Below are 461,373 nucleotides of genomic sequence, written 5' to 3' on the forward strand. Positions count from 1 at the left end.
TGCAGAATTTAAAAACCTAACCCTGATAAAGCTCCCACCTTATTCACCAGAGCTAAATCCAATAGAGCAAGTATGGAGTTGGATACGACAACATTGTTTATCAAATAGAGTGTTTTCAGGCTATGACGAAATTGTCGATGAAGTTTTGCAGAATTTAAAAACCTAACCCTGATAAAGCTCCCACCTTATTCACCAGAGCTAAATCCAATAGAGCAAGTATGGAGTTGGATACGACAACATTGTTTATCAAATAGAGTGTTTTCAGGCTATGACGAAATTGTCGATGAAGTTTCAAAGGCGTGGAATCACTTTATTTCAATCCCGGATCGAGTGAAGAAAATGTGCAATCGGGAATGGATTAAATTGATTTAATCTTTATGCGGAATGGTATTATTTGTTCCTTTTGAATAGACATAAAAAAACCCCAGACTATGCTGGGGTTTCTATCAACTCATTAAGCTAGCAATTACTGTTGGCGCTGTGCTTCTTTTTGCGCTTTTTTAGCTTCTTTACGCTTACGAAGAACTTCTTGCGCTTCATTACCGATGTGACCTTCGCCACGCGCCTGTGCTAATTCGATTTGCTTTTGACGCTCAGCAAAACGTGCACGTTGCTCTTCTGTTAGGCTGTCGTGACAGTGATGACACGAAACACCTTCCATGTATTCGGGCTTTTGCTTTTCTTCTTCAGTGATAGGCATACGACAAGCATGACATTGGTCGTAAGAACCTTTTTGTAAATCGTGATTTACCGCAACACGGTTATCAAATACAAAACACTCACCTTCCCACATGGTTTCTTCTTTTGGTACTTCTTCTAAGTACTTAAGAATACCGCCTTCAAGGTGGAATACTTCGTCAAAGCCTTGCTCTTTCATGTACGCAGTTGATTTTTCACAGCGAATACCACCGGTACAGAACATAGCAACTTTCTTGTGCTTTTCTGGGTCTAGGTTTTCTTTCGCCCATGCTGGGAATTCGCGGAATGTCTTCGTGTTTGGATCAACCGCATTTTGGAAAGTACCGATCTCGATTTCGTAATCGTTACGCGTATCGATAAGAATCACTTCAGGGTCTGAAATTAATGCATTCCAATCAGCTGGTTTTACGTATGTACCCACTACTTCACGTGGGTCGATACCTTCAACACCCATAGTTACGATTTCTTTTTTCAGTTTTACCTTAGTACGGTAGAACGGGCATTCGTCATCGTATGACTCTTTAGTCACAATGTTGTCTAGGTTTGGTTGTGCGTCTAACCATGCAAGTAGGTTATCGATACCTTCACGTTTAGCAGAAACAGTACCGTTGATACCCTCAGCCGCAAGTAACAAAGTACCGCGTACTTCATTGTCTTCCATTACTTTTAGTAGTGGTTGGCGAATCGCTTCAAAATCAGGAAGGGCTACAAATTTGTAAAGTGCGCAAACAACAAAGTGCTCGCTAGTTACATTGTCTTTATGAACAGCAGTCATGGTTTTACCTTTTGCTTTAAATGCCCATGTGGGGCGTTAACCGAATCGCAAATCCGGCGCATTGAGGGCGCGTATTTTACGCGAATTAGCGATAATTGCAAAAACTGATGCGAAATAGCTGTGTTTTTACTGTCTCCAAGTGAGGCAAGTGCGTTATAATGAACAGGATTTACAAATTTTGCTCATCGGAGATTACGCATTGCATTTTACTGAACTTGGGATTGATACACGCCTCGAAAAACAACTTGCGCATCAAGGCATCACCCAGCCCACTGACATTCAAGCGCACGCGGTACCTACAGCTATCGCAGGCCATGATATTTTTGCACAGTCAAAAACAGGATCGGGCAAAACGCTGGCGTTTTTATTACCTGCTGTACAGCGCGTAATGAAACAAAAAGCACTCAGTAAACGCGACCCGCGCGTTTTGATCGTTGCGCCTACCCGCGAATTAGCAACCCAAGTGTACAGCCAATTAAGGCTATTAATTGCCGGTACAAACATTAGTGCAGTAAAAGTACTGGGTGGTGAAAACTTTAACGATCAAATTAAAGCGCTTCGTAAAGACCCTCATTTTGTGGTGGGCACACCAGGGCGTTTAGCTGACCATTTGAGTCAACGCTCATTACAGCTTTCAGGGTTAGAACTGTTAATTTTTGATGAAGCTGACCGTATTTTAGATTTAGGCTTTACCGATCAAGTTAAAATGATTAACGAGCTTGCTGATCACCGTTTACGCCAAACGTTATTGTTTTCAGCAACTCTTGACCATGCACAAGTTGATGCCCTATCACGTAACCTTTTACGATCACCAAAACAAATATTATTAAGTGCCTCTAACGAACAACACAGTGATATTACTCAGCAGCTTTATTTAGCTGATCATCTAGATCACAAAGAAGCCCTACTAGAGCACTTTGTAAAACAAGACAATGTTGGCCAATGCATTATTTTCACTGCAACACGTGCAGATACTCAACGTTTAAGCCAGCTATTAAATGATAAAGGCTTTAAAGCGCAAGCACTTGCGGGTGACTTAACACAGGCTAAGCGTCTTGAAATTATGGATGCCTTTAGCCGTGAAAACTTTAAAATCTTAATCACCACCGATGTTGCATCACGTGGTCTTGATTTATTAAGCGTGACTCACGTTATTAACTTTGACCTACCAAAACATGCTGAAGAGTATGTGCACCGTATTGGTAGAACTGGTCGCGCAGGCTTTAAAGGAACTGCTATTTCGTTAGTAGGCCCGAAAGATTGGCCAAGCTACAAAGCAATTAAAGCATTTTTAAATGATGAATTAAGCTTTTTCACCGTTGACGGCCTTGTTGGTAAATTTAAAGGTCTGCGTGAGAAAAAACCAAACACAGTTTGGAAAAAAGCAGAGAAAAAAGTGGCTGCAAAACCTGCTAAACCAAAACGCAAAGCAGCCCCTAAAAAGCCTAAAGCCCCTATTCAAGCACCAATTGATGTAGATGGTTTTGCTCCAATGCGCCGTAAGAAAAAGCCAGAACAGGAATAACAATGAGTATTTTAGGAACCACACAAACCCTTTTCGTTAATGAAATGTCTAACGAAGGTGCTTATTTAGATGGCCGTGACTTAGGCGAAGTATTCTTACCAAGCAAAGAAATTGATTACGAACTAGAAGCTGGCGACAGCGTTCAAGTATTCATTTACTTAGATCACGCAGGTCACCCAACAGGCACCACAAAAAAACCTTTAGCTGAAGTGGGCGAATATGCCCTACTCCGTGTTAAAGCAATTAATAGCACTGGTGCGTTTATGGATTGGGGTCTCGAAAAAGACGTACTTGCGCCATACAACGAACAAAAGCCAAAAATGAAAGACGGCTTTTCGTATCTTGTACGCTTATACCTAGATAACGCCAGCCAACGTATTTGTGCATCAAGCAACTTTAATAAGTTTTTATCGAAAGATGAACCAACTTACTCTGTAATGGAAGAAGTTGACCTAATCGTTGCCGGTAAAACAGACCTAGGCTACAAAGTACTTGTAAACGAAGCCCACATTGGTGTGGTTTACTACAACACGGTATTTAAAAAGCTATTTGTTGGCCAGCGCTTAAAAGGCTTTATTCAAAAAGTACGTGAAGACGGTAAAATCGACGTACTCCTTGAAAAGCCAGGTATGGGTAAAGTAAACGACTTAGGCGAAAAAATCTTAGCTAAATTAAAAGCCGAAGGCGGCGTACTTCACTTAGGTGATAAGTCAGACCCTGAAGCAATTAAAAAGACTTTCTCAACCAGTAAAGCAAACTACAAAAAAGCCATTGGCGGTTTGTTTAAGCAAGGTTTAATCGAGATTGAAGCAACGTCGATTAGATTGAAATAAGTTGCGAGTTGCGAGTTGCGAGTTGCGAGTTGCGAGTTGCGAGTTGCGAGTTAGCAAGATAGTGAGTTATCTGAAAGAGTAAAGTGTAAGCTTTACTCTTTTTTATTCTTAGTGGTTTTGTTAGCTTTAAGGTGTGGGCGCCTTTAATTTTCTAACGCTATTATGAGTACTATTCATTTAAAAGTGAAAGTCGGTATTTTTCCATAAGCAGCCTTCCGGATTAACTCATTTCTGCCCCAAAATAAGTTAACGTAAATACTCTAATGGTGGCTTAGAGCGAAAAGCTGACAGTCACATTGCTCGATTCTCAACTAATTATACAGTTAGCCATCAATATCGCTTTCGCTAAATCGAAAACAATATTGATGGCTATGCAGCGCTTAAAAGTCAGTAACAATAGTTACACCAGGAACTGTTGATGTATCCATTGTGGTTAAGGAATCTATCGATTGCTCAAGATTAATGCGCTGACCAATTAGTTTTTCAGGTGCTAACTTTCCTGAAAGCATCATAGCCAGCATGTCTTGGTAGCGGAAAGCTTGCATACCATGACTGCCAATGATTTCTAGCTCTTGTGCTATGACTTTGCCCATCGGGATATTAGGAGCAGCTTGATCCCCCAGAAGTAACCCTACTTGGACGTGTTTACCTAAACTGCGTAGGCATTTGATTGAATTGACACAAGTTACACTGTGCCCAAGTGCATCTAGTGAAACATGTGCACCGCCTTGGGTAAGTGACATAATCGCTTCAGCGACATCGGCAACCTTGCTGGCGTTGATTACGGCAACGGCTCCTAAAGAGCGAGCAAGCTCGAGTTTATCTTCAGCAATATCAACAGCAATTACATGTGCACCAACAGCACTGGCTATCATGATAGCAGACAGTCCAATGCCCCCACAKCCATGAACAGCAACCCACTGCCCAGCTTTCACTTTACCTTGATCGACCACYGCTCTAAATGACGTTACAAAGCGACAGCCAAGGCTTGCTGCTGTAGCGAAATCCATATCACTAGGTAAATGAACTAGATTCGTGTCGGCATTATTAATCGCTACATATTCGGCAAAAGAGCCCCAATGTGTAAATCCTGGTTGCGTTTGGGTTGAACAAACTTGTTGGTTGCCAGAATGACAATCAGAGCAACTACCACAGCCATTTACAAACGGCACCGTAACGCGTTCACCCACCTTATAATGACGAACATTTTTGCCTACGGCTTCTATCACGCCAGCAAATTCATGCCCTGGTACATGGGGCAACTCGATATCTGCGTCGTGTCCTTTCCAGCCATGCCAATCACTGCGGCATACTCCAGTAGCTCGCACACTGACAATTACGCCATCATCCGACAAGTCTGGCTCCTTAACATTCATAACCTTTGGTATTTGACCAAACTTTTCATAAACAACAGCTTTCATAACCTAACCACCATTCAAATAAGTATTATCAACTCATCAATATGTTACTAATTACGACTGGAATTACCTTGCTAAATCAGCTTGAAATTCATCACTTAAAGAAATTATCTGTCTTTTAAAGGGAGAGGAGCGAAGGATTATGACAGTCATAGCATTGCAAATGTTGGAAACCTGTTTTTACTGCTATTGGTGAGTTTTGATATCCCTTTATTTGAGAAATAATTACGACTGGTTTAAGTCAGTTCTTTTCTATAAGAGACTTTTCAAAAGCTTCTGTTATCCGTTTAATAATTTCAGAGTTAGTGCCCTTCGAAATTGCAAAGCACAGTTTGATACCTGCTTCTGGCTCTAGCTTAAATACTGGAATCAACAAATTACTGGGGAGGCCCAAGCTTCTTAATCTGTTTTCAATGCTATTGATTGTTTCAACCATTAGGTCGACCTTTTGTTAAGCAATTGATTGAAACTAATGCCGTCATTGGGTGTTACGTAAAGGTTTACCGCTTCTCTAAGCCCTATGCTCTTCAGATAATTGTATTCAAACTCATCACGAGACACTGCAATAGTATATTTTTTTAAATCAGTTAAGCTTTTGATGTCAATGAGCTTATCTGCGAAGGCGAAAAAATAAAAGTTCTCAACCGGAGATAATGGGCAAAACCAGTGAAAAAGAGACTCCCTTTTTTCATTTCGAATGATTGAATAAATGAGCGTATTTTTTTCTTTAGCTGCTGTATCATAGGCTCTAGCCCAAGGCTGTAGTGTGATTTCGTAATGAATGTCGGCTTCCCTAAGAATACTTTTAACTCTCTTTGTAGCAATACCTACAATTTCTTCATTTTTATCTAGATAGTTATATGGCGGCCAATCCTCAGTAACAACATTGAGTTTGGGGATGTCGTTATTAATTGCACTGGCATGGCAGTTCAAAACTGTCATGAGCGCAAATAGAGCAAGCAGCAGCTTGATTCCATCTCCAGAAATTACGAGTTAGTCATTAATATTGTAGTTCTTCTTCTCCCAAAATCTAATAATAGTCTTTCGCATTGCTTCTTGTTATGTTTGACTTGAAAGTTGCCAATTAAAGAAATATTCTTTTCTTTGATCGTTAAAAATTGAAAGAATATAACAATGAACACGCTAACTAAGATAGATACTGATATTTTAAATTATATGCAGAGAGATGGACGCCTGACGAATGCAAAGTTAGCCAGCAAGTTAGCGATGAGTGAGTCCCCCTGTTGGCGTAGATTAAGGCGTTTAGAGGAGGAAGGTTATATCGAAAGTTACCAAGCCAATTTAGACAGACGTAAACTCGGCTTTGGTGTACTAGCTTTTGTACAATTAACTTTCATAGAACACGATAGTAAGACAACCGCTATTTTTGAAGGTGTTATCAAAAATTGCGATCAGGTACTTTCTTGCCACAATACAACAGGTGACGCTGATTTTTTATTACAGGTTGTCGCAAAAAACTTAGATGATTATAGCCAATTCATCGATAACACTTTGCGTAAATTACCTGGCGTTACAGCTATTCGCTCAAATTTATCACTACGAGAACTCAAAGCATCTTCTAGACTTCCTATTGGCTAAGAGTTGTTTTGGTTTATTGCCGTATGTTCCTAGCTTAATAGATAACCTAGAGTATTTTTTCAAATTGCCAAAAAAACAAAAAGAGCATTGTATATAGCGCGATATAAATCACGCTTACAATGCTCTTTAGAGACTATTTCAAAATAACGAGGGTTATTTTAGTGAGTCGTTAATTTCTCTTAATGTTGCAACTGGGTCTGCCGATTGGGTGATTGGGCGGCCTACAACTAAATAGTCGCTGCCATCTTCAACGGCTTGTTTTGGTGTCATGATGCGCTTTTGATCGCCTGCATCGCTGCCTGCTGGGCGAATACCCGGAGTAACCAGTTTAAAGTCTGTGCCAAGTTCTGCTTTTAGCTTTTTCGCTTCTTGTGCTGAGCACACTACCCCGTCAAGGCCTGACTCTTTGGCAAGTTTTGCTAGATAAATTACTTGCTCTTCTGGCGTTTTATCTACACCTAAACGAGTAAGTTCTGCGGCATCCATACTGGTTAGTACAGTTACTGCAATCAGTAATGGTGCGTCATCACCAAACTGCTCTAAAGCTTGTTTGGCTTTGGTCATCATTTCAACGCCACCAGAGGCATGCACGTTAACCATCCATACACCCATTTTTGCAGCTGCTGTTACAGCTTTAGCCACTGTATTTGGAATATCATGAAATTTTAGGTCTAAGAATACATCAAACCCTAAGTCGATTAGTTCCTTAACAAAGCTAGGGCCAAAATACGTGAACATTTCTTTGCCTACTTTAAGGCGACACGTATCAGGCGATAATTGCTTTACAAACGCAAGAGCTGTTTGCTGATCATCATAATCAAGGGCAATTAATACTTTTTTTGAATCTTCGACAGACATAACTTTCCTAAAAACTAATGGACTAATATGAATTAAAAACCGTCTATGCCACGGCTTGGAACAATTGTTTCCCAGTGCTTACAAGATGGACATACCCAATAAATGGTATGACTGGTAAAGCCACAGTGTTGGCACTGAAAATCAGGTTTGGTTGCGATATAAGACGTAACTAGCTTATCGATTTGATCGAGTACATCTTTAATATCGTTGTTTTGTTTAGCAAGTAGCTGTAATAAAAAGCTAAAGCCACGAATAGTCGGATGACGCTTTAAACTATCCGTTAAAAATTTAATTGCTTGCTCGATGTGGCCTTGCTCAAGTAAAGCTTGGCAGTGTTTTATTTTTATTAATACACCACCTTTATCGAGCAATTCATTGAGCAATTCGTAAAACTGATGCGTCAAATTAAGCTTTTGATAGCTCAGTGCTAATTCTTCAATAAACACTGGCGCAAAAAACGTGAACTGGCTAATCAGCTCACGCCAATAGTAAATTGCTTTTACATAATCTTCTTTAGTGAAAGCACTGTGGCCAAGCTCATACAACGGGCGAATAGCTTTGTAGTTTAAGCTAATGGCTTTACGCATAATCTGCGTATCATTATCTTGTAAGGCGGCTTCACAGTAAAAATTGGCAATGGCTTTTACATGCTGAGGTTTAGTGAACAACTCATTGTGGGCCTCGTACATGTTAATGCCCTTTTCCCATTCACGTGTTTGTGAATAAAGATTAATAATTGGCTCTAACGCTTCTTTATAGCCTGCCTTAACAAGCCAAACTAAATGCTCTTCTGCACCATCTAACAAGCCTGCCATTATGTAGTCTTCAGCGAGCTCTAAGCGGCTGGTTGCAGCTTGTTGCTCATCAAGACTTGGGTGTTTTAATAGCAGCTCATGAATTTTAATAGCGCGGTCAAGTTCGCCACGGCGGCGGAACATAGTGGCAAGCGTTGAATAGTGTTCAACTGAATCAGCGGCAACTTCGAGTAGATTAATAAGGTGTTCTAAGCCTTGGTCTTCTTCTCTGTCTAAGAGAAATTTAAGGCCTTTAGAATATTCAGAGGTAATTTGGCGATTAAGCTGATGAGCTTGGTTTTTAGCGCTGTTTTTACCCATTATCCAACCGTAACCGGCTGCAACGGGTAAAAGTAAAAACAGAAGCTCAATCATGATTAGGTGTCTTTATTAGCAACAAGCTTTTTATTGTTTTTTTCAGGCGCTAATTTTTTCTTTAAGCGATAATTTTGCCACTTTAACTGAGAAAACAGTGTAAAGCTTATAAAACAACCAATTGCGACACCTAAAATAAAGCAGATACTTATTACTACAGCTAAGGGCAAAGTATTACTGGCGATTAAATAATTGATTTGCACCAATTGTGGATTCTGTGAACCAAGTACAAACGCAATAAATAAACACAGCGCAATTAATACAATTTTTAATACCCTAAACAAGTAACTACTCCTGTATAAAACTAGGCAATACTCGCATTTACGCGGTCACGTAATTCTTTACCTGGTTTAAAATGTGGTACGTGCTTACCGTCTAACTCAACTGTTTCGCCAGTCTTTGGATTACGACCTGTGCGAGGAGAACGATAATGCAATGAGAAACTTCCAAAGCCACGGATCTCAATGCGATCTGAGCTAGATAATGAGCCGGCCATTTGTTCAAGAATTTCTTTAACGGCATTTTCAACATCTTTCACAGGGATGTGTGCGTGTTGCTCGGCAAGTTGTTCTATCAATTCTGACTTAGTCATAGCGTTTCCTTAAAGAGTGGTAAAGGAAGGGCAAAACTGCCCTTCCAATTTTAAAAGACTAGATATTAGTCTTTTTGAGCATTTTTGAATGCTGCAGCCATAGCGTTTTCGAACGCTGGCTCTTCTTTCTTAAGCTTCTCTAGTACTTCTTTCTCTTCTGCTTCGAAAAGAGCTTTAACAGATAAGCTTAAAGTGCGGTTCTTACGATCAACACCAACGTATTTCGCTTCGATTTCGTCGCCTGCAGAAACTACAGTAGTAGCATCTTCAACACGCTCTTGAGCGATATCAGCTACACGGATGTAACCTTCAACGCCTTCGATTAGCTCAACAGTTGCGCCTTTCGCATCAACTTCAGTCACTTTACCTTTAACAATAGCACCTTTTTTGTTTGCGTCCAGGTAGTTATTGAATGGGTCAGCTTCGATTTGTTTAACGCCTAGAGAGATACGCTCACGCTCTGGGTCAACTTGTAATACGATAGCAGTGATTTCGTCGCCTTTCTTGAATTCACGTACAGCTTCTTCGCCTGGTGTGTTCCAAGAAATGTCTGAAAGGTGAACAAGACCGTCAATACCGCCTTCAAGACCGATGAAGATACCGAAGTCAGTGATTGATTTGATCTTACCAGTAACTTGGTCGCCTTTGTTTTGTAGACGAGCAAATTCTTGCCATGGGTTAGCAATACATTGCTTAAGACCAAGAGAAATACGACGACGCTCTTCGTCGATTTCAAGAACCATAACTTCAACAGTGTCACCTAGTGAAACAACTTTTGAAGGGTGGATGTTCTTGTTAGTCCAATCCATTTCAGAAACGTGTACTAGACCTTCTACGCCTTCTTCGATTTCAACGAAACAACCGTAGTCTGTAAGGTTAGTTACACGACCAGAAAGCTTAGAACCTTCTGGGTAACGACCAGCGATAGCTGCCCATGGATCTTCGCCAAGCTGTTTAAGGCCTAGAGATACACGAGTCTTTTCTTTGTCGAATTTAAGAACTTTAACTGCGATTTCGTCGCCAACATTAACGATTTCTGAAGGGTGCTTAACACGCTTCCACGCCATGTCTGTGATGTGTAGTAGACCGTCAACACCACCAAGGTCAACGAACGCACCGTAGTCAGTAAGGTTCTTAACGATACCTTTAACTTCTTGACCTTCAACAAGGTTAGCAAGAAGTTCTTCACGCTCTTGTGAGTTCTCTGATTCGATAACTGCACGGCGAGAAACAACAACGTTGTTACGTTTTTGGTCAAGCTTGATTACTTTGAACTCAAGCTCTTTACCTTCAAGGTGAGTTGTGTCACGTACTGGACGAACATCAACAAGTGAACCAGGTAGGAAGGCACGGATTGAATCAACTTCAACAGTGAAACCGCCTTTAACTTTACCGTTGATAACACCAGTAACAGTCTCTTGCTCTTCACATGCTTTTTCTAAGCGGATCCACGCTTCGTGACGCTTCGCTTTCTCACGAGAAAGGATAGTTTCACCGAAACCGTCTTCGATTGCGTCTAAAGCAACATCTACTTCGTCGCCAACAGCAACTTCTAGTTCACCAGCAGCATTTTTGAATTGCTCAGCAGGGATTGCACTTTCAGATTTAAGACCAGCATCAACAAGTACGATGTTGTTCTCGATTGAGATAACAGTACCTTTAACGATAGAGCCTTGCTCTGCTTCAAAACCCTTAAGGCTTTCTTCAAATAACTGCGCAAAATTTTCTGACATTATACGTCTCTAAATAATTAAATAACCAATTAGCAACCATGCTGCATGGGGTTGTTAAAATAGCACTGGCTTCCTGCCGGCACCTTAATAAATTACTTTTAAGCTTTTGGAAGCTTTCCTGCAAGTACTGCTTCGTCGAGTAAAGTTAAAACTTTATCAAACACTTGCATTGCATTGAGCTCGCTAGTATCAAGCTCAATGGCGTCTTCTGCAGGAACAAGCGGCGCAACTTCACGCGTCATATCACGGTGATCGCGAGCTTTTATGTCCTCAAGTAGACCACTTAGTGTAACATCAAGACCGCGTTCGTTCAACTCAGCAAAGCGACGACGAGCGCGCTCTTCAGCTGATGCGGTTAAATAAATCTTCAATGGTGCATCTGGGAACACAACTGTGCCCATGTCACGACCATCGGCAATTAAGCCGCTCTCAGTACGAAACGCACGTTGACGACGTAATAATGCTTCTCTCACCCGTGGTAATGCAGCAATCTTTGATGCCGCAGCACCCACTTCTTCGTTACGAATTGTGGTTGTGACGTCTTCGCCTTCCAAGACAATTTTAGAAGTATGCGTTTGGCTATCGACCAAAAACTGTACATCTAAGTTTGCAGCTAGCGGAACTAGCGCATCTTCATTATCTAGTTCAATTTGATGATGAAGCGCTGCAAGTGACAGCACACGGTAAATCGCTCCACTGTCTAATACATCCCAACCTAATTTCTCGGCTAACAAGCGACAAACAGTTCCTTTACCTGAACCACTTGGGCCATCGATGGTGATTACGGGCATTGATAACGCCTGCATTTATAACCTCCTGCAATGCACACCAAAATAAAACCGCGATATTATACGCCAGTTCTTGAAATAGATCCGCATTTAGAATGTAACTTTTTATATTTTCTTCTGTTTTATTGACTTGAGACAGACTCTAGTACTTTGAAAAACGTTGGAAAAGTTTTGTATGTACACTTAGGATCGTTAATGGTTATTGGCTTTCCGCCAACGGCAACCATTGCAAAACACATGGCAATACGATGATCGTTATAGGTATCAATCGCTACATCGTTAAAAGTGTCTGGTGGTGTAATTTCGATGAAATCTTCACCTTCAACCACTTCTGCGCCAACTTTACGAAGCTCTGTCGCCATGGCATATAAGCGATCTGTTTCTTTGACACGCCAGTTATAGATATTACGAATTGCTGTTTTACCTTTTGCAAAAAGCGCAACAGTGGCGAGTGTCATTGCCGCATCAGGGATTGCATTGGCATCAATATCAACCGCGTTTAGCTCGCCTTTACGAACCACCAGCTTTTCATCGTACCAATCGATTTTGGCGCCTACTTGTTCCATCACTTTAGCAAAACCAATATCACCTTGAACAGATGCCGCACCTACCCCGTTAATTTCAATTTCGCCACCTGCTATTGCAGCCGCCGCAACAAAATAAGAGGCGCTTGATGCATCACCTTCAACCATAATGCGCTCAAGTGCTTGATACTGCTGACATCCATTAACGTAAAATGTTTCGTAATTGTCATGGCTTACAGTAACGCCAAAGCGCTTCATTACATCTAGGGTAATGTCAATGTAAGGCTTTGATACCAGAGTACCTTTAATGGTGATTTCTGTATCGCCATTAAATAATGGTGCTGCCATTAGTAACGCTGTTAAGAACTGGCTAGAAATGCTGCCATCAATTTCAACTTTACCACCGTTGATTTTGCCGCCTTTAATGGCCAGTGGTGGATAATCTTTATGCTTAAGGTATTCAACATCACCACCCAGTGCTTGCAGTGCATCTACCAAATGGCCGATTGGGCGCTCTTCCATACGAGGCTCACCCACCAGCTGGTACTCGCCTTCTACAGCAGCTAAAACCGCTGTCAGTGGACGATAAGCAGTACCGGCATTACCTAAAAATAAAGGCTCACTCGGAGTTTTAAATTTACCTGCAACACCCTCTACGGTAGCCACTGTTTTATCTTCATTAAGCGATACATTCACGCCTAGAAGATTTAATGCACCTAACATGTGACGAATGTCATCACTATCTAGTAGGTTTTCAACAACCGTTGTGCCCTCTGCAAGAGCAGCAAGCAGTAAGATACGGTTTGATAAGCTTTTTGAGCCTGGCAGTGTCACACTACCATTTACCTTTGTAATCGGTTCAAGACGAAGCTGTTCCATAATTAGCTGTTCTCCTTGGCGAATTTTTCCATAAAATTAACCAAGGCTTGAACACCTTCTAGTGGCATCGCATTATAAATGCTTGCGCGCATACCACCGACAATACGGTGACCTTCAAGGGCTAATAAGCCTGCTTCTTTTGACTCACTAATGAATTTATCATTCAGTGATTCGTCGTTTAGCCAAAACGGAACGTTCATACGCGAACGGCAATGCTTAGCAACTTTGTTGCTGTAAAAATCTGAGCTATCAATATAGTTGTAAAGAAGTTCTGCTTTTGCGATGTTTTGTTCTTCCATCGCTTTAACGCCGCCGTTTGCTTCAAGCCATTCAAATACTTCAGCAGCTAAGTACCACGCAAATGTCGGTGGCGTGTTATACATGCTGCCTTGTTTTGCTTCTAAGGCGTAATCAAGAATACCTGGCTTGGCAAGACCTTCACGCTCAAGAAGTGTTTTGCGAATAATAACAATCGATAAACCAGACGGGCCAATATTCTTTTGTGCCCCAGCGTAAATAAGATCAAACTGATTTACGTCAAACTCGCGCGATAAAATAGTCGATGACATATCAGCCACAATCGGTGCTGATGGGTGTGATGGTACGTCAAAAATTTCGATACCATCGACGGTTTCATTCGGACAATAGTGAATGTACGACGCATCAGCAGGTAATTCCCAGCTGCTTGCTGGTTTTATAGAGAACTGGCCATTTTGCTGCTCATCATCACGTACATTGATGCTTTCAACTGCAGTGAATTTTGCTGCTTCTGACGTGGCCCCTTTAGACCACACACCGTTTTCACAGTACACGGCTGGCTTATCATCAAGGTGAAGATTGAGTGGTACAGCACTGAATTGACCACGGCCACCGCCGTGCATAAATAACACTTCAAACTCATCGCTAATATTCATTAAACGACGCAGGCTTGCTTCACATTTAGTGGTAAGCGCTAAAAAGTCGCTGCTGCGATGGCTAATTTCCATCACAGAGACACCTAAACCTTGCCAATCTATAAATTCTTTTTGTGCTTTTTGCATAACTGCCGGCGGTAGCATTGCCGGTCCTGCACAAAAATTATACTTAGTCATTACTTTGCCTCATTCCAGTAATTATAGTGCGGATAAAAAAAGCGGCCGAAGCCGCTTTTTAAATCAATGTTATTCTGAAGGTGGGTTATCACCCGTTTCTTCAGTATTGGTATCGACTACTTCAACGGCCTCGCCTTCGATGGCTTCTAGCTCATCAACTTCGATTTCTTCGATACGTTGTAAACCAACTACTTGCTCTTCGTCAATAGTTCGTATCAAAATAACGCCTTGAGTATTACGACCAACCGTAGAAACCTCGTTTACACGGGTACGTACTAAGGTACCGCGATTCGAGATAATCATGATTTCGTCGTTATCGTCAACTTGTACTGCACCAACCACAGCGCCATTACGTTCGCTTACTTTGATTGATACAACACCTTGTGTTGCACGGCTCTTCGATGGGTAGTCTTCAAGTGCTGTACGCTTACCGTAACCGTTTTCTGTCACAGTTAGGATTGCGCCATCTGACTTAGGTACGATTAACGACACAACGCGTTGGTCGTCAGCCATCTTAATACCACGAACACCTGTTGCTGTACGACCCATTGGACGTACACCTTTGAAGCGGATTTCTGGGTTACCGTTTTCGTCTAGAACTGGGTTACCGTTTTCATCAACAACTGCTGACTCTTCTGCTTCTTTAAAGCGAACAACTTTACCAGCATCAGTGAATAGCATGATTTCATTCGTGCCATCAGTGATATCAACACCAATTAGGCTATCGCCTTCATTTAGGTTAACTGCGATGATACCGCTCGCACGTTGACGGCTGTATGCTGTAAGTGGTGTTTTCTTAACTGTACCAAACGCAGTTGCCATGAAGATGTATTTATCTTCTTCGTACTCACGTACTGGTAAGATAGCAGTAATACGCTCATCAGCTTCAAGAGGTAATAAGTTAACAATTGGCTTACCACGCGCTGCACGGCTTGCTAATGGTAACTGATATACTTTCAACCAGTATAAGCGACCTGCTGTTGAGAAACATAAGATTGTATCGTGGGTATTTGCAACTAATAGACGTTCGATGAAGTCTTCATCTTTCATCTTCGTTGCTGACTTACCTTTACCACCACGACGCTGTGCTTCGTAATCCGATAATGGTTGATACTTAACGTAACCTTCGTGAGAAAGCGTTACAACAACGTCTTCTTCATTGATTAGGTCTTCAAGGCTAATATCGTGAGCTGCTGCACTGATTTCAGTACGACGTTCGTCACCATATTGCTCTTTAATTTCTACTAGCTCGTCGCGGATAACTTCCATTAAACGCTCTGGGCTTGAAAGAATGTGTAAAAGCTCAGCAATTAGATCAAGAAGTGTTTGATACTCGTCTAAGATCTTCTCATGCTCAAGACCTGTTAGTTTGTGTAAACGTAAGTCTAGAATTGCTTGTGCTTGTTGCTCAGATAAATAGTACTGACCGTCACGGATACCTAAATCAGCCGCTAACCAATCAGGACGTGCTACGTTATCTTCACCTGCTTTTTCAAGCATTGCTTTAACAGTGCCTAATTCCCAAGAACGCGCTGTTAGTGCCGCTTTTGCTTCTGCTGGTGTTGGTGACTTACGAATAAGCTCGATAATTGGGTCGATATTCGCAAGTGCAATCGCTAAGCCTTCAAGCGTGTGAGCACGGTCACGGGCTTTACGTAAATCGAATACAGTACGACGTGTAACAACTTCACGACGGTGTACGATAAACGCTTCAAGCATTTCTTTTAAGTTGAAACACTTAGGTTGGTTGTTATCAAGTGCAACCATGTTCATACCAAACACAGTTTGTAACTGAGTTTGTGCATATAGGTTGTTTAAGATTACTTCACCAACATCACCACGTTTGATTTCGATAACGATACGCATACCGTCTTTATCTGATTCATCACGTAGTGCACTAATACCTTCGATCTTCTTATCTTTAACAAGCTCTGCGATCTTTTCGATTAGGCGTGCTTTGTTAACTTGATAAGGAATTTCGTGAACGATGATTGTTTCACGACCGGTTTTTTCGTCAACTTCGATTTCAGCACGAGCGCGGATATATACTTTACCACGACCGGTTAAGTACGCTTGCTCAATGCCTTTTTTACCATTGATAATCGCCGCAGTCGGGAAATCCGGACCTGGGATATATTCAATAAGGTCAGCAATTGACATATTAGGGTTTTGAATAAGCGCTAAACAACCATTGATAACTTCTGTTAAGTTATGAGGTGGAATGTTCGTCGCCATACCAACCGCGATACCCGAAGAACCATTTACTAATAAGTTAGGTACTTTTGTAGGTAATACATCAGGAATTTGCTCAGTACCATCATAGTTCGGTACGTAATCAACCGTTTCTTTTTCTAAATCAGCTAATAATTCATGTGACATTTTCGCCATACGGACTTCCGTATAACGCATTGCTGCCGCAGAGTCACCGTCAACAGAACCAAAGTTACCTTGGCCGTCAACAAGCATGTAGCGTAATGAGAAAGGCTGCGCCATACGAACGATGGTGTCATATACCGCGCTGTCGCCATGTGGGTGGTACTTACCGATTACATCACCAACAACACGTGCTGATTTCTTGTAAGGTTTATTCCAATCATTATTGAGTTCGTTCATTGCAAATAAAACGCGGCGGTGAACTGGCTTTAAGCCGTCACGTACGTCTGGCAATGCACGTCCTACGATTACACTCATCGCGTAATCAAGGTAGGAGTTTTTTAATTCATCTTCAATATTGACTGGCAGAATTTCATTGGCGAGATCAGTCATTTGATTTCACATTCCTTCAGTATTGACTCATTAAGAGGCAAACCGCCGTCTTAAGAGCTTTAGTTATTATTTCCAGACCATGCTAACACAATTTATTTAGATTTACAGGCGCTAAATCTTTGCGATTTATTAATTTCCCCCTATATAATGGCCTCAGATTAACGAGGAAGTTTTTTATGACCGAGCATCAAAATGTAGATAATGCAGAAATTGCAAAGTTTGAAGCCATCGCAGAACGTTGGTGGGACCGCGACGGGGAGTTCAAACCCCTTCATGAAATAAATCCTCTACGTTTGGATTTTGTCGCTGATAAAGTAGGCGGCTTATTTGATAAGGAAACCTTAGATGTTGGCTGTGGTGGCGGCATCTTAAGTGAAAGTATGGCACGTATGGGCGCTAAAGTAACCGGTATCGATATGGGCCAAGAGCCACTTACCGTTGCTAAGTTACATAGTTTAGAAACAGGCGTACCTGTTGATTATATAAAAGTACCTGCAGAGCAATTCGCTGCTGAGCACCCTGCTCGCTTTGATGTAGTGACTTGTATGGAAATGCTTGAGCATGTTCCAGACCCTGCTTCTATTATTCGTGCTGTAGCAGACCTTGCTAAACCGGGCGCTGATGTGTTCTTTTCAACATTAAATAAAACACCAAAAGCCTACTTGTTTGCTATTGTCGGTGCTGAAAAGCTTTTAAAAATGGTGCCTGAAGGTACGCATGACCATAAAAAGTTTATCAAACCTGCGCAGCTTATTGCATGGGCAGAAGAAGCAGGATTAAAAGTACGCGCCAGTACCGGCCTTCACTATAACCCGTTTTCTAAGCAGTACAGCTTAAATGATGATGTAAGTGTTAATTACATCCTGCACTTTGAGAAACTAGCCTAATGAGTGGTGTGCAAACACCCTCTATCGATTTTGATGCGTTTATCTTTGATTTAGATGGCACACTACTCGATACCGCGGATGACTTAGGTGGTGCATTAAACCGCGTGTTAGCAGACGCCAATGTGGCGCCTGTTGCTGAGCATGTTTATCGCCCTGTTGCGTCTAACGGTGCAAATGCATTATTAGAAGTAGGGTTTGGGGATAAATGGCCCGAACTTGAACAACTCGCCTTGCGCCAGCAGCTTCTTGACTATTACGCCGAAGATATTGCTGTGCACAGTAAATGCTTCAACGGCATCGAACAGCTTTTAATTGCACTTGAGCAAAACAATATTAAGTGGGGCATTATGACTAATAAGCCCGGCTTTTTAACTGAGCCCTTAGTGCAAGCTATTCCCTCTTTGCGTGATGCAAAGGCAGTTGTGAGTGGCGATACATTAGCTGTGTCAAAACCATCACCGGATCCACTATTACACACTGCTGAGATCTTAGATGTTGATCCAAGCCGTTGTTTATATATCGGTGATGCTGAACGTGATATTCAAGCAGCAAAAGCAGCCAACATGTATAGCGCAACAGCGTTATGGGGTTATATACCCAGTGTAGACGCTGCACTTAGCTGGCAAGCGGATTTCAATTGGCAAACGCCGATTGATGGTTTCAACCATATATAGTGTTATTTGATAACTGAAACACCATATGTTGTGATTTGATTTACTTTTGAGCATTCATTGATGATAAAAAAATCAGTCAAAATTTATTTTTCAAAACGGTAAATTTTCTGGATCTTTTGTTGATTTCTACAAATTTCGTCGTCTATGAATGTTCAAAGGTTAATGGTTACTAACACAATGCGCTTATCCAATAGTTATCCACAAATTGGGGCAATTCTATCCCTTGCAAAACAACTCAGACCACACTATCTTGTGATCTGCAATTTAAACAACACCAGATATTGTGGCTAAATGTTATTCAATTAGTTTATCTTGGTGTTGAATAATAATAATTACATTAAAGAATACCTTTGTCTTACAACTAAAATTTCCCAAGGAATACAGGCAAAACTATGAACCAACAGCTATCTGTAAGCAAACGTGACGGCCGTAAAGAGTCACTTGATCTAGATAAGATCCATCGCGTGATCGCTTGGGCCGCAGAAGGTCTAGAGAATGTGTCTGTCTCACAAGTTGAATTAAAATCACACATTCAATTTTATGACGGCATTCGTACCGATGACATTCATGAAACAATCATCAAAGCTGCAGCTGATCAGATCTCTAAAGATACGCCTGATTACCAATACCTAGCTGCTCGCTTAGCTGTATTCCATTTACGTAAAAAAGCGTACGGTCAATTTGAGCCGCCACGCTTATACGATCACATCACCAAATTAGTTGAAGACAAGCGTTATGATCAGCACCTACTTGTTGATTATACCGAGCAAGAAATTGACGAGTTAGACGCTTACATCGATCACAACCGTGACTTAAACTTCAGCTACGCTGCTGTAAAGCAACTTGAAGGTAAGTATTTAGTTCAAAACCGTGTTACTGGTGAAATCTACGAAAGTGCACAGTTTTTATATATCTTAGTGGCTGCAAGCTTATTCTCTGATTATCCAAAAGAGACACGCCTTGATTACATCAAGCGTTTTTATGATGCAGTATCTACATTCAAAATTTCATTACCGACACCTATCATGGCAGGTGTACGTACCCCTACACGTCAGTTCAGCTCATGTGTACTTATTGAATGTGGTGATAGCCTAGATTCTATTAATGCAACATCGTCTGCGATTGTTAAATATGTTTCGCAACGTGCAGGTATTGGTATTAATGCCGGTCGCATCCGTGCCCTTGGTAGCCCTATTCGTAACGGCGAAGCGTACCATACAGGTTGTATTCCGTTTTATAAGCACTTCCAAACAGCAGTTAAGAGCTGTTCACAAGGTGGTGTTCGTGGCGGCGCAGCAACGCTGTTCTACCCACTTTGGCACTTAGAAGTTGAAAACCTACTTGTTCTTAAGAACAACCGTGGTGTTGATGATAACCGTGTTCGTCACCTTGACTACGGTGTGCAGTTCAACAAATTAATGTATAGCCGTTTAATCAAAGACGATTACATCACATTATTTAGCCCATCAGATGTACCGGGTCTATACGATGCATTCTTTGAAGATCAAGCGAAGTTTGATGAGCTATACATCAAATACGAGCAAGACGAGTCAATTCGTAAAAAACGTATTAAGGCGATTGAGTTATTCTCAATGTTTGCACAAGAGCGTGCCAGCACAGGTCGTATCTACTTACAAAACGTTGACCACTGTAATACGCACAGCCCATTCATCTCGACTGTGGCACCAATTCGTCAATCTAACTTATGTTTAGAAATTGCATTACCAACTAAGCCACTTAGCAATGTAATGGATGAAGAAGGTGAAATTGCACTTTGTACGCTGTCGGCGTTTAACTTAGGTGCAATTGAGTCACTTGACGAATTAGAAGAGCTTGCTGAACTTGCAGTACGTGCTCTTGATAACTTACTTGATTTCCAAGACTACCCTGTTCCTGCAGCTAAAAACGCAACTATGGGTCGTCGTACGCTAGGTATTGGCGTTATTAACTACGCGTACTACTTAGCGAAAAATGGTAAGCGTTACTCAGATGGCAGCGCAAACGCACTAACTCACAAGACATTTGAAGCAATTCAATATTACCTAATGAAAGCATCAAATGAGTTAGCGAAAGAACGTGGTGCGTGTCCTAAATTTAACGAGACAACGTATTCTCAAGGCATTATGCCAACAGATACTTACAAACGTGACCTAGATCAGTTCTGTGATGAGCCTCTTCACTTAGATTGGGATTCATTACGCGAGAGCATTAAAGAGCACGGTATGCGTAACTCAACGCTATCTGCCCTTATGCCTTCAGAGACATCATCGCAAATCTCTAACGCGACAAATGGTATCGAGCCACCACGTGGTCATATCAGCGTTAAAGCAAGTAAAGATGGTATCTTAAAGCAAGTAGTGCCAGATTATGAGAATCTGAAAGATAACTACGAGCTACTGTGGGATATTCCTTCAAACGATGGTTACCTACAACTGGTTGGTATTATGCAAAAATTCGTTGACCAAACGATCTCTGCAAACACTAACTATGATCCATCTAAGTACGAAGGCGGTAAAGTACCTATGAAGGTGCTATTAAAAGACCTACTGACTGCGTATAAACTTGGTGTTAAAACCCTGTACTATCACAACACACGTGATGGTGCATCAGACTCTCAAGATGAGTTAACACCAGAGGTAGAAGATGACGGTTGTGCAGGCGGCGCTTGTAAAATCTAATTAAATTAATAACATAACAAAAGCGGGCTCATTAGCCCGCTTTGTCCTGACTGTTTTTTGAGAAATCACTATGTCATATACAACTTTTAGCCGAAATCATAATAACCAATTACAAGAACCGATGTTTTTCGGCCAAACGGTAAACGTGTCACGTTACGACCAACAAAAGTACCCTATCTTCGAAAAGCTAATCGAAAAGCAACTTTCGTTCTTTTGGCGTCCTGAAGAAGTTGATGTAAGTAAAGACCGTCTTGACTTCCAAGCGTTACCAGAACACGAAAAGCACATATTTTTAAGTAACTTAAAATATCAAACGCTTCTTGATAGTGTACAAGGCCGTTCACCTAACGTTGCGTTATTACCTATTGTGTCTATTCCTGAGTTAGAAACTTGGATTGAAACATGGGCGTTCAGTGAAACCATTCACAGCCGTTCATACACGCACATTATTCGTAACGTTACGCAATCTCCTGAACTTATCTTTGACGATATCGTAAGCAACGAGAAAATCAGTGAGCGTGCTGATGCGGTAACTAAGTACTACGATGATTTAATTAACATGATTTCTGTTTACAACCTATATGGTGAAGGTAAACATGTGATCAACGGTGAAGAAGTTAAAGTCAGTTTATTTGACCTTAAAAAGCAACTTTACCTAGCAATGATGTCGGTTAACATCTTAGAAGCGATTCGTTTCTATGTAAGCTTTGCTTGTTCATTTGCTTTCGCTGAGCGTGAATTAATGGAAGGTAACGCAAAAATCATCAAGCTAATCGCCCGTGATGAAGCGTTACACTTATCTGGCACACAGCACATCTTGAACATTATGCAAGAAGGTAAAGACGACCCAGAAATGGCAATCGTTGCAGCACAATGTCGTGAAGAAGCAATTCAGATGTTTGTTGAAGCAGCAGAACAAGAAAAAGATTGGGCAGAATACCTGTTCAAGGATGGTTCTATGATTGGTCTTAACAAAGATATCTTATGCCAATACGTTGAATACATAACTAATGCACGTATGACTGCGGTAGGCCTACCAGCACAGTTCGAAAGTAAGAGTAACCCTATTCCGTGGATCAACTCTTGGTTAGTATCTGACAACGTTCAAGTTGCTCCACAAGAAGCTGAAATCAGCTCTTACCTTGTTGGTCAAATTGACTCTCAAGTTGATGCATCTGACTTTGGTGATTTCGACCTGTAATGAGCTCAAACACCACTGCAGAGGTTATCCTTGCAGGAACAGACAGCCAGAATCTTGAATTTGATTCTGGCTGTTCATCTCTCCTTGAATGCCTAGAACAACACAAAATAGATGTCCCCTACCAATGCCGTGAAGGTTATTGTGGCGCATGCCGTGCAAAATTAGTCGAAGGTGATGTGAGCTACAATCAAGAGCCGCTTGCTTTTGTTAGAACTGGTGAAGTATTGCTGTGTTGTAGTAAACCCAATGGCAAGGTAAAAATTGAGCTTTAATGCCAAATAAGCTTACTCGTTTGGTAGAAATTTTCTTTATCTGACACACTCACCATTTGCTGATCAATCGTAACATCCCACTGCAGATTTTTAGTTAGATGACTCGCTAATTCCTCAATAAAGCTGTTATCAAACGCAATTAAATGACCATTATTAATAAGTTCCAACTGGTGTTCATTTTCTTTAAGCCAGTCGTTGTTTAAGGTTGTCACGACCCACAGTTCATCAACCCGCTTCGCGATTTTATTAAGCTGCACAATATCCGGTTGGTCAACAGCAAGCCATGTTTGATAGTGGTCATCAAGCGCTTTTATTGACACATCCGGTTCAGCATGACTGAACCTTGCATTCAATATGGCTGTTTCGTTGTGTGAAAATAAGCAATAACTTAAAAGCTTGAGTACAAAGTGTTGATAGCTTTCACGACGGTCACAAGCAGTGGTAAACACCTCTTTGTGATTACGATGCTCTCTTAAATCAGCAATAGTAAAATTTGCTTTGAATACCCTATTTTTATCAGACATAAGATTCAGCCATCTCAGTGTAACAGTCTAAGTATAGTGTATGGTGATAAAATCGCGACTTAGGGTTAAGGTATAGGTAAAGTTATAGTATAACGTTATTGCGATTAATATTTTCAGCGTTATAATATAACGCAACACTCAACAACAAACTTAGAAGTAGTAATGATGAAACAAGTTTCAATTCTTTCTAGTGCTGTTGCCGCTGCGCTGTTTTCTCAATCAACAATGGCTGCTGTGATCACAGGTCAAGTATTAGATAAAAACCAACAACCTATCAGCAATGCTGAAATACATGTACACGGCAAATCACAAAGCGTTGTGACTGACAAACAAGGTCAGTTTAAAATTGATGTAGACAATAAAGGTCAGCTTCACATCAGTAAAAACAATTTCATCGATAAGCGTATTGCTATTAATGGCGAAGACCAAAATGTTGTGGTTACGCTTACACCAACCTCAGTTGAAACGGTTGTTGTTTATGCATCAGCGCTTCATAAAAATAGTCTTGAAATGATTTCGCCTGTGAATGTTTTAGCCGGTGATGAGTTAAAAGACAAAGCAAAACCGACATTAGGCGAAACACTAAAAGGTTTACCGGGCGTTAATGCTAGCTACTTTGGCCCAGTTTCATCAAGCCCAATTATTCGTGGTTTAGATGGTCCGCGTGTGAAGATCACCCAAAATGGCCTTGATAGCAGTGATGCATCTCGTATAGGCCCTGACCACGCAACATCAAATGACAGCCTAGCAGCAGAGCAAATCGAAGTACTTCGCGGCCCTGCTACTCTACTTTATGGCTCTGGCGCTATCGGTGGTGTGGTGAACGTTGTTGATAACCGTATTCCTACCGATAACATCGAGTCTTTAACCGGTGCTGCTCAATATACACACGATACAGTATCTAATACCAACACCTATGCTGCAAAACTTGAAACCGGTAACGATGGTTTCAACTTCCATTTTGACGGTACTAAGCGCAAAGGTCACGATTACGACACACCGAACTTTGAGCTTCCTGAGGAACATGAAGAGCACGAGGAGCATGAAGGTGAAGAGCATGAAGAACACGAAACAGCTAACAGCGTAGAAAACACCTTTATCGATAGCCAAACAGTTAACTTTGGTACTAGTTACGTGGGCGATCACCTAACGCTAGGTGTGTCATTCGGCCGCATCGAAACAGATTACGGTATTCCTGCTCATGAGCATCATCATCATGAAGAAGAGGAAGATCATGACGAACATGAAGGTGAAGAAGAGCACGAAGAATCAGTATTTGCACAGCTAGAGCAAGACCGCTGGCAAGGCTACATGAGCTATGCACTTCATGATAACTGGATTGAAAATATCTCACTACGCGTTGGCTACACAGACTACAAACACGCTGAAATTGAAGATGGTGCAGTGGGCACCGTGTTTACAAACAAAACAACCGAAGCACGTGCAACCGTTGAGCACAAGTTAGGTCTTTGGCACGGTATGGCTGGTTATCACTACACTGAGTCTGACTATGATGCAGATGGTGAAGAAGCCTTTACGCCAGCAAGTGTCACTAAAACAAACGCGTTATTCGTTCTTGAAGAGCGCCAGTTTGGTGATGTGACCATTGAGCTAGGTGCACGCCTTGAAGATTATCAAATCGATTCTGCTGTAAGCATGGCTGAGCATCTTCATGATCACGATCATGAAGAGGAAGAAGAGCACCATGACGAAGAAAAAACTGAAATCATTAACTACAGTGAAGATTTCACAAACCTAAGCTTATCTGCAGGTGCAATTTGGCAATATCAAGAAGGCCAAAGTGTTGCTCTGAGTGTATCACGTTCAGAACGTGCGCCGCTAAGTGCTGAATTACTTTCAAACGGTATTCATATCGCAACAGGTACTTATGAGCTAGGCCTTGGTTATCATATTGAAGATGGCGAAATTCATTTTGAGCCAGAAGATATCAAGCAAGAAACTGCAACGAACTTTGATTTAAGTTTCCGTCGTTTTATTGGTGACTTTGGTTACACAGTTAACTTCTTCTATAACGACATTGAAAACTACTACTACCAGCAAAATACCGGTTTAGTTTTTGATGAAGAGCATGGCTTAGAATCAGCAGCTGATGCAGATGAAGATGCAATGGCGGTTTACCAATTCACAAGTAAAGATGCGAAATTATACGGTATTGAATTTGACGTACATTATCAAGTGACGCCAAGTGCGTTAGTTAAAGTGTTTGGTGATTCAACAACGGCTAAGCTAAAAGATGATGAAGGTTACTTACCTCGTATTCCGGCTAATAAACTGGGTTCTGAATTACAGTACACAGTGTCTGATTGGAAGTTTAGCCTAACCGGTACTCATTATTTTGAGCAGTCTGACATTACTGCTTACGAGACAAAAACTGACGGCTATACCCTATTTGATGCATCAGCTAACTACCAACTTGACTTAGGTCCTGTTGATACACAGCTTTACATCAATGTTGACAACTTAACCGATGAACTTGGTTTCGTACACAGCTCATTCATTAAAGAAAAAGCACCACTACCAGGTCGTAATTTCAGCTTAGGTATTCGCGGTTATTTCTAATCGCTTTTAATAGTTATAAAAAACCCTTTCACTTTAAAAGTGAAAGGGTTTTTTATTAAGCTTAGAAACTTAGTAGATTAGGTATTAGCCCTTTTGTTCAATCTTCGCCCATGAATCACGAAGACCCACAGTTTGATTGAATACTAAGGTTTCTGCTTTGCTATCACGACAGAAGTAACCTGTACGCTCAAACTGGAAGCCCTGCTCTGCTTGTGCATTTGCAAGTGACGGCTCAACTTTCGCATTTTCAAGAACCACAAGTGATTCAGGATTTAGTGTTGCGTTAAAGTCTTCTGCTGCCGCTGGGTTTGGCACGTTAAATAAACGGTCGTATAAACGAACTTCAGCTGTGATAGATTCACTCGCTGATACCCAGTGAATTACACCTTTAACTTTACGGCCATCACTTGGGTTTTTACCCAGAGTTTCAGGATCGTAAGAGCAGAAGATAGTTGTAATTTCGCCGTTTTCGTCTTTTTCAACGCGCTCAGCTTTAATTACATACGCACCACGTAAACGTACTTCTTTATCAAGAACTAAACGCTTAAACTTATTGTTTGCTTCTTCACGGAAGTCTTCACGCTCGATATAAAGTTCACGAGTGAAAGGTACGTCACGGCGACCCATCTCTTCTTTATTCGGGTGATTTGCTACAGACAATGTTTCTACTTTATCTGCGTCATAGTTTTCGATAACAATCTTCACCGGATCAAGAACAGCCATTGCACGAGGTGCATGTTCATTTAGGTCTTCACGGATACAAGCTTCTAGCATGCCCATTTCAACCATGTTTTCTTGTTTAGTGATACCGATACGAGAACAGAACTCACGCACTGATGCAGGTGTATAACCACGACGACGTAGACCAGCAATCGTTGGCATACGTGGGTCGTCCCAGCCTTCAACATGACCATTTACTACTAAGTCGTTTAATTTACGCTTAGACATAATGGTGTACTCAAGATTTAATCGTGAGAACTCGATTTGTTGCGGATGACACTCAAGGCTGATGTTATCTAATACCCAATCGTATAAGCGACGGTTATCTTGGAACTCAAGCGTACATAATGAATGTGTAATACCTTCTAGCGCATCTGAAATACAGTGCGTGAAGTCGTACATTGGGTAAATGCACCACTTGTCACCTGTTTGGTGGTGATGAGCAAAACGTACACGGTATAAAATTGGATCACGCAATACCATGAATGAGCTTGCCATATCGATTTTAGCACGCAGTACACATTCGCCCTCTTTGAACTCACCATTACGCATTTTTTCGAATAGCGCTAGGTTTTCTTCAACTGGCGTATCACGGTGTGGGCTATTTTTACCCGGCTCTTTTAAAGTACCACGGTATTCACGGGCTTGATCTGGCGATAAGAAACACACATACGCTAGGCCTTTTTCGATAAGCTCAACAGCATAGCCGTATAACGCATCGAAATAGTTAGATGAATATTTAATTTCACCATCCCACTGGAAACCTAACCACTGCACATCTTCTTTAATCGAATTTACGTAGTTGATGTCTTCTTTTTCTGGATTCGTATCATCAAAACGTAAGTTACAAAGACCTTGATAATCTTGGGCGATACCAAAATTCAAACAAATAGACTTTGCATGACCAATGTGTAAAAAACCGTTTGGTTCTGGTGGAAAACGCGTGTGTGTAGACGCATGCTTACCGCTTGCTAGATCTTCGTCGATACGCGTTCTAATAAAGTTACTTGGGCGATTCTCAATTTCCGCCATAGGAGCATAATCCTCTGAATATTGCATGGTGACAAAACTAATGCATTATTACAAAAACAAACCCTAACATACAGTGGTTGCATCATGTTTATTGAAGATATTACGTCGATTGTTGAATACATAGTTCACAGACTCGACAAAATCGGTAAAAAAATTGTTCTAACGCAATAAAATGATCATTGACTAGCGATATAGTGCCGTCAGTTTCACTACCAATAAGGAAAAAAGATGGCTTCGCTCAATCAACATCGAGTCTATATTCCAAGCTCAGCACGTGCAAACCAGTATGTGTTAGTTGAATTTAAACCTACTGATGAGTTTTTTGCCCAGTTCACCAATGTGAGCTGTGCTTATAAGCGTCTTGCAAGGGAGTTATTTGCACTATGTGATGAGTATGAATTACATAATGTACACCTAATCGCCAACGATAAACTGCCAGTGGTTCGTTACCATGATGAGGCATATAGCTTAGAAACCGCTAAGCAAATTTTGTTTTTCTACAACCCACAATACCATGAAGCACATAACGTATTTGCCGATGGTGAGCAAAAATGCAAAAAAATTCGTTTATTGTTCTTAGCGACCGGTGAAGATATTCGCGCTCATGCGGCTAGTTTTCATCATAATGTGCAAAGAGTGATCAACTCACTACAAGAAAAGCTACTAAGCGGCCAACCACCTCTTAAAATTCGTGACCACCAACACCTAACTTATGATTTATTTGCTAAAGCAAAAGGTCACAAAGAAAGCTATGGCTATAAATTACGTAGCTTATACCCACGTTACCAGTCTCGCCAATGTCATGTGCCAAATGAACACAGTGAGATGACATACGCTGGGTTTTCGATTCCAGTAACTCGCGCCATTAAAACGCAATTTCAGCATATGTTGAATGAAGAGAATTATACGCAGTTTTATCAATACATCTTTGATGCATTCAAACGAGCATGTGATAAACGCGGATTAACACTCGGCGCTTTCATCGCTAACGGTACCCGCCCTATTGTTCGTAATAGCAATATTGATAACGCACAAAGTAACAGCGAACTGCAAAAGCTGACCTTTGATTGCAGCTCTGAGCAGGTGCAACTACAACAGTATTGGGATGCAGCTCAACTTGTAGATTCACTACATTTTGTGATTGCCGCAGCCGATAAAGACAAGCATGACATTGGTTATGGTAAGTTTATGAATCAAGTGCAAAGTGCGATAAATGAAGTTACTGACGAGCTGGCATTTAATCCGACTCGCCAAGATTTACGTGTGCGTTTTTATCAGCACATTAACTATCAATATTAAGAGTATACCCAAGCCCCTCAATATGCTGAAACTCGCACCTTGGGGTGGTTTGGGTATATAAGAGGTGACACATGCGTCACCTCTTATTACCTAGCTTAGTTAAATCTAGACGCAATACTTTAGAGCGGCGTTCATGATTATATAGCGCTTTTTTCTTCGCAGGTAACTCATCAACTGTCACTATTTCAAAACTTTGCTCTAAAAACCAGTGAATGCTGCGTGTGGTGAGAGCAAATAAATGCGAATAACCTGCACGTTTAGCCTTATTAATAATAAACCTCAGTAGATAACTGCCGCGGTCGGCATCTCGGTACTGAGGGTGAACAGCCAAACTTGCAAACTCCCCTACTTGTTCATCAGCAAACGGATACAAAGCCGCACAGGCAATGATTAGCCCATCACGCTCAATAACTGTAAATTGTTCAATTTCGATTTCTAGCTGTTCACGAGAACGGCGCACTAAATAACCTTGTTGTTCAAGGGGTCTAATAAGGTTAATGATACCGGTAATATCAGCAATACTTGCACTTCGTAATTGCTCAGAGCTTTGTGGTGCGATTTGTGTACCAATACCATCTAAAGAGAACAACTCTTGTAATAATGCGCCATCCTCTTTGTAACTAACAAGATGGCAACGATGTACGCCACCTCGACAAGCATCAATTGCAGCTTGTAAGAATACAGTAGCACTTAAACATGAATCTGGTTGCTTGCGATAGTTTACTAGTAGCTGCTCAGCTTCATTTGGCATTAGCTCTGCAATCGCTTCACCATTTTCATCCAAAATACCGGCTTCTTGACAAAAGCCAAGCATTTTATCGGCGCGTAGTTTGAGCGCTACTTGCGTAGCAATCTCTTCAGCAGTTAAGTTAAAGCTTTCACCTGTTACAGACGCCGCTATTGGCCCAAGCAGAACAATTCCGTTGTTATCTAACTGGTGGCGAATACCCGCAACATCGATACGTCTCACTCTACCTGAATGATGATAGTCAACACCTTCATCAATACCTAAAGGCTGAGCAATAACAAAATTACCACTCACCACATTTAAAAATGAGCCAGACATAGGTGTACTACTTAAAGACGTAGATAAACGCGCGGTTATATCGAACTGCATTGCACCCGCAACTTTTTTAATTACATCAAATGTTGCGTTATCAGTTACCCGTATCTCATTATGAAACTGACTAGTTATGCCAACTTGTTCAAGCGCTGCGTTAAACTGTGGACGAGCACCAAACACTAAAACAATCTTGATACCAAGACTAGTTAATAACGCGACATCGTTGATGATGCTGCGACAACCAGACTGATCGATCGCCTCTCCGCCAAGCATAACAACGAATGTTTTACCGCGGTGAGCATTAACGTATGGAGTTGACTGGCGAAATCCATCTACCAATTCTGTGGTACGCACGTAATATTTACCTTATTAAAGTCGAATGTTTTAATAAAAACAGATATACAAGCCACAAGTGTAGAGAATTTATATTCACAAATAAAGCATTATTATTCTTAATTTGTAGGTGGAATTTTCGTGCGAGTTATAAGAAAGGGATAAATACAAAAAAGGCCCGCATTAGCGAGCCTTTTTTAAGAGATTAGAACTGATTACCAGCCTGTTTTCTCTTTAAGTGCATTACCGATATCAGCTAATGAACGTACAGTTTTTACGCCAGCAGCTTCTAATGCAGCAAATTTCTCATCAGCAGTACCTTTACCGCCTGCGATGATTGCACCAGCGTGACCCATACGCTTACCTGCAGGTGCAGTAACACCAGCAATGTAAGAAACAACAGGTTTAGTCACGTTGTGCTTGATGTATTCTGCAGCTTCTTCTTCTGCAGTACCACCGATTTCACCGATCATAACGATAGCTTCAGTTTGCTCGTCTTTTTCGAACATTTCTAAAACGTCGATGAAGTTAGTGCCAGGGATTGGGTCACCACCGATACCAACACATGTTGATTGGCCGAAACCAGCGTCAGTAGTTTGCTTAACCGCTTCATAAGTAAGAGTACCAGAACGTGATACGATACCTACTTTACCAGGCTTGTGGATGTGACCAGGCATGATACCGATCTTAGTTTCACCCGGAGTGATAACACCTGGGCAGTTAGGACCGATCATACGAACACCAGTTTCATCAAGCTTAACTTTAACGTCAACCATGTCTAGTGTTGGGATACCTTCAGTGATACAAACGATTAGCTCGATGCCAGCATCGATAGCTTCTAAGATTGCATCTTTACAGAAAGGTGCTGGTACGTAGATAACTGATGCAGTTGCGCCAGTTGCTTCAACAGCGTCACGTACTGTGTTGAATACTGGAAGACCAAGATGCGTTTGACCGCCTTTACCTGGGCTTACACCACCAACCATTTGTGTACCGTACTCAAGCGCTTGCTCAGAGTGGAAAGTACCTTGGCCACCTGTGAAACCTTGACAGATAACTTTTGTATCTTTATTGATTAATACAGACATTATTTGCCCTCCGCAGCAGCAACAACTTTTTCAGCTGCGTCTGTTAGTGATTCAGCAGCGATGATGTTAAGGTCAGAACTAGCTAGTACTTCACGACCAAGTTCAGCGTTAGTACCTTCTAAACGTACTACTACAGGAACATTTACACCTACTTCTTTAACTGCACCGATGATACCTTCTGCGATCATGTCACAACGAACGATACCACCAAAGATGTTAACTAAAACAGCTTTAACGTTGTCGTCAGATAAGATGATCTTGAATGCTTCAGATACACGCTCTTTAGTTGCGCCGCCACCAACATCTAGGAAGTTAGCTGGCTTGCCACCGTGTAGGTTTACGATGTCCATAGTACCCATCGCTAGGCCTGCACCGTTAACCATACAACCAACGTTACCATCTAGTGCAACGTAGTTAAGTTCGAAGCTTGCAGCGTGAGCTTCACGCGCGTCTTCTTGTGAAGGATCGTGCATTTCACGGATTTTAGGTTGACGGTAAAGCGCGTTACCATCTACACCGATTTTACCGTCTAGACAGTGAAGGTTACCTTCGTCTGTGATTACTAGCGGGTTGATTTCTAATAATGCGAAATCGAAATCGTTGAACATGTTTGCAAGACCCATGAAGATCTTAACGAACTGTTTCATTTGAGTAGGGTTTAAACCTAGTTTGAAACCTAATTCACGAGCTTGGTAAGCTTGAGGACCAACTAATGGATCGATCTCAGCTTTGTGAATTAATTCTGGAGTTTCTTCTGCAACTTGCTCGATTTCAACACCACCTTCAGTAGATGCCATGAAAACAACTTTACGAGAAGCACGATCTACTACAGCGCCAAGGTATAATTCGTTAGCGATGTCAGTGCAGCTTTCAACAAGGATTTTAGCTACTGGCTGACCATTTTCGTCTGTTTGGTAAGTAACTAAGTTTTTACCTAACCAGTTCGCAGCGAACTCTTTAACTTCGTCGATTGTTTTAACTAGCTTAACACCGCCAGCTTTACCACGGCCACCTGCGTGAACCTGTGTTTTAACAACCCACATATCACCGCCGATTTTCTCAGCAGCTGCTGCAGCTTCTTCAGGTGTATCGCAAGCGAAACCTTGAGAAACTGGTAAACCATATTCGGCAAAAAGTTGTTTTGCCTGATACTCATGCAAATTCATGATGCTTTATCCAATTTTTTATACTAAAAGAGCTGAATATTTATGCAAAATAAACAGCTATCCCAAATTGCGCACTTAGTATAAATCCCAAGGCTCCACATGAAAACCCCAGTTAGACCAAAGGCGCAAAAAAAAAGCTGTGAACGCGGTTCACAGCTTAGTTTTCATACAACCAGATTAAACATCTAGTAGTAAACGAGTCGGATCTTCAAGTAACTCTTTAATTGTTACTAAGAAACCTACTGATTCTTTACCATCGATTTGTCGGTGATCATAAGATAACGCTAAGTACATCATAGGTAAGATTTCAACTTTACCATTTACAGCCATAGGACGCTCTTGGATTTTGTGCATACCTAAGATTGAAGACTGTGGTAAGTTGATGATTGGTGTAGATAGTAATGAACCGAATACACCACCGTTAGTGATAGTGAAGTTACCACCTGTCATGTCATCAATTGATAATTTACCGTCACGACCTTTAAGCGCTAGCTCACGGATACCTTTTTCGATTTCAGCAACTGATAGCTTGTCACAGTCTTTAAGAACTGGAGTAACAAGACCACGTGGTGTAGAAACCGCGATGCTGATGTCGAAGTAGTTGTGATAAACAATATCATCACCGTCGATAGACGCATTTACTTCAGGGAAACGCTTAAGTGCTTCAGTAACTGCTTTCACGTAGAAAGACATGAAGCCTAAACGGATACCGTGACGCTTTTCGAAAACTTCTTGGTACTGCTTACGAAGGTCCATGATTGGCTTCATGTTAACTTCGTTGAAAGTCGTTAACATTGCAGTTGAGTTTTTCGCTTCAAGAAGACGATTAGCGATTGTTTTACGTAAACGAGTCATAGGAACACGTTTTTGTGTACGGTCACCCATAGGTGCTGCTGGCGCTGCTGCTTCTGCTTTAGGCGCTGCTGCCGGTGCTTTTAAGAATGTATCAACATCTTCTTTAGTTACACGGCCATTCTTGCCAGTACCTTTGATTTTTGATGCATCAAGACCTTTCTCAGCGATTAAACGACGAACTGACGGTGTTAATACGTCAGAGCTGTCATTTGATTCGCTTGCTGGTGCTGCTTCAGCTTTAGGAGCTGCTGATGCCGGTGCTGCACCCGCTTTAACTGTACCAATTACTTGCTCACCAAGTACTGTTTCGCCTTCAGCGTGAATGTGCTCACCCATGATACCGTCTTCTTGAGCAACAACTTCAAGAACAACTTTATCAGTTTCGATGTCAACAAGGTTTTGGTCGCGTGTTACCGCTTCACCTGGTTGAACGTGCCAAGTAGCAATTGTCGCGTCTGCGACTGATTCTGGAAGTACAGGTACTTTAATGTCCACTTCTTTACCTTCTGATGCTGGTGCTGATTGCGCCGCTGGCGCGTCTTCTGATTTAGCTGGTGCAGAGTCGTCACTTGCTGGTGCAGCATCTGCATCACCAAGTAATGCAATTACTTGTTCGCCAAGTACCGTTGCACCTTCTTCTTGTGAAATTTCAGTGATTACACCGTCATTTGGTGCAACAACTTCTAAAACAACTTTATCTGTTTCGATATCTACTAAGTTTTGGTCGCGGCTTACTTTGTCGCCAACACTTACGTGCCATGTTGCAACAGTAGCATCAGCAACCGACTCAGGAAGTACAGGAACTTTAATTTCTGTGCTCATTGCTTATCCTTTCTTTTCAATAGTAAGCGCATCTGCAACGAGCGCTTGTTGTTCTTTATTATGCACTGACATGTAACCACACGCTGGTGATGCTGATGCTTTACGACCTGCGTAAGTTAATTTAGCACCGGCTGGGATTGCATCAACAAAGTGGTGTTGAGAACAATACCATGCACCTTGGTTTTGTGGCTCTTCTTGACACCAAACAAAATCTTTAACGTGTTGGTAACGCTGCATGATTGTATCCATCTCAGCGTGTGGGAATGGATATAATTGTTCTACACGAACAATAGCAATGTTATTTAATTCTTGCTTACGACGCTCTTGTAGTAGCTCGTAGTAAACTTTACCGCTACAGAATACAACGCGTTCTACTTTATCTGCAGCAATATCATCGATTTCATCGATCATATTGTGGAACACACCTTCAGATAACTCTTCAAGTGAAGATGTTGCCAACGGGTGACGAAGTAGCGACTTAGGCGTCATAACAATCAATGGACGACGAAGTGGACGTACAGATTGACGACGAAGCATTGCATAAACTTGCGCAGGTGTTGAAGGAACACATACTTGCATGTTGTGATCAGCACACAACTGTAAGAAACGCTCTAAACGTGCCGAGCTATGCTCAGGACCTTGACCTTCATAACCGTGTGGAAGTAAACATGTAAGACCACATAAACGGCCCCACTTCTGCTCACCTGAACTTAAGAATTGGTCAAATACAACTTGTGCACCGTTAGCGAAGTCACCAAATTGTGCTTCCCACATTACAAGTGACGTAGGTTCAGCTGTTGCGTAACCATATTCAAATGCAAGTACCGCTTCTTCAGAAAGAACTGAGTCATACACTTCAAATGCACCTTGCTTTTCGCTGATATTTTGCAGCGGCAAGTATGTTGATGCATCTTTTTGGTTATGAACAACAGCATGACGGTGGAAGAATGTACCACGGCCTGAGTCTTGACCTGTTAAACGGATATCTGTACCCGCATCAACAAGGGTTGCATAAGCAAGTGTTTCAGCCATACCCCAATCAAGTCGTTTTTCACCTGTCGCCATTAGCTTACGGTCGTCATAGATTTTCTTAACGCGCGACTGTGCTTTGTGGCTTTCTGGGAAGCTTGCTACTTTTTCGCCAAGCTCTTTTAACTTTTCAACCGATACTGTTGCATCGTACTCAACATCCCAATCGTGACCAACAAACTTAGCCCAATCAGAAGAGTGTGAGGTTTCTAGTTGAATTTCTTCAACAACACAGTTGCCTTTGTCTAAACCGTTACGGTAATCATCAGCAAGTGCTTTTACTTCATTTTCTGAGAATGAACCTTCAGCAACTAATTGGTCTGCGTAAATTAGACGAGGTACTGGATGCTTTTTGATTTTTTGGTACATAAGTGGTTGAGTCGCGTTCGGCTCATCCGCTTCGTTATGACCATGACGGCGATAACATACTAAATCAATCACTACATCACGTTTAAACTGGTTTCTGAAATCAAGTGCGATTTGAGTAACAAATGCAACCGCTTCAGGATCGTCAGAGTTAACGTGGAAAATTGGTGCCTGAACCATTTTCGCAATATCAGTACAGTATGGTGTAGAACGTACATCAGACTGTTTAGACGTTGTGAAACCAACTTGGTTATTTACAACGATACGGATACTACCACCACAACTAAATGCATTAGTTTGCGATAAGTTAAATGTTTCTTGTACAACACCTTGACCTGCGATTGCAGAGTCACCGTGAATAGTAATTGGTAATGCTTTAATACCTGACTTATCACCTAGACGGTCTAAACGAGCACGTACCGAACCCATAACCACTGGGTTAACAATTTCTAAGTGAGACGGGTTAAATGCAAGTGCCATGTGCACATTGCCACCCTTAGTTGCAAAGTCAGATGAGTAACCCATGTGATATTTAACATCACCTGAGCCTAATGTGTCTTTGTGTTTACCAGCGAACTCATCGAATAATTCTGATGGGTTTTTACCTAAAACGTTCACTAGTACGTTCAAGCGACCGCGGTGAGCCATACCAATAACAGCTTCTTTTTGTCCGCTTTCACCTGCACGATGAATTAGTTCTTTAAGCATTGGTACTAACGCATCACCACCTTCAAGTGAGAAACGTTTTGCACCAGGGAACTTAGCCCCTAAGTATTTTTCAAGACCATCTGCAGCTGTTAATCCTTTAAGGATACGTAGCTTTTCTTCTTTAGAGAACGTTGGACGTGATTGCACTGATTCTAAACGTTGTTGTAACCAACGCTTTTCTTCAGTTGAAGTGATGTGCATATACTCAGCACCAACCGACCCACAATAAGTCGTTTTGAGCGCTTGATATAGCTCACCTAATGGCATGGTTTCGCGACCGACAGCAAACGAACCCACATTGAATTCACGGTCAAAATCAGCTTCAGATAAATCGTGGTACTCTAATTCTAGATCACGAACACGTTCGCGTTGCCAAATACCTAATGGATCTAGGTTGGCATTTTGGTGACCACGGAAACGGAAAGCATTAATAAGTTGTAGCACCTTGACCTGTTTAGGATCACCAGAGCCACCCTCTGCTACCACTACTTCTCTATGCTTGTTTTTAGCAAGCTGTGCAAATTGTGAACGAACTTCTGAATGTTTAACATCAACATCCACACCATCAACTTTTGGTAATTGTTCGAACACTTCTCGCCACTCTTCTGGCACAGAAGTCGCATCATCTAAGTACGCTTCATAAAGCTCTTCTACGTAAGCAACGTTACCGCCGTTTAAGTGAGAAGATTCTAGCCATGCCTTCATCACACCTTCGTGCATTTATAAGCCCTTTTCTTTAGCGCAGAAATTAATTGTTGTAAAAACAAGGTGGTTAATCACTTAACCACCTTACATATTCAAGCTTTAAACAGCGCGGTTTAAAAGCATTGATTTGATTTGTCCAATTGCTTTGGTCGGGTTAAGACCTTTTGGACACACGCTAACACAGTTCATGATACTGTGACAACGGAACACGCTGAACGCATCGTCAAGGTCAGCAAGACGCTCTTCAGTCGCTGTATCGCGGCTATCAGCCAAGAAACGATACGCATGAAGAAGGCCCGCAGGACCGATGAACTTGTCTGGATTCCACCAGAACGAAGGACACGATGTTGAACAACATGCACATAAGATACACTCATATAAGCCATCTAACTTATCACGTTCTTCGATTGACTGAAGACGCTCACCCGCCGCTGGCGTGTCGTTAATTAGGTAAGGCTTAACTTTTTCGTATTGAGTGTAGAACTGACTCATGTCAATAACAAGGTCACGTACCACAGGTAAACCTGGTAATGGGCGAATTACGATTTTACCTTTGCCACCTTTAAGTAGCGTTGATAAAGGCGTGATACACGCTAAACCATTTTTACCATTCATGTTGATACCGTCTGAACCACACACACCTTCACGGCATGAACGACGGAATGATAATGTTGGATCTTGCTCCTTCAATTGCATAAGCGCATCCAATACCATCATATCTTGGCCTTCTTGCGTTTCTAGCGAGAAGTCCTGCATACGTGGTGCATTATCAACATCTGGATTGTAACGATAAACCGAAAATTGTACTTGTGCCATCGTCTCGCTCCTAGTATGTACGTGCTTTAGGTGGGAAAGCTTCACGCAGTTTCGGCGCGTAGTTTACATCACGTTTGCTCATTTCTTCGCTCTTAGGATCGTAGATTGAGTGACATAACCAGTTTTCGTCATCACGATCTGGGAAGTCAAAACGAGAGTGTGCACCACGGCTTTCTGTACGGAAGTTTGCAGCTACTGCTGTTGAGTAAGCTGTTTCCATCAAGTTATCAAGCTCTAGACATTCGATACGTGCAGTGTTGAACTCAGTCGACTTGTCATCAAGACGAGCGTACTGAAGACGTTCACGAATTTCTTTAAGCTCTTTAAGACCTGTTGCCATTGCATCACCTTCACGGAATACCGAGAAGTTAAGTTGCATACACATTTGTAGGTCTTTCTTGATTTGTACTGGGTCTTCACCTTGGCCAGCTTTAGAGCTTTCCCAACGGTTAAAGCGTGCAAGTGATGCTTCAAGGTCTGAATCAGACGCATCTTTACCTGCTTCAACACCGTTAAGGTACTTACCTAAGAAGTTACCAGCTGCGCGGCCGAATACAACTAAGTCAAGTAGTGAGTTACCACCTAGGCGGTTAGCACCGTGTACAGATACACATGCAATCTCACCAACAGCGAATAAACCTTCAACTACTTTCTCTTGGCCGTTCGCATCAATTTGTAATGCTTGACCATTTACGTTAGTTGGAACACCACCCATCATGTAGTGACATGTTGGGATAACTGGAATTGGCTCTTTAGCTGGATCAACGTGTGCGAATGTTTTCGCAAGGTCACATACGCCTGGAAGACGTAAGTTAAGTGTTTCTTCACCTAAGTGGTCAAGCTTAAGCTTGATGTGTGGACCATAAGGACCATCGCAACCACGACCTTCACGGATCTCAGTCATCATTGAACGAGCAACAACGTCACGAGATGCTAAGTCTTTTGCATTTGGGGCGTAACGTTCCATGAAGCGTTCGCCGTCTTTATTTAGAAGGTAACCACCTTCACCACGACAACCTTCAGTTACAAGTACACCGGCACCGGCGATACCTGTTGGGTGGAACTGCCACATTTCCATATCTTGCATTGCAACGCCAGCACGTGTAGCCATACCAACACCGTCACCAGTGTTGATGTGTGCATTCGTTGTCGATGCATAGATACGGCCTGCACCACCTGTTGCTAAAACAACAGCTTTTGATTTGAAGTAAACAACTTCGCCAGACTCGATGTCGATTGCTGTACAACCAACAACGTGACCGTCGCTGTTTTTAACTAAATCTAGTGCGTACCACTCAGAGAATACGTTAGTTTTGTTTTTAACGTTCTGTTGGTATAAACAGTGTAATAGCGCGTGACCTGTACGGTCAGCTGCTGCTGCAGTACGTGCAGCCTGTTCACCACCAAAGTTTTTCGACTGGCCGCCGAAAGGACGTTGATAAACACGGCCATTTTCAAAACGAGAAAATGGTAAACCCATGTTTTCTAATTCAGTAATAGCTTCTGGGCCTGTTTTACACATATATTCGATAGCGTCTTGGTCACCGATAAAATCGGAACCTTTAACAGTATCGTACATGTGCCATTCCCAGTTATCTTCATGTGAGTTACCCAGCGCAACCGTAATACCACCCTGTGCAGACACAGTGTGAGAACGTGTAGGGAAAACTTTTGAGATAAGTGCACAGGTTTTGCCTGATTCAGTGATAGCTAGTGCTGCGCGCATACCCGCACCACCGGCACCAATCACTACAGCGTCAAATTCACGAACAGAATAATTCACTTAAACACCCCATAAAACGATTAGACCAATTGCTACGTAAGCAACAGCCATAAGGTTTAATACAAAGCCTAAAACAGCACGTAATTTAGCGCATTTAACATAGTCAGTAAGAACTTGCCAAAGGCCGATACGGGTGTGAACCATGATGCAAACTAGGGTAATTAAGGTAAACCCTTTCATTGCTAGGTTAGAGAATAGGCCTTGCCAGGCTTCGAAAGTGACTTCTGGCGTACATAAAAAATAGCCGATAATAAAAATCGCGTAAGCGCTGATTATTAATGCTGTTGCACGTAGTGATACGAAATCTTGTACACCATCACGTTTAAGAGTTGCTTGATTTAAAACCATATCCACACTCCTGCTAGAATTGCAGCTACAACACCTAAAGCTAATGCAACTTTAGCGCTGAAGTTACCTGATTCAAGTTCTTCCCAGTGACCCATGTCCATAATGATATGACGGATACCACCAATTAAGTGATACGCCAATACAGAAATGGTGCCCCATGCTATGAATTTGGCAATGAATCCGCTGAACAGACCCTTGACGAATTCAAAACCTTCTGCAGAAGAAAGAGACTCAGACCAAGCCCAAATGACAAACGTTAAAGCAAAAAATAATGCAACACCGGTGACGCGGTGTAAAATTGATGCTTTAGCCGTTGCCGGCATAGATATAGTTGTTAGATCTAGATTTACAGGTCTTTGCTTTTTCACAGTTACTTGCCCATCTTGCCCTTATCGGGCTCATCTACTTGTTTTTCTAAAACCCATCAAAATGAATTTCGATGGAACTATCTAAGTAAACCGTGTTGATACACAAAAAGTTCACACTTATGCAAAACTCAAATGTAAAAATAAAGTTTACCTACAGACAATACGGTATAAAACCTTGGATAGTATATATAGCCAAAGGTCTTTTTACAATTCTTGTTTAGTAAGAGACGTTTGCGAATTAGCCAATAGTATAATATTTAATCCTGACAGAATATTTATTATCCATTTGTGCATAATGTTTATAAAAATTGACTTTATACCCCTCTTTCACGTTAAAATGAAAAGAATGTGCTTAAACAGATTCAGAACATAACAATCAGAGTTGTTATCTTAATAGGAGATAAATAGATGGCGGATAAGAAAGCCACGGTCCATATTGATGGTCTTGATCCAATCGAACTTCCAATTTACCAAGGCACTGCTGGCCAAGACGTAATCGACGTACGTACGTTAGGTTCACACGGTCACTTCACTTACGACCCAGGTTTCATGTCGACCGGTTCTTGTGAATCTTCAATCACTTACATTGATGGCGGCAAAGGTGTTCTATTACACCGTGGTTACCCAATCGAGCAATTAGCTGATGAATCAAACTACATCGAGCTTTGCTACTTACTATTAAACGGCGAATTACCGACTAAAGAACAATACGAAGCGTTTGCTCAAGAAATCACGCACAATACAATGCTTGATACTAAAATCGCAAACTTCTTCCAAGGTTTCCGCTTTGACGCTCACCCAATGGCAATGCTGTGTGGTGTTGTAGGTGCTCTTTCTTCTTTCTACCACGAAGATTTAGACATTACTGACGCAACACAACGTAAAACAAGCGCAATCAAGCTAGTTGCTAAACTACCAACTATCGCTGCGATGGCTTACAAATACAATGTAGGTCAACCGTTTGTTTACCCACGTAACGACTTAAGCTTCGCTGAAAACTTCTTACACATGATGTTCTCAGTACCAGCTGAAGAATACAAAGTAAGCCCTGTTCTTGCTAAAGCAATGGACAAAATCTTCATGCTTCACGCTGACCATGAGCAAAACGCATCAACGTCAACTGTTCGTCTAGCTGGTTCTTCAGGTGCTAACCCTTACGCGTGTATCGCGGCTGGTATCGCATCTCTATGGGGCCCTGCGCACGGTGGTGCTAACGAAGCATGTCTTAACATGTTAGAAGAAATCGGCTCTGTTGACCGTATCGACGAGTACGTTGCTAAAGCGAAAGATAAGTCTGATCCTTTCCGTCTTATGGGCTTTGGTCACCGCGTATACAAAAACTTCGACCCACGTGCGACAGTAATGCGTCAAACATGTCACGAAGTACTTGCTGAGCTAAACATTCAAGATCCACTTCTTGATATCGCTATGAAGCTTGAGCAAATTGCACTTGAAGACCCATACTTCGTTGAGAAGAAACTTTACCCTAACGTAGATTTCTACTCAGGTATCATCTTAAAAGCAATCGGTATTCCAACAAGCATGTTCACTGTAATCTTTGCAATGTCACGTACTGTTGGTTGGATCTCTCACTGGGATGAGATGCTTTCTCAACCTGGTCACAAGATCAGCCGTCCTCGTCAGTTATACACTGGTGAAACTTCACGCGATTACGTACCAACAGACAAGCGTTAATACGAATTTGCGTTTAAAAAAGGCCGCTATGCGGCCTTTTTTGTTGCCCTGCACTTGTCTATTTGTGCAAAGTAATTAAAATCGTCGCATTCTTGTAGCTTAAGGCCTTTCATGTTCGATATCACAAAAATACGTGCTGACTTTCCAATACTGAATGAAACAGTCAATGAGCAGCCTTTGGTGTATTTAGACTCAGCGGCTACCTCGCAAAAGCCACAGGCAGTTATTAATGCCCTTAGCCGATTTTATAGCCATGAGAACGCCAATGTGCACCGCGGCCGCCATACCCTCAGTGAAAACGCGACACGCAACTATGAACAAACCCGAACGCTACTTGCAGATTATTTTTCTGTAAAAAGTAATGAGATAGTGTGGACCAAAGGCGCAACCGAATCGATTAATTTAATCGCAAATGGTCTGGCTTCGAGGCTTAATCCTGGCGATAAAATTGCCCTATCTGCTATTGAACACCACGCCAACATAGTCCCTTGGCAACAGCTAGCTCAGCGTACCGGTGCAGAAGTCATTATTTTGCCGATAGAAAATGATTTAACTATTAATAGCGTGCACTGTAGTGAATTTATCAAACAACAAGAGCCTAAAATTGTCGCTATTACCCATGCATCAAATACCCTTGGTAATATTACTGATTTAGCGCCGATCATTAACGCATGTAAGGCCATTAATGCTATATCTATTGTTGATGGTGCGCAGGCTGCGATGCATTTACGCCCTAATTTACAAGAAATTTCCTGTGATTTTTACGTGTTTTCTGCCCATAAAATGCTCGGGCCGACAGGTTTAGGAGGCCTATATGGCCGATTTGAGCTGTTAAATTCGCTCGATGTATATCAAACCGGTGGCGAAATGATCGAAACAGTGAACCTAACACACAGCACTTTTCGTGATGCGCCGGGTAAATTTGAAGCAGGAACACCCAATATTGCAGGTGTCATTGCCTTTAGTGAGGCAATAAATTATTTAATATCGTTAGATTTTCAGCAAATGCGTCAACATGAGCATACAGTTTTTGACTATGCGATAAAACAATTATCAGCTATTGATGGTATTAATATCTATTCAAACCAAACAGATAACATCGGTAACATTAGTTTTAATTATCGCGATGAACATCCGTTTGATTTAGCCACCCTACTTGATGGATTTGGCGTTGCCGTGCGTAGTGGCCATCATTGTACGCAACCTATAATGAGTCATTTAGGCATACCAGGGACTGTACGAGCAAGTTTTGCGTTATATAACACTAAAGCTGATGTCGATGCCTTTATCAGTGCTGTTAAAAGTAGTATTGAGTTATTAGATTAATTTTGGATAAGTTATGAATTCAGCGTTTGAAGCCGTTAGTAAAAACATTGAAACAGCTGCTGGGTGGCAGCAAAAATATCGCCAAATAATGCTCTTAGGTAAGCAATTACCTGTTATGCCTGAAGTACTCAAAGTAGATGATGCTCTAGTTAAAGGCTGTGAAAGTAAAGTTTGGCTATATATCGACTTTGATCATACTGAAAACAGCCTGGTTTTAGCGGGCGATTCAGATACTCGCATCGTTAAAGGACTATTGGCTTTAATTTTAGCCTTATACAATGGTCTAACACCGGAGCAAGCAGCGCAAATTAATGCCTATGATGAATTTGAACGACTCGGTCTAATTAGCCATTTGAGCCCTTCTCGTGGTAATGGTATTAAAGCCATGGTTGATAAAATTCAAACCATGGCTGAACAAAAACAATAAGTTTTATAAACTACGCTGTTTTTTATCAAGGTATTTTCTAATCGCTTTGGCTGCAACAAAAAAGCCAAAGCTGCCTGTTACCATGGTTGCAGATCCAAAACCATTATTACAGTCCATATTCATTGAACCATCTGCACTTTGTTTTGCTTGGCAAACCTCACCTTCAGAGGTTGGATATACAAGCTGCTCTGTAGAATAAACACAATCGACGTTAAATTTTCGCTTTGGATTGCTACTAAAGTTGTACTGTTTTCGCAAAATATAACGTACTTTTGCAAGCAATGGATCATGAGTTGTCTTTGCAACGTCACCAAAACTGATTTGACTAGGGTCGGTTTGCCCGCCTGCACCTCCGGTGGTAATAACCGGTAGTTTTATGCGTTTACAGTGAGCAATAAGCGCTGCTTTTTCTTTTACAGCATCAATACAATCAATTACATAGTCAAAACCTTTAATATGCTCACGAATGTTATCTAGCGTAATGAAATCGTCAATAACATTAATTTTGATATCTGGATTTATAAGCTCACAACGTGTTTTCATTGCTTTTACTTTTGCTTCGCCTACGGTGCCAGTTAAAGCATGAATTTGACGATTAACATTGGTTGCACAAATATCATCTAAATCAATGAGGGTTAGTTGCCCTACACCCGTTCGAGCCAATGCTTCAGCAGCCCAACTACCTACGCCACCAATACCAATGACACAAAAATGTGCTTGTTGTAACCAATCAAATTGTTGATGACCATATAAACGTTTAATGCCACCAAAACGGATGTCTTGTATTGTTTCTTTCATTTACCAATCCAACGTCCAAGGAGCTGTCCACTCTTTGAATTCGTCTGAGTTAAAAACTTCATTAAGATGAGCACCTAAAGTGTAATCGCATCGATATTCTTTAAGCTGCCCTTTATAGCTAAATTGTAGTGCATAGGCATGCAAGTTTGTGCGCTCGTCTTTACTACCCGCATAGGTACTATCACCTAGAATTGGAGCGCCTAAGCTTTTCATTGCGACTCTAAGCTGATGTGTCTTACCTGAAAATGGCTTTAACAAGTATGCACGAAGCCCTGGTCGAATACTTTTTGAATAAAAGCGTGTGATAGCAGGATTCGTTTGGCTCTTTAACAGCTTAAATGCGCCACGACGACTTTTTTGCATATCCCCTTTTATCCAACCTTGCTTTTTCTTAGGCTTAGCATCACTCACTGCGAGATAAAACTTATTTATTTTATGATCAGAAAATTGCGAAGTGAATTCGGCTGCAGCTTCTTTGTTACGGGCTAATATAATTAAACCTGATGTCACTTTATCTAGCCGATGAACCGGATAGAGCTTCTCATTAACAAGCTCTTCAGCAAGTACGACAAAACCAGCACATTGTTCACTATGAAAGCTCACTCCTGCTGGTTTATAAAAAACAAAGAAGTCATCTTCAATGGCATGAAGATGAACATTGTTTACATCATGCATTTTTTAGTTGCCAAGCACTGCAATAACGCGCGCTAAATCTTCAGGAGTATCTACGCCTGCTTGCGGTGCACACAGAGCTTTTGCGATTTTAATTTTGTGACCATGATAAAGTACACGAAGCTGCTCTAATGACTCTAAAAGCTCTAATCGAGATTCTGGTAATTCGATGTAGTCTTTAATGAAGCCAGCACGATAAGCATAAATACCAATATGGCGCGCAAAATCAGCAAGATTTAGCTTATCTCGGTCATCATTCATCATCGCATCACGATGATAAGGGATTGGCGAGCGCGAAAAATACAGTGCGTTGTTGTCTGCATCGTTAATGACTTTCACGCAATTGGGATTAAATATATCGTCAATCTCATCAATGCTGGTGCTCAAAGTCGCCATTGGCGCATCAGAATCAGCAATTAGCATGGCAACTTGAGATACATTTTCGCTTGCCAGTAAAGGCTCATCACCTTGCACATTGACAACAATAGTGTCACTTTCGAGTTTTAACTGTTCAACAACTTCAGCTAAACGCTCTGTGCCTGATTGGTGATCTTCACGTGTCATCAATACATTATCAGTAAACTTCTTTACTGCATCAAACACTGTTTGATGATCAGTCGCTACATAAACTTGTGATGCACCGGACGCAACTGCTTTTTCATAAACATGTTGGATCATTGGTTTACCACAAATATCGGCAAGTGGTTTACCTGGTAAACGCGTCGATGCGTAGCGAGCGGGGATAACGACTACGAATTCCACTTATCAACCTCTTCTTGGCTTAATTCACGGGCTTCATTTTCTAAAAGCACCGGGATATCGTCTTTGATTGGGTACGCTAGTTTCGCAGCGGTACTGATAAGCTCTTGATTTTCTTTATCAAGACGTAATTTACCTTTACACACTGGGCAAGCGATAATTTCAAGTAATTTTGTATCAAAGGCCATTGAGGATCCCTTTTTGTTTTAATAATAAATTAAGTTTTTCGATAACTGCTGCTGTTGGCTTTGCATCAACAGGTAAATAATACCAATTTGGTTTAGCAAAACTAAAGCATTTAACTGCATCTTTTTCTGTCATAAATACAGCGTCATCTGCAAAATCGCTAAAGTCATTTGCTTGGTAGGCATAATGATCACGAAAATGATGAGTCGATAGTAAGTTAATGCCTTGCTGCTCAAGACTTATTTCAAAGCGTTTGGGGTTACCAATAGCACTGACCGCATGGCCTTTATCTTGAACTGAATTGGCGAGTTCTGAATTACTCACGGTTCGAAATGGGCTTGATGCTAAATCATAGCGGCTTTGTGCGTTGCCACCATTTTCTATGACTAAATCAACCAATTTTAAGCGCGCTTTGGTTTCACGAAGTGGACCTGCAGGCATTAATAAACCGTTACCAAATTGGCGTTCACTATCAACAATACAACATTCGATATCACGCGCCATTTTATAATGCTGCATGCCATCATCAGAAATAATGACATCGATATCATGTTGCTCTAACTTTTTTATACTAGCTTGTCGGTCAGGGCCAACCATTACAACACAGCCTAGGCGGCGTTTAATAAGTACAGGTTCGTCACCTGCTTGCGTTGTCGTCGTTTGTTCTGTCACTAACAGTGGATACGAATCAGACTGACCACCGTAGCCACGGCTGATCACAGCCACTTTTAAACCTTGCTGCTGTAAGTACTCAGCAAGCCAAATAACAAAGGGCGTTTTGCCGTTTCCACCCACACTAATGTTACCAACAACAATGACAGGAACATGCGCTTTAAAAGCCTTAAGTATATTTAGCTTATAAAACAAAGCACGAAGCGTTGAGATAAGCCAAAAAAGCACACTCAAAGGCAAGAGTAAAATGCTTAATAAACCTGGCTTTTTATACCAGCTTTTTTCAATAACACTCACTACTGCTCACCAAACTGCATCTTACATAACGCACTATAGGTACCGTCTTTTTCAAGTAGCTCGCCATGCGTGCCCTTTTCGATAACTTGACCATGGTCGATGACATAAATGCAATCACTGTTTTCTATTGTTGATAAACGGTGTGCTATCACAATCGATGTTTTTTCTTTCATTAAGCTATCAAGTGCTTGCTGGATTAGTTTTTCAGATTCAGTATCAAGCGCAGATGTCGCCTCATCAAGAATCAAAATAGGTGCATCTTTTAATATTGCACGTGCTATGGCTATTCGCTGACGCTGACCGCCTGATAACATAACGCCATTTTCACCCACCATGGTATCTAAACCTTCTGGTAAGTCTTTAACAAACTCCCAAACATGGGCTTGCTTGGCAACCGCCATTAACTCCTCGTTTGTTAATTCGCGGTCAAGGCCATAGCAAATATTATTCGTGATGGTGTCGTTAAATAAAACCACTTGCTGTGAAACCAGTGCAAATTGCTTACGTAAGTCTGTCAGTTTGTAATCAGCGATGTTGACGCCATCAAGCAAAATTTCACTGTCACCTTCAAGCTCATAATAACGCGGCAATAAATTTGAGATGGTCGATTTACCTGAGCCAGAACGGCCAACCAATGCGATGCTTTCGCCGGCATTAATCGAAAGTGATAAATTCTTTAATACAGGTTCATCTTTCGTTGGGTATTTAAAGGTCACATTGTTCACTTCAATTTTCCCAGTTACTTTAGCAACGCTGTAGGTGCCTGTGTCTTTTTCTACTTCTTCATCAAGTACCAAAAAGATACTTTGCGCTGCAGAAATACCACGTTGTAAATCGCTATTAACGTTTGAAAGTTGCTTCAGTGGCCGTAATAACATCATCATTGATGAAATAAGTAATACGAAGTCGCCTGAACTGATGGTATCAATCATTGACGGCATAGACACAACCCACAAAATCACGGCCATCGCGCTTGCTGCCAAAATTTGGATAACAGAAACGCTTAGCGCTTTGGTTGCATCCATTTTAATGCGCTGTTGGCGATTATGATTATTAATAGCCGAAAACTGCGTTATCTCTTGTTGTTGACCACCAAAGCCATGTATCACTTTATGACCAGATAGCATTTGCTCTGAGCTACGAGTTACTTGGCCCATCGCTGATTGGATTTTTTTCGAAATCATACGAAAACGTTTCGATACAAAGGCCACGATCACGGCCACCAGCGGAATAATAACTAAAAATATCAGTGACAGCTTCCAGCTGGTATAAAACATATTGAAAAGTAAGAAAACAACAAACGCCCCTTCTCTAACAACAATTAACAGGGCTTTAGTAATGGCTTGTTGAACCTGCTCAGTATCAAAGGTGATTTTAGAGATTAAATCGCCATTTGAATTTTTATCATGAAAAGACACCGGCAGATGTAAAATATGTTCGAATAATTGTTGGCGCAACGTTCTTACAACTTGAGAGCCAACATAACTTAAACAGTACGACGACATATAGTTAAACATGCCACGACCTAATACCAATGCAATCACAACAAATGGTGCATAAGTTAAAACATCAGTGTTACGATCATTTAAACCTTCATCAATGAAGGGCTTCATTAAATTGATAAACAATGCATCCATGGCTGAATAGCCAATCATGCCTACAATAGCGAAAAACGCGATTAACTTATAATCACCCACATAACTGATTAATCGCTTATAGATTTGGGATGTAGTTTGATCCATAACACTCTCTTATTCATAGACTTCGACTATTGTAGCCTTTAGGGGGTAAAAACAAAACGTCAATCTTGTTCGAACCAATAACTTTCCTGCTCTCGCGCAAATTCTAAGCGATACGTATCTGAATAAAATTTTATGCGTATATGGCCATACTTTGCCGTCGATAACTGCTGTATATGGTGTTGGTTATAACGATTTACAACCTCTGGGTGAGGAAAGTGCCATTGTCCTTGGTAAGCAGATGAATGGATAACTACTTCAGGATTTACTGCATCTATAAATTCATAACTTGACGAGGTATTACTGCCATGATGGGGGCTTATTAAAATAGTCGCTCGTAAATCCACCTCCTCTTCAACAAGTTTAGCTTCTGCCGCTGCTGATATATCTCCAGTTAGTAAAAGTGAATAATTAAAACCTGTTACTTTTAATAAGCAAGATTGGTCATTGCGACTCGCTTTTTCTACCTTTGCTGTAAAACTTCTGATATTAAGCTCAGCAAGTTTGATGGTGGTTGTTTTGCACTTATTTAACAGCCCCTGAGGATGAAAAGTAGCTAAAGTGTGTTGATAGCCAGCCTCTTTCCAACTGGCTAAACCGCCAGAATGATCGTTATCTAAGTGGCTTATTATGGTGTCAATCACAGATAGCTGCTGTTTATTGATGTTGTTAAGTAATACGTGGTGTACATAATCATAACGGCCAAAATACTGTGGGCCTAAATCATAAATTATCGCTTTATTTTTGCTGCTTACCATCACCATTAAGCCATGCCCGACATCAAACACATCCAACTGAAACTTAGCTTCTGACTGTAATTTACTATCAACGGCATATATACAAACAGGAATTAAACACACATATTTATTAGGGCTAAAGTACAACAGCAGAAGTGTTATGTAACTGATGATCAATAAGGAGAAATTAAACTCATTGAACGACAACCAACGCCAGTCATTAGGGATAGAAAGCAATAGTTGATAACTAAAATACAGGGCAATGTCGATAAGTGATAACAGACCTGAAATATCCAGTAGGCTAGAAATCAGACTATAAAAAACCAACAAAGGCAATAACAGCACACCGACCAAGGGCACAGCAATAAGGTTAATCAATAAACCTATCACGCTAGTACCTGAGAAGTAATATAAGGATAGCGGTAGTAAACCAACAAATAAAGCGCATTGAACTTGCAGTAGCTGTACAAATCGCTTTAAAAAACTAAGTGACAAATTAATTGTTTTTTTAGTCAGTAGAAAGATGATCGTAACGGCCAAAAAACTGAAATATAGTCCAGGATTCAACAGCGTAAATGGGTCTATAAACAACACCACACTCAAGGCGTACAAAATTGAACGCCAACGCACTGGGTTTTTTCCTAAGTTATAGATTACAAGGTAGCAGCCTAACATTAGCAGCGCCCGGCTTGCAGAAACTATAAAATCACTTAAGTAAACATAAACGAGCGAGCAACTGAACCCTATTACAACAAATAGCTTATTTAATTGAATTGATTGGCTTACACGAAAGTGACTCACTCTTAGCAGCCACTTACTAGTATAAAAACCGACTGCGAAGATAAGTCCGATATGAAGACCCGAAATAGCAAGTAGATGAGACAATCCTAATTCACGCAAGTGCTTTCTATCTTCATAACCTATTTTACTTTTGTCACCGGTTAAAAGCGCATAATAAAGCCATTGTAATCGTGTGTTTGCCGTAATTTTATCAATATAAGTGCGATAACTCACACGCAGGGAGTCATATTGATGATGATTTAAATAGCTTACCTCTCCTACGCTTCGGCCTTTATAAAATACTCGCTCAAGTAATGCTTGTCGTTCTCTATTAAAACTGTAGAAATTTTTTACTGACCGATAAGGTTTAAGTTTGAGTACTGCGCTTAATTCATCTCCACTAGTAACAGGTTTATCTGAAGTAATGCTGAGCATTGCATTAGGAGCAGGTCGGATGCTTGTAGGGCAAGATTCAATATGTTTCAGACTTGCTTTAATGTAGTAAGGGCTTTGTTCACTGTATGTTTCAACTACCTCAAATCGAACTAATCGGCTTTGTTGATAATCTATTTTGCAGTCAGAGATTGAGTAAAAGATGAAGTAATGAAAAATCACTACCAAAATAGCGCAAATAAACCCTGACAATAGAGTTAAAAAAGGCTTAAAATAGGCACCTGCTAGCAATACAGCAAAACTCATTATATAAAACGCCGCAGTGCCAAATGTATATAGGGTGAAAAAACAGCCTATGACAAAGCCGCTGCATAACCAAATAGATGTAAATGGTTGCTTTAAATGGCTAAGAAAACGATCCAACGCTTTTTACCAGATCATAACAAGGTAAAAGAACACAAGTATTTAAGAATTTTTGGTCGTTTATTGCATGATGCCAATTTATGGCACTTAAATAGACGCTCAGCACGTGGTGCATTTGCGGTTGGTTTATTTTTTGCGTTCATCCCTGTTCCTTTTCAAATGGTTCTTGCAGCCGCCCTGGCTATTCCATTTCGAGTAAATTTACCGATTTCTGTTGCAACCGTGTGGATCACGAACCCACTAACCATGCCTCCTATTTTCTATTGTTCATATATTGTAGGCACGATTGCCCTTGCTCAGCCACAACAGCACTTCCAATTTGAACCAAGCTGGCAATGGTTTATAGATAGCCTTACAACAATTGGCCCAGCCTTTTTAGTTGGCTCACTTATTTGTGCTACTGCTGCTGCTATCATCGGTTATTTTGCTACCGACATGCTTTGGAAACGCTCAGTCCGAAAAGCATGGATACATCGCCATAAAAAATAACTGATTTCAGTATAGACAAAAAACCCAGCTTAAAGCTGGGTTTTTAATATTGATTAGTAAGTCTCGATTACGAAACGATTACTTTTTAAAGAAGCGACGTGCAGCTGCAAATGGTAATAGCAATAAAGCATACCATGGGAAGCTTGCTGATTGACGCTCGTATTGTTCAATCTCTTCTGCAGGACATTCTTCAACACTGCCATCAATTGGTGTTAACTTAACAGCAACAGCAATACTTTCATATTCGATATTGCCATCAACATCAACTACAACATTACCGAATGAATCTGTCTTTTCAACAGTTTTAGTCGCAACACCAAAGATTTCATTATTGTTGTTAATTGATTTCGCTTCAGCGACCGTGTATTTAAAATGAGTCTCACCATCTTCTTCATAACAAGGTAATAAGTCATTGAGATTAACTATAGAATCATCACCCACCGTATAAATAAAGCCTTCTCTACGACGAGTAGTGGTGTTATAGATATCTGTTTCACCTTCACCAACAATAATACCGTTATCATTAATATCGTTTGCAACTGAGCTAGAGCTAGAGAAATAATCAGATGGGAAAACTACACTATCGCTTTTTTTATCATAATAAAAAAACTTAGTGCGTGTTGCTGTGTCAATTCTTTTAGCAGCATAACCAACAATAATATCATTATTATTTACAGCTAAAGCTTGTCCCGAAGTCCAATCATCGTCTTGGTCTATAAACTGTTTTACTTCACCATTTTCAAAGATAACTGGCATTGTAATTCTAGTATCGGTGTCTTTGTAACGAACATCTGATGTACCCACAATTAAACCTGAGTCGTTCAGAGTTATTGCGTTGCTACGAAAAGCGAAATCTTCATCATCTTCTGGTGTTAAACCTAAACCATACAATTCTGTATTAGTGATGTTTAAAGAGCTATCTAACGTCCACTTAACAGCACGCTTGTTAAAAATACCCGCCGTATAGCTTCGATTGTATGTTTCGACACAGTCTGAGACTGGTTCATCTTCACCATCACAGTTATCAGTAATATCATCGAGAGGATCAACTGCGATATCAATTGAAACACTACCTACAACCTCATAGCCGTTAGTTGTTTTGATAATATCATTTGCTGTACTAATACCGCCGTACTCGTCGAACTCTGGTGCAAGTTCAACTTTTACACCGTCTTCTGTAATTACAATAGCACGACTAATAAAATCTCTTAAGAAATGTGTTTCCTCTTCATCTTCATCAGTTTGTGTAAACGATGTTTTTTCATATGGGGCACTCCCCCAACCAACCATAACACCATCATCACTAACTGCATTTAGGATGTTCGTAGTTGAACGCGTTAAGCCATCATAATCTAGTGATTCCTCATCGTATAATACCTGTTCCGAAACACCCTCGGAGCCGTATATCGTCGCAGCTGCACTTGATAGTTTCTGATACTCTGAATTAGTTAAACGGTTAGATTGCGTGTCTGTAATAAAATCAATCATAAACTGATGGGCATCAGCATTGGTATTCACTGCATCATTATTTTCAATATCATCTAATGTAAAAGTAATCTCTTTGTCTATTGATTCAAAATATGATTCACGAGCATCATAGGCATTTTTGATAGCAGAGTCTGTAAAATCAATATATGAGATATCAATTGGTAACCTATAAAGAGAATTGGCTATACCTATAATATGACCATTCTCACTGACATCTGTTACGTAATTATGTTTTGCTCCGTCTAGCCCACCTAATTCTTCTAATTTATAGGTTGCGCTCATCGCTGAGGTACTTAGGGTGGCTAAAATACTGGCAGCGAGTAATTTGTATTTCATTTTAATCCTTACTACTGATTCTTTAAATCTTCGAGTTCTTCCCAGCGCTCAAAAGCGACTTCAAGCTCAGACTCTAACTCGGCTAAATGGTTCAATGCTTCTGTTGTAATTGCAGCATCTTGCTTAAAAAAGTCAGGGTCATTAACCACAACTTGCTGAGCGTCTAACGCTTTTTCAAGTTGTTCCACTTTACTGGGTAATTCTTCTAATTCAAGTTTTAATTTGTAAGAGAGTTTATTACTTTTCTTTGGTGTTTTATCTTGGCTAACAACGGCCGGCTTTTCTTGCTTAATTTGTTGCTGTTGTTGTTTTTCTTGCTCAGCTAAATGAGCTGCATACGCTTCATAGTCGCTATAGCCTCCGACAATGTCAGTGATCTTGCCGTTACCTTCAAATGCCCATACAGAATTACAGGTATTATCAATAAATTCACGGTCATGGCTTACAATCAGCACAGTGCCCTGATATTGGTTGATGATCTCTTCTAAGAGCTCTAAGGTTTCAATATCAAGATCATTGGTTGGCTCATCGAGAACAATAATGTTAGATGGCTTTAAAAATAACTTTGCTAATAATAAGCGGTTTTTCTCACCACCTGAAAGTGCTTTTACTGGCGTACGCGATCTTGCCGGTGGAAATAAGAAGTCTTGCAAGTAACCAAGTACATGACGTGAGCGCCCGCCCATCATCACTTCTTGCTTACCTTCAGCTACGTTATCTTGTACTGTGGCTTCTTCATCAAGCTTTTGACGATACTGGTCAAAATAAGCAAACTCTAAATTAACACCTTGCTTAACACTGCCGCTATCTGGTGTTAAGTCACCAAATAAAATTTTAAGCAGTGTTGTTTTGCCAATACCATTGGGTCCGACAAGGCCAACACGATCGCCACGCATAACAAGGGTCGAGAAATCTTTCGCGATCACTTTATCTTTAAATGCATGACCGATGTTTTTCGCTTCGAATACTAATTTACCTGAACGATCCGCTGTTTCAATATTGAAATCGGTTTTACCGACCTGATCAACACGCTGCTTACGCTCTTTACGTAACTCTTTTAAAGCGCGCACACGGCCTTCATTACGCGTTCTACGTGCTTTAATACCTTGGCGGATCCACGCTTCTTCTTCTGCTAAGCGTTTATCAAATAGTGCGTTTTGTGTTTCTTCTACTTTTAAATCATGCGCTTTTTGCTCAAGGTACGTCGCGTAATCGCCAGGGTACGAAACCAGCTTACCACGGTCTAAGTCAAGAATACGGGTTGCAACTGCTCGAATGAATGCACGGTCGTGAGAAATAAAAACGATACCGCCTTTAAACTCTTTTAAAAACTGCTCAAGCCAAATAACACTACTCATATCTAAGTGGTTGGTAGGCTCATCAAGTAGCAGTAAATCGGGTTCACTAACCAAGGCTCTTGCAAGCGCAACTTTACGTAACCAACCACCTGATAATGATTCAAGCTTGGCTTCTGGGTCTAGCTCTAAACGAGATAAAACGAGCTGAATACGGGTATCAAAGCGCCAGCCATCAACAGTTTCTAATTGATTAGATAAACGCTCTAATTTGTTGAGCAATTTATCGTTATAGTCTGTTTGCATTTGATTACTAACTTGGTGATATTCTATCAGTAAGTTAGCGATGTCAGGCATACCCTGAGCTACATAATCAAATACTGAGCCTGCCGCCCCTTTTGGTGGATCTTGCTCTAAACGTGAAATGCGAATACCGCCTAATTGGTTGATTTCGCCATCATCCAAAGTCACTTGGCCATCAAGCACTTTTAGTAGTGTTGATTTACCTGCCCCGTTTCGACCAACGATACAAACACGCTCACCTGACTCAATAACGGCATCGGCATCATCTAGTAGCGGATGCGTACCATAAGCGAGTTGAGCTTTGGCTATTCTGATTAAATCCATCGTGATTACTACTCTTATTCTTTATTATCAGCAATAAATTGCGCTAATTGCTCAGCATCAAAAGGCCAAAATAATTTCTCGCCTTGATGAGATTCCACAACCGGAATACTGGTTTGGTAAAGTTCAATCAGCTGTTCACTGTCCATAATGTCTTTTGCTACAAACGAAGCGTTTGCAGCAATTAATAATTCATCGGCCATTTCACACAGATGACAGCCATCAGTGTGGTACAGGGTAAAATTAGCCATGAGTAATAAGCCAGCTATTATGAATTTGCTTATTACGTTTAAAATCTGGTGATAAAGTCTTGTCAGAAATGTTTTCTGCTTTTAAACCCAGACCCATTAGCCCTACTTCATCCATGCTAAAGCCACGCTTATTGTTTGAGAATATAAGCGTACCGTTCGGGCTTAAAATCTTCTTAACCCAAGTAAGAAGTTTGATGTGGTCGCGTTGTACATCAAATGCATCTTTCATACGTTTTGAGTTTGAGAACGTCGGTGGATCTAAGAAAATTAAATCATATTGGCCTTGTGCATACTCAAGCCACTTCAAGCAATCTGCTTGCTCAAAACGATAGCGTGTATTACTGATATCATTCAGGGCAAAGTTTTCTTGCGCCCACTTTAAGTAGGTTTTTGACATATCAACTGTGGTAATGGCTTTGGCACCACCCACAGCAGCATGGACAGATGCGCTGCCTGTATAAGCAAACAAGTTTAAGAAACGTTTGCCCTGTGCGTTTTGTTGGATATAACGACGAGCTAAACGGTGATCTAAAAATAAACCAGTATCTAAATAATCAAATAAGTTTACTTTGAATTTAGCACCAAACTCTTCAACAACTTGAGTACGATTTTGTTTTGCTACCTTGGTATATTGCTCTTCACCTTTTTGCTTTTTACGCACTTTAACCGCAATGTTTTCTGGTGCGATCTTTAACTGCTCAGCGGTCAAGCTGATCACATCTTGCAAACGTTTTTGAGCCGTATTGTCATCGATTTCTTTCGGTGCAGCATATTCAAAAATAACCGCTGAATCATCGTATACATCAACAGCTACGTTATATTCTGGAATATCCGCATCATAAACACGGTAGCAGCTTACTTCATTTTGCTTTAACCAGTTCTTTAAATTTTGCTTATTTTTCTTTAAACGGTTTGCAAAGGCGGTTGAACCTTCAAAATTAAGAGCTGGCTTATCTTCTTTGCTAAGTTCTACTTGTTTATCGTCTAGTTGGTATAGATTTAATACTACATCTAACGGGCCATTTTTAAACTTATAGCGCTTTTGCTTAACTAGCTTTAGTAATTTAAATAAGCTTTCGTCGGTGCCTAGTAAAGCAAGTTTCCAATGATTAAAGTGCTTTTTGAAGCCAACACCTAAGCTACGGTGTAAGTTAACAAGCTCAGCCATTGAGCCTAAACGTTCACCATAAGGTAAGTTTGAAATCACCACACCAGGAAGTTTCGCAACAGACGTTAGTTTAGTGGCATTGCTTTGTTTAAACTTAATCACATTACCAAGGTCAGCACGCTCTGCATTTTCTTGCGCTTTTGCAATCACACTTCCGTCAATATCATGGCCAATAAGCCAGAGTTTAGGATCTGTAATTTGTGCAGTTAGTTCTGCTTTTAATTCTTTGTATTTTTGAATTCGGAAACTAGGCAGGCGCTCAAAGGCAAAACCTTCACGGAATAAGCCCGGTGCTTCATTGCGTGCCATGCTTGCAGCTTCAATTAAAATGGTACCCGAGCCACAACATGGATCGAATAAAGGTTGCTGTACGTTTTCAAGCCAACCACTTCTTTTAACAAGGGCTGCAGCTAAATGCTCTTTAATCGGCGCTTTGCCTTGATCTTGACGATAACCACGCTCAGATAAACGCGGGCCAGAATAATCGATATAAAGCGCAACACCTTGACGGTTCAACCTTGCTACAACACGTACATTGGCATTGTATTTATCAACATCAGGGCGTTGCTCGAATAAATCCGCGAAGTAATCAACAATCGCATCTTTTACAACTAGACCTGAAAATTGCGTATTTTTTAAGTCGTTATTTGTACCACTAAAATCAACAGCAAAGGTTTGTTTAGGGCCAAACCACTCCTGCCAAGGCTGCAAGCGCGCAAATTGATAAAGGCTGTCTTTGTCTTTTACGCCTTCTTTTTCTTCTATCAGCATCATGATACGAGTCGCAAAACGGCTCGATAAACAAATCTTTTGTGCTAATAAGCTATCTGCTTCAAAACGTACAGAGCCCACGGTTTGTTTTGAGACTTCGGCACCAAGTGCTGTAAGCTCATCAACAAGTAAATTTTCTATTCCGATAGAAGTAAGTGCGATAAATTGCAAAGTAAAAACCCTTAAATGCTAATTGCGCAGGATTATAGCATAGCTTGGCGAACAAAAACGCCAACATTTGCAGGGATATTAGCTGGATTTTTACTTAGCTCACTAGGTTACAAATCTCGCGCCGCGATTAAATCGCCCCTACAGTGAACAAATTTTAATTCACAAAGGTCAACACGCCCTAGGCAGATTTAAACTGTTTTTGTTGAATATAAACAGGATGGATACGGTTATTTAAAACCTTAATAGCCTCAAACTGTTCAAGAGAAAGGTTTTCGTCTAGTTGAAAGTGTTGGCTTAAGTTAATACATACCGAGGCTTCGCTTGAGTGGTCAACAATTAAAAACTCACCTTCTTGTGCCTCCGAGCACAATTTAACCACTGCTTCAACACTTGGCTGGCTGCCATGATACTCATGAAAGAACCAACTTTTTGCAAGTACTGGCTTTAAATGAAATTTGACCGCAGTGGCATTTAGCGCGATTTGGCAAAGCTGTGCAGGGTTCCACAGTGAGAATGTTTCGAGGTATTGATAAACTTGTTGATAAAATGCAGCATCTTCAAGGCTAAAGTTTGGCTCTTGTAAAACAGCATCAGTAAGTTGGCGAAGTTTATAAGGCGTGCACAGTTGCATATCTTGGTCAAGGTCAACCAAAAGACGATTATTTTTCGCACAAGCAAGCCATTTCCATTGCTTAGATGCTTGTAACATGTCTCCTCCCTAACGAATAAATACTGTGCGCTTAATCATAAATTATAACTAAAGCAGACCATTAATAAAATGATTTCTTAGAACATTTTATTAATGATCAATTGCTTAGATAACTGATCCTTATAAGCTATTTAGGATCGTTTTTACCAATTCTGGGCCTTTATAAATGAATCCAGTGTAAACTTGTACAAGGTCTGCACCTGCTGCAAATTTCTCTTTTGCAGAATCCGCATCATCAATACCACCCACACCAATGATAGGTAGTTTACCTTCGGTTAAACGCTTAAGCTCACTAACCACGTTGGTTGAACGCTGACGTACTGGTTGGCCAGATAAACCACCCGCTTCGTTTGCGTATTGTTGACCTTGTACCATCGCGCGCTCAAGCGTGGTATTTGTAGCAATAACACCATCGATCTTATTGTTGATCAATGACTCACTAACTTGGCCAATTTGAACTTCATCAAGATCAGGGGCGATCTTAACTAGCATAGGCACTTGTTTGTTATGTTTAGCAGCTAGATCAAGTTGTTCATTCTTTAAGCTTTGCAATAAGTCATCAAGCGCTTCACCATATTGTAAGTCACGAAGACCTGGGGTATTCGGTGAAGAAATATTTACTGTGATATACGATGCATGCTCAAATACTTTACGCATACAGTGAATGTAATCATCTTTACCCTGCTCGTTAGGTGTATCTTTATTTTTACCAATATTAATACCTAGAATACCGTCGTATTTCGCTGCTTTAACATTGTTAACTAGGTTATCAACGCCCTTATTGTTAAAGCCCATGCGGTTAATAATCGCATTTGATTCAGGTAAGCGGAAAATACGTGGCTTGTCATTACCCGCTTGAGCACGTGGTGTAACAGTGCCTACTTCAACAAAACCAAAACCCATTTGCGAAAATGCATCAATACACTCGGCATTTTTATCTAAGCCTGCCGCTAAACCTACTGGGTTTTTAAACTCTAAACCTAAAAAGTTAACGGGTTTATTAGGGACAGATTGAGACCACGCAGCACTCAATGGCGTATGAGCAAATCGGCGTAAATTATTAAGTGCAAATTCATGAGCCCACTCCGCATCACGGGTAAACATAAAACGGCGAGCTAGATCATAAAACATGGTTTGTTCCTTAGGTAAAAATAAACAAGGTAGCCGTTTATAAACGGACCATTGCAAATTAAGGGCAAAAAAATACCCCAGCGAGCTGGGGTATGTATTTTAACGACTTTTCACTTATTTGGAAGTGTCACAGTTGTGGCTTAACAACATTAGTTCACGAAGTGCCACTGAGAATTTCGCAAAATCATGGCTTTGCGATGTTTTGAACTCAGATAGCATCTGCTTCCAACGTTGTAATAGTAGATCTTGGTTATCCATCCACTCATCAATTTGTGCATCAATGTCTTTGCTGTCTGCAGCAAAGCTATTAAGTACCACAGCTGATAATGTACGTTGTTGCCAATCCAGCTCTTCACGGTAAGAAGCACGAGCAAGTGCTTGCCAGTGGTTCGCAACTGGTTGGTTGGTGATTTGGTCAAGGAACCAATGTAAGCCCATACGCGCACCAAGCTTAAAGTAGGTATTAGAAACCATATCAATACTACGCTCTGAATTGTTAGCAATTTCAGCTAAGTCCATTACAGAGAATAAGCTTGATAGTGACACAATACGTGTTGCAAGTGCTTTTGGTACATTGCTCTCAATTAGCTTATCTGCCGCTTTAACTAGGCGCTCGCTTTCTTTTTCAACCATGTAGCTGTTTAAGTTTTCACTTAAATCAGCAAATGTTGGTGCAAAGAATTCAATTGCTTGCTCAATCGTTTGTGCTTTATTGCGATGACGTAAGAACCAGCGTGTTGCACGACGAACCGTACGACGTAATTGGTATAGCATTTCTGTTTGTACAGCTGCTGGGATCTTATTATCAAGTGCAACAATTGATGACCATGTTTCTGGCATCTGGAACACTTCTTTTGCAATTGAGTAGCAAAGTGCGATTTCAGCTTCGTTAGCACCTGTTTCTTCGTGCATACGAACCATAAAGTTAAGGCCCATATCGTTAACGATGTTGTTTGCAAGTTTCGTTGCGATAATCTCTTTACGAAGTGGGTGGTTATCCATTGCATCGTTAAACTTCTCACGAAGTGGCACTGGGAACGACTTAACTAATAACTGACGGTAGTAAGGGTTTTCAGTGATTTCATCAACCACTAGAGACTCTTTAAGAACCATCTTCGCGTAAGAAACAAGTACAGAAAGCTCTGGACGAGTTAAATCTTTACCCGCTGCTGCGCGCTCTGCAAGCTCTTCATCCGTTGGAATGAACTCGATTGCACGGTTAAGCTTGCCATCTTTTTCAAGGGCATGGATGAAACGTACTTTTTCTTTAAGCGTTGACGTACCTTTTGATTGAGTAATCGATAAGGTATGCGTTTGACGATAACAGTCTTTTAATACTAACTCAGACACTTCATCAGTCATTGAATAAAGTAACTCATCACGCTGTTTACGTGTTAAGTCACCTTCAGCAACTAGGCCATTAAGTAAGATTTTGATGTTTACTTCGTTATCTGAACACGCAACACCACCTACGTTATCGATGAAGTCAGTGTTAACGCGACCGCCTTTAGCCGCAAATTCGATACGACCTAATTGAGTCGCACCTAAGTTACCGCCCTCACCTAAGATCTTCGCACCAAGCTCAGAACCGTTAATACGAAGTGCATCATTCGCGCGGTCACCCACATCAGCATCAGTCTCTTTAGAGTTCTTGATGTAAGTACCGATACCTCCATTCCAAAGTAAATCAAACTCCATCATTAGAGCTGCTTTGATTAACTCGTTAGGTGTCATGCTCGCTTTCTTAGTGCCAAGCATTTTCTTCATTTCTGGGCTTAAGCTAATTGATTTAGCCGCACGAGAGAAAATACCACCACCTTGAGAAATGAGGTCTTTGTTGTAATCTTCCCAAGAAGAACGCGGTAGATTAAATAAACGCTCACGCTCTGGGTAAGATGTCGCTGCATCTGGGTTTGGATCAACAAAGATGTGCATGTGGTTAAACGCTACTTGTAAGCGAATGTGCTTAGAAAGCAACATACCGTTACCAAACACGTCACCCGCCATGTCACCGATTGCCACAACAGTGAAATCAGTTGTTTGACAGTCAATGTCCATTTCACGGAAATGACGCTTAACAGATTCCCACGCACCTTTTGCAGTGATACCCATTTTCTTGTGGTCGTAACCTACTGAGCCACCTGATGCGAATGCATCACCTAGCCAGAAGTTATATTCATTTGCGATGCCGTTAGCGATATCAGAGAAAGTCGCAGTACCCTTATCGGCAGCAACAACTAAATACGGGTCATCTTCATCATGACGAACAACATCAACTGGTGGAACAATCTCACCACGTTCAATGTTATCTGTGATATCTAATAAACCACGGATGAAAATCTTGTAGCACTCTTGGCCTTCTTTGAAGAATGCTTCACGGTCTGTCGGTAGCTGTTTACATACGAAGCCACCTTTCGAACCGACTGGCACGATAACCGTATTTTTAACTTGTTGCGCTTTAACAAGACCCAGTACTTCAGTACGGAAGTCTTCACGACGGTCAGACCAACGTAAACCACCACGAGCAACTTTACCACCACGTAAATGCACACCCTCAACGCGCGGCGAGTATACAAAGATCTCAAACGCAGGCAGTGGTAATGGCATTTCTGGGATCATAGAAGGCTGAACTTTGAATGATACGTATGACTTAAATTGGCCATCCGCTTCTTTTTGGAAGAAGTTCGTTCTAAGAGTTGCATTGATCATATCAACGTATAAACGGATGATACGGTCATCATCTAGGTTTGCTACGTTTTCGAGCTCAAGATTAATTTGTGCAACTAGCTTCTCAAGTGTCTTTTCACTACCTGGGTTCTTAACTGAGAACTTTTTAGTGAATAAGTTAACGATTTGCGATGCAATGTGTGGGTAATTTGCAAATGTGCTTTCGATGTAAGTTTGCGAGAAAGTTACACCAATTTGGCGCATGTATTTAGCGTAGGCACGTAGAATAGACGCTTCACGACCTGTTAAGCCACCCATTAATACTAAACGGTTGAAACCATCGTTTTCTAAACGGTTATTCCACACGTTCGTTAACGCTGCACGGAAACGCGCTGACACTTTATCAAAATCAGCAATGCCCTTGTTGTCAATTAGCATGGTGAAGTCCATGATCCAATTAACTTTACCGTCAGTCGTTTTTACTGAGTAAGGTGTTTCACCAACTACGCGTAAACCAAAGTTTTCTAACATCGGCATTACGTCAGATAAGTGAATTGGTACATCTTTATGGAATAAGCTTAGACGAACCACATTTGTGTTTGCTTCTTCTTGTGGACGGTAGAACAACATTTCTAGTTTGTTCTCGTCATTTAGAAGTTCTAGCTTTTCAATATCAACAACCGCTGCACTTGGTAGAACCTGGTCTTTATACGCACTTGCAAACGCTTGTGCATATTTACGGTTTAATTCTTTACCGCGTGCTTCACCTGCGCTTTCAAGTAGTGCAGATTGGAGTCTATCTTCCCAAGTACGGGCAGCTTCAATTAGGTTGTTTTCGATGTCTTTCACGTTATATTCAATATTATTGTCAGTCACACGCACCGTGTAATGTGTACGGGCTAATGTTGACTCAGAGAAGAAAGTAGTAAATTCGACTTTATCGTCAGAATTAAATGCATTGGCTAAGATACGTTGCGTTTCACGACGTAGTGCTGTGTTATAGCGTTCACGCGGTACATAAACCATGCAAGAGAAGAAACGGCCATATGCGTCTTTACGCACAAAAATACGGCACATATCACGCTCTTGTACTTGTAATACGCCCATGGCAACTTCAAGTAGTTCAGCTTCACGTGCTTGCACAAGTTCATCACGTGGATACGTTTCTAAAATATTTAATACCGCTTTGTATGCATGGGTGCCTTTTGCAAAGTCACACATTTCCATAATGCGGTTAATCTTACTTTTCAGTACAGGTACATCAGCGGCGCTGTTGTTGTAAAAGCTTGATGAGAATAAACCAAGGAAGCGGTCTTCACCAATTACATTGCCCTCATCATCAAAACGCTTAATACCTACATAATCGATATACGCTGGACGATGTACACGAGACACTGAGTTTGTTTTCGTTAAAATTAATAAGTTACTGCTACGCGCTTCTTGGCGCGCTACTTCAGGTAACTCAGAAAGTAAACGGCTATGCTCTTCGTCTGTGTTTTTCATCAGACCAAGGCTAGTACCTTTTTTACCTTTTAACTGGTAATCACCCTGCACTGGCGAAAGTTCATACTCACGGTAACCCATTAGCGTAAAGTTATCTTTAGCTAACCAATCTAAAAACTCTACCGTTTCTGCAACTTCGCTTTCGTTATTGTTATGGTGGCGTTTTGGTAAGTCTTTCGTTACCGCAATAAGCTTTTCACGAATTGGCTGCCAATCTTCTACAGCGATAGATACGTCAACTAACACAGACTCAAGTTCTTTTTTGAAAGACTCAATTACTTTTGCATCTGTTTGACGATCAATCTCGATAAAGAACACAGTTTTTGTCGACGTTGATTCTTGCTCTGCTTTTAAGCTTGAAATACCGGTGATTTTAGCATTTTTATCACGTTGGATTTTCAACGGAGAGTGAAGTAATAAGTGAGAAGCGATGTTTGCGCGGGTCATGGCCATACGCACAGAATCAACGAGGAAAGGCATGTCTTTCGCGATGATTTCAACAATGGTGTGCGATGACTGCCAGCCATCTTTTGCTACTTCAGGATTGAAAACACGGACAACCGCGTCATCAGAATTATTTTTTTCTAGCGAGTTCCATAGGCTTAGTGCAGCGCCATATAAGTCACTATCGTTGCGATGAGCCAAATCCTCTTTAGACATATTGCTGTACAAGGCTTTGGCGAATTTCTCAACGAGTAACACATTATCAGCGTGAACTTTTTTCTGGATCAGCTTACAGACATTATCTAAGATAACCGAGGCTTGCCCTTCATTTCGTGTCATTGTATGTTCCTTAATCTATACTACTTATCGATTAGTAGAATATTTGTACAGCCATTTATTAGCGTGGAGTCAGGTAAATTCTAACTCTTTTACAGCTAATAAACAGCCTTTTCGATGAAATCATTTTAAGCTTTTCAGCTATTTGGTCATCTATTCACAAAATATAGATATAAATGGCCATTACTGGCCATATTGGAGCACAATTATTCACATTATTTTTTCTGGTCAGTCCAGAGGAAGCTACCAATTGCAGGTAAAAGTAGTACTGCACCCAACATGTTAACCAAAAACATGAAGGTTAAAAGAATACCCATATCCACTTGGAACTTCAGATCAGAGAAAATCCATGTGCTAACACCAATGGCTAAGGTAATACCTGTGAACAGCACTGCACTACCTCGCTCTGCTAATGCATTACGATAAGCGACTTCCAGTGCCACACCTTGTTTTAGCTGCCCCATCATTGATGAAAGTATGTAAATCCCGTAATCGACACCAATACCAACACCTAAAGCGATAACTGGTAATGTCGACACTGTTAAACCTATTTCAAGTTGTACCATCAACGCTTGCGCTAAGGTTGATACGATGTACAGAGGTAATACAACCGCGACCGTTGCCTTCACACTTCTAAAGCTAATTAAGCATAGCAGGATTACGGCGCCGTAAACGTAAAGCATCATAGGTAGCTGTGCAGCTGATACCGATTCGTTCGTTGCGGCCATAACACCGACAGGGCCTGACGCTAGCTTAAACTTTAATTCATCGGTTTCTTCTGCCTTAGCAAACTCTTTAACTTTCGCTACCACATGGTCAATCGTTTCTGCTTTGTGGTCATTTAAGAAAATAATTACTGGCATTACTGAGCAGTTACCATCGAGTAAACCTGAGCTTGTTTCAACCCGTGAAGTAGCTTGCACTAAACTTGCCGTATTGCGAGGCAGGCTTTGCCATTTTAAGTTCCCTTCGTTAAAGCCGGCATTAACTGACTGTGCAACTGAGCTTAAGCTCACAGCCGATTGTACCCCTGCAACGTTTTCCATCTGCCATTGGAAACGACTAATACGCTCCATAACATCATGCTCCGTACACGCAGCAGGATACGCTTCTACAATCACTTTTAGGATATCTGATGAAATAGTGTATTTATCAGAAATCAAAAAGGTATCTTGGTTATAGCGGGCATCTTGATGCAAAGAAGGCGCACCAGCATGCAAGTCACCAATACGCATTTTGTCAGCTTGCCAGTAACCCACTGCAAATAACACAGCCGTAAAGACGATAATAAAACCCGCCGTTTTACGGTCTGTGGCTTTTACTAATAGCTCGCGTAACTTGTCTAGTAGATTTGGTTTGTCTGTGTGAGTACCGGCTTGAATATGCACAGAGCCTTCAAAGCGCATGTACGATGCCCAAACAGGTAATAAAATTAAATTAGTGAAAATAATTACCGCTACACCCAAACTTGCGGTGATAGCAAGTTCACGGATAATACCAATATCAATGGTGAGTAAGGTTAAAAAACCAATTGTGTCTGATAGCAGTGCAATACCACCCGGGATCAAAAGTGCTCTAAAGCTTGCCTGACAGCAAACCCGAGTTGAACTACCCGTAGACACTTTTTTGCCGATGTCATTGATCATTTGCACGCCATGGCTTACACCAATCGCAAACACTAAAAACGGCACTAAAATTGACATTGGGTCTAAACCAAAACCTAAGCTTGAAAGCAAGCCTAACTGCCAAACAACGGCAATGATTGAACAGGCAATCGGTAAAATTGTCAGTTTTAAAGAGTGGCAGAACAGCCAAACCATCACAAATGTGAAAGCAATGGCAATAGCAAAGAATAGCAGTACGCCCTTAGCGCCCTCTGCGACATCCCCTGCCATTTTGGCAAAACCGATAATATGAATACTTACCTTGTCAGTACTGAGCGGTTCACGAACTTGCGTTTCTAGCTTTTCTGCAAATGCTAAAGTGTCGAGTTTTTCTTGCGTTTGTGGATCAGTCTCGAGTAGCTGAGCGGTTACCATTGCACACGAATAGTCACTGGCAATCATGCGACCAACGACTTTTGCTTTTTCGATGTTTTCTTTTACAACCGCAAGACCACGTTTATCAGCAGTGAAGTTTGCCGGAATAATTGGACCGCCAGCAAAACCATCTTCAACTACTTCAACAAAACGTGCACTCGGTGCAAAGATTGAATTAACTAACGGACGATTTACACCTGGAATAAAGTAAAGCTGGTCGTGAACTGCTTTAAGTTGGGTGAAAAATTCCTCATTAAAAATATCACCATCTGCATCACAGACTGAAATCAAAATGCTGTTAGCGCCACCGAACTGTTTTTCATGTTTGGTGTAAACTTTCATGTAGTCATGATTAAGCGGAATATTTTTATTAAACGACGCGTCTAATTGAATTTGTGTTGCTTTGAATAATAAGAAACAAGTGATCAAAGCAAAGGAAATAATTGCGAATAAGCGATGACGAAACACCGCTCTTTCTAAAATATCTAAAAAACCACGCATTACGGATTCAACTCCTTCACTTTAATGCCATTTTCTGAAGCCATAACTAGTTTGTCTTGAAACACAACACCATCAAGTAACGATTTACCATCGGCCATTTGTTGTTCTGATAATTGGCCATCCTCAATTTGGAATACCACCCCGCTATTGGCAAATAATAACCACTGGTTGTTGTATTTAATCGCGCTATTTACGGTTGCATAATTGTCGTGTGGTATTTGTTGCCACTGTTCGCTGCCTGCTTGGCGAGTGAAAATGTTGCCTCGAAGGCCTGCAACTAGGTCTTCCCCACCTTGATCCGCAGTTGACGCAAACGTAAAGAAAGAGCCCATATATATCTCCTCAAGACGCTGCCAGGTTTGACCATTGTCGACACTTTGTGCCATTAAACCCATTTCACCGGCTAGAAATAGACTCTCATCGGTTTTAACGATGCGATTAAAGTGCGGCAGTATTGAAGCAGTTTCAATTTCATAGCCTTCTGGGTCACTGTCTTTTAAATCATTGAGGTATTCACGGTCTTCTTCAAATAACAGGCTATCTAAAAAACGTTTCTGCCAAGTTTGGCCACCATCGTTAGTTTCATAAAACATTCCATATGCACCGACTGCATACCCTTGTTTGTCTGTAGTAAATAAAATGTCTAAACATGGCTTATCCATGTTTGGTAATGATTGCTGTAATTGCCACGTTTTACCTGCATCTACGGTATTGATGATGGTAGCATCATGGCCGCATGCCCAACCTAAATCGCTATTATAAAAATCAACGGCTGTTAGCAGCACTTGAGTAGGCACACTGGCTTGTTGCCAGGTTTGAGCGTCTGTACTTGTGATAACCACACCGTGTTTGCCAACTGCAATGAGATTTGGGCCAGCTAGTTCAATGTCGGTGAGAAGAGTTTTGTTTGCGTTAACAGCGCTAATGGCTTGTTGTGGCATAGGCATGTCTTGAGCAAAACATGAAGCACTATAAGCAAGACAGGCATAAAGCAAATACTTCATAAAGATAAATCGCCTTCGAAAAAATAAAAAGAGAAGTCAAAAAAGTCACTGGGAAACCTAATGCGTGTACTGATGACTTACGCGAATTGCAAAAGGCACCTGGAGTCAGGTGCCTTAAATGGATTAACGACCTTCGCGGCGTAATGCGCTTGAAGTAAACTCGTTATCGTTGAATGATTGTGAGAAATCATACATTTTTTCTTGGTTGTCTAAACCAATTGCTAAATAACGACGAGAGTTAAGGTCATGATAAACTTCTAACGTACTCCAATGAGTTGGTACTTCATAGTAGTTAAGACCATGCGCCATCGCTACACGATACATTTGATCACGGTTATCATAGATATCCGCTACATGTACTTGCCAGCTATCCTCGTCAATATAAAAGACACGTTTCTTATAAATATGACGCGTGCCCTCTTTTAGGTTCGCTTCAACCACCCAAACACGGTGTTTTTCATAACGAACATGCTCAGGGTTGATATGACCTGCTTGTAGAATATCATCGTAGCTTAGTTTGTCGCTGTGAAGCTTGTAGCTGTTATAAGGAATATAAAGCTCTTGCTTACCTTTTAATGTCCAGTTGTAACGATTCGGAGAACCATTGAACATATCAAAGTCATCAGTCGTACGTAAGCTATCAGCGGCTGTTCCCGGTGCATCATAGGCAACATTAGGTGCACGACGAACACGACGCTGACCTGAGTTGTATGTCCATGCTTGGCGTGGCGTTAAGATTTGGTCCATTGTTTCATGAACTAATAACGCAGTACCGGCAAGACGCGCTGGCTCAGTTACTTTTTGCTTGAACTTAAACAAGATATTTGATTCTTGTAGCTTTTCAGGCGTTGCTTCAGGTGATGAATATTCAACTAATAGTTGCTCATCAAAACCTACATAGTTATATGAACCAGATGCAGTTGGTGCTGCTTGACCACCAGAACGCTCAATTGATAAACCACGGAAACGTAATAAGTGGTTCCAAATAGCTTCTAAGCCATCTTTAGGGATTGGGAACGGAACACCCACAGCAGTGTTTTTAATACCGTTACCACCTTCTACTAACTCAGCTGTCGTTGCATACTTTTTAGTTGCATCATATACAAACTGAGGATAAGACGCGCTACGACGTGTTTGATAGATGTTCATCTTAAACGTATCAGGATAAGTATTGAATAATTCAATTTGACCTGGGCTTAAGAAATCTTTGTACTCAGCTACATTCGATTTATCAATCGTGAATAAGATTTTATCATCAGCATATGGATCTGGATGGTGCATACCCGGTTTGTAACCTGCTGGCGGTGTTGTGATACCACCATCCCAAGCTGGAATAGAACCGTCTTTATTCGCTGCTTTTTCAGCGCCAATTGGCGTTAAATCACTGCCTAAACGTGCCGCTTCATCAGCGGTAATTTTTGCAAGTACACTTGAGCTTGCGAAAACGCCGCAAAACGCTGCAGCAATGAGGGTAGGTTTTCTAATAATCATAATTTACCCTTAGATTGAATATTTAATATTAAATGAAACATAATCGCGGTCAGAGAAAGTATTCGTTGCGCCACCACCCCAGAATGAGTTGTAGCTAAAGTCGAATGACCACGCATTTTGATAATTGAAGTTCATAGTAACACCGAGTGATTTACGGTCTTCAATAAATAAATACATTGGATCTGGTGTAATACCATTCACATCGTGTGAGAAAACAAAACGAGGTGAGAAGTTTACGCCACTAAAAATATTGTAGTAATCACCCTTAGCGATAAGGCGATAGCCCCATGCAGACGCTGTTGGGAATGGGTTTGTTTCAGGACCATTAGAAAGACCTAAGTGTAATGTTGAATAATCATCACTTAATGGGCCTTGCATAATGCCGCTTCGACCAGTACCGGAAACGTTTAAACGGAGCTCGTCATAATCCGGCATATCGTTAATTCTAACGCCACCAACTTCACCAACTACCGCCCAGCTATCAGCACCTAATGATGGACCAAATAAGTGTGTTGCAGTAAATTGTAATTGAGCAGTGTTACGAAGAATAAATCCTTGTGCTACTTCACCAGGACCTACAACACTAGTTGCATCACCCGGACTCATTTGCGAAATACCTGCAAAATCAGGGCGAATACCTGCAACAGCCAATTGCTCTGGCATACCCGCGTAAAGTAACTCTACGTCATCAATTTGCAGAGGCTCATCTTGACGGAAAGCAAATTCACCAGAAAAAGCCGTTTCACCAATTGATGTATTGAAGCTCAAGCCATAAAGCTTAATGTCTTCTGGGTATTCTAGCTGGCCTTTGGTAAATGCTTGTAAACTAGTTACATTATCTTCAGTGATATCTGTTGTTAATAACATACCGATATCAGCAGCGATTGCCGCATCAGTGAAGTTTGATACCTGGCCTGAAATCACAGGACGACGGCTATGGTAGTTAATGTGGTATAACGCTACTTCAGTATCGTTTAACTCAGGTAAAAACATACCCAAGCGTAAACCGTATTGACCACCATCATCAGGTTCATTTTTACCTGCACCGCCCTTACCTTTCAACGCAACTTTGGTTGGGTAAGCGAGATACATTTGCGACATCATCGCTATGCCTTGTGCTGATGTAGGGTCAACACCTTGCGAGCGAACAATATCATCTAAATTATTTAAGCTTTCTGTTAAGAATGCTAAATCGATATCTGGGTTAGACGTGAAGCCTAATTGAATATTCTGCTGATAGCCATTTTCTGACGCGAAATCGTTCGTCGAAAAATACGTACCAGCCGCTGGAAGGCGTGTTTCATGCCATTCATATTGGTAGAAACCTTCTAGCGTTAAGTTATCTGTGATGCCTAGTGATGCCCAAAGCATACCAACAGGTATGAAAGCTTCTTTTAACTCTGCACCTGGCGCTTTTAAACGATCGATATCAACAGGGTTAACGTTAATACCATGAGAAATCAAAGTACTCTCACCCCAGTTCACAACCTGTTGGCCTAAACGAATAGACAGTGGGTTACGGCCTTCATTTAAATCAAAATTTGCCCAAACATAGGCGTCAAGTAAACGTAAATCAGCACATACTTGTTCTTTAGTGTCGTCATCATCACAAGGGTCAACTTTTTTACCTGACGTTGGATTGGTATAAGCAAAGTCACCATCCATTAAGGCAAAATCATAAAAGTACATAAAGCGAGTGAAGAAACCAAAGTTATCTTTACTGATAGAAAGCTCATGAGTGCCTTTTAATAACTTTGAGAATGAATCTCCACTATCAAAGTTTAAGTTTCCGGCATCACCATTATTTGAATAAGCACCTGGTTGGTTCCAAACATCAGCTGAAGAATAAATAGGGTTTAGAGCTGAGTGATAACCCGTCCAATCAAATGATGGATTATTACTTTTACCTATGTGTTGAAAGTCTCGGTCTTCAACACGAATGCTTTGACCATAAGAAAAGTTAGAGTCAAAACGTATGTCAAAGTCACCTAACTCGAAATTAGCCGCGTGCAAAGATGTGCTTGAGAGACCTAGAGTTGCTGCTGCAAGCCCCAAAGCTATTTTGTTTTTAACAAAAAGCGATCGTTTTATCATTGTGTTCATCCCCCTGTAACGGGTTGTTTTGTGATCAAATTGTTGTTTTTAGTATCTTTCTAACGATAGAAGCGAAACAGTAAAATTACAATATAGAACGCGTCTAATCGGTTAATATTTATTTWAAAATGTGACGTTTACGTATTGGTAAGACGTCATACCAGATAATTTATACACGTAAATTAACAATAGAACAAATCGAATTAACAAAAATATAATAAATTTAGCGAATTGGGGATAGATAAAATTAGTGTTTTTTATGAAAAATCATCAAAAAAAGCAGCCGTGGCTGCTTTTTTAACTAATTTTCTCGAGTTTTAAAAACTGATTTTCAGACGTTAATGTCAGCCTAAAGCGCCCTCTTATTCCTAGCGAAGAAATAAAAGGACGCAAATGGTGAGCATCAAAGCGAACTGTCTTGCCACCATCCTCTGTGACTTGCACTGATTTATATTTACCATGGTAATAATCAAGACATTCCGAGTAACTCAGATACAAGGCAAAATAATATTCTGTCATTAACTTTCGAGTGCTTTCTCTACTTTTTCAAACAGATCATCACTAAGGCCATCTAAATCAGCTAAACGTTGCAATTGTGCTTTCATTGCCGCTGAACGATTTTCATCATAGCGTTTCCATGACATAAAAGGTGTCAGCATGCGCGATGCATTTTGCGGGTTAATATCATTTAGTTTCACTAATAAGTCACCTAATAGCTGGTACCCTTCACCATCAGCTCGGTGGAACTGAGTGATATTAAAGTGACTAAAGCTACCAACCAAAGCACGCACACGGTTAGGGTTACCAAAGTCAAAACTTGGATGATCATAAAGCGCTTTGATATCGCTGATACTCGTTGCTGAATCTTTCATCGCTTGCAGTGCAAACCATTTATCCATAACGAGTACATCATGACGCCATTTAGCATCAAACTCTGTTAAAAGCGTATCACATAGTGAGTGATTTGCTTTTACAACAGCACTTAATGCAGCAAGGGCATTGGTCATATTATTACTGTGGGCTGACTCTCTGATGAGGCTATTAACATCGCTGTGATTTGTTTTCGCTAAATAGTATAAACAAAGTTGCTTAAGAGCACGTACTGCAACGGCTGTAGCGGATGTTGAACCATCATCTTCAAGCACGTTATAACAATTAACCAATGATTCTGTTAGGAAGTTGGCAATTTGCGATTCAAATGCATTTTGTACAGCAATAATGTCATCAACAGGGATGACGGCATATTCTGCTGCAAGAGTATCGTAGCTAGGCAGTTTTAACAGCTCCGCAATCAATGCAAGGTCACCTTCACGATTATCAACTAGTAGCTTTAATGCCGACAAGATATCATCAGATAAGCAAGCTTCACCACTGGCAATCGCTGCTTTCATTTCATTAGTAAATAAACGCTGCTGAGCATCCCAACGTGAAAAGTCACTGCGAGCAAAACGCATAATATGTAACAGATCAGCGGCAGATGTATTTTGATTAACAATGCATGGCGCAGAGAAATCTTCGAGTAGCACTGCTACTGGGCGCTGTTTAATACCTTCGAAAACAAACTGCTGCGTTTTTTCAGTGACATTCAATACAGAATCTTGCGGCTGATTATCAATCACAAGAGGTAATGACTGCCCTTCACTATCTAAAAGCTCAATAGCAAAAGGAATGTGCAGTAAGGCATTGTTAGGCTGATTATCAGGTGCAAACTGCTCAATGCTTAATGTGAAAGTCTGGTTTTGTTCATCATACGCCTGCTCTACATTGAGCTTAGGTGTACCCGCTTGACTATACCAACGCTTAAATTGTGTTAAATCAATGCCAGACGCATCACTCATGGCTGCAACAAAATCATCACAAGTGACTGCTTGTCCGTCATGGCGCTCGAAATACAATGCCATACCTTGTTGGAACTTTTCTTCTCCAAGTAAGGTGTGCATCATACGAATAACTTCAGCCCCTTTGTCATACACTGTCACTGTATAAAAGTTATTCATTTCAATGACTTTTTCTGGGCGAATTGGGTGCGCCATCGGCCCTGCATCTTCACTAAATTGATGAGTACGCATGACTTTAACGGCATCAATACGATTAAGCGCACGTGAACCTAAGTCGCTACTAAACTCTTGGTCACGGAAAACCGTTAAGCCTTCTTTTAACGACAGTTGGAACCAGTCACGGCAAGTCACACGGTTGCCGGTCCAGTTATGAAAGTACTCGTGACCTACAATTGATTCAATCGTATGGTAATCTTTGTCTGTGGCTGTTTCTTGATTCGCCAGAACACATTTAGAGTTAAAGATATTCAGGCCTTTATTTTCCATAGCGCCCATATTGAAGAAATCAACGGCAACAATCATGTAAATATCTAAATCGTATTCAAGGTTAAAGCGCTCTTCATCCCATTGCATTGATTTCTTTAAAGATGTCATGGCATGAGGCGTTTTTGATAAATTACCTTTATCAACAAACAAAGCTAATTCAACTTTTCGTCCAGACTGCGTCGTGTAATGGTCACGTAATACGTCAAAATCACCGGCGACTAATGCAAATAAGTAGCTAGGCTTTTTAAATGGGTCTTGCCATTTTACAAAATGACGACCGTCATCTAAGTTACCTGATTCAACTTGGTTACCATTGGACAGCAAGTGAGTGTACTTTTTGTCGGCAATAATAGTGACATCAAAGCTGGCAAGTACGTCTGGGCGGTCAAGGTAATAGGTAATCTTTCTAAAACCTTCAGCCTCACATTGAGTACAATAAGCACCACCCGACAAGTACAAACCTTCTAGAGAGGTATTCGTTTGCGGATCAATATGGTTTTCAATTTTCAGAATAAAGCTTTCAGGCAGGTTATGAATTATCAGCTTTTCATCTTCAAGCGTGTAATCATCATACGCTTTGTCATCAACCATCAATGAAATTAGCGTTAAATCAACACCATCAAGCAAAAGATCTGCATTGCTTTCATCGGTACGATTGATTGTCATGGTTGACTGCACTGATGTTTTTAAAGGGGCTAATTCGAAGCGTAAATCGATGTGCTGGATTGAGAATTGTGGGGCTTGGTAATCTTTTAAATATTGAGCTTGAGGTTTACTCGTAGCAGACATTACTGACTCCAAATGGCCCTGCTTAGCAGGGCCTAAATAGTTTATTCGGCGTTAGCTTCTTGTTTAAGATGTTTTGGGGTAATACGTAAAATTTTAATACCAAAATAGGCATAAACAACCGCTAAGAATGGATTAATTAAATTAAAGAACGCGTACATTGCATAGTCAAATGGATTGATTAGTAAAACACTTTGCATGTAAGCACCACAGGTATTCCAAGGAATAAGTGGGCTAGTAATTGTGCCACCATCTTCTAATGTGCGAGATAAATTTACAGGCTTTAAACCACGTTTTTCATATTCGTCTTTAAACATACGTCCAGGAACAACAATCGCGATATATTGGTCAGCTGCAACCGCATTGGTACCAATACACGTTGCAATCGTTGCTGTGATAAGAGAGCCCGTGCTTTTAGCAATTTTTAAGATGCTCTTAACGAACATATCAAGTAAGCCAGTTTTTTCCATGATAGCGCCAAACATCAAGGCCGTCATAATCAGCCAAGTGGTTGTTAGCATGCCAGCCATACCACCACCGCTCAATAATGAATCCATTTTTTCATCGCCAGTGTCGATGCTGAAACCATCAAAGAACGTTGTCCAAACTAATTTGAAGTAACCAATTGCTTGGCCTTGTGATGCATCAATTTGGCTATTGATTAAATCAGATTGAAATAACATAGCCCAAATCGCGCCTAGCACCGCACCAATCGAAATAGCTGGGAAAGCTGGCATCTTACGAATTGCTAAAAACAACAACACCACCAGTGGCACTAGCATTTCAAAACCAATATTAAAGTTTTGCTCTAATAAATTAACGATTTCATCAATACGGCCCGCTTCTGTTGAACCACCGGCATTAAAGCCCATAAAGATAAAAATAATTAACGCAATAATGAAGCTTGGCACTGTAGTCCAAAGCATGTGATGAATGTGCTCAAATAAATCAGCCCCAGCCACTGCTGGCGCTAAGTTTGTTGTTTCAGAAAGCGGGCTTAATTTATCACCAAAGTAGGCACCAGAAATGACCGCGCCTGCTGTAACAACTTGTTCAAGACCAAGACCAGTTGCAACACCTAATAACGCCACACCGATAGTCGCAGCTGTGGTCCAAGAGCTACCAATACTCATAGCCACAATGCCACAAATCAAGCAGCTAGCGGCATAGAACCAGCTAGGATTGATAATTTGTAAGCCATAGTAAATTAGAGTGGGTACAGTTCCTGATAACAGCCAAGTACCGATTAAGGCACCCACCATTAACAGTATAATGATTGCTCCAAGGGATAAGGTGATCCCCTCAATCATGGCTTGTTCTAGTTTCTTCCAGGTGTAACCATTTTTTAAGCCAATTAATGCCGCGGTAAATGTAGCGAATAATAAAGCGATTTGGTTAGGACCAGATGATGAGTTATCACCGAATAAATAAACAGCAGCGCCTAGTAGGCACACGAGCACAGTAATTGGGATTAAGGCATCTAAAAAACTGGCCTGTTTAATTGGCTTCTCTTCAATTGAATTCAAAAGATAGTCTCCTACACGTCTTATGTGGCGTGTTTAATTATTATTGTAAGCTTTGACGCAAAACTTCAGTGGCCTCTTATGCAGCCAGATTTTGTGATTATACCAATCTAACCTGTTTTAGGTAGCAAAAAAGGCGCTTAAGCGCCTTTTTATTAATCAATATTGCTAATTAATTGCTAATTATTTCTTAGCGATACGACCATATTTTATATAATCTTGGGTGATTAATGCCGCTTCTTCTAAGAAAGGGTCTAGCTCGTCAAGGCTATCAGGTAAATCGTCAAGCTTCTCAACTGGCTTTTCACCAAGGCGAACAAGTCGTTCATTAGCACGTTCTAACGCGCGTTCTTCACCTTCGTCTTTCTCTTTTAGACGCGTCGCTTCAACCAATGAGATAGTCTTACGGTCTTTCTCTTCTTGATAGCGATTAATGTCAGCAAATACATAGCCAAACTCAGGCTCGTCTGCAATACGGGCATCATGAAGCTTATTAACGTAAGCAATCGCTGGTTTGAGGTTATCAACAGAGTTGTACTTAGCACGTATGATGCTATCCCAAGGTAGCGCGTTGTCTTGTTGACTCTCACCCCACTCTGATGGCTCAATTGCCGATGGGAATGACACATCTGGGATCACGCCTTTGTGCTGTGTGCTTCCGCCGTTAATTCGGTAGAATTTTGCAATGGTATACTGCACGCTACCTAATGGGTGGTCGTATAGGTCATAAGCACGGCCAAGTGGTTTATGCTGCTGTACAGTTCCCTTACCAAAGGTTTGCTCACCAATCACAATTGCACGGCCATAATCTTGCATTGCTGCTGCAAAAATTTCTGAGGCAGACGCACTGTAGCGATCAACTAACACTGTCAGTGGGCCATCGTAAAAAGTGACGCCATCACGGTCTTTTTGCTCTTCAATACGATTATTTAGCGTATGAATTTGTACAACTGGACCTTGATCGATAAATAAGCCAGAAAGTTGCGTCGCTTCGTAAAGTGACCCACCGCCGTTTTGACGTAAATCAATGATGATACCGTCAACTTTGGCTTCTTTTAATTTTGCAATTTCAACTTTTACGTCTTGCGATAAATTGTTATAGAAACCAGGGATTTCAATCACACCAATTTTGCTGGTTAAGTCTGAATATTTTGCTTCAAATACTTCAGATTTTGCAGCACGGTCTTCTAAGCGAATTTTATCACGCGTGATTTCAACCACTTTTGGTGTACCGTGAGCATCCGCCCCTTTTAAGTATTGCAGGCGAACTTTTGTCCCTTTCGGGCCTTTGATTAAATCAACAACGTCATCTAAACGCCAGCCAATCACATCAACAAACTCTTCACCTTCTTGTGCAACACCAATAATACGGTCATCTGCCTTTATTTGTTCAGACTTATCAGCCGGTCCGCCTGGGACTAAGCTACGGATTACCGTGTAATCTTCGTCATAGCTAAGCACCGCACCAATACCTTCTAACTCAAGATCCATGTCCATCTTGAATTGCTCAGCGCGACGAGGTGATAAATAAGAGGTATGCGCTTCAATGCTTCGTGCGAATGAGTTCATCACGATTTGAAAAGCATCTTCACTGTTCGTTTGTACTAAACGCTTTTGCGCGTTGTGGTAGCGTTTGGTCAAGACTTCTTTAATGCCTTGCCAATCTTTACCAGTCATTTTTAATCGTAAAGCATCGTATTTAACGCGCTGACGCCAAAGTTCATCAAGCTCAGCTTGGCTTGTTGCCCACTCAGCGTCTTCACGGTCAAACAGGTACTCATCTTCTTTATCGAACTTCATTTCGTTTTCAAGTAACGATAAAGAATAGTCATAGCGTTCAAAACGACGTTTTAAACTTAAATTAAAAATATCAAAAGCAAATCCCAATTTACCTGTCGACAATGCATTATCAAACTGGTCTTTATATTGCTCAAACGAGGCAATATCAGAGGCTAAAAACACATTTTTATTGTAGTCGAGAGATTCAATGTAACGATCAAAAACCTTCTCAGATAATTCATCGTTAAATTTAATTGGTTTGTAGTGTGCACGAGTAAATAAGTTTGTCACCCGTTTGCTTGCCGTACTATGTTGGCTTTCTTGCTTGAGTACTGGCAGGTCTTTTTCAGTCAAATTGTCTGAAGATGCCAATAATGAACCTGAAAACAGGGCAGCGACTAACGGAATGAGCGTAAACTTTTTACTCATACACAACTCCTTTATTTTTTACAGCTATTAAATGATATACAGGCTGTCTGCTTTGGTCTTAACTTGCATCCCTGTTACTAACTCAACGTGAACTTCATCTTTATTCACTTCAGTAATAACCGCGTTTACAAGTGCTTGGCCAAGTTTAACTTTAACTTTGCTATTAACCTTGACCTCTGAGGCAGGTAAAGGTTCAACTTTTCCTGAACGTTTTGCAGGAGCAGCTTTAGCAGGCTTATTATTTACTTTAGCGCCTTTTTCGCCAGATTTAGCGTGGTGGCCACTATTCTTTTTGTAAGATTTTGTGTCACCGTCTTTACGTGGACGTTGTGGCTTCTTACGCTTTGCCATTTTAGCGCGGCTTTCTTCTAACGCTTTTTGTGCGTGCTCAATGTGCTCTTGTTCTACTTTTTCATCTTGATTACCATCAAGATCGATACGGAACTCAGACTTAGTCACCGCTTCTAAATAGCGCCAGTTTGAGGTGTACTTTCTTAGTGCTTGACGAACCTGAGTTTTACTTACTTTCTCAGAACCTTCAATACGCTCAGCGATATCTTTAAAGATACCTACTTTAAGCGGCTGAATACCGTCTTTTTGTTTAAAACATTGTGGAAATTCTTGGTATAAGAAATCCAATACTTCATTAATATCTTTTAGCTTGTTTGTGGTTTCCATGTTAGAACCTTTTATTACATCTTTTCATCAAGTGATGAATCGACATAGTGTGTTACCCAGTCGGTCAACTCTTCGAAGTCCGCTTCAATAAGCGCTAAATCACCACGAAGGTGTTCCCAAATACCATTTATAATTTCATCAATTGATTCACAGTCAAGGTCATCTGGTAGACGCTCCCATGCCATGTGAATCAAGTCGTTGAGCCTTTCGGCAACAACTTCTTCTTCCCCTTCCCAATCACCAACATCATGGATCGCAAAGAGGTAATCTTGCACATTTAGCAGATCTTTCATTTTAGATTTGCCTCAAAGCATTTTACCAATGCTTCTAAACCAGCTTGATCATCAGCATCGAATCGCGCAATGCTTGGGCTGTCGATATCAAGTACAGCAAATACTTTACCGTCTTTGAAAATCGGCACAACTACTTCAGAGTTAGATGCAGCATCGCAGGCAATATGACCAGCAAATGCATGCACGTCTGCAATGAGTTGTGTTTGTTGTGTTTGCGCGGCAGTTCCACATACCCCTTTACCTACTGGAATACGGATACATGCAGGATTACCTTGAAACGGCCCTAGCACTAATTCTTCAGGTGAATCCATTAAATAAAAGCCCGCCCAATTGATATCCTCTAAAGAGGTAAATAACAGCGCACTAATATTTGCCATGTTGGCAATAACATTTGATTCACCAGTGATTAGCGACTCAGTTTGTTTAACTAATGACTGGTAAAAATCTTGCTTTTGCATACCAAACTACTTCTTATTAAACATACAGTAGCTAAAGGTACTCTTTGTAGACGACAAATGAAACCTTTTAAGGGCAAAAAAAAACATTTTGCCCTCAATTTCAGTCAGCTTGATTAAATATTCTGCTATTGATGAGAAGATTGTGTTGTAAGGCCCTGTCTTAAACCAAATAAAAACAGTCCAGCTGCCAGAGCAGACATCATAGCATTGACTACAAAAGCCATACCTGTTGTAGCGCTCAGTAAGTAGCTAAAAATAGCGCCACCAAGTAAGCCAAGTGTCAGAACACCTGAATAATTAACCTTTGCATATTTAAACATAAGTAAATAACCAGGCACTACAAATGCTGCCATAGTTAAGCCTACTATGTGGGCATTGGCAATTGCGCTAACAAGTAAGTTAAAGAAAATGCTAAAACCATTTCCTTCAAGTGTGAATGCATAATAAAGGCCTAAGATACAACCGATGATCACAGGCGATAATAAAGAAAGTCCTACACTCTTTGCTAAACGATGTTTCATAAATTCCCTAATGTCACAAAGATAATACGAGAAGTGTTAAGCATGGACTAACTAGTTAAAATGCGAAATATCGACAATAGTCGTAATTTGCAGAACAAATGAGAAGCTTAAGAAACAAAAAAGCCGCTGAATAAATTCAGCGGCTTCAATGATGGTGGAGAGATAGGGATTTGAACCCTAGAGGGGCTACAAACCCCTGCCGGTTTTCAAGACCGGTGCATTCGACCACTCTGCCATCTCTCCGAATGCGAAAACCTACCCGCTTACGCCAGTAGTAAAAATAATGGTGGAGAGATAGGGATTTGAACCCTAGAGGGGCTACAAACCCCTGCCGGTTTTCAAGACCGGTGCATTCGACCACTCTGCCATCTCTCCGACGGCGTGCATAATAGATAAGGCAGCCGTGTTTGTGAAGCTTTTTTTCAAAAAAACTGTTTAAGTGATTAAAAAACAATTAATTTGCTCAGCATTAGTACAATAATGTTTAGATTGTGCGCAACATTGAACTTTTCAATTATTTATCTTGTCTATTGATCCACAATAGTTTGCCCAAATATATAACTCTTGATAGGCTTAGTTCAGTTTAATAATTGGAACTAACGAACGTATAAGTTCATTTAAAGGAGCTCTAACAATGGCGTTTAATCAATCGTACAATACTGCAAGACCAGTAATGTCGACTATTGAAACCAATAAAGTTTTAAAGAATACCTATTTCTTACTGGCGATGACACTGGCATTTAGCGCAGTGACAGCAGGTATATCAATGGCAATGAATCTACCTTATTTTATGGGGATAGTATTTAGCTTGATTTCACTTGGTGTGCTTTTTGTTGTTCACAAAAAGGCTGACAGTGCTTCAGGTGTTGCTTGGGTATTTGTTTTCACAGGTTTAATGGGCGCAGGACTTGGTCCAATGCTTAACTACTACGCTGCAATGCCAAATGGTCCTATGCTTATTATGCAAGCGTTAGGCTCTACTGCGTTAATCTTCTTTGGTTTGTCGGCTTATGCGCTTACCACTAAAAAAGACTTCTCATTTATGGGTGGCTTTTTAACTGTGGGTTTAATCGTGGTTATTATTGCAAGCCTAGTTAACTTATTTATCGGCAGCTCGATTACCTTTATGGTTATTAATGCTGCAGTTGTGCTAATTATGTCTGGTTTAATCTTATTTGATACTAGCCGTATCATTAATGGCGGCGAGACTAATTACATCCGCGCAACAGTTGCTTTATACCTGAACGTATATAATTTATTTACGTCTCTTCTTCACCTACTTGGTGCAAGTGATGACTAATTAAATAGTTCTGCTAAAATAGCCCCTTTCTAGGGGCTTTTTTATTGGATGCGTTTTGGCACAATTTGTACTTTCTCTTCATACCGCGCCGACCGATCACGACACAACTCAACGGCTAATTAAATTTGCACAGGCCTGTCTTGACTCTGGTCACTCAATTGCAGCTATCTTTCTTTATCAAGCTGGTGTTTACCACGCAAGTAACCATTTAGAACTTGCCAGCGACGAGCTGCCAATTAATCGTTTGTGGCAGTCGTTAAGTGAGCAAGAGATCCCTCTACTGCTATGTGTCACTGCTGCTGAAAAGCGTGGCTTAGATATCGATAACACAGGCGTGTTTACCGTCGCTGGGCTTGCAGAATTTGCGATGCTTGTCAGTGAAGCGGATAAATGGGTGCAATTTAAATGAAAAACATTTTAGTAATAAGCCAACATAGCCCATTTGACGATCAACATATTCGTGAATCACTCGACACCACACTAATTTTTGCTGCTATTGAACAAAACATTAGTTGGCTACTCAGTGGTGAAGCTGTTTTAGCTTTGAAGAAAAACCAGCAGCCAGAGCAACTTGGCATTAAAAACTATTTTAAAACCATTAAAACGCTTGAATTATACGATGTTGAAAATATATATGTATGTGAAAAGTCGTTGATGGATTTTAACCTCACACAAGAAAGCTTAATTATTGATGTTAAAGTAGCTAACTTTGAGCAACAGCGTGAATTAATTAGCCAGCAACATCAGGTGGTGACACTATGAGTACCTTGCATATTTTTTCAAAACCTTTATCGCACTACTGCAATAATATGTTGGCCAATTTAATTTCTTCAGAAGATACAGTGCTACTTGTTAGTGATGCTTGTTATAACAACATGCAGTTTAAACAGTTCTCTTCAGCAATTCATTTACTTGAAGAAGATGCTGCAGCTCGTGATATTTCATTCAATCAAGGCGATATCGCAATAAACTATACACAGCTTGTAGAAATGACTTTAAACGCAAAAAACACAATTACTTGGTAAACCATGCTTGAATTTAATGACAAACAGATTGAAACCGACAAACAAGGCTATTTACTTGATTCAAATGATTGGTGTGAAGAGCTTGCACCCATTATTGCAGAGCAAGAGAACATTACCTTAAGTGAGCAGCACTGGGAAGTTGTGCATTTTGTGCGTGATTTTTACGTAGAGTACAACACCAGCCCTGCAATACGCATGCTGGTCAAAGCAATGGCCCAAAAGCTAGGTGAAGAAAAAGGAAATAGCATGTACTTGTATAAGCTATTCCCTAAAGGCCCCGCTAAGCAAGCGACTAAAATTGCAGGTTTACCTAAACCGGCTAGGTGTATTTAATGGTTAATAAAGCCAATAGCAAATCACGTCGCAGCAGCGGTCGAACTTATTCAAGGCCGACTCAAAAACGCCAAGTTAAAAAAGCAATTAGCCCCGAGCAGCGCAAAGTGGTGCTATTGAACAAACCATTTGATGTGCTTTGCCAATTTACCGATGACCAAAACCGCAAAACGCTTGCCGACTTTATTACTATTAAAGACGTGTATGCAGCAGGACGCCTAGACAGAGATAGCGAAGGACTGTTGCTCCTTACCAACTGCGGTAAATTACAACACACACTTACTGAACCCAATAAAAAAACAGCTAAAACTTATTGGGTGCAAGTAGAAGGCGATGTGACTGATGAGGCTATCTTTGCACTTAACAAAGGTGTAGAGCTTAAAGATGGCATGACCAAGCCTGCCAAAGTTAGGCGTATTGACGAGCCGTCAATTTGGCCGCGTACCCCGCCCGTTCGCGAGCGTAAAAACATTCCAACCAGCTGGTTAGAAATCTCTATCACTGAGGGGCGTAATCGCCAAGTTCGCCGTATGACAGCGCATGTTGGCTTCCCTACTTTGCGATTAATTCGTTACAGCATTGGTAACTATACCCTTGATGGCTTAGACAGTGGTCAATTTAAAGTAGTGAACAACCCAGATGCATAAACCCAATGTCACAGTGGCCGCCATCGTCACATACCAAGAAAAATTTTTACTTGTTAAAGAGCGCGATAAACACACAGGTGAGATTTGCTATAACCAGCCTGCCGGCCATTTGGAAGCCAATGAAACCTTAGCTAAAGCAGCTCATCGTGAACTTATTGAAGAAACAGGGATTAGTCTAAATGCTAGTCACCTGGTTGGTATCTATAATTTACACGCCACGAATGGCATTCACTATATGCGATTTAGCTTTGCTTTTAATAGCCCAGAGCTGTTTAAACCATCTCCCAAAGATGATGACATTCTCAGCGCAGATTGGTTTAGCCTTGAGCAAATTAAAAGCCTGCCGCTTAGAAGCCCTCTGGTTTTAAAATGCATTGAAGATCATTTAGCTGGTAAAGCCTACCCACTTAGTTTGATTTACCAATAAGCGCTGTGATTTTGGCTGGTTTGGGCGTCTAAAAGCATGCTATAATATCGGCCTTTCCATAGCAGTTAAAAAATGACAGCGAATATTATGAGCGAAAATAGTCACATTAAAGTCATCGTGGGTATGTCCGGCGGTGTTGATTCTTCTGTATCAGCGTATTTATTAAAGCAACAAGGCTATCAAGTTGAAGGCCTGTTTATGAAAAACTGGGAAGAAGACGATAATGATGAATATTGCGCTGCAGCTGAAGACCTAAAAGACGCACAAGCTGTGTGCGACAAGCTAGGTATTGAGCTTCACACTGTAAATTTTGCAGCCGAATACTGGGACAACGTGTTTGAGTACTTTTTAGCAGAGTACAAAGCAGGCCGTACGCCAAACCCAGACATCATGTGTAATAAAGAAATTAAATTCAAAGCATTTCTAGAATTTGCAGCACAAGCACTTGGGGCTGATTACATCGCGACTGGCCACTATGTTCGCCGCGAAAAACGTGGTGATAAATTTGTAATGTGTCGTGGCCTCGATGACAACAAAGATCAAAGCTATTTCTTATACACTTTAAGCCATGAGCATATTGCGCAAACACTTTTCCCTGTTGGCGATATTGCTAAGCCTGAAGTACGCCGCATCGCTGAAGAGCAAGATTTAATTACGCACGATAAAAAAGACAGTACTGGTATTTGTTTTATTGGTGAGCGTAAATTTAAAGACTTCTTACAAAAATTCTTACCAGCACAGCCAGGTAAAATTGAAGATACCGATGGCAACGAAGTGGGTGAGCACGAAGGCTTGATGTACCACACACTTGGTCAACGTAAAGGTCTATTAATTGGCGGCATGAAAGAAGGTTCGGGTGAACCTTGGTATGTAGTTGATAAAGACGTTGATCGTAACGTATTAGTGGTTGGTCAAGGTAAAGACCACCCTCGCCTATACAGCAATGGTTTAAATGCAAACCAGCTGCACTGGGTTGACCGCGAAGGCCCTAAAGGGACCACACGCTGTACTGTTAAAACCCGCTATCGCCAAGAAGATATCAGCTGTACTTTACTTGTTGGTGAAGATGGTATGGCACGCGTATTATTTGATGAGCCACAAAAAGCAGTGACACCGGGCCAATCAGCCGTATTCTACGCTGACGAAGTGTGTTTAGGTGGTGGTATTATTGATTCGGTGATCAAATAATGACAGAGCACCAAGTCATGGCTTTAGCTGCCATGTGCCAAGTTGCTAAACAAGTACAAAAAGTTGCGCAATATGGCCAAGGCAGTGATCACGAATTAGATAAGTTACTAAACTGTATTGTCGAAACATCACCAAATAGCCCTGAAGACGTGTATCAGGGTAAACATAATTTACGTGAAGGCTATCGCATTTTGATTGCACAGCTTTCTGCCGGCGCAGACAAAGACGTCGAAATCGTAAAATATGTGGGTGGTTTAATGCAATTAGAACGTGCATTAAGTTCAAAGCAAAACAGCTTAAATGAATTAGGTCGTCGCATTGATGATGTTAAACGTCGCCTCGACCACTTTGCTATCACAGATGATACTGTAGTAGCAGCGCTTGCTGATATTTACTCATCGGTGCTAAGCCCCCTCGGGCATCGTATTCAAGTGTATGGCAAGCCAGAGTTATTAAAACAGCAGCTCACGCAAAACAAAATTCGTGCCTTATTATTGGCCGGAATTCGTAGTGCCGTGTTATGGCGACAAATGGGCGGTAAACGCCGTCATTTTTTCTTTGCAAAAAGAAAAATCCTCGCCATTGCTAAACAATCAATTTAATTATCGTTCAAACTAGACAATTTAGGAGTCATTATGGAGCTTTCAGCGTTAACCGCTATCTCTCCGGTAGATGGTCGCTATGGCAGCAAGACCACGGAACTACGCAGCATTTTCAGCGAATTTGGTTTAATCAAATACCGTGTAACTGTTGAAGTTCGTTGGTTACAAGCTTTATCTGCAGCTAGCGCAATCAAAGAAGTACCGGCATTTAGCGACGAGGCTAATGCTTTACTTAATGCCATTGTTGATAACTTTAGCGAAGCTGATGCAGCACGCGTTAAAGAGATCGAGCGCACAACTAACCATGACGTAAAAGCCGTTGAATACCTACTTAAAGAAAAAGTAGCTGAAAACGCAGAGCTTAACGCAGTTAACGAATTCATTCACTTTGCCTGTACTTCAGAAGACATCAATAACCTGTCTCACGGTTTAATGCTTACCGAAGCCCGTGACAAAGTATTACTTCCATACTGTGACCAACTTCTAAATGCATTAAAAGAAAAAGCAGTTGAGTACAAGTCAGTTGCGATGATGACACGTACCCACGGTCAACCAGCTACCCCTTCTACAATGGGTAAAGAGTTTGCAAACGTCTACATGCGCTTAAAGCGTCAACGTGACCAAATCGCTAACGTAGAAATGTTAGGTAAAATCAACGGTGCTGTGGGTAACTACAACGCTCACCTAAGTGCATACCCAGAGTACGATTGGCACAGCCACGCTGAGCAGTTCGTAACGAGCCTAGGTTTAACATTCAACCCGTTCACAACACAAATCGAGCCACACGATTACATTGCTGAGTTATTCGATGCAGTTGCACGTTTCAACACTGTATTACTTGATTTTGACCGTGACGTTTGGGGCTACATTGCACTTAACCACTTCAAACAAAAAACAATCGCAGGTGAGATTGGATCATCAACTATGCCTCACAAAGTAAACCCGATTGATTTTGAAAACTCTGAAGGTAACTTAGGTATTGCTAACGCTATCTTTACTCACCTTGCGCAAAAACTACCTGTTTCTCGCTGGCAACGTGACTTAACTGACTCAACAGTGTTACGTAACCTAGGTGTTGGTATGGGCTACACACTTATCGCTTACCAAGCGACATTAAAAGGTGTTAGCAAGCTTGAAGTAAACGAAGAGCGTTTATTAGCAGAACTAGACCAAAACTGGGAATTACTAGCAGAGCCAATCCAAACGGTTATGCGTAAATATGGTATCGAAAAGCCATATGAAAAACTTAAAGACCTTACTCGTGGTAAGCGCGTAAACCAAGAAATCATGGCTGATTTCATTGATGGTCTTGAGTTACCTGAAGAAGCAAAAGTAGAAATGAAAAAATTAACTCCGGCTAATTACATTGGTCGTGCTGTTGAGTTCATCGACAACTTAGCTTAAATTCAAATTAAGACTTAAAAAAGCGAAAGGCCTTCCTTTCGCTTTTTTTATATCAATTCGCTTAGGTCATGTTATGTATCAATTAACCATTAATTCATTAACCCAAGAGCAATTTTTAGCTGAGTATTGGCAGAAAAAACCATTACTTATAAAGCAAGGCTTCAAGGATTTTGCAGATCCGATTGAGCCCGAAGAATTGGCCGGTCTTGCCATGGAAGAAAGCATTGAATCACGTATTGTGACCAATCACTCAGATGATTGGCAAGCATACCATGGTCCTTTTGAAGACTTTAGCTTGCTAACTGAAAAGCACTCAACATTACTGGTGCAAGCAGTTGACCATTGGCATAGCGATGCAGCGCAACTACTTGAGCCATTTCGCTTTATTCCAAACTGGCGTATCGATGATTTAATGATCAGCTACTCTACCCCGGGTGGTGGAGTGGGCCCGCATTTAGATCAATACGACGTGTTTATTATTCAAGGTGAAGGAAAGCGCCACTGGCGAGTTGGTTTACCTGATGCGAACTTAAAGCAATTTGCACAAAATAAGAGCCTGTTACAAGTTGAGCAATTTCCTGCCGTGATCGACTGTGTGTTAAAGCCGGGAGATGTTCTCTATATTCCACCAGGTTGCCCACATGAAGGTTACGCAGTTGAAAATGCACTTAATTACTCTGTAGGTTTTAGAGCGCCAAATCAACGCGATTTATTATCACAATTTGCCGATCACCTTATCGATACTGAGCTTGGTAATCAACGATACGGTGATGCAGAGCTTAAGTTGCGCTCATCTAAAGGTGAGCTTAACCAAACTGAAGCAGAAAAAGTAAAGCAACTTATGATTGCTGCAATTAATGATGATGCAGTATTCAAGACTTGGCTTGGTAACAGTATGAGTCAGCCAAAGCATGACATGGATTTAGCGCCTTTAGAAGAGCCATATACTTTAGATGACGTAAATGACTTACTCAATGATGAAGACGTTGTTTTTGAGCGTTTAGGTGGCACCCGCGCTATCTATCAAGTAATTGACGATAAAATACTTTTAAGTATTAATGGTGTTAATTACATGCATGATTTAACTGACCTTGAATTAATAACAAAGCTCACCGATCAGACATGGGTGACCGCTGCTGACATAAATAGTTCAAAAAATAATCACATTTTCTTGAAAACCTTTACTACACTTTTAAATGAGGGTATTTGGTTTTGTTAGGAGTGTGTGTTTATGGGCTATCAAATAGATGAAGTTGAATGGAGTATCGACAAGGAACTCTTACAACAAATCCGAGAGCGGGTATTTGTATATGAACTACATATCCCAAGACACATTGAGTTTGACCATCTAGATAAAATAGCACATCACGTGCTCGTTACAGATGAAGGTAAACGCCCAGTTGCTACTGGGCGTTTATGTAATGATGGCCTTATCGGCCGTATTGCAGTTTTACCAGAACACCGTAATCGTTCGGTTTATAAATCATTATTGAATTACTTAGTTAATTTGGCTGAAAAGCAAGGCTGTGATTGTGTCAGCATTAATTGCATATTGAATGAAGTAGATAGATTCAAACAAAATGGTTTTTCGGCTGATGGTTTAGTGTTCATGGAAGCTGGTATTCCAAGGCAACGAATGCTCTGCCCTATTAAGCATTTTGATACTCGGCCATTCACTTTAGTGCATTAAGGTACATGTAAAACAAAAAAGCTGAATAACATTATTCAGCTTTTTTGTTAGAAGGTATGTAGAGTTAGTTATGCTGGCTCATTTTGCCACATTTCTTCTTTTTCAAATAACTCATATAAGCCATGGGCACGGTTGATTAACAGATTAGCAAAATCAGCTTTGGTTTTATCTACCGCACCTGATTGCATTAGCTGATCAGCCTTCATTTGCCACTGCATTGAGAAATAACGTAATACTTCACGTGCATTGTTTGCTGCGCTTGCTTCAGCGTGATCGGTTGGTAAACGACCTGTGATCACCCAATAGCTCTTACCGTTTTGTGCTTTAAATTTCCAGATAGCTACTAATGGCGCAATAAAACGGCTTTCTTTTTCTACAACAGTTTGCGGAATAACGCCTTTTTCAGCTAAATGCTTTTGTGCATTTTCGAAACATTCTCTTTGCCAAATAACACTTTGTTTTTGCGCTTCAGCTTGTTCTTCTGGTGTTAATGGTCTTGCTTGTTTTTGTTCCATGGTGGTTACTCTTTTACAACATTTCTGACACTTTAAGGTTTAAAATGGCGCTGTGCAAGTGTTTACAGGCAATCAAAGAGCATTTAAATTTACTTGCGTACTATTCAATCAACCTAGAAAGAAGAGTTAGGCTCAGTTAAAAATTGCAGTTCTTCAGGAGTTGATTCGCGACCTAAAATCCTATTGCGATGTGGGTAGCGACCAAACCTATCAATAATCACTTTGTGCTTTAGTTCAAATTCATAATTACTCATGCCTTTAAACAATTGCTCAGCTTGCTGATGAATGATTTTAGATTCACTGTGCATAAACGGCATGTAAATAAACGCAGCTTGAGAGCTAGGTAATTTTTTATCAAAGCCAAGTTCAATTGCTCTTTGCGCTAAGCTTAGTGCTTGTGGATCTTGGCTAAAAGCCTGCGCCGTATTACGATAAATATTGCGTGAAAACTGATCTAACACGATAATTTCAGCTAAAGAGCCTAGGGCATCAACTCGCCAGTCAGCATGCTCGCCTGCGATAACCTGTAAAAGGCATTCTGAAAACTCAACCGTAATCAAAGCATCAACTTCATCAGATTGCTGATACCAAGCTTCTGGTCCTAATTCATTAAACCAGAAATCGATAATCCTTTGCTTATTCATAAACACTCCTTAATTACCAAGAACTTTTGCAGGATCGACACGGGTTGCTTGCCAAGCAGGATATAATGTTGCCAAAATAGCGAGGATAAAAGTCACAATCACCGTAATAACGATATCTTGCCAAACTAATTTACTGGGTAAAAACTCAATAAAATAAACCCCTTGTAACGGGTTATCGCCAAATAAATTACTTGCCCAAGTGAACAGTTCACTGATGTTTAACGCAAGCATCACACCGATAATCGTGCCTAGAATTACCCCGATTAAAGCTTGTGTAAAACCTTGCATCACAAAAGTTGCTAAAATGGTGCTATCTTGTGCGCCCATGGTTTTTAAAATTGCGATATTTGCCTGTTTTTCACGTACTTCCATCACTAATGACGAAACAATATTAAAACTCGCTACGGCAATTATTAAAAACACCACGATATACACAATAGTGCGAACCATTTGAATATCTTGATATAAGCTACCCTGGGTTCTAAACCAACTCGAGACATAGACATAATCAGGAATAACTTGCCCCACACGCATCGCCGTTTGATGGGCTGCGAACACATCAGCTACTTGTAATCGTAAGCCGGTTACTTGGTTTTGCTCAAAACTCAACACACTTTGCGCTTTATCAAGGCGAATGAAAGCCGCCGTTTCATCAATTGGGCCACCCATTTTTATAATACCCGCAAGATTCAAGCTAACACGCTTTGGCGCCAATAAAGTGTTACTTTGCTGGTTTATCTGTGGGATTAATAAGGTAACTGGGTCGCCAATTTTAAGGCTCAATCGGTTAACGATTTGTTGGCCTAAAAGCACATCTTCTTGTTGTAGCTGGCTAACTAAGCGCCCTTCTGTAAATTGATTTAACGCCGACACTTGGTTTTCAAATTCAGGGCTAACACCACGCACTTCAACTGCTTTTAACTCACTTTTATATTGCGCCATGCCGTTGACACTTATAAACGGCGCAGCACCTGTTACACCGGCTTGAGAGCGTAGTAGAGCAACTTTTGACTGCCAATTATTGATTGGTCTGTTAGGGGCAACATATTCAACCTGAGGTACAACCGATAAAAGCCGATGTACTAGCTGCTGCTCAAAACCATTAATAACTGATAAAGCAACAATTAGCACAGCGACACCTAAAAGTATGCCGATTGTCGATGCTTTAGCGATAAAACTAACAAAACCGTTTTGTCCGTCTTTTTGGCCACTATGGGCACGAAAGCGTTTTGAAATAAAGGCACTAAGCAACATGCTGAGACTCTTTTATTGCGAGCTTACCATCATCTAAATAGGCAATTTTGCCTAGTTTATCTGCAAGTTCTAAATCATGGGTTACCACAACAAAACTGGTTTTTAAGCTAGTATTTAATTCTTTAATTAAATCGTAAATCTTAATTGCGTTTTGTTTATCTAGGTTACCGGTTGGTTCATCGGCAAGCACCAAAGCAGGCTCGGTTACTAATGCACGTGCTATTGCAACCCGCTGCCTCTCACCACCTGATAACGCCGAAGGTTTATGTTCACTGCGATGAGATAACCCTACTTTATCTAGCATGTTACGGGCTTTTTCGGTTGCCGCTTTTGCGCTTAAGCCTTTAATTAATAATGGCATTGCAACATTTTCGATGGCAGTAAATTCCATTAATAGATGATGGAATTGATAAATAAAACCTAAATTTTCATTACGGAAACTGGCTTGTTGTTTACGGTTTAATTTAGAAACTTGCTGGCCTTTAATTTCAACCTTGCCTGAGCTTTCGTTATCTAAGGTACCTAATATATGCAATAAGGTACTTTTTCCTGAGCCTGAGCTCCCTACAACGGCTAACATTTCGCCTTGTTTAAGAGCTAAATCAACCCCTTTTAATACCGCAACCTCGTTATCGCCATCTTGATAGACTTTATTTAGCTGCTGACAATTGATAACTAAATCACTCATAACGTAATACCTCTGCTGGATTCACTTTTGCAGCTTTTCTGGCAGGATACAAGGTAGCTAAAAAGCTCATTGCAATACTCCCTGCGGCAATTAAACTCAAACTCATCACATCAAATTTAACGGGTAAACTCACGCCCGCTAGTAAATTGATGCCTAACATATTCAATAATTCATTAATGTTGCTACTCAATAGCACACCAAGTAACGCACCAATACTGGTACCGATAAGGCCATTATATAAGCCTTGGATCATAAACACGTGCTGCACTTGTAACGGAGTTAAACCCAGTGTTTGTAAAATAGCGACTTCACTTTGTTTTTCGCTCACCATCATGGTTAATGCTGAAATGATATTAAACACTGCCACGAGCACGATTAAGCCAAGTAACATCGACATAATACGCTTTTCCATTGCCACAGCGGCAAATAGTGTCCCTTGGCTAGCTCGCCAATCAGTCACTGTGTAATCTTTTAAAATAGCTAACTGAGATTGTAATACTTGCTCAACAGCAAATGGTTCATAAAGCGATATACTCAAGTTAGGTGCTGCTGATTTTGCCAGCTTCAAAACCCGCCCTAACGAATAGCCACTGGTAAATGCCAATGACATATCAATTTCTGACTGTGTTTCATAAAGTGCAGCAACGGTAAACAAGCGCTGACTAGGCACTCGACCAAGGGGGGTATATGAACTGGCATTAGGCATGATCACCCGTACTTTATCCCCAAGCGAAATACCCAATTTTCGACTCAAGTAGCGGCTAATCGCAATATGGTAGTTGCTGTCCATTACTTGTGACCAATTGCCGGCAACAATTTTATCTTTTACGTTATAGATGGAGCTTCCTTCATCATAGAGCCCTTGTAACAACACACCATGCAAATCTTGGTTAGTTTGTAAAATGGCTTCGCCATGGCGGTATAGGTTAACTTGTTTAACATCTTGAGAATTTGCTAGTTGCTGCTTTAACTGCAGCATGGTTTCTTTCGAATTATCTTCGGCTGATACTTCAATATGAGGAATTAAACCTAGCATGTTGGTTTTAAGGTTATTTTCAAAGCCATTCATTACTGAACTAACTGTAAACAAGGCCATTAAACCAATAGCAATGCCCGCGATAGAGAAAAATGAAATAAATGAGATAAAGGCATTGCCCTTTGAGGAGCGACTATATCTCAGCCCTATAAAAAGGCTAACAGGTTGAAACATAATAAATTATGGGTATTCCAAGGGCTAAATATGCGCTCATGTTAGCATAGATTTAGCTAGCATGGGATGCGCGAAATTGTAAAAAATAATTATAAATCTGATACTTGAACAGTAGCAACCAAATGGTCAAGTAATGCTTTTACATTGGTTGCAATAAACTGCCTTGGTGGATACACCCCCCACACCCCTTCAGGTTCAGGTGCAACATTCGAAAGAACAGCAGTCAACCTGCCATCGGCTAAGTGTTCATTGACATAGTAATCTGGTAATTGCACGATGCCTAACCCTTTGATAGCAGCGTCAACCAATGCCCAACCACTGTTACAGGCTAAACGCCCAGCCACTTTGATGTGCTTATCTTGGCCCTGCTCTTTTACCCGCCAGTAACTGTTATTACCGATAAGGCAATTGTGCTGATGTAATTCACTGACACTGTGTGGTTGGCCGAATTTATTGATATATTCAGGGCTACAACAAATAACAAGCCTGCGCTGACTAATGCGCCGTGCTTTTAAAGATGAATCTTTTAAATGACCGAGCCGAATAGCGAGATCATACCCATCTTCTAATAGATTAACTTGCTCATTACTTAAATGGCTGATCACTTCAATATCTGGGTGCTTTTGCATAAACGAATGTACCGCAGGCATGATAAAACTTTCACCGTACATAACAGGAGCTGTTAGTTTTATACTGCCTTTAGGTGTCAATTGCTGCTCTGCAAGTAATGCCGTAGCATCATCCATGGCATGTTGTAATTGTTTTGTTTGATGCGCAAATACCTGCCCCTCTTGCGTTAGCACCACTTTACGAGTGGTTCGGGTTAGCAATTGGGTGTTTAATCGCTCTTCTAATTGGCTCACATAGCGGCTTACATGAGCCACTGACATACCCAATAGCTTACTTGCTTTTGTAAAACTGCCTGTTTCTGCTACCGCTAAAAACTCATCAATTCCGTGCCAACGATTCATTATTACCATACTGTAAAAGTGTTTTAATAAAACGAAGATTATCATTCATTGAGAAACAAATAAAATAGACTAAGTTTAATACTTACTTCCAACAACTATAAGGGAACGTTATGACTGATTTTATCAAATCAAAAGCGGCTATTGCTTGGGGTCCAAATCAACCACTATCAATTGAAGAAGTGGATGTAATGATGCCTAAAAAAGGCGAAGTGCTTGTAAAGATTGTTGCTACAGGTGTTTGTCATACCGATGCATTTACTTTATCTGGTGAAGACCCTGAAGGTATTTTCCCAGCAATCCTTGGCCATGAAGGTGGCGGTATCGTTGAAGCCATCGGTGAAGGCGTAACACATGTTGAAGTAGGCGATCATGTTATTCCACTTTACACTGCTGAATGTGGCGAGTGTAAAATGTGTAAATCGGGCAAAACAAACTTATGCTCCGCGGTACGTGAAACGCAAGGTAAAGGGTTAATGCCTGATGGCACAACGCGTTTCTATAAAGATGGTCAACCAATTTATCACTACATGGGTTGCTCTACCTTCTCTGAGTACACTGTATTACCTGAAATTTCACTTGCTAAGGTAAGCAAAGAAGCGCCGCTTGAAGAAATTTGTTTACTTGGTTGTGGTGTAACAACCGGCATGGGTGCTGTTACTAAAACAGCAAAAGTTCAAAAAGGCGATACCGTCGCTATTTTTGGTCTAGGCGGTATCGGTTTATCGGCGATAATCGGTGCGAAAATGGCGGGCGCAAGCCGTATTATTGGTGTTGATATCAATACCAGTAAGTTTGATCTTGCGACTAAACTAGGTGCAACTGATTTAGTCAATCCAAATGACTTCGACAAACCAATCCAAGAAGTTATCGTTGAAATGACTGACGGCGGTGTTGATTTCTCATTTGAATGTATCGGTAATGTTAATGTAATGCGCTCTGCTCTTGAGTGTTGTCACAAAGGTTGGGGTGAATCAGTAATCATTGGTGTTGCAGGTGCAGGCCAAGAGATCTCAACACGTCCATTCCAACTAGTAACAGGTCGTGTATGGCGCGGTAGTGCATTTGGTGGCGTTAAAGGTCGCTCAGAACTACCTGAAATTGTTGAGCGTTATATGAACGGTGAGTTTGCTTTAAATGATTTCATCACACACACCATGAAACTTGAAGATATCAATGAAGCTTTCGACTTAATGCACGAAGGTAAGAGCATCCGCTCAGTTATTCATTATTAATCTTTTATTTGGCGCTAGGTTGATACCTAGCGCTTTTGTTTCAAGGATATGGTTATGCTAGAAAACATAAGCTCAACAAAAGTCAGCGGTGGCTGGCATAAACAATATACCCACCAAGCGAGCAGCACGCATTGTGCTATGCGCTTTGCGATTTTTTTACCGCCCGGTGCCAGCGAAACGAATAAAGTACCGGTGATGTATTGGTTGTCAGGCTTAACTTGTACTGATGAAAATTTTATGCAAAAAGCCGGAGCATTTAAAAAAGCGGCTGAACTAGGTATTGCGATTGTCGCTCCAGATACTAGCCCGCGCGGTGAAAATGTGCCTGACGATGACAATTACGATTTTGGTCAAGGTGCTGGTTTTTATGTCAATGCGACTCAAGCGCCTTACAATGTGCACTACAACATGTACGACTATGTTGTTTCTGAGTTACCTGCACTTATCGAAGCGCACTTCCCTGTGACGACCAAAAAAGCCATCGCCGGTCATTCTATGGGTGGTCACGGCGCATTGATGATTGCACTTAAAAACCCTCAACAATACGTCAGCGCCAGTGCTTTTAGCCCGATTGTGAACCCGATTAATTGCCCTTGGGGTGAAAAAGCGTTCAGTAATTACCTAGGTAGTGATAAAGCAAGTTGGCTTGAATACGACAGCTGTGAATTAATGAAAAATGCCGTCACTGATGATTATTTACCCATGCGTATTGATCAAGGTGAGGCCGATAACTTCTTAACTGAGCAACTCAAAACGGAGAACTTATTTGCTGTCGTGAACGAAAAAGATTACCCAGCCGAAATTAACATGCACGCGGGTTATGATCATAGTTACTTCTTTATCAGCAGCTTTATTGATGAACACCTAATGTTTCATAAAAAGTATCTATAATACTACCTATTTGTGTAGAGATTTTATCTCTGCACAAATAAGTTTTAATCACAAATATCGCGAATAAACTCTTTTAAAAACCCAACCAACTGCAATAGAAATATTAATAAGAAAGGTAAAGCGCCTAAAATTGCAACGCTACGATTTAACGGCTCATCTTGTAACATTAATAATGCAAAGCTGCATAGGAATAATGCTAAACACCATGCATAGAGGGTTACGCGGTTATTTTGCTCAGAGCTAACCAGTTCTCTTATGACTAATATTGCAGAGTCAGCGGATGTGGCAACAAATATCAACAGTAATAATAAGCTGGCCCAAATAAACACGGTTCCTTGCCAGTCTAGTTGATTAAAAAATACAAATAAGCCTTGGCTGTAATCTTGTTTTATTGCGACTAAAATACCTGCTTGATTGAGTCTATCCCATTCAATTGCTGCCCCCGAAAAGGTCGCAAACCAAATTATAGTGACTAAAGTTGGAATACACACAACCGCCAAAATAAATTGCCAAACCTTGCGCCCCTGACTAATTTTGGCTAGAAACACACCAACAAATGGCCCCCACGCTAACCACCAAAAGTAATAATTATATGTCCAATGAGTGGCCCAGTCAGGCGTTTTTAACTGGCTATCAAATTGCCAAGTGCCGGTTGCAAGCAACTGTAAATAGTAGCCAGTTCCATCAAATGCAATCTTTATAATAGGCTCAATTGGCACCACTATTAGCAACCAAACAAGCAGACTAAATGCTAGGAGTACGTTAAATATACTCAGTGACTGTACACCGCGACGTAATCCAAATTTAACCGACAGCGAATAAATAACGGCTAACAAACAAACGATTAATGAACCTACTAATAAAGTTGAAGTAACCCCCAACTCAATTTCTACGCCTTTACTAATCAATAAAGTTGAATTAGCTATGGTGCCGACGACCCCAAAAAAAATAGCAATTATCGCAATGAGTTTCACAACAAACGACACAGTAAATTTTGCAGATTTATCTATCTGATTACCAAGCGCCGTTAAAACAGGGGCACAAATATCACCTGACTTACCACTGTATTGCGTTAATCCACCAAGCACTAAGGCAAACACCGCATAAAGCGCCCAAGCATGAGCGCCCCAATTAACCAAGGTTAAAGCAAGGCTACTGGCCAGTCTATCTGGGTATAAGCTTTGTTTAAGTGGAGGGTCGAGAGAATGTAATGCAGGCTCTGCTACGCCCCAAAAAACCAAGCCAGAGCCCATTCCTGCTGCAAACAACATGGCAAACCAACCAAAGTTTGAATACTCAACAACAGCTTGCTCGCCTCCCACTTTACGGCTACCAAGTGGGCTAATAGCTAAAATTATGATGGCAAACAATAAAAAATTCACCAATAAGAAAAAACTACTACCAGTCCATTTTAAAATCATTTGTACAAACGGCTGAACTTGCTCAGTGATAACATCAGGCAAAATCACAGCAATCAGTGCACCAAACATACACAGTGCAAGCGCGGTTTTTTCAAGAGAGGAGATGGAATGTTTCAATGTGAAGCCTATTTTGTCAGCGTGTTTAGCATACTGTTAGCATGGCTGAAATTCAAACAGCCAAAAGGCTGAAAAAATGACATAGCACTGCGTAAAAATCGCAAATTATAGCAAGGCATGCTTTTAAAAACCCGGCTACATGTCCCTAGTTTCCTCATTTAATTCAATTTGTTGATCGGGTATTGAAATTGCAAAGCTATCATAATCTAGATAGCAAGGAACAAAGCATGGACTTTAATATTGATTGGCATGAAATTCTCGACAACCTAATTCATTTAGGAGTTGCCTACTTACTAGCCCTTCCTATGGCATTTGATCGAGAAAAAACCAGTAATGGTGCAGGTCTTCGAACATTTCCATTAGTCGCTGTTGCATCTTGTGGTTATGCATTAGTGGGTATGTCTGTTTTAACAAGTTCAGAGGCAGAATCAAAAGTACTCGAAGGGATCATCACGGGTATTGGTTTTATTGGCGGTGGTGCCATTTTGAAGAACAAGAATTCAACGTATGGAACAGCCACAGCAGCCAGTATTTGGAACATGGGACTCATCGGCATTGCTGTGGCATTTAGTCGTTACGAAATCGCCTTTTTAATGGCGTTGATTAATTTCGTAACGCTAAGGTATGTTAAGCGCTTAAAGTAAACAATTAACTAGCGTCATATTTTGAGTTAACGATGGCATAGCCAGTTTGTTTCACTTTAATCTCAGCAGGATTTGCAGATTTAACTAATAAACCGCATCGTCTGCTTTGCTCATCAATAACGTAGTTAACTGATTCACTCGCTTCAAGGTCAATGACTTGATCAGCACAGCGGATCTGTAATTTAGTGACATCGCTCGCGCCCTCTATTTTGATAGAACCACGAGATAAAGATAAATATGACAGCTTATCTTTTGAAACATTGATTTGTGAATTAATCTGCGGTGTGCGGGCTAATAAGTCATCAATTTGCTTAATGGTGGCAAGCTTGTTTTCTTCTGAAAACTCTTTCCCTTCGATATTATCTAACGCATAAATAGCATTATAAGCAAGGTTAAAATCGCCCTTAAAGCTGTACCATTGTAGAGCACTTTTAGCGACTAAATACTGTATATCAGTTGGCAGTTTTGCTCGCAGTAAATAGGCTACAGACAACTGTTCGTCAAAGCCAAACCATTGTTGTTGATGGTAATAATATTGGCTTTTCAACCAAGCAAACAATGCCTGCTCAGAGGTGTTTTTAGTATGGTCTTTGTATAACTCAGCCAATGCTTGCTCAGCTTTATTAAACTCTTTTGCTTGTAGCATTTTATTGATTTCATCATATTCATTAATGAAACCACGGCTCGCTTTATCATTTGAGTAACCATTAAAATACTTACCTACTTCAAATGAAAATAGGTAACCCCCTTCTACGGTTTTACCTTCTTTTGTAGCGGGTGCAAACTCTAAGTTGGTTAAGTATTTCTCTGCATTTTCTTCACTACCCCGAGTATCAGATGCCATAATCACTTCAATATCTTTTGCCTTACCTTGTGTATCAACCACATAAGACATTAATGCCCAGCCTTCTAGACGAGAGCCGTTATAACTACCTGGATAACGTTTATTTGAATTTTTAACAATGTAAGCTGATGTGGCGGCCTGTAAATCAACACCTAAGTCGTTGACATCTCGTGCTAAAGCCTGTGTTGGTAATGCGATAAGTGAACAAAGTGCTGCGAGTTTAGTGAATTTAATCATGACAATGGCTCCAATTCCCTTTGATAGGAACATTTATAGCACTAAAAAAGGCGCTTTAAAAGCGCCTTGCTGTCAAGAATGTGCTTAAACATGTCTTGAACTTAAAACATATCCTGATAAGGATTTGGTTTAGATAATAAAACTTTTTTATCAAAACCTGGGATTGTCATTGAATCTTCACTAATCTCAATGTCATTTTCATCAATTAAGCCATCACCAAAACGATAAATTAGCTCATATTGACCTAAATCTGCCTGTTGCTGATAGTCAGTTTGTGCTTGGACTACCTGAGTATGACGGTCATGATATTGCGCTATTACCGCATCACCGTGACGCCTTGCGAGCATTTTTAATGTAATTGCCGGTGATAAAACTGTCGCAGTAGCGTTATTGCCACCAAAGCCTTTTGAGTTAATGAAGGCAATATCCATTGCATCACATTGATAATGTTCAGTGCGAATATCTAAATGCTCGCTATAAACATCATCTGCCACTTTATCAATTGTGGTTATACCCGGCATAATATTGTGACTAAACACACCTAATGCCATAGCTAATTGGTCACCACTGGCAGGAGCTATAGTATGGCCAACATACGCTTTAGGTGCAGCAACCTTCCAATTATCAATTGCAAAAGTCTCTGCCACTTTATGATAGATCAGTGATTCTGTTACGCGGTTTTGTGGTGTACTTGAGCCGTGAGCTAAAATGAAACTACGCTTTTGTACTGCTTCTTGGCCAACAATACTGCTCGCTAGTGCAACAGATTTGGCCATCGTAATGTAGTTACCAGGGCCCGGTGCTGTAATTGATTTTTTAATGCCATCGGCATTTACAAACACATCTGCAACACTGCCTAAGACATCTGCACCTAACTCTAATGCCAATGCATCATCCATTAATATAGCAACTTGTGCGCCTTCACCAATTGTAAAACCACAGTTTTCACCAAATGGACGACTGGTACGACGGTGATCAACCACATCTGTATTATCAAGACGCTTAAGGCCCTCTTCATTAGCAAGTGCGCTCATATTGCCAAAACCTTCAACGATTTCAGGTGTAATAGCACACTCAACAGACGCCACAATAGCTACACGCGTACGTCCTGCTTGAATATCGTTTACTGCTGCACGTAGGTTATATAAAAACGTGGCACATGCCCCTGATGTAGTAAAAGTTGTGCCCACATTGCCAGTTACATAAGCATTGATAAAGTCAGTCGACATGGTGTTTAAGCCAAGTGCAAGCTGTTTTGTACTCACACGGTCGCCCTGCTGACGCGCACGAATAAGTCCACCAAATCCTTCATCATCAACTTGACCAGCCACAGAAGCTGAGTAAGTGCCAATTTGATCAGGCTCAACGCTATTCATTACCTGCTGCCACGCCAGACCTGTCGAACGAATTGCATCGGTTGCGGCAAAGATAGTCGCTTGCAAGCCTCTTGGTTGATAACGGCTGTTATACATAGCCGAAGGTTCAAAACCTGTTGGTAATTGACCGGCCGCTTTAATTGGATTATCGCGCGTACTGTCATGCTTAATAGCAAGATCAGCACTAATTGTAACTTTCACTTTTTTATCAGTTAATTCTTCAACCTGCCAAGCACTTGGTACCGGCGTTGGTAAATCACGGCGGCGCGTTTCAAAAACAATCTGCTGTTCATCAGACGCTGTTAACGTCATTTTTTGCTGCCATGGCGTTGCATCAACATCGAAGTGATTTTTTTCAATTTTACGAATAAGTGTACCAGCTAAAATTTGTTCACCGAACTTAGCTTCGATGTCTGATTCGGCAATGGTATTGCCGTCAGCATCTTTTAGTAAACCTTCAGTAAGGGTGACTAAGTTCATTAATGTCGCTAAGCCTAAGAATGTCTCCTGACGGGCTTTAGCGTCCAAGCTGTCTAACACGATACGACGATAACCTTGATGAAAAGAAGTGCGGCCAGCGGCATTAATACCACCCATACCGACAATAACGGGTAATGCTGTCATAAAAAACCTTGAGAAAACGTGTTATGAGAATTAAGCCAAGTTTAAATGGATTAATTAACACGCTTTATGCTTAAATAGCCAAATAACCTGCATAACAGGCCAAAAATAACTGGTCGGAGCAATTAGAGTGACGAAACTTCAACAAGTAAAAGCTATTGAAATTAGTATTTTGGTTTATCCCCATTTATTAATAACCAGTTTAACCCTGCCTATCGAAATGCTCAGAGCTGGCGAGGCCTTTGCTAAAAGCCATCATCAGCAAAACGAATTTAAACCCTTAAACATCAATTTAGTTGCAAGTAGTCTAAAAGCGATCCCCAATCGTACTGGGCTTTCGATTATGCCCGATTGTGAAACCGTCACAGCGCCTGTAAGTGACTTAATTATCGTTCCCGGGATTTGGCGAAACCCGCGTCCAGTAGTAAGCAAACAAAAGAGTTTGGTGAACTGGCTTGGTGATTCTTGGCAGCAAGGCAGCCATATCATTGGTGTTGGCACAGGTAATTGTTTAGTTGCCGAAGCGGGATTACTAGATGGCCACCCTGCTACCACTCACTGGCACTACGCAGAACAATTTAAACGTGACTACCCTAAAGTACAGCTTAAGCCTGACTTTTTCATCACACAATCTGAGCGCATGTACACCGTTGCGAGTTTAAATGCCCTTGCCGATGTTATTGTGCATATTATTAGTCAATATTACGGCCGAGAAGCGGCGCAACATGTTGAGCGTAATTTCTCCCATGAAATTCGTAAACCTTACGAAGATCAGCGCTACCTTGAAGGTGCCGTTGATAAACACCCAGATGAGCTCATTGCACAAATTCAATTTTGGCTGAAAAATAATTTAACCTCAGAATTAACCCTGCAAGAAATTGCAGCGCAATTTAGTTTAAGCTACCGCACCTTTACGCGCCGATTTCGTCAAGCCACCAGCCAAACTCCTGTTGAGTATTGGCAACAGCTTAGAGTACAAACTGCAAAAGAGTTATTAGCGTCTTCAAATTTATCTATTCAAGAAGTTGCCCTGGAAGTAGGTTATAACGACCAAGGTCACTTAACGCGAGTTTTTAAGAAAGTGCTTTCGCAAACGCCCAGTGAATATCGCACAGTTGTTAGACGAAAACTATTTGGCTAAAACTAAAGTATCTAAATATATTTCAGGCTAAGTCAGATTAATCATATTTAAGTTGCTGAATTCAAGATTATTACTATCCTTTGACTTGTTGTATTAGTAATTGAGTAAATTTGATAAATGTATCAGCCAAATTATGATGAGTTAGTACAAAGTTGGAATAAAACGCTCGCTGTTTTAGCCCTGATTGCTGAAGTGCCCGTCGCATTAGTAATGAAAATAGAAAACAATATTATTAGTGTGTTTTCAAAAAACGATAACCAAGCAAATCCTTATGAAATTGGTGACAGCGAAGAGTTAGAAGATTCAGGCCTCTATTGCGAGCATGTCGTAAAAACGCAGAACTTACTGAATATTCCAAACGCACTTATTGATGATGATTGGAAAGAAAACCCTGATATCAAGTTGAATATGATTTCTTATTTGGGTTTACCAATCTGTGCTGGAGATACTACCCCATTTGGTACTATTTGTATCCTTGATAGTAAACCCCATGAATATAATGAGCCAATAATAAAGCTACTCGAAACCATTAAACAAAGCTTCGAGACGCAACTAAAATTATTACATCAGCAAAAACAAGCGTTTGAGCAGCAACAGTTTACTGAGCTCGAGACCTTAATTCGAGGCATTGCTCATGAGATTAATACTCCTTTAGGTAACTGTATTACAACCGTTGATGTAACCAAACTTGCCTTAAATGACACTAAATCCCTACTAGTAAAAAAACAATTAAGCCAACAAGCACTACAAAACACATTAGATACATTAGAGAACACTAATGAACTGCTAGATAGAAATTTAACCGCATGTGCACATAAAATACGAATTTTACAAGATTTGCTGTATACCAAATCACAATCTAGTAAAACTATCATTACCTTAGCTCAGCTTTCAGAATCACTTCAAGAACACTTTAAAGAGCAAATAAAATATCGTGCAATTAAATTAGACATTAATTATCAAAACCCACATAGCCAATTTGAAGTTGAAATAGAGCTACTCAAGCAAGTACTCATTATTTTGCTACAAAACTCAATGGAGCATGCGTTCAACAATATTGCAGACCCTGCTATAGAAATTAATATTTTTAATTTTGATGAGGTGTTAAAAATTCACTATAAAGATAACGGCAACGGTATCAGCAGCAATGAACTAAGCTCAATTTTCACCCCTTTTTTTAAAGGTAGCAGCAATCAATCAGGTATAGGGCTAGGCCTGAGTATTGCAAAGAAAATAGTTAGCCAACAACTGCAAGGCGATATTTGTGTACAAGAAAGTGATGCAGGCGCCCATTTTTTAATTAGTTTGCCTAAGTAAGTTGATAAGTTTAAATGTCTTTCGTAAATAAAATCTTACTAGTTTGTAGGCTGCCTCTGTCTTCATAACCTACAATTGAATAGCCATTTTTGATAAGCAGACTCAGCATTGCAGGAAAACGGTTCATCGACTTAACCTTAATGGTTTGGTAATTGTTGGTTTTAACCCATGCTTCTTGCGCGTTTAATAGAGCCTGAGCAATACCGTGCCCTCTACATTTTGGTGCAACCGCACCAAGCCAACTATAAAAGGTATTTGAATCTAACGCATAACCCAGTTTGTAGGCCACAGGCTCATTATCGATATAAGCCACTAAAGCTAGGTGGTCAACATCTGCACACTGTGCTTGTAATTTACTGAGGGTATTTCGGCCATCAAACTCTGGTATTTGACTATCTATAAACAACAAATCTTCTAATCTAGCTGGCTTTATTACGTAAAGAGGCTCCATGAATAACTCTTATCTGATATCTTATGTCACTTTTCTTTTCGATAGTACAACTTTGAGTAGCGTTTTACACGGGCATGCACACCACGACCTAGGCTCTTAAATTTAGCTTCAAGAACATCTACGCCATATAAAATCCCCACCACTAGCACTGATAGCTTTATCGCAGCGAGTAAGTTGTCAGTGGCAATGACAACACCAATTGATGCTAATACCCAAATCGTTGCAGCGGATGTTACACCAACAACCGCACCATCTTTTGCAAGCATCACCCCGGCACCCAAAAAGCCGATACCAGTAATGATCTGGCCAACGACACGTGAATGATCAATATCTTCACCATGTAACATAAACGCTGTTGATAGAAACAAATAAGTACCCAACACAATGAGCGCTGAAGTACGAATGCCCACAGGTTTGCCGCGTAATTGACGCTCCATACCAATAATTGCGCCGCAAAATGCGGCGCTACCTATTGCTGACCAAGAATAAGGAGCAATATCAAATAAACTACTTAGTGTCACTGCACTTCCAAATCAAACTAACAATCAAAATTATAAATAAAAGGCCATCGCAGTACTGAGACGCGATGAACCAAAACTAGCCATTTTAGTAAAATCGGCTTTAGCTATTGGCACATGCTGACAATCAATCGCCAATTGCTTTTCGTTCTCACAAAACGGGTCATGCACGTACAAGCAATGCTCATCAATATGGGTTACACACACCCAATGCGGTGACTTTTTACCATCAAATCGATAAGTGCTGATCAATAACACCACCGCTTTACCCTCAGCAAGCCAATCTTCAATGGAGGCCAAGGTTAACTCTTGATACCTCACTGGCAGCTTTGCAGCTATTGCTTCGGCTACAAATTGATTGTGTACGGTATGCAAAATGGCTTTTTTCTTTTCGCTTCTGACACCATCAATAAACAAGGTATCACGGGTATTTAAAACTACATCAGCTTTAAAACCACGTTTCATTGCAGCAAGTGCTAACCCTAGAGGATGACAACCGCCATGCCCTGAAGTCATGAAGATAGTCGTGGCTTCACGCCAGATATCCAGCTCTTTTAGTTGGCTCATTGCGGTATCATTCAAGGATGACATTGCCATTAATAACGCCGCTGGGCCACAGGTAAATTCGGTAGTTTGCTGGTACCAAGGTGTGTGTTTATCGGCATTAAATTCGATATTACGACGAATGTTTTTTTGCATTCGATGGGCGTCACTGTGGTCATCATAGTAATCACTGTAATGACCAAAAACTTGGTAGCCCAGTTTTTCATATAAACGAATTGCTGATTGGTTGTTTACCGCAACTTCTAAGCGCATGTATAAACGGCCCCGTTTAGCCGTTTCACTTTCAAGCGCAAGCAGTAACTGCGCAGCAATACCTTTACCTTGCTGAGATTGCAAAACCGCCAGTGAATATAACCGAGCAAGGCGTGTCCCTTTGTGACACCACACTAAGCCATATCCAACTAGTTGATTATCTACCTCGGCCACCATCAGTAAGCCGTGAGTTGCGCTGATCCAGCGTTTTAAACTACGGCTACTTAATCTATCTTGGCTAAAGCTTTGCTCTTCAATGGCAACAAGAGCCGTCAAATCCGTGGCCTGTGCAAAGCGGATTTGACAAACAGATGCGTTCATTAACCGCGGCCTCTTGCTTCTAGGCGTTGTTTAAACTCATCCATAATGATCATATAAAGCTCATCACCTAAATAGGCATCTTCGACTTTATGGTCGATACTTGGGTTGTCATTCACTTCTAACACGTATGCTTTACCTTGATGCTCTTTAACATCAACACCATACAAACCTTTACCCACCGTTTTACAGGCTTTTAATGCTGCATCGAGGACCACTTTAGGTAGCTCAAAGGTAGGCAAGGTTTCAAAACCACCTGAGAAGAAGCGTTTTGCATCATGGTTGTATATTTGCCAGTGATTACGCGCCATTAAATAACGACACGCATAAATTGCACGACCATTTAACACCCCGACACGCCAGTCGTATTCGGTATACATGTACTCTTGCGCAAGCACAAGTGCACTGAACCCAAACAGCTCTGTTAACTTAGCAACTAACTCATCACGAGTAGCGACTTTAAATACGCCTTTCGAAAAAGAGCCTTCTGGCATTTTTAAAACCAGCGGATAGCTAAAGTTTGCTTCTAAATTATCAATTGTCTCTTCACTTGTATCAGCAACAACATGCGTTTTTAAACTTGGCACATTTTGATAATTAAAGGCATCGTGCAAATACACTTTATTACAACAGCGTAGTATTGACTCAGCATCATCAATGACCACTAACCCTAAGCTTTGTGCTTTACTCGCTAAGCGATAAGTTGGATGGTCGATAGCCGTTGTTTGACGGATAAATAACGCATCAAATTGTGCAATATTGGTTATTTCATCAAATGTCAGTGCTTGGGCATAAATACCGTGTTTAGCGGCTGCTTTAATGAATTTAGCAATGGCATCTTTATCACTTGGCGGCACTTTTTCTTGGTGATCAACCAAAATAGCCATATCCCAACGGTAACGACGTTTTTTATCGTGAATACGCCATACTGACTCTGTAAAACTACTGAGCTGTTTTACAAATTCTGTAAAGGCTGTGTCATCTAATGATGCAATCGTACCTTGCTTAACAACTCCTTGCTCATCACACACTAAAATAGGTGCGGGATATTGTGAGAATAGTGCTTTGGTTGCTTTACTATGCTGCTCTTGATCTGTATGGCCAAAAAATACAGTGCCACCAGCAAGTTCTTTATGACGCGAGCTGTGCTCATCGCTACGTAGCGCATTAATTGTTTTTACACTCGGTAATACCTGATGCTTTCTCGCTTCAGCAAGCAAAGAACAATAATAACCTTTACTTAAATACTGCCCTGTATCACACAAGTTTAAAATGCGCGTTTTTGGCTCATTATGTTTTGGATAATCACGTAAGTAGGTGTCAAAGGTAATGACATTTTCGAAATTTTGAGCAATACGTTGCTCATTGTTATCAACCACTATCAAGGTTTTAAACACGACTTTTCCTAAATTAAGTCTTATGAGAAAAATGAAAACACCCAACCAATTAAGTGAACGCATGAGGCTAAACTTCACTTAACTAGATGGGTGCTTGAAATACCAAAACACAATAATTGGTAATTAAGCATATTGGTATAAGCCTTAAGCTTGATGTGATTTATAGAGGTTTTTTTGCTTTGTGACCAACGAGATATTTTTTACTTGAAGATGAAATTTACTGATTAAAAATACCAATAATTAAATTAACTGATCTATGCTGTACAGTTGTTTATTGCCAGCTATTGAGAGTTCAACTTCATCATCAAGGCTCTTTCCAATCAATTGCTTACCTAACGGCGCTTCTCGGGTTACAACATAAATAGGCTGCTCTTTTACGGTAACCACTAAGCCACCTGCACTTGGGCCCATAAAAAACCACTTTGCGTTATCTTGCTCATCGATAAGACACACTAATGCACCTTCACGAACCTTATTAAACTCGCTTTCTTTAAACACCGCATTGAATGCCTGAATATCACGGTAGCATTCATTAACTCGCTCAGCTTGCCCTTGGGCTAAATAAGCGGCTTCTAAACCCAAGGTATCGTATTGAGTTTCAGCAACACTTTCTTCGTGAGTTGCTGCATCATGGGCCGCTTTTGCCGCTGCTTTGGCGTTTTGCAGTTGTGCCTCTAGCGCAAAGCGTAAATGTTCAATTACGTGTGTTTTATTCATATCAAAGTAGCTAAAACAGAAAAGCCGCTATTCTATGGAAAAATAGCGGCTGATGAAAGTAAGTTATAAAACTGGCTTACGGCATATCCATATAGGCTTTAGTTTTATCATCCAGTGTTTGGGTGTAATTTTCTGAACTTAACCCCAATAACTGCGGCAAGGTCGCGGCGATACAAATCGATGAGAAGGTCCCTACCACAATACCCACAAATAACGCGATAGCAAAACCCGTTAATGCAGCCCCTGCAAGCAGCCAAATACAAGCAATGGTCGCAAGTGTTGTGCCTGAGGTGATCAATGTACGTGTTAAGGTAGAACCAATTGCATCGTTAATCACAACATGGGTATTTATGCGTTGATTGTCTGGCTGAATACGTAAAAGCTCTCTAACTCTGTCGCCAACAATAATTGAGTCATTCAATGAATAACCAATAATAGCCAGTAAACTCGCCAGCACGGTTAAATTAAACTCAAGACCAAGTAAGGAAAATAAACCGAGCACTAAGATTAAATCATGTAACAGTGCAACCACTGAACCTACCGCGAGTCGCCATTCAAAGCGCACAGCAAGATAAACCATAATTGCAATCAGCGCTGCAAATAAAGCTAAACAGCCCTGTTCAAAAAGCTCATCACCCACTTGTGAGCCTAAAAATGAGCTAGATAAAACGGTATAGTCTACCCCTTGCTCATTCAGCTCTGCTTGCCAAGTACTGGCTTTACTAACCTCTGGTGCTTCTCTTAAAACAAAGTGATATTCACCCGCTTTACTTATAGTTAATTTACTCGCAACCTCAGGGCTTAACTTTGCCTTTAAATCTGTAATTGTTGTGACTGACGCTGTGTTAATTTCCGTGATGTAGCCACCTGTAAAATCAAGACCAAAGTTTAGCCCTTTTACAGATAAAACACCTAAGCTCGTAATGACTAAAACACAACTAAGCAATAATCCTAAAACGCGCGCTTTACTAGCTGCAGTTAATGTTGACCAACTCATGCTTTAGCCCCCGTTAAATTAGTTAGTTTAATGTAGAGTGTTTGGCTAAGCGCTTTCGAAATATAAACGCCAGTAAAGACACTAGTTAATAGCCCAAGCGCCAATGTGATTGCAAAGCCTTTCACCGGCCCATAACCAATGGCATATAAAATAATTGCCGTGATCATCGTAGTCACATTGGCATCAAAAATGGTCGAAAATGCTTGGTTATAACCTTGCTCTATCGCTTGATAAGTAGGCCGGCCTTTACGCTTCTCTTCTTTTATTCGCTCAAAGATAATCACATTGGTATCAACTGCCATCCCTATCGTCAGTACAAGCCCAGCAATACCCGGTAAGGTCAGCACAACCCCCGGTAATAACGACATTAAACCAACTAAAGCCGTTAGATTAAGCAATAAAGCAATATTGGCAATCAGCCCTAAGCGACGATACCAAAGCGCCATAAAGGCAAGGGTAATTCCGATACCCAGCATTAACGCTGCTAAACCGTGTTCAATGTTTTCACTGCCTAAGCTTGGGCCTATGGTTTGTTCTTGAACAATTGTCACTGGCGCTGTGAGCGACCCAGCGCGTAGTAAAAGCGCTAGATCATAGGCTGCTTGCGGGCTTTTCATATTAGTAATGCTAAAACGTGAACTTAAATGCTGGGCAATGTTTGCTACATTTATCACTTCGCTTTTTTTCACAACGTCGCCATTTGCATCCCGCGAGTATTCAGAATACACCGTGGCCATAGGCTTACCTATGTTGTGCTTAGAAAATGCAGACATGGCATCGCCACCTTGCGAATCTAAACTAAGCTGCACTAAAGGCTTGCCCCATTCATCTTTGCCAACACTGGCATTATTAATGTGATCACCTGAAAAAATCGCAACAGGATTTAAATTAACAACGCCACCACCTTGCACATTAAACGCTTTACCACCTACTTCGACGACTTGGTAAAAATCAAGAGTCGCAGTTGCACCAATAATACGTTTCGCTTCTGATGGGTCTTGCACACCGGGTAACTCAATGCGAATACGCTGCTTACCTTGTCTTTGCGTTACCGCTTCAGTGATACCAAGCTCTTCAATACGACCACGCAGTGTTGTTAAGCTTTGCGCCATAACTTGTTTATTAAATTCGCTTTGGCTTTGCTCATTAAAATGCAGTAATACCGTGGTTAGGTTATTCGTTGTTGATTTAGTTTGCATCAGGCCTTTAAATTGACCTTGTAACGTTGAAACAAGCCCTGCGAGTTGCTCCTCGCCGCTTGGTAAAATTTGTAGCTCAACCCCTTCTTTTACAACACTTGCCCGAATACCACGAATTTTGTCTTTACGAAGCGTTAATTTAGTTTGTTGATAGACACTGTTTAAGTGCTCTTGCATTGCTTTATCTAGGTCAACATCAAGCACAAATAACACCCCACCATTTAAGTCGAGTCCCAACTTAATCGGTGAAAGCCCAAGCTGCTGAAGCCATTGTGGGCTTGTCGCATGCTCAACAATTTTAGCCTCTAGCTGTGGGTATTGCGTTTTTATAAAGCTCAACGCATTGGCACTTTGAGTCGGTTCAGCTAATAAAATAGCCAGTTGTGCTTGGCTATCATTGGCTTCAGTCACTTCAAAACCATGTTGATTTAGTGCCGTTGTCACACTTTGCAGCGTCACAGTCTGATCTGGCAAGCTAATGTGCAACCAAGATTTGTTAGGGTAAAGGTTAGGTAGTGCGCTAACCGCTAATAAAATACACGCCGCTATCATAGCGACATAACTCATTTTTAGACGACGCCATAGCGCCGGCTTTGATTTATGTGACATACATGACTTCCTTCCGGCATTGTCAGCCGGTAAAAATTTAATTCCAAAAAATAAAAAGTAACGAAGGAAGCCGTTTAGCTATGGTAGGTGGTATTGGCTTTGTACAAGAGATTAGCGTCTTTCCAGCCACTAATGCGGGATTTACGTTGAGTGGCTAATGCAAACCATGGGATCACACGTACAGCACCTGGCGGCGCTAAAAAGTGCTCTTTCCCCCAATCTTCAGCAAAGAATTCAATTAATAGTTCGTAATCAGGATCAACCTGACTATGATAAAGAAATAATGATGAATTACTGGCAGTTAAACGCGGCATAAGGGTATCAAACCCCGATGGTTCATCCGGTTTAGGATGCTCAGCTGTATGAGTTTGGGAAATAACTGGTGTTTTAGTCAGCTCGACTTGGAACAATTTAGTTGCAGAAAAGTGTGACTGAGTGTCAGGCATAGCCATACTCTGTGCACTAAAGAACACAGTAAAGAGCAAGATAATGACTGAGAAAAACCGTAACAAGAACTGACCAATAAATTAAGCGGATGACAGGGATATAATGAGGGTAAAAAAATAAAACACAAGGTATTACTTAAATAAAAGTGACTAAAACAAAAAGCGGGCCTAATTAGGCCCGCTTAGTCATTTAACTTTGTTAAACTTCTAATGATGACATGTCGATAACAAAGCGTGAGGCCATATCACCTTGCTTTAATTTATCGAATGCGTCGTTAATTTGGTCCATTTTGATCATTTCAACTTCTGGCAGAATATTATGTAACGCACAGAAATCGAGGATCTCTTGGGTTTGCGCTATACCGCCAATTAATGAGCCAGCAACACGGCGACGCCCCATTAATAACGGCACTGAGTTAGACTCAGCAAGCTCACCTACTTGACCAACCAATACTTGCGTACCATCAATATCTAAAAGCGGAATATACGGCGTAAAGTCGTGTTTTACCGGAATGGTATTAATGATCACATCAAATTGATTAGCATGCGCTTGCATGGCATCTTCATCGCTCGATACCAATAAATCTTTTGCGCCATAAGATAAAACCTGCTGTTTTTTCTTATCACTGCGGCTAATAGCTGTAACATTTGCGCCCATTGCAGCTGCGATTTTAATTGCCATGTGGCCTAAACCACCTAAACCAATCACACCAACACGACTACCTGGGCCGACATTCCACGTGCGTAGTGGCGAATACGTTGTGATACCCGCACATAAAATTGGTGCACATTTAGCAAGGTCTAAGCCTTCTGGCACACTTAATACAAACTCTTCACGCACCACAATGTGCTTTGAATAGCCACCTTGAGTGAGTTCACCACTGATTCGGTCTTGTCCTGAGTAGGTCCCTACCATACCTTCGCGACAAAATTGCTCTTCACCGTGATGACACTGGTCACAGCTTAAACAGCTATCAACCATACAACCAACAGCAACATTATCGCCCACTTTGTATTTAGTAACGCCGCTACCTACTTCAAGCACGCGACCAACAATTTCATGGCCTGGTACCACTGGGTACTGAGTCCAGCCCCAATCGTTTTCTGCTGTATGTAAGTCTGAATGGCACACGCCACAATATAGAATTTCAATTGATACATCTTCATCACGAAGTGCACGGCGTTCAAAATGATACGGCTCTAATGGTTTTTCAGAATCATGTGCTGCATAACCGACGGTTTTCATGCTTACTCCTTAATTTTCTTCGTGTTTAACTCATGCAATTAACTAATTTGCTAATGCACTGGTGTATACTTCACTCAGTATAGAGGTAAATTTGCAAAGTTCACTTGCCTAAAACACGAAAGCTTTTGCCTATTTTTATCAAATTGATTCAAGAGAGCCCAATGCGTGGAATGAGCCGCAAAGAACAGGTAACGAAATCGCCTGATGCAATGAACCTTTCACAAAGCATCAAAACACTTTGGCCCTATTTAATGACCTTTAAAGGCCGCGTTATTTTAGCCGTCTTAGCGCTTATTGCTGCAAAAGGCGCCACATTGCTGATGCCTTGGGCACTAAAAGAAATAATTGACGCGGTTGATGCGAGTATCAACCCGCTATTAAGTGTTCCTATTGCCTTACTCATCGCTTATGGTTTGCTGCGCTTTGCCAGTGTATTTTTTGGTGAAGTACGCGATGCATTATTTGGCCGTGTTACAGAGCACGCTATGCGCCATATTGGCCTAAAAGTTTTTAAACACTTGCATAGTTTAGAACTTGCTTTTCACCTGGATAGGCAAACAGGTGGTATCAGCCGCGATATAGAGCGTGGTACAAGTGGCCTCAGCTTTTTAATGCGCTTTTTGATGTTTAACATCGTACCAACCCTATTTGAAATAATCACTGTAGCGATTATTTTTGCGACCTTGTTTTCACCGTGGTTTGCACTGGTCACATTAATTGCCGTCACTACTTACATTGCTTTTACTGTGATAGTAACTCAGTGGCGTAACCGATTTATTCGTGAAGCAAATGCTGCCGATAACAACTCAAACACCCGTGCAATCGACAGCTTACTAAATTACGAAACCGTTAAGTACTTCAACAATGAACAGTATGAAGCGAGCACCTACGACGGCTTTTTAGCTAAATGGGAGCAAGCGAGGCTTAAAAATCGTTTATCGTTACTGGCACTTAATTCAGGGCAAGCACTTATCATCGCCGCGGCTATAACAGCGCTAATGTGGCTCGGTGCCAGCTCAGTGGTCAATAAAGAGCTGACAATAGGTGAGCTTGTGATGATCAATGCTTATATGATCCAGTTATTTTTACCACTTAACTTTTTAGGTTTTGTTTATCGTGAGATACGCCGTGCGCTGACCGACCTTGAAAATATGCTGGGGCTGTTAAATCGCAAAGCCGCCATTTGTGATGTCAAAGATGCAAAACCATTAAAAGCAACTAAAGCAGCTATTCGATTTGAAAATGTGTCGTTTAGTTACGACAAACAAAGGCCAATTTTAAATAACTTAAGCTTTGAGGTTACTTCTGGCAGCAAAGTGGCGATTGTGGGTGCCAGTGGCGCAGGTAAAAGCACTCTAAGCCGCCTGCTCTACCGTTTTTATGATGTGGATGCGGGTAAAATTTATATCGATGAGCAAGCAATCAACACAGTGGCACTTGAAAGTTTGCGCCAAGCAATTGCCATCGTACCGCAAGATACCGTGCTATTTAACACCAGCATTCGCGAAAACATCGCTTACGGAAATCCAACGGCAAGCGAAGATGAAATTGATAAAGCCATAAGCCTTGCCCATTTAGATGGATTTATTGCCAGCCTAGATAAAGGCGATAAAACCCTTGTTGGTGAGCGCGGTTTAAAAGTGTCGGGCGGTGAAAAGCAGCGCATTGCAATTGCTAGAGCCATTTTAAAAGGTTCACCCATTTTATTATTTGATGAGGCAACATCGGCGCTAGATTCGCATTCAGAGCAAGCCATTCTCAGCGCGATGCGTGAAGTCGCACAAAGTCATACCAGCTTGGTTATTGCACATCGTTTATCAACAATTACTGACGCAGACAAAATTATTGTTATGAAACAAGGACAGGTTGTTGAGCAAGGTCAGCACCATCAACTGCTTGCAGCGAATGGTGAATACGCACGAATGTGGCAGTTACAGCAAAGCGAAGAATAAACACTGTTCACTAGTAGGTTAAATGATTAGAATAACCGCTTTATTTTTATCTATAACAAAAAGGCAACACGCAGATGGGCAGAGCTTATCAAAACAAAAAAGACTCAATGGCAAAAACTGCGGGTGCAAAAACCAAAGTTTATTCAAAGTACGGAAAAGAAATTTATATCTGCGCTAAGAATGGTGGTGTTGATCCCGATGGCAACTTAGCGCTTCGTCGCTTAATTGAGCGTGCAAAGAAAGACCAAGTACCTACGCATGTAATTGAGCGTGCAATCGATAAAGCCAAAGGCGGTGGCGGCGAAGATTATGTAGCAACTCGCTATGAAGGTTACGGCCCGGGTAACTGTATGATCATTGTTGACTGTTTAACCGACAACAACAAACGTACATTCGCTGACGTACGTGTTTGTTTTACTAAAGCAAATGCAAAAATTGGCGCGCAAAACTTAGTATCACACTTATTTGATCACCTCGCTATTTTTGTCTTTGATGGTGATGATGACGAAGCTGTTTTAGAAGCGCTAATGATGGCTGATGTAGATGTAACGGATGTAGAAGTTGAAGACGGTAAAGTGACGGTATTCGCGCCACACACTGAATACAACAACACCCGTACAGCACTTGAAGAAATGGGAGTTACTGATTTCCACGAAGATCTAATTGCTTTTGTGCCGCAAGTAGAAGCACCCATTGAAGGTGAAGACGTTGAAGTCATGGAACGCTTTTTAGCCATGCTAGAAGACTGTGACGACGTACAAAACGTTTACCATAACGCACAGTTTTAATTAAAAAGGCCAACCAAGTTGGCCTTTTACCTTTTAGCCCAAAGGAATCAACATTGAATACCCTCGAAGAGTTAAAAGCCGGTTCTCTACAAGGTTGTACACGGCTTCAGCTTGTTGCAAAACTAACCGAATTGCCAAAAGAAATTTATACTCTAGCCGATACGTTAGAAATCCTCGATTTATCTAATAACCAGCTAAGTGATTTACCTGACGATTTTTACAAATTAAAAAATCTCAAACGGCTGTTTTTATCATTTAATCAGTTTAAACATATTCCAGACGTGCTAAGAGAATGCCCTAACTTAATCATGGTGGCATTTAAAGGTAATCAAATTACTGAATTTAAAGCACACTGTTTGCCAACGCAGATTGAATGGCTGATCTTAACGGATAATCAAATCCCCGCTTTACCTGATTCATTTGGTGAGTACAGCAAGCTGAAAAAGCTCGCACTGGCAGGTAATCAGTTAACTCATTTGCCAGCTTCAATGGCTAATTGTAACGAGCTTGAGCTAATACGTTTAAGTGCCAATAAGCTTACAAAAGTTGAAGATTGGCTTTTCGCTTTACCGAAACTTGCTTGGCTTGCCTTCTCTGGTAACGATTTAAATCGCTCAACTAGCTTACACTGTGAGCAGTTTAGCAAAATCACACTGGATGAAATCGAAGTTAAAAAGCAGATTGGCCAAGGTGCGTCTGGGGTTATTCATTTGGCCAATTGGCATCAACGTCCTGTTGCCCTTAAGTTATTTAAAGGCGAGATCACCAGTGATGGCTATCCACTCGATGAGCTAAATTGTTGTTTAAAAGCCAGTGAGCATCCAAATCTCATTAAAGCATTGGGCTATGTCGATGAAGAGAAACAACTTGGTTTAGTGATGGAGCTTATCAGTAAAGAGTTTACGAATCTTGGTTTGCCACCCTCCCTTGCAAGCTGTACCCGTGATACCTTCGAAGACAACTGCCAGTACGCGGCAGAAATGGTGCTAAAAATCGTCAAGCAAATGGCAAGTACCCTCGCTCATTTGCATCAAAAGCAAGTAAGCCATGGTGACATTTATGCCCATAACAGCATGATCAATTCACAGGGCGAGTTATTATTTGGTGACTTTGGTGCAGCAACCGACTTATCCATGCTGACGCCTGATCAACAGCAGCGATTAGAAAGCATTGAAGTACGCGCCCTTGGTTATTTCATCGATGATTTACTGACTGTAGTCACTGAACAAAACGACATTACTAAGATGCTTTCTGACATCGCTCAAGAGTGCTTGGTACTAAACTCAGACAAACGCCCTCGCCTTTCTGAGCTAGTTTCGCGATTATGAGTGTAGTGTAATTATAAATAAAGCCTCTGTGAGGCTTTATTTTTGCTTTTTAAACGGGAACACCTGCTGCTTTAACATACCTTCGGGCATGTAATCGCCAACCACACCATAATTATCGGGCCACTCTGCTTGACCTTTGACAGCAGTGCCAAATAGATAATCTAAAAAAGAAAAATGCGCAGCATAGTTACGGTCAATGGCCGCTTTATCAGATGAATGATGCCAATGATGAAACTGAGGCGTAACGAGCACGTACTTTAACCATCCAAATTTTACCCGAACATTAGCGTGGTTAAACACAGCCTGAAAGCCAACAATAATGACATAGAGGCTAATGACATCCGATGGAAAGCCGAGCACAAAAATTGGCGTAAGCACTAAGCTGCGCGTCACGAGTATTTCTAAAATATGTTGACGAGAGCCAGCAAGCCAATCCATCTCTTTTGCACTGTGATGCACGGCATGAAAACGCCAAAGCAGGGGCACTTCGTGATAAGCCCTATGCACAAAGTACTGCATTAAATCAGCCACTAAAATGATTAAAAATAATTGGAGTAAAAATGGCAGTTGAATAATAAAGCCTTGCACTGTATCAGACACAGCCCAGCCAAAAGCATGATGCACGAACTGATTGGTTGCCAGCAACACAAAACCAATAATTAAGTGATTAACAAAGAAATGATTTAAATCACCCTGCCACTCAGAGCGGAGAATTTTTTGTTCTTTACGGTGCGGCAGTAGCTTCTCAATTAGAATAAAAATCAGTGTGGAGCCAAGTAAGTCAAGAATGAACCAATCCAGCCCCAAGTACGGCGTATTATCTTTAAAGTCGCCCACTTCAACATTCGGACCGCCAAATGCAATTGCCACAACTATAAATACCCAAGCCGTTGCACCCAGCCGTTTATTAGTATTACGAACAAAATTCAAAAGCCCTAAACTGCCCGAAATAATTAATGCCACAAACATTAGCTGACGTAAAAACTCAACACTGTAGTTTTGCCTGAGCTCTGGGGTCGTTAAGTACTCTGGAAAATGAAAAGCTAATACCCCTAAACAGGATAATACCGCTAAGAAGCAAGCAATATAACCACTGATATTGCCCTCACCCACTTGAAACTGCTCAGCTCTAAATAGCCGATGATAAAGACGTGTCATGATATAAAAATCCATTTATCAATTTTTCGCAGCATAACACAGAAGAATTTAGGAACAAATATTGTAAAGTAAGACATTATAAAGCAGCGTGAATGTTTGCTAGCAATTATCGATAGAATCAAATGTAAGTAGCCAACTAAAATACAAAAGAATCCTCATTGACTTTAAATGAGGAACAAACTAACCTGCACAAGTAAATTATTTTTAAAGGAATAAAAATGTCTACTTTCTCAATAAATAACCTACCATACGATTTACCAAACAATTCTGCTGATCAGCTAAGAGTATTAGCAACAATCATTGAAGTACCATACTCGCTAGTAATTAAATGGCCAGTTGGCTTAAAAATTCAAACTTTAGTTGGTTAGGTAATCTACAAAAAATTAATCCAAAAAGTTTCCAAGATGACCTAGATGGTAAAACTGGAATTATATTTTTTAACGATTATTGGCAACGAGGCAGTGAGTGAGTCAGTTACTAACCGTAGTGGAGACCACATCGATCTTTGGAATGAAGATCAAATTTGGTTTTGGGGGATTAAATAACTATGTCAAAGGCTAAGTCATATCTTTTGAATATAAGCCTTATTCTAGTTAGCGCATTCGCGAATTTCATGTTGTTTTTAGAAGCTTATAAGAAACTCTCTATTCCATTTATGAATGAAGAACAAAGAGTAGAAAATGCTCCTTTGCTTTTTATTTATGTACTTCCTTCATTTATATTTCTTTCAGTTATAGTTTTATTCCTATATAAAAAGTTACTCAAAAATCAGAAAAATAACGCATAAAAATGAAGCTGACATTTAAGGCGTATTTTTTAAAACCAAAAAAGCCACGATAAACGTGGCTTTGTTGGATAAAGCTTAAACTTTTACTGTTCTATTATAAGAACTGACCTAGCGCTTTAACTTGGTCTAACATGCGGTTTGAGAAACCCCACTCGTTGTCGTACCAAGCCATCACTTTAACAAGCTTACCATCTACTTTAGTTTGGGTAGAATCGAAGATTGAAGACGCAGGATTGTGGTTAAAGTCGATAGAAACAAGCGGTAGTTCGTTATACTCAAGAATACCTTGCATTGCACCTTCTGATGCTGCTTTAACGACTTCGTTGATTTCTGCTGCAGTTGTTTCACGCTTAGCAACAAACGTTAAGTCTACTAAAGAAACGTTGATTGTTGGTACACGTACTGCCATGCCGTCAAGTTTACCCGCAAGTTCAGGAAGTACTAAACCAACAGCTTTAGCTGCACCTGTTTTCGTTGGGATCATTGACTGAGTTGCACTACGTGCACGGTATAAGTCTGGGTGATAAACGTCAGATAAGTTTTGGTCGTTTGTGTAAGCATGAATTGTTGTCATGCTACCTTGCTCGATACCGACTGTGTCGTTGATTGCTTTTGCAATTGGCGCTAAACAGTTTGTTGTACAAGATGCATTTGAAATGATGTTACTGTCAGCGTTTAATACTTCGCTGTTAACACCATGAACAACTGTTGCATCCATGTCCGTGCCTGGTGCAGAAACGATTACTTTTTTAGCACCCGCTTCAATGTGTTTAGCCGCTGCGTCACGTGACGTGAATAAACCAGTACATTCTAAAACGATATCTACGTTTAGTGCTTTCCAAGGTAAGTTTGCAGGATCACGCTCTTGCGTAAGGGTAATTTCGTCATTACCAATTAGCATAGTGTTTTCAGCAAGTGTTACTTTTTGAGAAAATTGACCGTGTACTGAGTCAAATTGAGTTAAATGCGCGTTAACATTTGCTGGTGCTAAATCGTTGATTGCAACGATTTTGATTTCGTTGTTTTGAGCTGACTCATAAAGGGCACGTAATACATTACGACCGATACGTCCATAGCCATTAATTGCAACATTAATCATTCTAATATCTCCCGTTAATTATTTTACTTCACTTGCTTGGCGAGCAAGCGCTTCAATGGCTTGCCAGTCTTTGTTTTCAATAAGTTGTTTATCTAGCATCCAAGTACCACCTACACAGATTACATTTTTAAGTGCCAGGTAATTAGGTGCTGTTTCAAGGCTAATACCGCCTGTAGGGCAAAATGTTACTTGTGGTAAAGGACCACCAATTGATTTCAGCATTGCTGTGCCACCCGCTGCTTCTGCAGGGAAGAACTTTAAGAACTTAAAGCCATGGCTTGCTAATTTCATTACTTCACTTGGTGTTGCTGCACCTGGTAAAAATGGAATATCAGTGTCTTTAGCCAGTGCTAATAATTCGTCGTTTACACCTGGGCTAACCATGAAGTCAGCACCGGCTTCAACAGATGCATTAAATGTCGCTTTATCAACCACGGTACCTGTGCCAACGTATGCTTCTGGTACGGCTTCTTTCATTAGCTTTACAGCTTCTGCCGCAATCGGCGTACGTAAAGTAATTTCTAGTGCTTTTAAGCCACCGTTATAAAGCGCACGTGCAAGGGGTGCTGCATCTTCAAGTTTTTCGATAACAACAACCGGTACCACAGGTGCCGATGATAAAATTTTCTCAATGCTCATTGTTTGTTCCTCATAGCCCAGTAACGGCGTATTATTATTCTAAACCAAAGGCACTTGCGCCAAGGTCTGCACTACTTACTATATTTCTGAAACCTGCGAATAACTCTCGGCCTGTACCATATGTTTGACTTGGTTGGCTAAGTTGTAATTCACGTTTTGCTAATTCTTGATCGCTTACGTGTACTTTCAATACACCCGCTGGTGCATCAAGCGTCACTAAGTCACCTTCGTGAATTTTTGCGATTACACCACCTTCAACCGCTTCTGGTGCTAAGTGGATTGCAGCAGGAACTTTACCTGATGCACCCGACATACGGCCGTCTGTCACAATCGCCACTTTGTAGCCTTGGTCTTGTAGTGTTGCCATTACTGGCGTTAATTTATGAAGCTCAGGCATGCCTTTCGCCTTCGGACCTTGCTCTTTAATTACAGCAATAAAGTCTGTATTTAACTCACCGCGGCTATATGCTTCTTGTAACTCACCTTGTGAGCTAAATACTTTAGCTGGTGCAGAAACAACTTGGTGAGATTCAGCCACTGCAGAAACTTTAATAACGGCTTTGCCAAGGTTACCCGTAAGAAGCTGTAAACCACCCTGCTTGCTAAACGGGTTATCAATCGGACGTAACACTTCTTCGTCATGTGACTTTTCAGGACACGCTACCCATTTAACTTTGCTTGGGCCTGTGCTGTTAGTCATGATCACTGATGAATCTTTATCTAGCATTGGCTCTGTGGTGTATGCCTCAAGGCCATCACCCACAATCGTTTTCACGTCGTTATGTAAGTAACCTTTGCTCAGTAGTTGCTTCATTAAGAAGCCCATACCGCCGGCTGCTTGGAAGTGGTTTACATCTGCTGAGCCGTTCGGGTAAATACGTGTAAGAAGTGGCACAACTTCTGATAAGTCAGCCATGTCTTTCCAAGTAAGGATTACACCCGCTGCTTTCGCAATTGCTACTAAGTGGATTGCGTGGTTAGTTGAGCCGCCTGTTGATAACAAGCCTACTAAACCATTAATAATTGTTTTTTCACTGACTACGTCAGCTAGGCAGTTAGCATCTTTTGTTTCGATTAACTGCTTTAACATGGTTTCGACAGCATGACCTGTTAAACCATCACGAAGTTCTGTGTAAGGGTTAATGAAAGAGCTACCTGGTAAATGTAGACCCATGATTTCCATTAACATTTGATTCGAGTTAGCGGTACCGTAGAAAGTACACGTACCCGCACTGTGATACGATGCGCTTTCAGCTTCTAACAGCTCTTCGCGACTTACTAAGCCTTGTGCAAATTTTTGACGAACACGGGCTTTTTCTTTATTCGGGATACCCGATTGCATTGGACCTGCTGGTAAGAAATACGTTGGTAAATGACCAAATGATAAGGCACCAATTAAAAGTCCAGGGACAATCTTGTCACACACACCTAAACAGAAAACACCGTCGAACACGTCATGCGATAAAGAAACCGCTGTAGACATTGCAATCACATCACGTGAGAACAATGATAGTTCCATACCATCACGGCCTTGAGTAACACCGTCGCACATAGCAGGTACGCCGCCAGCAACTTGTGCTGTAGCATCGAACTTAGTGGCAAGGCTTTTGATGATTTCCGGATAATCTTTGTAAGGAACATGCGCTGAAAGCATGTCGTTATAAGCGTTGATGATAGCTAGGTTTGGTTGCTCGTCTGCTTTTAAGCGAGCTTTGTCATCGCTGCTACAAGCAGCCATAACGTGTGCAATATTACCACAGCCTAAACCTGCACGAACTCTTGTTTGTTTTTTTGCGTGCGCGATTCGCTCTAAATAAGCTTGGCGGGTCTCTTTACTGCGTTCGATAACGCGTTCGGTGACTTCTTGGATACGAGGATGCAACATATAAATTCGACTCATCTCTATAGTTAGAGGATAAAGGCTCAGTAACAATTACAGACTCCACGAAAATAATTGTACTGAGCAACTTTGATTTACCCGTTCAAAGGTACGCTGACAGGCTGTCTCTCACAACCAACCTGACACCGGTGTCACTGTATTAACTCATGACTGTGACACCGGTGTCAACCTTATCTGTTAAATTTAGTTTAATTTTTTTAAATGACCAAATAATAAACAATGTAATTTTAGTAGAATATGAGTAGAATTCATGTGAAGTACCACTATCAAAGGCCTATAGACAAGACAAGCTTGGAGGTTTGTTTTAATTAAAAACAGTAACTTATAGCGTTTTCATGAAATTTTTTAGCCTGAAATAAAAAAGCCCGAGAACGCGTCACTCATTCTCGGGCTACTGTGAAAAAACAAGATGAAATTTATTTAATTGCTGCTGTCGACTCACGAGTAATGAGTTTTGCTTCAAGGGTTACTTGATAAGGCGACTCTTGTGGATCACCAATATGAGTGATCAATTGCTTAACCGCTTGCTGAGTCATTTCTTCAACTGGTTGTGCAATGGTCGTTAACCCTGGCCAAATATGACGTGCAATTGGTGCGTTATCAAACCCTGCAATAGAGATATCATCAGGCACTCTTAACTGCATTTGTGTAGCAAGCTTTAATACCGCCGCTGCCATGTAATCATTTGAGGCAAATACTGCTGTCGGGCGAGGGTTTAAATCTAAAATTGTACGGGCACTATCTACACCAGAGTGATAACTGAAGTTACCTTCTTCAACTAAGCGTTCATCAAACTCAATACCATTTGACGCAAGTGCTCTTCGATAACCTTTAAAACGCTGCTCTGTGGCACTGTGATCAGGGTGACCTTTAATGAAGGCAATTTCTTTATGGCCCAGCTTAATAAGATGCTCTGTTATTTCAAAAGCCCCCTGCTCATCATTACTTCTTACTGAAATAGAGTCGTCTTCAAGTACTGCTGATGCGACGCGAGCATACGGGATCTTTTTCGACTTTAAAAAGCTTACAAGTTCAGGAAAATCTGAAAATGGCGGGGTCAATACAATACCGTCTAAACGAGAAGTTTGAATTAATTGCTCAATGTTACTAATTAATTCATCACCGCGTAATTCGCAAGGATGGATCAATAAATTGTAGTTAAGTTCATGGCACGCCGCTAAGGCACCAGTTTGCACCCGGGTAATATAGCTTTTACTCGGATTATCGTACAAGCAACCAATAATAAAACTACGGTTTTGTGCTAAACCTCTAGCGATTGGGTTTGGCGTGTAATCGAGCTCTTTAAATACTTTAAGTACTTTTTCGCGCGTTGCATCACTCACGTTTGGCTCATTGTTAAGCACGCGAGATACTGTTTTTTTCGATACACCGGCATAGCTGGCGACACTGTTGATGGTTACTTTCTTCATCCGCTCTACATCCAACTGCTAATTACGCGTTACTTTTAACATGTATACACGCAGCAGCACCAATGAATGGAATGTTGTCTTGTGTTACAAGCGTAACAGGGATCTGTGAAGTATATTGCGACATAATGCCTTTGTCTGCAAAACGTTCAACAAATCGACTAGATAATAAACGTTGTTGCATACGAGGTAAAATACCACCACCAATAAATACGCCACCTAATGCGCCAAATGTCAGGGCTAAGTCCCCTGCTACACTACCAATCCAATCACAAAATTGATTGAGTGTTGCATCACAGACTTCGCATTGACCAGTGGTTGCAAGCTCGCTAATTTGTGCTGCATCTAAATTCTTCGCTTCTACGCCTTTTACCGCAGCCATAGCGCCATATAAATGAGCAATACCAGGGCCTGAGAACACAGTCTCCACAGAAACATGATTTAATTGCTTTTTAAGCTCAGTAATCAGCCTACGGTCTAAGTCTGTGACAGCTGCAAGGGTAATGTGCCCTGCTTCACAGCTAAGAACAGCACTGCCTTGTGATGTGCGAACTAAACATGCAGCACCAAAACCTGTACCAGGCCCCATAACTGCGATATTCGCATTTTCATCCGCCTGACCTGCTTTAACAGCCATATTTTGCGAATCATCTAAATAAGGTGCCGCATAAGCAAATGCTGCAAAGTCGTTGATTACTTCAAGTTGCTCAAATGAAAACTCAGCCTTTAAATCGGCAACGTTAAAGTGCCAGCCAAGGTTAGTTAAGTGAACTTGACCTGCTTTAATCGGGCCAGCTACTGCTAAACATGCACGGCTTGGCTTTGGAAACGAAATTTGACTAAAGTACTGGTTAATCGCACTTTCTAAAGAGCCAAAATCTGCACTTGGAAAAGTTAAATTGTGCTCGATAACAAACTGGTTAGTTTGTGCATTAAAGTCAGTGATTAAAGCGAAACGAGCGTTAGTGCCGCCGATATCGGCAACAAGAATAGGAACGAATTCTGTGGTTGTCTGTGTGTTCATGATGTTTTCTCTATTTGTCTAAGCTAGTTGCCGCTTATTTTTCTAGTTTTCAATGGCAAAGCCACCGTGTCTGCTAAACTTTGGGTCATTGCCTCAAAGAAGCTATCTTTTGTATTAAAAAAATGCTGCCCAAATGAATGGGCAGCCAAATACGTTTTGACAACAAAATGATAAAACAGTGACATTATGACACCGGTGTCAGATTTGGATCAATAAAAATTTTCATTATTTGTGCATGCATACGTATTTAATGAGAAAACCTGCGTATTAAGTATCGAAAAGGCATTTATAAACACATAAAAAATACCTAACTGTGTACAGAACAGCCACACTCTCGCGGCTTGTCACAAATAGCTTGAAAAAAATATTAAATAGCCGAAAATGGCAATTACTAGTTCTGTTATTTGGTAACCATATGAAAGGTAAGGCGACATCTTTTGACATTGCACATTATGCGGGTGTGTCGCAGTCAACCGTGTCTCGCGCGCTGCGAAATAGCCCTTTGGTCAACGAAGAAACCCGTCGACGTGTTCATGAGGTAGCAAAGCAGCTCAACTACAAAGTTGATAAAAATGCCAGTAACTTAAGAACACAGCAAAGTAGCACCCTCGCCCTGTTATTATTTGAAGATCCCACTTCGGATGAATCACAAATAAACCCTTTCTTTTTGGCGATGCTAGGTAGTATAACCAGAGCCTGTGCAAAAGAAGGCTACGACTTACTGGTATCGTTTCAGTCGAGCAGCTCTGATTGGCAAGCCGATTACGAAGACAGCCATCGTGCAGATGGCTTAATACTGCTTGGTTATGGTGATTACCTTGATTATCAACCTAAATTTAAAACCCTAATAGATCAGCACACTAAATTTGTATGTTGGGGTGCCAGTGTAGATAACCGCCCAGATTTAACTGTGAGCTGTGATAACTACGGCGGTGGTAAATTAGCAGCAGAACATTTACTCGCAACAGGAAGAACCGATTGTGCATTTATTGGTGATGCATCTGAGCATAGTCCAGAATTTTTTGCTCGCTACCAAGGCTTTAAAGATGCATTTCTAGCCAAAGGCGTGAATTTAAACGAACGTAAGATGGCAAATGCTATTTCAACAGAAGAATCAGGCTATCACGCGACTCGTTCACTCTTAGCAAATAATATTCGTTTTAACTCATTATTTGCTGCCAGTGACCTTATTGCGATTGGTGCTATTCGCGCATTGAAAGAAGCAAAAATAAAGGTTCCTGATGATGTGCACGTTGTTGGCTTTGATAATATTGCGGTTTCGAGCTTTGTAAACCCACCACTTACCACCGTTCAGCAAGACACCACCCTCGCCGGACAAATGTTGGTCGATAACCTGCTCAAACTTATTCGTGGTGAAGATGTAGAGAATACCCTTTTACCACCTCGGTTAATTATTCGCGGTTCAAGTGTTTAATTTTTAGCGATAACAGCTTTGTTATCGCCTACTCCCTCCCTAACCAGACACTTATTGCATTAAAATCAGTTTTTTTTCGATTTACCCAAGACTATTACTTCGAAAAAGCAGATAATTACACCTATTATGATGAAAATGCTTATCTGGCATATAACGCTTTAGATAGCAACGCGCACAAAGGTGGAATTTTTTAATGGAAATTAAAGTTAATTTTCTCGACAACCTCAGACTTGAAGCCAAGTTTGATGATTTCTCTGTCATTGCAGACCAACCTATTCGCTATAAGGGTGATGGCACTGCACCAAGTCCATTCGATTACTTCTTAGCATCTTCTGCATTGTGTGCGGCTTACTTTATTAAAGTGTATTGTAATTCTCGCGATATCCCGACAGATGGTATTCGTGTTGCGCAAAACAATATCGTTGACCCAGAAGACCGCTATAACCAAATTTTTCAAATTCAGGTTGAGTTACCAGAAAGCCTTTCAGAGAAAGATCGCACAGGTATTTTACGCTCTGTCGAGCGCTGTACAGTTAAACGTGTTATTCAAACTGGCCCTGAATTTAAGATCGATACTGTTGAAAGCATCGAAGCCGACGCGCAAGCAATGTTGATGGCAAAACCCGCTGATGACAATAATACATTTATTTTAGGTAAAGATTTACCACTTGAAGAAACCATCGCAAATATGACGGCCATCCTTGAAGAGTTAGGGATGAAAATCGAGATTTCTTCTTGGCGTAATATTGTGCCAAATGTATGGTCACTTCATATTCGTGATGCAGCTTCGCCTATGTGTTTTACCAATGGTAAAGGTGCAACTAAAGAAAGCGCGCTATGCTCAGCTTTAGGCGAATTTATTGAGCGCTTAAACTGTAACTTCTTCTATAACGACCAGTTCTTAGGTGAAGACATTGCTAATAGCGAGTTTGTTCATTACCCAAATGAAAAGTGGTTTGCTCTGACTGACGATGACTCTCTACCTGAGGGCATATTAGATGATTATACCCGTGAAATTTATAATCCAGATGGTGAGCTATGCGGCTCACACTTAATCGATACTAACTCTGGTAATAAAGAACGTGGTATTTGCTCTATTCCTTATGTTCGCCAGTCAGACGGTGAAACGGTTTACTTCCCTTCAAACCTAATTGAAAACTTATTCTTAAGTAATGGTATGAGTGCTGGAAACAACTTTGCCGAAGCAAAAGTACAGTGTTTATCTGAAATTTTTGAGCGTGCAGTTAAGCGCCAAATCATTGAGCAAGAAATTGTTTTACCAGACGTCCCTCAAGAGGTTTTAAACAAGTACCCAGGTATTGTTGCGGGTATTAATGGTCTTGAAGAACAAGGTTTCCCTGTTGTAGTAAAAGATGCCTCACTAGGCGGTCAGTTCCCAGTGATGTGCGTAACACTCATGAACCCTAAAACTGGCGGTGTATTTGCCTCTTTTGGTGCGCACCCAAGCTTTGAAGTGGCGTTAGAGCGCAGCTTAACTGAGCTATTACAAGGTAGAAGCTTTGAAGGCTTAAACGATGTGCCTAAGCCGACGTTCAATAGCATGGCTGTGTCGGAGCCAGAAAACTTTGTAGAGCACTTTATTGATTCAACTGGCGTGATCTCATGGCGTTTCTTCAGCGCTAAACACGATTATGATTTTGTAGAGTGGGATTTCTCTGGTAGCAATGAGGAAGAAACAGCGAGCTTATTCGGTATATTAGAAAGTTTAGGTAAAGAAGCTTACATTGCTGAGTTCTCAGATCTTGGTACCGCATGCCGCATTTTAGTGCCTGATTACTCAGAAGTGTATCCAGTGGAAGACTTGATTTGGGATAATACCAATAAAGCACTTAACTTCCGTGAAGATATCCTAAACCTGCATCGTTTATCAGAAGATCAACTTGCTGATTTAGTTGAGCGTTTAGAACAAAGTGAACTTGATAACTACATAGATATCATCACCTTAATCGGTATTGAGTTTGATGAAAACACAGTATGGGGTCAGTTAACGATTCTTGAGCTGAAGCTACTTATTTACTTAGCACTTGGTGATTTAGAAGCAGCAATGGAGCTTGTTGAAGCATTCTTGCAGTATAACGACAATACCATTGTTGAACGCGGCCTATTCTACCAAGCAATGCATGCAACGTTAGAAGTCGCACTCAGCGATGACCTAGAGATTGAAGATTACATTCATAGCTTCACCCGTATGTTTGGACAAGATACGATGGATGCTGTCGTTGGTTCAATTAACGGCGATGTAATGTTCTATGGTTTAACAGAAACCAGCATGAAGCTTGAGGGTTTAGACAGACACCTTCGTTTAATCGAAAGTTACAAAAAACTACACGCTGCCCGCGCTAAAAAAGCAGGGCTGTAGCCAAGAAATATCAAAGCCGCATGTTTTCGTAACCTGCGGCTTTTCTGCTTTATTTAAAACCGTTACTTAACGAAAACGCACACCTGTAATGTCGTATTCAGCAATAAAGCGGCCACCATATGTATCTACAAACATAAACTCCATCTCTATTTTTTCTCGTCGGCCTTTGTGCTCAAGCAATTCAACAATAAAGTGTTTATTTGAATTAAGATCATAAGAGCGACCTTGTGTTTCTCGGGTAATATTGAACTTTGTAGGGTTACCTATGCTATCAAAATACTCAAACAGCACGTTTAAACCGCGCGCATAAATTCCCGAGTCTCGCTCTGAGGAATTTGGTCTTTGCTGAGCCAACAACCAGGTTTTGTCCTTTTGATTTACAGCTTTAATAAACTCACTCATTAATTGTTGGTGTTCAACAAGAGGCGGCAGCTTTATTTCTTTTAGTGACTCTGTGAGTTTATCGCCCGCTCCCCCGGTTCTTGCTATGTAATTCTCAAAACCGGCGTCTATCGACATATAATTTAAATAGTCCGCAAGGCCATCATTGTAAACCTGTTCAAATGTGCCATATTCTTCCGAGAGAATATTTTCAAGACGATTATATAAAGAAAAAGCATGCGCTGAGTCTAATTTCTTCAGCTCAGAAGTGTCTACCAATTGACCAAAAAGTAGTGCATTTAAGTCAATTACATTAGTTTTATCATCAAACGTAATGATTTCCTTAGCCCATTCTTTATCTGCTGAGGCAATTTGCAAATAGTAACGTTGAAAAGGCGCACTATGCTCATCAGCGATGGTTATTTTTTTGGTCGAAAAGTCATAAATTTTGGCATTTTTTGTAGGGCCAGTTCTAACACTTATCTTTAAGTCTTTTGAGAGTTCGGTAAATTTATCTGACTTTTCGATCACAACTTCTTGAGCAGCAAAAATAGTCGTCGGAAGTAGCAACAAAATACTGGCAATGCATTTACTAACATTTTTCATATAAATCCCTTTAAGTTAAAAATCAGACCAAACCCAATAAAGGTACATAAATACCTTAAATGTATACTAAAGTGGTAACTAATTGAAGCTTAGTGTGTATGTTAGGGTTTATATCGGTAATGCCCTGTAATTTTGTAAGTGAATAACATATCTTCCATTTTAGGACCCCAGCCTATGTTATGAACAATCAGAGGTCTTAATTTATCTTTCGATAGTTCATCTGTAACGATACCTATATGAGGCCTATTATTAGGTAGAACCCAAGTCACAATATCACCTGCTTGATAGTCAGCAGCTGTTTTACTAATAACATGACTTTCACCATGTCTTTCAAAAAACACTTGTAGGTTAGGTACCCTGCGATGGTCAATATTGGTATCTGGTTTGGTTAAGCCCCAAATTCGTTTTGAAGGATACAAGATAAAGTTGTCGCGCATATCCTCATATACAAGAGCCTGTAAATCAATTCCTAAAGCTCTGTAAGTACGTATAACCACGTCGGTACATACACCTATATTCTTAGGTACATCACCATTGGGATAGTCTATTTTTCGATAACTTCCGTTATAAACTACAAAGTGTTCAGTTCGCTCTTTGGCGGCCTCAACAAGTTTAGATTGAAAGCTTTGTGCTTGAGAATTAAGAGCAAATAATAAAAGTAACATCCCGGCTGTTTTGATCATCTACAAACTCCATTTTAAATAATTATAAAAACTCGAATAGACTGCTCTCTGCCCATTCTCTTTATTAAGTATTAATGCTGTTCAGTATCAGCGTATTCTGCTAAACGGCTTTCAACTTGTAAGCGCTCTTGCTCAGTGAGTTCGCTATAAAACTTGGGGTATGGCCAGCCATAACCCCAGCGAAAGCTGGTAGGTAAAAAAGGTGTACCACCCACTCTAACACCAGCAAGCATCAATACCGCAATTTCTTGCTCACCCACTTGTGCAACACACTCTTTTAAATCTATATCAGCTTGCTCACGTTGCTTAAAAGTACCGCCTTGCCAATAAGCGAGATCATGGGCAGTGCAGCAAGCTAACCATAAGTTTTTGTGTTCTATCGTTCCATCAGGAAAAGAGCTGCAACCATCTGTAGTGAAGGGTTTAAGTTCAGCTGCCTCAGCTTTAATTAAGCACACAGGTAAAGCAATGAGAATAAGTATAACAAGAATAAAATTTTGCTTATTCATGGTAAATTCCATTTTAAATTTGGCCCTATTATAAACAAAAAACCGCCGAGGTTAATTCGGCGGTTTAATTATTTAATTAGATATTTAAAAGAAACTTACTTAGCTAATGTTTCGGCTGCTTTCTCTGCAAAAAGGTTACCTAGTTTTATATAGTAATTACTTTTATAGTGCCATTTATCTTCAATGAATTCGACCGGCTCATCAAAGGCGACTAAATGAGCGTTAGCATTTGAGTAAACATACTTTTTCTGAGCATCCCATACTCTCTCTATATATGGCATCATGCGTGTTTCAGGTGTTTTACCAGAGTCTTCGATTCTGCCAAGAATGATTGGTAACTCTCTACTGCCAAAAGTCATCTTCATATCATTCATCAGGCTTGTTAAATTAGCTAAATAAACCTTAGATGCTTGCTCATGATAGGCATCTGCCTCACCCTGCATCCAAATTATCCCTGCTGGGACTAAAGTATCGGCTTCACCATCACCATCTATATCCTTGTTAGCTAACGCAGCTCTTACGGTAGTTTGAAAGTTATCCCATTGGTTGATCTTAGTGTTGTCAGCATAGTTCTGCCCCCACGTACCAAAGCCAGATGCCCCAAGTGCAATAGATGAGCCACCCCGCGCATATTTAATAATGGCTATTTTTTTACCCGTTAGCTCAGATAAGCGTTTACCAAAACTCAATTCAGGACCAAACCTGTCAGATAAAATAATTGAATGCTCTGTCGATCTTGCCCCTGTTCCAAAACCAGGCATTAAATTAGTCCAAACACCTTTGCCACCATTTAATGCATCATCAGCAACAGGGTTACCAAAAAAGAATAAGGTATTTTCAACTGGCTTTTTATACTGTGCAGGTAAGTCTTTATTAAAGCCAAAACCTTCCATATTTGATTGCCCCCCCATAAAGTAAAGCAAATAGTCATCCGCTTTACTTTGCGTGCTTATTGCTAACAAACCACATAAGGCTAGTTTTTTTAACATTATTTTTCCTTTTACCAAAAGCCATGCCCAATAAATATTGGGTATGTAATTAAGTTTTTACTTCATAGTTATAGCTTCGTGCTATAAATACCTTTAATACAGGCATTTAGCCTAGCAGAAGCAGTTCGATTCTTTTAATCAATCAATTATTACAGTGCTTGCGCGTTTGCTCTGAACATAAACTCAAGTGGGATTTGCAATCGCTTAGCCCAATCAACTTCTGCATGCGTCGCACCTGGGAAATATTGACTCTGCCATAACGAAGCTGGATAACCGTGTTGCATAAATACATTATCAATTTGTTTTTGAAGATCAGGATACATGGAGTCTAATGTGCCATCTCCATAATCGAAGTAAACTTTTTGTGTTGTTAGTTTGCCAATATTGTCAGAAATATACTGCTTGAAAGCAGTAAATACTTGTTTGTCATAAGTAAAAATCCCTGGCCAATGCGTAGACATACAAATTGCGCCGGCAAACTCATTTGGATATTGAAGTAATGTATACCAAGAAATAAGCCCTCCCATGCTTGATCCTGCGATATACCGATGTTCAAAACCTTTATTTACTGAATAGTTATCCTCAATAAAGGGAATGACTTCTTCAACAACAAAGCGAGCATAGTTGTCTGAATAAACCTTAGAGTAAAACAGCTTTTGCCCTGGATACCTCTCTAACTCAAATAAATCTGCTTGTTTTTGCTTTGCTAAACTTTCAAATACTTTTTGTGGAAAATACTCACTATGACGATTTTCTAGCGCATTTGGAATGCCAACAACAATAAATGGCTTAACTTTACCGCTTTGAATTAACTTCGCGGCAACTTCATCAACTTGCCATTCTTGTTTATTCCATGTTGTTTTGGCATCAAACAACATTCGACCATCATGCATATATAAAACATCATACTTACGTGTGTTGCTATAACCTGGTGGTAACCAGATATTTAAAAAACGGCTCTCAACATACTTTGAACTAAAGTTTTTCTTAACATCAAGATGCCCTTCTGACACCTTAGGGATTATCACATTTGCAAAAGTGACACCTGAAAATAGCATCAAGGTTAAACAAATTAATTTCTTAAACATAATGTCTACTCAAATTTAAACTAAAAAGCCGCAAATGAATTGCGGCTTATTAATAAGGTATTACTTGAGGGCTTTTTCAACCACTGGGTAATGATCCCATACATGTTTATCACTCACTGAACGGAGTAACTTGATATATTCTGCATGAGTCCAAGCAAGCGGTGTCGCTGAGTTTGTCCCCTCACCTAACTGATAGCCTGCTTTATTGTTACCTACGCCATCCCAAACTTGTTCAGGTAACATCATGCCTTCATTGGCAAATGCTTCCATACCTTTTACATAGGTGTCTTTAATCGCTTGTTGCTTCATCGCATCTAGGCTGTTGGTTGCGTTTGCCGCAGCGATTTCATAGTGACCACGCTCACCTGTGAAAAACGGCCATACACGACCACGTTGACCAGGGGTGTTGTTACCACCTTCGGCATAGTTGTTACCTGTCACTTCATCTTCACCGTAACCATCGTTACCATAGCGACGGTAACCAGGGAATGACCCTGAGCCATCAGCAAAATTAAAGGTGTAACGCACTTGCAGATTATCGACTAAGGTTTCGTCATCGTATTCTGGTAATGTTTTTACAATGCTTGGCGCAAGTGCATCACGAACACCATAACGTACAAGCTCTAAGAAACCACCATCAAGGATTTGCTTTTTATCAAAGCCTTCACGACCGTTATTGGCGTTAAGTGTGGTTGTTGAGTTTGGATCTTTGTCTTGACCAATACGAATGAAATATTCACCATCGCTGTTTTCAGACTTAAGGTTACCTTGAGTCGTAAACATGGTGCTTTCAATTTCACTGTTGTAAGTTTTAGCCGTTGCTAGATAACGCTCTGCATTTTTTGTGTCACCTGCTTTTTTAGCGATATCAGCAGCCGTGACTAAGCCTGCAACAACCGCTGCAGTTGTTGATGGAGAGAAACCATTTTGTTCTTCCCAACGCTCTTGTTGCGTAGCAGGCGGTGTGATTTGTGTGTCATTCCAAAGAATTTTCGCAAGGCCACCATCAACCAAGAAATCAGCCGCTGGCTTTAACATTTTGCCATACCAATCTGTGAGCTCTTGATCGCTAAGTACGCCTGCTTGATGTAGTTTCCACGCTAACATAATTGGCATTGCTGTTTGGTCAAGCTGAACACCTACCCACTCAAGCTCACCATCAACGTGCGTCTTTTGTAAAAACCAACCCGTGTCACCACCATTGCCTGGCGTGTTATCTGTTACTTGTACTTTTTCTAGATATTCAAACGCTGTTTTAGCGGTACGTGTATCACCCATGGCCATAAATGCCATTGCGACTTGATAGAAATCACGTACCCAAACTGCTTTATAACCGGTAGAGCCTGTTTTAGCTGATACTGTTTCACCCCAAGGGTTAGACAGTGACGCAATTAAAGCACCAGCATGCGTTTTATCTTCTTGTGCTTTTAACACCATGGCGCTGGTATAAAGTAACTTACCATTATCTGCGGTGCTGTTAGTTAATGTGCTCAAAGGTTCAAGGCTTGCTAAATAGTCTTGCCAACCAATTGCAGCACCTTCACCGTTATATGCTGCAAGCACTTTTTGGTAACCTTGATTTAAACTCGCTTGACCTTCTTTTAAGCTTGCAGCTTCAGAGTTACCAAAGCTTAACGCTAAATCAAAGGTGGTGTTTTTTGATACTTCACCAAGCTCTGCAAGTAAGCTTACATTACCCGACTTATCACCAGTATTTTGGTAAGTCGTTGATAGTGATTGCGATGCTTTTAACTCTTTTAAGCCATCACTTACACCCGTAAAGCCAACGCTTGCTTGCTTAAATGGTTGAGCGGCTTGTAAAGATAAAAAGTTATCATCTTGCCACGCAACTAGACCCTTATCAGTGACTTTTGCAAAATCATCTAAACCGTTGTTATCAATGTAAGGGTTCACATTAACGTAGGCTTTCACACCTTCAAGGTCGGTATTAAATACGCTACGAACAAACAATGTTTGGCCATTTGGATCTGTAAAAATATGCTTTTCTAAAGTGAAACGACCTTGTTTATCTTTACTAACGACTTTATAAGCAAGCGATAATGGGCGACCAGCGTCGTCTTTGTATAAATAATCAATGCTTACATCGAGATCATCGCTCTCTGTAACGGTAAAGTCTTTACCGACTACAACAAACTGCATATCTTTGATTTGTGCTTGGTGAATTAAACCAAACATGGTTTCTGTGATCATGCCTTTAGCGATTGAAAACCAAACTTTTGATACTTTGCCAGTAGCAGCTGCGTCGCTGTAGTGGCCGTCTTGGTATTGCTCGTAAGAGGTACCAATACCCGTTTTACCAGAGTATGCCCAAAAAGGCTCAACACCCGGTGCACCTGGCGCTGTCACCTGCTCAACTGCTGTATTAACTGATTGCTCTGAACTACAAGCTGTTAAACCTAACGCTAACAAGCTTGCTGTAATAAGATTAAATTTTTTCATTGTGTGTCCTTATTATTGTTGCTTAACGCGCAGCACAGCGACCGCTGCTAGTACGAATGACACTGCACCTAGCACTAACGCATAAATCGGTTGATTATCAAAAAAGTGACGTAAAATTAGGCCTAATACGCTTGCCGCTAACAGCTGCGGAATAACAATAAAGAAGTTAAAAATACCCATGTACACACCCATTTTTTTACTTGGTACTGAGGTACTTAACATTGCGTATGGTAAAGAGAGAATTGACGCCCAAGCAAACCCTACTCCAATCATTGGCCAGATCAGTAAACTTGGATCTTTGATAATAATGAAGCTGACCAGACCCAATGCACCTAACACTAGGTTGAGAGCATGGGCCATTTTTAGTCCTACTTTTTTAACAATAATCGGAATACACAGTGCTGCAATGGCAGCAAAACCATTGTAAGCGGCAAATAATACACCAACCCAATCCGCACCGTTATTGTAGGCAAGAGAGCTTGTATCACTGCTGCCGTAGTGGAAGCTAGTTACTGCCGACGTGGTGTAAATCCACATTGCAAACAATGAGAACCAGCTAAAAAATTGTACCCAAGCCAATTGTTTCATCGTTTCTGGCATAGTGAATACATCATTCACAACTTGATAAAAGCCACCACTGGTTGCGCTTTTAGCCTTTAAAGCACCAGCAATAAATTGAATAACACCAAAGCTAATCAAACCACCAGCGAGTAAATAAAGCTCTTTTTCAAGCGATAGACCCGTTACAATACCAAGTACTACTAGACCAAGAACCGTAAAGATTGCAGCGCCTTTGTTAAAGTTTACATCACTTTGAACATCACTCGAGTCATCGCTTTGCTCTTGTTCATGAAAGCTTTCAAGTTCTTCTGGTGAATATTCTTTCGTGGTAAATACAGTCCAAAACACAGCAACTAATAAAACTACTGCACCAAAGTAAAACGAAAATTTTACAGAATCTGGAATTTGCCCAGCAGGTGCCGTATTAGCAATATCGAACCAGTTAGTCATCATCCAAGGTAATGCAGACGCAACAACCGCACCAACACCAATGAAGAAGCTTTGCATCGCATAACCAGTTGCACGTTGTTTTTTCGGTAGGTTATCACTAACAAGAGCGCGGAATGGCTCCATAGTCACGTTAATTGACGCATCCATGATCCATAACATACCCGCCGCAATCCAAAGGCTTGGTGAGTTAGGCATGATGAATAACGATAACGTCGTTAAAATAGCCCCATAGAAAAAGAACGGACGACGACGACCTAACTTATTCCAAGTTTTATCGCTCCAGTAACCGATGATCGGTTGTACAATTAGACCTGTTAATGGTGCTGCAACCCAAAGGATTGGAATATCATCAACATTGGCACCTAAAGTTTGAAAAATACGGCTTACATTACCGTTTTGTAATGCGAAGCCAAATTGGATACCAAGGAATCCAAAACACATATTCCATATTTGCCAAAAGCTCAGCGTTGGTTTGTTATTATTCATAGTCAGCCTTTAAGGTAAATACTGCACTGCTTAAGCCATTCAGCTGTAATTGAATTGGCGCATTCGTAGCTGCCTCAGAAATCGCAATGTCGGCATGTTTTTCTAGGTTATCTGTAAACGTTAAACCACTGTGGTTAAGCTTAGGTAACAACGTTTGGTTAAGAGTAAGCTCAACATTTTGTGGGTTTTCTGAAAAGTTACTTACGACAAGCACTAGTTGTTGACCTAGCTTGCGCGTAAAAGCAATGACTTGTTCTGAGCCTGTCAATTCAACCGCTTGCATGTCACCACCAACAATGGCAGGAAGTGTGTTTAACGACATCAACTTGGTGTAGTAAGCGCGAAGATCAGCTTGCTGCTTTGAAAGCGCACCGCCGTCGAATTTACCATTATTCATCCACGCTTGATGCGCAGGTACACCCATATAATCAAAGATACTGGTACGCGTTGGGTCACCAAAGCCACCGTCCTCAGAGCCATCTTCACCGACAGCTTGACCAAAATAAAGTAAGGTTGGCGAACGCGACATCAATGTAGATACCACCATCGCTGGCTTACCTTTTTCACTACTACCAGCGAAATCTGGGCTAGCTATGCGTTGCTCATCATGGTTTTCTAAGAAGTGCAGCATATGCTCTTCAATATCCGCCACTTGGCTTTGGATATCGAAAATAGTATCCGCTGATTGCTTGCCTTGCATCACAGCTTTAACCGTGTCGTAAAAACCGACTTTGTCGTAAAGGTAATCCATCTTCCCTTGTTGGATATATGGGCGGTAAAGCGTTGGGTTATATACCTCAGCCAAAATAAAGGCATCGCTTTTTTGCATCTTGATTGATGAATTCAAAAAGCTCCAAAACTCAACAGGCACCATCTCGGCCATATCATAACGGAAACCATCAACACCTTTATCTAACCAATAAAGCGCGATATCGCGGAATTTATACCAGCTATTTGGTAGGTCTTTATCTTGCCAAAATGCGTAGTGCGCACGGTAATCTTTATCAGCGTAATCAGCGGGTAGTGTTGGGAAGTCGTACCTACCATCTGGTTTCACACCGTAATTGATTTTAACTGTTTCGTACCAATCATTGATGTCGGGTTTAGCGGCACGTGCCCCATTACCCGTCCATTTTGCTGGGGTTTCGGCAAATTGATTATCAGCAAGAGGATGCGGGTTACCACCTAACACTTGGTAGCTATCGCTTGTTGGCACTTGAAATGACTGCCCTGTTACATAATAAAAGTTATTATCGCGAGCATAGGTTTTCGTCGTGTCATCTTCAGCACCAAAATCCTTTACGCCTTCAGGCTTGGCGACTGACTCGTAATTACGCGCTACGTGGTTTGGCACAATATCAATAACCACTTTCATACCGTGCTTATGAGTGCGATTGATTAGCTCGACAAACTCTTCTAAGCGGCGCTCAGGGTTAATTGCTAAATCAGGATTAACATCGTAATAGTCTTTCACTGCATAAGGCGAGCCTGCACGGCCTTTTACAACATCAGGGTCATCTTGAGACAAACCGTATTCGGTATAGTCAGTTACTAAAGCATGACGCGGTACACCAGTGTACCAAACATGTGTTGTTCCTAGCTCTTTAATGCCTTGTAATGCTGCATCATTAAAATCAGCGAATTTACCTACCCCATTTTCTTCTAATGTGCCCCACGGTTTATTGGTGGTGTTAGTGTTACCAAATAATCGAGTGAATACTTGGTAAACCACAGGCTTAGAGATAGCTGCTTGGCTAGATTCTGATTGCTGCTGTTGCGTGTTCTGCTGTACTGGCGCATCGTTACCACAGGCAGTTAAACCTAAAACCGAAGCCACTACTAACGCAGTTAGTTTGTATGTTGTCATCATTACTTCATTTTTCTGTAAATATCAGTTCATACTAATGTTAAGGGCTGCATACGGACAGTAAATGCATACGTATTCAGCTTATTAGTTGCAATTATTCAAGTTCGATTAAGCGTGCTTGCATAGCTTTTAAGCGGATTGGCGCAGCAAGATCAACACGCTCTTCGCTGATTAAATCGCGTCCTTTATTATTGCCTTTCAGCACTTCTTGCATGTAGCTTAAATCCCAATCAATAGCTTGTTGGTTTTTGTTAAGAACAACCAATACAGTTTGGCCATTGTGCTCTCTCACATAGCTGTAAACGCCTTGCTTGGGTGAAAAATGCATTAAACGACCTTCGCTTAACGCTGGTTTTTCTTGACGAAGCTTAAGCAGTTTTTTCATGCTAGCTAACATCTCTTGCTGATCAGCTGAAAGCCCCTTACCTGTGAAGGCATTCGCTTTTTGACCTTTAAACCCACCCGGGAAATCAATGCGAATATCACCGTGGTCATTGCTTGGCGTGTTATCGAGCAGCAGCTCAGTGCCGTAATAAATTTGTGGAATACCACGAGTTGTTAATAACAGCGTCATGGCTAATTTAGTTTTTGCTAGGTCTTGACCAAGCTCAGTGTAAACACGGCTCATGTCATGGTTATCTGCAAACACTAAAATGTTATCTGTATCAGCATATAAAAAGTCATTCGCCAGCGATTGATACACTTTAACCCAACCTGTATTCCAGCTTTCTTCTTCGTTAAGTGCTTGGATCAACGCCTCTTGTAATGAAAAGTCCATTACACTTGGTAACTCAGAGGTATAACCATCTTGATTGACTTTGCCACGCTGCCAATAAGATGCAATTGCTGGGTTGGTTGTCCACTCTTCACCAACAATATTAAAGTTTGGGTATTCGGTCATTATCGCTTTAGTCCAATCGGCTAAAAATGCTTTATCTGAGTATGAATAGGTATCAACACGAATGCCGCTTAAGTTGGCGTATTCAATCCACCAAATGGCATTTTGAATTAAATACGTTGATAGTAACGGCTGGCGCTGATTTAAATCAGGCATCGTCTCAACAAACCAACCATCATTAAATTGACGTTTGTCGTATTGGCTCGCATGAGGGTCTTGAATTGTTTGTCTGGCGTGACTAGTGGCATTTTTACCGTTTTCAAACTTGCCATCAAAGTTAACCCAATCTGCCGTTGGCATGTCACTCATCCACTGATGCGATGAACCAAAGTGGTTAAGTACCATGTCCATCACTAAGCCGATACCATGCTCTTTCGCTTCTGCCGATAAGGTTTTATAAAGCGCATTACTGCCCATACGCGGATCAACTTTGTAAAAATCAGTAATAGCATAACCATGATAAGAATAACTTGGCATGTCATTTTCAAGCACCGGTGTTAACCAAAGTTGCGTTACACCGAGGTCCTCAAGGTAATCTAGGCTATTGATAACACCTTGAATATCACCGCCATGTCGGCCACCTTTAAAGCTTGGGTTTGCAGCCTCCTGCATACCTGCAACACTATCGTTACTTGGGTCACCATTTACAAAGCGATCAGGGTTTATTAAATAAAGCGTGTCTCTATTTGTAAAGCCATGACGATTGGCACTTTGCTTATCACGGTCATTTAACGGGTAAGTAAAGGTGGTGCCGTCTTCAGCTTTAAAAGTCAGTGTTCCCGCCTTTGCATTCTCGCTGATGGTTAAATCTAAAAACGCGTAGTTAGGGTTATTTGTTGTTGTCACCCCTTTAAACTCAACGCCTTTGTAAGGCACCATTTGCCACGCTTTGTTAGCAATATTGTTATCGTAAAGCATGACTTGTAATGAGTCGTTTTGCATCCCTACCCACCAGTTTTCTGGTGACGCAGTAATTGCAAAACTTGCTGTTGAGTTAAAAAGTGTAAATGCGGTTGTTAACGCTAAAAATGTTTGTGTTTTTTTCATAATTAATTTTGTACTTTTTCTAAGAATTGATTGTGGGTCGGCAACTGCTCGACAGTGCTATTAATCAAGGTTTTTAAATTGCTAAATAACTCATTTAATTGCTCATCAGATAACGCATCTGTTAAAGGATGGTGATCCTCTGCAATAAGCCCTTGCCCTATCATTACTTGCTGCCATGCGATTTCGGCAAAGAGCTCATCGTCTTCTCTAATTAGCTTGCCGCTGGTTTTAAATAGCTCAATTTTCTTTCTGAGACTGCATGGAATATCCATGCCTTTACAAAAACGCCAAAACGCACTGTCATCACGCTCAGTAAGCTTGTAATGAAGAATAATAAAATCACGAATTCGCTCAAATTCTGTTTTACTTTGTTGATTAAATTCATCTACAAGGCTTTGTTTAATACCTTGATGAGGAAAAAACTTAATTAAACGAATGGCTGCACTTTGAATTAAATGAATACTGGTCGATTCTAATGGCTCTAAAAAGCCGCTTGATAAGCCGACCGATACCACATTTTTATGCCACTGCTTTAAACGGCGGCCTGTTTTAAACTTAATAACACGCGGCTCTGTCAGTGGTTTGGCAGGTAAATAATCCAAGAGCTGTTGCTTTGCCGCTTCGTCTGATAAGAAACGCGAAGAGTACACAAGCCCGTTGCCTACTCGATGCTGTAATGGTATTTGCCACTGCCAGCCTGAGTCTCTTGCAATTGAACGTGTATAAGGAATTGCATCCGAAGCTGATTCACTTTGCACCGCAATCGCGCTATCACACGGTAACCAATGCGACCAATCTTCAAAGCCGGTATTAAGTGTTTGCTCTATTAATAAAGCACGCAAACCGGTGCAATCAATAAATAAGTCGCCGTCTAATTGCTCGCCATTTTTAAGTAACAAAGAACGAACATGCCCGCTTTGATGGCATTGATTAACCGATTCAATTTTGCCTTCAATGCGTTTAACGCCCCGTGATTGCGCCAACTCTTTTAAGAATTCGCCGTATCGAGTGGCATCAAAATGATAGGCATAATGTAAGCCCGCCAACTGAGTGTTAGGAATGTGCTTAAGGTGAGCAAATTTATGCGCTTTTGCTGCTTGGTAGTTAAGTGAAAAATCCCAAAAGTCAGGCGCGTTTTGTGTTTGATTTGCTTTTAGCCAAAAATGATAAAACTCACAAAACGGAAAATCTTTACCTATTTCACCAAAGGCATGCATGTAGCTGTGATCTTGGCTGCGCCAATTTTCAAACTCAATACCGAGCTTAATCGTTGCGCCAGTGGCTTTAATAAATTCTTTTTCAGAAATGCCAAGGGCACCATTTAGATGCAAAATAGGTGGAATACTCGCTTCGCCTACACCCACAGTGCCAATCTCTGCTGACTCTATCAAGGTGATATCAAGCACTTTGCCTAACACTTTATTAAGTAATGCAGCGGTTATCCACCCTGCTGTGCCACCACCGGCAATCACGACCTTGGTTATTTTTTTTGTTTCCATAGTACACCTAACGCCAATTTCTATTCATTGAGTGTAGCTCACTGATATAAAAAAGCCCTTGTAAAACAAATCACAAGGGCAATTTTCTATCGCTGTTTTAGCTAATTACAGCTTGTAGCTGAAGCCTAACAGGAATGTACGACCGTAGTCTTGGTAGTCACGTACTTGAAGTGAGTTATCACCTTGTAGTGATGTGAACGGCTCTTCTGTGATGTTCTGTACTTGGAAAGTAACAGATAAACCGTCAAGGCTCTCTACACCGCCTTCACTAAAGTCGTAACCAACTTGAGCATCCCAAATTGTTTCGCCTTCAATGTCAACTTGTGTAGTTGCAAAACCTAAACCGTATACGTCACCTTTAAAGTCGCTACGCTTACGCATGCTAGTACGCGCTTGGAAACCGTTACGCTCAAAGTAAACTGTTAAGCTATCAATTTGTTCTGATAAACCTGGTAGCTCATAATCGTTACCATTTTGGTCAGTTAAGTCTTGCTCAACACCTGTATGGCTTGCGATTAAACCAAAACCATCAAGTGATTCGCTGAACATAGTAAATGGTAGAGTTAATGAAAGCTCATAACCCCATAGGTCACCAGAGCCACCATTTACTTTACCTGAACCTGTACCCGTTGAATACTCTGGGATTTCACCAGTAGACGGGTCAGCTACACCGCTCATGTCGATTTCATAAGCACCGTCAAAAATCCACTGAGTGATATCTTTATAGAATACAGCTGCAGCGAAATAACCTTCTTCATGGAAATAGTTTTCGTAGCTTAAATCAAAACCAGTAGCTTCTTTAGGCTCAAGCTCTGGGTTACCACCTGATACACTCCAGTAGTTACCGTTGTTATCTGGCTGTTGATTATAAGAAGCCGTAACTGATGAGTTCATTTCGTCTAAACGAGCACGAGAAATCGTTTTTGCCGCACCAAAACGTACAGTTTGCTCTTCATCAATTGCAAACGATAAGTTGATGCTTGGTAAGAAATGGCTGTAGTCATGGCTAACATCTGTTGGTGAAACAACAACTAAATCATCCACAGTGTTAGCAGCAAAGCCTTGTGAAGACTGTTCAGTTTTCACATAACGCACACCAACGTTACCTGTTACAGGGATAGAGCCTAGCTCTGCATTAATGTCAGCTTGAGCGAAGAAGGCAATTACTTCTTCCTGAACTGTCCAAGACTGTGTCTTGTGTTTTGAATCAGTTAAGCTTTCTTGAAGCAGGCTATAGTAACCATCATTCACTAGGCCGTTGGTATCATAAGCAACCATATTGCCCATACCAATAAAATCAAGGCTAGCTGACCCTAAACGGTATTGCTCTGGGATAGATAACATACCAGGGTTTGATAAAGAGAAGTCTTTTAGTGTCATGAAGTAACCTTCAGACAACTTGCTCTTTTCACGGTCACGGTATGACATACCAAATGACACACGGCTAATGTAAGCGTTATCAACTACTTTGCTAGCCGCAAGTTTCAATGTGCTTAATTCATCATTGATTTCTGGCGCATTGATGAAACCATCTTGCGCAGTATTTTGATAAGCAGTATCGGTTAGGCCGTACTTATCGTTAAGTGCGGCACTTGCACCCCAAGACAATGGGCCACCAAGTTGAATTAAATCATAATCGCTGTAATCAAGGTTGTGGGTGAATTGTGCGCCTGTGTTACCACCGTCAAATTCATAACCGATTGTGTCAGCAACACCATTTGCATCACCACGACCTGTACCTGAGTAGCTTTCGATACTCCAGATTTGACGCTCAACTTCAGAGCGGCTTACGTCAAATTCTACTGACCAATCATCACTGATATCGTATTTTGCATTAAAACCAAACTGAGTTAGCTCAGCGTTACGCTCTTCGTAGTCATTACGAACAACAACGCGTTGGTCTTCTGTTATTGCACTAGTAATAAAGCCAGTACTTTCATCTATTACTAAGTTAGTCGCTGGAACTTCTGCAGCTGACATTGAGCCTTGACCCCAGCCAAATGGCACTTCGATACCACGTAAGATTTTCTCATCAGAGAAATCTACATATAAAGCATCAAAAGTCATGTTTAGGCGATCAGTCGGCGCAGCTTCAATAACAAGCATGGCTGTATCACGTTCAAGAGTCGATGAACGTACAAATGGCTTTGCACCACCTAACATTGAATAAGTGTCCGTGTAACCCTCAACCGCTTTATCAGGGTAACCCCAAGAGTTCCAACGTTTTTCCTGATTCGGAGAGCTCATCGTGTTATAAGCAAATGCAACACCGATTGTATCATCTGCAAATTGGTCAATGTAAGAAACCGTACCACGGAAACCTTGGTCGTCACCGTCTGGGTTTAATTTATCAAAACCCGTTTGTTCGTACTGGCCATTGAACATGATAACTTGCTCACCTTTGCTTAAAGGTTTAACAGTTTGCATGTCGATAACACCAGCGATACCTTCTGCTTCAATACCTGCGCTTGGGGTTTTGTATACCGTTACGCCACTCATAATTTCTGATGGGTAAAGGTCAAATTCAACGCCACGGTTGTCGCCGATTGAAACTTGCTCACGACCGTTGAATGTTGTTGCACTTTCGTTTTCACTGAAACCACGAACACTTACACGACTAGCTCGACCGTCTAGACGTTGTGCAGTTAAACCAGGAAGGCGTGCAATTGATTCTGCAATTGATGAATCAGGTAATTTACCGATATCTTCAGCTGAGATTGATTCAACAACTTCAGGAGTGAAGCGTTTAGTATTAATAGATTCTACAACACTGCCACGAAAACCTTTTACTTCGATAACTTCAACGTTGTCGTTTTTTGTTTTTTGGTCTTCTTCTGCAGCATACACTACAAAGCTATTTAAACCTGCGGCTGTTAAAGCCAGAGTTAATATACTTGGTTTGAACATAGACATGATGTTTTCCCATTACCCAAATTGTAATGTCAACGTGTTGCAGTTATTCATGAACATAATAGCTGTTATTCGCTGACTGATTTTGTTGTCGAATTGAATATTAACGCCCTGGTTATTTTCTTAACAAATTTATGCATACGTATTCAGCGTAGCTCATCATTACAAATATTAACACCATTTTTACAAGTACACCCCATAACCGATTGAATATAAATGATTTATCAATTTTATTGTGTAAATTAATAGTAATGAAACATTTTCGCTATATTTTCGCCCCCAATTTGGTTACAGAAATAGGTACTAGGCCATTTATCCCGCTTAAATGGTGACTTAACGCAATAATAATAGGAACGCACATAAATCAATGATAATTGGTCTTACCAATAATCACATTGCACCATTCTGGTGTAAGCCAGCTATATTATGCACCACGCTGGCGTTTTGAGTTGGAATAAGACAATTACTTTACTAATTGGTAAATTTTACGGCGCTAAATTTATGCTGCTCAATTTTAAATCAAGTTAATAAGTTTTACTGAGGACAGAGGTGAATTTGGCGTGCATACGTATGCAGAGTTTTTACAGTATCACACCCTTCACGTATGCTTTTGACATTCCGGCAACATATACGACTAATGGTTGCCTTATAGTTTACACACTCTGAGTGTCACGATGGAGAAAAACATGGCTCAAAAGCAGTGGTATAAAGGTGCGGTTATTTATCAAGTGTATCCGCGCAGTTTCCAAGACACCAATGGCGATGGCATTGGTGATATCAAAGGTATCATTGATCGCATTGATTATATTAAAAGCCTAGGTGTTGATGCTATTTGGGTTTCACCTTTCTTTAAATCACCAATGAAAGACTTTGGTTATGACATCAGTGACTATCGTGATATCGACCCATTGTTTGGTAACCTTGATGATTTTGATGAACTCATTGCACAAGCTCACCAACGTGATATTAAGATCATTATTGATCAGGTATTGAGCCATACCTCAGATCAACATCAATGGTTCCTTGATAGCCGTGAAGATAAGATCAACGATAAAGCAGATTGGTACGTGTGGGCAGATGCCAAACCTGACGGTACACAACCAAATAACTGGTTATCTATTTTTGGTGGTCCTGCATGGCAGTGGGAACCGCGTCGTGGTCAATATTATTTACATAACTTTTTGACTGAACAACCTGATTTAAACTTCCATAACCCTGAAGTACGCAAAGCAGTATTAGACAATGTTGAGTTTTGGCTGAAGAAAGGCGTTGATGGTTTCCGCTTAGATGCAATTAACTTTTGCTATCACGATGCTCAATTACGTGACAACCCGGCTAAGCCACCAGAAAAACGTCAAGGTCGTGGTTTTAGCGAAGACAACCCGTACGCTTTCCAATATCACTACTACAATAATACACAACCTGAAAACCTGACTTTTATGCAGGACATTCGTGCCCTACTAAACAAGTACCCTGGTACCGTTGCATTAGGCGAAATCTCATCTGAAGATTCACTCGCAACCATGGCTGAATACACATCAGGTGGTGACAAACTTCATATGGGTTATAGCTTTGAGCTACTGACTAACGACTATAGCGCTGAATATATTCGTACAACAGTTAGTACTCTTGAGCAGCGTATGACCGAAGGCTGGCCATGTTGGGCATTTAGTAACCATGATGTAGAACGCGTTGCTAGCCGCTGGAGTAAAGATAACATTATCAATCCGCAGCAATGTAAAATGCTTACTGCCCTGTTAGCGTCTTTACGTGGCAGCGTGTGTATGTACCAAGGTGAAGAGCTTGGTTTAGGTGAAGCTGAAGTCGCATTTGAAGACTTACAAGACCCATACGGCATTACATTCTGGCCAAACTTTAAAGGCCGTGATGGTTGTCGTACACCAATGCCATGGGATGCAGCAGATGCTGAGCAAGCTGGTTTCTCTACAGTAAAACCTTGGTTACCTGTAGGCAATGCACACAAATCAGTTGCGGTAAACACGCAAGATCAAGATAAAGATTCAATTTTGAATGCGTATCGTGAATTTATGGCATGGCGTAGAGATAAGAACGTACTGCTTGAAGGCGACATTGAATTTATCGAAACACAAGAGCCTGTGCTTGCTTTTTATAGAACGCTTAACGACACTAAAATGCTTTGTGCATTCAACTTAGGTGCAAAAAGTAGCGAACTGACACTCTCTGATTCTGTGTCTTCACAGCATACAGAGATCTCTCATCACACAGCTGAATTAAACAATAATACAGTCACTCTGCCCGGGTTTGGTTGCTTTTACGCAACCCTGAATTAATAATCAGTTGTTAAACACCAAGCCCTGCAATTGCAGGGCTTTTTTATTTCGTGGTATTAGTGGTTCATGGTTTTACTATTAATGTAATCTGTAAGAGCAAACAACACCCCCGACACCACAAACGTGACATGAATTAACACCTTCCAGAGTAACTCATCTGTTGAATGGTTGTTTGAGCTAATAAATACCTTTAAAAGCTCCACAGCCGAGATTGCAACAATTGCACTAATCAACTTCATCTTAAGGCCAGAGAAACCAACCTTGCCCATCCAAACTGGTCTATCTTCATGGTTTTCTATATTTAATTTTGAAACAAAGTTTTCATAACCACTAAAAATAATAATAAGCAAAAGCCCAGCTAGTAGCGCAGTGTCAACTAAAGTCAAAATACCTACCAAAAGCTCTTGGTTTGACGCAGTGAACGTATTTAAAGCCATGCTGTATAAATATTTAAAGAACTTTAGCAGCAGTAATACCACAGCGACTAATAAGCCAATAAAGAATGGCGCTAGTAACCAACGCGAGCGAAAAATAAAACTCTCTACAACTTGTTCTAGTTTGGTTGGTACTTTCTTTGTTTTTGAATGAGTCCCTTGTTCAGACATAAGTTAGTTCACTTTTCTTTTAAAATTAGCGCGATAATACGTGTTTTGACCTTACGATTACCAGCATTAGAGGCAAAATAGTGGTTATTTTTTGCTTATCTTTACGATAAAAAAATTTCGTTATCTTTTTTTGAAATTTAGTTTATAAATTCACTCAAGCAAAGTGACATACACATTGCGCACCATTACTGTGCATTTAGCCAGTGATAATTAATTTTTTGATTAGGAATAATTAAATGAAAAAAGCATTGCTAGCACTAATTTTGGCACCTGTTTTAAGCGTGTCAGCAACGAATGCAATCGCTAACGAAGCACCTGAAGCATCAGCTGAAATGATCAAAGAATACACTGAAATGTGTTTAAACTGGGCAAAAGATGATGACATCAGCAACGAAGAATTAAAGCCATACGTATTAAAATGTGTAAACGATGAGCTTGAAGCTGAAGGCTATAAAAAAGTAAAAGACGTACAAATCTAATTTTACGTTTACTTAGAATATGAAAAAACCGGAATGACACAATGATGTGCGTTCCGGTTTTTTATTTGCATCTCAAATTAACAATAAGTTTGCGCGACATTACGCCGCGACTTCGATTATATAATCTGGCGATTTATTTTTTGGCTGCTGTTTTTTTCTTAGCAGGCGCTTTCTTTTTACTTTCTTCTACCCATTTACCATTTTGGTAGTGGGCGGTCCAACCTGTGGCTTTGCCATCTACTTCACTCATTACATACTGCTCTTTATTTTTGCGGCTGTAGCGAACGACTGAAGGATTTCCATCAGGATCTTGTGTAGGTGCGTCAGCAAGGTAATAAAACTTTTCAGAAATACGATCTCTAAAACGCTTTAATTCTTCCACTTTAGGCGCACGCGTTTCACGTGATTTAGGGAAAGTATTAGCCGCTAAGAAAATACCTGACGCACCATCACGCAGTACAAAATAAGCTTCTGACTTTTCACATTCAAGTTCAGGTAAGTGAACTGGATCTTCTTTTGGTGGCGCAGCTTCACCATTTTTGAGTAACTTACGTGTATTTTTACACTCTTCATTACTACAACCGAAGTACTTACCAAAACGACCAGATTTTAACTGCATGTCTGAGCCACATTTATCACATTCGATAATAGGGCCGTCGTAGCCTTTAATTTTAAAGGTGCCTTGCTCAACGATATAACCCTTACATGCCGGGTTGTTACCACACACATGTAACTTACGTGTTTCGTCAATTAAGTATGAATCCATTGCCGTTTCACAAATTGGGCAACGCTTCATTTGCATTAGAGATTCAGTTTCTACGTCTTCGACATCCGCAGCAATAGCTTCATCGCCTGATACCAAATTCATGGTTGTAGTACAGCGCTCTTTAGGTGGCAAGTTGTAACCAGTACAACCTAAAAATACACCCGTTGATGCGGTACGAATCCCCATCTTACGACCACACGTAGGGCAATCAATATCAGTTTCGACCATTTGGTTTTGACGCATGCCACCCTGCTCTTCGTCACCTGAGGCAATTTCAAGCTGTGTTGAAAAGTCTGCGTAAAATCTATCAAGTACTTGTGTCCAAACACGCTCACCCTCTGCGATGTCATCGAGACGGCCTTCCATCTTAGCGGTAAAGTCAAAGTTCATCAGATCTTCGAAGTTCTCAACTAAGCGGTCTGTAACTATCTCGCCCATTTTTTCAGCGAAGAAGCGGCGATTTTCAACACGCACATAACCACGATCTTGAATCGTAGAGATGATAGATGCATACGTAGATGGGCGACCAATGCCACGCTTTTCTAATTCTTTAACTAGGCTCGCTTCGCTAAAGCGTGCAGGTGGCTTTGTAAAATGTTGTTTAGGATCTAGCTCAACAAGCGTTAAAACATCACCTTCTTTAACTGCTGGCAGTGATTGATCTTCTTCATTCTTTTTACGAACAGCCGGTTGGACTTTTGTCCAACCATCAAAGCGAAGAACGCGACCTTTAGCTTTTAACTGATATTCGCCAGCACCCACTGTTAAAGTGGTTAGATCGTATTCAGCAGGAACCATCTGGCAGGCAACAAATTGGCGCCAAATTAATTCGTAAAGTTTTTTAGCATCTGCTTCAACACCGTCTAAATGACCAGATAGTACGGTAACACTAGAAGGACGGATCGCTTCGTGTGCCTCTTGTGCATTGCCTTTAGAGCTATAACTAATCGGTGCTTTCGGTAAATATTTTTCACCAAATTGCTCTGTCACGTAATCACGACACATTTCAACTGCATCTTTCGATAAATTAGTTGAGTCGGTACGCATATAGGTAATGTGACCCGCTTCATATAAGCGTTGAGCAAGCATCATGGTTTTCTTAACACCATAACCTAAGCGCGTACTGGCAGCCTGTTGCATGGTTGAAGTAATAAAAGGTGCGCTCGGTTTACTCTTGCTAGGCTTTTCTTCAACGCTAATGACTTTGTAGTCAGCTTTTTCGAGTTCACTAACAGCAGACATCGCCTGCTCTTCATTAACTGGTTTAAAAGGCTTGCCAGCGTGTTTAGTAACTTCTAAGCGTAAAGCTGCCTCTGTATTTTTAACGTCAGCGTGGATATCCCAAAACTCTTCGGGGATAAATGCTTTGATTTCGCGTTCACGTTCAACAAGTAAACGTACTGCAACAGATTGCACACGACCGGCTGATAAGCCACGTGCTACTTTAGCCCACAGTAATGGCGACACCATAAAACCCACGACTCGGTCAAGAAAACGACGCGCTTGTTGCGCATAAACCATGTCAGTGTTTAGTTCACCGGGTGTTTCAAATGCCTGCTGAATCGCATTTTTAGTAATTTCATTAAAAACAACTCGCTTATATTTTTCAGGCTCGCCACCAATAATTTGTTCGAGGTGCCATGCAATCGCTTCCCCTTCTCTATCCAAATCGGTTGCGAGATAGATTTTATCGGCGTTTTCAGCAAGTTTCTTTAATTCTTGAACAACTTTCTCTTTGCCCGGTAAGACTTCGTAATGTGGCTCCCAGCCTTTTTCAGGGTCAATACCCATACGAGCAACTAAATTTTTATAGTCGCGTTGCTTTTTATAGGCAGCTTTTTCTTCTGGCGACATTTTTCGAACTTCAGCAGGGGTTTTCGTCGCTGCAGTTTTTGTTTTGCCTGAACCTGAAGTTGGTAGATCACGCACATGCCCAACACTGGACTTTACGATGAAATCGTTACCTAAGTATTTATTAATTGTTTTTGCCTTTGCAGGAGACTCTACAATTACAAGTGATTTGCCCATAGTTGCCTATTTCTGACCGAGTATTTTAAAAGTTTTTTGCCCTTATAAATGTATATCAATCACATTAAACAAATAAGTATGATTTTTATCATTGGAGCACGAATATTTATAGGTATATCTACAAACACCAATTGTTACAAGCTTTTAATAGAAACTTTTCTTCATTGACTGAATAATTAAACAATTTTTGTTGCTAATTTAGTCAATGTGGTGTTTTAAGGTAATTTCAAGGGGAATATATAGAACAGCAACAAAAATGCCAACCTTCTGGTTGGCATTTTTTAAGATTTAACTTTATTTATCATCGATTATTGAAATCGATCGGCTCACCGTTTTAGTTCCGCCAAGCTGATTTTCAAATTGGAAAGTTATAGTTAGCACACCATCTTGATCTTGGTTACCATCAGACTCCCTAGCAATTCGAACATCAGAATACATTGTTGAGTCACGATTTGTGCTCGGAATCGTTTCCTCATGCTCAATTATAGAAAAATCTCCATTATCGGCCGTTAGCGAAACTTCAGTTCCAGCAGGAAGTGGATTACCAAACTCATCACTATAAAAAATACGTACATTGATACTAGATAAACCCACTTCTAAGGTCTCAGGATCTGTTTCATCGGGGTCTGTTGCATCATAGTCTGGGTTAGCACGAGATACTTCAGATAAATCAATAGAGGCGGCATCGCACCACAACACATTATCAGATACCTCAAATACACCAGCTATTGTGCTCGAACAATCAGCAGGCACTAAAACCTCATATGGAGCAGATACTACTTCATTGGATTTTAATACAGCAAAGCGAACATATGGATCATCACCAGACATGACAACTTCAATTTGCTTACGAACTTCAATTAAATCACGGGTACACTGGCCTGCATTAAAGGCAGCTTCACTACACAATAAGCCATTATACAAACCATCTGCACCGTCATAAATTCCATTATTATTAAGATCACGCCATGTTTCGTTATGACCACCACGCGAGTTTAATTCAGAACATTGATCTGTGTTCGGATCGTAACTATCACTATCTGCATCACTGCAGTTCGCCTTGTCAAAAGTGCTATTTTCATTATGATCATTAAACGCTTCTGGTAAGTCATATAATGTGTAATATTCGCCAATATCGAATAAACCATTGCGCCTAGTTATTCCATCTGATGACTCTTCATCGACAAAGCTTTCTTGACCTTTTGCAACAGCAATAATACTTGTTCTTCCGCCTCGTATAACACCATTAGGATCGTTTTTAGCGCGAACTAATGTCCCGATACAAGGCGCTGCAGTTTCAAAATAAGGATCGCAGTTAACATCACCCGTCTTAGGGTTTATACCTTCGGTAGTTGCAGAGTTACCATCGATTTCACCAATTCTATTACCCCACTTGTAATCATAGAACGGTCGCTCACCTTGTGAACGCCACGTTACTACACATGACGCGTCAGTAGTACGACACACCGCTTCATTACTTTGTGGACCTACAACGCCTGACTCTGTCAAAACTGTTGATTCGACACCATTACTATTAAATTGATTAAATTGGTCACCAAAATAAACCGTAAGACTATTAGTAATTCCATTGTAATTCAGTGCATTAGGGTTAAAAACTTGAGGGCTTAAATCGAAACTATTTTGATCCGTAATGCCTGAATATAATGCAAGTTGCGATGATACTGCATTGATTTGCTCTGCTAGTGGTACGAGGTGAAGCGTTCCTTCAGGGCAAATGTCATTTGTTGGTTCATCTGCACACAACTGCACCTCATCTGTCCAACATGATAAATCATCACCTTCTGGTAATGCAGCAACATCTGTTTTTGAAACAAAACAAGCCTTAACTACAAGAGGACCAGGCACAATACCTGAAGTGACCGTAGTTTGCACAACACCATCATTGTCTGTATTCGCTGTACGTTGAGTCAAACCAGCTAAACCAGTTGAGTCTGTTAACTTAAAGTCAATTCGCTGCTGTGGCGATACAATGCCGTCGGCATCTAATAATCTAAAGCGAACGACAGACTGTGTAGGTAAGCCACCTTCACCTGGAGGAAGAGCAATTACCGGTTCTGAGACGTCGATAAACTGAATTGATTGTACTGCTGAAACTTCAACAGGGATGATCGTTGAAGCAGTAAAGTTCTTTCCGCCCGTTTCGACTGTAATATTAACAACATCATCAATTCCGCAACCATTGGCTCTATAGGTAGAACTAGCTATACCGCTTGATGATTTTACAGAGGCATCAATACTTGAATTATTGTTATCAACACATGTTGAACTAAATTCTACATCTGTTGGTGTGGTATATAAATTCCCTTCTTCGTCCTTTAAAGTGACCTCAATAATTGTACTTCCTCCAGCTTTAAGAGGAATTACATCACCATTTGAGTCAACATTTAGGCCGTTGTCCACTTCTAGAATTAAATCTGCGATACCTACTGCAAAGTTAGTGCTAATTTGTTCATCTAAAGCAGATACTGTAATTGTTCCTGCACCGCCAGTGTTACCAGGTTGGATTTTCAATAGTGCAACACCAAAGCTATCAGTCAACGCTCGACCTGATGATGGAAGGACTGTCCCTAGATCAGTTGTTACTTCTACTAGTGCATTAGCAACAGCGTCACCACTTTGCTGATTTGTTACTTCAATAAATAAATCAGCAAGTTCAGCACTCGATACCGAGTTAGTTATGCTACAGCCTGATGCTATTGAGGTCGGGTCTAGTTTTACGTTACTTCTATTGTCATCCCAAGAAGGGACACAACCAGTTAAAAGAGAAGCTGTAACCGAATACTGTATAGCATCATCAGGGGCTTCATCACCATTAGAAATAAAGCCAGCAATTTTAGTGACTGCATTACCGCTTTCATCTGTATAGGTTGCTACAACTTGACCTGCCCCTTTCGCATCACCACTGCTCAGTGTTACAGAAGCTTCACCATTTGAATCTGTTAGAGCGGTTCCTAAAACAGGCGTAATTTTACCTGTAAAATTAGTGCTAAATGAAATAAGTTGACCTGCAAGGGGCGTCTCTTCATCAAGCAAAGTTGCTGTGACTGTACCTTTATTATCTTTGCTTACAGGGTTATCAACAGTAAACGGTGCTCCAGAAGTGTCTGTAATAGCGAGGTTTAATGTGACGCTGCCACTCACACTTGAATCATCTGATTCTGAACCATCCGATGTGAAACCAAATGTGTCGCTATAGGTATCTCCATCAAGAGCGTAGGTAGCAGTTACTATGCCAGCGCCAGCAGTATCACCTGCCGTAAGTTTAATAGAAGCAACACCATTGCTATCTGTTAGATCAGTTCCAGATACTGGATCTAAAAGACCAATATCGCCGTTTAAGCTAAAGTTAATAACAACCCCAGCAACAGCTTCATCATTATTTGTTAATGTAGCAGATATTGTTAACGGAGAGTCAGCTGTTACCTGATTATCTTGTTCACCAGATGACAGCGAAAAACCTTGTACTGCAATTTCATAACTAGCTTCAGCTGTTGAATCATCCCCACCATCAAGCGAACCACCATCACTTTCCAGTGAGCCACCGCCACCACATGCAGCTAATAATGAGCTGAAAACTATTACACTTAGCCATCGAAATAAAGGCATTGACCTCTCCCTAGTTAGCTATTTCAAACTTTGTTTTATTATTTACCTAATATTAACCTAAAATCAGTCCGAAAATAATCATTTTTTTATTCATTTCTTAACGAATTAATTTAATTATTTATCGAATTTTTCTGTATAAAAATCCTTATGCTGGTAGTCTATGACAAAATTTATAACAAGATAGATTAGGTGTATGTCAAAAGTACGGTCTTTAAGCCTAACATCTCGTATCATGGTTGGTATGGTACTTGGTGTAGTTGTTGGTTTTATCTTTCAAGCCATTTTAGCGGGTGAAGACGATTTCCTTATTCCATTAGGGTTATTCTCTTTACCTATTAAAGCTTTTTTTGTTGATGGTATTTTCCATGTTGGCGGGCAAATATTCATTGCAAGCTTAAAAATGCTTGTGGTGCCTTTAGTATTTGTATCACTTGTTTGTGGAACTTGTAGCTTGAGCGACCCAAAAAAGTTAGGTCGACTAGGTGGTAAGTCTATTTTGCTTTATTTAGCGACAACGGCAATCGCCATTACTGTTGCTATCACCTTGGCGTTATTAGTGAATCCAGGTGAGGGAATCAATTTACCTTCAGATGCTAACTATAGTGCGAAAGAAGCTCCCACCCTTGCGCAAGTCATTATTGGTATGTTCCCAACAAACCCTATTGATGCAATGGCAAGTGGCAACATGCTCCAAGTTATCGTTTTTGCCTTGTTATTTGGTGTTGCGATGGCACTCAGTGGAAAAGCAGGTAAACGAGTGGCCAGTGTTTTTGAAGATTTAAATACCGTAATTTTAAAGCTTGTAACACTGCTTATGAATATTGCACCGTATGGTGTATTTTTCTTAATGGCAAAATTATTTACAACCATTGACTTAAAGCTTATCACTAGCTTGGCCTTATATTTTGGTGTCGTTGTTTTTGCTTTATTATTTCACGGTTTTGTGAATTACAGCCTGTTACTTAAGCTGTTTACAGGTCTAAACCCTATTACATTTCTAAAGAAAATGAAAAATGCCTGTTTATTTGCATTTAGTACATCAAGCTCAAGCGCAACTATGCCTATAACCCTTGAAACAGCAAATAAAAAGTTAGGTGCTCATAACTCTGTTGCTTCTTTTACCGTGCCCCTTGGCGCAACCATCAACATGGATGGTACGGCGATTATGCAAGGCGTTGCGACTGTTTTTATTTCGCAAGTTTTTGCAGTAGATTTAACGATTTCTGATTATCTGATGGTTATTTTAACCGCAACCCTTGCTTCTGTAGGTACTGCGGGCGTACCCGGTGTTGGTCTTATAATGTTAGCCATGGTGTTAAACCAAGTAGGCTTACCTGTAGAAGGTATTGCTATCATCATTGGTGTTGACCGCTTACTTGATATGACGCGAACCGCTGTTAACGTGACCGGTGACTGCATGGTGACCTGTGTGGTTGCAAAATCTGAAGGTGAGTTTGATGAGGACGTATTTAACGACCCAAATGCCGCTAAAGATTTAGAAGATTACCATAAATCTATTAATTAATTTCACACTAATTAACTCATAAAAAAACCCGCTAAATAATAAGCGGGTTTTTTATACTACTTTCATGTTTTTAAATTTAAGGGTTTAAGCCTTTTAAACGAGACATTAAAGTCACTCCCGCTTTACTTACCCCTGAACTTAATCCGACGGCGAGCTTATCGCTTAAATTCTTCTTAACACGGTATTTTACTTTAAAGATTTGACGTTTTTTAGCTTGGCTCAATAAGATATCATCACTTGTATCAATCTTATCAACTAAACCTTTATCAAACGCTTGAGTAGCAAACCAATGTTCACCGGTTGCAACAGTATCAATATCTAGAGATGGACGCTGCTCACTCACAAAGGTTTTAAATAAACCGTGGGTTTGTTCAATTTCTTCTTTGAATTTTTCACGACCTTTATCGGTATTTTCACCAAAGATAGTTAGCGTACGCTTGTATTCACCTGCGGTGATTTGCTCAAAATCAACATCATTCTTTTTCAAGATTTTATTAAAGTTAGGAATTTGCGCAATAACACCTATCGAGCCAACAATGGCAAAAGGTGCTGCAACAATCTCATTGGCCACACAGGCCATCATATAGCCGCCACTTGCTGCTACTTTATCAATAGCTACCGTTAAATGAATGCCAGCATTACGTAAGCGTTGCAGTTGAGAGGCAGCAAGGCCATAGCCGTGCACCACACCACCACCACTTTCAAGGCGAACCAGTACGCGGTCTTTTTCTTTGTCAGCAATGGTTAAAATAGCGGTAATTTCTTCGCGTAGGCTTTCTACTTCATGGGCATCAACACTGCCATTGAAATCAATGACATATAAACGCGATTTAGGCTCGTCGTTTTGCTGTTTTTTAGCCTCAGTTTTTTGCTGTTTTTGATGAGCCTTGAGCTCTTTTTTAGAAAGGGTATTTTCGATAAAGCTTTGTTTTAGATCATCAAGTTGCTCACTTAAATCATCAATTGTTATCTCCCCTTTCTTCGCTTTTGGTTTCACTGCTGCGCCCATGATAATGGCAACAATCACTGCAATTGCGATGACAAATGTCAGGGTCTTTGCAAAAAACAACCCGTATTCATATAAAAATTCCAATCAAACTCTCCATTTATTAATACTTCGGCACAATTTACCACGCTTTAAAGCAAAAAAAAGCCACATGATGTGGCTTTTTACTTAATTGGTTATTACGTAATTAATAGCATTTAATTATTCAGTAACAACTTCTGTGTTTGTAACTTGAAGATACTGCCCACGACTTGCTAAGAAAGTCGCGATTTGTAATTGCATTTCTGTTGTTGCTGCTGCACTTTCTTCAGCAGTAGCACCTGAATCTTCTGTCGCTGCAGGTGATAATACAGAGCTGTGATGGCCTTTCGTGAATTTAACCACATAGCTCATTGCATCAGCAGTCGGGCCTTGAGTTTCTGCAATAGTTGATAAGCCCATTAGGTTAGCAAGAGGTAAGCTACCAGCAATTGGGTTGCTCGCCACCATTGGTGGAATAACCATATCAGCATTGTTGTTAGCACCATCGCCAACCACTACACTCATGTACACTGGCGTGCCAAGCGCTGCAACAGAGGCTGCATAATTTGACGGGTCGCCACTATCAAGTGCTGTTTGTGCAGCAAAAGCAAATTGAGTAACCACACTTTGAATGTTTGCTAGCTTTTCTGTTTCGCCTGCCACTGTTAGTGAACCAACGTACTCTTTATAAGCACATGTGACAAATTTAGTTTGGTCTGGTAATAGCACGCCACAATTTGATAACGCTTCATTTTGAGCATAAGCACCAAACTCAGCAGATTCAGCTGTACCGGCTGCAAGTAATACAGAGCCTTGAACAAATGGGCCAAATGTATTTGACTCAATTAAGAAACTTGCGATACCACCGCCGCCACTGGCAAGTGCTACGCTTTTAACGTTGAACATTGGATCAACTTGGTCAGCTAGCGGTGCATTAGTAACAGCAACAAAGGCAGGGGCAACCACCGAGCCTAACGAATGACCTAGGAAAGATACGTCCTGTGAGTTTAGATCTGTTGCTGTTCTTAGGCCTAAACGTAAACCAAGTAAATCAGCAACTGATTGACGTAAGCTATCACGGGCTACTAATAATGACTGTAAGTTCATATAGCTTAATACAGAACCAGTAGAGGCATTAAAGTCGTCAGTACCGTCGCCATCTACATCTACACCACGCTCACCATGCATAGGATGATCGATTGCAGCTGTTGCAAAGCCTTGCAGTGTTAATTGTGCAGTAATGGCTAACATATCTTCTTTTTTAGAAGTAATGCCGTGCTGAAGGATAACAACTGGCCAGCCTGTCTCAGGTATGCTCAATGCGTCTAAGCCGAGCTGAGCTCGCACTGCATTAATTACAGGTAAAATTGGTTTAGTAATTTGTACTGGCACATTAGCAATACTTTGTGTTTTTGGAATTGTGTTGTACTTAGTTAAGTGTTTAGTTTGGTCTAAACCTAAATCACGTAACTTGCCTTCACTTAACGCCATACACAGGCCATCAGTTTCGCTAATAGGATCTGTTGGGAATGAATCACCCGCTGCGGCTGCATAACCTAGTACCGCAACACCGCTATCACATAAACCTTGCCAGTAAGTCGCAGATAAATCATCAACCGTTGTGCCAGTTGGTGTAGCTAAATACATAGGTAACATTACGCTACCTTTTTGATACTGCACACCACCAAACACAGGTGACACACCAGTAATACCTTGTGATGCAAATACTTGCTCAACGGTAATAACGGGTTGATCAGGAATTTGCACCATAGGCGTCGGTAGTGCATCTTGGGTTAAACTTGCAGCAAGAAGCTGCTTAACTGTTCCAAGCACTTGACCTGCTGATTGCATTGTCATCGCTGCTGAGTAAATGATTTCATCTTTTGTGATTGCACCACCTGATGTCACTGCGTTTTCATAGCTATTGATAACCGCTTGAAGTGACTTTTGTGAGTCGGTAATAAGTGTTGCTTCTTCGCTCACGAGTGCATAAGTTGAAGAAGGCTCAATTGAGCGCCCTTCTGAGTCCATTAATGACGTTGTCAAAACATTAATGTAAGTGCTGCCAGCTTTAAATGGCTTAAGTGGGATCACAGCAACCGCATCACCAGAACCTTGTGTGATAAAGTCAACACCGAAAGTAAGTTCAGACACTAATTTACAAGCGATACCAGCTGGTACTTGTGAACAGGTTTCGTCTGTTTGGCTTGCACCCATAACAACTTCAAAAATACGCACAGCGCCTGGTGAAGCAGCAGATGTCATATCAAGAGAGATACCCGAAGGAAAAGTTAAGTCAATTTTAAACGGAGTTTGCGTAGACCAACCATCAAGCGCACCAAGTGCAAGTTGTGGATCAGCATAGGCCGCACGGTCAACACTAACATTGTCGTCGTCTAATTCACCCGGCATATTTAAAGTACCATCAAGCGTACCACTCATAAGTAAATCATTCGGCACTGAGATAACACTATTCGCTGGGTCAAATTTTACTGTCGCGGTTGGGAGAACAGGAGGATTATCATTTTTTACATCTTCTAATGTTTCTCCTCCACCACAGCCAGTAATGGCTGACGCAATGGCTAGTGAGAGTAGCAGTTTTTTCATAATTTCGCTCCGCGCAAATCTTATTGTTATTGTGTGTTCAAAGTTAAAAGTAGTGGTTCTACTACCTTCATTCTAAGTTAATTTAATGTAATTAGGTTATTAATGAGACATTAGACCAGTTAAACTTAACGTAAAGTTTCAATTTTCGCCACCTTAATTTGCAATAAATTCGATAACTTGGCTTTTTGCTATGGTAAAATAGCAAAAAACTCAATCGATGGTACGTTTATGCATACTTATGAAGCCGCAGAGAATGCGCTAAAAGACAAAGTAATTTTAATAACAGGTGCTGGTGACGGCATTGGTCGTGTTGCCGCACTAACTTATGCTAAGCATGGTGCCACTGTTATTTTACTCGGAAAAACAACCAATAAACTTGAATGTGTTTACGATGAAATTGTAAACGCTGGCTATCCACAACCGGCTATTGTGCCAATGGATTTAAAAGGTGCCACAAAGCAAAACTACCGTGACTTAGCTGCAACCATCGAAATGCAGTTCGGTAAGTTAGACGGCTTACTCAATAATGCAGGTATTTTAGGTTCATTAGGTCCACTTGAGCACTTCTGTGTATCAACATTTGAAAACATCATGAAAGTGAATGTAACTGCACAAGCTATGATCACTAAATTTATGTTCCCTCTGCTTCGAAAATCTGACAGTGCATCTGTTATTTTTACTTCATCTGGGGTGGGTCGACAAGGCCGCGAACACTGGGGTGCGTATGCTATCTCAAAGTTTGCTGTAGAGGGCATGATGCAAACGTGGGCTTGTGAAGTGGGTAAAACCAATATTCGCGTAAACTGTATCAATCCTGGCGCTACCCGCACATCAATGCGTGCATCTGCATACCCTGGTGAAGATAGGGATAAGTTAGCAACACCCGAAGATTTAATGCCAACTTATTTATACTTGATGAGCGACGACTCTAAAGAAGTTAATGGTCAGTCTTTAGATGCTCAACAAAAATAAGCCCGAAACTAATATCTAGACACAAAAAAAGCAGCTTTCGCTGCTTTTTTAATTTTTCGATTAAATGAAGCGTTTGATAATAAAATCAACTTTTACACGTTTAGCCTGCCCCAATAGCTTTTTAACCGGCGCAGGATAGTCATTCATCGTTTCTAAGTCTTGTGGGCCTGTTAAACGTCGACAGTGCTTTAATATAGCTTGTTTTTCGTTTTCTATTTGTTCAAGGATATGCTGCTTAGGGTCGTCAATTAAAATACCATTTTCGATATCTAAGCCCCATGCCCGTGGATTTAAATTGTGCCCACTTAATAAGTGTAATCGCTTATCCGAACAAATCCCCTTCAAGTGGAACGAGTTACTCTCGTGCTTCCAAAGGTAAACATTCAAATTACCATTACTGATGTGGCGTTTTTGTGACTTTAAAAACTTATACAAAATGGTTTCGTATAAATAAGGTAATGCACCAATCTTACTAAACGGCTCACTTGGCGGCAGATAAAAGTCATTGGCAGTTTTATCCCCTACCACAATAGTTACCTGCTTACCTTGCTTTAATAAACGGCGTAATGAACGCATTAATGGCGCAGGAAAGTTAAAGTAAGGGGTATAAAGAACGAGCTCTTGCTCAGTGGTATCGAATAACGATTTAATTAAACGGTTCAGCTTATTACTTCTACGCCCTAAACCTAAAAATAAACGCACACCCAACTCACCGGCACTGGCTTCTGCAGCGCTTTCGTAACTTGCAGATTTAAGTTCACGCATCAATTGCTTTTGCGCCACTTTAATATCATTAAATTGTATCAGTGGGCGCATATCAATTCGCGGTACGGCAACTGAGCTTAACAGATGTGTTTCTATAAATTCGATGACCGAATTACATAATCCAGCTTGGTGAACTAAGAAGTAACGGTCTAAACGATAACGGTCATCTTGCTGAAGATATACATTATTTAAGCTTGCGCCGCTGTATAATAATGTGTCGTCAATCACAAAACCTTTTAAATGCAGTACCCCGAAAAGCTCTTTGGCTTTTACCGGAACACCATGTACTTTCACATTTGATTGATACTGCTCTTGAAAATCACAATACATGCTGGCATTGCCATCAGACTTAGCTGCACCAATTAAACCACGTTGAGCTCGGTGAAAATCAACGAGTACTTTTACTTCTAACTCAGGATTAGCAAGTGATGCCTGATGTAAGGCAGTCAATATTTCTCGTCCTGCTTCATCATCTTGCAAATACAAAGCAGTAATATAAATTCTTTTTTTCGCTGAACCAATTAAACGCAATAGTTCAGTGCGATACTCTTTTGCATTGGTTAAGACCTGTACGTCTTCTGTAGTCAGCCCAAAAGCGGGCTTTTCCTGCCAAAATACCATAATTGCCTGTTAGTTTAGTTAGCTCATACCATGAGCTAATATCAAAATTAGCTAAAACATACCAAAAAAAAATTGCTTGGTCATGAATTACCGTACTTTGATCACAGAACAATTTGTAATTAGCTTATTTTATGAACAAAAATAGGTGTTTAAATTGCATTAAGTAAGGATTATTTGACAGCTTCGCAATTTGACTAAAAAAATAATCGGGGCTTTTGTTTACTTCCGCCTTGTTTTTCTTAGAATCGGGCGCATAGACATCGTATTGAAACGTTTTTAGGAAAAACCATGAGTGACGCAAAACACTGTAAACTATTAATCTTAGGTTCTGGCCCAGCAGGCTACACGGCAGCGGTATACGCAGCCCGTGCTAACCTTAACCCTGTTCTTATCACTGGTATTCAGCAAGGTGGTCAATTAACGACAACTACTGAAGTTGAAAACTGGCCTGGCGATGCACACGGTTTAACAGGTCCTGCATTAATGGACCGTATGAAAGAGCATGCTGAACGTTTCGAAACTGAAATCGTTTTTGATCACATTAATAAAGTTGATGTTTCAAAACGCCCTTTCACTTTAACTGGTGACTCTGGCACATATACATGTGATGCATTAATTATTGCAACTGGCGCGTCAGCTAAATACTTAGGTTTAGAATCAGAAACTAACTTCCAAGGTCGTGGTGTTTCTGCTTGCGCAACCTGTGATGGTTTCTTCTACCGTGGTCAAAAAGTAGCGGTTGTCGGCGGTGGTAACACTGCTGTTGAAGAAGCACTTTACTTATCAAATATTGCTGATGAAGTTCACGTTATCCACCGTCGTGACAGCTTCCGCAGTGAGAAAATCTTAGCAGATCGTTTAAAAGAAAAAGCTGAAAACGGTAACGTTGTTTTACATTACAATCGCACTTTGGATGAAGTACTTGGTGATGAAATGGGCGTAACTGGCATCCGAATTAAAGCAACTGATTCTGAAGAAACAGAAAACTTAGATCTTGCGGGTGTATTCATTGCTATTGGCCACAAGCCAAACACTGACATGTTTGAAGGTCAGCTAGAAATGAAAGACGGCTATTTAGTCGTTCAATCTGGTTTAAACGGTAACGCAACACAAACAAGTGTACCAGGTGTATTTGCTGCAGGTGACGTGTCTGATCACATTTATCGCCAAGCAATCACATCAGCTGGTACTGGCTGTATGGCTGCACTTGATGCTGAGCGCTTTTTAGATAACCTATAAATTAGTTGATCTAAAGCACTAAATACTGGGGGCTGTTGTAAAACAGCCCCTTTTTTATAGCTAAAATTTTGTTAAAATCAGAACAAAGAACAACGACAAGCTGATATGATCAAGCAACTGTACCAACTCTCGCCCGAGACTGTTGATTTTCCAGACCCAGAACTCGCCCTTGATGAGCCCGATGGCCTGTTGGCAATTGGCGGTGATTTATCAGTTGAGCGTATTAAAAATGCCTACAACACAGGCGTTTTTCCATGGTTTAGTGACTATGAGCCCATCATGTGGTGGTCACCAAGCGTGCGTGGTGTTATTGAGCTAAATGAATTTCATGTCAGTCGCAGCTTAAAAAAGCATTTAAAGCGTTTTCCTGTGCGTGTCACCATTAATCACGCATTTCCCCATGTTATTAATGCTTGCCGTGAGCAACGTATCGATGCAGAGGGTACCTGGATCACTGAACAAATGATGCATGCCTACATTGAAGCGCACCATCAGGGGTTAGCACACAGTCTTGAGATTTGGCATGAAGATGAACTGGTAGCTGGCCTCTATGGCATTATGCAAAACGGTATTTTTTGTGGTGAATCAATGTTCCATCAAGTCAGTAATGGTTCGAAACTGGCGATGTGGGCATTAGTAAATTGGCTTAACAAACATCAAGCCCATTTTATTGATTGCCAACTAGAAAACCCTTATTTAATCACTTTAGGTGCAAAAGTTATCCCACGTAGAGAATTTTTAACTAGACTTAAATTAGCACACAGTTATGTGCCTAAAAAAGATATGTGGCAACCACAAGAGTTGATTAATATTTATGACTGAGCACTTACCCGCTAGGCTTGGTTTAAGCCAGCAATTCGATTGCAGTTATTTACCAGACCGTCAGGAACAACTACTTGTTATACTTGATCCGAGTTGTTATTGCCCTGATAAATTTGAACAATTATTAGCATTAGGCTTTAGACGCAGTGGCGACCAAATCTATCGTCCACATTGCCCTATTTGTAATGCCTGTAATTCAGTGCGCGTTTTAGCCCAACAATTTACTCCTTCAAAATCGCAAAAGCGCAAATTAAATAAAGCAAATAAGGTTTTCACGGTCAGTTATAGTGAGTACGAACGCGCAGAATACTACCCGTTATATTGCAAATACATCACGCAAAGACATCAAGATGGTTCAATGTTTCCGCCTGACCAAAGTCAGTACGAAAGCTTTTTGTTTTGCCAGTGGCTACCCGTTACATTTATAGAGTTAAGAGATGGCGATAAGTTAGTTGCCGTTGCGGTAACCGACTGTATGACCAATGCCCTATCAGCGATTTATACCTTTTTTGATCCCGACTATGAGCAATACAGTATCGGTAGCATCATGATCATGGAACAAATTAAATTTGCAAAACAACAAGCAAAACAATTTGTCTATTTAGGCTACCAAATCGACGAATGCACTAAAATGAAATATAAAACCCAATTTTTGCCTGCACAAAAGCACATTGGCGACGAGTGGTTGGCGATTTAATTTACAAAATTGAGCCCTGTAGCTTTACTTATTGCAGTATTTTCGGCAAAATCTGCAGCGTTTAACTATTAAAGAGGTGTTACGCTAAACATGGCGAAAGAAGACGTAATCGAAATGCAAGGTACGGTCCTTGATACTTTACCAAATACAATGTTCCGAGTTGAGCTAGAAAATGGTCACGTTGTTGTGGCTCATATCTCTGGTAAAATGCGCAAAAACTACATCCGCATCTTAACTGGTGACAAAGTAACCGTAGAAATGACTCCTTACGATTTATCGAAAGGTCGCATCGTATTCCGTGCTCGCTAAGTTAGTGCGTTAACGAGAGATTTAGCTTTTTGCTGCTTTGAATGAGCAGGTGTGTTTATTACAAAGAGCTAAAAGCGTTTGTTAAATGGTGTTCAAACTAACTTAGTTTTAATTCCATTTAATAAACAAAAAGCCCAGCAATTGCTGGGCTTTTTGTTTCAGCTTGATAAATTAAGCCGTTTCTAAGCTAGTCTCAAAGTCAAAGTGGATTTTCTTGTCCTTAATCGAAACCTTAACTGAACCACCATCGGCTAGCTCACCAAACAAGATTGCATTTGCCAGCGGCTTTTTAAGCTCATCTTGGATAACACGTGCCATCGGACGTGCCCCCATTGCTTTATCGTAGCCTTTATCTGCCAACCACTCTCTTGCTTTGGATGTAAGCTCAAGATTAACCGACTTCTTATCAAGTTGCGCTTGTAACTCAACAATGAACTTATCAACCACTTGCAAGATAATCTCTTTCTCAAGGTGATTAAACCAAATGATATTATCTAAACGGTTTCTAAACTCAGGTGAAAACACTTTGTTGATTTCACTCATCGCATCATGAGAATGGTCTTGCTCAGTAAAGCCAATTGACTTACGTACAGTCTCTTGAACACCCGCATTCGTCGTCATCACCAATACTACATTTCTGAAATCGGCTTTACGACCGTTATTATCAGTAAGTGTACCGTGATCCATTACTTGCAGTAGAATGTTGTAAATATCTGAATGTGCTTTTTCAATTTCGTCTAGTAGTACAACTGCATGCGGATTTTTAATTACCGCTTCAGTTAATAAACCACCTTGCTCAAAACCTACATAGCCAGGAGGTGCACCAATTAGACGACTGACCGCATGACGTTCAACATATTCAGACATATCAAAACGAATAAACTCAACACCCATACACTTAGCAAGCTGCTTAGTAACTTCTGTTTTACCAACTCCTGTTGGGCCTGCAAATAAGAACGAACCCACTGGTTTATCTTCGTTAGCAAGACCTGAGCGTGATAAGCGAATTGCTGAAGTCAACGCATCGATTGATTGGTCTTGACCAAACACTAGCATCTTCAGGTTACGATCAAGGTTTTTAAGTGTTTCTTTATCGCTTGACGAAACGCTTTGCTGAGGGATACGCGCCATCTTAGATACAATTAGCTCGATATCAGCCACGCCAATTGTTTTCTTACGTTTAGAAACTGGCTGTAAACGTTGATTAGCACCAGCCTCATCAATAACATCAATAGCCTTGTCTGGTAAGTGACGTTCATTTATGTATTTAGCACTAAGTTCTGCAGCTGCTTTCAATGCTTTTTGTGTGTAACGAATACCATGGTGCTCTTCGTAACGCTCTTTTAAGCCGTTAAGAATCTTCGTGGTATCAGCCACACTTGGTTCAAGCACATCAATTTTTTGGAAACGACGTACTAGCGCACGGTCTTTTTCAAAGATATTCTTGAACTCATTATAAGTAGTCGAGCCCATGCAGCGCAGTTTACCACTTGAAAGTAGCGGTTTGATTAGGTTCGATGCATCCATTACCCCGCCCGATGCTGCACCGGCGCCAATGATGGTATGAATTTCATCAATAAATAAAATTGAACCTGGTTTAGCCTGTAACTCTTTAAGTAGCGATTTGAAACGTTTTTCGAAGTCGCCACGGTATTTAGTACCCGCTAATAACGCGCCCATGTCGAGTGAGTAGACCACTGCATCGGCAATCACTTCAGGTACTTCTTTGTTTACAATACGATAAGCTAGGCCTTCAGCTATGGCTGTTTTACCCACCCCTGCTTCACCAACCAATAGCGGGTTATTTTTCTTACGACGACATAACACTTGTACTGTGCGTTCAACTTCGTTGTCGCGGCCCACTAATGGGTCAATATTGCCATCAATGGCCTGTTGATTCAGGTTGGTCGTGAAGTTTTCAAGCTTAGTTGGCTCTTCACCTTGCACTTCTTGAACTTCTTCATGAATGTCATCGTGATCTTCACCGCCAATGTCGTCATCTGTTTTAGAAATACCATGCGAAATAAAGTTAACAATATCCAAACGGTTAACATCTGATTTTTTAAGTAAATAAACTGCTTGGCTCTCTTGTTCAGAAAAAATTGCCACTAGCACATTCACGCCAGTAACTTCGTTTTTGCCTGATGACTGCACGTGAAATACAGCGCGCTGTAATACACGCTGAAAACCTAACGTCGGTTGTGTTTCTCTGTCTTCCTCAAGATCAGGAATAACCGGTGTTGTTTCGTCAATAAAATCTGATAATTCGACTTTTAATGCGCCCATATCTACGCCGCAGGCGTTAAGCGCTTCCCCAGCAGAAGGGTTATCGAGCAGTGCAAGTAAAAGATGCTCGACGGTCATAAATTCATGACGACGTGTTCTAGCTTCGCGAAACGCCGCATTTAAGGTTAGTTCTAAGTCTTTGTTTAGCATTGGCAACCCCTTACTGAGATAATATTTATATACCGTTGTGACGGGCTAATTAGTTCACCCTACCTTGGTATTTATTCCTGCTCACAACTACATAGCAGTGGATGCTCGTTGTCTCGTGCGTAACGATTAACTTGTTCAGCTTTGGTATGAGCTACATCAGCGCTGTAAACACCGCATATCGCTTTACCATTATGATGAACTTGAAGCATCACATCTGTTGCTCTATCGCTATCCATATTAAAAAACGTCATTAGTACTTCTATCACAAAGTCCATAGGCGTGTAATCATCATTATTTAAAATGACTTTATATTTTCGCGGTGGTTGCAATTTTTGCTTTTCACTATCGCGAACCGTTTCAATAACACCAGAATCTTTCATGCCACTCATAATTAAATATAGTCTTGTCTTTAGAACTCAAGCAAACTTGAATAAAAAAATAAATAAATTGTTAAAAAATAGTCTAAAACACTTGACTGACTGGCTAAATAAACTACAGTCAAATATAGATTGATTAATCATTAGTCAGTCTAGCAAATTACACGGTTTAGAATAACTAAATTAGTCAACTTATAGAAGGATGTAGAAGTATGGCTTGTGGAAAAGTCAAATGGTTCAACAATGCCAAAGGTTTTGGCTTCATCGTAGAAGACGGCAGCGAGACTGATATCTTCGCTCATTACTCAACGATTGTAATGGACGGTTATAAAACACTTAAAGCTGGTCAAGATGTAACATTCGAATTGCAACAAGGTCCAAAAGGGTTACACGCAACGAATATTGCGCCTAACGATGAAATCTCTTAGGTAAAACCTATTCGAGTATCAAGCGAGCGACCTTGTTAAGTTCCTCGCTTACTCTTCCACTAAAATTTATCCTTACACTTACCTTGAAATTCCATTTGTTTACCCCAATTGATTAATTGTTATTAGCCCTTTAGAGCCAAGCTTGTTACACTCTTGTTGCTTAAATTTAGCTTTTTCGTCATTTTGACGTAAGGCTTTTGGCTAATTTCATGATTTGCTTATTTGAGCTATAAGAATTTTACAGTCTGTCAGCTGTGGTTATTTTAATACTTTGTATTGAGTGGCAACAGCTAACAGACTGCTTGCTGTTGTTTTATCAAGGTACCTAAAGCTTGGTAATTCAAAGCTATCTATTGCATTGTTGAATATGGCTAATTAAGGGTTACTGTTAGCAGTCATTACCAAACATTACGCCAACTATCTAGGAATGATGATGACATCAAAAATTATCTATACTAAAACAGATGAAGCGCCAGCTCTTGCGACGTATTCATTGTTACCAATCATCCAAGCGTATACAAACGCTGCTGGTGTTGAAGTTGAAACTCGCGATATTTCATTAGCGGGTCGTGTAATTGCAAACTTCCCTGAGTACTTAACTGAAGATCAACGTATTGATGATGCACTTGCAGAATTAGGTGAAATGGCTAAAACACCTGAAGCTAACATTATCAAACTACCTAATATCAGTGCTTCTATCCCTCAGCTACGTGCAGTAATCAAAGAGTTACAAGAAAAAGGTTACGCATTACCTGACTACCCTTCAGAGCCAAAAACTGATGAAGAAAAGAAAGTTAAAGCAACTTACGACAAAATCAAAGGTTCTGCTGTAAACCCGGTACTTCGTGAAGGTAACTCAGACCGTCGTGCTCCAGGTTCAGTAAAAGAGTACGCACGTAACAATCCACACTCAATGGGCGCATGGAGCAAAGATTCAAAGTCTTACGTTGCTAGCATGGAAGACGGTGACTTCTTCGGTTCAGAGCAATCAGTCACTGTTGAACAAGCAACTGACGTACGTATCGAGCATGTTGCTGAAAATGGTGATATCACAGTTCTTAAAGCAAGCACACCATTACTAGCAGGTGAAGTAATTGACGCTTCGCGAATGAGTGCTGCTAAGCTTCAAGCTTTCCTTGCAAAAGAAATTCAAGCAGCAAAAGACAAAGGCGTGTTGTTCTCATTACATATGAAAGCAACGATGATGAAAGTGTCTGACCCAATCATCTTCGGTCACGCTGTAAAAGTTTTCTTCAAAGACGTTTTCACAAAACACGCTGATCTTTTCAAAGAGCTAGATGTTGACGTAAACAACGGCTTTGGTGATGTATTCTCAAAAATTGAAAGCCTAGATGCAGCTAAAAAAGCTGAAATCGAAGCGGATATCCAAGCGGTATACGACAACAACCCTGCTATTGCAATGGTTGATTCTGACCGTGGTATCACGAACCTTCACGTACCAAGTGATGTGATCATCGATGCATCAATGCCTGCTGCAATCCGTTCTAGCGGCCAAATGTGGAATAGCGAAGGTAAATTACAAGACACGAGCTTTGTCATTCCAGATCGTTGTTACTCAGGTGTTTACCAAGCAACTATCGATTTCTGTAAAGAAAACGGTGCATTCGATCCAACTACTATGGGTAGCGTACCTAACGTTGGTCTTATGGCTCAAAAAGCTGAAGAGTACGGTTCACATGACAAAACGTTCGAAGTAGCAGCAGCTGGTACAATCCGTGTTGTAGACACAGCTGGTACAACTTTACTTGAGCATGCTGTTGAGCAAGGCGATATCTGGCGTATGTGTCAGGTTAAAGATGCACCAATTCAAGATTGGGTTAAACTTGCTGTTAACCGTGCTCGCGCAACGAGCACGCCAGCAGTTTTCTGGTTAGACGAAAACCGTGCTCACGATGCTGAGTTAATCAAAAAAGTAAACGCGTATCTGCCAAACCACGATACTGATGGTCTTGAAATCCACATTTTAGCACCTGTTGAAGCAACTAAATTTTCTTTAGAGCGCATCAAAGAAGGTAAAGACACTATTTCAGTAACAGGTAACGTACTACGTGACTACCTAACTGATTTATTCCCAATCCTTGAGCTTGGTACAAGTGCTAAAATGCTTTCAATCGTACCACTTATGAATGGTGGTGGTTTATTCGAAACAGGTGCCGGTGGTTCTGCGCCTAAGCACGTTCAACAATTCGAAAAAGAAAACCACTTACGATGGGATTCATTAGGTGAATTCTTAGCACTAGCGGCTTCTTTAGAGCACTTAGCAGTTAATGCTGGTAATAAGAAAGCGCAAGTACTTGCTGATACGCTTGATAAAGCGACAGGTACTTTCCTAGCGGAAAACAAATCACCTTCACGTAAAGTGAAAGAGATTGATAACCGTGGTTCGCACTTCTTCCTTTCATTATTCTGGGCACAAGAACTTGCTGCACAAAATGATGACGCGGAATTAAAAGCACAGTTCACGCAAATTGCTGCTGATCTTGAGTCTCAAAAAGACCAAATCGTTGCTGAGTTAAACGATGCACAAGGTCCTGCTATGAGTGTTGGTGGTTACTTCCAACCAAATGATGAGTTAGCATTCAAAGCGATGCGCCCAAGCTCTACATTTAATGATATATTAGCAAAGTTAGTTTAATCTCAAACTAAGCTTACGAAAAAGGGTTATCAATTTGATAACCCTTTTTTATTGGACTCTGATCGCGAGCCATTTAGTGAGGTTAATTAGAAAAAACATTACATAAATAAGTGCTCTTTTGCTGAAATAATAGCTTGTTCTATGGCTGTATTTTTAACAGGTTTAGAAACAAACAAGTCCATACCAGCTCGCTTACATGCAGCCTTATCATCGGCTGAAGTATTAGCTGTCAAAGCAACTATGTAAGTTTTATGTACCGGGCAAATTAGTTCTTCTCTTAAAATACTAGTTGCTTCAATACCATCCATTTCAGGCATTACACAATCCATAAATATTAGATTGTAGTTATTTTGTTTGCACTTATTTATCGCATCAATACCATCGCATGCATAATCGGCAGTTAAACCTAACTTTTCTAAATGGGCTTTTAGAACAAAACGATTAATTTGATTATCATCAACAACAAGTATCGACAATGGCAAGGTTGAAAAGTCAATATTTGCGGCAGTAATAAGGTCAGACGTCTGAGCTACTCCCCTTTTTAAAGTTAATTGAATATCAAAACAACTTCCTTTGCCGTATTCGCTAGTAACTTTAATAGAGCCGCCCATGTAGTCAATAAGTTCCTTAACTATTGCAAGGCCAAGCCCTGTACCACCTTTTTTACGCTCTTTGTTTACTTCTTGTGTAAAGGGAGAGAATAGTGACTTCATAAAAGATTCTGACATGCCGACACCACTATCACTTACCCGCAGATTTAGAAGCACATCATCACCTTGTTGCTGTGCGACAGCGCGCAATTTAATATCACCTTGCTCAGTAAATTTTAATGCGTTGCTTAACAAGTTAGACACTATTTGGGTGATCCGCGTGTTATCACAGTAAGTCCAGCACTTATCACTGATATCAATATCAACTTCAAAATTTAAGTTCTTTTCTTGGTATAGCGGTAAATATAACGAAGCAAGGTCAACAAAAATTGTCTTTAACAAGAAATGACATGGCTCTAGTTTCAGCTCTCCATGGTTAATTTTCGAAAAATCGAGAACTTCATTAATAATATTAAGCAATATATCGGCGCTACGAAGCGCAACTTTCAACTTCTCTTCACGCTTTTGCTCAGATTTCTCATAAAGCAAAGTCGTCAACATGCCAGTTATACCATTCAACGGAGTACGTAATTCATGACTTATTTTTGCAAGTAAAATACTACGATCTTCTAAGGTGCGTTCTGCGTCAGCCTTTTGCTTTTTAAGTTCTTCTCGCAATAATACCGATTTAGTAATATCTTGAAATGTACCTATTAATCTTACGCACTTTCCGTTTTTGAATTCAGGTTCACCAAAAGTGGATACCCATATAGGTTTACCTTTCGCTGTGATCAATTCAATTTCGATATTCCACTGTTTTCCATCTTCAATAGCTTCTTTCACAGCAAGCTCAATGGCATCCCTACTTGGCCCTTTTTTGTAATATTCTATGGCATTATCAAGTAAGGGAGTAAAATCTTCTGGTACCTCATGGATCGCTTTTGTTTGTTTACTCCAATAAAGGCGATTTGATGCAAGATCTAACTCCCATGAACCAATCTTCGCAACTTTCTCAACTTGAGCAAGCATAGAGTTCTTTTTTATTAATTTTTTTGATGCTGAATTTCGTGCAAACTCATTTCCAAGCCATTGCGCAAAAAGCTCAACATAATCATGGGCATCATCATTAAAAGGCGGTGAAGCTTGCGGTGCAGAAAAGTTAAGAGTACCAAAGACTTTATTACCTACAAAAATAGGTGCGCCAATATAAGATTCAAGTTTGAAATTCAGATAACAAGGATGCTCTGCAATAGTACTTTTAGAGGCTTGATGAAAAGATATCGCTTTATTCGCTGTGAGCGTATGGGTGCAATACGTACCCGATAGTTCAAACTGAGTACCAACAGCAATTGCATCATCTGGAGCAATTACGTGTATGACCGTGTAAACATTATTTTCTACACGACTAATTATCGCAAAATCAAGATTAAATACATCTAGACCAAATTTTAGTAACTCTGTTATTTTCTCTGAGAAGTCAGTATTTTGATCAGATACGATGTTGTGAAATTGGCGCAGAAAGTTCAACCTAGCTCCCTAGTTACACGAATTTTATTTTGCTTTAATAAGCATACCAAGAATTTCAAATAACAACAGTAGTAATCATAATTTATGACTGTATTTAAATTATTTATAATGACTTGCTCCTATTAAAAAAGCCCCTTAAAAGGGGCTTTTTTCGCTATTTTAATCTCTGTATAGTCGCCTTCTATAAACAAAAGGTAACAAAGCAATGAGAAATACAAAAACGCCACCGCTACTAGATTCAGCTTTATCACTATTGCTAGTAGTAGGTACATTTTTAACAGTAACATCTATCGATTGTTCTGTAGTTCCTTCCCCATCCGAAACTGCTACTTTGAATTTGAGCAATGAATCCTCTGAAACAGCTGGAGATTTGAATTTTAACGTTGCCGAATTCGATTGAAGAATATCAGCTTGAAGACCTTGCGTTTGCGTCCAATTGTAAGTTAACGACTGTGATTCCTTATCTGTCGCAGAAACGGTAATTACACCGTCTGCATTCTCATTAACTGTATAACTACTAGCAAGTTCAAGAGTTGGCAATTGGTTTACATGCACGAATAGAACAGATTGTTCATGAACAAATTCCTCATAACCATCGTTAATGGTTAAAGAAATTGTCCCTTGCTTTGACTCTATTAGCTCTGACACTTTTAAGATTGCTATACTTTCATTTTGGTTTTCGATAGTAACTTCAGGTATTGAAATAGACCAGTGATACGTTAGCTCATCTGCGTCGCTATCTGACGTGCCTGACGCATCTAAAACGAAAGTATGCAGCTCTTCTATCGTTTCAGGAATAATAAGAGACAATGTCGGTGCGCTATTAAGACTTTCTTGTGCCAGTTTTGCGACAACCTCAACAAAACCATTTTTCTCGCCGTCTAAGTCAAACTCACTACCATCTTCAATCCTAATCACTGAACAATTGCTGCACTCAGCACTAAACTCGCTGTTTTCAATTATCTCTACCGATTTCCAACCATTTAACGTTAGTACGCGTGCTTGTAGCTCATCGCTTAATAAAGCGTTTTCGAGCATTGGTAAAGCAAGGTCTACTGATTCTGTACGCTGAGCGAGCTCAACATTGATGTTTATCATGTCACTCTTCAATTGGAAATGAGGATCTTCAACCCTCATCTCGGTGAAGGCATCAAGCAGTTGGCCCTCAGAGACATTCATATTTTCTATGAAGTGCTCACTGTGAGTGCGAATAACGTCACCTGCTCTGATGATATGGAAAACATTGTTCGTATATACATAAGAGTCAGATGCGAGTACCCCTTTCGAGGTGTTTGCTGAATTATCTAAGAAATCAACAATCCCATCACCATCACTGTCGCCTATCCACTCTATGCTATCAGGGATATTATCACCATCGGTGTCGACGCTTTCATCATCAAAGGTAACATGATTAATCAATGGCACAGTCTCAGTTTTCGTCAGAACCGACTCTCCATTTTGTAAAATGTCATACTGTAAGGTAATGTCTCCTTGCCAAGCATCTTCAATACCAAAATAGCCACTCCAAATTGATGTGTCATACATATACACGTCAACTTCATTGATGACTTGTTCAGCAGATAATAATGTTACTTTTAGCTCTAAACTTTCATAATTTGAAAAGCCATATACTTGTATATAAAGTTCGGCGCTATTCCCTTTGACCAAACTTGCCATTTTCTTACCATTTTGTTTATAAGTGGCACTGATAGTACGTGGAGCTTCTTCATCTAAATGAATTATTTCAGATTTACTAAACTCCCCTGTATAACCGCCGTCGTATACTTCAAGCTCAATTGAATCAACTGACGAGTCAAGCGTATTTCCTAATACTACATTCTTGATCCCTTCGATACTGTAGTCACTAAAATAGTGGCTATAATTGCCAGCAGTTAAATTCAAGCCCAAGTAACCATTTAACGGCTTACCTCTTACATTAAGCGCAACGACAGGCAGAACATTTCGATAAACATAGGTAAAAGGCTGAATATCAATACGAGGATTTATATGAAGGTTAACAGTGCCTGAGGCTGTATTACCTGCATTATCGCTTGCCGTAATATCTAAAGAGTAACGCCCTGATTCAAATTCTATATCTAGCCCTGATCCGACAGTTATTTCTTTGATGCCTGATACCCTATCAAAAACAATAAATTGCTCTAGCAAGGTTTCAAACAATTGTTCTTCAGTAAATTCTCCGTTCATAGCGACGACATCGTTTCGGATGGTTGGAGCCGTCGTATCAGTAACAAAGAATGTTTGCACAGCTCTTGCGCTATTCCCTGCAATATCTTCAGCGACCCAAGTTACTTGATTCTCGCCATATACTAGCGTTCTAGATAAAGGGTATACCTCAACTGCTGCTCTATTGTTATCAGTAACCTCAGGATAAAGACTTCTAGGAATAGATGTGTTTTCATAGACACCTTCAATTGTCACAGCTGTCAAATCAGAGAAAACTGGTGGTAAATTTTCTCCTAAATTTGGATCATCTGGATGACTATCCTCACTATCAACCACACCATCTGAATCAGTATCTTCAGCTGTTGGGTTTGACCCTATTTCAAATTCAGTTAAGTTAGTCAAACCATCTCTGTCTAAATCTTGACTTGCATCGTATGAGTCAAGAACATTTAAGCCAAATTGATACTCCCAAAAATCTGCAATACCGTCATTGTCGGTATCTAAACGAGTATCAACCTCTGTAACCCACATAACTCTATCAATAAAGAATGGATCATAGCGGTAAAAATTAGCATCAACTAGATTAAGTTTTATGACGTTGAAGCCATCAGTGACAGGTATTAGTAAACGAGACTCATTATATTGAACCTGAATATTTTCGTTGTTTAGTTGAACATTAAAGCGGTCATATTTGTTAACTCTATAGTCAATTGTGATAAACCCCTGCTCAAACAAGCCAGCAATAGCAAAACCTGCATTTACTTCTGTATAATTTTCGCCATCAAACTTAGGATTGAAAGAAAGGCTATTCACTCCGTTAGAAGACCAAGTATCACTTGAAATCCAGTCAACATTATTTGCTGCTAACACCGTAAAGCGGTTAGGTAATCCTGCACTTTCAAAGCTTTCGAAAAGGTTATTAATTGCTGAAGGCGTTGAAGCGTTTTCTGAAGGCGAGCTTTGTGCATAATACTCTTGTACGTCTGTATAACCATCTTCATCTAAATCAGCACCAGTAACATTTGCATTAATCGGTGAGGTCATAAGTACATTTACTTCGTAACCGTCAGGAAGTTCATCTCCATCACTATCCGAAAGCCTAGGATCTGTTCCAATACCATACTCTTGCAGAGCTGTTAATGCGTCATTATCGTAGTCAGAAGATGCATCATTAGCATCAGTTAAATTAAGCCCATTTTCAACTTCCCAAAAATCTGGCAACCCATCACTATCTGTATCAGCATCGCTCGTTTTAGTAATAAACTTAAAATTATCTAGCCAAACAGCATCCTCTCCAGTAGATATTGATCCATCTTTTGAATATGAAAACTCAATAACGTTAACACCTTCGGGGATTTTAACAATTACCGACCCTTCTTTAGTCCCAGCGATCCACTCAATATCACTGTTTGAACCATTAATTTTCATTATAAAAGAGTCGCAACATTCTTCAGACTCTATTTTATAGTCAAATACAAGGTATGCTTCAGCGAAGACGCCTGTAGCACTGAATGAGCTCATTTGACCATCTGAGATTTTACCGGAGCGAATGCTTTGCGAACCATCTGTAGCAAAACTATTATCAATGTACCAATCTGCGTTGTTCTCTGATGAATGGTTAAACCATTGAGGTAGTTGAGAGTCTTCAAATGAACTAGTTAGATTCAATTGCTCTGGAAATGACTCTGCATCCTGCGGATCAGTTTGTAACTGAAACTCGGTAAAGTTGCTAAATCCATCGTTATCACTATCAAGCATAGCATCAGTAGAGTCTGTTAAATTTAGACCATACTCATATTCCCAGCCGTCTGGAATTTGGTCTCCATCTGTATCAAGGTTATTGGGGTCTCCCTGATGTAAAAACTCATTTAGATTACTCAAACCGTCATTATCATTATCTAGTAATGCATCATCTGGATTTGAAGGATCTAAGCCGTGCACAACTTCCCAAGAGTCAGGTATTGAATCACCATCATTATCAGCAAACTCATTACTGATATAAATGTTATCAATGAAGACAGTATCTAAACCGGATGATACAGAACCATCTTTAATATATGCGAATTTAAGTGTATTTAAGCCTGCAGGAATGACCTGCTCGAAAGAGCGCCAATCGGTAATACCAGAATCAATAACAATTAATTGCTCGTTTAGGTATACATACAAATGGTCAAAACCTGCTTCTGTAGAAAGTTTATAAATGAAACTTAAATACTTAGTCTGGTCTGTTACAAAGCTGTATTCAAAACTAGTTGCTTGACTATCGTCAATATCATTATTAGCCAAAGAGAAGCTATAGCTTTCATCTATTTGTGACGTTACCCATGGCGTAGAAGGATCTGTAAAATTAAAACTTTCAGGAACAAGATTATCGTTAAAGTTAAAAGAGATTGTTGCAGGAATTGAAGGCGTAGAATCAGCATCCGTTGGGTCTGAACCTAATAAAAATTCAATTAGGTTAGTGAAGCTATCTTGATCTAAGTCACTTTGTGCATCTGCACTGTCTAGTGGATCTAACGAAAAATTGACTTCCCAACCATCTGTCATTTTGTCGTTATCAGAATCTGGATTAGTTAAGCTCGTTTGATATTCATGATGTTCTTGATAGTCTGTTAGGCCATCGTCATCTGTATCAGAATTATTTGGCAACGAATTTAATCTGTATTCTTCTAGGTTGGTCAATCCATCTTCATCAAGGTCACCTGAGGCATCTGTAGGGTCTGAAGAGTCGAGTGAGTATAACAGCTCCCAGTTGTCATCCATTCCATCGTTATCATTATCAATGAATTGAATATTATTACATACAACACCTACCGTATTGAATGCATCAACAACATCATTTGCCGCATAACCTAAATCAATGGCACTGTTTATTGCACCACATGCTCCATCGATAAAGTCAGTTGAATTAACCCAATAATTTTGGTTTGCGTAAAGCATAATTTGAAAAGCTTTTCGCGGATCCCACTCAGGCTTATTTGCAAGTAAATAAAATGCTCTGTTAAATACACCACTACTGTAATGGACATCAATACCAGAATAAAACTGTGATGCATGGTCTATTGAAATACCATCATTTGACGGTGTTTCAAAATAACGCAATGCAGTTCTATTTTTTGTGATGTCGGCACCCGACAACCAATCTGTAGTGCCTCTGACAAAGTATTCAGCAGTTTCACCAGCCATGTCTGAAAAAGATTCATTTATCCCGCCTGATTGGTCAAAATAAAATAAATTAGAATTTTGTTCTGTTACACCATGACTTACCTCGTGAGATACAATATCCAAAGATACTAGTGGGTAAAAGCTATCAGCACCATCACCAAAACTCATCGCAGAGCCATTCCAGGTGGCGTTTTCCCATCCATCTCCTTGGTGAACACGCAGTAATAATTTAAAGGTCAGGGGCGCCGTGTTGTACCATTGCTCATACATATCAAACACTGAGGTACCAAATGCATGCGCATCGTTTAAAGGCGAATAGGCACCATTGACCTCTTTGTGAGTATTTCGATCACACGGGAATGAAAACGCAGATGATGGCTCACTGCCTGACTCCATCGAAACAGTTTTCACTTTATCATTCTCTAAAAAGCATGTTTCTCCTACTTGAGAAACTGCATAGGCAGGATAATCTTCGCCATATTCATAACGGCCAACTTTCTCATTCCCCCCAGGACCCATCGCCTGTGTGTGCTTAATATTATTCCACGCTTTATACACTTCATAAGTATTTTCATTGATGATAGCTGAAGGCTTTGACTCATGTTCGGCATTTAAAATTTCAAGTTCAATTAAATATGCGTAATGAGCTTTATCATCCTTAACATAAATATAACGTTCTGATTTTATAAGCTTATATGGCAAGTCTAATGACAATTTAGCAGCTTCAAGTACTGCGTTAACTGCAGTATCTAAATCAAATTGATTGTTCGCTCTTAATTGTAATTGCGCATCATTGATGCCGGTCGCAAAAAAGCCACTCATGTGCTGTGACTTATCTTGAACACGAATTTGCTGACCCCAAATAGGAATACCAGAGTAATACTGCTGCAGAATTTTATTTGATGAGCTTTTTCTTAACACACTATTAGAGTGTTGGTGAGTAGAAGTAATTTCTTCAAAATAAGAGCCTTTTATTTGGCTTTTTTGAAGAGTCTGATTCATTAACAACAGGTTTTGAAGTTGAGGCTTGTTAGATGGACTTACCCTTTCGACTGTTGCAGCTTGAAGAGAGTATGCACTGAACATACTAAAAACTGCAGCACCTGCAATTAATCCCTTATGCATAATAGTTCCTTAAATACATTTTTTACTTATTATCGGGACCAAAATACCAAAAATAAACACAATCTGCACCAATTTGTTAAGCTCACATTAATGAATTAGCTAAAATTTCGAATCCATATATCAAAACTCAAACTGGTAAAATACTCAACCTCAGTCAATACTTTATCATTACAGGTTAGTAATTTTAGGCTGTCGCTATTTCAATGTCGCTGAGAATTAAATTCATCTTTTTGCTATCTACCATTTTTTTAGTGGTGGTAGCCAATACCTTCATTATCTATGTATTAGATAAACAAGGTCAGGCTAAGCTTGAGGCAGTGATCCGTACTCATGATGTGCTCGATGAATCAGAAAAGCTCTACAATCAAATAACGAACGCAGAAACCGGGCAACGTGGTTATTTATTAACGCAGGATCTGAACTATTTAGAACCCTACTACGCAGCACTTGAACAAGTTAAACAACATTTTTTAGCCATCAATAGACTAACGCTAAGTAACCCCGAACAACAAAATACACTTGCAGTAATAGATGAGCTAGTCGACAAAAAGTTAGCGGAGTTAGCGTTAACTGTCACACTTGTAATGCAAAACACGCCATATGCAATCGAAGAAGCAAAAGCGATTGTTTTGACGAATGAGGGGAAACAGTATATGGACCAAATCCGTAAGCATATTTTACTGTTTCAAAATATTGAACGTGCCAAGCTAGAACAGCAAAATGCTGACTACCAAAGAAACAGACTATTCATAACTCGGTTTGTTACTTTGCAAATACCACTAATAGTGACCTTGTTAGTTTTTTGTGCTTTTTATATTAATTCAAGACTTTTTAAACCTCTTAAGTTGTTAATTCAAAACACTGAACAACTAGAAAAAGGCGAAAGACCTAAAATGTTGACGATTAATTACAACGATGAAATTGGCTTTGTGTTAAAACGTTTTGCACGCATGAGTGACATTGTTTATAAACGAACGAGCAAGTTAAATTTTCAAGCTAGTCATGATCATCTTACAGGTGTTTTGAATAGAACAGAGCTAAAGCCTGCATTAAAGCAAGCCATTTCTACTTGCTCTAAAGACAGTAAGCTGGCCGTTATATTTATAGATATCAATAAATTCAAAAAACTGAATGATGAGTATGGTCATTTAATTGGTGACCAAATTCTCATTGAAACCGCAAAACGAATTACGTCATCTGTTAGAGCTGATGATGATGTATATCGTTATGGAGGAGATGAGTTTGTCATAATTACACATAATATTGCCAAATACAGATACGTTAATGCGATGATCACTCATTTATTAGCACGTTTTGACAATCCTTTTGTACTCGAACAGCTGACATTAAATATTTCATTAAGTATTGGAGTAGCCCTCGCTCCTGATCACAGCTTAAATCATCAACATCTACTTAAACTCGCTGACCAAGCAATGTATCAGGCTAAGCATGAGTCAAAGAATAGTTATCACATACACAACAATCGCGGCTAGAAGACTAATCTAAATTACTGCTTTATACGTATAAATTTGCAAAAAGCCCCATCACTATGTATAAAAAATACACACAGATTTTAATTAAGGTAGCACTATGCATATTTTATTAACAGGTGGAACAGGCCTCATTGGTAGACATTTGTGCCCTTTCTTACTTAATCACCACAAGGTTACTGTGCTAACACGCAATCCGATACAAGCTGCTGTGATACTAACTCATCAGGTACACACAGTTAAGTCGTTAGATGAAGTCAATTTTGAAGAGATTGATGCTGTCATTAATCTTGCAGGAGAGCCAATAGTCAATAAACGTTGGAGTGAATCGCAAAAGCGCACTTTACTTAATAGCCGGATTAATCTTACCCAACAAATCTCAAAAGCGATTAGCCGCTGTGAGTCCCCTCCTCACACATTCATTTCTGGCAGTGCGATTGGTTTTTATGGCCGTCAAGAAAACCAGCCAATCGATGAAAGCTTTAATGATATATACCCTGAATTTAGCCATGTCCTTTGTCGTGATTGGGAGCATGCCGCAACGAAAGCGCATGGTGATCAAACTCGCGTTTGCTTGCTGCGTACAGGCATCGTTTTAGCAAAACAAGGGGGAGCTTTAGGTAAAATGTTGCCAGCTTTCAAGTTTGGTTTTGGTGGCCCTTTAGGTCATGGTCGTCAAGGGATGTCGTGGATCCATATTGACGACATGATCCAACTCATTCTTTTTGTGCTTTCACATCAAGAAATTCAAGGATCAATTAATGCCACCGCGCCAAACCCCGTTGATAATAATGAATTTAGTCAAACACTTGCGAATGTAATTTCGCGTCCTGCCATGTTGCGTATGCCTAGTTGGGTTCTCAAATTGATGATGGGAGAGATGTCAGATCTTCTACTTCATGGTCAATTTGTGCTTCCCAATAAATTACTTAATCACAATTTTCGCTTCCATTACCCAACATTGAAGCCCGCATTAGAAAGTCTGAAATTATAGTTACAATGTACTAGTTGATAAGATTCAACCAATACATAATAATTAACCTGATTTTAGTCGAGTGATTATCCAGGGAAAATCATGATGCATTTACCCACCATAATCAGCATTTCAATTTTATTGAATGTGATTATTGGAGCGTTTCTACTGTCTTTATATTTCTTGAGACAACAAGCAAGCTATTTATATTGGGGTAGTTCGTGTTTACTTTTCGTATTTGCGCAGATCACCGCATCTCTGCGTGTTTTTATCGACTTCCCCTTAATTACCCATTACTTGGCTGATTTACTCATTATTTCAGCGCCTTTAGCTGCAATTTTAGGGATCCATGCGTTCAGTCAGTCAGATAAAAAATATCATAAAGCCTGTGCATTTGTAGTGACTCTATCCATGCTGATATTGCTGCCAGTGCATGACTCCCCGTTAAACCAAATAATCACCACGGCCATTATCGCCATATGCTTTAGCTACGCTGCTTTTGCCCTCAGAAAACTACAGGTTGAGCGCATCATGCATCTTGCTTTACTAAAACTATGCTTTGTAATTCATGCTTTAATTATGCTTTTACAGTTTTCGCTTTTAGTTTCAGATTATCAAGACATTATTGATACTGATTTAACTCACATTCTCGCGGTCATTCTGATAAGCCATATTATAATTACCACTCTAACCGCCATGATATGGCCATTAATGATGTTTTTAGAATCAGAGCAAGTACTAAACGATCTAGCAAATCGAGATCCACTCACTGGATTATTAAACCGTAGATCATTTATAACAATTAGTAACAGCTACTTAGAACAAGCTAATCATAACCTGACTGAACTCTGCGCTTTGATGATTGATATCGATTTCTTTAAAAAAGTAAATGACCAATATGGTCACGAAACAGGAGATGAAGCACTCAAATGGGTTGCAAAAAAGATTAAAAGCCAACTACGTGAACACGATTTGGTGGCCAGAATCGGTGGTGAAGAATTTGCAGTCATACTACCTAGCACCACTCAAACTCAAGGCGAAAGCCTATCTGAACGAATTCGTTTAGCGATACACAACGATCGTTTCTTTTATCAAAACCAAGCTCTAAAGCTTACGATCAGTGTCGGTATTATTACACATAAATCGGGCACCAATAATGTCAATGAGTTGCTCGCAGAAGCCGATAAAGGTTTGTACAAAGCCAAGTCAAATGGCCGAAATCAAGTTGTAACTATGGCATTTTAAATGCGGTAGTTAGAATCTTTAATTTAAGCTTTCATTGAGTAGGTTTAGCTCATTAGTGACCCACTGTTTATTTAAGCATTGTTCTAAATTCAATTGAGCAAATTTTAAAAAGCTACGCGCCGCATGCGATAAATGGCGATCGGTCCGTACCACAAAATACCAATGACTAGCTAAATTGACATCTTTTACATCTAACATACAAAAACTTGTATCATGGGGTGGCAATACATGGCGAGAAACAACACCTAGCCCCATTCCTGAACCAACCGCAACCCGAATAGCTTCGTTACTTGCCATTTGTACTGTGTTGCTTAATACAAAGCCTCTGCTTTGCAGTTCACTTTCAAACAGCATTCGTGTGGCAGAACCAGGCTCTCGAAGCAAAAAACGTTCAGATACTAAGTCTTGTAATGTGACCTGAGTCTGACTCGCGAGCGCATGGTTGGTTGGTGCAATAAACACTAATGGGTTTTGTAAAAACCGTCCTGCTTTTGCATGTTCTAATGAAGGTGGATGACTAAAGACATAAATATCATCTTCGCCTCTTTCAAAACGGGCTAGCACTTCAGCCCGGTTACCTATTTCAAGTGGCAACTCAACATGAGGGTGTAAATTACTATACGGACCAAGTAACTTAGGCAAGATATATTGCGCGGTGTTAACCATGGCTATTTTACAGCGCCCTCTCTCACCACCTCTAAGCTCAGCAAGATAATCTTGATAGTCATCAAAGTGACCAAACACCTGCTGACAAGTTTGAAACAATGCAAAACCCGCTTCAGTAACATGAATTCGCTGCTGATTAACCATCACTAATGGCTCATTGACTGTTTCTTGTAAGCGTTTAATTTGCTGCGATACCGTTGGTTGCGTTAAATGTAATTGCCTTGCTGTTTCACTAATTGAGCGTGTTTTTACAACGCACATGAATACCTCGAGTAAACGAAAAGAAATATGCCTTAAATCCATAAAATCAAACCCATAGATAAAAACCTATAGGATATTATCATTTATTTTATTATTTACTATGTGATTTTTTATCTAGAATAGCGGCGCTTTTTAATCAAGAGGAGTACAAAGTGCCTGATATTGTTGTAATGTTTTTTGTTTTAGGACTCACTGCCGGATTACTTCGCTCTGACCTAAAAATTCCGCAAGCGACCTATGAAACTCTTAGCCTATTGTTAATGCTCACCATTGGCTTAAAAGGAGGTATGGTGCTGCATGGCAATTTGCATTGGCAACTTCTACCAGAAATGGGCGCTGTATTACTACTTGGTGGCTTAATACCATTGATGCTGTTTCCTATTTTAAACAAACTGCTAAACCTCTCTGTTGCTAATAGCGCAAGTATTGCTGCCCATTACGGCTCAGTAAGCGCAGGTACATTTGCAGTTGCTTTAGCCTATGCTGAATCGAATTCACTTAATGTAGGTGCTGAAGTCACACTTTATTTAGTAATGCTTGAGTTACCTGCGATTATTGTTGGATTGTTACTGTATCGCCGCCTTGGTAATGGTTCTGGACAAAACCTTTCTCTAAAAGCACTTTGGCATGAAACACTTACTAACAAAAGTGTCATTCTGCTAGTTGGTGGTGTAATTATTGGCATGATGTACGGGACGCAACAAGGGAGCCAAGTAACGAGTCTCTTAACGAACAGCTTTAAAGTTGTGCTGGCACTATTCCTACTTGAAATGGGTTTAATGGCTGCACAAACTCTGCGCCCTATTCCATGGCACCAATGGCGATTAGCATTATTTGCTCTTATAACACCAAATTTATTAGGTGCAATCGGGGTCTGCGTTGGTACTGCATTACAACTAGAATTAGGCTCTGTGGTAATACTAGCAAGCCTAGTTGCAAGTGCCTCTTACATTGCAGCCCCTGCCGCGATTAAAGCAGCCATACCCGATGCAGACATTGGTTTAGCCATGTTATGTTCTTTGGGCATTACCTTTCCTTTCAATGTATTAGTAGGAATTGGCTTATACCATCAAATAGCATTATTTATGGGCTAAAAAACGGTCACACCTTAACTTTATTAATGAGATCTTCTGAAAAGTCGTTTAATATAAACAAAAAAGCAGCGCAAGGACATGCTATGTTTAATCAAACGCTCAGCACCGAGCAACAGCATGTGAGTGATATTTTTAAGCGCATATGTACGCTTTGTAAGGTGCAAAACTATGCTGAATTAGAAAGGCACTTATCGTTAACATCAGGTTTTTGCGAGCAAAGTATTGAAGTTGCTGCAGTGCCTTATGAACTAATTGATAACGTGGCTAAAGCTTCTGAAGTTAGCTTTGATTCACTACTTAATGGTAGCGAACAAACCACAGTGACACTTGATGGGGCGTTACTACAAGCAGTAAGTAACGGTATTATTAAGAGTATAAAAAAGCTTTCTATGGCGGGGCTAATTAAAGGTGATAACCACACTCATGAAGCCCTTAGTCAGCTTGCAGATATTCAGCTAAAACAAATAAAAAATGAGCTCAAAATACAAAGCCAGGTTAAATAACCTGGCTTTTTACTAATTCTTACCTTTGTACATTTTATCGTAGATATCGGATATATTATTTTGTTTATCGTAGTAGCGCTGCAGCTCCCCAAGTGATAACTCTTTTATTGCATTACTATCAAGCCCAACAGGCTCTGCTAACTTAAAGTCTGCAGCTTGCGGTGAATTACCCATTAAGGTGGCAATTTCACTCTTTAACTGTTCAGCTTTATTAAATAGTTTAATTGCTTTGCTGATATCTGTTTCATGCTCAGCTTGTAACGTGCACCAAACTACCTCAACTGATTTAGATCTGATTTGATCTTCAAAGATATTTTTACGCGCAATCAACCATGTACTTGCAACAAGCAAGATGGCTAAAACGACAATGGCTATGTAAATTAGTTCAAGCATTACGATCCCTCGGTAAACTAAATGTTACTATACACCCAAACTTGGTTCGCAATACATCAGGAAAAAGCATTATAAATGAAGTTATAGGACTGAAAAACATCATAAATTAATGTTAACTTTTTGTTCCAAAAGGCCAGCTTGGACTAAGTAATAGTTTTAATTTGGTTTTCAAAAGACCTGGAAACAACATTACAACAGCAAGGACAATACTAATGTAGAGCACAATAAAACTATACATGTAGTGTATGTAGGCGTGTTCAGCTTGGACAAACAATACGACGAGCTTAAACCACAAAATAAAATGCGCTATAGCTAAAAGTATCGTCAGTTTTATTATACAAAAAAACAACTCCCCAAATGTATAACTAAATTTTGTATGTAATTTATATAAGATAACCATACTCAAAACATTGAAACCCGCCAATGCGAGGTAAATATTCTGTGCAAACGCGCCGTTTCCTCCCTCCGAAATATAAAGTAAAACCTTTTCCATAAGAAGAGAAGTGACTAAGTATTTTGATGCAACAACGGCAATAGACAAAAAGTCGCTAAATAGCTCTCGATGTTTGAATGCTCTGTAGAATGAATGTATCAGTGCGACTGTATAACAAAGCGCTATGATAACTTGAGTAGAAAACACTTTATGAGCAGAGGTTGCGACTAAAAACTCATTGTATAAATCTGTAAGGTATTGCATGGCGTATCCTAAAAAAGACACGCCTAAGCATAATGCTATATATAAAAAAAAACCAGCATTTGAGCTGGCTTTATTCTGTAAGTGCTTAGTTTTCTTTCTTTTTTGGTACCAAGATCACAATTCCAGCAGAGCCTTGTAAGTTTTTCTTTTTTGGCGGTACTAAAATTACGATTCCACCAGAGCCTTGAAGTTTTGTTGTATCAAAGCTAGGAGCTGGTGCTGCGTCGAATGCTAAAGTAGATAGTAATAAAGCTGATAAAGTCATTTTTTTGTTCCTTCATTGTTAAAGATAGCTTTCGTTAGCAAATACCGAGCCACTACAATAAAAATTTAGGTAAAAACTAACGACTAGACCCTATATAAGCATAAAACCTAGCCGTTAGGCTATTTTTTATACCGCACAGGTATATAAAACGACCACTAAACAGCATCAACACCTTTAACTCTATAAACTAACAAGTCTCTATGCCATAATTCTGTCAATTCAAAAATAAGTCAAAGCGGCCCTACGCTTAGCAAGGTTTAATGCATGGCATATCCAGAACAACAGCAACCAACAATTTATTGGCACGACTACGAAACATTTGGCGCAAGCCCGCAAAAGGACCGCCCAAGTCAATTTGCAGGTATTCGTACCGATCTCGATTTGAATATTATTGGTGAGCCGTTAATTGAATATTGCAAGCCTGCAGCCGATTACTTGCCGCACCCTGAGGCGTGTTTAATAACAGGTATTACCCCGCAAGTTGCAATGCAAAAAGGCTTAGTTGAAGCTGAATTTATGGCAAAGATCCATGCTGAATTTAGCCAACCTAACACCTGTGTTGCGGGCTATAACAGTATCCGTTTTGATGATGAAGTCACACGTTACAGCTTATACCGTAATTTTTATGACCCTTACGAACGAGAATATAAAAACAATAATAGCCGCTGGGATATTATTGATTTAGTGCGTGCCTGTTATGCACTGCGCCCAGAAGGTATTGAATGGCCGCTCAAAGAAGACGGTACACCGAGCTTTAAGCTCGAGCACTTAACCGTTGCCAATGGCATTGAACACGCTGCTGCTCACGATGCATTAAGTGATGTAACAGCGACTATTGCACTGGCAAAATTAATAAAAGAAAAACAACCTAAGTTGTATCAATTTTTCTTTAGCTTACGCGCTAAAAAAGCACTGGCTGATTTAGTTGATGTATTTAATATGACACCACTTGTGCACACCTCGTCACGAATTCCGGCAAGCCAAGGCTGCACCAGCTGGATTGCACCAATGAGCTTTCACCCAGTCAATAAAAACGCCATTATTTGCTTTAATTTAACTGAAGATCCGCAAGTGCTATTAGATTTATCTGTTGAAGAGCTACGCACGCGTCTTTACACAAAACACAGCGACCTTGGCGAAGACGAAGCACCGGTAGGCTTAAAACTCGTGCATTTAAATAAGTGCCCTATTCTCGCACCAGCAAAAACCTTGTTACCTGAGAACGCAGCCCGTTTAGGTATTGACCGCGAAAAGTGCCTACAAAATCTCGCTATTTTAAAAGCCAACACAGAACTTCGCGACAAAGTGACCGAAGTGTTTAACGAGCAACGTGATTACGGCGAAACCACCAACCCTGACTATCAACTTTATGATGGTTTTACCAGCCATGCAGATAAAGCTAAATTTGCCATTATTCGAGATGCAAGCCCTGAGCAATTAGCCACAATGCAGCTAGATTTTGATGATAAAAAGTTTGCTACCTTGTTATTTAGATATCGCGCTCGAAATTGGCCACACACACTAAGCCAAGATGAACTGGCAAAATGGCGCCAGTATTGCCAAAACAAGCTAATGCACGGTGAAGATAGCCCGTCGATCAGTGGCCAAGATTTCATGATCACTCTTGAGAATCTGGCTCATGAAAATGATGATAACGAGAAAAATCTGCATATATTAAAAGCGTTGTACAATTACGCACAAAGCATGTAATAAAAAACGCGACAATCATTGTCGCGTTTTTTATGGATATTACTTTTTATGTAACGCTTCGATACGCGCTAATAAACTGGATGTGTCGTACCGACCGCCACCTAAGGCTTGTACATCGGCATAATATTGATCAACTGTTGCCGTCATCGGCAAAGTTGCGCCGTTGGCCTTTGCCTCATCCAAAGCGATGCCTAAATCTTTACGCATCCAATCAACAGCAAAACCAAATTCGTATTCGCCAGCCCACATTGTTTTGTAGCGGTTTTCCATCTGCCATGAGCCTGCAGCGCCTTTAGAGATGGTTTCAATTACTTTTTCACCATCAAGGCCAGCTTGTTTTGCAAAGTGTAACCCCTCAGCCAAGCCTTGTACCACACCCGCAATACAAATTTGATTTACCATTTTACACAGTTGACCAGAGCCTACTTCACCTAATAATTGGCTAAAACGGCTAAAAGCAGCCATAACAGGTTGAACAACATTAAAATCAGCTTCGTCGCCACCAACCATCACGGTTAATACACCATTTTCTGCCCCAGCTTGACCGCCAGAAACCGGCGCATCTAAAAATGCGATGCCTTGTAGTTTCGCTTGAGCAGCCACTTCACGTGCCACTTCAGCTGACGTTGTAGTGTGGTCAACTAAATAGCTGCCCTCATGCATGCTTGCCAGCACACCCTGTTCGCCATAAACAACTGAACGTAAATCATCATCATTACCTACGCACATGAAAACGATATCAGCCCCTTTTGCTGCTTCACTTGGTGTTTCAGCGTATTCACCTTGATACTCAGAAACCCACTTTTGCGCTTTAGCCGTTGTGCGGTTGTAAACTGTCACGTTGTGACCTGCGTTGGCAAGGTGACCCGCCATTGGATAACCCATAACACCTAATCCGATGAAGGCGACTTTCATTGACATAAAACTGACCTATTTGAGTGATAAATTAGTAACAATTTCATTATCTCAACCGAATAACTAAAAAGCGAATGAAAAAAAGTTCATTTAAACCGTTAAAAAACACACAGGTAAAACATGGATAGTATATATCGTTTCAATGCCCAGCTTGCATCTGGAGAAAACTTCAGCCTTGAATCGCTACAAGGAAAAACAGCACTTATTGTCAATATTGCCAGCAAATGTAATTTTTCAGTGCAAATGGCAAGCCTTGAAAAACTCTATCAAGAATATAAACAGCAAGGATTTACCGTACTCGGTTTTGCCTGTAATCAATTTGGCCACAATGAACCTCTAGATGGCAATGAACTTAAAGCCTTTTATCAGCAACACTTTGATGTCAGCTTTCCCATTTTTAACAAGGTGTTAGTCAACGGCCCAGACGCCCACCCGTTATTTAATTATTTAAAGTGCCATACTCGAGGAATTGCGCAAAACCGCGCAATTAAATGGAATTTCACCAAATTTCTTATAAACTCAGAAGGTCAACTCGTTGCGCGATATGCCCCGCGCACCAAGCCCGAAACCCTCAAAATGGTGATAGAGAGTAATTTAAATGATGAAACTGGCCTTATTCAGTGCGCAAAAGTATGAGCAACCGTTTTTTGAAAGGAATCTAACTGAATACTCTGAGTCTGTTTCGCTCAGTTATTTTGAGCAATCCTTAAACAGAAATACCACGCCCCTCTGCCAAGGTTTCGATGCAGTGTGCGTGTTTGTTAACGATACGGTCGACAAACACGTCATTGCAGATATGGCGGCTGTTGGCATTAAAGCAATCTTATTACGCTGTGCAGGCTTCAATAATGTAGACCTTGATGCTGCCAAAGAGCATAACATCAAGGTTTGCCGCGTCCCTGCATATAGCCCAGAAGCAGTAGCAGAGCATTGTATTGCACTCATGCTAACGCTCAACCGAAAAACCCACAAAGCCTTTAACCGTGTACGTGAAGGTAACTTTGATTTAAACGGTTTACTTGGTTTTAATCTGTTTAAAAAAACGATTGGGATCATTGGCTGTGGCAAAATCGGTTTAGCACTGGTTAATATTTTAAATGGCTTTGGAGCTAAGGTACTCGTTTGCGACCCAATGGCTGGTGAAGGCCCTTACACCCTATGCGATTTAGACACATTGCTCACCCAAAGTGATGTCATCTCATTGCACTGCCCGCTCAACGAGCACACCCATCATTTAATTGATGCTAGCGCATTTGAGAAAATGAAAGACGGTGTCATGCTGATTAACACCTCTCGTGGTGCACTTCTTGATAGCCAAGCATGTATTCAAGCGCTTAAGTCTAAAAAGCTTGGACACCTAGGCCTAGATGTGTACGAACAAGAGTCAGAGTTATTCTTTAAAGATCACCGTGAAGAAATCATGCAAGACGATATTTTTTCACGCCTTATTAGTTTTCCAAATGTGTTAGTGACAGGCCATCAAGGCTTCTTCACCCAAGAAGCACTGAGCGAAATCGCCTGCACTACATTACAAAGTGCTAATGAAATAAGCCAAGGCTTAGCATTAACTAACGAAGTTATTTAAGAAATGGCCTTGATACTTCTCATCAGGCGTTAAGCTCATCAATGCTCGTTTAACCTTTCATTGTTATCGAGCATTTTTACTGGTAATTGGTGATCAACCAAAAAGTCGTAAAATCGTAAATCTTCAATTAGATCGGAAGATGCTAGCTCGAAATCTTGGTAAGTTAGGTTTTTATAACTAAACCTCACTGTATGTTCGAACCTTTTAGTTTGTGAGTAAAGAATTTCAGTTACTTCGGAAATATCTATTTTAACACCTAATAATAGTAACTTTTCACCGTCTATTGACACCTCAACTGAATTTTTTGGCTCTATCATCCAATAATCTACAATGATAGAAATGATGCAACATACAACTATAAAGCCGAGCTGCATAAAAAATGGTTTTTCTGCAAATTCAGTTAAATAATAAGCAAACATACCACCAAATAACAATCTGTATAAAAAGCTGTTGAGCAATTTAAAGCTAACCTTCTTCCTTTTTCTTCTAAACACTTGCAAAGCTAACCATCCTTTATTAACTTATTGATTTTATGATATTTTAATAAAATTATGTTTCATTACTTTTGAGATAACTCTTTGAGTGCATCTATGAAGTGTGTATGGTTGTATGAATAACTGCCATCTTCCTCTTCAACAAGCGAAGGGCTATTTAGTAATTCAGTGAGGAGTACTAAGAAATCATCAAGTGACTTTGCAAAAACACACTTATCATCTTCGTCTCGGCCAAAATTGATAATTTGACCTTTCGTTCCTGTCGGGCCTGGATCAAAGTCCACCCCTATAAAATTACCTCCTCCATCTCCAAGTAGAGGTAACCATTTAGTATTCGCATATTCAATTTTTATAGCGCTAGGTGTTAGGGATGAACAACTCTCATTTAACCCTTCTAATCCTTGGTCAATAATCTCTCGCCAAACATTTAACTCATGGATAATTTTTTCTGTACTTAATAATGAAAGGCCAAAAACGAAACCAGCCTTAGTGCGGAATTGACCATCACAATTTGCATATATTGATACAAAAGATTGAGGTAAAGTATTACCAACCAAATCTGCAATTTTATTTAATGACTCAACGTCCGACTCATTATTAATAACATCTGTCAGAGCTGGAAACTTTGATTCTATTTTTTCTCTTAAAACAATCCATTCGGTCATAATATATCCTTATTTTAAATGACTTTACTTAAGATGATCTAATTAATTAAATGTGAGTATTAGTTTTTTATTTCAACAACGCCACGTTTACAAATACCGCCGTCATTAATAACGGACAGACAAAGCGAATGTACTGGGCAAACCAATAATGAGGGCCGCTCGATACTTGATGCAATTTATTACCACGCTGCCATAACCAGCCTACAGTAATGAAATAGAACAGTCCCATTAAAGGTAATTGGTACTGTGTAAGCACCATAATGACTAAACCAAATAACCAGTCAAAGTTTAAGATAATCAGTGATGAGGCAATAAACACGATCAGCGTTACAAATAAGGTCGCTTTTTTGCGCTCAATACTGTGATTCTCAACTAAAAATGCCACTGGAATTTCGGTCGATGAAATAGTTGACGTCACTGAGGCAATCGACATTAATACAAAAAATAATAAGCCAACGAGTAAACCCACTTGGCCCATTGTGCTAAACAGTTCAGGTAAAATCGCAAAAATTAACTGCCCTTCACCAACCAATTTACCACCGCTAAATACCTCTACACCGTTATGTTGAGCAACAAAAATAGCCGGAATAATCAATAAACCCGCTAAAAAGGCTACACCAGTATCTAGCAGTGCCACGGTTCCAGTTAGTTTAGGCAGGTTGGCATCTGGTTTTAAATATGAGCCGTAAACCATCATACAACCAACACCTAACGACAATGAAAAGAATGCTTGCCCCATTGCCGCAATAATTAAGTTTGCATCAAGAATTTGACTAAAATCTGGCACTAAGTAGGCTGCAAAGCCATCCATCGCACCATCTAGGGTCGCGATATAAGCAATTAACGCCACTAGTAACACTAGCAATAATGGCATTAAGCGGCGTGACCAAGTTTCGATACCTGATTTAACGCCTTTTAAAATAATACTCGCAGTAAGAATAAGCATCAGTGGCGTAAACACAAAATTACGCGCCATGGAGTCACTGTGTAAAAAATTACTTAACTCAGTAAAACCAAAGAAGCTTGCGACTGGCTCAAGCGCATAAGCCAGCATCCACCCTGCAACTATCGAATAAAAGCTCAGCATCACAACCGCACCAAAGAGGCCAATATAGCCTGCTGCAGCGCCCACTTTAGGCGCTGTGTCTTGCCATGCATTAGATAATGCTTTTACTGGATTCGCTTGCGCTTGGTGGCCTAAATACAGCTCAGTATAAAGAGCCGGAAGCGCTAATAAGAAGATAACAATGAAGTAAACGAGTAAAAATGCACCGCCGCCATGGTTTGCCGCTTGTGTTGGAAAGCCCCAAATATTACCTAAACCTACCGCCGCACCAGAAGCTGCTAAAACGAAACCTAATCGGCTTTGAAAGCCGTCACGAACTTGTGCCATACATCTACAAATCTGTTATTATTTTTCCTCATTAAACCATAATTACAGTCAACTGCGTAAACTATTTGCGTTTGTTCATGCCTATAAAAGTGCATCTGCTGTAAAAATAAACAAAACTAAATTCAAGCCCCGTGTAAGCGTTAAACCATGAGCAGTCACTACTTTTCGAATACTCTTATCATCGAGCAGCAAAGCCAAACAACAGCTAAAAAAATTATGCTGATGGATGCAACACGTATTGATGTTGCAAGTTTACCCCTTGATAAATTACTCAGTGAGTTTGAATTAAGCGTACTTGAAAAACGCAAAGTGCCTAGCGCCAAGCAAGAGTACTTAGCGACTCGCCTAACGTTAAAGTATTTGTATCAACATGCTTACCCTCATGATGATTTAGCGCTCAATGAAATATCAAGCCAGTTTGATGACAAAGACAGCAAGCTTAAATTACATACAAAACGCAGAGAACCTGTGTGGGCCTGTTTATCACATTCAAATAGTTTAATTGGTGCAGCTCTTAACCTAAAACAACAGCTATTCGGTTTTGATATTGAACAAAGCAGTAAGCCTCGCCCTTTTATCAAACTCGCAAAGCATTTTTATCATCAAGATGAAGTTGACTTAATTAGCCGTTTTGACGCTCCCGATGAACAGGCACAGTGCTTTTTTAGAATTTGGACATTAAAAGAAGCGCTTGCCAAAGCAAGTGCTCAGCCGATTGCGAAACTACTTGCCCCTAATGTATTTGAAGAATTGAGCAAACATAATTTCAGCGCGAGTTGTAACTCTATTGACGGGTTTGATATAAGTGTTGTGGCACAAAAAAGCACTGACTGGCAGTGCTCATTTATTAACTTTAATGACTTACGCCGCGACTTGGCTTTCTAATAGTCGGCTGTGAATAGCCTGCACGACTTCATCTGACTCGCTTTGCTCAACTAAGAAGCACAGGTTATGTTTACTTGCACCGTGGCAAATTAAACGAATATTAAAATCACTCAATACCTGCATTAAGTTCATTTCTTGCTGACGTAATTGAATTTCAGAACCAATTAAAGCCACCAGCGTTAAGTTATTTTCAACCGATACATGGCAAAACTCAGAAAGCTTATCTAAACAAGCTTGATCAAGCTCAGGGCGTGATGCATTTGGCGCGTTATCTAAAGTAATTGCAACACTGATCTCGGAGGTAGTAACCAAATCAACCGAAATATTAAACTCACTTAAAATAGTGAATACACGCGCTAAGAAACCACTCGCTAGGAGCATTTCTGGGCTTTTAACCGTTAACAGAATTTGGTTTTTACGCTGTGTTACGGCACGAATACCTGGTTGCTGAGACTTTTCTTTTTCAATCCATGTACCACCTAATTGCGGCTCACGGCTTGAACCAACAAACACACTAATATGGCTTCGGCTTGCAGGTAAAATGGTTGCAGGGTGCAGTACTTTCGCACCAAACGTTGCCATTTCTGCCGCTTCATCAAAGCTTAAGCGTGCAATTGGGCTTGCTTTAGCGCATAAACGCGGATCAGTACTAAAAATACCCACAACATCGGTCCAAATATGCACGCTTTTTGCATTAATTGCTTCAGCGAGTAATGCAGCACTGTAATCTGAACCACCACGGCCTAAAGTGGTCGTTTGATTGTGCTCATTGCTACCAATAAAACCTTGAGTTACCACAACATGGTCATCAAGTAGCGGCACTAAATGCTCTTTAGCAGCCGCAGCGGTTGCTGCAACATTTGGGGTAGCTTTAGCAAATTGGCTATCTGTTTTTAGCACTTTACGTACATCAAAACGCACCGCATCAAGACCTTGACCGCGTAATACTTGAGTAAATAAATACGATGACAAACGCTCGCCAAAGCTCAGTAGTTCATCTTGATCTGCTACTGACTTAGCCCCGTCTGATGCTAGCTTTTGAAAAGCCTTGAGCGTTTCATTAAAGCCATGTACTAAATCAGCATCCAGTGACAGCTCTGCCAAGATTGCTTCTTGAATGGCGACAACGCCAGTAATGTGCTCATCACGTTCAGCCGCACTCAAATCAGCTTTACATAATGCAACTAAATGGTTTGTCACGCCCGCACTGGCACTCACAGCAACTATACGTACTTGATTATCAGCACAAATGATTTCAGCGCAGCGGCTCATAGCATCAAAGTTAGCTACACTGGTGCCACCAAATTTTGCAACAACGTAATCTGATTTTCTGTTGGCGGCTAATTGGGTATTCATGTCGTCTCCTTTTGTGGAAAACTATCCACAGTAATTCAAGAAGAACTCGGCAAGGGGGTGCTTTGAAAATAAAGAGTAGTCCATGCCAGAAGCTCTCCACCTAGTTTGGTGACAGTTTTGAGGATTCAGCCCCATAAACCGAAAAATAACCGTGACGTCCGGTTAATTTTCTCGGCGAGTACTTCCCTCATTAATGGTCATTGGCGTTCGTCACCTCACATTAATTACCTAAGTATCGCACCTCTTCTGAATGTTAAGTTAACACCTGGTTAAAATAACAAAGCCTGCTGTTAAAAGCAGGCTTCGAAAGTTAACGTTTAGACGTCTAGCTGTCAAGTTGTTTTATGAAATTAAACTGCCCGCTAAGTGCGAACCGTAATAACCAACGGTATAAGCAATTAATAAATAAACCGACATTTTAAGATAGCTCATAAAGGTTAGTGCTTTTACCTTACTCATGGCAATAATACCTGCCGCAGAGCCGATTATAAGCATTGAGCCACCGACCCCAGTTGCGTAAGTAAACGACAGCCATTGCTGAGGGCTCATCACAATATCAGCTTTTAAAAGTGCTGCAGTTAGAGGTACGTTATCTACCGCCGCTGATAATAGCCCCATCAGGTAGTTGGCATATTCCGGTGCCATCAACTCATATAAGTGAGTAAATTTAGCAAGCATACCGACTTCTTTTAATGCACCAACGAGTAATAATACCCCGACGAAGAACAATAAGGTGTCGTATTCAATTTCACGAATATAATCGATGATTTTTTTGTTTACGTCTTTTTTGCGCATTAAAAATTGCGCAACCAAAAACATAAGTGATAAACCAAATAAAAAGGTTAACAGCGGCGGCACACTATAAAGCACACTCAAAGTTAACGTGGCAATAATCGTCGAGAAGAAGATAACCGCAATGGTAATATCTGTTTTTTCGATGCGACGGGCAGCTTGTTTTTCAAACACAACATTACCCGACATACCCACCGACAACATTGCCGCCAGCAGTGCAACACTTGTCAGTGCAGGGGCAATTAATAATAGTAGATTAGCAATGGTGACTTTTTCGTCTAAGAAAATCATCAGGGTTGTAACATCACCGGTGATCAACGACACCCCACCCGAGTTAACACTAAATACAATTAAGGTCGCATACTTTATTAATTTTTTAGGATCTAACTTAAGTGACATCACCACCGCAAGCGAGATTAAAGTTGCCGTTATGTTGTCTGAAATAGATGAAAATAGAAATGCAAAACCACCAATCAGAAACATCAGCTTTCGTTCACTGATTTGATTTGGCATAATTTTATGAACAATATTCTGGATAAAGCCTTTAGAGTTTAAATACGCTACAAAGGTCATCGCAGCCATTAAGAATAGCCACAAAGTCGCGATTTCTAATATGTTGTGATCCAGTTGATGTTGTATGGTTTCTGGGCTTTGCCCATGAATTGGAGAGATAAATAAGATAATCCAGCATAAAGTGCCAAAAAAAAGCGTCGTTTTGGCCTTGTTTACATGGATAATATCCTCTATAACGATAAGCAAAAATGCCACCGCTATCAGGGTTAGGATAAGTGGGGTTACCATGGTGTTTGAACAACCTTTATAATAATGTAAAAATTGTAAGTCGAGTGTTTCGGCGCGGATTCTAGCAGCATAGAAAGCATAAAACTATTCTCAATTACATAATTTACTACTAATCGCCAACACCAAAGTCTGAATTTACTGGAGCCTTATGATCCCAGCTAAAAAGTTATTAAATACCCTTACTGAACATTGGGGGGTGTTAGAACTGCTATTTAAACGTTTTAAGATGGCTGATTTCAGCTTGAAAGACGTACAAAATGCGATAAAACAAAAGCAGCCTTCATGGTCAAACGAACGCATTTATAAAGAAACAAATCGTTTATTGAATCAAGATATTATCATTCCACTGGCAAAATCATCACAGTTAGAAATAAACCGCGCGATCGCCGATTTTGCGACTTTCTTGCTACAAGAAGAGCACTTAGGTCTTGCTCAAGAGATTAGCGTGCTCGTTGATGACTTAGCTCGCCTTGGCAATCGCCTTGCTAAAGCCGGTGAAATTGAAGATTACGACGAGCTTCGCCGCTTTAGCCGCATTATGGATGATCGGGTACGCAAAATAATGAAATTGTTTGCCCACAATGAAAACGCAATTTTAAATATTGTTGAGCAAGCAAAAGCAGACAACGCGGTGCAATCACTGCAAAAACGCTATCAGGCTGTAATTGAAGCGTTCGATGAATACATCGAGCCTATGCTGGAAATGGTGGATATTCGAGGTGACTTCCACGCTTGCTTTAATACCATCGAAGCGCAAATTAGCGCGCAAATACAGCAAATTGACCGCCTTGGTAAGTCATATCAAGACAAGCGCATGCTTGAACAATTACGTACCCGTATTTTAGAAATGCATTTAGTTGGCCGTGAAAGCTTACGTAAAAGCGCCGATATGCTGATGCCGTTACGTGAAGAGTTACGCCGCAACAACCTAATTACTCGCCAAGCGGCTAAAGTGCTTGGTTTAGTGCGTAAAAATGGCGTCGATAACATGTTAAGTGCAGTACAGCCTAACTTTGTTTCAGACGCGCAACGCTTTTCACTTGGTCAGCAACGTCATATCGTGGCCTATATGGCAGGCTTAGTTGACTTTGAGCACGATGAATATCAACTACCAGAGCATGATGATGTGCCCGCCTATCAAAGCCCGTATATTCCTGATTACAACGACGTTAAAACACAATTTAGAAAACGCTTTAAAAAAGCCAGCAAAAAAGCTCAGCCGCTGCTTAGTTTCTTAGATGAAAGCTACCCAGATCTAGAGGCTGACGAAATGCTGTTCTTATATCAAAAATTGATTAGCGATGGCGACCTTGAAATCAGCCAAAGCCAAGAGAAAGTAAAAATAAAAATTGCCCAGCAACACTTCTCTCTTTATCCATTTAACTCATCGATTGCTGACGATAAAAAAGCAACAGAGCAATAACCATGACAGATATTAATTTAGATGATTTAACGCATCTGCAAGCTATTAATAAAAAGCTCACATCAGGCTACCACATTAGCGAACAAGACACGCTGATGTGGCAAGAGCTTGATCAACACATTGATGCTTATCGCTCGTTATTTAACGCCCTTGGCCATGACCTACAACACGATAGCCGTGGCTTTTACTATTTTGGTAGCGACGAAAGCACCCCAAATATGGGTAAAATTTCGCGTGCCATCGCACTGACTATCTACATTTTGATTGAGAACTATGCCAATACTGGTAAAGATCCAATGCGGGCCTTGTTTGACGAAGTAAACGACCTTGAACTAATGCAAACCTTAGTGCAAATCAACAAGCATTTGTTTGATCAATTAGAAATCTTCTCAGGCTCAGATTTACGCAAAGACGTTTACCTACGTATGGTGCGTTTAGGTCTTGCTCGCGAAGTAGAAAATGGCTTTATGCTGCAAGCACCTATTTATCGTTATATCGATGCATTGATGGAAGTAAACGAAGAAACCTACCTAGGAGATGACGAATAATGCAAAGCCAAAGCCTTTACGGACTCAGCAAACTTGCGCTTTTAAATACCGCAGGCTATGCAAAATGCGTGATCCCACTGGATAAAAGTAGCTCTATTTGTGCACCGAATAATACCGGTAAAAGCTCGGTAATTAATGCCCTGCAATTTCCACTGATTAATGATTTGCGTTTAACAGAATGGGATGGCCACGATTTAGACGAAACCCGAAAATTCTACTTTTCGTCAGATCAATCCTATATTTTACTCGAAGCTGACCTGCCTAATGGCCCTGTGGTGATTGGTGTTGCCGGCCTAGGTAAAATTGCTGGTTACGCGCATCAGTTTTTTTGCTACCCAGGTAAGTTGAACCTTGAACACTACACGCAAGGCAAAACTATTGTAAAATTCACCAAGCTTTTTAATCACTTAAAAGAGCAAGGTTTCAATCCAATTGAATTAAAAGCGCAAGAGCTAAACGCCTTACTCACTGGCGGCGCAACCCCATTTGATGGCGATATCAACTTAAAGATGATCCCCCTCAATAACGTGCAAGATTCAGCGATTTACAAAGAAATTTTCCGCCGTATCCTTAACTTGCATAAGTTAGGTGCCAGTGATGTTAAACGCTTTATGCTACGTGTATTTGAGCGCCATATGTCAAACTCACGGGTTGATTTTTATGAGGTTTGGCGACGTTCATTTGATAAAGTGAATCGCGCTAAACGTGAATTAAAAGCCCTTGAGTCAATGCAAGAGCCAATTGCAGCTCTTGAATCTATGCTTGAAAACCAAACGGTTTTAAAAGGTAAGCTTGCTGCTTATGCGCCAAAAATTGACCAAGCACTAATAGACTTTGAAACCTATCAACAAGAGCAACTCACTGAGCTAAATATTGCCCTTGAGGATATCGAGCACGAAAAGCATGAGTTCGAACAAAAGCAGCAGCTGTATATTCAGCAATCGCGCGATATTGAGCGCAAACAAACTCAAATTGAACAGTGGTTTTTAGACTATCGAGCGCTTAAATCTGAGTTTGAATTGGTTAATAAAGCCACTTTAAAAGTCAGCCTTACTCAGCTTAAACAAGATTATGAATCGCTATCGCATTCATTGAGCAGTGCCCAAGGGCAAAGCTTGCACACCCTTGATTACCGTATTAGCGAAACACAAAAGCAAATCAAGAGCTTAAAATTACAGCTGAAGAACCTCGAGTTCAATTTATTCACCCGTATGCGTGAAGATTTATCTTTGAAAGAAGTTGAAGAGATTTCGCGTATTCTGAACCCAGATATCTTATCGTTTGCCACCACCAGCAATGGTGATGTTGAGATCACAGACGAAGATGCCTTTGGGGAGTTCTTAGAGCAGTTATCGGCTAACGTGAAAGGCGGTGTACTGACTCTGCCAGGTGCGACGATTAAACTTAAAAAGCTAAGCCCAGTGCAAATGCAAACTGGCGAAAATAAAGAGCAATTAACTGCGCAACTTGCTGCTCTTGAAAACTCACTGAAAGAGTTTAAACAACAGCGCGAAGTCGCTGCTAATGTCGCCGAAAAGCGATGCACAAACCCTGCTAAAAGAGCAATTAAATGCAGAGCGCGAACAAGTTGACGACTACCTGCAAGACATTCAAAAGAACAGTGGCTCAATCAGCGATCGTCGCTCAATTATCAAGTCGAAAAAAGATTTGCTCGCGCGCCAAGCTGACCGTTTACGCCAAGTTAAATCTGAACGTATCGATCACACCCTTGATGTTTACTCAGGAAAAGTCACTCCGTACATGATTGAAATCAGTATTGATTTTGATAACTTAAGTGACCTCATTCACCACTTCAATAAAGACTGCCAAGAGTTACGTAACTTTGATATCAACGTACGTAACACCTACCTGCATATTTACAATGCAGGTATTACTAAATTTGATAACGAAAACGATGAGTTTACTAAATACGAAAAGCTTATTAGCGCGTTTCATAACATCGATAACGAGCGCGATGCGGTTGAACGTCAAGGCAGAGTTGCGTTAACCGAAGTAGCCGCTACTATTAAAGGTTTGCGCGAAGACTTAGACCGCCTGCGCCGTGAAATGAACAGCTTTAATAAAGGGATTAGTCAGCACCGTATCTCTAATCTTCAAGCATTCAAAATTAATGTTATTCCGCGCAAGATGTTAGTTGATAGCATTGATACTATTATTAGTACCTCAAATCAGTTTGAGCAAGGCGATACCCTAGACCTATTAAGCCAAGAGCCATATAGCGAATCTGCGGTAAACGAAGCGAAAGATCATTTGATTAAGCTTGCCTCTGAAAAAGCCGGTTTAACACTGACCGACTTATTCGATATTCGTTTTGAAGTCGTGAACCGTGCTGGTGAAACTGAGCACTTCGAAAAAATTGACTCAGCCGGTTCTAACGGTACGCGTATTACCATTAAGTTACTTTGCGGCATGCTGTTTATTCGTTACTTATTAAGCGACCAAGAACAAAACTTGTATCGTATTCCGATTTATATCGATGAAGCAGCCGATATCGACCCACAAAACCAAAAAGCAATTATCGAAACCGCGCTTAGCTTTGGCTTTGTGCCGATTTTTGCCTCAGTTAAACCACAAGTTAGCTGTGATTACATCGTACCTATTCGCACTGTTAAAGATGGCGCACAAAACTGGGTCGATGAAAAAGACTGGATAGAAGTGGAACACAGTGCTTAATTACAAACTATTACAGTACTTTTTTGTAAATGTGCCATAGTTTTTAAATAATCATTCAGTTGAGTATTTTTTGTGTTATGTTATCAATCAAGTAGTGGAAATTTTGCCAAGGAGCAAACAATATGAAGAACTTATTAATCGCGACGGCTGTACTATTTTTAGCAGCCTGTGCTAAAACGCCTGATTGGGATTACGACAAATCAGCCGATTTTAGTAATTATAAAACCTTCTCTTGGGTACCGAATGCCAGCTTGACTAAAAATGTATCGAACTACCAAATTAGTCCTTTAATGGAAAAGCGGGTTCGTGAAGCCGTTAATGCTGAACTTGAAAAAAGCGGTATGAAGCTAGTTGATTTAGCACAAGCAGATGTGCTGATTAACTACCATGCCTCTGTTGATACTAAAATTGATGTAGATACCTTCAACGTAGGTTACGGTGCACGCTGGAATTACTGGGGTATGGGTTATAACACGCAAACAACTGCTCGCGAATACGAAGTGGGTACGTTAATTTTAGACGTGGTAGACCGTGCTTCTAACCAATTAGTTTGGCGTGGTGCGAAAGAAGGTCGTTTGCAAAAGAACCAATCACCTGAAAAGCGCACTGAAGTTATCAAAGAGACTGTTGCTAACATTCTAAGTAACTTCCCACCAAAACCTCAGCAATAAGCCTTTTACATAATTTTGAAAAGCTCACAAATTGTGAGCTTTTTTGTTTGTGAAGATCAAAGTTTGCTATGATGCTTTAACTTAAATAACTCTAAATGGAATTAGGGGTCTTAGAGAAAAGATCCAAAAAGGAATAAAATGAAATTAACTTGCCCAAACTGTAAAACCATAATTGCGACTAAAGATATAAAAAAGGTTAATACAAACAGCCTCTTCATTGAAAATCAATGCCCCTCTTGTCAAGCATGGTTTTGCTTAAATAAAACACAGACGATTTTAAAAATTTCCGGTATTTCTCTATTGTTAATAACTAGCTTGCTTAATATTTTTAATATTAAAGCTGAATATAGCCTAGCTTTTTCGGTCATTGGATTTATAGGTATTTTTGTTGCTCTCATCATTACTTTCTTTGGTAAATATGATGCGGTTAAAAATAAATAATCAAACTGAAACACACATCTTTTTTAAATAATAAATAGACACAGCTCTTATTGCACAACCGCGCCTTAGCGCGGTTTTTTGTTACCTGCTGAAATCTGGTTGGAGTGGTATAACTCAGTGATTCAGATACAATACCTGCAATTTCTAGTGCGCTCTTAACGGCCACTGCAACGAGTTAATCAAAATAATAGAGAGTTTTAGATGGTACGCGCAGTACAGCTTACACTTCCCGCTTTATTCGTCACTTGCTCAGTGCTAGCAGAAGACACCAACAATATTGAACAAATCACCGTTGAAGTTTCAGCAACCGCAAATAAAGAGCCTGTTGGTACCTTTGATGCGCCGGTATCAAACTTAGAATATGACCCACGTGTCGATTTGCAATCACGTAACATGGCTGAAGCACAAGCTGATGTCACTATTCGTGGTGGTATTTTCGAAAATACTGGTTTTCGTGTCGGTAGCAGTACGTTATTCGACCCTCAATCTGGTCACTACTTTGCTGAAATTCCAATTGCGCCACAAATGCTAACAGGCCCTTCAGTGCTTACAGGGGCTGATAATGCCCTTTATGGTATGAATAGTTCGGTTGGCACAGTTTCATTTGGCTGGCGCCCTATCACAAGCACTGGCAGCGTTTCACTTGGCACAGGTACGAATGGCTTTAATTTACAAAGCATTCATGCTGCCCATAGCCAAAAGCTGGATAGTAAACCAGATTGGCGATTAGGCATTGAAGGGGAATACTCGCACTCAAAAAGTGATGGCTCAATTGATAATGGCGACCACGACTTTGAACGTGCCTCAGCACGCGTTCAAATTGCAAGCGATACCTCGCAAACTGATTTAATGTTCGGACGCCAAGAGAAGTTTTTTGGTTGGCCAAACCTTTACACGCCATTTAATTTTAACGAAACCGAAGATCTTGAAACCAAGCTTTTCATGCTAAATCACAAACAAATGTATGGTGAGAGCAATACCTTTGAAGTGACTGGCTATTATCGTAAACATAACGACCATTATGTTTTGTCTCGTGAAAACCCAGCTATTTTTGAAGCGTTTCACGAAACCACGGTTAAGTCATTAGCACTCTCTGGGCGTCACCGCTTAAATAATCGCTACGCAATTAATTATGCTGGGCAATTTATTGCTGATGAAATTGAATCAACGTCTCTTGAAAATAACTTTACGTCGCGCAATTACACTAAGCTAAGTATCTTACCTGAGTACAAATCAGCCCTTACAGCGAACAAAGAGCTTACTGTACGTATTGGTGCAGCATTTGATAATACTAACCACGATAGCTCAGATACCTCTTTTATTGCCGATGCCAGCCTTAAAGTAGCTAATCATAATGGCGGTGAACATACTTGGTATGCATCATACGCAGAAGCAACACAAGTTCCCGGTTATACCGCCATCGGCGGCAGCGAAACGGGCGGATTATTCAGAAGTAACTACAGCCTTGAGCGCGAAACAACCGATAACCTTGAGCTAGGTTTACTGATTGAACAGTCTTCGTGGCGTTTAGATTCAGCTATTTTCTACCGTAAAGATAAAAACCTGACAGATTGGACATATCGCTTTGATGCAACCTCAGCTCGTTTTGCAAACCCGGTTGATATAGACACCTTAGGCGTTGAGTTTTTAGCGAATAAATCGTTTGAAAGCACTGAGTTGATTGCCAGCTACACCTACTTAGAAAAGTCAGAAGACTATGGCGCGGCAGATATTGATGCGAGCTTTTATGCGCTTAACTACCCTGATCACCGTGTAACACTGGGTGCAGTATGGCAACCAATGGATGTGCTTGAGCTACGTATCGATAACGAATGGCGTAAGCAACATAGTAACCGCTTACGTAACTCTGATGATGAAGCCTTCTTCACGCAGTTAACGCTAAAATTCACCCCAGCTCAGCTTGATAATGTGTTTGTTACCTTTGCAGCTGACAACATTTGGGATGAATCTTTCGAAGAAGTCCCGGGTACCCCTGGTCGCGGCGAGCAATATACTCTCAGCGCTACTTATACGTGGTAAACAAAAACAACAATGCCAGTCAATTGACTGGCATTCCTCTATCGCGCTACCGCCTAGACATCTCACGAACCATAACCAAAATTATATTAAATGCTGTGAATAAAAATTTGGTTATAAAAAACACAACTGTTCCCAGTAACCGTTAAAAAGTGTTAAAGGTTTAATCTTTTTTAAGTCATCTGCTCAAGCTCGGTAATTAAATACAATGCTTGTTCGTTAGTGGTGCCACATACATCAACGGTAGCAGAAAAGTCACTACACACCTTAGGCCTTGATTCATCACCAAATAATTTACATAGGTTATTATCATCAAGTTGAATACAGCGCTCTCCCGCGGCTTTCCCGTTTGGCATTCCTGGGATCGGTGAGCTAATACTGGGTGCAATACAACAGGCGCCACAGCCTAATCTGCATGCCATTTTATCTGTCATTGAGTACCTCTTATAGAACCTTTGTAGCGCCTTTGTAATATGTGTAATGGTTTGTTACATCTTCAAACGCCTTGTAAACACTTTATTGCGTATGCTTAGCCTATCAAATTTATTTTTAATTACCGTCAACCGTGAGGGACTATCCCGTGGCTAGTAAAAAACAAATCATTCTCCCTATCGCCGTATTAGTCGGCGGACTTGGAATGGCATTCGCATTTGCCTCAATGAAGCAACCGCCAGTAGAAAAACCAGAACAAGATCTGCGCCCGCTTGTATCAATCAAACCGTTAAGCTTTGACGCCATTACCCTCGATGTAAAATCATACGGTATAGTTAAACCTAAAAACCAAACTGAGCTTGTTGCGCAAGTAAGTGGTCAGGTTGTGTCGTTATCAGATCAATTCGTACAAGGTGGATTTGTTAAGCAAGGCGACATTCTAGCACGTATTGACCCAAATGATTACGAAGCAGCACTCATTGAAGCAGAAGCTGGACTAGCCCAAGCAAGCTCTGCACTTGAGATAGAACGTGCACAGGTGTCAGTTGCGCAAGCTGAGTGGGACCGCATCAAAGGTGACTCAAACCAAGTTATCCCTTCTGAGCTTTATTTACGTAAACCACAACTTGCTGAAAAACTTGCAAGTTACCGCGCTGCGCAAGCGAGTGTTAAACGCGCTAAACGTAATCTTGAGCGCACATACATTAAAGCGCCTTACGATGCGATTATCGACGAACGCCTGATTAGTCTAGGTAGTGTGGTAAACCCAGGTAACAGCTTTGGTAGCCTGAGCTCAACGTCACTGGCTGAAATTCGTTTGCCTGTTGCTGATAAAGATCTGCAATACCTAAATAACCAAGGAATTGGTGCAAGCGTATCAATTAATGCTGAATTTGCAGGTAAACAAACAACGTGGCAAGCAACTATTGTTCGTAGCGAAGGAGTTGTTGACCAACGTAGCCGCATGAATTATTTAGTAGCACAAGTAGCAACGCCTTATGAGCAAAAGCAGCCATTACGTTTTGGCTCATACATTAACGCCACTATCGAAGGCCGAGCGTTAGACAACGCGATTGTTGTTCCGCACCATTTAGTTAAAGATAAAAAAGTCGCTGTTTTACAAGATGGCGAAACGCTTACCTTTAAAACACTTAACATCGTTCGCGAACAAAATGGCATGGTGATCGCCGATAATGGCCTTGCTAACGGTGAGCAACTTATTACATCGGCACTTGAATACCCAACTGAAGGCATGGCGGTCAAGTTAGATGACGCAACACTGAGTGTGCCAACAACGCAGTTAGCGTTAAAAGAGGAATAAGCCATGACCACGCACAGAGAAAAAGGGCTTATTGCCTGGTTTGCTCGCAACCCAGTTGCTGCAAACTTACTTATGATTTTCATTTTAGTGGGTGGCTTATTGACGGCAATGTCGGTGCGTAAGCAAATGTTCCCACAATTTGAGAGTAACTGGATCAGTATTCAAGCTGTCTACCCAGGGGCTGCGCCGCAAGAGGTAGAAGAAGGCATCACCATTAAGGTCGAAGAGTCTTTAGAAGGCCTCGAAGGCATTAAACGTTTAATTACCTATTCGAACCGTGGTTTTTCACAAGCTTGGATCGAAATCGAAGAAAAGTACGACCCGCAAGAAGTACTCGATGAAATTAAGATGCAGGTTGATTCAATCAATACCTTCCCTGCAGAGATGGAACGCCCAATTGTTCGCCGCGAAAAGTTTGAGCAAGAAGTGATGATACTCGCGCTGTATGGCGATATGAGTAACTACCAGCTCAAAGAACTTGGTAATGATATTAAAGATGAGCTACAAGCTTTACCACAAATTAACTTGGTCAACTTTTACAGTGGCTTAAACTACGAAATTGGCATCGAAATTAGCCCAGATAAGCTACGTGAGTATGGTTTAACTTTCCGTGATATTGCCACAGCCGTTCGCAGCTTTTCTGCCAATATGTCTGCAGGTCAAATTCGCTCTGAAAATGGCTACATTTCAATGCGTGTTGAAAACCAAGCATATCGTGGTAAAGAGTTCGAAAATCTGCCTTTATTACACTTACCAGATGGCGCTCAAGTTTTCTTAGGTGATGTAGCAACAATTAACGACGGCTTTGAAGAAGGCTTACAATACTCTAAGTACAACGGTAAAAACTCACTGACTTTTGAAGTAAATGCGTCGAAAGATCAAGACATCACTAAAGTTGCTGCGGTATTAAAAAAATACCTAGCAGATAAAGCACCACAGTTACCAGCAGGTGTAAAACTATCACCGATTGTTGATTTAACTTACTACCTTGAAGGTCGTCTAAACATGATGATCGACAACATGATTTGGGGTGGTATTTTAGTGATGGTGGTACTGGCGCTATTTTTACCACTACGCTTAGCGTTTTGGGTAATGATGGGCTTACCTGTGTCATTCCTAGGTGCATTTTTAATGATGCCACTTGGCTTTATTGATATCACTGTTAACTTAGCTTCTTTATTCGCATTTATACTGGTGCTCGGGATAGTCGTTGATGATGCTATTGTCGTCGGTGAGTCTGCCAGTGCTGAAATTGAAAAGCACGGTCATAGCCTAGATAACGTAGTCCGCGGCGTAAAACGCGTTGCTATTCCTGCAACCTTTGGGGTGTTAACTACAATTGCCGCATTTTTACCACAAACACTGGCATCAGGCCCTGGCTCTGCGTTTTCTAAAGCCATTGGTGGTGTAATTATCCTATGTTTAATTTTCTCACTAATTGAGTCAAAACTGATTCTACCGGCTCACTTAGCGGCAATGAAAAATAAACCTGCGAACCCTAAAAATCCATTACATCGCTTACGTTTAGGTATGGATAAAGGCCTCAAGAACTTTGTTGATAATTACTACACACCATTTATTGGTCGCTGTATTCATTACCGTTACACCGTGATTGTTGGCTTTATCTGTGTACTTATTGTTAGTGGCGGTATGTTCGCTGGTGGCTTAGTGAAATTTGTTGCGAATCCTAAAATTCCACATGATTTCCCGCGTATCTCAGTTGAAATGAACTTATCTTCTTCTGAGCAAGCAACCCTTGAGACAGCGCAAACCATTGAAAAGCTGATTTTAGATGTCGATAAGCAACTTGAAGAGCAATATGGTCAAGCGATGATCCGCGATTTATCGGTTAGTTTACGCGGTCGTACAAGTGCACGCATTATGGCGATTTTGGTCGAACCGGACTTACGCCCTATTGATACCTTCCAATTAAGTGCAATGTGGCGCGAACAAATGCCACCATTGCCAGGTGTGAAAACGCTTAATATTGAAGACAGTATCATGAATGGCGGCCGTGATGACGGTGATGTTAGCTTTCGCTTAGAAGGCAAAGATATCAATAAGCTCAAAGAAGTGGCTGCAAAGTTAAAAGAAAAGCTAAATAGCATGCAAGGCGTAGGCGATGTAAATGACTCACTACAATCTGCAACTGACGAGGTTCAACTTGAACTTAAACCACTTGCTTACAGCTTAGGGTTAACCCTTTCAGATGTGGCATCACAAGTTAGTTTTAGCTATTACGGCCTAGAAGCACAACGTATTTTACGTGACGGTGAAGAGATCAAAGTAATGATCCGCTACCCTCGTGAATCGCGTAACGCAGTAAGTGACATCACAGATGCGCGTATCATCACGCCAACGGGTGTTGAAGTACCGCTTGCTGAAGTTGCTAAAGTTAACATTGTAGATGGTGTAAACCGTATTCGCCGTGAGAACGCTAAACGTACTATAAACGTTTGGGCTGCGGTTAATACTGACCAAGCTGAACCATTTGCCATTGCAAAAGAAATTCGTGACGAATACTTACCTAGCCTACTGAAAAGCTACCCAGGTGTAGAAAGTAATGTAGCCGGTCGTATTCAAGAAGAAATGGACAGTGTTGCAGAACAAGTACGTGACTTTGCTTTATCAATGATGATTATCTTTGCGTTACTTGCTATTCCACTACGCTCGTACTCACAGCCATTTATCATCATGTCGGTTATTCCATTCGGTGTCATTGGTGCAATGTTTGGCCACATGATCTTAGGTATGACAATGAGTAGCCTATCAGTATTCGGTATCATCGCTGTTGCAGGTGTTGTCGTAAACGACTCGCTAGTGATGGTCGACTTTGTCAATAAAGCCCGCGCCGAAGGTGTTGCAATCAAAGAAGCGGTAATGCAAGCCGGTGCCCGCCGTTTTAGAGCAATATTACTGACCTCGATTACAACCTTTATTGGTGTATTACCAATCATTATGGAAACAAGCTTACAAGCAAAAATCGTTATCCCAATGGCTGTATCTCTAGCATTCGGGGTGTTATTTGCAACGGTCATTACGCTTATTTTAATCCCTTGTCAGTACGTCGCGTTAGAAGACTTCAAACGCTTAATTGGCAAGCTAAGAGGTAAAAAAGCAGAGCCAGAAGCAAAATTACAAACAACCAGTCATTAATCCCCTCTCAAAATCCCAACCGAGCGCTTGGCAAGCTTATTTGCCAAGCGTTTTTTATTTAAAAATATGTTCCTATAAATCCTGTTGTTTTGCTAAGCTTAAATGAGCAAAAAAGAAACAATTCAAAAAATAACTAAATACGTTATAAGGACATAGCTATGAAAATTCTGCGCTACACAGCTTTGCTCAGTTGTTTATCAATTTGTATGCCAGTGCTTGCTGAGAACCAATACTTGCAACAACAGCTTGAACCTATTCTGATTGGTGAATCTCACAGTATAGAAGGACAGCATATCCATTCCCCTGAAATGACTGTTGCCACCTATAAAGCAAATAGTTTTGAACGAGTATGGGATGACAACAAATATGCCAAACAAGCGCTAAATTTAATTGCGCAAGCAGAACTTGAAGGGCTATCTCCTAACGACTATCACTTTGATACATTAATGGCGCTGGCCAACGAAATAGAGAAACGCGGAGCAGATGCCGTCGAAGCACAGTTTGATGTTCTAATGACAGATGCCGTCATGACCTATGCAAAACATTTAATTCGCGGAAAAGTAAATCCAAAACAATTGGCAGCCACATGGAACTATGAACAGTTTGATGTCAGCCCAGATGCTGCAGCGGCCTCATTACTCAAACATGTAAAATCAAAAAGCCTTGATAAAGGACTTGAAAACCTAAAACCTGTTTTGCCTCATTATAAGCGCTTAAAAGCCGCACTTGTGTTTTATCGAGAGCTTGATGCCACTGGCGAGTTACCTGACTTCGCACTGCAAAATAAGGTATTAAAACCCGGACAATCAGACCCAGCAGTACCGCATTTAAGACAAAAGTTAAAACGACTAAAGTATTTTGACGGCAGTAACAGTGATGCCACTGATTATAACGATGAGCTAGTCGCAGCAGTTAAACGCTTTCAAAATGCCCATCAAGTTGCTGATGATGGTGTGATTGGCAATGCGACGTTAAAACTACTCAACAAAGATTACAGTGAGTACGTTAATGATATTTTAGTAAACCTAGAGCGCATTCGTTGGGTTGATAACACGCTCACAGAGCGCTTCTTAGTGGTAAATATCGCAGGCTACTTTCTGTATTTGTTTGAAGACAACAAATTGAAATGGCAAACCAACGTAGTTGTAGGCAGAAACTACACCAAAACACCAATATTTAAAGGGCAAATGAGTTATATCGTGATGAATCCAACGTGGACAGTACCGCGGAGTATTTCAGGTGGCATCATCAAAAAAATGAAAGAAAACCCAAATTACTTAAACGAGAAAGACTTTGTTGTGGTTGATAGTCGCCGTAACCCAGTTGATAGCAAGAGTATTGATTGGCCGAATGCTAGCCGCAAAAACTTCCCGTATTGGTTTGTACAACAGCCTTCAGAGAATAATTCATTAGGGCAAATCAAGTTTATGTTCCCAAATAAATACTCAATCTATTTGCACGATACCCCTGCAAAAAGTTTATTCCAGCAAGACCAACGTGCATTTAGCCACGGCTGTGTAAGAGTTGATGACCCATTCACCTTAGCTGAGAAAATATTAGAAACCTCAGATAATTGGAGCCGTAGTGAAATTGATGACGCCATTGCTGCAAAAGAAACTAAAAAAGTCAGCTTATCAAAACCGCTGGATGTACTTTTAATGTATTGGACCGTTGCGGGTAACGACGAGGGCCTACAATTTTATACCGACGTTTATAATCGTGATGGCGCGTTATTAAAAGCACTCACCACGCCATTAGCAAACAATACAATTTAGAGGTCACTATGTATTTCAGCCGTATTATTTTTAGTGTGTGCTTAGCGTTAACTACATGTTCTGTTGCTGCCATTGAATTAACTGACTCGCTGCACAGCCTTGTACTTGATGCAAAACAAGTGCTAACACTTGATAACACGGCTGATTTTGCTCCAACTGCAGTTTCAGATGTTGAGACAGAGCGATTAGGGCCAAATAGCATTGCCGTTTATGCGCCAGAAAATGCAGGGTTTTATAGCCTAGTACTGAGTAACAACAAAACGAGCAAACGCTTACTCGTTATAGTGAAAAAACCATTCAATGCTAACAATAAGCAATTGAATAGTTATCAAATAGGCCTCTACCCTGCCCCTTATAAAGGCTATACACAATACAGTGCACCAAACGGGTTTATAGAAATTTTTGAGAAAGACCTAACACGCCAGCTGACTCCTCATGTGCAAATTAAAAATGTAATTTGTAAGCAAGTGAGTGGCTTTCCAAAATACCTTTATGTCAACAACGATGGCTTGATGATGCTCGAAGATCTGCTCTCGTTTGTACAAAATGAAGGGATTAAAGTCAGCAAATTTGCCTTTATCAGCGGCTATAGAACACCCCATTACAATCGCTCAATTGGTAATGGCAAACACAGCCGACACCAATACGGCGATGCCTTCGACCTATATATAGACGAAGATGGTGATGGCCGAATGGACGATTTAAACGGCGATGGCAAACTAACGGTTGCTGATGTTGATGTGCTTTATAAAGTGTTTGAAAAGTTCCAAATACAGAGCCGCTATAATGGCGGTATTGGCCGCTATAAACCCGCATCCCACCACGGTGGATTTGTTCACATAGATAACCGTGGATTTACCGCTAGGTGGTAATTGCAGCTTCATATAACCCTTGAATAAATATTATCCAATTGCATTATTACTGCGGGGTTGCTAAGTTATTGTAAGAAATGGAAATACTACAATAACAACAAAGGGAATTATGCGCTTTATCTTCTGCATTTTTTATATTTCAGTCCTCAGTGGTTGTCAGAGTTTTATTGCTTATCAAATCACTCAACCTGTTGAAGAGATATCTTACGGTGGCCCTGACGACCCAATGTTGAATACCGTTTACGAAGGTATACCTCGAAAAACATGTAACACTACACATGAATGTTTAGCAGTTAGAATATTTTCCCATAATGATTTAATCGAATATTTTGAGCAAGGTGAACAATTTGGCATAACTTTTCAACTTAAATCAAAAGAGGAAATGGAAACATTTGAAACAACTTTGACCTCTATAAATGGTGCCAAACAGAAAAACGATTCAGCAATTATACTATTCCCAGGTTATGGTGTGAGTAGTTTGATTTATAGCTTTCAAGCTCGTTGGCTAAGCCATTTTACTGGCAAAGATGTTATCCTTATGCCTGCGAGCAATCAATATAGTGAATTCAAGTTTGGTCTAAATAGTCTTGATGTATTAAAGCATTTTTTAAATACCAACCAATACCAACAAATTGATATTTTAAGTTATTCAATGGGCAGTATTGCCGCAGTGCAACTTGCAAAGCAAATGCCTAATGTAAAGCAACAGATAATGGTTGCACCAATAGTGCATTTTGACACCGCATTAATGTCCGTAGCTAAAAATTATCACCCCACCTTAAGCTACTTTGTCAAAGATAATGATTTTAAAAACGCAGCAAAAAATGTAATTCAAAACAGTGCTATTGATGAAACACAGCTTGATTTATTCGCCCTACTGAACAGCAAACAATCAGCTAATAGAACCACACTCTATGTCAGTAACGCAGACCCAATAAGCCCAGCTGGTTATTGGCAAGCGCTTCAAAATAAGAGTGTATCTGTAGTGCATTACAGTAATTTGAACCACACCAGAATGGTCAGCCTTATCAATCAAGCCATGCGCAATGAAGTATTACATCGATTAATGTAACCAACAAATAACAAGGAAAGCAATGAACATATTCTTTAATAAACTAAGACTACTTGTAGTTTTTTATTTAGTCGCAATTTCAAGCCTCGCACATAGCCAAAACATGCAAGCAGAGATGGCTGACTTTATTAATGGCTTTCATAACTTTAAGCAGTTTAATGGCAATGTGTTAGTTGCAAAGGATGGAAAAGTACTGTTTGAACAAAGCGTTGGCTATGCCAACTTTGAATGGGGTATAAAACATAGTAATAAAAGTAAATTTAGAATTGGTTCAATTACCAAACAGTTTACCGCCATGTTAATTCTGCAATTGGCACAAGATGGTAAACTCAAACTCGATGATCACCTTGCAACATACCTCCCTGATTACAGAAAAGATATAGCCACTAAAATTACCCTTCGGCAAATACTTAATCACACCTCAGGTCTTGGAAATTATACTCAGGCAAAATCGTTTCGTGATGAGTACAGCCGAAACCCTTACAGTGTTGATGAATTTATTCGCTTATTATGTAGTGATGATCTAGTGTTCGAACCTGGCACTGAATTTCGTTATAGCAACTCTGGCTATTTTATTTTAGGTGCGGTAATCGAAAAGGTAACAGGTCAAAAATATCAAGACGTATTACAGAAGAATATTTTAGATCCACTCGATATGAAGGATACAGGCTATGACTCTCACAATAAAATCATTAAATTTCGCGTATCGGGTTACGACAATGGCCTAGCAGGTTATAGCAATACTGATTATTTAGATATGTCTATCCCGTATGCTGCTGGGTCAATGTATTCAACAGCACGAGATTTACTAAAATGGGATCAAGCTCTCTACACAGATAAGTTATTGAACAACGAATATAAAAAACAGATGTATCAAGTTTCTGAGCAAAGAAATTATGCGCTTGGTTGGGAAGTTACAAACCTTGATAAAAGCACCTACGGAAAACCCCTAACACGTATCCAACATGGCGGTGGTATTAATGGTTTTAATGCATTTATAAGTAGAATAATCGAAGACAAATTACTGGTTATTATTTTAAATAACACCGGTGGTGCGCCACTCACACCCATGACTAATGGCTTACTTGCAATCTACTATGGCAAACCCTACGAAAAAGCGACAGAGCATGCAGATAGTAAACTTTATAACGCATTTAAACGTGAAGGTATTGCAGGGCTAAAGAATACCTATCAGCAAATGGTGAGTGAGGGTAATACGCCTAGAGAAAGGTCGCTAAACTACTTTGGCTATGAATTAATGCAGATGGATGAGCTAGACGCCGCAATAACGGTGTTTGAACTCAACAATCAATCTTATCCAGATTCAGCAAATACGTTTGACAGTTTAGGTGAAGCATATTTAACAGCTGGTGATAAACAAAAAGCATTAGCAAGTTACAAAAGTGCGCTAAAACTTAATCCTGACAGTGAAAGTGCTAAACAAGCTATTGAGAAATTACAATAAATAAAGGCCACAAGAGTGGCCTTATTTTTTTACTTACGGCTTAAAGCTTTTAGCAAGCCTGTTTTTGCGTTGCTTGGATATAGGCAACTAAATCTTCAATCGATACAACAGGCATATTGTGCTCACTGGCAAACTTGCTTACTTCAGGCAAGCGAGCCATTGAACCATCTGGATTCGTTAATTCACAAATAACACCAAACGGTGTTAAACCCGCTAACTGCATTAAATCAACCGATGCCTCGGTATGGCCACGGCGCACTAATACACCACCCGTTTGTGCTCGCAGTCCAAACACATGTCCTGGACGAGACAAATCTTCAGGCTTTGCATTGTCAGCTGTTGCCGCTTTAATGGTGGTTACACGATCAGCTGCTGAAACGCCGGTTGTCACGCCCGTTTTAGCTTCAATGGTCACTGTATAAGCTGTTTTGTTTTGGCTGGTGTTATGCTCAACCATTTGTGGTAAATCAAGCTGTTTAACACGCTCATCGCCCATGCAAAGACACACAATACCGCTGCCTTCACGGATCATCATGGCCATTTGCTCTGTGGTCAGGTGCTGTGCTGAATACACAAAATCACCTTCGTTTTCACGGTTTTCGTCATCTACTACAAGTACGCCTTCACCTTGCTGCAAGGCAGCAATAGCACGTTCAACGCGTTCAAGTGGTTCGCCAAATTGGCTAAGTAAAGAAGACTGAATCATCATTTTTAATACCTATTAAATTAAATATGAAAAGATTCAGGACATTGAAAGGCACAGCAAAAAAGACCACCCGCAGGCAGCCAATTACTGTTTTATAGATAAACTATATTCTCTTTCATCCGGACTATCACCGTCGGCTCTGGCCTCTCACCAGATCTGCTGACCTCTAACCAAAGTTAAAGCGCTCGCGGGCTCACTTAAATTTAAAGTATACCGCCGGTGGGGAATTTCACCCCGCCCTGAGAATGTTGCTTAATCAATAAGATGAATAAGCCAAGCTATTCTATACCTAAAGTAATTAGTTATCGAGTACCCGCTTATCTAATATGCCTTTTTCAATCAGTTGATTGAGGATCGCCTTGGTTTTTTCTCGGCATATATCACGCACTAGACGAACCGCGGGTGTAATGGACTGTCGACTTGGGCATATTAGCCAAAGCTCAGCACATAAGTGAGGATAATTTTGCATCACGGGCACTACCCGCCCACTTAGTAAATCATCACTGATATCAATACATGATTTAACCGCTAGGCCTTTACCAGCCACGCACCAACGCCTTACCAAATCACCATCATTAGATGCTCGGCGGCCTTGCATTTTCACCTTAAAACGCTCGGTTCCATCGGTAAATTCCCAGACATTATTGATGATATCTTGTAGTTGATAAAACAGGCCTTGATGCTGATTTAATTCATCGGGATGTGTCGGCGCGCCATGTTCGGCAATGTACTTCGAGGTTGCACATAACAGCCGCGGAACATTACAAATTTTAAAGCCATACAAATTTGAGTCGGATGGCGAGCCATACCTAAGGGCAAAATCAACGGAGTCTCGGTAAAAGTCGACATTACTATCGCTAATATGCGGGCGCATACTCAGCTTTGGATACTCATCAAGTAGCTCATCTAACCATGGGATAATGATGTTGCGGCCTAAATCTGAAGATAATGCGACTCTTAGTTCTCCTTCAATTTCATCATGCTCACCTTTTAACGCGAGTGTGGCTTGGTCTAGCATGAGCACTGCTTGCTGACACTGAGGTAAAAAGCGCTCCCCTGCCGCAGATAAACGCAAATGACGAGTAGTTCTAACAAATAACTCAGCCCCCAGCGCTGCTTCAACACGTTTAATTGCCGCACTGGCGGTAGCAGCTCGCATGTCTAATTTGGCTGCCGCGGTTGTAATACTGCGAAATTCAGCCACCTTGAGGATTAATTTAAGATCTTCAACCAGCATATTAACTAAAAATTTTTGATAATGTTTTTTCGATTATGCGCTTTATCGTAAAGTATGCAAGGCGTAAACTGCACCTAATTGTTATACATGCGGGAGCAAATCATGACACACCCAATCATTTCTGACTTACAACGCCGTTATACTAGTAAACGTTACGACGCTTCAAAACAAATTAGCCAAGCAGACTTAGCTGTAATTTTAGAAGCATTACGTTTATCGCCATCGTCTATTAATTCTCAACCATGGAAGTTTGTGGTCATTGAATCAGAGCAAGGTAAACAGCGTCTGCATGATAGTTTTGCAAATAAGTTTCAGTTTAACCAAGTTCATGCAAAAGCGGCATCACACACCATTTTATTTGCTTATAACCCAAGCTATAAACGTGCTGATTATGAAAAAGTAATTGATGCCGATATTGCTAATGGCCGTACAAAAGCAGAAAACAAAGAGCAAGCATTTGGCGCCTTCGCCTTTGTTGATTTAAATACTGATGAGCAAGGTGTTAACGCTGCTTGGACTAAAGCGCAAACCTACATTGCCTTAGGTAATACCATGCATACAGTGGCTCGTTTAGGTTTAGACTCAACACCGATGGAAGGTGTCGATAAAGACTTACTCGGTGAGCTTTTTGCAGATGAATTAGGCGACTATGTTTGTGAGGTGGCACTCGCTATTGGTTATCACGAGCCAGAGCAAGATTATAATGCTGCATTACCAAAATCGCGTTTAGATAAAAATTCTGTAATTAAGATTGTTTAACAAACCTTAATAGTTACGCCTTTTAATGTAGGCGTAACTTTAAATGGCTATTATAAATGAGCTTATAAGCTTTTAATCAGATAGAAACTGCCTATACACTTTTTCATCCAAGCCTAAATTAGGGCAAACCAAGGTTTTATCCTTCACCTTTGATAATGATAGTGTTTCATTATTAACAATAACAGCTTGATATTCTAGTGAACAGTTATCTTCTTTTGTTACGGACCATCTCGACAGCTTATCTAACGGTGATGGTGCCCCAGAAATAATATAAACCTCTGTTTCACCATATTTCTTAAAATTCAATAAATTATCATGAACTTTCACTAAACTGCATGGAGTAATTAACCCCAGTTTTTTTTCTGTGTTATTTAACTTCACTGTACAACTTTCAGAATTTACATAAAGAGCACTTTTCGCAGTTGAACAGGACAAAAGTAATATCATGCCAAGCAATAATAATTTTACTTTCACACTAATATCTCCCAAAACCAAACTTGATCACCTAGTTCTAGCCAATCAGAGCTTCCTTTAATTACATATTGTCTTCACAACCACATTACTCGCCATACCTTCACACAAATCTGCAGTTATTGTGGCAACAGCACCATTAATTAATGCTAAATTAGGGGCTACGTGGCCAATGTCGGCATCAACAATAACTGGGAACAAATTGCCTTTAAATGCGAGCTCTATTGCTTGGTATTCATCAAAGTAGCAGTCGTTATTAATTGCAGGGCTGCGGCCGAATACCACCGCATTTACATCAGTAAAAACATCATTCAACTTTAACGATAACAAACAACGTGCAAGGGCCATTGGACTGAGCTCTGCATTTTCTAGGTATAAAATTAACCCCTCTGGTGCATACTGTTTTTTAAACTCATGCAATGCATAGTAATTAGAGGGTAACAACAGACCTAAGGTATCTAAACAGCCGCCAATTAAGCGACCAGACACTTCAATTTGGCGTTTATCTTTATAGTTAATACAGCGCCATTGGCTAGGAGCAGTATAGTCAAATTGAGCCTCAGGCTTAGCTTTATAATCAATTTGCTTTTGCTGATAAAAAGGCGAAGCAACTTGATGCAATTGCTGTTTTTCTTCAAGTGACATGGCACTGAATATATTTGCTAAATAAACATCGGAATCGTCAGGGTGAATTTGCATTAAATTCGCAGCGTGCAAGGTTGCCCAGCCACAACGAGTGGTTAATGCACATGCAAACGTGCTGATATCTGAAAAGCCAACCAACCATTTAGGTTTTGCTTTACTTATCGCATTAAAATCGAGAAGCGGTAAAATTTCCATGGTGAGATCGCCCCCCCATGGCGGCATGATGGCTGCGATTGAATCATCAGTTAAATACTGCATGAGCTCATCAGCACGTTGCTTTGCACTATTGTGTGACTGACGTAAGCAGGCACCTTCAACAACAATAAAACCTTTGGCTGTTAAGCCATTAAGTACTATGTCTAAGCGCTCATGAAAGGCTTTATCAACACCTGATGAAAAAGCACATATGGCTATTTTATCACCTTGAACAAGTGGTTTAGGATACTGAATTTTCGCCATTATTACTCCTTCATTGCAACAGTTTGTAGCCAACGTACCGAATAAATCCACGCCTGTAAACAGGCATAAAAAAACCGCAGTGTGAACTGCGGTTTTTCTCAATGCTTGGTTAAGCTACTAAATATACTCAACTTCAATGATTTCGTACTCTACTTCACCGTTTGGCGTTTTAATGATAACGGCATCATCTACCTCTTTACCAATTAAACCACGCGCGATTGGTGAGTTAACAGAGATCAGGTTGTTTTTGATATCTGCTTCGTCATCGCCTACGATTTGGTATTTTACTTCAGCATCGGTTTCAACATTAACGATAGTGACCGTTGTGCCAAAAATAACTTTACCTGTGTTAGGCATTTTAGTTACATCAATGATTTGCACATTTGAAAGCTTCGCTTCAATTTCTTGAATACGGCCTTCGCAGAAACCTTGTTGCTCACGAGCAGCGTGGTATTCAGCGTTTTCTTTCAAATCACCGTGCTCACGTGCTTCAGCGATATCAGCAACGATTTTTGGACGGGTAACTGTTTTTAATTCGTTAAGTTCTTCGCGCAGTAATGCTGCACCACGAACTGTCATCGGAATTGATTGCATATTATTCTCACTTAATCCCAAGGGCGATTGCCTCGCCCTTGGCACATTTCCTTAGTTCATTCGCTGGTGTAGTTCCTGAACTGACGTCACCTTGCTACGGTCATCTGCTTGGTTTGCAGTACAGTTAGCAAATGCCGCGTTCAGAGTCGTTGTGTAGTTAGTCTTATGCTGTAACGCACCACGACGTAACACCTTCGAATCTTCAATCGCTTGGCGGCCTTCAGTAGTGTTTACAATGTAGCTGTATTCACCATTTTTAATTCTATCAAGAATATGAGGACGACCTTCGTATACTTTGTTCACGCGACGAACTGCAATACCAGCTTCTTCAAGTGCTTTTGCAGTGCCACCTGTTGCATCTAGCTCAAAACCAAGATCAGTCATGGTTTTAGCTAGTTCAACGATACGTGGTTTGTCACTGTTGCGTACCGATAGTAACGCGCGACCACCGCGTGGTAAAGTGTTGCTTGCACCTAATTGTGCTTTTGCGAATGCTTCGGCGAAAGTTTCACCAACACCCATAACTTCACCCGTTGAGCGCATTTCTGGGCCACGAATTGGGTCAACACCTTGGAACTTAGCAAATGGCAGTACCACTTCTTTTACGCTGTAGTAAGGAGGGATTACTTCTTTTGTAATACCTTGGCTTGCTAGCGACTGACCCGCCATACAACGTGCCGCTACTTTAGCAAGTGCGATACCTGTCGCTTTTGAAACGAACGGTACTGTACGCGCAGCACGTGGGTTTACTTCGATTAAGTAAACTTTACCGTCTTTCACAGCAAACTGTGTATTCATCAGACCTACTACGCCAAGCTCTAGTGCCATATCTGTCACTTGCTTACGCATTACGTCTTGTACTTCAGCAGTTAGTGAGTGAGCTGGTAATGAACACGCTGAGTCACCTGAGTGAACACCTGCTTGCTCAATGTGCTCCATGATACCACCGATGATTACTTGCTCACCGTCACAGATAGCGTCAACGTCAACTTCGATTGCGTTATCTAAAAAGTGGTCAAGTAGTACTGGCGCTTCATTTGACGCTGATACTGCTTCAGTCATGTAACGACGTAAATCGTCTTCATCATAAACCACTTCCATCGCGCGACCACCTAGTACGTACGAAGGACGTACAACCAGTGGGAAGCCAATTTCAGCAGACTTAACAATCGCTTCTTCTAAAGAAGTAACCGTTGCATTCTCTGGTTGAAGAAGGTTTAGACGCTCAACAAGCTGTTGGAAACGCTCACGGTCTTCTGCACGGTCGATTGCATCTGGTGAAGTACCAATAACTGGCACGCCATTCGCTTCAAGCTCACGAGCAAGTTTTAGTGGTGTTTGACCACCGTACTGAACGATAACACCTTTTGGCTTTTCAACACGTACGATTTCTAATACATCTTCAAGCGTGATTGGCTCGAAGAATAAGCGATCAGATGTATCGTAGTCAGTTGAAACAGTTTCAGGGTTACAGTTAACCATGATTGTTTCATAGCCGTCTTCACGTAAAGCTAATGCTGCGTGAACACAACAGTAATCGAATTCGATACCTTGACCGATACGGTTAGGACCACCACCGATTACCATGATTTTATCTTTGTCAGATGGATTCGCTTCACATTCTTCATCATAAGATGAGTACATGTAAGCTGTGTCTGAGCTGAACTCTGCAGCACAGGTATCAACGCGCTTATATACAGGCACGATAGCTAACTGGTGACGCTTCTTACGAATTTCTGCTTCAGAAACACCGGCAATTTCAGCGATACGCGCATCAGCAAAACCTTTACGCTTAAGCTTGCGTAAAAACTCAGCATTTAAACCAGCCATACCTACTTCGCTGATTGTTGCTTCGTCTTTTAAGATGTCTTCGATTTGAACTAAGTACCAAGGGTCAATCTTAGTTAATTCGAATACGTCTTCTACGCTCATACCGTGACGCATTGCATCAGCAACGTACCAAATACGCTCAGCACCTGGCTCACGTAATTCACGGATGATTTTTTCTTTTGCTTTCGGATCATCAAGAGCAACAATTGGGTTAAAGCCCGTTGCGCCAACTTCAAGACCACGTAATGCTTTATGTAGCGACTCTTGTTGGTTACGACCAATCGCCATAACCTCACCCACAGATTTCATCTGTGTTGTAAGACGGTCGTTTGAACCTGCGAATTTTTCGAAGTTAAAGCGTGGGATCTTAGTAACAACGTAGTCGATTGACGGCTCGAAAGACGCTGGTGTTTTACCGCCAGTGATGTCGTTTTGAAGCTCATCAAGGGTGTAACCTACAGCTAGTTTTGCAGCGATTTTCGCAATTGGGAAACCGGTTGCTTTTGAAGCTAATGCAGATGAACGCGATACACGTGGGTTCATCTCGATGATAACCATACGGCCATCAACTGGATTCACACCAAACTGTACGTTTGAACCACCTGTTTCAACACCGATTTCACGAAGTACCGCCATCGATGCATTACGCATGATTTGGTATTCTTTATCAGTTAGTGTTTGCGCAGGAGCAACCGTGATTGAGTCACCCGTGTGAACACCCATAGGGTCAAAGTTTTCGATAGAACATACGATGATACAGTTGTCGTTTTTGTCACGAACAACTTCCATTTCGTACTCTTTCCAACCGATTAACGATTCGTCGATTAGAAGTTCATTTGTTGGTGATAAATCTAAACCACGCTCACAAATTTCATCAAATTCTTCTTGGTTGTATGCAACACCACCACCGGTACCACCCATAGTGAATGATGGACGAATGATACATGGGAAACCGATGCGGCTAAGTACATCGTGTGCTTCTTCCATTGAGTGAGCGATTTCTGCACGCGGACACTCAAGGCCAATGTTCTTCATTGCTACGTCAAAACGCTCACGGTTTTCAGCTTTATCGATTGCATCAGCAGTTGCACCGATTAGCTCAACACCATGTTTTGCCAGTACACCGTGCTTGTCTAAATCAAGCGCACAGTTTAATGCTGTTTGACCACCCATAGTAGGTAGTACTGCATCTGGCTTTTCTTTTTCAATGATTTTCTCTACCACTTCCCAGTGAATTGGTTCGATGTACGTCGCATCCGCCATTTCAGGGTCAGTCATGATAGTTGCAGGGTTCGAGTTTACAAGAATTACTCGAAAGCCTTCTTCTCGTAGTGCTTTACACGCTTGTGCACCAGAGTAGTCAAATTCACAAGCTTGACCGATTACGATCGGGCCCGCGCCTAAGATAAGAATGCTTTTTATGTCGGTACGTTTTGGCATTGTTACTCCGGTTAAATTAGTTAGAACGTGCTTGCATCAGGTCGATGAAGTGGTCAAATAATGGCGCCGCATCATGTGGACCTGGGCTTGCTTCAGGGTGACCTTGGAAGCTAAATGCAGGCTTATCTGTGCGGTGAATACCTTGTAGCGTGCCATCGAATAAAGAAACGTGAGTTGCACGTAAATTCGCTGGTAAGGTTGCTTCGTCAGCTGCGAAACCGTGGTTTTGCGCTGTGATCATTACAACATTGCGGTCAAGGTCTTTAACTGGGTGGTTACCACCGTGGTGACCAAACTTCATTTTCACCGTTTGTGCACCTGAAGCAAGTGCAAGTAATTGGTGACCTAAACAGATACCAAAGATTGGCGTGTCTGTTTCTAGGAAAGTTTTAATTGCTTCAATCGCGTATGTACACGGCTCAGGGTCGCCAGGGCCATTTGATAAGAAAATACCGTCTGGGTTTAATGCCAATACGTCTTCTGCAGATGTTTGTGCTGGAACAACGGTTAATTTACAACCGCGGTCAACTAACATACGTAAGATATTACGTTTAACACCGAAGTCATAAGCAACAACGTGGAACTTCTCGTCTGCTGCTTCTAGCGTTTTAAAACCTGAACCTAATGTCCAGCTTGAATCACGCCACTCAAAATTTTCCTTGGTTGAGACAACTTTTGCTAAATCCATGCCTTTTAAGCCTGGGAAGGCTTGCGCAGCTTCAAGCGCTTTATTCTCATCTAACTCGTCGCCTGCAATGATACAACCATTTTGAGCGCCTTTATCACGTAAGATACGTGTTAATTTACGAGTGTCGATGTCTGCAATACCTAAGATATTGCGTTCTTTTAAGTAATCACTTAACGATTGCTCGTTACGGAAATTACTTGCTAGCAGTGGCAAATCACGGATCACTAGGCCTTTAGCCCAGATTTGACCCGCTTCTTCGTCTTCGCTGTTAGTACCCGTATTACCGATATGTGGGTACGTCAAAGTTACGATTTGTTCCGCGTATGAAGGGTCAGTCAAAATTTCTTGATAACCAGTCATAGACGTATTGAATACTACTTCACCGACTGACATGCCGTCAGCGCCGATTGCAGTACCGCGAAACACTGTGCCGTCTTCTAGGACTAACAGAGCGGATTTAGTCAAGTTAACCTCCTAACAGTAAAAAACGGGAGTAAAGTCATTTGCTCTACTGCCCGTTTAAAGCGATTGGAAACACGCATTTATGAATTTTTGGCAAATTGGCGCTATTCTACAGTAATTTAGCTTTCAGATCTAATCTTAATTAATAAAATAGTAAAAATAAGCGTTATTAACGAAAAATTCACTGAAACTGCCAAAAAAGAGACTAAACTACTTCAAGTCAAGCACATCTTGCATGTCATAAAGTCCAGCTGGTTTATTTTTCAACCAGCCTGCAGCTCTTACAGCTCCTAACGCGAAGGTCATTCTTGAACTTGCTTTATGAGTTAATTCTAGCCTTTCGCCAGAAGTTGCGAAATATGCGGTGTGTTCACCTACAATATCTCCGCCTCTCATGACCGAATAACCGATTTCATTTTGCGATTTTGCGTGTTCGTCTTTGCTTCTATCAAAACGCGCGACTTCATCATGCTGCCAGCCTTTTGCCTCAGCAATTGCTTCACCAATTGCCAATGCAGTTCCCGATGGCGCATCAATTTTATGACGATGATGAGCTTCAAATATTTCGATATCCATGTCATCGCCAAACTTCACAGCCGCAGTCTGCACTAAGTTAAGCAGTAAATTCACACCTACGCTATAGTTGCGGGCAAAAACAATCGGAATGTGTTTCGCGGCATCATTTAGCGCATCAAGATCATCTTGGTTAAGGCCCGTAGTACCAATTACCATGGCGATATTTTTTTCGACCGCTGTTTGCAGGTGGTTGCGCATTCCTTGAGGTAAGGTGAAATCTATCAATACATCTGCATCTTTTACGTCTGTTTCTTTACTAAATGATACATCTGCTGATGCAGCGCTGTTTAATTGATTAACCGCACTATCTAAAAGTGGTGAGTTTTCGCGTACGTACGCGCCCGTTAATGTTGCGTCATCTTTTTTTGAGACTGCTTCTAAAAGTGCAAGTCCCATGCGGCCGTTTGCGCCAAATACACCTATGCGGTTCATATAGTTACCTTATCTATTCTTCTTAGCTGGCTGGATTTTATCGAAAACTCATGTAATAGTCAGGTTAGCTTATAAAAAATACAGAGCTAATTTTAGATTTATTAATAGAACAACAATAATAACAGATAGTCTTTGCATTTAGCCATCTATACATTTAAACTTCTTCCTTTGCGCCGATTTGGTCTTTGGCTTGCGGGCGCTGTTGTTGTCTTTTAGACACAACTAAATACAGCTAAAAGAAGTGTTTGGCTGTGTTATTGGTTATCTAACGAGGAATATGATGCAGCCATCATTTAATAAAACAAAAGCAAAACTTTCTTTGCTGCCGCTTTTGGTGTTTGTCGGCTTATTTTTAGGCGCTGGCTTATACTTACAGTCTCAAGGTGTCGATTACGCCTTCTATCAATTGCCTGCTCCTGTGGCAATTTTACCTGCCATCATGCTGGCGTTTATCTTAAATAAAAATACCATCAACCACAGTGTTGAAACCTTTATTAAAGGTGCTGGCCATAGCAACATCATCACTATGTGTTTGATTTATCTGCTTGCTGGTGCGTTTTCTGCGGTTGCTGGTGCAACCGGTGGTGTTGATGCCGTTGTTAATGCCGGTTTATCACTTATTCCACCTGCTCTGTTACTACCTGGATTATTTTTAATCGCTGCGGTTGTGTCGACTGCGATGGGCACTTCAATGGGTACTATCGGTGCGATTGGCCCGATTGCTTATGCCGTCGCCCAAAAAACAGGCATTGATCCATCTCTGATGGCAGGCACGATTGTATCGGGTGCCATGTTTGGTGATAACTTATCAATCATCTCGGACACAACTATTGCTGCAACCCGCACGCAAGGCTGTGAAATGAAAGATAAATTCCGTGAGAACTTAAAAATCGCCTTACCTGCTGCGGCATTAACTATCGGCTTGTTGTTCTTCTTAACCCCTGCAGCAGAAGCTGTAGAGACACAAGACTTCGATATTTTATTAGTGTTACCTTATGCCTTTATCTTAGTGCTCGCGGTAATGGGCTTTAACGTATTCGTGGTGCTGTTTAGTGGTATTATCTTTGCCGCACTCATGGGCTTTACTGGCAGCTATGAAGGTGCAAGCTTTGTTAAAGATATTTATAAAGGCTTTACTGATATGCAGGAAATCTTCTTGCTATCGATGTTTATTGGTGGCCTTTCAGAGTTTATCCGTATTAATGGTGGTCTTGATTATATTGCTAACAAAATTCAAGCAATTACAAAAATCGTTGCAAAATGGCACCGTAAAGTTGCAGATCAATTAGGGATTGCAGCACTGGTTATGACCAGTAACTTATGCATCGCTAATAATACCGTGTCTATTATAGTTGCAGGCCCGATTGCTAAAAAATTAGCGGATGATGGTGAAATTACAGGCAAGCGTTCAGCAAGCTTACTTGATATTTTTGCTTGTGTTACGCAAGGCTCATTGCCGTATGGCGCACAAGCACTTCTACTGGGCGCAACCTTCAAAATTAGCCCATGGGAAGTCTCTACCTCTTCTTATTACTGCTTTATTCTTGCCTTTACTGCCGTTGCAGTAATTTGCTTACGCCGAAATAAAGCATAAGTTAAATAATTTTTTCTCTCGATACGCCCAAATATGGGCGTATCTGCTATAATCCTCACTTTATATCCCCCATTACACCATCAATATTGAGATATGAACTTGAAAAAGATCCTTTCTGTTGCTGCGCTTTGTGCAGTAAGTACTTCGAGCTATGCCGCTAATTGGAGCTCTACGCAATTACACGTTAATAACGGTGAACACAAAAACCCGTTTTCATTGACTAAGTCAAACACCACGGTTGTATCACTACAGCATGCGTCTGGTTATGACTATGGCGACAACTTCTTTTTTATTGATTACAGCAATGACGACCGTCAAGATGGTTATCAAGATAAAGACTTTTACGGCGAATGGTATTCAACATTCAGCTTATCAAAAATCTCTGGCAGTGATTTCTCATACGGCGCAATTACTGATGTAGGTTTAACGGCAGGTTTTAATGCCGCAGGCGATTCGAAAGTTCTTAAGTATTTACCGGGTGTAAAACTAAGCTGGCAAGCACCGGGCTTTAGCTTTTTATCTACTTTATTTACCGCTTACATCGATGACAGTGAAGGCGTAGCACGCGGCGGTGCTCCAACTGAAACAAACAGCTGGATGATTGATGTTGCTTGGGGCTACCCATTCACTATTGGCTCACAAAAGTTCAACGTAACAGGCCATGTTGAATACATTGCAGAGCGTGAAAATGAATTTGGCGAAGATGTTAAAGCGTGGATTTTAGCGCAGCCAATCATTACGTGGGATTTAGGTCACGCAATGAGCATGAAAGAAAACACCTTACTGCTAGGCCTTGAGTGGCAATACTGGCACAACAAGCTAGGTACAGACACAACTGAATCAGTACCACAACTTCACGTTGAGTGGACGTTCTAAAAGCTGAAAGCTGAAAGCTGAAAGCTGAAAGCTGAAAAAATTAAAGCCTGTAGTCATCACTGAGTACAGGCTTTTTTAATTTCTATAGATATTCTTTACAGTTTACACTGCGGGGTTTTACCCTTTGCTCGCGCCGCTTGTTGGGCTTTTAATGCTTCCGACATATGCTTTTGAAGCTCTTTGATGCGGTTACCCGGTGCTGGGTGAGTCGACATAAACTCAGGTGTACCGCTACTGCCAGCTGCACTCATATTTTGCCAAAGCGACACTGATTGCTCTGGGTTAAACCCTGCTTTTGCCATTAAATCTAAGCCAACAATATCCGCTTCTGATTCATGTGAGCGGCTGAATGGTAAAACAACACCATACTGTGCGCCTAAGCCTAAGGCTTGCATAATTTCGCCACGATATTGAACATTACCCATATCAAGTGCTGCACCACCAACTTGTAGTCCTGTTTGTAACAGTGCGTTTTGTGATACACGCTCATTAGAATGCTCAGCAATAACATGTGCAACTTCGTGACCTAGTACTGTAGCCAATTGGTCTTGGTTTACAGCGACTTTTAATAAACCTGTATGAACACCAATATACCCCCCGGGTAATGCAAATGCATTTGCTGAATCTTCTTCAAATACAACAACTTCCCAAGACTGCTTGGCATACTCGTTAGGTAAAACCGCAATAACATCATCGGCAATACACTTTACATAAGCATTGACACCTGGATCAGTATTAACAGGCTGTGTTTTTTTCATTTCAGCAAAGCTTGCTTGACCCATTTGGCTCATTTGTTGATCTGAATAAAGTGCGATTTGGGTACGTCCCGTAGGAGAGGTTTTACAGCCAGCTAAAACAGCGGTGGCTAACACTGCCATGATTAACTTTTTCATACTAGTCCTTCAAATACTTTGTGTAATTGAGGCTAATATAGCAAAGCATTGCTTAATTTTATATGAAAATGAACAATCACCCACTCAGTTGTTACCATTTAGTTAATTCTTTTACTTAGCAGGCAAACTAAGTTCACCACAGTGACTCACACTGCTACAATAGTGACCTACTATTTGATTATTGAGTAAACAATGCCTTCCCCTGAGACTTTAAATAAACGCATTTTATTACCTTTACTGGCAAGTATTGTCGCGATTACGCCTTTGGCAATTGATCTATATTTACCAGCGATGTTGGTGATTGCCAACGACTTGCAAACAACCATGCCAAATGTGCAAATATCACTCAGCATTTATTTAGCAGGTTATGCTCTTGGCATGCTTTTTTTTGGCCCGATTGCCGATGAACTTGGCAGGCGATTACTCGCTAAGGTGGGTTTAGCGCTATTTGGTATCAGCTCATTAGCACTAGCATTTTGTACTAACATCGAATTATTTTGGTCTTTAAGAGCTGTGCAAGCATTCACTGGCGCTGCTGCAACCGTTGTAGTGCCGGGTATTATTCGTCATATTTATCGAGAGAACACCGCCAAAGGCATGTCTTATGTCTCGATGATCATGATGGTTGCCCCGTTAATTGCTCCTACTCTAGGCTCATTGATCATGGGAATTTCAACATGGCAGGTTATTTTTATTGCATTGGCGGCCTACAGTTTTGCTATTTTAGCCTTGGTGCAAATTCATTTAATCGATATTCCAATCTTTAAGAGTCAGCAACGTGGTTTGGCATTGTTCTTTAATAGCTATAAAACAGTATTTTCACGCCGCAGTGCCCTTGCCGATATTGCCAGTTCCATGTTTGCCTCATTCGCATTCTTTTGCTTTTTAACATCGGTACCTTATGTATATCTCGATTTCTTCAAAGTAGATGAGCAATTGTTCGGTGTGTTATTCGCCTTTAACGTGCTGGCTTTAATGTTCGGTAACTTTATGAATACACGTTTAGTGCCGCGCTTGGGTTCTCGTAAACTGTTATTTATTGGCCTTAGCATTGGCTTTGTGTCTGGTGGGGCATTGTTATTATTCAGTGTGCTGCATTTATCACTGTATTTTATCGTAGCAAGCATCGCACCACTGATGATGAGCTTAGGTATTGTCGCGAGTAATGCGGACTCATTGATACTGATGCAATTTGAGGAAAAATCAGGCACTGCAACAGCTGTTATTGGTACCCTGAGATTCGGCAGTGGCGCTCTCGTTGGGCCTATTCTTGCTTTTGTTCACCCACAAAGTGCTATTCCATTTTCTGCGATGATGTTCAGCGCACTGATACTTATCTTACTCGTGCAGCTTTGGCATCGAAAATTGGACAAAAAAAATGCCTGTAATTAACAGGCATTTTTTTATTTTTCTTTAAAGCTTATTCAGCTTCTTTTGATACCATAACCATTGCAGGGCGTAATAAACGGCCATTTAATGTATAACCTTTTTGCATTACTGCAAGAACAGTATTAGGTGCTACATCATTGCTTGGTTGAATTGACATTGCTTGATGGAATTCAGGGTTAAATTGCTCACCCTGTGGGTTAACAATTTCAACACCGAATTTTGATACCGCATCATTAAAGCTCTTAACAGTCATTTCGATACCTTCAAGCACAGGTTTAAGCTGCTCATTTTCTTTATCAGAAAACTCAATTGCGCGCTCTAGGTTATCGATAACTGGTAATAATTCGTTAGCAAACTTTTCAAGTGCAAACTTATGCGCTTTTTCTACATCTTGAGCGGCACGACGACGCATGTTCTCAACATCTGCAGCAGCACGAACAACACTGTCTTTTTGATCGTTAATAGTTTGTTTAGCCGCTTCTAATTCGCTGTGTAGTAAAGCGATTTCAGCTTCAGGGCTCATTTCTTCGCCGTCAACTTGTTCAGCTGCTTTTTCTGCAGCTTCTACTTCAGCTTGCATTTGTTCAAATTCTTCGTTTAGTTCAACTTCTTGCTCTGGTGATTTTGTCTGCTCAGACATAGCTTACATGCTCCAATTCTTTACAACTGCGGTAATTATGGGGATTGAATTAAAAGATTCAAGAGGCTGATGAGCCGATTAACTTAAATTCTTGGATGATTGCTTCTATTTGCGCTGATTTTGGACAAATTACGCAAAATCGGCTCTGGTATTCATGGTTATTAAAATAAGGAACGCTGATCACCATCAACTCATTACAATCTGTAAATGGCAATTGTTCTGTGTTTAATACCGATACACCATTTTTAAATGCAAGTTTATCTTCAACAAAATTTAAAAACGATACACCTATATTTAAACTGGTTTGACAATCAACTTGGCGGTAAAGGTAGTTTTCACCGACCACAATACTGTTGTCTGAACCAAGCTTTTGGCTTAATTGCCGAGTCCATTGTGTTAGTGAGTCATGGCAATTATTTGGTGCCGTGCCTGCCATTGCCTGCATACGATATAAGCCTTCCATTAAGGTTTGCTGACTAAACACAGTATTAAGCCAGGTAGCAAACTGGTAACGAACGGCATCAGATGAATCTTCAGGTTTGGTAATGCAAATGTTATGGCTTTGCCCTGCTCTATCGATTAGTAGAATTAGCCAATTGCTACCATCAAAATCAAGTACCTCTACTCGAAAGACCAACTGTGAGCTGACTTGAGGTAAGCCCACACAACAACACACTTTATAGCGCTGACTCAAACCATGGGCAAGCTCGACTAATTGTGCTTGCTCAGGCTGCCAATATGGTGCGATTTCAGGTAGAGCAAAAAACTCATCAAGCCAATAATCAAAACCGGCATTGGTTGGTACGCGGCCAGCAGAAGTATGCGGCGAATAGAGTAAGCCCACTTTTTCTAGCCGTGCCATAGCATTACGCACTGTAGCTGAACATACCGCCATGCCTTTTTGTTTGGCAATACGAGTTGAGGCTACAGGCTGACCTTCCCCGTTACAGTAAAGGCTCATCACAGCTGAAAAAATTTGTTGGTCGCGCGGATTTAATTTCATAATTCATACATCTTGCTTCTTGCCAGTGGATATTTGGGCGCAGCAAGTTTATTTCAAGTTATTTTCAAAGCATTAATTTTTAATGTAATCTATCGATATGAAAGTTTAAGTGCAAATAACATGGATTCACCGTTTAAAACCATAGGTTTAATTGGCAAACCTAATCACAGCGGGGCAGCTGCCACACTTGCTCGCCTGCACACATTTTTGCGAGCCTTGGGTTTCGAAGTGCTAGTAGAACAGCGCACTGGACGTCAACTTCAAGACCTTCCTCAAGAAAACCTAGTTAAATTGGTAGATTTAGGTGAACGAGCAGACTTAGCCATAGTCGTCGGTGGTGATGGCAATATGCTTGGCGCAGCTCGAGTATTAGCGCGTTTTGATGTCGCTGTGATTGGCGTAAACCGTGGCAACTTAGGCTTTTTAACTGACTTAAACCCAGAAGGTTTTGAAGCGAGCCTAGAACAAGTGTTAAGTGGCCAGTTCCTTGAGGAAAAACGCTTCTTGCTTGAAGTTGAAGTATATCGCCATGCCGAACTCAAAAGTGCAAACTTGGCAGTGAATGAAGCGGTACTTCATGCTGATAAAGTTGCGCATATGATCGAGTTTGAGGCCTTTATTAATAACGACTTTGTATTCTCTCAACGCTCTGATGGATTAATCGTTTCAACACCAACTGGCTCAACAGCTTATTCATTATCAGGCGGCGGGCCTATTTTAACCCCTGAGCTTAATGCGATTTCATTAGTTCCTATGTTCCCGCATACATTATCAAGCCGTCCTCTTGTGGTTGACGCTGACAATGAAGTACGTTTAAAGCTTAGCCTCGAAAATACCGACAGCCTACAAGTCAGCTGTGATAGTCACGTAGTTTTAGCTGTATTACCTGGTGACGAAGTAGTGATTAAAAAAGCAGACAAGCGTCTACGTTTGATCCATCCAAAGGAATACTCTTACTACAATGTATTAAGAAAAAAATTAAATTGGGGAAGCCGCTTATTTTAAGTGGCTTTTTTTATCTCAAGCTAATTGCCAAGGCGTATTGATTAGCGCAAAATAATAAGACTAAAAGCTGTATTTTTTAAAGGATTCTAAGGCGAAATGAGTTATATCGTTTTTCTTGCTCTATTATTACTTATCACCTTACTAGGTTGTTACTGGGTGGTTGAGAGCAATCGTCGTAAAGCTATTGAAGCTGAAAAAAAACGTTTTAATCAACGAGTCAAAGAAATCAATAATGACTTTAAAAATAAATTAATTGATTTTAGCGAAGGCAAAATTATCCGCCCTAAGAATATTTCGCGCCTAAATATGATCACCAGCAATTACTTTGTAGTGCAAGCGCACAATGAAGAAAATCTCACTTACCTCGAATTCATTAGCGATTTGCTTATCAACACAATCATAATGGAAGCCAGTAAAGCGCAAAGCCCTGAGGAAATTGATCAGCTCGCTGACAGGTTACAGTATTTTATGGCTGAATTGCCTTACAACGGCATCGAGTACAATAAAGCGTTTTATCAAGAAGCCTTACCATCGCTGATTGAAGTAATTAAATATCAGCCCCCCACCGATTTACAGGACGATCAGCCGCTAGCCCAGAGCACGCAAGCTGCAAATGAATCAGTCCAAGAAAATCAACTGCCAGAATTAAGCAAAGCTTAAAAATTTAATTTGCAAAACCCGAAAACACTGTATAAATTAACAGTTAATTGACTGGATGGATAAACAGTATGTTAATCGGGTTAGAAATTAAAAACTTTGCCATTGTAAGTAATTTAAGTACTGAGTGGCACAATGGTATGACAGCTATTACAGGTGAAACGGGTGCGGGTAAATCAATTGCAATTGATGCCCTGTCATTATGTTTAGGCGAGCGTGCAGATGCAGGTGCTGTTCGCCCAGGTACGGATCGTGCAGAAATTTGTGCACAATTTGATATTAGCCAACTCCCTCTTGCCCAGCACTTTTTAGAGCAACATTTACTCTCAAACAGTGAAGGCGAATGTTTACTACGCCGTGTTATTTGCAAAAATGGCCGCAGCAAGAGCTACATTAATGGCAGCTCAGTTACCGCTGCACAATTAAAAGAGATAGGTCAGTATTTAATTTCTATTCACGGGCAACATGCCCATCAGCATTTATTAAAAGCTGAACATCAGTTGCACCTGCTTGATGCCTATGCCGGCCACAACCAGCTATTAGCTGATGTTAAAGAGCGCTTTAAAGCCTACCAAGCATTAATTAAAGAATTTAATCAACTTGAACAACAACAGCAGCAACAAGCAGCTCAAAAGCAATTACTGGAGTATCAAGTAGCTGAACTTGATGAATTTGCCCTGCAACCGGGTGAGTTCGAAGAGATTGAAGCTGAGCATCATAAACTAAGCCATAGCCAGACTATTTTAGAGTCATGCCAACGTGAGCTACAACACTTATACGAAAGTGATGAGCAAAGTGCGTGTTCATTGCTGCAACATAGCGCCCAACAATTTACAGAGCTGGCAAGCTACGATGAAAGCTTATCTAGCATAGCATCATTACTGAGTGAAGCTGCCGTTCAAGTTGAAGAAGCTAGCCGCGAGATACGCAGCTATGTTGATGTAACTGATTTAGACCCTGCCCGGTTAGACGAAGTTGAAACGCGTTTAACAGGTGCTATGGACCTTGCCCGAAAACATCATATAAAACCAGAAGAGCTGGTAGAATTTCATCAGTCAATCGCAGAAGAGTTAGCATCAATTAGTTATAACAGCGACCGCCTTGTTGCTCTCGAAAGCGAAATTAACAATGCCCTTGAGCAATATAAACAAGCAGCAAAACTGTTAAGTGAAAGCCGCCATAAATACGCAGATACGCTTAATCAATTAATTAGTGATAGCATGGCTAACTTATCAATGGAAAACGGCAGGTTTGCGATTGATATTCAACAAACTAGCGATAAAGCGCCAAGTGCAATGGGTTTTGATACGGTGTCGTTTTTAGTATCTACCAACCCAGGTCAACCGTTACAAGCACTGTCTAAAGTGGCTTCTGGTGGTGAGTTATCGCGAATTAGTTTAGCTATTCAGGTCATTATTGCTCAGCGTGTTACAACGCCGACTCTTATTTTCGATGAAGTAGATGTGGGTATTTCTGGACCAACCGCGTCTGCAGTTGGCAAGCTTTTACGCCAATTAGGTAAATCAACTCAAGTTATTTGTGTAACTCACTTGCCGCAGGTTGCAAGCTCTGGACATCAGCAATTTTTTGTAGCTAAAGAAATTGCAAACGGCGAAACCTACACTCAAATGAATAAGCTATCTAAAGAAGGCCGTATTGATGAAATTGCCCGACTACTTGCCGGTGACAATATCAGTAAAATGGCTAGAGCAAATGCCAAAGAGCTTATAAGCGCACATGCATAACCCATTTTTAGCTATGAAACTTAGATTGTTGATGAATTTGATGGTATAGAGTTTATAAATGAAAAATAAAAATATACTTACAGCTTTGGGTCTTGCCTTAATAACGCTTAACTCAGGGCATTCGTTTGGCGCAGTGGTTGAGCCACCCTATAACGATACGCAGTTAGTCGTTGCTTTATTTAAATGTATTTTGTTTGTCTTGCCCTCAACTACATTGTTGCTGGTTCTATGGAGTCACTGGAAGCACTTAAGATTTAAGCAATTATTACAAACAGTATTAAATTATTCATTGGTCATCATGTTAGCTAGCTTGATAATGGTTAATCATCTAACAGCTGGGCTTTCATCATGGTTAGTTGTGTTTGCTGGTATTCATTCATTGCTTGTTGGCATTAATTATTTATTGGTTAAACAACACACTAACAGGATAAAAAATACACTTACTAGTTGCTGGTAATGAAATTACTTTGGCTGCAAAAAAATCGCGAAACAGCACGTTTCGCGATTTTAGTTCTTATTTGCTGATTAGCGTTATTCGATTTCGCTAGCTAAATATATCAAATTCATAAATAAACGGTCTGTCATACTACTAACTCCGGTACCATTGGTATAATTACCAACTTTATTTTGAGAGTTAATAATTGCATTATCTGCGAGTAATATATCACCCGATTTCAAGTCAAAAACCACTGTCGGTAAGCCATCTGGATTGACAGCTAACACTTGGCTTTCTTCTGGCATTACTGAGAAGTATCCCTTTGAACCACCGGCCTGATAAAAGCGTGTAACCTCTCCAAAAGGACCTGCAAATATAGCTTGTTGTATTTGAGAGTTTAAACCTTCTGGGTTTTGGGTATTTGGTCCATCTTTGTAGCCTTCTCTGGTTACTGTATAACCCCACTTTGAATACACCTTCTCGTCAGTCATATCGGAATCTGATGCTATGATGACAACATTTCCTTTCTTCTCTGACCAATTATATAGCTCTGCAATTTCTGTTTCAGTAAAATCACTGTTGTAAAAACTACCCATAAAGAAGATATCAGTGTTATAGCTTTCAATCGCTTCCTGAGTAATTGAGCCTGATGCCGCAAAATCATGATTAACCGATACTGATTTAGCTACAACCCCACTTTCACCAAAATTTTCTGGGCTTGCAAGTTTAGCCATCGGTAAATCAAACAAGTAAGCGTTTAATGTGTAGTTTTGCCATTGTGCCTTTCTTTGCTTATCAATACTCGTAATTACAAGCGACTCTACTCCTGTACTACAAGTAGGCTGCGCATAACATGCAACAGGCTTTAGAGTATTTAGTGCTAAATCGTTTATTCGCACTGGGTATGTCCCCAATGTGCATGTTTTACCTGTTTCGATTGATGCTTTATATAATTTAGTAATATTAAAATTACCTTGATCATTAATGACTTCACGGGAAATTACCAATTCGTCATTTTGATTTAGAGCAGCACCTGTTACCGTCGTTAAACCATGTTCAGATTTTTTTGTTAACTCCAGTGTTTCCGGATCCAATAAAAAAATGCTTGTGGCAGAGATGAGGTAAACCTCACCATTTTTAACAACCATGTCGCCACGCAGAATATCTGAACTACTATCGTAGCCCTTCATATTGCCTAAGAACTGAGTTTCACCTGAATCAAAAGCAACCTGGTAAAGCTTACTCCCTTTAGAGCCATAAATAACGTCTTTGTTAGGGTCATAAGCAAGACGGGTCATAGGGTTAGTACGTGCCACTACAGTGTGTTTGCCTGTAGACATATCAACATAGGCGAGTTGTGTAAATCGATACTTGTCGGCTTTTATAGGCAGATCATTTAACTCTTCATCTGATAAGTTGAGAACACTCGTATCCAGTTTATAAGTTAAAGGTCTTGGGGCTGAAACATAATAGAGTCTATTTCGATAGCTATCAAAAGCCATTGCTGCGGATGAGAACTTTGCAGCAGAATGAATGTTAGCCGTTTGCGCTTGCTCATCTAAAGAAAAAACGAAGCCCGAGCTCCCTCTCCCTGAGTTGATTCCATATAACTCACCCGTACATTCAGACGCGCTAAGGCCAGCAGGTATTAAGCCTAAAAGGCTAACTGTAGATAATAAAAACTTTTTCATTTTAAATTCCTTTCAATGTAAAAATAACTCACTTCCTGTTCAACTTTATTACTATCCTCCTTATAATTTTGAACGAAATTGATATAAAACTCACAAACAAAATCGCGAGGCCACAAGCCTCGCGATTTCAATTAGCGTTTAAAATTACAATTAATCGATTTCACTCGCATAATTGATTAAGTTCATAAATAAACGGTCTGACATGCTCGATACCTCGGTACCATCAGTAAAGTTGTCTTCTTTATTTTGTGTTGTCAGCATACCGCTATCAGCAAGTATTATGTCGCCTGTTGCAGCATCTAAAACAATTGTAGGCAAGCCATCCTGATTTACAGCTAAGACTTGAGTCCCTGAAGGCATTTCAGAGAAGTAACCTTTTGCGCCACCAGCTTGGAAAAAGCGAAATACTTCACCAAATGGTCCTGCAAAGATTGCCTCTTGAGCTGCACTACCCACTCCTTCTGGGTTTTGTGTATTTGGACCATCAACATAACCATCGCGAGTAACTGTATAGCCCCAAGTCGTATACACTTTTTCTTCAGGGTAGTCAGAATCACCCGCTATTATCGCTACGTTTCCTTTTTTAAGGGACCAATTGTAAGCTTCATTTAATTCGCTATCTGTGAAGTCGCTTTTGTGGAAACTACCAATAAAGAAAACATCGGTGCCATAAGCATCTATCGCAGCTTCAGTAATCGAATTTGCCGCTGCAAAATCATGATTTACAGATACTGTTTTATAAACAGTTCCCTGTTCACCAAAGTTTTCTGTACTTAAAAGCTTCGCAAGTGGTTTATCCATTAAGTGGCCATTTAGTGTATAACCTTGCCACGTTGCTTTTCTTAGCGTATCAATACTTGTAACAACAAAAGAGTCTGGCTCTACACTACATGTAGCTTGAGCATAGCAAGCAACTGGTTTTGCTGTATTTAGCGCCAAATCATTTATGCGCATCGGGTAGGTTCCCATTGCACACGTTTTGCCAGTCTCAATCGATGCTTTATATAACTTGGTAGTATTATAGTGACCTTGATCGTTTATAATTTCTCTAGAAATTAATAGCTCACCATTTTGATCAAGCGCAGCACCTGTAACAGCAATTAAGCCATGCTCTGATTTTTTCGTTAACTCCAATGTGTTCAAATTAACGGAAAAAATACTCGTAGCACTGATCAAAAATAGTTGGCCATCTTTAAAAACCATATCACCGCGTAAAATATCTGAGCTGTCGCCATAGCCAGTTAAGTTACCAAGTAATGTAGTTTTTCCTGATACAGGATCAACAGTATATAACTTGCTTCCTTTAGAGCCATACATCATGTCAGTATTAGCGTCATAAGCCAGTCGAGTCATTGGATTAGATCGAGAAACTACTGTGTGTTCACCAGTTGCCATATCAACATAAGCAAGCTGAGTATATTTGTATTTAGCCCCCTTAATTGGCAGATCTTTTAACTCATCTTCAGATAAGTTCAAATCACTAGGATCAAGTTTGTAAGTTAGCGGTCGAGGAGCTGAAACATAATATAAGCGATCCCTTTCACTATCATAGGCCATAGCAGCAGAAGAAAACTTTGCTTTTGAGTGAATAGCGGCTGTTTGCTCTTGCTCATTTAAAGAAAAAACAATGCCTAGATGGCCGCGACCAGAATTAATTCCATACAACTCACCCGTACATTCATTAGCGACTACATTTGTAGATAAAGCACTTGTGACTGCAAGAACTGAAAGTAGCGATTTTTTCATATTATTACACCTAAAAATTAGGCCGACTAACTAAAATAATTAATAAAAATAATTAAATTACTGCTTTAGCATCAGGCCATTACGTTTAAATTTTGTACGCAATAATTTTATTTCGCTACAGTTCAAACACAATCAGAAATTACTGATTTGTCTCGATTTATTATAAAAACAGACATAACAATTAGCACCAATTATGTAAAACACACTTTAGTATTGGCAATGGCTAATAACTTCTGATTTTCTATATTCTCAATGTTTTAATATTCTTACTGCTCCATATTTTCCACACATTTTTTCAGTAGCATAACGGCAAACTTGGTCACTGAAATATTTAATGAAGCTAACTGTAACTTTAATTCTTGCTCTTCTTTCTCTTCCTTGTATGGCTAATACAGATCACATACCGCAGATAGAAGAAATATTTGCCTTAGAGCAGAAAGGAAACCTAAAAAAAGCACTATTGTTAATTGAACAACTACAAAGCAATAGCACGCCTGTCGCAAAATCAACGATTGATTTGATAAAAGCCCCCATATTAAGAAAACAAGGGCAATACGAGGCTGCAATAGAGTTACTCTTACCTTTACAGCATATTGCTGAGTTGTCCAAAGAAGAGCATTATCAAATCCAAAAAGAGCTTGGTATCAATTACAGACGTCAAGTTAAAACGACCCAAGCTCAGCAGCATTATATGGCAGCACTCAAACTAGCTTACGAGTTAAAGGATAAAAACAAACAGGCACAAAGCCATAGTAATCTGGGTACCCTATATGACACGTTGAATGATCTAGACCAGTCTATGTTTCAGCAATTAAAAGCACAAAAGCTTTTAATTGGCAGTAAAGATAATGAGTTAATCGCCACCAATTTTTATAATTTAGCAAACCTTTCTCATCGCCTAGATGATCTTGCCCAGTCTGAATACTTCTACAAAAAAGCACTTGAGTTTGATATTAAAACAAAAAATCAAATAAACATTGCAGATACCAGCTTACAGTTGGCAAAGTTAGTTTATAAACGTGGTGACTATGAGCAAGCTTTACCCTTATTAAAAAATGCCTACTCACGCTTAGCTGATTTAAATGCTTATGAAGGAATGGCAACAGCAAAGCATACGCTAATGCAACTATATTTAAAGCTCGAAAATAAACATATGGCTTTAAGTAGTGCAGATTCAGGCCTCAGAGCAGCACTTAAGTCTGGCTCAGCATTGAGTCAAATATATTCATATTTCAATTTAATTGAACTCCACCTGCCACTTAAGAACTCACAATTGATTGACCTCTATTTAAGTCGTTCAAAAGAACTTATCGAAGGAATTGATAATCGGTTACTAAATAAAAAGCTGCATGGCTACACCGCAGTTTATGCCGAACTTATCGGTGACTACAAACTCGCAACTGAGCAATTGAAGCTTGAAAATAAACTAGCCGAGTCTTTGTTTGAAGAACATTTAAATCAAGCCGTTGAAAAAAACAAAAAGCAATTAACAGCAATCGAGCAACAGCAACGTATTGATGATGAAGTGCAAAAAAATAAGCTCACTACTGCACAAATGAATAACCAACGACTAGAAAAACAGATTTGGTTATTGTCTGCGGGTATTGTTTTGTTGTTCACGACTCTTGCGCTCGTGCTTTATTACTTCAAGCATCGAAAAGCGCTATTTAAAGCAAAACTTTATCAATATAACCTGCTTGAAAAAGACAAAATGCTTGCTGATATATCCCATGAATTACGCACCCCTTTAAGCGTATTAAAACTGCATATAGAAGCACTTGAGCTCGATATTCAAGAAAACCGCGATCTAGCCTATAGCAAGATTAATGGCAAAATAGCGCAACTTAACAACCTAATTTCAGATGTGTATCAGTTATCTCAAGCAGAAAACAAGACTCTCGCGCTAAATCTCCAACGCTTAAATGCTGCAAATATCTTTGCTGAGTACGAGCAAGACATGCGTCATTATGTTCGCAGCCACCACCTGACATTTTTTTCAGACATTATTATTGCTAATGATGTTGAGATCACGGTAGATAAACAAAAGCTCGATCAGATCCTTAATAATATTTTTACTAATGCCTGCCTATATACCGACAGCCCAGGTCATGTTCGGCTCAAAGTGAGAACTAACAAGCAAGAGCTGTTTATTCAAGTAGATGATACTTCTCCGGGTGTAGGTAAAGCCCATATAGGCAAACTCTTTGACCGTTTATATCGTGTTGAAGAATCTCGAAGCCGCGCATCAGGAGGCTCAGGTTTGGGGCTATCAATTTGCCAGAGTTTTGTCGAATTAATGTCTGGCAGTATCAGTGCATTACCCGGTAAGTCGGGTGGACTATGTATCCGAATTTTACTGCCTTTAAGCAATAAATAAGCTTCTCCATTTTTCCACCATATTTTATTGCTTAAATAGCATAATAAACTACTGTGGAATGGAACCATGTCAGAGTCATTAAAGCATGCTCAATGGGCAAAATCTGTTGAGCGTAAACACCGCCAAAGCAAAGTTAAAAAAGCCAAAAAATCACCTCTTCCTATCTGCGCCGCGCTTGCTTGTGTGCTATTGAGTGCTGGGTTTTATTATGCGAGTTATGAAAAACCGAAAGAGTATCCACCGTTATCTGCAGCTGCGAAACAGCGTATCTCGCAATTTTTTGCCAAACAGTTTTTACTGGGGCAATGGCGCTTAAATAAAATTAACTACTCATCTGATGCAATTCAGGTGTATGTGCAAACGCCAAGCAAAATTGCTCTAGAAGGTGAAGCTTTGAGTCAATATTTACATTACGCTTTATGCCCTGTGGCTAGCAAACGCATTTGGCAAGATATCAAAACAAGGGAATTATCAGTGTATGTGTTTAGCCATTCGATTCGAAAAGGTGATCGAACAGTATGTAATTTAGAAAGCGATGAACGCCAAATCAATTGATTTGACGTTCATCATAGCGATAGCCAGCACCATAAACGGAAGCGACTATCTTAGGAGAGAAATCTAAACTCTTAAGCTTTTTGCGAATATTTTTAATATGGCTGTCGATTACCCGATCGGTAATATCAAAGTTGTTTGGTTGGATATGGTCAAGTATCTGCTGCCTAGAAAAAACACGCTTTGGGGCTTTGTACAAAAGTTTAAATACGTCAAATTCCACTTTTGTTAAACCTAAAGAGACACCTTTAATTTCAACTTCAAGCGCATCTTCTTTTAAGCAAATTGCATCAGTCGCTTGCACTACTACATCGGTACTAGGTGCTGACGCACAACGCCTTAGAATAGCTTTAACACGCATCACCAGCTCTGCGCCGCTAAAAGGTTTACAAACATAGTCATCGGCACCATGTTCTAGCCCTTTTAGCCTATCAGCCTCTTCAACTTTAGCAGTTACCATAATAATAGGTACCATAGAAAAAGCGCGGATCTGCTTCATGCACTCCACGCCATCTAAATTAGGTAACATTACATCTAAAATTATCGCATCTGGATTATTTTCTTTAACCCACGACACCACAGCACTGCCATTAGTGATGTGGTGAGTGGTAAAGCCAGATGCATTGAAGAACAACAGCACTTGTTCTGCAATATCTAAGTCGTCTTCAACGACTAATATCTGCGGCATTTCTATTTCCGTTTATATTTTTTTTATTGTTCTAAGTTGTTGCTTCACCATCGCTTTAAGCGTATCTGATAAGGTTTCATCTAATAAAACCATAGTCAGAATATCGTGCAGATCTTCACTATTCATAACCTCATTGAGTAAATCATTTTCAGATTTCGAATTTGGCTGAAAAAAGCTTAACTGCTCGTCATTTGTGTGTTCGCAAAACATTTTCTTTTTATCCATGTTGTTAGCATCAAATATTAAGATGGGCTTCTGCCTCTACTAAAGATTAAAACGCAACAATATGGAGCAAATATGGAGTTAGTACGAAATAATGAATTTTTTCTGTTCAACAGTTAGATTCATTCCTAGATTTTAGGTAATAAGCGCTATTTTTTCATTATTTTTCTAAAACTAGGTTAAATTTTCGTATCAATAAAATGATAGGCAATAAAAAAGCAAGCTCGGTAGCTTGCTTTTAAAAGTGTTGAATGGCGCCTTAGAATTAAACGCCTAAATAATCCATAATCCCTTCCGCGGCATTTCGGCCTTCGAAAATAGCCGTTACCACTAAATCTGAGCCGCGGACAATATCGCCACCGGCAAAAATCTTAGGGTTGGTTGTTTGGTGAGTAAATTCACCTTTTTCTGGTGCATTGATACCACCCCAATGATTGATTTCAACACCGTACGGTTCTAACCAATCCATTTTATGAGGTTTAAAACCAAACGCCATGAGCACTTTAGTTGCTTCAATAACATGCTCAGAACCCGCAACTTCTTCAGCACGACGACGACCATTTTCGTCCGGTTCACCAAGTTGGGTTTTCACCATCTTAACACCAGCAACTTTCCCTTGCTCGTCAACCACAATGCCTTTTGGCTGAACGTTAAAGGTAAACTCAACGCCCTCTTCACGAGCATTTTTAACTTCGCGCTTTGAGCCTGGCATGTTTTCTTCGTCACGACGATACGCACAGGTAACCTGTGTAGCGCCTTGTCGGATAGAGGTTCTCACACAGTCCATTGCTGTATCACCACCGCCTAACACGACAACTTTTTCGTTCGCCATATCGATATAAGCTTGCTTGTCTTCTGCATAGCCCATAACACGGTTTGTGTTACCAATTAAGAACGGCAGTGCATCAAACACACCATCAGCATCTTCATTTTCAAGGCCTGCACGCATACTTTGATAGGTACCCACCCCTAAGAATACGGCATCATATTCAGCCAATATTTCATCAAGAGTAATATCAACGCCAACTTCAGTGTTTAGCTGAAACTCGACACCCATTTCAGTGAAAACTTCACGACGCTTTTGCATTACTTCTTTTTCAAGTTTGAATGAAGGAATACCAAACGTAAGAAGGCCACCGATTTCTGGGTGACGGTCAAACACCACAGGCTTAACACCGTTACGTACTAAAATATCCGCACAACCTAAACCAGCAGGGCCAGCACCTATGATAGCCACTTTTTTGTCAGACCATACCACATACGACATATCTGGTTTCCAGCCCATTTTAAATGCCGTATCAGTGATGTACTTTTCGATATTACCGATAGTGACAGCACCAAACTCTTCTTCAAGTGTGCAAGAGCCTTCACACAAGCGATCTTGTGGACAAACTCGTCCACACACCTCTGGTAAGCTGTTTGTACGGTGAGACAGCTCTGCCGCTTCTAAAATACGGCCAGTACGAATGAGTTTTAACCATTGTGGAATATAGTTATGCACTGGGCATTTCCATTCACAGTATGGATTACCACAATCTAAACAGCGATCCGCCTGTGAGTTAACTTGTGTCTCAGAAAACGGCTCGTAAATTTCTACGAAAGATTGTTTACGTGCTGAAATTGGCTTTTTGCGCGGATCAACACGTTGTACATCGATAAACTGGTATACATTTTCGCTCATACTACCCCCTTACTGAGCCTGAACACGAAGCTCTGCGCTACTGCGCGCTCGGTGCCCGAGTAAACTTTTTACATCACTAGACTTTGGCTTAACTAATTTAAACATTGGCATGTATAAATCGAAGTTAGCTAAAATCTGCTCAGCGCGGTTTGAGCCGGTAAGCTCTAAATGCTCAGCAATGAGGCCGCGTAAATGTTCTTGGTGTGACGCCAACCCTTCAAGGGTAACAATTTCAACAAGCTCAGGGTTAATGCGTTTTTCAAAGTCGTTGCCTTCATCAAGAATATACGCAAATCCCCCTGTCATACCTGCACCAAAGTTAATACCTACTTTGCCAAGTACGCAAACCACACCACCTGTCATGTATTCACAGCCGTTGTCACCAACACCTTCTACAACCGCTTGTACGCCCGAGTTACGCACTGCAAAACGCTCACCGGCACAGCCTGCAGCAAATAACTTACCGCCTGTTGCACCATATAAACAGGTATTACCGGCAATGGTCGCTTTGTGACTTTCAAAAGATGAACCCAGCGGCGGGCGAATTACTAGCTTACCGCCAGCCATACCTTTACCAACATAGTCATTGGCATCACCAACCAGTGTCATTTCAAGGCCACCCGCATTCCATACACCAAATGATTGACCCGCTGTACCATGAAGCTCAACAGAGACAGGATCAGCAGCCATACCTTGGTTACCGTGTTTAGAAGCGATATAGCCAGATAACATAGCGCCCACTGAACGGTCTGTATTGCAAATACGGTTAACCAGTGAGATACCTGATTTTTCATCAATTGCTTGTTTAGCTTTTTCAAGCAAGGTTTCATTTAGCTGACCTAAGTAGTGAGAGCTATTTGGCGCACTACAATACAGTGTTTCACCCGTTGGGTTGTTAGGCACAGCAATCACAGACGACAGATCGACTTTCTTTTGTTTCTCTGTGTTGCCTTCGATTGCTTCAAGTAAGTCCAAACGACCAATTAAATCTGTTAAACGAGTTACACCTAAACTTGCCATAATTTGGCGAGCTTCTTCGGCTATAAACTTAAAATAGTTCATCGCCATTTCTGGTAGGCCATGATAATGCTTTTGGCGCAGCGTATCGTCTTGCGTTGCAACACCGGTCGCACAGTTGTTTAAGTGACAAATACGTAAGTATTTACAACCTAGTGCCACCATAGGGCCAGTACCAAAGCCAAAGCTTTCAGCACCTAAAATAGCCGCCTTAATGATATCTAGACCCGTTTTAAGACCACCATCTGTTTGCAAACGAATACGGTGACGTAAACCATTTTCTACCAGCGCTTGCTGGGTTTCAGCAAGACCAAGCTCCCAAGGGCTACCTGCATACTTAACAGAGGTAAGCGGGCTTGCACCTGTGCCACCGTCATAACCAGCAATGGTAATTAAATCTGCATAGGCTTTAGCTACGCCAGTTGCGATAGTACCTACACCCGGCTCAGAAACGAGTTTCACCGAGATCAGTGCATCTGGGTTTACTTGTTTTAAATCGAAAATAAGCTGGGCTAAATCTTCTATCGAGTAAATATCGTGATGCGGCGGAGGCGAAATCAAGGTCACACCTGGCACTGAGTAACGTAATTTTGCAATATACGGCGTTACTTTTTCACCCGGTAATTGACCACCCTCACCTGGTTTTGCACCTTGCGCCACTTTAATCTGAATGACATCAGCGCTACGTAAGTAATGTGGTGTAACACCAAAACGGCCCGAAGCAACTTGCTTAATACGTGAGTTTTTCTCTGTACCGTAGCGAAGCTTGTCTTCACCACCTTCACCAGAGTTTGAACAACCCCCTAAGCGGTTCATTGCAATCGCGAGTGCTTCATGTGCTTCTGGCGATAATGCACCAATACTCATTGCTGCTGAGTCAAAACGTTTGTAAAGCTCAGTTGCTGGCTCTACGTCATCAACACTCACACCGCTATCAGGAATTTTCACCGCCAACATGTCACGTAAATTGGTGATCGGACGGTTATTTACTAAATCAGCATAAGCCAAGTAGTCTTTATAATCCCCAGAGCGCACTGCCTTTTGCAGTGTTTGAATAACATCTGGGTTATAAGCATGGTACTCACCACCGTGAACATATTTTAGTAAGCCACCATGACTTAATAACTTACGTTTACTAAATGCCAGCTTATGAAGTTTACGTTGGTCATCATCAAAATCAGTAAAACACGCCCCTTTGATACGACTAGCTACACCGTTAAAACAGGTTTCTACAACCGCATCTGATAAACCAACTGCCTCAAATAACATCGAGCAGCGGTACGAAGCGACAGTACTGATCCCCATTTTCGACATGATTTTATACAGACCCTTGTTGATCGCATTACGATAAGCAAGCGTTACTTCGCAATAGCTCTTGTTTAAAATCTTTTTGTCACTCATTGCAACTAATGATTCATATGCAAGGTACGGATAAATTGCCGTTGCACCAAAACCAAGTAATACCGCAAACTGATGCGCATCACGGACACTACCCGATTCGATGATGATATTAGATTCACAACGTAAGTTATTATCGACTAAACGCCTTTGAATTGAACCAACCGCCATCGCAGCCGGGATCGGCAAATGCGTTTCGCTAAAGTTACGATCACTTAAAATAAGCATGACACAGCCTGACGCTGCTTTTTCTTGTGCTTCATCACAAATACGTGTGATTGCGTTTTCTAAGCCTTCTTCTAGTGTGTAAGTGATATCAATTTTACAGTAACTGTAATGCTCATCGTCAGCATTGATCAGCTGTTGCATATCAGCGTACATCAAAATCGGCGTATCAAACTGTAATCGCTTAGCGTGGCCGGTTGTTTCGTTAAATACGTTTTGCTCACTACCAATACAGGTTGCCAGTGACATAACGTGATTTTCACGAAGTGGGTCAATTGGTGGATTGGTTACTTGCGCAAATTTTTGTCGGAAGTAATCAAACAGTGAGCGATGGCCTTCTGACAGAACCGCAAATGGCGTGTCATCACCCATTGAACCTGTTGCTTCTTGACCATTTTCACCCATTACACGAATCACGCTATCAAGTTCTTCGTTGGTGTAGCCAAACATTTTTTGATACTTAAGCAGTGTTTCGTCATCAAAAGAACGGTTACCCGCATCTTTTTCAGATAACTGTTCAAATGGCGTTAAACGCTTAACGTTTGCTTCAAGCCATGCTTTATATGGATGGCGTGACTTAAGATCTTGGTCAATCTCATCTGAATGCCAAATTTTACCTTGATGAGTATCAATTACTAATAACTCACCAGGGCCAACACGGCCTTTCTCAACCACTTCGTCTGGCGCGTAGTCCCAAATACCTACTTCTGAGGCAAGGGTAATAAAACCATCTTGGGTAATTACATAACGCGCTGGGCGTAAACCGTTACGGTCAAGGTTACAAGCAGCAAAACGACCGTCAGACATGACAATACCAGCTGGGCCATCCCATGGTTCCATATGCATTGAGTTAAAGTCGTAGAATGCACGTAGGTCTTCATCCATAGCACGGTTTTTTTGCCATGCTGGCGGCACAAGCATACGCATTGCACGAAATAAATCCATGCCACCCGCTAAGAACAACTCAAGCATATTATCTAAACTTGAAGAGTCTGAGCCGCTTTCGTTCACGAAAGGCGCTGCTGATTGCAAATCAGGAATAAGTGGTGAGGCAAACTTGTATGCACGAGCACGGGCCCACTGGCGGTTACCTTGAATCGTATTGATTTCACCATTATGCGCTAAATAGCGGAATGGTTGCGCCAGTGGCCAACGAGGTTGTGTATTAGTAGAGAAACGTTGGTGAAATACACAAATCGCACTGGTCATGCGAATGTCAGCTAGGTCTAAATAAAAGTTAGGTAAGTCTACAGGCATCATTAAGCCTTTATAGACAGTAACTAAACCAGATAAGCTGGCAATATAAAAATGTTCATCGTTTTCGAGACGCTTTTCAGCACGACGACGCGCTACATACAAGCGACGTTCTAAATCTTTTGGACGCCAGCCTTCTGGTGCGCTTACAAAAATTTGTTCAAAGCCGGGTAGTTGTTTTTTTGCAATTGGCCCTAAACATGATGCATCGGTAGGTACTACGCGCCAGCCTTGAATGCTCAAGGTTTCTTTTTCGAGTTCTTCACTCAACACATCTTTAGCTGTTTGCGCAAGTACAGGATCGGCATTTAAAAATACCATGCCAACGGCGTAGTTCTTTCCTAAATGCCAATCATGTTCGCTGGCAATAGCACGAAAGAAGCTATCAGGTTTTTGCATTAATAAACCACAGCCATCACCTGTTTTACCATCAGCAGAAATACCCCCACGGTGTTCCATGCGATCTAAGCCAGTGATTGCTGTTCGAATCAAGCGGTGACTCGCCTGACCATTGACCTGGGCTATTAAGCCAAAGCCACAATTATCTTTTTCTAATTTTGAGTCGTATAACATAGACCCCTCCCCTTGCTACAACGACTAGCGGTTCAGTCTTTTGTGACAGTGCTAGCAGACGAACAAAACTATCGCCAAATACCTCATGAGTCAATAGAGTTTTGAATACATATTCATATTCATGAATATTTCTCACTTAAGGTACTTTTTAAATTCTATGCTATTTTTTTACATTTAGTCGTATTTTACCCGTTATTTTTTTATGACACTGGTGTCAAATTTAACAACTTGTAAAAAAACAATCTAAAACCCACCGCTTTACGTTAACGTAAACTGCGCTTTATTTTGAATAATTATTCAAACTATGAATATCAATGCAGTTTTTTACGGGGTCTCGCCTAGCCTAACTGCATCATTATTTACTCTTGGCTTTAGCATAGTTACAAACTACGTATCTGAGCAGACTACCTTAGTCGCAATGACTGAGTTCTTTACCCTTGCGTCAACAATCAGCAATTTAAAAGTGTCCGCAGCGGACACTTTTTCTGTCCGCGGACAGACATTAACTCACTGTTAAAACATAAAATAATTAAAAATCAATAAATTAAAAACTGGCACGCTACTGGTATAGATAAGACATCAGCGAAATTGAGGATTTCAAAATGTTCACTATCAGTTTGTTTATGGCTTCTCCACTTACCATGCTTGCCGTTGGCTTCATGATTGTGTGTTTTGAGAATCGTAAGGAGTTATGATGATTAAGGATACCAGTGCCCAAGATATTACAGTGGCCAAGAAAAACACCATTAAAAAGCCACTTATACTAGCAGCAGGTGTAATACTTGTTGGTGCACTCGGCTTTCAAGCATTGTTTGCCAGTAACGATGGCAGCATCTCGGTTGATGCAGCAAGCCTACAAATTAGTGAAGTAAGCCAAAAGACACTCACCAGAGATGTAGCAGCAAGCGGTAAAATCGTTGCAGCTAATGCGCCAAAGGTTTACAGCCCTGAACGCGGCTTTGTCGATTTAAAAGTTAAAGCCGGTGACAGCGTTGAAGTAAATGAAGTGATCGCAATCGTAACCAGCCCTGAGCTAACCAACGAGCTAAAACAACAACAATCAGTATTAGCGAGATTAGAAGGCGAGTTACAGCGCAAGCAACTTGAAGCGCGTAGACAAAAACTAAGCCTGACTAAAGCGCTCGATTTAGCGCAAGTTGAACTCAATGCTGCAGATAGAGAAAACCGCCGAGCTAAAATCTCAATCGAAAAACATTTAATTAGCCAAATAGATTTAGAAAAAGCCGTTGATGACTTAGCCCGTGCCAAGCTGTCTTATAAGCACGCCGAGCAAGAAGTCAGCTTAGCTAAAGATACCCTCGCATTTGAGCTAAAAGCAGCAGAGCGTGATCTTGCACGTCAGCAACTAATTGTTGATGACTTACTCAGACAAGTAAATGAACTTACTATCACTGCCAGTGTAAGCGGCATTGTGGGTAACTTATTAGTGCAACAAAAAGAAGCGGTCACACAAAGCCAACCACTAATGACATTGGTCGATTTAAGTAACTTTGAAGCAGAACTGCAAGTACCAGAAAGCTACGCCAATGAGCTGGGTCTTGGTATGCAAGTTGAGCTTACTTTAGGTGCTCGTCATGTCACAGGCACGCTATCGGCTATTTCGCCTGAGGTGAATAACCGCGAGGTCACAACCCGCGTACGCTTTGACAATGAGATTTCTGGCATCCGCCAAAACCAACGCTTAACCGCACGTATTTTATTAGAGAATCGCGACGATGTATTACAAGTAAAACGCGGCGCATTCTTACAACAAGGTGGCACCTATGCCTATAAGGTTGACGGTGACATGGCTTATTTAATCGATATTAAAACCGGTGCAAGCAGTATCAATGCTGTAGAGATAATTGAAGGCGTAGAGCCTGGCGATAAGTTAATTATCTCAAACTACGATCGCTTTAAAAAAGCATCCACACTGGTTTTACGCTAACAAATAAAAGGAATAATCAACATGCTTACAATGAACAACATCAGCAAAGTGTATCAAACAGATATGGTACAAACACATGCCCTTCGTGACTTTAATCTTCAAGTAGAAGAAGGTGAATTTATTGCCGTAACGGGCCCAAGTGGCTCAGGTAAAACCACATTTTTAAACATCGCCGGTATGTTAGAACCCTTTAGCGAAGGCCAATACATGTTAGACGGTATTGACGTGGGTAAGCTAAACGACAACCAGCGTGCAGATCTTCGTAATCAAAAAATTGGTTTTATTTTCCAAGGTTTTAACCTTATTCCAGATTTGAACCTCTATGAAAATATTGAAGTACCACTGCGTTATCGCGGTATCAAAGCCGCCGAGCGTAAGCGCCGAATCGAGCAATGCCTAGAGCAAGTTGGTTTAGCTTCACGCGCTAAACACTTACCGCAACAACTTTCTGGTGGTCAACAACAACGTGTGGCTATTGCCAGAGCCCTTGCAGGTGAACCGCGCTTTTTACTTGCCGATGAGCCAACCGGTAATTTAGATAGTTTAATGGCGCGTCAAGTGATGGAGCTACTTGAGCAAATCAACCGGGATGGCGCAACTATCATCATGGTTACCCATGATCCTGAACTTGCTCGCAGAGCACCACGTAATATCCAAGTTGTTGACGGCCAACTCGCTGACTTCACCTTGTATCAAGGCACTCAAAACCTTAAAGCGGCTGGAGTGTAACCATGTTCCTTCATTATTTAGATTTAAGCTGGCGCAGCTTTAAGCGCACGCCACTTGTGAGCTTTTTAATGGTATTGGCCATAGCCATTGGTATTGGCGTAACCATGACCAGTTTATCTGTGTATCACATGATGTCGGCAGACCCTATTCCTGAAAAAAGTAGTGACCTTTATACAGTACAGCTACAAACCATGGATGAAGGCCGTACGTGGTGGACAGTCGATAACATGCCACTGCAATTAACTTATCAGGATGCCGTTAACCTTAATCAAGCAAATGCGGGTGGCAAACGTGTCACTATGGTTAGAACGGGTTTTTCGGTTTATTTAGACTCAGATAAAGTTAAACCATTTATTGGTCAAGCTCGCCTAACCACGCCTGATTTTTTCGATATGTTTAACCTATCGTTTATTTACGGTGGGGTTTGGAGCGCGCAACAAGAAGCCGATGCAGCCCCTGTTGTGGTGATCAATAAAGAATTAAACGACAAGCTATTCGCAGGTGAAAACCCAGTAGGCAAAATGGTGTACCTCGATGATGCCAGTTACGAAGTTATTGGCGTGATTGATGATTGGGATATCACCACCAAATATTATGATCTGAACAACGGGGCATTTAATAAGACCGAGCAACTATTTTTACCATTTAGCCTAATGAAAGCCCGAGAGCTTGAAAACTGGGGTAATACCAATGGTTGGAAGCACGAAAAAACCAATACCTTTAACGACAAGCTCAATTCTGAAATGGTGTGGTTACAATTTTGGGTTGAGCTAAAAACACCTGCAGAAAAGCAAGCTTACCAAGACTTTTTAATGGCCTATATGCAAGAGCAACGAAAGCTAGGTCGTTTTAACCGCGAAAAATTAACCGCTACCTTACGCGATGTAAATGAGTGGATGCAGTACAACAATGTTGTTAGCGAAGACAACGAAATTCTGGTTGGCTTAAGCTTTATGTTTTTAGCGGTATGCCTTGCCAACATTTTAGGCTTATTACTAGCGAAGTTCTTGCGCCGCGCTCCTGAGGTCGGTGTACGCCGTGCATTAGGTGCCAGCAAACGCCAAATATTCTTTCAACATATTGTTGAGGTAGCCATGTTAGGTTTCTTAGGTGGCATCTTGGGTATTATTTTGGCGCAAGTGGGTTTATTAGGCGTACGTCAAAGCTATAGCTACTACCAAAGCTTAGCCACTATGGATTTAACCATGCTACTCAGCGCACCGGTGATTGCAATTAGCACCTGTGTTATAGCGGGTCTGTACCCTGCTTGGCTGGTATGTAAAACCAACCCTGCTATTTATCTTAAGAGCCAATAAGGAAGACACCCATGTTAGAAATTAAACCTATCTTTCACGCCTTATGCCGCTCAAAAGTTGGCGCTATTTTATTACTGATCCAAATTGCCATCACCACTGCAATTGTTAGTAACGCAGCGTTTATTATTCAAGACAGAATTAGCTATTTAAGCCAAGAGACTGGCTATCCTGAACAAGACATTTTCGTTTTTAATGTCATGATGTTTGGCAAAGATGTGTCGCCGTCACAGCAATATGAGCTTGATGAAGCCATGCTTCGTCAAATACCTGGTGTAGTTGATGCTGCTTATTCAAGTAATACACCGCTTTCGGGCAGTGGCTCTTCGTCAGATTTTAGTTTAAAGCCAGCACCTGAAGAGAGTAAATCAGCGCGTAGCTCTTACATGTTTATCGATGAGCATGGCATTAATACCTATGGCGTTAAACTCATTGCTGGGCGTAACTACACTGAAGACGAAGTGATCGTTACCGATAACTATGATGAGCTTTCAAAAGTAACCGTTGTTACTAAAACTCTACTCGATGAGCTGTTCCCTGACGGCAATGGTTTAGGTCAAACTGTCTATTTTGGTGACATTCCAATGAAAGTAATTGGTGTTGTTGAACTTATGAAAGGCCCATGGCTTAAAGACAGCCGTCCAGATAACGTAGCACTGCTACCTTTTATTAAGCCTGGTACAAATGCACGCTTTGTGGTTAGAACAGAGCCTGGTCAACGCCAATCAGTCATGAACCGTGTTGAAGAAGCCATGCTGAAAAACTACAACAAGCGTGTAATTTCTCGCATTCGTGGCTTAGATGACGATAAAGAGTCATACATGGCTGAAGATACATTAATGATGCGCATGCTGATTGTACTTATTACTATTTTAGTGTTGGTGACGGCCCTGGGTATTTTCGGCCTAACGCTGTTCAATATTAGCAAGCGTACTAAACAAATAGGTACTCGCCGCGCTTTAGGTGCCAGAAAATCGGCCATCATCAGCTACTTTTTAGTTGAAAACGCCATGATATGTATAGTTGGTTTAGTGATTGGTGTGATTGCTGCCGTGTATTTAGGCCAGGTGCTCATGCAGCACTTTTCAATAGCTCAGCTTGATATTAGCTACGTGCTTGCTACGGCGCTGGCAGTGTTCGTTATGAGTTTATTAGCAGTACTTGCACCTGCAAAACGGGCGGCGAATATCTCACCGAGCATTGCAACTCGAACAATTTAGTTCTCCCAACCTATGCTACACTGGATTAACAGTGTAGCATTCATCTTGCACCCTTATTAGGAAAATAACTAAAACAATAATATGGAAAAAATACTTATCGTCGACGATAACCCAGCAATTTTGGATGCATTGTCGTTATTACTCGAAATTCACGGTTTTGATGTTGTTACCGCAAGTAACCCGTTTGAGGCAATTCAAGCCGTACAATACCAACGCATAGCACTTGTTATTCAAGACATGAACTTTACCGCCGACACCACTTCCGGCGAAGAAGGCAAAGAACTTTTTTATGCCTTACGAGAAATTAACCCTCACCTACCGATTATTTTGATCACCGCATGGACAGAGCTTTCTACTGCCGTTGAACTTGTCAAAGCAGGGGCTGCTGATTATTTACCAAAACCATGGGACGACGCCAAGCTACTTACTTGTGTAAATAATCTAATCGAACTGGGTAAAGCAAAACAGCAAAACGAGACTTTTACCCGCCACCAGCAAGAGCGTGACGCATCTGTACGACAAGCAAATTTGGTGGGCTTGGTTTATAAAAGTACCGCTATGGAGCACATTGTTAATCTTGCGATTCAAGTGGCTAAATCGGATATTTCAGTACTGATCACAGGCCCCAACGGCAGTGGTAAAGAACGCATTGCACAAATAATACAAGCCAATTCATTATTAGCAGATAAACCCTTTATCACTGTTAATGCCGGTGCTTTGCCAAGCGAGCTTATTGAGGCTGAGTTATTTGGTGCCGAAGCTGGCGCTTATACAGGTATTACCAAACAGCGTATTGGTCGTTTTGAAGCGGCCGATGGTGGCACCCTATTTTTAGACGAAATTGGTAACTTGCCACTTTCTGGGCAAATGAAATTATTACGCATTTTACAAACCGGTGAATTTGAACGTTTAGGTTCAACACAAACACGTAAAGTGAATGTGCGGGTGATTTCAGCAACCAATGAAGATTTAAGCCATGCAATTAAAACAGGTCAATTTCGAGAAGACCTTTACTACCGCTTAAATGTAATTGAGTTAAATTTACCAAGCCTTGCCCATCGCCCAGATGATATTTTAGCTTTAGTCGCACACTTTTTACCTGAGCGCACACTGTCGCTAAGTACAGAAAAAGCCCTGCTCGCCCATAGTTGGCCGGGTAATGTTCGTGAGCTTGAAAATGCCTGTAAACGCGCTGGCGTTTTAAAACCCTCAGGGGTGATTGAGCTTGCTGATTTTGGCTTACAAGTTGAAACAAACAGCCCAACACAAACAAGAGCAGAGCCTAACAAACAGGAGATCGAACTTGCCATGCGCGAATACAAAGGTGTGATTGCTAAAGTGGCTCGCCATTTTGGTTTAAGCCGCCAAGCGCTTTATCGCAGGCTTGATAAATTTAAGATTGAATACTAATGCGTTTTTCGTTTCGATATAAAATCATAACCTTATGTATTGCAGCGTCTGCATTGCCGCTAATATTGGTGTGTTATTTTGCGGGCATAAGCTTGCTTTACAGCCTATTAGCCCTACTCGCTTGCACCTTGATAAGCGGATTTTTTGCCGCGCAATTATCAGCTCCGCTCATTGATGGCATGAACTCGCTCGAAACCGGGCTGCTTAATTTTAAAGATGGTGAGCTGGCTACATTATTAGCCTATGATGGCAGTGATGAGCTAGGTGATTTATGCCGGCTTTATAACCAAACTGCAAAACAGCTTCGCCAAGAAAAACAATGGATTTATCAGCGTGAGCTGATGCTCGATAAAGTACTGCAAAGCTCGCCACAAGCTGTGCTTTTGACTAACGACCAAGGCTTGATTGTGTATAGCAACCATAGCGCTCGCAGCTTACTCGATGCTAAATCAGCCCTTGAAGGCGCCAAGCTAGAAAACTTATTAGATTCAAGCTGCGAGCAATTAACGCGTGCCATACACAAAGGTGTTGATGGCTTATTTACCCTCGACAAAGCAGATCAAGAATCACAAACTTGGCATATGGCAACAGGCCGATTATTACTTAATAATCAGTTTCACCAACTGTATGTTTTTAAACAACTGACCCGCGAACTAAGCCGCCAAGAAGTAGAGGTATGGAAAAAAGTTATTCGTATTATTAGCCATGAGCTAAACAACTCCCTAGGGCCAATGTCGTCGATGCTTCATAGCGCGCAACTTTTAACAAAAGAAGTCGATGAACCACGCTTAAAACGGGTATTTACCACCATTGAAGACCGCATAAAACACCTTAATGAGTTTGTACAAGGCTATGGTAAATTTGCCAAGTTACCCACCCCTCAACTATCAACGATTAACTGGCCTACGCTGATTGAGCAATTAAAAAGTCAGTGGCAAGTCGAGGTTTCACTTGATGAGCGTGTAACAACTGACGCTGATCACACTCAGCTCGAACAATTACTTATAAACTTATTAAAAAATGCCTATGAGTCAGGGTCAAACCCCGAAGATGTCAGCTTAACAGTGCAACAAGAAGCAAGTGGCACACACATCACGGTGAGTGATAAAGGTAAAGGCATGAGTGAAGCTGTAATGGCTAACGCACTTATACCCTTTTACTCAACCAAAGCAACAGGCAGCGGCTTAGGGTTAGCACTTTGCAGGGAAATAGTTGAAGCGCACCACGGGCAAATTAGCTTGCATAACCGCGAGCAAGGTGGATTAAGCGTGCATGTTTTGCTGCCCTAATAGCCTTTAACACATTCGATATGGATCATGATTAACAAAGAAACCCGTAACATAATATGAGCTTTTGCAATGCTAAGCAGTAGCATACTGATTAAATTACCACTTATTTAAACCTCTATGCTAATAAAACCTTTTCGTTGAAACCTTGCTCATGTAACTTGGCAACGAGTTGTTCAAGCACCTCATCTTTTTGAGGGGCTACAGGCTGTGTTAATAGTAAAGAAGTCACATTGCCAAAACCTGGGTGATCAAAATCAGGGTTTTCAAGTCCATGTTGTGCTCTTAGCGTTAGCAGCATAAGTGCAGCATAAGGTGTAAATTGCCAGTTCATATTATCGAACTCAAAAAACATCTTACTCGGTGGTGATGCAACCTGAGCGACTTGATCATCACATAACTGATTTAGATAAGCGGTAACTTTTGTTAAGTCTGTACTATCCCAGTTATCTAAAATAGCTTGATAAGCAAAATCATCTACGATCGGCTTTAGGGTATTGCCACCTTTTGCCTTATCAAACAGCAAGATAATAAAATCACCAATGTGACTTTTTGATCTATTCACCCAGTGCTTCATGTAACCTGCTTGAAATAACGTATAAATTTGGCGAGCATATTCATTATTATGCAATATCACTGCAATACTTAGCTGAAATACAGATGTTGGTGATACCAACCTTAAAGGTTCACGACTAAAGCGATATCTAAAGCGCTTGAACTTATAGCTTTGTATTGTAATCATGTAATATCCATAACTTAAACATATATTTAATTTACCTAAATCAAGTAAGTTATCATCTACAAAACTAGCTTGTGCATCCATCTCATAATAATTACGTGGAATTGACAACTCTGTATTTAATACCTCCCAGTTAAAGAAAGGCAATTTATCATTGCTAGGTATACCTCTTTTCGTTTCTCCTTGCTCAATATAAAAATTAAGCTCTTTTGTATTATTTATATAAACCTTTCTATACTTTTCAGGATTTTTTATCGCCAGCTTACGCTTTCGTAAAAATTTTTCTAAGTTTTTATTCATTATTTACATGTACCTGCTTTTTTGATGAGTAATAATAAACTTTATTTTTTTCATACAACTAGCATTTTTTATTATGATAAAATCTCACATTATACTTAGAATTTTTAAGATGATATGGATATCAATAGTTTAAAAGAAGCACAGCTGTCGCTCTCTAAAAAAGTAAGAGCATCCGATGAAAAGCAGTGTGTTAAGACAATAGCTGGTGTCGATGTTGCTTATAACGAACAATTATCTGAAGTTGTTGGCGCAATTACGGTACTTAATGCTGATACATTAAAAGTACTTGAAGTACAAACTAGTATTGAGCCCATCAGCTTTCCTTATATACCAGGGCTATTTTCATTTCGTGAAGTGCCACCGCTTTTAAATGCATATAACAAACTGACCATAACACCTGATTTAATTGTTTGCGATGGCCATGGCCTTGCACATCCACGGCGTTTTGGTCTTGCTTGCCACTTGGGTGTCACATTAGATATCCCCACCATAGGTTGCGGAAAAACCAAGTTATTAGGCGAGTTTAATGAACTTGCAGAACACCGCGGCGCAACGGCAGATTTATTAGATAACGACGAAGTTATTGGCAAAGTGTTACGCACACAAGATAACATTAAACCTGTTTATGTATCTATTGGCCATAAAGTATCTTTAGATACAGCAGTTGAGTGGGTCCTCAAGCTAACGCCTAAATACAGACTTCCCGAGACAACACGTCAAGCTGATCAACTGGTAAATAAAACTTTAAAAGAACATAGAGAAAAGACTTATGAAAAAACATAAATCTTAACTCATTAATAAAGCTTAAGTTTGTATAATATTTTTACCTTCTTAAAATTATCATTTCGAAAAAAAATGACCTCATCTAATGTTAAATTAACTAAATGGTAAAAGCTTAGTTCTTCTAGCTCCAGCCAAGCATGTTTTTTCAGCTCGTATAAAACACCCCAGCTAATATTTGAAACTAAAAGCGTATTAACTGGGAACTCTAACAGCGACGGCAATAATTCTGTAAATTTTACATCCGTTACGTCTTGTAAGCTAAGCTCTATAACATTATCAGAAAGCAATTTTTTTATATCGCTAAAACTCGTGATTTTTAGCGGTGAGTCATCAACCTTAGCATTCAAAGAAAAGATATCGTCAATACTCTTATAGATATATATACCACGAAGCTTATTCTCTTTATTAAATGATAACTTTAAACTTCTTTTATCCTCTGCTTGAAACCTAGCTTCATAATAAGACAACACTGAAGGCTCATTCCATTCATATTCATACTGAATAGGACCAACACCGTAAAATAGTTCAGAGTAACAATCATGCTTTTGAAAATGTTGTGCCATTGCATCAGCAATCCATCCGTTGACGATACAGCTTACATCACACACCCAGCCATAAGCAGCCTCATAGACAACACCATTAAAAGGCTTACCTTCATGAAAAAGCTGTAAGTTTCCATCCCATTTTTCATCAATGATACTATCTAATAACTCAAGCCCTTTAATATCGATATAAGGAAAATTGTAATCTCCTAATATTTCGCCATTAAAAAATTGCTTTTTGCTAACAACAACCCCGCTTTCAGTGAAAATCGCAACCCCCGTAAAAGGCACCCCTTTGAAAAAGTAGCTATTTTCCCGTTTTTCTAGCGTACCAGACACAACAAGTGGTGGAGCTTCACATTTCATTTAATAATCAACCCAGCAGAAAATTGAACATGCATTTTATTTTTAAGTTGTACTTAACTAAGCAAATGGATATAAAAAAAGCCGCAATCAGCGGCTTCTTTCTACACTAAATATAATTATTCAGCGTCTTTTTCTTTGTACTTTGCAGCTGTTTCAGTGATTAGTGGCTGTAATTCACCACGTTGAAACATTTCGATGATAATGTCACAACCACCGATAAGCTCGCCTTCTACCCATAGTTGTGGGAATGTTGGCCAGTTTGCGTATGCAGGTAACTCTGCACGGATATCTGGGTTAAGTAGAATGTCAACGTAAGCAAACTGCTCACCACACGCCATAAGTGCTTGTGATGCTTGTGAAGAAAAACCACAGTTAGGTAACTTTGGTGATCCTTTCATGTAAAGAAGAATTGGATTTTCAGAAATTTGCTGTTTAATTTTATCGATGGTTTCCATTTACAACCTCAAAAAAGACATTGGCTTACTACATTGGCCTTGAAAAAGTTTCACTGTGGCCTCAGATATATAACTTAAAATCGGCATTCGTAGCCACAATTTTAAATAGTCTTTAGCAATAGCATTGCTGTTTGCTAAAACTTGAGTAAAATACTCAACAATTATAGTAACACTATAATACCACTTGGTATAGGGAAGTACGCTGTTTACCTTGCTATTACCTATAACTGAGTGGACTATCAACCAAGAAGATGGAGATAAAAAATGGCATTTGAACTACCGTCACTACCATACGCAATCGATGCATTAGAGCCACATATTTCAAAAGAGACTCTAGAGTTTCACCACGGTAAACACCACAACACTTACGTTGTGAAATTAAACGGTCTGATCCCAGGCACAGAATTCGAAAACAAATCTCTAGAAGAAATCGTATGTTCTTCAGAAGGTGGCGTATTTAACAATGCTGCACAAATCTGGAACCACACGTTCTACTGGAACAGCCTATCTCCAAACGGTGGTGGCGAGCCTACAGGCGCAATCGCTGACGCGATCAACGCTAAATGGGGTTCTTTCGACGCATTCAAAGAAGCGTTAAACGACAAAGCAGTAAACAACTTCGGTTCAAGCTGGACTTGGTTAGTTAAACTAGCTGACGGCACTCTTGATATCGTTAACACATCAAATGCTGCAACGCCATTAACTGATGAAGGTGTTACTCCAATCCTAACTGTGGATCTTTGGGAACACGCTTACTACATCGATTACCGTAACGTTCGTCCAGATTACCTAAAAGGTTTCTGGGCATTAGTTAACTGGGACTTCGCGAACGCTAACTTCGCTTAATCTTCTGTTACTAGCAGTAATCAAAAAAAAGACGCTTCGGCGTCTTTTTTATTGCCAGTGCACGCCCCTTCTAAGTCGCAGCCAAGCCCTCAGCCAAAAAGCGTAATCAAGATGAGCTTTTTTCAATTAAATTCTTAATTTTCTTGCGCAAAAATTCAAAATCGTGACTAAGCTTTAATTAGCCTTTGCTTTTCTCTTAATCTAATTACACGTCATTTTAGCGGGTTTTCGGAGGTCTCTATGAGTATTTTTGAGCATTACCAATCACGATACGAAGCAGCGCAAGAAGAAGAATACAGTATTGAGGAATTTCTCGAGATCTGTAAGAAGGATAAATCAGCTTATGCCAGCGCACCTGAGCGGCTATTGATGGCCATCGGTGAGCCGGAGATTATCGACACTTCAACCGATGCGCGCTTAAGCAGGCTGTTTTCTAATCGCGTAGTCGCACGCTACCCTGCATTTCACGATTTTTATGGTATGGAAGATGCCATTGAACAAATCGTTTCTTATTTAAAACATGCTGCGCAAGGCTTAGAAGAATGTAAGCAAGTACTGTATTTACTTGGCCCAGTAGGTGGCGGTAAATCATCCATTGCTGAAAAACTAAAATACTTAATGCAGCAGGTACCTATTTACTCAATCAAAGGCTCGCCTGTTAACGACCACCCTTTAGCGCTATTTGACCCAAATGAAGACGCTGAACTTTTAGAAAAAGAATACGGCATTAAACCGCGTTATTTAAAAACGGTGATGTCACCGTGGGCTGCAAAACGCTTAAGTGAATTTAATGGTGATATTAGCCAATTTAGAGTGGTTAAGCGCTTCCCATCTATTTTAAATCAAGTCGCGATTGCGAAAACTGAGCCCGGCGATGAAAACAATCAAGACATTTCAGCGTTAGTGGGTAAAGTCGATATTCGCCAGCTTGAGCACTTTGCGCAAAACGACCCTGATGCCTACGCCTACTCAGGTGCACTTTGCTTAGCAAACCAAGGCTTAATGGAGTTTGTGGAAATGTTTAAAGCGCCAATCAAGGTGCTACATCCACTGCTTACAGCTACGCAAGAAGGCAATTACAACGGTACAGAAGGCATTAGTGCCCTGCCGTTTAATGGCATGATTTTAGCTCACTCAAATGAATCTGAGTGGCAAACATTTAAGAACAACAAAAACAATGAAGCATTTTTAGACCGTGTTTACATCGTCAAAGTGCCTTATTGTTTACGTGTATCTGAAGAAGTCAAAATTTACAACAAACTTCTTGAAAACAGTGAATTACATGATGCGCCTTGTGCACCGGGCACATTAAAAACATTGGCGCAATTTACCACCCTTTCGCGCATTAAAGAGCCAGAAAACTCAAGTATCTATTCAAAAATGCGGGTCTATGACGGCGAAAGCTTAAAAGATACTGATCCGAAAGCGAAGTCGTATCAAGAATACCGCGATTACGCGGGTGTTGATGAGGGCATGACAGGGCTTTCTACCCGCTTTGCGTTCAAGATTCTATCACGGGTATTTAACTTCGATACCACTGAAGTGGCTGCCAACCCAGTGCACTTATTCTATGTTCTTGAACAGCAAATTGAGCGTGAGCAATTTACCGCCGACGTTGAAGAGCGTTACTTAAGCCACTTAAAAGGCTACCTCATTCCTCAGTATGTAGAGTTTATCGGTAAAGAGTTACAAACAGCCTATTTAGAATCATACTCTGAATATGGGCAAAACATCTTTGACCGCTATGTGACGTATGCTGATTTCTGGATCCAAGATCAAGAATACCGTGACCCAGATACCGGCCAGTTATTTGACCGTGCTGCGCTTAACGCAGAACTTGAGAAGATTGAAAAACCTGCGGGTATTTCAAACCCTAAAGATTTCCGTAATGAGATAGTTAATTTCGTACTGCGGGCACGTGCCCACAACCAAGGCAAGAATCCGCTTTGGACCAGCTACGAAAAACTTCGCACAGTTATTGAGAAGAAAATGTTCTCAAATACCGAAGATCTGCTGCCGGTTATTTCCTTCAATGCGAAAACCTCGGCTGAAGATCAGAAAAAACACGAAGACTTTGTCAATCGTATGGTTGAGAAAGGCTATACCCAAAAACAAGTACGTTTACTTTCTGAATGGTATTTACGCGTTAGAAAATCGCAGTAAAAAACGTTTGTTTTAAGGGGGTTGTTATGGCGCATTTTATTGACCGACGCCTGAATGGAAAAAACAAAAGTACCTTGAATCGTCAACGGTTCATCAGGCGTTATAAAAAACAGATTAAAGAAGCGGTATCTGATGCCATTAATAAGCGCAGCGTAACCGATACCACCAGCGGCGAGAGTATCTCTATTCCGCAACGTGATATCAGTGAGCCTATTTTTCATCAAGGACGTGGTGGCGACCGTGAACAGATCCACCCAGGCAATGACCAGTTTTCTACGGGCGACAAAATCAAGCGCCCGCAAGGAGGCGGTCAAGGTGGTGGTAGCGGCGAAGGTGAAGCCAGTGACTCTGGTGAAGGACAAGACGACTTTGTATTTTCTATTTCAAAAGATGAATACTTAGACTTATTGTTCGAAGATCTTGAACTGCCCAACCTGCAACAAAACCAGCTCGATAAACTGGTGCAAATGAAAACCCATCGCGCTGGTTTTTGTAACGACGGCATGCCAAGCAATATTGATATTGTTCGCTCATTACAAGGCTCGCTTGCTCGAAGAGTGGCGATGACTGCAGGCAAAAAACGTCACCTTGCAGAGCTTGAAGGTCAGCTCGCTCTGCTACAAGCTGAAGAGCAGCCAGACAAGGCAGCCATTGCGTTACTTGAACGTCAGATTGAGGAGCTGCAAAACCGTATAAAAGCAGTGCCATTTATTGATAATTACGACTTACGTTTTCGTAATTATGAAAAGCAACCACACCCAACAAGCAAAGCTGTGATGTTTTGTTTAATGGATGTGTCTGGCTCGATGGATCAAGCCACGAAAGACATGGCAAAACGCTTTTATATTCTGCTTTATCAATTTTTAACTCGTAGCTACAAAAATATAGAGGTTGTCTATATTCGTCATCATACCCAAGCGAAAGAAGTCGATGAGCAAGAGTTTTTCTATTCTCAAGAAACGGGTGGCACCATAGTATCAAGTGCATTAAAACTGATGAACGAAATCATCGCTGAACGTTATAACCCTGAAGAATGGAACATTTACGCAGCGCAAGCATCTGATGGTGATAACTGGGCTGACGATTCGCCAAACTGTGGCGAAATTTTACGTAATAGACTGTTAAAGGCGGTGCGATATTACGCCTATATCGAAATTACCGCTCGTGCTCATCAAAGTTTATGGCGAGAGTATCAATCAATAGTGCAAACCCACGACAATTTTGCCATGCAACACATTCGTGGCGTTGAGGACATTTACCCTATTTTCCGTGAATTATTTAAAAAGAATCGTCAGCAGCAAGGCGCCGCATAGCCTTGCCAGTGAGGTAAAGTATGGCCGATAAACGTATTAGCGACGGTCCTGATTGGACATTTGATCTACTAACAGAGTATCAAACTGAGATTGAACGGGTAGCGAAAATTTATAAACTCGATACCTACCCGAATCAAATTGAAGTGATCACTGCTGAACAAATGATGGATGCCTATTCGAGTGTGGGTATGCCGATTGGCTATAGCCACTGGTCGTATGGTAAAAAATTCATTCAAACAGAGCAGAATTATAAGCGAGGGCAGATGGGCCTCGCTTATGAAATTGTTATTAATTCAGATCCTTGCATTGCCTATTTAATGGAAGAAAACACCCTGCCAATGCAAGCCTTGGTAATGGCCCATGCCTGTTATGGTCACAACTCATTTTTTAAAGGCAATTACTTATTTAAAACCTGGACTGATGCCAGCTCAATTATCGATTACTTATTATTTGCCAAAAATTACATTGCCAAGTGCGAAGAGAAATACGGTATTACCGAGGTCGAAAACCTGATTGATTCATGTCATGCATTAATGAATTATGGTGTAGACCGCTACAAACGCCCGCAACGTATTTCTCTTTATGAAGAGCAAAAACGCCAACAAGAACGTGAAGACTACCTACAATCGCAAGTCAACGAGTTGTGGCGCACAATCCCTACTTCGCAGCAAGAGTCGAAAAAGCGTGAGCGTCGTTTTCCAGAAGAGCCACAAGAAAACATTTTGTACTTCATCGAAAAAAATGCCCCACTACTTGAGTCATGGCAACGAGAAATAATTCGAATTGTGCGTAAAATTTCGCAATATTTTTACCCACAAAAACAAACTCAAGTGATGAATGAGGGCTGGGCTACGTTTTGGCATTACACCATTTTGAACCATCTGTACGACGAAGGTAAGCTCACCGATGCCTTTATGCTCGAGTTTTTACAAAGTCACACCAATGTGGTGTATCAACCACCCTACAACAGTAATTATTATTCAGGGATTAACCCCTATGCTCTTGGCTTTAACATGATGATTGATATTCGCCGTATCTGCGAAAACCCAACAGAAGAAGACAAGAAATGGTTCCCGGAGTATGCAGGCAGCGATTGGTTAGAAACCTTGCACTTTGCAATGCAAAACTTTAAAGACGAGAGCTTTATTAGCCAGTTTTTATCGCCAAAAATTATTCGTGATTTTAAGTTGTTTACGATTATTGATCATGAAAAAGAGCCAACCCTCAATGTCGGTGCCATTCATGATGAAATGGGCTATCACCAAGTTCGTGAAACCCTTTCGGCACAATACAACCTAAGTAATCACGAACCAAATATTCAAGTCTATAATGTTGATATTAGAGGAGATCGTTCACTTACTCTGCGTTATGTACCCCATAACAATATTCCTTTAAACAAGTCTAAAGATGAAGTACTAAAACACCTTTACAGGCTATGGGGCTTTAAGGTAAAACTGGAACAAGAAAGCGCAACAGGTGAAGTTTCATTATTGGGTGAATGCCCAAGCAGTGATGCCCGACACACAACAGAGTAACCAAAAATGAATAAAAAGATATTGGTGATCATCGACTCAACGGCCGATGCTAAAACATCTATATTACATGCAAGACAAAAAGCCAAAGGCATGAAGCATATTGATATTGTTGCTTTTAGCTACGAAGATACCAATAACATTTTATTCTCTATTCCACCTGATGAAGCGCTGGCTATTCAAGACAAAGAGCTTGCTAAAGTCCGTGCAGCACTTGGTCCACTTATCAGCGAGTATTTAGATGATGGTAGCTATACTTTGCAAACCCTGTGGCATGAAAGCCCAGTACAATGGCTAGCCAATGAGCTTGATACGTCAGATTATGAAATGGTGATTAAAACTCGCCACATCGACGAAGAAACGCAATTTACAGAGCTAGACTGGCAGCTTATTCGCTTTAGCCCGCTACCACTTTATTTGGCCGCCGATAACAAATGGCGTAACAATACCAATGTGCTGGCAGCCCTTGATTTAGGCAGTGAGAAGGCGACTAAATACTGTTTAAACGAAGCAATTATCAAAGCAGGCTTAGCCTATGCAAAAGACTACGACAGCGAGTTTTATGCCTGTTATACCGTACATGTATCACCGTTTTTACGTGATTTAGGCATTGTATTTTCAGATGAGCAAGTGATTAACGCCTTTGAAAAGCTACCCGTAGCACAGCGAACCTTAATCGAAGCGCACGACTTAAAAGACAAGCTTAAAATCAAAGCCGGTGTGGTTGAGCAAGTGATCCCAAGTGTTGCAGCTAAATTAAATGCTGACTTAGTGATTATGGGTTCGGTGGGTAATACAGGTATTAAAGGTCATTTAATTGGTAATACCGCCGAAAAAGTCATGAAGCTACTGAAAACAGATATTCTTGTTTTACCGCCACTTGGGGTTTAATCTGCTTAACTGAATAGAATTACTATGAAAAAGGGGCTTAATTGCCCCTTGTTTGTTTATAAATCTGTGTAAGCTGTGACCTTGTTACGGCCGTTTTCTTTTGAGTGATATAAGGCTTTATCGGCGGCTTCAACCCACTTTTCGTAGCGATCAAACTTCTCGTCGAAGCAGGCAAAACCAATACTGACCGTCAGTTGAATTTGTTTGCCATCAAAGTAAATTGATGAGTTCTCAATGAGTGTTCTTAATCGCTCAGCAAATATATGTGCACCTTCATGATCAGTATCAAGTAAGGTTACCGCAAACTCTTCTCCACCATAGCGACCTGCTAAGTCTGTTTCACGCAGAGTTTTACGTAGTAAGTCTGCAATATGACGCAGCGCCTCATCACCGCCGCGATGGCCATGCTCATCATTCACCTTTTTAAAGTGATCAATATCAAACATTAACAAGGTGCTGCACCCGCCACTACGCACTATGCGCATGTATTCTTTGCGTAGCTTTTCTTCCCAATAACCACGGTTAGTAAGCTTAGTAAGTGCATCGGTACGGCTCATTTGTTCAAGCTTACTGTTGGCTTCTTCTAGCTCTTTTTTATTCACCGCTTCATCGGTTACATCATAGATAATGATACAGATATGCGATACTTCACCTGTGGTCGTCGTCAGCGGAATAAAGGTGGCATTTTGATACATATGATCCGCTTTACCGGTAATTGGACGGTAATTTTTAAAACGGAAAATATACGGCTGCTGCTCCCAAATAGTAAACGAGCGATTATTTAGAATGAACACAGACTCAGATTTGCTGCGAAACCATTTTTCATCAATTGATGGAAATAAGTCAAACAGGTCTTTATCTTTTACCGCGCTTGGCAATAAGCCAGAGTGGTTTTCCATAAACCCATTCCAGATGCATACTTTGTAGTCTCTATCGAGCACCACTAGGCCTACATCAACGGTATTAAACATATCCATTAACCAATGGAGTTCATTCATATTAAAATCGGCTGCAGGCATAGTTTAGTCTTCTAATAAATAAGCTACTTTGTACTTAAGGGTTTTTAATGAGTCCTCGGTGAACAGCAACATCAAATCACAGTTAATATTGTGATTTTCGATGCCATAGCTGATCTCAATCGCCAGCGTTCGTTGCCAGCGAGATTTATTCGCCTTTACTAAATCAGATACATCACAGTGTTGTCCCAGCACCACAGGATGGCCTTGGCTAAAACGCATATCTAATTGGTGCGACAGTCCTGTCAGAATAGCCCCTATTAATATGTTACTCACATCCATTAATAGCTCTAATTCAACTTTATCGTTGAGCTCACCCTCATAATTCATTAACGAGGCGATTTCTTTAAAACTTGAATCATTTAACAGCAATAGTGCTTCGCCAGAAACACCGCCGCCAATAAAACCCTGACATACACCTGAGGTTGCGGCATTGGCATCAATCGAGCGCAAAGCCATATCTAGTTCATTGACTTCTAAAACATTTACATTAGGAATAGGAAGCTTTACGAATACATTAAGAAGACGCGCTAATAAGTCTCCAGCTTGCCCCATTGCGACATTGGTGAGTTCTTGGTAGATATCACGCACATCGGGATCAACTTGCTCACCTAGCTTATTAGCAAGACGCTCACGCATGGCTTTATCTTTAATACCATGATGTTCAATAATACTCGCTAGTTTCTCGGCGGAACAAGGTTTTTGAATAAAGTCGATTGCGCCTAACTCAAGCACACGTCGATGAGCATTAGGTTGGATGTCTCCAGATACAACAACAGTGAGAACATGAAGGTCTTGTTCTTGAATGGCTTGCAGTACTTCGTAACCATCCATTTCAGGCATGTTTAAATCGAGAAATAAAATTTCCGGCTGAATTTTTTTGATTTGCTCAATACAGTGAACACCATTTTCAGCAAACTCAATTTTTATATCCCAATCATCGGGTAAAGAGCGTGCTAATTGTCGACGTGCTAACTTTGAATCATCACAAACTAATACCGATGTTGACATATATTCTCTCTAAATCCACACTTTCTAACTAGCAAAAACACTAACTAGTAACTTTATTCTTATTTTTATATGTAAAAAATAGGGTCACAGGCACATGTTAATCAAACTAATGGTTATTTACAATTTTAAATTGTACTAATCCTTGGAGCCACTTCATGAGTATAATACACTGAAGTTAAATGCGTTAATTTAAAGGAATTTTATTATGTTACGTCCGCTAATGTTTGCATTAGGCGCTGTGTGCACGTTTAGTTATGCAGGTGATTTATCAGAAAATAGTTTAGACGCAGGTAAGGTTTCAGCCCAGTCTAAACCGGTTACTTTACTAGGGCAAGGTGTTGAAGTTGGCCAACAAGCGCCTAATTTTAAAGTAGTAGATGGCAACTTTACCCCCGTCACACTAGACAACTATCGAGGCCAAGCAGTGCTTTTAAGCGTTGTGCCAAGTTTAGACACAGGTGTATGTAGTATTCAAACCAAACACTTCAATGAAAAAGTAGCTTCAGAATACCCAAGTGTGGCGATGCTGACCTTAAGCGCAGATTTACCATTCGCACAGAAGCGTTTTTGTAAAGCCGAGAATATAGACAAAATAGTGACCTTATCTGACTCTGTATGGCGTGACTTTGGTAAGAACTACGGTTTGATTATCAAAGATATGGGCTTGTTAACCCGTGCCGTATTTGTGCTCGATAAAGAACATAACATCGTTTACAAGCAGCTTGTCGATAACCTTTCAAAAGAGCCTGATTACGACAGTGCTATTGCGGCATTAAAGAAACTGTAAAAGCGCAATTTTAACTTGCAGTGATACAAACACAAAAAAACCGCCCAGAGGCGGTTTTTTATTAGTGATTCTAAAAGGTAAATTAACCTAAAAGCTCACCAAGTTGTTGGCTAACAGCTTCAACAGCTTGAGTACCGTCTAATTTGTGGTACTGAGTGTTGCCTGCTTTCGCTTCAGCTTGGTAGTAATCAACTAATGGTTTAGTTTGGTCGTGGTAAATACCTAAACGCTTACGAACTGTTTCTTCAGTGTCGTCATCACGAATGATTAGGTCTTCACCTGTGATGTCATCTTTGCCATCAACTTTAGGTGGGTTATAAACAACGTGATAAACACGGCCAGAGCCAGGGTGTACGCGACGGCCGCCCATACGCTCAACGATAATTTCATCAGCAACGTCAAATTCGATAACGTGATCAACTACCACGCCATTCTCTTTCATTGCATCTGCTTGAGGAATAGTACGAGGGAAACCGTCTAGTAAGAAACCTTTTTCGCAATCAGGTTTAGCAATACGCTCTTTAACTAGACCGATAATAATTTCGTCAGATACTAATTGACCTGCATCCATTACTTTTTTAGCTTCAAGACCAAGTGGTGTACCTTCTTTGATTGCTGCACGCAGCATATCGCCCGTAGAAATTTGTGGAATACCGTATTTGTCCATCAAAAACTGAGCTTGAGTACCTTTACCTGCACCCGGCGCGCCCAAAAGAATAATGCGCATATCATTGTCCTCTGTGTGATACTAATCTTAAAAAATGGTCGATCAGTGGAGTTTTGTTTTTAGAGCCTGAATTCTTCCACAACTAAGGCTATACCTCAAGTAACTTATACCAATTGCCTATATTAGCGGCAATAAAAAAGGGAGCCTTGCTCCCTTTTCCAACTCATTGCGCTAAAACGCTTATTTGCTTAAATCTAGCATAAGTTTGTTCAAACGAGTTACAAAGCCTGCAGGGTCTTTTAACGTACCGCGCTCAGCCAGTAATGCTTGATCTAGAAGCACTTGTGACCACTGGGCAAACTTGTCTTCATCTTGTTCAACGTTTAAGTGTTTAACAAGCTGATGCTCTGGGTTAAGCTCAAAAATTGGCTTTTGCTCAGGCACTGTTTGACCAACTGATTCCATTAACTTTTGCATTTGCGAGCTCATATCGTGCTCATCTGCAACAACACATGCAGGAGAGTCAGTTAGACGGTGCGTAAAGCGTACGTCTTTAACGTTATCACCTAGTGCAGTTTTAATGCGCTCAACTAGGCCTGCAACTTCTTTTTCTGACTCTTCTTGCGCTTTTTTCGTTTCTTCGTCATCCATGTTGCCTAAATCTAAGTCACCACGGGTAATTGACTGGAATGATTTTTCGTTGAACTCTGTTAAGTAGCTCATCATCCACTCATCAACACGGTCGCTTAATAGCAACACTTCGATGCCCTTCTTACGGAAGATCTCTAGGTGTGGTGAGTTCTTCGCTGCAGCGAATGAATCAGCAACTACATAGTAGATTTTGTCTTGCTCTGGCTTCATACGCTCAATGTATTGCTCAAGCGATACATTTTGAGTGCTTTCATCAGTGTGTGTAGAAGCAAAACGCAGTAGCTTAGCAATGGCTTCTTTGTTAGCCGCATCTTCAGCTGGGCCTTCTTTTAACACCTGACCAAACTCGTTCCAGAAAGATTGGTAATCTTCTTCGCGGTTTTTCGCCATACGCTCAAGCATCTTAAGTACGCGCGACGTACACCCTTTACGGATTGCTTGTGTTACTTTGTTGTCTTGTAAGATTTCACGCGACACGTTTAGTGGTAAGTCGTTTGAATCAAGTAAACCTTTCACAAAACGTAAGTAGCTTGGCATGAACTGCTCAGCGTCATCCATGATGAAAACGCGTTGTACATACAGTTTTAAACCTGATTGACGCTCACGGTTCCATAAATCGAAAGGTGCTTTTTTCGGGATGTATAACAGGCTGGTGTATTCTGTTTTACCTTCAACCTTGTTATGTGCCCAGCTTAGTGGCTCTTCCCAATCGTGACCGATATGCTTATAAAACTCTTTGTACTCTTCGTCTGTTACTTCTGACTTGTCACGGGTCCATAGTGCTGTCGCGCGGTTAATACCTTCCCACTCGCCTGGCTGTGCTGGAATTTTCTCGCCGTCAGGACCTTCAGATTCAGGTACCTCTGCTTTATACATCTCAACTGGAATAGAAATATGGTCTGAATATTTAGTTACGATGCTACGTAAACGGAACTCATCAGCAAATTCTGTTTCGTCTTCACGAAGGTGAAGAATGATTTCAGTACCACGTGATGGTTTATCAATCTCTTGTAATGTGTACTCACCTTCACCTGCAGATTGCCATTCAATACCTTGGCTTTCACCTGCTTTACGCGTACGCACTGTTACTTTGTCAGCAACGATAAACGCTGAGTAAAAACCAACACCAAATTGACCAATCAATTGTGAATCTTTGCTTTGGTCACCAGTTAGGTTTTGGAAAAATTCTGCGGTGCCTGATTTTGCAATTGTACCTAGTGAATTGATCACATCTTCACGGCTCATACCAATACCATTATCAGTAATGGTGACCGTGTTTGCTTCTTTATCGGCACTGATACGTACTTTTAGTTCCGCATCGTTTTCGTATAAATCGCCATTAGAAAGCGCAAGGAAACGTAATTTATCTGCCGCATCTGACGCGTTTGATACAAGCTCACGTAGGAAAATCTCTTTATTAGAGTAAAGAGAGTGAATCATCAGGTTTAATAGTTGTTTGACTTCTGTTTGAAAGCCTAATGTTTCTTTTTGTGCTGCAGTCATTGTGTAAATCTCCAATTAACAAAGTGTCTAATCTGCACTATGACTCTTTATATGGGGCAGGCTTTTTGAACTTCAAGGCAAAAAATTAAATTTACGGCTAAATTGGGGGGCTATATACAAAAAAGCCTGCTTAAAGCAGGCTTTTGATACCATATCAGGTATTAATTTTGGTTTACGGCGCGTCGTCCGCTAAATGCATGCATCAATGTCATACCATCAAGTAAGTCGAGCTCACCACCAACAGGGACACCGTGAGCAATTCGAGATGCACCTACCTGATACTTATGACAAAGCTCAGCAATGTAGTGGGCTGTGGTTTCACCTTCAACACTTGGATTGGTCGCGAGGATCACCTCATTAATGCCACCTTGTTGCAACTTGCTTTCAAGAATATCAAGGCCAATTTCTTTTGGTCCTATGCCATCAATTGGCGACAAGTGACCCATTAAAACAAAGTAAAGACCTTGGTATTGACCTGTTTGCTCAATCGCGAGTACATCGGTTGGTGATTCGACCACACACAATAAACCACTATCTTGGCGTTTAACACTTGAACAAATATCGCATACAGCTTGCTCTGTAAAAGTACGACAAGATTGACAATGCCCTACTTCATCCATTGCCTTGGTTAATGCATGGCCAAGCTGTTTACCACCTTGACGGTCACGCTCAAGCAAATGAAAAGCAATCCGCTGTGCCGACTTAGGGCCTATGCCCGGCTGGCATCGTAGCGCTTCAATTAGCTGTGTTAAACTAGGAGATAGTTGCATACAAAATCACTTAGAATGGCATTTTCATACCTGGTGGTAATTGCATACCGCCAGTTACTTTGCTCATGCGCTCTTGTGTTTCTTCAGCAACACGACGTACAGCATCGTTACACGCTGCCGCTAATAAATCTTCGATCATGTCTTTGTCGTCTTCCATTAGGCTGTCATCTAATTCAACACGACGAACATTGTGGTTACCAAGCATAGTTACTTTAACTAGGCCTGCACCTGCTTCACCTACAACTTCAAGGTTTGCGATTTCTTCTTGGGCTTTTTGCATGCGCTCTTGCATTTGCTGCGCTTGCTTCATCATGTTACCCATTCCACCTTTAAACATAACTGTCTCTCTTTCTAAACTACTTTAATTGGCATGAAGATAAGGGCTATTGTAACTAATTACAATGCCTGAATACTGTTTTCATCGATTATAGCGCTAAATAACTGCTGAAATTGCACTATATTTTCATCGCTATTTATTACATCAATCGCTTGTTGATGACGTCCCGCATCAATTTTTTGTTGAATCAAATACGGTGAATCAATTACGCCATCAGCAAACTCGATACTAAGCTCAACATTATGGCCATAAATTTCACTTAATGCGGCATTGAGCTTTTGTCTTAGCACAGCGCTATCTAAATGGCGCTGTGATGAATCAACTTCAATGTGCAGCTGATTATTCTGCTTGGTAAAGATTGAATGCAGCGCAAATTGGCGCATGCGACCACCCAGTCCCATGCGTTTAATTAAATACGCCCATTCGTCTTGTTCGTGTGCAAATTTAATACTGCTGATCGGGCTTTCAAAATCATCAGGTATCGGAATACTGGCTTCTTCAACTACTGGCTCTGGCGCTTTTTGTGGATTGATCTGCTCAAGTAACTCTGGCGCTAAGTTTTCGGTGATTGTTTGATGCTTTTCTCGAAAGTCGACTTTTTTTATTTTACTACTGCTCTCCCCCGTTTGCTGGGGGATGGGCTTTTTTACTTCAGCAGCCATTGCTTGCTGCTGAGGCTGAATGTTGGTCGCGGCTGTGCTTTGTTGCACTGGCGGCTCTGCTTTGGGCTTAGCTTCAGGCTGTGGTTCTGCTTTAGCATGAGTTTGCGTTGCTGCACCACTTAAACGCCCAGCACCTGAAATATTGCGATCTTGTAAAATACGAGCAATGGCCGACTGCGCCTGACTTTGCTGCTGTTGTAATTGTGCTGGTGCTGTTTGCTGTTGCTGAGGCGCAGATGCTTCATTGGCAGTAAAGCCCTGATCATAAGCGCTATTCATCACATCATCGTATTGCGCTGCAAGTGATGAATCCATTTCGGCATCATCATCCATATAATCTTGCGAAGAATACTCTGGTGATGAGTACTCAGCTGCAGGCACTTGCTCTGAGTGGCTTGGCTCTTGCTGTTGTGGCGCAGGTTGAACTTCAGCGGCCATTGCAGTTTCAACTGATTGCTGAGGCTGTTGACCAACATCAAGCTGCTCTACTGCTGTTGCTTCAACTTGCTGGGCAGGCTCATGGCTATGTGCCGTTTCTGCCTTGGCTGCTTGAATAGGCTCAGCTTGTGTTGGCTGAGGCTCTGAAGGAACAGCAGTTGTCTGTGCAGAGCTATGTGCAACTGGTGCTTGCTCTGAAGCAGCTTGCTCACGTTGCGCCGTAGATTTTTTCAAAATATCACGCAGTGCACCGGCACCACTTGGCTTAACCTGTTGCTGGGTATTCGTTGGTGTTTGGCTTTGTGCAATTTGCGTAGGTTGGAATGCAAGCAGTCGCAACATAATCATTTCAAAGCCAAGTTTAGCATCGGGTGCCCATTGCAAATCTTTTTTACCATTTAATAGCAATTGGTAGTAAACCTGCATCTGCTGTGCATCAGTGGTTTGTGCCACCTGCTCAATAAAATCTCGGTTAGTATCATCAAGTGCCGCTGCACTAGGCACAAGTTGCACAAGCTGAATAAGATGCGTCAGGGCAATTAAATCGTCGAGCAAGGCTACAAAGTTAGGGTTTCGGCTAACGACTGCTTTTACTTCTTGAAGTAATGCATCGCCATCTTGGCACAGTAACGCTGCTAACATGGTTTGGCTATATTGAGTATCCATCAAGCCAAGCATAGTTTGCACAGCCTGATGATTAATATTGCCATTGGTTTGCGCAATTGCTTGGTCTGTAAGACTCAATGCATCACGCATACTACCATCGGCTGCCTTAGCTAAAATAGACAATGATTTATCATCGAAACTTAGCTGTTCTTGATTAAGAACATGGGCAAGCTGATCATGAATTTCTGATTGCGACAAAGCATTTAAATTAAACTGTAAGCAACGCGATAAAATCGTCACGGGTAGTTTTTGCGGATCGGTTGTCGCTAATAAAAACTTCACATGCTCTGGCGGCTCTTCCAATGTTTTTAGTAATGCATTGAAACTGTGCTTTGACAGCATGTGAACTTCATCGATTAGGTATACCTTGTAACGACCACGTGTTGGTGCGTATTGAACGTTATCAAGGATTTCGCGGGTATCTTCTACTTTGGTACGTGATGCCGCATCGATTTCTAATAAATCAATATAACGGCCTGCTTCAATGTCAGTACAACTTGAACATTGGCCGCATGGCTCAGCAGAGATACCCTTATCGCAGTTGAGACTTTTTGCGAATATACGTGCAATGGTTGTTTTACCCACCCCACGGGTTCCAGTAAAGAGATAAGCGTGATGGAGTCTATTTTGTGTTAATGCATTAACTAATGCTTGTTTAACATGAGACTGCCCCACTAACTCGTGAAAGGTTTGTGGTCGCCATTTCCTTGCTAGAACCTGATAACTCATTAATTATTCGCCTTCGAATTCAACCAACTTTAAGATTTTGATGCCCATATCAGCAACTCGTTGCTCACCACCCAGCTCAGGTAAAGAAACAACAAATGCCGCATCAGTTGCGTTACCGCCAAGTTTAGCAACTAATTTTGCCGTTGCCTCGATTGTGCCACCTGTAGCCAGTAAGTCATCTACTAGTAACACTTTATCGCCAGGGACAATTGCGTCTGTATGAAGCTCAAGAATATCTTCACCATACTCTAATTGATAACTTTGTGAAATCACTTCGCGAGGAAGTTTGCCTGGTTTACGAACAGGAATGAATGGAATACCTAGTGCGTAAGAAAGTGGTGCACCGAAGATAAAACCACGAGATTCAGTACCGATGATTTTTGTAAAACCTTGGTCTTTATATGCTGCAATAAAGCTGTCGATGGTTGCTTTAAATGCGTCAGCATTAGCCATTAAAGTAGTTACGTCGCGGAACATAATGCCCGGCTTTGGGTAATCAGCGATCGTTGCAATGCTCTGTTTGATGAGCGTTGAAGTTGCTTGAGTCATAATTATACTGCTCAAAAAGTTTATCTAACAAAGCTCGAGAGTATAACATCACCTTAGTAGAAAGTCGGTAGCAAGTTTCGAAATTAATCACTTAACAAGAAATATAAGCTATAAAAAAGGCTGCATAATGCAGCCTATTGTCTTTAATTTGCTTGCGCAGATTAAGATAAAGAAGTGATCCAACCAAGAATAGCGTTTAGACAGCCAATGCCACCGAATACAGCTAAAAACGCAATGAAATAAGTTGCATTGAACGGATCTTTAAAGTCTTTATCATTCGACATAATTACTACCTTTATTTAAGCACGACAAAATAAGGCGCTCATAATAGTCGAACTAAATACATCAATAAAGACTTTTAGCTGATTTTTAAACCAAGGTATTAGAAACCACAATGCCACGTTCTGCCATTGCACTCAAGGTATTGAGGGCTCCCTGATACAGCTGCTCTTGGCTAAATTGAGGCGCATGCTCTGCAACTGCTTGGCATACATCATTTAAATCGGCACCTGGCTGAGATTCTATGATATTAAGAAGTAATGCGGTCATCGCATTTGTCGATAAAAATTGTACTTCGTCATCGCTATCACGATAAACCACAAAGTAACTGGGTTGTGCTGCCGGTTCACTTGGTTGATTATCTGCACTGATGGTATGAACAGGAAAACTGTAACTCAAGTTACGGGCAAGTGAACTTAAGAATAATGCAGAGCTTGTCACTTGATGAGCCGATAAACTGACTTCTTCTGCCACCTCTTGAGCAACCGATACATCAAGCTCAACCCATTCATAGTGCGCTAGCTCTAACATAAACGCGGGATCATCGCTTTGCACTTCATAGTCATTAGCAAGAAAAGCCAAAAACTCCCCTGCAATATCTAAAAAATAAGGTGATTTACAATCATGCTGACTAAAAAACTGTCTAACGAGGGCATGCCAAGCTTGCTCTGAATATAAACTTTTTAGTACTGGATACGCAGAGCTAACAAAGCCATCCACATTATTAAAAAATAAGTCGCGGTAAATCGCCATCCGGCGCTCTTCAACATCGCTAGGCTTAGCATGTTGCTGGGGGTCGCGGATATGCGCCATAAACGCTTGCTGTACTTGAGTAAAATGTTCAGGCACTGTGTTTCACCCTTGCTTGGTTTTGCTTGCTCGCTGTTTGCTGCAGTGCTTCAATGGTTTTTAGCTCGGTTAACAACTCACTCATCGGCGGAATATTAAAATCACGCTCTAATAAGGTGGGAAATACGCCATGAACTTCATAAGCTTTTTCAAGCAATTGCCAAACAGGATCGATAACTGGCGCACCATGGGTATCAACCAGTAGATCTTCAGCCTCAGTGTAATGGCCCGCAACATGCCCATAGGCAATCCGTTTTGTTGGTAATTCAGCTAGGAATTGCTCAGCGTTATAACCATGATTAATCGAATTAACGTAAATATTATTCACGTCGAGCAGCAGTTTACAATCAGCTTCTTCTAAAACAGCATTAGTAAATTCAAGTTCTGTCATTTGTTGCCCGGGGGCGCCATAGTAAGACACGTTTTCAATAGCAATTGGCTGTTCTAAAATATCTTGTACTTGCCTAATACGAGAAGCAACATGCTTAATAGCATCTTCAGTAAATGGTATAGGCATTAAATCGTACATATGTCCTTCGCCCGAGCAGTAACTTAAGTGCTCGCTGAATAAACGAATATTATGCTCTTTGAAGAAGGTTTTAAGCGATTGCACAAATTCAATATCAAGCGCTGCTGGTGAGCCAATCGATAACGATAAACCATGGCAAACAAAGGCATGTTGTTCGGTAAGCTGTTTAAATTGTTTACCAAAACGCCCCCCAAGCTTTAGCCAGTTTTCAGGTGCAACTTCTAAAAACTCAATAGGTTTAGGAACATCAATGAGCATTTCATCAAGCATTTCTCGGCGCAAACCTAAGCCAATCAGCCCAAAATCAGCTACTGATTCATCTAACATACTACCTCCTACTAAAAAGGGCCTTTACGGCCCTTTTAAAAGCTAAATGAGCGCTTAGTGATTAGAACCACATTTACCTTCGCCACACTTACCTTCTTTAGCTTTCTTTTTGTCTGCGCCACATTTACCTTCGCCGCACTTACCTTCGCCGCACTTACCTTCTTTGGCTGCTTTTTTGTCTGCGCCGCATTTACCTTCGCCACACTTACCTTCTTTGGCTGCTTTTTTGTCTGCGCCGCATTTACCTTCGCCACACTTACCTTCTTTGGCTGCTTTTTTATCGCCGCCGCATTTACCTTCGCCGCACTTGCCTTCTTTGGCTGCTTTTTTGTCGCCGCCGCACTTACCTTCACCGCACTTGCCTTCTTTTTCAGCTTTTTTATCGCCGCCACATTTACCTTCACCGCATTTACCTTCTGCGGCATCTAGTTGATAGCCTGCTTGCATTTGCTGAAATTCAAATGGGTTTGCACTCGCATCAGTTGCTACAAAACTTGACGCACCTACTACAACCGCACCTAATGTTAATGCAATTGAATTTTTCTTAACTGTGTTCATTCGATGACTCTCTTTTTTATAAAGGGTTATTAAACAAGACCCGAGAACTAAAAATTACTTTCAAAATTTTTATAATTATTTTCTGAAAGTGCTAAGAATGCAAATTACGATTTATAAAACAATCCAGAAAAGCTAGAATACGCGTCCTAATTTTTGATGAGTTAACAGGTATCATGCGACTAGTTTTAGCACCGATGGAAGGCGTTGTGGATTTTAAAATGCGACAACTCTTAACTGATTTAGGTGGATTTGATTTATGCGTAACAGAGTTTGTTCGTGTCGTTGAAGACACACTGCCCGAACGCGTGTTTCATCGCTATTGTCCTGAGCTAAAAACAGGTGGCTATACCCGTGCAGGTACGCCAGTGCGTATTCAGTTGCTAGGTCAAGTTGCTCATGCTTTGGCAGCAAATGCCGTCAAAGCAATACGCCTAGGCTCCCATGGCATTGACTTAAATTTTGGTTGCCCAGCTAAAACAGTGAACAAAAGTAAAGGTGGTGCGGTACTGTTAAAAGACCCTGAGCACATGTACGAAATTATTAAAGCCGTACGTGATGCTGTTGATCCTTGCCATGAAGTTAGTGCCAAAATTAGGCTTGGTTTTGATGATGATAGTAATAGCCAAGAAATTGTTGATGCTGTTGTTAGCGCGGGTGCTTCAAGTCTTGCTATTCATGCCAGAACTAAAAGAGATGGTTACAACCCTCCGGCATACTGGGAAAAAATCCCCCCGTTAATCAAAGATAAAAATATTTCGGTCGTTGCTAATGGCGAAATTTGGCAAGTTGAAGATGCCATGCTTTGTCAAAAGCGCAGTCATTGCCAAGATTTAATGCTTGGTCGTGGTGCATTAGCGATGCCTGATTTAGCAAAACAAATAAAATCTCATGCAGAAAAAGAGCATTACATTCCGATGTTATGGGAGCATGTGATATACCACATTATTCATTCATCTATGCACCAAGACGAGAGCAAATGTGAAAAGTATTTTGCTTCTCGTACTAAGCAATGGCTCGGCTATTTAAAACGCCAATATCCTCAAGCTAACGCACTTTTTGATGAGATCCGCCGCCTAAAAGCCAAAGACGAAGTTGCAGATGTACTAAGAAAGTACGCGAAAGCGCCGAGTATTGATACAAATCATAATTAGCAAATCGATTTTGTTTGATAATACCAGTATTGCCCACTTGGAAGAAAAGCGATGAACAATACTGAAATTCAAACAAAGTTATCTGCGGAACTTGCGCAGGTTCGACAACGTTTACTGGATATGCTGGCTAATTCTGATCAAGCCTATCATCAGCAACTGCTATCGCAACTCAAGGATCATCCCCCTTCAGACTGGTTAGAGCTGACAGCAAATAATCTCGGTTCTGAGTATCAAATATTGATTGCTCGAATAGAAAAGTTAGAAGCAGCACTATGCCAAATCGATATTGGGCAGTATGGCTATTGCTGTGATTGTGAAGAAAAAATTGATGACGAACGTTTACTTGCAGATCCTGCAAGCCAACGCTGTCGGCGATGCGCTCCATAGAGCGCAGCGCTGTACTAATTTATAAAAATAAAGCTCATCGCAGGATAAAGCACGATATCCTCAATTAACCAATCAGCTTGTTGCTGATTTACCCCTAGACGCTTCATCAAACTAACACGTGCTTGCTGTTCACTCCATGTGTGATAATGAATTCCTAAGTCGGTTTCCATCATAACTTGCCAGAAGTATTGCTCATCTTTTGTTAATTTACGCTTACTTTTGAGCGGGTCGAGATAATCAAGCTGCCAATCAAGACCTGTGTGCTGATGACTTTCTACAAAATAGTTCATTACTAATGGTTTAGCGTGAGAGTCTGATACAGGTAATACAAAATCTGCATTCTGCGATTGCTTTAACGAAGCCTGGATTTCACTTAACCAAGTTAAAGGCGGCTTAGTCTCACCACTAAAGTAATTAAGTTTACTTTGATACCAATCTTTACCATTTGCCAAACCGACTAAACCAAGTTTTGTACGCGGTTTATATTGAGTTAAATATTGATTAAGTTTGTTTAGTGCTGCTTGTACACTGTCATCGCTATTATCAAGGTGCGATTTGACCATATTATGTAAAAGCGTTAATTCGATTTTATTTAATTTCAGATTGCTTTGCTCAGCTGCAATTAGCTGCGTTTCAACTAACTCTAGCCAGTTAGCTAATTCATTTACTGAATAGTCATCTACTAAACGAGCTTGGTTAATAACATCACGTTGTACAGGCCACACAAAGTAACGTTCGGGATAACGCTCAGCAATAATTAAATAGTTCAATTGCGCCTGTTGTGACACATCTAACGTCGTCGTTTTTAGTCCTTGATAAGCTTGATGACGTGCTTGCAAATAACTTTCTGAGAAAGGCCAGCTAGCAGCTTCACTTTGCTGTTCTTGAGTCGATAATAAATTATTAATAGTTTGCAGCGCTTGCTGCCCTTCACTAAATGTTTTGAAACCTGATGTTTGCTCAGAGCAAGCTATCAGCATCACACTTGCGACAACTAATAATACGATCTGTCTTAGCATTTTAAAATTCCATAAAAAAAGCCCCAGAGGGGCTTTTTAATTTAAAACAACATCAATTAGATTTTTACACCGTTACGAGCGGCTTTATCTTTGATGAAGGTCGACCAGCTCTTCGCAAACTTGCGAGTGCGCGGATCGTCCATTGCTTTAGTGATAGCGTTATAAGCTTGCTTATACTTCTCTTGGTAGTAATAAGCTTCAGCTAAATCAGAGTAAATAGTTCCTTTTTTGTCAGAACCTAACTCTATTGCCTTGTTCAAACGAACAACGGCTGCACTATAATTTTGCGATTGTAAAAGTAATGAACCCGCTTTGCGGTAAAGCTCAGCATCATCATCAAATTTAGCCGCTTCTTCATAGTATTTAGCTGCTTTTTCAATATCTTTAGAACGGTGGTAGTTAGATGCCACTGCACTGATATTTTGCTTGTTACGCTTAACTTTTTCTTCGTTGATTGCCTTTTCAAGCACAACTGCTGCTTTGTAAGGGATATCATTTAACGAATAAAAGTTAGAAAGTACTTTGTATTCAACTTCGTTTTCAAAATAGCCATTTTTATAGGCAACTTCCATGGTCGCTAGACCTTTCTTGAAGTCTTCGGTTTGAAGGTAGTATTTACCTAAACCAACCCAGGCTTTTTTGTCTTCAGGCCAAACACGAACAATTTCTTCAGCAACACCTACCATATTTTTGTACTGTTTAAGTTCAAAATAGGCAGCTAGCTTTAATTGGTAAGCAGCCTTTGCAGGTTCTTTTGCCAATTCAATTGCTTTGTTTGCAGCAGGAAGTACGTCTTTGAAAAGTTTTAACTCGTAGTTTGCTTGCGCAATACGTGTATAAACCTTGTCGTCTTCCTCACCTGTGAAGTCCATCCAAGCTGCATAAGCTTCTTTCGCTTTTGCATATTGCTCAGTACCCGCGTACATATCACCTAGAAGTTTTAAGCCTTGCTCTTGGTCAGCAAAATTTAAAACGTCAGGCTGAACTGCAGCTGCGATATGCTTGATAGCCAATTGATACTGCTCTTTTTGAGCGTACATTTGACCTAAGTAACGATCGACTGTTGCCTTATCAAATTCATCCGAAGGATCGATTTCTTTAAGTAACGCAATCGCTTCATCAAGCTTCTCTTCATTGTACAAATCAAACGCTTTAATAACTTTTTTACCAACGCGCTCGCCCATTACTTTAGTTTTTGCTTTTTTACGCGCTTCAATCTTCGCGTAATCTGGCGCTGCTAAAGCAGGTGCAGTAAAAGCTACACCTGATAGAGACATAAGAAGCGCAAGTGCAGTTACTTTAGATAAATTTCTCATTACTCGCCTCCTTAGTTACCTTGGTTAAGTTTAAAGTCTAGTTGTACTTGAAGACCAAATTGCTTCTGTGGTTTGCCGTCAATGATTTTCGGACGGTACTTCCACTTACGTAGCGCACGTTTAGCTTCGCGGTCGAAGATACGTTTAGGATCGGCGTCGATCACTTCAACATCTTCTACACCACCCACTTCATTGATAGTGAATGAAAGTTGTACCCAACCTTCTTTACCATCACGCGCTGCTTGCGTAGGGTATTTTGGTTCAATACGAACGATAGGTGTCGCGTCACCATCACGTCCAAATGCACCTGGACCACTTAGGCCACCAGCTGTGCTACCCACATCGATGCTTGGCATATTAAATGACAAACCACCAGTGTTAGGGTTGCTGTTTTCCGGCTGAGGCGGCTGCGGCTTAGGCGGCTGCTTTGGCGGTGGCGGAGGCGGAGGCGGAACACGCTTCCTCTCCTGCACCTTAGATTCAGGCGGATTCGTCATAATTTCGACTACGATCTGTTCTTTTTGTTCAGTCGCACGGTCAGCTCCACCGGAGATGAGGTACGCCATGAAGTAGAACAAGCCGAAAGTAACTGCCCCACCTGCAATCAGTGAAAACAGAAAACGAATCATTACTGATCTCCAGCTATTGAAATTTTAAGGTTATCACCCGTCGCTTTGATCTGGTCCATAACTTTAACTACTACGCCGTGTTTTGCTTCTTTATCAGCTTGCAAAATTACAACTTCAGTAGGTTGTTCTGCTAATAAACTTTCAAGTTTAGCTGATACACGCTCAACGTCTACTTGTTGTTTATCAATCCAGATCGCACCGTCAGCGCGGATAGCAACAAAAATGTTTGCATTTTTTTGCTTCGTAGCTGCAGCTGCTTTAGGTTTATTGACTTCGATACCAGCCTCTTTAACGAACGATGTAGTTACGATAAAGAAAATAAGCATGATAAATACGATGTCAAGCATTGGCGTCATGTCAACCGCTGCTTCTTCTTCTTCACGAAAACGTTGTTTACGTGCCATATTTAATTCTCTCTCTAGTGATGAGGCATGCTATCTACAAGTTTAGCTTTCGCCATTCTCGCTCTCGCTTCAAGACGTGAGCTAAAGAATACTCCAGATAGTGCCGCAACCATTCCAGCCATTGTTGGGATTGTTGCCATTGAAATACCTGATGCCATTAAACGTGCGTTACCAGTACCTTGAGTAGCCATGGTTTCGAAAACCGCGATCATACCCGTTACAGTACCTAATAAGCCGATTAAAGGACAAACAGCTACTAATGTCTTAATCAACAACATACGCTGATCTAATTTTTCAGACGCTTCAGAAATCCATGCTTCACGGATTCTGTGTGCGTACCAAGACGTAGTGTCTTGGCGGGCATCCCACTGAGCTACAATGTTCTTCGTCATACGAGGAAACTCAGCTAGTAGGAACCAATAGCGCTCAATCATTAAAACCCACATAAGAAAGAGTGCTATCGCGACCACGTATAATACCTGGCCGCCTGTGCCAACAAAATCCCTGATAGATTCCCAGATCTCCATCAGGACTAGCATTAGGCTTTCTCCTTCTCCGCGTGAGCAGCGATGATACCAGCGCTTTGCTCATCAAGGACATGTAGAACCGACTTACTACGACCCGCAACAATTGAGTGAAGTAGGATAAGTGGTAGAGCTGCAATTAGACCTAACGCTGTAGTTACAAGTGCTAGAGAGATATTACCAGCCATGATCTTCGGATCACCTGTACCGAACAATGTGATTGTTTGGAACGTAAGGATCATACCGATTACCGTACCTAGTAGACCTAGTAATGGAGCGATTGCTGCCAAGATCTTGATGATGTTGATACCAGCTTCGATGCGAGGCGTTTCACGTAGGATTGCTTCGTCTAGTTTAAGCTCAAGGTTTTCAACGTCTTGATTCTTGTTGTCAGCGTAAACCTTAAGAATACGACCCAGTGGGTTGTTTGTATTCGGAGTAGAAAGGTTCTTAAGCTGGCTCTTAATCTTAGTGCTAGTAAGCGCAAGATCAATGAAACGAACGATGAAGATAAGTAGACCAACAACTAATAATAGTGTGATGATGTAACCTACTTCAGCACCTTGCTCGTAGTATTCCATTAGTGATTTCTTCTGCGTGTTGATACGTAAGATCGCGCCACGAGTCGGGTCGATGTATACGCCAGCGTAGTTATCTGCAGAAGTACCTTCTAAATCGCTGATACCTGCTAGGATGTAGCTATCAGGTTGCTTACCTAGAGGTTGAATCGCTTTAGTTTCTGGAGAGTAGATTAAATAACCGTCGTCAGTTACTAAGTTGAAGTTACCGATACGCGTTACTTTCTTCACAGAAGATGAACCGTCAAGACCTGCAACTTCAGTTTCGAAAGTTGAAACTTTAGCAGACTCAGTCATTTCAGTTTGAAGAGAAATCCAAAGCTCTTCTAGTTCACGAACAGTTGGAAGTTCTTTCGCAGCAGCTAGTGAGCGAAGTACTTCAGCACGTCCTGGTTTTTCAGCAGAAACAAGTGATGCTTCGATTGAACCGATTGCATCAGCAGCTGCACGACGTACAACACCGAACATCTCACCTAAAGTACCTTGAGCATTTAAAAGAGCTTGCTCTTTTTCTGCTAAAGTATTTTCGTTTTGAGCATATTCTTTAGCTAAACGGTCACCACGTGCTTTTTCAGCAGCTAGGTCGCTTTTAGCTTTGTTAAGTAACGCTTGCTTGTCAGCACGAGCTGAAAGGAACTCTTGTTCACGTTGCTTATTTAATTTGCCTTCAGAGATACGTTCTTGCTTAACTTGCTCAAGAATTTTGTCTAAAGCATCAGTGTTTGCGTGTGCATTAAGCGCGGTACCTGCAGAAACAGATAGTACTGCTGCAACAGCAAAACCTTTAAATAGTTTCTTCATTATTGATTACTCCGCGCCAAAAATTGGTAGTTTAACAAGTTCTAATGTCGCTTGTTTACGCGCCATACGGATAACTTCTTTAACAGGTTTTAGGTATTCTTCACCTAATTCTTTCCACTGTTTAGTGTTGTTATCCCACACCCACGCGTGCTTAAGGTCAAAAGACTGAGCTACGTAAGTGATACGACCTAAACGACCGAAGTCAACGTTGATGCTCTTACCATCGATCTCAAGAGTACCTTGAGAAGCAGTTACAGCTGAGCTGTATGCAGTTTCAACAGTGTAAGCTTCAAGAACTTGGCGGAATTTTTCAGATGTAGTAACTGAAGCTGACGCCATGATGTCACGAAGTCTTTCAACACGTGCTAGACGGTTTTCAAGATTGAACGGAACGTCCGCTTTGATGAATTGCTCAAGCGTATCGATCATGCGATACATCAAAGGCACAACGTTTTGTTTCGTGTTATCGATAGTTGCGATTTGACGGTCAAACGATTCGATTGAAGCGTTTTGGTCAGCGACCAAACGTGCTACGTGATCGTTGTAAACCTTCATTAGCTCAGTTTCGTCAACAACGCTACGGTACTCAGCGATTAGCTCTTGAGTTTGACCATATACATTGTCAATTTTAGTTTGAGACTTAACAGCAGCCTTTTGAATTTGTTGACCTGCATCTTGCACATCTTTCAAAGGATCTGCAATCACATTGCTGCTTGCAAATGCAAAAGCGCCAACCAACGCTGATGCTACAAGACTCTTTCTGATTTTAACAGACATAGTTCCCAACCAATTAAGTAATGTTACTTTTATAATTTAATTACCCTCCGAAGAGGACAACCCTGATATCTTTTAATAGATATCAACCCTCCAATAATGCTAAATGCATCTGAGTCTGTCAACTTGATGTTCGGCTTTCATCGGAAAAATTTGGTGACTCGTCGTTGATATGAAAATAACCAAAACAACGAATTAACAAAAATATAACAGCCACACATCTGTAAGGCTTCTATAGCCCTTTAGTAACAATCATCACATTCATATTCCGTTCAAACTTAAACATAAATGTAACATTTATTGAAATCAAAAAGCGGTAAAGAAAAATGAAAAAAAAATTCAGTTTTTTCATCTAAAAAATCTAATTAGAAGAATTTTTATGCATTTACAGGCAGGGAATGTTTAATAAGCAAGCAAACTGCTTACTAAACATTAAACGGGATTTAATCTTGACTTATAACTGCCGCCATTAGAACACGGCGCGGTCTTTTACTAGCTTAGCTAATGAGATAACTGAATCAACCTCAAGCTTTTCAAATATCTTTGTTTTGTAAGTACTGACGGTCTTGTTACTGATGAAAAGTTTTTCACCAATGTCTTTATTCGATAGCCCTTGCAATAGGTAATTCATTACGGCGAGTTCACGCTCAGTGAGTAACTCGTCAATGTCTTTTTCAGAAGCAATTAAATGCTCTTGCGGAAAAAAGGTGTAACCACGCAAGATCATTTCAACTGCAGAAGAAATATCTTCAAGGCTCTCAGCTTTGTTAACGAAGCCTTGCGCTCCCAACTTTGCTGCAGTGCGTATAATATGCTTATCTTGCTTAGCTGATAAGAATAACACTTTGCCAGTAAACCCTGCACTAACAGCCCGCTTGTATAAGCTAAAACCATCTGAGTCTTCTAACTCAATATCTAATATAGCTAACGCTACATTATTAGCTTTTAAAAATTGTAGTGCTTCTTTTTGACTTCCAACAGCTTGAACTTCGTTAACTAAGGTCGATTTGGATAAAACCATTTTAATTGCTGTTGCCACCATCGGGTGATCGTCTACCAAAAGTATATTATTTCCTATGCTCATCAATTAGCAAACCTTCATTATATCTATCAAACGAGTATTTTATTGCTCATTTAAATTACCGCTGTCTTATATATCACTAAGTTTAGCGGGAAATTCAGATGTTGGTAAAAAAATCTACAATCTCTGAAAATGAGTACTAAATTTTCTCGTTAGATCAAATTCTTCACTTACACAACGATCAATGTCATGTTTAATTAACTAAGTCTAAGAGCATATAGTACTTTAGATACCGAGAGTAGCTTTAAAGGAATAGTTGAGAAAGTTCTAGAAGAATTACCTATTAAAAAAGGCTAACACAATACTTTAGGTTTAAATAGGTTTAGGTACAACTGTATGATATTTGGGGAGTAAATGAATTTTGGTGAAACAGAAACTGTTTCACCAAAATGCTTAGGTTCACATAATAAATTATGCTACTTCTACGTTCTCAGCTTCAGGGCCTTTTTGACCTTGTTTGATGCCGAAAGATACTTGCTGGCCTTCGCTTAGAGTGCGGAAGCCTGTACCTGTGATAGCGCTGAAGTGTACGAATACATCAGGGCCATTTTCTTGTTCAATGAAACCGAAACCTTTAGCTTCGTTGAAGAACTTAACTTTACCAGTAACCGTGTTTGACATACCAAATTTTCCTGTAAGTCAATTATTAAAATTCAGCCATAATGGCTCTATCCTCCCTGAGTGAATGCCCAATAAACTTGGGGTAAAGTACAGGAAGAACCAATAACCAAACCGGTAACCGTACAGCCGCACATTATCCGTAAATTCAATACGCAAAAACTCAAAGCAATTTAAGACTAACACATTAAATAGCTTTTAGCTCTATTAATCGAAAATAATTTTAAGGTCAACCGCTCAAACAAAAATATATGACAGTACTATTTATAAACAATTAATTATAAATGAAAAAAGCCCATCAAATAGATGGGCTTTTTATTCTCGATTTAGACCTTGCTAAAACTTACTTAACTTGCCAGTCCATTTGTGCTTCTGCTTTGATTGGCACCACTTCTGAATCGCCTAGTTTATAGCTAGCTGGTACTGTCCAGCTCTCTTTTACTAGTGTAATGGTATCTTGGTTTCGAGGCATACCGTAAAAGTCAGGACCGAAGTGACTCGCGAAACCTTCAAGCTTGTCTAAAGCACCCGCTTCTTCAAACGCTTCAGCATAAAGCTCAATAGCTGCATGTGCAGTATATGCACCAGCACAACCACAGGCCGCTTCTTTTTTGTCTTTGTAATGTGGTGCAGAGTCAGTACCTAAGAAGAACTTTTTGCTGCCGCTTGTTGCAGCACCAATTAACGCTTGTTGGTGAATGTTACGCTTTAGAATAGGTAAGCAGTAATAATGCGGGCGAATACCACCTGCTAGCATATGATTACGGTTATAAAGAAGGTGATGAGCAGTAATGGTTGCAGCAACATTCTCTGGTGCATTATTAACAAACTCTACCGCATCTTTTGTCGTGATGTGCTCAAGCACAATTTTAAGACTCGGAAAGTCATTTACTACATCCGCTAAAATTGTATCTAAGAAGACCTTCTCACGGTCAAAAATATCAATTGATGAATCGGTTACTTCACCATGTACTAACAGTAACATCCCTACTTCTTGCATTGCCTCAAGTACAGGGTAAATATTCTTAACTGATGTCACACCAGAATCTGAGTTGGTCGTCGCGCCAGCTGGGTACAGTTTAGCAGCAACAATTTTACCTGTTGCCTTAGCTTTTTTAATTTCTTCTGGCGTAGTTTTATCTGTTAGGTAAAGCACCATTAATGGTTCGAAGTTACCTTGTGGGCCCGCAGCTTTAATTCGCTCATAGTAAGATAATGCAGTGTCTGTACAAGTTGCCGGTGGAACAAGGTTAGGCATGATGATTGCTCGCCCCATGTAACGGCTTGCATCACGAACGGTATCAACGAGTTGCTCACCATCACGTAAATGAATGTGCCAATCATCTGGGCGTGTAATTGTTAGAGTTTGCATCGAATTTAAATCTGACATTGCTTGTTTCCACGGCTAAAGTTAGGGGGATAGCATAAACATTGAGCAAATAACCTCGCTTATTTACCCAAGTTCATTTTCAGGTGCCTAGTTTACACCAGTATACGTTTTTTTTGAAAATAACTTTGTGGATAGTTTGATAGTAGGTTAACGTAATAAATTAATACAACATTTTGGTTACCTTTTATTCTATGCCTAAGAGTTTAGACACGGCTTTTGCACTTGAAGTCAAAACAGACCAATTACATATTATTAATCAGTTCTCATCATCTCTAATGCAGTTAGATACAGTTGAAGAGTTACTCGAATATGTTACATCAGAGGTAGTGAGCCGCCTGGGCTTTATAGAGTGTGTCATTTACCTAGCAGACGATAAAACACGTACCCTAAAAGAAATGGCGTCTATTGGCACGGCAAGTAGCCATGATACTTACCATATCGACCGAACAGAAATTAGCTTTGATCAAGGTATTACGGGTTATGTCGCAAGCACTGGCAAACCCTTAATGATTGGCGATGTCAGTCAAGACCCGCGTTATATTGCCGATTCTCGCCCTGCTCTTTCTGAGCTTTGCGTACCATTAGTTTACAAAGAAAAAGTACTGGGTGTCATTGACTGTGAGCACCCGCAAAAACATTACTACAATGATACGCATTTAGAGATTTTATCAACTGTCGCCCACTTACTCAGTGCCAAGATAAATCAAGTTCGCACCGTAGAAGACTTACAGCAAACTGTGATGCAGTTAAATGATGCACAAAAGCTAGAACGCTCGATGCTGCAAATCGCTAACTTAACCTATCAATCAAGCGAGCTAGATAGCTTCTTTGAATCTTTACACGGCATTATTACCTCTTTACTGAGGGCTGATAACTTCTTTATTGGCCTGTATGACAAGCAACTCGATGTGCTTGATTTAGTTTATATTATCGAAGAAGGCGTGCGTTCTAACGCCCATAAGAAAATATCGAAAGAACAACTAAAAGACACCGCATCTTATTATTTATTAAACATCGACCAATCTTTACTTTTTACGAAAGAAGAATTTCAACAACACATTGATGCGGGTCATTTTAAAATGGTTGGTCGTCAGGCCGAGTCTTGGCTAGGGGTGCCATTTAAAGTAAATGAGCGTATTAGTGGTGTTATCGCCGTACAAAGTTACAGTAAAAGCTATCACTATGACGAACATGACCGTGCCTTACTCACGTATGTGAGCCGCCAAATTAGCATGGCGATAGACCGCCAATTATCAAGACAAGAGCTTGAGCACCGAGCTCTTCACGACGAATTAACCGGCCTTGCTAACCGCTCGTTATTAATAGAGCGTATTAAACATGCGATCCTTCGTTTGGCAAGAGCAGATAAGCGCCACCAACATGCCCTGCTCTATCTAGACTTTGACCGTTTTAAAAGTATCAATGATTCATTAGGTCATGAGGTTGGTGACCACTTTTTGGTAAAAATCTGTGAGTTAATCTTAGGTACCATCCGCAATACCGATACCTTTGCCCGCTTAGGGGGCGATGAGTTTGCCATTTTTATGGAGAACATCACCGATAAACAACAAATTAAAGATGCCCTTGAACGAATTCAACAGGTTCTCGCTGAGCCTCTTGATATTGATGGCCACTTACTTCAGGCATCCACAAGTATTGGTGTTGCGTTTTGTGAAAGTAGTCGCGATCAAGCTTATAAGCTATTACAGCATGCTGATGCTGCAATGTACGAGGCAAAGTCATCTGGCCGCGGTAAAGTTAAGTTTTTTAACAATACCATGCGTAAAAAGCTCAAAAATCATGCGGATATAGAAAATGATTTACAGCATGGTATTGAACATGACGACTTTGAACTTTACTACCAGCCAATTTTTACCATTCAAGATGCACAGGTTATCGGCTTTGAGGCGCTTGTGCGCTGGCATCACCCAAGTAAAGGCTTTGTCTCGCCAAATGATTTTATACCCGTTGCAGAAGACACAGGCCAAATTATTAACTTAGATTTACACTTGCTTGAACTCGCGGCAAAGCAAATCGCACTGTGGGCAAGTAAAGGTAAAGCATTTGGCCGAATTACCGTGAATGTATCCTCACGTCATTTTGCAAGTCTCGACTTCGTCGCGCAAATCCATGCCTTGTACTCTAAATACAAACTCCCTTTAGGCTCACTGTGCTTAGAAATCACAGAGTCTGGCCTTATTGGCAATTTAGAACTTGCTACAAAAATCATTAAGGGCCTTGAGCCTCTTGAAGTTAAACTGTGCTTAGATGATTTTGGTACTGGCTACTCCGCGCTTGGTTATTTACACCAATTACCTATCCATATTTTAAAAATCGATAAAAGCTTTATCGATCATTTAAATAAAGCGCACAACCCCTTGGTTGATGCCATATTATCGTTAGCACAGTCGTTAAAACTCGATGTCGTCGCGGAAGGGATAGAAACAGAAAAACAATTGGCAATCTTAAAACAAACTCAATGTAAGTTTGGTCAAGGCTTCTTAAAAGCGAAACCAATGCCAGCCAGCGAAGCAGAAAAAGTCATCACTCACGGATTGGTATAAGCTAATATAAAAAAGCCTTGCAAATGCAAGGCTTTATTTATTTCAACTTGGCAAGAAGTTACAGCTCGCCGGGGGCGAAATTATCAACGGCTATCGCTTGTTTACGTAGCTCATTGGCTTGATTCATACGCTCTGCAACGGTTTCGTTTATCAAGTTTTTCTCTGCTGCTGCGGCAATTGCACCCTCAAGTTCAAGATTTTTGGCAATAGTGCCTTCTTTTTGCCATTTACGAAGCTGCTTAAAGTCTTCATGAGTGTCAATCATGGCTAAAAAGGCATTTTCCATGACACCCGTGCCTGCATTTTCATCAACATAACAAAGATGGGTTAATCTGTCTCTAAAGACCCCAGGTTTGCTCATGTGCTCACACATTGTTTGTGCTAACTCATCGCTTGGACGGTGGTAATGATTACCCAGAGGGAACACAATACGTTTTAGTAAAAAATTAACCACAGGGTTAGAGAAGTTTTTAAAGAAGCCATCGAATGCCTGACCAATGCAGAATAAGGAATGCTCAACGGCATATTGCACAAATGGTAGGTCAGCTTGCTGACGCCCTTCATCTTCATAACGTTTCAATACACATGAAGCAAGGTATAAATGGCTAAGCACGTCACCTAAACGTGCCGAAATCATCTCTTTGCGTTTTAACTCACCGCCTAATACTAGCATCGCAACGTCAGTACAAAATGCTAAACCACGACTCATGCGACTTAACTGTTTATAGTAACCAGTGGTTGCGCCACAGACAGGGGCTTTAGCGAAGTAACTTCGCGTTAAACCGTGCACAAATGCCATACCTGCATTACTGCCTGCAAATAAAATATGTTGCAGTAGTAATGAGTCAAACTCTTTTAAAGCAACATCTTGGTCTTCCATTGCTGCTGCTTCCATTTCTTTTAAAACAAACGGATGACAACGGGTAGCGCCTTGACCAAATATCATCAAGTTACGAGTCAGAATATTTGCACCTTCAACGGTAATCGATACCGGGATCCCCATATAGCAATGGGCTAAATAGTTATTCGGCCCGACTTGAATACCTTTACCAGAATGAATGTCCATAGCGTCGTTCATAACTGTACGGCCCATTTCAGTCATATGGTACTTAGCTATAGCGGTAACCACAGATGGACTTAGTTTTAAATCAATCGCCCCTGCGGTCATTAGCCTCGCTGATTCTAAGGTGTAAGTTAAACCACCAATGCGAGCGAGTGCTTCTTGAACACCTTCAAATTGGCCAATCGACACACCAAATTGTTGGCGAACGGTTGCATAGGCTGATGTCATTCTTGAAGCCAAGTGACCTGTTGCCGTACTAAGTGCCGGTAACGAAATACCGCGGCCCGCACTTAAACATTCAACTAACATGCGCCAACCTCTACCTGCGCCCTTTTCGCCACCGATGATCCAATCAAGCGGAATAAACACATCTTTACCGTACGTTGTGCCATTCATAAATGCCATGTTTAACGGGTAATGACGCTCACCTGTTTGCACACCTTCGTGATCTGTCGGAATAAGTGCACACGTGATACCAAGCTCTTTTTTATCACCCAATAAACCTTCAGGATCGTACATTTTAAATGCAAGACCCAGTACTGTGGCGATTGGCGCAAGGGTGATATAACGTTTTGACCAGTTAAGTTTTAAGCCAATCACTTCTTCACCGTTATGCATGCCCTTACAAACCACCCCAGTATCAGGAATACTGCCTGCATCAGACCCAGCCTCAGGGCCCGTTAATGCAAAACAAGGCACATCATCGCCCTTAGCTAGGCTTGGCAACCAACGCTCTTGTTGCTCTTTGGTACCGTAATGAAGAAGTAATTCGCCAGGACCTAAGCTATTGGGGACCATAACGGTGACCGCAGCGGTTAAGCTCTTAGTGGCAATTTTCGATACAATGGTTGAATTAGCAATGGCTGAAAACTCTCGGCCACCAAATTCTTCAGGAATGATTAGTGCAAAAAATCCTTCTTTTTTTAGGTAGTCCCACACTTCTTTTGGTAGGTCTTTATCTTTTTGCACGATTTGATAATCATCAAGCATGGCTAGCAAAGTTTCGACTTGCTCACCCATAAATACGCGCTCTTTTTCGCTGAGTTCAGGTTTAGGAAAACGATGCAGCTTTTGCCAATCAGGGTTACCACTGAATAACTCACCGTCCCACCAAACATCACCCGCTTCCATAGCTTCACGTTCTGTTTGCGATAACGGCGGCAAAACTTTTTTAAATAGTCTAAACGTAGGTCGTGTGACAAGATTGATGCGAATGTCTTTCACAGCAAAAATTACAATCACAGCAACTAGTAACAGAATGATTACGGTCGTCATTGTGCAATCCTTTTATTTTATTTAACTGGTTCAAGTATGACTGATCGTGCCATAAATACAACGTAAGCAGCGCTTACTTAGCTTGTTTTCAACTAGGCAGTTTGTTGTTTACTAAGACACTGCTATTATGCATGGGCAATAAATAACAATAAACTTCTAGGGAACGTTATGAAAAAGACTCCATTTAAGCTCAGCATCAGCGCTCTTATGGTCGCCAGTGCACTAGCACTTACAGGCTGTAATGATGACACTGCGAGCACTAAAACAACGACTGCTGAAGTCAAAACAAGCCAAGTAACCGCACAAGATGCCGCTAAATTTATCGCCGATACTGAAAAAGAATTAAGCGCGCTTTATTTAGAAGCAAGCCGTGCTGAGTGGATTTATGCCAACTTCATCACCCATGATACTGCTGAACTATCTGCTGAAGTAAATCGCAAAATGACAGAAGCTGTGGTTCGTCTTGCTAATGAAGCCGCAAAGTTCGATAGTTTAGAGCTTGATTACGATGCACGTCGTAAACTCGATAAACTTAAACTCGCACTTACCTTACCTGCTCCACAAGATGCTGAAAAAACAGCTAAGCTCTCACAATTAGTGGCTGAGCTAGGGGGTATTTATGGTAAAGGTAAATACTGTAAAGAAGATGGTAGCTGTTTAAGCCTTGGCGAGATGACTGCTAAAATGGCAACGAGCCGTGATTACAATGAATTGCTTGATTTATGGCAAGGCTGGCGACAAGTTTCAAAACCTATGCGCCCACTTTATGAGCAACAAGTTGCACTCACCAATGAAGGTGCAAAAGAGCTAGGTTATGCAGATACAGGTGCTATGTGGCGAAGTAAATACGACATGCCAGCCGATGATTTTGCAAAAGAACTCGACCGTATTTGGGGCCAAGTTAAACCGCTTTATGATTCATTACATTGTCATGTTCGTGCCAAGCTAGGTGAAAAATATGGCGAAGATAAAGTACCACAAGACCAGCCTATCCCTGCACACCTACTAGGTAATATGTGGGCACAAACGTGGGGTAACATTTACGATGTTGTTGCACCAGAAAATGCCGATCCTGGTTATGACGTAACAGAACTATTAGCTGAGCACGATTACGACGAACTTAAAATGGTACGTGGCGCTGAGAAGTTCTTCACCTCAATGGGTTTTGCGCCATTGCCAGATACCTTCTATGAGCGCTCGCTGTTCACTAAACCGCAAGACCGTGACGTACAATGTCATGCATCTGCATGGAATATTGATAGCAAAGATGATCTACGTATTAAAATGTGTATTCAACGCACAGGTGAAGAATTCTCTGTTATTCACCATGAACTAGGGCATAACTTCTACCAACGCGCCTACAACACACAGCCTATTTATTATCAAGAAAGTGCGAACGATGGTTTCCACGAAGCGATTGGTGACACCATTGCACTTTCTGTAACGCCAGGTTATTTAAAAGAAATTGGTTTATTAGACGACGTGCCTGATGAATCTAAAGATATCGGCCTGTTAATGAAAATGGCATTAGACAAAGTAGCATTTATCCCATTTGGTTTATTAGTAGACCAATGGCGCTGGAAAGTTTTCTCAGGTGAAGTAACGCCAGAGAACTACAACAAAGCGTGGTGGGAATTACGTGAAAAATACCAAGGTGTACAAGCGCCTATCGCACGTAGCGAAGCAGACTTCGATCCAGGTGCTAAGTATCACGTACCAGGCAACACGCCTTACACACGTTATTTCTTAGCGCACATTTTACAATTCGACTTCCACAGAAGCTTATGTGAAATTGCCGGTAACGAAGAAGCGATTCACCGTTGTTCTGTATACAACTCTGCTGAGGCTGGTGAAAAACTAAATGCTATGTTAGAAATGGGCTCAAGCCGCCCATGGCAAGAAGCACTTGCGACAATCACTGGTAAAGAAGAAATGGATGCAACAGCAATCTTAGATTACTTTGCACCGTTACAAAAATACCTTGATGAGCAAAATGAAGGCCGCCAGTGCGGTTGGTAATGATAAAAACGAAAAAGCCCGCATAATGCGGGCTTTTTTATATCATCAAATTAATGATTAAAACTGTAAGCTTAGGTTTGCAAAGTATGCATCGTAGTCTGAGTCATCCCAGTTGTTTGCATAACCAGCTTTTAAGCCAACGTTTTTATTAAAGAAGTGCTGAGCACCAAAGCTGTAGTCATCTTCTTTATTAAACGTTACAAATACTGATGTTGCTTTAGAGAAGTAGTAGTTAGAACCTAGTTCCCAAGAGCTACCACTATCATCAGTATCAGCAATTGTACCTTCAATCGTTAGGTAATTACCTTGTTGAAGATCCATAAAGTATTTAGCGCTAACCGCACGATAATCAAACTCGTCGTCTGCAGTGAACGTGAAACCTAAGTAATCAGTGCTGTTAATTTGATGATTGTACTTAAGGTCGAACATTACATAGTTATCACCATCTTCAACGTCAGTGAAAGTCGCTTTTAGAAGAAGGTTAGGGTTAAAGAAGTAACCCGCAGACACATTGAATAAATCAGTGTCTGAACCGTAATCGTAATTGCTGTAACCCGCACCGATTACAAAATCTTGTACGAAGTACTCACCGCCGATGTTAGTCACATCACCAAAGTCATCATCTGCGTACGAACCAAACACGTTAGTTGTTCTGTTGATGTATTCAAACTGGTCGTATGGACCCATCGTTTTCTTTGGTGCGAAGTAATAAGTTGAATCAACACTTACAGTGTCGTTGCCATCGGTGTCCTTGTATCCTAAATGGCTAATTGATTGGTAACTATCCGCAGCAGTCGCGGCAGTTGACAGAAGCATACTCGAAATAATAACTGCTAACTTTTTCATAAACAGATTTCCCTATTAACATTGTTTCATTGCTGTTGAAAACTAGCCTGATGGCTAAGTTGGGCACATGCTAACGTCAGAAAACTGAATGGAAACTTAACTAAGCGTTTGTTTTTACTTGATTAATTGTAATAAAGTGTCGGTAAATGTAAAGAAAAAGTTGGCCAAAACTTTCATCTTTTAGCCAACTTTTAATAAAAAAACAAGATTTGTCAGTACTTTATAAAGCAAATTGACTTATAATTCTATAAACTTCATTAATGTTATCTCCTGCTTTAAAGTCTTTACTGATTGGCGTTGGATCTGAACCAACCCAAATTTTCAGTTCAGCATCTAGGTCAAAATGCCCGGCACTTTCTTTACTAAACTTAGTAATTTTTGAGTAAGCAATACTCAGCATTTCAACTTTAGAACCGGTAACACCTTGTTTATCTATGATAATTAATCTTTTATTAGTAAAAATGAACATATCACGAATAACTTTATAGGCTTTTTGAACTGTTTCACCATCAATCAATGTATTGGCAAGCAGCTCTTCTAAGTCGTCGTTATCGACTTCACTTGCATTACCCATTAATCCACTTAATAGACCCAAAACTAGCTCTCCTTATGAAAAATTTGATTTTCGAGTGTGTGACCATTTACCAGTTGACGATACTGCCAACCTTGCTGATAACAAAATTGTAGAAGATTGATGTCAAAAGGCTCAGCGGTTTTCTCAAACTCGATCACATATTCTTTTGCTTGGCTCATATAAACATGATGTACATGGGCAAGACCAGCAAGCTTTGCTTCTACATCATCATAGTGTTGATTTAACTGCAGCGTAATAAAGTGTTTATTATCCTGCGTGCTAGAACGGGCTTGATGCTCACTTAACACCCCTTTATCGAGGTGTAAAACTTGTGAGCATAAACGCTCAAGCTCAGTTAAGTCATGGGAGCTTAAAATAAATGTTGCTTCGTTACTTAAAGAACTTACCAGCTCCCTTACCTCACGAGCATGAATTGGATCAAGGCCTGCAGTTGCTTCATCAAGCATCACTATTTCAGGTGAGCCAATTAATGCCTGTGCAATCGTCACTCGCTTACGCATACCATGAGAAAGATCATCTGGTCGTTGCTTAGCCACTTCTGATAAACCAACCAACTCTAAGACGCGAGCCGTTTCTTTTTTACGAACCGCACCACTGAGCCCTTGTAATTGGCCATAAAAGTTAAGTTGATGCGCAATACTAAAACGAGGATCAAGCTGGGCATCTTGCGGTAACGCGGTTAGCTTACCAAATAACGCCGCACTGCCTGGGGTATACCCCATTACCGATAGCTTTCCTGAGCTAGGTAAAATATAGCCACATAACAAACTGAATAACGTTGTTTTACCTGCACCATTAGGACCAACTAGCGCTACCGGTGCCCCTTTGTTTATCTCAAAGCTAACGTTATCGAGCGCTCGCTTAGCCCCGTAGTTTTTTGACAAGCCTTGTGCTTGAATTAAAACGGTCATAATGAGCTCCTTGCAAAAATTCGTTCACCAGCAACCAGTAGCACTGCCGTTTGTAAAAGTGGTAAACCAAGAGCCAGTGTCACACCTGCACGTTGACCTGCCATTAAATCAAGTTGATAGCCCGGAAATATGTAATTTAAAACCTCAAATGCAGGCCATTGCCATGTTAGTAAGCCAATCACAATATTACCGCCAGCAAAAAACAAAATAGCCAAAACAAACGCAAGACGCGATGAACGGGCAAATGTATTTAAAAAGCTCATCAAGGCAATAAATGGCATAACTGCAACAAGCAAATAAAATAACAACATAAAGCTTCGCGATAAGCCAGAAAGCAGTAAACTTGGCTCACGATAGCCAAGCATTGCAACCGTTGCCATCAAGGTAACAAATAACAATGCCGCTAAAATGAGTAGCTGCCCTAAAAAGCGGCCAATAATGATTTCTGAACGAGTCGCTCTAAGTGATAAAAAGCGTAACGTACCTCGCTGTCTGTCGCCCACTGTTTGGTCACTACATAAAAACAAACAGAAGCTTGGGAAACTAAATAAGGCAATCAGCCAATAAACGGCAAGTTCAGATTCAGGCCAATCAAGTAATTTACTGATGCCAATGGCGCCAAATGCCTGCCGAGCAAAGTCGGCAAAATCAGGTGAGCTAATCAAGGTCACAGATTGGGCAATGGGATAGCGTAAAATAAGTAGCCAACAAATGGCAAAAGCGGCAACCGCCAACAAACCACGTTTGGTCAGAAATAGTCGTACCAGCTCAAATTGGGCAATTTGTGCAAGGCGTTTAGGATGTAACTGCGTCACTCATAATCCTTAATGAATTTTATTATTAGAATTACACTAAGTTGAAACAGCTTGAATTACCAGAAAAAAAAGACCCGACAAGCGGGTCTTATGTAACAAAGTATAAACTTTTAACCTAGAGGTGGCTTTCGTACACTGCAAGCGCTTGGTCAAGATCGGCTAGTAAATCAGCCACATCTTCAAGACCAATGTGTAGCCTTATTACCGGGCCTTGTGACCAACCTGTTTCAGAGCGAAGCCCTTTCATGCTCAGGTTTGCCGTGACCAAGCTCTCATAGCCGCCCCAAGAAAAGCCCATTTTAAAATGGTGCAGGCTATCTAAAAACGCATCAATTGCTTGTTGATTACCCTGCTTCATTACAAATGAAAATAAGCCGTTGCTGCCATCAAAGTCTCGTTTAAAGAACTCATGACCCGGGCACGTTGCAAAAGCGGGATGGCGAATATGATCAACCAATGGGTGTGTTTCAAGCCATTTAGCCACTTCGATGGCGGCTTGTTCATGCTGTTTTAAACGCACAGCCATAGTACGCAGACCACGTAGCGCTAAATAAGCATCATCCGCAGAGGTGCATTGCCCTAGTAGGTATGAATTTTCTCGAAGGGTTGGCCAATACTTTTTATTAGCGACCGCCACACCCATCATCACATCAGAGTGACCAACAATGTATTTTGTCGCTGCTTGAATACTAATATCTACGCCATGCTCAAGCGGTCTAAAATGCAGACCATTACCCCAGGTGTTATCTAGCATGGTCATTACACCGCGCTCATTAGCCTTAGCAACCATGGCTGGCACATCTTGCACTTCCATAGTGATTGAACCTGGTGATTCTAAAAACAATACGCGGGTGTTATCTTTAATAAGCTCACTAATTCCTGCGCCAATTCCCGGCGGGTAATAGGTTGTTTCAATGCCTAATCCAGCCAGTATTTTGTCGCAAAAATCACGGGTTGGCTCGTAAGCGGTATCCACCATTAAAATATGATCGCCTGTTTTTACAAACGATAGCAGCGCATTGCTTATTGCAGCCGCACCTGATGGATATAGCGCACAGCCTTCGCCGCCTTCAAGTTCAGCAATTGCTTCTTGCAGAGCAAAATGTGTCGTCGTACCGCGACGGCCATAAAATAACGTTTTGTCGCCCCGTTTCTTCGCCGCTGCTTTTAAATCAGCCACTGAATCGAATACCACTGTTGATGCACGTTGCACCACAGGGTTCACAACCCCTTGTGTATATGCTTTTTTACGCCCTGCAGAGACGATTTGGGTATTTTTATTTGTCTTTGTCATAATTTGTCCAAGCTGTGCTTTACAGGTTGCGCCAGTGCTCAACCAAAAATCGAGAAATAGAATCTTGTCTGGTTAGTTTAAGATGGCTACCCTGCTCATGCCATTGGCCGAATTCATTAAGTTCAGCACGGCTAAACCATCTCGCATCGTCTAACTCGTCTTTATCTACCTGAATATCTTCTGAAACCGCTGTGGCCATAAAGCCAAACATGATTGATGATGGAAATGGCCAAGGCTGTGACGCGATATATTGAATATCTGTCACCGCAACACCGGCTTCTTCCATGACTTCGCGGGCAACGGCCTGCTCTAGTGTTTCACCTGGGTCAACAAAACCAGCAAGAGTTGAAAAAACACCGTCAGGCCAGCTTGCTTGACGGCCTAGTAAGCAGCGCTCAACTCCATCTGAAAAGGTTTTAGTCACGATCATAATCACCGCAGGATCGGTTCGCGGAAAAGTTTGATGCTGGCAGGTTTGGTTCTCACATAAACGCGAATGCCCTGCTTCAACCATATTATTTTCATGACCACAACGACCACAAAAACGGTGCGTTGCGTGCCAAAAACACAAGCCCCTTGCCAGTGCGGCAATCGAGCCTTGTTTTAGCTCAACTTGTGGGCCTAACTTGCGAATATCTACAAATTCAGCGCCATTGAGCATAGGCTCAATGAGTGAGTCTGGAACATGGCTGACATCTAAAGCAAAATGAGCCACATCATCGTCGTCTAAACCCAATAAAATGCCTTTTGATAAATCGAGATGCTCCACTTGAGATAAGCGTAAATAACACACTTCAGGACTGTCTTTAACAAATAAACTTTGATTGTTATTGACCAATAACCAGCGACTCTGAGAATTCATTTGAGCCTTTAACCACTTTGGATCTTTACGGCGATTTGATGCACGATCCAATGGCATTTGAGAGTAATTCAGCATGGCGTTCCTTGAAAATAGTTTACTCGCTAAAACTACCATAAGCGGATAATAAACCCAATTTATTACAGGCATAAAAAAAGCCCAAACTGGGCTTTTTTATTCTCTCTCACAATTTTACAAGGTCGCTAGATGCGCTTGTAGTTTTTGGTTCTCAGCTTCAATATGCTGATAGAACTCTAAATCTTCTAATTTACTCGCGGCAGCTTTATCAATGATGATCACCGCATCTTTATGAAGTTGCAGTGCTGAAGCTGGGCATTTAGCCATTAATGGGCCTTCTACCATGGCATGAACGGCATCCGCTTTACTTGCACCCGTTGCTAAAAGCACAACTTTTTTGGCTTCTAAAATAGTGCCAATGCCCATAGTGATTGATAAATGCGGTTGATATTCGCCTTCTGCAAAAAATCGTGCATTGTCTTCAATCGTCGCTTTCGTCAGTGTTTTTACACGGGTGCGTGATGTCAAACCTGATGAAGGTTCGTTAAAACCGATGTGACCATTACGGCCAATACCAAGTAGTTGTACGTCAACACCACCAGCCGCTGTGATTTTTTGCTCATATTCAGTACAAGCAATAAGCGGATTTACTGCATCACCCGGCGGTACATGGGTGTTTTGTTTATCGATATCAACATGGTTAAACAGCTGCTCATTCATAAAGTAACGGTAACTTTGAGGATGCTCGCCAGTTAAACCTAAGTATTCGTCTAAGTTAAATGTTGTCGCTTGGCTAAACGAAATATCGCCAGCTTTATTTTTTTCGATCAGTTGTTGGTACAAAGCAACAGGTGTTGAACCTGTGGCAAGACCGAGTACCGAGGCTGGTTTTTTTAGTAATTGTTTAGCAAAGATGTTGGCACCATACGCTGCAACTTGGGCTGCATCATCAAGAATCACTATTTGCATATCGATTAGCTCTAATTATAAGTTGGAAAAAAATGGGACCTAAAACCCAACCCCACGTGCAATCGAGCTGGGTTTTAGATCAAACCACTGCCAGGATACGGTGCAGTAGCTACAACCATTATGACAACGCTGTCATTATCACTTCTAGTTTTATCTTTGTAAAGTAAAAGTGAATAAAAAATTACTCTTTTTGTTAGTGTTTAATAATTATCAAACGCTAACAAAGATCTTACGGCGATACATCCAATGCAACACCAGCATTTGTACTGCTAATAATGCAATTACCGCCATCAAGGGTTGCCATGCCGCTGGCACAGCTCGAACCACCCCACCAAATACGCTTTGGCTTACATAACCCCAATTCACTAGACTTGACGCTAAATAAATAATAATCGAGTTTGCACCTATGATCACAAATGGATACGCAGCGCGTTGCCCCGGTAAAATATCAACCAGTGCATAAAATACGGCGAGCAATATGGCACTCCAGCCAACGGTCACAAGCACAAATGAGCTGGTCCAAAGTTCTTTATTTACTGGGAACTGTAAATCCCATAACCAGCCTAAGCATACACTTACCACACCTGCGGCGAACAATAAGGCGGTCATTTTCCACTCGCCAATTTGCTGAGCACGTGCCACTAATTGACCTGCAAACACACCCATTAATGCATTAACTATCGCAGGGATATTCGACAACACACCTTCTGGGTCTACCACACGGTTTTGATAACTAATCCCCGGCAGTAAATATGCATCAAACCATGCATTCCAACTTCCTGCAGCTGAAAGGTCACCAGCACTGCCACCCGGCACTGGAACAAAACAAAGTAGTAACCAATAACCCACTAAAATAGCTGCAGCGGTAATAATTTGTGTTCGTACACCAGTATGCCAAACCAACATTGCACAGAAAAACCATGCAATAGCGATGCGGCCAAGCACACTGGCATAGCGAATTTCATCCAACGCCATCGGCATCCCTGTGCCCCAGCCGTGGTTATACAAAATACCCAATAAACACAATAGTAAAAGACGTTTACCTGCCTTGCGGTAATACACTTTGCGCTCATCAAACGGAAAATGGTCAATGCGTTTCGGGGCTAACCCCATCGCCACACCCGATAAGAATATAAACAATGGGAAAATCAGATCGTAAAATGTGAAGCCATGCCAAACGCTGTGCACAGTGTGTGCTTCAAAAACTTTCCAGCCAGTCCAGCCTGTTAAAACGAAGAGCGCTGCGAATAGTGACTGTCCGCCTAATATCCAAAACATATCCATGCCGCGCAGTGCATCCAGCGATGCCAAACGTTTTCTTGTTGGTTGTGTTGTTGTCATTGTATTACCTTAAATAGAAAAAGCCCCGCGATACAACGGCGGGGTTTTTACCAGGGAAGCTTGTTATAGCGCTTTTCCAGCAATAAAGGTGGCTTGTACATTTTGCTGTGCGTCTAACACCACAAAGTCAGCGTCAAACCCGCTCAGTAAGCGACCTTTTTTATGTAAACCTAAATATTGTGCAGGATAAAGTGATGCCATACGTAAGCTCTCAGCAAGGCTAACATCCAATGTGTTCACTGTGTTGCGCACCGCACTTGCCATATCAAGTACGCTGCCTGCTAATTCACCGGTCGTTGAATTTAATCTATCGCCAGTCCGAATAACTTTACGGCCATCAAAGAAATCAAACTCCATATCATCAGTCCCCACAGGTGGCATTGCATCTGTGACTAACATAATTTTTCCGCGCTGTTTGCTGCGAATTGCTAATTTAGCTGATGATGGGTGTACATGGTGACCATCAACAATTAAACCGCACCAGCTGTTATCATCCCAAAGTGCAGCACCCACAACACCAGGCTCTCGCGATGTAAATGCTGACATAGCATTAAATAAGTGGGTAAAACCATCTGCCCCTGCAGCAAGTGCTGCATTTGTGGTCGCAAAGTCTGCATTGGTGTGGCCAATACACACTTTTACACCACTCTCCACTAAGCGTGCGATATCATCAGCACTGACATTTTCAGGTGCTAAGGTAACCATTTTAATGCCTAAGTCTTGGCGGGCGTAAATTGCAAATTCTTGTTCTGTAATAGGGCGAATGAATTGCTCGCTGTGGGTGCCTTTTTTCGGCAATGAAAGGTGCGGGCCTTCGAAGTGCACACCCATTACGCCCGGAACACCTTCAGCAATTGCTTGTGCAGTGGCATCGGCCGCTTTTGCCATGACTTCGACTTGGTCAGTGATCAGGGTTGGCATAATCGCTGTTGAACCAAACTGACCATGTGCTTTGGCTATTCTATCTAAGCAATCTGGCGTTTGTTCAGCGTTAAAAAACGCCCCGCCACCGCCATTCACTTGTACATCAATAAAACCAGGGGCCACTAAACCCGTTAATGCAACGGCATTAGCATCTGCTTCCACACGCTTGAACACACCGTTATCGACGCTAAAATACACATCAGATAAAAATTCGTCACCGGTAAACAATGAACTTGCATGATAAATCGTCATTACAAACTTACCTCTTGGTTTTGTTCAAAGACAGATTGCTGAGCAAAATACACCGCGCCCATTTCCGGTGGTTGAATAGGAGATTCAACGCGTTTCGCAATATCTTCTGCAAGCCACTTATTTAATGGCTCGGCTAAACCGCCAATCATAGATAACCGTGGCGGGTTATTCTCTAATAAGCGCTGCGCTAATTTACTAACGTAATCAGCCCCTTCTTTCACAATGGAGATAGCAACTTTGTCATTATTATTGGCTGCTTCAAATACATAACGGGCTAATTTGGCAAAACTACTCGAAGGCTGACCAGACATTTGTTCAACAATTGCCATCGCATTGTCAGCTGCAAAATGCTCGGTGATCACGTTAGTTAGGTTTGTTGCTTCGCCTAGGCCATCAAGGTCTAACAAGGTCGCTTTTATTGCTTCAAGACCCATCCAGGCGCCGCTGCCTTTATCACCTAAGGCAAAGCCATGACCACCAAAGTTAGTTGTGCGACCATTTACGCAAGAAAAACCGCAAGAGCCAGTGCCTGTGATGATCACCGCACCATCACTCCCTTCGTGTGCACCGATACAGGCTGTATGTAAGTCGGTGGTGAGGAACATTTGTTTGAATGGATGCTCCCATTCCATAATCTTGTCGTACAAACTTGGCAGGTTTACACCTGCTAAACCTAAGCCGGCATAAAGCTGATGAACGGTTTCAAGCGGTAAACCCGCATCACGAAGTGCTAATTGTGTTGAGACCATAATTGATTCGAGAGTACGTTCCAAACCATGTAATGGATTTGCAGGACCACCTAGGCCAGTTCCTAATACACCTTGTTTAACAGAGTAGATAGTTGCTCGACATTTCGTTCCGCCACCATCAATACCAATAAACAATTGGTCCTCATTCACACTCTTCGCCATCATTTAACGACCCCTAGCCTTCGTTTAGTTTTTGTCTAAATCGCATTATTTTTCTTATCAGAATGCGAAATCATCTCAACATTTGTTGATTTAATGTTACACAACAAATGACAGCGTTGTCATTATATTTTTTATAAAAATTCGTATAACTTTCATATTTATTTTTAATTTATTGAATTAAAACGCTTTATTTAACAGACAAGAAAATTAGAAACCACATCAACAATGTCCTATAACACCTTTATTTATGCTTTTTTGCATAATTTAGTGCGTTGTGCGTGACTATTCCTTTATTTATCATCAAGTGTAGCTAATGTTAGCTTAGCTGAAATAATACTTTAGTTAAACATTTTATTTTTATAGGAATATTTTTTCACCTTGATAGTAGCAGTGAATCGTCAATACAATGAAATTCAGCAGCAGATTGCTTTAAAATATCAGCGGTGAGGTGCTCTGCCCCATAGACATCACACGGTAGCTGATACTTATTCGCTAAGTGACCAAGTAATAATGCAAAATCACCATCACCCGAAAGTAATACCATTTTATCGAGCTGCTTAGCATGCTCTAGCATGTCAATGGTAATGCCAACATCCCAATCCCCTTTCGCACTGCCATCTTTGCGCTGAATAAAAGGTTTCAGTTTTACCTCAAAGCCAATTGCGCGCAGAATATTTTGAAACTGCGATTGCTTTTCATCGCCACGATATATTGCATACGCAATGGCGCAATCAATTTGGTAGAGTTCGCTCATTTGTGCCCAAAAGGCATTGTAGTCAAAGTTTTTCTTGTAGCTTTCTCTACAGGTGTAATAAATGTTTTGTACATCTACAAAGATACCGACTTTTGGCTTATCAACTGCTGACATAAATTTTCTGTTTTTAGTGATTTGTGTTCACTGTAGCATATCTAGGTTGATATTTACGAAAAAGTAACCTAAATTGGTTACATAAAATAAAGTAACCAAATTTGGTTACTTATTGCGATGTAACTAAATTAAGTTACTTAATCTAAGGGATCATAATGATTGCGGTGATCAGCGGTGATTTAATTAAATCACAAAAAATTCCACAGCAAGAATACGACGCCATGCTTTATCAGCTTGATCAAAGCTTGCGCTTTGTTGCTAAGCGCTTTAATGCAAGCTTTACCATTTACCGTGGCGATGCATTGCAAATACAGCTAACAGAGCCAGAGCTTGTATGTCATGCAGCAATCTTGTTGTATTTGCAAATGAAAGCAGCCAATTACGAGCTGCGACAAAGCTTGGCTATTGGCTCACTCGATAACCCCCGCGCCGATATTAAAACAGCCACAGGCAGTGCTTATACCTTATCTGGCCGTGGTTTAGATAATATGAGCCAGCAACGCTTAGTGTTAAATATTGAAAATAACGCCCTTGAAGAAGGCTTTGCGCTTAATATTGCGCTTGTTGAAGTCCTGCTTGAAAAAATGAGTCAAAAGCAGGCTAATGCCCTGTTTTATTATTTAACCGCCGAGAATAATAGCCATGCAGAGCTTGCCAAAGAGCTAAATACAAGCCGAGAGAATGTCACTAAGTTACTCAACCTAGCCCATTATCAACTTATCGAGCGCTTTATAAATTATAGCCAAACCACACTCAAAGGATTGTTATGACCAGTTTTGCTCTACTACTCACCGCGTTAGTACTGGGCCACTTACTTGCTGACTTTTATTGGCAGCCAATGAGCTGGGTGCACGATAGAAACAACCGTCACTTTCGTGCCAGTAAGCTCTATTTGCACGTATTGACGCATGGTGTGACCTCTTTAGCGTTGCTCACACTGTGGGAATACACCTACGGCTGGCAAGAGTTCTCTCGTGTATTGTTAGCAACGGTTGCGATTATGCTAAGCCACTATGTCATTGACTTGGCAAAGTCATATTCAAATAAAGGCGTAGTGCCGTTTTTACTCGACCAGTTGGCACATCTTGTTGTGATTGTAATGCTGAGCGTTTGGCTTAGTGATAAGAATGAATTTTATAGCTTAGCGTGGCAAAAGCTGATTGCCCTCGATACCTTGTTTGTTATTGCAGCTTATTTATTGGTGCTTAACCCAAGCTCTGTGTTTATTCGCATGATGCTAGAGAAAATCAATATTCAGATAAACAATGAAGGAAGTATTCCTGCTGCAGGGCATTTTATAGGCTTGCTCGAGCGAGTGTTAATGTTGAGCTTTATCTTGCTAGGTGAATACGGCGGCGTGGGCTTTCTGCTGGCGGCCAAGTCTATCTTTCGATTCGGTGATTTAAAAGAAAGTAGCGAAAAACAACTCACTGAATATGTCATGCTGGGCACTTTATTAAGTGTCACCGTGACACTCTTTATTGGTGTCGCCACCTTATATTGCATTAAACTCATTTAAAACAAAAAACGCGCAATTGCGCGTTTTTTGTTTTTACTGCTATTAACTATCCGCAGCGGGCTTACGTCTTGGGCGAGATGGCCCCGATACACGCTGACGATTACCCGCAGGTTTATTACCTGTTGGTTTAGTGTTATTTGATTTATTCCCGTTGTTAGCGCCTTTTTGGTTTTGGCCTTGCTCTTTACCCTTACCCTGCCACTTACCTTGTGAAGGACGCTTTTGCGATTTAGGTTTTGGCTTTTGTGCAGGTTTTGCTGCACCTTGACCATCTTGAGCTGGTGCTTTTGGCTTTTTCGGTTTCTTTGGCTTTTTCGGCTTGATTGGACGCGTATCTAGCGGCTTTTCAGCAACCGGTTTGCTTGGCTCAAAACCTGCTTCGGTTGCACGCGGAATAAGCTCACCAATAAAGCGCTCAATACCATATAAATCGTCGGCATCATCTACTGTTACAAACGAAATAGCATGACCCGATGCACCCGCTCGGCCTGTACGGCCAATACGGTGTACGTAATCTTCATAAATATTCGGTAGATCGTAGTTAACAACGTGAGGTAGCTCAACAATATCAAGACCACGGGCAACGATATCGGTTGCAACTAATACGCGCACTTCACCCGATTTAAAACCTTCGAGTGCTTTAACGCGAGCGCCTTGCGATTTATTCCCGTGAATGGCTGCGCCGACAATATCATCGCGTTCAAGCTGCTTAACTAAACGATTCGCACCATGCTTAGTACGACAAAATACCAATACTTGCTGCCAATCGTTAGTACGGATCAGGTGGCTAAGCAATGCTGTTTTACGTGGTTTATCTAGCGCATAAACAGATTGAGTAACCGTTTTAGCCGTGGTGTTTTTTGCCGCAACTGAAATCTCAACGGGGTCATTAATGAGCCCTTTTGCAAGTTCACGAATTTCATCAGAGAACGTCGCTGAGAACATCAGGTTTTGACGTTTAGCAGGCAATTTAGCAATGATACGTTTGATGTCATGAATAAAGCCCATATCAAGCATACGGTCTGCTTCATCAAGGATCAGCACTTCTAAATCATCAAACTTAACAGCATTTTGATTGTGCAGATCTAATAAACGACCAGGTGTGGCCACTAAAATATCAACACCTTTACGAAGGCGCATCATTTGCGGGTTAATTTTAACGCCGCCATAAACAACAAATGAGCTAACATTTGAATGCTTAGCATATTGCTCAACATTTTCGCTTACTTGTAAAGCTAGCTCACGAGTTGGTGCCAATACTAATGCACGTACTTTATTGCCACCGGCTTTAGGGCCTTTTGACAAACGCTCGATTAACGGCAGTGTAAAACCTGCTGTTTTACCTGTACCAGTTTGCGCTGCGGCCATAACATCACGGCCTTCAATGATCGCAGGGATAGCTTGTGATTGAATAGGCGTTGGTGCTTCATAGCCCTTTTCTAAAACTGCATTTACTAAAGCTGGTGATAAACCTAACCCATCAAAACTCATACTATCTCTCTTTAAAAATTTCAGCCGATTCGGCGAAGTGCGCGCATTATACCTAGGATAGTCAATAATGCATGGAATTATTTGCAAACTAGCACTTAATAGCGAACTGAGCAGCCTAATTTCAGGCATAAAAAAAGCGGCTCAAATGCCGCTTTGTCTTATATACCCAAATCACCTCAAGGTGGTTCGGGTATAACCAATCTTTACTTGACACCAAGTTCGCGTAAACGCTCTTGTAAGTAGCTGTCTGCTGTGTAACGCTCAGAAAGCACAACATCAGGACGCGGGTGTAAGAATAGCGGTAACGAAATACGTGATTTCGTTGACGCTTTACCCGTTGGGTTGATCACGCGGTGAATCGTTGATGGAAAGTAACCACCTGACGCTTCTTGTAACATGTCACCAATATTGATGATCAGGTTACCAAAATCACATGGTACGTCTAACCAACCACCATCTGTTTTTTGTACTTGTAAACCTGGCTCATTTGCCGCAGGTAATACAGTTAGTAGATTGATGTCGCCATGCGCTGCTGCACGGATTGCACCTGGCTCTTCATCACCTGTCATTGGTGGGTAATGAAGAATACGCAGAAGTGTTTGCTCAGAGTTAGCAATCATATCTTTAAGGTCGATAGAGAACTTAGCGCGCACCTCTTCTGGTGCTTCAGCTTGAACCCAGCTTAATAATGTTGCTGCAAACTCATTCGCTAAACGGTAGTACTCACGGATTTCTTCTTCTAGCTGTGCTGGAACGCGGCCTTTTGGATAAACGTGGTAGTACTCTTTAATATCTTTAACGGTAAAGCCTTTTGCAACTTCTGACACTGATGGTGGGAAGTAACCATCTTGTGTTTCTTTTGAAAATAAAAACTCGTGCTTTTGCTCAGAATTAAAGAATTCTTGCCAATTTTTGTAAATAGACTCAACTAATGACTGAGGGATTGGGTGATTTTTTAGTACACCGAAACCTGTGTTTCTTAGTGACTCAACAAATTGAGCGGCCGCATCGCTCGCTTTATAATCAACGGTAGGTAAATGTTGCATTTGTCTTTTCCAGTGAATAAGGTTCAAGAAGTCTGTGCTAAGCATAGCATTTCTTCATTATAGCGCTTCGCGAGGATAGAGAAACACAGGTAAAAACATAAGGACTTATGTCCGCTCAACCTTGCTTAGCTCCTTAACTTTGATACAGATCAAGCAACAAATCATTTGCTATTTATTAGCAAGTAAAAATGCGTTGAGCTCTTTACTCATTCGTTCTACAAGCGCTTTTGGGCCACCATCATACATATCGTTATGGCGCGAATCTTTAAGCTTAATTTGCGTCACTGGGTACATAGCAAGTTCTTGCGGCGTTAGCAATACGTTGTCATCTGCTGGGTAATCGCTACCGCGTAGTGTCAGTACAGCAATATTATTGTTTCTTGGGGTCAGCATACGGCGATGATCAAGGGTGATCAGCTTAGCCACCTTAGCAGGATAAATAGCGGCATATAACGCTGCAATATCACCGCCATTTGAGTGCCCAAATAAAGTGAGCTGATTAAAGTCATACGCAGGATATCGCTTTGCAAGTTCTACAGCTAAAAACTCAAGGGTTTGTACACCGCGGTGCCAGTTTTCCATGCGTGTGGTCATGTAGGGTGGCTCAGGGTTTAAACTCGGATCGCCTTTTAACTCATGAGCCACTTCAACCGTTAAGTAACCATGCTGATGAAAGGCCTGCTGGGCAAATTGATAGTCTGTATGTGCCATACCGTAGCCTGCCCCAATAAACGCCACGGGGCATTTCTTTTTTATCGTGCATTTGCTATCGGCTGCTGTAATGGTCACCGGAATATGGCGTGCCCGCTCAGTATCAAACAGTGTCTCTGTTTGATTTGCAAAGGCTGTTTGCCCGCAAAGCGTTAAAGCGAGCAATAGCGCCGGCTTTTTAATATTTAACATGCTAATTTGAATTCTAAACTACGTTTAACCATAGGCCACTCACCATCAATAATTGAAAACACCACGGTGTCGCGTACGCATCCATCAGCCATTATTTGGTGATTACGAAGCACCCCATCTTGTTTCGCCCCTAAGCGAGCAATGGCATTGCGCGAAGCCTGATTATGCCAATGGGTACGAAACTCAACAGCAATCACATTAAGTATTTCAAATGCATAACTCAGTAGCAGTTTTTTACAATCAGTATTAACCCCAGTACGCTGAAAACGCTTGGCATACCAGGTATAGCCAATTTCTAAACGGCGGTTTTTACTGTCGATATTACAAAAGCGAGTTGAGCCTATCACCTCATCGGTGTGTTTATCGATGACAGCAAATGGTATTGCGCGACCAAGTGACTGTTGTTCAAACGCCATATTTAAATAATCGTCAACACGTTCTTCATTGGGCACTGAGGTAAACCAAAGCTCCCAAAGCTTTCCATCTGAAGCGGCGTTTACTAAAGCATCACGGTGCTCAAGCGTTAACGGCACTAATTTAACAAATTGACCTTCTAAGGTGATGGGGCTTAAATCCATAACTTTCCTTAACCTTAATTAGTAATAATATTTAATCCACCAGCTCTATATCGAGCCCTGCTAATAAATCCAAAGCGGCATAACGTTCAAATTTGGCCTTACTGATATTGTTAGCTGTTATATCAATGGCGAAATGACTGGCACCAATAAAATTAGCTTTACTGAGGTTGGTTTGTTGAAACAAACTGTCACGAAAGTCCGTATCAGTAAAATCAGCAGATGTTAAATCTGCATGTCTAAAATCAACATCTTTGGCAAAACAGCTACGCATTTTTAAAGCTTTTAAACTAAGTTCAAAAAAGCTGCTGTGGCTAAGTTCACAGCCAACAAAACTCACTGGAGCACGGCTGGCGAGTAGCGGCCAATCAACATCAGTAAAACGAACACTGGTTAATTTACACTGTTTAAAGCTTACTTCTTCAAGCGAGGTGTATCTAAGCCCAAGCGTAGCTAAATTACAATTTTTAAACTCACACTCTATAAACCGGCAGTTTTCAAACTGACTATTGCTAAAGTCACAGTCGATAAATTCACATTGCTCAAATTCGCAATGCGAAAATGTTTGCCCTGCAAGGTTTGCTTCAAAGGTATGCTCAAAATAAAGGGAATGGCTTGCAATCACGCGGTGGTCTCAATATCTTGTTTAAGCGCAAGTACAGCAATAAAAATAAGACCAAACAATGGAATTAGCCCTAGTAACCCACCAATAACGACCACCACGATTGGTGTTGAGGTTTTACGCTTACCTAAGAAATAGCTGATAGCGGCAAACAGTGGGAACAGAACAAGTACAAAATAACCTAAAAAAGTTGCACTGATATTCATACTCTTTCCTTGAAGAACATACCAAATATTCATTTAAGCACAAAAAAACCCTAAGGCATACACCTTAGGGTTATTATTCATTAAGCCTTATAATTCAGGTTATTATGAATTATTCAGCGTCTTTCGCTACAACATCAAGTGCAAGCTCAGTTAATGCATCTGCATTTGCTTTGCTTGGTGCATCTGTTAATAAACATGATGCTTGCGTTGTTTTAGGGAAAGCAATAACGTCACGAATGTTATCAGTACCGCATAACAGCATAACTAAACGGTCAAGACCAAACGCAAGACCTGCATGCGGTGGCGTACCGTATTTAAGTGCATCAAGTAAGAAGCCAAACTTGTCTTGCTGCTCTTGCGCTTCGATACCTAAAATTCTAAATGCTGTTTCTTGCATTTCTGCATTGTGAATACGTACCGAACCACCACCAACTTCGTAGCCGTTTAATACCATGTCGTATGCATCTGATAGTGCACCAGCTGGGTTTGCTTCAAGCTCTTCAGGAGAAATACCTTTCGGTGCAGTGAATGGGTGGTGAACCGCATGCAATGTACCTTCGTCGTCTTCTTCGAACATTGGGAAGTCAACTACCCATAATGGTTTCCAGCTATCAAGATCAGTAATACCTAAATCAACACCAATCTTAAGACGTAGCGCGCCCATCGCTTCGTTTACAACGTTACGCTTATCAGCACCAAATAAAATGATGTCGCCAGATTGTGCGTTAGTACGCTCAAGTAACTGGTTGATCACCTCTTCGTTTAAGAACTTAGCGATTGGTGACTGTACACCTTCAACGCCCGCTGCACGGTCGTTCACTTTCATCCATGCTAGGCCTTTCGCGCCATAGATACCGATGAATTTAGTGTAATCGTCGATTTGTTTACGAGAAAGCTCAGCACCGCCTGGTACAGTTAATACAGCAACACGGCCTTTTTCGTCATTAGCAGGACCAGAGAATACTTTAAACTCAACGTCTTTTACTAAATCAGCAACGTCTACAAGTTGCATTGGGTTACGTAGGTCTGGTTTATCAGAACCATATAAACGCATTGCTTCGCTGTATGGCATTACTGGGAAGTCGCCTAAGTCAACGTCTAGTAATGATTGCCACATTTCGCGGATCATTTTCTCAGTCATTGCACGCACTTCATCAGAGCTCATGAATGACGTCTCTAAATCGATTTGTGTGAATTCTGGCTGACGGTCAGCACGTAAGTCTTCGTCACGGAAACATTTAACAATTTGATAGTAACGGTCAAAGCCCGACATCATTAATAATTGTTTAAATAACTGTGGTGACTGAGGTAAAGCGTAGAAGCTACCTTTATGAACACGGCTAGGTACTAAGTAGTCACGGGCACCTTCTGGTGTTGCTTTTGTTAGTACTGGTGTTTCGATATCTAGGAAACCGTTGTCATCTAAGAAACGACGCACAAAGCTGCTCGCTTTTGCACGAAGTTTGATACGGTCGCTCATTTCAAGACGACGTAAATCTAAGTAACGGTATTTTAAGCGGCGCTCTTCAGAGTTTTGCTGATTAAAATCAAGTGGTAATGGCTCAGAACGGTTGATGATAGTTAAGCTTGTGCCTAAAATTTCAACTTCACCTGTTGCCATGTCTTTATTTACTTGGCTATCAGGGCGTGCGCGAACAACACCTTTTAACTGCACACAAAACTCTTGACGTAGTTTATTCGCAGTATCCATTAATCCTTCTACTTCAGGATCAAAAACAACTTGTACTAAACCTTCTCTGTCACGTAAATCGACGAAGATAAGACCACCAAGGTCACGGCGTTTGTTGATCCAACCACATAGTTCAACTTCTTGATCTACGTGAGATTTATTTAGCTGTCCGCAATATATAGAGCGCATAGTATTCCTGTCAGTTAAAGACTTATAGCCGCCTGCTCTTAAGAGTTCGCTATTTTGAGAGCAAAAGCCACTATACAAAGTAATCATTTAAGGCAGAGCATTATACCCAAACCATCGCAAAATGCGAGTGCCAGCAGTGCCTGTCGGGGGCTAAATATACACCCCGACTTCTGAGCAAACATTTCTTTTGATACACTAGCTAAAGTTTAAATTTATTGGTTGGTTTAATGCTGTATTTAGGTTGTCCGCAGTGGTCTAGCACCGCATGGAAAGGAAATTTACTCTCTAGTCACTGTAAAAGCGCCGACATGCTCAGTGAGTATGCGCAATCTTTTAATTCAGTCGAGGGCAACACCAGTTTTTATGCTGATCCAAGTCATGAGTCATTATTGCGCTGGCATGATGCGGTACCCGAAGACTTTAAATTTACTTTTAAGTTTCATCGGCGTTTTAGTCACGAATTACAGCTGACGAATATAACTAGTGAGCTTAATGCGTGGCTAAACTTATTTGAGCCAATTTTTGCTAAAACGGGGCAAATTATGTTACAGCTACCCCGTGCCTTTGAACCAGATGCCCTACCCCTGCTTGCAAATTTTATTGCACAACTCCCCAAACAACTTAGTTACGGTGTAGAAGTACGTCACCCCGGCTTTTTTAATAAAGATGATGCTGAAATTCGTTTAAATCAGCTGTTAATTGAAAATAATATAGATCGCATCAGCATGGATACCCGCGCTTTATTTGCTGTTCCCGCCGATACCGATGCACTCATTGATGCGCAAAAGAAAAAGCCTTATTTACCTGTGCATGCCATTGCAACAGGAAATCAGCCTATGCTGCGCTTTGTGATTGCCAGTCTTGAACATGAATACAAGTCGTATTACCAGCCATGGCTGAAAAAAGTAAAACAGTGGCTTGATGAAGGAAAATCACCCTATTTGTTTTTTCATACCGCAGATAATCGCCAGTCACCACTTTTAGCAAGACAGTTTTGCCAAGATTTAGGTTACAATCACCCCGTGCTTGCACCTTTTATAGGTGAACGCGAAGCAAGCCAAAGCAGTTTATTTTAGCGCCCGATTTATCAGAGAAAACATGAAAGATTACAGCCGTTATTTTCAAGGTTACCCGCCTCAAATCATTGAGCAAGTGTTACAGCTATTTAATGGCGACAGAGCTGCTAAATACCTAAAGGGCAAATACCCTGATGCGCATAGTATTACCAGCGATAAAGCTTTATACAATTACGCCACTGAACTAAAAAAGCGCTACCTTAAAAATGCCCTGCCTTTTGGCCGTGCTGCATTCAAAAAACAAGGCGATATGGTCACAAATGCCTTAGGTACCCATACTTTTCGTATGCAAGGTAAAACCCGAAAACACGATCTTGCCATTAATAGCGACCTACTTCGCGCACCTGAACCACTTCTCAAAGCACTCGTCGTACATGAACTGGCTCATTTTAAAGAAAAAGACCACAACAAAGCCTTCTATCAACTATGTTGCCACATGGAGCCGCAATACCATCAACTAGAACTGGATTTAAGAATATTCAGTGTGCTGGTAGGTGAAGGGAAAAATCCTTACTAAAGATATAAGTAAAAATAATATGAAATCTAATACCAAAATAGACTGTTTACTTGAGCTTTTTTATAACATCATCACTAAAGAGCATTAGAATCAATGCACCTTCGCAAAGAGTAAGTAAATAGCCAATAGATGCATCAAAATACATTGTTACATATAACCCAAGAATGTAAGGGCTCACAAGAAAGTTAAAGGCGATCAGTGAACAAAATAACCACTTTGCTAATTTTTTGTATAAATAAAGACCAAGCAGACTTAATACATATACCATAGAGTAAATGTATGGAAACGAGCTTTGAGGTTCAATGATTCCACCTGTTCCTGAAGCAGATAATAAGTGAGAAATGTCTTCAGAGTAAATATATTGCCAAATATAAGGTAAGAAAAAAAAAGTCGTATATAAAACTGCTGTAACCAGCACAGTAAACTGAAAATATCTAGTCATGTTTCTCTTGCCAAAAATTTTAAACTTAATATTTACAATAATTAAGTTATTGGTTCATAGCAATATGTTCCTCTAAGAATACGTTATGAGTAAGGCTGTTGATTTCAAGACAAATAAAGCCTCATTCAAAATGTTTTTATTCATAAACGTTCAATCAAAATTGCCCACTCTAATTTCGGCTGAAAGCTGACAGCTAGACTTCAGTAACCTCAAACCTTCTTTGCCCTATCAGCTGCCCAGACTCGGTAACCACTTTAACGACCCATTTCCCTGCTGCATTAGCAGGGAAATTCGTTTTATGGCTCCACGCTCGATAGCCCTCTTTACGACCACCAGAAATATCCAAGGCTATACGGTCAACTTCTTTTCGATTATGCACCCAAACGTGGAAGATTTTTTCATTTAAACCTCGCGGGGCTTTTACCGCACTAAAACTATATAGACCGTTTTCATATAAGCTCTGCTCAGTGAGTTCTGTTATTGGCGAAAGCGGTTTACGAGCCTGTGCATCTAACTGATATGACATACTCATATCGGTTAAACGCAGTGCCGCAGGTGGCACAAAGCTACGTAATTGCCAAAGCCCGGTACCTAATGCACAAAGCAATAACACCAACAACGGGAAACGCCACCATTTCGCATTGGGCATCAAATTGCCAAGACTGGGGACCGTTAAAATAACCGCTGTTATTAGTGCAATTTCAAAACTTTGGCTGGTCGTTAACTTTAATAAAATAGGCAAGGTAACCGACAGCACGACAAATAAAGAAAAGCTATGAAACACACTAAACCAGACACTGTGTCTTGCAAGCTTTTTGTAATAGAGAGGATCAACAACAGAAACGAACGCACAAAGTATAATTAAAGCGGTAAACGCGGCCTGACCATGGTCCCAAGTAGTCACCGCTAAGAAAAATGGTAAAGCAAAAAATAAACTTTCTTGCTGCACAACTTGCAGCGCAAAGCGCATCACGTTGGGCGACACCGCCACACCAAAACGCTCCTCTACTTTATCTCTAAGCCAGTTGTCTATTAACAACCACAACCAAGTCACTAATAACAAAATAGAGATAAGCTGCGAAAACGATTCTTTTCGCTCAACAAAAAAATAGCTTGCTACACCACTGCAAAAAGCCAACACCGCCATCAACCCCGGCCGCTTCTGCATCATGAAAACAAATTTTGTTATAAAGTTTTTTAAGTAATTCATGCAATCATCAAATCCATTTAAGGCTTTATGAGTAAAGCACAAATTGGATGAATGTAGGCTTTAAAATAAGCTTTAAGTTCAAAGCTTTAAGCTGTAAGTTTTGAGCCAAGACTAGTTACTCAACCGCATCGATTATGAGGGGTCGTAAATAACAATTTGACTCAACCACCAGTTAAGTTCATCGTCAATTTGCCATACATCACATGAATTCAGATGTTTTAAAATTACCTGCTTATCAGACTGACAACAAATAGCTTTTAATACAAGATTACCATTTTCCCAAAGTGTTGCTCTTGCTATAAGGCCATTGCCTTTAATTTCGATGTATTGAGCTTTAATTGGCTCACCCAATTGAGCAGAGAGAACCACCTTGAGATTTTCAATTGTCAAAATTTTAGATTTTGAATTTCTCCAATTATCTAATTCTTGCAGCATTATTTTCCTCAACATAAGAATTTAAGCAATTGCTACCAAGCACTACTTTTTTATACCGAGGTAGCTTACAAGGCCCTTAACCTAAAGAGTCAAAGCAAATTTCAGTGTAACTCTCATTTGAAATACCAAGGTTAAATTTTCCATACTCAGCTTGATGTGATTCGCTTTCTTCGAGCCAAAGTTGTTTTGCTTCTAACAAATCAGAAATATTATCAATTTCTCGGACTCCATTAAGTACAACATGTAAAGTCTCCGATTGAGTTTGGAATGTCACTAACACTTGAAACTCACTCCCTAAGCGTTTTAACTTCACTTCATTGACAATAACATCTTGGTATATGTAATTAAATTTCAATTCAATTGCCTATCGGGTTATTTCAGTAAATTAATTTATGTATTACACACCAAGGCATTAACTTAATGAAAGCTGCAAAACCATAATTCAAATTTTGGGTTTAGTACTCTTAATTGAATTTTAGCGTTGAAATAAACTCAATATAAAGCACTAAGTGTTATGGCCTTTTAAAAACAAAAAAGCGCGGTCTAGACCGCGCCTCTATTTTATCTGACGGCTGAAAGCTGATGGCTGACAGCTCAAGTCGTTGGGTTACAAACCAAGTTCTGCCATAAAATCATCATCTGCATCGTCTGCTTGTGATGACGCTTTTTGCTTTTCAGCTTTTTGTTTAGCTTCGTTTTCGATGATGTCATCTGGGTCAACCGCTTCTGAAATATCAAAGTCATGTAGTTTGATAAATTCAGTTTTATCCATGGCTAATTCTAGATAGAAGATATTTTGCTTCGCTGTGGTGAAAGTCACACGGCGTGCTTGTGGTCTATCCATGGTGGTATCAACAGAAATTTGCACCTGTTTATTAATCGCCATCATCTTAGGTTGGTTTTGCGTAATAGAAGTATGCAGTTGGTCGCGTACTTTTGACGTAAAGTCACCAACGATTTGGTTCATCAGTTCGCCGAGTACGTTTGCCACATCATCTGATAAATGGCTTTGTGCAATTTCTTCTTCTGGCATTCCCATGTTACGCATGTAGTCATGGTAAATTTCCATGGCAGCTTGCGCTGTGAAGTTTGTTACCACAAGACCGGTAAAGCCACCATCGAACAATACAAAACAGCCAATATCTGGGCGCATACAGGTACGGGTAATTTTTTGAACCATGGCAGAATAACTAATACTGTTACCGCTTGCTGAAGACAGAACTCCAGTCACTGAATGACACAGAGTTGATAAGATATCTTCTGTACTGATCACTTTGCTTTTTGTCATTAAACTTCTCTTTTTTGTACTTGTTATTGATAATTCTAGCCAAGCTACTGAATTTATCACTGACTATCCAGTTAAAAATGCTAAAATAGCGGTATTATTTTTTAAAGAGACTGTTCAAGTGACGCAAAAAGACAGTATTTATGCCACTGAGCAAGCGGTTAAAGACTTTAGCTTTGACCAACATGTAGTAGAAGTTTTCCCTGATATGATCCAGCGCTCGGTGCCGGGTTACGCAACCATTGTTAGCACCATGGGTAAGCTGGCTGGTGAGTACGCGCAAAGCAATTCAAACCTATACGACTTAGGCTGTTCTCTTGGTGCTGTAACGTTAAGTATGCGCCGCAATATTCGCACTGATAACTGTAATATTATTGCCGTCGATAACTCAGAAGCGATGGTTGAGCGCTGTAAATTACATTTACAAGGTTTTCGCTCTGACGTGCCGGTCACGGTTACACTGGGTGATATCAACGATTTAGCTATCGAGAATGCCTCTGTGGTCGCGATGAACTTTACACTACAGTTTATTCCACCTGAAAAGCGCCAAGCGGTGCTTGAAAAGATTTACGCAAATTTAAAACCAGGCGGTGTTTTGCTGCTGAGCGAAAAAATTAGAGGTGAAAATGAGCAATGCGATAATTTGCTCATTGATTTACACCATGATTTTAAACGTCACAACGGCTATTCGGAGCTTGAGATCAGCCAAAAGCGCACCGCTATCGAAAATGTCATGCGTCCTGATCATTTATCTACCCACTTAAACCGATTAAGTGAAATTGGTTTTAGCCAAACGCAAGTGTGGTATCAATGTTTTAACTTCTGCTCGATGATTGCAATCAAGTAATCATCACAACGATATAAAGAGTATTTCATGTCTCAATGGTTTAACCAATTTTACGCTGCGATTGCACAAAGCCCGCTTAGCCACTGGCTCGAAACTTTGCCAGGTCAATTAAAGCACTGGGAACTCGAAGCCAGCCACGGCGATTTACCGAAATGGCAAAAAGTGCTGAAAAACTTACCTGAGGTAAGCACAAACCATGTAAATCTTCAGGATAAAGTACAAATTGGCACCGGTGATGAGCTATCTGAAGGTCAGCAAAAACAGTTAACGCATTTATTAAAGCGCATGATGCCATGGCGTAAAGGACCCTTTAGCTTACACGGTATCGAGATTGATACTGAGTGGCGCAGTGATTGGAAATGGGATCGTTTACTACCTCATATCGAACCGTTAAAAGGCCGCACTGTGCTTGATATTGGCTGTGGCTCGGGTTATCACTTGTGGCGCATGCGCGGTGAAGGCGCAAATTTTGTGGTGGGTATCGATCCATCCGATTTGTTCTTATGCCAATTCCAAGCGATAAAGCATTATCACCAAGATGAAAACGTGCATTTATTGCCATTGGGTGTTGAAGCTCTGCCAGAGCTAAAAGCATTCGATACAGTTTTTTCGATGGGTGTTTTATATCATCGTCGTTCGCCTATCGACTTTTTAGCGCAATTAAAAGCACAGCTTCGCCCTGGTGGTGAGTTAGTCCTTGAAACACTGGTTGTTGAAGGTGATGAGCACACAGTTTTAGTGCCAACTGACCGCTATGCAAAAATGCGTAATGTATGGTTTATCCCAAGCACCGCGGCATTAAAACTATGGATGGAACGCGTTGGCTTTAAAGATGTACAAGTTAAAGACTGTGCAATCACAACGCTTGAAGAACAACGCAAAACCCAGTGGATGGAAAACGAATCATTAGTCGACTTTTTAGACCCTAATGACACCAGCAAAACCATTGAAGGTTACCCTGCCCCTCTTCGCGCTATTTTAACCGCGAAAGCTTAACAAATAGTGAGAAGTTTCGAGTTTCAAGGTTAAAAGTTCATTTGCCTGATACTTTTGCCTTGGAACTTGAAAACAAAAAACCGGACAACTGTCCTTGTCAAGTCGGTTAAAGTGATTTTTCAACTAGCCGCGCCAGTGCAATTGTTGTAAAATACGCGCGTTTCTAAGCAACCCACATGCAACTTTTTTGAGGAAAACCTGTGAGCGAACAAAAACAGTCTCTTAGCTATAAAGACGCGGGCGTAGATATCGATGCCGGTAATGCACTTGTTGAGCGTATTAAAGGCGTAGTTAAAAAAACCAGACGTCCTGAAGTAATGGGCGGTATCGGTGGTTTTGGCGCACTTTGCGAACTACCAACTGGCTATAAAGAGCCTGTACTGGTTGCTGGCACAGACGGTGTTGGTACAAAACTACGTTTAGCAATCGATCTTAAAAAGCACGACACAGTGGGTATCGACCTTGTTGCTATGTGTGTAAACGACCTTATTGTACAAGGTGCAGAGCCACTATTTTTCCTTGATTACTATGCAACGGGTAAATTAGACGTAGATACTGCGGCTGATGTTGTAACAGGTATTGGTAAAGGCTGTGAGCTTTCTGGCTGTGCATTAATCGGTGGTGAAACTGCTGAAATGCCAGGTATGTACGACGGCGAAGACTACGACATGGCTGGTTTCTGTACTGGTGTTGTAGAAAAATCAAAAATTATCGACGGTACTAAAGTTGCTGCAGGCGACCAATTAATCGCTCTTGCATCAAGTGGTCCTCACTCAAACGGCTTCTCATTAATTCGTAAAGTTCTTGAAGTATCTGGCGCAGACACGAGCGCTGAGCTTGAAGGCAAAACACTTGGCGATCACCTTTTAGAGCCAACTCGTATCTACGTTAAACAACTACTTGAGCTATTCAAGCAGGTTGACGTACATGCGTTATCTCACATCACGGGTGGTGGTTTCTGGGAAAACATCCCGCGCGTACTTCCTGAATCTGCAAAAGCAGTAATCAAAGGTGACAGCTGGGAATGGCCTGTTGTTTTCAACTGGTTACAAGAAAACGGCAACATCACAACACACGAAATGTACCGTACATTCAACTGTGGTGTAGGCATGGTTTTAGTTGTTCCAGCTGACAAACTTGAGCAAAGCTTAACAATCCTTAAAGATCTTGGCGAAAATGCATGGCATATCGGTGAGATCCAAGATGCGAAAGCAGGCGAAGAGCAAGTAGAAATTTTAGGTGGTCGTGACTAATGACCCCTTGTCGTCTTGTTGTATTAATTTCTGGTAGCGGTTCAAACCTTCAAGCCATCATTGACGCGTGTGCGCGTGGTGAGATAAAGGCCGAAATCGCCGCTGTAATTAGTAATAAAGCCGACGCCTATGGCCTTGAGCGAGCAAAAAATGCAGGTATACAAACACGTGTACTAAGCCATAAAGATTTTGACTCGCGCGAGGCCTATGATGCTGAGTTAATGGACATTATTGACAATTTTGAACCAAATCTAGTTGTATTAGCTGGTTTTATGCGTATTCTTACACCTAGCTTAGTGCAAAAGTTTAAGGGAAAAATGTTGAACATTCACCCTTCTTTGTTGCCTAAGTACCAAGGGCTGAATACCCACCAGCGAGCGATAGATGCAAAAGATGACGTTCATGGTGTTAGTGTTCACTTTGTCACAGAAGAGCTAGACGGCGGTCCCGTAGTTCTTCAAGCCAAAGTGCCGGTACTCGAAAACGATACCGCAGAGACACTCGCACAACGTGTTCATCAGCAAGAACATATAATCTATCCGTTGGTGGTCAAGTGGTTCAGTGAACAACGACTCAAGATGGAAGCAGATTATGCAGTTTTTGACGAAAAGAAACTTCCTGCACACGGCGCGCACTACCCAGAATAAAAATCTAAGTGCCCTACTCGCTTGTGTGGGCACTTTATTACTTCCTACCAGTGTATTAGCTGGCGACCTCACTCAATACGAAGCCAAATACGATGTACTTCGTAAAGGCGAAACCCATGGTAAAGCAGTACGCGAGCTGAAAAAAGCCGCAGACGGTAACTACGTGATCACTTATCACAGTGAAATCGAATGGATGATTTTTTCAGACTCACGAAAAGAAACATCCATGTTTACTTATCATGATCAGAAAATTTCTCCGCTAAGTTACACTATGGAGCGTTCGGGCACCGGGCCTGATAAAGAGTACAGCTTAAAATTTGATGCTACGCAAAAGCAAGTTCAAAGCAGCCAAAGTAAGTACCCTCTTAAAATTGATTGGTCAGATGATTTTCAAGATTCACTGTCTTATCAAGTGCAAGTACGCGAAGAGCTAAAACAAGGTAAAACGCAATTATCGTATCCACTGATTGATAAAAAAGGCAACCTTCGTAATTATGACTTTGAAGTTGTCGGCACAGAAATGATTTCGCTACCTATTGGTAATGTAGAAGCGATTAAAGTAAAACGATTATACGATAACGATAAGCGTCAAGCGCTTGCTTGGTTTGCCCCAGAAATGGATTACATGCTAGTTCGTATGTGGAAAGGTGAAAAAGGCGTAGAGCAATTTGAAGTGCAGCTCAATTCATTCACCGTGACCACACCTGTTAGTGTTCCAAATGAAGTGCAACAAGAAGTGAGTAATGAAGCGCCTGAGTAGCGCTTCATCTTTTATTTAAATCTTTTCGCCCATTTTAAACAGTGCAAACTCACCTGGCTCCATTTTCTGCCAGCGTTCATCATTGGTGAGCGGCCTTGTTGCAATCACAGTAACCACATCGTTCGGTGTGGTTTCTTTTTGAAAATCAATCACCATGTCTGCATCAATTAATGTCGCTTTACCAAACGGTGCACGGCGTGTGATCCAATGTAGGTTATTGGTGCAATAAGCTAAAACATAAACACCATCGGTAAGTAGCATATTAAATACGCCTTTCTCACGCAGCGTATGAGCAAGCTTTGCAGCATAACGAAATACAGACGCCATATTTGATGGGCGTTTAGGGTATTTTTCGCGAATTTTATCGAGCAACCAGCAAAACGCCAGTTCACTGTCTGTATTACCGACCGGTCGATAGTAATCTGGTTTTAAATCATGATAATTCGATAGTTGCCCGTTGTGAGCATACGTAATTTCACGGCCCCATAACTCGCGAGTAAATGGGTGGGTATTTTCAAGGCACACTCGACCACGGTTTCCTTGGCGAATATGGCTTATCACTGAAATACTTTTTATTGGATACGCTTTAACCAACTTGGCAATTTCTGATTGGCAACTTGGCTCTGGATCTTTAAATGTACGACAGCCTTTACCTTCGTAAAAAGTGATGCCCCAGCCATCTTTATGCGGGCCAGTATTACCACCGCGTTCTAATAATCCTGAAAAACTGAAACAAATATCCGTTGGTACATTGGCCGACATGCCAAGCAACTCACACATAGAACTCTTAACCTATAAAACTAATCGAAGGAAGGCATGATGGGCTGATCCCTGCCTGCGCTCATTGTTAAACATACCGCAAAGGATGGCAACTGCTATGCTGAGATTTTCAGAACTATCTGAGCAATTCACAACTAATCGTAAGTATAACGGCGCTGATTATAAGTAATTACTCAACAATTCCTCATCTGCTGTAAATGTTTTTGCACTGATAGCCATTTTTAAAATAATAAAACTCACCAAACAAGCCGTTTTAATCCTTGTTCCCCTCTTGATAATTCGCTTTTCTAGCGCTACTCTAAAAGAGGTGGTCTGACCTCTATTAAGGAATAATCAATGACTCTCATATTTTTACTTGGTTTACTCGTGCTGCTTAGTATTGCGAGTTACCACAGAGCAAGCTGGAATACCTGCTTAGGTATTGCCGTTGCGACTTTACTTGTTGGCACATTTGCTGGCGCGTTTGGCGCAATTAGTTGGCTACTATTCTTACTTATCGCTGTGCCACTTTCTGTGACTGGCGTTCGTCAACAATACATCATTAAACCTATCTTCGCTGCTTTCAAAAAAGTAACCCCGACCATGTCGGATACTGAAAAATCAGCAATCGATGCCGGTACGACGTGGTGGGAAGCGGATCTATTTTGTGGTCGTCCTGACTGGAACAAATTACACCAATACCCAGCACCTAAACTGACTATCGAAGAGCAAGCGTTTATTGATGGCCCAGTTGAAGAAGTGTGTAGCATGCTAGATGACTGGCACGCAACTCACGAACTAACTGATTTACCGCAAGATGTTTGGCAATATCTAAAAGATAATAAATTCTTTGCCATGATCATCAAAAAAGAATTCGGCGGTTTAGAGTTTTCTGCTTATGCACAATCATGTGTTCTGCAAAAGCTAACCAGTAAATCGACGCTACTTTCTTCTATTGTAGGTGTACCTAACTCATTAGGTCCGGGCGAGTTACTTCAGCACTATGGTACAAAAGAGCAAAAAGATCATTACTTACCACGCTTAGCAAGTGGTCAAGAGATCCCATGTTTTGCTTTAACATCACCAGAAGCTGGTTCTGACGCAAGTGCAATTCCAGATTACGGTGTTGTTTGTAAAGGTCAATGGAACGGCGAAGAAGTTGTTGGTATTAGCCTAACGTGGAACAAGCGTTACATTACTCTTGCTCCTGTTGCGACTGTACTTGGTCTTGCATTTAAACTACAAGATCCAGACGGTTTACTAGGTGATGATAAAGAACCTGGTATTACCTGTGCGCTGATCCCTACAGATACTCCAGGGGTCGAAATTGGCCGTCGTCACTTCCCGCTAAACGTACCATTCCAAAATGGTCCTACTCGCGGTAAAGACATCTTCGTACCACTTGATTACATCATTGGTGGCCCGAAAATGGCTGGTCAAGGCTGGCGTATGCTTGTTGAATGTTTATCTGTTGGTCGTGCAATTACATTGCCGTCTAACTCAACAGGTGGCATTAAAACAATTGCGCTTGCAACAGGCTCTTACAGCCGTATTCGCCGTCAATTCCGTTTACCAATTGGTCAAATGGAAGGTGTTGAAGAATCAATGGCAAAACTTGCAGGTTACGCATATAGCTCTGATGCTGCAGTGAGCATGTCTACAGGGGCTGTTGACCTTGGTGAAAAACCATCGGTTGTATCTGCGATTATCAAATACCACTTAACTGAGCAAATGCGTGAAGCAACGATTCACGGCATGGATGTTCATGGTGGTAAAGGCATCATGCTTGGTCCAAACAACTACTTAGGTCGCGGTTACCAAGGTGCGCCAATTGCAATTACCGTTGAAGGTGCAAACATCTTAACGCGTAACATGATCATTTATGGTCAAGGTGCAATTCGTTGTCATCCATTCGTGTTAACTGAGCTAGGTGCTTGTGCTATTGAAGACCGTGAAGAAGCGCTAGCAGTATTCGATAAAGCGTTAATGGGTCACGTTGGCTTTACTATTTCGAACCTTGTTCGTACTAAGTGGTTAGCATTAACAAATGCTCGCTTCACAAGTACACCGTACAAAGACGAAACAGCTGAGTTTTATCGTGTTGCGTCACGTTTCAGTGCATCATTAGCATTAATGTCAGATATCAGCATGGCGGTATTTGGTGGTTCATTAAAACGTAAAGAGCGTATCTCTGCACGTTTAGGTGACTTACTAAGCTACTTATACCTTGTATCTGCAACACTTAAACGTTACAACGACGAAGGCCGTAAAAAAGAAGATTTTGCGCTTGTTCAATGGAGCTGCCAAGATCACCTTTACCACTGCCAACGTGCACTCGCTGACTTAATCAATAACATGCCATCTGCACCACTACGTGCGATGCTAAAAATCATGTTATTCCCATTCGGTCGTCCAGTACGTAAGCCTACTGATAAGCTTGAGCACAAACTTGCTCACTTATTACAAGTACCAAGCGAAACTCGTAACCGTTTAGCTAACTACATTTATCTTAAAAACGAGCCACTTAACCTTGTTGGTCGTCAAGAGCAAACGCTTAAAGACATCCTTGAAGTTGAGCCTCTGTTTGACAAGGTATGCCGTGAAAAAGGCGTAAAACTGCCTTTCTTCCAGCTTGATAAAGTAGCGCAAATGGGCCTAGAAGCAGGCATTTTAAGCCAAGCTGAAGCCGACAAACTAGCTGCTGTTGAAAAAGCCCGTCTTGACGTTATTAACGTTGACGACTTTGACCCAGCAGACTTAGTTGCAGGTAATGTTGCCCGCGGCGAGAGCGATAAAAAAGCAGACGCCGCTTAAGCTAGCAAAACAATTCCAATTGTTATGAAAAACCAAACCAGCGCAAATTGCGCTGGTTTTTTTTGCGCTAAATATTGCTGCAATACACACCACACTGCCCCAATAGGGATGTAAATCAAGTTAGTGCCAAGCATGCTTATAACGACAATGAAAGCCACAGAAAAAAATATAAAGCTCGGTAAAAACTGGCTTATATAAAACGGCTTATCTTGGTTATTGCTTTGAAAGAACAGCCGATATTTTTTAAAAACAGCCAAGCAATCGAACTGCAGCGAGCTTGTTAGCAACACGCATACTGAAAAAGCCAAAGCCAGTACCAAGTCGCTAAAGTCATTACGAACTGCAATTAGCTGTAATAAAGCGAGCAAGCATGCTAGCAAGACTGAACCACGCCATATTAAGCTCCAGCTATGCTGTATAAAGTAACTAAGCCAAAACAAAGCAAGCGAGTGTACTTTTAACTTATGACTTATTCTTACAGGTGGGAGTAAAATCGAACAGCCGAAAATTGCAATAAAACTTAGATAGTATTGCAGTGAAGTTAAACTAGCAGGCAGTAATACCAAGATAGAACTGAGTAATAAACTATAAAAAAGTGCACGTGGCCTATAAAGAACAAATACTCCACATAGCCACTGCAACAGCATAAACAGTATAAAATGAGGCACTTGTAGCCATTGCTTTAACGATAGGTCGACTGCTATTAGTAAACTGGCAATAAGCCAAGCATTACTTAACAGTAGTAACTTGCAGTCAACACATACTCGCCAAGAGGATTTATATAGACTTCGCTGAAATGCCCTATTTTGCTCATTTTTAATGGCTGGTGCCATGGCCCATAACATTACTGATTCAAGTAAAAGATAAATCACTGCTAATTTTGCACCGTAACCAGGTGCTGCATGGCTATCGACTATTTTACCAAGTCCTAAAAACAACAATAAAACCATACCAAGAAAAGCTGGGCCCAGTACCAGTGCAAACAACAAGCTAAAATTCTTTAACTGAGACAGCATGCTCTTGAGGGTGGTCGTATATGCTAAGTATCGAAAAGAAAGGAATGAGAAGTAACTTGCAAAGGAATTTATCATAGTGATGTGCACTCAAAACCGTGCTGTATAAACACCTCTGGTTCGTGGCTTGTAATGATAATTTGCCCATTAGGTTTATTATCAAGGTAGTCATCAAGTAAGGTCAGCAAAAATTTTATACTTGTTTGATCAAGTGCAGCACTCGGTTCATCTAATAGCAAAAATGGAGCTTGCTTTAAAAAAGCAGTGATAAGCTGACACTTCTTTTGATTGCCACTCGACAAAGCACTAAAGCGAGTATTGAGGTGCTCTTTAAAGTTAAATCCAGTAATGAGTTGCTCAGGCATATCTTTCTTTAACGCCTTGCAACTAAGTTCAATAACTTGTCGCGCAGTTAAAAAATCTGGCAGAGCAATACGGTCGCTAGCAATTGAAACAATGTTTTGCGGCGATTTTAATGCTTGATTATTATATAAAACCTGCCCTGATTGCGGCTTTTCAAGGCCAGCTAGCATCATCAATAATGTTGTTTTTCCTCTGCCATTGGCTGCCTGTAAACAAACTCGTTTACCTTGAAATTGCTTATTATAGTTTTCAAAAACGTGGGCTGAAGCAAAGCGCTTATTGAGGTTGTTAATTTCAATCATGTTTATTCCTTTAATAGTGAAAAAATAGTAACACACTCATATCTCTTATTAGTTACATGATTTGTAACAAATATCGAACGGGTAAAACTTGCGTTTAGATTATGAACAGGCAACACTTTAAAACGAAAAATTAACAAGGAATAATTACAATGAAACCGAGTTTTCAACTAGCAGCTGTTGCATGCGCACTTAGCCTTGCACTTGCAGGATGTTCACAATCAACCTCACCAACGAGCAGCACCGAAAGCGTGCAACAAAGCCAAACTGTTAAACAGTATGACGCTGAAACCTTTTTTGATACAACCTCAATCATGGGCAGCAGCTTTTCACCAAAAGGCGACAAAATACTCGTTAGCAGTGACGAAAGCGGTATTTATAGCCTTTATGAAGTAGATATAAAAACCGCCAAAAAAACCCGCTTAACAGATTTTGAAGACAGTACGTATGCTGTGGCTTATTTCCCTAAAGATGAGCGCGTACTATTTACTAAAGATTCAGGCGGTAACGAGCGTTATCACATCTACGTTCGCGAAACAGATGGTACAGTTAAAGATCTTACGCCAGGTGAAGAAACCCGTGCAGGATTTGCAGGCTTCACAGAAGACGGTAAACACTTTTTTATAACCAGCAATCAGCGTGATGCTAAGTTTATGGACCTATATCGTGTTGATGCTAATAGCTATGAAGTAACGCCTGTTTATCAAAATACCATGGGGCTAGATGTCGGTGCGATCAGCCCTGACGGTCGATTTATTGCTTTATCGAAAAACAATTCGAACAAAGACAGCGATGTATTTATTCTCGATACGCGTAAAAAAACACTGAAACCAGAGCTCATTACCCGTCATGACGACGACGCTAAGTATGGTCCAGAAACCTTCTCAAGAGACAGTAAATCATTATATTACTCAACCGACGCCAAAGGTGAGTTTGCAGAAGTGTGGCGCTATGACTTAACGACCGGCGAGCACAGCCCTGCCCTCAAAGATGAGTGGGATGTGAGTTTTATCTACTTCTCTAAATCTGGCCGTTATCAAGTAAGCGGTGTTAATGCTGACGCAAGCACTAAAGTGTCGATAATTGATACCACCACAGGTAAAGGTATTGCCATGCCATCGCTGCCTGCTGGTAACTTACGTGGTGTGAACTTTTCAGCTGATGAAAAGACCATGGCGTTTTATTTAAATTCAGATACCTCGCCAAGTAACCTATTTGTGTGGCAACTCGGTGAATCAAAAGCTAAACAATTAACCAACACATTAAGTGATGCAATTAATCAAAATGACTTGGTTGAAAGCACAATTGTGCGCTTTAAAAGCTTTGATGGTTTAGAGATCCCCGGGGTTTTATATAAGCCTAAGCAAGCTAATAGCAACAACAAAGTACCAGCTTTAGTTTGGGTGCACGGCGGTCCTGGCGGCCAAAGTCGTACAGGATATAGTGCAATGCAGCAGCATCTAGTCAATCATGGTTATGCCATTTTTGCAGTTAATAACCGTGGCAGCTCAGGCTATGGTAAAACCTTCTTCCATTTAGATGATAAAAAACACGGCACTGACGATTTACAAGATATTGTTTACGGTAAAAAACACCTGCAAAGCCTAGATTGGGTTGATGCTGATAAAATTGGCATCATGGGGGGCAGCTATGGTGGCTTTATGACCGCCGCAGCTCTTGCCTTTGAACCTGAAGAGTTCAAAGTAGGCATTAATATATTTGGTGTAACAAACTGGGTTAGAACCTTAAACTCGATTCCACCATGGTGGGAAAGCTTTAAAAAGGCGCTGTATGATGAAATGGGCGACCCAGCGACAGACGGTGAACGTCACCGTGCCATTTCGCCACTATTTCATGCTAAAAACATCACCAAGCCATTAATGGTGATCCAAGGTGCTAACGACCCTCGAGTTTTACAAGTTGAAAGCGATGAACTTGTTGCCGCTGTAAAGGCAAATGGTGTGCCTGTCGAATATGTATTATTTGATGATGAAGGCCATGGTTTTACTAAAAAAGAAAACCGCATAAAAGCCTCAAATGCATACCTTGAGTTTTTAAATACCTACTTAGATAAATAGCAAAATTGCAAAGATAAAGAGCCGGTATGATGCCGGCTTTTTTATGCAAAACACCTGTATAGATTCAAAATTTAACAGTTTACACAGTACTGTATAAAATACTGTATATCTTTACTGGTAAATTTTTCACCTTTTCCAATCATCAAAATAAAACCGTAAAGCACTGTTTAATAACAATTAAATTATTTTGACTAAAATTAAACTGAATCATTGGTTAAAAAATAGCAAAAAAGTACTTGCGCAAAAACACTGTATAAACTACTGTACACACATACTGTATAAACAACCAGTGAGTGAAAGTTATGTTACAGCCAATTACCTTAAGAACAGTTAAAAGCTACCAACAAGATAACGACAAAGCGTCTGTTAATTTAATTCAAATTGAAGACGAAATTTCAGCAACTTTTGAGCTGTTAAAAGTATTGCATCATTACAATAGCCAAAATGCATGGACACTATTAATTGCTCCTGATCATGTTCCTAGTAAAGCCTTACTAGATTCATGTTCGATTGATACCAGCAAACTTCTTGTGATCAGACAAAAACATTTAGTTAATCTTGAGTATGTTCTTAGTTCAGCATTACATAACGGTAATTTTGCTGCTGTGATCACATGGACAGATATTGTAAACAATCATCAACTTGATTCGATGAACTTAAACCTTGAGCAGGCATCTGCTAAATTTTATTGTTTTACAAAAAGCGCTCAATTAAACAATTTAGTACCGCAGCCACAATAGGCTTGTTAAAATAACAATTTATAGTTTTAGGTAAGTTGTTATGACATCACTCACACACTCCCTTTGTCCTTGTGGCAGCGAATCGACTTACGAGCTTTGCTGCCAGCCTTTTCATACAGGTGCAAGCCAAGCTGATACGCCAGAGCAACTTATGCGTTCTCGTTTTAGTGCTTACGCACTAAAAGATGCAAAATATGTATTTAGTACCTATGCACAAAGCCAGCAAGCCGCTAACCCTGTTCGCGAAATTAAAGATTTTGCTAATAGCTGCCGTTTTACCAAGCTAAGTGTTTTAGATACTGAACATAACGAGCAAGAAGGTTTTGTAGAATTTAAAGCTAATTACTTTTATCAAAACTTGTATTGTGAGTTACACGAGAAGTCGCGTTTTATTAAAGAAGATGGCCTATGGCGTTACCTAGACGGTGATATAACGCCAGTTGCAGATATTAAAATAGGCCGTAACGACGAGTGCCCTTGTGGGAGCGGCAAAAAATATAAAAAGTGTCACGCTCTTTAGTTACCATTAACCTGGTAAATCCAGTCTAAGGCTTGGGTAATCGTTGTTGGGAATGCGGTTGCATGGCGTGCCTGAGGAATAACAAATAAATTTGTTATAACCAGCGCGCCGCTTTGTTTATTAATTTTAGCTGCTAATTGCCTTGCGCCCGACACCATTTTTTCACCTTCGCTTTCTTCAAGTTCACCCACTGCGATGTAAACTTTTGTTGTGTTGGCAGCTGGTTTTACAGCCATAGCTAATATTGAGTTTTCTTTAAACCACACTGAAGGACTGCCGATAATATAATTTGAAAAAAGCGAAGGCTCAGTGAATAAGGTATAAGCCGCAAATAAACCGCCAAGTGAGTTACCGACTAACGTACTTTTTTGGGTTGTTCTGTAGTGAGCCTCAATATGAGGCAATACAGTATGTTTTAGGTAGTTTAGATACTGACTTGCTCCGCCTGTTTTACGCTGCCAATTTTTATCTTCAAATGGCGTATAGTCATAAATACGGCTATTGAGCCCAGATACACCTTTTTGATATCCAACTGCAACGATAATTACCTCCTCTATAGCCCCCGAATTCATCATAAAGCGACTAGCACCAGAGGCAATTGGCAAACTGTAGTTTGCATCTAACAGGTAAACAACTGGGTGGCGCTTCTGGTTCTGCTTTTGGTAGCTGCGTGGCAATTTAATCGTAATGGGGTATTCGTTTTTGGTATGTTTATCTTTAAGTAACACAGTATTAGTACGTGGCAAAGTAAACGGCTCAGCATTGCTTACAGAGCTCACACTCAAAAAACTGATCACAATAACTAACAGTAAATAAGGCATAGTTAATCCTTTAGCCACTTCTTAATTGGTAACAGCCACTCATCTTTTGGTTTATAAAATGCGCCATGGGAGAGCCCTGTATTAATGCTTATTTCTTCGAACTTGGTTACGTCACTTCTATCAATTAAAAATTGGCAAGAGCCAACCTGATCTGAGCGCTCAAAGATAGAATACACTTTGCCATAAGCCTTAACTGATGTGTGATTTTTTATAAGGCCTGCACAACCTGCCAATATAATTAAGTTAATATGTGTACGTTTAAGTTCATTAGCCGCCAGGATCGACAATGCCCCGCCCCGTGAAAAACCAACCAAACTAATGTTCGACTCAGCAACACCGGCACTGATCAATGCTTCAACATCTGCAGCGAGTTTTTTCGCAAACGTAAATGGCTCAGTACCTTTTGGCCTGTGATAGGCAATTAAATGATAGCTTTCATCTGCCAGTGCTTCTTTTACAGCCACAAAATCATAAACCCCAAAGGTTTTGTGAACAGGCTTAGGGTTTGTCCCTTCAACGATAAAACCATGTGAATAAAAAACGTAGTGACCATGCGGGTCAATCTCTGTAGGAAACTGGCTGTAAATAGTGCCAGCGCAAACAGGCAAAACCCAGCATGCACAGAGTAAAATTACGGTACGTATCACAAGCATTCCTTTAAAAATCACGTTACGCCTAATAGAAGATAATAACACCTAAAAAATAATATCTTAGCAAACAACTAAACCCTACTCTCAGTAATTTTAATTAAATATCAAATTACTAATCGCAAGCTGTATCACGATTTAAACTGCAAGTTTCAACTTGAGGTAAATTCATGGAATTTCATAGTTAAACTACAAAAAACCTTATGACAACGCTGTCAATTATTTATAAAAAGGCGTATTGTAAAAAAGCAGTTAAAATAACCACATATTTTAGACGTCTAGACGTTGAAAAAATAAATTCTAAGGCGTAGTATGTTCGTAATCTGAGTTAGACTCACATTTTCCATGAGATTTTTTAAAGATGATTGATATAAAGCACCTAAAAACCATAGCGACCCTTAAAGAAACAGGCTCTTTGGTCAATACCGCCCGTGAGTTGTTTTTAACTCAATCGGCTTTATCGCATCAAATTAAAGATCTCGAGAATAAGTTAGATTGCCAGCTGTTCGAACGTAAAACACAGCCTGTGCGTTTTACTCCGCAAGGTATGCTACTTCTGGAGCTTGCTAATGAAGTATTACCTCGTGTTGAGGCAACAAAATGTCGGTTAAAAGAAAGCCTTAACCAGCCAATCTCAAATTTACGTTTAAGCGTTGAGTGTCATGCCTGCTTTCATTGGTTGCTCCCAACCATCAAAGAATTTAATAATTTTTGGCCTGATATTAAAATTGATTACGAGCGCGGCTTTAGTTACGACGCCATTCCAGATTTAATTAATGATGAATTAGATCTAGTGCTGACTTCTGATATTCGTGAACCCGATCAACTTGAGTATGCTCACCTGTTTGATTTTAAATTAAAACTAATCGTTGCACCGGATCATGAGCTAGCAAAAAAAGCCTATGTCACCGCCCTTGATTTAAAAAACGAAACAATTATTTCGTATCCTATTCCCCGTGAGCGCCAAGACATCTTTAAACATTTTATTCAAAATGCACGCTTTGATGGCACGCTTAAAACGGTTGACCAAGGCTTATTGATATTCCAATTAGTGAGTGCGGGTATGGGGGTTGCAGCATTACCAGACTGGCTAGTCACTCCTTATGAAAGCCAAGGACTCATTAAGTCTATTCCGTTAGGTGCACTAGGCCTTACTCGCCCTATGTATTTAGCGATGAAAAAGAATATGAAAGATAACCCAGTTTATCGCCACTTTTTAAATACGTGTAAGCAAAATAACGGTCGCTAAAACAAGGCAAAATAACTAACATAGCTGCATCTATTACAAACAATAATGTTAATACCCAAACCACCTCAAGGTGCGAGTTTCAGTTGGAATTAAAAGCGATTTAGGCAAGGCATTGATTGCAAACAATAGTGGTTCTATGGTTAAAATCAATAACGCAGTATAATTCGCTTTTAAACCAACCCTTTGGGCGCTTCACAGGTGCTTACTCTCATCGTTGTTACTTCTTAAAAGGGGCTGCCATTTTTGCAAAGTAACGCCTTGATATTAAGGCACCTGTGAAACGCTGAATTCTGTACCTTGAGGAGGCTTGGGTATAAATGTTTGAAATTAAAAAGATCATTGGTTCTTTATTAATGCCCCTGCCGTTGCTCGGGCTGCTTACTTTAGTGATGGTATTTTTAGCCATTGCCCATAAACGCAAAGCACTCTATTTTGGCTTTGTTAGTATTTTAACTTTAATGCTGATAAGCACGCCATTTATTGGTCAATCACTGATAGCTGCAAGTAATAACCCAGCCTGGCAATTTAACCAAGCGAAACAGCCTAAACTCGATAACATTGTGGTACTTGGCTGCTCAATAATGCCCAACTCGCGCCTTCAAGCAAACCACCAGTTAGGCGATTGTGCGCTTGCTCGATTACTTGAAGGTGTTAAGCTTGCCCATCACTACCCAAATGCCACCCTCTATGTATCAGGAGGCGGCTTTGCTAATGCCACCAATAGCCAGCTCATGTTTGAAACAGCAAAAACGCTTGGTATCTCAGCAACTAGAATTAAACAAAACCCTCTCGCCATGGACACCGCAGAAGAAGCGAAACGACTTGCCATTTATTTAGTCGATAAAAAAACTGCCTTAGTCACCTCAGCGAGCCACATGCCGCGAGCGAAAGACTTATTTAATGCACAAGGCATTGATGTGATCCCAGCGGCAACCGACTTTCAAGATTTTAGTCAGTATCCAACGTACAAACAGTTTATACCTAACATTGCAGTACTTGTTGCAGTGACCAGAGTAGCGCATGAGAAAATTGGCAGTGCATGGGTGAGTGTGCGCCGCTGGATTGATCCAGAGGCGCTGTAGAACAATCAGACTGGATTATCGATATCGATAAACGTTACATCAAAACCATGCTGCTCAGCTAAAAGCTCGCCTAAGGCTTTAATGCCATAACGCTCAGTAGCATGGTGACCAGCTGCAAAAAAGTCGATACCTTGCTCGCGTGAACTATGAATCGTTTGCTCAGAGGCTTCACCTGTAAGATAAGCATCAATCCATTGGGCAGCTGCTAAATCAATATACCCTTGTCCGCCACCTGTGCACCAAGCGATGGTTTCAATTTTCTCTTTTCTTACCAAACTAGCTAATGGTGCACGGTTAAGTACTTGGGTTATTTTGGCGGTAAACTCTTCACCACTTAAAGGTGTTTTTAAACGCCCTTTCACCGGTACACTATTTGGACCAGATTCAAGCCCACCTGTGAACTCAATATCAAGTAACTTAGCCAGTTGCGCGTTATTACCAATTTCAGGGTGTATATCTAGCGGTAAGTGATAACCATATAAGTTAATATCATTATTTAAAAGTGCTGCAATACGGCGCTTTTTCATGCCCGTGATTGGCTGCGATTCCCCTTTCCAGAAATAGCCGTGATGTACCAAAATAGTATCTGCATTTTCTGCAATAGCGGCATCAATCAATGCTTGGCTAGCTGTGACACCCGTCACTATCTTTTTTACTTCGCTCGCACCTTCAACTTGTAAGCCATTTGGGCAAAAGTCAGCGATAGAATCAGGTTTAAGAATGTCGTTTAATAATTGAGTAAATTGTTTGCGTTGCATATAAAAATCGTCCTTCAACCCTCTATTTTGTGCAAATTTTGGCGTTTATGAGTGAAAAATGGAAGGAAAATCGCAAAAAATTGAAAAGTAAGCTGAAAATAGGTATAAATATATATTCTTAATCTGTGTTTACAACGTATAGGGTCTCTGATGAGCAAACTAGACAAAACAGAAGTGTTAAATGCCTTCGAAGCAGCATACGAAGCAGCGAATGGTAAGAAACCTGAAATCACAACAAAACCTGGTTGGTATAGCATCGACGGTGGCAAAAATATGCGCCTTGCTGATGTTGCAGCACTGACTGAAGAGCTCACTTCTGGTAAAACAGTTGAGCCTAAAGCAGAAGAAGCACCTAAAGCACCAGCGAAAAAAACCAAAACTAAAACCGCTGCACCGGCTAAAACAGCTAAGAAAGCATCGTTCACTGTTGTTACAGCAAACGATGACGGTTACAAAGCTGAAGAGCTTTGGATTGTTAACCTAGCTGAAAAAGACCACGATTGTCGTTTACCGCGTGGTGTTGTGTAATCAAATTACACTTAGCAATTTTAAAAACCGCTACTCGTTAGCGGTTTTTTTATGGCTGTTCATTTGGCTAGTTATAACCCATTGGCTACTATGGCCAAACAACACAATAAATACGGTTCCAATCAATACAGGCATCACTAAAAAATCCCAGCTTTGCATAGATTGCATTATCAAAATTGGGTTTGCGCCTGCAGCAGGATGTACTGTGTCCGTCAACATCATTAGGCTAATTGCCAACCCTGTGGCTATAGCAATTTCAACAGGCCCTACACCGACATAATTTACAAAAACAACGCCGATTAGTGCAGTTAAAAAGTGCCCACCGATAACATTCTTCGCTTTCGCAAGCGGACTATGTGGCACACCAAATACCAACACCGCAGTTGCTCCAAATGGGGCCATCAACCACACACCATAACTTCCTAATTGCTGTAAATAGGCCAACACAAAAATTGCCATACAAGCAAATATACCCGCAACGGCCGCCTTGCTTACTTTATTCTCCATAAAACCTCCAATAGGTAGACCGACTTGTCTACCAAGCAGATAGTAGACAACTCGGTCTACTTCTGTCAAGCTGTCATTAGTCACCCAATGAGGCCTTGTTATGGATAAACGAACACATATTATTTTGACCGCCCTGTCACTTTTTTATCAAAAAGGCATTCATAGTGTGGGGATAAACGAAATTATTAGTGTGGCGGGTGTCGCCAAAAAAACCATGTACCACCATTTCACAAGTAAAGATGAATTGTTATTAGCGTGCCTTAGTGAGCGACATACCCGATTTTTAAATTGGTTAACGCATGCCACCAGCAAACTAACCACTATTGAAGAATTTAAAGTCGCTTTGATCAGCTGCCATGAAGCTTGGTTTAACTCTGAGGTGACTGAGTTAGGTGATTTTAATGGCTGTTTATTTATTAACACCGCTGCGGAGTTTGCTGATCCTGCAAGCCCGATAAATCAAGCCTGCAAAGAGCATAAAATGGCAGTACAGCAGTTAATTAAACAGCGTCTATCAGCGTGTGAAAATATGGAAAGCTCGCAGCTCGACTCACACAGCCACTATTTAATGACGCTGGTAGAGGGCATGATCTGCCAAGCAAAACTAGTAGGAATTAAACAGTTTCCTTATTTAAAGCAATAAATAAACAATAAAAAAGCGGCACAATGGCCGCTTTCAGTTTAGATTTTTGCTATGTTAGATTTTTTCAAAATATAGCTTTTCGCGTTTTTTCTCACCCACTTCGTTCATGGTTGCAGCATCAAATAAACGACCATTGATCATGGTGTAATCGATTTTATCTGTATCACGAATGTTAGTTAGCGGGTTACCGTCAATAACAATTAAATCGGCAAGTTTACCCGGCTCAAGAGAACCGATGTTGGTATCAAGGCCAATGTATTTAGCAGGATCTAAGGTTGCTGCACGAATTGCTTCAAGTGGTGTCATACCACCTTGCGCAAACATCCAAATCTCCCAATGTGCCGCTAAACCTTCACGTTGACCGTGAGCACCTAGGTTTACTAAAACACCTAAGTCTTGCAGCTCTTTAGCAACACGGGCATTGTTAAAGTGGTTATAGTGATGATCGGGCGCCTTAACACGACGCATTGAACGAGGTAAAAGCTGATTCTTTGGTACAAACTTACTTAAGCGTGGGTGATTCCACACATCTGTCTTGTCGTACCAATAATTTTCACCCCAAATACCACCGTAAGCTACACCCAGTGTCGGCGTGTAGCCTACATCACTTTGTGACCAAAGCTGGCGAATATCATCGTAAATATTGGCAACAGGAATTGAGTGTTCAATACCCGTATGACCATCAACTACCATAGTTAAGTTATGCTGCAGTAATGAACCGCCTTCTGGCACAACCATCATTTCAAGTTCACGACCTGCTTCAATAACTTGTTGGCGCTGTTCACGACGAGGTTGGTTATAGGATTTAACACTAAACGCACCTACTTTCTTTAAACGCTCAAGATGGAATTTAGCATCTTCTAACGAGTCAATATGCGATGTATAACCTGGCATATTTGCACCATATAAAATGGTACCCGTTGAGAAAATACGAGGGCCGACAATCATGCCCGCTTTTTGCATTTCGCTTGCAGCAAAAATCTCAGTGGTGTCGTTTGATGGATCGTGAATCGTTGTCACGCCTAACGCTAAACCCGCTAAGTTCTTCCAGTTTTGCTGTGGAATGATCTCATCGCTGCCTTGCGAGCCGTGCGCATGTGCATCAACAATACCCGGCATAATTGTCTTCCCAGTTACATCAATTACTTCTGCACCTTTAGGAATAGCAACACTGTCTTTACTACCAACTGCTTTAATATGCTTACCATCAGTAACAATAACGCCGTTTTCAATAACCTGCTCACCGTTCATGGTGATAATACGCGCACCAGTTAACGCAAAGATTGATTTAGGCTCCGCCATGGTTTTTGTAAAACCGATGTTGTCGCCGCTTTTAACTTTAAAGTCAGTCTCTGCATTTTGGTTAATATCAAATAAACCCGCTAGGCTGGCATGATATAACTCTGGGCCTAAGCTCCAATAAAGTTTATCGCTTGTGCCACTCCAACTGATGTTTTCACCCGCGCGAACAGAAAGCTGCTCAATTGGGAATTGGCTATCTTTCGGGCCAATATTAATGGTTTTGCCACGCTCAACAAATGGCGTAACAAATACTTTAAAACGCTCTGCAAACGCTAAATATTGGCCATCTGGTGATACTCTAAACTCTGTAGCATGTTCTGACTCGTAAAGTTTACGAACTTGCTTTGATTCAAGCTCAACAACACTTAATGTTGGTTTCGGCCAAGGGCTCATCACATAAATGCGGTCATTCGCTGCACCAAATTGCGGCTGATAGCCTGATTTAGTGATTAGCGTCGCTTTACCGCCTTTAGCACTTACTGAGTAAATGCCTGGCTCTAATGACCATGTTGGGTTAAGGATACTACCGCCAGATGCTTTACGGTAAACAACCGTTTTGCCATCTGGGCTGAAAGTTGGCTCTACATATTTACCCGGCTCTTTAGTAATGGTATCGCCACGGCCACTGCGCGCAGATACAACACGAACTGAGCCCTGTTCGTTATCATCCCATGTGGTATAAACAATCTTCTTACCATCACGAGAGAACTGCGGGAATAATTCAAAGTGGTCGTCTTGCTTAGTCAGGCGCTTCACTTTGCCAGACTCTAAATCACGTTTATAAATATGACCTAGCGCTTCAAATATAGCCGTTTCACCATCCGGTGAAATTTGTACATTGCGCAGCATTTTCACATCAAAATTATCGCTATCGATGTTTTGTGTAAAACGCACGGCTTTTTGAATTTGCTTATTGGTCTCAACTTTAAATGGAATAGTCGAGACAGACTTATCATCCACATCTAGCTTATGAATTGACCCACCCGCCCAAAAGACCAGTTGTTCGTTATCTGGTGTCCAAGCAATTGTTGGGTATACGCCATGAATTGCCCATGTCTCTTGCATATCACGCTCAAGCTCGCCATACAGCTTAGTATGCTCACCGGTGTGAAGATCATATAAGTACAAGCTTGTTTGGAAATCATCGCGCTTAATATACGCAAGCTTTTTACCATCTGGTGAAGGTGTTGGTCGAATAGCCCCACCCATGCCATCAATAATTGTTTCAATCTCGCCAGTTTCACGGTCATAGCGTTTAATTTTATAAATACCCGCTACAGAATCTTTAGAGTAATGGAATGTTTTACCCGGCGTTGCATCATGCGAGAAATAAACATAACGACCATCCGGTGAGAACATTGGTTCGCCTAAGTCTTTTTGGTCGTTCTCACGTGCAGTTAGTTGCACACCTTTACCACCCGCTTTGTGGTAAAGCCATACTTCACCAGCCCCTAGAGAGCGGCTTGCAGTAAAGTGCTTACGCGCAACTAAGTAGTCACCATCTGGGCTCCAAGCTGGGCTGTTTAACAAACGAAATGTTTCGTTCGTTACGGCTTTTTGGTTTTCACCATTTAAATCCATAACCCAAATGTTATCGCCACCACCTTGGTCTGAAGTAAACGCAATGTGCTTACCATCAGGGCTAAAGCGTGGTTGCATTTGCCATGCAATATCACTGGTTAATTGCGTTGCAGTGCCACCTGACATTGGCATGGTATAAATATCGCCGAGTAGGTCAAACACAACTGTTTTACCATCAGGGCTAATATCTACGTTCATCCACGTGCCCTGCTCAACACTAATTTTAGCGTCTAGGAATTGGCCTTTAGGTGCGTCCACCTGCCATTTGTCGTCATTTGATTGCTCAGCTGCCGCCACTTGCCCAGTTAGAGCAAGTGAAATAGATACAGCGAGCGCTGTATGAAGCATTTTCTTCATTGAAATCTCACTTTTTATTGTTTTGCTTATATGCACACTTTTAAGATTGCACCAAATAGCATAGCAAGATTCCAGTGATTCGTGTTAAACAGACGTAAATAGTCGACTAATGCCACGCAATCGGATCAAACTGATAAAAGCCAACCAGTAAATGATAAATTTCTGGGTCAAATTGCCTGAGTTCAGCGGGTTTTTCTAAGAAAGTTTCGGTAATAACAGCAAAAAACTCTGCCTCATTAGTCGCGCCATAGCTATGAATAACATGAGGCATGCCATAAGCTAAATGAGTTTTCAGTTGATTAAAGGCGCGGCTAAATACTTTTGCCCACTTTTGGTAATCCTCGTTACTCGAAAGCAGTGGTGTACCCGTGGTTTTGCCGGTTTCTTGGTCGAGCTGATGGGCAAATTCATGAAACACTAAATTATGGCCATCGCTTGGTAAACGGTTCCCCTCAAGGACATCATGCCAACTCAATACCAGTGTTCCGCCTGGCCATGATTCACCTTGACGCACCGTATTGTGATAACTAACAAGTCCGGCATTATCGCGGGAAGTTTGCGGGGCATAATACGCGCTTGGATATAACAGGATCTCTTTTACATTACGATACAGTGGCCATGGTTTATTAAGCACTAAAACACAGGCATCGGCTGCCACAATCAGCTTCATTGCATCATTAAGCTTAAGGCCATCACAACCGATAAAGCGTTTTTCATTTAAAAACCAAACGATATGACGCTCCAGCTTTTCGCGGTCGGCATCCGTCATCTTTCGGTAGATAGGCATATATTTTAACAGCAGATTTTTTTGCTGAACATTGAGGGAGTTATTAAGGTATTTTTTCTGCCAAAAGTGATTACGGATATCGTCCCAGCGCCAGTAACACACAACAAAAATTATTAAAAAAAGTATCAAAACCAGGTTAAGCATTACTATCGCCTAAAAAACAATCTTGATACTTTAATGTGTGCAAACAAAAAAAGATCAATTGTTTACACACATTTTTATTTTTAAAGCTGATTAATCGAGCGTAATACAGCCTTGATTATAAATGAAAATTTGGTTCCGGCCGTTATTCTTCGCATTGTATAAAGCGTTGTCGGCGTGTGATAGCAAGCGGTCGTAGTCTGCAACTTGCGCGTTATCTGCCACACCAAAACTTACCGTTACAGAAAGGCTATCTGCTAATTCTGAGAAATCGTAACCAGCTATCTCTAAACGGATAATTTCACACAATCTTGCGGCCTCTTCTGCGTTTTTGTATGGAAACAACAGGGTAAATTCTTCACCGCCCCAACGCGCCGCATAACCTTCATCAGGGAAGTTCATGCGCAGTAAACGAGCAATTTCACAAATCACTTTATCACCAATTAAGTGCGAGAAATTGTCATTAATGAGTTTGAAGTGATCAATATCCATAATCGCAATACTAAGCGTTTTATTATCACGTTGGAACTGACTAAAGTTTTCAGACAACCATATATCAAAGGCACGTCTATTCGGTAATTGCGTTAATTGGTCATGATTCGCTAAATGAGCAAAGGCATCGGCTTGCGTTTGCAAATCATGCATTTGCTGTTCAACTTTTTCAGTTAACTCAATTTCAATGCGCTTGTAATGATATAAGCGGTATTTATAAATGGCATAAGCAGCAAAAAGCACTGCAACTAAGATAAATAATTTAAAGCTGGTTTTCTGCCAAAAATAAGGGGCTATTTTAAACCGCAGTACTTGTTCATTATCTTGCCAATCACTATTTGGATACCCAGCGCGCACTTTAAAGGTATAGTTACCCGGTGGTAAATTAGTGTATTCGGTAATGGCCAAGCGCCCCCTGTCTACCCATTGTTGATTGTAACCACTTAATTGCGTTTGGTAGTTTAAACGCCCGGGCATAATAAAACTAAGCCCAGCGTAATTAAACGAAACACGAGAAACCCCCGCAGGTAAGCTCAGTACCTCATTGCCAACGGGTAAAGTAATGGGTTTGCCATCGACTTCGAAGCTTTCAATAACCGTCGATAGCCGGCGTTTACTGGCTTCTTTTAAACGCTCTGGTGTCGCGATAGCAACGCCTTTTGCTGTGGCAACCCATACTTGTCCATCTGAATGAAGTACAGCAGCAGGGTTTGAACCACCATTAGCTTGCGCGCTAAGCATGCCATCGCCTTCATCATAAAGCTGCATCGAAACACTCATTGGCTGAACTTTTTCAGGGTTATCTAGCAGTGCTACTAGCTGAGCTTTATTGACTTGAATAACACCGCGGTTACTGGTCAGCCACAGTGAGTCACCTTGTTCAATGACTTGGAACAGCTTATCGACAGGTAAACCTTGATCTCGACCAAATAAGCTCATTTTATCTGTGCTGAGATTGTAACGAACGAGACCTCTATCGGTTGCAAGCCACATTTTATCGCCATCTAAGTAAAAGCCGAATGCATACTCAGTGCTGAACTGCATTGGAAACTCAAGTGTTTTAAACTGCTCTGTAACTGGGTCAAAAATGGACACACCGACGCCCGTGCCAACCCATAATCTACCATGGTCATCCTCATTAAGTGCCATTATGAAATCACCGGCTAGGCCATCCTCCGTGGTAAACGAATGAACTTGCCCTGCAGGGTCTATCTTGGTTAAGCCTGCAGCGGTACCAACCCATAGATTATCAAAAGCATCAAACAACACAGCGCGAACTTCGTTACTGATCAGGCCATTACTGCGGTTTTTTACTGGGTAAATTTGCCCATTAACCACTTTCATTAAACCGGCAGTATAAGTGCCTAGCCAGACTCCGCCCTGCTTATCTTCAGTTAAACTTAAAACGGATAGTGGGTCTTTTTCATAGGCTTGGGTAAGGGTTGTGAGCTTGCCATTTTCAATACGATTTAAGCCATTACTACTGCCCACCCATAAGCTGCCATCAGAATGCGATAACACGGTACGCACATAATCAGATGCAAGCCCACGACTTTGGCTCCAATTCGTAAATGGTGCTTCGCGCAGGCGGAATAACCCGGCATTCGTGCCAACCCAAATACTTTTTTCCCGATCGAGCAATAAGGATAAAATACGGTTGTTGGGTAAGCCATCATCTGCCGCTAAGTTTTCAAGGCCTAAACTGCTAAGTCTAAATACCCCTTTATTGATGGTGCCAAACCACAAATCGCCTTGTGCATCTTCGAGTAAACTAGCAATTGACTCGTTGTTAAGGACGGGATTAATAGCAACGAACTTATTATTTTTCTTTTGCCATGCCCCTTTTTCAGTGCCGACAATTAAAGTGCCTGACTCCGTTAGTAACAAGGTAAACACAGAAGCATTTGGAAGCCCTGAGTCTTCATTGATCTTACTAACTTGCTTATTCTCTATTTGATAAAGACCATCACTGGTCGCAGCCCAAATCACGCCTGTTTTGTCTTGTAAAAGGCGGTAGGCACTTAACTTATCAAGCAGTTTTTGCTCAGTGGCAGTTTCAGAAGCGCGGTATACAATACCTTGCCCTTCAAGTGCCAACCAAAGCTCACCTTGTTCAGTAACAAGTGCATGATTAACCATGGCTGATGAGCTTGGTAATGCGCGCCACCCTCCTTGTGAGCGAAGCGCAACGCCACCACGGGCGCCCACGATATATAAATCGCCATTTTCCATTGCAATAAGGCTACGTAGGCCAGAATCAGGTAAGCCAGGTATTTCTGTTCTAGTAAAGAGTTTAAACTCGCGACCATTAAAACGGGCAAGCCCTTCCCAAGTTGCTATCCAAATGTAACCATCTTTGGTTTGCGCTACACCATTGATACTATTGTGAGGAAGGCCGGCGCGAGTACTCCAAGTCTCTGTAAAATAGTCACTTAAAGAGAGGCGTGCAGATTCTGCAACCGCGCTGAAACATAAAAAAAGAAAAATACAACTAACTACCCGCACCATTAAACTAAAACCCTGATATTTATTATCGTTCTATTCAGTGATGTAGTTATGCGAAGTAAAGTCATCCCTAACTTCAGATAATACTACATTAGTTGCAATTTTTACTTACTTCGATAACATTTAGCAAGAATCAATTACAGAAATTCGTAATTTTTTCTTGCAGTATTTTCACAAATCTTGCTACATGCAGGCCATCCATCAAAGCATGATGCACATCGATTGAAAGCGGCATCTTGCCAGTTTGTACGTCATATTGGCCAAACACAAACTTGGGTATACCTAGACCATGCCCTTCACTCACCGCATGCGAGAAGCCGGTAAAATTAAGCCATGGGAGCACTGAGATATGAATAAGATCAGGCTGCCCTTCTGTTGCAGCAAATGCATCAGAGAAAAATGGTTTTGCTTTACTTGTTTTACCCACAGCAATCGCGTGCTTTGAAAAATCTTCCATCGACGCTTGTTTTTCAAAATAACTAAAACGAAAAGTTTCATCTTCTGCAAGCTCTACCACACTGCCTCTTACAGATGACAGTTGTACGGGCAACAAATCAATAATACGTTGACGCATTGGTGCATAGTCATGACATGCTTCAAGTGTTAGGTAAACATAGCTGTGAAAGAACGAATACGGTTCTGCTTTGCACTTGTTATATAGAGCCGCCATATCGAGTGAAACACATACATTAAAATATGGCAGAGAAAATTCTTTGAAAAAAGCGAAATGCTGCTTACGAGGCCAAGTATCAAGATTGATTGGGGTTATTTCACAAGGCTGAGTTTTCATTAGGCGTCCTCGAGATTTAAAAACCGAGTGTACCGAGATAGTGAGCCTTCGTCATTTTGTTGCGATAAATAACAGAGACAAAAAAGGTGCGACTTGCGCACCTTTTTACCTGTAAATTTATCGATTTACTAAATTATAAGCCGTTTTCGATGATTTCTAATGCGAGTTCATCGGCAATTAAATGCGTCGACTTTTGCTCTTTTTCAGAGCGAGCAAAGATTTCTGTTAGCGTATCAAAAATGCCTTCAACGTGCTTCGTTGATGCTTCTGCACTATAACCTGCTGGTGCAGTTTCGTAATAAACGTTGATGATACCACCTGCGTTTATGACGTAATCTGGTGCGTATAAAATACCTTTTTCGCGGATGATCTCACCGTGACGAGACTCTGCTAATTGGTTATTCGCACAACCTGCAATAATTGTTGCTTTTAAACGCGGGATAGTCGTGTCATTCACCGTTGCGCCAAGTGCACATGGTGCATACACATCAACATCTAAGTCGTAGATTTCATCAATACCCACAGCCGTTGCATTGAAGTCATTTACAACACGCTCAACAGCTTGTTCATTGATATCTGTTACAAATAATGTTGCGCCCGCTTCATGTAGGTGTTTACAAAGGCCATATGCTACTGCACCTAAACCTTGCACGGCTACTTTGATACCAGCAAGATCTTGATGACCTCGTTGATGTTGTAACGCCGCTTTAATACCTAAGAATGTACCATATGCTGTGAACGGTGAAGGGTTACCACTTTTACCTTCAAGGCCTAATACATAGTTAGTTTCTTTATTCATGATAGCCACATCATCACAAGTGATGTTTACATCTTCAGCTGAATAGTAGCTACCACTTAAACGCTCTAACTGACGACCAAATGCACGGAAAAGTTGCTCTGATTTAATTTCTTTAGCATTACCGATGATCACTGACTTACCGCCACCAAATGGTAAACGTGCCACAGCATTTTTGTAGGTCATACCTTTTGATAAGCGAAGTGCATCAGTAACAGCATCTTCATCAGTTGTGTAGTCCCACATTCTGCAACCACCAACCGCTGGACCTAACTTGGTATTGTGAACCGCGATAATAGCTTTTAGGCCTGATTCTTTATCTGAACAAAACACCACTTGCTCGTGGTTATCAAAGTCGACTTTATTAAATACAGCCACAGTTAAATACTCCGAAATTTTCTTACCCTAAAGGGTGTGAGCGCTGAAAGTGCCGAGACTTTATCACTTCGTATGCTCCCTTACCACTAAATGAGATGATAAAACTAAGCAAAGTTCTCAGGCCGAAATAACAACTCAAAAACTAACACTTTATGGAAAAAATATACCAGTCAACGTACGCATTAAGCATTGTTAATTCAAAACAAAATATTATCATCGCCAACTTTATTACGTGAACGTAAAGGTAAAGTATAGCGTAAAGAAAAAATGACAAAAAAATTATGCCGATAAAGCCAAGTAAAATCAGCTTTTAAAGAGATGATAGAGAAATAGCTGAGACTGGTCAGAGCTGAAAAAAAACGGCGCAGGTGCGCCGTTTTATGAAAAGAGTTTCAAGATGGTTATTTTAATTTGCCATCAAGTTCTTCGATTTTTGCTTTCCAAATAGCAGGGCCTTGCGTATGCGCATTGGCACCTTCACTATCAACAGCAACGGTTACTGGCATATCTTCTACTTCAAACTCGTAGATTGCTTCCATGCCTAAATCTTCGAACGCAACAACACGTGCTTTCTTGATTGCTTTAGATACAAGGTAAGCTGCACCACCTACTGCCATTAAGTAGATAGATTTATTGTTTTTGATTGATTCTACTGTAGCAGGACCACGCTCTGCTTTACCAATCATACCGATGATGCCCGTTTTTTCTAACATCATATCAGTGAATTTATCCATACGAGTCGCAGTTGTAGGGCCAGCAGGACCTACCGCTTCATCACCCACTGCATCTACAGGGCCAACGTAGTAGATAAACTTGTTATCAAAATCAACGCCTTCAGGTAAACCTTCACCTGATTGGATCATATCTTGTAAACGTTTATGCGCGGCATCACGACCCGTTAAGATAGTACCAGACAGAAGAACCGTTTCACCCATCTTCCATTCTTGCGTGTCTTCTTTAGTCAGTGTGTTTAAATCAACACGACGTGTACCTTCACCTACTTCAAATGTAACTTCTGGCCAATCTTCTAGTTTAGGCGCTTTAAGATCAGCTGGGCCTGAACCATCTAACGTGAAGTGTACGTGACGAGTTGCTGCACAGTTCGGGATCATTACCACTGGTTTTGATGCTGCGTGAGTTGGTGCCGTTTTAACTTTCACATCAACTACGGTTGTTAAACCACCAAGACCTTGAGCACCAATACCTAACTTATTAGCACGTTCGAAGATATCGATACGCATTTTTTCTTCAGTTGTTTCAGCGCCGCGCTCAATCAGCTCGTGAATATCAACCGGATCCATTAATGATTCTTTAGCAAGTACCGCAGCTTTTTCTGCAGTACCGCCAATACCTATACCTAGCATGCCAGGTGGACACCAGCCCGCCCCCATGGTTGGTAATGTTTTCTCAACCCATGCAGCCACATCATCAGATGGGTTAAGCATAACCATTTTCGTTTTATTTTCTGAACCGCCGCCCTTCGCTGCCACCATTACTTCTACTTCAGCGCCTGGCACTAAGTCAATATGAACAACTGATGGTGTGTTGTCTTTAGTGTTTTTACGCGTACCAGCTGGGTCTGCAACAATTGATGCACGTAATGGGTTATCTGGGTTTAAGTATGCGCGACGTGTACCTTCATCAACCATTTGCTGTACAGTCATGTCTGTTTTATCCCACTTAACATCCATACCTACTTTTACGAAACAAGTAATGATACCTGTATCTTGGCACAGTGGACGTTTACCTTCAGCAGACATACGAGAGTTAATTAAAATTTGCGCAATGGCATCTTTTGCCGCTTTGCTTTGCTCTTTGTTGTAAGCTTTTTCTAAGGCTTGTACGAAATCGAGAGGGTGATAAAAAGAAATGTATTGCAATGCATCTTCAATGCTATCAATGAAGTCTTGCTGACGAATTGTACTCATTACGGGTTCCTTAAGTTTTTATCGCGTAGCGCTGTACGTGATCCTGAGTAAACCGGTGACGAAGATTTACTCTACGGGTTAGTCATGGCATCACTATAAAGGAAATCATAACGCTGCCAATCAAATTTAACTTATGATACCCTCCTCGCCCGTTTCGGGCTAGTTATTCAGGGCAATGTAGATGATAAACGATGAAAATTTGTGCATAAAATTAGATTTAAGTGGTGATTGCATCGCGCTATTTAGTCATTTCGCTCATTTGCCCCATGCCGTGTTGCTCGACTCAGCCAATAGCGAACATGTGAATAGCCGCTTCGATATCATCGCTATTGCCCCATTAAAGCAATTAGAAGTGCGTGAAAATACCTGCTTTGTCGACGGCAAAGCACAATCAAGTGATTGTTTTAGCTTGATGAAAGAAGGCCTTCAGGAATTTAATCACACAGCAAACTCTAATAACCTGCCTTTTACAGGTGGTTGGCTTGGCTATTTTGGTTATGATTTAGGTCGCGTGATTGAAAGCATGCCAACTACTGCCGAAAACGACATTAACATGCCGCAAATGGCTATTGGCCTTTATCCAGATGCCCTTATTTATGATAAGCAACAGCAAAGCTGGTTTTACGTCTGTCAGCCAAATCATAATCGCTTAGCGCTATACCAGCAGCACCTAAACGAAACACCAGCAAGTGCAGAGTTCGCGCTACAAAGCGACTGGCAATCAAACATGAGTAAAGCCAGCTACAGCGAAAAGTTCGAGAAAATTCAAGCTTATTTAAAAAGTGGTGACTGCTATCAGATCAACCTTGCACAGCGTTTTAAAGCTGAGTTTTCTGGTTCAACATGGCAAGCCTATAAACAACTTCGAGAAGCGAATAAAGCACCGTTTTCAAGCTATATAAATCACCCTGATGGCGCTATTTTATCTATCTCCCCTGAACGTTTTATTGCTATTAATCAGGGCCAAATAGAAACCAAGCCAATTAAAGGAACCCTCCCTCGTTTGGCTGACTCTGAACAAGACCAAGCGCAAGCAACCCGTTTACAACAATCTGAAAAAGACCGCGCAGAAAATGTCATGATTGTTGATCTGCTACGCAACGATTTAGGTAAAGTGGCTCGCCCAGGTAGCGTCACCGTTCCCTCGTTATTTGCCATTGAAAGCTTTCCGGCTGTGCATCATTTAGTAAGTACTGTGCGCGCAGAATTAGCGGATGGCAAAGATGCCGTTGACCAAATTCATGCCGCTTTCCCGGGAGGTTCAATTACCGGAGCGCCGAAGATTCGCGCTATGGAAATTATTGAAGAGCTCGAGCCGCATCGTCGTAGTGTGTACTGCGGCTCAATTGGCTACTTGAGTGCCTGTGGCAAGATGGATACCAGTATCACAATCCGTACTTTAGTGTGTCACAAAGGTGCAATCTATTGCTGGGCTGGCGGTGGCATTGTGGCTGATTCAAAGGTCGACTTGGAGTACCAAGAAACTTACGATAAAGTAAATAAAATACTGCCTTTATTAAAGTAAAAGTTGAAGTAACTACCTTGAATAGCCAGCAAATAATTGCCCGTTTTAGTTTAAGTCAAACCACAGAGCGCCCAGCTAGCATTCGCTTTAATGCCGAAAAGCGTGCCAGTGCCGTAATGTTACCTCTGCTTGATGTTAACGACGAAGCGCATTTGTTATTGTGCAAGCGACCTAGTTATTTACTTCATCACCCGGGGGAGATTTGCTTACCGGGTGGCAAATATGAAGAACAAGATGACACGTTAATGCACACCGCTCTTCGAGAGCTCAATGAAGAGCTTAATATTGGCACACACCAAGTGACTGTCCACGGTAAATTACATCAATACGCGACTCTAACCGGTTTCACTATTGAACCTTTTGTGTGTGTCCTTAGTGAGGGCACAACATGGCAAGCAGATCCCAACGAAGTTGCTGCCAGTTTTTTACTACCCTTATCTTATTTAAGTAATCAACAAAATTGGCAACCCCTCCCCTTTGAGCGAAATGGTAAAACCATTACTTTGCAAGGCTTGATGACCCCCCATGGTCTGCTTTGGGGAGCAACAGCAAGCATTATTAATAACTTTATCAAGCAGCTCGCCCTACCAGTTTAATTATCCTGCTTTTAGGGTTACACAGACACGTTTAAACGTTATCATGTGGCACCGTTCAAAGGCAGGTAGTATGCCGTTAATAGAAAAATGAGTAGCAAATTATGATCAGTGCATTCGATATGTTTAGTATTGGTATTGGCCCATCGTCATCTCACACAGTTGGCCCGATGCGCGCTTCGCGTTTATTTGTAAACGAACTAGAAGAAAAAAACTTACTTGCAAACGTCACCGATATTAAAGTTGAGCTATTTGGCTCACTCGGTCAAACAGGTATTGGCCATGGCTCTGGTAAAGCTGTGATCTTAGGCCTTGCCGGTTATGATCCAGAAACCATTGATGCTGATTTAGTCGACGATATCCTCGCAAAAATCGAAAAAGAGCAGGTTATTTATTTAAACCAAAGCCATAAAGCCAATTTCCCTAAGCAAGGTGCGATTGTATTTCATCGTCGTAAAACTCTACCAAAACACTCAAATGCAATGGAAATCATTGCTAGCCAAAATGGCGAAAAGTTATTCAGCAAAGTGTATTACTCAATCGGTGGCGGCTTTATCGTCAGTGATGAAGAGTTCGAGAACGAAAAACAAAAAGCACTCGAAATTCGCGAAGAAAACCCAGCGCCTTATCCGTTTAACACAGCTAAAGAGTTATTAGAGCTATGCCGTGAATCAGGGTTTAGTGTATCAACACTTATGATGCATAACGAAAAAACCCTGCGCAGCGAAAAAGACATCAAGGATGAGCTGTTTAATATTTGGCAAGTAATGAAAGCCTGTATTGAGCGTGGTATGCGTACAGAAGGGATTTTACCAGGCGGATTAAAAGTAAAGCGCCGTGCCCCTAGTTTACACCTTAAATTAAATATTGAAGTAAACAACGACCCATTACGTGCGATGGACTGGGTTGATTTATTTGCCCTTGCTGTAAACGAAGAGAACGCTGCCGGCGGCCGTGTTGTTACCGCACCAACCAATGGTGCTGCAGGTATTTTGCCAGCAGTATTAATGTATTATCACACTTTCATTAAAGAAGTAGACCGTGATATTGCTACTCGTTACTTATTAACGGCGGCAGCAATTGGTATTTTATATAAAAAGAATGCGTCAATTTCGGGTGCTGAAGTTGGTTGTCAAGGTGAAGTGGGCGTTGCTTGCTCAATGGCAGCGGGTGCACTAACTGAAATCATGGGTGGTAATGTTGTACAGGTTGAAAACGCCGCTGAAATCGGCATGGAGCACAACCTAGGTCTAACTTGTGACCCTGTTGGCGGTCTTGTACAAGTACCGTGTATTGAACGTAATGCAATGGGCTCAATTAAAGCAATTAATGCGTCACGCCTTGCAATGCGTGGTTCTGGAGAGCAAAAAGTAACCCTTGATAAGGTCATTAAAACCATGCTCGATACAGGTAATGATATGAAAACGAAATACAAAGAAACCGCTCGCGGTGGCTTAGCAGTTAATATCATCGAGTGTTAATTTAAGCATAATAAAAAGCCGCTTTAAAGCGGCTTTCTTATCTCTATTTTACTGGTAACTCAATGTTTTCGAAGAGTTTATCAACATCTTCTTGGTTACGTAATAAACTTGCTCGTTCAACCAGCTCTTTCGTTAAGTGCGGGGCAAAACGCTCAATAAAATCATACATGTAGCTACGCAAGAAGCTGCCTTTTCGAAAACCAATTTTAGTGGTGCTCGCTTCAAATAAGTGACTTGCATCAATACAGACTAAATCAGTATCTGTTATTTGATCAATCGCCATAGACGCCACAACACCCACACCTAGCCCTAAACGAACATAAGTTTTAATTACATCAGCGTCCGTTGCAGTAAAAACAATATGCGGCTCAAGGCCATGAGCATTGAAGGCTTTATCTAATTCAGAACGACCAGTAAAACCAAACACATAAGTTATCAGTGGGTATTTAGCCACATCGGCAACTGTTAAGTTATCAGCCTTTTGCGCAAGCGGGTGTGTTTTTGCCACAACAATACTACGATTCCAGTGATAGCACGGCAACATAACTAAATCAGAGTATAAATGTAGTGCCTCAGTCGCAATGGCAAAGTCAGCATCACCGCGTGCTGCCGCATCAGAAATCTGCTGTGGCGTTCCTTGATGCATATGCAGAGACACTGCCGGGTACTTTTTCATAAAGCCTTGAATAACATTCGGTAATGCATAACGAGCCTGAGTATGAGTAGTCGCAATGTTAAGTTTGCCTTGATCAGGCAAAGTATGCTCATTAGCAACCGCTTTAATACCTTCAACTTTCGACAATATCTCTCGCGAAATATTAATTATTTCGTTACCGGCACTGGTTACATGGGTAAGGTGTTTGCCACTACGGCCAAAGATCTGTACGCCCAGTTCGTCTTCAAGCATACGAACTTGTTTCGAGATCCCCGGTTGCGAGGTAAATAAACTTTCGGCTGTCGCTGAGACATTCAGTTTATGATTTTGGACTTCGACTATATATCTGAGTTGTTGTAGTTTCATGGCTGCATTGTAAACGTTGTTATTGTTTATTTATAAAGGCTGCAAAGCGCAATGCCAAGCGATATTTCATCGCGCTATACATTTATATCGATTGTTTCTAAGGCTAACACATTAAATTAATGCTCGGTAGCCGTGTTTACTCGCAAAATATTCAATAAAGATGTTAGTTTAGCGCAATACTCATTATAAAGTAGTAAACTTAATAAGTTTATTCGAGATAACTACCGCAAAACTGTTCAGATCTAATCTTTTTAAGGTAATATAAAAAAATTAGATAGTTAAAACTGAGATTTAGTAATGATTGTTTCTATCATCATCATGCTCATTGTTGCATTAATTGTGATCGCATTATGGGTCAGTGCTGTGCAACAACACAAAGAAAAACAAGAAGCAGAGCGCCGCAAAGAGTTAACTAAACAAAAGAAAATCATTGAAGAGGCAGAAGACGTGCTGCTTAACAGTGCCAATATTCCCATGTCTGAGAATATTCTACGTATTATTCAGCGCCGTATATATGATGCGCTTGCAAGTATGGTACAACTCTCTCCAAGTTCTAAGGAACTCAAAAGTCGCTTAAATGAAGCTAAACAGCGTTTAGGGGGTCCAATTGAGGCGAATAATAGCGACTCATTAGTGTTACCAGACAACGATAAGCAGCTTATTTCTTTAATTCAAGGAATAAAAAAACTTAGGGCAGTGCTACGCTCTGAACATAGTAAAGGTAAAATCGAGAGTCAAATATTTGTTGCCGAAGATAAACGCCTTGAAAAACTACAACTTCGAATCAACGTAGAAAGCCAAATTAAGCGTGGGCTTTCAGCTCGCTCAGCAAATATGGTGGGCTCTGCCAGACAGTATTTCGAAAAAGCACTGGCAACGCTTAACTCAGTTAGCTATAGCGATGAATATGTAAACTCGAAAAGACAAGAAGTTGAAGGTTATTTAGAAACGATTAGCTCTGAGTTGAAAGCATCAAATGCGACGTCACTAAAGAAGAAAGCAGAACAAGAGCAGGACGATTTAGACGTGTTATTCGCACCAAAGAAAAAGTGGTAAACCACTTTTTCTTTGCTTTGTGAAAATTAAGATAAAAACGCAAACTTAACAATAAACAGCGCTGTTAATACCCACACACTAATACTGATTTCATCTTTTTTACCACATACCAACTTCACGGCAGTATAAGAAATAAAACCAAGCGCAATACCGTGAGCAATCGAGAAAGTTAACGGCGTCATTAATAATACTACGCTCACTGGAATGGCATCTGTCATATCATCCCAATTTACCAGCTTTAAGTTTTGCATCATTAACACAGCTACATATAAAATTGCACCTGCCGTTGCATAAGCTGGGATCATGCCAGCAAGTGGCGCAAAGAACATCATTAACAAGAAACAAATGCCTACAACAACAGCAGTTAGACCTGTACGGCCGCCCACAGACACACCTGCAACTGATTCAATGTAAGACGTTGTTGTTGACGTACCAAGCATTGAGCCTGCAATAGTAGCTGTACTGTCGGCACTTAGTGCGCGACCTAAACGAGGCATTTTACCTTGTTCATCAGCAATACCTGCTTTTTGCGTTACAGCAACTAAAGTGCCTGAAGTATCAAACAAATCAACAAATAAGAACGCAAAAACCACTGTTAGCATTGAGATTTCGAATGCTGCTGCAAAATCCAATTGCATAAAGGTTGGTGCAATTGAAGGCGGCATTGAAATAATTCCTTGATATTCCACAAGGTCTAAACCAAGCGCAATTGCGGTTACTAGTAAAATACTAATAAGCACGCCGCTTTTCATATCGCGATATAACAGCGCAGCAATAACGAAGAAGCTAAAAATTGCAAGTAGTGGACCTGGGGCCGTGATATCGCCTAACTGCACTAAGGTTGCAGGGCTTGCTACGATAATCCCAGCGTTTTTCAATGCAATAAGCGCTAAGAAAGCACCGATACCTGTGGCAATAGCTCGCTTTAATACCAGTGGAATAGCGTCTATGATCCACTCTCTCACCTTAAATAGGCTTAAGAATAAAAAGATACAACCAGACATAAAAACTGCACCTAATGCAGCTTGCCAAGTGTAGCCCATGCCCAAAACAACACCATAAGTGAAGAAGGCGTTTAAGCCCATACCCGGAGCCAGTGCTAATGGGTAGTTTGCCCATAAACCCATGATAAAACAGCCAATTGCAGCAGCAATACAGGTTGCTACGAATGCCGCACCTTGATCCATTCCCGCTTCTGCAAGCATTGCAGGGTTAACAAATACAATGTAAACCATGGTAATGAATGTTGTGATGCCAGCAATAGTCTCGCGGCGCACAGAGGTGTTGTTTTCAGTGATTTTGAAAAGTCTTTCGAACATGTTGAACTTTAAGTTGAGATTAATTGGCTAATTTTATCATATTTTATCTCAATAAGAGGACATTTTACCTTGCAATGTTCTAAACTAATAAGGTCTTTTATTTCAAGAAAATAACTAAACTATGTCTGATAATTCGCCAGTAGGCTTAGATTTAGAGCAACAGCTTGATAATGTACTTGCCTTTATTACCCAACCCGATAAAGGGTCGGCGCCAAATAAAAGTACTCAATCTGTTGAAAACGTACTAAACAAAGCTTTGTATTATTTAAAAAATGAACAGCCTCCCCTTGCTGCCAAATGGATGCGCTTAGCAGCTATGGCAGGTAACCATAGGGCGCAATTTTATATGGGGCTGTTTTTCATCAAAGGGCAAGGTGTACCACACAGTGTTTTTCATGGCGCGGTGTGGTTAAGTCTGGCAAGTAGCCAAGGTTATGAACCTGCAACGGCTGCACTTGATGATCTTAGAAAACACATCAGTACGCGCAGATTACATGATGCGCAAAGCTATGCAGCTACCCTATATGAACAAATCCACCAGCAGCAATTTGCACATTTAATTCCTCGAGATCCTGACGCAAGCTAACACGCGTCAGGTTCTACAACTCATTAATGCTGTCTTGTCAGTTTACTCTCAAATGTTATGAGACCTGCACCAACTACAAGCAATAAGATACCTATAAACTCAAGCCACACATGGCCTTTATGGGGCTTGATAATAGGTGTTTTTGAAGTAAGGCTATATAAGCGCCTGCCTTGCTCGCCAGATTCTACAAACGAAATACCTTTATAGTCCGCTGAAATAATAAATTTAAAATCATGCCTGCCAATCATTTCTCGACGTTTAGCATCTATTTTCTCGCGGCTTTGTTCTACGAGTAGCGTTCGCCAATCATGAAAAATGCCATCTGGTTCATTATCTTTCACTACACCATATGATTTGTACTCATAGAACGTTGTATTGAATAGCTTTTCTTGATGCCCTAAATAAAACATGGCACAACCTAGCGCACTTAACAGTATCGCAATATAGATTAATGAGCGCTGTTTAATGAATTGCTTATTACTTTGTTGCTTATACCAAGCTTCAATGTCAGGCACATTAATCAATCTCGCTTTATCTACAGAATGTTTTAATGGCTCCATAAAGTCGCAAATTGTTAGATTGAGCGCCGTTAATATTGAACGAAATGTGTCGTTTGAAGGCACTGATTTATCGTTCTCAAGTTTTGAAAGGTAGCTTTGCTCTATTCCAACTTGCTCAGCAAATTCTGGTTGGCTTAGTTTTAGCTCACTGCGATAGTGTTTTAGTTGTGTTCCGAATGTACTCATAACGCATTTCCTTTTTGTTGTGGAGCCGCCATTCTTTGCTATTCATGCAGATATAAGAAGCTGAATAAATAGGAATAATGAAGAATATTAGCAAGATAGGAAGAAATTTACGAGATACGAGATACGAGATACGAGATACGAGATACGAGATACGAGATACGAGATACGAGATACGAGATACGTTGTCAGGATAAGTAAATAGTAAAGTGTAATGTAAAGACTTATTTAATCATTTGTTTGAGGAAAACAAATGGCGGAGTGGACGGGACTCGAACCCGCGACCCCCGGCGTGACAGGCCGGTATTCTAACCAACTGAACTACCACTCCGCAGTGGTATGTGCATGGGGTAATGCACTTAATTTGTTTATGATATCAAATGGCGGAGTGGACGGGACTCGAACCCGCGACCCCCGGCGTGACAGGCCGGTATTCTAACCAACTGAACTACCACTCCGCAGAGATATCATTGTTATTACTTAATTTGTTGGCGGAGTGGACGGGACTCGAACCCGCGACCCCCGGCGTGACAGGCCGGTATTCTAACCAACTGAACTACCACTCCGCGATACAAATTTTGTAATAAAATAGCGTTTAAATAGTGGCGGAGTGGACGGGACTCGAACCCGCGACCCCCGGCGTGACAGGCCGGTATTCTAACCAACTGAACTACCACTCCGCAGTATTTAATGCTATTTATTTTTCCTATTGGCGGAGTGGACGGGACTCGAACCCGCGACCCCCGGCGTGACAGGCCGGTATTCTAACCAACTGAACTACCACTCCGCAAAGGAAAATGTTTTACAACCATAAGTTGTGCAAGTAATTGGCGGAGTGGACGGGACTCGAACCCGCGACCCCCGGCGTGACAGGCCGGTATTCTAACCAACTGAACTACCACTCCAGCGCATACTTACAAATTGTCGAAAATTGGCGGAGTGGACGGGACTCGAACCCGCGACCCCCGGCGTGACAGGCCGGTATTCTAACCAACTGAACTACCACTCCACATTTTCGTTGCTGACTGAGTCTCCCCTGACAGCGGCGTGAATAATACGAATCACCCTCTAGTTCGTCAAGGGGTTTTTTGTATTTTTACAGGTTTTTTAGTCATCTGACATCGAAAGGTTTAAAATTTCACCTGATTTATCATTTTTTGAGCCGTTTTTGCCAACTTCATTTTCATTCGTTGCTTGCTCATCATTTTCGGTTTGATTTTTTTTCTTTAAAAACGGTAAAGAAATTTTAAATTTCAGCGGTTTCTTCTGAACAAAAATTCTAATTGCCAGCCAACCTAATAAAAGTACGGTTAAATTTCCAACAACAATTAAGGTCACCATCAGCATGGTGGACGCTTTTTGTTCTTCTTCAATAATTCGTTGTTGCTCAGCTTGCGCTTCTAAATCAATTTCAGGGCGAACAATTTCTGGTACAGCTTCAATTGGTCGCTCAATTTCAAATTTATACGTCGGTAACGTCGCCATAAATTCACGGTCATTCATGTTGCTACCAAATACAGAGAGCTCAACACTGTATCGTCCCCAATCATAATTTTTAATGGCCAGTTCCCGTGTCTGCGATTTATCAGCATCTAAAGAAAACATTTGCTCTTCATTATTAGGGTAATAAATTTTCCCTTGAATGAGCACAGTTTCTGGTTTAACAATTTCAGGATTTAGCGAGATAGTTAAAATGTGGTCATCTTCATCTTGCTCAGCAAGGGCTATTTCATAATCAAAAGGCGGCTCATGCACGACTATCGGTTTTTGCACCACGGTACGCTTTAGTATAGGCGTTTCTATATATAACTCAGGCTGCCACTCACCTGCCGGAAAGACCAGTTTAAACTCACCGGTAAACACACCATCAAGCGGACGCTCATCAAAGCCACGGCCATCATCTTTAAAGTCAGTAACACTTTGCGTACCTGCACCAAAGTTTGCGTAATCACTATTATTAGTGCTGACAAAATCAACGTGCAAACTGATCACATCTCTAAACTGACCAACTTCTATTGGCTCACCGTCATTTAATACACGGCCCGTTAGTTTTACTGTTTCGCCACGAAACAGCATGGGCGGAAGTGGATCAACATTAAGCTCTATTTCACCCAGCACCATAATACGGCTATCAGGCAAGATACTGCCGACCACTTGCCAAGGGCCTGGCATTGGGTTGCTTATCGTTACCAAGTCATAGCTCAATTCATCATACCAGTCGAGGTCATCATTTTTAACTGAGTCAGTTGCATAATACTTAGTGCCGTCAGGGCGAACTAACACAACGGCAGGGGCACCGCGCTTACGAAAGAAGAGTAAAGTTACTTTATCGATTTTGTGATCGATACGAAAACGGTTCTCTAGCAGGGGAATTTCATTTTGCACCCCATCACGTTCTAATGGGGTTATTTTATTTTGCTCATTGGCAAATCCCGTGAAGGGAATTAAACACACTAATCCTGCTAGTAGTTGTTTTCTCATTTTATTACCTTATTCTGCACGCCATAGGCATTGGCCACCCTTTGCAACCAAGTCTAAACGCTCTTCGTGAGCGGCGTGCTCTTGTTCTGTTGCTCTTAATACCACAAGCGGTGCTCTATCAGCACTTAGTCGGCGAATACCACCAGCTTGTTGAGTTGAGCCTTCATCTTTATTTTGATTAAGATTCAGCTTTACTTGCCCTCCCGTCATCGACAGGTAAACATCGGCTAAGATCTCAGAATCCAGTAAAGCGCCGTGTAAAGTACGCTTTGAGTTATCAATATCGTAACGACGGCAAAGTGCATCAAGGTTATTCTTTTGACCTGGGTGCAAGTCACGCGCCATTTTTAAAGTATCAAGTACACTACATACATCGGCAGTATTCGGAAAACCTTGATTTAACAATGCAAACTCATTGTCCATGTGGCCGATATCGAACGCTGCGTTATGAATAACAAGCTCTGCACCACGAATATACTCTAAAAACTCATGGGCAATTTGGTGGTACAGGGGTTTATCACGCAAAAATTCATTGGTGATACCGTGAACGTCTATTGCTTCTTCTTCTATTTCACGTTGTGGATTGATATACACATGAAAGTTGTTGCCAGTAAGACGGCGATTTACAAGTTCAACACAACCGATTTCAATAATGCGGTGGCCTTGCTTTGGGTCAATACCCGTGGTTTCTGTATCTAAAACTATTTGTCTATGTGCCATATCGTCTTAAGCCTGACTCTGGTATCTTTCTATATTCACTTTATTGTACACAATATCAAGGTAAAACAGTGCAGAAAACCGTAGAGATTTACACCGATGGATCATGTTTAGGAAATCCAGGGCCTGGAGGGTATGGCATCGTGATGCGATACAACGGTCACGAAAAGCAATTAAGCCAAGGCTATACCCTAACAACAAATAATCGGATGGAAATGCTCGCTGCTATCGTTGCACTTGAAACCCTCACCCGCTCTTGTCACGTCATTTTGACAACCGATAGCCAATATGTGAAACAAGGTATTGAGTCATGGGTTGATAATTGGAAAAAGCGCGGCTGGAAAACCGCGGCTAAAAAACCAGTTAAGAATGTCGATTTATGGAAACGACTCGATGCGGCCTGCCAACAACACAGCGTAGAGTGGCGTTGGGTAAAAGGCCATAGCGGCAATAAATACAATGAGATTGTTGACGATCTTGCCCGCGAAGCAGCTGGCAGCGATCAATTACTTGAAGATACTGGTTACGACGGTAATTAAAGCCCCTTGAAATAAACTTGGCGCAGGTCGTTTTATATTTTTGTTATATGTTATAAGATTTGGCTATAACAAAATATAAAGGATTCATTATGGCTCTGCGCATTCACTCTTTTTTTCATCAACAAAGCGCCACTCTCTGTTACTTAGTCAGTTGCGAAAGCACTAAGCAGTGCTTGCTGATTGATGCGCCAGCTGATTTTGATATGCCAAGTGGTGAGTTAAGTTTTATCACAGCCAATGAGATCATCAGCTATATAAAGACCGAGCAGCTGACATTGCAATGGCTACTTGAAACTCATGCCCATGCTGACCATATCACCGCAGCAAGTTACATAAAGCAGCAATTACACGACACACACCCTTGTAAACTCGGCACGGGTGAAGGGATCACACAAGTGCAACAGCACTTTAGCCAACTTTATAATCTTGATATGCCATGTAATGGTGAACCTTTTGATGCTCTATTTACTGATAAAGCACAATTTCAGTTAGGTGATTACACAGTAGATGTAATTGCCACACCGGGCCATACCCCTGACAGCGTGTGTTTTCACATTGATGGCAATGTATTTGTTGGTGACACCTTCTTTATGCCAGACAGTGGCACTGCCCGCTGTGATTTCCCAGGTGGCAGTGCCGGTGAGTTATATGACTCACTACAGCGAATTTTAGCGTTTCCTGACTATACGGTACTTTGGATGTGTCATGACTATCAACCAGATGGCCGTCCGCTGGCGAACAAAACCACAGTGAAAGAGCAGCGTGAGCAAAACATTCATTTAAAAGGCGATAAACAAAGCTTTATTGCGACTCGGGAAGGCCGCGATGCAACCTTGGCTGTACCAAAGCTGTTGCACCCTTCTATTCAATTAAATATTCGTGCAGGTCAGTACCCAAGCAAAACAGATACGCAACAACACTATTTAGCTATCCCGCTCACAGTGCTGCTTTGATGTTTGCCTGAGCCCTGCTCCTTTTACCGGCGAAAATTGCGGCCTTGCATGCCATTTAGGTTTAATTGGTGTCAGCGGGGCCACACGTTTTCGAGCCACCAGCATATACACACTGCCCATTGGCTTTAAATATTGCTGGCCAAAGCTGCGCCACGCAGCAAAACGTGACAAGCGGTTGCCTCTTGCAAGCGATGAATGGATAAATCGCTCATCCGAAATAATTTCAAAACCCAATAGATTCAACCAATCTTTTACTCGCGATGGTGTAAAAAAGCGCCCTGTCCAAGGTAACTTTTGGCGACTAAAAGGTAAAAGCTGCGCCAAGCCACACAAGCTAAACGGGTTAAAGCCCGTGATCACCAGATAGCCACCGGGAATTAAAGTACGGTGTGCTTCGCGTAAGATATGGTGTGGATCAGAATGATATTCTAAGCAATGCGATAATATGCAAGCATCAACACTGTGCTCATAAAAAGGTAGCTCGTCTACATCAGCAATAACACCGGTAAATAACCCCTGCTCTGCGACACAAACTTGATGCTTTATAGGACTTTCACTGGTTGCCAGCTCACCACTTAAATTACCAAGTTTGAGCATGTGATAGCCAAACATGCGAGGCAACCATGGTGTTAGCTTACGTTCAATTTCAGCACGTAAATAGTCACCATGAGGGAACTGCTGCCAAGTGTATGGCTTAGGACCTTCTTGAAAACTAAGGGCTGGTTTCATTTTCTGAGCTCGTTATACTGTGTGTTAACTGTCACTTTATAGAGCAATTAAACATGGTGCAAGTTAAAGCAATTAAAGCCTTTTCTGATAATTACATCTGGTGCATCAGCAATGAAGCTGAGCAAACAGCCTGGGTCGTCGACCCCGGTCAAGCAGAGCCTGTTTTAAACTATCTGAGCGAGCATAACTTAACACTTAGCGGTATTTTGATTACTCATCACCATTATGATCATACCGATGGTGTGGCTGCACTGGTTAAGGAATTTCGTGATATTCCGGTTTATGGGCCAAGACATAGCCCTTTTAAAGGTATTACTCATGGCGTATCAGAAGCGGATAAAGTCACTGTGTATGATTACACCTTTACCGTGCTGGCGACACCTGGTCATACCCTAGACCATGTTTGTTACATTAATGATGAATTAAGTTTTACTGGCGACACCTTATTTAGTGCTGGCTGCGGACGATTATTCGAAGGCAGCGCAGAACAAATGTGGCACTCGTTATGTAAACTAAGAGCCCTGCCAGATGAGTGTAAAATCTACTGCACCCATGAATACACGCAAGCCAACTTAGCCTTCGCAAAAGCTGTAGAGCCAAATAACGAATACCTTCTCAACTACAGTGATGAAGTTGATACTCTGCGCGCCAAAGACGAAATAAGCTTGCCAACCCAGTTAGGCGTGGAAAAACAAATAAATCCATTTTTACGTAGCAATATAGCAACAATCACTGATGAGCTGCCTGATGAGCTAAAAATTAATTTGGATCTGAATGAACCTTGGCAACGCTTTGCAGGTCTCAGAGCCTGGAAAGATAACTTTTAAAAAACGTAAACGCCGGTAGTTACAATTTTGTATATTTAGATCAGCATCTTGCAATAATAAGCTGACATAAACTGGTCATAAAGTGGCAATATGTTCTCAGAGCAGGTAATATTCGCCGAGTTTTTTTACCTGATGTATGGGTATATATGTATAAGTCTCCTTTAGTTTTATCACTTGCGCTGATTTTAAGTGGCTGTCAATTGACAGCTTCTGATTCAGCAAGTACAGATGTTGCGAGCAATAATGTTGAGCAACAATTAGACGGCGCAAGTCCGAGCGACATCAATGATGCATTGATGATCAACGCTCAATATCAACAATTAACCGATATTGATGAGCCGCCTCCTGTATTTGATGATGTGTGGGAACGTATTCGTTATCAGCTTTCGATTGATGTGCCACAAAACCGCCCAGTTGTTGCTGAGCGTAACTATTATGCGCGTCATCAGGCCTATTTAGATCGTATCTCTAAGCGTGCTGAGCCTTACTTATACTTTATTGTAGAAGAAGTCGAAAAGCGTCAAATGCCAATCGAAATCGCGCTTTTACCTATTGTAGAAAGTGCGTTTGACCCATTTGGTTATTCACATCGCAGTGCTTCTGGCATTTGGCAATTTATGCCACAAACCGGTGAGCGTTTCGATTTAAAACAAAACTGGTGGTATGACGGTCGCCGTGACATTGTACAATCGACCCGCGCAGCGCTAGATTACTTATCATATCTACACAAAACCTTAGAAGGCGATTGGCTAAATGCCATTGCAGCCTATAACTCAGGTGAAGGTCGTTTACTGCGTGCCATTAAAAAGAACCGTAAAAAGCATTTACCAACGGATTTTTGGTCACTTGATTTACCAAGAGAGACCACTGCCTACGTACCTAAGCTATTAGCGCTGTCTGATCTGGTAAAACGCAGTGACGAATTTGGTGTTAAGTGGCAGCCAATAATTAATGCTCAAGTCGTTGAAGCAGTTAATGTAGGGAGCCAAATTGATTTAGCACTTGCCGCTGACATGGCAGATATTAGCTTAACAGAGCTTTATCGTTTAAATCCTGGCTTCAATCGTTGGGCGACGGATCCAAATGGCCCACACTTTTTATTATTACCGTCTGATAAAGTTGAAGCGTTTACTGACAAGCTAGCTAAAACAGAGCAAAAAGACCGCCTACGCTGGCAGCAATATATTGTTGCACGCGGTGACAGTTTATCTGTGATTGCGAAGAAGTTTTCGACAAGCACAAACGCGATTAAAACACTGAATAAGCTTTCATCGAATACTATTCGTGTTGATCAGCAATTACTTGTGCCACTAAGCGATGGTGAGATTAATAGCCAGCATTTACCAAAGTCAGTGCGTATGGCAGCTAATAAAGCAACACGTAAAAAACTTAGCCATAAAGTGGCCAGTGGCGATACACTGTGGGATATCAGCCGTGAGTACGATGTCACCATAGCTGAACTTGCAACATGGAATAAGCTGAAAAAAGACGCGGTACTGCGTGTTGGTCAAAAGCTAACTGTGTATAAGCAAGAAAAATCACAACTTGCTGCTACACAAATCAAAGAGCGCACCATTACCTATAAAGTTCGTCGTGGTGACTCGTTAGCGCGCATTGCTGCTAAGTTTAATGTGTCTGTAGAAGATATTATTAAATGGAACTCATTAGCTGGGCAAAAATACATTCAACCTGGGCAAAAGCTTAAATTAAAGGTTGATGTTCGAAGCGCATAATTGCTTAATATAATATCAAAAAAAAGAGCGCCTAATGGCGCTCTTTGTCTCTCTCATTTAGTATTTATGCTTCAAAGTCCATAAGTGTAATAACTCATTGGCAATGGTCGCTGCAGCAATCGCTGTTAGTTCACTTTGGTCATAGGATGGAGATACTTCAACCACATCCATACCGACCATATTAATGCCTTTCAATGCACGAAGTACTTTAAGTACTTTATCGCTAGTTAAGCCACCACACACTGGAGTGCCTGTCCCTGGAGCGAATGCGGGATCAAGGCAGTCAATATCAAAGGTTAGATACACAGGTAAGTCACCCACACGTGCTTTGATTTGCTCTGCGATATCTTGTGCAGGCAAATCATTAGCTGCCATTGCATCAATCACTGCAAACTCATGTTTGCTTTGATCAAAATCAGTACGAATACCGATTTGAATGCTGTGATCAACATCAATAAGCCCTTCCATCGGCGCATGATAAAACATGGTACCGTGATCATAGCGAGAGCCATTGCTGTAAGTATCTGTGTGGGCATCAAAATGCACTAATGCCATCTTACCATGTTGCTTAGCATGGGCACGCAGTAGCGGCAAAGTCACAAAGTGGTCGCCACCTAAACCCAATAATGTTTTACCTTGACGAAGAATTTGCTCAGCGGCTAATTCTAACTGCGCGGTAAAATATTCTGGGTCGCCTACTGGGTAAGTAAAATCACCTGCATCAGCTAATTTTAAACGCTCAAACAACGGAAACGTCCATGGGTATTTGGTTTCTTCCCATGCCAGGTGCACTGAAGCTCGACGAATTGCGTCAGGGCCTAAACGTGCACCAGGGCGACCTGAGGTCGCCAAATCAAAGGGTAAACCTAGCACCACTACATCGGCATCGATTGCAGTGATGTTTTGCACCATCGGCTGACGTAAAAACGTCATGCCGTTTGAGTACAATGAATGATCTGTGTGGTCAAACAATGTCGACATTGCTTATAACTCTTCTAAATAAGTGTAACCATTTAAGCCAGTTTGCAGCTCATCTAAAACGCTTTGCTGCTCAGTTTCTGGCAATTTAGCAGCCACCAGCTGGGCGTAAGATTGTTGGAAGCTTTCTACATCTAAATGTACGTAACGCATCATGTCTGCAACGGTATCACCTTCGTTAACTTCAGTGATTTGCGCCTGACCTTGCTCATCCATTTTTATAATTGCACTGTGTGTGTCGCCAAATAAGTTATGCATATCACCTAAAATCTCCTGATAAGCACCCACTAAGAAAAAGCCCATTAAATATGGTTTTTCTTCGCTAAAAGCTGGCACAGGTAATGTGCTTTCAATACCTTGACCGTCTACATAATGCTCCATAGCACCATCTGAGTCGCAGGTAATATCAAGTAACACGGCGCGTTTTTGTGGTGCTTCTGTTAAACCACTTAATGGTAGAACAGGAAACACTTGGTCAATACCCCATGCATCCGGTAATGACTGGAACAATGAAAAGTTCACAAAAAACTTATCTGCTAAACGCGCATTTAATTCATCAATAATCGGGCGATGAAAACGGTTTTTGTTATCCATATGTTTGTTAAGTTCATAACATACACGTAAGTTAACTTGCTCCGCCCATGCTCGCTCTGTTAAATCTAACAAACCAAGTGCAAACTGATTATGTGCTTCGGCTAAATCGCCTTGGCTATCGTGATAGATTTCAATTAATGCACGGTCATCATTGTCACCACTTAACTGTTGCCATGATGTCCACATATTCTTTAACAATAGGGGTGCATCAGCGGCTGGCGCTTGAATGTCTTCAGGTACATAGCTTTCGGTGCCGATAACATTCGAAATCAATACAGCATGGTGCGCTGTTAACGCACGACCTGATTCAGAAATAATGCGCGGCATTGGCTGCTCATATAACTTACAGGTATCACCGATGGTGTATACAATGTTATTAGCGTATTCACTTAGGCTGTAGTTCATTGAGTTATGAGACTGGCTACGAGTACCGTCGTAATCTACCGCTAAACCGCCACCCACATCTAAGCAATCGATTTGTGCACCTAACTTGCGTAACTCACAGTAAAAACGCGCAGCTTCACTCACACCTAAACGAACATCGCGGATGTTTGCCATTTGCGAGCCAAGGTGAAAGTGTACAAGTTGGATCAGATCAAGTTGATCAGACGCTTTTAAGCGATTAACCACACTGAGTACTTGCGATGCCGACAAACCAAATTTTGATTTTTCGCCACCACTTGCTTGCCACTTGCCCTTACCTTGTGACGCTAAACGTACACGAATACCAATGCGTGGCTTTACGTTTAACTCTTTAGCTTGGCTAAGCACCATGTCTAGCTCAGACAGTTTTTCAAGAACAATGTAAACCTTGTGACCTAGCTTTTCGCCAATCAGTGCTAAACGAATGTATTCTTGGTCTTTGTAGCCATTACACACAATGACAGCACTGGTTTTTTCAGCCATCGCTAATACAGTTAATAGCTCAGGTTTACTGCCCGCTTCTAGACCCAATTGTTTCTTTTCAATATCAGCTTGGCTTGCAACAATTTCTTCAACAACTTCACGCTGTTGGTTTACTTTAATTGGGTAAACAAGCAAATAGTCTTTCGGATAACCATAATTTTCAATAGCCGTGTTAAATGCCTGACATAAGCTATGTACACGATGATGTAAAATTTGTGGAAAACGAACTAGCGCAGGCAAGCTTAAGCCTTTGTCTTGTAATTGCTGTGCGATATCGATTAGTGCAATGGTTTGCTCTGGGGCATGGGCCTTTGGCGCAACATACACATCACCTTGATCATTAATACCAAAGAAACCTTGGCTCCAATGACGAACATTGTAACTCGTGCGAGCTTGTTCTAGTGATGTTGTTTCTTTCATCTATCTTTCTCTTTTATTTTAGTAGTGCCGAATTCGGCAAGGGTTGTTGCCGCGCATTAAAAGAAAAATAGTGATTCAAGTCCAACAAGAATTTTTACTCGTAACGAGTGATTTTTGATGTGAAAAGCTAATCAACATCCCTGAATGTTTTTAAACCATATTTCAAGGGACAGTCACTGAAAATAGTATTTAATAGGATCACATTTAAAGGGACAGTCACTGTAGAATATATGTACTGGTAAATTACCTTTTCATATTGATTTTAATGGGCTGGTATTACTTTTGTGATTTCATCAGCGGCTGAAGAATTTGACCCTAACCATCTCCACGCTTCATATTGCTCGTTATCATGCCAAGTAATACCTATGTACTCTTGCCAGTTTTCGAAGTCTTTTGTGCGATATTTTTCAACCCCGCAACCTCCTGCGCCAAAAGAGGTGCGGCAAATTCTTACAGTGAGATAGGTGCCATCAAAATTCAGCTGCGATTGCTTATCAGCGCAAATACTTAAAGGACGAGTAGGAAATATAAGAATAACTTTTATTTTTATAGTGCCATTATGGTTGAAGACACCAGAAAGACTGTAGCATGAGTTTAAATAGAGCTTAGTACTATTAATAATAAGGTCTGGTTGCCGACTCTGAGAAGTAATGGATACCTGTGAACTATCACCACAGGCAGCAATCAGAAAGAGCGTAACAAAGCCCAATAGTTGTAAGGTGAATTTATAAATAAAGATGACCTCACTAAAACATAGCTTACCACCTAAATTACTGATTTAGACCAAGCTCCATAAACAAACTTTGTGGATTTTCGTTGTAATTACCAAACGGACCACAACGATTAAAACCTAAGTTTTCATATAAGCTAATTGATTCTGTTTGTTTAGGACCTGTTTCAAGACGAATAAGCGGTATTAGTTGCTCACCAGCTTGATGTAATAATATCTGCATAATTCGACGTGATAACCCTTTACCACGGTAGCTTGGTTTTACATATAAGCGGCGGATTTCACCATAAGGAGGGTTGCCTTCTTGCATAACGATTGCGCCACATGCAACGATACCATCTTCATTTTTTAAGCCTATAGCATAAACATTAGGCTCAGCTAGCTCTTCAACACTTAAAGATTGAGCGGTAGCAACAGGGTATAGTGAGTTTATGAGTCGGTCTATATCAGAAAACACGCTTACTACTTCAGGATCATGTGGATTTAAATCGACTAACTGCATAAAACTCCCATTTTTATATGTCTTTTTTGTTAACTATGTGAACAATAGTATCGGATATTTCCATTATCCTCTACTGTAGTTTTCAATAATGATTTTATAGGTACTGTTCGGACCGACATACTATCTCTAAGTTCAACAGTATGTAACCAAAAAAACGCCAAGTTGATAAAAACTAAAGTCTAAACTACACCACACCATTCAAGGTTAATAATTTATACCTATAGATTTTTTACCAGAGATCACTTCAGAGTTCGTAAAGCCTTTTTAAAGGGGCAGTCATTTAAAACCAACAACTATTGTATTTTTAAAATCTGAAGGCAGTAATTTAAAAATACAAAGGTGAGTCAAAAAAATTACTAAACTTATTCTGTAATTATGTTTAGCGGGTGTGCTTCAGAGAGAATAGAGCTTTGACTTTAGCCTTTTAGGGCTAATTATTTCAAACAATTAAATTTAAAGCGTGAAGATACTAGCGATTTGAAATCACGTTAAAATAAACCTAGAAACTTAACTCGCTAATAAAGTTCGGCTATTTGTAATGTTACTTCGTCGCTTGCGAGCTGTTTTAATACAATAACTTTCAATAGCACCCACTCGACCTGCAGCTCCATGAAATAAGTTTTCAAACTGAGCTGTTAGCGTTAACCAGTTTTCAGCTTCGAAATTCAGCCTTTCAAGAATAGGAGGTAAATGATGTTCTATAAATCCGGGCTTATTGGTACAAATACAACGCCCAGTTTGCTCCACAAGTAGCAGGTATGACTTTAACTCAAAAGGTATTCCCTTTGATTTATACTTACTCATGCCACCAATAAAACGAGCTAGTAATTTAGGTTGCTTTGACTCCTTCGCGCTTTCGCATCGCTTTTTAAAACTGGTATAGTCCGATTGTTCCGGCGTACTTGCAGCTTTAGCACGAACAGGGTTTAAATCAACATAGGCCATGCAGGCTAAAAGCGCTGATTCATCAAGGAGAGCTTGGCTTTTAAAGCGCCCTTCCCAAAAATGCCCTGTACACTCGTCTTCTTTATTTGCCCGTCTGGCAATATATTCATTTAGCATTCGCATGAACCAACTAATGCTCGAAAGGCGCGCTCTGTATTCTGCAACCTCTTTATTTAAGAAGACTTGTTGACCATCACTTAACGGCTCACCATAAAGGGCTTTTTGACCTAAAGGCGTCATTTTACTGAGCTTAAACCAGCGTAAAAGAATGGCTTTATCCGATAACCTATTTGCTTTTTTATTATCAACATAAAGCACAAGATGCGTATGATTGCTCATCACCGCATAAGCACACACATCAATGCAAAATACCTTTGCAAGAGCAAGCAGACGCTGTTCAACCCACCCTCTGCGGTGTTCATATGATTTACCTGTGAGTGTGTCTTCTCCACAAAGGTAAGCGCGTCTGACGCAACGAGATACACAATGATAATATTTGGTATTTGACAAACAGATTTGCCGCTTCCTTGCTAAAGCCATCGTCCACTCCTTGAACTGATAATCTGAAATGCATTAGCTGTAATTAAAGTGTAGACAAAGTTTTCTGTGCCGCAAGAGCAATAAATACAGTGACTGTCCATGTAAAGTTAAATTTTATTAAGAATTAGAGTGCCTATCCGACTTAAAGTGACTGTCCATGTAAAGAGTTAAACACTTTGTTACGGAAAAAAGCTGTTCAAATATCGTCAAAACCCTATACTGCAAACAACAAGAAATAAGATGAGGTTTTCTCGTGCAGTTCACTCAAGGTATGGAATACTTCTTTTCTGGCTTTAAGTTAATTAGCCAAAAAGGGTTGAAACGTTTTGTACTTATTCCTTTATTAATCAATATTCTGCTTTTTGGTAGTTCGCTGTTCTTTTTGTATGGCTGGCTCACCGATGGCTTTGCTTACATGAACTCGTTATTACCAGAATGGCTTAGCTGGCTCGAGTGGCTAATGTGGCCAATTGCTGTGCTGGTGATTTTATTTAGTTACAGTATGCTCTTCACAGTTATAACAAACTTTATAGCAGCCCCATTTAACGGCCTACTCAGTGAAAAAGTCGAGCTTTATCTCACTGGGCAAAAAATTAATGACGATAGTCTTTTCGATACAATGAAAGATGTGCCACGCATGCTCGGCCGTGAGTGGACAAAACTTTGCTATTACCTGCCGCGCGCTATAGGCTTTTTTATCTTACTGTGGATTTTACCTGTGATCGGTCAAGTTTTATGGGTGTTATTCACTTGCTGGATGTATGCAGTGCAATATGAAGACTATGCGTTCGATAACCATAAAATTAGTTTTAACGAAATGAAAAATGACTTAAAGCAAAAGCAAACATTATCTTATGGCTTTGGTTTAGCTGTCATGATTTTAACTGCTATCCCATTCGTAAACCTAATTGTTATGCCCGTTGCTGTTTGCGGTGGCACACGGTTATGGGTTGAAAACTATCGAAGCCAATATCGAAGTTAAAATGTTTGAAAAGCCAGTAGAAAACTATTGGCTTTTCAATACACTATAATTTAATTTAACTGGTAAAGGATCTGATAACTCGGTGCCAAAGCGAGGTTCATCAAATTGACTAATAACCACCGTAAATCTTTCTTCCCCCATATTGAGTATAAATGGGGTCCCTATCTTTGCTAGCTCTGAAATTTGTTTGTGTTTATTTTCTAATAAAACAGTGCCTGAACCTTTATTTTTAACTAAAAGTGCATGTGCGTTATTCCCTAAAACAATCCTAGCTTGATGTGATTCGCGATATTCAGCCCGCCATTGCCCTCTTTGGTATAGAGTGTATATGATTGAGATCCCATCGGGTTCAACGACACGTTCCTCTTTTATTTTACAAAGTTGGCAACCAATTACTGAGCCTGATTTCCAGTTTACTGCCTGCCCATCATAATTTAATCTAGATGACATATGCCATTGAGGTTCAGCATCTGGTGTGCATGCAACACAACATATCAACATAAAAAATATAACCAGATACTTCACTACTTAATCCCTTGCTTTTCTCTAGCAGCTTTAATTTCACTAAGAAGTTTTAAAGGTGGCGCTTGCTCTTCAATCATTCGTTGTTGTATATGCTTCGACACGTCTTTTTGATCGCTATCTTGCTGATGAACACCGAAGCGATTGCCAGAGAACAAGGTATAAAAACGAAGTTCAATCAAACTCCACTCATCAACATCATTTAGCACTGTTACGGCGGTATCATCATTCGTATCTTGGCTTAGAGTTTCAGTCAAATCAGCATTACAATTAAAATCTACAGCAGCAGAGCCGGGATACCTTAAACCATTAGCCTCTATTATATTATTTTCGTCTATGGAACTTCCGAGTCCATGCGAATAAGACATTACAAAATTTTCAGGAGAGTCAAATGGGCTATTAGTCAAATCCGCAGTTTGTACGGCACAATTGGCATTCTCACGATAGCGACTCGAATAATAGCGATCTCCCTCATTATCCCCTATCGTCGGTAACCCTCTCAACTGATAAAGGTAATTCATAATACTCAAATGATTTGGTTTGTAGTTTGTACTTTCATCACCACCATGCTCTAAACCTAAATTATGGCCAAGCTCATGCATTATCGTTGATGCTTGGTAGTTGAAGGTTAAATTTCGAGATATTTCGTTATCAAGTGATAGCCCCCAATTCCCCATACTTATCATCAAATCATTACCACTTAATTCAGCAACCCCTGAAGAACCCGCACTGCCATCAATGTTTCGACTATTAGCCATTAACATATAATGAAATATCGGCTTACGTCTCATGTCAAAGTTTGCCATTTTATAATGAAATAAACTCTCAACACCTTGGTTAAAGTTATATGGTGTATATTGTCTAAAGATTACTTGATCACCCCCTCCTAAATCATGATCTTGTACAGATATTCCCCCTGCTTGGTGGTACAAATCCCCCACATCAAAGTGAACAACAATGCCTTGCTCAGCGAACGAGCTTACCACTTTTTCCAATGCTGTTTGGTGCGGTATTATTCCCGCATCACTGCTATCCATATAATCCACTTCAATAAAGATATCTTTTTGATTAACTCTAGCTCCCCAAGCATGCAGAGGTAGTCCAGAAAAAGTTGACCCAGGGAGTTCTGAACAGTCAGGAATACCATCTTCATCACTGTCATCTTCGCAGCTAACATCATTAACACCCGCCGGTGTCGTAAATTGGCTATAGTGCCAATCAGATGATGAATTAGTATCTGTGTTATCTATATCTCTTTTAATACTTGAGCCAGTTACATTAGAAATGACAGGTGCTGAGCCTGTTTGCCATTGTCCTGCCGTCAGAGGCTCAGTAGTGTCATTGCCAAATCGAACAAAATCCACAGTGCTTCCCGAGTCACGCGTTAGCAATTCAACAAACCCATTCAAAAACCAATAAGGGCGAACCGTGGAGTCAATATCACCAATAAAAGCGATAGATTTATTTTGCTCAGTTGTATCGTAAAATAATTGATCACCAAAACCACTATGAACTATGAGATATTCCTCAGGAGCAATCACTTGGTCAGGCAAATTAAAAATTGTTGCGGCCGAAATACTATTATCAGAACTGTCACGACTTTTTACTCGTACACTGTAATCAGCTAAATTAACACTACTATCGGTTCCGTTATAAAGTTCAAACCAAGGCGTGTCGTTGCTAAAACGAATAGCGACAACCTCAGTTATCTTTAAATCATTACTTCCAGTTGTAAAAGTAGAAACTACTTGGGCTAAAGCAGGTGTATCAGCAAAATTAACTAAGTCTTCGGTTAATCTTAACGCATATTCTGTTGCTTGATTAAAAGCAGCTGTAAACTCAATATTGTTGAAATATTCATTGTCATTTCCTTGTGGTCCCGTCATCTCTAATGAGTCGATTGCTAAGCAAGTTTCAAAATTATCAGCTGATAATTGCACACTTCCCTCACATACACCATTGGCGCTATTAACAACTAAACTCGATGACTTCATCACATCAGACATCGATAACATAACTCGAGCATTTACACTCACAGCAGAGGCTGCATCTTCAGGGCTTACATTTACCACAGTGGCTGCACTAGTATCTGTAATTGTCACGCTCACTGTCGCTTGGGCACTCTGAGTTCCATCCGATACAGTTACAGTAAAAGGCGCTTGCGATATGCTATTTGATGCAGGTTGATAAAGATAACGAAAAGTTGTTGCATCAACTAAAGTGATACTCGCCCCAGCTAACTGCTGAGAAAAACTAATAGTTAACTCATCCCCATCAATATCACTCGCGTCAATAGTAAATTCACTACTTTCATTAAACTCTGTAGTAATAGCAATATCAGAGACTGTGGGTGGTTTATTAACATGAATGATCATAAATGTGAGGCTTACTGAAGATATTGCTCCTTGATCATCTACCGCAATGATCCGAAATATCACCTCGGTATTTTCAGACACTTCTGGCGCTGTGAAAGTAATAGTTTCGCCATTTTGCACAAAATCTACTGATGGTCCACTTAACTGCTGCCACTCAATATCAGCTATAACCCCGTCGCTGTCTGTAACAACCACAGAGACAGAAGCTTGCGTTAACTCAGTAATATCAGCAATCGCATCGAAGGTAATGACAGGCGCAAGATTTATGTAATTTTCAACCACAACACTAAATTCTGCAGAGCTTGTAGCTCCATCATCATCAGTTGCTGTTACTTGGAAGGTAATTTCATCATTTGTTTCTACTTCAGGGGCAGTATAATTTATTAAATTATCAGTTGCAGTAAATTCGGTAATCGGGCCTGAAGTTTGCACCCAACTATAGCTAATAATACTACCATCACTGTCTGTTGCCGTAGCTGTTAATACTCCTTCAGCCCCTTCTTGAATATTTTGCGAACCAGTTATACTCACTGATGGAGCACTGTTTGCGCTTACATCTATAGTAAAAAGCGCCGTGCTTTGTTCACCAAAACTATCAGTAACTGTCACCGAAAAAACAAGCTGAGTTAAGGTTGCAACATTTGGTGTGGTAAAACTAATTGTGCTCGATCCATTTTCAAACTCTACATCTGGACCAGCCGTTTGCTGCCAATCATAACTAATAACCTCTCCATCAGAATCTGAGGCATTTGCACTAAGAGAAATATTGTTACTAGAAGAGGATATCTGAGGGCCAGCAACCGATATTGTCGGGGCTTGATTAACATTAATAATGGTAATAGTGATACTGGTTGTAGCTGTTGCGCCTTGATTATCAGTAACGCGCAAAGAAAATGAGACATCTGTGTCAGTATCTACTGCAGGAATTGATACATTGATTTGTTGACCGTTTGCTGCAAAATCGATAGAAGGGCCACCAGTTTGCTGCCAAGAAAAGTCGGCTATAGAACCATCACTATCGTTGGCTGACGCACTTAATGAAAGTGTTGCCAGCTCATTGACCTCAGTATCACCAGAAATACTTACTTGTGGCGCTTGGTTCTCAGCATTATTAGACTCTTCACTCCCTCCACCGCCTCCACAAGCCGTTAAAAAAATGGAAAATAAAATACTAAGCCCAAGTAACTTTATTCTATTCTCCATTTTTAAGCCCTCGCGATTAACTGTATAAACTTTGTGGCACCTTAGTTACATTTAAATGAACCGTGACCTCTTCACGGTCATGGTATAAGTGCTTAGCTTGCAGTTCGTAACTTACGCCATATTTATCAAGCTCTTCTTTAATCATTTTTAAACACTCGTAAACGCTATCAAAACGTTTTTTCATCGGTAGTTTAAGATTAAAAATAAGCTCTTTTGCGTAGGCGTTTACCGCCCAATCAATCATAAGGTTAGTCACTTTTGCTGGCTTTTCCACCATGTCACAGACTAACCATTGAATATTGCGCTTTTCTGGACGGTATTTAAAACCATCGACCCTAAAATGCTTAACTTGCCCTGTTTCCATCAAGTCATCGTTCATAGGACCATTATCAATTGCGCTTACAAACATACCTCGGCGCACCAATTGATATGTCCAGCCCCCTGGGCAAGCACCTAAATCAACACCTCGCATGCCAGGTTGCATACGTTCTTCAGCTTCATGAGGTGGAATAAACACGTTAAAGGCTTCATCAAGTTTCAACGTTGAGCGGCTCGGCGCATGACTCGGCATACGTAAACGCGGGATACCCATAAAGAAAGGCGAATTATTGAATGTATATGAATAGCCAACATAAGCACTGTCGTTTGCTAAAAATAACACATGCATAACAGGTTTTTTCTCAGCAATTTCGCGTGTTACCTTCGAGCGCTTTTCAAGCGATTTTTTCAGAGGTGTAGAAATCTTTTTGCAGAACTTACTCAGCTCTTTACCTTCGTTGGTATCTGGCGTTTCTACGCGTAGGTCACCACATTCAGGAAACTCAGCGGCAGCATCAACAATAGCACTAACGCGGTCTTCAAGTGGCATGTTATCGACTAAGGCGCCAGTAAACCATTGGCGAGCAAATACCATATTTTTGAAATCGACTTTTTTGATGATTTCTTCACCGTGGCTTGCATCAAAACATTCGTAAACAACAATGCCCGTATTTGGTTTTGTTTTTACGTAACCTGCAAAGCCTTGTTCAGCAGCCTGAAAAGTAATTTCAGCAGCGGCATCATTTTCAAAACCACTGCGACAATAAATAACTACACTCGACATAGATAACCCTTAAAACTTATATCGTGCTGCTTGAACTAACAGAATAGCCCAACCAATAATAAAACAAACACCGCCAATTGGGGTGATAGGCCCAAGCCACTTCATGCCCGTTAGAGCGAGTAAATACAAACTACCGCTAAATAACACGGTACCTGCGATAAAAAATCCACCAGCCCAGCTTAAGTTCATGCCCCATTTAATTAAGATAGCAATTGCTATCAATGCAAGGCCATGCACCATTTGGTATTCAGCAGCGGTTTTAAAAATTCCAATTGCGTACTCAGAAACGCGGCTTTTTAAACCATGAGCAGCAAATGCGCCAAGCATTACCGAAAGCATGCAAAATAAGCTACCAATCATTAAATAGAGTTTGATCATTGCGTATCTCCAGCCGCTAAATTCAAAATAAACTGCGCTGCATAATCTGCAGCTTGCTGTAAGTTTTCTTGTTCTGAAATGCCACTTTTTTTGCGAGGTTTTAATGAGTGGTCACCATCTTTGAGAAATTTAATCTCTGGCGGATTAACCATTTTAAGTTCAGCGAGTTCTTGCTGATCACCAAACGTATCGCGCTCACCTTGCAGCACTAAAAATGGGCATGGCATATCAACAAAATGATCTATGCGAAGTTTTTCGGGTTTACCCGGTGGATGAAACGGATAGCCAAAAGCCACAACACCAGCAATATTAGCCAAACCCTGCTCAGTACAAAGCATCGAAGCCATACGCCCACCCATAGATTTACCCCCAATAAATAGCGGCAATTCTGGCTGGCGCTCGGCTAAAACTTCACCAAAGTAGGCAAGTAACTTAGGAGCGCGCTCGGGTGGTCTACGCTTGCCCGTTTCTTTAGCAATTTGCATATACTGAAAATCAAACAAGGCTACATCAATCCCATGCTGACTAATCAAGTTAGCCATTGTTTGCATAAACTCAGAATCACTGCCCGCCCCTGCACCATGGGCAAATATAAACTGTGCGCGTGCTTTGCCCGTTGCACTTTTAAACCACTGTAACATGTTAATACTCTTGTTCTTGCTCTACTAAGCTCAGCATCCAGTCTTTAAAAGACACTATTTTGCCAAGCTCTGTTTGCGATTCGCGGATCACTAAATAGTATGCATTTTTACTTTCTAATGAGTGATTAAATGGAATGACGAGACGACCCGCATCAATATCAGGTTTTGCTAAAACGCTATTACCTATGGCAACCCCCTGTCCATGCACCGCGGCTTGCAATACCATAGATGAGTGACTAAAAATCGGCCCTTGGTTAACTTGTACATTACGCACACCAGCCGTTTTCATCCAGGTTTTCCAGTTTTTACGGGTGGTATCATGCAATAAGGTATGATTTGCTAAATCACTGGGTTGATTAAGTGGTTTAGGGCCCGTTAACAGCAATGGGCTACATAACGGCACTAGATATTCAGTATGCAGCTTATATGTCTGCACCCCACTCCAATAGCCACGACCATAATAAATAGCAATATCTACATCGTCAGAAAGTGAATTTTCATCCTGATCTTGCGCTTTAATTCGCACGTCGATTTCTGGATGTAATTCATTAAATAAACTAAGTCTAGGTACTAACCATTGAATCGCAAAACTTGGCGTTAAACTTACCGTGAGTGACCCTTTCGCACCGCGGGCTAGCAGTTTTTCTGTGGCATCAATGAGCTGAGTAAAAATTTCTTTTATATCTAAAAAGTAACCTTGCCCTTCTTCAGTTAACAGCAAAGAACGATTTTTACGTAAAAACAGCTTTAAACCTAAATGCTCTTCAAGGGTTTTAATTTGATGGCTCACCGCAGCCTGCGTTACATATAGCTCTTCTGCTGCTTTGGTAAAGCTCAAATGGCGGGCAGCGGCTTCGAATGCTTTTAGTGCATTTAAAGGAGGTAAACGACGAGACATAGACACCAAGCTTAGAATTAGTTTTTCTTATGCGTCGATTATAGCGATACAAATAAAAAAAGGCGACCATGGTCGCCTTTTTCATACTTAAATACTTATATATTTAAATTATAAATCGCTTGCGCTGGTATCGAGTGATGCAAAGCTCTTAACTAAGTCATCAACCGCTTTCATTTGCGATAAGTAACCTTCTAGCTTGCTTAGTGCAAGTGCACATGGGCCGTCACATTTTGCTTCATTCGGATTAGGGTGCGCTTCAATAAATAAACCCGCAATACCTAATGCCATGCCACTGCGAGCAAGTTCTGCAGCTTGTGCACGGCGACCATCTGCAGAGTCAGCTCGGCCTCCTGGGCGTTGTAATGCGTGCGTTGCATCAAAGATAACCGGCGCCATAGGCTTCATGTCATCCATACCAAGCATATCAACCACAAGATTGTTATAACCAAAGCTCGTACCACGCTCACACAGTGCAACATTGTTGTTGCCCGCTTCATTAAACTTTTTAATGATATGACGCATTTCGTGTGGAGCTAAAAACTGTGGCTTTTTCACATTGATAATAGCGCCAGTTTTTGCCATGGCTACAACTAGGTCAGTTTGACGAGCAAGGAATGCCGGTAACTGAATTACATCAACCACTTCAGCCACAGGCGCAGCTTGATGCGGCTCATGTACGTCGGTGATCAGTGGCACATTGAAAGTAGATTTAATTTCTTCAAAGATTTTTAAACCTTCTTCCATACCAGGGCCTCGGTATGAATTAATTGAAGAGCGATTCGCTTTATCAAAAGACGCTTTAAAAACGTATGGAATGTTTAGCTTTGATGTAACTTCTACATAATGCTCCGCAATTCGCATCGCTAAATCACGTGATTCAAGTACGTTCATACCGCCAAACAATACAAATGGTTTATCATTGGCTAATTCAATCTCGTTAATTTTAATTAACTGGTTGTTCATTTCTATTCCTTAAGGTGCAACAGCTTGTAGCATTAATCCACAAATATAAGCCATATAGGTACCAACACCATAGCCCAAAACAGCCAGTAATACACCTACTGGCGCAAGAGACGGATGGAATGCTGATGCAACAACAGGTGCTGATGCTGCGCCGCCTACATTTGCTTGAGAGCCTACTGCCATATAAAACAGCGGTGCTTTAATTAATTTCGCGACGATCAACATTAAGCTTGCATGGGTAATCATCCAAATCACACCCAGTACAAAGTACATTGGTGAATCAAAAATCGCAGTGATATTCATGTGTAAGCCAATTGAAGCAACAAGAATATATAAAAAGCTTGATGCTACTTTTGACGCACCAAAAGCTTCAATATGGCGAACTTTAGTAAACGATAAACTAATACCAATTGTGGTAGAGATAACGATTAACCAGAAGAATTTACTGTTTAAACTATACTCTTGTGCCCACGGGAAGTTAGCCCCAAAAAACGGACCTAAAAAGTCAGCACAAAAATGTGCAAGGCCAGTAATACCAAAGGCAATTGCGATAATCGTCATGTAATCATTTAGAGTTGGCATGCGCGCATGCTCAGCATGATACTTTTCTACGCGCTCTTTTAAATCTTCAATTGCACGCGTATCTGCGCCTGTTTTAGCATCAATCGCCTTATGGTTTGCTGCCATTAATAACAGTACGGCCATCCATAAGTTAGCCACAATTACGTCAACAGTCACCATTGCAGAGAAGATATCGCCGCCTACTTCAAACATTTCTTTCATTGAAGCTTGGTTTGCGCCGCCACCAATCCAGCTACCGGCGATAGTCGTCATACCACGCCACACTGCGTCAGGGCCATGGCCGCCCACAGCTTCTGGGTAAACGGCGCTCATTACTAAGATAGCCAAAGGGCCACCAATAACAATACCCAAGGTACCTGTTAAAAACATGATTAATGCTTTTGGCCCAAGGTTTAGGATCGCTTTTAAATCAATACTGATGGTAAGCAATATTAAGCAAGCTGGCAGTAAATAGCGTGACGCTACAAAATATACATTCGAAGAATGACCATCAACAATCCCAAAAGTATTGAGTAATGATGGTAAAAAGTAGCAAAGCAATAATGCTGGTACATATTTATAAAATTTTTGGCAGGCAGCATTATTACTGTGCGAGGTTTTAAAAATAAACCCCAAAATAACGGCAAGCAAACCAAGTACGACTGCGTCATTGGTAATTAGCGCACTGTGGGCGTCAGTCATAAATGTTCCTTTAAATTAGTGGTGTGTATTATTGTTGTCTTCTATTTCAGCAATCTGGTGCTGAATTAATTCGATAGCGGGATCATCTGGGCACTCATTAATAAAGTACTGCAAATCATCACGCGCCATTTTTGGGCAATCTAGCTGATTAAGTAAATAGCCGCGGTCACGACGCTCATAAGGGTCATCACCAAGTAATTCCATCAGCATATCAACACAATGCAATGCATGACCAAATTTACTTTCGCTGATGAACGACCATTTTTGCTGTGCTAGATACAGCTTATAAAGCTCTTCTTCAAAAATCAGTTCAAGCGGTTCTTGCTCATCACCATTTTCTTCACAGGCATTCTCAGGTGTTATATACCAGCTCTGCTGACCTGTGCTTGGCTCAATTAAATAGCCCTCTTCATCACTCATCCCAACGTGAACGTGCACGTCTCCCTGACTAAGTGTGACCGTGGCATCAAGTTCAGCATGCTGTAATAAATGACAAAGTAAAATTGCCAGCGTGGTTTGCGTGCCACTGCGCATAGTAATGGTATAGCTAAAGCTATTTAACGTGTACTCTGGCACTTTTAAGCTTGATGAGCTAAACAGCCATTGCTGATAAAAGGTATCAAGTAACTTATCGAGACGCTCATGTGGCTCTTTTAATTCGGCGCAAAGAGCTGTTACCGTATTTTCAAGCTCATTAAGGGTGTCATAACAGGCTGTTAAATCAGCTTGTTGATCCCACTTTAATTCAGCGTCGATACAACGATAAAGCACTTTAGAAGAAAATGCGTCAAAGGCCTCATCTTGATAGGATTCATTTTGATCTTCAAACCAAGGGGTGGTCATTTATACTGCTACATCTCTTTCAAAAACGAACAGCTAGTTTACCTACTTTTGCTTTAAGTTACCAATACTGAGCGTTGAGATATAAAAAAGCGGTACGACAGCCAATGCAATCAAATACCGCTCAGAGATTTGTTATAAAAGAAGTGCTGTTTTTGCAGATGCTAAATAACCAATTACTAATAAAATAAGCGTGGTGATCGCAAGTAATACAAGCTTCGCGCTTTTTGCACTTTGCTTAGCGGCAACCACACCGAGTACAATATAAGCAACCACTAAGATTATCTTTTCTAATAACCAAGATTGTTCAAGCGGGTTAAAACCGGCCATTACAATTAATGCCACTGCAGAAATAAGTAATAAGGTGTCGATACTGTGGCTGCCGATAAACACTACTTTGTTTTTTGCCAGAACGCCCGTCTTTAAGCGAGAGAAAGAACGAACGTAGAATAAGATAATACTCAACACGGCAAATAACATGTGAGTATGTTTTACTGCTAAATAATCCATATGCCCCTAATTTTATTTTAATTAATCTGGATAACGTACAAGTACGTCTTCTATTTCTTTAATTCGCTGATTAAACACATCAATCAACTTTGGATCAAATTGTTTGCCCTGTTGCGCGTTAATTTCTTTCACAACATCGTCAAGCGACCACGGCTCTTTGTAGCAGCGCTTATGACGTAGTGCATCAAATACATCAGCTAAAGCAACGATGCGACCTGCAATAGGAATGTCTTCGCCTTTCAACCCTTTCGGGTAGCCTGAACCATCCCAACGCTCATGGTGTGACAACGCAATCACTGCGCCAGTATTAACAATGTCACGATTGGAGTCTTTTAAAATTAAATGACCTTTTTCAGCATGAAGTTGCATGATAGCCCACTCTTCATCGGTCAATGGCCCCGGCTTATTTAATATAGCGTCGGGAATACCCACTTTACCCACATCATGCAATGGCGCAGCTAAGCGAATAAGCTCTGCTTCGCGTTTTGATAGACCATAGCCCATGGCAAGTTCATAACAAATGTGCGACACACGCTTTACATGGTTACCTGTTTCTGTTGAACGTTGCTCTAACGCTTCACTGAGCCTAAATACTAACTCTTGTTGTGTTGCTTCGATTTCAGATTGTAACTGTACATTTTCATACGCCAGCTGCACATTTTGCGAAAAGATTTCAATCAAGTGACGCTGAGTGTCGGTTAAATGCTTAGGGATACCTGAAATAAACAACATGGAATTATGATTATATTCACTACTGCAATAGGCAAATAAATAGTTCTCACGATAAACAATGGTTTTTTCATTTAAAGCTTGCTGACAGGCTTGAAGCTGATCGTGACTTAACACCTCTTCAATCGCCTTGCCTTCACTGCGTTCAAACTCACCTCGGCCCGAAAACACCACTAGCTTCTTTTGGTTATCTTGCGGGTTACTCGCAACTAAACTGGTTGCATACATGGCCTGATCAACGGTTCCTAATAATGAGGTAAGTTGTTGCATCACCCCTTCAATAAAGCTTTCAAGAGAATGAGTTGAAAAGATATCACGTGAAGCTTTAATTATTTTTTCAAGGCCTTGACGAGATTGTTCTATCGACAAAATATCACGATATGAACGCAAGCTCGACATCACTACTGTGAACAGTTTTTGTGCTGTTAATTCAGTTTTTGATTTGTAGTCATTGATATCGTAATTAACGATGACTTGACGCTCTGGTGCTTGCCCAGGCTGACCAGTGCGAAGAATGATACGAATATGATTATTTTTTGCGGTTTCACGAATAAACTTGGCAACTTTAAGGCCGGCATCGTCGGTTTCCATAACCACATCGAGTAATACGATAGCCGCATCTGGATGCTCTTGAATTACTTGCTTAGCTTCTTCACCTGAATAAGCACTAATAAACTCTAAACGTTTATCTTGAAATTCAAAGTCACTCAACGCAAGCTTTGTTACGGCATGTACTTCTGGCTCGTCATCAACGACGATGACTTTCCAACTACCCTGAACCACCTCATTAACTTCGTCAAGTGCTTCATCCGAAAACAAAAAATCATCCATTCTATGGGATCCTCAAAGGCTATGTACGCACAGTGCGCTTTATTGTTATTTAGGCCATTGTGCTAACGTTACACGGTCATTACCGCCAAGATCTTTAATTGTAAGTATATGGCTATACGACATTTGTGCAAAAAATTCTTGTACCTTCACACTTTGTTTGTAGCCATGTTCAATTAAAAGATAGCCATTTGTTGCTAAATAGTCACGTGCGATAGTAATAATTTGTTTAATATCAGCCATACCGTCGTCATCTGCAACTAATGCAGAGAGCGGCTCAAAGCGAACATCGCCTTGGCTTAAATGCTCATCATCATGTTCAATATACGGAGGATTGCTCACAATTAGGTCAAACTTTTGTGTACTTACTGCACTAAACCAATTGCTCAAGGCAAAATTAGCATTGTTGATTGCAAGTCGCTGTTTATTTTCTTTAGCTAATTCGACAGCATCAGCCACCCTATCAACCCCTGTCACCTGCCAATTTGGCATTTCACTGGCCAATGCCAAAGCAATTGCCCCTGTGCCAGTGCCTAAATCAAGCACGTTTGCAGCCGTAGGTAGCTCAAGGCCTAAGGCATATTCTACTAACGTTTCGGTATCAGGTCTTGGGATCAGGGTTGTTGGATTAACCTTTAAAGGAAGACTCCAAAATTCACGAAAGCCAACAATATGAGCAACTGGTTCACCATTTAAACGACGCTGACATGCTTGTTCAAAATCACGTTGTTGCTGTTCGGTAAGTTGTTTTTCGGGCCAAGTAAATAAGTAACTACGAGGTTTATCAAGAATGGATAATAACAGGACTTGTGCGTCTAACTTAGCACTGTCGCTGCTAGGCGTTAATAACGCCGTTGCAGCAACAATTGCTTGTTCAATGCATTGTGGCACGATTATTCATCGCCCATCGCGGCAAGTAAGTCAGCTTGGTGTTCTTGCATTAGAGGCTCGATAACACTTCCTAAATCACCAGCAACCACTTCATTCAAACGATAAAGTGTTAAATTAATACGGTGATCGGTAATACGACCTTGCGGGTAGTTATAAGTACGAATACGCTCAGAGCGGTCACCGCTACCTACTAAGTTACGACGTTCTGACGCTTCAGCCGCTTGACGCTTTTCATCTTCAGCTTGTTGTAAGCGTGCGCCAAGTACAGACATCGCTTTGGCACGGTTTTTATGCTGTGAACGCTCATCCTGACACTCTACAACCACACCCGTTGGAATGTGTGTAATACGGATTGCTGAGTCAGTTTTATTTACGTGCTGACCACCGGCACCCGATGCACGGAAGGTATCGACTTTAATATCAGCAGGGTTAATTTCAATTGCTTCCGCTTCAGGAATTTCGGCCATAACGGCTACCGTACACGCTGAGGTATGAACACGGCCTTGCGATTCTGTCTCTGGAACACGTTGTACACGGTGCGCACCTGATTCAAACTTAAGCTGACCATACACACCTTCGCCAGAGATATGCGCAATCACTTCTTTATAACCGCCGTGCTCACCTTCGTTAGTACTTACTACTTCTACTTTCCACTTTTTAGTTTCAGCGTAGCGGCTGTACATACGGAATAAGTCACCTGCGAAGATAGCAGCTTCATCACCACCGGTACCGGCACGAACCTCTAAATAGACGTTATTATTGTCTTTAGGGTCTTTTGGTAACATTAGAATTTGGATTTCATCTTCTAATGCAATAATTTGTGCTTTTGCTTCTTTGTATTCTTCTTGCGCCATTTCACGCATATCAGGATCAGAGTCTTTTAACATTTCTTCTGCTGTAGCAACATCATCTTGGGCTTGTTGGTAAGCTAAAAATGCTTTTACGATTTCTTCTAATTCTGAGTATTCTTTAGATAAGGCACGAAAGCGATTTTGGTCGCTGATCACAGAGGGGTCGCTTAGTAGCGCTTGCACTTCCTCATAACGCTCAACTAAGGTTTCTAATTTTCTATAAACAGACTCTTTCATTTAACGACTATTCCTGATCAATACCTAACATTTTCTTTAATTGGCTTAACTCCGCTGCTTCACCTTTTTTAGCAGCATCTTGAATGGCACGGGTAGGTGCGTGCATCAAGCGGTTGGTCAGTTTGTTTGCCAACTCGAGTATTACTTTTTCTGCCTCTTTACCTGCTTGTAACTGGCCAAGGGCTTTTTCGACAAGTTCTGACTTTATATCTTGTACATCGTTGCGATAATGGCGAATAAGATCCACCGAATCGAGTGAACGCAACCACATAGCAAATTCATCGGTACGTGAGCGAATAATAGCTTGCGCTTGCTCCGCAGCCTGCTCACGAGCGGCGATATTCTCGCTTACTATGGCTTGTAAGTCATCAACTGAATACAAATAGGCAGCATCTAATTCGCCTACTTGGCTTTCGATATCACGCGGTACCGCGATATCGATAAATAACATTGGTTTGTGGCGGCGCTTTTTCAACGCCTGCTCTACCACCCCTTTACCGATAATAGGCAAGGTACTGGCGGTTGAACTAATAACAATATCGGCGTCGTGTAAACGCTCTGGTAACTGGGCAAGTGCAATCACATCCGCGTCAACCTCACTCGCTAACGTTTTAGCGCGTTCAATAGTACGGTTTGCCACCGTGATTTTTTGCGGATCGTTTTGGTATAAGTGCTTAGCAACTAGTTCAATCGTTTCACCTGCACCAATTAGCAGTACATTGGTTTTATCTAGTTTGCCGTAAATATGTTTCGCAAGATTAACTGCGGCATAAGCAACAGATACTGCGCTAGCACCAATATCAGTTTCGGTACGAACTTGTTTTGCGACAGAAAATGTTTTTTGAAACAAGCGGTCAAAGGTTACACCAATGGCATCGTGAGTTTTTGCATTATGGTAGGCTTGTTTTATTTGCCCTAAAATTTGCGGCTCGCCGAGTACTAACGAATCTAGACCACAAGACACCCGCATTAAGTGATTAATTGCTTCGTGATCTTCATGATAATAGATATTATTGCTCAGTTCATGTTCATCCAATCCATGGAAACTGGCTAACCAGTGCAACAGGGTTTGGGAATTACGCTCAGCAAGGCTACAATAGATTTCAGTTCGGTTGCAGGTCGAAACAATAACCGCTTCATTAAAATGCGCATGACCACTTAATTGCTGTAACGCCTCAGACATTTGCTCAGGCGAAAACGCGACTTTTTCGCGTAATTCTACGGATGCGGTTTTGTGATTTATACCAAGTGCTACGATGGTCATATGTACCAAATATTGCTAAGCCCAGCTGTAAAGGCATTAATTTTACCAAAAATCAGCGGAATATGGAAAGTAAGGAACGACATTTGATTAAACAATATTTGATTTTATTCATGTTTTTTTTATTTATCGGCGGTTGTGCGCAAAAAATTTCAACAGTTGATTACATTTATCCTGACTGGAAAAGCCGATTAGAACAACAAGCTCAATGGCAAGTGCAAGGCAAAATGGCATTTATTAGTACAGAGCAGCGCCAGTCAGCCAATTTAAATTGGCAACATGATGAGCAATACAGCGACATGGTGCTTACCAGTTTTATTGGTACCCGTATTCTGTCTTTAAAGCAAAATGCACAAGGTGCTGAACTTGAGTATGACGACAATGTATATACCGACCGTGATGCCTCAATGTTGTTATATCGTTTAACCGGTTTTTCAATCCCATTAGATAATGCCGCAAAGTGGCTAAAAGGCACCGTCGAAAACGACCAAGCAAGCTATGATGAGCAAGGCCGTTTAAAAAGTCTTATTTGGCAAGCTCACAATGGTCAACAGTGGCAGATAACCTATTCAGATTACATCAAACAAGATGGTTATTGGCTTCCTGTTAAGCTAAGCCTTAAAAACAATAAAATTCGTATTAAAATTCAACTTAATGATTGGCAGTTAAATTAATCATGACACACGCTTCAACCGCCCCGCTAACTTTAATAGCACCTGCAAAACTTAATTTATTCCTTCATATAAATGGTCGCCGTAAAGATGGCTACCATGAACTCGAAACCTTATTTACCTTTTTAGAATTTGGTGATGACTTAACATTTACTGTCAACAACGAGCCAAATATTACAGTAACCGGTGATACAAACGGTATTGAGCTTGCAGATAACCTTATATATAAAGCAGCCCGTTTATTACAACAGCACTGTGATTGCCAACAAGGCGCTTCAATAAAGCTATTAAAACGTTTGCCTATGGGCGGCGGTGTTGGCGGCGGCTCATCTGATGCCGCCACTACCCTGCTTGCTCTTAATAAACTATGGGGTTGTGATTTATCACTTACAGAATTAGCTCAGCTTGGGGTGAAATTAGGCGCTGATGTACCAGTATTTATCAATGGTCACACTGCCATTGCCCATGGGATTGGCGAGCAACTAGAAAATATTGAATTACCGCAAAGTTGGTTCTGTGTAGTGCATCCAGGGCAGCATGTGAGCACTGCGAAAATTTTTACCCACCCAGATTTAAAGCGCGACACACCTAAGCTAAAAGCAGACTGGCAAACAGAAAATTTAGGCAATGATTGTGAGGCTTTAGTTAAAAAGCTCTGCCCCGAGGTTGAAAAAGCCCTGCAGTGGTTGCTAAAATACGCCCCGTCAAAGATGACTGGTACAGGCGCTTGCTGCTTTGCTGAGTTTTCAACCGAGGCACAAGCACAACAAGTTTTAGCTCAATTACCAGAAAAATGGACAGGTTTTGTTGCAAGTAGTGCTACACTTTCTCCTGCTCATACAGCATTAAATGCTCACTTTGAAATGAAGTAACGTACAAGTAAATGTTAACCTGCTTTGGTGCCTACCATAGCCTGTTAGTCCCAAAATTCAGTGCCTGAGGAACCCTACCGTGCCTGACATGAAGCTCTTCGCTGGTAACGCAACACCTGAGCTAGCTCAAAAAGTTGCAAAACGTTTGTATATTGAATTAGGCGATGCTGTTGTTGGCCGTTTTAGTGACGGTGAGATCAGTGTTCAAATTAATGAAAATGTTCGTGGCTCTGACGTTTTCATTGTCCAATCAACCTGTAACCCTACTAACGATAACTTAATGGAGCTTATCGTTATGGTTGATGCCCTACGTCGTGCGTCTGCTGGACGTATTACTGCCGTTATCCCTTACTTTGGTTATTCACGTCAAGACCGCCGCGTGCGTTCTGCGCGTGTACCAATTACAGCTAAAGTAGTTGCAGATTTCCTTTCAAGTGTTGGTGTTGACCGCGTTCTAACGGTTGATTTACACGCTGAACAAATCCAAGGTTTCTTCGACGTACCAGTTGATAACGTATTTGGTAGCCCAGTTCTACTTGAAGATATGAAAGAACGCGACTTCGATGACGTTGTTGTTGTTTCTCCTGATATCGGTGGTGTTGTTCGAGCTCGTGCAATCGCTAAGCTATTAAACGACACAGACCTTGCTATTATCGACAAGCGTCGTCCACAAGCAAACGTTTCACAAGTAATGCACATTATTGGTGACGTTGAAGGTCGTGACTGTATCATCGTTGATGACATGATCGATACCGGTGGCACTTTATGTAAAGCAGCAGCAGCGCTTAAAGAACACGGTGCAAAACGCGTATTTGCTTACGCCACTCACCCAGTACTTTCTGGTAATGCAGCTGAGAACATTCGTAACTCAGTCATTGACGAAGTTATTGTAACTGACTCAATCACACTATCTGACGAGCTTAAAGCAATTGATAAAATCAAAGTGCTTACACTTGCAGATATGCTTGCTGAAACAATCCGTCGTATCAGCAACGAAGAATCTATTTCAGCGATGTTTGAACACTAATCAACATTACTGCAATACTAAAAAAAGCACCGTCTAGGTGCTTTTTTTGTAGTCGTTATTTATTTTCCCCGAAAGGGGTGGTATGATAGCGCGCCTTTTGGCTGGGGACCTTGGTCGCAAAGGCCCTAAGACTATTAATTATTGGAGACATTATGTCAACTTACACATACAATGCAGAATTACGTACAGAAACAGGTACTGGTGCGAGCCGCCGCCTACGCCGTGAAGATAAAGTTCCTGCAATCCTTTACGGTGCTGACAAAGAAGCTGCATCAATCGTTCTTGCACACAAAGATATGATCAAAGCGCAAGAAGACGAAGGTTTCTACACGCACATCCTTACTTTAAACATCGGTGGCGAGTCAGTTGAAGCTATCCTTAAAGATATTCAACGTCACCCGTACAAGCCTAAGATCACTCACTTAGACTTCCAACGTGTAGATGCTACTCACAAACTTCACACTAAAGTGCCTGTACACTTCATCGGTGAAGAGAAAGTAACTAAAGCTGGTAACACTGTTGTTCACCAATTAACTGAAATCGAAATCACGTGTCTTCCTAAAGCACTTCCTGAGTTCGTTGAAGTTAACGTTTCAGATTTAGTAGCTGGTGATTCAATCCACCTTTCTGACCTTAAACTTCCTTCAGGTGTTTCATCTGTTGAGCTAACTAAAGGCGCTGATCACGATCAGTCAGTTGTTACTGTTAAAGCTAACAAAGCAGCTCCAGCTGAAGAAGAAGCTTCAGAAGACGCTGCAGAATAATTTTTAAGGTGTAAACACCTTGAATTCTATTCAAATGCTTGTGGGCCTGGCTAATCCAGGCCCCGAATACGCAAACACACGCCATAATGCAGGTGCTTGGTTCATCGAAGAACTGGCTGCACGTTATAACTGCACACTCAAACATGATCCTAAATATCACGGCCTCACCGGCAAAGTGATTATTCAAGGCCAAGAATTTAAATTACTGATCCCTACAACTTATATGAATTTAAGTGGTAAGGCGGTGAGTAGTCTCGCTAATTTCTTTAAAATCCCTGTTGAGAACATTCTCGTTGCTCATGACGAAATGGACTTAGATCCTGGGATTGCAAAACTTAAAAAAGGTGGCGGCCACGGCGGTCATAATGGTTTAAAAGATATTATTGCGAAAATGGCAAACCAAAAAGATTTCATGCGCCTTCGCATAGGCATTGGTCATCCAGGTCACCGAGAAATGGTAACAGGCTGGGTGCTAGGTAAAGCCGCGAAAGACGATCAAGAAAAAATGGACGCCGCCGTTGACGAAGCAGTTCGTTGTATGGAAATACTTGCAAAAGATGGTGTGTTAAAAGCACAAAACAGACTACATTCATTTAAACCTTAATCCGTTTTAATGAAATTACACAAGGTATCTTACTATGGGTTTTAAATGTGGCATCGTTGGTTTGCCAAACGTTGGTAAATCAACTCTATTTAATGCACTAACTAAAGCGGGTATTGAAGCCGCTAACTTCCCTTTTTGTACCATTGAGCCTAACACGGGTGTGGTACCGGTTCCTGATGCGCGCTTAAATGATTTAGCCGCTATCGTAAATCCTCAGCGTATTTTACCAACGACGATGGAATTCGTTGATATTGCAGGTCTAGTAAAAGGCGCATCGAAAGGTGAAGGTTTAGGTAACCAATTCTTAGCAAACATTCGTGAAACAGATGCGATTGGTCACGTTGTTCGTTGTTTTGAAGACGAAAACATTGTTCACGTTGCTGGCACAATTGACCCTGCTGATGATATCGACGTAATTAACACTGAATTAGTACTTGCTGATATGGACAGTGCTGATAAAGCGATTGTTCGTAATGCTAAAAAAGCAAAAGGCGGCGACAAAGACGCTAAAGAGCAAAATGCTGTTTTAGAAAAAGTAAAAGTACACTTAGATGAAGGTTTAACGTTACGTTCTTTAGAACTAACTAAAGAAGAAAAAGCAGCAATTAAGCCGCTTAACTTCTTAACAATCAAACCGACCATGTATATTGCTAACGTGGCAGAAGATGGTTTTGAAAATAACCCTTACCTAGACAAAGTACGTGAAATTGCCGCTGCAGAAGATGCGGTTGTTATTCCAGTATGTGCAGCGATTGAATCTGAGTTATCTGAACTTGAAGAAGAAGATAAACTAGAATTTATGGCTGACCTAGGTTTAGAAGAACCAGGTCTTAACTTAGTGATCCGTGGTGGTTACGAGTTACTTAAATTACAAACCTACTTCACTGCTGGCGTTAAAGAAGTACGTGCATGGACAATCCCAGTAGGTGCGACTGCACCACAAGCTGCGGGTAAAATCCACACTGACTTTGAGCGTGGCTTTATCCGTGCACAAACTATTGCATTTGACGACTACATTGCGTTTAAAGGCGAAAGCGGTGCTAAAGAAGCTGGTAAGATGCGTCAAGAAGGTAAAGAGTACATCGTTAAAGACGGCGATGTGATGAACTTCTTATTTAACGTATAAGCATATTTGCTCATTCGATTTTAAAAGGCTCGTTATTACGAGCCTTTTTTATTGTCTAAATATTACTAACCCTTCCTAAAACATCAAAGCATGGTGAGTAATACTTCTGCAGCCTTACCTCTGCTTGTTCTTTTTAGTGATGTACGGTGTTATTTATGCTTAACAGTGAATCGTCGTCGAAAGCAAATGAGTGATAACAACAGTTAATTGAGGGGATTTCAAAGCTCGCTAGCAATTTTGCGACCTATTGACTGCTCGATTAGCAAATTGTGGGGATTTTAAAAGTAAAAATAAGCCCCCTTAGTGACAAAATAGCCTATATAAATTCATTCGCTTTCGCTTTTTTATGTTTAAATCACCTAAAAGATCACGCTAACTAATTTTGAAACTTGATTTTTGTATGAAAATCAAGCAGCTTTAAATGTACGTTTTAAAACTCTTACGATGCGTTTGGGAATTAAACTCATAAATTGCAGTCAAAAAAACAGCAATTTAAATGAAATTTCGCCACTTAGCTTAATTTTAATGCAAACAAACACTGATAAGCATTTTTTTGCAAAAAAGGTGTTGACGGATTTAGGTCATATCAGCATAATACGCCCCGCACTCAGCGATGAAGTGCTAACAAAAAAGATGGCTAAGTAGCTCAGTTGGTTAGAGCACATCACTCATAATGATGGGGTCACAGGTTCAAATCCCGTCTTAGCCACCATTCTTTTTGTTGCTCAATGAAGAGTTTAAAATAACTACCAGTACTTTAAGTACGAATGATGCGGGAGTGGCGGAATTGGTAGACGCGCTGGATTTAGGTTCCAGTAACTTCGGTTGTGAGAGTTCAAGTCTCTCCTTCCGCACCATGTTCTTGATAAGAACTCAAACTATCAAGCTTTTGTTGGGATATCGCCAAGCGGTAAGGCAGCAGGTTTTGATCCTGCCATTCCCAGGTTCAAATCCTGGTATCCCAGCCACGATGGCTAAGTAGCTCAGTTGGTTAGAGCACATCACTCATAATGATGGGGTCACAGGTTCAAATCCCGTCTTAGCCACCATTCTTTCTTAAGAATGGCTCTGCAGGAGTTAAAGCTGCACTCAATGAAGAGTTTAAAATAACTACCAGTACTTTTAGTACGAATGATGCGGAGTAGCGGAATTGGCCGATGTCTTGATTAAGACGCTGGATTTAGGTTCCCTTACTACAAACGCAAAAGGTATGCGGGAGTGGCGGAATTGGTAGACGCGCTGGATTTAGGTTCCAGTAACTTCGGTTGTGAGAGTTCAAGTCTCTCCTTCCGCACCATGTTCTTGATAAGAACCAAAACTATCAAATTATTCTTTGTTGGGATATCGCCAAGCGGTAAGGCAGCAGGTTTTGATCCTGCCATTCCCAGGTTCAAATCCTGGTATCCCAGCCACTTTCTCAAAGTGTCAAAGAATGCTCAATGAAGAGTCTAAAATAACTACCAGTACATTAGTACGAATGATGCGGGAGTGGCGGAATTGGTAGACGCGCTGGATTTAGGTTCCAGTAACTTCGGTTGTGAGAGTTCAAGTCTCTCCTTCCGCACCATGTTCTTGATAAGAACTCAAACTATCAAATTATTCTTTGTTGGGATATCGCCAAGCGGTAAGGCAGCAGGTTTTGATCCTGCCATTCCCAGGTTCAAATCCTGGTATCCCAGCCACTTTCTCAGAGTGATAAAGAATACTCAATGAAGAGTCTAAAATAACTACCAGTACATTAGTACAAATGATGCGGGAGTGGCGGAATTGGTAGACGCGCTGGATTTAGGTTCCAGTAACTTCGGTTGTGAGAGTTCAAGTCTCTCCTTCCGCACCATGTTCTTAAGTAGAACTAAAACTCTTCAAGTTTAGCGTTGGGATATCGCCAAGCGGTAAGGCAGCAGGTTTTGATCCTGCCATTCCCAGGTTCAAATCCTGGTATCCCAGCCAACTACTTACTTCCCTTTCAAGTTTAAAGTTTAAAGTTTAAAGTTTAAAGTTTAAAGTTTAAAGTTTAAAGTTTATCCAAAGTATATTCGGTAATTTTATACCAATTCGCTTAATTAAGTAGTCTATTTTGAGGCAATAAAACCTCGTTGATAACAAGGCAAAAATTTCGTTATTTAGTTGTTCTAAATCAGAAATTTTTAACGCAGGTAGCGACAGGTTTAATCCCTCAAAATGATTAAGTATTATTGCGGATTGGTATTAGCACAAAAAAAAGGGCTAATTTTCATTACCCCGCTTCTTTGCCTTTTGTAAGATTAATTTTTTACTATTAACTTAATGTCCCGCTAATCGCATACTTTAAAACCCAGTTCTTTGCAGGGCCTGTGTTATTAGCAAGCTTTAAAAACTTACTGCGCACCCAGCTCAGTGGTTTAATCTCGTTTGAAAAACCAAAATAACATGCATCCATCATACTCATCATTAGTAAATTAGCGTGGCGGCGTTTTTTCTCGTAGCGCTTTAATAACGCTTGCTGACCAACATCAGGTTGATCTGCCAAAATATCTGCCAGTGCTACAACATCTTGAAAGCCTAAGTTTACACCTTGCCCAGCAAGCGGGTTAATTGTGTGCGCCGAATCACCCACTAAAACTAAACGTCCGTGCGAGTAATCATTGGCATGTTGGCGTGCAAGTGGAAAAACAGCATGCTCAAGTAATTCAAAGTCGCCCGGTAGTTCAGGAAAATGTTCAATGAGTTTTGCTTTAAGTTGCTCATTCGACAACTTTTGCCACTGCTTTAAAACCGCAGCATCGTGATAACAAATTAAATTAGCATAAGGCGCCTGCATCGGTAAAAATGCTACTGGGCCGCTTGGCGTAAATTGTTGCCACGTTTTTACCTGCTGCGGGGCATCTAATTTGATTAACACGCCCATGCAATGCTGGCCATATTGCCAACCCGTTACACCTAAACCAGCTTTAGTTCGCAATTGTGACTGTCCACCATCTGCAGCAACAACTAAATCAGCGGTATATTGAGTATCGCCATAATGTAAGGTGATTGAATCAGCCGTTTGAGTAATATCCGTAATGGCTGTTAGTTGCTCTATCACTTCGATATTGTACTTGGCGAATTCCTGCCAAAGACTTGCTTGAATTAAATTATTTTCGATTAAATGACCTAAATGCGTTTCGCCAATTTCATGGCAATCAAACAATAAATTCTCGCCTTGTTGCTGGTAGGCCTCTAATTGTTGATAAGGTGCGATACGATTTTGTCTTAGTAACGGCATTGCACCAAGCTCATCGAGTAAATTTTCTGAAAAACGATTAATAGCCGAAATGCGAATATCTACCTTATCTGAGCTTAAAATATGATCAGCATCGATAAGGTGCTTTTCAATAACGGAGACATCCCTACCCTGCTTGGCCAGTTTTACAGCAGTAGCAGCACCTACCATGCCGCCACCGACAACAATTACCTTATTTTTATTCATTTAATATTCGCTCATTTGGCTATTTAAATACGGGATAAATTGTAACGTAATTCAATATTGCGTGTCAGTGCATTTACCGCTTATGAATTTCAAAACAGTGACTTGTTTGATTTCACACCACAAAGATAAAAACTATACTTGGATCTGTGCGGGTATCCAGCTAAAATACGCGTCCTTTAAGTCGGCATACTTGCCACTTAATCCTGTTTCTAACACATTTTTGTGTCACTACCGAATTGAAAACGAGGCTATATTTCAATGAGTAAAAAGCTGCATATTAAAACCTGGGGTTGTCAGATGAACGAGTACGACTCTCAGAAAATGGCTGATCTACTAGATGCGACTAACGGCTATCAGTTAACTGAAGAAGCTGAAGACGCTGACGTGATCTTACTCAATACCTGTTCAATCCGTGAAAAGGCACAAGAGAAAGTATTCCATCAGCTTGGCCGTTGGAAACTATTAAAAGACGACAAACCAGAGTTAATCATTGGTGTTGGTGGCTGTGTTGCATCGCAAGAAGGTGACTCAATTCGTCAACGTGCACCGTTTGTTGATGTAATCTTTGGCCCGCAAACATTACACCGCTTACCAGAAATGATTAAGCAAGTGCAAAGTGGCGACAGCAGCTCGGTAGTTGACGTTTCATTCCCTGAGATTGAAAAGTTCGACCGTTTACCTGAGCCAAAAGCGGAAGGACCTACTGCGTTTGTATCAATTATGGAAGGTTGTTCTAAATACTGTACATTCTGCGTAGTGCCTTATACGCGTGGTGAAGAAGTAAGCCGCCCTCTTGATGACGTATTACTTGAAGTTGCCCAACTTGCAGAGCAAGGTGTTCGCGAAGTAAACCTACTTGGTCAAAACGTAAATGCGTATCGTGGTGAAACTCACGACGGTGAAATTTGTTACTTCTCTGATTTATTACGTTATGTCGCTGCGATTGACGGTATTGACCGCATTCGTTATACCACATCGCACCCAGTAGAATTTACGCCAGATATCATTGATGCGTACGCAGACGTACCTGAGCTTGTTGACCACCTACACTTACCAGTACAAAGTGGTTCAGACCGTGTTCTTAACCTTATGAAACGTGGTCATACTGCACTCGAGTACAAATCTACGATTCGTAAGTTACGTAAAATTCGCCCTAACCTAAGCATGTCTTCAGACTTCATCATTGGTTTCCCAGGCGAAAGCAAAGCGGACTTTGAAGCAACTATGAACCTTATCAATGACATTGGTTTTGATATGAGCTTTAGCTTCATCTACAGTGCGCGCCCTGGTACGCCAGCTGCTGATTTACCAGATGACGTAACAGAGCAAGAGAAAAAAGAACGTTTATACATTCTGCAAAACCGTATCACGCAAATGGCGCAGCAAATCAGCCGCCAAATGTTTGATACCGAACAGCGTATCCTAGTTGAAGGTCCTTCTAAGAAGAACCCAATGGAATTACGTGGCCGTACTGAGAACAACCGAGTGGTTAACTTTGAAGGCCCTCACTCAGTGATCGGTCAATTCGTTGATGTACGTATTACAGAAGCATTGCCAAACTCTTTACGTGGTGAATTAATTCGTACAGAATCAGAAATGAACTTACGCCGTGATGTGGCACCTTCAGCTATTTTAAATAAAGCTGCTGAAGCTGAGGCCGCTACGGCCCCTAACGAAATTGGCGTTGCTACTTTCGTACCTTAGGGTGACACTTGGTGCAGGCACAGCCTGCACCCATCAATAGGAAGCAATTTTGAGTAATCAGTTAAAAACATTAGAGATTTATTTAGAACCCGCCGACAACAAACGCCTTTCATCTTTATGTGGTCCGTTTGACGAAAACATTAAGCAAATTGAACGCCGCCTTGGTGTTGAGATTGCACACCGTGATAATTTCTTCAGAGTAACTGGTAAACTGCACCTTGCAGCAGCGGCTGTTGAGATACTAAAAAACCTCTATATTGAAACTCAACCTATTCGCGGCCTGATTGGCGAGATTGAACCTGAAGCCGTACATTTGGCAATTAGCGAATCAAATGCGCTAGAGCAAGATGAAAACCCAGGTGTATATGGCAAAGACATGGTGATTAAAACTCGCCGTGGCGTTATTAAACCGCGCAATGATAATCAAGGCGTGTATGTTGCAAATATTTTGCATCACGATATTACCTTTGGTATTGGCCCTGCTGGCACAGGTAAAACTTATTTAGCGGTTGCTGCAGCTGTTGATGCCTTAGAGCGTCAAGAAATTCGCCGTATTTTATTAACTCGTCCTGCGGTTGAAGCTGGTGAAAAGCTAGGCTTTTTACCTGGTGACTTAAGTCAAAAAATCGACCCGTATTTACGCCCTCTATACGATGCATTATTTGAAATGCTGGGTTTTGAGCGTGTAGAAAAGCTAATTGAGAAAAACGTGATTGAAGTTGCGCCACTTGCTTACATGCGTGGTCGTACGCTAAATGACGCGTTTATTATTCTCGATGAAAGCCAAAACACCACAGCAGAACAAATGAAAATGTTCTTAACCCGTATTGGTTTTAATTCAAAAGCGGTGATCACGGGTGATATTACACAAGTCGATTTGCCGCGTGGTGCCCGCTCAGGCCTACGTCATGCCATCGAAGTATTAAACGGTGTCGATGAAATTAGCTTTAACTTCTTCCAATCACACGATGTGGTTCGCCATCCGGTTGTTGCTCGTATCGTTGAAGCTTATGAGCGAAACGATGAAGCAGAACGTTTAAAACGTGCAGAGAAGCAACGTGCGAAAGAAGCGCAAGCAAACCAACAAGAAGCAAACTCGTGACCGAATTAGATTTACAAATAGCCTGTGAGTTTGACGACTTACCAAGCTTTGAACAATTCCAGCTATGGGCTGACAAAGCCCTTAGCAACTACCGTGAAGATGCAGAGCTGACTATAGTGATCAGCGATGAAGCACAAAGCCAGCAGCTCAACAATGATTACCGTGGCAAAGATAAACCGACTAATGTCTTATCTTTTCCATTTGAAGCACCACCGGGCATTGAGTTACCTTTAGTAGGTGATTTAATCATTTGTCCGGCTATTGTTTTAGCCGAATCAATTGAGCAAGAAAAAACCTTTCACGACCATTTTGCCCATATGGTTATCCATGGATGCTTGCATTTACTTGGATTTGACCATATAAAGGACGAAGATGCACTTGAAATGGAAAGCATAGAAAAGCAATTACTTGCCGATCTGAACATCGCTGACCCATATCGAGACGATATTTAAATTAACGGAGCAATTAGACGCAATGAGCGACGACAACTCGCAAACTAGCCAGGGTTCTTCTGGCAAAACGTGGCTGGGCCGCATAGCCCAAATGTTGCAAGGGGAACCCCAGAATAGAGAAGAGCTGGTAGAAGTAATTGCCGATGCGCAAGAACGCGACCTTATCGACCCTGAAACCAAAGATATGATTGAAGGGGTGCTAGGTGTATCAGAGCTGAAAGTGCGGGACATCATGATCCCACGCTCGCAAATGGTAACCTTAGAGGTTGATACACCATTAGAAGAGCTATTACCTATGATGGTTGATTCAACACATTCACGTTTTCCCGTGGTATGTGAAGACAAAGACCATGTTGAAGGTATTTTATTAGCAAAAGATTTATTACCACTGATCATCAACAAAGATGAGCAACTGCCTTCTTTACGTGAATATTTGCGTCCTGCAGTTGTAGTGCCTGAAAGTAAACGTGTAGACACGCTGCTTAATGAGTTCCGTCAACAACGTTACCACATGGCGATTGTTATTGATGAGTATGGTGGTGTGTCTGGTCTTGTCACTATCGAAGATATCCTTGAAATCATCGTTGGTGAAATCGAAGACGAGCACGATGAAAGTGAAGACCTACAAGATATTCGCCAAGTTGCAAAGCACGTTTACGCTGTGCAAGCACTGACTGAAGTTGATGACTTTAACGAGTATTTTAAAACTGGTTACAGCACCTCAGATGCTGACACCATAGGTGGTATTGTTTTACATGCATTTGGTCACATGCCAAGTCGTGGTGAAACAATCGAGGTAGAAGGCTTACAATTTAAAGTCACTAACGCAGATAACCGCCGTATCTTACAATTGCAAGTCACCATTCCAAAGGCTGATGATAACGACAGTGAAGAAACTGCTAACTAACCTAAGTCACCTTGCAAAAGATAAAAAAGCCTGGCTCGCACTTGTTGCGGGCCTCTTTTTAACCTTAAGTTACGCACCCTATAACCTATGGTTTATAACTTTTCTTTCCCTTGGTGCTCTACTCTACTGCATTAACCCTCTCGCAAACGGTAAATTAGCCGCTAAACAAAGTGCTAAATATGGCTTTTTATTTGGTTTAGGTTGGTTTGGTGCAGGTATAAGCTGGGTGCATGTATCAATAGCGACCTTTGGTGGCATGCCATTAATCGCATCACTTTCGTTAATGGTGCTGCTTTGTGCTTATTTAGCCCTTTATCCTGCATTAGCTACTTGGCTGACAACACGCCTTGCTACAGGCCCATATAGCTTTATATGTTGGTTACTCGCCGCTATCGCAACCACAGAATACTTACGTGGCACATTGTTAACAGGCTTTCCGTGGCTGAGTTTTGGTTACACGCAAACAGACAGCCCACTTAATTTTTTAGCCCCAGTGATTGGTGAGTTTGGGATTACGCTTGTATGTATGTTAATTGCGTTTGCTTTATATCGCCTAGCAAGCAAAGATGGCAAACCACTTATCGCCTCTGTAGCCCTATTAGCTGGCTTATATACGATTGCAAGCAGCAACCAGCTACACTACCAAGATAAAACCATTAAAACTGTACTGGTGCAGGGTAATATTAAACAGCATCTTCGTTTTGAGCCGTCTGAGTTTTGGACGACTATGAGCAAATACCAAGATATGACTCGCCTGCATTGGAATGCTGATTTAATTGTTTGGCCAGAAGCTGCTGTGCCTGAGCTTGAAGCATTATCAACCGAGTATTTAACAGGCCTTGATAGTGCTGCAACGTTTAATGACACCGCGCTTATTACCGGTATCGTTGATTACCAATACGACACGCGTAACATTTTTAATACCTTAATAGTGCTTGGTAAAAAAGAACACGATGACAGTGAAGGCCACTATCAATATTTAGGTAAAAACCGCTACCAAAAGCATCAGTTATTACCCATTGGTGAGTTTGTGCCGTTTCAGGACTTCTTGCGCCCAATTGCGCCACTGTTTGATTTGCCTATGTCCTCCTTTACCCGTGGTGATGAAGTGCAAAACAATTTACGCGCAAATGGCTTAAACATTTTACCGGCTATTTGCTATGAAATTGCCTTTTCTGAGTTGGTTCGTGGTAATTATCGCAGTGACTCCGACATTTTATTCACGGTGAGTAACGATGCATGGTTCGGTGACTCACATGGCCCGCATCAGCACATGCAAATAGCGCGTATGCGCGCCTTAGAGTTACAGCGCCCGCTAATTCGCGTGACCAACAATGGTATTAGCGCCGTTTACGACCCTATCGCTAAATCACAATTAGCTATGCCACAATTTAAAGCGGATGTACTCGAAGCCAATATCACGTTAATTAAAGGCGATAGCATTTATAGTCAATATGGCAATTGGCCAGTATGGGCGGTAGTGATATTACTGAGCGCTGTGGGTGTATTTGTAAGGATTAAGAAATAACAATTAAAAAAGGCTTCATAATGAAGCCTTTTTACATTTAAGATTCTATCTTTATCAACTCTACATCAAATATAAGTAGCGAGCCTGCAGGAATGCTGCCGACGCGTTTACGGCCGTAAGCAAGCTGAGGCGGGATATAAAAGGTAAATTTATCTCCTTCGCTCATGAGTTGTAAGCCTTCGGTCCAGCCTGCAATGACTTGGTTTAAACCAAAGCTAATTGGTGAGTTTCTTACCACTGAACTGTCAAAAACACTGCCATCCATAAGCGTACCGTGATAGTGAACCTTTACTTTACTGGTTGCACTTGGCTTTGTGTCATTACCAGAACTTTGCTCAATTTTGTATTGCAGCCCAGATGCGGTTTCATGAATATCGTCGGCTTTACTATTATTCGCTAAAAAGTCCGCGGCGAGTTTTTCATTTTCAAGGGCTTGTAGCTTCGCTTTTTTACTATTTTTAAAGATTAAAAAACAAAAAATACCAATGATCAGTAAAAGTATTAAATTAATCATTCTGCGTCCTTCTCATCGTCATTGTCGCCATTTACGATATCTGCAATATTGGCAAGCCTTGCTAAGGCTAGCGCGTTAATAGAGCCTTCAGGGTAACCTTCTGCGGTCATTTCACCTGCGTCTTTATCCATTAATAAGCTGAGAGCTTGATCAACCGTTTCAACGGCATAAATATTAAAGCGCCCTTTTTCAACGGCATCGAGTACTTCGTCATCAAGCACTAAATTAACTTGGTTTGATTTAGGAATAATCACCCCTTGCTCACCGGTTAAGCCTCGCATTTTGCAAAGTTTGAAGAAGCCTTCTATTTTCTCGTTTACGCCACCAATTGATTGCACATCACCATGCTGGTTAATTGACCCTGTCAGTGCAATAGATTGGCTAATAGGTAAGTTCGTAATGGCTGATATAAGCGCGCACAGCTCTGCTAATGAGGCGCTATCACCGTCGATGTAGCCATAGCTTTGCTCTATTGCGATATTGGCACTGAGCGTTAGGCTAAATTGCTGAGCATACTTATTACCTAAGTAACCGGTTAACAGCATCACCCCTTTTGAGTGAATGGCTTTACCCAGCTCGGCTTCACGTTCAACGTCAATTACGCCATCTGCACCTGCGTATACAGTGGCTGTTATGCGTGCAGGTGTACCAAATGAGGTATCGCCAATATGCAGCACAGTTAAGCCATTTACTTTGCCCACTGCGTGACCTTCGGTTGCAATTAAAATTTGCCCCTCTTTGATATCACTCAGCATGGTTTCTGAAATTTGCCCTGTGCGGTATTGCTTACCAACAATGGCTTCATCTATGTGATGAGCATCAATCACTGTTTGGCCATCTTGTTTGGCATAAAAACTGGCTTCTGCCACTAACTCTAATACATCAGCAAAACGAGCTGAGAGTTTGTTATGGTGCTCAGCTTGGCGATAACTAAACTTTAGTAATCTTGCCATTGCAGCTTCATTTACGGTGCAATTAAGTGTTTGCTGACAATATTCAGTCACCTTGGTAATGAACTGATATTGCAGTTTATCGCTACTTGGTAAGTAATAATCAAAGTCAGCAAGTACACGGAATAACTCTGCAAACTCTTCGTCATATTCACCAATGGTGTAATAAAGGTCGCGAGAGCCTAGCAGCACTATTTTTACATCAAGAGGAATAAGCTGCGGACGTAACGTAAAGCTACTTCCCACAGAGCTGTCTTGATAGGGTAAGTCGTTTTTGATTTGATGCGTTTTTAGAGAAAGCTTAAGGCCATCCCACACTTGTGGGTTCGCCATGACTTTTTCAGCATCCATAATCAAATAGCCACCATTAGCACGGTGCAGTGCACCTGGCTGAATTGAACGGTAACTGGTGATAAGCGAGCCTTGTGAGGTCGCATATTCAATTTTGCCGAAAATATTGCCAAAGGTCGGGTTTGGCTCATACACCACAGGGGCTGCATCGCCCTCTTTGTATTCGACTAGAATATTTGGCGCAAAGAAGTCTGTGAGCATCCCTTTACGGTCAAAGTCTTCTTTATTTTCGTCGTTTTCATCATCGTCGAGCCATTCAAGTACCGCATCAATGATTTCTTCACGAATATCTTTTAAATAACGCAACACACCGATGTGCGTCGCGTATTTATGTTCAAGGGCTTTAATGAGTGGCTTAGTGGCAAGCTCAGCAGTTGATTTTTTAAGGTTACGCAGTTTTTCAGATGACTCTCGCTTCCAACGAGGAAGCTCAATTAATGCTTCGATTAACGCATCTTCAAGCTTTTCGATAACCTCATAAAATTCGATACGCAGTGGCTCATCAAGGGCTGAAAATTCACTGTCGCTCAGTTGTTTACCATTCACTAAAGGCGCAAATCCCACAACACCATTTTCTTCAATCAGTGCCACACTTTGCTCAAGTGCTGCAATTTCAACAGCAGTAATTGCCGCATCGTAAGTATCGGTAAACTCACGGTCGATTGACTTTTTCTTGCGTTGATAACCTGGGTTATCAAAAGCCGCTGGGAATGTATCGAGTACTTCGTCGATAAATGAATCTATATCGTCAGCTAACTGCTTTGATTGGCCTGCTTGCATGAATAACGCGATTGGCTCGCGGTGGTCATCATAGTTGTTAACATACAACCACTCATTAGGCGTTGGGCGGTCTTTTGAATGGGCTGTGAGTTTGTCTTTTACTAAGGTGTAACGACCATGAGCCGCTTCACCCATGACATAAACATTGTAACCCGGTAATTCCATTCCAAGTGAAAAGTCAAGGGCACTTTGTGCACGTTGCTGACCAATAAATGGCAACGCTTCTGGATATGGGTTTTGCATACAAGTCGCAACATGACTTGCTGCAATCTCAGGTGCTAACGCAGAAACAGGTAGTGGGATTAGTTTTTTTGTCATTCTAACTTCTTATTTCCCAGTCTTGACTGGGCATTATAGGTAACGCCCAGCACAAGCCAGCGTCACTGATTAAGGTTGTAATGCCTTACGGCGAAAATAAATACCGCCACATTCAGTACAAGGAGTAATTTGCGTAGCATGGTAAACATCGTAACTATGCTGACAATTTTTACATACTAATGTGCCCATGGCTATCCATTCTCCCTCTTGATAAACACCATTATGTTGAAAATCTTGATTTAAGGCTTGCCATTCGAGCTGGGTTTTATCTTCAATGTGCGATAACTCGTACCAAAGCGACTCTTTAAGCTCGAGCCATGCGAGTGAATCATAGTGACTGTCGTTTTCTTTGATGTGGTCGATATCGCGCTGTAGATAGTCACGATACTGATTGAGCTTTTCTTGCCCTAAGTCTTTAAGTGCTTGCTCTGATTCAACAAATTTTTCCATTGCATCTTTTAGCTCATGATCTTTTACATCTTTGAGCCATGCACTTAAATCGCTCAACCAAGATTTATAATCTGCCATCGTTTACTCCTTCAAAAATGATGAAAAATCAACCGTTATTCTAGTTGAGTATAGGTTAACCTGCCCTGAAAATATATTTCCTTGGAAAATTAACAAAAGCGCCTATTTGCCGCTGTGATTAGCATGTATTTTGGGTTATCCTTATCGACAATTTTTTATTAATTTGCAAGAAGTCTGGAATCGTAGATGCAAGAGCAATATAACCCGCAAGACATTGAGTCAAAAGTACAAGCCTATTGGGAAGAAAACCAAGTATTTAAAGTCACTGAAGATGAGAGCAAAGAAAAGTATTACTGCCTATCTATGTTCCCATACCCAAGCGGCCGACTCCACATGGGTCACGTTCGTAACTACACCATTGGTGACGTAGTATCACGCTTCCAACGCTTGCAAGGCAAAAACGTAATGCAACCTATGGGTTGGGATGCGTTTGGTCTACCAGCTGAAAATGCAGCAATCAAAAATAACACAGCACCTGCTAAGTGGACTTACGAAAACATCGATTACATGCGTAACCAGTTAAAGCAACTAGGTTTTGGTTACGACTGGGATCGTGAAATCGCAACATGTCACCCAGAATACTACAAGTGGGAACAATGGTTCTTCACTAAGCTTTACGAAAAAGGCTTAGTTTACAAAAAGATGTCAACAGTTAACTGGGATCCAGTTGACCAAACAGTACTTGCTAACGAGCAAGTAATTGATGGTCGTGGTTGGCGTTCAGGTGCAATTGTTGAGCAAAAAGAAATTCCACAATGGTTCATCAAAATCACTGATTACGCACAAGAGCTATTAGACGATTTAGATAAACTTGACCACTGGCCTGAGCAAGTTAAAACCATGCAGCGCAACTGGATTGGTCGCTCTGAAGGTTTAGAAATCGAATTTAAGCGTGCTGATAACGAAGACACATTCAGTGTTTATACAACACGCCCAGATACCTTCATGGGTGTGACGTACGTAGCAGTTGCTGCCGGTCACCCAATTGCACAAGAAGCTGCTAAAAACAGCGACGCTGTAGCTATGTTTGTTGATGAGTGTAAAAACACGAAAATCGCTGAAGCAGACATGGCAACCATGGACAAAAAAGGCATTGCAACAGGCTTTTATGCAATTCACCCATTAACAGGTAAGCAAGTACCAATTTGGGTCGCTAACTTCGTATTAATGGATTACGGCTCAGGCGCTGTTATGGCTGTTCCTGCGCACGACCAACGTGACTACGAGTTTGCAACAACGTATGGCCTTGAGATTGCTCAAGTTATCGCACCAGCTGCAGGTTCTGAAGAAACGGTTGATTTAGACAACCAAGCTTACACAGAAAAAGGTGTGTTAGTTAACTCGGGTGAGTTCGATGGTCTTGAGTTTGAAGCAGCGTTTAATGCCGTTGCAGACAAACTAGAAGCGCTGGGTGTAGGTGAGCGTAAAGTTAATTTCCGTCTACGTGACTGGGGTGTTAGCCGTCAGCGTTACTGGGGCTCTCCAATCCCAATGCTTAGCGACGAAAATGGTGATGAGCTTGCAGCAACAGAAGACATGCTACCAGTTCGCTTACCAGAAGACGTAGTTATGAATGGTGTGACTTCACCAATCAAAGCTGATCCTGAGTGGGCTAAAACAACGGTAAATGGCGCGCCTGCATTCCACGAAACTGATACCTTCGATACCTTCATGGAGTCGTCTTGGTACTACGCTCGTTACTGTAGCCCACGTTTTGACGAAGGCATGATCGAGCCAGGTGCTGCAAATTACTGGTTACCAGTAAACCAATACATTGGTGGTATTGAGCATGCAATCTTGCACTTACTTTACTCGCGTTTCTTCCACAAACTATTACGTGACTTTGGTTTAGTAAACTCAGATGAGCCATTTGAGCGCTTATTATGTCAAGGCATGGTACTAGCTGATACTTTCTATCGTAAAGATGAGAAAGGCGGTGATATCTGGATTTCACCAACAGACGTTCAAACTGAAACAGACGACAAAGGTCGTGTTGTTAAAGCGTGGCACAAAGAAGATGGCGAGCCGGTATTTTCTGCGGGCATGAGCAAAATGTCGAAATCGAAAAACAACGGTATCGACCCGCAACAAGTTATCGCCCAGTACGGTGCAGATACAGTTCGTTTATTCATGATGTTCACTGCACCACCAGAGCAAACTCTTGAATGGTCTGATTCAGGTGTTGAAGGTGCAATGCGTTTCTTAAAACGTATTTGGAAATACGCTGTTGATGTTGAAACAGTAGGTTATCAAGCGCTTGATAAATCAGCGTTAAATAACGACCAAAAAGTACTTCGTCGTGAACTTCATAAAGCAATTGCAAAAGTGACTGATGACGTTGAACGTCGTCAAACGTTCAACACTGCAATCGCTGCAATCATGGAAATCTCGAACAAGTTACTTAAAGCACCACTTGCTGATAAACAAGATGTGGCAATTGCTAACGAAGCACTTGAAGCATTACTTATCATGCTTGCGCCTATCACACCGCACATGTGTCACCAGTTATGGCAAGACCTTGGCAAAGAAGGCGATATCTTAGATGCAGCATGGCCAACAGTTGATGAATCAGCACTTGTTGAAGATGAAAAGCTAATCATTGTACAAGTTAACGGTAAGCTACGTGCTAAGTTAACAGTGCCTGCAGATGCAACTAAAGAGCAAGTTGAAGCATTAGCATTTGCTGAAGAAAACGTGACTAAGTTCACTGAAGGCGCGACTATCCGTAAAGTAATTTACGTACCTGGCAAACTACTTAACGTGGTTGCTAACTAAGATGGCAGCGCTTCAAGCACTGAAAAACGGACTAGCCCTTGCGCTAGTCTGTTTACTGCTGACAAGTTGTGGCTTTCACTTAAAGAAAGCCTCTAACTTGCCTGACGACTTGAAAGTAATCACCCTTGTTGGTGATGATGAAAAGTCAGCCTTATTCGAATTAGTCGAAAAAGAACTGATTGCGAGTAAAGTTGAGCTTAACCAAGTTGGTAAACACCCTGAGTTAAAGATTCATAAAGACCGCTTAGAGCGTCAAATTTTGTCATTATTTGATAATGGTCAGGTTGCTGAATATGAACTTGCCTATAGCGTAAGCTATACCCTCAAGCGCCCTGGACAAAAAGCGATTAATCAAAGCTTTGAATTGTATCGTAACTACCAAGACGACCCAGACAATGCCCTTGCAAAAGCAAAAGAGCTTGATTTGCTATTAAGCGAAATTCGTAAGCAAGCGAGTCGTCGTATTGTTCGTGAGCTATCACAACTGTAATGCGTTGTTATGCAAACCAGCTTCCTAGCCAGTTAAAAAAAGGTCTCGCGCCTTTTTACATGGTGTTTGGTGAAGAGCCTTACCAAATTGCTCAGTGCATCATGCAAATTCGTCAAGTAGCTAAACAGCAAGGCTTTGCCGAGGTAATCAAATTTACCTTAATGCCGGGTTTTGATTGGCAAGAAATTGTTGCTCAATATCAAAGTATGTCACTGTTCAGCGCTCGTACCTTAATTGAGTTTGATTTAAACGAGCAAAAACCTGGTGCGCAAGGCAGCCAAATCTTTAAGCAGCTTGTTGAGCTTGCTAACCCCGATACTATTTTGGTTTTAAAAGGCGCCAAAGCCAGCCAAGATATTCAACGCAGTGCTTGGTTTAAAGCCCTCGATAAGCAAGGCTTATTTGTTCCTTGTTACCCATTAACAGGTAATCACCTGAGCCGCTGGTTAGATGAGCAATGCTACCGTTTAAACTTAAACCTTCATAACAACGCGAAACAAAGCTTAATTGATGCCACTGAAGGAAATTTACTTGCCTGTCATCAAGAGTTAGAAAAGCTATCTTTGCTTTATGGTAGTGAGCTAATTGACCAACAAGCTGTGATGCAAGGGCTACTAAATCAGTCAAAATTTGATATTTTTGATTTGAGTGATGCTTTATTAAATGGCCACGCCAAACAAGCGGTTAAAGTAATGACTAAACTGGCTGCCGATAACACTGAAGCCATGAGTATTTTTTGGGCCATCAATAAAGAAGCAGCTAACTTACTGGCTATGCAACACGGGCGCTTGAATGGTGCCAATATGGCTGATTTATACAAAAAGTATAATATTTGGAAAAACCAACAAGCTGTTGTACAACAGGCCTTAAATCGCTTGAACATCCAAGTACTCGAACAAATTACCAAACAATTAGCTCAGTTTGATGCCGCATATAAACAAGGCAACCTTGTAGCCCCCTACCAAGCATTAATGCAAATATGCTTAGTATTTTGCCAACCTGTGGCGATACCTTTACCTTGCCACCCGGTCTTTGACTAAGAGTAACAATTGATGATTGCTATTTTTGGTGGCACCTTTGATCCAATTCACTTAGGTCATATTAATATGGCCCAGCAGTGTGTTCAGCAGTGCCAACTCGATACCCTTTACTTCATGCCTTGTGCTATTCCTGCTCATAAAGCCAAGCCAGGAATAAGTGATGAGCATCGTATAAACATGCTAAAACTTGCGATTGACGACAATCCGCATTTTGCTATCGATTACCGCGAACTAAACCGAGAAGGTGCGTCTTATTCTTTGCTGAGTTTAGAAGAGCTTCGTGCAGAAAACCCAGCAGCGCCGATTATGTTTTTAATCGGCATGGACTCATTCAATAGCCTAGATAAATGGTTTAAATGGCAAGAAATTGTCAAACTTTGTCATATTGTGGTGTACCAGCGTCCGGGGCAGCACTGCCAAGTATCTGGTGAACTTGCAGCTTATAAAGAGAATGCCGTAACAGAGCAACTTAGCCAGCTACAACAAGCCCCTGCAGGTAAGTTATTCTTTTTAAATGGCTTACAAGTTAATGCCGCCTCAAGCGAAATCAGAAAAAAGCTGCATTTAAATAATGATATAGCGGAACTTTTACCTACCAATGTAAGTCAATACATTGCGCAGCATCATCTTTACCAAACAGATGAATAAATACTGCCTGCGTGATAAAATAACAAATTAAGATTATTTATTTTTGAGAAAACACTTTGGATTCTAAACAACTACTCGCATTTGCCCTTGATAAAGTCGACGATATGAAAGCCCGTGATGTGGTACAGCTTGATGTTCGTGGTAAGTCTGACATTACTGATTACATGTTAGTGTGCTCAGGTAACTCTAAACGCCATGTACAATCGATTGCTGATCATGTTGCTAAAGAAGCACGCCATGCTGGTGAAGAACCTCTCGGTTACGAAGGCCAAAACGAAGGTGAATGGGTGCTTGTAGACCTAGGTGATGTGGTTGTGCATGTTATGCAAGACCAAACTCGCGACTTCTATGATCTAGAGAAACTTTGGGGCTAACCCTTAGCAAGGACATAGGTAACCATTTTGAAAATACAATTGATTGCTGTTGGCACCAAAATGCCAGCATGGGTTGAAACCGGATTCACAGAATATCAACGTCGCTTCCCGCGTGATATGCCTCTTGAGCTAATTGAAATCCCCGCAGGTAAACGTGGTAAAAATGCGGATATCAAACGTATTTTACAACTTGAAGGCGAAAAAACCCTAGCTGCGATCCCTAAAGGTAACCGCATTGTAACGCTAGAGGTGACGGGTAAACCAATGGATACCCATCAGCTGGCAAAAAGTATGGAAAAGTGGCAGCTTGATGGTCGCGATGTTAGCTTATTGATTGGTGGACCAGAAGGCTTAGCACCTGAGTGTATTGCAGCGTCTGAGCAAAAGTGGTCATTATCAAACCTGACACTACCGCACCCGCTAGTGCGCATCATTGTTGCAGAAAGCCTATACCGAGGCTGGAGCTTGAATAACAACCACCCTTATCATCGCGAGTAGTAAAGCCAATGCGAAAACACAGACCCACGATTCGAGACCACTCGGCTGAAGCAAACTTGTTTGCTCGCCGAGCATTTGTGGGTTTTGTGTTTGTTACACTGTTAATTGGTGTGTTGTTATCTAACCTATACAACATCCAAGTTATCGAACATCAAGATTATCAAACACGTTCGAACGATAACCGCATCAAAGTTATTCCAATTGCCCCTAACCGTGGGCTTATTTACGACAGAAATGGCGTATTACTGGCTGAAAACAAACCTGTTTATAATTTAGAAGTAATACCCGAGGAAGTTGATAACCTTGAAGAGGCACTGAGCGAAGTTGAAAAAGTTATTAAAATAACTGAGCAACAAAAAGCTGACTTTCTAGATGATATTAAGCACAATCGCCGCTTTAAAAGCCAAGTATTAAAAGCCCGTTTAGACGAAACCGAAGTTGCAAAGTTCTCGGTTAATCAGCATAAGTTTCCTGGCTTTAGTATCGAAGCGCGTTTAGCTCGCTATTACCCTTATGGTGATACCCTTACCCATGCCCTAGGTTATGTTGCCAAACTCAACAAAAAAGAACTCACCAAACTGGAAGCAGAAGACCAAGCAACGAACTACCGTGCAACCCACGACATTGGTAAGCTGGGTATCGAAAAGTATTACGAAGAACTTCTTCATGGTGTGGTTGGTTCGCAGCGCGTTGAAGTGAATAACCGTGGCCGAGTTATCCGCACTTTAAGCCTCACGCCACCTGAGCCTGGTCACGACTTAGTACTCACTCTCGATATAGGCTTACAACAAATTGCTCAACATGCCTTAAAAGACATGCGTGGTGCCATTGTAGTGCTTGATGCTAAAGATGGCGGCGTTTTAGCGCTTTACTCCAACCCAAGTTATGACCCGAATTTATTTGTCCATGGTATCAGCAGCACAGATTACAAAAAGTTGTTAAACCCAGACCGACCGCTAATTAACCGAACCACGCAAGGGCGTTATGCACCTGCCTCAACGGTTAAGCCTCATATGTCAATTCTTGCCCTTGAAGAAGGACTGGTAACCGAGCAAACACAAATTTGGGATCCGGGCTTTTTCCAAATTCCTAACGTGGAGCACAAATGGCGTGACTGGAAACGTTGGGGCCATGGCCATGTTGATGTTTATCGTGCTATTGAAGAGTCATGCGATACCTATTTTTACGATGTTGCTTACCGTTTAGGGATCACCAAAATCAGTGACTTTATGATGCAGTTTGGCTTTGGCGAACTCTCTGGAATCGATATTCACGAAGAAACATCTGCCATTATGCCATCGCGAGAATGGAAAGAAGCCCGCTTTAGAGAGTCATGGTGGCGCGGCGACACCATTTCTGTAGGTATCGGGCAAGGTTATTGGACCGCAACACCAATGCAAATAGCTAATGCAACTAACATATTAGTGAACCGTGGACTCGATCATCCTCCGCACCTTGTACAAGTCGCTAAAAAAGAAAACGAAGTAACGCAAATTAATAATGATGAAAAGCCACCTGTAGTATTAAAAAATCCACATCATTGGCAAATTGCGCTAGATGCGATGCACAACACCGTACATAAAGTCACAGGTACTGCACATAAAGCATTTAAAGGGGCGAATTATGACCCAGCAGGTAAAACAGGTACTGCTCAGGTTGTGAGTATTGCTCAAGGTGAGCGTTACGACGCAAAATCACTTAAAGAGCGCCAACGTGATAACGCTATCTATGTTGGTTTTGCACCCTATAACGATCCACAAATTGTGGTCTCTGTGGTGGTTGAAAACACCGGTGGTGGTAGTACAGTTGGTGCGCCTATTGCGCGTCAATTAATGGATTACTACTTCTCAGCGAACCCGATTCAAATAGCCCAAAGTGACGCGCCATGATCCCATTAAATAAAAAACGCTCAATTTGGCAGCGCCTACACCTCGATTTACCACTCCTTATCGCCCTTATGACGATGATGGTAGCCAGCCTAGCAATTGTTTACAGTGCTAGCGGCCAAGACTCTGCAATGATGATACGCCACGCAACACGTATGTTTGGCGCTATCTTAGGTATGTTTATACTCGCGCAGTTTTCACCTAACACATTAAAGAGTATGGTTATTCCGCTCTACTGCGTGGGGCTTTTGATGCTGGTTGGGGTGTTGTTATTTGGGGTTAGTTCAAAAGGCGCACAGCGTTGGCTTGATTTAGGAGTGACCCGTTTCCAGCCGTCAGAGTTAATGAAAATAGCCGTGCCAATGATGGTTGCATGGTATATCGGGCGTAACCATTTACCGCCAAGAATCATTCATTTAATTATTGGCTTTGCGATTGTAATGGTGCCAACCATTTTAATTAAAGAGCAACCCGACTTAGGTACCTCTATTTTGATTGCCAGTTCAGGGATATTTGTATTGTTTTTATCTGGGCTAAGTTGGCGTCTTATTGGCTTTTTATCTGCTACTGTTGGTTTGGCAGCATGGCCGTTTTGGCATTACGTAATGCTTGATTATCAAAAACAACGGGTACTGACCTTTTTAGATCCTGAAAGCGACCCGCTTGGCTCGGGTTACCACATTATTCAATCGAAAATTGCGATAGGTTCTGGCGGCATTGAAGGTAAAGGCTGGCTACAAGGCACCCAATCACAATTAGAGTTTTTACCTGAGCGTCATACCGATTTTATCTTTTCTGTACTGAGCGAAGAGTTTGGCCTGTTTGGGGTTTGTTTATTACTTTGTATGTACTTGTTTATTATTGGCCGTGGCTTATATATTGCGGTCAATGCGCAAGATGCGTTTGGTAAACTGCTTGCCGGCGCATTAACACTGACCTTCTTTGTTTATGTATTTGTAAATATTGGCATGGTTTCGGGCTTACTGCCTGTAGTAGGTGTTCCGTTACCTCTAATAAGCTATGGTGGCACCTCAATGGTGACCTTGATGGCCGGATTTGGCATTATCATGTCTATCGCCACCGATAAAAGGATGCTTTTAAAATAATGACACAACGAGTCAATTACTTACTTATAGCGTTATTTTCTGTGCTGCTAGCAGCATGTAGTTCTTCATCTCAGCAAGGCCGTTATGCTATGGAGCATGATGCAGCCCCGCTTCGAAAACCAACCGAACTTGAAATGCAAGATGCCATAGTCACGGCGGTTGTTAAAAGTGCAAGCGCTAGTCGCCCTTACGAAGTCCGTGGTAAACGCTACACGCCGATGCTCGATGAAACTGGCTACTCTGAAGAAGGCATTGCTTCGTGGTATGGTCGAAAGTTTCACAATTATCACACCTCAAACGGCGAAGTGTACGATATGTTTGCGATGACAGCAGCTCATAAAACACTGCCGCTACCGAGCTTTGCCAGAGTAACAAATTTAGATAACGGAAAATCAGTAATTGTTCGTGTAAACGACCGTGGCCCATTTCATGATGACCGGATTATCGATTTATCTTATTCTGCGGCCTATAAATTAGGTTATTACCGACAAGGTACAGCCCGTGTTAAGGTTGAGGCTGTTACCCTTGCCAATTCTGCCCCTCGTTTAAGCTACATTCAGGTTGCAGCGGGAAGTACTCTTGCTAATGTTGAAGCGCTCGCGTTTCAACTTCGTCAGCAATATCATGTGCCAACAAACATTGTTGAAAAAGATGGAATCTATCGGTTACGTCTTGGTCCAATAAAAGATGCCGCAGAAGCACAAGCAGTTTTAGAAAAGCTAAAACAAAACCAATTTCAGAACGCGTTCTTGCTTTACAGTGAGTAAGACCTTTAGAATAGGTCAACGCAACATGTTTAACTTTAACCATTAATGAGTACGATGAAATCTATAAAATATAAAATCTTAAGTGGCGTTTGTGGCCTTGTTTGCACTGCTAGCGTATTTTCTGCAACAGCCCAAATTATCCCTGCCCCACCTCAAGTTAATGCGAAAGGTTATTTCTTGGTTGATTTCACCACAGGTAAAGTGATTGCCGAAGGCGAAGCAGATACAAAATTAGCACCGGCTAGTTTAACCAAAATGATGACCAGTTATGTAATTGGTACTGAAATCAAAGCAGGTAATATTGCACCAACTGATATGGTTACAGTCAGTGAAAAAGCCTGGGCAAAGAATTTTCCTGAATCATCAAAAATGTTTATCGAAGTAGGTAAGCAGATCAGCGTTGATGACCTTAACCACGGTATTATTATTCAATCAGGTAACGATGCCTGTGTAGCCATGGCTGAACACATTGCTGGTAGCGAAAGCGCATTTGCTGATTTAATGAATGCCCACGCTGAAAAACTTGGCATGACTAACAGCCACTTCGTAAATAGCCATGGTTTAGATACTAACGAACACTTCACGACACCACGTGATATGGCAACTTTAGGTGCTGCACTTATTCGCGATGTACCAGATGAGTACGAAGTATACGCGAAAAAATCATTCACTTTTAACGGCATCAAGCAATACAACCGTAACTCATTGTTATGGGATGAAAGCATGAACGTTGACGGTATTAAAACTGGCCATACGTCAGAAGCGGGTTATAGCTTAGTAACTTCTGCAACTAAAGATGACATGCGTTTAATCGCGGTAGTAATGGGCACTGAAAGCGAACGTGCTCGTAAAGTTGAAAGCAAAAAACTATTGAACTACGGTTTCCGCTTTTTCGAAACAATCACGCCATATAAAGCAGGCGACAGCTTTGCTGAGCAACGTATTTGGATGGGTAACAAAGAAAACGTATCGTTAGGTATCTTAGAAGACACACCTATTACGATTCCACGTGGTCAGCGTAAAAACTTAAAAGCGAACTTCGAACTTGATAAAACATTAGAAGCACCGCTTGCTAAAGGTACTAAAGTAGGCACGCTATTCTTACAGCTTGAAGGTGAAGAAATTGCACAATATCCACTAGTTACACTAGAAGAAGTGGAAGAAGGCAGCTTCTTTAGCAAGATCTACGATTACCTACGTTTACAAATTCAGTAATCTGGTCATAAAGTTTATAAACGCCTTGCACCGCAAGGCGTTTTTTTTTGTCTGAAAAATGATAGAATGCGCCCCATATCAGTCGCGCTGGGTCGAGTGCGTCGTAATCTAAGTTTGCTTAACGCCAAGAAATGGCAGAGAACACCTCTATTAAGCACACTCACTGTTTGAGGAGTCACCGTCGTGGTTCAACCTGTAAAAAATACTAAGTTTGACGAGTATTTAGATTTCCCATGCCCATTCACATTTAAAATCATGGGCTTAGCTAACGTAAATCTAACAGATCAAATCCTAGAAAAGCTGCAACCAATTGCACCTGGCGATTATGCGCCAAAGGTAAAACCAAGCAGCAAAGGTAATTACGAATCTGTAACGCTTGTAGCAACGGTTACAAGTAAAGAGCACATTGAAGAAATTTATAACGTGATCAGCAACATCGATGACGTACGTCACATGCTATAGGCCGATTACGGAGTAACTCGTGAGCGAAAGAGAATTAATCGTTCGTCAATTAGGTCGTCAGCGTTACATGCCAATTTGGCAAAAAATGCAATCTTTTACCGACACCCGTGATGAGCACACAGCAGATGAAATTTGGCTTGTAGAGCATGAGCCTGTATTTACGCAAGGCCAAGCAGGCAAAGCTGAGCACTTATTAAATACCGGTGATATCGAAGTGATCCAAGTGGATCGTGGTGGTCAAGTTACCTATCACGGACCAGGCCAACAAATGATGTATGTGCTATTCAACTTACGTCGTTTAAACATTGGTGTAAGGGAGCTAGTAACCTGGCTTGAAGAGTGCATTATTGATACGTTAAAAGACTACGACATTGATGCCTACGCGAAAGCGGATGCACCCGGTGTTTACGTTAACGACAGCAAAGTTGCCTCATTAGGCCTTCGCGTTCGCCGCGGTTGCTCTTTCCACGGTTTAGCACTAAATGTAAGTATGGATCTAAGTCCATTCTTACGTATTAATCCATGCGGCTATGCTGGCATGAACATGGTGCAAACAACCGATCTTAACGGTCCGCAAAACCTCGAGCAAGCAGGTGCAGGGCTTGTAAAACACATGATTAAAAAGCTTAATGCTACTGTGGTTAAGCACACTGAAGGGTTTGAAAACGAATGAATAAACCAGTCAAAATGGAACCAGGCGTAAAACTGCGTGATGCAGAAAAAATGGCACTGATCCCAGTTAAAGTTTTACCGACTGAAAAAAACGAAATGTTGCGTAAGCCAGAGTGGCTAAAAATTCGCTTACCAAAATCAACTGAACGTATTGATGGTATTAAACAAGCGATGCGTAAACATGGTTTACACTCAGTGTGTGAAGAGGCTTCGTGCCCTAACCTATCTGAATGTTTCAACCATGGTACCGCGACTTTCATGATCTTAGGTGCTATTTGTACTCGTCGTTGTCCATTCTGTGATGTTGCCCATGGCCGTCCATTAAAGCCAGACGCAGCTGAGCCAGAAAAGCTAGCGCTGACTATTAAAGACATGAAGCTAAGCTATGTTGTAATCACGTCAGTAGACCGTGATGATTTACGTGATGGTGGTGCACAGCACTTTGCTGACTGTATTCGTGAAATTCGCAAGCACAACCCAGAAATCACGATTGAAATTCTAGTACCTGACTTCCGTGGTCGTATGGACAGAGCCCTTGATATCTTAATCGAGACGCCGCCAGATGTATTTAACCACAACCTAGAAACAGCACCGCGTTTATACAAATTAGCGCGTCCAGGTGCTGACTATAAATGGTCACTTGAGTTGTTACGCCGCTTTAAAGAAGCACATCCAGATGTGAAAACTAAATCTGGTTTGATGGTAGGTTTAGGTGAAGAAATTAGCGAAATCGAAGAAGTATTACGTGATTTACGCGAGCATAACGTTGATATGCTAACAGTAGGTCAATACCTACAACCTTCTAAGCACCACTTACCGGTTAAACGCTATGTGCCGCCAGCAGAGTTTGATGCTTTAAAAGATTATGCAGACGAAATTGGCTTTACTCATGCAGCCTGTGGTCCATTTGTTCGCTCAAGCTATCATGCTGACCAACAAGCAGCTGGTAAAGAAGTGAAGTAATACTTTTACAACTATTTAAAAGCCCGCATTAAGCGGGCTTTTTTATGTTCCAAAATATCAGCGCCCATAACGCGCTAAGAAGATTTTTACAGTTTCGCTTATTACTTTGTTATCGGAGTCGCCTTCTTGGCGCTCAAAGCCATACAGCAACGGATAGAAGATCAGCGACTTTAACTGATACACAAACTGTTTTGCTGCAAACTCAACATCATCAATCGTTAAAACCTGTGCTTTTACACCTGCTTCTAAAAACGCCACCAGATCTTGCATACAGCCCATGTTATTACTGGCTAATGATTTTGCTAAATCAGGCTGCTGTAACATCTGCATGAAAGCGACTTTCGCTACTTTTAAAAACTCTTCAGAGGTCAAAAGTGCCACTTCTTGTTCAGCAATGCGTGTTAACTGCTGTGCAATTGGCACAGCGGCATCAAATACAACCGCTTGCTCTTGGCGGACTTTTTCAAACATAAACACTAGAATTGCTTGAAACAACACATCTTTATTTTCAAAGTGATTGTAGACGGTACGTTTTGAGGCACCTGCTAAGCTTGCAACCTGATCCATACTTGTATGCTCAACGCCCTGCTGAAAAAACAATGTTTCAGCTGCATTCAAAATATCTAATCGTTTTCTCTGTGATAATTTCATGGACCCCTCCGATAAGGGTTACTAGTGTAACGCAAAAATAAAAAATGCACTAGATAGTTTACTTTTATAGCAAACCATGAAAAACTACACCGTGTAGTTTACTTATGGTGACGATATGAAATTTCTAAAATGGCTCGCAATCGCCACTCTATGTATCGTGATAGGAGTGTTTATTATGAATAATCAATTAGCCGCTGAAGGCGTGAGTGATAACAGCCACTCTGCGCAATTATCTGATGGCAAGTTCCACAATAGTGCTGAGGTAGAAAGACCCAGCTTTAAGAAAACGCTAGGTATCTTCAAACGCTTTATTACAGAAAAGAAAATTGATGCAGAGCCAACAGGTGAACTGCCTATGCATTCTGTTTCTCATGCACAGCTTGAGCGTTTATCTAATGACACAGTGCATTTTGTGAAATTAGGTCACTCCTCTATTTTAGCGAAAGTGTATGGCGAATACTGGCTATTTGATCCGGTATTTTCAGAGCGCGCTTCGCCTTTTTCATTCATGGGGCCAAAGCGCTTTCAGCCAACACCTATCAGCATTAAAGAGCTACCAAACATTGCTAAAGTGTTTATTTCACACAACCATTATGATCACTTAGATAAATCAGCAATTAAACAGCTTGTTGATAAAACAGATTCTTTTTATGTGCCATTAGGAGTCGAAAACGACCTGAAAAAATGGGGCGTTGATGAACAAAAAGTCCATAGTTTTGATTGGTGGCAAGAGCAAAATATGGCAAATAGCCAAATTGTATTTACACCAACCCAGCACTTTTCTGGCCGAGGCTTAACAGACGGCAATAAAACTCTTTGGGGCTCTTGGGCTATTAAAGTAAATGACAAGCGCTTTTATTTTAGCGGTGACTCTGGCTATTTTGCTGGCTTTAAAGAGATTGGTAATCGCTATGGGCCGTTTGATATCACTTTTATTGAAACCGGTGCTTACGACAAAGATTGGGCTGACATTCACATGACACCAGAACAATCAGTGCAAGCTCACCTCGATTTACAAGGTGATGTGATGGTGCCAGTGCATAATGGAACATTCGATCTGGCCTTTCATGCTTGGTATGACCCACTTAAACGTGTCGCTAAAAAAGCAGGACAAGAGCAAGTATCACTGAGTACTCCACTAGTTGGAGAGGTATTTAAAATTCAAGATACGGCGATTGATAAAGCGTGGTGGTAAAATTGACAGGATGAAAGGTGCATTATTATCCTTTCATCCTGAATAATTAGTTATTTGTAGACTCTTTCTGGACAGCCCCCCTTCGCGTCCCATATAGTGAAACCCTGTGCAATCAACCAGAAAAACTATGACAACTCACCTTAAGTATGCAAGCTTGGCACTTGCAATAGGTTTATTCGGCTGCTCTGAGCAACCAACAACAAGCACTGATAAACCAAACGCTGAAAGCAATGCAGCCGTAAACATTGCCAATGTACGCTCACATATTAAAACCCTCGCCTCTGATGAATTCTTAGGCCGTGGCCCTTTAACTGAAGGCGAAACACTGACCATTAACTATTTAGCCGATGAATATAAAAAACTCGGCTTAAGCGGAAGTTTTAATGGCGAGTATTTACAGCCAGTTACTATGGCAAAACTCACTCCTGATCAAAACATGACCTTACAAGTGGGTGATTTAAGCTTTAATGCTGGCAGTGATTTTACCGCCCGTACCCAACAAATTAACCCTGAGATCAACATTGATGGCTCTGATGTTGTGTTTGTTGGCTATGGTATTAATGCACCTGAATATAATTGGGATGACTTTGCAGATATTGATGTAAAAGACAAAACAATTATCGTGCTTGTTAATGATCCTGGTTTTGCCACCCAAGACGGCGCACTTTTCACCGGTAATGCTATGACCTACTACGGTCGTTGGACTTACAAATATGAAGAAGGTGCTCGCCAAGGTGCAAAAGCAGTATTTATCGTTCACGAAACGGCTCCTGCCGCATACCCTTGGGGCGTTGTAGAAAGCTCGAACACGGGTAGCAAATATACCTTAATCGACCAAGATAAAAATGCTTCTGACATCCCTGTAATGGGTTGGATTGATGAGCAAGCGGCAAATGAAATTTTTGCTCAAGCAGGCCTTGATTATCAAACTGAAAAAGCCAACGCACTAAAAGCTGACTTTAAACCTGTCGACTTAAAAGCGAAAGCAGCGCTGACACTGAAAAGTGATATCTCTCAAGCGCAATCGCATAATGTTGTTGCAACGCTTAAAGGTAGCGAAACTCCTGATGAGTACATTGTAATTGGTGCGCACTGGGACCACTTTGGCACCAAGCAAACTGATGACGGTGTGAAAATCTACAATGGTGCTGTTGATAACGCATCAGGTAGCGCAGCAACGGTTGAAATAGCCCGTATTCTTACTGAAATGCATAAGAAAAAACCATTTAAACGCTCTATTATCTTTGCCAACTTTACGGCTGAAGAAACAGGGCTTATTGGCTCAGAGCAATTCGCAACTGGCGAGATTGTACCAACCAAGCAAATGGTCGCGCTGCTTAATATTGATGGTATGAACGTGCTAGACGGCGTTGACTACATATTACAATACGGTAAAGGCATGTCTGAAATGGAAGACTACCTTGCAGATGCAGCGAAAGCACAAGGTCGTCATGTAAAAATGGACCCGCGTCCTCAAAATGGTTTGTTCTTCCGCTCTGATCACTTCTCGCTGGCTAAACAAGGCGTTCCTAGCTTACTATTTATGAGTTTAGGTGATACAGATCCTGATTATATCGCGCACAAATATCATAAAGAAGCTGACGACTATTCAGCAGATTGGTCTATGGGCGGTGTTGAGCAAGATATTGAACTGATTGTTGATATTGCTGCCAAACTTGCTGATAACGGCGATTGGCCTAAGTGGAAAGCCGAGTCTGATTTCAAAGCTCGTCGCTTACAAGACAAGCAATAACCTTCGCTTAGATACAAAAACCGAGCTACTTGAAGTTAGCTCGGTTTATTATTGGTTAGTTTTACTTATTACTCGCTAATTTTAGCTTTAAGTGATTGTGCTTCTTCTTGCACTTCCTCTGGGCCATTGGCAATAACATCTTCAATGGCTTGCAACGCTGCATCAAAGTCGTCTATTTCGATATATGCCCGAGCTAAGTCCAGTTTTGCTGAGTAACCACCACTTTCGGCATCAACATCAGTTGGGTTATCACCTGCTAGTAAGTCATTAAAATCACTCAGCCCTACATCCATATCAACCTCATCATAAGGTTCGTGGTCGAGTGCTTCATCGTCACTTTGTTCAAGTAATGAATCGATATCTACAAACTCATCCGTTGAAGTAGTTTGTTGCTCCTCGGCACTTAATGCCTGTACTTCAGGTTCAACTGGCTGTTCGCTTTCCCCCTGTAAGTCTTCATTTAATAGTGCATTAAAATCAACGTCGAACTCACTGGCATCAGCAATATCAGCTTCATCTGGCTCTGCTAGTTCATTTAACAGTGCATCAAAGTCTGTTTGAGTAAGGTCAGCCATAAAATCATCATCGATTTCATCGTCTGACAGCTCACTTAAATCAGCCTCGTCAGCTAAATTAGACTCGATATCAGCTAATGTTTGCTCAGCTTCTACGGCATCATCAAGTTCAATATCGTCCAATTCGAATTCAGGGAACTCCTCTAATTCGTCTTGGCTATCAGCCACCTCATCGTCAATTGGCGCTTCGCTCGTTAACTCTGTTGTGCCTTCACTTTTTGATTGATCCGATAAGTCGTCCTCAGGATCAAGAACATCATCTTCTGTAAATTCATTATCAAGCAAGATCTCATCATCAAAATCATCGTCTAGCTGATCAAGCTCATTACCCGTTGCTAATGAATTAGCAAGGTCTTGCTCTGCCTGACTTAACTGTAATGGTGCATCTTCATCTAACTCACCAGAAATGTCTTCATCAGATTCATCCAATTCAAAACCGGCTTCATCTAGCTCAAGCTCTGGATACTCTTCCAACTCTTGGCTAGGAGTCACCGTATCTTGCTGTAATGGCTCTTCGTCGGCGGTTAAATCAAATTCATCAGTTAGGTCTTCATCTGCTAGCGGATCATCGCCTAAATCAATTTCAACTTCTTCTATGTCTTGCTCTGGTTCATCAATTGACCAGTCTGGTGCTTCAACATAGTCATCTTCTTCACCAATTTCATTTAATAACTCATCGACACTTTTCAGTGACGGATCATCAAATTCGTCAAGACTATCATCTTCATCTAATAGCTCATCGCTATCTTCATTAAACTCTTGATTAAGCGCCTCATCGATATCAACTTCGTCACTATCATCCGCATCATCAACCAACTCAGATGCAATCGATTCAACATTCATGTCATCAACCGCTTGATCAGCATCGGCTAAATCTTCTAGCGACTCTTGTAGATTCTCATCATGCTCTGCACTGTCACTCTGTTCATGACTTAAATCTGATATCTGTGCTTCAGTGTCTTGCTTCAGCTCATTTGTTTGCTGAATAAGCTCTTCAAGCTCATCATCAACGTCAGAGTCCTGCTCATCACTAGCATCTTCATCAAGTAATGAGTCGATGTCATCGACATCTAAATCATGCTCAAGCTCATCTTCGTCAATTAAGTCGTCTACACTAGGTTCTTCAATTGACTCTTCAACCAGCTCTTCAGATTCAGGCTCTTCTTGAGCTTCATCTAATAGTGAGTCGATGTCATCGACATCTAGGGCATCATCAAGCTCATCTTCATCGATTAAATCGTCTGCACTTGGTTCTTCAATTGACTCTTCAAGCAGCTCTTCAGATTCAGGCTCTTCTTGAGCTTCATCTAATAGTGAGTCGATGTCATCGACATCTAGGGCATCATCAAGCTCATCTTCATCGATTAAATCGTCTGCACTTGGTTCTTCTACAAGCTCTTCAGGCTGCTCTTCAACAAGCTCTGCTTCAGGCTCTGTCTGAGCTTCATCTAATAATGAATCAATGTCATCGACATCTAAATCATCATCAAGCTCGTCTTCGTCGATTAAATCCTCTGCGCTAGGTTCTTCTACAATCTCTTCAGGCTGCTCTTCAACAAGTTCTGCTTCAGGCTCTGCTTGTGTCTCATCTAGTAATGAATCAATGTTATCAACATCGAAAGCATCATCAAGCTCATCTTCGTCGATTAAATCGTCTGCACTAGGTTCTTCTGCTAATTCTTCAGTTAACTCTTCAGGTTCCTGTATTTCTTCAGGCTGTTGCTCATCTTGAGCTTCATCTAGTAATGAATCAATGTCATCAACATCTAAGTCATCATTAAGCTCATCTTCGTCGATTAAATCGTCTGCGCTAGGCTCTTCAATAAGCTCTTCAGGCTCTGGCTCTACTTGTGCTTCGTCTAGTAATGAATCAATGTCATCAACATCTAAGTCATCATTAAGCTCATCTTCGTCGATTAAATCGTCTGCGCTAGGCTCTTCAACAAGCTCTTCAGGCTCTGGCTCTGCTTGTGCTTCATCTAATAATGAATCAATGTCATCAACATCTAAGTCATCATTAAGCTCATCTTCGTCGATTAAATCGTCTGCGCTAGGCTCTTCAATAAGCTCTTCAGGCTGCTCTTCAACAAGTTCCGCTTCAGGCTCTGCTTGTGTCTCATCTAGCAATGAATCAATGTCATCGACATCTAAATCATCATCAAGCTCGTCTTCGTCGATTAAATCGTCTGCGCTAGGTTCTTCTGCTGGCGCTTCTTCTTGAACTTCATCTAATAGTGAGTCAATGTCATCAACATCTAGCGCATCATCAAGATCATCGTTTTCTAATGCATCGTTAGCTTCGGCTGCTGGCTCTTCTGTTTGTGCTTCATCGATTAAGCTGTCGATATCGAAATCATCTTCATCGATGAGTTCATCCGCGCTTGGTTCTTCGGCTGGCGCTTCTTCTTGAGCTTCATCTAATAGCGAGTCAATGTCATCAACATCCAGCGCATCATCAAGATCGTCGTTTTCTAATGCATCGTTAGCTTCGGCTGCTGGCTCGTCTGTTTGCGCTTCATCAATTAAGCTGTCGATATCGAAATCATCTTCATCGATTAGTTCTGCTTCAACGTTAGTTGTTGAGGCATCATTATTTTCATCGAGTAAGTCATCAATATCGTCTAGGTTTACGTCTTGATTAGAATCCGTGTTGTTTTGCTCATCAATTAAGCTATCAATGTCAAAATCATCTTCAGCGTCATCTTCTGCGAGCTCTTCACTAAGCGCTGCCATTTCATCATTAGCGTTATCTAACGAGTCACCTTCATCAGTATCAAATAGGTCATCAATGTCATCAGCACTTAAAATATCACCCGATGAATCTGCTGGAGACTGTTCACTATCTAGGTCTATTTCATCACCTAAACTGTCGTCATCGGTTTGATCGAAATCTTGCTGTAAAAATGCATCTAAATCATTATCGTCAGCGCTATTAGATGAATCATCGCTAAACTCAATATCATCACTTAAAAGCCCTTCTAGCTCATCTTGATTTAAAACACTGTCATCTTCATCGAAACTATCATCAATGCTGTCGTCAAAAATGATGTCATCATCTGGCAGCATGTCTTGGTCTAAGTCGTCATCTAAACGCACACTCAAGTCATCATTGTCTTCGACTGGATCAGGAACTAGTGGATCAGTTTCTATAATTGGTTCTAAATTATCATCAGCATTATAACTTGGGCTTTGAGGTAAAAATTCATCGTCATCGCTGGCATCTGTATCATCATTGGCGCTGTTGCGTTTTTTCAAAAACATCACAACGGCAGCAATGATCAGTAACGCCGGAATAAACATTAATGCACCGAGAACAAATGGGTTGCTCAGTAAACTCGAAAAACTAAACCCACTGTCCTCTTCAATCTTTTTTGCTCTTTGCTGCTCTATGATTTCATTTTGTTTAGTGATCAGTTCTTTCAGCTGCTTTTGAATTTCACTGTCTTGACCAAGCTGATCGCGAACGGTTTCAAGCTCTTTAGAAATACCACTCAGTTGTTTTTTGAGTTTGTTGTTCTCAGCTAAGATTTCTTCAACATTTTCAACCGACGATTTAAACTGCTTTTGAAGCTCGACTAGCTGCGTACCCTGCTCTGTTTTAATGGTGTTGATTTCTTGCTTAAGCTCTTGCTTTGCTTCGTCTACATCAACTTTACGGGCTTGGGTTACTTTCTTTTGCGATTCATTAATTTCAGCAGTAGTCAGCGTGCCGTTTTTCTTTTTCTCCCATAGCTCATCATCTTGTTCAGAACGCGCTTTTGCTAACGTTGGATTGACCGCGCGCATTTCAGCAATGGTTGGGATTTTTAGGTATGCGCCATCGCGCATATGGTTAAGGTTTTGGTCTAAAAATGACGATGGGTTTTTGTCATACAGAGCTTGCATGACCTGATAAATACTTACAGAGTTGTCAGGGCGAATTTTAGCGGCAATGCGCCACAGTGTATCGGTCGGTTTAATTGGACCAATAGAGCGCCCCTGCGCACCATAATCGACACCTTTAGGGCCTTTAAGTGTGGTGCCTTCATCAGAGTATGTCGGTGTTACCACCAATGCAGACGCTAATATGAAGAGTGTTGCTAAACCGCGCATGCTGATCCTTTATGTTTTAAATGTTAACGCAGCAACCCTGGTTGCTTAAACATCAAGTAATTCTTGCAGAATTGATTCTTAATTATGTTTTCTTGCAAGCTCTATTCCAGCTGCAAACTATAACTTAGTTGCCTTGCAATATCTATTGCAACACCTTGATAGTAAATAGCTTAAATATTAGCGGCTGAGAGACTTTTTTATTGTTATCGTTAAGTTTATACGCTTTTACAACGTATGCGGCAATAATTTGGCAGTGAATTCACAAAAAAAGCGGCAAATTGCCGCTTTCTGTCAAATTTAGCTCAGCCTAAATCATCAGATTTATAAATAATTTGCGATAAGCTCTTCAGCAATCTGCACACTATTTGTTGCTGCACCTTTGCGCGTATTATCACTTACAACCCACATATTTAAACCATGTGGATGCGAAATATCAGCACGTAAACGCCCTACGTATACTGTATCGTTACCACTTGCATCAGACACAGCTGTTGGGTAATCGGCTAAGTCTTCAATAAACTCAACACCTGGTGCATCGTTTAATAGCTGCTTCACATGTTCGATATCTACTGGCATACGCGTTTCAATATTGATCGCTTCACTGTGACCAAAGAACACGGGAACACGAACACAGGTCGGGTTAACCACAACACTGTTATCACCTAAGATCTTTTGTGTTTCGTTAACCATTTTCATTTCTTCGCGGGTATAACCGTTATCTTCAAAACTGTCTATTTGTGGGATCACGTTAAAAGCAATTTGTTTAGGGAAAACGGCATTATCCATCGGACGCGCATTCATTAAGTTTGCTGTTTGCTTGGCTAGTTCATCAACGGCTTCTTTACCCGCCCCCGATACAGCTTGATAAGTTGATACGTTAATACGGTCAATGCCATAAGCATCATAAATTGGTTTTAACGCCACCAGCATTTGAATCGTTGAGCAGTTAGGGTTTGCAATGATGTTGCGGTTTCTGAAATCCGCTAAGCTTGATGCATTCACTTCAGGAATAATGAGTGGCACATCGTAGTCATTACGAAAGTGTGAGGTATTATCAATTACCACACAGCCTGCGTCCGCCGCAATCGGTGCATATTTTTCAGAGACACTGCCGCCTGCTGAAAATAAACCAATGTGAGCTTGGCTAAAATCAAACTCTTCAACATCGATTACTTCAATGCTCTCACCGCGAAATTGAATTTCTTCACCAGCACTACGGCTGCTTGCGAGTAAAAATAACTGGTCTACCGGAAACTTACGATCTTCTAAAGTTTCGATAATCTGACGACCCACTAAACCTGTGGCACCTAATACGGCTACATTAAATTTTTGCGACATGTATTTTCCTCTTTTGAATAAAGCAAATGGCTTTATTCGTTAATTCTAAATCCCAGTGCAGCTAATGCGCCTTCGCATGCACTGTTGGCAGCCACCGACAACGTACTAAACTCGCGTCGTGGCGGGTAATTCTTACGTAAACTATCAAAGCCTTCGCTTGCTAATTTACTGCGTAAAATGCCATCGTCGCGACGCACATCATAAATTAAGTGCACCAAGCGACCTATATCGTCTAGGTTAAAGGTTTCACCTAGCGTGACAGAATGGCTAATTGGCTCTGGTAAAAAATCGTCCAGAGACTTAAGCGCTGCGATGCCTTCAAGCTCACATACTTGCTGATACAGCATTTGTGTACCGCGGGCTTTGCCTTCAAGTGTATGCCCTGCAATATGTACGCTGGCATAACGTACATAATCAAGCAGAGGTGTCAGTATATTGGGTTCGTTTTCCCAAACATCAAGCACACAATCTAATTTTGCGCCTTGCTCAAACAATGCTAGCAATGCTTGGTTATCAATCACATCACCACGGCTTGCATTGATAATCGTCATGCCCGGCTTAAGTGCTTTTAAGCGTGTTTCGTCTAGCATGTGCAAGGTTTTATGTGGCCCTTGTTTAACCAATGGCACGTGAAAAGTCACAATATCAGCTTGGGCTAGTAATGTGTCTAACTCAATATGCTCTGCAAGCTCACCGGCTTCATGTTTTGGTGGATCACATAACAATACATTCATGCCTAGCAAGCTTAACTTATCACGTAAACAGCTACCTATACTGCCAACACCCACTATGCCGATGGTTTTGCCTTGTAACGAGCTGGCATTTTCTTGGCTCAAGGCATACAAGCAGCTAATAACATATTCAGCAACCGCCACAGCATTACAACCTGGTGCGCTGCTAAATGCGATATTTCGCTCAGCAAGTAACTCGGTATCAATGTGATCAACACCTATGGTTGCTGTGCCCACAAATTTTAATTTATCTGCTTGAGTGAGTAAGGCTTTATCTACATTGGTAACAGAGCGGGTTAACAAGATATCGACCCCGACTAGCTGCTCGGGTTGGAGATTACGGCCATCAAATCGCTCAACATCACCAAAATCGGCAAAGTACTGCTCAACCAATGGCATATTTTGATCTGCAAGAATTTTCATTTGTGTGTCCGAGAGGCAGAAAGTGGCGCTATTGTAGCGAATTTATCAGTATTCGGATAGGTAACAACTAAGACTTTATAACAAATGAAAAAGCCGAGCTATTGCTCGGCTTTAAGCAAATACTGGAGAGGTTTAACCTTTATATTTGCTCATTACTAATGTGGCGTTAGTGCCACCGAAACCGAAGCTGTTAGACATAACTGTATTTAGTTCAACGTCTTTACGCTCAGTTACAATATTTAGACCTGCAGCTTGCTCATCTAGTTCATCAATGTTGATAGATGGAGCAACAAAGTTATGCTCAAGCATTAATAGCGAGAAGATTGCTTCATGAACGCCTGCTGCACCTAGAGCGTGACCTGTCATCGCTTTGGTTGCACTGATCATTGGCGAGTTACCACCAAATACTTCTTGAATAGCGCCAAGCTCTTTCACATCACCAACAGGTGTAGAAGTACCGTGAGTATTTAAGTAATCAATACCGCCTTCAAGACCTTGCATTGCTTGCTTCATACAACGTACAGCGCCTTCACCTGATGGAGCTACCATGTCGTAGCCGTCAGACGTTGCACCGTAACCAGTGATTTCTGCATAAATGTGCGCGCCACGAGCAAGTGCATGCTCAAGCTCTTCGACAACAACGATACCGCCACCACCAGAGATAACGAAACCGTCACGGTTTGCATCGTATGTACGTGATGCTTTCTCTGGTGTTTCATTGTACTTAGTAGACAATGCACCCATTGCATCGAATTCCATTGCTAGCGTCCAGTGAAGCTCTTCACCACCACCTGCAAAGATGACGTCTTGCTTACCTAATTGAATTTGCTCAACCGCATGACCGATACAGTGTGCAGATGTCGCACATGCAGAGCTTAGTGAGTAGTTAACACCTTTAATTTTAAATGGTGTTGCAAGACACGCCGAAGTCGTACTCGCCATAGTACGTGGTACCATGTAAGGACCAACACGTTTTACGCCTTTTTCACGTAAAATGTCAGCCGCTTCAACTTGCCATTTAGATGAACCACCACCTGAACCCACTAATAAACCAGTGCGCTCGTTTGAAACTTGATCTTCACTAAGGCCAGCATCTGCAATCGCTTGTGACATTGAGATATAAGCGTATGCAGCAGCATCGCCCATAAAGCGCATTGCTTTACGATCAACAAACTCTTTAACATCAATATCGATTTTGCCAGATACGTTACTACGTAGGTTGTAGTCAGCAAACTCTTGGTTGAACGCGATACCACTACGGCCTTGTTTTAATGATTCTAATACTTCTTCTTTGTTGTTACCGATGCTTGAAACAACACCGATGCCCGTAATAACGGCTCTTCTCATGGGTAATTACCTTAGCTCTATACTAAATTGTGTTCTATTTTACGCTGAAATTACTTTCGAAGTGGTCAGCTTTCTAGCGTACACATGTACTCTGAATGTCTAGCTTATAAATAACGCCAGACTATTTCAAAGAAAACACGTAAAATAATGAAAAAAGTTTGTAGTTAATTAGTTAAACCATGATCAAAAACGCACATATTCATTTTAATCACCTTGGTACCCCTGTCGCCGATCAGTTTGACGATGTTTATTTCTCTAATGACGATGGCTTAGCCGAATCACATTATGTGTTTTATCAACAAAACCATATCCCGCAACGATTACAAAATCATGACCGTAACCACTTTGCAATTGCTGAAACAGGCTTTGGTACGGGGCTTAACTTTTTAAATACATGGCAGCACTTTGCTGCTCACCTTGATAGGCAGCATGCAGAGCAAGAAGTTCAAAATCAACCCGACCATAGTGGTAAAAAAAGTGTTACCCGCTTGCACTTTATCTCTTTTGAAAAATTTCCTATTAAGCGTGATGACCTTGCTCAAGCACTCAAAGCTTGGCCTAGTTTAAGCAAGTATAGTGAGCAACTAATTGCTCAATACCCAATTAATTTAGCCGGCTGTCATCGCCTAGAATTTGCAGGCGGAAAACTAATACTCGACCTTTACTTTGGTGACGTGCAAGACAGCATTGACGCCATGAGCTACCCAAGCGAAGGAATTGTTGATGCTTGGTATTTAGATGGCTTTGCACCAAGTAAAAACCCAGATATGTGGCAACAGAGTTTGTTCAACAAGATGCGTGCTATCTCAAGATCAAATGCCACACTCGCCACTTTCACTGCCGCAGGCTTTGTCAGAAGAGGACTCATCGAAGCTGGCTTTAGCATGAGTAAAGCAAAAGGCTATGGTAAAAAACGCGAAATGCTAATTGGCGAGCTCACTGAGCCTAATGAGCAACAGTCAGGGCCAGCGTATTTTGCACATCAGCAAAGTGAACTGAGTAATGTGGCTGTTATTGGCGGTGGTATTGCCAGTAGCAGTGTACTGTATTCACTGGCAAAAAGAGGCCTAAAAGCCACGCTTTTTTGCCAAGATGAAGCACTTGCCATGGGCGCATCTCACAATGTACAAGGGGCTGTTTATCCGCATTTGCAAGCGAAGAACTCACCGCACAGTGAAATGTTTGCTCATAGTTTTTTATATGCGATGCGTCTTTACCAACAATTACTTAATGATGGTTTTGACTACCCTCATCAGTGGTGTGGTGTATTACAGCACGCGGTTAAACAAGGTCTAGCTGATAAACATCAAAACCTTGCCGATAAAGAACTTTGGCCAGCTGAATTAATGCGTAATGTAAGCGCTGAAGAAGGCGACGAAATTGCCGGTGTAGAAACGGGCTACTCAGGCGTATTCTTTGCAAAAGGCGGCTGGGTAAATCCACCAGCCCTGGTTACAGCACTCTTTAATGCGGCAAATTCGTTAACTGCCACTACCAATAATAAAATGGACAGTCACTTTAATTGCCATATTGAAAAGCTCGAAAAAACCGCTGACGGCTGGTTACTACACAGCAAAGAGCAAACATTCGGGCCATTTAGCGATGTGATTAATTGTGCAGGTGAACACAGTGACCAGTTTAGCCAAACTCAAGCTCTACCTGTTGTTGGTGTGCGCGGCCAAGTCTCGCATGTGCAAGCAAGCGAGCAGTCAAAACGCTTAAAGACCGTGCTTTGCCATAAGGGCTATTTTACTCCTGAATATCAGGGCCATCATTGCATGGGCGCGACCTTTGAAAAAAACTCAAAAAGCCGTGAAGTTAAAGAGCAAGACAACCACATCAATCGCGAACAACTGTTAAGTTTTTACACAGACAGCGAGTTTGCAACGACCTTAGGTGAGATAACAGCCGCGAAAGCAGCTGTAAGGTGTACCTTCATTGACCATCTACCTATGGCTGGTGAATGGGCTGAACAAAGTGATTATGTAAGCGCGTTTGCTAATCTTCGCTTGGGCAAGCGTTATCAGTACCAAACGTTAACAAAACCTCAGCAAGGCTTGCATGTACTCACAGGCTTTGGCGCAAGAGGGCTGTGCAGTGCCCCCCTTTGTGCTGAACATTTAATTGCTTGTTTAAACAATGAACCAAGACCATTTAGCGAACGCGTGAGTCAAGCTATTCACCCCGCCCGCTTTATTGTTCGTGACCTAATTCGTAATAAAATTTAAGGGGCTAAAAAGCCCCTTTTGATTAATTACTTAATCGCTCAACTAGCTCTACGCGCCGGTTTAACTGACGACCCAAATCGTTTTTATTATTGGCAGCTGGCGCATAAGGGCCTACACCATAACCAATTAAGCGCGACTCTTTAATACCATATTGACTCACGAGCGCTTTAACAACTGCTTTAGCTCGTTTAGATGACAACCCTAAATTATATTCTGGACTTCCTTTATCATCAGTATGACCAACAACGTACAAGTTTAAGCTGTTATTTTTATTTAAAACATCCGCAATCACTTTTAATGACTCGGCTGACTCTGGCTTAATGTCTGATTTATCATGATCAAAGTAAATGCCATAAATGGCTGCTTTACCTTTTTGCTCTAGTTGCTTTAACACTTGGTCCGGATTGGTTTTAACTAAATCGCCTTGTAAAGGCTCCGTTCGAATTATAACAAGCTGCACTCGCGTAGTGCCTTGGTAATTCCCACCAAAAAATGCGACATAGGTTGTTTGATTTTCTATGGTGCTTTTCATTAACTGATAACGCGGCTGACGATAATAGTTATAAACTTGTTTTACCGACAAGTGATCACCAAGTGCTTGTATTGCCTTACGGTCGTCACCACATGCTTGACGCTCGCAACTAAATACCGTTTCAAAGCCTTCTTTTGTTAAGGCAGACACATAGTTATGAAAAACCTTAAGGGTTGATACTTTTCTAATTTCATAAGTAATACGAGTAATATCACCAGTCACATCTTCAGCAGGTAGCGCTTTGTTGTTACGTTTAAATATTCCTGTTGGTAGTGAAAATTCTTCGTAATCAATTTGCTCGTAGTCTTCAATAAAACTACCAGGATAACGGCTAAGTAATGGATGATCGCTTGAGCCTCTAATATCGTCTTTAGGTGCTTTGGTAACTGGATTTGTTTGCTGTTTTGCAAAAGCAGCTGTATTGGCTTTTATCAGACCTGTTTCAAGCTCTTTAATCTCAATTGAGCTACTCATAACACGCGTTTTACTGTTGTACTGGCCAACAAATAACGACACGGCAAACTCAGGCTTTTCACCTTTAGTAGCAAGAAGATAATATGGCTTACGATGATAATTATAGAGCTGAAAGTAACCGACTTCCTCTGCAAAATCACTGCTGTCACCGCAAGCGTCTAACTGACAAGAATAAACAATATTAAAACCATCGGTGAGTAAAGCTTGTTTATAGTTTTCAAATACTTTGAGAGTGGCAACATTGTTTATTTCGTACAATGTGTGGTTTACATCGCCAATAAAGTCTGTGTAACTAAATCGCTCTGACGACTTTTTACTGTCATCAAACTGGCTCATTAATTGTGTCTGTTCGCCACTGAGTTTAACCGACTTTTCAACCTCACTATTTGGATAAGGCGATAGCCATTGATTGGCATATACCGCATTGCAAAATGCTAATGTTACCACCACCAAAAGATTAAAATATATTTTCACTTCAAATCCTTTTAATTGAATTTGTACCTAATTTCATACTATGCCAAATAATACTTTTTTATTCAAAATTTGCTTGTACCCCTTTAAAAATAAATCCACACCCCAAGGTCTTTAGTTACACAGCAATTAGAAGGAGTTTGATATGAAAACCTTAATCATTGGCGCAACGGGCCAAATAGGTAAAATGACCACCGAAAAAATGCTGGCAAGTGGCCATGACGTAGTGGCTCTGGTTAGAGACAAAAGCAAACTGACTGCGCTTGAAAGTAATCATTTAACGATTGTAGAGCAAGACCTCGAAAACGATTTTAGTCGTGCCTTCGAAGGGGTTGAGCAAGTGATTTTTAGCGCGGGATCCGGCGGCGCTACGGGTGCTGATAAAACCTTACTGATAGATTTATGGGCCGCAGTTAAAGCGATTAATTATGCGGTAGATGCCAAGGTTAAGCACTTTATAATGGTGAGCTCAATCGGTGCTGATGCCCCTGATAATATTGAAAGCAGTATCAAACCGTATTTAGTTGCAAAGCACATGGCTGACCAACATTTAATCAATAGCGAATTAAATTACAGCATTGTCAGACCTGGCACGCTATTAAATGATGCAGCCACGGGATTATTAACCACCATGCGCCCTGCAACCCGCCAAGATGCGGTGATCAATCGTGAAGATGTAGCAGATACCCTGCTGTACCTCGCTGAACATACACCGAAAAAACCACAAGTGTTTGAATTATTTAATGGTGATAAGTCAATCGACAGCCTTCTGAACGATTGATTAGGTATGAATACGTATGCATAAGAAATAAGATTGAGAAAGCGCGTAAAGCACTTTAGTTTATTGTTTACATAATAATAACAAAGGTGCTTTATGCGTCATTTTGCTTTTCTTTTTTGCTTTGCTTTTACGTCGGCTTGTTTTGCCGCACCGGTAAAAGTTCAAAGTTACAGTGGCGATACCTCACTTCCCCACAAATTATTGATCAGCGCCATTGAACGGGCTGACTTAGAGTATGTTCACCCTTACGAAACCAATAAAGATATCTCTAACGCACGTATCTTAAACGATGTAAAAAACAACCAGCTGGATGTGATGTGGAGCATGACATCCACTCAGTTAGAGCAAGATTATCAAGCCGTTTATATTCCGTTGTTTCGTGGCTTACTTGGCATGCGAGTAGCAATAGTGAAAGCACAAAATCGCGAACTGTTTAGCTCAGTAACTAGCTTAAAAGATTTAAAACGTTTTACCGCTGGGCAAGGTAAAACCTGGCCAGACACGAAAATATTAAAAGCAAATCAACTGCCTGTTGTTACTACATTAAAATACCCTAATTTGTTCCCAATGCTTGAAGGCGAACGCTTTGATTACTTCCCACGTGGGGTGAATGAACCTTGGGATGAAATTGCCAATCACTCAGAGCTTAACCTCACTGTAGAGCCGCATTTGGTGATTAAGTACACCGCACCACTTTACTTTTTCGTCAACAAAAACAACCACACGCTGCATAAACAGCTAAATGATGCGCTAAACGAGATGATTGCTGATGGCACATTTAACGCGATGTTTTTGGCAGACAGCCAAGTACAAACGGTTTTATCAAAAGCCAACTTAAGCTCGCGTCGCGTTATTGAGCTAGATAACCCAACGTTATCGTCGAACACACCTAATAAAAATAGCCCTTTGTGGTTTAACCCATTTCAATGAGCGCACAATGAAATCATTAAAATATAAAATGACCTTGGCACTGTCTTTGTGCCTTTTACTGAGCGTGATCTTCGTGATCAGTGCAAACTATCTGCTCGCAAAGTCGAGTCAAACACAACAATGGCAAGACGACATTACGGCCCTTAATGAGCAAATGCAGGTTATTTTAGCCGAGCCGGTATTCTCTTATGATGAGCCGTTAATCAATCAGATTATTAAAGCCTTTTCGCAAAACAAACATGTACATAGCATTTCAGTGACAGATCATCGCAATAAGCCACTGGCCACTATTACTAAACAAAGCAATAACGCATCGGTTAGCAAAACTATTGATTTGCACTATTTAGATAATTTAATTGGTCACATAAAAATTGGTTACTCACAACAAGCACTGCATAGCACCATTGCTGAGTCGACACGCACCATGTTTATAACCTTGCTGGTCTCTTTTATCGCCTTGGGTGCGGTGATTATTTATATCGTGCGGCTTTTAGTGATAAAACCAATCGATAGCGTAAATAGCCTTGTTGATGAAATTGTCAAAGGTGAAGGCGACCTTACAAAACGTATTAGCTATCAATCTAATGATGAAATAGGCTATTTGGTTGATGGTTTCAATCGATTTATAGCGCAAGTGCAAGAAATCATCACTGAGCTAGGCAGCACAGCCAGTGAGCTTGAAATGATAGCCAGCACAGTAAACGAAGCATCTGTGCGCTCTAAAAACGAAGCTGAGCTTGAATATAACCGCACTGATTCTGCAACCAATGCGCTTAGTCAGTTAAGTGAAGCAACCAAAGAGATTGCGCAAGGGGCCAATCAAACTGCGCAGCAAACCACCGACGTTCATCGCTTATGCCAACAAGGCGAACAAAATATGAATGCCAATGGCAACATGGTTGACGAATTAGCTGCACAACTCGACCATACATCAAACGTAGTTAAACAACTAAACGCCAGCAGTAATGAAATTAGCCAAGTGCTCGATGTTATAAAAAGTATTGCCGAGCAAACCAATTTACTGGCTCTAAATGCTGCTATTGAAGCGGCTCGTGCAGGTGAATCAGGTCGTGGCTTTGCGGTGGTAGCCGATGAAGTAAGAGCGCTTGCTAGTAAAACCTATGATTCAACGTCTGAGATTGAATCAATTATTGTATCGCTACACAACAATACCTCTGATTGTGTAACCGCAACGGAGCAAAGTAAGTCACTCAGCGATAAAGTGAGCCAAGCGAATCAAAAAAGCCAAGCGGTGTTTAAAGATATTGCTAAACAAATCAATACCATTAATCAAATGAACGAAAGCGTTGCAGCAAGTTCTGAAGAGCAAACCAGTGTGACCGCTGATATCTTAAATACCATGCAGCTCATTAACCAAGGCGCTAAGAGCCTATCGCAAGAAGCTCAGCACCTTGATAACACCATAGGCCAGCTCAATGAACTAGAACGCGGTATCGTTGCTAAACTGGGTTTGTTCAAATACTAAAAGCCATAATTCCCTGCCACGCAAGTTGCAGGGAAAGCACCGTTAATACTAAACGAAAAATCTTTTTAAATTTATCTGACGAAATGCGGTGCAGTAACTTAAGGCCAAGCCAAGTACCTAAAGCACCGCTCAAAATCATGAGCATAACCAGCGGCAACCACTGCCAAAATGCAAAGCCCACAGCCCCATATAAAATCGCTTTTAAGGTATGTTGTACTGTCATGCAGCTTGAAAAAGTAGCGGTAAATTTAAGCTTATTATAATTATTGACATATAAGCAGCTGCCAACCAAAGGCCCACTTGCCCCTACAAACATCGAGATAAACGTGGTCCAAAGTCCAGCAAGAACACGCCATAACTTTGAAGTTTCTCTGAGCTTTGGCGTCACACCCCACAGTAAATAAAGCACAAATGCAGCGACCACTATTTTCATTAATTCTAGGGGAATTGATGTGACAATCGTTGAGGCAACCAGCGCACCTATGACTCCCCCTAGTGAGAAGTACACAAACATAGCGCCATCAATATGCTTAAACGTAAATAAAAAGCGATTTGCGTTAGAGCCTAACTGCACTAACCCATGGACAGGGATAACCACACTCATAGGAAGCATGGATGCCATGATCACTAGCAGCATTAAGCCGCCGCCCGCACCAAAAGCCGCTGAAACCATTGAAGTAAAGCCCGCAACCACAATGAGCATTATTGTGCTGATCGGACTTAATAAATCTCCACCCAAAAACTGCCAACTGATCAAATCCATGGTTACGCTTTAAATAGTGTGTTTGGGCTAACGCTATCATGACTCACCATTATTAGCGACAATTCGAAAAACCCTTTCGACTAAAAGACCATATCAACCAAAAGAGAAGTGCCCCTAAATTCACAACTGGTCAGACTTGTGGTTTATTTTGTTAAACTGATGGTATATAACTATGCCCACAACACAATAAAATTAAAGGCACAGCATGACACTGATGAATGTAAGTACACAAGGATCTGTTGCTATCTTAACTATGACAACAGCTGAAAATCGCCATAACCCTGCTTTTGCAGAGGCTTTTTTAACTTGCCTTGACGAAATCGAACGTAACCCTGAACACAAAGCACTGGTGATCACTTCAAGCAGCGAAAAATCATGGAGTTTGGGCATAGATACCGATTGGCTTATGCCCGCATTAAAAACACAAAAATTTGCTGAAGTAAGTGGCTTTATGCACTCAATGGATGCGGTATTTAAACGCCTATTACTGTTCCCAATGCCAGTAATTGCAGCAATTAATGGTCACACGTTTGGTAATGGCGCCATTTTATCGTGTGCTTGCGATTTTAGGTTTATGCAAAGCGACCGTGGTTTCTTCTGCTTTCCAGAAGTTGACTTATCAATCCCGTTTTTACCGGGCATGCTCGCCTTTATTAAAAAAGCCATTCCAGACTATCGTTTTAACGAGATGATGCTAACTGGCCGCCGCGTTACCGCAGGCGAACTTGCCACGGATCATGTTATTGAACAAGCTTGCCCAGACAACGAAGCTTTATTTAATACCGCCCTCGAATTTGCCAGCCAGTTCGATAAAAAACGCGCGATTTTCGCCGAGCACAAAAAGCGCCTACACAAACACATCATCGACACCATTGATATAGAAAACAAACCGATTATTGATGCTGTTCAGTTGGTTGTTTGATTCTAGACTCTGGACTTCTTTAGAGGAGCTTTAGAAAAAAGTTTTAGCAATAAAAAAGGCCGCTCTGAGAGCAGCCTTTTTCATATTTGGTGGAGCTGGGGGGATTTGAACCCCCGTCCGAAAAGCCTCGACCTTTGGTACTACATGCTTAGTATCGTCTTTTAGTTAACCTTATACAGCTCGGACGAACACGATCTGCAAAGGCGAGGCCGCTTAATTTTAGCCCTTCAACCCCGGCCAGGGTTTCCGTAGCGAGTCCGTGTAGGGTGACACTTCAGAACCGGGTCCACAGACATACACCGGAGAAGTGCTAGCGGGCTATTATGCCGCTAGAGCGTAGTTATCGTCGTTTGCGATTACTTTAAATTGCGGCTTTTTTACGAGGCCAACCGCACCTCGACATGCACCTCGGGCGTCTTGAATTCCGTCGAATCCTAATCAGCCCCTGAATTTGGTATCTCATTCAGAGTGTTCGTGCAGTATAACTGAGTAGCCTGTTCAGACTCAAGGCATTAATCGGGAAATTTTTGCTAAGTGCCTTTGACTGCTGAAATTTCAAGCAGGAAAAGTCAGTTTTATACATATTTTCACATTTTAATCATACAAATCCTTAACATAGTACAAAAGTTGTGCTGAAATAGGAAACGTTGTTACCCTTCTCCAAAAATAACCTGTAACAACACATAACTATAATAACAGGCAGTTTTTTACAGGGCTTTTCAGATGTCGATGTTTTCATTCGATGAACAAAGTGGCTATGTCTCTTTGTGTGAGCATCCTAGGGATGCGGGTTTTCCTACTACGAGTTCTCAATTAATTGAATTACTTGAGCAGTCGCCTTATGCCAACTACGAATATATTGATGCCAATATAGGTAAGTTGTTCATCCCTAGCAACCAATATCAAAGCCAATCGTTAGTGGTTGCTAAAGCCGTTGATGCTCAGCTTGAAGTAAAAGTCGATGCTAAAAACATGGTGGTTGAAGCAAGCCTAACAACAGCCCGTGGCGGTAAAATTGTTAGCATGGATATGGCGCAAGAGGTGCTTGCAGAGGCGGGCGTGATTAAAGGCATTAGTCTCCGTGCGCTCGATACCTTTTTAGGCCAACAATTTAAGCAACCACCCGGCGCCCATTACAGCGCAATTGTTGCCCATGGCAGAATGCCTAAAGAAGGCACTGATGCTAAATTCGTGCGCTTATGCTCAACAGCACAAGACCGCGTTCTTAGCCCGCAAGCGACCTCTGGCGGTAAAGTCGACATGCGTAATTTAGGTGCCATTATTACCGTTAAACCCGGCACGCCATTAATGCAACGAGTGCCTGCAACACCCGGTGAAGATGGCTTTACGGTGTTTGGTGATGTGATGCCTGCAAAACCTGGTAAAGACTTACCTCTTGAGCCATTTGAAGGAACGCGTATCGATCCAAACAATAGCAATATGTTAATTGCCGATGCTAAAGGCGTGCCTGTTGCCCTACCCCGCGGTATGCGCGTGGACGATGTATTGTGCTTTCATCATGTTGATGTAAGTACGGGCCATGTCGAATTTGATGGCAGTGTTATTATCAGTGGTGATGTAAAAGATGGAATGCGCGTCAAAGCAACGGGGGATATCACTGTATTAGGCTTTGTTGAATCAGCCACAATTGAAAGTAAAAGTGAAGTCACCGTGATGCTTGGGGCTGTTGGCAGAAAGCGTGAAAACGTTGAAAACTTTACCTGTAACATCACGGCTTCGCGCACTATCTCTGTTGGTTATGCTCAGTACTGCCATATAAAAACAGAGCAAGATTTATTCATTGAACGCCAAGCTTTGCATTGTGATTTAAGCGCTCGTCGCCTTATTCGCGTTGGCAAAGCCAATAACCCGCGAGGCAAAATTATTGGTGGCAATATTTTAGATGCGATGCGAATTGAAACCGGTGAGCTTGGTGCGCCGTCAGGCACTAAAACACGGGTTTTCATTGCTCAATACTGGCATGATTTACGCCAAAAGCAGCAGCAAATTAATGACTTTGAAAAACTATTAATGACGAAAGCAGCAGCTTTACAGCAAGCACGCAAAAAGGCCAATAAAATACCCGACCCAGCTCAACGTGCGCATTATATTAAAAAGATAACTGCCAGCGAACAGCAAATTAAAATTAAAACAGCCAGCACGAAGAAAAAGAAACACTTAGTGAAAATTAAGATTGCGCGCTTATTAGCAACAAGCCGCTTAAAAGTGAATGAATTAATGCATCCTGGGGTGGAGCTTAAGATAGCGCAAGAGAGTAAACAGTTCTCACGTATTTACCCTCCTAACATGGTGCGTTTTTTTGAAGGCAAAATTACTCAGTCGTTTTAGCGGCTGAGTCTTGCTCTTCTTCACTTGCTTCAGTTTCAGGCAATGGCCAACCGCCAAGTTGTTGCCAGCGATTAACGATTAAACAAAACAGTTCTGCTGTGCGTTCGGTATCATAAAGTGCTGAGTGAGCTTGTTTATTATCAAACTCAATCCCTGCCGCCCTACACGCTTTAGCTAATACTGTTTGCCCTAGTGCAAGGCCTGCCAATGATGTGGTATCAAAGCTAACAAATGGATGAAATGGCGTGCGCTTAATTTTACAACGCTCAATGGCGGCATTTAAAAAGCCGTGATCAAACGCTGCATTATGTGCTACTACCACTGAACGCTGACAACCCGCCGCTTTTTGTGCCTTGCGCACGACTTTACAAATTTCTTTAATCGCTTCTTCTTCAGGCACCGCACCACGCAGCGCAGAAAAAGGATCAATACCATTAAACTCAATGGCCGCTTGTTCAATATTCGCGCCTTCAAATGGCTCAACATGAAAATGCACAGTATGATCAATACTTAACACGCCGTCGTCATCCATTTTCAGTACAGATGCAGCAATTTCTAATAACGCATCGGTTTCTTTATTAAAACCTGCGGTTTCAACATCAATCACAACAGGAAAAAAGCCACGAAAGCGTTTTGCGAAAAGAGTTTGTTCAGTATTTTCCATAGTCTTCTTGGTTTGCCAGTGTAAGCTGGCTATTATGTCAAAAACCACGGCTACTCTGCTAGAGTAAATAGTGTGAAATCGCAGATTCTTACTGAGTTTTTAGGCACATTACTTGCTTTATATTAATCAGCTAGCCCTGTGTTTAGTGTGCTGAAGCAATTAAACACAAAAATTGCCAATTATTTGGCATTGATGATTTGTTGGAGAATTACCGTGATGAAGCTTTCATTACTTCCTTTAAGCCTAGGCCTATTAACCTCAGTTGCAAGTATAAATGCGCATGCAGCCATGCGTGAGTATACCGCTAATGCTGATATGTCGAACTGGCAAATGGTTAAAACTTCTCGCTTAGAATGCCAATTAAATCATGAAGTTCCTTACTATGGTGAAGCAATTTTCAGCACCACTGCCAGTAAAAATAAAGACGTAAACTTTAACCTTGATATGGTCGTACGCCCAGACAACTACAATATTGCTGGTCTAAAAGCCGTACCACCTAGTTGGCGTGCAGGTATGCCTGCTCGCGACTTAGCAAACATGAAGCTATTACGTAAGTTTGACGGCGAGCTTGGTAACAAAACTGCTTGGGAAATGCTCACCGAACTAGAAAAAGGTTACCAACCGACATTTTATTACCAAGACTGGCAAAACAGTGCCGATAAAATTGCCGTTGGTTTATCGAGTGTCAACTTTAAGCAAGCCTATTGGGCGTTTTTACAGTGCCGAGATGCAATGCTGCCATACAGCTTTGAAGATATTTCGTTCACAGTGATGAACTATGAGCCTAATACCAGCAAACTGACTAAATCATCACAAAAACGCTTAGATAAAATTGGCGAATACTTAAAGTACGACACCAACATCGAATCTATTTCAATATCTTCTTACACCGATAGCTACGGTGGTCGCTGGAACAACCTCGAATTATCAAAAAAGCGTGCTAAAGCGATTAAAGATTACATTGTTAGCTTAGGGGTTGATGAAAGCAAAGTAGATACCGATGGTTACGGTGAAAAGCGCCATGTTGCCAGTAATGACAACATTTTGGACAGAAACAAAAACCGTCGTTTAGTCATTCAAATTGCAAAAATGTAGCCGCCGAAGCGGCTACTAGCTTTAACTCATTTCTATTGACTTCACACGCTTAAAGCGCTCAAGCCACTTATCGCCAAACTGAAAAAACGCGAGACTAATCATAATGATGGTCGCGCCAACAATCAGAGCTTGGTCAATGGGCTCATCATTAAGCAAACCACCAATCGCAATTGCAAAACTTGGTGTGATCAGGGTTGTTAATGCGACCGTGCTGGCGTTCAACTTTTGCAATACATGAAAATACGCCAGCGCACCAATTAATGAACCAAACACGCCTAAGTAAACAATTGAGTACAGTGATTTTGCACTCCACATCTGGCTATTAAGTTGGCCATCTACCAGCAACCAAGTAATAAAAAACAGTGGGGTTACAAAAACCAACGCACCAAATGTGGTGGCCATTGGATGAATAGCAATTCTTACCCGTTTGATCATCACACCGCTCAAACTAAAAAAGCACACTGCCATAAATACATATAACAGGCCACTAAGCTGCTCTACTCCCCCTTGAATATGGCGCTGGCTTACTAAAAATAAACCAATTAAGGCACAGCCAAGTGCGCCAAGCTTAATGGCGCTGAACTTAGGTTCGTTCAAAATCTTTTGCGCAAGTAAGCCCGATAAAATTGGCGCAAGACCAAACATCAATGATATTAACCCTGAAGGCACTGTTTTAGCGGCCATGTAGCTTAATAACATGCCGCCAAAAATACCTATGCTTGAATAGCCATAAAGGAATAAAGCACGGCGATGCCAGGGCACTCGGATATTGGCAACAGCAACGACAAACGAAGCCAACACCAGCCCCACCAGCATGCGTAAAAACACAGCCAGGGTTGGTGCTACCGTTTCACTACTCCAAACAATACCCAGTGGTGTTGTTGACCAAATCACCACCATTAAAAAATATGAGGCTTTAACAGGCACTAGCTTATTCCTTTAAAAAGGCGAAAAAAGCGGAAGAAAATTTAAAAGGGAAATAACCAACCGCTTAGAACGCGGTTAGTAAAACTTACTTAATTAACCGCAGCAAATAACTGACCATACGACTGATGAGGTCAGGCGCATACAATTGTTTGTTGGTCGTTGGTTTAGCTGCATCATGGTATTTAATAAAGTAAATTGAAGAAGCTTAAGAATCCGCCTAAATGATGATTTTGTCAACACGAATACTCATGCTATTTGGCAAAAAGTTTTTTGCTGATTTCAACAGCCTGTTTGCACATGTAAATCATAGGTTACATTTAATTTCTTTGATTTATAACAAAACTATTTAAGTTTTGTTAAACAAGTTATATCTTGCTTGCCTCTCACGAAGTTTAAGGGGCAAAAAGTGCTTAAAAATAAAACAATAGGTAGCATGTTAATTGTTGCTGGCACCACCATAGGTGCAGGAATGCTGGCATTGCCTATCGCCTCCGCAGGGCTTGGTTTCACAACAGCGTTATCACTTATCTTACTTACATGGGTTTTAATGACCTACACAGCATTACTGATGCTAGAGCTACATCAATATGCCGACAGAGATGCAACCCTCAATACGTTAGCTAAGTCATGGTTAGGTAAACGTGGGCAATGGGTCGCTAACTTTTCTGTGATGTTTTTGTTTTACGCATTATGCGCTGCGTATATCGCAGGTGGTGGTGCGCAATTACAAGAAAAGCTCAACAATGGTTTATCGCTTTCTTTAGCGCCGCAAGTTGGCTCAGTTATTCTGGCTGTTGTGATTGGTACTGTGGTGACACTCGGTACCAGCAAAGTCGATAAGCTTAACCGCGTACTGTTCACTATTAAAGTATGCGTACTAGCCAGCTTATTTTATATGCTGACACCTTATGTTCATGGCCAACACTTACTTGAAATGCCAATTGAACAAGGTCTGATTTTATCTGCAATCCCAGTGGTGTTTACCTCGTTTGGTTTTCATGGCTCTATTCCATCGATTGTGAAATACGTGGGTTTAGATATCAAAACACTTCGTAAAGTAATGGTGGCAGGTGCAGCATTGCCTTTAGTAATTTACATTTTTTGGCAATTACTTAGCCAAGGTATGATGAGTCAAAGTGACTTACTACAAAGCCAAGGGTTACCCGGTTTTGTAAGCAGTGTTGCTAGCATTGCTCACAGCCCACACGTTGCCACCGCTGTGAACATTTTTGCTGATTTAGCACTGGCCACGTCTTTCTTAGGGGTGAGTTTAGGTTTATTCGACTTTTTTGCTGATGCATTTAAAAAAGGTGATGGCAGTAAAGATCGTATCAAAACAGCCTTGATCACCTTTATTCCACCGCTAGGCTTTGCGCTATTCTACCCGCAAGGGTTTATTATGGCACTTGGCTACGCCGCCATTGCGCTGGTTATTTTAGCGGTGTTTTTACCGGTTGCTATGGTCTATAAGCAACGAAGCAGCAAACCTGATGCGGGTTACCAAGTTAAAGGCGGTAATATTGGCTTAGCACTGGCCGCCCTGTTTGGTGTGCTTATTATTAGTGCTCAAGGTTTACAAATGGCGGGGCTTATTCCAGCAATTGGTTAAACAGCTCATCAAAAAAAGCACCCGAGGGTGCTTTTTTTGTACCTGTGTTTAAGGTGTAATGCCAATTCGCTTAATTAAGTAGTCTATTTTGAGGCAAGAAAACCTTGTTGATAACAAGGCAAAAATTTCGTTATTTAGTTGTTCTAAATGAGAAATTTTTAACGCAGGTAGCGACAGGTTTAATCCCTCAAAATGATTAAATATTATTGCGGATTGGTATAATTAAAACACCATCGCCTTACCTCGGCCAGATGCTTCAGAGGCTGCATCTAATTTACCGTCTTTATTGATAATCACATGCATATCACCAAAATGGCGTTCATCAAGTGTATAACCCATTTTTTCAAGCGCTTTAACAACCTTTGGTTCAAGACCTGTGTGGTATCTAATCACATTTTTAGGCCATAACTGGTGATGAAAGCGTGGGCTGTCTACCACTTGCTCAGCAGTCATATCAAATTCAACCGCATTTAAAATTGACTCATACACAGAGCTAATAATCGTGGTACCACCCGGAGAGCCAGTTACCATTTTAACTTTGTTATCCTGAAGTAGAATGGTCGGTGTCATTGAGCTCAACATGCGTTTATGGGGTTGGATTTCATTAGCTTTACCACCAATAGCACCAAATACATTCATCACACCTGGCTTGGCACTAAAGTCATCCATTTCATCATTCAAAATGAATCCTGCGCCCGATACAACCACACCGCTACCAAAACTTAAGTTGATGGTCGTGGTATTCGCAACGGCATTGCCCCACTTATCTAGAATAGAAAAATGCGTTGTTTGCTCACTTTCGTGTAATCCCGGTTTGATGTTCTCGGTAGTTGAAATGGCATCTGGGCGAATTGTACTTGCACGATTGCTAAGATAATCATCTGCAAGTAGAGCTGTTTTTGGCACCTCATAAAAATCTGGGTCACCTAAATATTCAGCTCTGTCGGCAAATACGCGTTTACCTACTTCAGCCAAAATATGAACATAGGTGGTCGAGTTGTGCTCAAGCGTTCCTTCTGGCTTTGCCAAGTCGTACATTTTTAGCCACTGTAAAATAGCAATACCACCTGAACTTGGCGGTGGCGATGTGAGCACTTCGTAACCGCGCCAATTACCTTTAATCGGTGTACGCGATTTAGCTTGATAAGCTTTTAAGTCTTGCTCAGTAATAATGCCGCCGTGTTGCTTCATAAACGTCGCAATGATCTTCGCTGTCTCACCTTCGTAGAAACCTGCTTTACCTTGATCACGAATACGTTTTAGTGTGGCGGCAAGTTCCGGCTGTTTAAATACCTTATTTGCTTTGGCATCAGCAAAGTAATCGGCAAAGTTAATGTTTACCGATTTTTTGGCCATTCGCGCAATGTAACGCTCGATACTTGCGGCTAGCTTAGGATGCACAATAAAGCCCTGCTCGGCTAATTTAACCGCAGGCTCTAGCAGAGTCTTCCACTCTAAGCTGCCGTGCTTTTGATGGGCAAGCCACATTCCAGCAACACTGCCTGGTACACCACTTGCATGAATACCGTACACTGACATGTTATCAATAACATCGCCTTTATCATCAAGGTACATATCGCGATGAGCTGCAGCAGGGGCTGTTTCGCGGTAATCAATAAAATCACCTTTGCCATCTTTTTGGATCAGCATAAAGCCGCCACCACCAATGTTACCGGCTTCAGGTAAAGTGACCGCTAATACAAACTGTGCCGCAATTGCCGCATCGACGGCGTTACCGCCTTGCTCTAAAATAGCCCGCGCCGTATCACTGCTGTAGCTATCAGGCATTGCGACAGCTGCTTGTTTTGCAAAACTTGACGGATGAAAGAATATCGCGGTAACGATAAATAGATGTGCCGCGTATTTGACTAAATTTGCCATGGTACTTCCTTTATCTTGATGTTATTTTGACCATTTAGACATGTGAAACCCTTAAGGTCAATTAGTTACGATTAACTTAGCTAAGCTGCTCTTTAGGACATGAATAAAGTACTGCAGGTAATTCACCTTGCTCATCTTGATGGATATAGTTTTTTACAAACTTAAGGCCTAGTTTTTCCATCACCTTTATTGAGCCTAGGTTATCTTTAAGTGCTGTGGCACTGAGCGACTTTATTTCTTCTGGCTCGCTTACGGCTTTAGCAATGGCAAGTGCTGCCTCAGACGCATAACCTTTGCCCCAGCTCATTTTTTTAAAGCGCCAGCCAATTTCTAAATCACTAAAGTCAGGCTGTTCAAAAAAGCCCATAGGCCTGACCAATACCCAACCGATAAATTCATTGCTCTCGATGATGTTTACTTGCCAAAGCCCCCAGCCTTTTTGCTCATTTTTATAGGCATTCAAGCGTGGAATAAACACCTCTTTAATGGTCTGCATAGTGGATACTTTGCCACGAGTTAAATGTTTCATTACCTCAGGGTCGTTATCGAGCTCATAAAGTAGCTCGGCATCATTTTCATCCATTAACCGAAAACTTAATCGTGCTGTTCTAGCTATATTCATTTTTTATTGCTTATACTGCTTAATTGTTGATTAACCATTAGAGAAAAATATGAACAAATTAGCAAGCTTAGTTTTATTAGGCTGTATTGCCTTAACGGGTTGTGATGACGCAGAACAAGCCAAGAAAGATGCCAGCGAAGCAAAAGAGGAAGTAAAGCAAGCGCTAAATGATGCTTGGAGCGACGTAAAAGACGCCACCAATGAGTTTAACGACGACTCACTGCAAGAGTTACTCGAAGAGAGTAAGAAAATGGGCTTAAGCATGTATGATGACGGTAAAGAAATTGCCTTAGATGCATGGATTGAGAGTAAAGAAGCGGCTGGTGAGCTTTCTGAAAAAACCAAACAAAAAGCAAAAGAACTGGCTGAAGAATTAAGAGAAGCGCGCGAAAAACGCGAGCAAGAGAAAAATAATTAAAAAGAAAGGGCAAGTATTTACTTGCCCTTTTTTGTTAGTAATTAAAGCTCAAATTCTTTTTTGAATTTTAAGCCAAATTCACTGCGGTCATTGCTGCGCATTACGCCAACAAAACCAGATTGTTGTAAACGACCAACATCGTATACTTCGTTTAACACGTTCTCACCGTAAAGAGTCACTTCAAAGTCACCGTTCGGGTTTAAGTAAGAAATGTTGAAACCCACTAATTCACGAGAATCAATGTGTTCACTTTGGTTGTAAACTGATTGACCTTGCATATCGCTACGGTATGAGTAGTTAGCGTTTACTGCCACTGTGCCACCGTTACTTAAATCAATGAAATAAGAAGGTGCGACCATAACAGTCCAACGTGGTGTTAGTGCTGGTGAGTCGCCTTTACCAATACCTAATACACCGTCATCCACTTCTGTGATTTCTGAATCTAGGTAACCAATCGCGCTACGTAGCGTAAAGTCATCTGTAAATGCAATTGTTGTTTCAAGCTCGATACCTTGTGCTTTAGACTCACCCGCGTTTTCTACGATAGTAACGAAACCGCCACCTGCAGTTGGATCTGAGAATGGTAATGCCAGGTCTGTGTAATCAGTAACAAACACCGCAAGCATCATAGATACATCTTCATGTACCTGACCTTTAAGGCCTAGCTCATAGTTAATTGCTTTTGTTTCATCGAAAGAAACAAATTGATCAGGACCACCAAATGGACGCGGTGGGAAACCACCTGTTTGATAACCTTTTTGGATTTGGCCATACACGTTCATGTTATTGCTAAGCTGGTACGACGCATTTAAATCCCATGTTACCGCATCAAAATCAGCACTTACGTATTTGCGTGTTGCAAACGTTGGGAATGAGGCATCGGCTTCTTTTTTATCTTTCGAATAACGTAGACCACCGCCCACAGTTAAATCGTCGCTTAGGTCATAGCTCGCATTGATATAAGCTGCGTATGAGTTAGTTTCTTGGTTGATATCAAAGTAACCATAATCACCAAAAGACGCTGTAGTACCATCATTCAGTAGACCATCAGGTGTATTGAATGGGCTAAATACAAACGGGCCAGAGCTTGTGAAGCCATCTTCATTAAAGAAGTATAAGCCAGACACAAAGTCCATGTTATCGAAGCTACCGTTTAACTGGATTTCGAATGAATATTGATCTGCGCCGCCTTCTTCTGGGAATTCAGATAAGTTAAGGGCAACAGCGTCATCATCAAGACCCCCTTCGTATTCTGAGCTACGGTAGCTTGTGATGAACTTAGCTGTATACGTATTATTGATATCCCAATCAGCAGTTAAAGACGTGCCCCAGCCTGAATAAGCCGTCGATTCAATACCCGCTACCGTTGTTGCTAAATCATCAGGATCGCTTGGTAACATGTCTTCTGTAAGTAATGGGAAATCACCATTGAATGGGTCATTCGGATCAAGTGGTGCCGTTAGTTCAATTGTGTATGGTGATTGACCTGATTCGTTATCAACACCATCAATTGAGAACACAAAAGATAAGTCGCTGTTTGCTTGCCATTTAAGCGCCATACGACCGCTTAACTCTTGCTCTTCACCAATTTCTTTTTCTGGGTTTGCAAGGTTAATCGCTTCACCTACACCATCGCGTTGTTTATAAGACACGCTTGCAGACATGCTTACAGTGTCGGTAAGGCTGTTATTAAAGTAAACGTCACCGGCTAAACGACCACGGCTACCTACTTTTGCCGTTGTCGTTACAATGCCTTCGTCACCAGGTTGCTTAGTAATAATATTTACTGCACCACCTAATGTGTTACGACCATACAAGGTACCTTGTGGACCACGTAATACCTCTACACGCTCAACATTTGGTAATGATAAGTTAGAGCCCATTTGGCGACCTAGGTAAACACCATCTAAGTAAACACCTACACCCGGATCAGTTGTGATCACGTGGTCTTGTAAACCAATACCACGAATAAATACAGATGCATGGGCCGCATTACCTACACCATAACGAGTGATGTTTAGGTTAGGTACGTATTTACCAATGTCTTCTAGGTTGCTCATGTTCGCTTTATCAATCAGGTTCTCGCCGATTGATGTCACTGCAGTTGGCGACTCAAAAATGCTTTCTGTACGCTTACGCGCTGTTACTTCGATTTTTTCGAAAGCATCTTGTTTAGCAGTGGTTTTTTCTTGCTCAGCAAAAGCTGAAGTAGATAATGCAGCAACAATAGCTACAGTTAACTGTGAGAGGTGACGTAATTTCAATTAAAACTCCAAAGGATACCGTGTGTGTGTATTTTTACCCGTAAATTTCAGGCATAAAAAAAGACGCTTAGGTGTAAGCATCTTTCCTCTGGAGGGGTATTATATGTCAGTTTTGTGAAAATATGTATAATTTTTTTAATTTAATGCTGATTATATTAATTTAAACAATTAAATGTATGACAATTTGAATAATCTCTTCATTTAAATGACTATTGCAATTAAAATTATTGCGCAAATTCAAAGAGTAACATAACAGCAGTATAAATTTATCCTATTCCCACGCATTTAGTAGTAGTTAGATTATTCTATCGTAACACTTCAATTTGATTGAATTTCAAACAAGTAATAGTCTATGCTTTTATTTGATCCCATTTTGCAAGGAGCAAATTTTGAAATTACTCACCCCCTTTCGTGCTGCAATTTTAATGGCAGTCGCTGCGGTCTCATTGACCGGTTGCCAGCTTTCTTCAAGCGAACTACCCGCAATCAGTGATTCAGGAACAAAGAACTCAGGTCACGTAGTGTGGCATGATTTGATCACACCTAATTTGGCACAATCTCAAGCATTTTATGCCAGCGTGTTTGGATGGCAATTTCAAGCCGTTAACGACAGCTACACGCTGGCATCATTAGATGGAAAATTAATTGCTGGTATGGCAGAGCTTGATAATAAACAAAATGCCAGCCATTGGCTGAGCCTTATCAGTAGTAAAGACATCGCTGGCGTTAGTGAAAAAACTATCAAAGCCGGAGGTAAAGTCTTAGTAAGCAGTACCGAAATTAAAGGCCGTGGCACTATTGCTGTATTAGAAGATCCACAAGGGGCTGTTTTTTCACTGATCAATACCGTAAATGGTGACCCTGAAACGCATCAAACTGATAACAGCTGGGTTTGGCAAGAAGTATGGAGTGATAACCCAGAGCAGAGTAAAGCCTTTTACCAATCACTTGGTAATTATTCAGCACAAAGTAAACCGCTTAATAATGGCAATTACAGTTACTTAGCCTTAAATGGCAAACCTGCGATTGGCTTTGTAAAAAAACCAGATGCCGAGATTGGTAATACATGGGTGAATTACATTAAAGTAGCCGATATTGATGCAACCCTATTAAAAGTAACCTCGGCAGGCGGCATCGTATTGATGGCACCAAGTGACAAAGTACGAAGTGGCAGTGTCGCAATTATTCGTGATCCAGCCGGTGCTGGTATTGTTATTCAGGAGCAAATGTAATGAATAAAAAAATAATTCGCCTAGCTGCTCTTGCAGCTGCAATATTAACTTTAAATGCCTGCACCCCCTATGCAAGCCTAGATATTAATGCGCCATTTAAAGTAGGTCCTGTGTACGTTAACCCAAGTATTGGCATTGGCGGTACACTTTAATCAATTTCAGGGCGCTGCGTTTTAAACAAAGCGCCCTATTCATTAGTGTTTTACTTTTAAGCGTTGCACCTGGGTCAGCACATCTTCAGCTTTGGCGCCTAGGTAAACGTAAATTGCCAGTGCAATCAACAGACCTACCACAGCAAACATCATCAATACAGCAGGTATAACATACTCAGTTTGCCCGAGTGCTGCTTTAAACATGGTTAGTAAGGCTTCTATCGATACTGCAATCAAAATTGTTGAGATAAAGCGTGTGATCGTACGTCTTGTTGAGCTGTGGCGAAAAATATCCTTATGCATGAGGATTTCTTCTTCTAGAATTGTTTTACCTAAATCAAAAATAGCCAACGCTAAAGTAACAAAGATAATAATAGTAAATGGTTTAAGCGGGTCTGACTGGGTGTCTTCGCTAATCACTAAGTCCACCATTCCAGCAAACACTTTATATAACAGATAGAACACCAAGCAAAACAAACAAGTGACAATCAAGCCATAACCTACCTTAAAGTAAGGTGTCATTCTGGCTCGTTTGGTGTCTCCCATAATAAATTCAATCAGTTCTGTTAAACACACATCGATAACCAAAAACTGCTGTTTATCGTTGCCTGAAGGGATTGTTTTGATCACTGAGATACAAAGATGCTTAGTCGCAGTCGAAATATACGGCGAAGTAAAATCCGGCACAAGTGTTGACGAAGCGAGTAAAAAATAAGGCCGAGCACTTAAGTCCTGTCCTGCTCCAATATGACCCAGTTTCTTGCTGTATTGACGCTTAAAGCAGACATTATCACCTTGCTGAATGCCTTGTTCATTCAAGCAATATTGCAATTCTAGAAATGGATATTGATTGACGAGCTGTTGATAGGCATGCTTGTTAGTCAACGATGCCTGAACGCTGGCAAGTATAGAAAGAAGCAGTTCATGAATAAGCTGTTGTTGCTCTTCATATCGTTCTATAGCACTTAAATAACTCATTCTGGCCATCTTGCTTCCTCAAAGTAGTGATATCAACTCTAGTTAAGCAAGGAAGACTCCAATTTTTATTTCAATTAATAATCAATTAGTTAATTTCGTGCACGGGAATGACATTAGAATAAAAGCACTATAAAGGTGCGCATTTTGTTTTATGAAGCACTAAAACGAAAAAAGCTGTAACTCAGTGAGTTACAGCTTTTTAATTTTGGTGCGGATGGGGGGACTTGAACCCCCACGGCCGAAGCCACCACCCCCTCAAGATGGCGTGTCTACCAATTCCACCACATCCGCATACAATTCTGTATGTTGTTAAGCTTTAAGTTTACTTGAGGAATGAAAACTGCTTAACGCTAATTAGCAAAGCTAATTAGTTAGGTACGTCAGACGTTTTATCTTCTGTCGCAGGCACATCAGATTGTGCTGGCGTTACAGTTTCAACAGCTGGCGCAGCTTCTAAGTTTTCCCACTCATCAGTCTTTTTGATTTGACCTGCAGTAAGGTTACCTAGAACAATACTTAGTACGAAGAAGATCGTTGCTAAGATTGTTGTTGTTTTAGTCATGAAGTTACCAGCACCTGATGAGCCAAACACGGTACCAGAAGCGCCAGCACCAAATGATGAACCCATGTCTGCGCCTTTACCTTGTTGGATTAAAACCATACCAACTAATGCTAAAGCAACAATTAAATAAACTACTAATAAAATTTCGTACATCTTATACGGTCCCTTTTGCACTTTCACAGATAGCAGTAAATGAATCTGCTTTAAGACTCGCGCCTCCAATAAGGCCGCCGTCTATATCTGGTTGTGCAAATAATAATTCGCTATTTTTTTCATTTACGCTACCACCATATAAGATGGTTAACTGCTGTGCTACATCGCTATCCGAAGAAGCAATCTTCTCACGGATAAATTTGTGCACGGCTTGCGCTTGCTCAGGAGAGGCAGTCTTACCTGTGCCAATGGCCCAAACGGGCTCGTATGCTACCACAGAATTCTTCAGTGCTGCTACACCTAATTTGCTAATTACAGCATCAATTTGAGCTGCAACCACTAATTCAGTTTCGTTTGCTTCACGTTGCTGCTCGCTTTCACCCACACATAGGATAGGAGTTAAGCCAACTTGCTGCGCTCGCGCAAACTTATCTGCAACAACGTCATCTGACTCACCGTAAATGCTACGACGTTCAGAATGGCCAACTAACGTATAAGCTGCGCCTAGGTCTTTGACTAGCTGAGCATCTACTTCACCCGTAAATGCGCCTGCTTGATTTTCAGAGACTGTTTGCGAACCAAACGTGACGTTTTGTTGCTGCAAAGAACTCAACAATGGGAATGGTGGAAACACCACTATATCCAGTTCATCCGTTTGAACATTTTTAATAGCAGTTGATAACTGTTCAACAAGCTCTAAAGAGCCGTTCATTTTCCAATTACCTGCGACCATCGGCTTACGTGTTGCCATTATTCCACTCCACATTTGAAAGCGGGCAAGATACTAACTCGACTTGCCCGAAGTTACAAGAGGTTATTGTTATGCCTCGGTTTGTTTGCTCACAGTTTCGACAACTTCAGCTATTTTGCGAGCACTATCAAGTACAACTTTTTCTTGCTCAGCTTCAACCATTACTCGAACAACAGGCTCTGTACCTGATTTTCGAAGTAATACTCGGCCTGTATCACCTAATTGCTCTTCAACATGCGCTACCATCTCAACTACAGCTTGATCTTGCGTTGGATCGGTACCTTGTGGGTAACGAACATTGATCATTTTCATTGGGTACTTTGTAAAACCTGCCCCTAAGTCTTGCAACGTTTTATTCTGTGCAACCATTGCCGCTAACACTTGCAAGCTTGAGATAATGCCGTCACCCGTGCTGATTAAATCAAGATTTAATACATGGCCTGAGCTCTCACCACCGATTTTCCAGCCATTTTCTTGCAGTAGTTCCATCACGTAGCGGTCGCCTACTTTACTACGAGCAAAGCCAATACCGCGCGCTTTTAATGCATTTTCAAGGCCCATGTTAGACATAACAGTGCCAACAACACCCCCACCTAAAATATCGTCATTAGCGGCTTGGCAAGCAATGATATAAACAATGTCATCACCATCAAATACACGACCATTGTGGTCAACCATCATTACTCGGTCACCATCACCATCGTAGGCAATACCAACATCAGCATTGTGTTCTAATACTTTGCGTTTAAGCGTTTCAACATGGGTTGCACCACACTCTAGGTTGATATTTACCCCGTTTGGCTCACAAGCATGACAGATAACGTCAGCACCTAACTCACGCATTACTGACGGTGCAATGTGGTATGTAGCACCATTTGCGCAATCGAGTACAATTTTTAAACCTTCAAGCGATAAGCCTTGTGGGAATTGGCTTTTACAAAATTCAATGTAACGACCATCAGCCGTTTCTAAACGACGCGCTTTACCAAGTTTGTCAGAGGCAACGCAGGTCATTGGCTCATCCATCATGGCTTCAATTTCAAGCTCAACATCATCTGGTAATTTTAAGCCTCTGCTTGAAAAGAATTTAATTCCGTTATCATGGTAGGGGTTATGAGATGCACTAATTACAATACCCGCTTCAGCACGGAACGTTTGCGTAAGATATGCAACCGCCGGCGTTGGCATTGGGCCTAACAAAACAACATCGATACCAGCGGCGATTAAGCCAGCTTCAAGTGATGTTTCAAGCATATAGCCAGAAATACGGGTGTCTTTACCAATAATGACTTTTTTGGTACCAATTTTTGATAAAACGCGACCTGCAGCCCAACCAAGCTTAAGCGCAAACTCTGGAGTGATAGGGAATTCACCCACCATGCCACGTACACCGTCCGTGCCAAAATATTTTCTTGTTTTACTCATTTGTAATTCCTTTAGTACATGCTTGCCAAACGCTAAGCACATCAACTGTTTCTTGTACGTCATGAACGCGAATGATTTTTGCACCGTTTTGTGCTGCTATCAGCGCGCCTGCAAGGCTTCCCGCTAAGCGTTCATTGGTATCTCTATTTAATAAGTTACCGATCATTGATTTACGAGATAATCCCGCAAGAACCGGTAATTTGAATTGGTTAAATACATCAAACTTATTTAAGATTTGGTAATTATGAGCCAGTGTTTTACCAAAGCCAAAACCTGGATCTAAAATAATACGTTCAGACTGAATGCCCGCTTTCTCACACACGGCTAAACGCTCTGCAAAGAATTCGTTAATATCAGCAAATAAATCATCATAATGTGGGTTACTTTGCATCGTACGAGGCTGACCTTGCATGTGCATTAAACAAATTGCCACTTCAGGGTATTGTGCTAATACCTCTATTGCCCCTGGCTCTTGCAAAGCTCTGACATCATTAATGATATCAGCCCCTGCAATTATCGCTTGGCGCATTACCTCACTTTTGCTGGTATCAATAGAAATAATACAGTCGCTGGATGCTCTTAGCGCTTTAACTAAAGGAATAACGCGATCAAGCTCATCCTCAAGAGATACATCAGGTGCCCCAGGGCGGGTTGACTCACCACCTATATCAATTATTTTTGCGCCTTGATTTAATAACGTTTTAGCTTGTTTGACAGCGCTGTCGAGTTGGCAATAACTACCACCATCAGAGAATGAATCAGGAGTGACATTTAAAATCCCCATAACAACAGGGGAATCGAGGCGTAAAATGCGACCTCGCGGTAATTTAAGAGCGGTCATTTTTACTTAAACTTCCATGCGTTTGCTTCACTGGACTCCACTGGAATAGTGAGCCAATTTTATGCTACAAAAAAGCCCCGGCATCCGGGGCTTTTGCTTTTTATATTCTAGCGATTATTCAGCTTTGTCATCAAGGCTTGTTTCATCCTTTTTTACTGAATCATCAGATTTAGTTTCATTAACTACAGGCTCAGCTTTCGCACTCGGCTTTTTATCGTCTGAACGGCGGTCATGAACATCACGTGGCTCACGTACAGGCTGACGTGCCATTAAGTCATCAATTTGACCCGCATCGATCGTCTCATACTTCATGAGTGCATCTTTCATTGCATGTAAGATATCAATGTTATCTTTAAGGATTTGCTCTGCACGTTGATAGTTACGGTCTGAGAATAAACGAACTTCGCTGTCGATAACTTTTGCTGTTTCATCAGACATGCTCATAGCACGGCTACCGCCGCCACCCATGTACATTTCGTTTTGATCTTCAGCGTAAAGTAACGGACCAAGTTTTTCACTTAGACCCCATTGGGTAACCATTTTACGAGCAATATCTGTTGCACGTTCAATATCGTTACTTGCACCAGTTGTCACTTTATCTTCACCGTAGATAAGTGCTTCAGCGATACGACCACCGTAAAGACTCGAGATCATTGACTCTAATAGCTCTTTTGAATGGCTTACACGATCTTGCTCAGGCAGGTACATAGTGACACCTAAAGCACGACCACGAGGAATGATAGACACTTTATACACTGGATCATGTTCAGGCACCATGCGACCAACAATCGCGTGACCCGCTTCATGGTAAGCAGTCATTTCTTTTTCCTGCTCACTCATCACCATGGTCTTGCGCTCTGCGCCCATCATGATTTTATCTTTTGCAGCGTCAAATTCTGCCATGCTTACAACGCGTTTGTTACCACGGGCTGCATATAAAGCGGCTTCGTTAACTAAGTTTGCAAGGTCAGCACCAGAGAAACCAGGTGTACCACGTGCAATTACCGCAGCTTCAACGTTGTCACCTAATGGCACTTTACGCATGTGAACTTTAAGGATTTGTTCACGGCCTCGAATATCAGGAAGACCAACAACAACTTGACGGTCAAAACGGCCAGGACGTAATAGCGCAGGGTCTAATACATCAGGGCGGTTCGTTGCAGCGATAACGATAATACCTTCATTACCTTCAAAGCCGTCCATTTCTACAAGCATCTGATTTAGCGTTTGCTCACGCTCATCGTGACCACCACCCATCCCAGCGCCACGTTTACGGCCTACTGCATCGATTTCATCAATAAAGATGATACAAGGTGCTGCTTTTTTAGCTTGCTCGAACATGTCACGTACACGTGATGCA

At 41.1% G+C, this 461,373-nt stretch carries 389 protein-coding genes, 20 tRNA genes, 1 other RNA gene, 3 pseudogenes and 2 riboswitches (1 of these 415 only partly in view); of the genes and pseudogenes, 171 read left to right on the forward strand and 242 right to left on the reverse strand.

Annotated elements, in window-relative coordinates; translation table 11 throughout:
* Both AOG27_RS21130 and AOG27_RS21135 read left to right on the forward strand, forming a co-directional pair.
* Positions 1 to 142 (forward strand): annotated as a pseudogene (locus tag AOG27_RS21130) (transposase); the annotation flags it as partial.
* 23 nt (positions 143 to 165) lie between these two features.
* Positions 166 to 372 (forward strand): annotated as a pseudogene (locus tag AOG27_RS21135) (transposase); the annotation flags it as partial.
* Positions 373 to 466: 94 nt separating this feature from the next.
* Here AOG27_RS21135 and AOG27_RS01980 read toward each other — a convergent pair.
* Positions 467 to 1,474, reverse strand: coding sequence for a rhodanese-related sulfurtransferase (locus AOG27_RS01980; RefSeq protein WP_054551341.1), 1,008 nt, complete (start codon positions 1,472 to 1,474; stop codon positions 467 to 469).
* A gap of 199 nt (positions 1,475 to 1,673) precedes the next feature.
* Here AOG27_RS01980 and AOG27_RS01985 point away from each other — a divergent pair, with 199 nt between their 5' ends.
* Positions 1,674 to 2,999: a DEAD/DEAH box helicase gene (locus tag AOG27_RS01985; protein ID WP_054551932.1), complete on the forward strand. Its 1,326-nt coding sequence runs from the start codon at positions 1,674 to 1,676 to the stop codon at positions 2,997 to 2,999.
* Positions 3,000 to 3,001: 2 nt separating this feature from the next.
* On the forward strand, positions 3,002 to 3,832 hold the full coding sequence (locus AOG27_RS01990) for a S1 RNA-binding domain-containing protein (protein ID WP_054551342.1): 831 nt from the start codon (positions 3,002 to 3,004) through the stop codon (positions 3,830 to 3,832).
* A gap of 380 nt (positions 3,833 to 4,212) precedes the next feature.
* Here the strand turns inward: AOG27_RS01990 and AOG27_RS01995 are convergent, their stop codons facing one another.
* Complete coding sequence (locus AOG27_RS01995; RefSeq protein WP_054551343.1) at positions 4,213 to 5,253, reverse strand: zinc-dependent alcohol dehydrogenase family protein; 1,041 nt, start codon at positions 5,251 to 5,253, stop codon at positions 4,213 to 4,215.
* A gap of 432 nt (positions 5,254 to 5,685) precedes the next feature.
* Positions 5,686 to 6,192, reverse strand: a complete 507-nt coding sequence (locus AOG27_RS02005) for a substrate-binding periplasmic protein (protein WP_054551345.1) — start codon at positions 6,190 to 6,192, stop codon at positions 5,686 to 5,688.
* Between the two features lie 192 nt (positions 6,193 to 6,384).
* Between AOG27_RS02005 and AOG27_RS02010 the strand changes: the two genes are divergently transcribed.
* Entirely contained in the window at positions 6,385 to 6,849 is a 465-nt protein-coding gene (locus AOG27_RS02010; RefSeq protein ID WP_054551346.1) for an Lrp/AsnC family transcriptional regulator, read from the forward strand.
* A gap of 153 nt (positions 6,850 to 7,002) precedes the next feature.
* Here AOG27_RS02010 and pyrF read toward each other — a convergent pair whose 3' ends face one another.
* From pyrF to gyrA, 9 genes are all read right to left on the reverse strand, one after another.
* The gene (gene pyrF / locus AOG27_RS02015; protein WP_054551347.1) at positions 7,003 to 7,707 is read right to left on the reverse strand and encodes an orotidine-5'-phosphate decarboxylase; all 705 of its coding nucleotides are present in this window, start codon (positions 7,705 to 7,707) and stop codon (positions 7,003 to 7,005) included.
* 32 nt (positions 7,708 to 7,739) lie between these two features.
* Positions 7,740 to 8,876 (reverse strand): lipopolysaccharide assembly protein LapB, encoded by a 1,137-nt coding sequence (gene lapB / locus AOG27_RS02020; protein ID WP_054551348.1) that lies wholly within the window; start codon positions 8,874 to 8,876, stop codon positions 7,740 to 7,742.
* Positions 8,877 to 8,878: 2 nt separating this feature from the next.
* Positions 8,879 to 9,160 carry a lipopolysaccharide assembly protein LapA domain-containing protein gene (locus AOG27_RS02025; RefSeq protein ID WP_054551349.1) on the reverse strand — a complete coding sequence of 94 codons (282 nt, stop codon included), beginning with the start codon at positions 9,158 to 9,160 and terminating at the stop codon, positions 8,879 to 8,881.
* A gap of 20 nt (positions 9,161 to 9,180) precedes the next feature.
* On the reverse strand, positions 9,181 to 9,468 hold the full coding sequence (gene ihfB / locus AOG27_RS02030) for an integration host factor subunit beta (protein ID WP_036968575.1): 288 nt from the start codon (positions 9,466 to 9,468) through the stop codon (positions 9,181 to 9,183).
* Between the two features lie 65 nt (positions 9,469 to 9,533).
* A complete protein-coding gene (gene rpsA / locus AOG27_RS02035; protein WP_054551350.1) occupies positions 9,534 to 11,201 on the reverse strand; it encodes a 30S ribosomal protein S1 in 1,668 nt (555 codons plus the stop codon).
* 98 nt (positions 11,202 to 11,299) lie between these two features.
* Positions 11,300 to 12,007 (reverse strand): (d)CMP kinase, encoded by a 708-nt coding sequence (cmk, locus tag AOG27_RS02040; RefSeq protein ID WP_054551351.1) that lies wholly within the window; start codon positions 12,005 to 12,007, stop codon positions 11,300 to 11,302.
* Between the two features lie 104 nt (positions 12,008 to 12,111).
* Positions 12,112 to 13,392 carry a 3-phosphoshikimate 1-carboxyvinyltransferase gene (gene aroA, locus AOG27_RS02045; RefSeq protein ID WP_054551352.1) on the reverse strand — a complete coding sequence of 427 codons (1,281 nt, stop codon included), beginning with the start codon at positions 13,390 to 13,392 and terminating at the stop codon, positions 12,112 to 12,114.
* A 2-nt stretch (positions 13,393 to 13,394) separates the two neighbouring features.
* Entirely contained in the window at positions 13,395 to 14,483 is a 1,089-nt protein-coding gene (gene serC, locus AOG27_RS02050) for a 3-phosphoserine/phosphohydroxythreonine transaminase (protein WP_054551353.1), read from the reverse strand.
* Between the two features lie 69 nt (positions 14,484 to 14,552).
* A complete protein-coding gene (gyrA, locus tag AOG27_RS02055; RefSeq protein WP_054551354.1) occupies positions 14,553 to 17,249 on the reverse strand; it encodes a DNA topoisomerase (ATP-hydrolyzing) subunit A in 2,697 nt (898 codons plus the stop codon).
* Between the two features lie 176 nt (positions 17,250 to 17,425).
* Here gyrA and ubiG point away from each other — a divergent pair, with 176 nt between their 5' ends.
* The 5 genes from ubiG (at position 17,426) to yfaE (ending at position 22,961) form a co-directional block, all read left to right on the forward strand.
* Positions 17,426 to 18,136 (forward strand): bifunctional 2-polyprenyl-6-hydroxyphenol methylase/3-demethylubiquinol 3-O-methyltransferase UbiG, encoded by a 711-nt coding sequence (ubiG, locus tag AOG27_RS02060; RefSeq protein ID WP_054551355.1) that lies wholly within the window; start codon positions 17,426 to 17,428, stop codon positions 18,134 to 18,136.
* Positions 18,136 to 18,810, forward strand: coding sequence for an HAD family hydrolase (locus AOG27_RS02065; RefSeq protein WP_054551356.1), 675 nt, complete (start codon positions 18,136 to 18,138; stop codon positions 18,808 to 18,810). Before ubiG ends, AOG27_RS02065 begins: the two co-directional genes overlap by 1 nt.
* A gap of 392 nt (positions 18,811 to 19,202) precedes the next feature.
* Positions 19,203 to 21,488, forward strand: coding sequence for a class 1a ribonucleoside-diphosphate reductase subunit alpha (gene nrdA / locus AOG27_RS02070; RefSeq protein WP_054551357.1), 2,286 nt, complete (start codon positions 19,203 to 19,205; stop codon positions 21,486 to 21,488).
* A 70-nt stretch (positions 21,489 to 21,558) separates the two neighbouring features.
* Positions 21,559 to 22,689 (forward strand): class Ia ribonucleoside-diphosphate reductase subunit beta, encoded by a 1,131-nt coding sequence (gene nrdB / locus AOG27_RS02075; protein WP_054551358.1) that lies wholly within the window; start codon positions 21,559 to 21,561, stop codon positions 22,687 to 22,689.
* Positions 22,689 to 22,961, forward strand: coding sequence for a class I ribonucleotide reductase maintenance protein YfaE (gene yfaE / locus AOG27_RS02080; RefSeq protein WP_054551359.1), 273 nt, complete (start codon positions 22,689 to 22,691; stop codon positions 22,959 to 22,961). The genes nrdB and yfaE overlap by 1 nt, the downstream gene beginning before the upstream one ends.
* On the opposite strand, the gene AOG27_RS02085 is transcribed toward yfaE, so the two are convergent.
* Positions 22,958 to 23,485 carry a YaeQ family protein gene (locus AOG27_RS02085; protein WP_054551360.1) on the reverse strand — a complete coding sequence of 176 codons (528 nt, stop codon included), beginning with the start codon at positions 23,483 to 23,485 and terminating at the stop codon, positions 22,958 to 22,960. The genes yfaE and AOG27_RS02085 overlap by 4 nt on opposite strands.
* A 165-nt stretch (positions 23,486 to 23,650) precedes the next feature.
* Between AOG27_RS02085 and AOG27_RS02090 the strand changes: the two genes are divergently transcribed.
* On the forward strand, positions 23,651 to 26,065 hold the full coding sequence (locus tag AOG27_RS02090) for a TonB-dependent receptor (RefSeq protein WP_054551361.1): 2,415 nt from the start codon (positions 23,651 to 23,653) through the stop codon (positions 26,063 to 26,065).
* Positions 26,066 to 26,149: 84 nt separating this feature from the next.
* On the opposite strand, the gene glnS is transcribed toward AOG27_RS02090, so the two are convergent.
* Positions 26,150 to 27,817, reverse strand: coding sequence for a glutamine--tRNA ligase (gene glnS / locus AOG27_RS02095; protein ID WP_054551362.1), 1,668 nt, complete (start codon positions 27,815 to 27,817; stop codon positions 26,150 to 26,152).
* 228 nt (positions 27,818 to 28,045) lie between these two features.
* Here glnS and AOG27_RS02100 point away from each other — a divergent pair, with 228 nt between their 5' ends.
* The gene (locus tag AOG27_RS02100) at positions 28,046 to 29,116 is read left to right on the forward strand and encodes a DUF3083 family protein (RefSeq protein ID WP_054551363.1); all 1,071 of its coding nucleotides are present in this window, start codon (positions 28,046 to 28,048) and stop codon (positions 29,114 to 29,116) included.
* Between the two features lie 76 nt (positions 29,117 to 29,192).
* Here the strand turns inward: AOG27_RS02100 and argA are convergent, their stop codons facing one another.
* From argA to sdhC, 9 genes are all read right to left on the reverse strand, one after another.
* On the reverse strand, positions 29,193 to 30,533 hold the full coding sequence (gene argA, locus AOG27_RS02105; RefSeq protein WP_054551364.1) for an amino-acid N-acetyltransferase: 1,341 nt from the start codon (positions 30,531 to 30,533) through the stop codon (positions 29,193 to 29,195).
* Positions 30,534 to 30,727: 194 nt separating this feature from the next.
* Positions 30,728 to 31,600, reverse strand: a complete 873-nt coding sequence (gene sucD, locus AOG27_RS02110) for a succinate--CoA ligase subunit alpha (protein ID WP_054551365.1) — start codon at positions 31,598 to 31,600, stop codon at positions 30,728 to 30,730.
* Positions 31,600 to 32,766 (reverse strand): ADP-forming succinate--CoA ligase subunit beta, encoded by a 1,167-nt coding sequence (sucC, locus tag AOG27_RS02115; RefSeq protein WP_054551366.1) that lies wholly within the window; start codon positions 32,764 to 32,766, stop codon positions 31,600 to 31,602. Before sucC ends, sucD begins: the two co-directional genes overlap by 1 nt.
* A 177-nt stretch (positions 32,767 to 32,943) precedes the next feature.
* Positions 32,944 to 34,443: a 2-oxoglutarate dehydrogenase complex dihydrolipoyllysine-residue succinyltransferase gene (gene odhB / locus AOG27_RS02120; protein WP_054551367.1), complete on the reverse strand. Its 1,500-nt coding sequence runs from the start codon at positions 34,441 to 34,443 to the stop codon at positions 32,944 to 32,946.
* Between the two features lie 3 nt (positions 34,444 to 34,446).
* Positions 34,447 to 37,266: a 2-oxoglutarate dehydrogenase E1 component gene (locus AOG27_RS02125; protein WP_054551368.1), complete on the reverse strand. Its 2,820-nt coding sequence runs from the start codon at positions 37,264 to 37,266 to the stop codon at positions 34,447 to 34,449.
* 84 nt (positions 37,267 to 37,350) lie between these two features.
* Entirely contained in the window at positions 37,351 to 38,067 is a 717-nt protein-coding gene (locus AOG27_RS02130; protein WP_054551369.1) for a succinate dehydrogenase iron-sulfur subunit, read from the reverse strand.
* A gap of 10 nt (positions 38,068 to 38,077) precedes the next feature.
* On the reverse strand, positions 38,078 to 39,850 hold the full coding sequence (gene sdhA / locus AOG27_RS02135) for a succinate dehydrogenase flavoprotein subunit (RefSeq protein ID WP_054551370.1): 1,773 nt from the start codon (positions 39,848 to 39,850) through the stop codon (positions 38,078 to 38,080).
* Positions 39,851 to 40,198 (reverse strand): succinate dehydrogenase, hydrophobic membrane anchor protein, encoded by a 348-nt coding sequence (sdhD, locus tag AOG27_RS02140; RefSeq protein ID WP_054551371.1) that lies wholly within the window; start codon positions 40,196 to 40,198, stop codon positions 39,851 to 39,853.
* Entirely contained in the window at positions 40,189 to 40,566 is a 378-nt protein-coding gene (sdhC, locus tag AOG27_RS02145; RefSeq protein ID WP_082389167.1) for a succinate dehydrogenase, cytochrome b556 subunit, read from the reverse strand. Before sdhC ends, sdhD begins: the two co-directional genes overlap by 10 nt.
* A 408-nt stretch (positions 40,567 to 40,974) precedes the next feature.
* Here sdhC and AOG27_RS02150 point away from each other — a divergent pair, with 408 nt between their 5' ends.
* The 3 genes from AOG27_RS02150 (at position 40,975) to AOG27_RS02160 (ending at position 44,014) form a co-directional block, all read left to right on the forward strand.
* Positions 40,975 to 42,261, forward strand: coding sequence for a citrate synthase (locus AOG27_RS02150; RefSeq protein WP_054551373.1), 1,287 nt, complete (start codon positions 40,975 to 40,977; stop codon positions 42,259 to 42,261).
* A 111-nt stretch (positions 42,262 to 42,372) separates the two neighbouring features.
* Complete coding sequence (locus AOG27_RS02155) at positions 42,373 to 43,587, forward strand: aminotransferase class V-fold PLP-dependent enzyme (RefSeq protein ID WP_054551374.1); 1,215 nt, start codon at positions 42,373 to 42,375, stop codon at positions 43,585 to 43,587.
* A gap of 13 nt (positions 43,588 to 43,600) precedes the next feature.
* Positions 43,601 to 44,014, forward strand: a complete 414-nt coding sequence (locus AOG27_RS02160) for a SufE family protein (RefSeq protein WP_054551375.1) — start codon at positions 43,601 to 43,603, stop codon at positions 44,012 to 44,014.
* A gap of 3 nt (positions 44,015 to 44,017) precedes the next feature.
* Here AOG27_RS02160 and tcdA read toward each other — a convergent pair whose 3' ends face one another.
* Genes tcdA through AOG27_RS02195 form a run of 7 tightly spaced genes read right to left on the reverse strand, consistent with a single transcriptional unit; the run spans position 44,018 to position 51,353 of the window.
* Complete coding sequence (gene tcdA / locus AOG27_RS02165) at positions 44,018 to 44,812, reverse strand: tRNA cyclic N6-threonylcarbamoyladenosine(37) synthase TcdA (RefSeq protein WP_054551376.1); 795 nt, start codon at positions 44,810 to 44,812, stop codon at positions 44,018 to 44,020.
* Positions 44,813 to 45,487, reverse strand: a complete 675-nt coding sequence (locus AOG27_RS02170; protein ID WP_054551377.1) for a TIGR01621 family pseudouridine synthase — start codon at positions 45,485 to 45,487, stop codon at positions 44,813 to 44,815.
* 3 nt (positions 45,488 to 45,490) lie between these two features.
* Positions 45,491 to 46,246, reverse strand: coding sequence for a 3-deoxy-manno-octulosonate cytidylyltransferase (kdsB, locus tag AOG27_RS02175; RefSeq protein WP_054551378.1), 756 nt, complete (start codon positions 46,244 to 46,246; stop codon positions 45,491 to 45,493).
* Complete coding sequence (locus tag AOG27_RS02180; protein ID WP_036968654.1) at positions 46,234 to 46,431, reverse strand: Trm112 family protein; 198 nt, start codon at positions 46,429 to 46,431, stop codon at positions 46,234 to 46,236. Before AOG27_RS02180 ends, kdsB begins: the two co-directional genes overlap by 13 nt.
* Positions 46,421 to 47,398 (reverse strand): tetraacyldisaccharide 4'-kinase, encoded by a 978-nt coding sequence (lpxK, locus tag AOG27_RS02185; protein WP_054551379.1) that lies wholly within the window; start codon positions 47,396 to 47,398, stop codon positions 46,421 to 46,423. Before lpxK ends, AOG27_RS02180 begins: the two co-directional genes overlap by 11 nt.
* Positions 47,398 to 49,140 carry a lipid A export permease/ATP-binding protein MsbA gene (msbA, locus tag AOG27_RS02190; protein WP_054551380.1) on the reverse strand — a complete coding sequence of 581 codons (1,743 nt, stop codon included), beginning with the start codon at positions 49,138 to 49,140 and terminating at the stop codon, positions 47,398 to 47,400. Before msbA ends, lpxK begins: the two co-directional genes overlap by 1 nt.
* Positions 49,141 to 49,199: 59 nt before the next feature.
* Complete coding sequence (locus AOG27_RS02195; RefSeq protein ID WP_054551381.1) at positions 49,200 to 51,353, reverse strand: DNA internalization-related competence protein ComEC/Rec2; 2,154 nt, start codon at positions 51,351 to 51,353, stop codon at positions 49,200 to 49,202.
* Between the two features lie 96 nt (positions 51,354 to 51,449).
* On the opposite strand from AOG27_RS02195, the gene AOG27_RS02200 reads away from it, so the two are divergent.
* Complete coding sequence (locus AOG27_RS02200; RefSeq protein WP_054551382.1) at positions 51,450 to 51,959, forward strand: DUF2062 domain-containing protein; 510 nt, start codon at positions 51,450 to 51,452, stop codon at positions 51,957 to 51,959.
* 78 nt (positions 51,960 to 52,037) lie between these two features.
* Here the strand turns inward: AOG27_RS02200 and AOG27_RS02205 are convergent, their stop codons facing one another.
* From AOG27_RS02205 to AOG27_RS02300, 21 genes are all read right to left on the reverse strand, one after another.
* Complete coding sequence (locus AOG27_RS02205; protein WP_054551383.1) at positions 52,038 to 53,783, reverse strand: DUF3466 family protein; 1,746 nt, start codon at positions 53,781 to 53,783, stop codon at positions 52,038 to 52,040.
* An 11-nt stretch (positions 53,784 to 53,794) separates the two neighbouring features.
* Positions 53,795 to 55,705 (reverse strand): ABC transporter ATP-binding protein, encoded by a 1,911-nt coding sequence (locus AOG27_RS02210; RefSeq protein ID WP_054551384.1) that lies wholly within the window; start codon positions 55,703 to 55,705, stop codon positions 53,795 to 53,797.
* Between the two features lie 14 nt (positions 55,706 to 55,719).
* On the reverse strand, positions 55,720 to 55,953 hold the full coding sequence (locus AOG27_RS02215; RefSeq protein ID WP_054551385.1) for a glutaredoxin family protein: 234 nt from the start codon (positions 55,951 to 55,953) through the stop codon (positions 55,720 to 55,722).
* Complete coding sequence (gene rlmKL, locus AOG27_RS02220) at positions 55,946 to 58,063, reverse strand: bifunctional 23S rRNA (guanine(2069)-N(7))-methyltransferase RlmK/23S rRNA (guanine(2445)-N(2))-methyltransferase RlmL (protein WP_054551386.1); 2,118 nt, start codon at positions 58,061 to 58,063, stop codon at positions 55,946 to 55,948. Before rlmKL ends, AOG27_RS02215 begins: the two co-directional genes overlap by 8 nt.
* Positions 58,064 to 58,241: 178 nt before the next feature.
* The gene (locus AOG27_RS02225) at positions 58,242 to 58,772 is read right to left on the reverse strand and encodes a cell division protein ZapC domain-containing protein (protein ID WP_054551387.1); all 531 of its coding nucleotides are present in this window, start codon (positions 58,770 to 58,772) and stop codon (positions 58,242 to 58,244) included.
* 120 nt (positions 58,773 to 58,892) lie between these two features.
* The gene (pyrD, locus tag AOG27_RS02230) at positions 58,893 to 59,903 is read right to left on the reverse strand and encodes a quinone-dependent dihydroorotate dehydrogenase (protein WP_054551388.1); all 1,011 of its coding nucleotides are present in this window, start codon (positions 59,901 to 59,903) and stop codon (positions 58,893 to 58,895) included.
* A 114-nt stretch (positions 59,904 to 60,017) separates the two neighbouring features.
* A complete protein-coding gene (locus tag AOG27_RS02235) occupies positions 60,018 to 64,856 on the reverse strand; it encodes an NAD-glutamate dehydrogenase (RefSeq protein WP_054551389.1) in 4,839 nt (1,612 codons plus the stop codon).
* 212 nt (positions 64,857 to 65,068) lie between these two features.
* Positions 65,069 to 67,393, reverse strand: coding sequence for an efflux RND transporter permease subunit (locus AOG27_RS02240; RefSeq protein ID WP_054551390.1), 2,325 nt, complete (start codon positions 67,391 to 67,393; stop codon positions 65,069 to 65,071).
* The gene (locus AOG27_RS02245; protein ID WP_054551391.1) at positions 67,393 to 68,397 is read right to left on the reverse strand and encodes a WD40/YVTN/BNR-like repeat-containing protein; all 1,005 of its coding nucleotides are present in this window, start codon (positions 68,395 to 68,397) and stop codon (positions 67,393 to 67,395) included. Before AOG27_RS02245 ends, AOG27_RS02240 begins: the two co-directional genes overlap by 1 nt.
* 123 nt (positions 68,398 to 68,520) lie before the next feature.
* Positions 68,521 to 69,885 carry a DUF1329 domain-containing protein gene (locus AOG27_RS02250; protein ID WP_054551933.1) on the reverse strand — a complete coding sequence of 455 codons (1,365 nt, stop codon included), beginning with the start codon at positions 69,883 to 69,885 and terminating at the stop codon, positions 68,521 to 68,523.
* 12 nt (positions 69,886 to 69,897) lie between these two features.
* A complete protein-coding gene (locus AOG27_RS02255; protein WP_054551392.1) occupies positions 69,898 to 71,982 on the reverse strand; it encodes a DUF1302 domain-containing protein in 2,085 nt (694 codons plus the stop codon).
* Between the two features lie 297 nt (positions 71,983 to 72,279).
* On the reverse strand, positions 72,280 to 72,501 hold the full coding sequence (locus AOG27_RS21140; RefSeq protein ID WP_082389168.1) for a DUF2835 domain-containing protein: 222 nt from the start codon (positions 72,499 to 72,501) through the stop codon (positions 72,280 to 72,282).
* Complete coding sequence (gene pepN / locus AOG27_RS02260; protein WP_054551393.1) at positions 72,501 to 75,095, reverse strand: aminopeptidase N; 2,595 nt, start codon at positions 75,093 to 75,095, stop codon at positions 72,501 to 72,503. The genes AOG27_RS21140 and pepN overlap by 1 nt, the downstream gene beginning before the upstream one ends.
* Before the next feature lie 41 nt (positions 75,096 to 75,136).
* Complete coding sequence (gene nhaC, locus AOG27_RS02265) at positions 75,137 to 76,618, reverse strand: Na+/H+ antiporter NhaC (RefSeq protein WP_054551394.1); 1,482 nt, start codon at positions 76,616 to 76,618, stop codon at positions 75,137 to 75,139.
* A gap of 180 nt (positions 76,619 to 76,798) precedes the next feature.
* Entirely contained in the window at positions 76,799 to 78,823 is a 2,025-nt protein-coding gene (gene prc / locus AOG27_RS02270) for a carboxy terminal-processing peptidase (protein ID WP_054551395.1), read from the reverse strand.
* 27 nt (positions 78,824 to 78,850) lie between these two features.
* Positions 78,851 to 79,501, reverse strand: coding sequence for an RNA chaperone ProQ (gene proQ, locus AOG27_RS02275; RefSeq protein ID WP_054551396.1), 651 nt, complete (start codon positions 79,499 to 79,501; stop codon positions 78,851 to 78,853).
* A gap of 14 nt (positions 79,502 to 79,515) precedes the next feature.
* Positions 79,516 to 79,794, reverse strand: coding sequence for a hypothetical protein (locus AOG27_RS02280; RefSeq protein WP_054551397.1), 279 nt, complete (start codon positions 79,792 to 79,794; stop codon positions 79,516 to 79,518).
* Complete coding sequence (locus tag AOG27_RS02285) at positions 79,791 to 80,252, reverse strand: GAF domain-containing protein (protein WP_054551398.1); 462 nt, start codon at positions 80,250 to 80,252, stop codon at positions 79,791 to 79,793. Before AOG27_RS02285 ends, AOG27_RS02280 begins: the two co-directional genes overlap by 4 nt.
* Before the next feature lie 125 nt (positions 80,253 to 80,377).
* The gene (locus tag AOG27_RS02290; protein ID WP_054551399.1) at positions 80,378 to 80,773 is read right to left on the reverse strand and encodes a hypothetical protein; all 396 of its coding nucleotides are present in this window, start codon (positions 80,771 to 80,773) and stop codon (positions 80,378 to 80,380) included.
* 152 nt (positions 80,774 to 80,925) lie between these two features.
* Positions 80,926 to 81,016: transfer RNA gene (locus tag AOG27_RS02295), tRNA-Ser, on the reverse strand.
* A 41-nt stretch (positions 81,017 to 81,057) separates the two neighbouring features.
* A tRNA-Ser gene (locus AOG27_RS02300) sits at positions 81,058 to 81,148 on the reverse strand.
* A 259-nt stretch (positions 81,149 to 81,407) separates the two neighbouring features.
* Here AOG27_RS02300 and AOG27_RS02305 point away from each other — a divergent pair.
* The 12 genes from AOG27_RS02305 (at position 81,408) to AOG27_RS02360 (ending at position 89,389) form a co-directional block, all read left to right on the forward strand.
* The gene (locus AOG27_RS02305) at positions 81,408 to 82,073 is read left to right on the forward strand and encodes a Bax inhibitor-1/YccA family protein (RefSeq protein ID WP_054551400.1); all 666 of its coding nucleotides are present in this window, start codon (positions 81,408 to 81,410) and stop codon (positions 82,071 to 82,073) included.
* 55 nt (positions 82,074 to 82,128) lie between these two features.
* Entirely contained in the window at positions 82,129 to 82,482 is a 354-nt protein-coding gene (gene tusD, locus AOG27_RS02310) for a sulfurtransferase complex subunit TusD (RefSeq protein WP_054551401.1), read from the forward strand.
* Positions 82,479 to 82,835, forward strand: a complete 357-nt coding sequence (gene tusC, locus AOG27_RS02315; protein ID WP_054551402.1) for a sulfurtransferase complex subunit TusC — start codon at positions 82,479 to 82,481, stop codon at positions 82,833 to 82,835. Before tusD ends, tusC begins: the two co-directional genes overlap by 4 nt.
* Positions 82,832 to 83,098: a DsrH/TusB family sulfur metabolism protein gene (locus tag AOG27_RS02320; RefSeq protein WP_054551403.1), complete on the forward strand. Its 267-nt coding sequence runs from the start codon at positions 82,832 to 82,834 to the stop codon at positions 83,096 to 83,098. Before tusC ends, AOG27_RS02320 begins: the two co-directional genes overlap by 4 nt.
* Before the next feature lie 3 nt (positions 83,099 to 83,101).
* Positions 83,102 to 83,431 (forward strand): TusE/DsrC/DsvC family sulfur relay protein, encoded by a 330-nt coding sequence (locus AOG27_RS02325; protein ID WP_054551404.1) that lies wholly within the window; start codon positions 83,102 to 83,104, stop codon positions 83,429 to 83,431.
* Positions 83,431 to 84,078 (forward strand): rRNA large subunit pseudouridine synthase E, encoded by a 648-nt coding sequence (locus tag AOG27_RS02330; protein WP_054551405.1) that lies wholly within the window; start codon positions 83,431 to 83,433, stop codon positions 84,076 to 84,078. Before AOG27_RS02325 ends, AOG27_RS02330 begins: the two co-directional genes overlap by 1 nt.
* Positions 84,071 to 84,505 (forward strand): NUDIX hydrolase, encoded by a 435-nt coding sequence (locus tag AOG27_RS02335; protein ID WP_054551406.1) that lies wholly within the window; start codon positions 84,071 to 84,073, stop codon positions 84,503 to 84,505. Before AOG27_RS02330 ends, AOG27_RS02335 begins: the two co-directional genes overlap by 8 nt.
* Before the next feature lie 87 nt (positions 84,506 to 84,592).
* Positions 84,593 to 85,693, forward strand: coding sequence for a tRNA 2-thiouridine(34) synthase MnmA (gene mnmA / locus AOG27_RS02340; RefSeq protein WP_054551934.1), 1,101 nt, complete (start codon positions 84,593 to 84,595; stop codon positions 85,691 to 85,693).
* Positions 85,693 to 86,295, forward strand: a complete 603-nt coding sequence (gene hflD, locus AOG27_RS02345) for a high frequency lysogenization protein HflD (RefSeq protein WP_054551407.1) — start codon at positions 85,693 to 85,695, stop codon at positions 86,293 to 86,295. The genes mnmA and hflD overlap by 1 nt, the downstream gene beginning before the upstream one ends.
* A 33-nt stretch (positions 86,296 to 86,328) precedes the next feature.
* Complete coding sequence (gene purB, locus AOG27_RS02350; RefSeq protein ID WP_054551408.1) at positions 86,329 to 87,699, forward strand: adenylosuccinate lyase; 1,371 nt, start codon at positions 86,329 to 86,331, stop codon at positions 87,697 to 87,699.
* A gap of 73 nt (positions 87,700 to 87,772) precedes the next feature.
* Entirely contained in the window at positions 87,773 to 88,918 is a 1,146-nt protein-coding gene (locus AOG27_RS02355; RefSeq protein WP_054551409.1) for a cupin domain-containing protein, read from the forward strand.
* A 12-nt stretch (positions 88,919 to 88,930) separates the two neighbouring features.
* Complete coding sequence (locus tag AOG27_RS02360) at positions 88,931 to 89,389, forward strand: GNAT family N-acetyltransferase (RefSeq protein WP_054551410.1); 459 nt, start codon at positions 88,931 to 88,933, stop codon at positions 89,387 to 89,389.
* A gap of 68 nt (positions 89,390 to 89,457) precedes the next feature.
* On the opposite strand, the gene AOG27_RS02365 is transcribed toward AOG27_RS02360, so the two are convergent.
* From AOG27_RS02365 to AOG27_RS02390, 6 genes are all read right to left on the reverse strand, one after another.
* On the reverse strand, positions 89,458 to 89,904 hold the full coding sequence (locus AOG27_RS02365; RefSeq protein ID WP_054551411.1) for a DUF4826 family protein: 447 nt from the start codon (positions 89,902 to 89,904) through the stop codon (positions 89,458 to 89,460).
* A 113-nt stretch (positions 89,905 to 90,017) separates the two neighbouring features.
* A complete protein-coding gene (locus AOG27_RS02370; protein ID WP_054551412.1) occupies positions 90,018 to 90,548 on the reverse strand; it encodes a DUF924 family protein in 531 nt (176 codons plus the stop codon).
* 9 nt (positions 90,549 to 90,557) lie between these two features.
* Complete coding sequence (locus AOG27_RS02375) at positions 90,558 to 91,802, reverse strand: lipoprotein-releasing ABC transporter permease subunit (protein WP_054551413.1); 1,245 nt, start codon at positions 91,800 to 91,802, stop codon at positions 90,558 to 90,560.
* The gene (gene lolD / locus AOG27_RS02380) at positions 91,792 to 92,490 is read right to left on the reverse strand and encodes a lipoprotein-releasing ABC transporter ATP-binding protein LolD (RefSeq protein WP_054551414.1); all 699 of its coding nucleotides are present in this window, start codon (positions 92,488 to 92,490) and stop codon (positions 91,792 to 91,794) included. The genes AOG27_RS02375 and lolD overlap by 11 nt, the downstream gene beginning before the upstream one ends.
* The gene (locus AOG27_RS02385; RefSeq protein ID WP_054551415.1) at positions 92,483 to 93,700 is read right to left on the reverse strand and encodes a lipoprotein-releasing ABC transporter permease subunit; all 1,218 of its coding nucleotides are present in this window, start codon (positions 93,698 to 93,700) and stop codon (positions 92,483 to 92,485) included. The genes lolD and AOG27_RS02385 overlap by 8 nt, the downstream gene beginning before the upstream one ends.
* A gap of 89 nt (positions 93,701 to 93,789) precedes the next feature.
* Positions 93,790 to 94,671 (reverse strand): LysR family transcriptional regulator, encoded by an 882-nt coding sequence (locus AOG27_RS02390; protein ID WP_082389169.1) that lies wholly within the window; start codon positions 94,669 to 94,671, stop codon positions 93,790 to 93,792.
* A 110-nt stretch (positions 94,672 to 94,781) separates the two neighbouring features.
* On the opposite strand from AOG27_RS02390, the gene AOG27_RS02395 reads away from it, so the two are divergent.
* Positions 94,782 to 95,903, forward strand: coding sequence for an S-(hydroxymethyl)glutathione dehydrogenase/class III alcohol dehydrogenase (locus AOG27_RS02395; protein WP_054551417.1), 1,122 nt, complete (start codon positions 94,782 to 94,784; stop codon positions 95,901 to 95,903).
* Positions 95,904 to 95,957: 54 nt separating this feature from the next.
* A complete protein-coding gene (gene fghA / locus AOG27_RS02400; protein WP_054551418.1) occupies positions 95,958 to 96,794 on the forward strand; it encodes an S-formylglutathione hydrolase in 837 nt (278 codons plus the stop codon).
* Positions 96,795 to 96,838: 44 nt separating this feature from the next.
* Here fghA and AOG27_RS02405 read toward each other — a convergent pair whose 3' ends face one another.
* Complete coding sequence (locus tag AOG27_RS02405) at positions 96,839 to 98,332, reverse strand: BCCT family transporter (RefSeq protein WP_235373487.1); 1,494 nt, start codon at positions 98,330 to 98,332, stop codon at positions 96,839 to 96,841.
* A gap of 227 nt (positions 98,333 to 98,559) precedes the next feature.
* Between AOG27_RS02405 and AOG27_RS02410 the strand changes: the two genes are divergently transcribed.
* The gene (locus tag AOG27_RS02410; RefSeq protein ID WP_054551420.1) at positions 98,560 to 98,976 is read left to right on the forward strand and encodes an MgtC/SapB family protein; all 417 of its coding nucleotides are present in this window, start codon (positions 98,560 to 98,562) and stop codon (positions 98,974 to 98,976) included.
* 4 nt (positions 98,977 to 98,980) lie between these two features.
* Here AOG27_RS02410 and AOG27_RS02415 read toward each other — a convergent pair whose 3' ends face one another.
* A complete protein-coding gene (locus AOG27_RS02415; protein ID WP_054551421.1) occupies positions 98,981 to 100,057 on the reverse strand; it encodes an energy transducer TonB in 1,077 nt (358 codons plus the stop codon).
* Between the two features lie 101 nt (positions 100,058 to 100,158).
* The gene (locus tag AOG27_RS02420; protein WP_054551422.1) at positions 100,159 to 102,057 is read right to left on the reverse strand and encodes a beta-ketoacyl synthase; all 1,899 of its coding nucleotides are present in this window, start codon (positions 102,055 to 102,057) and stop codon (positions 100,159 to 100,161) included.
* Between the two features lie 127 nt (positions 102,058 to 102,184).
* Between AOG27_RS02420 and AOG27_RS02425 the strand changes: the two genes are divergently transcribed.
* Together AOG27_RS02425 and AOG27_RS02430 are read left to right on the forward strand one after the other, a co-directional pair.
* Positions 102,185 to 103,195: a GlxA family transcriptional regulator gene (locus AOG27_RS02425; RefSeq protein ID WP_054551423.1), complete on the forward strand. Its 1,011-nt coding sequence runs from the start codon at positions 102,185 to 102,187 to the stop codon at positions 103,193 to 103,195.
* 117 nt (positions 103,196 to 103,312) lie between these two features.
* Positions 103,313 to 104,512, forward strand: coding sequence for a GAF domain-containing sensor histidine kinase (locus AOG27_RS02430; RefSeq protein WP_054551424.1), 1,200 nt, complete (start codon positions 103,313 to 103,315; stop codon positions 104,510 to 104,512).
* Between the two features lie 10 nt (positions 104,513 to 104,522).
* Here the strand turns inward: AOG27_RS02430 and AOG27_RS02435 are convergent, their stop codons facing one another.
* The 9 genes from AOG27_RS02435 to AOG27_RS02475 all read right to left on the reverse strand — a co-directional run bounded on the left by AOG27_RS02435 (position 104,523) and on the right by AOG27_RS02475 (position 113,226).
* Positions 104,523 to 104,963 carry a GNAT family N-acetyltransferase gene (locus AOG27_RS02435; protein ID WP_054551425.1) on the reverse strand — a complete coding sequence of 147 codons (441 nt, stop codon included), beginning with the start codon at positions 104,961 to 104,963 and terminating at the stop codon, positions 104,523 to 104,525.
* A 26-nt stretch (positions 104,964 to 104,989) separates the two neighbouring features.
* Positions 104,990 to 105,484 (reverse strand): MgtC/SapB family protein, encoded by a 495-nt coding sequence (locus tag AOG27_RS02440; RefSeq protein WP_054551426.1) that lies wholly within the window; start codon positions 105,482 to 105,484, stop codon positions 104,990 to 104,992.
* A 30-nt stretch (positions 105,485 to 105,514) separates the two neighbouring features.
* On the reverse strand, positions 105,515 to 106,618 hold the full coding sequence (locus AOG27_RS02445; RefSeq protein ID WP_054551427.1) for a GNAT family N-acetyltransferase/peptidase C39 family protein: 1,104 nt from the start codon (positions 106,616 to 106,618) through the stop codon (positions 105,515 to 105,517).
* On the reverse strand, positions 106,618 to 108,012 hold the full coding sequence (locus AOG27_RS02450; RefSeq protein WP_054551428.1) for a RimK family protein: 1,395 nt from the start codon (positions 108,010 to 108,012) through the stop codon (positions 106,618 to 106,620). Before AOG27_RS02450 ends, AOG27_RS02445 begins: the two co-directional genes overlap by 1 nt.
* Positions 108,013 to 108,252: 240 nt before the next feature.
* The gene (locus AOG27_RS02455) at positions 108,253 to 108,729 is read right to left on the reverse strand and encodes a transcription elongation factor GreAB (RefSeq protein ID WP_054551429.1); all 477 of its coding nucleotides are present in this window, start codon (positions 108,727 to 108,729) and stop codon (positions 108,253 to 108,255) included.
* 76 nt (positions 108,730 to 108,805) lie between these two features.
* Positions 108,806 to 109,726 carry a protein translocase subunit SecF gene (gene secF / locus AOG27_RS02460; protein WP_054551430.1) on the reverse strand — a complete coding sequence of 307 codons (921 nt, stop codon included), beginning with the start codon at positions 109,724 to 109,726 and terminating at the stop codon, positions 108,806 to 108,808.
* Positions 109,723 to 111,534 carry a protein translocase subunit SecD gene (gene secD, locus AOG27_RS02465; RefSeq protein WP_054551431.1) on the reverse strand — a complete coding sequence of 604 codons (1,812 nt, stop codon included), beginning with the start codon at positions 111,532 to 111,534 and terminating at the stop codon, positions 109,723 to 109,725. The genes secF and secD overlap by 4 nt, the downstream gene beginning before the upstream one ends.
* A 74-nt stretch (positions 111,535 to 111,608) precedes the next feature.
* Positions 111,609 to 111,986, reverse strand: coding sequence for a hypothetical protein (locus AOG27_RS02470; protein WP_054551432.1), 378 nt, complete (start codon positions 111,984 to 111,986; stop codon positions 111,609 to 111,611).
* Positions 111,987 to 112,179: 193 nt separating this feature from the next.
* Positions 112,180 to 113,226, reverse strand: coding sequence for an NAD(P)-dependent alcohol dehydrogenase (locus AOG27_RS02475; protein WP_054551433.1), 1,047 nt, complete (start codon positions 113,224 to 113,226; stop codon positions 112,180 to 112,182).
* Positions 113,227 to 113,435: 209 nt separating this feature from the next.
* On the opposite strand from AOG27_RS02475, the gene AOG27_RS02480 reads away from it, so the two are divergent.
* The 3 genes from AOG27_RS02480 (at position 113,436) to AOG27_RS02490 (ending at position 117,294) form a co-directional block, all read left to right on the forward strand.
* The gene (locus AOG27_RS02480) at positions 113,436 to 115,178 is read left to right on the forward strand and encodes an ABCB family ABC transporter ATP-binding protein/permease (protein WP_054551935.1); all 1,743 of its coding nucleotides are present in this window, start codon (positions 113,436 to 113,438) and stop codon (positions 115,176 to 115,178) included.
* A gap of 74 nt (positions 115,179 to 115,252) precedes the next feature.
* Entirely contained in the window at positions 115,253 to 115,966 is a 714-nt protein-coding gene (locus AOG27_RS02485; protein WP_054551434.1) for a YebC/PmpR family DNA-binding transcriptional regulator, read from the forward strand.
* Between the two features lie 53 nt (positions 115,967 to 116,019).
* On the forward strand, positions 116,020 to 117,294 hold the full coding sequence (locus AOG27_RS02490) for a protein kinase (RefSeq protein WP_054551435.1): 1,275 nt from the start codon (positions 116,020 to 116,022) through the stop codon (positions 117,292 to 117,294).
* Between the two features lie 36 nt (positions 117,295 to 117,330).
* Here the strand turns inward: AOG27_RS02490 and AOG27_RS02495 are convergent, their stop codons facing one another.
* Positions 117,331 to 118,452, reverse strand: coding sequence for a sterol desaturase family protein (locus AOG27_RS02495; protein WP_054551436.1), 1,122 nt, complete (start codon positions 118,450 to 118,452; stop codon positions 117,331 to 117,333).
* A gap of 218 nt (positions 118,453 to 118,670) precedes the next feature.
* On the opposite strand from AOG27_RS02495, the gene AOG27_RS21490 reads away from it, so the two are divergent.
* On the forward strand, positions 118,671 to 118,820 hold the full coding sequence (locus tag AOG27_RS21490; protein ID WP_161804336.1) for a hypothetical protein: 150 nt from the start codon (positions 118,671 to 118,673) through the stop codon (positions 118,818 to 118,820).
* Positions 118,821 to 119,333: 513 nt separating this feature from the next.
* Here the strand turns inward: AOG27_RS21490 and gap are convergent.
* The 5 genes from gap to glk form a co-directional block, all read right to left on the reverse strand.
* Complete coding sequence (gap, locus tag AOG27_RS02505) at positions 119,334 to 120,338, reverse strand: type I glyceraldehyde-3-phosphate dehydrogenase (RefSeq protein ID WP_054551438.1); 1,005 nt, start codon at positions 120,336 to 120,338, stop codon at positions 119,334 to 119,336.
* 18 nt (positions 120,339 to 120,356) lie between these two features.
* A complete protein-coding gene (locus AOG27_RS02510) occupies positions 120,357 to 120,977 on the reverse strand; it encodes a bifunctional 4-hydroxy-2-oxoglutarate aldolase/2-dehydro-3-deoxy-phosphogluconate aldolase (protein WP_054551439.1) in 621 nt (206 codons plus the stop codon).
* Between the two features lie 34 nt (positions 120,978 to 121,011).
* The gene (gene edd, locus AOG27_RS02515; RefSeq protein ID WP_054551440.1) at positions 121,012 to 122,862 is read right to left on the reverse strand and encodes a phosphogluconate dehydratase; all 1,851 of its coding nucleotides are present in this window, start codon (positions 122,860 to 122,862) and stop codon (positions 121,012 to 121,014) included.
* A gap of 431 nt (positions 122,863 to 123,293) precedes the next feature.
* Complete coding sequence (locus AOG27_RS02520; RefSeq protein ID WP_054551441.1) at positions 123,294 to 124,307, reverse strand: LacI family DNA-binding transcriptional regulator; 1,014 nt, start codon at positions 124,305 to 124,307, stop codon at positions 123,294 to 123,296.
* Between the two features lie 22 nt (positions 124,308 to 124,329).
* A complete protein-coding gene (gene glk, locus AOG27_RS02525) occupies positions 124,330 to 125,328 on the reverse strand; it encodes a glucokinase (protein WP_054551442.1) in 999 nt (332 codons plus the stop codon).
* 415 nt (positions 125,329 to 125,743) lie between these two features.
* On the opposite strand from glk, the gene AOG27_RS02530 reads away from it, so the two are divergent.
* Positions 125,744 to 126,763 (forward strand): LacI family DNA-binding transcriptional regulator, encoded by a 1,020-nt coding sequence (locus AOG27_RS02530; protein ID WP_054551443.1) that lies wholly within the window; start codon positions 125,744 to 125,746, stop codon positions 126,761 to 126,763.
* Positions 126,764 to 126,956: 193 nt separating this feature from the next.
* Positions 126,957 to 129,143, forward strand: a complete 2,187-nt coding sequence (locus AOG27_RS02535; protein ID WP_054551444.1) for an OsmC domain/YcaO domain-containing protein — start codon at positions 126,957 to 126,959, stop codon at positions 129,141 to 129,143.
* A gap of 66 nt (positions 129,144 to 129,209) precedes the next feature.
* Here AOG27_RS02535 and AOG27_RS02540 read toward each other — a convergent pair whose 3' ends face one another.
* The 11 genes from AOG27_RS02540 to AOG27_RS02590 form a co-directional block, all read right to left on the reverse strand.
* Positions 129,210 to 130,130 (reverse strand): hypothetical protein, encoded by a 921-nt coding sequence (locus AOG27_RS02540; protein ID WP_054551445.1) that lies wholly within the window; start codon positions 130,128 to 130,130, stop codon positions 129,210 to 129,212.
* A 101-nt stretch (positions 130,131 to 130,231) separates the two neighbouring features.
* Positions 130,232 to 130,813 (reverse strand): DUF1287 domain-containing protein, encoded by a 582-nt coding sequence (locus AOG27_RS02545; RefSeq protein WP_054551446.1) that lies wholly within the window; start codon positions 130,811 to 130,813, stop codon positions 130,232 to 130,234.
* A gap of 71 nt (positions 130,814 to 130,884) precedes the next feature.
* Positions 130,885 to 131,322, reverse strand: coding sequence for a hypothetical protein (locus AOG27_RS02550; RefSeq protein WP_054551447.1), 438 nt, complete (start codon positions 131,320 to 131,322; stop codon positions 130,885 to 130,887).
* Positions 131,323 to 131,417: 95 nt separating this feature from the next.
* Positions 131,418 to 132,311, reverse strand: a complete 894-nt coding sequence (locus AOG27_RS02555) for a sialate O-acetylesterase (RefSeq protein WP_054551448.1) — start codon at positions 132,309 to 132,311, stop codon at positions 131,418 to 131,420.
* A gap of 149 nt (positions 132,312 to 132,460) precedes the next feature.
* A complete protein-coding gene (locus AOG27_RS02560) occupies positions 132,461 to 133,399 on the reverse strand; it encodes an alpha/beta hydrolase (RefSeq protein WP_082389171.1) in 939 nt (312 codons plus the stop codon).
* 60 nt (positions 133,400 to 133,459) lie between these two features.
* A complete protein-coding gene (locus AOG27_RS02565) occupies positions 133,460 to 135,859 on the reverse strand; it encodes a glucan 1,4-alpha-glucosidase (protein ID WP_054551450.1) in 2,400 nt (799 codons plus the stop codon).
* 12 nt (positions 135,860 to 135,871) lie between these two features.
* Positions 135,872 to 137,356 carry an MFS transporter gene (locus AOG27_RS02570; protein ID WP_054551451.1) on the reverse strand — a complete coding sequence of 495 codons (1,485 nt, stop codon included), beginning with the start codon at positions 137,354 to 137,356 and terminating at the stop codon, positions 135,872 to 135,874.
* Complete coding sequence (locus AOG27_RS02575; RefSeq protein ID WP_419177724.1) at positions 137,349 to 139,223, reverse strand: alpha-amylase family glycosyl hydrolase; 1,875 nt, start codon at positions 139,221 to 139,223, stop codon at positions 137,349 to 137,351. Before AOG27_RS02575 ends, AOG27_RS02570 begins: the two co-directional genes overlap by 8 nt.
* Before the next feature lie 94 nt (positions 139,224 to 139,317).
* Positions 139,318 to 141,168 (reverse strand): glycoside hydrolase family 13 protein, encoded by a 1,851-nt coding sequence (locus tag AOG27_RS02580; RefSeq protein ID WP_054551453.1) that lies wholly within the window; start codon positions 141,166 to 141,168, stop codon positions 139,318 to 139,320.
* 2 nt (positions 141,169 to 141,170) lie between these two features.
* Positions 141,171 to 142,667 (reverse strand): tryptophan halogenase family protein, encoded by a 1,497-nt coding sequence (locus tag AOG27_RS02585; protein ID WP_054551454.1) that lies wholly within the window; start codon positions 142,665 to 142,667, stop codon positions 141,171 to 141,173.
* A 105-nt stretch (positions 142,668 to 142,772) separates the two neighbouring features.
* Positions 142,773 to 145,580 (reverse strand): TonB-dependent receptor, encoded by a 2,808-nt coding sequence (locus AOG27_RS02590; protein ID WP_054551455.1) that lies wholly within the window; start codon positions 145,578 to 145,580, stop codon positions 142,773 to 142,775.
* 683 nt (positions 145,581 to 146,263) lie between these two features.
* Here AOG27_RS02590 and AOG27_RS02595 point away from each other — a divergent pair.
* Positions 146,264 to 147,889 carry an alpha-glucosidase family protein gene (locus AOG27_RS02595; RefSeq protein WP_054551456.1) on the forward strand — a complete coding sequence of 542 codons (1,626 nt, stop codon included), beginning with the start codon at positions 146,264 to 146,266 and terminating at the stop codon, positions 147,887 to 147,889.
* 56 nt (positions 147,890 to 147,945) lie between these two features.
* On the opposite strand, the gene AOG27_RS02600 is transcribed toward AOG27_RS02595, so the two are convergent.
* The gene (locus AOG27_RS02600) at positions 147,946 to 148,494 is read right to left on the reverse strand and encodes a TIGR00645 family protein (RefSeq protein ID WP_054551457.1); all 549 of its coding nucleotides are present in this window, start codon (positions 148,492 to 148,494) and stop codon (positions 147,946 to 147,948) included.
* Between the two features lie 236 nt (positions 148,495 to 148,730).
* Here AOG27_RS02600 and AOG27_RS02605 point away from each other — a divergent pair, with 236 nt between their 5' ends.
* Entirely contained in the window at positions 148,731 to 148,973 is a 243-nt protein-coding gene (locus AOG27_RS02605; RefSeq protein WP_054551458.1) for a hypothetical protein, read from the forward strand.
* A 133-nt stretch (positions 148,974 to 149,106) separates the two neighbouring features.
* Here AOG27_RS02605 and topA read toward each other — a convergent pair whose 3' ends face one another.
* Positions 149,107 to 151,767 (reverse strand): type I DNA topoisomerase, encoded by a 2,661-nt coding sequence (gene topA, locus AOG27_RS02610; protein ID WP_054551459.1) that lies wholly within the window; start codon positions 151,765 to 151,767, stop codon positions 149,107 to 149,109.
* A gap of 294 nt (positions 151,768 to 152,061) precedes the next feature.
* Positions 152,062 to 155,394: a hypothetical protein gene (locus tag AOG27_RS02615; protein ID WP_054551460.1), complete on the reverse strand. Its 3,333-nt coding sequence runs from the start codon at positions 155,392 to 155,394 to the stop codon at positions 152,062 to 152,064.
* A 193-nt stretch (positions 155,395 to 155,587) separates the two neighbouring features.
* Here AOG27_RS02615 and AOG27_RS02620 point away from each other — a divergent pair, with 193 nt between their 5' ends.
* The gene (locus AOG27_RS02620; RefSeq protein ID WP_054551461.1) at positions 155,588 to 156,919 is read left to right on the forward strand and encodes a dicarboxylate/amino acid:cation symporter; all 1,332 of its coding nucleotides are present in this window, start codon (positions 155,588 to 155,590) and stop codon (positions 156,917 to 156,919) included.
* 76 nt (positions 156,920 to 156,995) lie between these two features.
* On the opposite strand, the gene sohB is transcribed toward AOG27_RS02620, so the two are convergent.
* Together sohB and AOG27_RS02630 are read right to left on the reverse strand one after the other, a co-directional pair.
* Complete coding sequence (gene sohB, locus AOG27_RS02625) at positions 156,996 to 158,012, reverse strand: protease SohB (protein WP_054551462.1); 1,017 nt, start codon at positions 158,010 to 158,012, stop codon at positions 156,996 to 156,998.
* A gap of 114 nt (positions 158,013 to 158,126) precedes the next feature.
* Positions 158,127 to 160,553, reverse strand: a complete 2,427-nt coding sequence (locus AOG27_RS02630; protein ID WP_054551463.1) for a VolA/Pla-1 family phospholipase — start codon at positions 160,551 to 160,553, stop codon at positions 158,127 to 158,129.
* Positions 160,554 to 160,781: 228 nt separating this feature from the next.
* Here AOG27_RS02630 and AOG27_RS02635 point away from each other — a divergent pair, with 228 nt between their 5' ends.
* Entirely contained in the window at positions 160,782 to 161,525 is a 744-nt protein-coding gene (locus AOG27_RS02635; protein WP_054551464.1) for a YciK family oxidoreductase, read from the forward strand.
* A 60-nt stretch (positions 161,526 to 161,585) separates the two neighbouring features.
* Here the strand turns inward: AOG27_RS02635 and pssA are convergent, their stop codons facing one another.
* Positions 161,586 to 162,911 carry a CDP-diacylglycerol--serine O-phosphatidyltransferase gene (gene pssA / locus AOG27_RS02640; RefSeq protein WP_054551465.1) on the reverse strand — a complete coding sequence of 442 codons (1,326 nt, stop codon included), beginning with the start codon at positions 162,909 to 162,911 and terminating at the stop codon, positions 161,586 to 161,588.
* A gap of 288 nt (positions 162,912 to 163,199) precedes the next feature.
* Between pssA and trxB the strand changes: the two genes are divergently transcribed.
* From trxB to infA, 4 genes are all read left to right on the forward strand, one after another.
* A complete protein-coding gene (gene trxB / locus AOG27_RS02645; RefSeq protein ID WP_054551466.1) occupies positions 163,200 to 164,150 on the forward strand; it encodes a thioredoxin-disulfide reductase in 951 nt (316 codons plus the stop codon).
* Positions 164,151 to 164,255: 105 nt separating this feature from the next.
* Positions 164,256 to 164,972 (forward strand): leucyl/phenylalanyl-tRNA--protein transferase, encoded by a 717-nt coding sequence (gene aat, locus AOG27_RS02650; protein WP_054551467.1) that lies wholly within the window; start codon positions 164,256 to 164,258, stop codon positions 164,970 to 164,972.
* The gene (locus AOG27_RS02655; RefSeq protein WP_054551468.1) at positions 164,965 to 165,669 is read left to right on the forward strand and encodes an arginyltransferase; all 705 of its coding nucleotides are present in this window, start codon (positions 164,965 to 164,967) and stop codon (positions 165,667 to 165,669) included. The genes aat and AOG27_RS02655 overlap by 8 nt, the downstream gene beginning before the upstream one ends.
* Before the next feature lie 90 nt (positions 165,670 to 165,759).
* The gene (gene infA, locus AOG27_RS02660) at positions 165,760 to 165,978 is read left to right on the forward strand and encodes a translation initiation factor IF-1 (RefSeq protein ID WP_002962494.1); all 219 of its coding nucleotides are present in this window, start codon (positions 165,760 to 165,762) and stop codon (positions 165,976 to 165,978) included.
* A 171-nt stretch (positions 165,979 to 166,149) separates the two neighbouring features.
* Here infA and clpA read toward each other — a convergent pair whose 3' ends face one another.
* Both clpA and clpS read right to left on the reverse strand, forming a co-directional pair.
* A complete protein-coding gene (gene clpA, locus AOG27_RS02665) occupies positions 166,150 to 168,414 on the reverse strand; it encodes an ATP-dependent Clp protease ATP-binding subunit ClpA (RefSeq protein WP_054551469.1) in 2,265 nt (754 codons plus the stop codon).
* A 71-nt stretch (positions 168,415 to 168,485) separates the two neighbouring features.
* Positions 168,486 to 168,794 carry an ATP-dependent Clp protease adapter ClpS gene (gene clpS / locus AOG27_RS02670; protein ID WP_161804337.1) on the reverse strand — a complete coding sequence of 103 codons (309 nt, stop codon included), beginning with the start codon at positions 168,792 to 168,794 and terminating at the stop codon, positions 168,486 to 168,488.
* Between the two features lie 209 nt (positions 168,795 to 169,003).
* Between clpS and cspD the strand changes: the two genes are divergently transcribed.
* Together cspD and AOG27_RS02680 are read left to right on the forward strand one after the other, a co-directional pair.
* Complete coding sequence (cspD, locus tag AOG27_RS02675) at positions 169,004 to 169,219, forward strand: cold shock domain-containing protein CspD (protein WP_036968098.1); 216 nt, start codon at positions 169,004 to 169,006, stop codon at positions 169,217 to 169,219.
* A 433-nt stretch (positions 169,220 to 169,652) separates the two neighbouring features.
* On the forward strand, positions 169,653 to 171,875 hold the full coding sequence (locus tag AOG27_RS02680; RefSeq protein WP_054551471.1) for an NADP-dependent isocitrate dehydrogenase: 2,223 nt from the start codon (positions 169,653 to 169,655) through the stop codon (positions 171,873 to 171,875).
* A gap of 98 nt (positions 171,876 to 171,973) precedes the next feature.
* Here AOG27_RS02680 and AOG27_RS02685 read toward each other — a convergent pair whose 3' ends face one another.
* Together AOG27_RS02685 and AOG27_RS02690 are read right to left on the reverse strand one after the other, a co-directional pair.
* Positions 171,974 to 173,992: an ATP-binding protein gene (locus tag AOG27_RS02685; protein ID WP_054551472.1), complete on the reverse strand. Its 2,019-nt coding sequence runs from the start codon at positions 173,990 to 173,992 to the stop codon at positions 171,974 to 171,976.
* Positions 173,993 to 174,151: 159 nt separating this feature from the next.
* Complete coding sequence (locus AOG27_RS02690) at positions 174,152 to 180,466, reverse strand: M4 family metallopeptidase (protein ID WP_054551473.1); 6,315 nt, start codon at positions 180,464 to 180,466, stop codon at positions 174,152 to 174,154.
* A 203-nt stretch (positions 180,467 to 180,669) separates the two neighbouring features.
* Between AOG27_RS02690 and AOG27_RS02695 the strand changes: the two genes are divergently transcribed.
* The 3 genes from AOG27_RS02695 to AOG27_RS02705 all read left to right on the forward strand — a co-directional run bounded on the left by AOG27_RS02695 (position 180,670) and on the right by AOG27_RS02705 (position 184,174).
* Positions 180,670 to 181,959, forward strand: coding sequence for a diguanylate cyclase domain-containing protein (locus AOG27_RS02695; protein WP_054551474.1), 1,290 nt, complete (start codon positions 180,670 to 180,672; stop codon positions 181,957 to 181,959).
* A 97-nt stretch (positions 181,960 to 182,056) separates the two neighbouring features.
* Positions 182,057 to 182,950, forward strand: coding sequence for a TIGR01777 family oxidoreductase (locus AOG27_RS02700; RefSeq protein WP_054551475.1), 894 nt, complete (start codon positions 182,057 to 182,059; stop codon positions 182,948 to 182,950).
* Between the two features lie 81 nt (positions 182,951 to 183,031).
* Positions 183,032 to 184,174 carry a GGDEF domain-containing protein gene (locus AOG27_RS02705; RefSeq protein WP_054551476.1) on the forward strand — a complete coding sequence of 381 codons (1,143 nt, stop codon included), beginning with the start codon at positions 183,032 to 183,034 and terminating at the stop codon, positions 184,172 to 184,174.
* Positions 184,175 to 184,192: 18 nt separating this feature from the next.
* Here AOG27_RS02705 and AOG27_RS02710 read toward each other — a convergent pair whose 3' ends face one another.
* Complete coding sequence (locus tag AOG27_RS02710) at positions 184,193 to 185,143, reverse strand: LysR family transcriptional regulator (RefSeq protein ID WP_054551477.1); 951 nt, start codon at positions 185,141 to 185,143, stop codon at positions 184,193 to 184,195.
* Between the two features lie 110 nt (positions 185,144 to 185,253).
* Between AOG27_RS02710 and AOG27_RS02715 the strand changes: the two genes are divergently transcribed.
* Together AOG27_RS02715 and AOG27_RS02720 are read left to right on the forward strand one after the other, a co-directional pair.
* A complete protein-coding gene (locus AOG27_RS02715) occupies positions 185,254 to 186,195 on the forward strand; it encodes a sodium-dependent bicarbonate transport family permease (RefSeq protein ID WP_054551478.1) in 942 nt (313 codons plus the stop codon).
* 83 nt (positions 186,196 to 186,278) lie between these two features.
* A complete protein-coding gene (locus tag AOG27_RS02720; RefSeq protein ID WP_054551479.1) occupies positions 186,279 to 186,698 on the forward strand; it encodes a hypothetical protein in 420 nt (139 codons plus the stop codon).
* Positions 186,699 to 186,710: 12 nt separating this feature from the next.
* On the opposite strand, the gene AOG27_RS02725 is transcribed toward AOG27_RS02720, so the two are convergent.
* The 3 genes from AOG27_RS02725 to AOG27_RS02735 form a co-directional block, all read right to left on the reverse strand.
* Positions 186,711 to 187,091 carry a hypothetical protein gene (locus AOG27_RS02725; protein ID WP_054551480.1) on the reverse strand — a complete coding sequence of 127 codons (381 nt, stop codon included), beginning with the start codon at positions 187,089 to 187,091 and terminating at the stop codon, positions 186,711 to 186,713.
* A 112-nt stretch (positions 187,092 to 187,203) separates the two neighbouring features.
* Positions 187,204 to 187,788 carry a hypothetical protein gene (locus tag AOG27_RS02730; protein WP_054551481.1) on the reverse strand — a complete coding sequence of 195 codons (585 nt, stop codon included), beginning with the start codon at positions 187,786 to 187,788 and terminating at the stop codon, positions 187,204 to 187,206.
* An 85-nt stretch (positions 187,789 to 187,873) separates the two neighbouring features.
* On the reverse strand, positions 187,874 to 188,053 hold the full coding sequence (locus tag AOG27_RS02735; protein ID WP_054551482.1) for a hypothetical protein: 180 nt from the start codon (positions 188,051 to 188,053) through the stop codon (positions 187,874 to 187,876).
* A gap of 264 nt (positions 188,054 to 188,317) precedes the next feature.
* On the opposite strand from AOG27_RS02735, the gene sbcB reads away from it, so the two are divergent.
* Positions 188,318 to 189,763: an exodeoxyribonuclease I gene (gene sbcB / locus AOG27_RS02740; protein ID WP_054551483.1), complete on the forward strand. Its 1,446-nt coding sequence runs from the start codon at positions 188,318 to 188,320 to the stop codon at positions 189,761 to 189,763.
* A gap of 39 nt (positions 189,764 to 189,802) precedes the next feature.
* Here the strand turns inward: sbcB and AOG27_RS02745 are convergent, their stop codons facing one another.
* Complete coding sequence (locus AOG27_RS02745; protein WP_054551484.1) at positions 189,803 to 190,684, reverse strand: NAD(P)-dependent oxidoreductase; 882 nt, start codon at positions 190,682 to 190,684, stop codon at positions 189,803 to 189,805.
* Between the two features lie 114 nt (positions 190,685 to 190,798).
* Here AOG27_RS02745 and AOG27_RS02750 point away from each other — a divergent pair, with 114 nt between their 5' ends.
* Positions 190,799 to 191,314 (forward strand): glutathione peroxidase, encoded by a 516-nt coding sequence (locus AOG27_RS02750; protein WP_054551485.1) that lies wholly within the window; start codon positions 190,799 to 190,801, stop codon positions 191,312 to 191,314.
* On the forward strand, positions 191,280 to 192,263 hold the full coding sequence (locus AOG27_RS02755; protein ID WP_054551486.1) for a 2-hydroxyacid dehydrogenase: 984 nt from the start codon (positions 191,280 to 191,282) through the stop codon (positions 192,261 to 192,263). Before AOG27_RS02750 ends, AOG27_RS02755 begins: the two co-directional genes overlap by 35 nt.
* Before the next feature lie 38 nt (positions 192,264 to 192,301).
* Here the strand turns inward: AOG27_RS02755 and AOG27_RS02760 are convergent, their stop codons facing one another.
* The 3 genes from AOG27_RS02760 to AOG27_RS02770 all read right to left on the reverse strand — a co-directional run bounded on the left by AOG27_RS02760 (position 192,302) and on the right by AOG27_RS02770 (position 194,815).
* A complete protein-coding gene (locus tag AOG27_RS02760; protein WP_054551487.1) occupies positions 192,302 to 192,763 on the reverse strand; it encodes a hypothetical protein in 462 nt (153 codons plus the stop codon).
* 59 nt (positions 192,764 to 192,822) lie between these two features.
* Entirely contained in the window at positions 192,823 to 193,422 is a 600-nt protein-coding gene (locus tag AOG27_RS02765; protein ID WP_054551488.1) for an SMI1/KNR4 family protein, read from the reverse strand.
* 67 nt (positions 193,423 to 193,489) lie between these two features.
* Positions 193,490 to 194,815, reverse strand: a complete 1,326-nt coding sequence (locus tag AOG27_RS02770) for a sodium-dependent transporter (protein WP_054551489.1) — start codon at positions 194,813 to 194,815, stop codon at positions 193,490 to 193,492.
* Between the two features lie 147 nt (positions 194,816 to 194,962).
* On the opposite strand from AOG27_RS02770, the gene AOG27_RS02775 reads away from it, so the two are divergent.
* Positions 194,963 to 195,700 carry a 4'-phosphopantetheinyl transferase family protein gene (locus tag AOG27_RS02775; RefSeq protein ID WP_054551490.1) on the forward strand — a complete coding sequence of 246 codons (738 nt, stop codon included), beginning with the start codon at positions 194,963 to 194,965 and terminating at the stop codon, positions 195,698 to 195,700.
* Here the strand turns inward: AOG27_RS02775 and lysC are convergent.
* Together lysC and nhaD are read right to left on the reverse strand one after the other, a co-directional pair.
* Positions 195,677 to 197,056, reverse strand: a complete 1,380-nt coding sequence (gene lysC, locus AOG27_RS02780) for a lysine-sensitive aspartokinase 3 (RefSeq protein ID WP_054551491.1) — start codon at positions 197,054 to 197,056, stop codon at positions 195,677 to 195,679. The genes AOG27_RS02775 and lysC overlap by 24 nt on opposite strands.
* An 81-nt stretch (positions 197,057 to 197,137) precedes the next feature.
* Positions 197,138 to 197,310, reverse strand: a riboswitch (Lysine riboswitch).
* Positions 197,311 to 197,398: 88 nt separating this feature from the next.
* Positions 197,399 to 198,649 (reverse strand): sodium:proton antiporter NhaD, encoded by a 1,251-nt coding sequence (gene nhaD / locus AOG27_RS02785; protein ID WP_054551492.1) that lies wholly within the window; start codon positions 198,647 to 198,649, stop codon positions 197,399 to 197,401.
* A 148-nt stretch (positions 198,650 to 198,797) separates the two neighbouring features.
* On the opposite strand from nhaD, the gene AOG27_RS02790 reads away from it, so the two are divergent.
* From AOG27_RS02790 to AOG27_RS02815, 6 genes and pseudogenes are all read left to right on the forward strand, one after another.
* Entirely contained in the window at positions 198,798 to 200,072 is a 1,275-nt protein-coding gene (locus AOG27_RS02790) for a hypothetical protein (RefSeq protein WP_054551493.1), read from the forward strand.
* Between the two features lie 2 nt (positions 200,073 to 200,074).
* Positions 200,075 to 200,620, forward strand: coding sequence for a condensin complex protein MksE (locus AOG27_RS02795; RefSeq protein WP_054551494.1), 546 nt, complete (start codon positions 200,075 to 200,077; stop codon positions 200,618 to 200,620).
* Positions 200,620 to 203,314 (forward strand): annotated as a pseudogene (locus tag AOG27_RS02800) (ATPase). The gene AOG27_RS02795 and the pseudogene AOG27_RS02800 overlap by 1 nt, the downstream one beginning before the upstream one ends.
* A 122-nt stretch (positions 203,315 to 203,436) precedes the next feature.
* Positions 203,437 to 203,985, forward strand: coding sequence for a DUF4136 domain-containing protein (locus AOG27_RS02805; protein ID WP_054551495.1), 549 nt, complete (start codon positions 203,437 to 203,439; stop codon positions 203,983 to 203,985).
* Between the two features lie 138 nt (positions 203,986 to 204,123).
* The gene (locus AOG27_RS02810) at positions 204,124 to 204,426 is read left to right on the forward strand and encodes a hypothetical protein (RefSeq protein WP_054551496.1); all 303 of its coding nucleotides are present in this window, start codon (positions 204,124 to 204,126) and stop codon (positions 204,424 to 204,426) included.
* A gap of 201 nt (positions 204,427 to 204,627) precedes the next feature.
* Entirely contained in the window at positions 204,628 to 206,466 is a 1,839-nt protein-coding gene (locus AOG27_RS02815; RefSeq protein WP_054551497.1) for a TonB-dependent receptor plug domain-containing protein, read from the forward strand.
* A 170-nt stretch (positions 206,467 to 206,636) separates the two neighbouring features.
* Here the strand turns inward: AOG27_RS02815 and AOG27_RS02820 are convergent, their stop codons facing one another.
* Positions 206,637 to 206,885, reverse strand: coding sequence for a YkgJ family cysteine cluster protein (locus tag AOG27_RS02820; RefSeq protein WP_054551936.1), 249 nt, complete (start codon positions 206,883 to 206,885; stop codon positions 206,637 to 206,639).
* A gap of 158 nt (positions 206,886 to 207,043) precedes the next feature.
* Between AOG27_RS02820 and AOG27_RS02825 the strand changes: the two genes are divergently transcribed.
* The 6 genes from AOG27_RS02825 to AOG27_RS02850 all read left to right on the forward strand — a co-directional run bounded on the left by AOG27_RS02825 (position 207,044) and on the right by AOG27_RS02850 (position 216,556).
* Complete coding sequence (locus AOG27_RS02825; RefSeq protein WP_054551498.1) at positions 207,044 to 208,216, forward strand: efflux RND transporter periplasmic adaptor subunit; 1,173 nt, start codon at positions 207,044 to 207,046, stop codon at positions 208,214 to 208,216.
* A gap of 3 nt (positions 208,217 to 208,219) precedes the next feature.
* Positions 208,220 to 211,372 (forward strand): efflux RND transporter permease subunit, encoded by a 3,153-nt coding sequence (locus AOG27_RS02830; RefSeq protein ID WP_054551499.1) that lies wholly within the window; start codon positions 208,220 to 208,222, stop codon positions 211,370 to 211,372.
* A 158-nt stretch (positions 211,373 to 211,530) separates the two neighbouring features.
* Entirely contained in the window at positions 211,531 to 213,147 is a 1,617-nt protein-coding gene (locus AOG27_RS02835; RefSeq protein ID WP_054551500.1) for a L,D-transpeptidase family protein, read from the forward strand.
* An 8-nt stretch (positions 213,148 to 213,155) separates the two neighbouring features.
* Positions 213,156 to 214,019, forward strand: a complete 864-nt coding sequence (locus AOG27_RS02840) for a D-Ala-D-Ala carboxypeptidase family metallohydrolase (RefSeq protein ID WP_054551501.1) — start codon at positions 213,156 to 213,158, stop codon at positions 214,017 to 214,019.
* A 109-nt stretch (positions 214,020 to 214,128) separates the two neighbouring features.
* A complete protein-coding gene (locus AOG27_RS02845) occupies positions 214,129 to 215,091 on the forward strand; it encodes an alpha/beta hydrolase (RefSeq protein ID WP_054551502.1) in 963 nt (320 codons plus the stop codon).
* Positions 215,092 to 215,113: 22 nt separating this feature from the next.
* Entirely contained in the window at positions 215,114 to 216,556 is a 1,443-nt protein-coding gene (locus tag AOG27_RS02850) for a serine hydrolase domain-containing protein (protein WP_054551503.1), read from the forward strand.
* Between the two features lie 49 nt (positions 216,557 to 216,605).
* Here AOG27_RS02850 and ribB read toward each other — a convergent pair whose 3' ends face one another.
* Positions 216,606 to 217,259, reverse strand: a complete 654-nt coding sequence (gene ribB, locus AOG27_RS02855) for a 3,4-dihydroxy-2-butanone-4-phosphate synthase (RefSeq protein WP_105180530.1) — start codon at positions 217,257 to 217,259, stop codon at positions 216,606 to 216,608.
* 106 nt (positions 217,260 to 217,365) lie between these two features.
* Positions 217,366 to 217,513: riboswitch (FMN riboswitch) on the reverse strand.
* A 47-nt stretch (positions 217,514 to 217,560) separates the two neighbouring features.
* Positions 217,561 to 218,499, reverse strand: coding sequence for a LysR family transcriptional regulator (locus AOG27_RS02860; RefSeq protein WP_054551504.1), 939 nt, complete (start codon positions 218,497 to 218,499; stop codon positions 217,561 to 217,563).
* 102 nt (positions 218,500 to 218,601) lie between these two features.
* Between AOG27_RS02860 and AOG27_RS02865 the strand changes: the two genes are divergently transcribed.
* Positions 218,602 to 219,258, forward strand: coding sequence for a nitroreductase family protein (locus AOG27_RS02865; RefSeq protein ID WP_054551938.1), 657 nt, complete (start codon positions 218,602 to 218,604; stop codon positions 219,256 to 219,258).
* A gap of 72 nt (positions 219,259 to 219,330) precedes the next feature.
* Here AOG27_RS02865 and AOG27_RS02870 read toward each other — a convergent pair whose 3' ends face one another.
* The 6 genes from AOG27_RS02870 to dapB form a co-directional block, all read right to left on the reverse strand.
* Positions 219,331 to 219,732: a hypothetical protein gene (locus tag AOG27_RS02870; RefSeq protein ID WP_152967105.1), complete on the reverse strand. Its 402-nt coding sequence runs from the start codon at positions 219,730 to 219,732 to the stop codon at positions 219,331 to 219,333.
* A gap of 57 nt (positions 219,733 to 219,789) precedes the next feature.
* Positions 219,790 to 220,833, reverse strand: a complete 1,044-nt coding sequence (locus AOG27_RS02875; RefSeq protein ID WP_054551506.1) for a S66 family peptidase — start codon at positions 220,831 to 220,833, stop codon at positions 219,790 to 219,792.
* A 117-nt stretch (positions 220,834 to 220,950) separates the two neighbouring features.
* Positions 220,951 to 221,427: a transcription elongation factor GreA gene (gene greA / locus AOG27_RS02880; protein ID WP_054551507.1), complete on the reverse strand. Its 477-nt coding sequence runs from the start codon at positions 221,425 to 221,427 to the stop codon at positions 220,951 to 220,953.
* A gap of 51 nt (positions 221,428 to 221,478) precedes the next feature.
* Positions 221,479 to 224,697: a carbamoyl-phosphate synthase large subunit gene (carB, locus tag AOG27_RS02885; protein ID WP_054551508.1), complete on the reverse strand. Its 3,219-nt coding sequence runs from the start codon at positions 224,695 to 224,697 to the stop codon at positions 221,479 to 221,481.
* Positions 224,698 to 224,713: 16 nt separating this feature from the next.
* On the reverse strand, positions 224,714 to 225,850 hold the full coding sequence (gene carA / locus AOG27_RS02890) for a glutamine-hydrolyzing carbamoyl-phosphate synthase small subunit (RefSeq protein WP_054551509.1): 1,137 nt from the start codon (positions 225,848 to 225,850) through the stop codon (positions 224,714 to 224,716).
* 207 nt (positions 225,851 to 226,057) lie between these two features.
* On the reverse strand, positions 226,058 to 226,855 hold the full coding sequence (dapB, locus tag AOG27_RS02895; RefSeq protein ID WP_054551510.1) for a 4-hydroxy-tetrahydrodipicolinate reductase: 798 nt from the start codon (positions 226,853 to 226,855) through the stop codon (positions 226,058 to 226,060).
* Positions 226,856 to 227,135: 280 nt separating this feature from the next.
* Between dapB and AOG27_RS02900 the strand changes: the two genes are divergently transcribed.
* Both AOG27_RS02900 and AOG27_RS02905 read left to right on the forward strand, forming a co-directional pair.
* Positions 227,136 to 228,449: a Na+/H+ antiporter NhaC family protein gene (locus AOG27_RS02900; protein WP_054551511.1), complete on the forward strand. Its 1,314-nt coding sequence runs from the start codon at positions 227,136 to 227,138 to the stop codon at positions 228,447 to 228,449.
* A gap of 93 nt (positions 228,450 to 228,542) precedes the next feature.
* Positions 228,543 to 229,325, forward strand: a complete 783-nt coding sequence (locus AOG27_RS02905) for an outer membrane protein OmpK (protein WP_054551512.1) — start codon at positions 228,543 to 228,545, stop codon at positions 229,323 to 229,325.
* 95 nt (positions 229,326 to 229,420) lie between these two features.
* Here AOG27_RS02905 and AOG27_RS02910 read toward each other — a convergent pair whose 3' ends face one another.
* Positions 229,421 to 230,218, reverse strand: a complete 798-nt coding sequence (locus AOG27_RS02910) for a M48 family metallopeptidase (RefSeq protein WP_054551513.1) — start codon at positions 230,216 to 230,218, stop codon at positions 229,421 to 229,423.
* A gap of 192 nt (positions 230,219 to 230,410) precedes the next feature.
* On the opposite strand from AOG27_RS02910, the gene AOG27_RS02915 reads away from it, so the two are divergent.
* Positions 230,411 to 231,610, forward strand: a complete 1,200-nt coding sequence (locus AOG27_RS02915; protein ID WP_054551514.1) for a Bcr/CflA family efflux MFS transporter — start codon at positions 230,411 to 230,413, stop codon at positions 231,608 to 231,610.
* A 28-nt stretch (positions 231,611 to 231,638) separates the two neighbouring features.
* On the opposite strand, the gene grpE is transcribed toward AOG27_RS02915, so the two are convergent.
* Complete coding sequence (gene grpE / locus AOG27_RS02920; RefSeq protein WP_054551515.1) at positions 231,639 to 232,247, reverse strand: nucleotide exchange factor GrpE; 609 nt, start codon at positions 232,245 to 232,247, stop codon at positions 231,639 to 231,641.
* A gap of 58 nt (positions 232,248 to 232,305) precedes the next feature.
* A complete protein-coding gene (locus AOG27_RS02925; protein ID WP_054551516.1) occupies positions 232,306 to 233,250 on the reverse strand; it encodes an HrcA family transcriptional regulator in 945 nt (314 codons plus the stop codon).
* Positions 233,251 to 233,370: 120 nt separating this feature from the next.
* On the opposite strand from AOG27_RS02925, the gene nadK reads away from it, so the two are divergent.
* The 4 genes from nadK to AOG27_RS02945 all read left to right on the forward strand — a co-directional run bounded on the left by nadK (position 233,371) and on the right by AOG27_RS02945 (position 237,114).
* The gene (gene nadK, locus AOG27_RS02930; protein ID WP_054551939.1) at positions 233,371 to 234,255 is read left to right on the forward strand and encodes an NAD(+) kinase; all 885 of its coding nucleotides are present in this window, start codon (positions 233,371 to 233,373) and stop codon (positions 234,253 to 234,255) included.
* A gap of 96 nt (positions 234,256 to 234,351) precedes the next feature.
* Positions 234,352 to 234,915: a hypothetical protein gene (locus AOG27_RS02935; protein ID WP_054551517.1), complete on the forward strand. Its 564-nt coding sequence runs from the start codon at positions 234,352 to 234,354 to the stop codon at positions 234,913 to 234,915.
* A gap of 68 nt (positions 234,916 to 234,983) precedes the next feature.
* Positions 234,984 to 236,657 (forward strand): DNA repair protein RecN, encoded by a 1,674-nt coding sequence (gene recN, locus AOG27_RS02940; protein ID WP_054551518.1) that lies wholly within the window; start codon positions 234,984 to 234,986, stop codon positions 236,655 to 236,657.
* Positions 236,658 to 236,715: 58 nt separating this feature from the next.
* Complete coding sequence (locus AOG27_RS02945) at positions 236,716 to 237,114, forward strand: hypothetical protein (protein WP_054551519.1); 399 nt, start codon at positions 236,716 to 236,718, stop codon at positions 237,112 to 237,114.
* Positions 237,115 to 237,188: 74 nt separating this feature from the next.
* Here the strand turns inward: AOG27_RS02945 and AOG27_RS02950 are convergent, their stop codons facing one another.
* Both AOG27_RS02950 and AOG27_RS02955 read right to left on the reverse strand, forming a co-directional pair.
* Positions 237,189 to 238,784 carry a hypothetical protein gene (locus AOG27_RS02950; RefSeq protein WP_054551520.1) on the reverse strand — a complete coding sequence of 532 codons (1,596 nt, stop codon included), beginning with the start codon at positions 238,782 to 238,784 and terminating at the stop codon, positions 237,189 to 237,191.
* A gap of 150 nt (positions 238,785 to 238,934) precedes the next feature.
* Positions 238,935 to 240,530 carry a hypothetical protein gene (locus AOG27_RS02955; RefSeq protein ID WP_054551521.1) on the reverse strand — a complete coding sequence of 532 codons (1,596 nt, stop codon included), beginning with the start codon at positions 240,528 to 240,530 and terminating at the stop codon, positions 238,935 to 238,937.
* A gap of 334 nt (positions 240,531 to 240,864) precedes the next feature.
* Between AOG27_RS02955 and AOG27_RS02960 the strand changes: the two genes are divergently transcribed.
* Both AOG27_RS02960 and AOG27_RS02965 read left to right on the forward strand, forming a co-directional pair.
* Entirely contained in the window at positions 240,865 to 242,907 is a 2,043-nt protein-coding gene (locus AOG27_RS02960; RefSeq protein WP_054551522.1) for an ATP-binding protein, read from the forward strand.
* A gap of 66 nt (positions 242,908 to 242,973) precedes the next feature.
* A complete protein-coding gene (locus AOG27_RS02965; RefSeq protein WP_054551523.1) occupies positions 242,974 to 243,462 on the forward strand; it encodes a hypothetical protein in 489 nt (162 codons plus the stop codon).
* Here AOG27_RS02965 and AOG27_RS02970 read toward each other — a convergent pair.
* The 4 genes from AOG27_RS02970 to gltB form a co-directional block, all read right to left on the reverse strand.
* Positions 243,455 to 244,147, reverse strand: coding sequence for a response regulator (locus tag AOG27_RS02970; RefSeq protein WP_054551524.1), 693 nt, complete (start codon positions 244,145 to 244,147; stop codon positions 243,455 to 243,457). The genes AOG27_RS02965 and AOG27_RS02970 overlap by 8 nt on opposite strands.
* Before the next feature lie 12 nt (positions 244,148 to 244,159).
* Entirely contained in the window at positions 244,160 to 244,372 is a 213-nt protein-coding gene (locus AOG27_RS02975; protein ID WP_228290467.1) for a hypothetical protein, read from the reverse strand.
* Positions 244,373 to 244,634: 262 nt separating this feature from the next.
* On the reverse strand, positions 244,635 to 246,050 hold the full coding sequence (locus AOG27_RS02980; RefSeq protein ID WP_054551525.1) for an FAD-dependent oxidoreductase: 1,416 nt from the start codon (positions 246,048 to 246,050) through the stop codon (positions 244,635 to 244,637).
* A gap of 9 nt (positions 246,051 to 246,059) precedes the next feature.
* Positions 246,060 to 250,517, reverse strand: a complete 4,458-nt coding sequence (gene gltB, locus AOG27_RS02985; protein WP_054551526.1) for a glutamate synthase large subunit — start codon at positions 250,515 to 250,517, stop codon at positions 246,060 to 246,062.
* A gap of 694 nt (positions 250,518 to 251,211) precedes the next feature.
* Between gltB and AOG27_RS02990 the strand changes: the two genes are divergently transcribed.
* From AOG27_RS02990 to AOG27_RS03015, 6 genes are all read left to right on the forward strand, one after another.
* A complete protein-coding gene (locus AOG27_RS02990) occupies positions 251,212 to 252,465 on the forward strand; it encodes an efflux RND transporter periplasmic adaptor subunit (protein ID WP_054551527.1) in 1,254 nt (417 codons plus the stop codon).
* Positions 252,466 to 252,486: 21 nt separating this feature from the next.
* Entirely contained in the window at positions 252,487 to 253,194 is a 708-nt protein-coding gene (locus tag AOG27_RS02995) for an ABC transporter ATP-binding protein (RefSeq protein ID WP_054551528.1), read from the forward strand.
* Positions 253,195 to 253,196: 2 nt separating this feature from the next.
* Complete coding sequence (locus AOG27_RS03000; protein WP_054551529.1) at positions 253,197 to 254,510, forward strand: ABC transporter permease; 1,314 nt, start codon at positions 253,197 to 253,199, stop codon at positions 254,508 to 254,510.
* Between the two features lie 11 nt (positions 254,511 to 254,521).
* The gene (locus AOG27_RS03005; RefSeq protein ID WP_054551530.1) at positions 254,522 to 255,727 is read left to right on the forward strand and encodes an ABC transporter permease; all 1,206 of its coding nucleotides are present in this window, start codon (positions 254,522 to 254,524) and stop codon (positions 255,725 to 255,727) included.
* A gap of 81 nt (positions 255,728 to 255,808) precedes the next feature.
* Positions 255,809 to 257,137, forward strand: a complete 1,329-nt coding sequence (locus tag AOG27_RS03010; protein ID WP_054551531.1) for a sigma-54-dependent transcriptional regulator — start codon at positions 255,809 to 255,811, stop codon at positions 257,135 to 257,137.
* The gene (locus AOG27_RS03015; protein ID WP_054551532.1) at positions 257,137 to 258,426 is read left to right on the forward strand and encodes a sensor histidine kinase; all 1,290 of its coding nucleotides are present in this window, start codon (positions 257,137 to 257,139) and stop codon (positions 258,424 to 258,426) included. Before AOG27_RS03010 ends, AOG27_RS03015 begins: the two co-directional genes overlap by 1 nt.
* 115 nt (positions 258,427 to 258,541) lie before the next feature.
* Here the strand turns inward: AOG27_RS03015 and AOG27_RS03020 are convergent, their stop codons facing one another.
* The gene (locus AOG27_RS03020; RefSeq protein ID WP_054551533.1) at positions 258,542 to 259,462 is read right to left on the reverse strand and encodes a hypothetical protein; all 921 of its coding nucleotides are present in this window, start codon (positions 259,460 to 259,462) and stop codon (positions 258,542 to 258,544) included.
* Positions 259,463 to 259,576: 114 nt separating this feature from the next.
* Here AOG27_RS03020 and nfi point away from each other — a divergent pair, with 114 nt between their 5' ends.
* Positions 259,577 to 260,245: a deoxyribonuclease V gene (gene nfi, locus AOG27_RS03025; protein WP_054551534.1), complete on the forward strand. Its 669-nt coding sequence runs from the start codon at positions 259,577 to 259,579 to the stop codon at positions 260,243 to 260,245.
* 11 nt (positions 260,246 to 260,256) lie between these two features.
* On the opposite strand, the gene AOG27_RS03030 is transcribed toward nfi, so the two are convergent.
* Positions 260,257 to 261,153 carry a hypothetical protein gene (locus AOG27_RS03030; RefSeq protein WP_054551535.1) on the reverse strand — a complete coding sequence of 299 codons (897 nt, stop codon included), beginning with the start codon at positions 261,151 to 261,153 and terminating at the stop codon, positions 260,257 to 260,259.
* 116 nt (positions 261,154 to 261,269) lie between these two features.
* Positions 261,270 to 261,608 carry a Grx4 family monothiol glutaredoxin gene (locus AOG27_RS03035; protein ID WP_054551536.1) on the reverse strand — a complete coding sequence of 113 codons (339 nt, stop codon included), beginning with the start codon at positions 261,606 to 261,608 and terminating at the stop codon, positions 261,270 to 261,272.
* 264 nt (positions 261,609 to 261,872) lie between these two features.
* Between AOG27_RS03035 and AOG27_RS03040 the strand changes: the two genes are divergently transcribed.
* The 5 genes from AOG27_RS03040 (at position 261,873) to AOG27_RS03060 (ending at position 268,353) form a co-directional block, all read left to right on the forward strand.
* Positions 261,873 to 262,454: a superoxide dismutase gene (locus tag AOG27_RS03040; protein WP_054551537.1), complete on the forward strand. Its 582-nt coding sequence runs from the start codon at positions 261,873 to 261,875 to the stop codon at positions 262,452 to 262,454.
* A gap of 240 nt (positions 262,455 to 262,694) precedes the next feature.
* Entirely contained in the window at positions 262,695 to 264,617 is a 1,923-nt protein-coding gene (locus AOG27_RS03045; RefSeq protein WP_054551538.1) for a PrkA family serine protein kinase, read from the forward strand.
* A 26-nt stretch (positions 264,618 to 264,643) separates the two neighbouring features.
* The gene (locus AOG27_RS03050; protein WP_054551539.1) at positions 264,644 to 265,930 is read left to right on the forward strand and encodes a YeaH/YhbH family protein; all 1,287 of its coding nucleotides are present in this window, start codon (positions 264,644 to 264,646) and stop codon (positions 265,928 to 265,930) included.
* Positions 265,931 to 265,950: 20 nt separating this feature from the next.
* Positions 265,951 to 267,465, forward strand: a complete 1,515-nt coding sequence (locus tag AOG27_RS03055; RefSeq protein WP_054551540.1) for a SpoVR family protein — start codon at positions 265,951 to 265,953, stop codon at positions 267,463 to 267,465.
* A gap of 6 nt (positions 267,466 to 267,471) precedes the next feature.
* Positions 267,472 to 268,353: a universal stress protein gene (locus tag AOG27_RS03060; protein WP_054551541.1), complete on the forward strand. Its 882-nt coding sequence runs from the start codon at positions 267,472 to 267,474 to the stop codon at positions 268,351 to 268,353.
* A gap of 56 nt (positions 268,354 to 268,409) precedes the next feature.
* On the opposite strand, the gene AOG27_RS03065 is transcribed toward AOG27_RS03060, so the two are convergent.
* Positions 268,410 to 269,372 (reverse strand): sensor domain-containing diguanylate cyclase, encoded by a 963-nt coding sequence (locus AOG27_RS03065; protein ID WP_054551542.1) that lies wholly within the window; start codon positions 269,370 to 269,372, stop codon positions 268,410 to 268,412.
* A gap of 3 nt (positions 269,373 to 269,375) precedes the next feature.
* Positions 269,376 to 270,380, reverse strand: coding sequence for a response regulator (locus AOG27_RS03070; RefSeq protein WP_054551543.1), 1,005 nt, complete (start codon positions 270,378 to 270,380; stop codon positions 269,376 to 269,378).
* A 205-nt stretch (positions 270,381 to 270,585) separates the two neighbouring features.
* On the opposite strand from AOG27_RS03070, the gene tpx reads away from it, so the two are divergent.
* Positions 270,586 to 271,167, forward strand: a complete 582-nt coding sequence (gene tpx, locus AOG27_RS03075) for a thiol peroxidase (RefSeq protein ID WP_054551544.1) — start codon at positions 270,586 to 270,588, stop codon at positions 271,165 to 271,167.
* A gap of 82 nt (positions 271,168 to 271,249) precedes the next feature.
* Here tpx and adk read toward each other — a convergent pair whose 3' ends face one another.
* The 10 genes from adk to AOG27_RS03120 all read right to left on the reverse strand — a co-directional run bounded on the left by adk (position 271,250) and on the right by AOG27_RS03120 (position 280,681).
* Positions 271,250 to 271,894: an adenylate kinase gene (gene adk / locus AOG27_RS03080; protein WP_036967590.1), complete on the reverse strand. Its 645-nt coding sequence runs from the start codon at positions 271,892 to 271,894 to the stop codon at positions 271,250 to 271,252.
* 180 nt (positions 271,895 to 272,074) lie between these two features.
* Entirely contained in the window at positions 272,075 to 273,988 is a 1,914-nt protein-coding gene (gene htpG / locus AOG27_RS03085; protein WP_054551545.1) for a molecular chaperone HtpG, read from the reverse strand.
* Positions 273,989 to 274,149: 161 nt separating this feature from the next.
* Positions 274,150 to 274,758 carry a recombination mediator RecR gene (recR, locus tag AOG27_RS03090; protein ID WP_054551546.1) on the reverse strand — a complete coding sequence of 203 codons (609 nt, stop codon included), beginning with the start codon at positions 274,756 to 274,758 and terminating at the stop codon, positions 274,150 to 274,152.
* Between the two features lie 10 nt (positions 274,759 to 274,768).
* Positions 274,769 to 275,095: a YbaB/EbfC family nucleoid-associated protein gene (locus AOG27_RS03095; RefSeq protein WP_054551547.1), complete on the reverse strand. Its 327-nt coding sequence runs from the start codon at positions 275,093 to 275,095 to the stop codon at positions 274,769 to 274,771.
* 59 nt (positions 275,096 to 275,154) lie between these two features.
* Positions 275,155 to 277,590, reverse strand: coding sequence for a DNA polymerase III subunit gamma/tau (gene dnaX / locus AOG27_RS03100; protein ID WP_054551548.1), 2,436 nt, complete (start codon positions 277,588 to 277,590; stop codon positions 275,155 to 275,157).
* A gap of 3 nt (positions 277,591 to 277,593) precedes the next feature.
* Positions 277,594 to 278,139, reverse strand: coding sequence for an adenine phosphoribosyltransferase (gene apt, locus AOG27_RS03105; protein WP_054551549.1), 546 nt, complete (start codon positions 278,137 to 278,139; stop codon positions 277,594 to 277,596).
* A gap of 161 nt (positions 278,140 to 278,300) precedes the next feature.
* Entirely contained in the window at positions 278,301 to 278,423 is a 123-nt protein-coding gene (locus AOG27_RS21840; protein ID WP_254907726.1) for a hypothetical protein, read from the reverse strand.
* 85 nt (positions 278,424 to 278,508) lie between these two features.
* Positions 278,509 to 279,267 (reverse strand): DNA-binding domain-containing protein, encoded by a 759-nt coding sequence (locus AOG27_RS03110; protein ID WP_268795021.1) that lies wholly within the window; start codon positions 279,265 to 279,267, stop codon positions 278,509 to 278,511.
* Positions 279,260 to 280,123: a DUF692 domain-containing protein gene (locus AOG27_RS03115; protein ID WP_054551550.1), complete on the reverse strand. Its 864-nt coding sequence runs from the start codon at positions 280,121 to 280,123 to the stop codon at positions 279,260 to 279,262. Before AOG27_RS03115 ends, AOG27_RS03110 begins: the two co-directional genes overlap by 8 nt.
* Positions 280,124 to 280,177: 54 nt before the next feature.
* Positions 280,178 to 280,681: a hypothetical protein gene (locus AOG27_RS03120; RefSeq protein ID WP_054551551.1), complete on the reverse strand. Its 504-nt coding sequence runs from the start codon at positions 280,679 to 280,681 to the stop codon at positions 280,178 to 280,180.
* A gap of 173 nt (positions 280,682 to 280,854) precedes the next feature.
* Here AOG27_RS03120 and AOG27_RS03125 point away from each other — a divergent pair, with 173 nt between their 5' ends.
* Positions 280,855 to 281,832 carry a tRNA-dihydrouridine synthase gene (locus AOG27_RS03125; protein WP_054551552.1) on the forward strand — a complete coding sequence of 326 codons (978 nt, stop codon included), beginning with the start codon at positions 280,855 to 280,857 and terminating at the stop codon, positions 281,830 to 281,832.
* 51 nt (positions 281,833 to 281,883) lie between these two features.
* The gene (locus AOG27_RS03130) at positions 281,884 to 282,219 is read left to right on the forward strand and encodes a TraR/DksA family transcriptional regulator (RefSeq protein WP_054551553.1); all 336 of its coding nucleotides are present in this window, start codon (positions 281,884 to 281,886) and stop codon (positions 282,217 to 282,219) included.
* Positions 282,220 to 282,233: 14 nt separating this feature from the next.
* Here the strand turns inward: AOG27_RS03130 and AOG27_RS03135 are convergent, their stop codons facing one another.
* The 10 genes from AOG27_RS03135 to pyrC all read right to left on the reverse strand — a co-directional run bounded on the left by AOG27_RS03135 (position 282,234) and on the right by pyrC (position 291,353).
* Complete coding sequence (locus AOG27_RS03135) at positions 282,234 to 283,238, reverse strand: hypothetical protein (protein WP_054551554.1); 1,005 nt, start codon at positions 283,236 to 283,238, stop codon at positions 282,234 to 282,236.
* A gap of 56 nt (positions 283,239 to 283,294) precedes the next feature.
* Positions 283,295 to 284,554, reverse strand: a complete 1,260-nt coding sequence (locus AOG27_RS03140) for a tetratricopeptide repeat protein (RefSeq protein ID WP_054551555.1) — start codon at positions 284,552 to 284,554, stop codon at positions 283,295 to 283,297.
* Between the two features lie 11 nt (positions 284,555 to 284,565).
* Positions 284,566 to 285,183: an energy transducer TonB gene (locus AOG27_RS03145; protein ID WP_054551556.1), complete on the reverse strand. Its 618-nt coding sequence runs from the start codon at positions 285,181 to 285,183 to the stop codon at positions 284,566 to 284,568.
* The gene (locus tag AOG27_RS03150) at positions 285,183 to 285,587 is read right to left on the reverse strand and encodes an ExbD/TolR family protein (RefSeq protein WP_054551557.1); all 405 of its coding nucleotides are present in this window, start codon (positions 285,585 to 285,587) and stop codon (positions 285,183 to 285,185) included. Before AOG27_RS03150 ends, AOG27_RS03145 begins: the two co-directional genes overlap by 1 nt.
* A 14-nt stretch (positions 285,588 to 285,601) precedes the next feature.
* A complete protein-coding gene (locus tag AOG27_RS03155) occupies positions 285,602 to 286,126 on the reverse strand; it encodes a MotA/TolQ/ExbB proton channel family protein (protein WP_054551558.1) in 525 nt (174 codons plus the stop codon).
* Positions 286,126 to 287,490, reverse strand: coding sequence for a MotA/TolQ/ExbB proton channel family protein (locus AOG27_RS03160; RefSeq protein WP_054551559.1), 1,365 nt, complete (start codon positions 287,488 to 287,490; stop codon positions 286,126 to 286,128). Before AOG27_RS03160 ends, AOG27_RS03155 begins: the two co-directional genes overlap by 1 nt.
* A 6-nt stretch (positions 287,491 to 287,496) precedes the next feature.
* The gene (locus AOG27_RS03165) at positions 287,497 to 288,267 is read right to left on the reverse strand and encodes a DUF3450 domain-containing protein (RefSeq protein WP_054551560.1); all 771 of its coding nucleotides are present in this window, start codon (positions 288,265 to 288,267) and stop codon (positions 287,497 to 287,499) included.
* Positions 288,268 to 288,733: 466 nt separating this feature from the next.
* A complete protein-coding gene (locus tag AOG27_RS03170; protein ID WP_161804338.1) occupies positions 288,734 to 289,324 on the reverse strand; it encodes a response regulator transcription factor in 591 nt (196 codons plus the stop codon).
* Between the two features lie 432 nt (positions 289,325 to 289,756).
* Positions 289,757 to 289,966, reverse strand: coding sequence for a cold-shock protein (locus AOG27_RS03175; RefSeq protein ID WP_036967526.1), 210 nt, complete (start codon positions 289,964 to 289,966; stop codon positions 289,757 to 289,759).
* Between the two features lie 340 nt (positions 289,967 to 290,306).
* Complete coding sequence (pyrC, locus tag AOG27_RS03180) at positions 290,307 to 291,353, reverse strand: dihydroorotase (RefSeq protein WP_054551562.1); 1,047 nt, start codon at positions 291,351 to 291,353, stop codon at positions 290,307 to 290,309.
* A gap of 191 nt (positions 291,354 to 291,544) precedes the next feature.
* On the opposite strand from pyrC, the gene AOG27_RS03185 reads away from it, so the two are divergent.
* On the forward strand, positions 291,545 to 293,917 hold the full coding sequence (locus AOG27_RS03185) for an EAL domain-containing protein (protein ID WP_054551563.1): 2,373 nt from the start codon (positions 291,545 to 291,547) through the stop codon (positions 293,915 to 293,917).
* A 58-nt stretch (positions 293,918 to 293,975) separates the two neighbouring features.
* On the opposite strand, the gene AOG27_RS03190 is transcribed toward AOG27_RS03185, so the two are convergent.
* The gene (locus AOG27_RS03190) at positions 293,976 to 296,255 is read right to left on the reverse strand and encodes an acyl-CoA dehydrogenase (RefSeq protein WP_054551564.1); all 2,280 of its coding nucleotides are present in this window, start codon (positions 296,253 to 296,255) and stop codon (positions 293,976 to 293,978) included.
* Between the two features lie 168 nt (positions 296,256 to 296,423).
* On the opposite strand from AOG27_RS03190, the gene AOG27_RS03195 reads away from it, so the two are divergent.
* Positions 296,424 to 298,274 carry a M2 family metallopeptidase gene (locus AOG27_RS03195; protein ID WP_054551565.1) on the forward strand — a complete coding sequence of 617 codons (1,851 nt, stop codon included), beginning with the start codon at positions 296,424 to 296,426 and terminating at the stop codon, positions 298,272 to 298,274.
* 57 nt (positions 298,275 to 298,331) lie between these two features.
* Here the strand turns inward: AOG27_RS03195 and AOG27_RS03200 are convergent, their stop codons facing one another.
* The 11 genes from AOG27_RS03200 to AOG27_RS03250 all read right to left on the reverse strand — a co-directional run bounded on the left by AOG27_RS03200 (position 298,332) and on the right by AOG27_RS03250 (position 308,877).
* The gene (locus AOG27_RS03200) at positions 298,332 to 299,120 is read right to left on the reverse strand and encodes a putative porin (RefSeq protein WP_054551566.1); all 789 of its coding nucleotides are present in this window, start codon (positions 299,118 to 299,120) and stop codon (positions 298,332 to 298,334) included.
* 220 nt (positions 299,121 to 299,340) lie between these two features.
* A complete protein-coding gene (locus tag AOG27_RS03205) occupies positions 299,341 to 299,715 on the reverse strand; it encodes a PH domain-containing protein (protein WP_054551567.1) in 375 nt (124 codons plus the stop codon).
* A 2-nt stretch (positions 299,716 to 299,717) separates the two neighbouring features.
* Positions 299,718 to 300,626, reverse strand: a complete 909-nt coding sequence (locus AOG27_RS03210) for an ABC transporter ATP-binding protein (RefSeq protein WP_054551568.1) — start codon at positions 300,624 to 300,626, stop codon at positions 299,718 to 299,720.
* Positions 300,623 to 301,441, reverse strand: a complete 819-nt coding sequence (locus AOG27_RS03215) for an ABC transporter permease (RefSeq protein ID WP_054551569.1) — start codon at positions 301,439 to 301,441, stop codon at positions 300,623 to 300,625. Before AOG27_RS03215 ends, AOG27_RS03210 begins: the two co-directional genes overlap by 4 nt.
* Positions 301,442 to 301,556: 115 nt before the next feature.
* A complete protein-coding gene (locus AOG27_RS03220; protein ID WP_054551570.1) occupies positions 301,557 to 302,735 on the reverse strand; it encodes a cystathionine beta-lyase in 1,179 nt (392 codons plus the stop codon).
* A 19-nt stretch (positions 302,736 to 302,754) separates the two neighbouring features.
* The gene (gene nudC, locus AOG27_RS03225; protein ID WP_054551571.1) at positions 302,755 to 303,672 is read right to left on the reverse strand and encodes an NAD(+) diphosphatase; all 918 of its coding nucleotides are present in this window, start codon (positions 303,670 to 303,672) and stop codon (positions 302,755 to 302,757) included.
* Positions 303,673 to 303,786: 114 nt separating this feature from the next.
* Entirely contained in the window at positions 303,787 to 304,581 is a 795-nt protein-coding gene (gene nagB / locus AOG27_RS03230; protein ID WP_054551572.1) for a glucosamine-6-phosphate deaminase, read from the reverse strand.
* Positions 304,582 to 304,791: 210 nt separating this feature from the next.
* Positions 304,792 to 305,922: a transmembrane glucosamine N-acetyltransferase NagX gene (gene nagX, locus AOG27_RS03235; RefSeq protein ID WP_054551573.1), complete on the reverse strand. Its 1,131-nt coding sequence runs from the start codon at positions 305,920 to 305,922 to the stop codon at positions 304,792 to 304,794.
* Between the two features lie 63 nt (positions 305,923 to 305,985).
* Entirely contained in the window at positions 305,986 to 307,098 is a 1,113-nt protein-coding gene (gene nagA, locus AOG27_RS03240) for an N-acetylglucosamine-6-phosphate deacetylase (protein WP_054551574.1), read from the reverse strand.
* Positions 307,098 to 308,012: an N-acetylglucosamine kinase gene (gene nagK, locus AOG27_RS03245; protein ID WP_054551575.1), complete on the reverse strand. Its 915-nt coding sequence runs from the start codon at positions 308,010 to 308,012 to the stop codon at positions 307,098 to 307,100. The genes nagA and nagK overlap by 1 nt, the downstream gene beginning before the upstream one ends.
* 370 nt (positions 308,013 to 308,382) lie before the next feature.
* Positions 308,383 to 308,877, reverse strand: a complete 495-nt coding sequence (locus AOG27_RS03250) for an NYN domain-containing protein (RefSeq protein ID WP_054551576.1) — start codon at positions 308,875 to 308,877, stop codon at positions 308,383 to 308,385.
* Between the two features lie 155 nt (positions 308,878 to 309,032).
* On the opposite strand from AOG27_RS03250, the gene AOG27_RS03255 reads away from it, so the two are divergent.
* Positions 309,033 to 309,647 (forward strand): hypothetical protein, encoded by a 615-nt coding sequence (locus AOG27_RS03255; protein ID WP_054551577.1) that lies wholly within the window; start codon positions 309,033 to 309,035, stop codon positions 309,645 to 309,647.
* On the forward strand, positions 309,644 to 310,396 hold the full coding sequence (locus AOG27_RS03260; protein ID WP_054551578.1) for a DUF3307 domain-containing protein: 753 nt from the start codon (positions 309,644 to 309,646) through the stop codon (positions 310,394 to 310,396). Before AOG27_RS03255 ends, AOG27_RS03260 begins: the two co-directional genes overlap by 4 nt.
* Before the next feature lie 42 nt (positions 310,397 to 310,438).
* Here the strand turns inward: AOG27_RS03260 and AOG27_RS03265 are convergent, their stop codons facing one another.
* From AOG27_RS03265 to aspS, 7 genes are all read right to left on the reverse strand, one after another.
* Positions 310,439 to 311,887 (reverse strand): DEAD/DEAH box helicase, encoded by a 1,449-nt coding sequence (locus tag AOG27_RS03265; protein WP_054551579.1) that lies wholly within the window; start codon positions 311,885 to 311,887, stop codon positions 310,439 to 310,441.
* 203 nt (positions 311,888 to 312,090) lie between these two features.
* Entirely contained in the window at positions 312,091 to 312,933 is an 843-nt protein-coding gene (locus tag AOG27_RS03270) for an isopenicillin N synthase family dioxygenase (protein ID WP_054551580.1), read from the reverse strand.
* A 168-nt stretch (positions 312,934 to 313,101) separates the two neighbouring features.
* Complete coding sequence (locus tag AOG27_RS03275) at positions 313,102 to 313,836, reverse strand: alpha/beta hydrolase (protein ID WP_054551581.1); 735 nt, start codon at positions 313,834 to 313,836, stop codon at positions 313,102 to 313,104.
* Positions 313,830 to 314,414 carry a GNAT family N-acetyltransferase gene (locus tag AOG27_RS03280; RefSeq protein ID WP_054551582.1) on the reverse strand — a complete coding sequence of 195 codons (585 nt, stop codon included), beginning with the start codon at positions 314,412 to 314,414 and terminating at the stop codon, positions 313,830 to 313,832. The genes AOG27_RS03275 and AOG27_RS03280 overlap by 7 nt, the downstream gene beginning before the upstream one ends.
* A gap of 31 nt (positions 314,415 to 314,445) precedes the next feature.
* On the reverse strand, positions 314,446 to 315,036 hold the full coding sequence (locus tag AOG27_RS03285) for a pentapeptide repeat-containing protein (protein ID WP_235373734.1): 591 nt from the start codon (positions 315,034 to 315,036) through the stop codon (positions 314,446 to 314,448).
* The gene (locus AOG27_RS03290) at positions 315,033 to 315,239 is read right to left on the reverse strand and encodes a hypothetical protein (protein WP_054551583.1); all 207 of its coding nucleotides are present in this window, start codon (positions 315,237 to 315,239) and stop codon (positions 315,033 to 315,035) included. Before AOG27_RS03290 ends, AOG27_RS03285 begins: the two co-directional genes overlap by 4 nt.
* 109 nt (positions 315,240 to 315,348) lie before the next feature.
* Positions 315,349 to 317,118: an aspartate--tRNA ligase gene (gene aspS / locus AOG27_RS03295; RefSeq protein ID WP_054551584.1), complete on the reverse strand. Its 1,770-nt coding sequence runs from the start codon at positions 317,116 to 317,118 to the stop codon at positions 315,349 to 315,351.
* Positions 317,119 to 317,345: 227 nt separating this feature from the next.
* On the opposite strand from aspS, the gene AOG27_RS03300 reads away from it, so the two are divergent.
* Complete coding sequence (locus tag AOG27_RS03300) at positions 317,346 to 318,194, forward strand: DUF72 domain-containing protein (protein ID WP_054551585.1); 849 nt, start codon at positions 317,346 to 317,348, stop codon at positions 318,192 to 318,194.
* A 22-nt stretch (positions 318,195 to 318,216) separates the two neighbouring features.
* Positions 318,217 to 318,711: a M48 family metallopeptidase gene (locus AOG27_RS03305; protein WP_054551586.1), complete on the forward strand. Its 495-nt coding sequence runs from the start codon at positions 318,217 to 318,219 to the stop codon at positions 318,709 to 318,711.
* A gap of 46 nt (positions 318,712 to 318,757) precedes the next feature.
* On the opposite strand, the gene AOG27_RS03310 is transcribed toward AOG27_RS03305, so the two are convergent.
* The 5 genes from AOG27_RS03310 to AOG27_RS03330 form a co-directional block, all read right to left on the reverse strand.
* The gene (locus AOG27_RS03310; RefSeq protein ID WP_054551587.1) at positions 318,758 to 319,153 is read right to left on the reverse strand and encodes a hypothetical protein; all 396 of its coding nucleotides are present in this window, start codon (positions 319,151 to 319,153) and stop codon (positions 318,758 to 318,760) included.
* Between the two features lie 193 nt (positions 319,154 to 319,346).
* Complete coding sequence (locus tag AOG27_RS03315) at positions 319,347 to 320,363, reverse strand: DUF5924 family protein (protein ID WP_054551588.1); 1,017 nt, start codon at positions 320,361 to 320,363, stop codon at positions 319,347 to 319,349.
* Between the two features lie 132 nt (positions 320,364 to 320,495).
* Entirely contained in the window at positions 320,496 to 320,798 is a 303-nt protein-coding gene (locus tag AOG27_RS03320; protein ID WP_054551589.1) for a hypothetical protein, read from the reverse strand.
* 76 nt (positions 320,799 to 320,874) lie between these two features.
* Entirely contained in the window at positions 320,875 to 321,153 is a 279-nt protein-coding gene (locus AOG27_RS03325; RefSeq protein ID WP_054551590.1) for a hypothetical protein, read from the reverse strand.
* 252 nt (positions 321,154 to 321,405) lie between these two features.
* Positions 321,406 to 322,086 (reverse strand): DUF3334 family protein, encoded by a 681-nt coding sequence (locus tag AOG27_RS03330; protein WP_054551591.1) that lies wholly within the window; start codon positions 322,084 to 322,086, stop codon positions 321,406 to 321,408.
* Between the two features lie 118 nt (positions 322,087 to 322,204).
* Here AOG27_RS03330 and cmoA point away from each other — a divergent pair, with 118 nt between their 5' ends.
* From cmoA to AOG27_RS03355, 5 genes are all read left to right on the forward strand, one after another.
* Positions 322,205 to 322,930 carry a carboxy-S-adenosyl-L-methionine synthase CmoA gene (gene cmoA, locus AOG27_RS03335; RefSeq protein ID WP_054551943.1) on the forward strand — a complete coding sequence of 242 codons (726 nt, stop codon included), beginning with the start codon at positions 322,205 to 322,207 and terminating at the stop codon, positions 322,928 to 322,930.
* Positions 322,931 to 322,957: 27 nt separating this feature from the next.
* Entirely contained in the window at positions 322,958 to 323,926 is a 969-nt protein-coding gene (cmoB, locus tag AOG27_RS03340; protein ID WP_054551592.1) for a tRNA 5-methoxyuridine(34)/uridine 5-oxyacetic acid(34) synthase CmoB, read from the forward strand.
* Positions 323,927 to 324,126: 200 nt separating this feature from the next.
* Positions 324,127 to 325,179, forward strand: a complete 1,053-nt coding sequence (purM, locus tag AOG27_RS03345) for a phosphoribosylformylglycinamidine cyclo-ligase (RefSeq protein WP_054551593.1) — start codon at positions 324,127 to 324,129, stop codon at positions 325,177 to 325,179.
* Complete coding sequence (gene purN, locus AOG27_RS03350) at positions 325,179 to 325,826, forward strand: phosphoribosylglycinamide formyltransferase (RefSeq protein ID WP_054551594.1); 648 nt, start codon at positions 325,179 to 325,181, stop codon at positions 325,824 to 325,826. The genes purM and purN overlap by 1 nt, the downstream gene beginning before the upstream one ends.
* Positions 325,771 to 326,586 carry a DUF3108 domain-containing protein gene (locus AOG27_RS03355; RefSeq protein WP_082389175.1) on the forward strand — a complete coding sequence of 272 codons (816 nt, stop codon included), beginning with the start codon at positions 325,771 to 325,773 and terminating at the stop codon, positions 326,584 to 326,586. The genes purN and AOG27_RS03355 overlap by 56 nt, the downstream gene beginning before the upstream one ends.
* 15 nt (positions 326,587 to 326,601) lie before the next feature.
* On the opposite strand, the gene AOG27_RS03360 is transcribed toward AOG27_RS03355, so the two are convergent.
* Entirely contained in the window at positions 326,602 to 327,366 is a 765-nt protein-coding gene (locus AOG27_RS03360) for a class II glutamine amidotransferase (RefSeq protein ID WP_054551596.1), read from the reverse strand.
* Between the two features lie 336 nt (positions 327,367 to 327,702).
* Here AOG27_RS03360 and fadE point away from each other — a divergent pair, with 336 nt between their 5' ends.
* Positions 327,703 to 330,159, forward strand: a complete 2,457-nt coding sequence (gene fadE, locus AOG27_RS03365; RefSeq protein ID WP_054551597.1) for an acyl-CoA dehydrogenase FadE — start codon at positions 327,703 to 327,705, stop codon at positions 330,157 to 330,159.
* On the opposite strand, the gene AOG27_RS03370 is transcribed toward fadE, so the two are convergent.
* Entirely contained in the window at positions 330,156 to 331,250 is a 1,095-nt protein-coding gene (locus AOG27_RS03370; protein ID WP_054551598.1) for a DUF6136 family protein, read from the reverse strand. The genes fadE and AOG27_RS03370 overlap by 4 nt on opposite strands.
* A complete protein-coding gene (locus tag AOG27_RS03375; protein WP_054551599.1) occupies positions 331,247 to 331,837 on the reverse strand; it encodes an ATP-binding cassette domain-containing protein in 591 nt (196 codons plus the stop codon). Before AOG27_RS03375 ends, AOG27_RS03370 begins: the two co-directional genes overlap by 4 nt.
* Before the next feature lie 149 nt (positions 331,838 to 331,986).
* Between AOG27_RS03375 and AOG27_RS03380 the strand changes: the two genes are divergently transcribed.
* From AOG27_RS03380 to AOG27_RS03390, 3 genes are all read left to right on the forward strand, one after another.
* Positions 331,987 to 333,912 carry an alpha/beta hydrolase family protein gene (locus AOG27_RS03380; RefSeq protein WP_054551600.1) on the forward strand — a complete coding sequence of 642 codons (1,926 nt, stop codon included), beginning with the start codon at positions 331,987 to 331,989 and terminating at the stop codon, positions 333,910 to 333,912.
* A gap of 302 nt (positions 333,913 to 334,214) precedes the next feature.
* Positions 334,215 to 334,652 carry a SulA-like leucine-rich domain-containing protein gene (locus AOG27_RS03385; RefSeq protein WP_054551944.1) on the forward strand — a complete coding sequence of 146 codons (438 nt, stop codon included), beginning with the start codon at positions 334,215 to 334,217 and terminating at the stop codon, positions 334,650 to 334,652.
* A gap of 40 nt (positions 334,653 to 334,692) precedes the next feature.
* Entirely contained in the window at positions 334,693 to 335,172 is a 480-nt protein-coding gene (locus AOG27_RS03390; RefSeq protein ID WP_054551601.1) for a YchJ family protein, read from the forward strand.
* On the opposite strand, the gene AOG27_RS03395 is transcribed toward AOG27_RS03390, so the two are convergent.
* Together AOG27_RS03395 and AOG27_RS03400 are read right to left on the reverse strand one after the other, a co-directional pair.
* The gene (locus AOG27_RS03395) at positions 335,169 to 335,993 is read right to left on the reverse strand and encodes an alpha/beta hydrolase (protein ID WP_054551602.1); all 825 of its coding nucleotides are present in this window, start codon (positions 335,991 to 335,993) and stop codon (positions 335,169 to 335,171) included. The two genes, AOG27_RS03390 and AOG27_RS03395, sit on opposite strands and share 4 nt — an antisense overlap.
* A 2-nt stretch (positions 335,994 to 335,995) precedes the next feature.
* Entirely contained in the window at positions 335,996 to 336,640 is a 645-nt protein-coding gene (locus AOG27_RS03400) for an alpha/beta fold hydrolase (RefSeq protein ID WP_235523669.1), read from the reverse strand.
* Between the two features lie 361 nt (positions 336,641 to 337,001).
* On the opposite strand from AOG27_RS03400, the gene AOG27_RS03405 reads away from it, so the two are divergent.
* On the forward strand, positions 337,002 to 337,889 hold the full coding sequence (locus AOG27_RS03405) for a LysR substrate-binding domain-containing protein (RefSeq protein WP_054551603.1): 888 nt from the start codon (positions 337,002 to 337,004) through the stop codon (positions 337,887 to 337,889).
* Positions 337,890 to 338,206: 317 nt separating this feature from the next.
* Positions 338,207 to 338,971, forward strand: coding sequence for a YdcF family protein (locus tag AOG27_RS03410; RefSeq protein WP_054551604.1), 765 nt, complete (start codon positions 338,207 to 338,209; stop codon positions 338,969 to 338,971).
* 5 nt (positions 338,972 to 338,976) lie between these two features.
* On the opposite strand, the gene AOG27_RS03415 is transcribed toward AOG27_RS03410, so the two are convergent.
* The gene (locus tag AOG27_RS03415; protein ID WP_054551605.1) at positions 338,977 to 339,729 is read right to left on the reverse strand and encodes a Nif3-like dinuclear metal center hexameric protein; all 753 of its coding nucleotides are present in this window, start codon (positions 339,727 to 339,729) and stop codon (positions 338,977 to 338,979) included.
* A 150-nt stretch (positions 339,730 to 339,879) separates the two neighbouring features.
* Here AOG27_RS03415 and AOG27_RS03420 point away from each other — a divergent pair, with 150 nt between their 5' ends.
* Positions 339,880 to 340,257 carry a hypothetical protein gene (locus tag AOG27_RS03420; protein WP_054551606.1) on the forward strand — a complete coding sequence of 126 codons (378 nt, stop codon included), beginning with the start codon at positions 339,880 to 339,882 and terminating at the stop codon, positions 340,255 to 340,257.
* A gap of 30 nt (positions 340,258 to 340,287) precedes the next feature.
* On the opposite strand, the gene AOG27_RS03425 is transcribed toward AOG27_RS03420, so the two are convergent.
* Positions 340,288 to 340,764, reverse strand: a complete 477-nt coding sequence (locus AOG27_RS03425; RefSeq protein WP_054551607.1) for an HPP family protein — start codon at positions 340,762 to 340,764, stop codon at positions 340,288 to 340,290.
* A 100-nt stretch (positions 340,765 to 340,864) separates the two neighbouring features.
* On the opposite strand from AOG27_RS03425, the gene AOG27_RS03430 reads away from it, so the two are divergent.
* Entirely contained in the window at positions 340,865 to 341,407 is a 543-nt protein-coding gene (locus tag AOG27_RS03430) for a TetR/AcrR family transcriptional regulator (RefSeq protein ID WP_054551608.1), read from the forward strand.
* 54 nt (positions 341,408 to 341,461) lie between these two features.
* Here AOG27_RS03430 and AOG27_RS03435 read toward each other — a convergent pair whose 3' ends face one another.
* The 6 genes from AOG27_RS03435 to AOG27_RS03460 all read right to left on the reverse strand — a co-directional run bounded on the left by AOG27_RS03435 (position 341,462) and on the right by AOG27_RS03460 (position 352,464).
* A complete protein-coding gene (locus AOG27_RS03435; RefSeq protein WP_054551609.1) occupies positions 341,462 to 344,647 on the reverse strand; it encodes an amidohydrolase family protein in 3,186 nt (1,061 codons plus the stop codon).
* Positions 344,648 to 344,753: 106 nt separating this feature from the next.
* Entirely contained in the window at positions 344,754 to 345,578 is an 825-nt protein-coding gene (locus AOG27_RS03440; protein ID WP_054551610.1) for a M90 family metallopeptidase, read from the reverse strand.
* 90 nt (positions 345,579 to 345,668) lie between these two features.
* Positions 345,669 to 348,575, reverse strand: coding sequence for a ligand-binding sensor domain-containing diguanylate cyclase (locus AOG27_RS03445; RefSeq protein WP_054551611.1), 2,907 nt, complete (start codon positions 348,573 to 348,575; stop codon positions 345,669 to 345,671).
* 130 nt (positions 348,576 to 348,705) lie between these two features.
* Positions 348,706 to 349,362 carry a CatA-like O-acetyltransferase gene (locus AOG27_RS03450; protein WP_054551612.1) on the reverse strand — a complete coding sequence of 219 codons (657 nt, stop codon included), beginning with the start codon at positions 349,360 to 349,362 and terminating at the stop codon, positions 348,706 to 348,708.
* 133 nt (positions 349,363 to 349,495) lie between these two features.
* Positions 349,496 to 350,536 carry a Leu/Phe/Val dehydrogenase gene (locus AOG27_RS03455; RefSeq protein WP_054551613.1) on the reverse strand — a complete coding sequence of 347 codons (1,041 nt, stop codon included), beginning with the start codon at positions 350,534 to 350,536 and terminating at the stop codon, positions 349,496 to 349,498.
* Positions 350,537 to 350,937: 401 nt separating this feature from the next.
* A complete protein-coding gene (locus AOG27_RS03460; RefSeq protein ID WP_054551614.1) occupies positions 350,938 to 352,464 on the reverse strand; it encodes a fumarate hydratase in 1,527 nt (508 codons plus the stop codon).
* Between the two features lie 181 nt (positions 352,465 to 352,645).
* Between AOG27_RS03460 and pabB the strand changes: the two genes are divergently transcribed.
* From pabB to AOG27_RS03475, 3 genes are all read left to right on the forward strand, one after another.
* Positions 352,646 to 353,989, forward strand: a complete 1,344-nt coding sequence (gene pabB / locus AOG27_RS03465; protein ID WP_054551615.1) for an aminodeoxychorismate synthase component I — start codon at positions 352,646 to 352,648, stop codon at positions 353,987 to 353,989.
* 17 nt (positions 353,990 to 354,006) lie between these two features.
* The gene (locus AOG27_RS03470) at positions 354,007 to 354,585 is read left to right on the forward strand and encodes an NUDIX hydrolase (RefSeq protein WP_054551616.1); all 579 of its coding nucleotides are present in this window, start codon (positions 354,007 to 354,009) and stop codon (positions 354,583 to 354,585) included.
* Between the two features lie 101 nt (positions 354,586 to 354,686).
* Entirely contained in the window at positions 354,687 to 356,063 is a 1,377-nt protein-coding gene (locus AOG27_RS03475; RefSeq protein ID WP_054551617.1) for an L-serine ammonia-lyase, read from the forward strand.
* 43 nt (positions 356,064 to 356,106) lie between these two features.
* On the opposite strand, the gene cysB is transcribed toward AOG27_RS03475, so the two are convergent.
* Entirely contained in the window at positions 356,107 to 357,084 is a 978-nt protein-coding gene (cysB, locus tag AOG27_RS03480) for an HTH-type transcriptional regulator CysB (RefSeq protein ID WP_054551618.1), read from the reverse strand.
* 297 nt (positions 357,085 to 357,381) lie between these two features.
* Here cysB and AOG27_RS03485 point away from each other — a divergent pair, with 297 nt between their 5' ends.
* Positions 357,382 to 358,140 (forward strand): hypothetical protein, encoded by a 759-nt coding sequence (locus AOG27_RS03485; protein ID WP_054551619.1) that lies wholly within the window; start codon positions 357,382 to 357,384, stop codon positions 358,138 to 358,140.
* 26 nt (positions 358,141 to 358,166) lie between these two features.
* Here AOG27_RS03485 and AOG27_RS03490 read toward each other — a convergent pair whose 3' ends face one another.
* Positions 358,167 to 359,459: an NCS2 family permease gene (locus AOG27_RS03490; RefSeq protein ID WP_054551620.1), complete on the reverse strand. Its 1,293-nt coding sequence runs from the start codon at positions 359,457 to 359,459 to the stop codon at positions 358,167 to 358,169.
* A 121-nt stretch (positions 359,460 to 359,580) separates the two neighbouring features.
* Here AOG27_RS03490 and AOG27_RS03495 point away from each other — a divergent pair, with 121 nt between their 5' ends.
* The gene (locus AOG27_RS03495) at positions 359,581 to 360,045 is read left to right on the forward strand and encodes a sel1 repeat family protein (protein ID WP_054551621.1); all 465 of its coding nucleotides are present in this window, start codon (positions 359,581 to 359,583) and stop codon (positions 360,043 to 360,045) included.
* 23 nt (positions 360,046 to 360,068) lie between these two features.
* Here AOG27_RS03495 and AOG27_RS03500 read toward each other — a convergent pair whose 3' ends face one another.
* From AOG27_RS03500 to dnaQ, 10 genes are all read right to left on the reverse strand, one after another.
* Positions 360,069 to 360,791 (reverse strand): helix-turn-helix domain-containing protein, encoded by a 723-nt coding sequence (locus tag AOG27_RS03500; protein WP_054551622.1) that lies wholly within the window; start codon positions 360,789 to 360,791, stop codon positions 360,069 to 360,071.
* Positions 360,792 to 361,042: 251 nt separating this feature from the next.
* Positions 361,043 to 361,119 (reverse strand) — tRNA-Asp (locus tag AOG27_RS03505).
* 50 nt (positions 361,120 to 361,169) lie between these two features.
* Positions 361,170 to 361,246, reverse strand: a tRNA-Asp gene (locus AOG27_RS03510).
* A 31-nt stretch (positions 361,247 to 361,277) separates the two neighbouring features.
* Positions 361,278 to 361,354, reverse strand: a tRNA-Asp gene (locus AOG27_RS03515).
* 37 nt (positions 361,355 to 361,391) lie between these two features.
* Positions 361,392 to 361,468 (reverse strand) — tRNA-Asp (locus tag AOG27_RS03520).
* A gap of 30 nt (positions 361,469 to 361,498) precedes the next feature.
* A tRNA-Asp gene (locus AOG27_RS03525) sits at positions 361,499 to 361,575 on the reverse strand.
* 41 nt (positions 361,576 to 361,616) lie between these two features.
* Positions 361,617 to 361,693: transfer RNA gene (locus tag AOG27_RS03530), tRNA-Asp, on the reverse strand.
* Positions 361,694 to 361,720: 27 nt separating this feature from the next.
* Positions 361,721 to 361,797: transfer RNA gene (locus AOG27_RS03535), tRNA-Asp, on the reverse strand.
* Between the two features lie 98 nt (positions 361,798 to 361,895).
* A complete protein-coding gene (locus tag AOG27_RS03540) occupies positions 361,896 to 363,269 on the reverse strand; it encodes a TIGR03503 family protein (protein ID WP_054551623.1) in 1,374 nt (457 codons plus the stop codon).
* A gap of 9 nt (positions 363,270 to 363,278) precedes the next feature.
* A complete protein-coding gene (dnaQ, locus tag AOG27_RS03545) occupies positions 363,279 to 363,989 on the reverse strand; it encodes a DNA polymerase III subunit epsilon (RefSeq protein WP_054551624.1) in 711 nt (236 codons plus the stop codon).
* Positions 363,990 to 364,057: 68 nt separating this feature from the next.
* Here dnaQ and rnhA point away from each other — a divergent pair, with 68 nt between their 5' ends.
* Positions 364,058 to 364,525, forward strand: coding sequence for a ribonuclease HI (rnhA, locus tag AOG27_RS03550; RefSeq protein WP_054551625.1), 468 nt, complete (start codon positions 364,058 to 364,060; stop codon positions 364,523 to 364,525).
* Between the two features lie 89 nt (positions 364,526 to 364,614).
* Entirely contained in the window at positions 364,615 to 365,478 is an 864-nt protein-coding gene (locus tag AOG27_RS03555; protein WP_054551626.1) for an MBL fold metallo-hydrolase, read from the forward strand.
* Here AOG27_RS03555 and AOG27_RS03560 read toward each other — a convergent pair.
* On the reverse strand, positions 365,449 to 366,207 hold the full coding sequence (locus AOG27_RS03560) for a class I SAM-dependent methyltransferase (protein ID WP_054551627.1): 759 nt from the start codon (positions 366,205 to 366,207) through the stop codon (positions 365,449 to 365,451). The genes AOG27_RS03555 and AOG27_RS03560 overlap by 30 nt on opposite strands.
* Positions 366,208 to 366,260: 53 nt before the next feature.
* Between AOG27_RS03560 and gloB the strand changes: the two genes are divergently transcribed.
* The gene (gene gloB, locus AOG27_RS03565; protein WP_054551628.1) at positions 366,261 to 367,034 is read left to right on the forward strand and encodes a hydroxyacylglutathione hydrolase; all 774 of its coding nucleotides are present in this window, start codon (positions 366,261 to 366,263) and stop codon (positions 367,032 to 367,034) included.
* Between the two features lie 146 nt (positions 367,035 to 367,180).
* Entirely contained in the window at positions 367,181 to 368,767 is a 1,587-nt protein-coding gene (locus tag AOG27_RS03570; protein ID WP_054551629.1) for a LysM peptidoglycan-binding domain-containing protein, read from the forward strand.
* Between the two features lie 57 nt (positions 368,768 to 368,824).
* Here AOG27_RS03570 and speB read toward each other — a convergent pair whose 3' ends face one another.
* The 5 genes from speB to AOG27_RS03595 form a co-directional block, all read right to left on the reverse strand.
* Positions 368,825 to 369,748 carry an agmatinase gene (gene speB, locus AOG27_RS03575; RefSeq protein ID WP_054551630.1) on the reverse strand — a complete coding sequence of 308 codons (924 nt, stop codon included), beginning with the start codon at positions 369,746 to 369,748 and terminating at the stop codon, positions 368,825 to 368,827.
* Between the two features lie 3 nt (positions 369,749 to 369,751).
* A complete protein-coding gene (speA, locus tag AOG27_RS03580; RefSeq protein ID WP_054551631.1) occupies positions 369,752 to 371,665 on the reverse strand; it encodes a biosynthetic arginine decarboxylase in 1,914 nt (637 codons plus the stop codon).
* 262 nt (positions 371,666 to 371,927) lie between these two features.
* Positions 371,928 to 372,374, reverse strand: a complete 447-nt coding sequence (locus AOG27_RS03585; protein WP_054551632.1) for a hypothetical protein — start codon at positions 372,372 to 372,374, stop codon at positions 371,928 to 371,930.
* A 61-nt stretch (positions 372,375 to 372,435) separates the two neighbouring features.
* Positions 372,436 to 372,897: a GNAT family N-acetyltransferase gene (locus tag AOG27_RS03590; protein WP_054551633.1), complete on the reverse strand. Its 462-nt coding sequence runs from the start codon at positions 372,895 to 372,897 to the stop codon at positions 372,436 to 372,438.
* A 507-nt stretch (positions 372,898 to 373,404) separates the two neighbouring features.
* Complete coding sequence (locus AOG27_RS03595; protein ID WP_054551634.1) at positions 373,405 to 374,382, reverse strand: transposase; 978 nt, start codon at positions 374,380 to 374,382, stop codon at positions 373,405 to 373,407.
* 271 nt (positions 374,383 to 374,653) lie between these two features.
* Here AOG27_RS03595 and cysZ point away from each other — a divergent pair, with 271 nt between their 5' ends.
* Positions 374,654 to 375,364 (forward strand): sulfate transporter CysZ, encoded by a 711-nt coding sequence (cysZ, locus tag AOG27_RS03600; RefSeq protein ID WP_206004105.1) that lies wholly within the window; start codon positions 374,654 to 374,656, stop codon positions 375,362 to 375,364.
* A 24-nt stretch (positions 375,365 to 375,388) separates the two neighbouring features.
* Here cysZ and AOG27_RS03605 read toward each other — a convergent pair whose 3' ends face one another.
* From AOG27_RS03605 to hemA, 14 genes are all read right to left on the reverse strand, one after another.
* Positions 375,389 to 375,889 carry a hypothetical protein gene (locus tag AOG27_RS03605; protein ID WP_054551636.1) on the reverse strand — a complete coding sequence of 167 codons (501 nt, stop codon included), beginning with the start codon at positions 375,887 to 375,889 and terminating at the stop codon, positions 375,389 to 375,391.
* Positions 375,889 to 379,464, reverse strand: coding sequence for a PKD domain-containing protein (locus AOG27_RS03610; RefSeq protein ID WP_054551637.1), 3,576 nt, complete (start codon positions 379,462 to 379,464; stop codon positions 375,889 to 375,891). Before AOG27_RS03610 ends, AOG27_RS03605 begins: the two co-directional genes overlap by 1 nt.
* A 16-nt stretch (positions 379,465 to 379,480) precedes the next feature.
* Positions 379,481 to 380,566 (reverse strand): 23S rRNA (cytidine(2498)-2'-O)-methyltransferase RlmM, encoded by a 1,086-nt coding sequence (gene rlmM / locus AOG27_RS03615; RefSeq protein WP_054551638.1) that lies wholly within the window; start codon positions 380,564 to 380,566, stop codon positions 379,481 to 379,483.
* Between the two features lie 9 nt (positions 380,567 to 380,575).
* Complete coding sequence (locus AOG27_RS03620; protein ID WP_054551639.1) at positions 380,576 to 380,944, reverse strand: DUF423 domain-containing protein; 369 nt, start codon at positions 380,942 to 380,944, stop codon at positions 380,576 to 380,578.
* Positions 380,941 to 381,585, reverse strand: coding sequence for an alpha/beta family hydrolase (locus AOG27_RS03625; protein WP_054551640.1), 645 nt, complete (start codon positions 381,583 to 381,585; stop codon positions 380,941 to 380,943). Before AOG27_RS03625 ends, AOG27_RS03620 begins: the two co-directional genes overlap by 4 nt.
* Before the next feature lies 1 nt (position 381,586).
* Complete coding sequence (locus AOG27_RS03630; RefSeq protein WP_054551641.1) at positions 381,587 to 382,483, reverse strand: transcriptional regulator GcvA; 897 nt, start codon at positions 382,481 to 382,483, stop codon at positions 381,587 to 381,589.
* Positions 382,484 to 382,591: 108 nt separating this feature from the next.
* On the reverse strand, positions 382,592 to 383,446 hold the full coding sequence (kdsA, locus tag AOG27_RS03635; protein ID WP_054551642.1) for a 3-deoxy-8-phosphooctulonate synthase: 855 nt from the start codon (positions 383,444 to 383,446) through the stop codon (positions 382,592 to 382,594).
* Positions 383,447 to 383,455: 9 nt separating this feature from the next.
* A complete protein-coding gene (locus tag AOG27_RS03640) occupies positions 383,456 to 384,709 on the reverse strand; it encodes a DUF819 domain-containing protein (protein WP_054551643.1) in 1,254 nt (417 codons plus the stop codon).
* A gap of 15 nt (positions 384,710 to 384,724) precedes the next feature.
* Positions 384,725 to 385,552 (reverse strand): tetratricopeptide repeat protein, encoded by an 828-nt coding sequence (locus tag AOG27_RS03645; protein ID WP_054551644.1) that lies wholly within the window; start codon positions 385,550 to 385,552, stop codon positions 384,725 to 384,727.
* Positions 385,553 to 385,684: 132 nt separating this feature from the next.
* Complete coding sequence (locus AOG27_RS03650) at positions 385,685 to 386,059, reverse strand: SirB2 family protein (RefSeq protein ID WP_054551645.1); 375 nt, start codon at positions 386,057 to 386,059, stop codon at positions 385,685 to 385,687.
* A 21-nt stretch (positions 386,060 to 386,080) separates the two neighbouring features.
* Positions 386,081 to 387,619 carry a response regulator gene (locus AOG27_RS03655; protein ID WP_054551646.1) on the reverse strand — a complete coding sequence of 513 codons (1,539 nt, stop codon included), beginning with the start codon at positions 387,617 to 387,619 and terminating at the stop codon, positions 386,081 to 386,083.
* 45 nt (positions 387,620 to 387,664) lie between these two features.
* Entirely contained in the window at positions 387,665 to 388,507 is an 843-nt protein-coding gene (prmC, locus tag AOG27_RS03660; RefSeq protein WP_054551647.1) for a peptide chain release factor N(5)-glutamine methyltransferase, read from the reverse strand.
* A gap of 2 nt (positions 388,508 to 388,509) precedes the next feature.
* Positions 388,510 to 389,595, reverse strand: coding sequence for a peptide chain release factor 1 (gene prfA / locus AOG27_RS03665; RefSeq protein ID WP_054551648.1), 1,086 nt, complete (start codon positions 389,593 to 389,595; stop codon positions 388,510 to 388,512).
* A 7-nt stretch (positions 389,596 to 389,602) separates the two neighbouring features.
* Positions 389,603 to 390,859 carry a glutamyl-tRNA reductase gene (gene hemA, locus AOG27_RS03670; RefSeq protein WP_054551649.1) on the reverse strand — a complete coding sequence of 419 codons (1,257 nt, stop codon included), beginning with the start codon at positions 390,857 to 390,859 and terminating at the stop codon, positions 389,603 to 389,605.
* Between the two features lie 83 nt (positions 390,860 to 390,942).
* Between hemA and lolB the strand changes: the two genes are divergently transcribed.
* From lolB to AOG27_RS03750, 16 genes are all read left to right on the forward strand, one after another.
* Positions 390,943 to 391,530 (forward strand): lipoprotein insertase outer membrane protein LolB, encoded by a 588-nt coding sequence (gene lolB, locus AOG27_RS03675; RefSeq protein WP_082389176.1) that lies wholly within the window; start codon positions 390,943 to 390,945, stop codon positions 391,528 to 391,530.
* A 2-nt stretch (positions 391,531 to 391,532) separates the two neighbouring features.
* Positions 391,533 to 392,399: a 4-(cytidine 5'-diphospho)-2-C-methyl-D-erythritol kinase gene (gene ispE, locus AOG27_RS03680; protein ID WP_054551651.1), complete on the forward strand. Its 867-nt coding sequence runs from the start codon at positions 391,533 to 391,535 to the stop codon at positions 392,397 to 392,399.
* Positions 392,400 to 392,478: 79 nt separating this feature from the next.
* Positions 392,479 to 393,426, forward strand: a complete 948-nt coding sequence (locus tag AOG27_RS03685; protein ID WP_054551652.1) for a ribose-phosphate pyrophosphokinase — start codon at positions 392,479 to 392,481, stop codon at positions 393,424 to 393,426.
* A gap of 152 nt (positions 393,427 to 393,578) precedes the next feature.
* Positions 393,579 to 394,190, forward strand: a complete 612-nt coding sequence (locus AOG27_RS03690; protein ID WP_054551653.1) for a 50S ribosomal protein L25/general stress protein Ctc — start codon at positions 393,579 to 393,581, stop codon at positions 394,188 to 394,190.
* A 19-nt stretch (positions 394,191 to 394,209) separates the two neighbouring features.
* Positions 394,210 to 394,794 carry an aminoacyl-tRNA hydrolase gene (gene pth / locus AOG27_RS03695; RefSeq protein WP_082389177.1) on the forward strand — a complete coding sequence of 195 codons (585 nt, stop codon included), beginning with the start codon at positions 394,210 to 394,212 and terminating at the stop codon, positions 394,792 to 394,794.
* Between the two features lie 34 nt (positions 394,795 to 394,828).
* The gene (ychF, locus tag AOG27_RS03700; RefSeq protein WP_054551655.1) at positions 394,829 to 395,920 is read left to right on the forward strand and encodes a redox-regulated ATPase YchF; all 1,092 of its coding nucleotides are present in this window, start codon (positions 394,829 to 394,831) and stop codon (positions 395,918 to 395,920) included.
* 635 nt (positions 395,921 to 396,555) lie between these two features.
* A tRNA-Met gene (locus tag AOG27_RS03705) sits at positions 396,556 to 396,632 on the forward strand.
* 60 nt (positions 396,633 to 396,692) lie between these two features.
* Positions 396,693 to 396,777 (forward strand) — tRNA-Leu (locus tag AOG27_RS03710).
* Between the two features lie 36 nt (positions 396,778 to 396,813).
* Positions 396,814 to 396,888, forward strand: a tRNA-Gln gene (locus tag AOG27_RS03715).
* A gap of 4 nt (positions 396,889 to 396,892) precedes the next feature.
* A tRNA-Met gene (locus AOG27_RS03720) sits at positions 396,893 to 396,969 on the forward strand.
* A 163-nt stretch (positions 396,970 to 397,132) separates the two neighbouring features.
* Positions 397,133 to 397,217, forward strand: a tRNA-Leu gene (locus tag AOG27_RS03725).
* A 40-nt stretch (positions 397,218 to 397,257) separates the two neighbouring features.
* A tRNA-Gln gene (locus AOG27_RS03730) sits at positions 397,258 to 397,332 on the forward strand.
* Positions 397,333 to 397,402: 70 nt separating this feature from the next.
* Positions 397,403 to 397,487, forward strand: a tRNA-Leu gene (locus AOG27_RS03735).
* Between the two features lie 40 nt (positions 397,488 to 397,527).
* Positions 397,528 to 397,602: transfer RNA gene (locus AOG27_RS03740), tRNA-Gln, on the forward strand.
* Positions 397,603 to 397,672: 70 nt separating this feature from the next.
* Positions 397,673 to 397,757 (forward strand) — tRNA-Leu (locus tag AOG27_RS03745).
* A 38-nt stretch (positions 397,758 to 397,795) separates the two neighbouring features.
* Positions 397,796 to 397,870 (forward strand) — tRNA-Gln (locus AOG27_RS03750).
* A gap of 328 nt (positions 397,871 to 398,198) precedes the next feature.
* Here AOG27_RS03750 and AOG27_RS03755 read toward each other — a convergent pair.
* Positions 398,199 to 399,368, reverse strand: coding sequence for an FAD-dependent oxidoreductase (locus AOG27_RS03755; RefSeq protein WP_054551656.1), 1,170 nt, complete (start codon positions 399,366 to 399,368; stop codon positions 398,199 to 398,201).
* 258 nt (positions 399,369 to 399,626) lie between these two features.
* Here AOG27_RS03755 and miaB point away from each other — a divergent pair, with 258 nt between their 5' ends.
* Genes miaB through lnt form a run of 5 tightly spaced genes read left to right on the forward strand, consistent with a single transcriptional unit; the run spans position 399,627 to position 405,061 of the window.
* A complete protein-coding gene (gene miaB, locus AOG27_RS03760; RefSeq protein WP_054551657.1) occupies positions 399,627 to 401,072 on the forward strand; it encodes a tRNA (N6-isopentenyl adenosine(37)-C2)-methylthiotransferase MiaB in 1,446 nt (481 codons plus the stop codon).
* A 49-nt stretch (positions 401,073 to 401,121) separates the two neighbouring features.
* Entirely contained in the window at positions 401,122 to 402,174 is a 1,053-nt protein-coding gene (locus AOG27_RS03765; protein WP_054551658.1) for a PhoH family protein, read from the forward strand.
* A complete protein-coding gene (gene ybeY / locus AOG27_RS03770; RefSeq protein ID WP_054551659.1) occupies positions 402,171 to 402,626 on the forward strand; it encodes an rRNA maturation RNase YbeY in 456 nt (151 codons plus the stop codon). Before AOG27_RS03765 ends, ybeY begins: the two co-directional genes overlap by 4 nt.
* Positions 402,627 to 402,648: 22 nt before the next feature.
* On the forward strand, positions 402,649 to 403,533 hold the full coding sequence (gene corC, locus AOG27_RS03775) for a CNNM family magnesium/cobalt transport protein CorC (protein ID WP_054551660.1): 885 nt from the start codon (positions 402,649 to 402,651) through the stop codon (positions 403,531 to 403,533).
* Complete coding sequence (gene lnt, locus AOG27_RS03780) at positions 403,514 to 405,061, forward strand: apolipoprotein N-acyltransferase (protein ID WP_200909084.1); 1,548 nt, start codon at positions 403,514 to 403,516, stop codon at positions 405,059 to 405,061. The genes corC and lnt overlap by 20 nt, the downstream gene beginning before the upstream one ends.
* 37 nt (positions 405,062 to 405,098) lie before the next feature.
* Here the strand turns inward: lnt and AOG27_RS03785 are convergent, their stop codons facing one another.
* From AOG27_RS03785 to AOG27_RS03795, 3 genes are all read right to left on the reverse strand, one after another.
* On the reverse strand, positions 405,099 to 405,575 hold the full coding sequence (locus AOG27_RS03785) for an FKBP-type peptidyl-prolyl cis-trans isomerase (RefSeq protein WP_054551662.1): 477 nt from the start codon (positions 405,573 to 405,575) through the stop codon (positions 405,099 to 405,101).
* Positions 405,572 to 407,974, reverse strand: coding sequence for a Lon protease family protein (locus AOG27_RS03790; protein ID WP_054551663.1), 2,403 nt, complete (start codon positions 407,972 to 407,974; stop codon positions 405,572 to 405,574). Before AOG27_RS03790 ends, AOG27_RS03785 begins: the two co-directional genes overlap by 4 nt.
* A 69-nt stretch (positions 407,975 to 408,043) precedes the next feature.
* Positions 408,044 to 408,502, reverse strand: coding sequence for a zinc ribbon-containing protein (locus tag AOG27_RS03795; protein WP_054551664.1), 459 nt, complete (start codon positions 408,500 to 408,502; stop codon positions 408,044 to 408,046).
* Positions 408,503 to 408,688: 186 nt separating this feature from the next.
* On the opposite strand from AOG27_RS03795, the gene leuS reads away from it, so the two are divergent.
* The 13 genes from leuS (at position 408,689) to lipA (ending at position 421,398) form a co-directional block, all read left to right on the forward strand.
* A complete protein-coding gene (gene leuS / locus AOG27_RS03800; protein WP_054551665.1) occupies positions 408,689 to 411,277 on the forward strand; it encodes a leucine--tRNA ligase in 2,589 nt (862 codons plus the stop codon).
* Between the two features lies 1 nt (position 411,278).
* Positions 411,279 to 411,767 (forward strand): LPS assembly lipoprotein LptE, encoded by a 489-nt coding sequence (lptE, locus tag AOG27_RS03805; RefSeq protein ID WP_054551666.1) that lies wholly within the window; start codon positions 411,279 to 411,281, stop codon positions 411,765 to 411,767.
* Complete coding sequence (holA, locus tag AOG27_RS03810; RefSeq protein WP_054551667.1) at positions 411,767 to 412,807, forward strand: DNA polymerase III subunit delta; 1,041 nt, start codon at positions 411,767 to 411,769, stop codon at positions 412,805 to 412,807. Before lptE ends, holA begins: the two co-directional genes overlap by 1 nt.
* Positions 412,808 to 412,819: 12 nt before the next feature.
* Complete coding sequence (nadD, locus tag AOG27_RS03815) at positions 412,820 to 413,455, forward strand: nicotinate-nucleotide adenylyltransferase (protein WP_054551668.1); 636 nt, start codon at positions 412,820 to 412,822, stop codon at positions 413,453 to 413,455.
* A 56-nt stretch (positions 413,456 to 413,511) separates the two neighbouring features.
* Entirely contained in the window at positions 413,512 to 413,829 is a 318-nt protein-coding gene (rsfS, locus tag AOG27_RS03820) for a ribosome silencing factor (protein WP_054551669.1), read from the forward strand.
* Between the two features lie 27 nt (positions 413,830 to 413,856).
* A complete protein-coding gene (gene rlmH, locus AOG27_RS03825) occupies positions 413,857 to 414,327 on the forward strand; it encodes a 23S rRNA (pseudouridine(1915)-N(3))-methyltransferase RlmH (protein WP_036967350.1) in 471 nt (156 codons plus the stop codon).
* Between the two features lie 8 nt (positions 414,328 to 414,335).
* Positions 414,336 to 416,216: a penicillin-binding protein 2 gene (gene mrdA, locus AOG27_RS03830; protein ID WP_054551670.1), complete on the forward strand. Its 1,881-nt coding sequence runs from the start codon at positions 414,336 to 414,338 to the stop codon at positions 416,214 to 416,216.
* A complete protein-coding gene (rodA, locus tag AOG27_RS03835; RefSeq protein ID WP_054551671.1) occupies positions 416,213 to 417,319 on the forward strand; it encodes a rod shape-determining protein RodA in 1,107 nt (368 codons plus the stop codon). Before mrdA ends, rodA begins: the two co-directional genes overlap by 4 nt.
* The gene (locus AOG27_RS03840; protein WP_054551672.1) at positions 417,319 to 418,086 is read left to right on the forward strand and encodes a septal ring lytic transglycosylase RlpA family protein; all 768 of its coding nucleotides are present in this window, start codon (positions 417,319 to 417,321) and stop codon (positions 418,084 to 418,086) included. Before rodA ends, AOG27_RS03840 begins: the two co-directional genes overlap by 1 nt.
* A 54-nt stretch (positions 418,087 to 418,140) precedes the next feature.
* Positions 418,141 to 419,301 carry a serine hydrolase gene (locus AOG27_RS03845; protein WP_054551673.1) on the forward strand — a complete coding sequence of 387 codons (1,161 nt, stop codon included), beginning with the start codon at positions 418,141 to 418,143 and terminating at the stop codon, positions 419,299 to 419,301.
* Positions 419,302 to 419,484: 183 nt separating this feature from the next.
* Complete coding sequence (gene ybeD / locus AOG27_RS03850) at positions 419,485 to 419,763, forward strand: DUF493 family protein YbeD (RefSeq protein WP_054551674.1); 279 nt, start codon at positions 419,485 to 419,487, stop codon at positions 419,761 to 419,763.
* Between the two features lie 19 nt (positions 419,764 to 419,782).
* Positions 419,783 to 420,436: a lipoyl(octanoyl) transferase LipB gene (gene lipB / locus AOG27_RS03855; protein WP_082389180.1), complete on the forward strand. Its 654-nt coding sequence runs from the start codon at positions 419,783 to 419,785 to the stop codon at positions 420,434 to 420,436.
* Positions 420,433 to 421,398 carry a lipoyl synthase gene (gene lipA, locus AOG27_RS03860; RefSeq protein ID WP_054551675.1) on the forward strand — a complete coding sequence of 322 codons (966 nt, stop codon included), beginning with the start codon at positions 420,433 to 420,435 and terminating at the stop codon, positions 421,396 to 421,398. The genes lipB and lipA overlap by 4 nt, the downstream gene beginning before the upstream one ends.
* Positions 421,399 to 421,455: 57 nt before the next feature.
* Here lipA and AOG27_RS03865 read toward each other — a convergent pair whose 3' ends face one another.
* Positions 421,456 to 422,049, reverse strand: coding sequence for a TetR/AcrR family transcriptional regulator (locus AOG27_RS03865; RefSeq protein ID WP_054551676.1), 594 nt, complete (start codon positions 422,047 to 422,049; stop codon positions 421,456 to 421,458).
* Between the two features lie 175 nt (positions 422,050 to 422,224).
* Between AOG27_RS03865 and AOG27_RS03870 the strand changes: the two genes are divergently transcribed.
* Both AOG27_RS03870 and AOG27_RS03875 read left to right on the forward strand, forming a co-directional pair.
* On the forward strand, positions 422,225 to 423,244 hold the full coding sequence (locus tag AOG27_RS03870) for an MBL fold metallo-hydrolase (protein ID WP_235523670.1): 1,020 nt from the start codon (positions 422,225 to 422,227) through the stop codon (positions 423,242 to 423,244).
* A 127-nt stretch (positions 423,245 to 423,371) separates the two neighbouring features.
* Positions 423,372 to 424,997, forward strand: coding sequence for a M28 family metallopeptidase (locus AOG27_RS03875; protein ID WP_082389181.1), 1,626 nt, complete (start codon positions 423,372 to 423,374; stop codon positions 424,995 to 424,997).
* 68 nt (positions 424,998 to 425,065) lie between these two features.
* Here AOG27_RS03875 and AOG27_RS03880 read toward each other — a convergent pair whose 3' ends face one another.
* From AOG27_RS03880 to fabB, 4 genes are all read right to left on the reverse strand, one after another.
* Positions 425,066 to 429,664 carry a FimV/HubP family polar landmark protein gene (locus AOG27_RS03880; protein ID WP_054551678.1) on the reverse strand — a complete coding sequence of 1,533 codons (4,599 nt, stop codon included), beginning with the start codon at positions 429,662 to 429,664 and terminating at the stop codon, positions 425,066 to 425,068.
* Between the two features lie 321 nt (positions 429,665 to 429,985).
* Positions 429,986 to 431,002, reverse strand: a complete 1,017-nt coding sequence (locus tag AOG27_RS03885; RefSeq protein WP_054551679.1) for an aspartate-semialdehyde dehydrogenase — start codon at positions 431,000 to 431,002, stop codon at positions 429,986 to 429,988.
* A 32-nt stretch (positions 431,003 to 431,034) separates the two neighbouring features.
* Positions 431,035 to 432,156 (reverse strand): 4-phosphoerythronate dehydrogenase, encoded by a 1,122-nt coding sequence (locus AOG27_RS03890; protein ID WP_054551680.1) that lies wholly within the window; start codon positions 432,154 to 432,156, stop codon positions 431,035 to 431,037.
* 132 nt (positions 432,157 to 432,288) lie between these two features.
* Complete coding sequence (fabB, locus tag AOG27_RS03895) at positions 432,289 to 433,503, reverse strand: beta-ketoacyl-ACP synthase I (RefSeq protein WP_054551681.1); 1,215 nt, start codon at positions 433,501 to 433,503, stop codon at positions 432,289 to 432,291.
* Positions 433,504 to 433,682: 179 nt separating this feature from the next.
* Between fabB and mnmC the strand changes: the two genes are divergently transcribed.
* On the forward strand, positions 433,683 to 435,731 hold the full coding sequence (gene mnmC / locus AOG27_RS03900; RefSeq protein ID WP_054551682.1) for a bifunctional tRNA (5-methylaminomethyl-2-thiouridine)(34)-methyltransferase MnmD/FAD-dependent 5-carboxymethylaminomethyl-2-thiouridine(34) oxidoreductase MnmC: 2,049 nt from the start codon (positions 433,683 to 433,685) through the stop codon (positions 435,729 to 435,731).
* A gap of 22 nt (positions 435,732 to 435,753) precedes the next feature.
* On the opposite strand, the gene AOG27_RS03905 is transcribed toward mnmC, so the two are convergent.
* Entirely contained in the window at positions 435,754 to 437,211 is a 1,458-nt protein-coding gene (locus AOG27_RS03905) for an OmpA family protein (RefSeq protein ID WP_152967106.1), read from the reverse strand.
* A gap of 142 nt (positions 437,212 to 437,353) precedes the next feature.
* Between AOG27_RS03905 and AOG27_RS03910 the strand changes: the two genes are divergently transcribed.
* The 3 genes from AOG27_RS03910 (at position 437,354) to AOG27_RS03920 (ending at position 440,405) form a co-directional block, all read left to right on the forward strand.
* Entirely contained in the window at positions 437,354 to 437,989 is a 636-nt protein-coding gene (locus tag AOG27_RS03910; protein WP_054551684.1) for an SDR family oxidoreductase, read from the forward strand.
* 93 nt (positions 437,990 to 438,082) lie between these two features.
* The gene (locus AOG27_RS03915; protein ID WP_054551685.1) at positions 438,083 to 438,919 is read left to right on the forward strand and encodes a substrate-binding periplasmic protein; all 837 of its coding nucleotides are present in this window, start codon (positions 438,083 to 438,085) and stop codon (positions 438,917 to 438,919) included.
* 7 nt (positions 438,920 to 438,926) lie between these two features.
* Positions 438,927 to 440,405 (forward strand): methyl-accepting chemotaxis protein, encoded by a 1,479-nt coding sequence (locus AOG27_RS03920; RefSeq protein ID WP_054551686.1) that lies wholly within the window; start codon positions 438,927 to 438,929, stop codon positions 440,403 to 440,405.
* Here AOG27_RS03920 and AOG27_RS03925 read toward each other — a convergent pair.
* Positions 440,395 to 441,168, reverse strand: a complete 774-nt coding sequence (locus AOG27_RS03925; protein WP_054551687.1) for a sulfite exporter TauE/SafE family protein — start codon at positions 441,166 to 441,168, stop codon at positions 440,395 to 440,397. The two genes, AOG27_RS03920 and AOG27_RS03925, sit on opposite strands and share 11 nt — an antisense overlap.
* A 205-nt stretch (positions 441,169 to 441,373) precedes the next feature.
* Between AOG27_RS03925 and AOG27_RS03930 the strand changes: the two genes are divergently transcribed.
* Positions 441,374 to 442,090 (forward strand): enoyl-CoA hydratase/isomerase family protein, encoded by a 717-nt coding sequence (locus tag AOG27_RS03930; protein WP_054551688.1) that lies wholly within the window; start codon positions 441,374 to 441,376, stop codon positions 442,088 to 442,090.
* An 87-nt stretch (positions 442,091 to 442,177) separates the two neighbouring features.
* Here the strand turns inward: AOG27_RS03930 and ssrA are convergent.
* Positions 442,178 to 442,536: a transfer-messenger RNA gene (ssrA, locus tag AOG27_RS21160) on the reverse strand.
* A gap of 277 nt (positions 442,537 to 442,813) precedes the next feature.
* Between ssrA and AOG27_RS03935 the strand changes: the two genes are divergently transcribed.
* Entirely contained in the window at positions 442,814 to 444,439 is a 1,626-nt protein-coding gene (locus AOG27_RS03935) for a FapA family protein (RefSeq protein WP_054551689.1), read from the forward strand.
* On the opposite strand, the gene rnt is transcribed toward AOG27_RS03935, so the two are convergent.
* On the reverse strand, positions 444,423 to 445,103 hold the full coding sequence (gene rnt, locus AOG27_RS03940; protein WP_054551690.1) for a ribonuclease T: 681 nt from the start codon (positions 445,101 to 445,103) through the stop codon (positions 444,423 to 444,425). The two genes, AOG27_RS03935 and rnt, sit on opposite strands and share 17 nt — an antisense overlap.
* Before the next feature lie 216 nt (positions 445,104 to 445,319).
* On the opposite strand from rnt, the gene AOG27_RS03945 reads away from it, so the two are divergent.
* The gene (locus AOG27_RS03945) at positions 445,320 to 446,198 is read left to right on the forward strand and encodes a flagellar protein MotY (RefSeq protein WP_054551691.1); all 879 of its coding nucleotides are present in this window, start codon (positions 445,320 to 445,322) and stop codon (positions 446,196 to 446,198) included.
* A gap of 21 nt (positions 446,199 to 446,219) precedes the next feature.
* Here the strand turns inward: AOG27_RS03945 and AOG27_RS03950 are convergent, their stop codons facing one another.
* Entirely contained in the window at positions 446,220 to 447,125 is a 906-nt protein-coding gene (locus AOG27_RS03950; RefSeq protein WP_054551692.1) for a DMT family transporter, read from the reverse strand.
* A gap of 406 nt (positions 447,126 to 447,531) precedes the next feature.
* Between AOG27_RS03950 and AOG27_RS03955 the strand changes: the two genes are divergently transcribed.
* Entirely contained in the window at positions 447,532 to 448,734 is a 1,203-nt protein-coding gene (locus tag AOG27_RS03955; protein WP_082389182.1) for an aromatic amino acid transport family protein, read from the forward strand.
* Between the two features lie 222 nt (positions 448,735 to 448,956).
* Here AOG27_RS03955 and ggt read toward each other — a convergent pair whose 3' ends face one another.
* The gene (gene ggt, locus AOG27_RS03960) at positions 448,957 to 450,615 is read right to left on the reverse strand and encodes a gamma-glutamyltransferase (protein ID WP_054551693.1); all 1,659 of its coding nucleotides are present in this window, start codon (positions 450,613 to 450,615) and stop codon (positions 448,957 to 448,959) included.
* Positions 450,616 to 450,691: 76 nt separating this feature from the next.
* On the reverse strand, positions 450,692 to 451,237 hold the full coding sequence (locus AOG27_RS03965) for a GNAT family N-acetyltransferase (protein ID WP_054551694.1): 546 nt from the start codon (positions 451,235 to 451,237) through the stop codon (positions 450,692 to 450,694).
* A 49-nt stretch (positions 451,238 to 451,286) separates the two neighbouring features.
* Here AOG27_RS03965 and AOG27_RS03970 point away from each other — a divergent pair, with 49 nt between their 5' ends.
* On the forward strand, positions 451,287 to 451,655 hold the full coding sequence (locus AOG27_RS03970; RefSeq protein ID WP_054551695.1) for a hypothetical protein: 369 nt from the start codon (positions 451,287 to 451,289) through the stop codon (positions 451,653 to 451,655).
* A gap of 41 nt (positions 451,656 to 451,696) precedes the next feature.
* On the opposite strand, the gene AOG27_RS03975 is transcribed toward AOG27_RS03970, so the two are convergent.
* Positions 451,697 to 453,919 (reverse strand): TonB-dependent receptor, encoded by a 2,223-nt coding sequence (locus AOG27_RS03975; RefSeq protein ID WP_054551696.1) that lies wholly within the window; start codon positions 453,917 to 453,919, stop codon positions 451,697 to 451,699.
* Positions 453,920 to 454,308: 389 nt separating this feature from the next.
* On the opposite strand from AOG27_RS03975, the gene AOG27_RS03980 reads away from it, so the two are divergent.
* Together AOG27_RS03980 and AOG27_RS21565 are read left to right on the forward strand one after the other, a co-directional pair.
* On the forward strand, positions 454,309 to 455,151 hold the full coding sequence (locus tag AOG27_RS03980) for a VOC family protein (protein ID WP_235523671.1): 843 nt from the start codon (positions 454,309 to 454,311) through the stop codon (positions 455,149 to 455,151).
* Positions 455,151 to 455,303, forward strand: coding sequence for a hypothetical protein (locus AOG27_RS21565; RefSeq protein WP_194441660.1), 153 nt, complete (start codon positions 455,151 to 455,153; stop codon positions 455,301 to 455,303). Before AOG27_RS03980 ends, AOG27_RS21565 begins: the two co-directional genes overlap by 1 nt.
* A gap of 42 nt (positions 455,304 to 455,345) precedes the next feature.
* Here AOG27_RS21565 and AOG27_RS03985 read toward each other — a convergent pair whose 3' ends face one another.
* The 7 genes from AOG27_RS03985 to ftsH form a co-directional block, all read right to left on the reverse strand.
* The gene (locus AOG27_RS03985; protein WP_054551697.1) at positions 455,346 to 456,290 is read right to left on the reverse strand and encodes a hypothetical protein; all 945 of its coding nucleotides are present in this window, start codon (positions 456,288 to 456,290) and stop codon (positions 455,346 to 455,348) included.
* A gap of 197 nt (positions 456,291 to 456,487) precedes the next feature.
* A tRNA-Leu gene (locus AOG27_RS03990) sits at positions 456,488 to 456,572 on the reverse strand.
* A 76-nt stretch (positions 456,573 to 456,648) separates the two neighbouring features.
* A complete protein-coding gene (gene secG, locus AOG27_RS03995; protein WP_054551698.1) occupies positions 456,649 to 456,996 on the reverse strand; it encodes a preprotein translocase subunit SecG in 348 nt (115 codons plus the stop codon).
* Between the two features lies 1 nt (position 456,997).
* Positions 456,998 to 457,747 carry a triose-phosphate isomerase gene (gene tpiA, locus AOG27_RS04000; protein WP_054551699.1) on the reverse strand — a complete coding sequence of 250 codons (750 nt, stop codon included), beginning with the start codon at positions 457,745 to 457,747 and terminating at the stop codon, positions 456,998 to 457,000.
* A gap of 69 nt (positions 457,748 to 457,816) precedes the next feature.
* Positions 457,817 to 459,172 carry a phosphoglucosamine mutase gene (glmM, locus tag AOG27_RS04005; protein WP_054551700.1) on the reverse strand — a complete coding sequence of 452 codons (1,356 nt, stop codon included), beginning with the start codon at positions 459,170 to 459,172 and terminating at the stop codon, positions 457,817 to 457,819.
* Entirely contained in the window at positions 459,165 to 460,013 is an 849-nt protein-coding gene (gene folP, locus AOG27_RS04010) for a dihydropteroate synthase (protein WP_054551701.1), read from the reverse strand. Before folP ends, glmM begins: the two co-directional genes overlap by 8 nt.
* Positions 460,014 to 460,127: 114 nt before the next feature.
* Positions 460,128 to 461,373, reverse strand: partial view of an ATP-dependent zinc metalloprotease FtsH gene (gene ftsH / locus AOG27_RS04015; protein WP_054551702.1) — the 3' portion only. The gene runs 692 nt beyond the window's last position; 1,246 of the gene's 1,938 nt are visible here — the last part of the coding sequence; its start codon lies off the right edge, out of view — the gene reads right to left on this strand; its stop codon occupies positions 460,128 to 460,130.

The sequence above is a fragment of the Pseudoalteromonas lipolytica genome (assembly GCF_001306915.1).
In the GTDB taxonomy this organism is placed as follows: domain Bacteria; phylum Pseudomonadota; class Gammaproteobacteria; order Enterobacterales; family Alteromonadaceae; genus Pseudoalteromonas; species Pseudoalteromonas simplex.

Bases quoted from the DNA above. Each gene is read 5' to 3' on its own strand.
- nagA (WP_054551574.1), bottom strand. From the start codon at position 307,098: ATGACGATTTATCATGCAAGTTCATTGTTTACCGGTGACGAATTTTTA.
- AOG27_RS02875 (WP_054551506.1), bottom strand. From the start codon at position 220,833: ATGGCGAAAATTCAGTATCCTAAACCACTTGTTCAAGGTGATAAAATA.
- AOG27_RS03930 (WP_054551688.1), top strand. From the start codon at position 441,374: ATGACACTGATGAATGTAAGTACACAAGGATCTGTTGCTATCTTAACT.
- AOG27_RS02615 (WP_054551460.1), bottom strand. From the start codon at position 155,394: ATGCCTTTATTTCGATGGCTAAGTGTAATAGTTTTCAGCTCATTATTA.
- holA (WP_054551667.1), top strand. From the start codon at position 411,767: ATGCGTTGTTATGCAAACCAGCTTCCTAGCCAGTTAAAAAAAGGTCTC.
- AOG27_RS03140 (WP_054551555.1), bottom strand. From the start codon at position 284,554: ATGAGAAATTTATCTAAAGTAACTGCACTTGCGCTTCTTATGTCTCTA.
- AOG27_RS02540 (WP_054551445.1), bottom strand. From the start codon at position 130,130: ATGAAAAATGTTAGTAAATGCATTGCCAGTATTTTGTTGCTACTTCCG.
- AOG27_RS03330 (WP_054551591.1), bottom strand. From the start codon at position 322,086: ATGACAAAAAGCAAAGTGATCAGTACAGAAGATATCTTATCAACTCTG.
- AOG27_RS21565 (WP_194441660.1), top strand. From the start codon at position 455,151: ATGAATAAAAAAATAATTCGCCTAGCTGCTCTTGCAGCTGCAATATTA.
- AOG27_RS02535 (WP_054551444.1), top strand. From the start codon at position 126,957: ATGGAAATTAAAGTTAATTTTCTCGACAACCTCAGACTTGAAGCCAAG.
- AOG27_RS02770 (WP_054551489.1), bottom strand. From the start codon at position 194,815: ATGGCACAAGTTCGTGACGGCTTTCAAAGCCGATTAGGTTTCGTTTTA.
- mnmA (WP_054551934.1), top strand. From the start codon at position 84,593: ATGAGCGAAAATAGTCACATTAAAGTCATCGTGGGTATGTCCGGCGGT.
- AOG27_RS02945 (WP_054551519.1), top strand. From the start codon at position 236,716: ATGAAAAATAAAAATATACTTACAGCTTTGGGTCTTGCCTTAATAACG.
- ubiG (WP_054551355.1), top strand. From the start codon at position 17,426: ATGACCGAGCATCAAAATGTAGATAATGCAGAAATTGCAAAGTTTGAA.
- AOG27_RS02755 (WP_054551486.1), top strand. From the start codon at position 191,280: ATGAAACTGGCCTTATTCAGTGCGCAAAAGTATGAGCAACCGTTTTTT.
- AOG27_RS03445 (WP_054551611.1), bottom strand. From the start codon at position 348,575: ATGGTGCGGGTAGTTAGTTGTATTTTTCTTTTTTTATGTTTCAGCGCG.
- AOG27_RS03260 (WP_054551578.1), top strand. From the start codon at position 309,644: ATGACCAGTTTTGCTCTACTACTCACCGCGTTAGTACTGGGCCACTTA.
- nagK (WP_054551575.1), bottom strand. From the start codon at position 308,012: ATGATGGCGAAGAGTGTGAATGAGGACCAATTGTTTATTGGTATTGAT.
- AOG27_RS01980 (WP_054551341.1), bottom strand. From the start codon at position 1,474: ATGACTGCTGTTCATAAAGACAATGTAACTAGCGAGCACTTTGTTGTT.
- AOG27_RS02005 (WP_054551345.1), bottom strand. From the start codon at position 6,192: ATGACAGTTTTGAACTGCCATGCCAGTGCAATTAATAACGACATCCCC.
- tpiA (WP_054551699.1), bottom strand. From the start codon at position 457,747: ATGGCAACACGTAAGCCGATGGTCGCAGGTAATTGGAAAATGAACGGC.
- AOG27_RS03450 (WP_054551612.1), bottom strand. From the start codon at position 349,362: ATGAAAACTCAGCCTTGTGAAATAACCCCAATCAATCTTGATACTTGG.
- AOG27_RS03795 (WP_054551664.1), bottom strand. From the start codon at position 408,502: ATGGCAGATTATAAATCTTGGTTGAGCGATTTAAGTGCATGGCTCAAA.
- AOG27_RS03460 (WP_054551614.1), bottom strand. From the start codon at position 352,464: ATGAGTACAATTCGTCAGCAAGACTTCATTGATAGCATTGAAGATGCA.
- AOG27_RS02415 (WP_054551421.1), bottom strand. From the start codon at position 100,057: ATGATTAAATTCACTAAACTCGCAGCACTTTGTTCACTTATCGCATTA.
- AOG27_RS02695 (WP_054551474.1), top strand. From the start codon at position 180,670: ATGTCGCTGAGAATTAAATTCATCTTTTTGCTATCTACCATTTTTTTA.
- AOG27_RS03200 (WP_054551566.1), bottom strand. From the start codon at position 299,120: ATGAAAAAGTTAGCAGTTATTATTTCGAGTATGCTTCTGTCAACTGCC.
- AOG27_RS03875 (WP_082389181.1), top strand. From the start codon at position 423,372: ATGACAACTCACCTTAAGTATGCAAGCTTGGCACTTGCAATAGGTTTA.
- AOG27_RS03420 (WP_054551606.1), top strand. From the start codon at position 339,880: ATGAGCAAACTAGACAAAACAGAAGTGTTAAATGCCTTCGAAGCAGCA.
- AOG27_RS02480 (WP_054551935.1), top strand. From the start codon at position 113,436: ATGAACCTTTCACAAAGCATCAAAACACTTTGGCCCTATTTAATGACC.
- AOG27_RS03500 (WP_054551622.1), bottom strand. From the start codon at position 360,791: ATGAGTACATTCGGAACACAACTAAAACACTATCGCAGTGAGCTAAAA.
- AOG27_RS02065 (WP_054551356.1), top strand. From the start codon at position 18,136: ATGAGTGGTGTGCAAACACCCTCTATCGATTTTGATGCGTTTATCTTT.
- AOG27_RS03270 (WP_054551580.1), bottom strand. From the start codon at position 312,933: ATGCAACATTTACCTACCGTTGATTATAAAGCGAGCGATGCGGCCGCT.
- sbcB (WP_054551483.1), top strand. From the start codon at position 188,318: ATGGCATATCCAGAACAACAGCAACCAACAATTTATTGGCACGACTAC.
- AOG27_RS02455 (WP_054551429.1), bottom strand. From the start codon at position 108,729: ATGAATAAAACACACGTAATTGAACATTTACGCTTTGCGCTAGAGGCA.
- AOG27_RS03115 (WP_054551550.1), bottom strand. From the start codon at position 280,123: ATGTTAGATGAATCAGTAGCTGATTTTGGGCTGATTGGCTTAGGTTTG.
- AOG27_RS02180 (WP_036968654.1), bottom strand. From the start codon at position 46,431: ATGGCCTTTGATACAAAATTACTTGAAATTATCGCTTGCCCAGTGTGT.
- apt (WP_054551549.1), bottom strand. From the start codon at position 278,139: ATGACTCAAGCAACTTCAACGCTCATCAAACAGAGCATTGCAACGATC.
- AOG27_RS02595 (WP_054551456.1), top strand. From the start codon at position 146,264: ATGGCTCAAAAGCAGTGGTATAAAGGTGCGGTTATTTATCAAGTGTAT.
- AOG27_RS02435 (WP_054551425.1), bottom strand. From the start codon at position 104,963: ATGGAGCCTCTTTACGTAATAAAGCCAGCTAGATTAGAAGATTTGTTG.
- AOG27_RS03150 (WP_054551557.1), bottom strand. From the start codon at position 285,587: ATGGCACGTAAACAACGTTTTCGTGAAGAAGAAGAAGCAGCGGTTGAC.
- miaB (WP_054551657.1), top strand. From the start codon at position 399,627: ATGAGTAAAAAGCTGCATATTAAAACCTGGGGTTGTCAGATGAACGAG.
- AOG27_RS02835 (WP_054551500.1), top strand. From the start codon at position 211,531: ATGAAAATTCTGCGCTACACAGCTTTGCTCAGTTGTTTATCAATTTGT.
- AOG27_RS03395 (WP_054551602.1), bottom strand. From the start codon at position 335,993: ATGCCTTATTTACTGTTAGTTATTGTGATCAGTTTTTTGAGTGTGAGC.
- AOG27_RS02955 (WP_054551521.1), bottom strand. From the start codon at position 240,530: ATGAAAAAATCGCTACTTTCAGTTCTTGCAGTCACAAGTGCTTTATCT.
- AOG27_RS03195 (WP_054551565.1), top strand. From the start codon at position 296,424: ATGAAAAAGACTCCATTTAAGCTCAGCATCAGCGCTCTTATGGTCGCC.
- AOG27_RS02170 (WP_054551377.1), bottom strand. From the start codon at position 45,487: ATGCATGATGTAAACAATGTTCATCTTCATGCCATTGAAGATGACTTC.
- nrdA (WP_054551357.1), top strand. From the start codon at position 19,203: ATGAACCAACAGCTATCTGTAAGCAAACGTGACGGCCGTAAAGAGTCA.
- AOG27_RS03435 (WP_054551609.1), bottom strand. From the start codon at position 344,647: ATGAAGAAAATGCTTCATACAGCGCTCGCTGTATCTATTTCACTTGCT.
- AOG27_RS03065 (WP_054551542.1), bottom strand. From the start codon at position 269,372: ATGCCTGCAGCCGATTTTAATATGAATGAACTCCATTGGTTAATGGAT.
- cmk (WP_054551351.1), bottom strand. From the start codon at position 12,007: ATGCAGGCGTTATCAATGCCCGTAATCACCATCGATGGCCCAAGTGGT.
- prc (WP_054551395.1), bottom strand. From the start codon at position 78,823: ATGAGTAAAAAGTTTACGCTCATTCCGTTAGTCGCTGCCCTGTTTTCA.
- AOG27_RS02995 (WP_054551528.1), top strand. From the start codon at position 252,487: ATGCTTACAATGAACAACATCAGCAAAGTGTATCAAACAGATATGGTA.
- nagB (WP_054551572.1), bottom strand. From the start codon at position 304,581: ATGCAAATAGTGATTCTTGATGATGCAGCCCAAGTTGCAGCGTATGGT.
- AOG27_RS03375 (WP_054551599.1), bottom strand. From the start codon at position 331,837: ATGATTGAAATTAACAACCTCAATAAGCGCTTTGCTTCAGCCCACGTT.
- AOG27_RS03190 (WP_054551564.1), bottom strand. From the start codon at position 296,255: ATGACGACCGTAATCATTCTGTTACTAGTTGCTGTGATTGTAATTTTT.
- AOG27_RS02750 (WP_054551485.1), top strand. From the start codon at position 190,799: ATGGATAGTATATATCGTTTCAATGCCCAGCTTGCATCTGGAGAAAAC.
- rodA (WP_054551671.1), top strand. From the start codon at position 416,213: ATGATCCCATTAAATAAAAAACGCTCAATTTGGCAGCGCCTACACCTC.
- gap (WP_054551438.1), bottom strand. From the start codon at position 120,338: ATGATTAATGTTGCAATTAATGGCTATGGACGTATCGGTCGTAATGTA.
- leuS (WP_054551665.1), top strand. From the start codon at position 408,689: ATGCAAGAGCAATATAACCCGCAAGACATTGAGTCAAAAGTACAAGCC.
- AOG27_RS03595 (WP_054551634.1), bottom strand. From the start codon at position 374,382: ATGGCTTTAGCAAGGAAGCGGCAAATCTGTTTGTCAAATACCAAATAT.
- AOG27_RS02090 (WP_054551361.1), top strand. From the start codon at position 23,651: ATGAAACAAGTTTCAATTCTTTCTAGTGCTGTTGCCGCTGCGCTGTTT.
- fabB (WP_054551681.1), bottom strand. From the start codon at position 433,503: ATGAGAAGAGCCGTTATTACGGGCATCGGTGTTGTTTCAAGCATCGGT.
- AOG27_RS03590 (WP_054551633.1), bottom strand. From the start codon at position 372,897: ATGCAGTTAGTCGATTTAAATCCACATGATCCTGAAGTAGTAAGCGTG.
- greA (WP_054551507.1), bottom strand. From the start codon at position 221,427: ATGCAATCAATTCCGATGACAGTTCGTGGTGCAGCATTACTGCGCGAA.
- AOG27_RS03275 (WP_054551581.1), bottom strand. From the start codon at position 313,836: ATGTTAAATATTAAAAAGCCGGCGCTATTGCTCGCTTTAACGCTTTGC.
- AOG27_RS03165 (WP_054551560.1), bottom strand. From the start codon at position 288,267: ATGTCTGTTAAAATCAGAAAGAGTCTTGTAGCATCAGCGTTGGTTGGC.
- AOG27_RS03095 (WP_054551547.1), bottom strand. From the start codon at position 275,095: ATGTTTAAAGGTGGAATGGGTAACATGATGAAGCAAGCGCAGCAAATG.
- AOG27_RS02925 (WP_054551516.1), bottom strand. From the start codon at position 233,250: ATGAAATTAAATCCGCGCGACCAACAAATTTTTTCAGCTGTGATGAGC.
- AOG27_RS02845 (WP_054551502.1), top strand. From the start codon at position 214,129: ATGCGCTTTATCTTCTGCATTTTTTATATTTCAGTCCTCAGTGGTTGT.
- aspS (WP_054551584.1), bottom strand. From the start codon at position 317,118: ATGCGCTCTATATATTGCGGACAGCTAAATAAATCTCACGTAGATCAA.
- AOG27_RS02375 (WP_054551413.1), bottom strand. From the start codon at position 91,802: ATGTTGCTTAGTGCCTTTATTTCAAAACGCTTTCGTGCCCATAGTGGC.
- AOG27_RS02680 (WP_054551471.1), top strand. From the start codon at position 169,653: ATGACATCAAAAATTATCTATACTAAAACAGATGAAGCGCCAGCTCTT.
- gltB (WP_054551526.1), bottom strand. From the start codon at position 250,517: ATGTTATACGACTCAAAATTAGAAAAAGATAATTGTGGCTTTGGCTTA.
- AOG27_RS02815 (WP_054551497.1), top strand. From the start codon at position 204,628: ATGGTACGCGCAGTACAGCTTACACTTCCCGCTTTATTCGTCACTTGC.
- AOG27_RS03485 (WP_054551619.1), top strand. From the start codon at position 357,382: ATGATTGTTTCTATCATCATCATGCTCATTGTTGCATTAATTGTGATC.
- AOG27_RS02305 (WP_054551400.1), top strand. From the start codon at position 81,408: ATGGCGTTTAATCAATCGTACAATACTGCAAGACCAGTAATGTCGACT.
- AOG27_RS03045 (WP_054551538.1), top strand. From the start codon at position 262,695: ATGAGTATTTTTGAGCATTACCAATCACGATACGAAGCAGCGCAAGAA.
- AOG27_RS03220 (WP_054551570.1), bottom strand. From the start codon at position 302,735: ATGACAAAGACAAATAAAAATACCCAAATCGTCTCTGCAGGGCGTAAA.
- AOG27_RS03310 (WP_054551587.1), bottom strand. From the start codon at position 319,153: ATGACTAGATATTTTCAGTTTACTGTGCTGGTTACAGCAGTTTTATAT.
- AOG27_RS02470 (WP_054551432.1), bottom strand. From the start codon at position 111,986: ATGGCTATGCCTGACACTCAGTCACACTTTTCTGCAACTAAATTGTTC.
- AOG27_RS03475 (WP_054551617.1), top strand. From the start codon at position 354,687: ATGATCAGTGCATTCGATATGTTTAGTATTGGTATTGGCCCATCGTCA.
- purB (WP_054551408.1), top strand. From the start codon at position 86,329: ATGGAGCTTTCAGCGTTAACCGCTATCTCTCCGGTAGATGGTCGCTAT.
- AOG27_RS02195 (WP_054551381.1), bottom strand. From the start codon at position 51,353: ATGAGTTTTGCTGTATTGCTAGCAGGTGCCTATTTTAAGCCTTTTTTA.
- AOG27_RS02545 (WP_054551446.1), bottom strand. From the start codon at position 130,813: ATGATCAAAACAGCCGGGATGTTACTTTTATTATTTGCTCTTAATTCT.
- speB (WP_054551630.1), bottom strand. From the start codon at position 369,748: ATGTCGACATTGTTTGACCACACAGATCATTCATTGTACTCAAACGGC.
- gloB (WP_054551628.1), top strand. From the start codon at position 366,261: ATGGTGCAAGTTAAAGCAATTAAAGCCTTTTCTGATAATTACATCTGG.
- pepN (WP_054551393.1), bottom strand. From the start codon at position 75,095: ATGTCTGCTACGAGTAAACCTCAAGCTCAATATTTAAAAGATTACCAA.
- AOG27_RS03790 (WP_054551663.1), bottom strand. From the start codon at position 407,974: ATGACAAAAAAACTAATCCCACTACCTGTTTCTGCGTTAGCACCTGAG.
- AOG27_RS03845 (WP_054551673.1), top strand. From the start codon at position 418,141: ATGAAATCTATAAAATATAAAATCTTAAGTGGCGTTTGTGGCCTTGTT.
- rnt (WP_054551690.1), bottom strand. From the start codon at position 445,103: ATGGAAAATACTGAACAAACTCTTTTCGCAAAACGCTTTCGTGGCTTT.
- AOG27_RS02410 (WP_054551420.1), top strand. From the start codon at position 98,560: ATGGACTTTAATATTGATTGGCATGAAATTCTCGACAACCTAATTCAT.
- pyrF (WP_054551347.1), bottom strand. From the start codon at position 7,707: ATGTCTGTCGAAGATTCAAAAAAAGTATTAATTGCCCTTGATTATGAT.
- AOG27_RS02255 (WP_054551392.1), bottom strand. From the start codon at position 71,982: ATGATAAAACGATCGCTTTTTGTTAAAAACAAAATAGCTTTGGGGCTT.
- AOG27_RS03305 (WP_054551586.1), top strand. From the start codon at position 318,217: ATGAAAGATTACAGCCGTTATTTTCAAGGTTACCCGCCTCAAATCATT.
- AOG27_RS02775 (WP_054551490.1), top strand. From the start codon at position 194,963: ATGAGCAGTCACTACTTTTCGAATACTCTTATCATCGAGCAGCAAAGC.
- AOG27_RS02570 (WP_054551451.1), bottom strand. From the start codon at position 137,356: ATGAATAATAACAAACCAACGCTGAGCTTTTGGCAAATATGGAATATG.
- AOG27_RS03040 (WP_054551537.1), top strand. From the start codon at position 261,873: ATGGCATTTGAACTACCGTCACTACCATACGCAATCGATGCATTAGAG.
- AOG27_RS03155 (WP_054551558.1), bottom strand. From the start codon at position 286,126: ATGCTAGTCCTGATGGAGATCTGGGAATCTATCAGGGATTTTGTTGGC.
- AOG27_RS02555 (WP_054551448.1), bottom strand. From the start codon at position 132,311: ATGTTAAAAAAACTAGCCTTATGTGGTTTGTTAGCAATAAGCACGCAA.
- ychF (WP_054551655.1), top strand. From the start codon at position 394,829: ATGGGTTTTAAATGTGGCATCGTTGGTTTGCCAAACGTTGGTAAATCA.
- carB (WP_054551508.1), bottom strand. From the start codon at position 224,697: ATGCCAAAACGTACCGACATAAAAAGCATTCTTATCTTAGGCGCGGGC.
- AOG27_RS02475 (WP_054551433.1), bottom strand. From the start codon at position 113,226: ATGAAAACCGTCGGTTATGCAGCACATGATTCTGAAAAACCATTAGAG.
- AOG27_RS02280 (WP_054551397.1), bottom strand. From the start codon at position 79,794: ATGAAAGATCTGCTAAATGTGCAAGATTACCTCTTTGCGATCCATGAT.
- sucC (WP_054551366.1), bottom strand. From the start codon at position 32,766: ATGAATTTGCATGAGTATCAGGCAAAACAACTTTTTGCCGAATATGGT.
- AOG27_RS02150 (WP_054551373.1), top strand. From the start codon at position 40,975: ATGGCGGATAAGAAAGCCACGGTCCATATTGATGGTCTTGATCCAATC.
- AOG27_RS03020 (WP_054551533.1), bottom strand. From the start codon at position 259,462: ATGAATAAAAACTTAGAAAAATTTTTACGAAAGCGTAAGCTGGCGATA.
- AOG27_RS02840 (WP_054551501.1), top strand. From the start codon at position 213,156: ATGTATTTCAGCCGTATTATTTTTAGTGTGTGCTTAGCGTTAACTACA.
- AOG27_RS03885 (WP_054551679.1), bottom strand. From the start codon at position 431,002: ATGTCGCAAAAATTTAATGTAGCCGTATTAGGTGCCACAGGTTTAGTG.
- AOG27_RS02990 (WP_054551527.1), top strand. From the start codon at position 251,212: ATGATTAAGGATACCAGTGCCCAAGATATTACAGTGGCCAAGAAAAAC.
- AOG27_RS02360 (WP_054551410.1), top strand. From the start codon at position 88,931: ATGGGCTATCAAATAGATGAAGTTGAATGGAGTATCGACAAGGAACTC.
- AOG27_RS02520 (WP_054551441.1), bottom strand. From the start codon at position 124,307: ATGAAGAAAGTAACCATCAACAGTGTCGCCAGCTATGCCGGTGTATCG.
- AOG27_RS02160 (WP_054551375.1), top strand. From the start codon at position 43,601: ATGAATTCAGCGTTTGAAGCCGTTAGTAAAAACATTGAAACAGCTGCT.
- AOG27_RS03785 (WP_054551662.1), bottom strand. From the start codon at position 405,575: ATGATTAATTTAATACTTTTACTGATCATTGGTATTTTTTGTTTTTTA.
- AOG27_RS02705 (WP_054551476.1), top strand. From the start codon at position 183,032: ATGATGCATTTACCCACCATAATCAGCATTTCAATTTTATTGAATGTG.
- nfi (WP_054551534.1), top strand. From the start codon at position 259,577: ATGGATATCAATAGTTTAAAAGAAGCACAGCTGTCGCTCTCTAAAAAA.
- AOG27_RS03925 (WP_054551687.1), bottom strand. From the start codon at position 441,168: ATGGATTTGATCAGTTGGCAGTTTTTGGGTGGAGATTTATTAAGTCCG.
- AOG27_RS02980 (WP_054551525.1), bottom strand. From the start codon at position 246,050: ATGAGCGAAAATGTATACCAGTTTATCGATGTACAACGTGTTGATCCG.
- secD (WP_054551431.1), bottom strand. From the start codon at position 111,534: ATGTCACATAAATCAAAGCCGGCGCTATGGCGTCGTCTAAAAATGAGT.
- AOG27_RS02600 (WP_054551457.1), bottom strand. From the start codon at position 148,494: ATGTCTGAACAAGGGACTCATTCAAAAACAAAGAAAGTACCAACCAAA.
- AOG27_RS02085 (WP_054551360.1), bottom strand. From the start codon at position 23,485: ATGTCTGATAAAAATAGGGTATTCAAAGCAAATTTTACTATTGCTGAT.
- AOG27_RS02960 (WP_054551522.1), top strand. From the start codon at position 240,865: ATGAAGCTAACTGTAACTTTAATTCTTGCTCTTCTTTCTCTTCCTTGT.
- tusC (WP_054551402.1), top strand. From the start codon at position 82,479: ATGAAAAACATTTTAGTAATAAGCCAACATAGCCCATTTGACGATCAA.
- AOG27_RS02830 (WP_054551499.1), top strand. From the start codon at position 208,220: ATGACCACGCACAGAGAAAAAGGGCTTATTGCCTGGTTTGCTCGCAAC.
- AOG27_RS03130 (WP_054551553.1), top strand. From the start codon at position 281,884: ATGAACAATACTGAAATTCAAACAAAGTTATCTGCGGAACTTGCGCAG.
- ispE (WP_054551651.1), top strand. From the start codon at position 391,533: ATGACACACGCTTCAACCGCCCCGCTAACTTTAATAGCACCTGCAAAA.
- AOG27_RS03620 (WP_054551639.1), bottom strand. From the start codon at position 380,944: ATGATCAAACTCTATTTAATGATTGGTAGCTTATTTTGCATGCTTTCG.
- AOG27_RS02225 (WP_054551387.1), bottom strand. From the start codon at position 58,772: ATGTTACAAGCATCTAAGCAATGGAAATGGCTTGCTTGTGCGAAAAAT.
- AOG27_RS02935 (WP_054551517.1), top strand. From the start codon at position 234,352: ATGAGTTATATCGTTTTTCTTGCTCTATTATTACTTATCACCTTACTA.
- proQ (WP_054551396.1), bottom strand. From the start codon at position 79,501: ATGGAAACCACAAACAAGCTAAAAGATATTAATGAAGTATTGGATTTC.
- AOG27_RS03385 (WP_054551944.1), top strand. From the start codon at position 334,215: ATGTTACAGCCAATTACCTTAAGAACAGTTAAAAGCTACCAACAAGAT.
- tpx (WP_054551544.1), top strand. From the start codon at position 270,586: ATGTTACGTCCGCTAATGTTTGCATTAGGCGCTGTGTGCACGTTTAGT.
- ihfB (WP_036968575.1), bottom strand. From the start codon at position 9,468: ATGACTAAGTCAGAATTGATAGAACAACTTGCCGAGCAACACGCACAC.
- AOG27_RS21490 (WP_161804336.1), top strand. From the start codon at position 118,671: ATGTCTACTTTCTCAATAAATAACCTACCATACGATTTACCAAACAAT.
- AOG27_RS02805 (WP_054551495.1), top strand. From the start codon at position 203,437: ATGAAGAACTTATTAATCGCGACGGCTGTACTATTTTTAGCAGCCTGT.
- AOG27_RS02365 (WP_054551411.1), bottom strand. From the start codon at position 89,904: ATGGAACAAAAACAAGCAAGACCATTAACACCAGAAGAACAAGCTGAA.
- hemA (WP_054551649.1), bottom strand. From the start codon at position 390,859: ATGACCATCGTAGCACTTGGTATAAATCACAAAACCGCATCCGTAGAA.
- AOG27_RS03555 (WP_054551626.1), top strand. From the start codon at position 364,615: ATGGCTCTGCGCATTCACTCTTTTTTTCATCAACAAAGCGCCACTCTC.
- AOG27_RS02860 (WP_054551504.1), bottom strand. From the start codon at position 218,499: ATGCTGGTTGAAGATCTTAAATTAATCCTCAAGGTGGCTGAATTTCGC.
- dapB (WP_054551510.1), bottom strand. From the start codon at position 226,855: ATGAACCGCATAGGTGTATTTGGCGCAAACGGCCGCATGGGACTTGCA.
- AOG27_RS02010 (WP_054551346.1), top strand. From the start codon at position 6,385: ATGAACACGCTAACTAAGATAGATACTGATATTTTAAATTATATGCAG.
- aroA (WP_054551352.1), bottom strand. From the start codon at position 13,392: ATGGAACAGCTTCGTCTTGAACCGATTACAAAGGTAAATGGTAGTGTG.
- dnaQ (WP_054551624.1), bottom strand. From the start codon at position 363,989: ATGGCACATAGACAAATAGTTTTAGATACAGAAACCACGGGTATTGAC.
- AOG27_RS03145 (WP_054551556.1), bottom strand. From the start codon at position 285,183: ATGATTCGTTTTCTGTTTTCACTGATTGCAGGTGGGGCAGTTACTTTC.
- AOG27_RS02790 (WP_054551493.1), top strand. From the start codon at position 198,798: ATGATCCCAGCTAAAAAGTTATTAAATACCCTTACTGAACATTGGGGG.
- AOG27_RS02385 (WP_054551415.1), bottom strand. From the start codon at position 93,700: ATGTTTCAACCTGTTAGCCTTTTTATAGGGCTGAGATATAGTCGCTCC.
- pyrD (WP_054551388.1), bottom strand. From the start codon at position 59,903: ATGTTTTATGATCTAGCTCGCCGTTTTATGTTTACCCGTGATGCGGAG.
- AOG27_RS03175 (WP_036967526.1), bottom strand. From the start codon at position 289,966: ATGTCAAACACGGTTACTGGTAAAGTTAAGTTCTTCAACGAAGCTAAA.
- prfA (WP_054551648.1), bottom strand. From the start codon at position 389,595: ATGAAAGAGTCTGTTTATAGAAAATTAGAAACCTTAGTTGAGCGTTAT.
- secG (WP_054551698.1), bottom strand. From the start codon at position 456,996: ATGTACGAAATTTTATTAGTAGTTTATTTAATTGTTGCTTTAGCATTA.
- pssA (WP_054551465.1), bottom strand. From the start codon at position 162,911: ATGGTATTTTGGCAGGAAAAGCCCGCTTTTGGGCTGACTACAGAAGAC.
- AOG27_RS03970 (WP_054551695.1), top strand. From the start codon at position 451,287: ATGAACAAATTAGCAAGCTTAGTTTTATTAGGCTGTATTGCCTTAACG.
- AOG27_RS02655 (WP_054551468.1), top strand. From the start codon at position 164,965: ATGACTGAGCACTTACCCGCTAGGCTTGGTTTAAGCCAGCAATTCGAT.
- AOG27_RS02100 (WP_054551363.1), top strand. From the start codon at position 28,046: ATGGCTTCGCTCAATCAACATCGAGTCTATATTCCAAGCTCAGCACGT.
- AOG27_RS03640 (WP_054551643.1), bottom strand. From the start codon at position 384,709: ATGACTGACGCCCACAGTGCGCTAATTACCAATGACGCAGTCGTACTT.
- AOG27_RS21140 (WP_082389168.1), bottom strand. From the start codon at position 72,501: ATGACAGAATATTATTTTGCCTTGTATCTGAGTTACTCGGAATGTCTT.
- glnS (WP_054551362.1), bottom strand. From the start codon at position 27,817: ATGGCGGAAATTGAGAATCGCCCAAGTAACTTTATTAGAACGCGTATC.
- AOG27_RS03495 (WP_054551621.1), top strand. From the start codon at position 359,581: ATGTCTGATAATTCGCCAGTAGGCTTAGATTTAGAGCAACAGCTTGAT.
- AOG27_RS03440 (WP_054551610.1), bottom strand. From the start codon at position 345,578: ATGCTTAACCTGGTTTTGATACTTTTTTTAATAATTTTTGTTGTGTGT.
- AOG27_RS03865 (WP_054551676.1), bottom strand. From the start codon at position 422,049: ATGAAATTATCACAGAGAAAACGATTAGATATTTTGAATGCAGCTGAA.
- AOG27_RS02575 (WP_419177724.1), bottom strand. From the start codon at position 139,223: ATGACAACATACAAACTAACTGCGTTAGTAGTGGCTTCGGTTTTAGGT.
- AOG27_RS02130 (WP_054551369.1), bottom strand. From the start codon at position 38,067: ATGGCACAAGTACAATTTTCGGTTTATCGTTACAATCCAGATGTTGAT.
- AOG27_RS02335 (WP_054551406.1), top strand. From the start codon at position 84,071: ATGCATAAACCCAATGTCACAGTGGCCGCCATCGTCACATACCAAGAA.
- mnmC (WP_054551682.1), top strand. From the start codon at position 433,683: ATGATCAAAAACGCACATATTCATTTTAATCACCTTGGTACCCCTGTC.
- AOG27_RS02210 (WP_054551384.1), bottom strand. From the start codon at position 55,705: ATGGATTTAATCAGAATAGCCAAAGCTCAACTCGCTTATGGTACGCAT.
- AOG27_RS03120 (WP_054551551.1), bottom strand. From the start codon at position 280,681: ATGAACACAGTTAAGAAAAATTCAATTGCATTAACATTAGGTGCGGTT.
- grpE (WP_054551515.1), bottom strand. From the start codon at position 232,247: ATGTCTGAGCAGACAAAATCACCAGAGCAAGAAGTTGAACTAAACGAA.
- cspD (WP_036968098.1), top strand. From the start codon at position 169,004: ATGGCTTGTGGAAAAGTCAAATGGTTCAACAATGCCAAAGGTTTTGGC.
- AOG27_RS02585 (WP_054551454.1), bottom strand. From the start codon at position 142,667: ATGGAAACAAAAAAAATAACCAAGGTCGTGATTGCCGGTGGTGGCACA.
- AOG27_RS02355 (WP_054551409.1), top strand. From the start codon at position 87,773: ATGTATCAATTAACCATTAATTCATTAACCCAAGAGCAATTTTTAGCT.
- edd (WP_054551440.1), bottom strand. From the start codon at position 122,862: ATGTTGCATCCTCGTATCCAAGAAGTCACCGAACGCGTTATCGAACGC.
- cmoB (WP_054551592.1), top strand. From the start codon at position 322,958: ATGTCTCAATGGTTTAACCAATTTTACGCTGCGATTGCACAAAGCCCG.
- AOG27_RS03630 (WP_054551641.1), bottom strand. From the start codon at position 382,483: ATGTCTCGTCGTTTACCTCCTTTAAATGCACTAAAAGCATTCGAAGCC.
- AOG27_RS03870 (WP_235523670.1), top strand. From the start codon at position 422,225: ATGAATAATCAATTAGCCGCTGAAGGCGTGAGTGATAACAGCCACTCT.
- AOG27_RS03315 (WP_054551588.1), bottom strand. From the start codon at position 320,363: ATGAATTACTTAAAAAACTTTATAACAAAATTTGTTTTCATGATGCAG.
- AOG27_RS02745 (WP_054551484.1), bottom strand. From the start codon at position 190,684: ATGTCAATGAAAGTCGCCTTCATCGGATTAGGTGTTATGGGTTATCCA.
- AOG27_RS02910 (WP_054551513.1), bottom strand. From the start codon at position 230,218: ATGAAAAAGTTAATCATGGCAGTGTTAGCCACCGCTGTTTTAGCTGGC.
- AOG27_RS02865 (WP_054551938.1), top strand. From the start codon at position 218,602: ATGACACACCCAATCATTTCTGACTTACAACGCCGTTATACTAGTAAA.
- AOG27_RS03135 (WP_054551554.1), bottom strand. From the start codon at position 283,238: ATGCTAAGACAGATCGTATTATTAGTTGTCGCAAGTGTGATGCTGATA.
- AOG27_RS02580 (WP_054551453.1), bottom strand. From the start codon at position 141,168: ATGAAAAAAACACAAACATTTTTAGCGTTAACAACCGCATTTACACTT.
- AOG27_RS02635 (WP_054551464.1), top strand. From the start codon at position 160,782: ATGCATACTTATGAAGCCGCAGAGAATGCGCTAAAAGACAAAGTAATT.
- topA (WP_054551459.1), bottom strand. From the start codon at position 151,767: ATGGGCAAATCACTTGTAATTGTAGAGTCTCCTGCAAAGGCAAAAACA.
- AOG27_RS02235 (WP_054551389.1), bottom strand. From the start codon at position 64,856: ATGACACGAAATGAAGGGCAAGCCTCGGTTATCTTAGATAATGTCTGT.
- AOG27_RS02970 (WP_054551524.1), bottom strand. From the start codon at position 244,147: ATGCCGCAGATATTAGTCGTTGAAGACGACTTAGATATTGCAGAACAA.
- fadE (WP_054551597.1), top strand. From the start codon at position 327,703: ATGACTCTCATATTTTTACTTGGTTTACTCGTGCTGCTTAGTATTGCG.
- AOG27_RS02285 (WP_054551398.1), bottom strand. From the start codon at position 80,252: ATGCAAAAGCAAGATTTTTACCAGTCATTAGTTAAACAAACTGAGTCG.
- lipA (WP_054551675.1), top strand. From the start codon at position 420,433: ATGAATAAACCAGTCAAAATGGAACCAGGCGTAAAACTGCGTGATGCA.
- AOG27_RS03255 (WP_054551577.1), top strand. From the start codon at position 309,033: ATGATTGCGGTGATCAGCGGTGATTTAATTAAATCACAAAAAATTCCA.
- AOG27_RS02430 (WP_054551424.1), top strand. From the start codon at position 103,313: ATGTATCAGCCAAATTATGATGAGTTAGTACAAAGTTGGAATAAAACG.
- lysC (WP_054551491.1), bottom strand. From the start codon at position 197,056: ATGAATACCCAATTAGCCGCCAACAGAAAATCAGATTACGTTGTTGCA.
- AOG27_RS03370 (WP_054551598.1), bottom strand. From the start codon at position 331,250: ATGATAAATTCCTTTGCAAGTTACTTCTCATTCCTTTCTTTTCGATAC.
- AOG27_RS03840 (WP_054551672.1), top strand. From the start codon at position 417,319: ATGACACAACGAGTCAATTACTTACTTATAGCGTTATTTTCTGTGCTG.
- AOG27_RS03055 (WP_054551540.1), top strand. From the start codon at position 265,951: ATGGCCGATAAACGTATTAGCGACGGTCCTGATTGGACATTTGATCTA.
- AOG27_RS03965 (WP_054551694.1), bottom strand. From the start codon at position 451,237: ATGAATATAGCTAGAACAGCACGATTAAGTTTTCGGTTAATGGATGAA.
- AOG27_RS03645 (WP_054551644.1), bottom strand. From the start codon at position 385,552: ATGACCACCCCTTGGTTTGAAGATCAAAATGAATCCTATCAAGATGAG.
- AOG27_RS02620 (WP_054551461.1), top strand. From the start codon at position 155,588: ATGTCAAAAGTACGGTCTTTAAGCCTAACATCTCGTATCATGGTTGGT.
- nrdB (WP_054551358.1), top strand. From the start codon at position 21,559: ATGTCATATACAACTTTTAGCCGAAATCATAATAACCAATTACAAGAA.
- AOG27_RS02395 (WP_054551417.1), top strand. From the start codon at position 94,782: ATGACTGATTTTATCAAATCAAAAGCGGCTATTGCTTGGGGTCCAAAT.
- AOG27_RS02690 (WP_054551473.1), bottom strand. From the start codon at position 180,466: ATGCATAAGGGATTAATTGCAGGTGCTGCAGTTTTTAGTATGTTCAGT.
- AOG27_RS03280 (WP_054551582.1), bottom strand. From the start codon at position 314,414: ATGGATTTAAGCCCCATCACCTTAGAAGGTCAATTTGTTAAATTAGTG.
- AOG27_RS03985 (WP_054551697.1), bottom strand. From the start codon at position 456,290: ATGGCCAGAATGAGTTATTTAAGTGCTATAGAACGATATGAAGAGCAA.
- mrdA (WP_054551670.1), top strand. From the start codon at position 414,336: ATGCGAAAACACAGACCCACGATTCGAGACCACTCGGCTGAAGCAAAC.
- AOG27_RS03050 (WP_054551539.1), top strand. From the start codon at position 264,644: ATGGCGCATTTTATTGACCGACGCCTGAATGGAAAAAACAAAAGTACC.
- secF (WP_054551430.1), bottom strand. From the start codon at position 109,726: ATGAGTTGGTCAACATTAACTGCAGCTAGTAAAGCGCGCGTTTTAGGA.
- nagX (WP_054551573.1), bottom strand. From the start codon at position 305,922: ATGACAACAACACAACCAACAAGAAAACGTTTGGCATCGCTGGATGCA.
- dnaX (WP_054551548.1), bottom strand. From the start codon at position 277,590: ATGAGTTATCAGGTTCTAGCAAGGAAATGGCGACCACAAACCTTTCAC.
- adk (WP_036967590.1), bottom strand. From the start codon at position 271,894: ATGCGCATTATTCTTTTGGGCGCGCCGGGTGCAGGTAAAGGTACTCAA.
- aat (WP_054551467.1), top strand. From the start codon at position 164,256: ATGATCAAGCAACTGTACCAACTCTCGCCCGAGACTGTTGATTTTCCA.
- AOG27_RS02725 (WP_054551480.1), bottom strand. From the start codon at position 187,091: ATGCTTGAACTAATTTACATAGCCATTGTCGTTTTAGCCATCTTGCTT.
- folP (WP_054551701.1), bottom strand. From the start codon at position 460,013: ATGACCGCTCTTAAATTACCGCGAGGTCGCATTTTACGCCTCGATTCC.
- AOG27_RS03000 (WP_054551529.1), top strand. From the start codon at position 253,197: ATGTTCCTTCATTATTTAGATTTAAGCTGGCGCAGCTTTAAGCGCACG.
- AOG27_RS03920 (WP_054551686.1), top strand. From the start codon at position 438,927: ATGAAATCATTAAAATATAAAATGACCTTGGCACTGTCTTTGTGCCTT.
- AOG27_RS03910 (WP_054551684.1), top strand. From the start codon at position 437,354: ATGAAAACCTTAATCATTGGCGCAACGGGCCAAATAGGTAAAATGACC.
- serC (WP_054551353.1), bottom strand. From the start codon at position 14,483: ATGACTAAGTATAATTTTTGTGCAGGACCGGCAATGCTACCGCCGGCA.
- rlmM (WP_054551638.1), bottom strand. From the start codon at position 380,566: ATGTCGAGTGTAGTTATTTATTGTCGCAGTGGTTTTGAAAATGATGCC.
- msbA (WP_054551380.1), bottom strand. From the start codon at position 49,140: ATGGATCAAACTACATCCCAAATCTATAAGCGATTAATCAGTTATGTG.
- pyrC (WP_054551562.1), bottom strand. From the start codon at position 291,353: ATGTCAGATTTAAATTCGATGCAAACTCTAACAATTACACGCCCAGAT.
- AOG27_RS01990 (WP_054551342.1), top strand. From the start codon at position 3,002: ATGAGTATTTTAGGAACCACACAAACCCTTTTCGTTAATGAAATGTCT.
- AOG27_RS03570 (WP_054551629.1), top strand. From the start codon at position 367,181: ATGTATAAGTCTCCTTTAGTTTTATCACTTGCGCTGATTTTAAGTGGC.
- AOG27_RS03655 (WP_054551646.1), bottom strand. From the start codon at position 387,619: ATGGATGATTTTTTGTTTTCGGATGAAGCACTTGACGAAGTTAATGAG.
- AOG27_RS02325 (WP_054551404.1), top strand. From the start codon at position 83,102: ATGCTTGAATTTAATGACAAACAGATTGAAACCGACAAACAAGGCTAT.
- AOG27_RS02550 (WP_054551447.1), bottom strand. From the start codon at position 131,322: ATGAATAAGCAAAATTTTATTCTTGTTATACTTATTCTCATTGCTTTA.
- AOG27_RS02765 (WP_054551488.1), bottom strand. From the start codon at position 193,422: ATGACCGAATGGATTGTTTTAAGAGAAAAAATAGAATCAAAGTTTCCA.
- AOG27_RS03935 (WP_054551689.1), top strand. From the start codon at position 442,814: ATGTCGATGTTTTCATTCGATGAACAAAGTGGCTATGTCTCTTTGTGT.
- AOG27_RS02205 (WP_054551383.1), bottom strand. From the start codon at position 53,783: ATGAAATACAAATTACTCGCTGCCAGTATTTTAGCCACCCTAAGTACC.
- clpA (WP_054551469.1), bottom strand. From the start codon at position 168,414: ATGCTAAACAAAGACTTAGAACTAACCTTAAATGCGGCGTTTCGCGAA.
- AOG27_RS02795 (WP_054551494.1), top strand. From the start codon at position 200,075: ATGACAGATATTAATTTAGATGATTTAACGCATCTGCAAGCTATTAAT.
- AOG27_RS03070 (WP_054551543.1), bottom strand. From the start codon at position 270,380: ATGTCAACATCGGTATTAGTTTGTGATGATTCAAAGTTAGCACGTCGA.
- AOG27_RS03250 (WP_054551576.1), bottom strand. From the start codon at position 308,877: ATGTCAGCAGTTGATAAGCCAAAAGTCGGTATCTTTGTAGATGTACAA.
- AOG27_RS03405 (WP_054551603.1), top strand. From the start codon at position 337,002: ATGATTGATATAAAGCACCTAAAAACCATAGCGACCCTTAAAGAAACA.
- lptE (WP_054551666.1), top strand. From the start codon at position 411,279: ATGGCAGCGCTTCAAGCACTGAAAAACGGACTAGCCCTTGCGCTAGTC.
- gyrA (WP_054551354.1), bottom strand. From the start codon at position 17,249: ATGACTGATCTCGCCAATGAAATTCTGCCAGTCAATATTGAAGATGAA.
- AOG27_RS03540 (WP_054551623.1), bottom strand. From the start codon at position 363,269: ATGAGAAAACAACTACTAGCAGGATTAGTGTGTTTAATTCCCTTCACG.
- AOG27_RS03160 (WP_054551559.1), bottom strand. From the start codon at position 287,490: ATGAAGAAACTATTTAAAGGTTTTGCTGTTGCAGCAGTACTATCTGTT.
- AOG27_RS02710 (WP_054551477.1), bottom strand. From the start codon at position 185,143: ATGGATTTAAGGCATATTTCTTTTCGTTTACTCGAGGTATTCATGTGC.
- ggt (WP_054551693.1), bottom strand. From the start codon at position 450,615: ATGGCAAATTTAGTCAAATACGCGGCACATCTATTTATCGTTACCGCG.
- AOG27_RS02445 (WP_054551427.1), bottom strand. From the start codon at position 106,618: ATGAACGCATCTGTTTGTCAAATCCGCTTTGCACAGGCCACGGATTTG.
- AOG27_RS03915 (WP_054551685.1), top strand. From the start codon at position 438,083: ATGCGTCATTTTGCTTTTCTTTTTTGCTTTGCTTTTACGTCGGCTTGT.
- AOG27_RS03005 (WP_054551530.1), top strand. From the start codon at position 254,522: ATGTTAGAAATTAAACCTATCTTTCACGCCTTATGCCGCTCAAAAGTT.
- AOG27_RS03380 (WP_054551600.1), top strand. From the start codon at position 331,987: ATGAAACCGAGTTTTCAACTAGCAGCTGTTGCATGCGCACTTAGCCTT.
- AOG27_RS03320 (WP_054551589.1), bottom strand. From the start codon at position 320,798: ATGCTGCAAGAATTAGATAATTGGAGAAATTCAAAATCTAAAATTTTG.
- AOG27_RS03265 (WP_054551579.1), bottom strand. From the start codon at position 311,887: ATGAGTTTTGATGGGTTAGGTTTATCACCAGCTTTAGTAAATGCAGTT.
- AOG27_RS02730 (WP_054551481.1), bottom strand. From the start codon at position 187,788: ATGCAATACCTTACAGATTTATACAATGAGTTTTTAGTCGCAACCTCT.
- glmM (WP_054551700.1), bottom strand. From the start codon at position 459,172: ATGAGTAAAACAAGAAAATATTTTGGCACGGACGGTGTACGTGGCATG.
- AOG27_RS02565 (WP_054551450.1), bottom strand. From the start codon at position 135,859: ATGAAAAAATTTAATCTTATTACAGCAAGCTTGTTAGCGTTAGGTTTA.
- AOG27_RS02590 (WP_054551455.1), bottom strand. From the start codon at position 145,580: ATGTCTATGTTCAAACCAAGTATATTAACTCTGGCTTTAACAGCCGCA.
- glk (WP_054551442.1), bottom strand. From the start codon at position 125,328: ATGAACACACAGACAACCACAGAATTCGTTCCTATTCTTGTTGCCGAT.
- AOG27_RS02495 (WP_054551436.1), bottom strand. From the start codon at position 118,452: ATGACACGTCTTTATCATCGGCTATTTAGAGCTGAGCAGTTTCAAGTG.
- AOG27_RS02630 (WP_054551463.1), bottom strand. From the start codon at position 160,553: ATGAAAAAACTGCTACTCTCACTAGCCATTGCGTCAGCCATTACTGGC.
- odhB (WP_054551367.1), bottom strand. From the start codon at position 34,443: ATGAGCACAGAAATTAAAGTTCCTGTACTTCCTGAGTCGGTTGCTGAT.
- AOG27_RS03360 (WP_054551596.1), bottom strand. From the start codon at position 327,366: ATGTGTGAGTTGCTTGGCATGTCGGCCAATGTACCAACGGATATTTGT.
- AOG27_RS03625 (WP_054551640.1), bottom strand. From the start codon at position 381,585: ATGTTACAGTGGTTTAAAAGTGCAACGGGCAAAGCACGCGCACAGTTT.
- AOG27_RS02330 (WP_054551405.1), top strand. From the start codon at position 83,431: ATGGTTAATAAAGCCAATAGCAAATCACGTCGCAGCAGCGGTCGAACT.
- AOG27_RS03430 (WP_054551608.1), top strand. From the start codon at position 340,865: ATGGATAAACGAACACATATTATTTTGACCGCCCTGTCACTTTTTTAT.
- AOG27_RS03035 (WP_054551536.1), bottom strand. From the start codon at position 261,608: ATGGAAACCATCGATAAAATTAAACAGCAAATTTCTGAAAATCCAATT.
- AOG27_RS03945 (WP_054551691.1), top strand. From the start codon at position 445,320: ATGAAGCTTTCATTACTTCCTTTAAGCCTAGGCCTATTAACCTCAGTT.
- AOG27_RS03290 (WP_054551583.1), bottom strand. From the start codon at position 315,239: ATGAATATCAGTGCAACTTTTTTAGGTTATTTTGTACTTGTTCTGTTC.
- AOG27_RS02950 (WP_054551520.1), bottom strand. From the start codon at position 238,784: ATGAAAAAGTTTTTATTATCTACAGTTAGCCTTTTAGGCTTAATACCT.
- AOG27_RS21840 (WP_254907726.1), bottom strand. From the start codon at position 278,423: ATGTCGAATGATAAAGACTTTAAAGATCCGTTCAATGCAACTTATTTC.
- AOG27_RS02530 (WP_054551443.1), top strand. From the start codon at position 125,744: ATGAAAGGTAAGGCGACATCTTTTGACATTGCACATTATGCGGGTGTG.
- lapB (WP_054551348.1), bottom strand. From the start codon at position 8,876: ATGATTGAGCTTCTGTTTTTACTTTTACCCGTTGCAGCCGGTTACGGT.
- AOG27_RS03425 (WP_054551607.1), bottom strand. From the start codon at position 340,764: ATGGAGAATAAAGTAAGCAAGGCGGCCGTTGCGGGTATATTTGCTTGT.
- AOG27_RS03410 (WP_054551604.1), top strand. From the start codon at position 338,207: ATGTTTGAAATTAAAAAGATCATTGGTTCTTTATTAATGCCCCTGCCG.
- sucD (WP_054551365.1), bottom strand. From the start codon at position 31,600: ATGTCTGTATTAATCAATAAAGATACAAAAGTTATCTGTCAAGGTTTC.
- AOG27_RS03030 (WP_054551535.1), bottom strand. From the start codon at position 261,153: ATGAAATGTGAAGCTCCACCACTTGTTGTGTCTGGTACGCTAGAAAAA.
- AOG27_RS03060 (WP_054551541.1), top strand. From the start codon at position 267,472: ATGAATAAAAAGATATTGGTGATCATCGACTCAACGGCCGATGCTAAA.
- AOG27_RS03880 (WP_054551678.1), bottom strand. From the start codon at position 429,664: ATGCGCGGTTTAGCAACACTCTTCATATTAGCGTCTGCATTGGTGGTA.
- AOG27_RS03125 (WP_054551552.1), top strand. From the start codon at position 280,855: ATGCGACTAGTTTTAGCACCGATGGAAGGCGTTGTGGATTTTAAAATG.
- AOG27_RS02820 (WP_054551936.1), bottom strand. From the start codon at position 206,885: ATGGCATGCAGATTAGGCTGTGGCGCCTGTTGTATTGCACCCAGTATT.
- AOG27_RS03390 (WP_054551601.1), top strand. From the start codon at position 334,693: ATGACATCACTCACACACTCCCTTTGTCCTTGTGGCAGCGAATCGACT.
- AOG27_RS02200 (WP_054551382.1), top strand. From the start codon at position 51,450: ATGGCTAAGAAAACGATCCAACGCTTTTTACCAGATCATAACAAGGTA.
- AOG27_RS03010 (WP_054551531.1), top strand. From the start codon at position 255,809: ATGGAAAAAATACTTATCGTCGACGATAACCCAGCAATTTTGGATGCA.
- AOG27_RS03650 (WP_054551645.1), bottom strand. From the start codon at position 386,059: ATGGATTATTTAGCAGTAAAACATACTCACATGTTATTTGCCGTGTTG.
- tcdA (WP_054551376.1), bottom strand. From the start codon at position 44,812: ATGAAAGAAACAATACAAGACATCCGTTTTGGTGGCATTAAACGTTTA.
- AOG27_RS02320 (WP_054551403.1), top strand. From the start codon at position 82,832: ATGAGTACCTTGCATATTTTTTCAAAACCTTTATCGCACTACTGCAAT.
- nhaD (WP_054551492.1), bottom strand. From the start codon at position 198,649: ATGGTAACCCCACTTATCCTAACCCTGATAGCGGTGGCATTTTTGCTT.
- recN (WP_054551518.1), top strand. From the start codon at position 234,984: ATGTTAATCGGGTTAGAAATTAAAAACTTTGCCATTGTAAGTAATTTA.
- pabB (WP_054551615.1), top strand. From the start codon at position 352,646: ATGATAAACGATGAAAATTTGTGCATAAAATTAGATTTAAGTGGTGAT.
- AOG27_RS02125 (WP_054551368.1), bottom strand. From the start codon at position 37,266: ATGCACGAAGGTGTGATGAAGGCATGGCTAGAATCTTCTCACTTAAAC.
- AOG27_RS02905 (WP_054551512.1), top strand. From the start codon at position 228,543: ATGAACTTGAAAAAGATCCTTTCTGTTGCTGCGCTTTGTGCAGTAAGT.
- AOG27_RS02390 (WP_082389169.1), bottom strand. From the start codon at position 94,671: ATGAATCGTTGGCACGGAATTGATGAGTTTTTAGCGGTAGCAGAAACA.
- hflD (WP_054551407.1), top strand. From the start codon at position 85,693: ATGACAGAGCACCAAGTCATGGCTTTAGCTGCCATGTGCCAAGTTGCT.
- AOG27_RS02810 (WP_054551496.1), top strand. From the start codon at position 204,124: ATGAAATTAACTTGCCCAAACTGTAAAACCATAATTGCGACTAAAGAT.
- AOG27_RS03415 (WP_054551605.1), bottom strand. From the start codon at position 339,729: ATGCAACGCAAACAATTTACTCAATTATTAAACGACATTCTTAAACCT.
- speA (WP_054551631.1), bottom strand. From the start codon at position 371,665: ATGAAAGAAACAACATCACTAGAACAAGCTCGCACGAGTTACAATGTT.
- AOG27_RS02215 (WP_054551385.1), bottom strand. From the start codon at position 55,953: ATGGCTAATTTTACCCTGTACCACACTGATGGCTGTCATCTGTGTGAA.
- AOG27_RS03355 (WP_082389175.1), top strand. From the start codon at position 325,771: ATGCAGTTTTTGACGAAAAGAAACTTCCTGCACACGGCGCGCACTACC.
- AOG27_RS03890 (WP_054551680.1), bottom strand. From the start codon at position 432,156: ATGAAAATTCTTGCAGATCAAAATATGCCATTGGTTGAGCAGTACTTT.
- AOG27_RS02605 (WP_054551458.1), top strand. From the start codon at position 148,731: ATGAAAAAAGCATTGCTAGCACTAATTTTGGCACCTGTTTTAAGCGTG.
- AOG27_RS02240 (WP_054551390.1), bottom strand. From the start codon at position 67,393: ATGCGTGGTTTTTTAGATATTTTAGAAAGAGCGGTGTTTCGTCATCGC.
- AOG27_RS02975 (WP_228290467.1), bottom strand. From the start codon at position 244,372: ATGGATAAAAAGAAAATGTTTTGCGAACACACAAATGACGAGCAGTTA.
- yfaE (WP_054551359.1), top strand. From the start codon at position 22,689: ATGAGCTCAAACACCACTGCAGAGGTTATCCTTGCAGGAACAGACAGC.
- AOG27_RS02155 (WP_054551374.1), top strand. From the start codon at position 42,373: ATGTTCGATATCACAAAAATACGTGCTGACTTTCCAATACTGAATGAA.
- fghA (WP_054551418.1), top strand. From the start codon at position 95,958: ATGCTAGAAAACATAAGCTCAACAAAAGTCAGCGGTGGCTGGCATAAA.
- nadK (WP_054551939.1), top strand. From the start codon at position 233,371: ATGGATTCACCGTTTAAAACCATAGGTTTAATTGGCAAACCTAATCAC.
- AOG27_RS03210 (WP_054551568.1), bottom strand. From the start codon at position 300,626: ATGACCGTTTTAATTCAAGCACAAGGCTTGTCAAAAAACTACGGGGCT.
- AOG27_RS03185 (WP_054551563.1), top strand. From the start codon at position 291,545: ATGCCTAAGAGTTTAGACACGGCTTTTGCACTTGAAGTCAAAACAGAC.
- AOG27_RS02245 (WP_054551391.1), bottom strand. From the start codon at position 68,397: ATGAAGTATTTGCTTTATGCCTGTCTTGCTTATAGTGCTTCATGTTTT.
- nadD (WP_054551668.1), top strand. From the start codon at position 412,820: ATGATTGCTATTTTTGGTGGCACCTTTGATCCAATTCACTTAGGTCAT.
- AOG27_RS02290 (WP_054551399.1), bottom strand. From the start codon at position 80,773: ATGAAACATCGTTTAGCAAAGAGTGTAGGACTTTCTTTATTATCGCCT.
- AOG27_RS03690 (WP_054551653.1), top strand. From the start codon at position 393,579: ATGTCAACTTACACATACAATGCAGAATTACGTACAGAAACAGGTACT.
- AOG27_RS03755 (WP_054551656.1), bottom strand. From the start codon at position 399,368: ATGAATAAAAATAAGGTAATTGTTGTCGGTGGCGGCATGGTAGGTGCT.
- AOG27_RS02735 (WP_054551482.1), bottom strand. From the start codon at position 188,053: ATGACTTTATCAGCTTTATTACTATCTACTTTAGCATTCGACGCAGCA.
- nudC (WP_054551571.1), bottom strand. From the start codon at position 303,672: ATGCTGAATTACTCTCAAATGCCATTGGATCGTGCATCAAATCGCCGT.
- purN (WP_054551594.1), top strand. From the start codon at position 325,179: ATGACCCCTTGTCGTCTTGTTGTATTAATTTCTGGTAGCGGTTCAAAC.
- AOG27_RS02900 (WP_054551511.1), top strand. From the start codon at position 227,136: ATGCAGCCATCATTTAATAAAACAAAAGCAAAACTTTCTTTGCTGCCG.
- kdsA (WP_054551642.1), bottom strand. From the start codon at position 383,446: ATGAACAACCAGTTAATTAAAATTAACGAGATTGAATTAGCCAATGAT.
- sdhD (WP_054551371.1), bottom strand. From the start codon at position 40,198: ATGGTTTTAAATCAAGCAACTCTTAAACGTGATGGTGTACAAGATTTC.
- cysZ (WP_206004105.1), top strand. From the start codon at position 374,654: ATGGAATACTTCTTTTCTGGCTTTAAGTTAATTAGCCAAAAAGGGTTG.
- rpsA (WP_054551350.1), bottom strand. From the start codon at position 11,201: ATGTCAGAAAATTTTGCGCAGTTATTTGAAGAAAGCCTTAAGGGTTTT.
- AOG27_RS02510 (WP_054551439.1), bottom strand. From the start codon at position 120,977: ATGAGCATTGAGAAAATTTTATCATCGGCACCTGTGGTACCGGTTGTT.
- trxB (WP_054551466.1), top strand. From the start codon at position 163,200: ATGAGTGACGCAAAACACTGTAAACTATTAATCTTAGGTTCTGGCCCA.
- AOG27_RS02915 (WP_054551514.1), top strand. From the start codon at position 230,411: ATGCCTTCCCCTGAGACTTTAAATAAACGCATTTTATTACCTTTACTG.
- clpS (WP_161804337.1), bottom strand. From the start codon at position 168,794: ATGAAAGATTCTGGTGTTATTGAAACGGTTCGCGATAGTGAAAAGCAA.
- AOG27_RS03490 (WP_054551620.1), bottom strand. From the start codon at position 359,459: ATGTTCGAAAGACTTTTCAAAATCACTGAAAACAACACCTCTGTGCGC.
- AOG27_RS02700 (WP_054551475.1), top strand. From the start codon at position 182,057: ATGCATATTTTATTAACAGGTGGAACAGGCCTCATTGGTAGACATTTG.
- corC (WP_054551660.1), top strand. From the start codon at position 402,649: ATGAGCGACGACAACTCGCAAACTAGCCAGGGTTCTTCTGGCAAAACG.
- htpG (WP_054551545.1), bottom strand. From the start codon at position 273,988: ATGACTGCAGCACAAAAAGAAACATTAGGCTTTCAAACAGAAGTCAAA.
- AOG27_RS03610 (WP_054551637.1), bottom strand. From the start codon at position 379,464: ATGGAGAATAGAATAAAGTTACTTGGGCTTAGTATTTTATTTTCCATT.
- AOG27_RS02850 (WP_054551503.1), top strand. From the start codon at position 215,114: ATGAACATATTCTTTAATAAACTAAGACTACTTGTAGTTTTTTATTTA.
- AOG27_RS02370 (WP_054551412.1), bottom strand. From the start codon at position 90,548: ATGAATAAGCAAAGGATTATCGATTTCTGGTTTAATGAATTAGGACCA.
- cysB (WP_054551618.1), bottom strand. From the start codon at position 357,084: ATGAAACTACAACAACTCAGATATATAGTCGAAGTCCAAAATCATAAA.
- AOG27_RS02485 (WP_054551434.1), top strand. From the start codon at position 115,253: ATGGGCAGAGCTTATCAAAACAAAAAAGACTCAATGGCAAAAACTGCG.
- AOG27_RS03300 (WP_054551585.1), top strand. From the start codon at position 317,346: ATGCTGTATTTAGGTTGTCCGCAGTGGTCTAGCACCGCATGGAAAGGA.
- AOG27_RS03015 (WP_054551532.1), top strand. From the start codon at position 257,137: ATGCGTTTTTCGTTTCGATATAAAATCATAACCTTATGTATTGCAGCG.
- recR (WP_054551546.1), bottom strand. From the start codon at position 274,758: ATGCAACTATCTCCTAGTTTAACACAGCTAATTGAAGCGCTACGATGC.
- AOG27_RS02560 (WP_082389171.1), bottom strand. From the start codon at position 133,399: ATGTTTAAGAAATTAATTTGTTTAACCTTGATGCTATTTTCAGGTGTC.
- AOG27_RS02965 (WP_054551523.1), top strand. From the start codon at position 242,974: ATGTCAGAGTCATTAAAGCATGCTCAATGGGCAAAATCTGTTGAGCGT.
- AOG27_RS02720 (WP_054551479.1), top strand. From the start codon at position 186,279: ATGTTTAATCAAACGCTCAGCACCGAGCAACAGCATGTGAGTGATATT.
- lolD (WP_054551414.1), bottom strand. From the start codon at position 92,490: ATGAGTGATTTAGTTATCAATTGTCAGCAGCTAAATAAAGTCTATCAA.
- AOG27_RS03560 (WP_054551627.1), bottom strand. From the start codon at position 366,207: ATGAAACCAGCCCTTAGTTTTCAAGAAGGTCCTAAGCCATACACTTGG.
- AOG27_RS02420 (WP_054551422.1), bottom strand. From the start codon at position 102,057: ATGACAGCATTACCCGTTATTGTCGGTATGGGTGGTATTAATGCCGCT.
- infA (WP_002962494.1), top strand. From the start codon at position 165,760: ATGGCGAAAGAAGACGTAATCGAAATGCAAGGTACGGTCCTTGATACT.